Source organism: Ruegeria sp. CDSB086 (assembly GCF_059611065.1).
In genome coordinates this window covers 1-445,717 of record NZ_JBXWOV010000003.1, presented here as the reverse complement: position 1 = coordinate 445,717, position 445,717 = coordinate 1, and the positions used below count along the sequence as shown (strand labels likewise).

Sequence of the window (445,717 nt, the reverse complement as noted above, 5' to 3'; positions counted from 1 at the left end):
TAACGTGGCCCATTCATCGGCCCGAAAAATTTTGTAAATCAGCATGCGGTCGTGATGCACCGGGCCACGGGTAGAATCAAGCCGGATTTCCCCCTTTGACTCTCGGCGTTGCGCGTCGCAACATCTCCGCAATTAACAATAGGGAGTTAAACTATGCTCACCCGTCTTTTGACATCTGCTGCGGTGCTCAGCCTGACCGCAGGCATGGCATTTGCCGAGTACAAACTGACGATTCTGCACACCAACGATTTCCACTCGCGTTTTGAGCCGATCAACAAATACGACAGCGGTTGCGGTGATGAAGACAATGCCGAAGGCAAGTGCTTTGGCGGTTCCGCGCGCTTGGTCACTGCAGTCGAGGAGGCACGTGGCCGTGCCGAAAACTCGATTCTGGTTGATGGCGGAGACCAGTTTCAGGGATCGCTGTTCTATACTTATTACAAGGGCAAGGTCGCGGCCGAGTTCATGAACAAGCTGGGCTACAACGCGATGACGGTGGGTAACCACGAATTCGACGACGGCCCCGAGGTTCTGCGCGGCTTTATCGACTCGGTCGATTTCCCGGTTCTAATGTCCAATGCGGATGTTGCGGACGAAGAGTTGCTGACCGACAAGATCAAGAAATCGACCGTAATCGAAGTTGGCGGCGAAAAGATCGGCCTGATCGGCCTGACACCTATCGACACTGATGAGCTTGCCTCGCCCGGTCCGAATATCTCGTTCTCGGACCCGGTGCCTGCGGTTCAGGCTGAGGTGGATAAGCTGACCGGTGAAGGCGTCAACAAGATCATCGTTCTCAGCCACTCGGGCTACGGTGTGGATCAGCGCGTTGCGCAGGAAACCACCGGAGTTGACGTGATCGTAGGAGGCCACTCGAACACATACCTGTCGAACACCTCGGACAAGGCCGCCGGCCCGTACCCGACCGTGGTAAACGGCGTGCAGATCGTTCAGGCCTATGCCTACGGCAAATTTCTGGGTGAGCTGAATGTGACCTTTGACGATGACGGCAACGTGGTCGAGGCTGCTGGCGAGCCGCTGATCATGGACAACACAGTCACCGAGGATCAGGCCGCTTTGGATCGTATTGCCGAGCTGGCCGTGCCATTGGATGAAATCCGCAACAAAGTGGTTGCAAACTCTGCCGATGCCATCGAAGGCGACCGCGCTATTTGCCGTGTTCAGGAATGCCAGATGGGCAACCTTGTGGCCGACGCAATGTTGGCACGCGTCGCGGATCAGGGCGTTAAGATTGCGATTGCCAACTCGGGCGGTCTGCGGGCTTCGATCGATCCGGGCGACGTGACCATGGGCGAAGTGCTGACCGTGCTGCCGTTCCAGAACACGCTGTCGACCTTCGAGATCAGCGGCCAGGGCGTCATCGATGCGCTGGAAAACGGCGTCAGCCAGGTGGAAGAGGTCAAAGGCCGCTTTCCGCAGGTTGCTGGCCTGACCTTCACCTGGGACCCGGCCGTTGCGCCGAACGAAGGGCGTATCGCTGAGGTCATGGTTGCCGACGGAGACGGGTTTGTTCCCATCGATCCGGCCGCGACTTATCTGGTGGTCACCAACAACTACGTCCGCAATGGCGGTGACGGCTACAAGATGTTCTCGGGTGACGACAAAAACGCCTATGACTTTGGCCCCGATCTGGCCGATGTAACGGCAGAATATCTTGCCGAAAACGCGCCCTACACGCCTTATCTGGATGGGCGGATCAAGCAGAAGTAAATCTGTTTCGATAAACAAACCAAAAGGCCGCGTTTGACGCGGCCTTTTCAGTCTTATGGTCAGAAACGGCTTGATGGTGTTCCACTCGGTATCGGCGCGGGCGACATTAACCTACAATTTCTGAAAAAGGGACAAGGCCTATGTGCGGACGGTTTGCCGTAACACTTCCCAACGATGCAATGGCGCAGCTTTTTTCGGCCCGCCCGGCTAACACTTTGCCAGCGGTGCCGAATTTCAACGTCTGCCCGACCAATCAGGTGCATGTGGTGCGCGCGGGCGAAAACGGGCGCACGCTTGATCCGCTGCGCTGGGGGTTTTTGCCCCATTGGTACAAGGGCGAAAACGCAGGACCTCTGTTGATCAACGCGCGGGCGGAAACGCTTGCCGAAAAGCCCGCCTTTCGCGCTGCATGCCGCGAACGCCGCTGCCTGATCGCCGCGACGGGGTTCTATGAATGGACCAAGACGGAACAAGGCGACAGGTTGCCATGGTACATCTTCCGTCAAGACAACGCACCGATTGCCTTTGCCGGTGTTTGGCAGGATTGGGGGCCTGAAGATGCGCGGCAGGGCACCTGCGCCATCGTCACGACGCCGGCCAACCGTCACCTCAGCGCGATCCATCATCGCATGCCTTTGATTCTGGAACCCGATGACTGGCCGCTGTGGCTGGGGGAGGCCGGAAAGGGGGCCGCGCGTCTGATGCAGCCGGGGGACGAAGATGTCCTCAGCTATCACCGCGTCAGCCCGACCGTGAATTCGAACCGCGCCAGCGGGCCGGAATTGATTGAACCGATCGAAACCTAGCCCTGCCTTTTCATTCACGGCTTTGCGGGATAGACCTCTGACATGGTTCTGAAATTCGACAGTTTGCCCGATCTATATGCGCATGAATTTGACACGGTGATCGACGTGCGCAGCCCGGCGGAATTTGACGAAGACCACCTTCCCGGTGCAATCAGCCTTCCCGTTTTGGACAACGAGGAACGCGCCCGCGTCGGCACGATCTATGTTCAGGAAAGCCCGTTTCTGGCCCGTAAACTGGGGGCCGCGCTGGTGTTTCGGAATGCGGCCAATCACATCGAGAACAGCCTGTCCCATAATGAGGGAGGATGGCGACCGTTAGTCTACTGCTGGCGCGGCGGGCAAAGATCGGGCTCGTTCACATGGATGCTACAACAGATCGGCTGGCGGGCCGAAGTGGTCGAGGGTGGCTATCGCACCTATCGCCGGTTGGTGAAACGGTATCTCTATGATGACCCGCTGCCGCATCACCTGATCGCGCTGGACGGATATACCGGCACGGCGAAGACCGAACTATTAGTGCATCTTGCGGCTCGCGGCGTTCAGATTCTGGATCTAGAGGGGCTGGCCAACCACCGTGGGTCCTTGCTGGGTGATATGCCCGGTGGACAACCCAGCCAAAAGGCGTTCGAGTCTGCCCTGTCCGCTGTGCTATGTCGTCTGGACATGTCGCGCCCGGTGGTGGTCGAGGCGGAGTCGTCCAAAATCGGGTCTCTGATCCTGCCGCCGACGCTGTGGGCAGCCTTGCGCCAAGCCCCTCGCATCCAGATAACAGCCTCCGTTCAGACGCGTTCGGACTACTTGGTATCCGCCTATGATGACGTTCTGTCGGACTCTGACCGCCTGCGCGACCGCCTTTCCCCGCTGCGGTTTCACCGCGGGCATGACGTGGTGGACGGTTGGCTGGACATGATTGACGCTGGTGACAAACGCGCACTGACTCAGGCGTTGATCGAGCAGCACTATGATCCTGCATATGCCAAATCTGCCCGAGTGCGCAGTTCAGACGTTATCGCGAAAATCCATGCTTCGGCGCTGGATCATGCTGGCTTGTCTGCAACAGCAGCGCAGATCGAAGCCATCCTGGATCAGGTTTGAACCCGAAGCCCCGGTGCATCGGTCATGTGCCCAATGATTACGGCAGGATATCCCGCTTCGCGCAAAGCTTCGCAGATCATCTGCTCTTGATCTGCTGGTACCGCGGCCAGCAAGCCTCCGGCTGTCTGAGGATCATACAGCAGGTCCGCTTTGCCGCCCGTCGGTAATTCGGGCGTAATCGCGCGATTGTCTTCGAATAAGGTTGACCGGATGCCCTGCGCGGCCAGTTCCAGCGCGCCATCCATTACCGGAACTGCCTCCAAATCCAGGGTGGCACCACAACCCGAGGCCTCGGTCATGCCCAGCAGGTGCCCTGCCAGACCAAATCCCGTTACATCGGTCATCGCATGTGCGCCTGCCAATATTTCCGAAGCCCTGCCTTGTGGCTGCACCATATGTGCAAGGGCCGCCGCAACCCATTCGCCTTTTGCTGCGCCCGCCATCTCTGCTGCCATCAGAACGCCACTGCCCAATGGTTTGGTCAGGATCAAGGCATCACCGGGTGTCGCGCCGGACAGTGTGATCGGGTCGGCGTCGCACAGACCGGTCAGGGTGAACCCGATCGTCATCTCGTCACCCATCGAGCTGTGGCCGCCGACAATCTCGGCCCCGGCGTCACGGATGACGTCGCTGGCCGTGGCCATGATCTCGGCCATGGTGCGACGCTGAAGGGTTGGCGACATGCGGGGCAGGATGATCGTCGCCGTGGCGGCCTGTGGGCGGGCCCCCATGGCCCAGATATCCCCAAGGGCGTGAACCGCTGCAATGCGTGTCATCAAAGCGGGATCGTCCACGAAGCCGCGCAGATGGTCCGAGGTCATGACCTGCCGGGCACCCCCGGTCTGTAACAGGGCAGCATCATCGCCGGGCAGTGGTGTCACATCCGCACGAACTGGGGCTGGCAGATCGGCAAGCGCGGATTGCAACGCGCCGCGCCCGACCTTGGCACCGCAGCCCCCGCACATGGGTTTGTCGCCCAAGGCTTCAGTCAAACCGGCCGCGTGATGGCGCGGCAAGGACGGAGGCTTCATCTGCGGCAGGTTGCGAAACTTGTCCATAAAGCTTTGATCGATGTGGTTTTTCCATTTCCACATCAACGGCCCGCTGAACGAAGTCCCAAGCCGTTCTCCCAATGCAGACTTGCCGCCTAATGAAATCAGCTTGAGGTAATCTTTTTGCGGCTCATACCGCCGCATGGCATCTGACCCTAAGGCGGCCCTTAGGTTTTGGAACAAAACGGGGGCCTCGCGGACTGCATAGACACCTGCTTTGGGGCGGGGATTTTCGCTCAGATGTACGCAGTCACCCGCCGCAAAAATGGCGGGGTCGCTGGACTGCAGGTGCCCGTCGACGCGGATGAAGCCGTCCTGAAAGTCCAGCCCTGTATTCGCGATCCAGTCATACGGTTTTGCACCGGCTGCGCCGGTCACAAAGCTGGCCGGGATTTGGCGGCCATCCTCTAGCGCGACGTGATCCTGAGCGATGTGCGAAACAGATGCCTGTTCGACCACTTCGATACCCAGATCAGCCATCGCTTTGCGAATGGTCTGCGCGGACTTGGGATGGGTCGCCGTCAGGGCACGTGCGTTGTCAATCAGGGTCAGGTGCGCGGTGCGCCCCTTGGTGCGCAAGGCAAAGGCCATAGCCATGATAAGCTCAGCCCCGGCGACCCCACCGCCAATCACCGCGACCGTAGCATCACCTGATCCTTCCAAGTACTCTGCCCATCTGGCAGCAAACGGACCCAGCGGTTTGGCGGGAACGGCATGCTGGTCAAAGCCGGGCAGGGCTGGCATGTCCGATGTAATTCCAACATTGACCGATGCTACATCAAACGCCACCGGAGGACGGTCTGGCACATGAACCTCGCGCCGGTCTGGGTCGATGCCGGAAACCGCGCCCAGAATGATCCGCGCGCCGGCAAAGCGGGCTAGTTTGACCAGATCTATGTTCAGGTCCTGACGTGCGTAGTGCCCGGCGACAAAGCCCGGCAGCATCCCCGAATATGGCGCCGTGGGACCGGGGTTGATCACCGTCACCCGCGCGCCGGGCAGGGGGTTCATGCCCCACTTGCGCAGCAACAAAGCATGGGTGTGGCCCCCGCCAATTAGAACCAGATCGCGGGTTAAGGGCAGCGGTGGGTGGTGCATCAAACTCAGGACTTGCTGTGATCAGGGACGTCTTCGACTTGCTCAACCGCGTGCGTGGCCCAAAGTTCATCCTCGCCCGCATCTGGCAGATCGCTGGGTTTTTCATGGCGGTGAATGTGCCATTTGGCAATGAACAGGGCTGTGATCGGTGCCGTCAGGAACAAGAACAGTGTGATCAGAAGCTCGTGCAGTGACAGGTGCTGTTCGATCAGAACCGAGTGGCAGATCGATGCCAGCAACACGCCACCCACGCCCAGGGTCGTCGCCTTAGTGGGTGCGTGCAGGCGCGACATAGGATCTTTCAGCTTGATCATGCCGTAGGACCCGACAAAGCCGAAGATACCTGAAACAACTAGGAAGAAGGCGATCAGAAGTTCTATGGTGAAACTCATACCACCCTCACTCGATGATATTGCCACGCAGCATGAAGCGCGCGTAGGCAACCGTTGAGACAAAGCCCAGCATGGCGATGATCATGGCGGATTCGAAGAACACTTCGGTTCCCAGAGTCAGACCATAGAGGATCAACAGCGCGATCGTGTTGATGACCATCGTATCCAGAGCCAGAACGCGGGTGCCGACGCCGTCCGCGGTGATGATCCGCCAAAGGCACATCATGATGGCCGCGCCAAAGCAGGCGAATGCAAAGGCGATTGCAATGTCGATCATTCGAAAATCTCCTTCAGGCGACGCTCATAGCGGCTTTTGATCTGGTCGCGCACTGCATCAGGATCGGGGGCATCTAGACAATGCACCAGCAGGTTATGCCCCTGTGCGGACAGATCGCTGCTGACGGTTCCGGGGGTCATGGTGATCGTACCCGCCAGCACTGTGATAGCTTCAGGTGTGCGCAATTCCAGCGGGATCGAGATCCAGGCCGGCTGACGATCTGCGTCGCGTTTAAACAGGATAATCCGGGCAACGGTGATGTTCGCGATCACGATGTCCCAAAGCACAACCAGGATGTATTCAACGACCATGGGCCAGTTGCGCAGCTTTGGGCGATCAGGCCAGTAGGGCTGAGTGATGAAGGGAATGATGATGCCCAGGATCAGGCCAAAAACCAGCGAATTCAGCGTCAAGTTATTGGCCAGCAGGACCCACACGATGGTCAGCAGAAACGTCAGATGCGGGTGCGGAAATATTCGGTGCAGAAGTCTGATCATGTGTCGCCTCCCAATACGGCTGCGATGTAGTTCTCAGGTGTGAACAATTGCTCGGCCGTTTTATTGGTATACTCCAGCGCAGGTCCCGCAAACAGGGTCAGCAGCACTAGGCCGATCGCCATTGCGCATACGGCGGTGAAAGCCAGCCCGGGGTTGGGCTCGGGCGCAGGCGCGGGCGGGGTTTCTTCTTCGTTTTCAGGGTCCATTTCCGTGTTGTGCTGGGCATCATGGCTTTTCCAGAAGATCAACGAGCCCGCTCGGGCAAGGCCAACAATAGTCACGAAGGAACCGATCAGGATTACGGCCCAGATGGCGTTTGCATCCGGTGCGTCCCGTGCGGCGTCCAGCACCAGCAGCTTGCCGACAAAACCCGATAGCGGCGGCATACCCGCCAGTGCAATGGCACCCACAAAGAACAGAGCCGATATCAGACCCGTTTGCGGCATTGGTGCAGTTGGAGCAATCGCGCCGCCCCGGCGCTCCATCACCAGATCGGCAACCAGGAACATAAGCGCAGTGGCCAAGGTGGAATGATACACGTAATACAGTGCCGCCGCTGTGGCCGTTTCCGTGAACAGCGAGATCGCAATCAGCAACGTTCCCATCGAGGTGATGGCACAGAACGCCACCATACGCGCAATATGCTGTGTGCCCAGTATGCCGATGGCACCAACGGCCAGCGTCACCAAAGCGGCGGGTTGTAACCAAGCGCCAACAAGGCCCTGCGTAGCCTCAACCTCTGGGCCGAAGCCCAGCGTGTACATCCGCAGGATCGAGTAGGCGCCGACCTTGGTCATGATCGCAAACAGGGCGGCCACGGGCATGGGTGCACTGGCGTAGCTCGCCGGTAGCCAGAAGTGCAGTGGCAACACAGCGGCTTTGATGCAAAACACCAGCAGCAGCAAAACCGCACCAACCCGCAGCAGGGCGGTGTCATCTGCAGGCAATTCGGCCACCCGCACGGCCAAGTCGGCCATGTTCAACGTTCCGGTCACAGCATAAAGCGTGCCTAAAGCAAACAGGAACAGGGTGGACCCCAGCAGGTTATAGGCCACATATTGCACCCCGGCTTTCAGCCGTACTGCACCGCCCCCATGCGTCATCAGGCCATAGGACGCGATCAACAGAACTTCGAAGAACACGAACAGGTTAAAGGCATCACCGGTCAGGAATGCGCCACAGACACCCATCAGTTGAAAGTGGAACAGGGCGTGAAAATGTTTGCCCCGGTCGTCCCAGCCTGAGGCGATAGCATAAAGCACGATCGGCAAAGCCAACAGTGCAGTCAGAAGCACCATCATGGCCGATAGCCGGTCCAACACCAGAACGATGCCAAAGGGCGCAGGCCAGTTGCCCAGTTCATAGACCTGAATGTCGCCACCCGCGGCCTGTGCGGTGATGGTCAGGGCAATACCAATTAGGGCCACCACACCGGCAACCGAAAAGATGCGCTGCAGGTCCAGGTGAAAGCGCAGGACCATGATGATGAACGGGGCCAGGATCGCGGGCAGGACGATTGGCGCAACGATCCAATGGTTCATGCGTCTTCTCCCGGCGCGTCGACGCTGTCATTGGCGTTCATGTCGATATGGTCATCCTTCGAGGACAGGTAGGCGCTGAGCGCGATCATCACGATCACAGCGGTCATTCCGAACGAGATCACGATGGCCGTCAGCACCAAAGCCTGCGGCAGCGGATCGGTATAGGGCACCTCTTTGTATTTGTTCAAAACGGCAGGCGCGTCCAAAGCCAATCGGCCCGTTGCGAACAGGAACACGTTCACGGCGTAAGTCAGCAGAGACAGACCCAGAATGACAGGGAAGGTCCGGCGGCGCAGGATCAGGAATATCCCGGCAGCAGTCATGACGCCAACGGCAGAGGCTACGAGCGCTTCCATCAGACCTGCTCCTTGTTTTCTTCTTCTTGCGGCGGATTATCCCGCAATGGGTTGATATCCATCGGGAATTCCTGCGCCATACCCGGTTGCCACGCAAATCGGGACAGGCTGTCCAGCGCCAGCATCACCGCCCCCAGAACAGCCAGGAAGACGCCGGTGTCGAACAGGATGGCGGTGGCCCATTCGAACTCTTCCAGCGGTGGCCAGTGAATATAGCCAAAATCGCTGGTCAGGAACGGACGATCGTTAAACCACGCACCCAGACCCGTAGCGGCGGCAATCAGCACGCCCCAGCCAATGGAACCATGGTAGTAGAACCTTTGGCGTTCGATGGCCCAAGTATAGCCGCTTGCCATGTATTGCATCAGGAAGGCGATTGCGACGACAAGGCCCGCGATGAAGCCTCCGCCCGGCTGATTGTGGCCCCGGAAAAAGATGTAAGCCCCGACCATCAGCGCGATGGGCATCATCATTCGGGTCACGACCACCATCATCAACGGATGCGAGTCCCCCGACTGTGGCCAATGCGGTTTCCTGTTCAGCAGATAGCTGCGGACATTGGTGCCCAGAACGGCCTCGGTCAGGGCAAAGATGATAAGCGCGGCAATGCCCAGAACGATGATTTCGCCAAAGGTATCAAAGCCCCTGAAGTCCACGAGGATGACGTTGACCACATTGGTGCCGCCACCACCTTTGTACGAATTCGCCAGATGGAATTCTGAAATCGTCGGAAAGGCAAAATCCCGCAGCAGCAGCGCATAGATCAGCGCGCCCGAACCAATGCCCGCCACGACTGAAATAGCCGCGTCGCGCCAGCGGCGCGCAGCGCTGCTGTCCCACGGCGTATCCGTGGGCAGGAAGTTCAGCGACAGCAGCAGCAGGATCATGGTGACCACTTCGACCGAGATCTGCGTCAGCGCCAGATCCGGGGCGGACAGATAGTTGAAGGCCATCGAAACGATCAGGCCGACAACACCAATCAGCACCAGCGACAACAGGCGATTGCGGTGGAACCACATAATCGCCAGCGTTGCACCGACAAGGCAGATCCATCCGATAAGCGGAATAATCTGAATGGGCAGCGCCTCCCGCGTTTCGGGTCCAATCGTGCCGGTTGTATAGGCATAATAACCCAGCGCGAGGGTGAAACCGATCATAACGATCGCGTAACGGCTGAGGACGCCGTTATGCAAAGTATCGGTGATCAACCGACTGAGTTTTGTCAGCACGCCAATCACAGTGTCAAAGATCACCTTGGCCTCGGGACGCGGCAAAGCATTCCAGATTTTCTCTTCATGCCGATGCAAGCTTAGCAGGAACAAACCGCCCAGTGTCGCGACCACGGACATATAGAGGGCAGGCGTAAAGCCGTGCCACAATTTCAGCGAATAATACGGCAGCTTCTCACCGCCAATGACCGCGCTGGACACAACAGCGACCAATGGGCCCACGATGGCGGCAGAGTTCAGCCCGATCAGTACCACCAGCACGACAAGGAAGGCAGGCGCCAACCATAGACCGACGGGTGGATCATGCGGATGGGCCGGGTAATCATGCCGCTCCGGGCCCAGGAACACGTGGCTGACAAACCGGAAGGAATAGGCCGCTGAAAACAGCGCCGCCAACAATGCCAGACCCGGCACAAGATAATGAGAGTGCAGCCATGTGGTGTGAACGGTCTCTTCCAGCATCATTTCCTTGGACAGGAACCCGTTCAGGGGCGGTATGCCCGCCATCGACAGCGCAGCGATTGTGCCAATCGTAAAGGTGATCGGCATCAGATGACGCAGACCACCCAGACGTTTGATATCCCGCGTACCGGTTTCGTGATCCACGATCCCTGCGGTCATGAACAGCGCAGCCTTGAACGTGGCGTGGTTGATGATGTGAAATATCGCGGCTACGGCGGCGATCTTTGTGCCAAAGCCCAGCAACATGGTGACCAACCCCAGATGCGACACGGTCGAAAACGCCAGAAGGGCCTTGAGGTCATCCTTGAACAGAGCGATCACCGCGCCCATCAGCATGGTGATAAGTCCAGTTGTGGCAACAATGTAGAACCAAGCGTCGGTGCCGGCCAAAACGGGCCACATCCGGGCCATCAGGAACAACCCGGCCTTCACCATGGTGGCCGAGTGCAGGTAGGCAGAAACCGGTGTCGGGGCCGCCATGGCGTGGGGCAGCCAGAAATGGAATGGGAATTGCGCCGACTTGGTAAAGCAACCTAGCAGGATCAGGATCAACGCGGGCAGGTAATAGGGTGACGCCTGGATCAGCTCTTTGTTCTGCAAAATTACGCTTAGGTCATAAGACCCGACGATATTGCCCAGGATCAGCATCCCGGCGATCATCGCCAACCCGCCAGAGCCGGTCACTGCAAGCGCCATCCGCGCACCTTGACGTCCTTCGGGCAGGTGTTTCCAATATCCGATCAACAGGAAGGAGCTAAGCGACGTGAGTTCCCAAAAGATAAGCAAAAGCAGTATGTTGTCCGAAAGAACGATCCCGACCATCGCACCCTGAAACAGCAGAAGATAGGTGTAAAACTGCCCCATCGGGTCCTCGCGCGACAGGTAAAACCGTGCGTAGAGGATGATCAGTAACCCGATCCCAAGGATCAACAAGGCAAACAAAAATCCCAAGCCATCCAGCATGAAATTTGCGTTCAATCCAAGGGCTGGTATCCACTCGAACCGGGCGGTCACAACATCGCCTCGCATCACAGACGGGATGTGGATCAACAGACCCATCAGCGCCAGAAATGTGGTCAACCCAGCAGCAGAAGCAGCTGCATTTCGTCCTGCCCTGATCAGAAGAGCTGGAAAAACAGCGCCGAGAAAAGGAAGGGCCGCGATGAGGAATAGGGACAAGTGCGATACTCCGTTCTGGGCGGTCAAGTAGTACTGATTTTGTAAGGATAATTTTCTTACTGTCCAGCTAATACAACTCATTTGCCGCGCGCCAACACAGCGAGGCTGCGGCTTTTGCCTGCAAAAATGACGTGAACTTGAACTGCCAGGATAAATTCGGCGCGGATTCCAAATCTGCGCTGTGATAGAAACCCGGTGTCAGGTCAGGAGGGTGCGACGTGGCCCGAAACTTAAACCGATCCCGCAGGTGGATCTTGATTGGAGGCTGTGCCGCAGTGGCGGGGGGAATTGCGATACGCGAATACCGGCTTATTCCGCCTGACTATTCAGGACGGCAACTTAGCGTGCAGGATGCACATACGCAGGCCGTGGCCGGAGACGTGTTGTTGCTGGACATTCGCACCCCGAAGGAATGGCAGTCCACCGGGATCGGAGAGGGCGCCCAATCTTTGGACATGCGCCGTGATGATTTCATTCCCGCTCTGACGCAACTCGTCAAAGGTGACAAGGGCGCGGCAATTGCGTTGATCTGTGCGCGGGGCGTGCGTTCGGCGCGGTTGAGCAACCGGCTGACCGAGGCAGGATTTACGAATATTATTGATGTGCCCGAAGGCATGTTGGGGTCGGCCGCTGGGCCGGGATGGGTGCGCACCGGATTGCCGGTTCGCGACTACGACAGGAGTGCAGTATGATCCGGGAATTAACACTGGCAACGGGTTTGGCGCTGGTCGGGCAGTCGGGGCTGGCCGCCTGTGCCGATCTGGAGGGTATGTGCGAAACCGCCTCAGGCGGATACCATATCGAACTACCCGAGGATGAGAACCCGCCACTGGTGGTGTTTCTGCACGGCTATGGTGGCACCGCCACCGGTACTTTGAAAAACCGTGGCATGGTGGAACCGCTGCTAGCGCGCGGCTACGCTGTAATGGCGCCAGAAGGGTCGGAGCGCAACGGGCGACAAAGCTGGAACTTCTTTCCGGGTTGGGAAGGACGCGATGAAACCGCCTTTTTGACCGAGGCGGTTGAGGATGCCGCGGATCGGTTTGGCGTGGATACGGACCGGGTCGTTCTGGGCGGATTCTCGGCAGGGGCGTTCATGGTCTACTACCTTGCCTGCGCCGCGCCCGATACGTTCTCGGCCTATGTGCCCGTTTCAGGTGGGTTCTGGCGCCCTGATCCTGAATCTTGCGATGGCCCGGTTCGGATGTTCCACACCCATGGCTGGACGGATAACGTGGTGCCGCTGGAAGGGCGCTTGCTGGGCGGTGGCCGGTTTCATCAGGGCGATATCTTTGCCGGACTTGAGATTTGGCGCGTTGCAAATGGATGTGTCGATACCAAGCCCAGCGGGTTCTCGACCACCGGCCCTTTCATGCGCCGATACTGGAGCGGGTGTGACGACGGCAGCGCGCTGGAATTTGCGCTGTTTCCCGGCGGTCACATGGTGCCCAAAGGCTGGGCCGATATGATGATCGATTGGTACGAAGGTTTGCCGGGTGGGTGATCACTCGGCAGGAGTCATCACGCCCTTACCCTCGATTACTTTCTTCAGTTCATCCCTGTAGCGACGGGCCGAGCGTGTGATTGCGGGCTCGTTATAGTCCTCTTTCATGCCAACCATACGGCGGGCTGCTCCGGCCGATACGCCGCTGAGCGCGGACAAAGGAATCGCAAAGGCAAGGCTGATCGCAATCGGGGCCAACCAGACTGATACAAGACCGGACAAGATACCCACGCTAAGGGCAACGCCGCTGATCGTTTCGACGGTGTGGCAAAGGATCAGCGTGCGCAGACCATAGCTGCCGCCATCCCGCGCCTGCGGGGACCAGCCCTTTTGGATACCAAAGGTGGTGCGAATGACGGCGATCATCTGTTGCACCATCAGAATAGGGGCGTAGAGGATCGACAGAACAACCTCGGCCAGGAATGAGGTCAGGAATTTGCGCCCGCCACCGAATTCGGCATAGCGCACACCGCTGAGTGGCAGGGCCAGAACACCCAGCACCTTTGGCGCAAGCAGCATCGCGTACATGACCAGAATGATCAGCACATGGCGGGTTTCCGTCATCTCGGGCCATTGCGGGAACAGTGGATTGTCTGGGCTGAAATAATGCAAGACCGAGGCATCCTCACCCTGACCGATAAGGGCCCACATCACCAGCAGCGCAAACCAAAGCGGCGACATCAGATATCCGACTGCGCCGTGGAACATGTGGAACCGAGATACCGACTGGAACCCGGCTGAGCCCAACAGTTTCAGGTGCTGCAAATTGCCCTGACACCAGCGCCGATCGCGCAGGGCGTGATCAATTAGTGTCGGCGGCGTTTCTTCATAGGACCCGCGAATGCGGGGCAGGAACCGCACACCCCAACCGGCCCGACGCAACAGACCGGCCTCGACGAAGTCATGGCTCATGATCAGTTTTTCCTGACCGTTCAATGCCCGCAGTTTCGGCAAACCCGCGCAATTGGCGAATGCTTGGGTGCGGATAATGGCGTTATGACCCCAATAGTTGCCTTCCTGCCCGCACCAGCGTGCAAGCCCTTCGGCAAAAGCAATCCCATAGACGCCATTGGCGAATTGCTGCATCCGCGCAAAGACCGATTGCGCACCGATCAGCTGAGGATAGCTCTGAATCAATCCTGCGCCCGGATCGCGCGCCAGCGCGTCGGTCAATCGGGCGATGGCGCGACCGGTCATCAGACTGTCTGCGTCCAAAACCAGCATCGCATCCCACTCGGCACCCCAGCGGCTGACCCAGTCGGCGATGTTGCCAACCTTGCGGTCGGTGTTTTGTTCGCGACGGCGGTAATACAGTTCCAGCCCGGGGGCGAGGGTGGTGCGCAGCGCCTCGACACTGGCTTGCTCCTGTGCGGCGATCTCGGGGTCGCGCGTGTCCGAGAGGATGAACATGGCATAGTGATGCTGCCCACCGCGCGCCTGCAAATCTTCAAGCATGGTCCGGGCATTGCCCAGCACGTTCCAGGGAACCTCGTTATAGACCGGCATCAAAAGGGCGACACGCAACGGCTGGGCGCGACCCTGACGTACGGGACGCTCCTGCCGGGACAGGGAGACCATGCCCAGCAACACAGTGCAGACCGTGAAGGAGATCCAGAAGAAGTTGAATGAAATCAGTGCCAGAAGGATGGCCTCGATCAGGTTGATGCCTTCGGCGTCGAACCAGTCCGTCATCACCCATAACAGTCCCAGCGTCGCCGCCATTGCGGGCGAAAACGCCAGCGCACGCCAGAACCCGGCCGAGGGACGTTTGGCATCAGGAACCTGTGCATCCCGAAACCCTGCGCTGAAATCCTGCGCGGGCATGGCCAGAGGCGTCTCGGGCGGCATGATATGAAGATCTCTGGTCATGAGGTCCAACGGTATAGCCAGACCTCAGAGGCTGGCTGTTTGTCTTTCAGCAACTGCGCGCGCAATTCGACATGGTCGCGGTCGCCGGGCTCGAACGAAAACGCCAGCCGCAAACCGCCTGTGTCGGGGTTGCGTTGCAGCACACCTTCGGATGTTTCGGCATGCGGCGAGTCTACGAAAATGGTCATCGCCTCTGGGTCGTTGAACAGCTCGCTTTCTTCAAAATCGATGACGGCCAGACGCCCTTCACCAAACGTGTTGTCGCCCATCGCGGTGTTGATCACGCGCGCCATCGGTGTGCGCTGGGGCTCATCCCCCCAGATCAGGCGATAGGACAGGTCGACCTGGCTGCCAGCCGTATAGGGTTCGGCAGGGCGCCAGTAGGCAACGATGTTATCGTAGATTTCCTGATCAGCCGGAATTTCAACCAGCGTGACGGCACCTTTGCCCCAATCCGCACCGGGTTCGACCCACAGGCTGGGGCGCTTGTGGTAATTCGCCTCAAGATCCGCGTAATCCGAGAATTCACGCTTGCGCTGCAACAGGCCAAAGCCGCGCGGGTTGGTGTCGACGAACGACGAAATCTGCAGGCGGGTTGGGTTCGCCAATGGCCGCCACAGAACCTCTCCAGCACCGTTGCGCACCAACAGACCATCGCTGTCGTGTACGGCAGGGCGGAAGTCGTCGAACCGGCTGTGGTTGGTCTGATCGAATAGGAACATCGACGTGCCGGGGGCGATACCCACATGCGTCAGCTCTTCGCGTGGGAACAGCGTGGCTTCGATATCCATCACGCAGTCCGCACCGGCGGTGATATTGAACCGATACGCACCGGTCACGCTGGGGCTGTCCATCAGCGCATGGACGACCATGTCGCGCTGGCCGGGTTTTGGGCGCTCCAGCCAGAAGCGGATGAATTCAGGGAATTCCTCTCCATCCGGGTCGCCGGTTTTGAGTGCCAGACCACGGGCCGAAAGGCCATAAACCTCATGCAGGCCAATAGCGCGGAAATAGCTGGCACCTTGCCAGACGCAGAACTCGTCGGTCTTGCCGGGACGGTGCATTTCGGTGCGCAGACGCAGGCCGGAAAAGCCCAGCGTGTCGTCTATCGGCAGTTCCGGGACATCCTCGGATTTGTCGAACATCTCCAGATCGAATGCGACCGGAGTGGTCATCCCGTTTTCGACGGTTTCGACTTTAACAGTGCGCGGGAAGTACAGGCCAGGCGTAAAGAAATCGACGTTAAAGGGTGTTTCGGTTTCGTACCACAGCGCGCGGTCTAGCCGGAACCGGATCGAGCGGTATTGCTGATATGTCAGATCCTGCCATTCCTGCGGCACCATCTCGCGTTCCGCATAAGGCCGGCTGGCCAGATCGCGGGCCATCTCAATGACGACATTGCGGTCAAATGGGACCTCACCGCCGGTGGCGAAGGTCGCGGGCGCAAATGCAAGCGCCGACGTTGAGACCAGAAATGCGCGACGTGTAAAATTCATTTCTTAGACTTCCAAGGTTGTGACTTAAACCAAGCGGCCATGTATGCCACGCCGATGATCATCGCAAAGCCAATCATGTTGGCGACGAAAACACTGGCAACATCTCGCCCACTCAGGTCCAGACCGACGCCGATAAGTCGTGCTGCAGCCATCGAAAATACGAACACGGCCAATGATTGTTGCCCAACTTTAGTGATGACGGTCAGCAGGAACTGCCAGACTTTGGCCGCGGTACCCTGACCGGTTGCAATCAGGCGATGCCCATGTTCCCCGGCGACAACCCAGCCCAGATAGGCGAGTGACAGGAAATGCAGATAGCGGAACAGGCCAAAATCGGTTTTGTCGCGGAACTCTTTCGTCACGGGCCAGACCTTGCGGATTTCGTCAGCCAGATCGGGGGCCGCTGCGTTGATCCATGTGAATACCTTCCACGAACCAAAGGGCATCGAGAAGATCAGGAACAGTGCTGCCGCCCAGATCAAGGTTTTCGATACCGGGGGGGCAGGTATCCAGCCGCGCATGAAGGCGAAACCAGTAAAGAACAGCAGTTGCCAGCCAAAGGGGTTGAAGAACCACTGCCGCTCAGACCACGGTTCGGCTGGGAGGTCCAGAATGTCGGTCTGTGCGACCAGCCAGATCGCGACGGATGTCCCAGCGACGGCCCAGAAACCGAACCGGTAGAGGCCCATAAACATGGGCATCATTGCCAGAACCACCAGATACATCGGCAGGATGTCGAAATAGTTCGGAACATAGGTCAGCGTGAACAAACCCACGATCTGAGGCGCAGGATCGTTGAAGAAGTGCTGCAGGTTCAAAGACGAAACGTAGGTCTTTTCGAACAGCCCTGATTGATCCAGCGCCGCCATTGACATGGCGACAAAGAAGAACAGGCAGATATGCGCCCAGTAGACCTGCCAGATACGGAACGACACGCGGGCCGTTCCAATCCACCACCCCTTGCGCAGGAACGCTCCGCCAAAGGCAATCGCCGACGCCATGCCCGAGCAGAACACGAAAATCTCGGTCGCGTCCGAGAATCCAAACCGCGCGGGAATCCACTTGGCCCATGGATCGTTCGGGATATGTGCGATCAGGATGATGAACATCGCGATGCCGCGATAGAAATCCAGGCGCGGGTCGCGCGTGCGGGCAGGGGCCGCCGCAGAGGCAGCCACTGGCGCAAAATCAGAAGCGGGCGAAACTGTCGCCATACGTATTCTGTCCTTCTTGGTCTTAGTTTTTGTTATTCAGCCGGGACGCTTTGTGCGTCTCCGTTGTCGCGTGCCGCATCGATCAATGTGCGGCGCGCAAGAGCGTAATTGTCTTCGCCCCCGGCTCTTTTGGCGCGACGGTCATCCAGGATGCGCTCGACAGCATCCAGACGGCCGGCGCGCAGGCCGGAATCAATTGTGATGCGCTCGAATACATCACGTTGGGCGTGGCTTCCACCTGCCAGTTGCATACCTGCTCGGGCGTTCGATAAAAAGTCGAAGGCGTCGCCGTAAAGGCCTTCGCCAAAGGCTTCAAGTCCTTTGGCGGCCGCAATACCCGGATCGGACATGCGGATCGGAGTGTCCCCCTGATTGCGCTGCGCATCTTTCTGAATACGCTGCAACATCTTGCTGGTCGCCTCAGGGCGATTGTCGCCGGTCAGGGCCAGAAGATAGTGAAGATCGGCAAAGATCAGACAACCATCTTCGGTCCGCGCTGCACTGAGATCCGCCAGTTCTTCCCAGCGGTTGCCCACATTGACGCCCTCAAGCTCAAGCCGTGACAGCAGGGACGTGGCGTTCGAGATATCGCGGTAGTCGTCGGTTTTGTCCTGACGGATGTAATTGTCATACAGCTCCATCACCTGATCGACCTGACCCAGATCCAGATGCATCAGCGCCTTGTGCCACCAGACGTGATAGCGGAAGTTGTTGCAGTGGGTCCAAGCCTCTTCGCGTCCTGCCAACCAATCAAGGCCCAGCTGCGCGTTGCCTGTCATCTCATGCACGTGTGCAACGGCGTGCAGACCCCAGGCATCGTCCGACACCATCCACAGCGCCTGCCGACCTGCGATTTCGGCCTTTTCGTAGGCACCGGTTTCTTCCAACGCAAAGGAATGACAGCCCAGCAAATACCCACGACCTGCATGATCGGGTTCGTACGCCGGCAGAATCCGCTCGATCGACCGGCGCATGCCTTCCGCGTCGCCAAGTACAAATCGCGTCGCGTGGCTGAGTTTCATTGCCAGCGAGTCTTGTGGGTGGTCGCGCAGAATCTCTTCGAATTTTTGAATGGCTTGCGTGGGCAGGTCAGCCAGATACAGACCCAGCGCTTCGACATACAGTCGCTCGCGCGCTGAGACCGGCTGGCGTTCCATGGCACTGTTGGCGGCTGCCATCGCTTCGACGGCGACCGGCATCATCTCGCGACGGCCCAGCAGGACCATGAACAAGCCTTTGATTGCGTGACCCAGGGCAAAATCGGGTTCGAGCTCCAGAACTTTGCCAAGATGCTGCGGCGTCACGGCGGCATGGGCCATGAACCCAAGCAGAACACCATCCCAGGCCTCGGCACTTGCCGGGTGGCTGAGGGTGTTCATCTGTCCGAAAACGTCTTGCTTCATGTTCATGTTCCGATCCAATCGAGAATATCTACATCACCTGATGTAGCAGAGACTCTGGGTGGGTCGTATCAGTATCGGCCCTGCTCTCGAATTGGTGAAATGCCGTGTGGGCAAAAATTGAAAAAAACCGCCGATTCAATGGCATGTTTCAGCAACATGCCGCCGAAATGGGCAGAGTGTTTCAATCGTCGAAGGGGTGTTCAGCGCGCAAAACGGCCTGCGTATCGGCCCCAAAGACGGGCGGAGCAGCCCGATATGTTACAGGTGTGCGCGACAGTTTCAGCGGGTTCCCGATCAGTTGAACATCACCCGGTGCGGCCTGCATCGCGATCTGCATCTGGCGGGCTTCGACCTGATCGGTTGAAAAAACCTGATCCAAAGTCTGTACTGGACCAACCGGAACCTTGCGGGCTTCGAGCTGCTCAATCATGGTCTCTGAAGCATGGGTCTTCACCACCGGACGCAGCACGGCGTTTAACGCGTCACGATTTTCCAGCCTAGCTGGGTTGGTGGCGAAACGCGGATCATCCGCCAGATCGGGGTGATCGATGAATTCGCAGAACCGGCGGAACTGACTGTCATTTCCGACGGCCAGAATGACGTGGCCATCGGCGGTGTCATAAACGTCATAGGGTACGATGTTCGGATGCCCGTTACCGCGCCGTTGCGGTACGGTGCCTGAGGTCAGATAGTTCGCACCTTCGTTGATCAGCCACGCGATCTGCGCATCTACCAGCGCCAGATCAATCTGCTGGCCTTCGCCGGTCTGATCGCGGTGGCGCAGGGCCGCCAGAATGCCGACACTTGCGTACATTCCGCACATCACATCGGCGATGCCCACGCCCACCTTCATCGGCGCGCCATCGGGTTCGCCTGTCAGCGACATGATCCCGCCGTACCCCTGTGCCATCAGGTCATAACCCGGCTTGGACGCATTTGGCCCGGTCTGGCCGTAACCCGATATCGAGCAATAGACGAGGCTGGGAAAGTCTTGCGACAACGTGGCGTAGTCCAGACCGTATTTCGCCAATCCGCCGGGTTTGAAGTTCTCGATCAGAATGTCCGCATGCGAGGCCAACCGTTTGATTTCAGATTGCCCCTCGGTCGTGGTGATGTCGATAGCCACGGATTTCTTGTTGCGGTTGGCCGACATGAAATAAGCGCTTAGATCGGACCGGTTGCCTTGCGCATCTTCGACGTAAGGAGGGCCCCATTGGCGGGTGTCATCCCCGCCGGTCGCGGGGTTTTCGATCTTGATCACGCTGGCCCCCAGATCGCCCAGCAACTGCGTGCAGGTCGGTCCGGCCAAAATGCGACTGAGGTCCAGGATTTTGACGCCCTTCAGCGGTCCTTCAGATCCGGCCATCATAGCCCCCACGGTCAATTTCTGCGGCAATCACGGTGAATGAGTTGGCTTTCATCGCCTCATTCAGGGCATTGCGCAGTTCCTCGCGGTTGCGAACGGTGTGACCTTTACCGCCAAACGCCCGGCCCATGGCTGCAAAGTCGTGATGGTCGAAATCCACGCCCCTGTTGCCCATCTGGCGCTGGCGCTGTTTCAGCTCGATCAGCGCAAGGCTGGCATCGACAAAGACAAGAAAGATCGGGTTTCCGCCCATTTCGGCGGCAGTCGACAGCTCTCCGGCGACCATCAGGAACCCGGCGTCGCCCGAAAAACTGATAACCGGGCGGTTTGGTTCGGCCAGTTTCAGGCCAATCGCCATTGGCACGGCGCAGCCCATGGTACACAGCGCCGAGGACTGGATCAGTCCGCGTTCCTCGGAACAATCCCACATCTGACTCAGCAAGATACGATGCGCGCCACTGTCGGCTGTAGCCAGTGTTTCGGCAGGCAGGGTTGCACGGGTTTCGGCGATGACAGCGGCGGGGCCCCATTCCTCATCGGTCGGGAACGCCTCAGCCAGCGCGGTTTTGACCCGTGTGGGTTCGCCGTCCGGCCACGTTTCGCGGGCAGGGTTGCCCTTTGCCATGGCCTCCAACGTGGCACCCGTATCGGCGACCATATTCAGGCTGGCCTGATGCATATAGTGGTCATTGACCACAGCCGAGATGTCGATGACTCGCTTTTCTTCAGGGTCCCAGACCTCGCGCCAGCCGGGGCGCATCTCGATCGGGTCGTAGCCAAGGCACAAGACCAGATCGGCCTGTTCAACCAGCGGCAAAAGGTGTTTGTCGGCCAGCGGTGACAATCCGGCCCCGCCAAGGCAAAGGGGGTGATCTTCGGGCACAACTCCCTTGGCTTTGTAGGTGGTTACAAAGGGGATGCCGAAATGTTCCAGAAACGCCTGCACAACATTGCGCGATCCGTCATACAGCACGTCCAGCCCCACAATCGCAATGGGACGTTCCGCGTCAGCCACCCAACGGCGCGCTTTCTCAAGGCAATTGCCCTCGGGCGCGACGGCGGCAGCCTTGACCAGTCGCCGCTTCTTGACACTGGATACGCGCATATCCGCAACCGAGATCGGAATATCGATATGCACGGGTCCGGGGCGCGGCTGGTTGGCCAGCGATACGGCCTTGTCTGCCACGATATCCGCGCCCTGTGCCGTCAGTTTAAAGGTTCCTTTGGTGATCGAGCGATAGACCTGTGCGTGATCCATAACCTGATGGGTATAGGTCAGCGCTTCATCCGCATCGACGCAACCGGTCAGCACGATCATCGGCACCCGGTCCTGCAAAGCGTTCGCGACCACGTTGATCCCGTTCATCGCACCGGGGCCAAGCGTCGCCACCAGAATGGCAGGTGCACCGTCGCGGTGATGCACGGCTTCGGCCATGAACCCGGCGGCGTTTTCGTGCTTGGTCAGGTGAAAGGTGATCCCCGCCTGTTCCAGCGCATCCACCAACGTCAGAACCTCGCCACCGGGCATACCAAAGGCATGGCGGCATCCGGCCTCGTAAAGTCTTTGGGCCAAAAGGTCCGCGGCGCGGGGCGAAAGGTCCTGCATTAGTTATGCTCCGAAATAATACGTCATTGCAGATTGCGGAGGACGCGTCCGGACGCAAGCAGGTTCACGGCAGTGTGACTAATTGACTGCGGATTCCGCCACTGCCTGAAACTTTTCATCCAGTTCCGTCGCAATTTCTTGAAGTGGCTCACCGCCTTGCTGGGCATAGGGGGCAAAGACGTGGCTTGGGGTTTTGTAGGACAAAGTCGCCGTGCCGTCCGCATTTTCGGTCACGTAGAACCGGATGGGCGCTTCGATCATTGCGTCGACCGAGGTTTCCAGAACCCGCACCGCGTAGTCGTTGTTAAAGGCACCGATCACTAAGTTTCCAGGAATGATGATGCCACGGGCCGCTGCCGCCTTGGTGGGCCCGGCCTGCGTTACAACAATCAGACCGTTTTCTTTGACAGCGGTCTTCGTATCCGCGACCAACGCATCATAGCTTTTGTCGGTGGAGTGAACCGCCCAGCCCGGCAGCGGTTCTTGCGCCAGCGCGGGAAGGGCCAGCAAACACAGTACGGTCGAAATAGCCTTCATCCTGCTGTCCTCATGGGTATGGGTACGAAGTTGATGCCAGAAACTCGTATTTCGCGCAGTCACAATCCCGTGGGTAGCAGCCGCAGAAATTGCCTTCGGATCAGTCCACGCGCCTTTTCAGCAGATAAATGTCCATGATCCAGCCATGATCCGCCCGCGCTATTGCCCGCGTTTCGACAATCTGCGACGCTATATCAGCCAAAGGACCGTGGATCAGGATTTCTTCCTTCATTCCCACATAAGCGCCCCACCAGATTTCGTAGTCCGCCATCTCAAGGCTTTGAAACGAACACTCGCCGTCCAGCATAACAGCTACTTTTGAAGCGTTTAGCGGCCAGCCTTCATCCCGAATGCGCCGACCGGTGGTCACGACATACGGAGCGCCCAGATCGTTAATCGGTATCGCATGCGCTGCGGTCAGTGCCTGAAGCGCGGTGATACCAGGGATTACACGCGTCTCCGGTTGGGGTTGCAGCCGCGAGGCGATGCGCAGCGAACTATCGTAAAGCGAGGGATCGCCCCAGATCAAAAGGGCAACCCGCTTTGCATCACGATGCGCCGCGATCGCCTCCTGCCATCGCAGAGCGATGGCATCGTGCCATTCATCAACGCCGCGCAGATAGCCATCATCTGCGCGCCGTTTGGGGATATCAAAATATGCGATCTGCGGCGGGGTGTCGGTCACCTGCGCGATAATCTCCTCCCGCAAACCGGCCAGATCGGCCTTGTTCTCGCCCTTGCGCGGGATCAGGATCAGGTCTGCGTCCCGAATGGCACTAGCGCCTTGAAACGTCAGGTGGTCCGGATTGCCGGTGCCAATACCGATCAGGGTCAGGTCAAACATCGTCAGTCTCTGCAAGCGGGCCGTAAAGGATCAGGGCAGGGGCCGTGCCGATCTCAGCGCCCAGCTTGTCCGCCAACTCACCAACCGTGGATCGGTGTAGTACCTGATCCGGGGTTGAAACGGATTCGGCCATCAGCGCCGGTGTTTCCAGCGGCAAGCCATGTTCATTCAGCGCCTTGACCAGCAAAGGAAATGTGCGCTTGCCCATGAACACAACCGTGGTGGCATCTGGGTCGGCAAGCGCGGTCAAATTCAGATCGTCCGGCAGCTTGCCACTGACATCGTGGCCGGTGACGAATTGCACGCGACGCGCCGTGAGTCGCCGCGTCAGGGGAATGCCAGCCGCCGCTGCTGCGGCAACCGCTGATGGGATGCCAGGGATAATCTCATATTCGATCCTGGCCTCGCGCAGCGCCACCAGTTCTTCTTCCAGACGTCCAAACAGACCGCCATCGCCGGATTTCAGTCGCACAACGCGGGCACCGGTTTTGGCATAGTCTACCAACAGGCGGCTGACGTGGTCTTGTTTCGGTGACGGGCGACCGGCGCGTTTGCCGACGCCAACAAGGTCTGCGTCCTGATGCGCATGGCTCAGGATTGGGCCACTGCTGAGGTCATCGAACAGCACTGCGTCTGCCTTTTGCATCCGGTCCACGGCCTTAAGCGTCAGCAGTTCCGGATCCCCGGGACCGGAGCCAATGAACGAAACGAAACCGCTCATGCCTGCGCCTCTGCGATCAGATGAAAAAATGTTCCGGTCACGTTGCCCCGAAATGATCCGGTTTGTGGACCCTCAACCCCTTCAGCATCGAACACCCGGGCCAAAGGCGCATCGGGTTGTTCCACGATCGAAGAATAATGAAACTCATGGCCACGCAATGTCGCTTCAGCGGCATACCCTGCCATTGGGGCCAACAATTGCGCCTTGCGATACCCAAGATTGAACTTTCGCTTCTCATAGGAGGTCACGAGCCCAAGCAGACCTGCCATCTGATGCCGGCCCCCTTCCTTGTCGACCAGAGCTTCGCCCAAGGCCATATACCCACCGCATTCCCCATGAACGGGCTTTGTCTCCGCGTGTTTGCGCAGACCGCTCAGGAATGCGTCGGCAGCTGCCAAAGTGCCCGCGTGCAGTTCAGGGTAGCCACCGGGCAACCAGACCAGATCGGCATCCGCAGCCGGGGCTTCATTTGCCAGCGGTGAAAACGGCAGGATTTCCGCCCCCGCCGCGCGCCAGCCTTCCAGCAAATGCGGGTAGGTGAACGAAAACGCCGCATCTCGTGCAAGCGCGATCCGCTGTGCCGGAGGCCGCGGCAGCGCGGCTGACGATGGCCCCTTGGGGCCTGAGGAAGCCGCCGCCTTGATCGCCTCAAGATCCACATGCTCGCGCAGGAATGTGGCGTAACCGGCAATCGCGCTTTCCAGATCCGGGTGCTCGACCGCCTGAATCAAACCAAGATGCCGCTCGGGCAGGGTCAGATCTCCACGCCGGGGCAACACGCCCAGAACCGGCAATCCTGCTCGCTCCATACCCAACCGGGTCAGGCGTTCGTGGCGTGGGCTGGCGCAGCGGTTCAGGATCACACCGGCAAAGGGCAGGTCGGGATTGTACATCCGAAATCCCAGCGCAGTGGCCGCCGCAGATTGGGCCTGACCGCCCACATCCAGCACCAGAACTACAGGCCACCCCATACGCTGCGCGGTTTCCGCGCTTGATCCGTGCCCAAGCTCTCCGGGCTTGGCAACGCCGTCGAACAGGCCCATCGAACCTTCGGCCACGACGATATCCGCGCCTTCGGCCTGGGCAGAAATCGCGTTCAGCATCGGATCGGCCATCGCCCAGCTGTCTAGGTTGAACGAGGCGCGTCCGGCTGCGGCACGGTGAAAGGCTGGATCGATATAGTCCGGTCCGCTCTTGAACGGTTGCACCGTCAGGCCATCCTCGGCAAGCGCACGCAGAAGACCCAGCATGACGGTGGTTTTGCCTGTCCCGGAAGACGGCGCAGAAATCAGTAACCCCGGAGGGTTGGTCATCCCGTCATTCATTCTCGGGGCTCCAGCTTGACCATGGACTGTCCGCGCTTTGCGGGCGGTACCGGCGGTCGTAATCTTTTGAATAGAGACAGCTTTCGGCAAAGCCTTCGCCTGCAAGTGCCGGGCCAACCATGATCAGAGCGGTGCGAGAGATACTCTCGTCCAGTGCGTCTTTCAGGGTCGCCAACGTGGCGCGAATGATCCGTTCGTCCGGCCAGCTGGCGCGATATACCACTGCCACTGGGCAGTCTGCTCCATAGGCCGGGGTAAGGTCCGCGATCACGTTGTCCAGATTTCCGATCGACAGGTGAATGGCCAGAGTTGCGCCGGTACGGGCAAAGTTCTCAAGAGTTTCGCCTTCGGGCATTGAAGATGCGCGGCCGGGCGTCCGGGTCAGGACCACAGATTGCGCCAATCCGGGCAAGGTCAGTTCCGTTCCCAGCGATGCAGCCGCTGCGGCGAACGATGGTACACCGGGGGTCACGCTGACCGGAATGCCCATCTCCTTCAATCGCCGGATCTGTTCACCCATTGCCGACCAAACCGACAGGTCGCCGGAATGCAGACGTGCAATGTCATTGCCAGCCTTATGCGCTGCCTCAATCTCGGCCATGATCTGATCCAGATCCATTGGCGCGGTGTTGATGATCTTTGCGCCCTCGGGGCAGTGGGCCAGAATCTCTTCGGGCACCAGCGATCCTGCATACAGGCACACCGGGCACGACGCGATGATATCACGCCCCCGCAGGGTCAGAAGGTCGGCAGCGCCGGGTCCGGCGCCGATGAAATGAACGGTCATGTTTGTCCTCCGATGGCGACGGCGCAGGTTGCAAGCCGGTCGTCCGAAATCTGTCTGGGTGAGGTCAGCCGCGCGCCTGTTCCGGCAGCGGCAAGGGCGGATGCTTCGGCTACGCTGCCGGTGCCATAGGTGGCACGGCTGCGGTTCGAGCAGGTGAGAGTGCGCTGTCCCGCCAGATCGGCAGCAGCAATGAAATGCAGGGGCAGGGCGGTCTCTGCGGCAAACTCGGACAGCGCGGCGTGACCTTCCTTGTCGGCAACAGTGGCCAGCGCGTCGACGTTTTGCCCAACGCTGGCCCGCTCAAATACAGCGCGCAGGCTGTCCACAGTCGCAGTTGATGAAAACCCCAAACCTGCGATGATCATAGGATTACGCTCCACTGCACCACCGGATATGCGGATTTCCAACCACGCCGAGGCCCCAGTGCCGAAGCCTGCGCCAGTTCGATACGCAAAAGTTCTCCGCCTAGTTTTTCGTGCCATTGCGCCAGTAAGGCTTCGCTTTCCAGCGTCACAGCATTGGCGACCAACCTGGTGCCGACGGGCAGGGCGGCGTGCAGCCAATTCAGCAATTCGGTACTCAGGCCGCCGCCGATGAATACCACATCCGGAAACCCAAGGCCGTCCAGCGCGGTCGGCGCTGTGCCATGCACGACTTGCAGCCGGTCTTGCCCTAACGTGTCGGCATTTCGGCGAATGCGGTCCGCGCGATCCTCGCGGGGTTCGATCGTGGTTGCGGTCAGGGTCGGGTCGCACATCAGCCACTCGATGCTGATCGAGCCGGTGCCGCCGCCGATATCCCACAGATGCTCGCCGCGCTTGGGGGCCAGCGCCGACAGGGTCAGCGCCCGCACGGGGCGTTTGGTGATCTGGCCATCATTCTCGAAGATATCATCCGGCTTACCCGAGGCCTTGGGCAGCGCCTTTCCTTCACCCGCAACTTCAAGCCCAACGCAGACTGGATGGTCGAACCCGCCCAGCAGGGCTTCGGTCAGCGACACGCTGCGCGACCGTTCGCGGGGGCCGCCAAGGGCTTCCATGACATGCAATTGCGTATCGGCAAAGCCAGTTTCGTTCAGATATGTCGCAAGCTCGGCCACTGCAGCGCCGTTGCGCAGCAGCAGGATGGCGCGCAATCCAGGCGAAAGATGCGGGCGCAGACGGGTCAGCGGGGCGGCGTGCAGACCAAATGTCTGCGTGCTTTCCAACGGCCAGCCCAGACGTGCCGCAGCCAGCGAGAACGTGGACTGACCCGGATGGGCTGTCCATTCTCCGGCGTCGAAATTGCGCGCGATTACCGAGCCCGCGCCGAACCAAAAGGGATCGCCTGAAGCCAGAACAACTGTTGGGCGTCCGCGAAACCCGGTCAGGATCGGCAGGCCGTCGGAAAAAGGCACGGGCCAATCTACGCGCTGTGCGCCTGTGTCGGGGATCAGTGACAAATGGCGCGGCGGGCCCATGATGATTTCGGCACGCTCCAGTACTTGACGACTTGCGGGTGACAGGCCATCCAGTCCATCTTCGCCCAAGCCCAAAACGCTTAGCCACGGAGCTTCATGCATGACCAACCTCCTGATCCTTGGTGGCACGACCGAGGCCAATGCACTGGCCAAAACCTTGGCCGATCAGGGCATCCCGGCAACCTATTCCTATGCCGGTCGGGTAGACAATCCAAGGCCGCAGCCCCTGCCAGTGCGTGTTGGAGGGTTCGGCGGCGTCGAAGGCCTGACCCGTTACCTGACGGACCACGCGATCACTCATGTAGCCGATGCCACCCATCCCTTTGCCGCGCAAATGAGCACAAACGCCATTTCTGCGTGTCGCGAGGCCGGGGTGCCCCTGGTCGCTTTGACGCGCCCGGCATGGCGCGCGCAGGACGAAGATCGTTGGCAGCACGTTTCTGATATAGGCGCGGCGGTTACCGCCTTGAGCGGTCCAAAACGGCGCGTTTTTCTGGCCGTTGGCCGCCTGCATCTTGAAGATTTCGCGGCTCAGCCCCAACATCACTTCTTGCTGAGGCTGGTGGATGAACCGGATGCACTGCCGCTGCCCGATTGCGAGGCGATCGTGTCGCGCGGACCTTTCACTGAAGCAGGGGACCGGGCGCTGATGCTGCAGCATGGAATTGAACTGGTTGTGTCCAAGAACTCTGGCGGCAACGGTGCACGCGCAAAGCTGGATGCCGCGCGCGCTCTGGGCGTACCGGTGCTGATGATCGACAGGCCGACCCTTCCGCAAAGGACCGAATTGTCGAACGTGACGCAGGTTCTGGACTGGTTGGCTCATTCCGGGGTGAACCTCGGGGTATAGACGATCGGCGCGCTGTCACGGTTGATGACGCGCGTCAGGGATGACCCGACAATGACGACGGTTTGCATGTCAGCCATGTCAGGCGTCGCCTCGGCCAGTGTTGAAATCCGGATCGCCTCATCCGCGCGGGATACGGCACGCGCGAACAGGATCAGGCGCTCGGGCTCGCATTCTTCGCGTAGGATTTCCAGTGTTTTTACAAAGCCTTCCGGGCGGGATTTCGAGCGCGGGTTATAAAACGCCATCGCGAAATCCGCCTGTGCTGCTAGGCGAAGACGTTTTTCAACCAGCGACCAGGGTTTCAGATTGTCGCTGAGGTTGATGGCACAGAAATCATGGCCCAGCGGTGCCCCGGCCCGCGCGGATGCCGCCAGCATCGCTGTTATGCCGGGTAGGACATCTATGGGAATGTTACGCCACTCGGAGGGACCGTTCTCTAGGGCTTCGAACACGGCCGCCGCCATGGCGAACACACCGGGGTCGCCAGAAGATACGACGACCACCCGTTTCCCCTCAGCCGCCATCTGCAATGCGTGTTGGGATCGGTCGATCTCGACCCGGTTGTCGCTGGCATGCAGCGTCAAACCAGGGCGCTCGGCCACGCGCGCGACATAGGGGATGTACCCGACCACGTCCGTGGCATCCGTCAACGCAGCTGAAACCTCGGGGGTTACGAGATCTTCGTTACCTGGCCCCAGGCCCGCAATCTTAACCCAACCGCTCATGGCCGCCGTCCCTGACCATGCACGATGATGATCGAGAAATAGGGCGTCACCTTTTCGCATGCCTCGGACAGTTTCGTCACCACCTGGTTCGGCATCTGTGCAAACTCGACGATCCATGCGCGGTCATACAGACCGGCTGTTTTTAGCGCGCGCTTCACCTTGTCGATATTGCGTCCGATTTTCATGACAACCAACGCGTCGGTCTGCGCCATGCGAATTGCCAGATCTTCTTCGGGCAGGGTGCCGACCAGTACTGTCAGCACATCATCGCCCCAGGTGATCGGGTTACCCGTTGCTGTCCATGCGCCGGACATGCCGGTAATGGCTGGCACGACCTCTACATCAGCCTGATCGCGCAAGCGGCTGTAAAGATGCATGAAAGACCCATAGAAAAACGGATCACCCTCACACAGAACCACCACATCCTCACCCTGATCCGATAGGGCTTTGAGATGCGCGGCGCAGTCTTTGTAAAAGGCCGAGAGCAGTTCGTTATAGCGCGGATCAGCCAGCGGAATTTCCGTAGTGACAGGGTATTCCATGGGAAACTCAACTGCGCTGTCCGGGATCATCCCATTGACGATCTTGCGTGCCTGACCGCTGCGACCAGGCTTGCGAAAGAACGCGACGTGACGTGCATTGCGGAGCAGGCGGTCGGCCCGCACGCTCATCAGGTCCGGATCACCGGGACCAAGGCCTACGCCGTATATCTTGCCGGCGCTCATTCGGTGCGGCTCGCAATGGCGTTGATTGCGGCGACGGTGATGGCGCTGCCGCCCAGACGGCCTTTGACGATGCAAGATGGTACAGGCTGGGCCTCCCACAATGCGTCCTTGGATTCGACGGCACCGACAAAGCCCACCGGGCAGCCGATGATGGCGGCCGGGCGCGGGCAGTCGGGGTCTTCCAGCATATTCAGCAGGTGAAATAGCGCGGTCGGCGCATTGCCGATCGCGACCACAGCGCCTTCCAGATGTGGACGCCACAGCTCCAGCGCGGCGGCAGAGCGGGTATTGCTCATCTCAGCTGCCAACGGGCGTACGCGCTCGTCATGCAGGGTGCAGATCACCGGATTGTCGGCGGGAAGGCGGAACCGGGTCACGCCTTCGCTGACCATCCGTGCATCGCACAGGATTGGTGCGCCATTCTCCAACGCGGTCCGTGCGGCTGGCACGAAGCACGGCGAAAAATGTACGAATTTTTCCAGACCGACCATTCCGGCGGCGTGGATCATGCGAACCGCAACCTGCTCTTCATCAGCGTCAAAACGCGCCAGATCGGCCTCGGACCGGATTGTGGCAAAGCTTTGCTTATAGATCGCTGCGCCGTCGGTTTCGTATTCATAGGGCATCAGGTGAGGTCCATAGTCATAAGTGTTTCGGGTGTCAGCCCGCGTTGGGACGGCTCATCCCCCGCGCGACCGTTTTTGACAAGATCAAATCGTCCGTCGTTGCCGACCAGTGTGACATTTGCCGGACCCATACGGGCACAGCCTTTGGCACAACCGGATACATGCAAACTTCCTGGGATTTGGGCGGCCAAGACGCGGGCAACTTCGCGGGTTTCCACCTGAGCTTGCGGGCAGAACGGTGCGCCGGGGCAGGCATCGGTTGTCATCAGCGGGTCGGTGCCATCTATGACAAAGTCCGGTGCTTGTATCGCCGCCCCGCCTTCCAGCAGAATCAGCCGCCATGGGGTGACCCGCAAGGCAGACGCCCCGCTGTCTGCAATGAGGTCAGAGAGCTGTCGCGCCGGCAATTGTCCGAACACCGCGCCATACAACACACCCAGATCGCAGACGCCGGGCTGCGGCGGTGTGCCGATGTCACCGGGCGCGCTGCCTTGCCACTCCGCTGGCAAATCCTGCGTCGCGGCCACCCGCGCCATGCGGCGGGTTTCTGGCGTGAAACGTTCGGAAAACCATCCGGCCAAGGCGATAAGCCGGTCAATTGCGTTGGTTTCTGTGACCCGGCAGCCAGTCTTGGCCCCGTCGGCGCGCAGGATGAGGCCATCAGTGCCTGCCTCGACCCGGATATCGGCCGAATCCGCCGCCAACAGGCGCTTGGGGCCAGTGTCGATGGCAAAGCCGAATTTGGCGGGCAGAGTCGGCAATTCCTCCAACCGGTCGATCAGCTCCTGTGTCAGATGTGCGGTTCGATCACTTGATCGGTATAGGGGCGACACCAGGATATTGCGGCGCATTTCAATACCGGGCTCAGCATCCAAAAGGTTCAGCGCGGCCAGCTCGGCCAGCAATGCTTGATGATCGTCTTCTTTTACCCCGCGCAGCTGTAAATTGGCGCGGTTGGTCAGGTCGATCGTGCCATTGCCAAATTGCTCGGCCAACTCACAAAGACCACGTGTTTGTTCCGCGCTCAAACGGGCCAGACGCGGGCGCACCCGAACCACCAGACCATCGCCCGACATCATCGGCCGATGCGCACCGGGGCACCAACCCTGAACGACCGGGGCGCTCATCCCAGCCCCTCCAGATCGGCCCGGATTGAGTTGCGGCGGGTGTTCCAAAGGCCCGCGTCCAACAACGCGCGGAACCTGTCCTGCATCGCCTGATACGCGCGCGGGTTGGCCTCTTGCAAAAATGCGTCGACCTCGGCGTCGCCCAAAGTCGCGTCGTGATAGAGGTCGAACAGATGCGGCGCGACCGTGCCAGACAGATGGGCGAAAGAGGCCATATGATCCAGCGTCGCCGCTATTTCCGCAGCGCCCCGGAAGCCATGCCTTTGCATGCCTGCGATCCAGTTCGGGTTGGCGGCACGGGCGTGAACGACACGGCTGATTTCTTCAGGCAGCGTTCGGGCGCGCGGGTTATCCGGGTTGGTGTTGTCCAGATGGTATAGCTGCGCCGTACCACCGGTGATTTTCTTGGCGGCGGCGAATCCGGCCTCATGGGTGGCATAGTCGTTGGCCAACAGCAGATCGGTTTCGGTCAGATCCTGCAGGTGCACGAAACTGTCGGCATTCGTGACCCGTTGGGTAATGCCGTCCATATCCTGTGTGATGTATTCGCCTTCCAAAGCGAAAGAGCTGGCCTCAAGCCATGCCTCACCCGCCTGCGCGCGGGCCTCATCCGTATAGATTTCGGACAGCTGGGTCATGTTCACGCCATAGCTGCCCGGGGCCGGGCCAAAGACGCGCGCCGCCGGGGCCTGTCCGGCATAAGGGTTCCAGTCCGGGGCTTCATCGCGATCCGACAACGCGCGAACAGCTTGACCATAAAGCGCTGAAAGGGTCGGGAACACATCGCGGAACAAGCCTGAGACGCGCAAGGTCACGTCCAGACGTGGGCGGCTGAGGTCAGTGATGGGCAGCACTTCGATGCCCGACACCCGCTCGGACCCTTTGTCCCAAACGGGTTTGACGCCCAGCAAGTGCAGCGCCATGGCAAACTCTTCGCCCGCCGTGCGCATCGTGGCTGAACCCCAGAGATCAACGATCAACCCCTTGGGATAATCGCCCTCTTCCTGCAGGTGTCGCCGCACCAATTCTTCGGCCAGCTTCACGCCTTGGGTATAGGCTGCACGGGTGGGGACTGAGCGCGGATCGGTGGTATACAGATTGCGCCCGGTGGGCAGCACGTCTGACCGTCCGCGGTAGGGGGACCCGGACGGGCCTGCCTCAATCCGTTTTCCTGCTAGCGCGTCGATCAATGCCGTGCGTTCGGCATGGGCAGAAGGAGCCGTGTCAAAATTGGCGGTGGCTTCGGGCACACGTCCAAAGATATGCAGCCCGTCTCCGAACTGGCTTTCCTTGATGTCACAGACGAAACGATCGATCCGGGTGATCGCCTCGGCGATGCAGGTGGCCTGATCGAGACCGAGGTCGTTCTCCAGCCCGATGGCTTGCGCTTCGTCCCGAATATCTTCTTGCAGGCGGTCGCGGCGCTTGGGGTCCAGACCATCTGCGTTCGAGAACTCATCCAGCAGCGATTCCAGCCGAACCATCCGATTCGGGGTACCGCTTTCCTTCATTGGCGGTGGGATATGGCCGAGCGTGACCGCCCCGATCCGGCGCTTGGCCTGCGCGGCCTCGCCAGGGTCGTTGACGATGAAGGGGTAGATGACAGGTAGATCGCCAATCAGTACCTCGGGCCAGCATTCGTTGGACAGCGCCACAGATTTGCCTGGCAGCCATTCCAGCGTACCGTGCGCGCCGATATGGATCAGTGCATCCGTACCAAGACCTTTGCGCAGCCAAAGGTAGAAGGCCACGTAGCTGTGGCGCGGGGTACGCGACAGGTCATGATAATCGTCATCACGCAACTCGGGCGTGCCGCGTTCAGGTTGCAACGCGACCAGCGCCTTGCCGCGGCGCAGGGCGGTGAAGTGGAACGCGCCATCTGCAAAGGCCGGATCATCCTCGGGCTTGCCCCAGACGGTTTCGAGGTCTGCGCGCAGTTGTTCCGGCAAGTCTGCCAGCGCAGTAAGATATTCGCCAAGCGACCACGTAATCCGCGCGTCCAACAACGTATCAGAAATCGGCTGGGCAGGAGCGGTGTCATACCCTTCGCCCTGCAGGTCGGCCAGCATCGCCTCGGCCGAGGCCAAAGCATCGAGGCCCACCGCATGGGCCATCTGCCAGTCTTTGCCGGGATAGGTGGACAGCACCAAGGCGGGGACCTGATCCCCTTTGGGCTTGTCGTTCAGGTTCAACCAGCCGGTGACCCTGTCGATGATAGCCTCGATCCGTTCCGGTTCAGCCCGGTGGGCAAAACGGGAATACTCCAGATGCGGGTCACGCTTGCCCGGTTCCTTGAAAGAGGCGATGCCTGCCGAGATCCGACCGTCCACTTCGGGCAGGACGACATGCATCGCTAGATCAGCGGGCGAAAGACCGCGTTCCGCCTCGGCCCAAGCCTGGCGGCGTGAGGTGGCCAGAGCAACCTGAAACACCGGCACATTGGCGGCGTCCAGTGGAGAGGTGCCGGATGCGCCCTTGCCCGAGAAAGAGGTGGCATTAATGATCGCCGCCGGGTTCAGCGCCACGACATTTTCGCGCAGCCAATCGGCGGCAAGCGGGGCTTTCAGCGAGGGAGCGAACAGACCGACGGCCTCAAACCCGCGTGCGCGCAGGCTGCGGATCAAAGTTGCGACCGGGGCGGTGTCCGCCGAGGTAAGGTAAGCCCGGTAGAACGTTACCAAGATACGCTTTGCGTCGGTGGTGAACGCTTTATCCGCCGGGATGACGCCGCGATCCGGGCACCATGCACCGCATTCGGGCAGGGTCTTGGCCCCCATCACGGGTCCGGCATAGAGACCCGCCGCAAGCGCCATCTGGGCAAGAGCCGCTTGCGCCGCGACTTCACCGCCGGTGTCACAGAGATGCGCAAGCCGCCGCAGGGTCGAGACGGGCAGGGTGGAGTAGTCATCCAGCCGAGTATCCTCGCGCCCGTCGGCGGGTAGGACGGCCAGCGCGATGCCTTTAGCCTGTGCCAGCGCCAGAACTTGCTGCAAGCCATAGGACCAGTAAGGGACGCCGCCGATCAAACGGATCAGAATGCCCTTGGCGCCCTCGAGCGTTTGCTCGACATAAGTGTCGACAGACAGCGGGTGTTTCAACGCGGTCAGATTGGCCAATCGCATCGTCGGCATGCGACCTTCGGACCCGCCACCGCGATGCCATCCTGCCGCGAAAGCGCCAAGGTCGCTGTCCGAAAAGGACAGCACCACCAGATCCGCCGGGCTCTGACCCAGATCGGTCGGGGTTTCGGTCTCTTCTAACCCGTGGCTTTCGCGGAAGACGACGTGCATGGCTTACTCGGCGGCCTCGGTCACACCCACGAGGATATCGCGGATTGCGGCCTCATTGATGTCGTCATGCTCGGCAATGACCACCAGGCGCGAGCGGCGCTCTTCGCCGGGCTCCCACGGCCGGTCATACTGGTGACGTACGCGGGCACCAACGGCCTGCACCAGCAGACGCATAGGTTTGCCCTGAACGGCGGCATAGCCTTTGACGCGCAGAATGTTCAGATCATTGGCCAGACGTTCGATATTGGCGACCAGTTCCGCCGGGTCGGTCTGTTCGGGCAACTCGACGATGATGCTTTCGAAATCGTCGTGTTCGTGGTCGTGGTGGCCGTCGTGATGCGACGGGCGCGCGTCCATGTCATCCTCGGCGGCGGCTTCGAGGCCCAATACGACGCGGACGTCCACGGCGCCTTCGGCGACTTCCACTACGGGCAGGGGGCGGGGAGCTTCGTCGGCGATGATCCCTTTGGCCTTCACCACGCCTTCGGGGCCAGCCAGATCGGGCTTGGTCAGCAGGATGATATCCGCGCAGGAGATCTGATCCTCGAACACCTCAGACAGGGGCGTTTCGTGGTCGATCGAGTCGTCAGCCAGGCGCTGGGCGTCCACGGCTTCGACATTTGGTGCGAAACGCCCAGCGGCGACGGCCTCGGCGTCCGCCAGAGCGATCACACCATCAACGGTGATTTTCGAGCGGATATCGGGCCAATCAAACGCCTTGAGCAGCGGTTTGGGCAGGGCGAGACCGGACGTTTCGATCAGGATGTGATCGGGGCGCGGCTCCAGCGCCATCAGCGCCTCAATGGTCGGGATGAAATCATCGGCTACGGTGCAGCAGATGCAGCCATTCGCCAGTTCCATGATGTTTTCCGCCGGGCAATCCGGAATGGCGCAGGATTTCAGAATATCGCCATCCACACCCACATCACCAAATTCGTTGACGATAACGGCCAGGCGCTTGCCCTGCGGATTCTGCATCAGGTGCTTTACCAGGGTGGTTTTGCCCGAGCCCAGAAAGCCGGTGATCACAGTGACGGGGAGTTTTTCGAGATTGCTCATTTCAGGGCTCCAATCGGGGGAATGCGGGCCGCACAGTTTTTGCGGAAATGTTCGGGGCGTTCGCGCCATTTCACCAGACCGTCTTCGGCGGCCAGATATTTGGTTACGCCTTCGACGATGGTCTCGACATGGTCGGTCTCGTCGAGGTTTTCATAAACGAAGGTCCATCGGGATGGGCCACCGCGCAAAACGATCGAGCATCCTTGATCACAGTTCGACAGGCATTCCACCGGTTTCAGGTCTACGCCGTCAGGCAAGCCCGCCTGTTCAAGTGCTTTATGCAGCAAAGTACCGGGTCGCTGGGTGTCATCTTCGATGGGTAACCCACGGCGGCATGTCGTGCAGACCAGCAATTCGACTGGTGTGGTCTCGGTCACGTCTCTCATCCCCCTCATCCTTTATACGGGGGACGGGGTTTCATGCGGGCCACGCGTCTGCACATGGACCCGACACCGGAACACCCCGCCCGGTTTCAACTTCGGGTGCTGGCAGGTCTCCCGGCTTGCGGATGTCAGAGGCGGGCCTCTGTCGGATGTCCCGCCTTCCCGGCCTATTAGGCCAGTGGCTTTGGGCACCCTCTCCGGTCACGGTCGCGGGGGCGGCTGTGCTTGGCGGAATAACCGCTGGCACATTCCCTTTTCATCCATCCGGGGATGGACACCAACGCATGCGACATGCGGCACGGGCAGGGGGCTTGTCAAGCACGACTGGGGTTTGAAAACCCGCTACGTCAGAAAAGCGACTTGCCGAAGTCAGTCAGCGGCATCCGATGCGATCCGATCACGCAGCGAGGCGCAATTCAGCCCGGCCGTCGCAGATGATTCAGCACTTCTCGGTTTGGCAATCAAGTAGTGCGGTTGTGTAAATGGAATCGCTGGACCCGCAATCGCAACATGCATCTGATACTGAACTTTAGGCGTCCGAAATTGCGAAAGCAGCGCAGAAAGCTAAGTGCTTGGAAATAAATGGAGGCGAGTACCGGAATCGAACCGGTGTACACGGATTTGCAATCCGCTGCGTCACCACTCCGCCAACTCGCCTTTTCAAGTAAAATCAAATACTTGCCGTGGTGTGATCGGCGTTTTAACAGCTTTCGACAGGAGCGTCCAGAGGGGGGAGCGCAAATTTCAGGGCCGGGTGCCAACTTAGTCTTTGGTTGCGACGTTGTATCTTGTGAAGATTGCAAAGTTTCCGTGTCTGGGCCGTTGCCGGTTTTTCAAGGATGTGGCAGAACTCAATCACCCAAGGGAGCAAGATGAGCGATCCAATGACAGATTTCGCAGCCCGCCGCCGGACGATGGTCGATACGCAGATACGTCCTTCTGATGTCACGAAGTTTCCCATCATAGACGCGATGCTGACCGTCAAGCGCGAGAATTTCGTGCCGGACGCGCAGCGCGAAGCGGCATATGTCGAGGGATTGATCGAACTGGGTGATGGGCGCTGCATGTTGGAGGCGCGGACCCTGGCTAAGATTCTGGACATATTGAACATTTCGAACGACGAGTCGGTTTTGGATATTGCTCCGGCCTTGGGGTATTCGACGGCAGTCGCCGCGCGCATGGCACAGCTGGTTGTTGCCGTAGAGGAAGATGAAAATCTGGCGGCCGAATCTCAGTCTATCCTGATGGAGGCGGAGGCTGACAATGCGATTGTCCATGTCGGCCCGCTTGAGCAAGGTGCCCCCGAACATGGGCCCTATGACGTGATTATGGTCCAGGGTGGTGTGGAACAGGTTCCGGATGCGTTGATCGCGCAACTTAAGGACCATGGGCGAATTGCGTGCCTTTTTGTCCAAGGTGCACTGGGGATCGTCCGTATCGGCCATAAATCTGGGGATCGGGTGACCTGGCGGGACGCGTTTAATGCCAATGCACCGATTTTGCAGGCATTTTCCACGAACCGTGTATTTTCGCTATAGTTTTATGGCGGATTGTTCTGCCGCCTTGATTAGTTGAACACAAACGCGCAAACTGTCGGCAGAGCAGCGTAATTTTGATTTGAGAGGATTTCGTTATGAGTTCTATGGCGGGAGGAAAGCTGGTCAAGGCGCTGGCGCTGACTGCGGGGGTCGCACTTAGCTTTGTACCGGGACGGGCCGTTTGGGCCGACAATATTACTGACGCATTCATTGGCGCGTACAATACCAGCGGGTTGCTGGAACAGAACCGCGCATTGTTGCGTGCGGCGGACGAAGACGTGGCAATTGCATTGTCAGCGCTTCGACCGATCATCAACTGGACGGTCGCGATTAGCAGCAACTATAACCGTCGCAACGTCAGCGATGTGGTGACAAGAACCGACCCGAACAACTTCTTTACGGGGCTGACCCTCAGCCAACTGCTCTACGATGGTGGGGCCGCTGTTCTGGGCAAGCAATCGGCGCAAGAAACGGTGCTGTCGACCAGGCAGACCCTTGTTGATATCGAACAGCAGGTTTTGTTCCGCGGTGCCAATGCGTATCTCGAAGTGCTGCTGCAGGAAGAAACCGTACAGATCCGCCTGAACAACGTCGATGTATCGGCAGAGGAACTGCGCGCATCGCAGGACCGGTTTGATGTTGGCGAAGTCACGCGTACGGACGTTGCGCTGTCACAAGCCCAGCTTGCAAGCTCGCAAGCTGATCTGGCCGTTGCACGCGGTAACCTCGACACGGCGCGGGCGGAATACGTGAATGCCGTTGGCAAATCGCCCGGACGCACAGCTGGTCAACCGAGCCTGCCAAATCTGCCAAGCTCGGAACCGCAGGCCGTCAGCCTGGCGCAGCGAAACCACCCCGCCATTCTTTCGGCACAGCATCAGGTGCGTGCCTTCGACCTGATCGTTGCGCAACAGCGCGCCAACCTGGGTCCGAATGTCAGCCTGAACGCCGACGCCGGTATCACTGAGACCTATGACAACGATGACAATATCGAAGACGGCAGTGTTTCGCTGAACTTCAGTCAGCCGATTTACGCTGGTGGCCGTTTGGCCGCAAGCGTGCGCCGCGCCATGGCTACACGGGATGCATCGCGCGCCAACCTGTTGAATGTGCAGAAAGATATCACTCAGGGTGTGACAGATGCCTACGCCCGTTTCCAAGCCGCGTCAGCAAGTTTGCGGGCGTCGACCGAACGGGTGCGGGCATCGCAGGTGGCATTTGATGGTATCCGCGAAGAAGCTACTTTGGGTGCCCGGACCACGCTGGATGTACTGAACGCACAGCAGGATTTGCTGGACGCGCAACTGGCCGAGGTTGCATCGCGGATCGAGCGATCGCGGGCCGCATACCAGTTAGTGCAGGCACAGGGCCTGTTGACCGCCGAACGTTTGGGACTGGCCGTGCAGATCTATGATCCGACGCTGTACTATAACCTGGTCAAGAAAGCGCCGGCTCAGGTCAGCAGACAAAGCAAGGACCTGGATCGCGTTCTCAAAGCGTTGCGTCGCGACTAAGGGCCAATACTATCTGTTGTGACGACCGGTTTGTTTGGCTACACTCAATCCTGAGGATAGAGCGGTAGAGAACAATGACGGAAAAAGTCGTGAACGGCAGAGTAGAGGACGTGCTGTCCTCGATCAAACGGCTAGTCGGTGAAAGAGGTGAGCAAACCTCGGAGTCGGCGCCTTCAATCGCCCGCAAGCCCGGGCGATTGGTACTTACCGATGCATTGCGAGTCGGCGGAACGTCCAGCATTCAGGACGGCCCGGAGAATGAAACAGAGGTCAAAGCAGGCTACACGGCTGACGCGTCGGTCAAGCCGATGCTTCTGCGCGCGTGCGACATCGTTAATCGTGAAGACCCCGCCAACAAAGAACAGGCCGCGCCAGAGCCGCCCAAAAACCCGACTAACAGTCTGAGCGCAAAGATCGAAGCCCTAGAAGCGGCGATTGCACGCACTGAGGACCAGTGGGAGCCGGATGGCGACAGCGAAGACGAGTACTCCGGTACTCCGGCGAAGGCCCTTGAATTCAGCGCGCGCAAAGAATTTACGGATACCGAGGGAAAGAAAGCCGAACCCACTCAGGCAAAGGCCAAAGAAGCTGTCGCGACGACCAAGGCAACTTTCGTTCGCGACCCCGAGGTGATCACCGCACCACCTGTTCACCCAGTCGAAGCAGCAGCGGAAGATTCAGCGATAGCTGGTATTAGCGAAGACGCATTGCGCAAAATGATCGCTGAGGTTGTCCGTGAAGAATTGCAGGGTGTTTTGGGCGAACGTATCACCCGCAACGTCCGTAAGATGGTCCGGCGCGAAATCTACAAGGCCCTGGCCGAGCAGGACCTCGAGTAACACTCAGACGCTTTTGGGCGTTTCTGCAAGCGCCAGCAGGCGGTCGAGATCCATATTCTGTTCAAGGTGGTCGGCCAGCGCGTTCAACGTATCATCGACCCCGTCTTCATAGGCCAGGTCCGAGGTCACGCCCAATCGCGACAGGTAAGTCGCGCGGAATGCGTCCGAGCTGAAGATACCGTGCAGGTAACTGCCGCGGATACGACCAGAGGCGTTTGCAGCACCTTCTGGCCGCCCCTCGACCTCGAGCCAAGCGCGAGCGCAATCAGGGCCTTCGGTACGGCCCATGTGGATTTCGTAGCCCGACACCGGTTCTCCTCCGCCAAGGGCGCGGGCCGATGTGAGCGTTACCTGTTTCTTCCCTGCCATCACGGTCTCAACATCCAGCAGGCCCAACGCTTCAACAGTCCCCGGTTGTCCGTCGACGCCATCCGGATCAGCGATTGTCTTGCCCAGCATTTGATAGCCGCCGCACAGGCCCAGAACATGGCCGCCCCGGCGGACATGGGCATATAGGTCGATATCCCAGCCCTGAGCCCGGAAATAAGCCAGATCGCCAATGGTGGATTTGCTGCCTGGCAGCAGTACCAAATCGGCATCACCGGGCAGGGGGCGTCCTGCTGGCACGATCTCGACCGAGACACCGGGTTCGGCAGACAAAGGGTCGAGGTCGTCAAAATTTGCCATGCGTTCTAACTGCGGAACAACCACCTTGCAGGCCCCGCCAGAGTGGGACCGGATATCCATCATATCCTCGGCTGGCAGTTTCCACGCATCATGGAACCAGGGAACGACGCCCAGACAGGGCCATCCGGTACGTGCAGCGATTTCATCGCGACCTTCATCGAAAAGGGATACGTCGCCTTTGAACCGATTGACGGCAAAACCCCGGATCATCTCCAGATCGCCTGCATCCAATACCGCCTGGGTGCCTACGATCTGGGCAATGACACCCCCGCGGTGAATGTCACCTACCAGAATAACGGGTACGGCTGCAGCGCGCGCAAATCCCATATTGGCGATGTCACCCTTGCGCAGGTTGGTTTCGGCCGGGCTACCCGCGCCTTCGATCAGGACAAGATCCGCGTCGCTGCACAAGCGGTCAAAGCTTTCAAGCGCTGCGCCCAGCAGTTTGGATTTATCCTTGCGGTAATCGCCCGCTTTCATCGTGCCGGCGCGTTGGCCCTGAACGATGATCTGAGCGCCAGTGTCGGTTTCCGGTTTCAGCAGAATCGGGTTCATGTCCGTATGCGTCGCACGCCGCGCCGCCAGCGCTTGCAGGGCCTGTGCACGGCCGATCTCTCCGCCATTTTCGGTGACGGCGGCATTGTTCGACATGTTCTGCGGTTTGAACGGTGCAACGCGCAGCCCGCGCCGGGTGAAAGCCCGCGCCAGACCGGCCACTAGAACCGATTTCCCGACATTGCTGCCGGTGCCCTGAATCATGATGGACCGAACCATGGACTGTCTCCTATGTTGACGCGCAGATGACCTGATTTGCGGGCAAAGGAAAAGCCAAAGTTGAACACGCCAGCGCATCTTTTGATCGGAGTTGCAGCCTTTGCCCGCCCAGCCCACGGACGTATCCTGTGGGCCGCTCTGTTGGGTTCGCTATTGCCGGACCTGTCGCTTTACGTGATGGCGGGCACGTCCCTTTACGTGCTTGGGATTCCCCTAAGCGTGGTCTTCAACCAGCTTTATTTTTCCGACGGCTGGCAGACCGTGTTTGCGATCGACAATTCCTTTGTCCTTTGGGGGGGGGCCTTGCTTGTCGGGGTATGGATGCGCTGGAAGGTCTGGACCGTTGGGGCGTCCGCCGGGTTGCTGCATCTTTCGATGGATTTTCTGCTGCATGCCGGGGATGGGCGGCCGCAGTTCTGGCCATTCAGCAATTGGGTGTTTCACAGCCCCATCAGCTATTGGGACAGCACGCATCACGCTTTGTGGGTGGCACCAATTTCGGCCGTGCTTTGTGTCGCGTGTTACGCCATTTTGTGGCGTCGCGGCATGCCCATCTGGGCGAAAGCGTTCTTTGCCGTGCTGCTGATGGCCGAACTGTGGGTCGCGCGGCAGTGGCTGTTGTTCTTTTGAATGATGGCATAAGAAAAGCGCGCTCCCAGCTAGGGAGCGCGCTTTTTCATGCGAAAGTCACCTTGGATCAGGCGGCTTCTGCTTGTTGGGCCGCGTTGCGACGTTCGCTTTCTTCACGCGACAGCGCAACCGAGGTGCGCACACCACGTCCAACGAACTCCATCAGTCCGCCAACAACGCGCTCATTCGGGTCGATACCCGCGCAGGACAGGACCTCGCGACCATCACGAGAGCGCGCCCACCGGGCAATTTGTTCCGGACCATTGCCATATTTTTTGTCATCGGCAATAGCGTCATCCAGCGCAGCCAGTACGACAGCCGCGAAAAGTTTGCGTGCACGATTGCCTTGCTCGTTGTTAAAGGCAGTGCCGTCAACGAAATCTCTCATCTCGTCTTCCTTGTTGTTCTTGCTCTTGCATTTTCGGCGTGACGGTTCTTATGACCGATTAAGTGCGATTCGGATACACTTAAAATGCATAGTTGCGTTGCGTCATTTGCATAGCTTGCTGCAGGTGCAGCACTAAGTCTCGTCATCTTGTCAGGTGTGTTCCCGCCAGATATAGGAGCGGGAACTGACGCATCAACCGTTTGTGAAGGATTTAAGTCATGCCCAAGATAAATGGGAACGAAATTCGCCCCGGAAATGTGCTTGAGCATAACGGCGGGCTATGGGCCGCTGTCAAAGTTGACCACGTAAAGCCCGGTAAAGGCGGTGCTTTTGCACAGGTCGAACTGCGCAATCTGCGTAATGGCTCGAAGTTGAACGAGCGGTTCCGCTCGGCTGACAAAGTGGAACGCGTGCGTCTTGAGCAGAAAGACCAGCAGTTTCTGTACGAATCTGACGGCATGCTGGTTTTCATGGATTCCGAGACATATGAGCAGATCGAATTGCCTGCGGAACTGCTGGGCGAACGCCGCCCGTTTCTGCAGGACGGCATGACAATTGTTGTCGAATTTTATGAAAGCGAGGCTCTGAACGCCACGGTGCCTCAGAAAGTGACCTGCAAGATCGTTGAGACCGAGCCTGTGGTCAAAGGTCAGACCGCCGCGAATTCGTTCAAACCGGCCATTCTGGACAACGGTGTCAAAGTCATGGTGCCGCCATTTGTCGGTCAGGATGAGATGATCGTGGTGAACACCGAAACCATGGATTATTCCGAACGCGCCTAACCACGCGTTTGCCAGAGTAAAGAAAAACCGCGTGGACCCGTGCCGCGCGGTTTATTTGTCAGCTGCCCCGTCTGATTTGGCGATACCGTTCGGGATTGGGGCCAAACAGTTCAAGCATCAGTTCATACTTGATGCGATTGGCGCTGACCTGCCGGTAAAAGGCGATCAGGAATGCCGTGGGGCCCTGAATGCGGCTGAGGCCGCTTGTGGCGGCGACCACAGTGCCGACATCCGTTTTCCCGTTCAGAACCAAATAGCCGCCCAACATCAGGACACCGACTGTTCCGGCTCCGTTTATGACGCTCAGTAGAAACTTGGCCGAAAGTTTCCAGATGAACATCTTGCGCCGTGTTTCGTAGATCTCGTCGAACTGCGCCTCAACCTCGCGCGCGATTTCGTTGATCCGCTCGACATTCAGCTTATCGTTGGCTCCGCGTAAAATCCGGACACGTTCGGCGACAAACACGTTCACCTTGCGTTGGGATACCAGCACGATGATGATCTGCGGCACGATCATCGAAAAGGCGATCATGCCCAGCCCAGGTTGCGTTGACGAGATATAGCCGATCACACTGATCAACGTGCCGATCTGAACGACCGGGTCCGAGAAAGCGCCGCCCGCGAATTTCCCCAGCTCTTCTGCCTCGGCTGAAATCGCCGTGGTCATCGTGCCCTTGCGCATCGTTTCGCCCGAGACATTGATATCTGAGGCACGCAGCAGCAGCCTTTGGCGGATCATGCGGATCAGATCTTCGCCCAACGTTCCTGCGCGATAGCTCAAAAGCCACTTTAGGGCGAGGCTGAGTAAGATGACCGACATCATTCCGACACCCAGGTAGATCAGCCTGTCCGTGCTTACATCGGCCGAGGTCAGGTGGTTGATGATGTCGCGCTGAAACTCCAGCGGAACTGCAGCCAGACCCGCAATCGCAATGGACAGAACGATGAGGATGATCTGCCGTCCGGCGCTGGCGCGCCAGATTGCCCTGTATAGCTGGAACATACGTGCATCCGGATTGCTGATTTCAAACCAGTGTGACAGCGCGGTTGGCTATGTTCAAACCACACCAATTCAGTCGGTCGCTCAGCCGTGCCGGTTCGGCAACACGTTAAGTGTCCAACTGTATGGTGGCGTCACCGGCCTGCATGTCGTTACCCACGCGGTCCAATCGCAAATAGGCGATCCCGCGACCATTGGATTGGGTGAACAATGTACCGGCCGGTTTTCCGCCAGAAGTAATTGCAGTTCCAACCGCTGCAGACCCAGTGACGCTAACGCTGCGCAGACCCTTGCGCAGTTCAGTCTTGTGTTTCATCCGCGCGGTGACTTCTTGCCCGACATAACAGCCTTTCTTGAAGTCCACGCCGTTTAGCGCCTCGAACCCGGCCTCAAGGATATAGCTTTCGGGTGTCAGTTCGATTCCAGTTTCCGGAATGCAGTGTCGCACGCGGATTGAATCCCAATCTGTACCGTCGTCGCTTTCCGAACCCGATGTATAGGTCCGCCAGCCCATATCCGGGTGCCTTGGGTCGGGCAGGGCACCTTCGGGCGCAGGGCCAGTACCGCGCTGCAGGCTCAGGTCGCTGTCTTCGATGCTGACATCTGCGCGTAGCTTGTACATGCCCAACCGTTTGGCAAATCCATCGGCAAGGCCTTCGGCAACATCCAGCAAAACCGCGTCACCCTCGCGCTTCAGAAAGAAGTCCGCCAGGTATTTGCCTTGTGGGGTCAGCAGGGCGGCGTAGACCAGCCCATTGTCCAACCCTGCGATGTCGTTGGTGATCAACCCTTGAAGAAAGCTGTCGGTGTCCGAGCCGCTCAGGCGCAATATACGGCGGTTGGGCATCTGGGTTGTCCTCGTCTTTTCCTCGGACCTCGTGATATAAGGGTTTCCGCTGCCATGACCAGAGGGTTTCCGCCGTGCCTGCGCCGATTAGCATCGTTATCCCGACCCTGAATTCGGACGGCAACCTTCCCGCGACCCTTGCGGCCTTGATGGAGGGCCTGCATGCGGGGCTGATCCGCGAATTGATCGTCTCGGACGGAGGGTCGGCCGATCAGACTTTAAAGATTGCAGATGAGGCCGGGGCTGAGATCGTGACCGGGCCACCTTCGCGCGGGGGGCAATTGGCCAGAGGATGCACCGCAGCCAAAGGGGACTGGCTGCTTGTTTTGCATGCCGACACGGTTTTGCAAGCGGGGTGGAGCAAGGTTGTAGGCGACCACCTTGGCACTGGAACCCCGGCGGCGTTTCGTCTGGCATTTCGGGCATCAGGCTTTGCGCCGGCATGGGTGGCGGGTTGGGCCAATCTGCGCAGTCGTCTTTTTGGCCTGCCATATGGCGATCAGGGCCTGTTGGTCCCGAGTGAGATGTATCGAAAGGCGGGGGGCTTTCCTGATCAACCCTTGATGGAGGACGTCGCTTTGGTCCGCAGTTTGCGCGGCATCACTTTGCTGCCCAGCCGGGCAGTTACGAGCGCGGATCGCTATGAGCATGCGGGCTGGTTGCGTCGGGGAGGGCGGAACCTGTGGACACTGACGCGGTATTTTCTGGGGGCAGATCCTGCGAAGCTGACGCAGGACTATCGGCGCTGAGCGACGCGCGCAGCTCGACCACAGATTTGCCCAGACGGAACGGCGCCGCGAAACTGACCAGACATAACGCGATGATCTGCAGTACAAGTATATGCGCATTGTCTTGCAGGTATTCCCATTCGTCCTTCAACTTGCCGACCTGTTCCACCAGATCATCATAGCTTTGCGCCAGGATCAGATAATCTCCGGCAATCGCGGGGACTTTGCGGCGCATGTTGTCGATCGCGGCCTGTGTTATGTCGTCCAACGTGGTAAAGACTAGGAACTGATCGATGTTGAACGCATCAGCCTTGTCGGCCATTGCGCGCATTTCGTCCTGTTCGTCTTTTGCCTGACTGCCAAACAAAAAATGCAGCCCCTGCAGTGGCGCGACCTCATTTGTGACTGCGATGAACAATGGCAGGTCGGCATTGCTGGCGGTTGAGGCCGACAGGAATTCGACCTTTTCGCACAGCACTGCAGTATCCGGATCAAAAGCCGGGTCGCAGAACCGCAGGCGGAACCGCGCGGCATCACGGTCAAAGGCCAGCCCGGCGGCGTAAGCCACGTCTATTTGGCGATCCAGTCGCGAGCTATCCGAAGTGTAAAGCCCGGCCAAAACCGCGACCAGCGCGCCAACGCCACCCAGCACGACCCAGACTAGGTCCGCGAGTTTCCAGGCGCGATGCCCGGCGGGTTTACGGAAAAGAAAGGCGGTGCCAATCGATCCAATCAGAAAGAACAGGATCAAAAGCGGCAGTTGGTTTTGGGTCACGAAACTCATGCCCTCAAAGTGACGGCCTGCCATGCGGCTGGCAACACTCCTCACGCTCAGTTGTTCCGTTTGGGTGGTAAAAAGCCGTTATGAGCCCGAGCTTTGACCGAATTTCCGGAACAGTTTGGTGCGGTCAAAAGCTTGCTCCAACTCATCCGTGCGCTCTTTAACCGAATCCCACAGCCGTTCTTGTACTTCGGCGATGACGCATTCCATCAAAACCAGAATGGCCGCCATGGAGTCCCACGCGGACGGCACGGCAATGCGTGCAGCAAAGGTGTGTTTGGCCAGCCGATGAATGGGTGAGCGCCACTGATCGGTGAACAGAACAATTTCAGCCTCGCGTTCATGGCACAGCTGGCCGATCAGCAGTGACGCGTTTTCATATCGGCGAACATCCAGCGTCACCAGCACATCATCTTTGCGTATGTCCAGCAAGTCATGCGTCCACGATGCTGCAACGGGCAGCAGTCGGACATCCGGGCGGATCATTTGCAGGTGCAGGTACAGGTATTGTGCCAGCGTACCAGTGATGCGGCCGCCGGTAATGAAAATGCGCCTGTTGGGGTCACATAACAGATTGCAAAAGCTGTCGAATTCACCGGGGTCGACCTCATCAATCGTGCGTTTCTGATTGGCGAGAGTCTGTTGGGAATACCGGTTCAGGATGTGTTCTTCGGGCAGGTCGTTCTGCCATAGGTCACGCTTGGCGACCGGCCCCGAGATCATCTCTTTCACCTCACCCCGAAGGGCGGCCTGAAACTGCGGATAGCCGTCAAAGCCGGTTTTCTGCAGCATTCGTGCGACGGTCGTGGTCGAAACTGAGGCGGTGCTGGCCAGCTCGGTGATGCTGCCAAGGCCGGCCATGGGGTAGTCGTCCAGCAATACACTGACCAGTTGACGCTCGGATGGGGTCATCTTGTCTTTGTGGGCCAGCAGCCTGTCCGTCACCCGCACGCGGCGTTCCTCCTGCATCTTTTCGATCTTAGTGTGAATAATTTTTCAGCAAGATCAAGAGTGGTGAAATTTATACAGGAAAAATATTGACAGGTTAAGGTCTCTTGTGGAAATTTTTCCACACGCATCTTAATTGGAATCGCAAGGCGGTATTTTGGACTTCGGAACAGTCGTTCACACGGACACAGTAGATGGTCCCCTTTCGGTAATGCTGGTCTGCGAACACGCGTCCAGCCGCATTCCCGCGTTTTTGGGGGATATGGGATTGCCCGTGGACGCGCTGCAAAGCCACATCGCGTGGGATCCGGGGGCATTGGCCGTGGCCAAGCTGATTGCGGCACGCCTGTCGGCACCGCTGGTGTATGGCGGGGTGTCCCGGCTGGTCTATGACTGCAATCGCCCTCCTGAAGCCGCAGGGGCCATGCCGGCGCGCAGCGAGGACTATCAAATCCCAGCGAATGTCGATCTGTCCGAGGAAGAGCGCGAAAGCAGGATTGAGAGCATCTACCGGCCCTTCAGCAGGGCGCTGTCTGAACTAATCTCTCAAAACGGGGATACGCTTGAACTTATGGTCACGGTCCACAGCTTTACACCAGTCTATCATGGTCAGACGCGTGAGGTGGAACTGGGCATATTACACGGGACGGACGACCGGTTCGCCCAGGCAATGATGATGACAGCACCCGCCGACCAACCCTATGAGACTCGCTTGAATGAGCCGTATTCGGCGGCGGACGGAGTTGCCCATACCCTTGACGCGCAGGCGCTGCCGAACGGGCTGTTGAACGTCATGATCGAGATCCGTAATGACCTGATACAAACGCCCGAGCAGCAAGAGGCGATGGCCGACTGTCTGGCGTCATGGATCGCGCGGACCCTTGCAGAGTTTCAGAAAGGGGGCGCGGCGTGATCAAAGCGATGGCGTCATATGTGCGGATCGTTGATGCGGTCAACTACCGGATCGGGCGGGTCATGATGTGGGGCCTGTTCGTGATGATGGGCATCCTGCTGTGGTCCTCGATCTCAAAAACGTTTTTCGTGCCATCGCATTGGACGCTGGAAATGGCGCAGTTTGCGATGGTGACCTATTACATTATGGGCGGACCGTATTCGATCCAGCTGGGATCGAACGTCCGAATGGACCTGTTTTATCACAACTGGAGCCCGCACCGGAAAGCCTGGTTCGATGCCTTCACCGTTCTGCTGCTGATCTTCTACCTGGGGGTATTGTTTTATGGCGGGCTTGGGTCGACGGCCTACAGCCTTGGCTATTGGGGCGATGAACCGGTCTCCTACTTTTTTGGACTGTTGACAGGCAGTGAGGAAGTTGGCCGGCTTGAACGCTCATCAACAGCGTGGCGGCCGTATATCTGGCCAGTAAAAACCATCATGGTGTTCGGCTTCTTCCTGATGCTGCTGCAGGCGATATCGGAATTCTTCAAAGACATAGCCCGGATCAACGGGCAGGAAATCGGGGTCGTGCGGGCATGAGCCAGGAATATATCGCCATCTTCATGTTCGCATTGATGATGCTGATGCTGTTCACAGGTCAGCGGGTCTTTGGCGCGATTGGCGCGGTGGCTACCATTGCCGCGCTGGCGCTTTGGGGAACAGGCGGGCAGGACATCACGTTCTCGGCCGCGATGAAGCTGATGAAATGGTATCCGCTGCTGACGCTGCCGATGTTTATTTTCATGGGGTATGTGCTCAGCGAAAGCCGGCTGGCGGATGACTTGTATAAGATGTTCCACGTCTGGATGGGGCCTATCAATGGTGGTCTGGCCATCGGCACCATCGGTCTTATGGTGCTGGTCTCGGCCATGAACGGCCTGAGCGTTGCAGGTATGGCCATTGGCGCGACCATTGCGCTGCCGGAACTGCTTCGGCGCGGCTACGACAAGACGATGGTGACCGGGGTCATTCAGGCGGGTTCTAGTCTTGGTATTCTGGTTCCACCCTCGGTGGTTCTGGTCCTCTATGCGATGATCGCGCGCCAGCCTGTTGGGCAACTGTGGCTGGCGGGGATTATACCGGGTCTGCTGATGGCTGCGATGTTCATTCTCTACATCTGGATCCGCTGCCGCATTCAGCCCGAGCTGGGACCCGCAATGGAAGACGCGCATGAGGTGCCGCGGGCCGAGAAGATCCGGCTTCTGGGGGCAGGGGCGCTGCCGCTGATCATCTTTGCGGCCATGATGGTGCCGTTTGTGAATGGCTGGACGTCACTGGTCGAAAGCTCGGCGATCGGAGCGCTGACCGCTCTGGCTGTGTCCGTCATCAAGCGCCGCATGACCTGGAAGATTTTCGAAGACTGCACCAAGCAGACGTTGGCCATTTCCTGCATGTTCATGTGGATCATTCTGGCCGCGCTGGGCTTTGGGGCCGTATTTGACGGTCTCGGCGCGGTGAAAGCCATCGACAATCTGTTCACCGATCAACTTGGCTTGTCGCCCTGGATGATCCTGATCCTGATGCAGCTGAGCTTTATCGTCATGGGCACGTTCCTGGATGATACGGCAATGCTGGTCATCGTGGCACCGCTTTATGTCCCGCTGGTCGGCGAGTTGGGCTTTGATCTGATCTGGTACGGGGTGCTTTATACGATCACGACGCAGATCGCCTATATGACGCCGCCCTTCGGGTACAACCTGTTCCTGATGCGCGCGATGGCCCCGCCCGAGATCACCCTGCGGGACATCTATGGTTCGATCTTTCCTTTTGTCGCGGTGATGGTACTGGCGCTGACAATCATCATGATTTTCCCGGAAATCGCACTGTGGTTGCCCGGGTATGTCTATGGAAATTAACAAGAATGCTCGGTGAACGGGCACAGAAACTTTAACGGAGAGGAATTGACATGACGACAAGACGTAAGTTTCTGAAAACCGCTGGGGTTGGCGTTGCTGCCGCACCGCTGGCGACGCCTGCCTTGGCGCAGAACACGATCACATGGCGGATGCAGACCTATGCAGGTCCTGCGCTGGCCGAGCACGTGATTGATCCTGCGATCAAGATGTTCAACCAAATCGCCGGTGACCGGATGCAGATCGAGCTGTTCTATGCTGATCAGCTGGTTCCCACAGGAGAGTTGTTCCGCGCGATGCAGAAAGGCACAATCGACGCGGTACAGTCGGACGACGACTCGATGGCATCGCCTACCGAAGTAACTGTGTTCGGTGGCTATTTCCCGTTCGCTTCGCGCTATTCTCTGGACGTGCCTGTGCTGTTCAACCAGTGGGGCCTGAACGAGATCTGGGACGAGGAATACTCCAAGGTCGGCGTCAAGCACATCAGCGCCGGAGCATGGGACCCTTGCCACTTTGCGACCAAGGACCCGATCAACTCGCTGGCGGATATGAAGGGCAAACGCATCTTCACCTTCCCGACGGCGGGGCGCTTCCTGTCTCAGTTCGGCGTCGTGCCGGTAACCCTGCCGTGGGAAGACATCGAGGTTGCGGTTCAGACGGGCGAACTGGACGGTATCGCTTGGTCGGGCATCACCGAAGACTACACCGTCGGCTGGGCCGATGTGACCAACTATTTCCTGACCAACAACGTGTCGGGTGCCTGGGCGGGTCACTTCTTTGCCAATATGGACCGCTGGAACGAACTACCCGAAGATCTGCAGACCCTGTTCAAGGTTTGCTGTGATCAGTCACATTACTACCGTCAGTGGTGGTATTGGGGTGGTGAGGCCAACCTGCGCGTCAACGGCACCAAGATGCAATTGACTTCTATCCCGGACGAAGAATGGGTAACCGTTGAGGAAGCCGCCGTGAAGTTCTGGGACGAAGTGGCAGCCGAGTCCGAGACCAAAGCGAAAGTTGTCGACATCTTCAAGCGTTACAACGCCGAGATGCTAAAGGCTGGTCGGCCCTATCGTTACACCTAAGAAACCCTTCTTCCCGACGCGTGGGGCACCCCGTGCGTCGGGATTGGACATCAATAAGCGACATCATTTATGCTCTCGTCTGTTCCAAGAATAGAAAAACAAAACCGGAAGCACATTTGTGCGCACCGGTCAGACGAGGTGTGAACATATGGCTATCGCGAGCTTTTTGATTGAGATTTTTGCCGCAACCATGTTGCTGCTATTCGCCGTACGCTTGGTTCGTACCGGTATCGAACGGCGCTTTGGTGCGCTGTTCCAGTCGATCCTGACACGCCACTCCAACAGCTTTGTTGCAGGGGGGGCTGGCATGGTTCTGGCCACGATCCTGCAAAGCTCGGCCGCCGTTACGGTTTTGCTGACCGGTTTCGCTGCGGCGGGGATGGTGACGTTTGGAATGGCGCTGGCGGGTGTTCTGGGCGCGGATTTGGGCGCCGCTTTAGTCATTCAGGTTCTGTCCTATGATCTGGGCTGGCTTCAACCTGCATTGTTGGCGTTGGGCGGTTGGCTGTACCTGAAATCCGAACGGTCGAATGTCCGGCTTATGGGGCGGATCGTTCTGGGCGTCGCCTTCATCCTGATTTCGCTTCAGTTTCTGCGCGAAGCAGTTGAGCCGATCCGCGAAAGCGCGTTTTTACCCGCAATCGCGGGGTATCTTGAGACCGATTATTTCAGCGCCTTTATCGTTGGTGCGGTGCTGGCCTTTGTCATGCACAGCTCGGTCGCGACGATCCTGATGTGCGTGGCCTTGGTTCAGATCGGTGCAATTCCCTTTGCCGCCGGGTTGTCGCTGGTGCTGGGAGCAAATCTGGGTTCGGCCTTTATTCCAATGTGGCTGACGCGCGATATGACCGTCTCAGCCCGGCGTATTCCTCTGGCCAACCTCTTATTGCGGGGAAGCGCGGCGCTGGTAATGCTGATCGTCGTGAATGTTGGCGGGTTGCACGAGGCGCTATTGGTGACGAGCCCGGCGCAGTCTCTGATTTTTGCACATATCGGATTCAATTTGGCTGTATTCCTGCTGGCCACAGGCTTCGTGAACCAGTTGGAACAGCCGATGTCCGTTCTGATGGCGGAGCCCAAAGCCGAGGCCAATGCGCTGGATCAGTTCTCGGATGCGCTGACACCGCTGGGTGACCCCAGCGGCGAAAGGGCCAGCGTTGCGATGTCCTCGGTGCGTCACGAGCTGTTGCAGATGATCACGCAAGTCGAGCGTATGTTCCGGCCCGTTTTGGATATCTACGAACAGGATGACAGTGACGCGATTTCAGCGCTTTGGCAGCAGGACGAGCGGGTGAATACGCAACTGACCGAGATCCGCCGTTTCGTCGCGCGCATGCCGCGGCAGAATATGAGCAAAGGGCAGATCAAAGCCGCACGAGGGTTGGTCGAATATGCCATCCGTCTTGAAGCTGCGGGCGATGTCGTCTCCAACCGGATGACCCGGACGGCGCAGATCAAACACACCGAACGTTCGGAGTTCTCAGCGCAGGGCTGGAAAGAGCTGAAAGATTTGCACGCGGCCATTCTGGAAAGCTTCTCGCTGGCGCGTCACGTGCTGTTGGTGGACGACATGGATTGTGCCCGACGGCTGGTGTTGGACAAGGCCGAGGTCAAGCGGATGTCCCGCAATAGCCGCAAGGCGCACCTCAAACGGTTGGAGCGCGGTCAGACTGAGAGTTTCCAGTCCTCCGATCTGCACCTGGAAACGCTGCGGTCCATGCGTGATCTGCATGGGCACATCGCCGCCATCGCCTATCCGATCCTCTACAAAAGCGGTCAGGTTCTGGAAACGCGCCTGGTGATGGAAATGGAAAAAGAAGCCAACGATGACTGACGGCAGGTAATCGAAACCGAGGTCTCTGTAAGTGACAAAGGATACCAATGATGGGCAATGATGCGATTTTGGCTGATCTGAAAGCCAAATTCGAGGCGGGCGAGGTCGACACGGTGCTGGTCTGCATGGTGGACATGCAGGGCCGCCTGATGGGTAAGCGGTTTCACGCAGGCCATTTCGTGGCGGGCGCATGGGAAGAGACACATTGCTGCAACTACCTGCTGGCCACAGATCTGGAGATGGCGACACCCGACGGCTATGCCTCGACCAGTTGGGAGCGGGGTTATGGCGATTATGTCATGAAGCCGGACCTGAGCACGCTGCGCCCAGTGCCGTGGCTGGAAGGCACGGCGATGGTGATGTGCGATGTGCTGGATCACCACACCGATGAAGAGGTTCCACACGCGCCTCGGTCTATTTTGAAGAAGCAGGTCAACCGGCTGAAGGCCATGGGCTATGACGCGATGTGCGCCACCGAGCTGGAGTTTTTCCTCTTTGAGAAGAGCTTTGACCAGATCCGCAAGGAAGGGTTCCGCGATCTGGAGCCGATCTCGGGCTATAACGAAGATTATCACATCCTTCAGACCACCAAGGAAGAGCATGTGATGCGCCCGATCCGCAACCATCTGTGGAATGCGGGGATTCCGGTTGAGAACTCGAAAGGCGAGGCCGAGACCGGGCAGGAAGAGCTGAACATCAAATATGCACCGGCGATGGACACGGCCGAATACCACTCGATCGCCAAGAACGCGGTGAAAGAGATCGCCTGGCAACACGGTCACGCGGCGACATTCCTGCCGAAGTGGCACCATGACAAGGTGGGCAGCTCGTCCCACGTGCATCAGTCGCTTTGGGCGGATGGCAAGCCAGCGTTTTATGATGCGGATGACGCGTTGGGTATGTCGGCGCTGATGAAAAGCTATATGGCTGGTTTGTTGAAATACGCCGGTGACTATACCTATTTCATGGCCCCCTACATCAACAGCTACAAGCGGTTCATGAAGGGTACCTTTGCGCCGACACGGATTATCTGGTCGGTAGACAACCGTACGGCTGGCTTCCGTCTGTGCGGCGATGGGACGAAAGCCGTGCGGGTTGAGTGTCGTATTCCGGGATCAGATATGAACCCGTATCTGGCGATGGCTGGCATGTTGGCCGCCGGGATCGCCGGTATTGAAGAAGGCTTGGAACTGCAATCGCCCACCACCGGTGATGTCTATCAGGGTGACACCGGCATGATCCCCGGCAATCTGCGCGCAGCACGGGATGCGTTGCACGGGTCGTCGATGCTGAGGGCTGCCATGGGCGAAGAGGTGGTCGATCACTATACCCGCGCGGCGGAAGTCGAGATCGAGGAATTCGAGCGGGTTGTGACGGATTGGGAAATTGCCCGGGGGTTTGAGCGGGCTTGAGATTGGGTCCGGCTGGGGGCTTTGCCCGCCGCCATTGGCGCTCGAACCAATGGCGCACCAATGGCAGCACCCAAAGGATGTTTGTGGCCAGATGAAGCAGGGATCCTGTTTCTTTCGGAATTGGAGTGGATATGGGGCAGATGTTGAAATGTGTCTCGCCGATTGATGGATCGGTTTTTGCTGAACGTGAAGTGCTATCACGGGATGCAGCGTTTGAAGCGGCAGCGCGATCGCGGGCGGCACAGGCAGAATGGGCGGCGCGGCCGTTGCAGGAACGTATTGATCTTGTCATGGCAGGCGCGGCTGCGGTTGGGGCGATGAACGATGAGATTGTGCCCGAGTTGGCGCATATGATGGGGCGTCCGGTACGTTATGGCGGTGAGTTTGGCGGCTTTAACGAGCGTGCGAGCCATATGGCTCAGATTGCCGAGGCGTCTCTGGCTGATATCGCAGTGGGCGAGGATGAAACCTTCAAACGCTATGTCAAGCGCATTCCGCATGGCGTGGTCTTTGTAGTGGCGCCCTGGAACTATCCCTACATGACCGCAATCAACACTGTGGCCCCGGCGCTGATCGCGGGGAACACTGTGATCCTGAAACATGCCACGCAGACGCTGCTGGTGGGCGAGCGCATGGCGCAAGCGTTTCATTCTGTGGGTATACCCGAAGATGTATTTCAGAATGTCTTCCTGAGCCATGACATGACCAATGACCTGATCGCAGGCAATGCGTTCGACTTTGTGAACTTCACCGGGTCAGTAGGTGGTGGCCAAGCGATGGAGCGCGCGGCTGCTGGGACATTCACCGGTGTTGGCACCGAGCTGGGTGGTAAGGATCCGGGCTATGTCATGGATGACGCTGATCTGGATGCAGCGGTCGAAACGCTGATCGACGGTGCCATGTTCAACTCGGGCCAGTGCTGTTGTGGGATTGAGCGGATTTACGTTCACGAAAGCCTTTATGACGACTTCGTCGCCAAGGCAGTCGATGTAGTGAAAGGCTATAAGCTGGGCAATCCTCTGGACAGCGATACAACGATTGGTCCGATGGCCAATGTACGCTTTGCCAAAGAGGTGCGCGCGCAGATTGCTGAGGCCGTTGGGGCCGGGGCGGTGGCTCATATCGACACGTTCCCCGAGGACGATGGTGGAGCCTATCTGACACCGCAGATCCTGACCAGCGTCACCCATGACATGCGGGTGATGCAGGACGAGAGTTTCGGCCCTGTGGTCGGCATTATGAAAGTGTCCTCGGACGACGAAGCCATCGCCTTGATGAATGACAGTGAATTTGGTCTGACCGCCAGCCTGTGGACCCGCGATGTAGACCGGGCCGAACGCGTGGGCGATGCGATCGAAACCGGAACCGTGTTCATGAACCGCGCCGATTATCTGGATCCGGGTCTTTGTTGGACTGGCTGCAAGAATACTGGACGCGGCGGCGGTTTGTCCGTCATTGGCTATCACAACCTGACACGTCCTAAATCCTACCACCTGAAAAAGGTCACGGGCTAAGGGCACCGGCCTGCCCGGTACTGACCCCCTCGGCCGGGCAGGTCTCAAATCACAAAGGAAACCTGACATGTCACTTGTTGGAAACTGGTCGTATCCGACCGCTATCAAATTCGGCGCAGGCCGCATCAAGGAACTGCCCGAGGCATGTGCTGCCGCTGGTATGAAAAGGCCGTTGTTGGTCACCGACAAAGGGTTGGCCGATCTGCTGATCACCGCGGCAACGCTGGATATCATGGAGGCCGCAGGGCTGGGGCGCGGGCTATTCAGCGACGTGGATCCGAACCCGAACGAAAAAAATCTTGAGGCAGGGGTCGCGGCCTACAATGCGGGCGGCCATGATGGTGTGATCGCTTTTGGCGGCGGTTCCGGGTTGGATCTGGGCAAGATGGTTGCCTTTATGGCAGGGCAGACGCGCCCGGTTTGGGATTTCGAGGATATCGGCGATTGGTGGACTCGCGCCGATGCTGATGTCATCGCGCCGATTATCGCTGTGCCGACCACAGCCGGGACCGGGTCCGAGGTCGGGCGCGCCAGTGTCATCACGAATTCCGAAACCCACGCGAAAAAGATCATATTCCATCCCAAGGTTCTGCCGACAGTGGTGATCTGCGACCCCGAGCTGACAGTTGGCATGCCCAAGTTCATCACGGCGGGCACAGGTCTGGATGCATTTGCGCATTGTGTCGAGGCGTATTCCAGCCCGCATTATCATCCGATGAGCCACGGCATTGCGTTGGAAGGTATGCGGCTGGTCAAGGAGTATCTGCCACGCGCCTATGCAGATGGCACGGATATTGAGGCCCGCGCACAGATGATGAGCGCGGCAGCCATGGGGGCGACCGCCTTTCAGAAAGGTCTGGGCGCGATCCACGCCATGAGCCACCCGATTGGCGCGGTTTTCAACACTCACCACGGCACCACCAACGCGGTTTGCATGCCGACAGTGCTGGAGTTCAATGCGCCAGCTATTGCTGATCGGTTTCAGTCGGCGGCAGCCTATCTGGGAATTGATGGCGGCTTTGATGGCGTCCGCGGTTTTGTCCAGTCGTTCAACAACTCGCTGGGTATCCCAACTAGGCTGTCCGAACTGGGTGTTACCGAAGCTGCAATCCCGGAACTGGTGCAAGGCGCGATCATCGATCCGTCTTGTGGTGGTAACCCAATCGAATTGACAGAGGACAATCTGACCGCTCTGTTCAAGGCTGCATTGTGATCGGTCTTGCTCTGTGCAAGTAACGAAACCGGCCCGTATCTTGGGCCGGTTCTCTCTGCGCGAAAGGTTCGGACGTGACTCTGTTTGTCATCGCCATCATTTTGACGGCTGCGTTGCTGCATGCGGTGTGGAACGCCATCGTCAAAACAGCCGCCGACCGAACGACCACTTTGGGCCTTGTCGCATTTGGGCATGTCATCCCTGCGACAGCGATGATCCTGCTGCTGCCTCTGCCCAGCGTTGAGAGCTTTCCCTATATCCTGATCTCGACCGTCGTGCATTTTGGGTACTACTACATGCTAGGCAAAGCCTATCAGCATGGGGATCTGAGCGTCGTCTACCCGATCGCCCGTGGTATCGTGCCTGCGCTGGTCTCGCTCTGGGCGATGATCTTGGTGGGCGAGGTGCTGCCATTGCAGGCATGGGGCGGGATTGCACTGATCGCGCTTGGTATTCAGCTCAGCAGTTGGAGTGCCTTGCGGTCCGGCGTCGGGCGCTGGGCGCTGTGGTTTGCACTGGGTACGGGGTTTTGCATCTCGATCTATTCAGTTGTGGACGGCATTGGCGTGCGGTTGTCGGGCAATACGCTCAGCTATTGGGCCTGGGGCGCGTTTCTGCACCTGTTCATCGCCGGGTTCGTTGGCATCAAAAAGCGGGACACACTGGCCAGCCTTCCCGCCAAGGTCTGGATGATCGGCATCCTGGGCGGGCTGGTGTCGATGACGGCCTATGGTCTGGTGCTTTACGCCAAGAATTTCGCACCACTGGGTGCGGTTTCAGCACTGCGCGAGACTTCGGTGATCTTCGCTGCGTTGATCGGGTTTATCTTCCTGCATGAAGGCAACTGGATGCGTCGCCTTGGTGCAGCCCTACTGATGGCCGTTGGCGTAGCCCTGATTGGTATGTCTGTCTGACGCCGGCGGTCTTGCCGCGCGCGCCTGTCGTCTCGCATAGTGGGGGCAAGTGACGAGAGGGCGTTTTGATGACCAAAGAGATTGTTCTGATCCACGGGGCCTTTGCCGGACCTTGGTGTATGGCGGACTACGCGGGTTTCTTCCGCGCGCGCGGTTGGACGGTGCACACCCCTGCGCTGCGCTTTCATGGTGGGGACCCCAAGGCCGAACCTGACCCCGGACTTACGGATACCAGTGTCGCGGATTATACCAATGATATTGCCGAGTTCGTACAGGGCTTGGACAGCAAGCCTGTCATCCTCGGCCATGCCATCGCGGGCGTTGTGGCGCAGCAAGTGGCCGCGCGCGGGTTGGCCAGTGCCATTGTCCTGATCAACCCGAACGCGCCGTGGGGCACCTTGCCCGAAACCGACGATGAACGCGCCATCCCGCGCGCGCTGATGGAGGGTGGGGCGTTCTGGAAACAGCCCATGCGGGTCGAGTTCGACCTGATGGCCCCTTTTGCGTTGAACAAGATACCCGAGGCGCAGCAGCATGAGGTGTTCGACCAGCTGGGGGCCGAAAGCGGGCGGGTGATGTTCGAGATGTTCTTTTGGATGTTCGACGATCACCACGCGATGAAGGTCGATATCGACAAGGTTGATTGCCCGGTGCTGATCGTGTCGGGAACCGAGGATCGCGCCGTCAACCCAAACACCTGCCGTGCTCTGGTCAATCTGTACGGGGATCGCGCGATGTTTATGCCCGTGAAAAACCACGCGCATTTCCTGTTCATGGAGCCCGGCTGGGAGCATCCCGCCGGCCAGATAGCGGGCTGGCTGGAGGGGAAGGTGGGCTAGAAGGCCCGACCTTTCAGTTCAGCGATTGACCTGAATACCGCTCTCTGGTTTCCACTTCATGGCACCGTCGCCGCCTTTGATACAACGCAGAAGGTGTTCTTCGCGCGTACTGGACGTTTCGGTCACGGTGTTGTTGCCAGAGATCACAACATAGGCGTCCACCGAATAAGCGAGGCCATTGTAATAGCAGAACCGTAACTCTGCCCCGACCGGAATAGGCGATGCGCCGATCAGCGACTGCTGCGCGCTTGCCTGACTGGCCAGCAAGGCAAAGGCCAGCCCGAGGGTTAGTGTCTTCATATTGTCCTCCCGTTCGAAAATTTGTTCGTTCAAATTGGGTCTTGGACGCTCGGATCCTCAAAAATTTGTTCTTTGATGACAATTGCGCGCAAGTGTGAACGGGATCAACGGGTTAGGCAAGGGGGAGTTTGAGGGGGCGACATTGGGGATGTTCAAGACTTAATCTGTGTTCAGCAAAAAACGCCCCATGTAAGCGGGGCAAATCCGGGGCAAGAAACCTAAAGCTGTTAGTCAGTGATAAGACCAAATGTACTTACTTCTTTATCGTGTACTCAAATCGAATTGAGTTTCTGAGCCTATCAATGTCGGAAGCATTCGATTGCTTGTGGATCATTCGATGACACGTCGGGCAAAGAACCAAGAAATCATCTGGTATTCTATATCTACGGCTTTCACCTTCAGCCAAGCCGCTAATCGGTTTCGTGTGATGAACGTCTATAGGGGTGTTCTTTAACGGACCATCGAATCCAAAGTGCAATCTAGGGTCCATACCGCACGCTTCGCAAACCACACCCCTCGCTTGAAGGACCGTCTTTCTGATATTCGGCGTTCGTTCTATGCGACGCGAAAGAAAGTACTTGCGGGTCTCTGTTATATCGGATGTTCCAGCTTCTTCCATCATAGTGTCTGTGGGAGTGATACCACCGCGATCTACAAGTGCATTGTAGGCCGAGAGCATTCTTTCTAGATCATGATAGAACTGATCGGAGTCAATCTGAGCCGCTGAATATGTGCGGCCAAACGAGTGGCCGGATTCGTAACCAAGTGGTAGGGACTCTGAAGAACCCAAAACGATTGGTTCTACAGCGAACAGCTTGGTAAACTCTGGCACCCTTTCCGCCAAGTCATTTGCTCTTCGGCGAAGTACTTGACGACCTTTGCGCTCGCCAAACTCTTTGTATACTTCCGTTGTACCTTGATTCATCGACAGCACAATTTCTTCTGTTTGTGCATTGATCAGGAAAACTACGTAAAAACCTTTCGTGGCGCTTTCAGTTACAAAGGGTCAAAAAATGCCAACCAAGGTACAGCCGCCCAGTTGCCTGCGCCAACGCTAGATTTCACCTTTAACTCGTAAGGTAGAAAAATTAAGTGTTTCTTAGCTTCTAGTGATACGTCGTGTCGAACAAATTTCCCAAAATCGCTACCGGCAAATGGTTTAGCTCGTTCAAAAACGAACTCTCTCGCCATTCTGGCGAGCATTTGGTGAAGCATTTCTTCTCCTAAACATCCAACTCTTCCACAAACCGCGCGTTCTCCTGAATGTATTGGAACCGCAGTTCGGGTTTTTTGCCCATCAGGCGCTCGACCAGATCGCCGGTCTCGCCGGGTTCATCCTCGTCGATGGTGACCCGGATCAATTTCCGGGACGCGGGGTCCATCGTGGTCTCTTTCAAGTCCTTGGCGTCCATCTCGCCCAGACCCTTGAAGCGGGAAACGTCGATCTTGCCTTTGCCGCCCAGACCTTTCTCAAGCCACTCATCCCGCTCGGCCTCGTCCAGGCAATAAACCCGCTTGGCGCCTTGGGTCAGGCGATACAGGGGCGGGCAGGCCAGGTACAGGTGGCCCGTGTCGATCATCGGGCGCATCTGGGTAAAGAAGAACGTCATCAGCAGCGCCGCGATATGCGCCCCGTCTACGTCCGCGTCAGTCATGATGATGATCTTGTCATAGCGCAGATCGTCGACGTTGAACTTGGTGCCAAGACCGACACCCAGCGCCTGCGTCAGGTCGTTGATCTCGGCATTGGTGCCCAGCTTGGAACTGGCCGCGCCCAGCACGTTCAGGATCTTGCCGCGCAGGGGCAGCAGGGCTTGCGTTTTGCGGTTTCGGCCCATTTTTGCAGAACCGCCGGCAGAATCTCCTTCGACGATGAATAATTCCGTTCCGTCGCGTGTTGAACTAGAACAGTCCACCAACTTGCCGGGAAGACGAAGTTTTTTAGTGGCGGACTTACGTTGTGTTTCTTTCTCGGCGCGTCGGCGCAGACGTTCTTCGGACCTCAGAATGAGGAAATCGAGAATAGCACCGGCGGATTTCGTGTCCGCGGCCAGCCAGTTATCGAAATGGTCGCGGACCGAATTCTCTACTAACCGCTGTGCTTCGACCGTGGCGAGGCGGTCTTTGGTCTGGCCGACGAACTCCGGTTCACTGATAAAGCAGGACACCAACGCGCAGCCACCTGTGATCAGGTCGTCGCGGGTGATTTGAGCGGCCTTCTTGTTGTTGATCAGTTCGCCATAAGCCTTGATCCCTTTCAGGACTGCAGCCCAGAACCCGGCGACATGAGTGCCGCCTTCGGGGGTGGGGACGGTGTTACAGTAGGACTGGATGAACCCGTCACGCGAGGGCGTCCAGTTGATCGCCCATTCGACCTTGCCTGCTGCACCGAATTTTTCCCGAAAGTCCACAGTGCCGGCAAAAGGCTGCTCGGCATAGGTGGACGAGCCGTTCATCGTTTCCTTCAGGTAGTCCGATAGACCGCCGGGAAAGTGGAAGCTGGCCTCGGTCGGCGTTTCGCCATCGTCGATATGGGATTTCCAGCGAATTTCGACGCCCGAGAACAGGTAGGCTTTGGAGCGGATGGATTTGAACAACCGTGCGGGTTTGAACTTGTGATGGCCGAAGATTTCTTCGTCCGCGTGGAATGTCACGGTGGTGCCACGTCGATTGGGGGCCGCGCCAACCTTTTCGACGGGGCCCAGAGGGACCCCGCGTGAAAAGCGCTGTTCGAACAGCGTCTTGTCACGCGCCACCTGCACGACCATCGAATCCGACAAGGCGTTGACCACGGATGCACCCACACCGTGCAGACCGCCCGAGGTCTGATAGGCCTTCCCCGAGAATTTGCCGCCCGCATGTAGAGTGCAAAGAATGACTTCAAGCGCCGATTTGTCCGGGAATTTGGGATGCGGATCAATCGGGATACCGCGCCCGTTGTCTCGCACTGTCAGGGCGTAATCTGCGTGCAGCTCGACCTCAATCCGGTTGGCGTGGCCTGCGACCGCTTCGTCCATCGAGTTGTCCAGGATTTCGGCCACCATATGGTGCAGCGCACGCTCATCCGTGCCGCCGATATACATACCGGGGCGCTTGCGGACCGGTTCCAGACCTTCAAGCACCTCGATCGAGGAGGCGTCATAAGTATTGGTCGCTTCTGGCGTCAACAGATCGTCGGGCATGGGTGCTGCTCTTGTTTTTGGGTTTGGTCCCATTATGGCAGGGGATGTGGTCCGGGGGAAGGGGCGCGCGAAGTGTTGTGTGCGGTTTGTCGGCTGTGGTGCGCCGTGATTGGGAGCTGAGGTTGAAACGCTACATGTTTGACAAGGCTGGAACCACGGTCACAACGCCAGCCAGAGAGTCCCATTCCGATAGCCACCCTGCACAAGCTCTTTGGCCTGCAGTACATCCGGATAATCGTCAACCCAGTCGCGAAAACGGTCGTTTGTGACAATGGTAGCACTTAGGTCGCGAGCGACCTGTAGAACAAGCGGGTCGGCTGGCGTTCCCTTGGGTGCGACCATAACGCGGTCAACGGGCAACCCAAGCAGTGAGGCAAGGGCTTTGTCATTCATGTAGCGATCCGAGATTTTGTAGCCAACATTTGCATCGAACACGACGCCGGGCGTCAGGCCGGAGGCGGTCAAAGCATCGACAACTTCTCGCACGGTGGCAATGTCCGGAATGCCCTCTCGCCAGTGCAAAATGTTTGATCCATCAACCACGGCCCAGTTCTCCGGCGCTTTCGATCTGCGCAACCATTTTCCAAGCAGCAATATCGCGCTTGCAACGGTGCAAAGCCCTGCGACCATTGCCCAATCAGAAAAAGCAGGGCGGGACAGTGCCGCGAACAGGCCGCAGATTGACAGGACAAACAAGAACAGAGGAAGGCGCATCGCTGGAAAAACAATATAGTGAAACGGGGTGTCGGCAGTTCTTTATCAGGTGGCGGTGGAGGATGCCCAGAGCGTTCTCATTGCGGTCACGTGAAATGTTCCATGTAAACGTGACCTCCAAGGCCTCGCATTGTTTCTGCATTCTGTTTAGGTTTGGCTGCAAAAGCAAATGGATACGGGAGGCAAAGAGATGAGCTGGATCAGAACCATCCCTTTTGATGAAGCAACAGGAAAACTCAGGAAACTTTACGACCGTGTTACTGGCCCCGGCAACAATGTCGACAACATCATGATGGTGCATTCTTTGCGGCCACATTCGATGGAAGGTCACATGGCCATGTACAAGAACGTGCTTCACCATTCCGCCAACACGATCCCGAAGTGGTTTCTTGAGGTGTTGGGCGTGTGGGTCAGCGCGCTGAACAAATGCAGCTATTGTGTTGAGCACCACTACAGCGGTCTGCAGCGTTTGTTGGGCGATCCGGAGCGTAGCCAGGCAATTCGCGCGGCGATTGAGGCTGGCACACCAGAGGAGGCCCCGTTGGTTGCGGCTCAGATTGAGGCCATGCGTTACGCGCGCAAACTGACCGAGGCCCCGGCGGAGTTGAAACAGCAAGACGTGGAAGCCCTGCGTAAGGCCGGCTGGGACGACGGTGAGATCCTCGAAATCAATCAGGTCTGCGCGTATTTCTCTTATGCGAACCGGACCGTTTTGGGGCTGGGGTGTTCCACAGATGGTGATATATTGGGCCTGTCGCCCAACAACTCGGATGACCCGGCGGATTGGGGGCACCGGTAAACGGATTTAGCGCGCCATCCAACCAAGGATTGCCTGCGCCACCGCTTTGGGTTGTTGGTGATGCAGCCAGTGATCAGCGTTCGGAATGTCGATGCGCGCCAGATCGGGTGCGTAGTCTTCCAACCCCTCAGTCGATTCTGGTAGCAACGCCTTGTCTTCACGCCCCCACAGCAACAGGTGGGGGCAGCGAACCATCAACCGGTCCTTCGGCAGCTCTGGCAGATCCGTGCGCGGTGCGCCGGGTTTCGCAACCACCAGCGGTGACGCGCGGTACCAGTTCAGCATAGTCTCCAGCCGCCCGGGCCGGGCCCATTCTGTACGATAGACCTGCATTTGCTGGTCCGTCAGCCAGTCTGTTCCCATCCCGAAACGAAAAAACTGTTCAAGCTTGGCAAAATTGTCCGCCGACAAACGCTCTTCCGCGTCTGGTGCGCGCAGTGCATTGATGTATTGCGAAGCCTCGGATTGCGCCCCTCCTGCGGCCATGGCCCGTTGGAAGGGCACTGGGTGCACGCCGTTGGCGATGATCAATCGGTCCACCAGATCCGGGCGGAACATGGCCAAACCATAGGCCACAGACGCTCCCCAATCGTGGCCAAGAACACAAACCGGACGGGCGAGCCCCTCGATCAGCGTCACCATGTCCGAGACCAGTCGCGACAGGGCATAATGGCCGACGCCCTCTGGCGCCCAGCTTTTCCCGTAACCGCGTTGATCGGGGGCGATGCAATAGAAGTGGGAAGACAGATGCGGGGCCAGGTCCTGCCACGCGCCGCTATATTCGGGAAACCCGTGAAGCATCAACAAGGGCGGAAGGTCGGGGTCCCCCCAGCTGCGCAGAAGGAACCTCTGGCCGTTAAGATCAATGAACTTGTTTTCCATAGCCGAAGCCCTGTGTTGTACCTGAAGCACACGCCCAGAAAGATGTAAAAGTTTGACACCAATCAAAGCGTGTTTTTCATCCGACTGCTAGGCGTTTTCCCGGACAGTGAGACAAGGAGAACCTGAATGGAAGTAGTGACGCAGATCGAGAATGTGCAAGACCCTGCCAACCTGTCGGCGATAGCCAAAACCTCACCGACCGAGCCTAGCCCCGAGAAAATTCGTCAAGCCTTTGAAAGCGGCAAATATCCTTACGATCGCAAGATGGCGCGTAAAGCTTATGAGGCGGAGAAGGCGCAACTGCAGGCAGAATTGCTAAAAGTACAACATTGGGCACAGGAAACCGGCCAGCGGTTTGTCCTGCTGTTCGAGGGCAGGGATGCCGCAGGCAAAGGTGGAACGATCAAGCGCTTTATGGAGCACCTGAACCCACGCCAAGCGCGTGTCGTTGCGCTGAATAAACCCACCTGGGAAGAGAAGGGACAGTGGTACTATCAGCGCTATGTTCAGGAACTGCCCACGGTCGGCGAAATGGTTTTCTACGACCGGTCCTGGTACAACCGCGCCGGGGTTGAACGGGTGATGGGATTTTGCTCACCCAACGAATATCTAGAGTTCATGCGTCAAACGCCCGAGCTGGAGCGGATGCTGGTGCGCTCGGGCATCCAGCTCTACAAATACTGGTTTTCGGTCACGCAACCTGAACAGCAACGCCGGTTCAAAAGCCGCGAAACCGATCCTCTGAAACAGTGGAAACTGTCACCAATCGACAAGGCCAGCCTTGATAAATGGGACGATTATACCGAGGCCAAGGAGGCGATGTTCTTTTATACCGATACCGCCGACGCCCCGTGGACCATCGTGAAATCGAACGACAAAAAGCGCGCGCGCCTGAATTGCATGCGCCACTTCCTCTCTACGCTGGACTATCCGGACAAGAACCATGAAATCGTCGACAGCCCCGATCCTTTGATCGTCGGCCAGGCGCATCACGTGATCCAGCACTCGGAACATATTCTGGGCAATTCACTGCATCCTGAAACCGTGTGACAGGAGTCCTCTCAGGTAACATTTGAACCTGCGGGTGTAGTCTCAAGGTGAAATTTCGTCGTTCGCCTCTTGTCCCGGCCTCGGGCCGGGCATAAGGCTGTTCGGATGAGTAAGGTGATGACATATGGCGGCCACTTCCGGGCCATTTCTGTGCTGGGCCTGCCGCTGATCGGCGGGCACTTGGCCCAATTTGCTATTGGGCTGACGGATACGGTCATGCTGGGTTGGTACGGTGTCGAGGCACTGGCCGCCGTGACCCTGGCCAGCAGCTATTTCTTTGTGTTGTTCCTGTTTGGGGCCGGATTCGGTTTGGCCGTCATGCCGATGGTGGCGACGGCTGCGGCTGAAGAAGACGAAACAAGTATTCGCCGTACAACGCGCATGGGGTTGTGGTTGTCGTTGATCTATGCGGCCGTCATGATGCCAATGCTGTGGTGGTCTTACCCTATTTTCCTTGCGTTGAAACAGGACCCGCAAGTCGCTGAAACCGCGTCCCAGTACCTTAGGGTTGCTGGGTGGGGCCTAATTCCGGCGCTTTTGGTGATGGTGCTGAAATCTTATCTGGCCGCGTTGGAGCGCACCCAGATCGTTTTGTGGATCACCGTGGCCGCGGCAGTGGTCAATGCGATTACCAACTATGCCCTGATCTTCGGCAATTGGGGAGCCCCTGAGCTGGGTGTGATGGGTGCCGCCATCGCGTCGGTTGTCACTCAGATCGTATCGTTGGTCTGCGTGGTGATCTACGCCATGCGCGTTTTGCCCGAACATAGCCTGTTCCAAAGGTTCTGGCGCCCGGATTGGGAGATGTTTCTAAGCGTTCTCCGCCTTGGCGTGCCGATTGGCCTGACGACCCTGTCCGAGGTCAGCCTGTTCGCAATGTCAGCGATCATGATGGGTTGGCTGGGTCAGGTTCCGCTGGCGGCACATGGCATTGCACTGAATTTGGCATCCGCGACGTTCATGGTGCATCTGGGGTTGTCAAACGCTGCGACGATCCGGGCAGGGAACGCGTTGGGCCGGAAAGATAGGCCACATCTGGAACGCGGCGCGATTGCGGTGACGGGGATGTCTTTGGTGATCTCGGTCCTGACTGTCATCCTGTTCCTTGCCTATGCCGAGCCTTTGATTTCCCTGTTCATGGAACCGGATGACCCGCAGCGTCCGGAAATCCTGATGATCGGTACAGGCCTGCTGGCCATGGCGGCGTTGTTCCAATTGGTGGACGGGGCACAGGTCATTGCGTTGGGTCTGCTGCGTGGCTTGCAGGACGCAAAGGTCCCGATGGTCATGGCCGCGCTCAGCTACTGGGGCGTGGGGATCACGTCGTCGTATTACTTTGGCTTCGTATTGGGCATGGACGGAATCGGGGTCTGGCTGGGCCTTGTTCTGGGTCTGGCCTGCGCAGCGGTTATGCTGATGGCGCGGTTCTGGATGCGCTCGGTCCGCGAGGTTGGTGTGCCCGCCGAGTAAGCTGCGACGGGTCATTCCGAGTCATTCTTTGCTGAAGCGGTCTGCCTTTTTTCGCACCAGGACAGAGCGTAGATCATGCATGGCCAACAGCAACCGGTCGGTTACGTCTTCCAGCTGCTCTGGTGTCGCCTTGGATTGCGCCCATTGCGTAGTGAGGTTCAGGTAATCAACCGCGCGGTGAATGTCGTCGATGTCGCGCTGGGCCAACAACGCTTTGCGCGCCTCCATCCAACGGGCAATCTCGGCCTTGTCGGTGTCGGACAACGGGCGTTGGCCTTGCGGTTTCACCTCGCCATTGCGGATGTTGATGACTGCGATCTGATCCATCTCGATCCGGCGCTGGCGGTTTTCAGTGTCGATCCTGAAAACCGCCGCACCATTTTCGCGAACGCGGAAATAATATTCGGGCAGTTCCGAAGTCATTCGCGCTTACTCAAGTCAATGATGCGCAAAAGCGCTGGATGCGGGTGCAGGCTTCGGTCAGCGCCTCGTCCGAGGTCGCATAGCTGACCCGAAAGTTCGGCGACAGGCCAAAGGCTGCACCGAACACGACGGCCACGTCCACCTCTTCCAGCAAGGCGGTGGCAAACGCCTCATCCGAGTCGATCACAGTGCCTGCGGGGGTGGTTTTGCCAATTAGCCCGGCAATGGATGGATAGACGTAAAACGCGCCCTCAGGGGTTGGGCAGCTGATGCCGTCGATTTCGTTCAGCATGCTAACGACCAGATCGCGGCGGCGTTTGAACGTTTCGTTGTTGGGGGCCAAAAAGGACTGCGTCCCGTTCAGTGCCTCAACGGCCGCCCATTGGCTGACTGAGCAGGGGTTCGAGGTCGATTGCGATTGGATCTTGCGCATGGCGGCGATGACCTCGACCGGTCCTGCCGCGTAACCAATGCGCCAGCCAGTCATGGCGTAGGCCTTGGAGACACCGTTACAGGTCAGCGTCCGGTCATACAAGCGGGGTTCAACTTCCGCCGGTGTGCAGAATTCGAACCCGTCATACGCCAGATGTTCATACATGTCGTCGGACATGACCCAAACATGCGGATGGCGCATCAGGACGTCGGTTAGTTCTTTCAGCTCTTCACGGCTGTAGCCTGCACCGGTGGGGTTCGACGGTGAGTTGAAGATAAGCCACTTGGTCTTCGGCGTGATCGCAGCCTCAAGCTGATCTGCAGTCAGTTTGAAGTTGGTCTGGATCGAAGTTTCCGCGATTACCGGAGTGCCTCCGGCCAAAAGCACCATGTCGGGATAGCTAACCCAATAGGGTGCAGGGATCACAACCTCATCGCCCTCGTTCATCGTGGCCATCAGGGCATTGTACAAGGTTTGCTTGCCGCCGGTGCCGACCGAAATCTGCGCGGGCGTGTAATCCAAGCCGTGGTCACGCTTCATCTTGGCGCACGCCGCTTGTTTCAATTCTGGGATGCCGTCAGGCGCAGTATATTTGGTCTTCCCGGCTGCGATGGCCGCTACTGCTGCGTCCTTGATGTTCTGCGGAGTGTCGAAATCGGGCTCGCCCGCGCTTAGGCCGATGACATCGCGCCCTGCAGCTTTCAATTCGGCCGCTTTAGCGGTTATCGCAATGGTGGGCGATGGCTTCACGCGTGACAGTGTCGCAGAAAGGAAACTCATGGTCGGCCTCGATTTGTATGTTCAGCTTGACTGTCATAGGGTGCGCTCGAATGACGATCAAGCGATATGAATAATGGAATTGGAGAGCCCGATGAACGACGAGAATGACTGGTACGGACCGGACTCTGCGACATTCGGGGACAGGCTGGCAGGGGCACGCGAAGCGGCTGGTATGACCCAAGCCCAGATGGCCCGCAGGCTTGGCGTGAAAAAGACAACAATTGCAGCCTGGGAAAATGATCTGTCCGAGCCGCGCGCGAACCGTCTTTCCATGATGGCAGGCATGGTCAACGTGTCGATCATGTGGTTGCTGACCGGTGAAGGCGAAGGCATGGATGCCCCTGTCGAAGCGGAAGAGGGCGCACCCGAGCTTGCGGATGTCGTGGCTGAGCTGCGTTCCATTCGCGGTGAAATGCGCGCCAGCGCCGAGCGGGCCGCGAAGCTGGAGAAAAGGGTGCGTCTGATGCTGGAGCAGGGTCGGTGAACGAACCACGGGACGTTCGAATAAAGCGGCTGAAGATGCGATCCATGCGGCGTGGGATCAAGGAAATGGATCTGATCCTGTCGGCCTATGCTGACCGAAATCTGACGGCCATGGAGCCGTCGGATATGGATAACTATGATGCGTTGCTGCACGAAAACGACCAGGATCTTTATCAGTGGGTCACAGGGCAAGTGCAGCCGCCCGAAACCTATTCTGCATTGATATCGGACATCGCGCAGACCTTTCAAAAATAAAAGAAAACCCGGCTTAACCGATTTTTCGGGATTTCCATTCATCCTGCCTGAAACAGCGCGACTGAATCGGAGGATCGGATGAGTATGGAAATGCAGGTCTCCGCGCCGGGAACCAAAGGGTTCATGACCAGCTATCTTGAGGCACTTGCCTTGGTGGAACGGCTGCACCGGTTGCTATTGGACGTCATCAAGGATGAGTTTGAGCGTGTCGGCGTATTGGAGATCAACGCCGTGCAGGCATTGCTTTTGTTCAATATCGGCGACCATGAAGTCACCGCGGGTGAACTGAAAAGTCGTGGGTATTATCAGGGCAGCAACGTCAGCTACAACCTGAAGAAACTGGTCGAAATGGGGTACATGCACCATCAAAGATGCGAGATCGACCGCCGTTCCGTAAGGGTTCGATTGACCCCACGCGGTCGTGAAATACGCGATGTCGTATCCGAGTTGTTTTTGCGCCACGCTGAGGGGCTGCAAAATCGCGGCGTGTTGGGGCTGGAAGGCATCGACGACATCACCACATCCCTGCGTCGGGTCGAGCGGTATTGGACGGACCAAATCCGGTACATCTATTGATCAGGGGCGCAGGGAATCTGTGGCGTCGGACAGGGTTAGCCCCTCCAGCTCGCGTATCAGTTTTCGGGTCATCGCGTCCTCATAGGCCTCAAAGCCCAAAGCGACTTCGACGAAGGCTCCGGGCCCCAGAATAACCCATGTGTTGTAATAGGCGGAAAGCTCACCGACCTGGACATAGCGTTTGTCGCCATGACTGGGATCGTCTGCTCCGATCACGAGCCCGTTGATCGTGATGCCGGTGTTTTCCAGTTCGGCTTTCACGCTGCGTGGATGAGGGCCCAGATTGTGCTTACCGTCCCCTGACAGATCCAATGTGCGTTTCCAGCAATTCGGTTGCTGCGACAGTAGATTGGCTCCGAACCGCATTGCCGACCCAACAGCCGTGCCCTGTGGTGCGTTACCCCGCGCGACGGTCTTCAATTGGTCGCTGATCCGTGCAAGATCTTGTGCCGTGCGGATCTCAGTCCAGTTTACCAACATGCGTTGATGGCGGGGCTCGCTCCATTCGTAGATCGCCAATCGCACAGGCGCGCCGATGTCGGACAGGATCAGTTGAACAACTTCAGGGCGTTGCAAGGCCGCAGCCAGACCGCCGGTTTGCATCCTATACTCGGCGCTGTCGACCGAACCGGACACGTCCAGCCCCAACGCCAGTGCTTGCCTGCATTCCGACGCGGCGGCGCTGGCGAACATGACAAGTATCGTGGCCAGGAGGCGGATCATTGATGTGCACCCTCCTGCAAAGCACCGATCTGCAACCCTTTCAATTCTCGTTCCAGCTTGCGACGCATCGCGCGCTCAAAATCTTCGAACCCTTGCGCGATTTCCAGAAACGCACCGGGGCCGTGCAGAACGTTGTTCTCGAAGAACGGGATGAGGAACAGCTCTCCTTCAAAGTCTGCAGCGTTGATTACCAACCCGTTGACCACGACGTTTTGAAAGGGAAAGTGCCGGTATGCAGAGTCCGGTCCATAGCCGTCATTGTTTGAACCATCCCCTGACAGATCGATAGTTTGGAACAGGCAGGGCGGCGCTTGCTGCATCAAAGTCGCGCCAAATGCCAAGGCATAGCCCATTGCTGTGGCTGAGCCACTATCCGAACGAACAGATTGTTGCACTGTTGAGGCTGCGACCAGCAGATCGGCCTCAGTGTTGATCATGGTCCAGTTTAGAACTACGCGTTGTGTGGTGCGTCCGCTCCACTCATACACGGCCAGCGCTACCGGTGCGGGCGAGGAAAAAAACGCCTCGACCACTTCTGGTGCGATCAATGCAGCCGCAAGACCCTGCCGTTGCAAAACGTCTTCGTTCTCGTCCACGGAAGTCGAGATATCCATAGCGAGTGCCAGTGCAAGCCGGCAGCTCTCGGCCCGAAGGGGGCTGGCCAGAACGGCCAGACCCAGTGCTATCAGCCAGCGGATCACCAGGTGCCGGTGCTTTCCATGCTGGCCCAGGGTTCAGCTGGTGCCAGCGCTTCGCCGTTTTGCAGCAGTTCGACCGAGATATTGTCCGGAGACCGCACAAACGCCATACGACCATCGCGCGGCGGGCGATTGATCACGACGCCGTTGTCCTTCAGGTGCTGGCAAACCTCATAGATGTTGTCGACCCCATAAGCGAGATGCCCGAAATGACGGCTGTCGCTGGGCAGGGTGTCATCCCCATCCCAGTTATGCGTCAGCTCGATCGGCCGATCCTCTTGTCCCGGGGGGGCCATGAAGATCAGCGAAAATCGGCCCGCTTCGCTGTCATAACGGCGGGTTTCCTTCAGGCCCAGCAGTTCATAGAACGCCATCGACTTCTCCAGATCCTTCACGCGGACCATGGTGTGAAGATATGTCAGCCCCATTGTGGCTTCCTTTCTAATCAGGTGATGGGCTGCAGCTTAGCGCGCGGGCCAAGCGTGTCGAGGGGCAGGGTGGACACAATTTGGAAATTGCGACGCTTGGTGCACATGTCGCGGTTCCTGTCTGTGAATTGCCGATATATAGTGGTGAGCGACTCATTGCTGGAAAGGAACATTCATGCCGCTGTCCTCTGACCAACTGGCCGAGATCGAAGCGCAACGGGCGCAATCGCATCCAACACGCCGCGTTGTGGCTGAGGGGATGGAAGACCACCTCTATACCGCGCATCAAGTACTGGACCACGGATTTGTGCGCGTCATTGACTACATGGGGGATGACGCAGCAATTTGTCAGGCGGCACGTGTATCTTACGGCAAGGGCACCAAATCGGTGCAGAACGATGAGGGTCTGATCCGCTATCTGATGCGGCACTGGCACTCGACCCCGTTCGAGATGTGCGAAATCAAGCTGCACGTCAAACTGCCGGTCTTTGTGGCCCGTCAGTGGATTCGTCACCGCACCGCCAACGTGAACGAATACTCAGCCCGCTATTCGATTCTGGACCGCGAGTTCTATATCCCCGCACCGGACCACGTGGCCGCGCAGTCCGAAGTGAACAATCAGGGCCGCGGCGACGCCCTGCAAGGCGAAGAGGCAGCCCGCGTTCTGGAAATGCTCAAGGCCGACAGCGCGCGGTGCTATGACAATTACGAAGCCATGATCAACCAGGATGGTCAGCAGGGGCTGGCGCGAGAATTGGCGCGCATGAACCTGCCTGCGAATATCTACACGCAGTGGTACTGGAAGGTGGATCTGCACAACCTGTTCCATTTCCTGCGCCTGCGGGCCGATCCACATGCTCAGTACGAGATCCGCGTTTACGCCGACATGATGTGCAAGATCGTCGCCGACTGGGTGCCCTTCGCGTATAGAGCGTTCGAAGATTACCGTTTGGGTGCGGTCAACCTTTCGGCGCAGATGGTTGATAGCCTGCGACGCATGTTGGCCGGTGAAACTGTGACGCAGGAAAACTCGGGCATGACGGCACGGGAATGGCGCGAGTTCGAGGCTGTCATTCGCGAGGGTTAAAGCCGACAGAACTCTTTCTTCTGATGTCATGACGCCTTTTCGAGTGGTTCATGACATCAGTCATCAGTGTGATGTGAGAACGCTCGGAAATCGTGGTGTTCGGCTAAAACGAAAGCACTCATGCCGATACCAAACCGACGCGAGGGTAAGGTTTCAAACCCTTGAGAATGGACAACGGCCGGAAATTGGCCGTTGGCCTGCTTTTAGTACCCGCAGATGACGGGGTGTTTTATAACGGCTTCAAATCAGAGGCCATTTGTCGGCCGTCGCGTCCGTCTTCCAACTCATACGAGACTTTCTGATTGTCAGCGAGTCCGGTCAGACCGGACCGTTCTACGGCCGAGATATGAACAAAAACGTCCTTGCCACCTTCGTCAGGGGCAATAAACCCATAGCCTTTCGTGGTATTAAACCATTTCACGGTGCCAGTTGGCATTTCCCGTGTCTCCTTCTACTTACACGTTGTCCCACAAATTGGTGGGGGCAGTGGTTGACGCAACCACAACGCATCACCGCTTCGCCCACACGACGCAGCCCGAATTGTGTGTTTCGTCTTTTTCAACATTGCACGGTGAAGTAAAAAATCAAGAATAACTGGATGTAGCAGGCAAAAATGCCAAAAATTCATACAAGTACAGGAATGGTCCCAAAATGCGTCTATATGGCCTGAGAAACTGCGATACTTGCCGTAAGGCACTGAAAGAAATTGAAAATATTGAATTTGTAGACGTTCGCGCGCAAGGAGTTCCCGATTCTGTCCTGACAGAGGCGTTTGATACGTTCGGCGAAGCTTTGCTCAATACCCGGTCGACAACTTGGCGTGGATTGGACGCGGAACAACGCACGCGACCACCGCTGGAGTTGCTGAAGGAACACCCGACTTTGATGAAGCGCCCCTTGATCGAAGATGACGGTACGTTGTTGTTGGGCTGGACCGCGAAAACCAAGGCAAGCCTTGGCGTTGCCTGAACGGGCGCTTATGTGACTGACGTAAATATGAGGGTTTAAATGCGCAACGCATCAATGATTTTGGGCGTCATTGCCGGTTTGATCGGAATGATTGTTGGCTTTTTTGGCTATGGCTATATCGAATTCATAAACCACTACGGCGAGATCGAAGGCCTTGCTGAGCAAGTGGACAACGTACAGTTCATCCAGACCGCTTCCATTATTGCGCCTTTGCTGGCCATCGCGGGGGGCGCAATGGCCCATGCGCGGGCTCTGATCGGTGGAATATTGCTGCTGATCTCAGCCGTCGGGATGTATTTCGCGTTTGGATTCAACGTCTTCACGATGTTTCCGGTGGCCTTTGCCGCCGTGGCAGGCATCCTTGGGCTGGCCGCAGGAAAACCGGACGAGCCCAAGGCACATTTCTAGGTCATTTCACGTGCAGGGCCCGGTCGACAGACAAGGGGCCTGCGCCGTTGATCACGATAACGAGCAGCACGAAAGTCCAGAGCGTCCGCTGGTCCAGCACGTTTGGTGCGGCGGTGAAAAAGCTTCCAAGCGCTGCGCCATGCCCGGTGACGTCGACAATTGTCTGAACCCAGACAAATCCGATCATACCCAAGGCCGCCAGCCGGGACAGAAGGCCCACCAGAATCAAGGCCGGCAGCAGAAACTCAGCCCAGGTGCCGGCAACTGCGATCACCCAATAAGAAAAGCCGAGTTGTGAACTGTCATAGCTGACGGCTTCCATTGCTTTGGGAAAAATCTGGACGTATGCACCGTCAGACGGGAACAGGAAACCCAAAATGCCACTGCCAAGTTTAGTGGTTGCTGAGTTCCAATAGTAGACAAGCAGAGTCGCGGCAAAAACCACCCGGGCCAGTGTTGGCGTGAGCCAGCCAGAGGTCATTTCTAGCCGTCCCAGGGTATTATTGTGAAAAGAGATCAGGGCAGTCATGTTGCCAGCCTTTCGATAGACACAGAAGTAATCGCGCCGCCCTGCAAAAGCAGCGCCAGAGTGGCCCCAAGGTCAAATTCGGGGAATTCGGCAGAGGTTTGTTCAAATGCCTCGCCAATGGTAAGCCCGGCCTGAACGTGGGCGATCCAGTCCGCTCCGCCCTTAGGCAGCAAATGCGGGGCCGGGTCGAATTCGGGTCGGGTGATCAGGATATCTTCGGACCCGGGTGCAGGTTTGGGTGCACCCTCTTCGGAATTGAAGCGCCAGATCGAAAACAGTGGCCAATCTGACCGAAGAACCTTCATGGATGGCGCAAATTCTAGCTTTGCCAAAACGATCTCTTCCGGTGGGATGGCCAGCGCATCGGGCAGTGCGGCCTGGCTGTCGGCAGAGTGGTAGGACCGGCGCAGTGCCAGTTCCAGACGCGCTACGTCGGCAAGGTAGCCAAGGTGCGACAGTTGCTCCATTCCGGCAAGAAATTCGGGGAATTCCTCACCGTAGAACATCATCAGCGGTGAAGACGGGGGGTGTTTGCGCAGGAAAAGCCCGGCAAGCCCATCCATGTTCTGAGGCCCCAGCAGCCGTGCGATCACGGGAAATGCCTGATGCATCGCTTCGGTCAGTGAGACAGCCACGTTGTTGCGGTAAACGCTGAACCGCCGCCCGGCGGGGCGTTCTGCGGCATCCCACAAACCGTTCGGGACAGCCGCCGACGGGTCAAGCAGGGCTGCGCGGAACGTGGTTTGCGAAACGCTCATGCTGGGATGCGGTCCAGTGCCGCCTGAGCCCGATCTGCTTCGGCCCGAAGAACGGACCAGTCGGGTACGTCCGTATCCCATTCGATCAGAACGGGTTTGGGGCCGGAACGGTCCAACACGTAATCCAGCAACGTCCACACGGGATCAACGACTTCGCGACCGTGGCTGTCGATCAGCAAAGGACGACCATGGTCGTCTTCGTCTTCGTCATGACCGCCAAGGTGTATCTCGTGGACGTTGTCCAGCGGGTAGGCGTCGATGTAGCTCTGCGGAGAGAAGTCCAGATTGGTGGCCGACACGAAGACATTGTTCACATCCAGCAAAAGACCACATCCTGTCCGATGTGCGATTTCACGCAGGAAGTCAGGCTCGGACCATGTACTTTCTTCAAAAGCCAAATAGCTGGATGGGTTTTCCAAAAGCATTTGCCGCCCCACGGTTTCCTGAACCTGGTCTATATGGGCACAGATACGCTCCAGCGTTTCGTCCGTGTAGGGCAGGGGCAGAAGATCGTTCAGGAAATGACTGTCATGGGTCGACCAGGCCAGATGCTCGGAAAAGCTGGCCGGATTCAGCCACCCCACCAAGTGTTTCAGGCGCGCCAGGTGAGCGGGGTCCAAGGGGCCTTCTCCACCGATCGAGAGGCCAACGCCGTGGACGGAAATGGGGAACTTTTCAGAGAGGTGGCGCAATTGAGCCAGCGGCCTGCCGCCATCACCCATGTAGTTTTCGGCATGGATCTCAAGCCAGCCGACCGGATGCGCATGGTCCAGAATCTGGTCGTAATGCTGGGGTTTATACCCGACCCCCGGTGCCGCGGGCAGCCTGTTTGATCGAAGTGAACTATCCAGCATGTGCAAATCCTCCGGTCACGAAAAGAGGCGGGCGATAGGGCCCGCCCCTCCGACTCTCAGATGCTTGGGCTTATGCCGGCAGGTCGCGCTCCAGCGGTTCCAGCGAACCTTCGCGCGCTGCACCATCTGCCGACTTGGGCAGTTCGATATCGGCGCAGGTTCCAGCGTCGACCAGAGTCCAGGCATTGCCCTGATAGTCAACGGTCGAGGTGCCCGCGCAGGTGGTGCCGGGGCCAGCGGCACAGTCGTTCTGACCGGCCAGCGAAACGCCATAGCATTTCTCTTTGGCTTGTGCGGAGGCGGTTGTGGCTACGCCAGATACGGCTGCTGCAACTGCGCTTGCGATAACCAGGGTTTTTGCGGTGTTCGACATCTCGGTAATCCCTTTTGATGACTGCGTATGTCTTCTTGTGACAATGACAAAGGTAGTAGCTAAATCGGGGCAGGTGAATTCACGAGCCCGTGTCTCACAACCCCGTCAAAGAGCGTAATGCCCTCTTGAAGGTTAACAAACTGTTTTTGAAATGAAAAATGGAAAATGTTTCAATCCGACCCCGAAATTGGGGTCGGATTTCGGGCAATTTGTCGCCGAATGTTACAGAAGATCAGGCGGCGTCGCGGCCAATGACAGCTCTTTTGTTACAGCCTCAAGAGATTGAACTTGTGTCTGTTTTTCGCCAAGGCGGCGCACACTTACGGTACGCTCTTCAACTTCGCGGTGACCGACTGCCAGAATGATCGGCACCTTGCCGACCGAGTGCTCACGAACCTTGTAGTTGATCTTTTCGTTGCGAATATCCGCCTCGGCCCGCACGCCAGCAGCCTTGAGCGTTTCGACAACCTCCAAAACATAGTCATCCGCCTCGGACGTGATCGAGGCGACCACAACCTGACGCGGGGCCAACCAGAACGGCAGTTTGCCAGCATGTTCCTCGATCAGGATACCGATGAAGCGTTCGAACGAGCCCAGGGTTGCACGGTGCAGCATGAACGGACGGTGCTTGGCACCGTCGGCACCGATAAAGTTCGCATCCAGACGCTCCGGCAAGTTTGGATCAACCTGCAGGGTGCCGCACTGCCATGTCCGGCCGATCGCGTCGGTCAGAGTGAATTCCAGCTTGGGGCCATAGAACGCGCCTTCGCCTTCCAGAACCTCATAGTCATAGCCCGCTGCCTTACAGGCATCACCCAGCGCCTTTTCGACCAGATCCCAGCTTTCGTCCGATCCGATCCGTTTTTCCGGTCGGGTCGACAGCTTGATTGTCCAATCATGGAACCCGAGGTCAGCATAGACCTTGGACAGGAACGCAATGAACTTGGCGGTCTCAGATTCGATCTGTTCCTCGGCGCAGAAGATATGGCCATCGTCCTGCGTGAAACCACGGACCCGCATGATTCCATGCAAAGCGCCCGAGGGTTCGTACCGGGCGCACGATCCAAACTCCGCCATACGCAGGGGCAGGTCGCGATAGGACTTCAAGCCCTGATTGAACACCTGCACGTGGCACGGGCAGTTCATTGGCTTCAGCGCGTTGATCGCCTTTTCGCGGGCGTGTTCTTCGTCGACTTCGACGATGAACATGTTCTCTTGATATTTGTCCCAGTGGCCAGACGCTTCCCACAGCTTGCGGTCCACGACCTGCGGCGTGTTCACTTCGACATAGCCGTCTCGTTCCTGCATCCGGCGCATATAGTCCTGCAGGGTGGTGTAGATCTTCCAGCCGTTCGGATGCCAGAAGATCTGGCCCGGCGCTTCTTCCTGCATGTGGAACAGGTTCATCTCGCGGCCCAGCTTGCGGTGATCACGCTTGGCAGCCTCTTCCAGCATATGCAGATGCGCTTTAAGCTTTTCCTTGCCGGTGAAGGCCACGCCATAAATGCGCTGCAGCATTGCGCGGTCGCTGTCGCCACGCCAATAGGCTCCAGCAATGCTCATCAGCTTAAAGGCGTCGCCCGGCAACTGGCCGGTATGCTGCAAGTGCGGGCCACGGCAGAGATCCTGCCAGTGGCCGTGCCAGTACATGCGAAGCGGTTCGTCACCCGGAATGGCTTCGATCAGCTCGACTTTATAAGGCTCGTTATTGGCCTTGTAGAATTCGATTGCGCGCTGACGGTCCCAAATTTCGGTGGTCACGGGATCGCGCTTGTTGATGATCTCTTTCATCTTTTTCTCGATAAGGCCGAGATCTTCGGGGGTAAACGGTTCTTCCCGGTCGAAATCATAGTACCAACCGTTGTCAATCACGGGGCCGATGGTGACCTTGGTTGCAGGCCAGATTTCCTGTACCGCGCGCGCCATCACGTGCGCCAGATCGTGACGGATCAGCTCGTTGGCCTGTTCCTCATCTTTCATGGTGTGGATGGCGATCTGCGCGTCAGATTCGATGGGCCACTGCAGGTCCCAGTGCTGGCCGTTCACGGTGGCCGAGATGGCCTTTTTGGCCAGTGAGGTCGAGATATCAGCAGCGACCTGAGCTGGCGTGACGCCTGCGTCATAGGATCGTGCATTGCCATCGGGAAAAGTAAGGGAGACTGACTGTGAGTCCAGGGCCATATCGGCTCTCCTCGTCGGTTTGGCGCCCACTGAACGCCCGGTTGCGGGTTATGTGTGTTCGATCCATTTGGCAGTTGCAGCATGACCTGTCAAGCACCCAGCCGCGTTGGGGCTGACGCGGCGGGAGGTTCGAATTCGGGAATTGCAGCCACCGGGCAGCCGTGCATGATGAACCCCAAAAGGAAAGAGGGCGACATGGCAGCGACGGATTTTCTGGAAACGGCACAAGGGCGGCGGCTGGCTTATCACAAAAGCGATGGGGCAGGACCGACGGTTGTATTTTTGGGCGGGCTGAAGTCTGACATGGAGGGCACCAAGGCGGTGCATCTTGAGGCTTGGGCCAGGGCCCGCGGTCAGGCATTCCTGCGGTTCGATTACTCGGGCCATGGCGAGAGCTCGGGCAAATTTGAGGACGGATGCATCGGCGACTGGCACGAGGATGCTTTGGCCGCGGTAACTGCCCTGACCGATGGGCCGTTGATCGTGGTCGGGTCGTCTATGGGCGGCTGGCAAGCGCTTTTGCTGGCGAAGGCAATGCCGGATCGGATTGCAGGTATGGTTACCATCGCCGCCGCGCCTGATTTCACTGAAGACGGTTATTGGGCGTCGTTTTCTGACACGCAAAAACAGGTGTTGGAAACCGAAGGGTATGTCGAATTACCCTCTGACTATATGGAGCCTTATATCATCACGAAACGCATGATTGAGGACGGAAGACAGCAGTTGGTTCTGCGGGATGCAATTAATCTTCAGTTTCCGGTGCGTCTTCTGCAAGGGACTGCAGATACTGCTGTTTCCACTGAAACCGCTGTGCGTCTGGTGGAACATGCCACCGGTTCAGATATGCGCCTGCTCTTGGTCAAGGATGCAGACCACAGATTCTCGGACGGGCCATGCCTGGAAATCATCGAAAACGCCGTGCTTGAAGTGATGGGCGCGCAATGATCCGGGGGGTGGGCAAGGCCATCGGGCGTGTTCTTCTGGTGCTGGTCGCGGCTGGTGCCCTGATCTATTGGTTCGGTCCGCGCGAAGAAGTGAACCTGAACCCGACATTTGAACCGCGCAAGTTTGGCGAAGGGGTGCAGGTCTATTTCGAAAGCGTCGAGTCCGCTTTCGATGACATCACTGCTGGTGTCGAGAAACGGGTTGTCTGGCAAGACGGGTTCAAGGAACAGCGCACCCCGGTTTCCATATTGTATTTGCATGGGTTTTCCGCCTCGTCCGAGGAAGTTCGCCCTGTCCCGGACATGGTCGCCGATGCGTTGGGGGCCAATCTGGTCTACACCCGCTTGCAGGGTCATGGGCGCGGCGGGGAGGCGATGGCCGAAGGCACCGCCTCGGGCTGGATGCAGGATATGGCCGAAGGGTTGGCCGCCGCCCGTGCAGTGGGCGATCAGGTCGTCGTGATTTCAACCTCGACCGGCGGAACACTGGCTGCGGCGGCGACATTGGACGATGCACTGATAGAAAACGTAGCCGGTTTGGTCTTTGTTTCTCCGAATTTTGGTGTGAACACGCCCGGTGCCTGGATACCGGGCCTTCCATGGGCGCGAAGCTGGTTGCCATTGATCATGGGGGAAGAACGGGACGTCTCGGGGCCGGATCCCGAGAAGAACAAGTACTGGTCGTCGGTTTATCCGTGGGAGGCAGTTGTGCCTATGACCGCCTTGGTTGAAACTGTTTATGCCATGGACTTCTCGCAGGCGCGTGTCCCGGCGTTGTTCTGGTTCTCGGACGATGATCAGGTTGTGCGCCCGGACTTGACCCACAAGGTGGCCGAAGCTTGGGGCGGACCTGCTAGTGTTCATACGGTTACGATGGGGCCGGGCGATGACCCATCGTCCCATGTCATTGCCGGACGTTTGATGTCTCCGGGACAGACTGATGCTGCGGTCGCTGGTATTTTGGCATGGTTGAAAGAGCAGGGGATCGAATGATGGAACAGCGCGTCAGCCTAATCACTGTCGGGGTGGAAGACCCTGAAACCGCCGCTGCATTCTATGAAAAGATCGGCTGGAAACGTGTCGACAGCCCGGACGGTGTGATTGCCTTTGATCTGATCGGGCAGACGCTGGGGCTGTATCCTCTGCCGGCACTTGCCGATGAGATTGGTGTTGACGTGGGCACCTTGGGCCGTGGGGCGCTGACGCTTAGCTATAACTGCCGGTCAAAAGAAGATGTCGCGCTGGTTTTAAGCAAGGTTCAAGCCGCTGGTGCCGAGGTTCTTAAACCGGCCTCGGATGTGTTCTGGGGCGGGCATCACGGTTACTTCCGCGCGCCCGAGGGGACGATATGGGAGGTCGCTTTCAACCCGTTCTCACCTCTGGCCCCTGATGGGGCGTTTCGTTGGAACGGGTACGGGTGATGCGTAAGCCGGGTAGCATGTGGAGCCTTGAAAACCTTGGCCGCGTGCGCCTGTCCCGGCATTTTTTCATGCGTGATTTCTTGTATTCCGAGATTGGAAATTTCCATGAAAAACAAAATCTTCCCGACAATCCTGATCTTGCCATCGAAACCGGCCGAGCCTTTTGCCAGACGTTGCTGGACCCTTTAGAAGAGACGTTCGGACGCGTGGCAGTCCGGTCCGGTTACCGATCGCCGTCGTTGAATCAATATGGCAATGAAAACCGGCTGAACTGCGCCCGAAACGATAATCCACTGGAGTGCCATATCTGGGATTGGGGCACCGGCGATGATCGGATTGCCGGGGCGTCGATTGTCATTCCGTGGTTCGCGGATCGTTACGCGGAAGGCCGGGATTGGCGCGATCTGGCGTGGTGGATGCACGATCATCTGGAATATTCCGAGATTTGGTTTTTCCCAAAACTCTGTGCTTTCAATCTGGTGTGGCGGCCAATTCCCCTAAGGCGTATCGACAGCTACATCGCCCCGCGCGGGAGCCTGTTGCGTGCGGGCGAAAATCCCCGCGAAGACCTGAAGACTCGTCAAAAGCGCTATGCGGATTTTCCCACGTTTTGCGGTATTGCCTATCCGTGAAGTTTAACTTGCTCAGGCCGAAAAAACCTCTCATCCTGTTAAAAAACAAAGCCACTCAAGAAGCTGAGACGAAGGAGGCCGCGATTGATCGAGCCGCTGGTTCTATTGCCCGGATTGATGTGCGATTCTAGGGTATTCGCCCCTCAGATCGCGCACTTTTCCCGTCAGCGTGCGGTCACGGTTGCGCCGGTTTCGCTGGGCGAGCGGATTGAAGAAATCGCCTCGCGCCTTTTGGATCAACTGCCACACCGCTTTGCGCTTTCGGGGTTTAGTATGGGTGGTGTGGTGGCTCTTGAACTTATTCGTCGCGCGCCCGACCGGATTTCGCGCCTGTGCCTCATGGCCACCGATGCGCAGTCCGACACGCCGCAGATCGCGGCGACACGAGAAGAGCATATGGTTGGTGCCAAGGCCGGGCGGCTTGAAGAGGTTATGCGAAAGATCCTTGGGTCAGATACGTTGGCCCCTGGGCCAAGGCGCGTTCCCATTCTGAGTGACGTGACTGCCATGGCATTGGATCAGGGGGCAGATGTGTTCGAACGCCAGATGCGCGCTTTGCAGCGGCGTCCGGATCAGCAAGGTGCGCTGCGAATGATCAAGGTTCCCACACTGGTCTTGTGTGGGGCGCATGACCTGTTGACACCAGTAAGAAAGCACGCCTTTATGGCAGATCTGATCCCAAATGCGGAACTAAATGTGGTTGAGGACGCGGGGCATTTGCCAACGCTCGAAGCGCCTCAGGTTGTCAATGAAGCACTTGAGAACTGGTTAAACATGCCTGCGCGAACCACTTATGGGTAAAGGGCTGCACGGTCGGATTTGCTGAGGATCACAGGCTCGGCAATCGGGTCGAAGGTACCTGGGTCGAAGAAGGGTGTGTTCTTCCAACTGCCTGACATCCGCGATTTCGCGACGCGGGTCGCCAGCCCGTATATGGCCGACCCAATCTTTTCATGGGTCTGTTTGCCGCGGCTTGTGGGGATAAACCCGCGCGTGGTGATCGGCCCCAACCCACTTGGGTCGGGGATACGTTTAACGATAAAACCTGCGAATGGGAACTTCGGCGTTGTTGGTGTGGTCGCCAGTGGCGCATTGCAGCAACTGGCATACCAGCGCATCATCCCTTTGGGGCTCAGTTGCATCAGCGCGAGATGCTCGGCACCGCCGTCGAAAAGGATCTCTTCCGGAAGCATCTGCAGGATTTCAACAGGACCGGGGGCAGGATCGGGTTGCCCAAAGTACAACTGAGCCGCGCGGCAATCGTGACAGTAGCACACGACATGTGTGCCGTGTTTCACGCCTGCGGCGCTGATCCGTCCATGTAGGGAACCGCAAGAGCAGGAAAATGGGGTGTCTTTCGCCACTTTCCTGCTCATGATTTTTAAGCCACTTTGTTTTTGTTTGCGGCGCGACGTTTTGGTTTGCGCGTATTTGCATTCATGAAGTCAATCACAAGCGGCCGGATGTTATCCCGCCAACTGCGGCCTGCAAAAATGCCATAGTGACCCGCGCCGGGTTCGACATGGCTAGCCTTTTTTGCATCCGGCAAACCGGTGCAGAGTTCAAGCGCGGCAATACACTGGCCGGGCGCCGAGATATCGTCATTTGCGCCTTCAACCGTTTTGACCGCAACATCGGTGATTTTGCCGATATCGACCTTGTGACCTGCGACAACGAACTCATTGCGGGCGATCTCGCGGTCTTTGAACACGCGCTCGACCGTGGAAAGGTAAAACTCGGCGGGCATGTCCATGACCGCCAGGTATTCATCGTAAAAGCGGTTATGCGCATCGTGATCGGACGCTTCGCCTCGCATCACGCGCTGGATCTGATCGGTGAACGCTTTGGAGTGGCGATCCCCGTTCATCGACATGAAAGACGCCAATTGCAGCAAGCCTGGATATACCATGCGGCCGACGCCTTTGTATTTGAAGCCGACGCGCTGGATCATGGTTTCTTCCAGCTGTCCCATGGTCACACGACGGCCGAAATCGGTTACGTCGGTCGGGGTTGCATCAGGGTCAACCGGACCACCGATCAGGGTCAATGTGTTGGGCTGGGCCTTGGGCTCGACCTCGGCCAGATAAGCGGTTGCGGCAAGCGTCAGAGGGGCGGGCTGGCAAACTGCAACAACATGAGTGTCCGGGCCCAGCTCTTTCATAAAATCGACAAGATACAGCGTGTAATCCTCGACATCGAACTTGCCTTCGGAAACAGGGATATCACGCGCATTATGCCAGTCGGTTACGTAAATCTCACAATTGACCAGCAGGCTTTTGACCGTGGAACGCAACAAAGTCGCGTAGTGGCCGGACATTGGCGCCACCAGCAGCACCTTGCGGGGTTGTTCTTCGCGTCCATTGACGCGAATATGGATCAGGTCGCCAAATGGGCGCTCCATTACGGGAACAATATCAACAAGGTGGTCTTTGCCATCCTCACACGTGAACGTTCGAATACCCCAGTCCGGCTTTGCGATCATGCGCTGAAACGTGCGCTCGGTCACCTCGCCCCATGCAGCCATCATGCTGAACGCAGGATTGGGTATCATGGAAAACAGTGGGTAAGACGCCATAGCACTGGCAGTTGCCCCCATCCATTGGTTCGTGTTGCGCATGGTTTCCATAAGGTCGTAGGTCATCATGTAGCGCATTTAGGGGGCCTCCTGGCTGCCGGTGTGAGTGTCGGACCATTCGTCGCTTTGCTCCCCAAGCCCACGACGATTATTCTGCATAGCAGCGAGGTTAAGGGGGAATTGTTAAAATGACAACAAGTGAACACCGGACGCCGGAGCTATCCCCGGAACACCTTGAGAGGCTTAAAGAAAATATGGACAAGGTGGAGGAGCTTTCGAAGCGACTTGTTGATGCGATGTCGGGAAAGAAGGGACACAACCCTGCTTTGGACGGTCCGAATCAAGAGCTTTATGCAAAGGCAGCATCGGCGTATTGGGCTGAAGCGATGCAAAATCCCGCGCGGCTTATGGAGCAGCAGATCGAGTTCTGGGGTCAGTCTGTTATGAACTTTGCCGAGGCGCAGCAGGCGCTGGTGGGCAGCGAGGCAGAAGAGGCCGCATCCGGACCCCGGGACAAGCGGTTTTCCAACCCCTTGTGGGATACCAATCCGTATTTCAAATTCATCCGTCAGCAGTATCAGACAAATGCCGATGCCATCGCGCAAGCGGTGGCTTCGGTCGAGGATCTGGATGTGCAGGATAAGCAGCGGCTGGCGTTCTTCTCGCAGCAGATCATCGACATGATGTCTCCGACGAACTTTCTGGCGACCAACCCGGATGCGCTGGAAAAGGCGGTTGAGACGGAAGGTCAGTCACTGATCCAGGGTCTGGAAAACCTGGTGGCCGATCTCGAGGCCAATGATGGCGAGATGGTGGTGAAGCTGGCCGATGACAGCGCCTTTGAGGTCGGCGGCAATATCGCGACGACGCCCGGCGATGTGGTCTATCGCAACCGGTTGATGGAGCTGATCCAGTACAAGCCTGCGACCGAGACGGTGCACGAAACGCCGCTGGTGTTGTTCCCGCCGTGGATCAACAAGTTCTACATTCTGGATCTTAAGGCGCAGAACAGCCTGATCAAATGGGTGACCGAGCAGGGTTATACCCTGTTTGTGGTCAGCTGGGTGAACGCCGATGAATCCCATGCCGATATCGGCATGGAGGATTATATCCAGGACGGATTCCTGACCGCGATCGAAGAGGTCAAATCGATCTGCAAGGTCAAACAGGTCAACGCTGTCGGTTACTGCATCGCGGGCACCACGCTGAGCCTGACATTGTCGCTGCTCAAGCAGCGCGGCGACAAGTCGATCAAATCGGCCACGTTCTTCACGGCCCTAACCGATTTTGGCGATCAGGGTGAGTTCACGCCTTTCCTGCAGAACGACTTTGTGGACGGGATTGAGGATCAGATCTCGGAGGACGGTGTTCTAAAAGCGTGGATCATCGGTCGCACGATGTCGTTTCTGCGATCAAAGGATCTGATCTATGGGCCTGCGATCCGCAGCTATATGATGGGCGAGACACCGCCCGCGTTCGATTTGCTGTTCTGGAACGGGGATGGGGCCAATCTGCCCGGCCGCATGGCGGTCCAGTACCTGCGCGGCTTGTGCCAGCGCAATGACTTTGTCACCGACGGGTTCGAACTGCTGGGGCATAAGCTGCATGTGCGCGACGTGGACGTGCCCCTGATGGCGATCACCTGCGAGACGGATCACATCGCGGCGTGGAAGGCGTGTTATCGCGGGGTGCAGCAGATGGGGTCGCGGTCGAAGACCTTCATCGTCTCGGAGTCGGGGCATATTGCGGGCATCGTGAACCCGCCCAGCAAAAAGAAATACGGTCACTATACCAACACCGACCTGAAGGCAGATCCAGAGACCTGGTTGAAAGAGGCCACGTATCACGAAGGCTCCTGGTGGCCCCGGTGGGAGGCCTGGCTGAAGAAGCGGTCGGGTAAACAGGTGCCTGCGCGTGCGACTGGCGATTCGGCCCATCCTGCCCTGACCTCGGCGCCTGGGACCTATGTACAGGTTAAGGCAAGTATTTGATTTCAATGTGACTTGCAGAATTATGCCGCAGTGCAGCAAGAAAAATCTTGCAATGCTGCATTGCGGCATCCATATTGTCCTTAAGCTGATGAAAACCGGGGTGGGCTCGGTTCGGCAAAAGGATTTAGGACAATGGCAAAGACGCAAGACTTCACCGCGACCCTGAAAGACGTTATGGGCGCGTTCCCCGTTGACACCACCGCTCTGGAAGGTGCTTTCAAATCGACCGCGACGCTGAACGAAAAGCTGTCGGGTGTTGCACTGGAAGCGGCTGAAAAGTCGGCTGAGATCTCGAGCAAATGGACCAAGGACACCCTGGCCAAGCTGACCGAGATGTCGAAAGCCAAGGCAGAGCCTGCAGACTACGCCAAAGCGGCCACCGACTTCGCCAGCGCATCGGCTGAAGTTGCAGCTGAAAACATGGCGGCCTTCGCAGAGATCGCGAAAAAAGTTCAGTCCGAAACCGTTGAGCTGCTGATGGCGGCTGGCAAAGACGTAGCCGAAGACACAACCGCGGCTGTCAAAAAAGCCACCAACGACGTGACAGCAGCTGCCAAGAAAGCAACTGCCGCCAAGTAAGCAAACGCCGCGAGGCGCACCCACTCCTCCCAATCGGTGCTATCGCGCAGGGCAGGTCGAAAGACCTGCCCTTTCTTTTTGTGCTGCGCTCGCATAATCTCTGCTGCAATGCATCATCCTTGGGGAGGGTAAACGGTGTCGGAACAAGAAAAACCACTGTTGATCAAACGTTATGCCAGCCGTCGGCTGTATAACACCGAGACCAGCGACTACGTCACACTTGAAGATATCGCGTCATTTATTCGGGACGGGCGCGAAGTGCAGATCATTGACCTTAAATCTGGTGATGATCTGACGCGGCAATATCTGCTGCAAATTATTGCTGAACACGAAAGCCGCGGCGAAAATGTGCTGCCGGTCAATGTGCTGAACGATCTGGTGCGCAGCTACATGTTGCCGGGTGGCGGTGTGATGCCGCAATTCCTGCAAAGCTCATTCGAGATGCTGCGGGAAAACCAGAGCAAGATGATGGAAAACATGAGTGCGATGAATCCGATGTCTCAGATGCCGGGGTTTGATGCAATGCAGGCCCAGCAGCAAGCATTCCTGAAAGCTATGACTGGTGGTCTGTCCGGCGGATGGTCCGGCCCGGACAAAGACGATGACGCCAAATCCGAGCCCAAGGAAGATTTGGACGACATCAAAAAACAGTTGGCGGAACTGCAGCAAAAGCTGTCCAAGCTTAACTGACGCGGCCTAAGATGCGCTGGTTGATCCTGAGTATCACGATACTTTGGATGCAACCCGCGTTGTCGCAGGGCATTTTCTCAGACCAGTGGTCCCAAATTTGTACATTGGGGACACGGGCCGCAGCCGGATGTGATGCGATTCGTGCACGCGAAATTCTTGCGGCCGATCAGCCACCGTGGCGCGCGATTGGACGTGTTAATTTTGCCAGTCGGGATCAGAAGTCCCATTGCACCGGGGTTCTTGTTTCGGACAATCTTGTCCTGACTGCGGCGCATTGCCTGTACAACACACCGCGTCAGCGGTGGATTCCACCCTCAAGCATCCGTTTTGCCGCCGGTTATCAGCGCGGAGAAGCCGCTGTGGTTTCAGGAGTGAAAGCGTATCGGGTTCATCCTGAACAGGGCGTTGAAGGCCGGTTTGATGACAGAGCAAACTTGGATTGGGCGGTTCTGGAACTCAGTGCACCGATTGGGCAGCAAGTCGGCTATCTGCCGCTGGGGGATGATAGCGCCACTAGCACGTTTGTTGCGGGGTATCCCGGTATCCGGCCCCATGTGCTGAGCAAAACAAAGACCTGCCAGCCGCGCCGCCATTCAAGCGGGGTTTTGCTGGCGACATGTCCTGTCATGATGGGCGATTCTGGTGCACCTCTCTTGGTCGAGACGGAAACCAGTTTGCAGGTTGTCGGAATTCTATCCAGCGTGGCTGCAACCCCCAAGGGGATCACAGCACTGTTTCTGCCGGTCGATCTTTTTGACCTTGGACCCTAGTTTTCGTCAGGTTCCGTACACCGGAACCGGGCCTGTAACCTCGCCCACAGACGCCAGCAGGATATCCGAAATCACATCCAGCTCTTCGCGCGTCAGGCGCACAGGCAACCGGACATCGCAGGCCTTCATAAGCATTGCGCGGGTTTGCGTTAGCTCGAACTTTTCCGGCAGGAATTGCCAATTCCAGAATGCGCGGGCGTTGTCCTGACTCAGACCAAAGACCTGAACTTTGACGCCACGCGCCTCAGTCGCCGCAGCGAAGGCGCGGATATCGTTGTCGTCCATGTCTACCAGGTTGAACTGTATGGAATCCGGTGCCCGGTGTTCGGGCTCCAGAGGGGCAGGGACGTCGATATGGGGTGATGTATTCAGCCGGTCTGCAACATAGTCGTGGTTGGACAGGCCATCACGCACACGACGCGCAAGTTCCGGGATTTGTGGCCGGATTACTGCAGCACTGAGATTGCTCATCCGCAAGTTATAGAGCGGCAATTGGTTCTGCCAGCGGGCAAATGCCTGCTCCAACTCGGGCGAGTTGTCGCCTTGCGGTCCCTTGTGCTTCTTCCAGTTATGTTCATAGGCGCCCGACATGATCACGGCTTGCGCCACCAGATCGGCGTCGTCGGTGATCAGAATACCGCCTTCGCCCGCGTTAATCATCTTGTAGGACTGGAACGAGAAACAGCCGATCTTGCCGATCGTGCCAATATTGCGCCCGTGCCAAGTTGTGCCTAGCGAGTGCGCCGCGTCCTCGATCACAGGGATGTCGCGTGCGTCACACAGCGCCATGATGGCATCCATGTCCGAGGTGTGGCCGCGCATATGGCTGATGATCACGGCCTGAACGCCGTCTAGCTTGGCCTCGAAATCGGCCATGTCGATGCGATAATTTTCACCGACTTCGCACAGGACCGGAATGCAGTCTGCGTGCACGACCGAAGACGGAACGGCGGCGAAGGTGAAGCCGGGGATCAATACCCGCGCATCCCGCGGCAGGCCGAACGCTTTGAGGGACAGGAACAGAGCGGCCGAGCAGGAGGATACCGCCAGGGCATATTTACTGCCCAGCAATTTGGCAAATTCGGCCTCAAGCAAGGCAACCGGCGCGTCCTGCGGCGCGGTATAGCGAAACAGATCGCCTGACTGCATCAGGGCGTCGATGGCTTCTTTTGCTGCTGGGGGGATGGGTTCGGCGGCATGAACGTTTGGCGGAAGCGTCATATTTGATTTTCCCAAATTCTATCTTTGGGAAAGATAAAGCTATTTTTTCAGCAATCCAACCCTTCAATCGCCCATGGGGCGAAATTTCACCGATCTGTCAAATTCGGATGCTCTGAGGGATTACGGAGCTTCGACCGGCCAGCTTTTGGTCTTGCAGCCGACGCGAAAGTAAGGTGCGATTGGTTCAACTCTGCTTTTGTTATTCACGGGTTGGACCACAGAATTGATATTCAGACCTTTGACATGGCTGTTGGCGATATCCTCGTTCGCAACAGTCGCACACGCCCAATATGTTCTCTCGGATGGAACCGAAGTCGCGCCGCTCGAGATGTTTCAGGAATGCGATGTTTGCCCTGAGATGATCGTGCTGCCTTTGGGCGAGTTTCTGATGGGTGGGCCTCCGGGAGAGTCAAAGCAGAACGTCAAGTTTGATGAGGCAGGCAACTGGATACCTGTTACGCCCGACAACCCGTATATCGCCTTTCATGAGGGGCCGGTTCACCAGGTCACGATAGACATGCCCGTCGCCATGGGCCGGAATGAGATCACCTATGATCAGTGGATGGCCTGTGTGCAGGATGGCGGCTGCGGCGGGTACGAGCCGCAGGACTTTATTCGACTGCCTAAGTCCAAGCGCGCAAAGGTCAGGGGCAACCATCCCGTTATCACGGTCTCTTATCTGGATGCGGTTTCTTACACCGATTGGCTGAACAGTAAGGTCGGGATGGACGTCTACCGCCTGCCGACTGAGGCAGAGTGGGAATACGCCGCTCGCGCCGGAACGCAGACACCCTTTGCGCAGGGCGAAGAAGTCACCACGGATCAGGTGAATTTTCTGGGCAGCGCGACCGAAATCATGCTGGGCGAAGAGCGGCCTGACCTTGTTTCGCGCGGCACGCCTGTACCTGTAGACCAACTGGACGCCGCTAATGCGTGGGGACTGCGCCACATGTCGGGCAATGTGATCGAACGCACGATGTCCTGCTGGACCGACACCTATGCGGGGTGGGAAACATCCAGCCGCTATCTGGAAATGGCTCTCGAAACGCCGTGCGCGAAAACAGTGAGCCGGGGTGGAGCGTATGCGGCAGCAATGAACACTTCTCGTGTTGCCAATCGTGGGAGAGCCTTGCGGGATACCCGATCGACTTTGGCGGGGTTCCGCGTTTTGAGAGAGTTCAAGCAAGCGCCTTAGCGTCACACCCCCAACCGGTCCCGCAACGCAAACCATGTCATCGCAAGCACCAGCAGCGGGCTACGCAGCGCGGGCCCTCCGGGAAAGGGCAGGGCGGGGACGCGGGCCATTGTGTTAAACCCTTCGGCTTGCCCCTGGATGGCCAGCGCCATCAGTTGACCCGCGTGCGTGGCCGTGCCGACCCCGTGCCCGGAATAACCCGACGCGGACAGGATATTGGGCGCGATCCGCGCCAGGTACGGCATTCGGCGCATTGTGATGGCCAGAGTGCCGCCCCAAGCGTAGTCGATCTTTACATCTTGTAAGTGCGGAAAGATCTCGGTCATGGGTTTGCGAACGGTCGCGGCGATGTCGGTAGGGAAACGATAACCGTAGCTCTCCCCACCACCAAACAGTAGACGACCATCGGCGCTGAGGCGGAAGTAATTCACCACGAACTTGGTGTCGGCCACGGCGACGTCTTTTGTCAGGACGCGGGCGGCATCCACGCCCAAAGGCTCGGTCGCGGCGATGAAGTTGTTGATGGGCATGACCTTGGTGGCCACCTTGCGGTTCAGTTCGCCGAGATATCCGTTGCAGGCCAGTATAACGTGGTCTGCCGTCACCTTGCCGTGTGCGGATTTCACAACGGCTGGTGTGGCTTCTTCGACGCCCAGAACCTCGGTGCTTTCACAGATGCGTACGCCGGCTTTGTCCGCTGCCTGAGCCAGCCCCAACGCAAAATTCAGCGGGTGCAGATGCGCCGCGCCCATATCCAGATAGCCGCCCCGATAAGAGGGCGAAGGACACAATGCCTGACCTGCGCCTTCGTCCAGAACCTTGATCTGGTCGTAACCATAGCGGTCGGACAGATGTGCCGCGTGATCATGAAGCTCTTGCTGCTCACTTTGGCTGAGGCCCAGAACGGCCACGCCGGGTTTCAGATCACAGTCGATCTGGTGTTTCGTGATCAGGGATTTGACCAGATCTTTTGCATCTTCGGCCAGATCCCACAGCTTGGCGGCGTCATCTTCGCCGACCAGTCGCTCGAGGTCTTCCTGATCCATACGCTGCGCACTGCCCAGCTGACCGCCATTGCGGCCTGATGCCCCAAAGCCAACGCGGTGCGCCTCGAGCAGGACAACGTCGAACCCTGCTTCGGCCAGATGCAACGCGGCGGACAGGCCGGTATACCCGCCGCCCACGATGCAAACATCAGCCTTCACATCGCCGGACAGCGCGGGGAAGCGATCCACCGGATTGGCCGTCGCAGCGTACCAGCTGGCCGGGTACTCGGCCTTGCGGTCATTGGAATAAAGCAGGTTCATCGGGTGCCTCAGACATTCATCAGCAGATGCTCGCGCTCCCACGGAGAGATGACCTGCAGGAATTCCTCGTATTCGGCCCGTTTGACGATGCCATAGACGCGAGCGAACTCAGGGCCCAGAACTTCGTGCAAGGCAGTGGCCTCATCAAACAGGTCCAATGCGTTGCCCATCACTTGCGGGATGTCACCTTCGCCCTCATAGGCATCACCATAGAATTGGCGGCGCGGGCGTTCTTGCCGGGTCAGTCCCAAATAGCCACAAGCTAGGGAAAGCGCGATGCCCAGATACGGGTTGCAATCCATCCCGGCAATCCGGTTTTCCACGCGGCGTGCCTCGGGGCCGGACAGGGGCACGCGAATGCCGGTGGTGCGATTATCACGCGCCCATTCCAGATTGATCGGTGCGGCGTGGTCTTTCACATAACGGCGGTAGGAGTTCACGTATGGGGCCATCACGGCCAGGCCAGCTGGCAGATGGTTCTGCAGCCCGGCGATGAAATTGTAGAACGCGTCCGTTTCACCGCCCTGTGGACCGGAAAAGATGTTCTGGCCTGTTTCCATGTCTATAATCGAGTGGTGGATGTGCATCGCGGAGCCCGGCTCATCCTCGATCGGTTTTGCCATGAACGTGGCAAAGCAGTTGTGGCGCAGCGCGGCCTCGCGGATCAGACGTTTAAAGTAGAACACTTCGTCGGCCAGTTTGACCGGATCGCCATGGCGCAGGTTAATCTCTAGCTGACCCGCGCCCCCTTCCTGCGTGATGCCGTCAATTTCGAACCCTTGATGCTCGGCGAAATCATAGATGTCGTCGATTACAGGTCCGAACTCGTCCACCGCGGTCATCGAATAGGCCTGCCGCGCGGCCGCCGGGCGGCCCGAACGGCCCATCATGGGTTTGATCCCATGCGCCGGGTCGACATTGGGGGCGACCAGAAAGAACTCCATTTCGGGCGCGACGATCGGGTCCCAGCCTTTGTCGTGATACAGCTGCACAACACGCTTCAATACGTTACGCGGGCTGAAGGGGATCGGCTCACCATCCCGGTCGTAGGCGTCGTGAATAACCTGCAATGTCCAGTCACCCGTCCACGGCGCGGCAGATACGGTAGAGAAATCAGGTTTCAGGATCATATCCCGTTCGATAAACCCGTCCTCACCCGCTGCTTCGCCCCAATCGCCGGTGATGGTTTGGTAAAAGATGCTGTCGGGCAGGTGGAAATAAGTCTGCCGCGCGAATTTGCTGGCAGGTACGGCCTTGCCGCGTGCGATGCCCGGCAGGTCCGAGATGATGCATTCGACCTCATCCAGCCGGTGGCCGGAGATATAGGTTTTTGCTGCTTCTGGCAGCTGGTCTGTCCAGTTGGCCATCAGGCCCTCTCTTTCTTCAGAAATTCTGCCATGTGCCGTCCGATGGTCGCGTTGTCGTCGGGGCCGGGCAGCCGGTTAGCGGCAGCTTCCATCAACGGGTCGGGAACCACACCCTTGCCGCGCGTTTCCATCAAGCCCTGGATAAAGGCATCGCCGTATTCCGGGTGGGCCTGCACGGTCCAGATGTTGTCGCCATAACTTACCATCGCATTACGGCAAAAGTCGTTGGCGCCGATCACACGCGCGCCTTCGGGCAATTCAACAACCTGATCCTGATGCCAGGCATTCAGGGTGACGGATTGGCCATCCAAGTCATATTCGGTGCGCCCCACGGCCCAGCCACCGGTAAACTTTTCTACTTTGCCGCCAAGCGCCTGCGCGATGATCTGGTGGCCAAAGCACACACCGATCAGCGGGCGACCGCTGTGTTGAATGGCGCGGATTAGATCTTCGAGCGGTGGTATCCACGCATGATCCTCATACGCACCATGGCGCGAGCCGGTGATGATCCAACCATCAGCCTGAAACGCGTCCTTGGGGAATTGGCCGTCTACAACGGCGAAGGTTTCGTAGGTAAAGCCGTTGCCTTCCAGCAGCGCGGCAAACATCGCGTCATATTCGCTGAATTTGTCCTGCAGTTCATCAGGTGGATGGCCGGTCAGTAGGATGCCGATTTTCATGGGTCACCAAATTTGATCAAATTTATTCTAGCCCAGCGGATGCGGGCGGGCAAGAGGGCTCATACGGCTTCGACATAACTCAGCCAATGGTTTTCGGATGGGCGTTCGGCGAACCGCCTGATTTCCTGTCGCTTGGTCATGGCGAAATAGCGGATCAGGTCGGCCGGAAAGATGCGCGCGACATTGGGGTCTGTTTCGAATGCTGCAATGGCTTGGGTCCAGTCGGCAGCCAATTGCGGCAGCCCGTCGACTTCATAGGCATTGCCCGTAATAGGGGCAGGCGGTTCCGACTGATCTTCGATGCCGTTCATGGCGCCCCCCAGAACAGCGGCCAACATCAGATAGGGGTTGATGTCCCCACCGGCGACGCGGTGTTCGATCCGTCGCGCGACCGGCGCGCCACCGGGAATACGCACAGCCGCAGTGCGGTTCTCATAGGCCCAACACGCACCGGTTGGGGCGTGCGCGCCCGGGACCAGACGCGTGTATGAACTCCCGTGCGGTGCAAAGACAAGCGTACATCCGGGCATCGCCGTCAGGCATCCCGCCACCGCCCACCGAAGAAAATCGGTGCCTTCGGGTCCACCGTTGTCAAACACGTTGCGGCCCTGTTGATCCACGACCGAGAAATGGACATGCATCCCGTTGCCAGCGTCATCGGCGTAGGGTTTCGCCATGAAGGTTGCGGTGAACCCGTGTTTACGGGCAAGGCCACGCGCCAAGGCCTTGAAAAGCCATGTATCATCGGCACAGCGCATGGCGTTTTGGTGATTCAGGTTGATTTCGAACTGGCCAATACCGCTTTCCGAGATGGCGGTTTGCGCGGGAACTCCCATCGCAGCGCACCCGTCATAAAGGTCGGTGAAGAACGCATCGAAGGCATCCATTTCTGCCATCGACAGGACTGCCTCATCCTCCAGTCGTCGCTGGGTCACGGGATTGACCGGCGGCTGCGGATGCGCACCCGAGGCGTCTAGCAAGGTGAACTCCAGCTCTGTCGCCGCAATGACCGACCAGCCACGCTGTGCATAGCGATCAAGAACAGAGGCAAGTGCATGCCTGGGGTCGCCAGCAAACGGGGTGCCTTCGTCGTCATACAGGCACATGGGGACCAGTGCGGTTTCCGTTTCCAGCCAAGGCACTGGCACTGGGCCGCGCTCGGTCGGAAGCAAGACACCATCTGCGTCACCGGATTCGAATACCAGCGGGCTGCCGTCGATATCCGCGCCCCACAGGTCGACATTCAACGCTGAAAACGGCATGCGCAGCGTGCCTTTGTCCAGCTTGTCGGCGTAAGAGGGCGGCACACGCTTGCCTCGCATCTGACCATTCAGGTCACATGCGGCAACGCGAAAACTGTGCAGGGCGCTCAGATCCATCACTGACTCCATTACTCTGGCTACCCGAGGTGTAATAGAGGAGCGACCTGTTGTCACGAAATTTGATCAAATTTTCTTTGGCTGAGAAAAACCCCGCGCTCGTCCATTGGGACAGGCGCGGGGTTGGTCGTCAGACGAAGCTGACGCCGTTTTCCACCATCGGCAGAGTGGTGACTTTCACGCCGGAAAGCGCCCGGATCGCATTAGCCAGCGCGGGGGCCGAAGGCGGTGTGCCGGGTTCTCCAACACCAGTGGGGGCTTCGGCGGAAGGCACGATATGAACGTCAATCTCGGCAATATCGCCGATGCGCAGCGGTTCATAATCAGGGAAGTTGTACTGATCCACCGCGCCTTGGGTCAGCGTGATCTGATCACGCATGACGTGGCCGATACCATATCCGATACCGCCCTCCATCTGCGCGCGCACCACGTCCGGGTTCACGGCAATCCCGCAATCCACTGCGCATGTGACCTTCTCGATCTTGATGCCGTTTTCCGGATCACCGGACACCTCAACAACCTGTGCGGCATAAGACCCAAAGGACTTATGCACCGCGATACCTTGTGCGCGACCCGCAGGAGCATTGCCCCAACCGGCCTTCTCAACAGCCAGCTTCAGAACTTCTGCCTTGCGTTGCTGATCCGCATTATTGGTGTCCGCCAGATGGAATAGACGGAATTCTACCGGGTCACGACCCGCGGCCTCGGCCACGGTATCCATCATTGTCTCCATGACATACCCGGTGTGCGTGTGCCCCACCGAGCGCCACCAAAGAACCGTTGTTGCCTTGGGGGTGTCGGTTAAACCCAAGGCCATTCCGGGGATGTCATACGGGCTGTCGGGAATGCCCTCGACAGAGCTGTGGTCGACGCCGTCATGTACCGCGACGGCCTCAAACGGTGTGCCCTTGATGACCGACTGACCGGCGACCTGATGCTGCCAGCCGACGATTTTGCCATCGGCGTCCAGGCCAACGCGAACCCTGTGGCCGAAGGCGGGGCGGTAGTAACCGCTGCGGATATCATCTTCGCGTGTCCACACCAGTTTGACCGGGCGCGAGCGGTCGGTGACCACAAAGGCCAGCGCAGCCTCAACCTGATAATCTGCATCTGGCGTCGCCCGCCGTCCAAAGGATCCGCCGGCCAGCATTGTTTTGATGTGAATCTTTTCTGGCGGCAGTTGGAAGATCTGCTGATAGGCCATATGCGGGCCGGTCGGCATCTGGGCACCATCGTGCAGGACAATGTCACCTTCGGCAGTTTGCTCGATGGTGCAGTTCAGCGGTTCCATCGGGGCATGTGCCAAAAGCGGGAAATAGAAGGTCTTTTCAACGACCGTGTCCGCGCCATCAATGGTCGCCGACACCGCTGCGACATCCGCCTTGTTCACGTTATACGTGGCTTCGGCGTCCAGAGCGGCCATGATTTCGGCCTTGATCTGGTCCGAGTCGCGGGTCTCAGATCCGGACATGTCCCAGTCTACCTCAAGCGCGTCGCGCGCCTGAATGGCGGCCCAGGTGTTTTCGGCATAAACCGCGACGCCTGCCTGATTTGGAAGAACTGCAGCGCTGATATAGCCTTTCACCTCTTTTGACGCGCTGTCGTCAAAACTGTTGGCGATACCGCCCTTCGATTCAGGGCGCTTGATCATGGCGACCATATGGTTCGGCAGATGGACGTCCATCGCGTACATTGCCTGACCGTTGCCTTTGATTGCCGAATCCTTGCGGCGCACCGTCTCGTTGCCGATCAGACGGAACTCTGACGAGTCTTTCAGGCGCGGCTCAGCCGGAGCCTCCAGTTGAGAGGCCGCGGCCACGAATTCAGCGATTGGGGCCGATTTGTCGCCTGCCTTGACGATACCTTCCTCAATGGTGATGCCGGATGCGTCCACGCCCCAGCTTTGCGCGGCGGCATTGATCAGCATCTCACGCGCTGCCGCACCTGCCTGACGGTATTGCATCCATGAGTTCGCCATTGCAGTCGAGCCGCCGGTGCCTTGGAAGGGGCCGAACAACAGGTTGTTATAGACCTGCGGGTTGGACGGGGCGAATTCGTATTCGATCTGGTCCATGGTCAGGCCGATTTCCTCTGCGATCAGCGTCGGCAGGCCGGTAGCTGGACCTTGGCCCTTTTCAAAGTGTTTTACGATGGCTGTTACGGTTCCATCTGCATCGATCTTCACGAACGGGTTGAATCGAGCGGTCTCTGACGAAGCAGCCGCCAGCGCCCCATCAGGGCGTGCGCCAACCAGCAGGACGGCACCGGCAGCAGCGGCACCTTTCAGAAATCCACGGCGGGAGGTGTTGATGGTCATGGATCAGGCCTCCAAAATTTCAGATGCGCGCTGGATGCCGGCGCGAATGCGTTGATAGGTGGCGCAACGGCAGGCGTTGCCATGCATGTAATCGTCAATCTCTTCGACGCTGGGTTTGGGGTTTTCGGACAATAGTCCAACCGCCGACATCACCTGACCCGACTGGCAATAGCCGCACTGGACCACGTCGAGTTCGATCCAAGCTTGTTGAATGGCCGCACCGATTTTGTCGTCTCCAACCGCCTCGATTGTGGTGATCTCAGCATCTTCGACATCTTCGATGTAAGTCTGGCACGAGCGCACAGGCTCGCCGTTCAGATGCACGGTGCACGCGCCACAGGATGCGACGCCGCAGCCGAATTTTGTTCCAGTCAGCTTAAGTTCATCCCGGATCACCCAGAGCAGGGGCGTGCCGGGTTCGGCGTCGACCGTGTGGGTCTCGCCGTTCAGTTTCAAAGTCAATGCCATGAGGGGGCTCTCCGTGTTGGGCTGGTTACCTGAGTTGGTAAACTGGCGGGTTTACACTAGGCCAGAAACCCGCGCGTGTAAACTGGTGAGTTTACGTAGTGTTTGACCTTGATCTGTCAATGGGTCTATAGCTTTAAAATATGAACGAATGCACAGCGCCGAATGCGTCCAAACATGCCCAGATCATCGAAGCGGCTGTAGCGGAATTCCAAGAAAAGGGGTTCGCCGCCGCCAGCATGGACCGTATTTCAGCGCAGGCCGAGGTGTCCAAGCGCACGCTTTACAAGTACTTTGAAAGCAAGGAAAACTTGTTTAGATCCATCGTGTTGGAGCTGTCTAACCGGTTCGCGGCCGTTCGGGATATCCGCTATGAAAAAGGGCGCGACATTCGTAAGCAGCTAACCGATCTGGCCTGGGCCGAGGGGCGCATTCTGATGCTGCCCGAAGTGATGGCGATGGCACGGATGGTGATCAGCGAAACTCTGCGCAACCCTGATCTGGCTGCCGCTGCGCAAGGCAAACTGGACAAAACAGCGATCTTTATCGAGATGCTGAGGGATGCAGCCGAAGACGGGCAGTTACGGATCGAAAACCCCGAACAGGCGGGACAGGAATTCATCGGCCTGATCAAGTCGAGAGCTTTCTGGCCGATGGTTTTCTCTGGCAATGTTCTGACCGAAGTCGAAATGACCGCGACTATAGACAGCAGTGTCGAGATGATACTGAGCCGTTACGGCGTCTAGTTTCGGTGCGTGATTAGGGCAGGCGGAAATACTGCTCGCCCTGAGTGTGCCCTTTACGCGGTTAAGGCCTGTCGCATGGCCTGCGGCAGGATGAACGGAACCTGAGCTTTAGGCAGGGTGCTGATAGGCAGGTCGATACCATAGACCTGCAGCATCGTCTGGTCGTTCAGGATCGCAGTTGGCGTGCCTGAGCCCCAAACAGATCCTTCGGACATGACATACACATAATCGGCAAACAGCGCCGTCAGGTTCAGGTCGTGCATAACCACAACAACGCCGCCGCCTTGTGTGGCGAAGTTTCTTGCGACGCCCAGCACAGTGAACTGATGTGCGATGTCCAGGCTTGCAACGGGTTCGTCCAGCAACAGCCATCTGGGCTGATCGTGGTATGTCGCGTCCCAGACTTGGGTCAGAACGCGGGCAAGCTGAACTCGTTGCTGCTCACCACCCGAAAGGTTCTGGTAAGACCGGTGCTCAAACCCAGCGAGGTCGACATGAGCCAGCGCGCGGGAAGGCAGGCTGTCATCCGCTGCAGCTAGCCCGTTTGCAAGGCCCAGTCGGACGATCTCGAGCACAGTGAAGGGAAAGGCAACGGTTGACGATTGCGGTAGAACCCCGCGCATTGCAGCTAGTTGCCAAGGCTTCAGCTCGGAAATGCTGTGCCCGTTCAGGGAAATCTCTCCACAAGATTCAAGTTCGCCTGATAAGGCTTTGAGTAACGTAGATTTCCCCGAGCCATTCGGGCCGATGATGGCTGTGACTTTTCCGGGTTCTGCGTCAAAGTCCACGCCGTGCAGAATCTCTTTACGGCCGAGTTTGACGTGTATGTTTTCGCCCTTCATCACTTACATTCCCATTGTTCCGTGACGCCGCAGCAGAATCCACAGGAAGACCGGTGCGCCTAAGATTGCAGTTACGATGCCAATCGGCAGTTCGGCCGGTGCCACGATCAGGCGACTGATCATGTCGGCACACAGCAGTAAGCTAGCCCCTAACAGGGCCGAGTTCATCAACAGGCGGTGGTGGTCCGGTCCGGTCGCCAACCGCAGCAGATGCGGCACAACGATACCGATGAAACCAATGCCTCCGGAGACTGCGACGGCGGCTCCGGTCGCGCCGGCCACGGCCAGAATGGCGATGTTTTTGCTGCGCTGAACCGGGATTCCCATGTGGTGCGCCACGGCTTCGCCCATCGCCATGCCGTTCAGCGCACGGGCAAGGAACTGGGCCGTGAACACGGAAATCAAGATGATCGGAGCGGCCGTGGCTGCTTTGGTCCATGTTGCGCCGGCCAGCGAGCCCATGCCCCAGAACGTCAGGTCGCGCAGCTGTTGGTCATCGGCCATGTAGACCAGAACCCCGGACACAGCGCCCGACAGCGCACCCAACGCGATCCCTGCCAACAGCATGGTTGCAACCGATGTCTGCCCGCCTCGTGTTGAAACGCGATAGAGCAGCAAGACGGACGTCCACCCGCCCAGGAATGCCGCCACGGCGACCAAGCTATTACCGACCCAGGCCAGAATGGAGGCGGGCAGGTACGCACCGAGGATGATCGCGGAAATCGCGCCCAGACCGGCACCTGCGCTGACGCCCACAATTCCGGGGTCAGCCAAAGGGTTGCGAAACAGGCCCTGCATCACCACGCCGGAAACCGCCAAAGCGGCGCCGACAAGAATTCCCATCGCCAGCCGGGGCAGGCGGATATCCCACAGGACGATCCGGTCGAGGTCCGACATGTCCCGCCCGGCAATCAGGTCTGCGAATGCTGCGCGAACGGATGCGTCCGACGCGCCGACCGAGATGCTGCAGATGCTGGTGAAGACCAACAGCGCCAAAAGGGCCAGAGTGACCCGGCGTGCCGTCACTCGGCGGTCGTGCGCAGCCACGTTGAGGCCATCGTGATCCATTGCAACGGTCATGAGCCGATTATTCTCTGCAATTCCGCCGACAGATCAGCAATCGCCTCGGCCGTTCGGGGGCCAAACCCCAGCAGATAAGCACCCTGCATGCGGATCAGACGTTTTTTCTGTCCAGCGGGCGTCAGCTTGATGGCTGGCATGGCAAACAGATCTTCATTGGCAGTGATGTGGTTGCCTTGTCGATCCATCATCAGAATCACGTCCGGCGCGGTTGTGGCGATCGCTTCGGGTGTCATGGGTTTAAAACCCGATACGTTGCCAGCCGCGTTCACGCCGCCAGCCAGACGAATGATACTGTCTGCCTGTGTGTCCGCGCCGCCAACCATGATGCGATTATCCTGAGCCGACAAGACAAACAGAACCCGGGGTGTGCCGCCCACCGAAGCATCAACTGCATTCGAATGGGCCCCGTCAATCTTGGCACCGGTCTGATTGGCAAGTTCTTCGGCGGCATCTTCGACACCCAGGGCGGCCCCGACAGCCCGGATTTTTTCCACCACGCCGTCGCGTGAATAGTCTTCACTGATCGAGACGAAGGGCACACCGGCCTCTCTGAGAACCTCGACAGCCTCCGGTGGTCCGGACCCTTCCAGTGCCACGATCAGATCGGGTTTCACCGACAAGACCCCTTCGGGTGACAGCGCACGAATATAGCCGACATCGGGCAGGTCCAGCACATCAACCGGGTAGGTCGAGGTCCGGTCCCGCCCAACAAGGCGGTCCTGCTGACCCAGGGCATAGACGATCTCTGTCACGGAACTGCCGATGGCGATGATGCGGTTGGGTTCTGGCTCATCTGCTGCGATAGCCGCTGTTCCGATCAGCGCGCCGGCTACCGCGACGACCGATGAAAACCTGCAAAGCGGGCTCATCACGCCACCTCGGTTTCTTTTTTGGATTGCAGGCCTGCTACCAGTTGGTCCCAGGCCGGGCGGTGATCGTTTTCGCCTGAACGGCGGCCAAATATCTGCAGAATAAGACCACCTTCGGCATCGAACGCCTCAACTGAAACGGCGGGACCGCGTTGGGTTGGTTTGGTCACGGCCCAAACCTCGGCAATATGATCCGAGCGCAGGTGCAAATTGAAGCGCGGATCAAGCACGTTGAACCACGGACCCATCTGTTTAAGCGTCTCAACCGACCCACCGTGAATTTCGATGCACCCCCGGTTGCCGACGAAGACCATGATCTCAAGCCCTTGGTCCCGGACCTGTTCGAACATCTGGGAAACCGTTGCCGGTTCAAGCGCGCGAACCAGCGGTTCACCAGCGACGCGGTAGGCGCCCAATCGGTTCATCTTCAGCTTTGAGGTTAGGCGCAGGAACTGGTGTGTATCCGTCATCTTGGCCCATTCCGTTCGCAGAAGTTCGACCTTGTCGGTGTTCACCTTGGCGGCCTCGGTTGGCTTTCGCGGCTCGACACTCAGCGTCTGGGATTGGTCATCTGCCTGCAATTTCCTGACAAGTTCGTCCCAGTGGTTCAGGTCAGAGCCATCACGCAGAAAGATCTTGTGCACCGCATCCCCAGCGGCATCAAAAACTTGAAGGGATCGCTTTGTCCCTTTGTCCGTTTCACGTTCGATGGCAAAGGCGTGGACCCAATGGCCGGGGAACATGCGCAGGTCAATCTCTTCGGTCAGAACCATCGAAGCATGCGCACCGGAGTGGTAGTTGTCGTATTGCCCGACCTTTTCAATGACGCAAGAGAGGTTGCGCGTCAGCACCATGACCTCACCCAGCCCGTTGAGCATCGGGAAGATGTCATCAAGGCTTGCCGAAAGCCGCGTTACGTCGATACCCGCAAACGCCGCAACGAGTTGACCTTCGGTTATTCCAAGTGATTCCGCTAAGTCGCGGTCACGTTTTCCGGTGTTTTCAACATAGGCCGCACGAATTTGATCCGGGGCCAGAAGCACCTGTTCCGTCATGGGTTTTTCCATCTTCGATTGTCATGGGTGTCGGGCTGGCACGGCCACCGTTGAACGCGGTGTACTGCTGGCGGCGGTCGTAAGAACGACCAGGAATTTATGTTGACTGTTTTAGTCAACTTTATTAACGAGCACAAGTCGCCAAAAAAGGCGATTCCAAAAATCATAAAAGACTGACCAAGCCAGCGCGGAGCAAGCATTTCCGGTCCTCTTAAAATTTCGAAGGGACAGAAATGCGTTCGCGTATTCAAAAGATGGGGTTGCTTGGTACGGTGTCGTGCCTGAGCATGGTGGCGGCTGGTGCTTCGGCGCAAGAGCAGGATGAAGGCTTTCTGGGCACGCTGGAACTGGGTGAAAGCAAACGGGAAATCCAAACGGATACTGCCGTGCCGGTCACCAATATCGATCAGGAAGAGATCAACGACCGTCAGGCCAACACCGTCGCAGAACTGATTGACACGGTGCCCGGTGTGACGCTGGTCAATGGCTCGACACCGCAAGGGTCGGGGATCAATATCCGTGGGTTCGGTGCCAACGGCACCTTTGGGACCGACCAGAAAGTGCTGATCCTTGTCGATGGGGCTACAACCGGCGCGGAGGAGTTGTATCGGATCGGCAATCAGTTGTTCACTGATCCGCAGCTATATAAAAGCGTCTCAGTCATTCGCGGCACTGTGGGGTCGTTCGAATACGGTTCGGGTGTCGTAGGCGGCGTGGTTCAGTTGGAAACCAAAGACGCGTCAGATTTCACCGGTGGTGAGCCCGGCTTCCGGTTCCGTCAAACGCTGGAAGGGTATTCCAACGGGAACGGCTTTGCCTCGTCGTCCATCCTAGCCTGGCAGCCAAACCGCCAGACCGAATTCCTGTTTAACTACACCTACCGTGATCAGGACGATCAGAAGGACGGCAATGGCGATACGATCGGTAACAGTGCCTTCACGCTGCCGTCGCTTCTGGCAAAGGGTAAATACAGCTTTGGTGACGACCTCGAACACTCGATCACCGCGTCCTATAATCAGTCGACGTCGGAAGAACGCGATGTTCCGTATGACTCGTTCGGCACGACATCGGATTCATTTGGCAACGTAGACCGCGATATCGAAACGAAAATCGGCATTCTACGGTATCAATACCGTCCGGCGGGCAACGACCTGATCGATCTGGACGTAAACCTCAGCTACTCGGAGCAGGAGATTGACAGCTCTTACGTGCCCGGGTCCTCAAGCCTGGAAGGAATGCCATTCTTCCCAAGCATTCGTGGGCTGGCTGACGCGACGCACAACTATGAAACCACGAAGCTGACGATCAAGAATACGTCGTACTTCCAAACCGGTGTCGCCTCGCACGACCTGCGCGCCGGGATCGAATTCATCAATCGCGAGCGTCTGGACGCGCCCTCGGCCCCTGGTGGTACCGATCGTCGTGTCGCACTGTTTGCCGTGGACGATATTCAGATCGGCGATCAGCTGACCATCACTCCGGCGATCCGGTACGAGACGCAGGACATCAAAGGCGACGGTGATGCACCGGCTCCGCGCAATGAAAGCTATGACAACAACGCGCTGATGGGCGGTTTGTCTGCAAGGTACGAATTCGCCAGCGGCTTTGCCGTGTTCGGCAGTGGGGCATACACGGAAAACCTGCCAATCATCGACGATCTGGGCACACCAGCATACATGACCCAACCTGAAAAGTCGCGCACATGGGAAGCGGGCTTCTCGTATAATCGTGGCGATGTTTTTGCTGCGGGTGATGTGGTTCGTGCCAAGGTCAATTTCTATAAGACAGATCTTTGGGACATCACGTCTTATGTATCGGGCAGTCCTTCCCGCCCGCTGCAGGAAGTTGAAACCAAAGGCGTTGAAATCGAGGCATCTTATGCCAGCGCGGCTGGGTACTATGTCGACTTCAACGCAAACATCGTCAAAGGGACTGAAACCAGCTCGCTTGGCGTGGACTCACCATGGCGGAACGAGCCGACAGACTCGGCGCGGGTAACAGTCGGCAAACGCTTTGGCGAAACTCTGGACGTCAGCTGGGAGCTGTTCGGCGCCAAATCCGGCACCGACTCAAGCGGAGATCCGGTTGCTGGCTACGGCGTGAACACCCTGCGCGCGACCTATCTGCCGCAGGAAGGCGCGTTTCAGGGTTTCGAAGTTCGCGCAGGCGTCGAGAACATCTTTGACAAGAACTATCTGCCGAACCTTTCGACCCGCAACTCACCGGGCCGGAACTTCAAGCTGACCCTGGCCAAAACCTTCTGATCCACACGAAAGGACCAGTCATGCAGACAACAATCAAAAGAAATGCTCGGGTGGTCCTGCTGACCCTGCTCCCAATTTTGGGGGCAGGGATTGCCAGCGCAGAGGAAACGCAAAAACCCAGCGGCGTATCAATCGAACTCAGCAGTGCCGAGGCAAAGGGCGAAAGCTGTTTGCTGAGCTTTGTCGCTGAAAATACCTATGGCATCGATATCGATGGCGCGGTTTATGAGACCGTTCTCTTCGGCGCAGAAGGTCAGGTGGCCCTTCTGACACTACTTGATTTTGCCGAATTGCCTGCGGGCAAGCCCCGTGTGCGGCAGTTCCAGTTCAACGACATGGCTTGCGATCAGATCAGCCGAATACTGATCAACGGTGTACAGGAATGTGTGACACAATCTGACATGGCCGATGCCTGCATGTCCGGGCTTACGCTCACAAGTCGCCTTGAAACGGAAGTGATCGGGTGAGGTTATGGACGCAGTAATAAGAAAAATAATGGAAATTCTGGAATTGGGCGGGCCGGTTGTTGCCATCCTGATCGTGACCTCAATCGCAACACTTTCGTTGGTTCTGTACAAGCTGTGGCAGTTTCGCGTCGCAGGTGTCGGTCGTCATATTGAGCTTTCGCGCGCCATTCAGGCCTGGGATCGCAGGGACCTTGCCGAGACAACGGCACATCTGCGCAATAGCCGCAGCTACTTGGCGCCGGTGATCGCGATGGCTTTGTCTGGAGAGGATCGCACCTTGTCAGAGCGTACCGACGCCGAGGCCGAAGCGCGGTTTGCCCAACTTGAGCAAGGGTTCAACGTCTTGGATATGGTCGCCCAACTTGCGCCGCTTCTGGGGCTTTTCGGGACCGTATTAGGCATGATCGAGGCGTTCCAAACTCTACAGGGCGCGGGCAATTCTGTTGATCCGTCGCTGCTGGCCGGTGGTATTTGGGTGGCCCTGTTGACGACCGCTGCCGGCCTTGCAGTCGCTATGCCGACATCAATGGTCCTGACGTGGTTCGAGGCGCGCATGAACCGTGAGCGTACCTTTGCCAACCGCGCTTTGCGAACTGTGTTTGCACCGGGCTATGCTGAGGACGCGCCGATGGCTGACCAAACCCCGCAACAGGTTTTCGCCCATGGCACTTAACGTCCGCAGAAGACGGCGCAGGCGCTTGTCGATGACGTCCTTGATTGACGTCATCTTTCTGCTGTTGCTGTTCTTCATGCTGACGTCGACGTTCTCCAAATATGGCGAAATCGAATTTGCCACTGCCGCTGCCGGAGGGGCGGAAACTGACCGGGTAATCCGCTTTGTCAAACTTGAGGCCGACCGTATTTTGGTTGATGGCACGCTTGCCGCGTTCGAAGACATGGCCATGGTGATGGCGACGGATAAGCCTCAGACCGCGTTGATCAGTCTTGGACAGAACGCGACTTCGCAACAGCTGATTGATTTGCTTTCGGTGCTGAAAGGCATCGACCATTTGCGCGCACAGGTGATCGGATGATTCAACTCAAACGCAAGGCAAAACAGGGTCGAGAGCCAACGATCGCACTGATCAATGTCGTCTTTCTGATGCTCATCTTTTTCATGATTGCAGGCACGCTTGCACCGCCGCTGAGTAAATCGGTGAAGCTGGTGGAAACCAGTGATCTGGACGGTCGCGAGCCACCCGATGCTTTGGTCATTCGTAGCGATGGTTCACTGGAATACCGGGGCGCCGAACTGACTGGAGTTGAGGCGTATGTGGAACGCGCGTCGATCAACCTGCCGCTGGATGATGTTCGCGTCGTGCCGGACCGGGCTTTGCCTGCTGTTCGGCTGAAAGAGGTCAGTGATGCCTTGCGCGCGCTGGGTGCAAAAAGGGTGTACGTGGTCACAGAAAGGGGTTTGCAATGATACCCAGATCGCGTGGCATAGCTGTTGCCGCTTTGGCGCTAGCCGCAGCCACTCATGTTCTTGCCCTGCATGACTTTTCCGCAGGTGAACCGGTGCTTGTCGAAGGTGGCGGGTCGGGCGAGGTTGCTGCGCTGGGGGATGCCTTCAAGGACTATGTGACGGGGGCCACCGCCTCGACACCCGCTACTGCACATCAACCGACCGTCGCACCGACACAGCGACAAACTGCGGTCAGCCCAACCTCTCAGGCCCGGGCGCCAGTTCCCGGGGCGATAAAGCATACTGTCGCCGACACCAAAGCCGCCGTCGCGGTGACCCATCGACAAGCATCCGCCGAAGCGCAAGAAGCAGCGCCGTCAGAGACGGAAGCCGTCGCGAAAACCCCAGCCGTGAAACCGGCGGACCCGACCAAACAAAAGGTCGATCAGGTTGCGTCGCAGGCAGGAAATTCTGAAAAGAGCGCCAGAAAAGGCAATGCATCGGGAAAAACCAGCAAAGGCGCTGCGACGGCCAAAAAGACAAGTTCCATAGCGGCCGGGCAGGGTAACGCTGAGGTCAGCAATTACAGAGGGCACGTAATGCGCAAGATCACCCGTGCCCGTCGTAAGAACGTCAATATTCGTGGTGCGGTGTTGGTGAGTTTTCGGATTGGCGACAATGGGGCGCTTGTAAGTGTCACCGTCAAGCGCAGCTCGGGGTCGAAACGACTGGATCAGGTGGCACTTGCGCAAGTACGCGCGGCAGCGCCGTTTCAGCCACCACCTGCCGCAGCCCGTCGTGATTACATGATTGAGATCGTTGGAAAGTAAGAACGACTTGCGCTGCCCGATCAGAGTTTTGAATCAGACAGAAGGCGGCGCTTTTCGGCCATTGCCTCACGGCGGCGTCTTTCAATGCCAAGCTTGAAGGACTCTTCAACAAAGTCGATGTGGTCATACGCAGCCTTTTCCGCGCGTGTTTCGTCGCCTGCGATGACCGCCATTCCAAGTTCGCGATGCTGCTCCATCAGCAGCTTGCCCGTGCCGTCGATGGTCTTTAGAAAATCACGATTGTAGAACACGCCTTGCCGTGTGAGCTCGTAGATAGACGCCATCATGTGGATGAGTGTCGCGTTTTGGCTGGCGTCCACAATTGCCGCGTGCAGCGCAAAATCCGCCTCACGCGATGCAAGCGCGTCTTTCTCGCGCCATGCGCGTTCATCCTCGGCCAAGATATTCGTGATCCGTTCCTTATCCGCTTTGGTCGCCCGCCGCGCGGCGAGCTTAGCGGCAAAGCCTTCCTGTTCGCGCCTGTATTCGAGATAGTCAAAAAAAGCGGGCTCATGGCGTTCGTAAAGCGCCAACAAGGCAGGGAGCATGGCGCTGCCTGTCAACGCAGCTACGAAAGTGCCTTCACCATGCTGTGTCGTCACCAGGCCTCGTTCTTCAAGAACCGCCAGCGCCTCACGCAGTTTGGGGCGGGAGACGCGAAGGGTTTCCGCCAGATCGCGTTCCGATGGCAGTTTGCGACCCTGCTTGAGAATGCCCGAAGCAATCAGGTCTTCAATCTGAGCCACCACTGCATCCGAGAGTGATTCGTGCCCAATCGGTTCGAAAATCGCTGTCGTGTTCATCGTGGTTTACCCTTCTGAAGAAGTTTCAGAACCCCTTTGGTAAATAAAAGTAACCTTTGAGTGTGTGTTTTTCAATGCCTGATTTAGTGGGGAAACCTCTCGGATTATTTGGAGTGCAACTGGTTATCGTTAAACAAAAAAAGATCGAAACACTCGCCCAATCATCGTCGGCGGCGGCCCTCTTAAGTTTAGGCGTTCTGGATCTTCTCTAGGCAAATAGCAATCGAGCCATTGGTAAATAAAGTTGTTGACTGAAATGTTTGGTCAACTTTATTTACCAGTGTGGCGCAGGAAGATCTCGCGTCACAAATTCATCGGACGCCAAGTCCGACCGACCCTGGAGGAGATTTCATGAAAAAGACCCTGACGAGCCTTGCCGTGGCTGCCAGCCTGATGGCGGCACCTGCGATTGCTGCTGACAAACTGCTGCTGAAAACCCCGATTGCTTTCTCGACCGAGCTTCCAGGGTTGGGTTCCCCGATCCCTCGTGTTGCCGAGCAGCTTGACCTGATGTCTGGCGGTACGCTGAAGATGAAGGTTTACGAGCCGGGCAAATTGGTCCCGCCGTTCGAAATTCTGGATGCCGTGTCGACTGGCAAGATTAACTCGGGCTACACCACCGCTGGTTACTGGGCGGGTAAAATCCCGGCTGCGCCGCTGTTCTCGGCGGTTCCGTTTGGCCCTGAGGCGGGCGAATACATGGCGTGGCTGTATTACGGCAACGGAATGTCACTGTATCAAGAGATGTATGATCAGGCAGGATACAACGTTCATGTAATCCCCTGCGCGGTCATTGCCCCTGAAACGTCGGGCTGGTTCGCGACCGAGATCAACACCCCTGAAGATCTGAGTGGCCTCAAGATGCGCTTCTTCGGTCTGGGTGGAAAAGTCATGCAGAAACTGGGCGTGGCAACCTCGTTGCTGCCGGGCGGTGAGATTTTCCCCGCGCTTGAAAAAGGCGCCATCGACGCAACCGAGTTTTCGATGCCTGCCATCGACGCGCGTCTGGGCTTTCACAAACTGGTTAAGTTCAACTATTTCCCCGGTTGGCACCAGCAGGCGACCGTGTTCGAGCTGATGATCAACAAGGACGTCTGGAACGAAACCAGCGAGCAGCACAAGGCGATCATCGAAAACGCCTGTAAGGCTTCGATGGCTGACAGTTTTGCCGAAGGTGAGGCCATCCAGCATGCGGCCCTGATCGACAACGTTGAAAACAACGGCGTCACCATCAAGCAATGGTCGCCCGAGATGCTGGACACCTTCCGTGCCACCTGGGATGAGGTTGCTGCCGAAGAGGCCGCCAACGATGCCTTCTTTGCCAAGGTTCTGTCCGACATGAACGAGTTCCGCGACGGCTATGTCCTGTGGAAAACCAATGCGTTCCTCCCCCGTCAGTAACCCGACTTGCTGACGCGTCCGGGGCAGGGGCAACTCTGCCTCGGACATTATCAGGATTTCAAACCTGCATTCCCTTGACCGCGCTAGCGCCGGTCAACTGAGCGAGGATTACCCATGGCCACGCAAAAGAACCTCAATGATCCGGTCGAAGCCTATGAAGGCATCCTGGAGCACCCCGAAACTGACCGCCAAAAAATGGCCGTTGCTATTGATACTGGTGTAAAAACCGTCGGGCATGTGGTGATGTGGGCCAATGTCCTGTTGATGGCCGCGATCTTCAGCCAGGTTTCGCTGCGCTATCTGTTCAGCCAGAACTATCCCAAACTGGACGAGATCCAGTGGCACTTTTACGGCATCGTCACGATGATCGGCATATCCTATGCCTTGATCACAGACAGCCACGTGCGCGTTGACGTTCTGCACATGCAACTGTCCCGTCGCGCGCAGCGTGTGATCGAAGTGATCGGCATTCTGACTCTGCTGACCCCGTTCATCTATCTGATGATCGATCAAGGATATGATTACTTCTACGAGAGCTTCCGCGTCAGCGAGCGCTCGGACAGCCCCACAGGTCTGCCTGCGCGCTGGGCCTTCAAGGCGGTCATTCCGATCAGTTTTGTTCTGCTGGGCTTGGCCGCGCTGGCGCGATTGATCCATGACGGGCATGCGCTGATGTACGGGCCCGCCTCGGAGCGCGAGGGCGCACCCCTGCGCCGAATCCTTCTGGTGCTGGCCGTATTTGCCGCGGTCTGTATTGGCCTGACCTTCCTGGTTGAAACGACTGAGGAAAAACTGGTCATCGCAATGTTCCTGACATTCATTGCGCTGCTTTTTACAGGATACCCGGTGGCTTGGGTTCTGGCCGGTGTCGGCGTTGCCTATTGTGGGCTGGCCTATCTGTTCGACAACGATCTGATGCTGTGGACAGGGTTGGAAAGCACCTTTACGGGACTCGACTATCTGACCTTGGGCGCTGTGGTGAACCGGGTCTACGCGACCATGTCCAACGCGGTTCTGGTTGCGCTGCCGATGTTCATCTTTATGGGGCTGATGCTGGACGAAAGCGGGGTAGCCGAACGTCTGATGTCGTCGATGCAGCGCCTGTTTGGCACCGTGCGTGGCGGTCTGGCGATCACGGTCACGCTGATCGGGATCATTCTGGCGGCTTCGACCGGCATCATCGGTGCGTCCGTGGTTCTGCTGGGTGTGCTGTCGCTGCCGTCAATGATGCAACAGAAGTACCAACCAACGTTGGCCGCAGGTGTGGTTTCAGCCTCAGGCACGCTGGGCATCCTGATCCCTCCGTCGATCATGCTGGTGATCATGGCTGACCAGATGGCATTGTCGGTAGGCGATCTGTTCATGGCCGCGGTCTTTCCAGGTGTCATCATTGGTGGCCTCTACCTGACTTACATCTTTATCCTCGCTTTGGTGAAACGCGATGCGGCACCAGTGCCCGAGGGTGCAAAAGCCCCCGATTGGGCCGCCGTCAAGGACGTGCTGTTTGCCGTCATCCCAACCCTGTTGTTGATCCTTGCAGTACTGGGTTCGATCTTTGCCGGGCTGACGACGCCAACCGAGGCTTCGGGCATTGGTGCGTTGGGTGCAACACTGCTTGCGCTGGGCTATCGCAAGCTGACATTCGCCAAACTGTGGAATGTGCTGGTGTCGACCTTCAACACGACCGCCTACATCTTCGCGATCTTCCTGGGCGCGACCGTGTTTTCGTATGTCCTACGAGAACTGGGCGGAGATGAGTTGATCGAACACGTGGTGCAGTCCACTGGCTTTGGGGCCAATGGAACGATCCTCTTCATCCTGTTCATCGTATTCCTGCTGGGTTTTGTTCTGGACTGGATCGAAATCACGCTGATTGTGCTGCCGCTGATGCGCCCCATCGTGAACGGTCTGGGCATCGATATTCCCGGATTTGGAGTACTGGATGAACCGGCGCTTGTGTGGTTCGTGATCCTGGTGGCAGTTACGCTGCAGACCAGCTTCCTAACCCCACCCGTTGGTTTTGCCTTGTTCTATCTCAAGGGCGTCTGCCCGCCCGAGATCAAACTGACGCATATCTACAAGGGCATCATCCCCTTTGTCCTGCTGCAATTGACCGGACTGGCTCTTGTCTTCCTGTGGCCCACACTTGCCACCTGGTTGCCATCCGTCGCCTATTAAGGAGGAAGAGTCATGCGTCTGAAGGACTGTCATAACTTTCAGGATTTCCGCAGATTGGCCAAGCGCCGCCTGCCGGGGCCGATCTTCAACTATATTGACGGCGGCGCGGATGATGAGGTGACTTACCGCGAAAACACACGGACGTTTGATCGGTGTGATCTGCTGCCATCGGTCCTGCGTGGGGTGACGGACGTGGACATGTCGGTCACCGTGATGGGGCAAAAGCTGGATATGCCGATTTATTGCTCGCCGACGGCTTTGCAGCGCCTTTTCCACCATCAAGGGGAACGTGCTGTGGCAGCGGCCGCCGAGAAATATGGCACCATGTTCGGTGTGTCGTCGCTGGGCACCGTGTCCATGGAAGAATTGCGCCAGAAGCATAAGAACCCGCAGGTCTATCAGTTCTACTTTCACAAGGATCGCGGCCTGAACTCTGCCATGATGCAGCGCGCCAAAGAGGCTGGCGTCGAGGTCATGATGCTGACCGTCGACAGCATCACCGGCGGCAATCGCGAACGGGACCTGCGCACAGGCTTTTCAATCCCGTTTCGCCTGACTTTGGGCGGCATGATCCAGTTTGCGATCAAGCCGATGTGGGGCATCAACTATGTCACGCATGAAAGATTCCGCCTGCCGCAATTGGACGAACATGTGGATATGGGCGGCGGCGCCAGTTCGATCGGTGGCTACTTCACTGACATGTTGGACCCGTCGATGGACTGGGATGATGTGGCCGAGATGGTGCGTGAGTGGGATGGCCAGTTCTGCCTCAAAGGTATCATGACAGTCGAGGACGCACGCCGCGCGGCTGAGATCGGGTGTACCGGCATCATCCTGTCGAACCACGGCGGTCGCCAGTTGGACGGCTCGCGTACGCCGTTTGATCAGTTGGCCGAGATTGTGGATGCCGTCGGCGACAAGCTGGACGTGATGATGGACAGCGGAATTCAGCGCGGAACCCATGTGCTCAAGGCGCTATCGCTTGGGGCCAAGGCGGTTGGGGTAGGGCGGCACTATCTGTATCCATTGGCTGCCGCTGGTCAGCCGGGCGTCGAACGGGCGCTGGGATTGATGCGGGCCGAGATCGAGCGCGACATGAAGCTGATGGGCGTAACGCGGCTCGACCAACTGTCGCGCACCAACCTGCGCTTCCGGGACACAGCGACCAGCCCTGGCGATGTACATCGGAACGCGGCGTGATCAACGAAGCCCTCATAACCAATTTTCGCGCCATCGTCGGCGCCCGTAATATGCTAAAAGGCGAACGCGCGACCGAGCGGTTCCGCCGGGGATTCAGATCGGGTGAGGGCAAGGCACTCTGCGTCGTACGACCCGGCGCTTTGCTGGAACTGTGGCACGTCCTGCAGGCCTGTGTCGCCGCCGACAAGATCGTCATCATGCAGGCGTCCAATACTGGCCTGACCGAAGGGTCTACACCCAAAGGCGGTTACGACCGTGACGTTGTGCTGATTAATGTCAGTCGGATGAAAGCCCTGCACCTTTTGCAGGACGGTCAGCAGGTTCTTAGCCTGCCGGGCGCGTCTCTTTTTGAGTTGGAGAAGCAGCTAAGGCCACTGGGGCGAACACCGCATTCGGTAATCGGGTCCTCCAGCATTGGGGCTTCGATCGTGGGTGGAGTTTGCAACAATTCCGGCGGTTCCTTGTGCGAGCGTGGACCTAGTTATACAGAGCTTGCCCTTTTCGCCCAGATCGCCGCGGATGGGACGCTGAAACTGGTGAACCATCTGGGACTGGATTTGGGCGACACTCCAGAGGAAATCCTGACCCGTGTTGAAGCCGGGGATTTCGACAAGGATTCCCCGACACCTCAGGGTCGCAATGCGTCGGACCCGGATTACACTGCGATCCTGCGCGATGTCGATGCGGACACGCCCTCGCGTTACAACAATGACGAACGGCTGTTGTACGAAGTGTCCGGCTGTGCGGGCAAACTGGCGGTATTCGCAGTGCGGCTTGATACCTTCCCGACCTATGAGCGTGAGCAGGTCTTTTACATCGGTACAAACGACCCTGCTGACCTTACCGACCTACGTCGCCACATCCTGACGCATTTCAAAACACTGCCAGTTTCAGCCGAATACGTTCATCGCGAGTGTTTCGACATCGCAGCGAAATACGGTAAGGACACTCTGGTTATGATCGACAAGCTGGGGACCGACCGGCTGCCGATGTTCTTTGCTATGAAGGGCGCGGTGGACTCGCGTCTGAACAAGTTTTCGTTGACCCGGGGTTTCACCGACAAGTTCATGCAGGTTGTTGCAAAGCTTTGGCCCGAGCATCTGCCGGAGTTCCTGTATGAGTATCGTGACAGGTATGAACACCACCTCATCTTGAAAGTGCATGACAGCGGTATCGAAGAGGCGGCGGTGTTTCTTCCCGAATTCTTTGGTTCCCGCAGCGCCGAATTTGTCACCTGCACCCCGCGTGACGCCAAGATCGCCGGGTTGCATCGATTTGCTGCTGCGGGTGCCGCTGTGCGGTATGGCCATGTCCATTCCGACGAAGTCGAAGAGATACTGGCGCTGGATATCGCGCTGCGTCGCAATGATCGTGATTGGTTCGAAACGCTGCCGCCTGAGATCACCGATCAGTTGGTTGGCAAAGTCTATTACGGCCACTTGATGTGCCACGTGATGCACCAGGATTACATCATCAAAAAGGGATGCGATCCAAGGGCGATCAAGACTGCGATGCTTCGAATACTTGATGAGCGCGGGGCCGAATATCCGGCCGAGCACAATGTCGGCCACCTCTACAAGGCCAAGCCGGATCTCGCGGCGCATTACAGGCGCTGCGATCCAACTAATTCCTTTAACCCCGGGATCGGTAAAATGTCGAAGTTCCGGGATTACGTTGGTGACAAGCCCCGGTGACCGTGGTCGCAATCGCGTGCCGTCCTTTGCGTGTTGACCGTGAGCGGTTGCATAAACACTCCGATAACTCTCTGTAAGAAAATAATTTTAAGATTAAAATTTCAAGTAGTTTAATATTAAACCTTTCCTAAAACGCATAGCCGCTATTCCGCTCAGGCCTATCCGGTGGTAAAAAATTACGCTACGTAACACTGCAAGTTAGGTCAAAGTCACTGACTAATTGGAGGGATTAGAGATGACACGAACTGCACTTGTAACCGGTGGTAGCCGGGGTATCGGCGAAGCGATTTCCAGAAAGTTGAAAGCTGAAGGATATACTGTTGCCGCGACCTATGCCGGCAATGACGAAAAGGCGGCTGCTTTTACCGCCGAGACCGGCATCAAAACCTATAAATGGAATGTCGCAGATTACGAAGCCTCGGCCGCTGGGATCGCGCAGGTCGAGGCCGAGATTGGATCGATCGATATTGTGGTCGCCAACGCCGGGATTACCCGCGACGCGCCGTTCCACAAGATGACGCCCCAGCAGTGGAAAGATGTCATAGACACCAACCTGACCGGCGTTTTCAACACCATCCACCCAATCTGGCCCGGTATGCGCGAGCGTAAGTTCGGCCGTGTCATTGTCATCAGTTCTATCAACGGCCAGAAAGGCCAGTTTGCGCAAGCCAACTATGCCGCCACCAAGGCAGGTGATCTGGGAATCGTCAAATCTCTGGCACAGGAAGGCGCGCGCGCAGGCATTACCGCAAACGCTATCTGCCCCGGTTATATCGCCACTGAGATGGTCATGGCCGTGCCTGAAAAGGTCCGCGAGGCCATTATCGGCCAAATCCCGGCGGGACGGCTGGGCGAACCCGAGGAAATCGCCCGCTGTGTGGCCTTCTTGGCCTCGGATGACGCCGGGTTTGTCAACGGCTCAACGATTTCTGTCAACGGCGCACAATTCTTCGTCTGACACTCCTCGGGACACAGTTTGAGAAAGGAACCTGCCCAATGAAAGACCTCGAACCCGATATCGACCCGGTAGAAAGTCAGGAATGGCAGGACGCCATTGAAGACGTGATTGAACGAGACGGTGCGAACCGTGCGCATTTCCTGTTGGACAAGGCCGTGCAGAAGGCCCGCGCCGCCGGGGCGACGCTGCCGTTTTCGGCTACAACGCCCTATCAGAATACCATCCCGGTCGATGATCAGTACGCCTTTCCCGGCGATCCTGAGATGGAGTGGCGGATCCGTACGATCAACCGCTGGAACGCCATGGCTACCGTGGTTCGGCGCAACAAAGTCAGCAGCGAATATGGCGGCCACATTGCCTCCTTTGCCTCATCAGCTGTTATGTATGACGTGGGCCTGAACCACTTCTGGCGATCGAAATCGGCGATCCACGGTGGCGACCTGGTGTTTTTTCAAGGCCATGTGATCCCCGGCATCTATGCCCGGTCCTTCATGGAAGGGCGCATCACTGAAGAGCAGCTGGAAAACTTCCGCTCCGAGGTCGATGGCGGCGGGCTGTCCAGCTATCCGCACCCGTGGTTGATGCCGGATTACTGGCAGTTCCCGACGGTCTCGATGGGCTTGGGTCCACTGATGGCGATCTATCAGGCGCGGTTCATGAAATACATGCACAACCGGGGTCATATCGACATGGCCGACCGTAAAGTGTGGTGCTTCCTCGGCGATGGCGAGATGGACGAACCCGAAAGCCGGGGTGCAATTGACCTGGCCGTGCGAGAAGGCCTGGATAACCTGATCTTCGTGATCAACTGCAACCTGCAACGGCTCGATGGTCCGGTTCGCGGCAACGGCAAGATCGTGCAAGAACTTGAGGGCGACTTCCGCGGTGCGGGCTGGAACGTGATCAAGCTGCTTTGGGGTAAGGGCTGGGATCAACTGCTGGAAAAAGATACGAGCGGGCGGTTGCGTCAGTTGATGGATGAAACCGTCGATGGCGACTACCAAACGTTCAAGTCGAAAGACGGTGCTTATATCCGCGAACATTTCTTTGGGAAATACCCGGAAACCGCTGCTTTGGTCGAAGACTGGACCGACGATCAGATCTGGGCATTGCGCCGGGGCGGACATGACCCAGAAAAAGTCTATACCGCATTCAAGCGCGCGACCGAGAACGAGGGCACGCCGACCTGCCTGCTGGTGAAAACCGTCAAGGGCTACGGCATGGGCTCGGCCGGTGAGGGGCAGAACACCACCCACCAGCAAAAGAAACTGGCCGAAGATCAGTTGCGTGCGTTCCGTGATCGGTTCCAGATCCCGGTCAGCGACGAAGACCTGCCCAACGCGCCGTTTGTGTCGTTGAACAACGCGCAAAAAGCTTATCTTGCCGACCGGCGCAAGGCTTTGGGCGGTGAGTTCCCCAAACGCGACAGTAGTGCACCAGCGCTGGAAATCCCCGCGCTTTCCAAGTTCGAAGCTCAACTGAAGGGCACCGGTGATCGTGAGATTTCGACCACAATGGCCTTTGTCCGCATCCTGACTACGCTGCTGCGTGACAAGGGAATGGGCAAGAACGTGGTTCCGATCGTGCCGGACGAAAGCCGGACCTTTGGGATGGAGGGGCTGTTCCGCTCGGTCGGGATCTACAACCCGTCGGGTCAAAACTATACCCCTGAAGATGCTGATCAGATGATGTTCTATAAGGAAACGACCAACGGTCAGGTCCTGCAGGAAGGCATCAACGAGGCTGGCGCCATGGCCGATTGGATTGCGGCAGCGACTGCCTATTCCAATCACGGCGTACCGATGATCCCTTTCTTCATCTACTACTCGATGTTTGGCTTCCAGCGCATCGGTGATCTGGCCTGGGCGGCTGGTGATAGTCGTGCGCGGGGCTTCATGCTAGGCGGTACAGCTGGTCGGACGACGCTGAACGGTGAAGGTCTTCAACACGAGGATGGCCACAGCCACATTCTTGCGGGCACTATCCCGAACTGCATCACCTACGATCCGACCTTCAGCTATGAGGTCGCGGTGATCATCCAGAACGGTCTGCAGCGCATGTATGGCGATCAGGAAGATATCTATTTCTACCTGACCCTGATGAACGAAAACTATACGCACCCCGATATGCCGATGGGTGCGGAAGACGGGATCATCAAGGGGCTGTACCGGTTCCAGGAAACCAAGAAGCCGGGCAAGAAGCACGTCAACCTGATGGGCTCGGGCACCATTCTGGTGCAGGCGATGAAAGCGGCGGAATTGCTGAAGAAGGATTTCGGCGTGACGTCTGATATCTGGTCGGCCACCTCCTTCAACGAATTGGCCCGTGACGGACAGGATGCGGCACGCGCCAACCGTCTGGACCCGCTGGCAGAGGAACGCGTGCCTTACGTGACCGAACAGCTTTCAAAGGCCAAAGGTCCGATCATTGCAGCCACTGACTACATGAAGAACTACGCCGAGCAGATCCGCGCCTTTGTGCCGGGCCGCTATTCGGTGCTGGGCACGGACGGTTATGGCCGTTCGGACAGCCGGGTGAACTTGCGCCGGTTCTTCGAGGTCGATGCCAATCATATCGCGGCGGCGGCAATGGTCGATCTGTATCGCGAAGGTGCGGTGACCAAGGCCGAGCTCGAGAAGGCGCTCAAGACATATGAAATCGACGGCGACAAGCCGAACCCCCGGTTGGTTTAAGGCCACGGGGCACGAGGAGACGTAGAAATGGCAATCGAAGTAACAGTCCCGGATATCGGGGATTTTGCGGATGTCCCGGTGATCGGCATCCTGGTCTCGGTCGGTGATACCGTCGCAGCCGAGGACCCCCTGATCGAATTGGAAAGCGACAAGGCCACGATGGAGGTTCCGTCCCCTGCCGCGGGTGTCGTCAAGGAAATCAAAGTGTCCGAGGGCGACAACGTTTCCGAAGGCGCGCTGATCCTGCTGCTGGAAGGCGAGGGGGCACCTACCGCCGCGGCCGAGGCCGCGCCCACGGTCGCACCGGCACCTGCGGCTGCCCCCGCACCAGCCACCCCGGCGGCGCCGGTGATGGACCAAGGGTTCGGCAAGGCCCATGCCTCGCCATCGGTGCGCGCCTTTGCCCGTCAGCTGGACATTGACCTGTCCAAGGTCAACGGCTCGGGCCGCAAGGGTCGTATCCTGCGCGAGGACGTCACCAAGTTCCTCAAATCCACGACTGCGACTGCTCCGGCTGCTGCAGGTGCATCGGGTGGCATGGGTATCCCGCCGATCCCGGCTGTCGATTTCTCAAAGTTCGGCCCGGTCGAAGACGTGGAAATGCCTCGGATCAAAAAGCTGTCTGGCCCCGCATTGCATCGGTCATGGCTCAACATTCCACATGTCACCCATAATGATGAGGCCGACATCACCGAGCTGGACAAATACCGCAAGGAAATGGACACGATGGCCAAGGAAGAAGGCTATCGCGTCACATTGCTGAGCTTTGTGGTCAAGGCCTCGGTCAATGCGCTGAAACAGCATTGGGAGTTCAACTCGTCGATCCACCCCGACGGCGACAAGCTGATCCGCAAATCTTACTACAATATAGGCTTTGCTGCAGACACGCCGAACGGCCTGGTTGTTCCGGTCATCAAAGATGCGGATCGTAAGGGCATTGTCGAGATCTCCAAGGATCTGATGGAGTTGTCAGGCAAGGCGCGTGCAGGTGAGCTGAAATCGAACGACATGCAGGGCGCGACGTTCACGATCTCGTCGCTGGGCGGTATCGGTGGCACCCATTTCACTCCGATCGTCAACGCGCCCGAGGTGGCCATTCTGGGCCTGACCCGGTCGAAGATGGCTCCGGTCTGGAATGGTGAAGAATTCGTGCCGCGCCTGATGCAGCCCTTGTCGCTCAGCTATGACCACCGTGCCGTTGATGGCGCCTTGGCTGCACGCTTTTGCGTCACGCTCAAGACGCTGTTGGGTGACATGCGCAAGTTGATGTGGTGAGGAGAGATCAGATGGACGTCAAAGTACCCGATATCGGTGATTTCTCCGATGTGCCCGTGCTCAGCATTCTTGTCTCGGTTGGTGATACCGTCGTCGCCGAAGACCCGCTGATCGAACTGGAATCCGACAAGGCCACGATGGAGGTTCCGTCCCCCGCCGATGGCAAGGTCGTCTCGATTGCCGTTGCCGAAGGAGATAATGTCTCGGAAGGCGCGCTGATCCTGACACTGGAAGCCGCCGACAGCGCAACACCCGAGGCCGCGCCAGCAGAAGCACCCGCCGTACTGCAGGCTGTGGCCGCCACCGGCACTGCAGCCGGGCAGGGCGACGTACATGCCGAAGTGGTTGTGCTGGGCTCGGGCCCCGGTGGTTACACCGCAGCCTTCCGGGCCGCAGATCTGGGCAAAAAGGTTGTAATGATCGAGCGCAATCCGACGCTGGGCGGTGTCTGCCTGAACGTGGGCTGTATCCCTTCGAAGGCGTTGTTGCACGTGGCAAAGGTCATCACCGAGGCCGAAGAGATGGGCGCACATGGTGTCAGCTTTGGCAAGCCCAAGATTGACCTGGACGAATTGCGCGCCTTCAAAGACAGCGTTGTCGGCAAACTGACCGGCGGTTTGGACGGTTTGTCCAAGGGTCGCAAGGTTCAGATCGTGCGCGGCTACGGTCGCTTCTCGGGTCCGAACATGATCGAGGTCATGGGCGATGACGGAATGACAACGGTTTCCTTTGACCAATGCATCATTGCGGCGGGATCTGAACCGGTTGAGCTGCCCTTTCTCCCCCATGATGACGACCGCGTGATCGACTCGACCGGTGCGCTGGAACTGGCGGATGTTCCAAAGCGGATGCTGGTTTTGGGCGGCGGTATCATCGGTCTGGAGATGGCTTGCGTTTATGACGCGCTGGGCTCGGACATCACCGTGGTCGAGCTGATGGATCAGATTATCCCTGGTGCGGACAAGGATATCGTTAAACCTCTGATGACCCGCATCAAGGGCCGGTACGAAAACATCTTCCTCAAGACCAAGGTCACAGCGATTGAACCGCTAAAGAAGGGCCTCAAGGTCACGTTCGAGGATGACAAGGGCGACAGCTTCACCGACACGTTCGACAAGGTTCTGGTGGCCGTGGGACGCAAACCCAACGGCAAACTGATCGACGCCAAAAAAGCCGGAGTCGCGGTGGATGAGCGTGGGTTTATCGCCGTGGACAACCAAATGCGCACCGGCGTGCCGCATATCTTCGCCATCGGTGACTTGGTCGGCCAGCCGATGCTGGCGCACAAGGCCGTGCACGAAGGCAAGGTTGCAGCCGAGGTTGCCGCCGGTCACAAGCGGTTCTTCGACGCGAAACTGATCCCTTCGGTCGCCTATACCGACCCGGAAGTGGCTTGGTGCGGCCTGACTGAAACCGACGCCAAGGCCAAGGGGATCAAGGTCGAAAAAGGCGTGTTTCCGTGGGCCGCGTCGGGCAAATCTCTGTCCAATGGCCGATCCGAAGGCATCACCAAGCTGCTGTTCGATCCACAGGATCAGCGCATCGTTGGTGCCTGCATCGTCGGCACCAACGCCGGTGATCTGATCTCCGAGACTGCTCTGGCCATCGAAATGGGGGCGGACGCGGTCGATCTTGGTCACACGATCCACCCCCACCCGACGCTGAGCGAGACAGTGAACTTCGCGGCCGAGATGTTCGAGGGCACGATCACCGATCTCATCCCACCCAAGAAACGCAGCTAGGATCATGGCGACGAAGATAGGCACACCGAGAGTGACTTATGACGGTGAGAACTGTGTTGGGATGACGCCTGAGTCTGCGTCGCGGCTTCAGAAGTTGGGCTATGAATGTCTGATTGAGAAGGGTGCTGGTGCTGCGGCTGGATTTTCTGATGCGTCGTATGAGGCTGCAGGGGTTGAGGTCGTCAAGACGGCTGCGGCTCTGTGGAAGGCGGTCGACATTGTTGCCAAGATGCGTCAGCTAAACGAGGCCAGGGCACCGGGTGCTCGGGCATCAAAAACTCGCTGATCTTCAAAGAAAACACCCGCATGTTCTACGGCGACGCAAGGGCAAGCCTCGACAAACTCCTGCCATTGGTCGACTAAGCGGAGCGGTTTGGTCCAAGATGTCTTGTCACTTGAAAAAACTCCGTGCGCCTTTTGGAGTAGCGGATTGAGTTTTGGGGTCAATCTGTTCGGAATTTTGCCGAGGCGCAGCCGCCCCCGGTGGGAGGCCTAGCTGAAGAAGCGGTCGGGCAAGCAGGTGCCTGCGCGTGCGCCCGGCGATTCGGACCACTCCACCTTGGCGCCGGTGCCGGGGACCTATGTACAGGTTAAGGCAAGTATTTGATTTCAATGTGACTTGCAGAATTATGCCGCAGTGCAGCAAGAAAAATCTTGCAATGCTGCATTGCGGCATCCATATTGTCCTTAAGCTGATGAAAACCGGGGTGGGCTCGGTTCGGCAAAAGGATTTAGGACAATGGCAAAGACGCAAGACTTCACCGCGACCCTGAAAGACGTTATGGGCGCGTTCCCCGTTGACACCACCGCTCTGGAAGGTGCTTTCAAATCGACCGCGACGCTGAACGAAAAGCTGTCGGGTGTTGCACTGGAAGCGGCTGAAAAGTCGGCTGAGATCTCGAGCAAATGGACCAAGGACACCCTGGCCAAGCTGACCGAGATGTCGAAAGCCAAGGCAGAGCCTGCAGACTACGCCAAAGCGGCCACCGACTTCGCCAGCGCATCGGCTGAAGTTGCAGCTGAAAACATGGCGGCCTTCGCAGAGATCGCGAAAAAAGTTCAGTCCGAAACCGTTGAGCTGCTGATGGCGGCTGGCAAAGACGTAGCCGAAGACACAACCGCGGCTGTCAAAAAAGCCACCAACGACGTGACAGCAGCTGCCAAGAAAGCAACTGCCGCCAAGTAAGCAAACGCCGCGAGGCGCACCCACTCCTCCCAATCGGTGCTATCGCGCAGGGCAGGTCGAAAGACCTGCCCTTTCTTTGTTGGTGGAGCGTCTTATCGGGACGCGTCTTGACCACAGTGTGCCCTTGGTTGCGAAACGCCGTCCGGTGCAGTAAGCCACCTATTCAGTGTACACCGAGACCCATCCATGACCGCATCGTCAAACCCTGTTTTTAAGTGCCGGTCGGCTTCAACAGGCCTTGTCACCAAGGCCGCGAGGCTGTCGGTTGCACCCATGATGGATTGGACAGACCGGCATTGCCGATTTGTGCACCGACTGCTCAGCCAGCAGACACTTCTATACACGGAAATGGTAACCGCCCCGGCGTTGGTGCGAGGTGGCGCATTGCATTTGTTGGACTTCAGTTCGCAGGAACACCCCGTCGCGCTGCAATTGGGCGGTTCTGACTCAGAGGAGCTGTCGCAGGCGGCCCAGCTGGGCGCGCAAGCGGGATATGATGAGATCAACCTGAACTGCGGCTGTCCTTCGGATCGGGTGCAATCGGGTACATTCGGGGCCGTCCTGATGAAAGATCCTGCCCGTGTTGCTGATTGCGTTGCCGCGATGCGCGATGCTGTTGATGTCGAGGTGACGGTCAAATGCCGTATTGGGGTCGATGATCAGGATCCGGAACGGGTCTTGCCTGAATTCCTGCAGGCCATTCATGCGGCCGGATGCCGTCGCGTAACAATCCACGCGCGCAAAGCATGGCTGCAAGGGCTTAGCCCAAAGGAAAACAGGGATATACCGCCTTTGGACTACGACCTTGTGCATCGGATGAAAAATGCGTTCCCGGACCTGCACGTCTCGATCAATGGCGGAATCACGTCTCTGGAACAAGCAAAGACGCAACTGGACGCCGGGCTGGACGGTGTCATGATTGGCCGCGCGGCCTATCACCAACCCACGGATATTCTGGCCCAGGCGGATGCCATGATCTTCGGCAGCGGGCAGGTAGCTGATCCGATTGATGTCGTTCACAAAATGGTGCCCTATGTCGAAAACCACCTTGCCGAGGGCGGCCGCCTGCACCAGATCACGCGTCATATGCTGGGCCTGTTTGCCGGACGTCCCGGTGCGCGTGCGTGGAGGCGGGCTTTGTCCGAGGGTGCGGTTCACGATGGGGCAGGCCCCGAGGTGATGCTGCAGGCGCTGGACAGCATCGCGCCTTTGGCAGAGGTTTGACAGCTACAGGATACGGCCAGTTGGCCGGTTTGGGGGGATGATGCCCGAGACGATGTTACTGGCCCAGATGCTGGGCCTTTTGCTTGTAATCGGGGCGCTGGCCGGTGTCTTGGCTGGATTGCTGGGTGTCGGCGGCGGCATCGTTCTGGTGCCCGCGTTTTTCTATGCGTTCCAAACGCTTGGGTACGGCGGCCCGCAATTGATGCAGTTGTGTCTTGCGACCTCGCTGGCAACCATCATCATCACTTCAATGCGATCCGTCTTGGCGCATAACAAGAAGGGCGCGGTGGACTGGGATATCCTGCGCGGCTGGGGGCCAGGAATTGCAGTTGGGGCCATTGTCGGCGTGCTGGTCGCCTCGGCGCTACGAACCGAAGCGTTGCAGGCGTTGTTCGGAGTGTTGGGTATGGTCATCGGCGCTTATCTGGGCTTGGGCAAATCGGAATGGCGGCTTGGTGATGTGATGCCAAAAGGCGTGAAGCGGGCCGTTTTGTCGCCTTCGGTCGGGTTCCTTTCAGTTCTTATGGGCATTGGCGGCGGCAGCTTTGGCGTGCCGCTGATGAGCCTGTTCAACACACCCATCCACAGGGCGGTTGCAACGGCGGCCGGGTTTGGCGTGATCATCGCCGTGCCTTCAGTTCTAGGCTTTCTATTCTTGGACATAGCGCCTGAACACCGCCCGCCGTTCACAATTGGCGCTGTCAATTTGATAGCATTTGCAATTGTCGTGACCATGACCATGATCACCGCGCCGTGGGGTGTGAAACTGGCGCATGCGATGGATCCCAAACCATTGAAGCGCGTGTTCGCGGTGTTTCTGACGCTGGTCGCCTTGAACATGCTTCGCAAGGCGTTGGGGCTATGACCGATTTTTGGGACAAGGGCTGGATCAGGTTTCCACACGATCCGACACTTGCCCAATGGGTTGAACACGCTTTGCCGCAAGCCCGCGCCTCGGTCACAGATCCAACCTTTGCGGAATGGCTGGATTGCGAAGGCACGTGGTTCATCGGCGTGGATGCGCTGGATAACGATCCAGAGGGCAGGGTGGGGCAATCAGACCTTTTGTCAGGTCAGGCGATGGACTTTATCGCCGAACATTACGGGCGGTTGCCACTGCACAAGGGGCAGGTCTCGGTCGTTTATCCCGGTTATCCCCGCCCACGTCGTGGCGAAAACGATGCCGCCAGCAGATACCGGCGGAACCGTGACGCGGCGCATGTAGACGGTTTGCGTCCCATGGGGCCGGATCGCCGACGACGGGTGGATGAGCCACACGCATGGATCCTTGGCATTCCGTTAACGGATGCAAGCGCGGATGCCGCACCGATGGTTCTGTGGGAAGGCAGCCACAAGATTCTGGGGGCAACCTTTCAGCGTGCCATGGAAGGCCAACCCACGGACAGTCTGCACCAGATTGACGTCACCGACATATATCAGACCGCCCGTCGTGAGGTGTTTGAAACCTGCCCCCGTATCGAACTGCCTGCAAAACCGGGTGAAGCCTACCTGCTGCATCGCCACTGCCTGCACGGCGTCGCGCCTTGGGCCGAGGGGGCGACCGCCGGGCCGGATGGACGGATGATCGCCTATTTTCGTCCGGAATGCGCGGGGGGAGTAGCCGAGTGGATCGAATCCCCGTAACCTGTTGCCATTATTCAGGTTTGGAGGTTTTCGATGATTACGGTTCATACGCATTCTGAAGGGGCCCAGATTGAGGTCGAGCTGTCCGGCGAAGTGACAAGCAAAGATTACAGCGAGACATTGGTCCCCGCGATCGAAGCGGCGTTAGAGGCTCATGATGCGGTGCGTTTGTTGGCGATCGTGCAGCCAGAGTTCAAAGGCTATGATCTTGGGGCCGCGTGGTCCGATACCAAGCTGGGTCTCAGCCACTGGCGCGGGTTTGACCGTATCGCAGTTGCGGCTGATCAGGGCTGGGTGCAGACCAGCATCCGTCTGGCCGCACCGATTCTGCCATGCCCCGTTCAGGTGTTTGAACTTTCGGAACTTGAGGTCGCGCGCCGTTGGATGCGCGAGTCGCTGGGTGCCATTCATGTGACCGATCTGGGCGGGCCCTGCGTGCAGATCAGCCTGATGGGCAAATTGGATCCCGAGGAGTACCAGCAGGCAGAGCGTGATCTGGATACCTTGCTAAGCTCAAAGAACGGGTTCCGTCTGTTGATCGACCTGCGCGAGTTTGACGGCTGGCAGGGGCTGACCGCACTGGCCGCGCATTTCCGCCTGGCCCGAGGGCATGTGGGAATGCTGGATCGCGCCGCTATAGTGGGGGACAAAGCGTGGCAACATATGGCGCAGCGTGTTGCCAGTCACGTTCTGGGTGCCCGTACGCAGTTCTTTCCTTCTGAGGATTTCGAAAACGCAAAATCCTGGCTTGCAGCCGGGTAAGGCGGCGGCCGGCAGAGCGAAAGATTTCGCCTGGCTTTACCATTACGCAAGGTTAAATTTTCGGCTGTTTATTTTTTCTTGATCAGTCGGTCAAAAAAAGATTAAACGTGTTTTAGTCTTCCGTATGACCACTTCGGAAGAACTTAAATGCTGAAGAGCGCCGCTGTGGGTTGCCACTCACTTACGCATGTCGTCGAACTTGATCCCCCCTCGGAGTTCAGACCGACCCGCAGCGGCGCGAATTCAGCCAAAAAGCCAGAAGTGGATATCAGGATTTGTTCATTCGCGCAGCCCGCCCACCGCGCCGTTTGGCGAGGCGGGGTTTGCGTGCAGGCAGATCTTCCATGATTTCGGCACGCTCAACGCTGTCCATTTTCGACCAGCGCGTGATCTCATCAATTGTGCGATAACAACCGGTACAGATGCGCTCGGTCGGGTGCACGACGCATATCTGGATGCAAGGGCTCTCGACCTCGTTCCTTTTCCAGACCATGTTTGTCATCGGTATACCCCGTTGCCCTTAAAGAAAGCGCAGCCTATCCAGCGCTCCTTGTAGAATATAGCCTGCCGCGACGTGATCGATAACCTGTCCGCGACGTTTTCGTGACGTATCCGCCTCAAGAAGTGCCTTTTCCGCCGCGACTGTGCTTAGCCGTTCGTCCCAGAAGCTGATTGAAACCTCGGTCAGACGTGACAGATTTCGGGCAAAAGCGCGGGTCGATTGGCACCGGGGGCCTTCGGTGCCGTCCATGTTTTTGGGCAGGCCGAGTACGACACCACCAATCTCGCGGTCCGCGATGATGTCCAGCAATCGGGCCGAATCCAGGGTGAATTTCTTGCGCCGCACGGTCTCAAGCGGGCTGGCCACGCCGCGCATCCGGTCGGACACGGCCACGCCGATGGTCTTTTCGCCCAGATCCAACCCCATCAGGGCAGTCATAGGGGACAATGCGGCGGCGAAGTCTTCGAACTCGTCGTATATCATTGAGCAATACCTGCCTGAAGTGCGGCAGCGTCGATGATCTCCAGCGCATCGGCGTCTCCGGCAAAGACCGCCATGGCTTCGTTCCTTATGTCGATCGCGCGCTGTCCTTCGCCCAGAACGCCCAGTGCAGCGATCAGACGGGCCCAATCCTCGGGCGCGCCTCCTTCGGTGGCCAACCGGTCGGAGAGCTGATTAACCATGCCTCGGATCATCTCTTGTCGTTCTTCCGGGGTCAGCGAAGCGGCAGCCTCGACGTCATCCTGGCTTGGGCCGGGTCCTGCGGGGGCCGAAACCTCGGGCGCGTTGAACACCCCTGCGCGAAAGGCCAGCTCATCCAGTTGGGCCAAAATTGCGTCGACCCATGGCGCGCCGACCGGTGCGTTGCGCAAGGCGTCGGTCCAGATGCGATACCCGATGTCGGGGCGCCCGACCTGCACCATCATCTGGCCAAGGTAATACAGCGCCGGGCCATGTCGCGGATCGCGTTTTAAAGCTTCGCGCAATGCAGCTTCGGCTTCGGGGGATACATATCCACCCGCCGACAAGATCATCATTTCGGCCAGATGCGAATAAGCGTCTGCAGGGACAGCGTCGCCAGACAATTCGATCACGCGCTGCTGGGCCTTGTAAGCGGCCGAAAAGTTGCCTGCGTTCGCCTCGTGTTGCGCCAAAAGAACATGGCCTTGCAGGTCATCGGGACGCGCTTCGACGGTTTCACGTAACTGCTCCAAAAGCGCCGCATAGCTTTCTTCCAGCTGCGGCAGGGGGGCTGGTGTTGTGGTGGCTTCGAATTCAGCTTGGCTGGGGCGTTCCGCGCGCAAGGTTTCCGCTCGATCAATGCGCAGCGACAGAGGTTGATCCGGCAGCCCCGCCGCACCCATCCGGTCGTACATCCAGGTCGCACCGCCGACCAGGATAAGACCCACGGCTGCGATAGCGGTGACCGAAGCCCAAAGTGGCGGTCCCGGTCGAGTCGACTGTGCCTGTATCTGTGCGTCTGCGGCCAGAATACGGCGTGAAATCTCGGTGCGTACACGCTCGGCATCTGCTTCCCCGATGACACCTCGGGCGAGATCCTTGTCCACGCCCGCCAATTGTTCGCGATAAACACGCAGGTCATAGGCCGCTGCGGGTTCGCGTGTGTCGCGCGCGCGCAGGATAGAATAGCCCAGGAACACTGCAGTCACGGCAGCTGTTAGGATGATCAGGACCCAGAACGACATGGCTTCTCCGAAGTGGCTGCCCTGACTTAGACCTCTCGGCGGGCCGACAAAAGGGACAAATGGCCGCTGGCAGACTTCGTGTCGCAATAATGGGGCCTATGTCGCAATAGTGCGATATTACGGCGTTGAACGGCAGGGGCGCGCTGGCGTTACGCGGCATATCTTCGCGCAATCACCGAACCGGATGGATTCGCCTATGAAACACTATTCAGCCTTTGCTGTAGCGCGCGAAGCGCTGCGCTATCACACCGGATGGGAACGCGCCTGGCGTTCGCCCGAACCCAAGAAGAAATACGACGTGATCATCGTTGGTGCGGGCGGTCATGGTCTGGCCACAGCATATTATCTGGGTAAGAACTACGGCATCCAGAATGTCGCCGTGATCGAAAAAGGCTGGCTGGGCGGTGGTAACACCGGTCGGAACACGACTATCATCCGCTCAAACTATCTGCAGGACCCTTCGGCAGCGATCTACGAAAAAGCGCGTAGCCTGTACGAGGATCTGAGCCAAGAACTGAACTATAACATCATGTTCAGCCCCCGTGGCGTCATGATGCTGGCCCAGACTCAGCACGAAATTCGCGGCTATCAGCGCACGGCACATGCCAACGCTTTGCAAGGTGTGCAGACCGAGTGGATCACCCCTGAGCGCGTTAAGGAGCTGGTACCGATTATCAACATCGACGGCCCGCGCTATCCGGTTCTGGGCGCATTGTGGCAGGAACGCGGGGGCACCGCTCGTCACGACGCCGTGGCTTGGGGATATGCGCGCGCCTGTTCCGCAATGGGCATGGACATCATCCAGCAATGCGAGGTCAAAGGCGTCAGGTCTGAGAATGGCCGCGTTGTCGGTGTCGATACGACCAAGGGTTCGATTGACTGTGACAAGCTAGGTATGGTGGTTGCGGGCCATTCCGGTCAGCTGGCCGAGATGGCGGGCTTCCGTTTGCCGCTTGAGGCGATTGCCCTGCAGGCGCTGGTGTCCGAGCCGATCAAACCCTGCATGGACGTGGTGGTGATGGCCAACACCGTGCATGGTTACATGTCACAGTCCGACAAGGGTGAGATGGTGATTGGCGGCGGCACTGATGCCTTCAACAACTACACCCAGCGCGGCAGCTTCCATCATATCGAGGAAACCGTTCGGGCACTGGTCGAAACTTTCCCGATGATCTCGCGCCTGAAGATGCTGCGCCAGTGGGGCGGGATTGTGGACATGACCGGCGACCGGTCTCCGATCCTGTCAAAAACGCCTTTGGGCGGTTGCTTTATCAACTGTGGCTGGGGCACAGGTGGCTTCAAGTCGATCCCCGGATCTGGATGGGGCATGGCGCAGCTGATGGCCACAGGTCACTCACCGCTGACCGAAGCCTTTACGCTGGACCGCTTCAAAGAGGGCCGCTTCATCGACGAAAGCGTCGCCGCCGGGGTGGCGCACTAACACCCTGGCCCGAAGGTGCCACCTAATAGAATTCTGGTTGGCCACATTGCCAGCCGACCGCCAAAAGGATGACCATATGCTGATCCTGAACTGCCCGTATTGCGGCGTCGACGCCGAAGAATCTGAACTGTCCGCCGGAGGTGAGGCGCACCTGAAACGCTTCGGTCCCGGCTCGTCGGATGGCGAATTCCACGACTACCTGTTCATGCGTGAAAATCCCAAAGGCGTTCATTTCGAACGCTGGCGCCACAGCAACGGCTGCGGCAAGTGGTTCCACGCCGCTCGCTGCACACAAACGCTCGAAGTGTTCGGAACCTATTCCGCCCAGACCACCGAGCCGCCGAAAGAACTCAAGGACGCGATCACTGCAAAGCGCCCTGGCTGGACGTGGAGAGACTACGAATGATCCACGCTGCCATCCCTAATTCCGCCTGCGAAAGGTCAGCAACATGAGCACCCGTCTCGCAAAACAAGGCCGGCTGATTGACCGGTCGAAACAGGTCACCTTCGCCTTCAACGGCACCTCGATGCAGGGGTACGAGGGCGACACGCTCGCCTCGGCCCTGTTGGCCAACGATCAGATGATGATGGGCCGGTCGTTCAAATACCACCGGCCGCGCGGTGTTGTCGCCAGCGGTGCAGAAGAGCCGAACGCCTTGGTTGGCCTGGGTCAGGGCAACCGGTTCGAGCCGAACCAGCGCGCCACAACGACCGAGCTGTTCAATGGTCTGACCTCAATTTCACAGAACCACTGGCCGAACCTGGAATTCGACATCGGTGCCGTGAACACAGCGCTGGCGCGGTTCCTGCCGGCGGGCTTCTACTACAAGACGTTCATCCACCCCAAGCCATTCTGGAAACACGTCTACGAGCCGATCATCCGGCGGTCGGCCGGTCTGGGTAAAGCACCCGACAAGGACAACCGCGACGCAGATACTTATGAGCACTTCTACGCCTTCACCGACGTTCTGGTGATCGGTGGCGGTGTCGCCGGGTTGCAGGCGGCCATGGCTACGGCCGAGACCGGTGCCAAGGTTCTGCTGATCGAGCAAACCGCGCATTGGGGTGGGCGTGCTCCGGTCGATGGCGGGACCATCAATGATGAGCCTGTGGATAAGTTCGTGGAACAAATGGTTTCCAAACTGGAAACAATGGACAACGTTATCATGCGCAACCGCTGCATGGGCGCGGGCGTCTATGACCATGGTTATGTGCTGGGGTATGAGCGTCTGAACGACCATAAACCGGGCACACAAGGTCCACGCCATCGCCTGTGGCGTATCCGGGCCAAGCAGGTCGTCACTGCGACAGGCGCAATCGAACGTCCGCTGTCATTTGCGGGCAATGATGTGCCGGGCGTCATGCTGGCCGCGGCCATGCGCGACTATGTGGTGAATTGGGGCGTAACCCCGGGCGAACGTGTAATCGTTGCGACCAACAATGACGACGCATATCGCACAGCGATCATCCTCAAACAGGCAGGTGTCGATGTTCTGCGTGTTATTGATGCGCGCGCTGCAGCCGGACCGCTGGCCGAAGAGGCGCGACAGCTTGGCATCCGGGTCGACCCCGGCAAAGCCATTGCCAAAGTCAAAGGCGGCAAGCGCGTTAAAAAGGTCGAAATCTGCAATCAGGAAGGCATCGGTGGCGCTCGCGAAGAAGTTGAGTGCGATGCGGTTGCCATGTCTGGCGGCTGGTCCCCGGTTGTTCATATGTGGTCGCATTGCGGCGGCAAGCTGATTTGGGACGAGGCGCACGCGCATTTCCGCCCTGATCCGGCGCGGCCACCACTTGGGGCGAACGGCGAGGGATTTGTTGTGGCTGCCGGTGCGTCTAATGGCCCTCTGGCATTGGGCGATGTCCTGACGGACGCGCACGCTGCGGGCAAAGCGGCCGCCAAAGCAGCTGGCTTCAAGCCAAAGAACACCAAAGCTCCGGCTGGTGAGGCCACGCAAGAGGCCGCTATGCAAGCGGTCTGGCTGATGCCCGCCAACGCCGAAGTGCAGTTACGCATGAAATCCTGGCTGGACTTCCAGAACGACGTCAAAGTCTCTGACGTGCAACTGGCCGCGCGCGAGGGCTATGAAAGCGTCGAGCATACTAAGCGATACACTACACTGGGTATGGCGACAGATCAGGGTAAATTGAGCAACATCAACGGTCTGGCGATCCTTGCTGATGCATTGGAGTCGGAAATTCCGAAGGTTGGCACCACCACCTTCCGCCCGCCGTATACCCCTATCTCGATGGGTGCGATTGGCGGCGAAGCGCGGGGTGAGGTGTTCCAGCCGATCCGTCAGACACCGATGCATGACTGGCACGACAAGAACGGCGCCGATTGGGAACCGGTCGGTCACTGGCGCCGGACCTATGCCTATGTGCGACCCGGCGAATCCGTGCATGACGCCGTGAATCGCGAGGTGAAGAACACACGTGATAATCTCGGTCTGCTGGATGCCTCGACACTTGGCAAACTGATCGTCAAAGGTCCCGATGCCGGTAAATTCCTGGACATGATTTACACCAACATGATGTCCACGCTGAAGATCGGCAAATGTCGCTATGGCCTGATGTGCTCGGAAAACGGGTTCCTGATCGATGATGGCGTTGTCGCCCGCATCGACGAGGATACCTGGTTGTGCCACACAACCACCGGCGGAGCTGAACGCATCCATGCCCATATGGAAGAATGGCTGCAGACCGAGTGGTGGGACTGGAAAGTCTACGTCGCCAACGTGACCGAGCAGTACGCTCAGGTGGCAGTGGTCGGCCCCAATGCCCGCAAGCTGCTTGAAAAGCTGGGCGGCATGGATGTCAGCGCTGAGGCGCTGCCATTCATGGAGTGGCGGGATGGGCAGATCGGTGGTTTCGATTGCCGTGTCTACCGGATTTCATTCTCAGGTGAACTGAGCTGCGAAATCTCGGTCCCGGCCAGCCAGGGGCAAGCCTTCTGGACCGCTCTGATGGAGGCAGGCAAAGAGTTCGGAGTGATGCCGTACGGCACCGAGTGTCTGCACATCCTGCGGGCTGAAAAGGGCTTTATCATGATCGGGGACGAGACCGACGGCACCGTGATCCCGCAAGATCTGGGGCTGCACTGGGCGCTCTCGAAGAAGAAAGAGGACTACCTCGGTAAACGCGCCCATTCGCGCAGCCACATGGCCGATCCAGACCGCTGGAAACTGGTCGGTCTTGAGACTGTGGATGGTTCTGTCATCCCTGACGGAGCTTACGCAGTCGGTGAGGGCGTCAACGCCAACGGTCAGCGTAACATGATCGGTCGCGTTACCTCGACATATTACTCGGCCAACCTCGGAAAAGGCATCGCCATGGGTCTGATCAAGCACGGTCCAGACCGCATGGGCGAGATCGTCGAATTCCCGGGCACCGATGGCAAAACCTACAAAGCTAAGATCGTGGACCCGATCTTCTTCGATAAGGACGGGGAGAAGCAGAATGTCTGAACCCATCAGCGCACTGAACCACGCAAGCTATGATGGCATTGCCAAGGTCCAGGAATGTGGCCTGCAGGGCATGATTACCCTGCGCGGCGACCTGTCCAACAAGGTGTTGGCCAAGGCCGTCAAGAACGCAACGGGTCAAAAAATGCCCGGTCAGCGCGAAGCTCTGGTCGACGGTGAGTCCGGCGTTTGCTGGATGTCCACCGATGAATTACTGGTGCTTGTTCCCTACGCCGAGGTTGAGGCCAAACTGGCGACCATGACCAACGCGCTGAGCGGTACACACGCGTTGGCCGTCAACGTCTCGGACGCCCGCGCGGTGTTCCGTATCTCGGGCAGCAATGCGCGTGAGGTGCTGGGCAAACTTGCCCCGGTGGAGCTGTCGGCTGAGGCATTTCAGCCAGGTCAGATCCGCCGTTCGCGTCTGGCGCAGGTGGCAGGGGCGTTCTGGATGGATGACGCCGATACCTTCCGTGTTGTCTGTTTCCGGTCGGCCGCAGACTACGTGTTCAAGCTGCTTAAAGTTGCGGCGCAGCCCGGCAGCGAAGTCGGGGTTTACTGAACCGAAGTGAAGTGAAAAGCCCCGGCCACACCGGGGCTTTCTTTACCCGGTGGTTACGCTGCATACTCCGGAACCATAAGGCTTGTTAGAAGCGCTTATGTGCGCAAAACTGGCGCGGACTTTGACCGTGTTTTTCGCTGAATTAAGATTTGCCTGATATTTCATACGCAGGCTTTGCCCTTCGCTTGACCGGAGGTCGACGTTCCAAAACATGCGGTATTCGCCACTGTTTTTCACTTTGAGTTTGGCGCTGGTCCAATCGTGATGGCCGCTGACAACTATGGCTTCACGAGTGTTGGTGTCTACCTGAAAGTGATACTCGGGCGCGATCCAGCCATGGCCGTCCGTCTTCGTAATTTCACGTTTGTATTCGACGGTACCAGCTAAAGCTGATTGCGCGGAAACGATCATCACAGCAATCGCCGTAAGCGAAGCTTTCATTTTTGTTATTCTTCAAACTATTCCGCGGGTGCACTTCAACCAGCTCACGCTTGGGTTGCAAGTGGGGAAACACCTACTTCGGCGGGGCTAATGGCCGCATTCTAGCCAGTAAACAAAACCGTACGGTACCGTGTCATTTCCGTTGGGCTGAGGGCTTTCTGAACATCCAGCGGGCATCCGGTTTCGTCAGTAATTTCAGAGTAAAAGGAGAGACTGTTCAGCAGGTCCGATGTCTGCCGGTGTCTGTCCTCTTCAGCCAAAAGAGGCGAGTGGAGCGAGAGGTAGAGAGTGGGTCGCGTCCGTTTCAACCAGGGCAGGATCGTTGGCAGTACAAAAAACTCAGCCCCCTCAATATCCATCTTGACCAGAGAGACACTCGACAGGTCATTCGCGGCCTCGAACTGGTCCCATGCGATCGTCAAGGCGTCATTACCATGTGTTCCGTCATGCAAAAGTGAGCTGGTGGAATCGCCCGGCTCACCGCGCACCGATGCCATGCGGGCCACTCCGAACTGATCCGACAACGCCACGCCAAAGGCCGAAACGTTGTGGATGTCGTTCAGGTCGAGGTTCCAGGCCAAATGCCGAAAAGCCGTCGGGTCCGGTTCGAAACACCAGACGTGCCGCGCCTTGCGTGCACCGTACAGGACCGTGGGGCCAATCCACGCGCCGATGTCCAGATAATCCCTATCTGCCGACAGGTATTTGTCGAGTACCGCGAAGGTTTCAGGCTCCCATTTGCCATCAGACGCCTTGCGCCAAAATTTCGAATGATAAGGGTCCAGCCGAAACGGCTCGCCACTCAACTGGCCCGCATAGTATCCGCGGGCGCGGTAAAACATCTTGCGCGCCTGTGTAAGCATCGCCTGCCTCCGGGTTTTCTTGTCTCGGCTCTTGACCTGCGGCGGCTGCCAAAGCATTTAACCTTGGGAACCGCAACTTACATTTTTAACAGGGGGCCGATATGGCTTTTGAACTTCCTGATCTTCCTTATGCACATGACGCGCTGGCAGCCAAGGGTATGTCCGCGGAAACACTGGAATATCACCACGACCTGCACCACAAGGCCTATGTCGACAACGGCAACAAGCTGATCGCTGGCACCGAGTGGGACGGCAAGTCGCTGGAAGAGATCATCGTTGGCACCTACGACGCAAACGCCGTCGCGCAGAACGGCATCTTCAACAACATCAGCCAACTGTGGAACCACAACCAGTTTTGGGAAATGATGGGCCCCGGCGGCAACGCGATGCCCGGTGACCTGGAGAAAGCCCTGACCGAGAGCTTTGGCTCGGTTGACGAGTTCAAGTCGCAGTTCAGCGCGGCTGGTGCCGGTCAGTTCGGCTCGGGCTGGGCGTGGCTGGTCAAGAACGCAGACGGCTCGCTGGCCGTGACCAAGACCGAAAACGGCGTGAACCCGCTGTGCTTCGGTCAAACCGCTCTGCTGGGTTGCGACGTGTGGGAGCACAGCTACTACATCGATTTCCGCAACAAGCGTCCGGCTTACCTGTCGAACTTCCTCGACAATCTGGTAAACTGGGAAAACGTTGCATCGCGGATGTGATTGTTAACCCGATAAGGGTTTATCAAGGGCCTGCTGGCGGTGAAGTCGGCAGGTCTTTTTTATTTAGATGGGTGTTTCTGAAGGTGATGCGGCGTTTTGCAATCGGCGTCGAATGGCGGCAGTGAGCCCAATGTTTCGAATGCTGTGACTGGTATTGGCGTTTGCTGTGTGCGGTAAAGCGGACTTCAAAAAAGTTGATCGAACAAACCAAAGTAGAGCTATACCTAAACCAACATGTTTCCGTTCCAGTTGCCGCGTTGCCGCCCCTCGTTTAACGAAAAACATCGGTAACTAGTGAATGCGTAGGCCCCCCAGTTATTTACCAAGCGTTACTCTTCTAAAAGTTCCCGAATATTGGCATCTAACTGCGCCGTGAAACCTTTGTCATTGCCTGGGTTGGCAGCGCAATGGCCCCAAGGGGAATTGTAAGGGCGGAAGACGGCGCGAGGTATGTGGTGGGCCTCAATTTCGTTGTCCTCGGGAGGGAAATATAGATCCTGAGTACAAGGCATCAGAATGGCACGAGCCTTGATGGCACCTAGCGCCAGTTCAAAATCTTCATTGTAAAGCGGCCCGGCTGAGATGTCGCCTGCCTGCCAAGTGGCAAGCTTTGCCAGTAAGTTGTTGGCATCCCAGCCCTGCACATGGTCCTGCTCCCAATCCTGCATCAGTTCTTCAATGGATTGAAATCCCAGCTGCCGATATAGCCCCTCGCGATAGAAGGTCTGAGAGAAGGCCCAGCCTGCGTAAACCCGGCCAAAGGCGCTAAGCCCAGCCTCGGGTGGGCTGTCATAATTACCGCCGTTCCAATTCTGATCCGCACAAAGGGCGGCCTTGACCCCTTCGAGGAAGACAAAATTATGCGGTGAGGTCTTGGCCGAGGCGCAGAAAGGCAGGATCGCTTGGACCATGTCCGGGTATTGCGCCGCCCACTGGTAGGATTGGCAGCCCGCCATTGACCAGCCAGCGACTAGGGCGATTTTCTCGATCCCCAGGTGATCATGGATCAACCGATGCTGGGCAGCGATGTTGTCCCACATCTGCACCAGCGGAAATCGCGGGCCGTCCTGCGGCGCAGGCGTATTCGATGGCGACGATGAGCGACCATTGCCGAACAGGTTCGGGCTGACGATAAAATGGCGGCTTGGATCAATCGCGCGACCTGGGCCAAAGAACCCCTCGTTACGGGAATTAGTGCCGGTATAAAAGGTGGGCAGAACGATGACGTTGTCACGGGCGGCCGACATTGTACCGTAGGTCTGATAGGCAAGCTTGGCATCCTTCAATACCTTGCCCGACAAAAGCGGAAAGTCGCCCAGCTCGTAGATCTCAAAATCCGGCACCGCCTGATCCTTTCCTGGCTTAGTAGAGCCGCAGATATTCCTGCACTTCCCAATCGGTGACCGATTGGTGATACCGCTCCCACTCATCGTTTTTGTATTCGAGATAAGAACTACGCATCACCGGGCCCATCACATGTTCCGCCATAGCATCGCCACGCAAAGCCTCAATCGCGTTATAGAGCGTTCGCGGCAATCGGCGGATTCCGAGCTCGGCAAGTTCAGCTTCGGTCTTTGAATAAAGATCAAAATCAGTTGGTTTGCCCGGGTCGGTCTTTTCTTTGATGCCCTTAACACTACAGCTCAGATGCATCGCCATTGCCAGATAGACATTCATGGTCATGTCGCAGGCACGGTTTTCGATGCAGTGACGGCTTTGCGGCAGGCGGAACTGGGCCGAGCGATTGTTGAAGCCATATGTGATATTGGTCGGAGCCCAGGTGACTGTGCCGCCTTCAAAACCGCCAACGCGCGGCACCAACCCGTTATAGGAATTCACTGTCGGACAGGTGATTGCGGTGATGGCTTCGGCGTGCTGCATCAATCCGCCTACTGCCCAGCGGCTCTCGTCGCTCCAGTTGCCATCGGGTGTCTCAAAAATGTTTTCGCCAGGGCGACTTTCATGCTGCATCGACAGGTTGATATGCGCCCCGGACCGCCAGTCCCCCACAGTTGGCTTTGGCATGAAGGTCACAAACAGCCCATGCTGCTTGGCCACCTCTTTCAACGTGATGCGCAGAAAAGCCAACCGGTCGGACATCTCCAGCAGGTTGGTGTAGTGGAAATCAAGCTCAAACTGGGAGTACGCACCCTCGGCCACCACGTCATGCAGGTTCCAGCCTAATCCTTCGATGATGTCGATCAGGGTTTTTAGGAATGGCATCGAGTCGATGGAATACTCAACATCATAGCCAAATGCCTGACGACGCGGACGAAGCCCATCTGCAGGGTCATCGTCAAATGCCTTAACGGGCTGCCCGGCGTCGTCATATTTCATCACGATAAACTCGGGTTCTACCCCGGCGTAACCAGTGTACCCTTCCAGCGCGGCCTCGTGCATGGCGCGTTTCAGGGCCTGACGCGGACAAACGTTGTAAGGAGCGTCTTCCCAGTAGAGATCCGAGAAGATGATCGCCATCGATGTGTCCCACGGACAGACGTAGACGGCATCGAGATCCGGCACCACCACCTGATCGCTGTCGGCGGGGCTTAGCTCGGGCACGTACGAAATCGAATGCACCGCGAATTGCGGGCCTTTTCCAAGGCATAGCGGTTCAAAATCACTCATCGGTACGGGTTTTGTTTTTGGAATACCGTGCAGGTCAATCCAGGCGGCCATCACGTATTTGACACCAGCCTCCTCCAGACGTTGCCGTACCTCTGCGATACGCGGGCGGTTACGCTCGACAGCGTCATGGAATGTCTCGTAGTAGATGCGGGTGCTGGCATTATCCTTGGGCATTCGGCGTCCTCCCATCGAATGGCAATCAGATTTGGTTCACCGAGGGTGATCCCTCAGTGTTGGTGCTGGTTTCGTTTGTTCTGTCGCTCAGCGGTTAAGATGTTCAGCCGGGGACAAAATCGTCAGGATCGATGCCCGGAACCTGCGTGATCCCGGCAAGCTGTTTCCAGTTGTGAGGGTAGGCGGCATAGAAGATCACGCATTTGCCGTCCGACTCGTAGGAAATGTGGTTGTCCTTCGGGACAAACAGCACATCACCACGATTGCAAACATAGCTTTTGCCATCGCAAACCAGTCGGAATGTACCCTCAAGGCAATAAATGATCTCGTCGCAGGTCAGATCCCACGGCACCTTGATGTTGTTCAGAACGTTGATACCGCCGCACATGGACTTGCTGAATTCGCTGGTCACCATCGGTTTGATGTAAGTGTCGCTGTCCCCCATCGAGTCGTAGCGGTTTTGAACCAGATCGAATTTGAAAAGTTGAGGTGTGTCACCCATTTGGTCAGCCTTCCTGTGCCAGGTGTTTCAGTATGGATTCGTTCAATTCGACCTTGTAACCGTCAGGGTCCTCGCAAAAGGCGATGACCCTTGTGCCGTTTTTCATTGGCCCCGGTGGGCGGGTGATGTTTACCCCCGCCGCAGCCAGCTGTTCGCACGCGGCATAAACATCTGGCGTTTCGATGCAGATGTGGCCCCAACCGTCGCCTTTGTCATAAGGCGTGCCCTGATCCCAATTGGCGGTCAGCTCCAGCGTTGGAAACTCGGCCTCGGGCCCATAGCCGATAAAGGTATTGGTGAATTTGCCTTCGGGGTAGTCCGTGCGCCGCTGCACTTCCATACCCAGAATTCCGCAATAGAAATCCAGTGACTTCTCCATATCTGTGACCCGCATCATCGTATGGGCCAGACGAAACCCTTTGGATATGGACTTGTTCATCGTTATTGTTCCTTCTTGCTTAGGCACCAGCTACGTCGCGCTCGATCAGATCCTGAAAGGCGCGCACGCTGTCTTCCCAAGCGGGCGACAACAGGCCTCCATCCTCGGCGACCGGGGATTTGCGGCCCTCAAACATGCGTTCAACCATCTCGTGATCTTCCTTGTGGACATCCCACCAAAGGTTTCTGAGGGCTTGTATTTCATCGGCGCTCAGTTCCTGGCCTTCTGTCGTGTAAAGTGCTCGGTACTGGCGCATTTTTCCGGGGCCGATGGGTACGTTCAGATAGACGCCTAGTTGATCAGGGAAATAGCGACCCAGAATGAAGTTGGGGTACAGTGTCAGATATCGAGAGCTGACGCCCAGACTGCCGGATGTGCCTAGTTCTTCGTTCAGGTCCACCGCGCTGCCGATGCAGTTTCCGTCGATGAGGGTATAGTGGTTTTCCAACGGCTGATCGGTGGTTGAGGCATGTACAAACTGGACGTGGTAGGGCTCGATAAAGTTCTCCATGATCAGCTTCCAGTTGGTGCCAATCTCACCAAAATCGAGCAGGCCAATTGGTTCCACTCTGGTGAAATCCATCCCCTCCAGCCGGCTGATCAAAGGCGCGGCATAGTCTTCGAAATCAGGCGCGTTCCCATCCAGATTGACGAAAATCCAATCATGCCAGACATGGGTCCGTACGGGTTTCAGCCGGTGCTCTTTGATGTCAAAACCGTCGAACTCCTGCCTTCCGGTTCCGGCAAAATGCGGTGCAGCCCGCAGGCGTCCATCCAGATCATAGGCCCATGCATGATAGGGGCAGCGGATCAGCTTGCCGACATTCTTGGGTTTGTCGACCAATGTCATGCAGCGGTGCAGGCAAACATTGTGAAACACCTGGATGTCGCCATCACGACCGCGCACTGCCAGCAGTGGCAAGTCGGCGCAAGTGACAGGATGCGCATCGCCTGGGTTGGATATCTGATGGGCAAACCCGATGAACACCCAGTTCTTGGCCAGAACCGTCCGGCATTCCTGCTGCCAGAACTCTTCGCTGCGATACGCCCCGGCGGTCAGCCCGTGCTGAGGCCCTCCAATGGCCTGGGCTCTATCCTCGGCAATTGTCATTTGTCCTCCCTTCGACACTGCCACCTGTACCCGTCGGTCCAACGACAGGCGCATGGTTTTTCCGTTTCTCGCGGTCTTCCTACTTGCCGGCTTTGTCCCGCCGCGCCGGGACCTGAGGTTTCGACTGCGAATATCGCATTTTTCGTCTATCGATATTTCGTTTTTCGCGACTAATTGGGATTTTGGGGCAAGAATCGGAAATGATCTGGTCAAAAAACGGCATGATGGTACGAATTTCGAATAACGAGTTCGTGTGGATTGCGAGAGTCGCAATTCCAACGGGATTTTACAGAAAATTTGGCAATAGGCCCGCGTCACCGTCCTTGGAATCTGCGGTGTCGAGGGCAAAGGATGTCGTTTTCTGCACTTCCTGCCACAGATTTCTTAGCGGAGAATTGCGGATTTCGATGTCCTCACCTAGTCTCAGCTACGAATGCAGCAATCGAGCATCAGGTATATGGCAGTCAAAAAGCAATCAAACGTGCGCGCCACCGCACAGAGCATTAGGTCCCCAAAGGATGACTTGAACCAACAGATCATCCGGCTGTTGCAGCAAGATGGCCGGATGGCCTTTTCGGAGATTGCGCAGCAGTTGAACGTGTCCGAAGGAACCATCCGCAACAGGGTGAGCGGTCTGCGAGACAATAACATGTTGCGGATCGTCGCGATGTCGGATCCCGTGGCCACAGAGTACACAACCGACGCGATGATTGGGTTGAATGTGGCTGTTGGCGTGACCCCACGCCAGGTGGCGGAGCGGCTTGAAAAGAACCCTCGGGTTGTTTTCATTCTGTGGGTCGCGGGTCGATATGACCTGATCATTGAATTGGTCAGCGACGATGATGACGCATTGAAGGAATTTCTGGAGCATGAAATCCACGCGAATGACGATATCGCCAATGCCGACGTTATGCCGGGGCTGAAGAACTTCAAGAATCAGTTCCTGCTAAAGCAGGATGTGAGGGAATGATTGGCGAGAAGCCCATCGCTGAAGCCAATAGGGCGAAAGGATTTTGACAGAGTTTTTGCGGAGATATTATGCGCCGGTCTTAATGTCGCCTCCGACAGCTATCAGTCTTCCCAACTGTGCGAAAGATGTTGTCTGACAAGTCGTCGTGAATGCCGGGTTGCTTCAGCAAAATACCGCTTTGCGTTGGCGGACAACCTTTGTGCTCAGATAAGCGAACAGCGGGTTTGTCCGCAAAACTGACTTTAGTCGAAAAGACATTCGACGGTGTCGACGTGAGCCTGCAACTCTGCCGCAGGAGAAAACCTGCCTATACGTCAACTTTCGAATTGAGACCTATTGTACGCCGTCCCGAAATACCTAGCTAAAGTATGCGGAGGGAGAGAGCCGCAAACCACTAAGAAAACGGTCAGGCAACGCGCCGAATGACTTCGGTGCGTCTCGGGTAAGCTTTGCCTGACGCATGAGGGATGGCCAAAAAACGCCATTACAGGAGAATACAATGGTCGAACTTGCACAGGGAACATGGGTTGTCATTGCCGACGGGGAAAAGGCGCTGTTCATGGAGAATATCACCGACGCTGAAGATCCCAATCTGGTTGTCGTATCCGTAGAAGAAAGCGATGGACCAAGGACCAAGCCTTCGGACCGAGCCGGTCGTCGTTTTGACACGGCGCCACACCAGAAATCGGCCGTGGAAGAGAGCAAATGGAAAACCCACGCGAAGTCCCTATTCGTGCAGGATGTCGCCAACTTGTTGAACCGCAAGGGATTAAAAGGGGCCTATAAACGTTTGGTCCTGGTGGCCAGCCCGCATGTTCTCGGGCTGCTGCGTCGGCGGTTGCACAGCGAAGTGCTGGGAAAAGTGGTTGCCGAGGTTGATAAAACCCTGACCAATCACCCGCTGCACAAGGTTGAGCAAGTGTTGCGACAGCGCCTTGCCCCTGCGACTTGAATTCGGTGAAATTAAACGGGCGGTTCTGACCTCCCGTTTTGCCAGCCGCGTTAGTTCAGAACTTTCCTGAGAACTGACATTGCGGCGTTGGGGCCGTCGACCCATGTGATGAAGTCTGACAGAGACGCATCGGCAAAGCCTTGGCCGATGACCTGTTGCAACAACTCGTGCAGCGTATCCCAATACCCATCCACATTCATGACTAGAATGGGCTTGTCGTGCAGGCCCAACTGACGCCAAGTGAGCGCCTCGAACAACTCGTCCAGCGACCCGGGACCGCCTGGCAGGACAATGACCGCATCGGCGTTCATGATCATGACCTTTTTGCGTTCGTGCATAGTCTCGGTGACCACGAAACGGGTCAAATCCGTTTTACCGACTTCACGTTGCAAAAGATGCACGGGGATGACGCCGAACGTGTCACCACCGGCGGCTTGCGCGGCACGTGCAACCTCGCCCATCAGTCCGACATCTCCGGCACCGTAGACCAGTCGCCAACCTTCTTCGGCCAAAAGGGTTCCAAAGTGCTGCGCTGCGTCGGAATAGGCCGGATTCGCGCCATTTCGTGACCCGCAATACACACAGACAGATTTCTGAGACATGGGATGGCTTCTCCGGGCTTGTATATGGTGTTTTGACCCGTGATAGCGGGATTGATAGATTGGCTCAACCGTCAGGCAGAATGTGTTATACTCAAAGCACTTGCGCTGCGGAGTGAAGGGAAAAGAATGAATTCCAATTCGGGAAGCGAAAGTTCCGGAACTTTCACCTGGGGGGTGATTGCCGGCGTCGTTGCACTGGTCGGAGCCGGTGGGTTGTACCTGTCCGGTATCTTTGGTGCTGGTCCTCAGGACGCTGTGCCGCAACAAGACACCGCAGTCCAGACCACGGAAGCGGCCAGTACGAATTCCACCGCCTCTGAGGATCAGAGCACGGCAATTCAGGAACAGGAAGCCATTGATCAGTCTGATGACACTTCTGCACCAGCGACTGACACAGCCGAGGTCGAGCCGGTTGCCGCACCACCGACTCTGGACCAGATTTTCGTAGAACCTGACGGAAATACTGTTCTTTCGGGCAACGCAGAACCGGGTGCGGACGTTCGTGTTTTTCTGGATGGTGAGCAGGTACACAGCTTTACCGTCGACGACTCCGGTCAGTTTGCCGAGTTTCTGTCGATCCCATTCTCAGATGATGCACGCGGGTTAACGCTGGAAACTGCGGGTGAGGATCAACCTGTCCGTTCGGACGATTATTTGATTGCAGCTTTACCTGAACCGGAACCGGCAATTGAGCAGATAGCTGCCTTGGAAACAGGTGACGCCGCCAGTGATCAAACTGCAGGGGCGCAAGACACATCGACGCCTGCGTCGACCGATGAAACATCGACAACCGGTGATGTCGAAACGGCGGAGGCAGTTGCAGATCAACCAGAGGATCAACCCCAGGAAACTGCACAACAAGCCGCTGAAGAAAGCAATGAAAGTCAACAAGTTGCTATTTTGCGTTCAGGTGAAGACGGGGTTGAACTGGTTCAATCTCCAACAGCCGAACCCGATACTTCGGATGAGGTCGCGTTGGACACGATTGGGTATTCTGACGTTGGCGACGTTGAACTGACTGGCCGGGTGCCGGACGGGTCTGCGGTGCGGCTGTATCTGGACAACCAGCTTGTAGCCGACCTGCCGCTGGTCGATGATGGTAAATGGCGCAGCGAGTTGGAAGGGATTGACCCCGGGATCTACACCCTGCGTGTGGATGAAATCGCCACGGATGGCACCGTGGTCAGTCGCCTTGAAACGCCGTTCAAGCGCGAACCACTGGAAGCTCTGCGCGCGGCAGAGGGTGGTGACCAGCCCGAGGGCGAAACAGATACCCCCCCGATCCGCGCGGTCACTGTGCAGGAAGGCGACACGCTTTGGGCCATATCGCGTGATCGGTTCGGCGATGGTATCCTTTACGTGAAATTGTTCGAGGCTAACCGCGACGCGATCCGCGATCCTGATTTGATATATCCCGGTCAGATATTCACCATCCCGGAATGAACTATTGCTGCTGGCCCTTGGTGGGCCAGCGGTCTATCTCTGACCGCAGATCAGGTACGTGATGAGACGAGCAGCGCCAATGACCTCAGCCGATACGCCCACGCCCGACGACCGCCGCTCTGGTTGGCGCACGATCCGGAAGGTTGCGCCTTATATGTGGCCCGAGGACGAGCCTTGGGTAAAACGTCGCGTCGTTCTAGCCATGGGTATGCTGGTGCTGGCCAAGCTGATCGCCGTCTATACCCCTATCCTTTATAAGGGCGCTGTCGATGGGCTGGCAGGTGAGGGTGTTCCGCCACTGGCCTTGGGCGCTGTTGGCCTGACCGTGGCGTATGGCGTCGCACGTATGATGACCGTTGGTTTCCAGCAGTTACGCGATGCGGCCTTTGCCCCGGTAGGGCAGCGGGCCTTGCGCGCACTGGCATTGGAGACCTTCCAGCACATCCACCAGCTGTCCATGCGTTATCACGTGACGCGCCGCACCGGAGGGCTGAGCCGGATCATCGAGCGTGGTGTGAAAGGCGTGGAATTCCTGCTGCGCTTTTTGCTGTTTTCCATCGGTCCATTGATCCTGGAACTGCTGTTGGTCGCGATCATTCTGATGTGGCTGTTCGACGTCTGGTATCTGGTTGTCGTTGCTGTCACCATCGCGCTGTACATCTGGTTCACCTTTGCGGTGACCGAATGGCGCGTGAAGCTGCGCCGCGAGATGAACGATCAGGATACTGAGGCCAACCAACGCGCCATCGACAGCCTGCTGAATTTCGAAACCGTCAAGTATTTCAATGCTGAGTCACGCGAGGCGGCTCGGTACGACGTGTCGATGAAGGCCTATGCCGGGGCTGCGCTTAAGACGGCGTATTCGCTGGCCTTCCTGAATTTTGGTCAGTCCCTTCTGATCACTTGCGGGCTGATCGGCGTGATGGTTCTGGCGGCCATGGGGGTGCAGCAGGGTACGCTGACCGTCGGCGATTTCGTCATGGTCAACGCCTATATGATCCAGATCACAGTGCCGCTGAACTTTCTGGGCACCGTCTACCGGGAAATCCGCCAATCGCTGGTGGATATGGGGCAGATGTTCGACCTGTTGGAACAACCGACCGAGGTGCAGGACAAGCCCGGCGCGCCAGATCTGGTGGTCAGTGGTGGTGAGGTGACATTGGACAATGTGCGCTTTGGCTATGATGTGGACCGCGAGATACTCAAAGGTGTGTCGCTGACGGTACCTGCTGGCCAGACTGTTGCAATTGTCGGTGCCACAGGTTCGGGTAAGTCAACGATAGGCCGCTTGCTGTTCCGGTTCTACGATGTCACCGGGGGCGCGTTGAAGATCGACGGGCAGGACGTGCGCCACGTGACCCTGAACAGCCTGCACTCAGCCATCGGTGTCGTGCCGCAGGACACGGTGCTGTTTAATGATACGATCCGGTACAACATCGCTTATGGCCGGGACGGGGCCACGCAGGAAGAAGTCGAAGCAGCTGCCAAAGCTGCGCAGATCCATGATTTTATCGTGACCTTGCCAGAAGGCTATGACACCAAGGTTGGAGAGCGGGGCCTGAAGCTGTCGGGTGGTGAGAAACAACGGGTGGGCATTGCGCGTACCCTTCTGAAGAACCCGCCGATCCTGCTGTTGGATGAGGCGACCTCGGCGCTGGACACAGATACCGAGCAGGACATCAAGGATGCCTTGGCGCGGGCAGGCGAAGGACGAACCGTGCTGACGATCGCGCACCGCCTTAGCACGATTGCCGAGGCGGACCGCATTGTCGTTCTGGAACGCGGAGAAATCCTTGAACAAGGCACCCATGACCAGCTTTTGCAGCGCGCGGGCCGTTACGCGCAGCTCTGGAGTCGCCAGCAAGCGGACGCGGCCTGATCCGGTCATGAGGGTAATTCCTGAGGCCGGGCAGAACAGCCCTGCAAAAATGCGTTCATTCCCGCAGGTTTAATTTGACGTTCATTTTCCTTGGTGACAAATCACCTAAAGTCACGGTGCCAGGTTCTTTGGCCGGACCTTAATCAAAGGAATATCTAATGAAAATGCGTGCAGCAGCAGCCTTGGCCGCAACTGTTCTTGTGGCGACTTCGGCATTTGCCGAGGATCTTGAATTTCTGGTTGTGAATGACTCCAGCGCGGATCTGGTCGAGTTCAATGTCTCACCTGCGTCTTCCGACAGCTGGGAGGGGAACCTGCTGCGCGGTGGCTATGTCGCGCCCGATTACGAAATCGATGTTGTCATCGCGGATGGTCTGACCACATGTGTCTACGATATTCGGGGGGCGTTCGACGATGGTTCGTCGGCTGAAGACTTCGGTCTGAACCTGTGTGATTTGGGTGAATATGTATTCACCGACTAGGTCATAGAAAAGAAAAATGGCGAACCGTGGGGTTCGCCATTTATGTTACTCAGCCGCCTTGAGGGGCGATGTTGGTGGGTGATCGGGACGCTCATCCTTGTCTGCATCTGGTGCGGGCGCAGTCGGCGTCTCATCACCCCAGACAACCTCGGTGGCCTGTACCTGACGGGCAGCGTGACCAACCGCCATATCCTGAGCGATTTGGCTGGAACGACCTGCAGTGGCGCGTGCCAGCGCCTTGGCCAGCCATACCGCATAGGTGGTGACCCACACCCGTAGCGCCAGGAACGATGGCGTCACGATCAGCGTCAGAACCGTTGCAATACCCAGCCCAAACACAACTGCCGTAGCCAGCTGTTTCCACCACAGCGCAGTTGGGCTGTCGATAGAATAGCCGCCATTGATGAAGTCCAGCGACAATCCGAACATCATCGGTGTCAGACCGGCCATCGTGGTCAGGGTGGTCAGCAGAACCGGGCGGATACGCGCCTCAGCCGTGCGGATGATAGCCTCGATCCGGGGCATATATCGGCTATATTCCTGATACGTATCGATCAGAACAATGTTGTTGTTCACCACAATCCCTGCCAAGGCCACAATCCCTGTACCGGTCATGATGATCGAGAACGGTTGCTGCATGACCATCATCCCGATCAGAACGCCGGTGGTCGAAAGCACAACGGCCAGCAGAACCAGCACCGAGTTGTAGAACGAGTTGAACTGCGCCAGCAGGATCACAAACATCAGGCCTAAAGCAGCCAAGAAAGCGCTGGATAGGAAAGCCTGGCTTTCTGCCTGATCTTCCTGATCGCCGGTCCATTCCCAACTGACGGTGCTGCCGAAGGGATTGGTTTCAAGCCACTCGGTCAGCACTGCAATGCGTTCGTTGGCATTGATCAGGCTAATCCGGGCGTTTCCAGATTCCAGATCGGCGCGCACTGCATCTACATCTCCCGCACCCGTCAACATGACAAGCTCGAAATTGTTGCCGGTCGGTCCAGTGATGATCGCGCCTTTGGGTTCTGTACCTTCCACGACGCCGCGCACAACTGCCAGCCGCTGTTCCGTGCCGTCCGCATTACCTATCACAACTTTGCTCAGACCCGGCTCAACGTCGGCCTTCACATCGTAATAGCGCTGCTGGTTGATCCGGTTGATCTCGGCCAGTTTGGCCACTGGCTTGCGGGTGACAAAGTTCGACAAAGGCACCAGCCCATCAGGCGTTCGCACTTTGAGCGTATCCAGTGTCGACAAAACCCGATCTTCGTCGGGCAGGCGAACGCGGATTTCGATTTCCTCGTCCACGCTGTCGGGGCGCATTTCGCCCAGCAGCAGCCCGCGCGTGACCAGTTGCACCATCGCGCCAACGGTTGCGACGTCCGCGCCGAAACGACCCGCTTTGGCAACATCCACGTCGATTTGCCAGTCGATACCGGGCAAGGGCAGGGTGTCTTCGATCTTGATCAGGCCGGGTGTTTCATCGAACATCTTACGGGCCGCAGCAGTGGCTGAGTTCAGTTCTTCCCAGCCGTCCGCCTTGATGCGCAGATGAACGGGCTTGGCCGAGGCCGGGCCTTGTTCCAGCGGTAGGATTTCCACGATGAAGCCTGGAATCTTCGCAAGTTCGGCGTTCAACTGATCCAGCACGAAGTCACCGTCATATTCCGGGGCAACCGTTTCCCGGTCGATCAACCCGCCGAAGATCGGTTCGGACACGTTAGGCCGGTCTTCCCACGGGATGATTTCGAACTGGACGCGACCGACAGTGTCGGCCGGTGCTTGCGCACCTCCATTGTTCTGGTTCAGCCCGCCTTCTCCGGCAAAGGAAAACACGTTCACGACTGCGGGATGTGCGCTGATAATTTCTTCGGCCGCCAGTACCATCTGGTCCTTTTCGACCAGTGATATGTTGCCACGTGCACGAACATAGGCCGTGGCTTGCTCGGGTTCGCTTTCGACGAAGAACTCTACGCCCCGATTATTGTTCCCAAATGCGGTCATGACTGACATCACAGCGAAGCCAATGACGACAATCGAAACAATCGGCATGATCGGGTTGCCGACGAGGAACTTGATGACATAGCCAAAGGGTGTGTGTTCGCGTGCTGTATGCACATGCTGATCGGGTGCGCGTTCTATTTTGGCGGCACTCAACGTAACAGAACCGGCAAATGCCCCAAAAATGAACAGGAAGGCACCAAGCAGAACTGCTCCGAATGCGCCTTCGGGCAACAGATAGGTCGGATTCAGCAGTTGCATCGCACCAAGGAAGATCAGGTACAGCGATGGCGGCACCATAACCGCACGAACCCACCAAGCAGTGCGCGCGCGCAGCCAGTCAGAGGTGCGGTCAAAAACCCGGCTCAGGCGGCCCGAAACACCGCCCATGACAGGCAGATAGATCAGTGCAACGATCAACGAAGCGGACAGAACGAAGATCAGCGTGACAGGCAGCATGCCCATGAATTCACCCGGGACACCCGGCCAAAACAGCATGGGCAGGAAGGCACATAGGGTTGTGGCCGTGGATGACACGATAGGCCAGAACATACGCTGCGCAGCCTCGACATAGGCGTGCATCGGGCCAACGCCCTCTTTAATGCGCCGGTCAGCGTATTCCACGACAACAATGGCCCCGTCGACGAGCATACCCACCGCAAGGATCAGACCGAACATCACGATGTTCGAGATGCTGATGCCCATGACTGCGAGGAACGCAAAACACAGCAGGAATGAGGTCGGGATCGCAAAACCAACCAGCAATGCGGCGCGTGTGCCCAAAGAGGCCAGAACAACGATCATCACCAGTGCGATGGCCGTCAGAACCGAGCCTTCCAACTGGCTGACCATCGAACCGACGATGCGGCTTTGGTCGTTCGAGGTGCCCAGCTGGATTGCGGCCTGCATCTCGGGCGGCCATTTGGCCTGCGCAGCGGCAATGGTTTGTTTCACACCCTCGACTGTGTCGATCAGGTTGTAGCCCTTGCGCTTAACCACCTGCAACGCGACGGTTTGTTCGCCGTTGAAACGGGCGGTGCCTTCGCGGTCCTCAAAGGTATAGTTGATCTGCGCCAATTCCCCCAGGGTGACGACCCGGTCGCCGTTCACTTTGACCGGCAGGCCATAAACATCCTGCGCAGTTTTGAAGGAAGAGGGGATCTTGACCGAGAATGTTCCCTGAGCGGTTTCAACCTCACCGGCAGCGATCAGCTGATTGTTGTTGCGCACAACATCGATAAGCTCGGCGGCGGTGACGTTGTATGCCTCAAGCCGAAGAGGGTCGATTATGACCTCAAGCAATTCGTCACGGTTGCCCGCGATACCGGCTTCGAGCACCGAATCCATCGCCTCAAGGTCGTCCTGTAAAGCCTTGGCGACCCGCGCCATAGTGCGCTCGGGGACTGCACCCGTCAGGTTGACGATAACGATGGGGAATTCTGAGAAATTGATCTCGGTCAGCGAGTATTGCTCGGCTCCGTCGGGGAATTCGGCTTGCGCGCTGTTCATCGCGTCGCGCACATCAGCCATGATCGCGGTTTTGTCCCAGCCGAAATCGAACTCCAGCGCCACGCCGGCATACCCTTCGGCGGCGGTCGAGGTCATCTCTTTCAGCCCATCAAGGTCCGCAAGTTCGGTCTCCATTGGTTTGACCAACAGGTTTTCCGAATCCTCGGCTGAGATGCCCGGAAACTGAACCGAGACAAACAGGGCAGGGATTTCAATGTCTGGCTCGCCTTCTTTCGGCAGGCTGACATAGGCAAAGCCGCCAATCACCAATGAGATGGCGATAAAGGCCAGAACCATTCTGGCCCGGCCGGCGGCCCAACTGACGATTCCGGTCATTTGGAAGCTTCCCGATATGTGGGTTCAACTGTGACGCCGCGGGTCACGAACTCTTGCCCGATGACGATGATGTCCACAGTTTCCGGCAGGCCACCGACCCAAACGCCTTCGGCAGTATCACGAAGAAGAACGACGGGCTGGAAATCGACCACGTTGCTCTGGCCAATGGTGCGGACACCGAGTTGACCGTTATTGCTCAGGGTCAGTGCCGATTGCGGCAGGAAATGCGCCTTGGCCCCGGCGGCCGAAATGCGGATGTCGGCGGTTTGGCCGTCCCGAATGGCCAGTTCCGGGTTCGGAACAGTGATTTCGACCTCAAACGTGCGGGTTGTTTCATCGGCCGAGCGGCTCAGGAATGTCACACGACCAGAAACCTGCAGGCCAGTGACCAACTGCGCCGTGGCTTCGGTTCCGACAATGATGCGGTTCACCTCGGTTTCCGGCACAAAACCCACCAGCTTGATTGGATCTAGTTGGATAACGGTCGCGCATAGCGCACCGGGCTGCATCAGGCTGCCCAATTCTGCGGTATCGCTTTCCAACAATCCCTTGAAGGGTGCTGTGATCGTCTGGCGATCGATTTCGCGTTCCGCGGCTTTGACCTCGGCGGTTGCGGCTTCGATTCCAGCGCGGGTGGCCTCAAGACCGGCTTCGGCGGTTTTGATACCGGCCTCGGCGGTTCTCATCGCCGCCTCGCTTGAGATTCTGCGTGTTTCAGATCCAAACCCCGAGTCAGACAGTTTATTCGCAGCCGTCAGGTTGATCTCGGCTTCGGCGACACGCGCATGTGCTTCTTCCAGGCGGGCTTCGGCTTCTGGAATGCGGCTTTGGGCTTCTAGCTTGGCAGCCTTCGCTTCGGCCAAACTGGCGGGGCGGGTGCCTGGATCAAGCTCGCACAGAAGATCGCCGGCTTCGACGAACGTGCCTTTGCGCTTAGGCTCTGAGATGACGGTCGATGTGGTTTCAGCCAGAACTTCGACCTGACGATTGGCCTTGGTCTGGCCCCGCAACAACACGGCGCTGTCAATTTCACGTGCGGTTGACCTAAGGGCAACAACGCCAATCGTCGCCTGATCCACGTCCACGACTTCGCCAGATTCGCTGGCAACCTCAGGGCTGGCCTCGGCTTCCGCGCGCCCGGCGAAAGAGAACAGGCTATCCCGTTCGAAAACCAAAAAAAACAAAACAACAATAACCAAAGCGGCGTTTACTAATGAAATCAATCGCATGCAGGACAACTCCCAGAATTCTGCGCCACATTTTTTTTGCGGTCATGCTAGAAAGTGGGGACGATTATGTATCGTTTCCACACTAAACTGAATAGTTCGGTTTATTTTTTTCTACAAGAGGGCAGGCCACCGGCGGGATTGTAAAAAATCGGGCTCTTGGCTTGGCGATTGCGCCGGGGTATGACATGGCGCCATACACCAAGGATGCAGCCCCGGAGGGCAGGGATGAGCGACGTCGACAGTTTTATTGATGAGGTGACCGAAGAGGTACGCCGGGACCGCCTGTTCTTGCTATTGCGTAGATGGGGCTGGATCGGTGTGCTTGTGGTTGTCCTGATCGTGGGCGGTGCTGCGTTCAATGAAGTCCGCAAGTCGCGCGCAACCAGTCAGGCGCAGGATTTGGGTGATTCAATCCTGGCGGCGCTGGCACAGAATCAGTCGGATGACCGTGCCGCCAGTCTTGCCGCCGTCGAAACACAATCGCCGGGTGGGGATGCGGTTCTTAACATGCTGTTGTCGGCCTCTCAGTTTGAGGCCGGATCGGAACAGGATGCGGTCGCCAGCCTGAACGCCATTGCGTCCCAAGGGGATCTGCCGGAAATCTACCGCGCGATCGCGGCTTTCAAGGCGCTGCTTTTGCAAAGCGACACTCTGCCCGCAGCCGATCGCCGTCTTCAGTTCGAAGCGCTGGCTGCGCCGGGTGCTCCGCTGCGGTTGCTGGCCAAAGAACAGTTGGCCCTGATTGATGTGTCCGAGGGCAATGTTGACGCGGCCATCACGCGGCTTCAGGCCTTGCGCCAGGACGCAGAAGTTGGCGTGGATCTGCAACAGCGTGCGGCTCAGTTGATTGTAGCGCTGGGTGGCGAACCAGAGCCGCTGATCGCCCAACAGGGCTGATCCGGTGGCGGCAGGAAAACTTACAGGCGAGTTCGGAACATCATGGTAGCAAGTCTATTCTCCCGTATTGGATTGCCGATGGCAGCCCTTTCACTGACCCTGGTCGCCGCCTGCCGGGAACCCGAGGTTATCTTGCCGGGGCCGCGAGAAGATATCCGGCCCACTGCCGATACCGAAACGGTGGAAACTCGCGGCTCAAAACCGATCAGCCTTCCGGCGCAAAGAGCCAACGCGAGTTGGCCGCAAAGCCCGGGTACGGCCGCGTTCCGGACGACCAATGCACAGTTGCGCGCAACGCCGCAGCGCATCTGGTCCGCATCAATCGGTCAAGGTGACTCGCGCAAGCAAAGGATCACGGCTGATCCCGTGGTTGCGGGCGGGTTGATTTATACGCTTGATGCCGGCGCAACGGTGTCTGCAGTGTCGCCGCAAGGGCAGGTTGTTTGGAACACCGATCTTATTCCGCCAAGTGATGGCGACTCGGATGCCACGGGTGGTGGCATGGCCTATGATAACGGTGTGCTTTATGTGTCTTCCGGCTATGGCCGCCTAACAGCGCTGGATGCCAAAACCGGTGCAGTTCGTTGGCAAAAAAGGTTGAATGCGACCGGTAGCGGCGCGCCTTTGGTCAGTAGCGGGCTGCTGTATCTGGTGGCAGGTGACGAAACTGGCTGGGCGGTCAACACCAAGGACGGCCGCATCGCCTGGCAAATTCAGGGCACCCCAAGCGTTGGAAACGTTCTGGGTGCGCCGGCGCCAGTGATTGCATCAGATTTTTCCGTGTTCGCCTTTGGCTCGGGTGATGTCGCAGCGACGTTCCGTCGGGGGGGGATTCGCCGCTGGAACGCGTCAGTAGCCGGGGGACGTCGCGGACGTGCGGCGGCGCAGATCGTCGATGTAACCGGTGGACCAATGGTTGCGGGCGATAAGATCTATATCGGCAACCATTCTGGGCGCACAGTCGCGTTTGACGCCAATTCCGGCGAACGGATATGGACCGCAGACGAGGGGGCCGTCGATACAGTCTGGGCCGCTGGCAACAGTATTTTCCTGATCAGTGACCGCAGCCAACTGGTGCGGCTGGACGCTGCGACCGGAGCGATTGTTTGGGCGCAGGACCTGCCGGGTTTTGTCAAGGATAAGCCGGGACGCCGGGGGGCGGTCTACGCGCATTATGGTCCGATCATCGCGGGTGGGCGCATCGTCATCGCCTCGAACGATGGCTATGTTCGGTTCTTCAGCCCTGTTGACGGAGCACTGGTGAACCGTGTCGAAGTGCCGGGTGGCGCGACCACGGCACCGGTTGTGGCGGGTCAAACACTGTACGTCGTGTCGACCAAAGGTGATTTGCACGCTTTCCGTTGACCACAAGATGCGCTAAAGGGCGCGTCTGAGTCTTGAAAGTTGAGTATCATGTCGCTGACCCTCGCCATCGTGGGGCGCCCGAATGTGGGCAAATCCACCCTGTTCAATCGCCTTGTGGGCAAACGTCTGGCTTTGGTCGACGACCAGCCCGGCGTGACGCGCGACCTGCGCGAAGGCCCGGGGCGTCTGGGGGATCTGCGCTTTACCGTGATCGACACTGCGGGGCTTGAGGACGCAACCGACGACAGCCTTGAGGGCCGCATGCGCCGCCTGACCGAGCGTGCGGTAGACATGGCAGATGTCTGTCTGTTCATGATTGACGCGCGCGTCGGGGTCACGCCGACCGACGAATTGTTTGCCGAAATTCTGCGCAAACGTTCCAAACACGTGATCCTTGCGGCCAACAAGGCCGAAGGAAACGCAGCGGATGCCGGTGTGCTTGAAGCCTATAACCTTGGTCTGGGTGAGCCGGTGCGCCTGTCGGGCGAACATGGCGAAGGAATGACTGATCTTTATTCCCAGCTTATGCCCTTGGCCGATGCCGCCGAAGAACAGGCGGTCGAGGATGCACCGGAAACCGATATTGAACTGGATGAGGACGGCGAGGGCGAGACGCCCCTGATCACCGCTGAAAAGCCGTTGCAGGTGGCAGTTGTTGGCCGCCCGAATGCCGGTAAATCCACATTGATCAACAAGATCATTGGCGAAGACCGCCTGCTGACCGGGCCAGAGGCTGGTATTACGCGCGATGCCATCAGTCTGCGGATCGATTGGGCCGACCCGGACGGAGACAGCACACCGATGCGTATCTTTGATACCGCCGGTATGCGCAAAAAAGCCAAGGTGCAGGAAAAACTTGAAAAGCTTTCAGTCTCGGATGGCCTGCGCGCCGTGAAATTTGCTGAAGTGGTGGTGGTTCTGCTGGACGCTGCCATCCCCTTCGAACAGCAGGACCTGCGTATTGCCGATCTGGCCGAGCGCGAGGGTCGCGCCGTTGTTGTCGCCATCAACAAATGGGACATCGAAGAAGACAAACAGGAAAAGCTGCGGGATCTGAAAGAGTCCTTCGAACGTTTGCTGCCGCAATTGCGTGGCGCACCGCTGGTGACGGTTTCGGCAAAGACGGGCCGGGGGCTAGAGCGCCTGCGCGCCGCGATTCTGCGGGCCCATGACATTTGGAACCGCCGTGTGCCGACGGCCGCGCTGAACCGCTGGCTGACGGCCATGTTGGAACAGCACCCGCCGCCAGCCCCGCAAGGTCGCCGGATCAAGCTGCGTTACATGACTCAGGCCAAAACCCGCCCGCCGGGCTTTGTTGTCATGTGTTCGCACCCTGATAAAATGCCAGCCAGTTACACCCGGTATCTGGTCAATGGTCTGCGCGAATCTTTTGACATGCCCGGTACTCCGATCCGCCTGACTTTGCGCGGACAGGGGGACAAGAACCCGTACAAGGGACGCCGTAAGAAAAACGCGGGTGCCTTGGCCAAACATCTCAAGGGTCGCGCGTAACTGCGCCAATTTTCAGCATTTTCGGCTGAGGGGCGTGACAGCCCCATTTCCCCACGCTAGCATTCACTGGCGTGCATCTGTTTTTGTGTGCGTAATTTCACGCGGAGCTTCCGCACCAGTTTTTGACAACCATTGGACCTGACCAACGTGAGGAGCGGCTGGATGGATCTGAGGGAATACACTCGGCAATACGCGGTTCAGGACAACAGATTGGCCGCGCTGAGCTATTTTGGAACCTTCGCGATGTATTTCACATCGCTGGCGCTGGCGATTGCCTATGTGGATCGCTGGTATGTCATGATCCCGGCCGGGGTCGTCTTTGCCTTTTCGGCGGTGCGCCTTTACGTGCTACAGCACGATTGCGGGCATCACTCGCTGTTTGAGACACGTCGCCAAAACGAGTGGGCGGGGCACGGGCTTTCGCCGTTCACCTTTGCGCCCTTCGAGGTGATGAAACAGAATCACAACCTGCACCACGCCGGTATCGGCAATCTCGAGCACCGTGAGACGGGCGAAATCCATACGATGACCGTGCGGGAATGGAACAAGGCGGATTGGAAAGCGCGCCTGTTTTACAGGCTCTACCGAAATCCTTTCATCCTGGTTCCGGCCGGGGCTCTGTTCACGTATTTCGTCCGCTATCGGTGGCCCAAAAACACGATTCGGTTTGGCGTGAAGGGGGTATTGCTCCACAACTTGTCGATCATCGTCTTTCTTGGCCTTCTTTACCTGATAGCTGGCGCCACGGGTATTCTGGTCTGGTTGGTGTTTTCGCTTTTGGGCGGGATGCTGGGTGTGTTTTTGGTCTATCTGCAGCACAATTTCGAAGACACATACTGGGACCGTCGTCCGGATCTGGACCCGCAACTAGCGGCGCTTCAGGGATCATCGGCGCTGGATTTCGGGTGGTGGTTCGACAATGCGGTTGCGTGCATCACGCTGCACGACATCCATCATTTCAATGCGCGCATTCCGTCTTATCGGCTGCGTGCATGCCACTATAACCTACCGCCCGAATTCACGCCCCGCCGGATCAAATTCCCCGAGGCTGTTGCCGCTTTAAACCTGAAACTGTGGGACGAAGACGCCAAGCGGCTTGTTCCGTTTCCCGGAAAGGATCAATCCGGTAACCTCGCACACAGTAGCTGACACAAATGACCTGCATCCCTGGGCACTGGCTTGTGAGAACGTGTATCTGGTATACATAAGATAATGCAGGGAAAATCGGAAAGGACAAAGAATGACCGCAGTGACCGCAATAAAAGGCGTTGGAGAGGGGCTAGGAAAGTCACTCACCGCCAACGGTTTCAAAACCGCTGAAGCTGTTGCCAAGGCAACCCCCGCTGCACTGGTCAAAGCTCCTCGTATCGGCAAAGCCCGCGCAGCCGTCCTGATTGCCGCCGCGAAAGAGGCGATTGCGGCGAAACCAGCAGCCGCAAAACCCGCCGCGACTAAGCCAGCCGCCAAACGCCCTGCTGCGAAAACAAGTACGCGCCGCGCGCCTGCCAAAAAGCCCGCAGCGCGCCGAACAGCGCCCCGCAAGACCATCGCCGCCGCCGCTGCCGACAAGCGGGCGGAAGAGGCTGCGCGCAAAGCGGCTGAGGAAAAGGCCGCAGCCGAACTGGCAGAAGCCAAGGCAAAAAAGAAGGCTAAGGCCAAAGCCAAGGCTGAAAAGGCCGCTAAAAAGCTTGAGGAAATGGAAGCCGTCTTTTCAAAAGCCAAGGACAAGGTGAAGGCCAAGGCGAAGAAAGATAAGAAGAAAGATAAAAAGAAAAAGGCCGACAAGACGGACAAGAAGAAAGATAAGAAAAAAGATAAAAAGAAGGATAAGAAAAAGGCGAAGAAGTAAGCCTTCTCCGCCCTTAAGCCTCTTGAACCGGCGCCCTGTTGGCCGCCGGTTTTCTTATGCCAGCGTGCCGTCCAGTTGCAGCGTCAGCTTACCACCCAGATAGGGGGCCAGAACCTCGGGCAGGGTGACGGTGCCGTCTGCGTTCTGGCCGTTTTCCAGCACGGCGATCAGGCAGCGCCCAACAGCCAGACCGGATCCGTTCAGGGTGTGAACGTATTCCGGTTTGCCTCCTGCCACGGGACGGAAGCGCGCGTTCATCCGGCGCGCCTGAAAATCACCACAAGTCGAGACTGAACTGATCTCACGGTACGTATCCTGACCCGGCAGCCATGCTTCGATGTCAAAGGTACGGCGCGCGCCAAAGCCCATGTCGCCTGTGCACAGGATCACGGTGCGATAGGGGATGCCCAGCTTTTCCAGAATACCTTCGGCACAGCGCAGCATGCGTTTTTGCTCTTCATCCGACTTGTCGGGATGGGTGACCGAGACCATTTCGACCTTTTCGAACTGGTGCTGGCGCAACATGCCGCGCGTGTCCCGGCCAGCCGATCCGGCCTCAGACCGGAAGCACAGGGAATGCGCGGTGTAGCGGCGGGGCAGGTAGCTTTCTTCAATCATCGTGTCGTTGACGATATTGGTCAGCGACACCTCGGACGTCGGGATCAGCCACCAGCCTTCGCGGGTCTGATAGCTGTCTTCGCCAAACTTCGGCAATTGACCTGTGCCCTGCATCATCTCGGACAGAACCAGAACCGGAGCATTCACTTCAGTCAGTTCATTTTCGTTGATATGCGTGTCCAGCATGAACTGCGCCAGTGCGCGGTGAACGCGGGCGACGCCGCCGGACAACAGGACGAAACGCGAGCCGGACAGCTTTGCCGCCGTTTCAAAATCCATGCCGTTCTGAACGGCCTCGATTTCAAAATGCTCTTTCGGTGCAAAATCCAACTCACGCGGAGTGCCCCAGCGGTTGACCTCGACATTGTCGTTCTCGTCCGCACCTTCTGGCGCGTCCTCGGCTGGCAGATTCGGGATGCGGATCAGCTGATCAGTCAGCAGCGCATCCAGATCCTTGGCCTCGGTCTGCATCCGGGCAATTTCGGCCTTTTTCTCGGCGACCAGCGCGCGCAGGCGTTGAAATTCAGCCTCGTCGCCGCGTGCCTTGGCGGCACCGACTTCTTTGCTGGCCTTGTTCTGTTCGGCTTGTGCCGTTTCTGCGGACTGAATCTTGGCCCGGCGGCTTTCGTCCAGTCTCAGCAAATCTGACGACACCGGCGCGTCCCCACGGCGCGCAAGTGCGGCGTCGAAGGCGGCGGGGTTTTCGCGAATGGCGCGGATGTCGTGCATGGTTCAGATCCTTAAATGCGTGAATCACTGAAACCGCTTATGCACCATCTGAAAGGCGGGGTGTAGCGCCGGTTACGACTTATCGGCATCCTCGTGTGTTTCATGCGCCAGATGGCCATCCCAATGTTCGGTTGGGATCTTGGGATCAGGCGGATCAGCCATGTAAGAGGGCGTCATGATCTGCACACTGTTTTCATTGAACACGGCCACGATGTTGCGATGCAGGTCCGATTTAATCTTTGGAATAATACTGCCGCGTGTCGAATACCCGTTGATTTGATAATTGATCGCGTAATCGGCTAATGCTGTCCACAAAACAAACGGTTCCGGCTTGGACTTGATCCCCTTGGTGCGGTTGGCGGCCTCGATCAGCATCGCCTCGACCTTCTCGGGCGGCTCTTCATAGCCGATGCCAACCGTGGTATGCAGAAGCAGTCCGCTGCCGTCTGTTTTCTTCGAGAAGTTCACCACATCCGAATTCATCAGTTGCGCATTAGGGATCGAGATCAGTTCGTTCTTAATGGATTTCAGATGCGTCTCCATCAGTTTGATCTGAACTACATCGCCGATGTGGTCGCCGATCTGAATTCGGTCCCCGATCGAGGTCGAGCGACGATAGATCACAAACAGTCCTGCCAGCATGTTTGAGACGACAGAATTTGCACCAAGCGACAGCATGGCACCAACCAGGATCGTCAACCCCTGGAACGCCGCCGAATCCGATCCGGGGATGTAGGGAACGGCAAAGACCAAGGCGATCATGATCACCACAACACGGGCAATGTTGAAGGTTGGGCTGACCCAGTGCTTTTCGAAATCGCCCATGTCGAAGGAACCCGCCTCGACCGCGTCGAAGAACACCCGCATCCCCTTGATGATGTACAGCGCCACCCAAGAAATCAGGCCCAGCATGATCAAATTGGGGATGTAACTGATAATGCCTTTGAAGATCAGCAGTACCGGCTCGGTCAGATAGGTCAGCAACAGCTGCGCAAAATAGCGGGTTTCGGCGAAAGCCAGCAGAACAAACGAAAGGTAGTAATAAAAGCCGAGAAAGAAGATGATGAGCAGAACGAAGTTCAACCCATATCGTACCAGCGCAGCGATCGCTTCGGCCTGAACGCTTTTGGCTGTGGCAGTTTCCACGTCCTTGAGGTGAAGTGAGACAAATTTTAATGTCTTCCGTCGAATCCGACGGTGCACCCACAGGATTGCCACCACAAACGCCACAAAACCAATGGTCCATGCCACTGCCTCAATTGCACCGGACACGCGCGCCCGATCGGTGCGGTTGGCGCGGTAGTCTTCGATGGATTTTTTGATCGCGTTCCCGTGCAAAACGCTTAGAACGCTAAGCTCCATCTGATCCAACTCGGCATCGGCTTCGGTGACGATCGAGACTCTCTCGCCATCGGCCAGGGTCCAAATGCCGAACTCGGTCTCTTCGTATGTCACCTCAACCGTCAGTGCATCCGAGGCTTCGGCGATTTCGATGATCTTGTCCTGAACGTCTTCCGCCCTCTCTGGCGCGGGCAGGGCACTGGATCCCCTGACCTGGAACAATACGTCCCCGTCCACGATGACCGGAGCCACGAAACTGTCCGAGTCCGCCCCGTCAGAAGCAGGGGGCTCTGTCGGTGTTTCCTGTGCCAGTACGACGTCCGAAAACCACAGGCTGGACGCCAGGGCCGTCAGAAAATAAACCAGCAAAAGGAAGGGCTTGAATTGCCTTGCCATATGTCCCCCTTAACCCGAACTATACCCGGTTTCAGCGAGGTGCCTAGGACATATCTGCAACGCCTGGCTTGTTCTTTGTGCACTGTGGCCGGGTCAGGGCGGTGTACAGCGTTGCCTTCGCTTGCAAAGGCGCAATTCAGAGCATAGGTTCCCGCCAAATTTGCGGAGCATTTCCGCAGCACCAAAACAAAGGAATATCCCATGGAAGGTGGCGCAATCGCCCAGTTTCTCCCGCTGATCCTGATCTTCGCGATCATGTATTTTCTGCTGATCCGTCCGCAGCAAAAAAAGATGAAGCAACATCAGGCCATGGTCGAAGCCGTGCGTCGCGGCGATCAGGTCGTCACCCAGGGTGGAATGATCGGCAAAGTGTCCAAGGTCAAGGAAGGCGACAACGAGATCGAAGTTGAAATCGCCGAGGGTGTGAAGGTTCGTGTGGTCAAGTCGACCATTGCGCAGGTTCTGAACAAGACTGAGCCCGCGAAGTAACTTCGCGCCACAATTCCTTGAAAAGGCAGGGTAATGCTGCAAATTGATACCTGGAAGCGGGTTCTGATCTGGCTGGTCTGCGTGATCGGTCTGATCCTTGCCCTGCCGAATGCGTTTTATACGCGCGTCGAGCAATCCAACGATGCCAAGGCCGCAATTGAGCTTGGCATCGACACTCCCGAAATGCAGGCCGAGGCGGCGCAATGGCCGAACTGGCTGCCGTCGTCGCTGGTCAATCTGGGCCTCGATCTGCGCGGTGGTGCGCATCTGTTGGCCGAAGTTCAGGTCGGCGATGTGTACGAATCCCGGATGGAGGCCATGTGGCCCGAAATTCGCGATGCGCTGCGGGATGAGCGCGCCACTGTAGGCACCATCCGCAAGCAAGAGTCGGCCCCGGACGAGATTCGGGTGCGCATCAGCCAGCCCGAGGGTATGTCCCGAGCGCTTGAAGTTGTGCGCGGCCTGGCCCGTCAGGTGCAAACCCTGACCGGTGTAGGGGCAACCGATATCGAGGCGCGGGCTGAAGGCGACACAATCGTTGTTCAACTGTCCGAGGCGGAAAAACTTGCCACAGACGACCGCACTGTGCGCCAGTCGCTTGAGATTGTGCGCCGTCGTATTGACGAGGTCGGAACGCGTGAACCCACGATCCAACGGCAGGGTGCGGATCGTATCCTTATTCAGGTGCCGGGTATCGGCAGTGCTGGTGAACTGAAAGAGATCATCGGCACCACCGCTCAGCTGACATTCAATCCCGTTGTGGGGCGGGGCACCAACCCGGACGCAGTGCCGGGGATTGGCGAACAGGTCCTCCCCTCCATCGACGAAACCGGTTTGTTTTACACAGTCGAGGCGGCCCCAGTCGTCACCGGTGAAGAGCTGGTGGACGCGCAGCCAGCCTTCGACCAGAACGGTCGCCCAGCGGTCAGCTTCCGGTTCAACACTTCGGGAGCGCGCAAGTTCGGCGACTATACGCTGGAAAATATCGGCCAGCCGTTCGCAATCATTCTTGATGATGAGGTCATCTCAGCCCCTGTCATTCAAAGCCACATTCCCGGCGGTTCGGGCATCATCACCGGCAACTTCACCGTCGAAGAAAGCACCAATCTGGCTGTTCTGTTGCGCGCAGGCGCGTTGCCAGCCGGGCTGGAATTCCTCGAAGAGCGTACCATCGGCCCCGAACTGGGGCAGGACAGCATCGACGCGGGTAAGGTCGCAACCATCGTAGCCTTCGTCGCGGTGCTTGCCTTTATGGCGCTCAGCTATGGTTTGTTTGGTCTCTTTGCCAACGTCGCCCTGATCATCAACGTCGGCCTGCTGTTTGGTCTGTTGTCCCTGATCGGAGCCACCCTGACGCTGCCCGGTATCGCCGGTATCGTGCTGACGGTTGGTATGGCGGTGGATGCCAACGTGCTGATTTTTGAGCGTATCCGCGAAGAACTGAAATCCGCCAGAGGCCCGGCGCGCGCGATCGAACTGGGTTATGAAAAGGCGTTGTCGGCCATTCTGGACGCAAACGTGACCACATTCATCACCGCTGTTATCCTGTTTGCCATGGGCAGCGGTCCGGTACGCGGTTTTGCCATCACGCTGGGTCTGGGCATTCTGACCTCGGTCTTCACCGCGATCTTCGTGACGCGCCTGATGATCGTGATCTGGTTTGAACGCCGCCGCCCGAAAACGATCGAGGTTTGACATGAGACTGAAACTCGTACCCCAGAATACCTCGTTCGATTTCTTCAGCCGATGGAAAATCTGGCTGGGTATCTCGGCCTTGATGATGATCGTGGCGTTCACGTCCTTCATGCTTCAGGGGCTGAACTTCGGCATCGACTTCCGCGGTGGCACAACGATCCGGACGCAAAGCACCCAAGAGATTGATGTCGGAGTCTATCGTGACGCCCTTGCCCCGTTGGAATTGGGGGATGTGACAATCACAGAGATTTTCGATCCAAACTTTGGACCGAATGAGAATGTTGCGATGATCCGTATCCAGGCTCAAGAAGACGCCGAGGCGGTTACATCGGACGTGATCACTCAGGTCGGCGAGGTGCTTGCTGCTGCTGATCCGGGCCTCAAATTGCCGTTTGAAAGCGTTGAATCCGTCGGTCCTAAAGTCTCGGGTGAGCTGATCCAAACTGCGGTTATCGCGGTGGTGTTGGCGATCGGAGCGGTGCTGGTATATATCTGGCTGCGTTTCGAATGGCAGTTCGCCTTGGGCGCGGTGGCCGCATTGGTTCACGACGTAATCCTCACGATCGGCATATTTTCGGAACTGCAAATCCGGTTCGATCTGGCCATCATCGCCGCATTGCTGACCATCGTGGGGTATTCGCTGAACGACACCGTGGTCGTCTTTGACCGCGTCCGCGAGAACCTGCGGAAGTACAAGAAGAAGGACCTGAAAGAGGTCCTGAACATCTCGATCAACGAAACGCTTAGCCGGACGGTGATGACCTCGGTCACCACGCTGCTGGCGCTGATCTCGCTTTACGTACTGGGCGGGGACGTGATCCGCGGCTTTGTTTTCGCGATGATCTGGGGCGTGATCGTAGGGACGTATTCCTCGGTCTTTGTGGCCTCGACCATCCTGCTGTGGCTGGGCGTCAAGCGCGACTGGTCGAAGCCGTCCAACAACGCGGGCAACCAGTTCGCAAATGTGGATGCCTGATATTCTCGGCCAGTCCCCCACGGGGCTGGCCGTTATCTTTTTTGCAGCGACGCTAGGCGGCATCGTACGCGGGTTTTCCGGCTTTGGCACCGCGCTGATTTTTCTGCCTCTGGCCACTCCGTTCCTCGGCCCGTTTGGGGCGCTGATCGGACTGACGATCATGGATATCTTCGGGCCACTCCCCAACCTGCGGCGGGCGTGGCGCGCCGTAGACCGCGGAGACCTGGCACGGTTGCTGCTTGGCTGCGCTTTGATCCTGCCTGTTGGCTTGTGGGTCCTCACGCAGGTCGAGCCCGAGGTGTTCCGATACGCGGTCAGCTTCCTGGCCTTGTTCATGCTCGCTATCCTGATCCTTGGATTACGCTACCAAGGCCGCGTGCGACGCGCGATGGTGACAGCCATCGGTGGCGCTGCGGGTTTTCTCGGCGGCGTCGCTGGGTTGCCTGGACCGGCGGTGATCCTGTTTTACATGTCCCGTCCGCTGCCGGTAGAAGTCATTCGGGCCACGATCCTGCTGTTCCTTTTCGGCTTCGACTTTCTTATTTTCGGCTCTCTGTCTGTCATGGGGCGTGTGACCTTCGACAGTGTTGTTCTGGGGCTGGCTCTGTCGGTCCCGAACCTTTTGGGCAATTGGCTGGGCGGCTGGCTATTCAACCCCGAAAAGGAAAAGCTCTACCGCACCGCCGCCTACGTGGTCATCGCGCTGGCCGCCTTGTCGGGCCTGCCGCTTTGGGGCATAGAAGATATCCATGCGGTTGAATGAGATAACATATAACAACGCAACACCGGTCGATGGCTACGGGCCCGGCTTTTTCCGTATTGGTGGCCAGGTCCACGAAGGGGCGGTTCTGACCGGTCCATCGGGCACCACCGGTTGGGGCGGATACGACGATCAATCCTCTTTGCTTACACTGGCTGGGCATGTGGATGTCCTGTTGATCGGAACGGGCGCTGATCTGGCCCATATCCCCTCAGACCTTCGAGCGGCGCTTGAGCAGGCCAGCATAGGCGTTGAGATCATGAACTCTCCTGCAGCCTGCCGTACCTACAATGTTCTGCTCTCCGAAGGCCGCCGCATCGCGCTGGCTTTGCTTCCCACCTGACGGGATCCGTTTCATCTGACCAAAAATATCCCGGGGAGCGGGAGGGGGTAGCCCCTCATTTTCATGTTTATCCGAAAGCGGCTCGGGCATTGCCCTGCGGCAAATCCCGCCTTTTGCCCCTATGCGCAATAAGATAAGCGGGAAGGTATGACACTGACCGTAACCGATCTTGCCATCACCCGCGGGGGTATCCCCGTGCTCGAGGGGCTCAACTTCTCGCTTCAATCCGGGCAAGCACTGATCCTGCGTGGGCCAAACGGGATCGGCAAAACAACTTTGCTGCGTACACTTGCGGGGTTGCAGCCGGCGTTGAGCGGAACCATTGACGGGGCCGAGGATCAAATTGCCTACGCCTCGCATTCTGACGGGTTGAAGCCAACGTTGACGGTTGTGGAAAACCTGACCTTCTGGGCCTCGGTCTTTGGGACAGATGACATCCAACCGGCATTGGATGCCTTTGCCTTGAACGAGCTGTCGGACCGCCATGCGGGAAACCTGTCCGCCGGGCAGAAACGTCGCCTTGGACTGGCCCGGATGCTGATCACCGGGCGGCCGATCTGGATGCTGGACGAACCGACGGTGTCACTGGACAAAAGCGCCGTCCAGATGTTCGCCGATACCGTTCGTGCCCATCTGGGGCAGGGCGGTTCCGCCCTGATCGCAACCCATATCGACCTTGGTCTGGACGGCGCGGTTCTGGATGTGGGTCCCAACAAAGCCAAACCAAAACCCATCGACGACTTTGACGGAGGCTTCCTGTGATCGCCCTGCTGCTGCGCGACCTGAAACTGGCCTTCCGCGCGGGCGGGGGGTTTGGCCTTGGTCTGGCGTTCTTTTTGATTGTGACCGTTCTGGTGCCGTTCTCAGTCGGCCCGCAATCTTCGCTGCTGTCGACCATTGCCCCGGGTGTGCTTTGGCTGGGCGCGCTTTTGGCCTGCCTGTTATCGCTTGATCGTCTGCTTGCGTTGGATTGGGAAGACGGGTCGCTTGACCTGTTGGCCACCGCGCCCTTGCCGCTTGAGGCGGTTGTGTCGATCAAGGCGCTGGCCCACTGGATAACAACGGGTTTGCCACTGGTTCTAGCCGCGCCGTTTCTGGGTGTGCTACTGAACTTGCCGGTGCCAGGCTTTTTCTGGCTGGTGATCTCACTTTTGGTCGGCACCCCGGCCATGAGTGTGATCGGGACCTTTGGCGCAGCTCTGACTGTCGGCCTGAAACGGGGGGGGCTATTGTTGTCATTGCTTGTCCTGCCGTTGTATGTTCCCACGCTGATCTTCGGGGCCGAAGTCGCACGCCGCGGCGCCACGGGGATGGAAACGCAGACACCGCTGTTGATGCTGGCAGGGATCACGGCGGCCACGATTGCTCTGTTGCCTTTTGCCAGTGCGGCCGTGCTGCGGATCAACCTTCGGTGACACGGTCGCAGTTTGACTGATGTCAATTGAGAACAAACACGAGTCGGACTAAGTAGAGCCCATGTCTATCGCAGCCAAAGCCAATACCCTCTGGGAATACGCCAACCCGCGCAAATTCCTCGCGACCAGCGAGCGGGTCCTGCCGTTCTTCTGGATGACTTCTTTTGTGTGTCTGGTCGTCGGGCTGATCTGGGGCTTTTTCTTCACGCCGGATGACTACAAGCAGGGCTCGACCGTCAAGATCATTTACCTGCATGTGCCTGCGGCGCTGATGGCGATCAATTGCTGGCTGATGATGCTGGCCACATCTTTGGTCTGGCTGGTGCGCCGCCACCATGTCAGTGCACTCGCTGCGCGAGCGGCAGCTCCCATCGGTATCGTGATGACCCTGATCGCGTTGGCAACCGGCGCGATCTGGGGGCAACCGATGTGGGGTACGTGGTGGGCCTGGGATCCACGCCTGACGGCTTTCCTGATCCTGTTTCTGTTTTACCTTGGCTACGTAGCCCTGTGGGAAGCGATCGAGGATTCCGATACAGCCGCTGATCTGACCTCGGTCCTGTGTCTGGTGGGGTCGGTTTTTGCCTTGCTCAGCCGCTATGCGGTGAACTTCTGGAACCAAGGCCTGCATCAGGGGGCATCCGTGATGCGCGCCGCAGCCGTCACCGGCGCGGATACCGAAGAAAAAGTCAGCAACATTTATTTCTATCCGCTGCTGGTATGTATCATCGGATTTGTGCTGCTGTTCATTGCGTTGGTTCTGTATCGCACAGGAACGGAAATCCGGGCGCGACGGATTAAGGCGCTGCTGGCGCGAGAAAGGCTAAACGGATGATCCCTGATCTTGGAAAATATGCCGACGCGGTCCTGTGGTCCTATGCGGCCTCGCTGGGGTTGCTGATTGCACTGGTGGCTCTCAGCGTAATGCGTGGGCGCAAAGTCCGGGCGGAAATGGAAAAGCTCGAACACAGGATGTCACGCAATGGCTAAAATCTCACCCCTGATGGTTGCGCCGCCGTTGATCTTCGGCGCTTTTGCCGTTTTGGCCGGCATTGGCATGTTCCGGGATGACCCCGATGCCTTGCCATCTGCACGCGAAGGGCAGCCCGCGCCACCTGTCGCTCTGACCGAGTTTCCGGGCAAAACGTTGTTCGACGATGACACCCTGCGTGATGGTGAGGTCAAGCTGGTCAACTATTGGGCCAGCTGGTGTGCGCCCTGCCGGGCTGAGCACCCCAACCTTGAGGCGCTGTCCGAAGAGGGCATCCCGGTCTATGGCATCAACTACAAGGATCAGTTGGCCAATGCCGAAGGTTTTCTGACCGAACTGGGCGACCCATATGAGGCCATCGGACGGGATGAACAAGGGCGCATGGCGCTGGACTGGGGTCTTTACGGTGTTCCGGAAACTTATGTAATCGACGGAGAGGGCACAATCATCCTGCGCTTTGCCGGTCCGATTACGCAGCGCGTCATCGAAAGCAGGATCCGCCCGGCACTGGAAAAAGCCGGCCAGTGATCTGATCCGTTGCCATCCGGAGCGTGCCTGCTGCACGCGCTCTATTTCTTATTTCTGCTAGTTGCGCTGGCACCCAAGAAAAAGCCCCGGCGCATTGGCCGGGGCTTTGTTGCTTTAATCTTCCTTGGCAAGGTTCCGCAGCACATATTGCAGCACGCCGCCGTTTTCGATGTATTCGATCTCGGGCGCGGTATCGATCCGGCATTTCAGCGTGATTGTTTTCTCGGTTCCGTCGCCGAAAATGATGGTGCAGGGCACCTCTTGCAGCGGCTCGACCGAATCCAAGCCGTGGATTGATACGGTTTCATCGCCTGTCAGGCCCAATGTCTTGCGGGTGTCGCCGCCGGTGAACTCGAACGGGATCACGCCCATGCCAACCAAGTTGGACCTGTGGATACGCTCAAAGCTTTCGGCGATCACGGCTTTGACGCCCAGCAAGGCCGTGCCCTTGGCAGCCCAGTCCCGGGATGAGCCGGCGCCGTATTGCTCGCCACCAAAGACGACCAGCGGAAGGCCTAGTTCCTGGTAGGCCATTGATGCGTCGTAGATCGAAGCCTGTTCGCCGTCAGGACCTTTGGTATAGCCGCCTTCGACGCCGTCCAGCATCTCATTCTTGATGCGGATGTTGGCGAATGTGCCACGCATCATGACCTCGTGGTTGCCGCGGCGGGAACCGTAGGAGTTGAACTCGCGTGGCTGCACCTGACGTTCGATCAGGTACTGACCGGCAGGTGAAGTGCTTGCAAAAGACCCTGCGGGTGAGATGTGGTCGGTCGTGACCATGTCCCCAAGAACCGCCAACACCTTGGCCCCTTCGATATTTGAGATCGTGCCCGGCTCGGTACCCATTCCCTGAAAATAGGGAGGGTTCTGGATATAGGTCGAAGTCGGCGGCCAGTCATAGGTTTCCTGTTGCGGAACCTCGACGCTTTGCCATTTCTCATCGCCTTTGAAGACATCCGCATATTTCGACTGGAACGCTTCGCGGGTGACAGTTTCCTGCACCAGCTCGGCAATTTCGCTTTGGGTTGGCCAGATGTCCTTCATGAAGACGTCATTGCCGTCCTTGTCCTGCCCAATCGGCTCGGATGTCAGGTCGATATCCATGGTGCCAGCCAACGCATAGACTACAACCAGCGGTGGCGAGGCGAGGTAGTTGGCCCGCACGTCCGGCGAAATCCGGCCTTCAAAGTTGCGGTTGCCGGACAGGACGGACGTGGCGACCAGATCACCCTCGGCAATTGCTTCACTGATCTCCCTCTGAATCGGGCCAGAGTTGCCGATACATGTGGTGCAGCCATAACCAACCAGGTTGAACCCGATGGCATCCAGATGTTGCTGCAGGCCAGCCGCCTCAAGGTATTCAGATACAACCTGCGAGCCGGGGGCCAGCGAAGTTTTGACCCAGGGCTGTCGGTTCAGGCCCAGCTCATGCGCCTTTTTTGCAACCAGACCGGCCCCGATCATCACGTAAGGGTTCGAAGTGTTGGTGCAGGATGTGATCGAGGCGATCACGACCTTGCCCGATTCCATGCCGTAGTTTTCGCCCTTGACCACGACCTGCTTGCCCATCGGGCGCTTAAAGGTTTCGGCCATTTCCTTGGTAAATGCCGCCTTGGCGTCGGTCAGCGCAACATAGTCCTGCGGTCGTTTCGGGCCGGAGATAGCGGGAACGATCGTGCCCATGTCCAGCGTCAGAGTGTCGGTGTAGATGGGCGCGTAGTTCTCATCACGCCAAAGGCCGTTTTCCTTGGCATAAGCTTCGACCAGTGCCAGGCGATCCTCATCCCGACCGGTGTTACGCATATAGCGCAGGGCCTCACCATCAATCGGGAAGAAGCCGCAGGTCGCGCCATACTCGGGGGCCATATTGGCAATCGTTGCGCGGTCAGCCAACGGCAAACGGTCCAGACCGCTCCCGTAGAACTCGACAAATTTGCCCACCACGCCTTTCGCGCGCAGCATCTCGACGACTTTTAGAACAAGGTCAGTGCCAGTGGTGCCTTCCACCATCGCGCCGGTCAGCTCAAAGCCTACTACCTCAGGGATGAGCATCGAGATCGGCTGGCCCAGCATCGCGGCCTCGGCCTCGATCCCGCCGACGCCCCAGCCCAGAACGGCCATGCCGTTGACCATGGTTGTGTGGCTGTCGGTGCCAACCAGCGTGTCAGGGTAGGCGACTTCGTCGCCGTTCTGATCGGTGTCGGTCCAGACTGTTTGCGCCAGGTATTCCAGGTTCACCTGATGGCAGATGCCGGTTCCGGGGGGAACAACGCGGAAGTTGTTGAAGGCTGACTGCCCCCATTTCAGGAACTGGTAACGCTCCATGTTGCGTTCATATTCGCGATCCACGTTCATCTGGAACGCGCGCGGGTTGCCGAATTCATCAATCATGACCGAGTGGTCGATGACCAGATCAACCGGGTTCAGCGGGTTGATCTTCTGCGCATCGCCGCCCAGCCCTTTGATGCCATCGCGCATCGCGGCCAGATCAACAACAGCCGGAACGCCGGTAAAGTCCTGCATCAACACGCGGGCAGGGCGATACGCAATCTCGCGCGGGTTCTTGCCGCCATTGCGTGCCCATTCGCCAAAGGCTTTGATATCGTCGACCGCGACGGAAAAACCATCGTCCTCGAACCGCAGCATGTTCTCGAGCACCACTTTGAGCGCGGCGGGAAGCTTGGAAAAATCACCCAGACCGGCCTCTTGCGCGGCGGGGATAGAATAATATGAAATGGATTTGCCATTCACGCTAAGGTTGCGGCGTGTTTTGGCGGTATCTTGTCCGACTTTGATGGGCATCTGTGGCCTCCCTCTGAAATGACTTAGATCCCGGGATTCGCTAATCTTTATCTGCATCACCAACGCCTTTGGTTCAAGGACCAAGGTGGTGAGCTCATTGAGTTATGTATACCATTGCACACAAAATTTAAGGGTAACGATGGTCGCATGTCTCAAGAAACGTTGATTGGAGGTTGAACGGGCTTGCGTTTAAACCGGGCAGTACACCCAGCCAAAGGCCCGAGACCCGTAATGTTCAGATCCATTCGCGCGACAGCGCTAGTTTCCTTGTTTCTCTCTACAGCAGCCCTGGCCGGGGGCGACCCGGTTGTGGTTGAGTTGTTCACATCTCAGGGCTGTTCGTCCTGTCCGCCTGCCGACCGGATCATGCATGATTTGGCCAAACGCGACGATGTGATCGGCCTGGCACTGCATGTGGATTACTGGGACTACATCGGCTGGAAGGACGAATATGCCGACCCGGATCACACTCTGCGCCAGCGCACTTATGCGCGAGAAGGTGGGCGGTCGATGATCTATACGCCTCAGATGGTGGTGAATGGGCAGCAGGATGTGGTCGGGGCGCAATCGCGGGAACTGGATCGCCTGATCAATGCACATCTCAAGGCCACCCCGCAAGCATCCGTGACGGCCGTGCGCTCGGGTGATGATGTATCGGTGGATGTGACGCCGGTCGAACTGCCGGCCGGAGAAACCTATGACATTAGGGTCATTCAGTATTCACCGATGCGCCATGCCTCGATCCGACGCGGAGAGCTGGCTGGCCACGATCTGGACTATGCCAATGTTGTCGAGGCCTGGCATATGGCAGGTCAATGGGACGGCGTCGCGCCTCAGGCGTATTCGGTAACCGTCGACACAGATTATCCGGTAGTTGTGCTGGTGCAAAGGGCAGGGCACGGCCCGATCGTGGCAGCCGCGCGGGTCAAATAATCAGGGCATGTCCTCGGGCTGCACGCCCAAACCGTTCCAGGCTTTCCAGCGCCGGTGGATCCAAAACCACTGACCCATATGCTGTCTTACCATGGCCTCAAGATCGTCATTGGTGAACTGGGTCATGGTCTTCGGATCTGTATGCGGCACCGGATCGTGTAGCACGATTTCAAAGTCCACGCCGTTTGGTTGCCGCACCGCATAGCATGGGATCAGGACGGCGTTGTATTTCATTGCCAGTTCTGCATTCAGGACTGAGGTCACGGCGGGTTTGCCAAAGAATGTCAGCTCTTCACCGCCATGGGCGTGCAGATCGGATACGATCGCGATGATCCCATTTTTTTTGAGCGAACGAACCATCTCCACCATTCCGCGACGGCCCTGTTCAAACATCGGCGAGCCGGTCTTATGGAACGCCTCGACATACATGTCGTTGAAATAAGGGTTCGCCATGCGGCGATAGAGGCACCCAATCGGTTGACCGCTGCGTTCCTGCAGGGCGATGCGTGCCGCAAGATAGTGACCAAAATGCGCGGTGATCATCATGATCGGTCGCCCTTCGGCGACGGCAGTGTCAAATGCGGCAACACCCGAGCCGCTTACCTTTGCCGTGCGCTGACGTTCGGTGAACCCTTCCGGCGAAAAATGCTCCATAATCGCGCGACCGGCATTGTCCGGAACGGCGCTGCAAATTCTGTTGACCTCGGCTTCTGACAGGTCAGGGCGGGTCAATTTCAAGTTGCTGCGCACGCGTTTGGTAAAGCCGATCAACGGTGAAAGCCCACGTGCGATTGCGCCCATGGTGGCCAGACGTGTTTCATAGGGCAACAACCTCAAGGTCCCGATGACGCCCTTCATGAACAATCCAGTGATGTAGTATTTTCTAAGCTCTGTGCGGCTTAGTTCCGACTTTTCGACGGGCATGAATAGGTCTCACCGGCTGTTGCGATTTGCCGGGCAAGACATACAAGGCGGAAACCGCAACCACAAGCGTTGCAAAACAAAGCCATGTTTTGACTTGCCGGATCGGACTTGCCCGTCACTCTTCGCTATCCTCTTCGATCAACGCTATTGCGCCTTCGTCGACCAGTGTTCGAATTGAGCCGATGACAAGTGTCATCGCTTCTTCGGCTTCTGCCAGCTTCACCTTGCCGCGTTCGGTGATTTCCTCGCGCAGGTTATCCGCCATACGTGTCGACATGTTGGATAGCAGGAACTCGACCGCGGCTTTGTCATTCTCGGCCGTGGCGCCAGCCAAGGCGGTGACGAGATCAGCCTGATCCAATCCACGCAGAATCGCAGGCACGTCCCTGGGCAGGATGCGGGCCGGGATATGGGCGAAGGTGAATATTGATTGGCGCACCAAAGCTGCAAAGTCGGTGTCTTCTTCATCCAGGGCCGTCAAAAGCCCGTCGCGCGTCGCTGCGGCTGATTGGTTCAGAATCGCACCGACCCGCGCTCCGGGGCCATCCGAAAAGGCCGTGGCCGGGCGTCGATCAAGTTGCGCCGCCAGCGACCAGCCAATCCGTTCAACCGCCTCGGGTGTGATGTTGGCCGTTTTGGACACGGCATAGGTGATGCGCCGCGCGACCGGGCCGGGCAGGTGACCCAGAAGTTGCGCGGCATTTGCAGTTTCCAGCTTGGACAACATGACCGCTGCAATTTCAGTGCTTTCGGCCAGAGCGATGGTGGCCAAATCTTCTGTCGGGATTTCGCGCAGCCGTTGCCACGGATCGCCGATCTGGCGCACCCCGGCTTCCTTCCGCAACCTAGCCGCTGTTGCCGGCGTAATCTTGTCGCTGACTGCGTCCAGAGCACCGGCCAACCCATGTGGAAAAGACAGGCCGACACTGTCCAGCGCTTCGGCAAATTCATGTGCGACGGATGCCAGCGTGATGCGATCCACTAGGCCCATCTGACCCAGCTGGTGCGTCAGCTTTTCCTGCAAATCGTCGGGAAGTTCTTCCAGGGGGATATCTGCGCCCTCATTCAACAAAAGACGCACCACGACGGCGGCTTTTTGTCGGTTGCTCAACGCCTTGGGCACGACGCGGGGCGCGTCGTTCTGGGCGTCGGCTGCGGGTGTTGATGTCCCCGGTGCCAGTTGAACCAAAGAGTTTGTGTCCTGCATCTGCCCGTGGTGCCAAGTTTCTGTTCCACAGGCAGATTACGGAGAGTCGGGTAAAGAAAGGCTGAAGTTTAGTAGTTGTAAGTCAGCCCGGTGCGGATCGCCTCGCGCAGGGATGCCTCGGCCCAGGTGCCTTCACCGCCGCGCGCCTTGATCTCGCGCCACTGTGCGATGGCAAGATCGGTTTTGCCTTCGGTGACAAAGCCCTGACCCATATAGCTGCGCGCCAGTATGTTGTCGGGATTCGCCTCAATGGCGTTCGAATAGAAGGCATTCGCCAGATCAAGCTCACCCATTTTGCGGTAGGTGAAACCCCAGTAAGTCAACACGCGATCATCATCCTGATCCATGATGCGCAGGATGTCCTGTGCATTTTCGATCTGTCCATCATAGGCCAGTTCGCGCACGGCGTCATACAGCTCTTCTTCAGTAAAGTTGGTCTTGTCCGGCTTCACGCACCGTCCGGCGTCTTTGTCATAGACGCGACCGAAGAAACACTTCTTGGTCGTGTTGGTCGGTTTTGGCGGGCTGCTGTCACCGCCAGCGGCGATCGCGACCGGCGCGAATGCAAAGGCCTGAAGGGCGATGGCTGAAGCGAGTACTAGGCGCATTTTCCTACTCCGTTGTCTGGGCTACTTACAGAAAGCATAGTGCGTTTCTCTCAAAAGCTAACAACCGAAGGCTCGCGTTTATTCACAAATGGGAAAAAATTTTCTCAGCTGTTCGTAATTTTGGCGCAGGTTTGAGTTTCAGCATCCCAAACCGAACCTGGTGCGCAGGACTGGGTTTGCTTGGAATGACCACTACAGGCCAATGCAACGGAGGCTGAGCAACCAATGGCCAAAGCACAAATCAGAATACGGATCATCGTGTTTCTCCTGTCCGGATTTACGCCCACATCATAGCTTGTTTTGACCCGTCTGGCAAAACACCAAGGCCCAGAACGCGTCCTGCGATCCGGGCCCTGCGAACCAACTGATCAGATTGGGTTATTCGCCAAACACACGGGCGAAGATCGTGTCGACGTGTTTGGTGTGATAGCCCAGATCGAATTTCTCTTCGATTTCTTCCGGGCTCAGCGCGGCGGTGACGTCGGAATCCGCCAGCAGTTCCTCTTTGAAATCGGTGCGGTGTTCCCAGACTTTCAGCGCGTTGCGCTGCACCATGGCATAGGCATCTTCGCGACTGACACCTGCTTGGGTCAACGCCAGCAGAACCCGCTGGCTCATCACAAGACCTGGGAACTTGTTCATGTTTTCGATCATGTTCTCGGGGAAGATTAACATCTTGTCGATCACGCCTGTCAGTCGCGCCAGTGCAAAATCCAGTGTGATCGTGGCATCCGGCCCGATCATGCGTTCGACCGAGGAATGCGAGATATCGCGCTCGTGCCAGAGTGCCACGTTTTCCATCGCCGGGATCACTGCCGCGCGCACCATGCGGGCCAACCCGGTCAGGTTCTCGGTCAGCACCGGGTTTTTCTTGTGTGGCATGGCCGAGGAGCCTTTCTGACCCATCGAGAAAAACTCGGCCCCCTCCAGCACCTCGGTGCGCTGCATGTGGCGGATTTCGATGGCGACGTTCTCGATGCTGCTGGCAATAACCCCCAGCGTGGCAAAGAACGCTGCATGACGGTCGCGCGGGATGACCTGAGTGCTAATCGGCTCGGGCACCAGACCCAGCTGGTCGCAGACATGCTCTTCCACACGCGGGTCAACATTGGCGAAGGTGCCAACCGCGCCGCTGATCGCGCCAGTGGCGATTTCAGCGCGGGCGTCGCGCATGCGGGAAAGGTTGCGGTCCATCTCGGCGTAGAAACGCGCGAAGGTCAGGCCCATGGTGGTTGGCTCTGCGTGGATACCGTGGCTGCGGCCGATGCGGACCGTGTCCTTGTGTTCGATTGCGCGGCGTTTCAGGGCAGCCAGCAGACCTTCGAGATCTGCGATCAGCAGGTCGGCGGCGCGGGTCAGTTGCACGTTGAAACAAGTGTCGAGTACGTCCGAGCTGGTCATGCCCTGATGGACAAAACGCGCCTCTTCGCTGCCGACATGTTCGGACAAATGGGTCAGGAAGGCGATGACGTCGTGCTTGGTAACCGCTTCGATTTCGTCGATGCGCGCCACGTCAAATTCCACATCCTTGGCCTTCCAGACGGCCTCAGCATTCTCGCGTGGGATCACACCCAGATCCGCCATGGCGTCGCAGGCATGGGCCTCGATCTCGTACCAGATGCGGAACTTGGATTCGGGCGACCAGATGGCGACCATATCGGGGCGGGAATAGCGTGGAATCATTGGCAGCGGCACCTTATTGTGATTTGGCAGGAGGCGTTGCGGCGGGGTTTAAACCCGCGCAGACAAAGGAACAAGGCGCGAGTGCGAATATGAGACGGTTTGCCCTGATTTTGGCCCTATGGCCCGGTTTTCTGGCGGCTGAGGAGTTCAGAACGCTGACGGGGGATGAAATTCTGTCTGCATTGACTGGACAGAAGCTCGATTACGGGGAAGGTATCTGGCAGACCTTCGACGATACGATGCTGACACAGTATTTTTCGGGCGGACCAAGCGCAGGGCGGTGGGCAGTGCGCGAGGACCGTTATTGCTCGGTCTGGCCGCCTTCGGATTTTTGGGCCTGCTATGATGTCCAGCAAAGTGGCAAAGTGATCCGGTTCGTTGATGATAACGGTGCCACGACCGACGGGACACTCGCCGAATGAGCCTGCCGCGCAGACTGTTGGATTTCGAAGGCCATTGGAGCCTGACCCGGACCATTCTGGACGCGCAGGCGGGGCAGGTGGTGCAGGCCGATGGTCACACGGTCCTGAGCCCAACCGAGGACGGCTTGATATACGACGAAGAAGTCACGCTGCGTTTGCCGGGGCAAGCCGAGATGAAAGGCACGCGCAGGTACCTGTGGCACGCGGCGCGTGAGGCGATTGCCATACATTTTGACGACGGCCGCTATTTTCACCGGCTGGCCTTGGGCCAGGCACATGCGTCCGACCACCACGATTGCCCGCCCGACAGCTACGATGCTGTCTACGATTTTTCAGCCTGGCCAGTCTGGTCAGTGCGCTGGATCGTCTCGGGACCCAGAAAATCTTATGAAATGAGCACCGAATATCGGTTAAGATAGCGTAATCATGTTGCAGTCAAAGCTCTAAGCGGGCATTTCTGCAGTTGAAAATAGGTGGAGACATAAGAATGAATGCGAATGTACTGGCCAATGCGATTGGCCCGCGCGAAGGCACCGCGCTGCGCGTCAAGCAAGTTGTGCTGGTGGCACTAGGTATTCTTGCGCTGGCAATAGCTGCCAAGATCAAGGTTCCAATGTGGCCTGTCCCGATCACTATGGGCACCTTTGCCGTGCTGACAATCGGCACCGCCTATGGCACGCGTCTGGGTCTGGTCACCATGCTGGGTTACCTGCTGATCGGCGCGCTGGGCTTCGACGTGTTCGCGGGCTCTTCGGCCGAAAAATTCGGTCTGACCTACATGATGGGCGGCACCGGCGGCTATCTGGTTGGCTACCTTCTGGCAACCGTTCTGCTGGGCGCACTGGCCGCGCGCGGCTGGGACCGTTCGTTCGGCAAGATGGCGTTGGCTCTGGTTCTGGCAAATGTCGTGATCTATGTGCCCGGCCTGCTGTGGCTGGGTCAGCTTTTTGGGTGGGATCAGCCGATCCTGCAGTGGGGTCTGACACCCTTCTTGGTGGGCGACGCGATCAAGCTGGTGCTGGCTGCACTGCTGATCCCTGGCCTGTGGAAACTGGTGGGCGACGCTCGTTCGTAATTTCCAACCAATCCAAATCTGACGAAGCCGCGCTCGGAGATATCCCGGCGCGGTTTTTTTGTACCCGCAGATCGGAATGCTGGACAAAAGGGGCCACTGCAGGTCAATCTGCATTCAATGAAATCATCAGGTTATTGAGATATGCGTATTCAATTTTCTTCGGCGCTCGCCGTTTGCGCCTCGCTATGGTTGTGCGGTGCGCCTGCGTCAGCCGACACTCCGGTCACTTATACGGACAACGGGCGGGCGCTGTTCGGCTTTTCTGTACCCGACTTCTGGGCGCTGCGCACCGGTGGCCCGCGCGAAATTGAAGATACCGAGCTGGGCGATGCACGTGCCGTGGCACGGGTCATGGGGATGCGGCCAGTCACGGACGACAATGTCTGGATGGGCTTTGTGTCGCCTGCGGGTGTGGCCTCGATCGAGGGCGGTCTTCGGTATCTTGAGGATATCGACAGGTTTCTAGTCAAGGATCCAACAGTGTCCGAGACCACCACGACGCGCATTGGCGGGTTGCCCGCGCGTGTCATTCGCGGGACCGGCAGTCGCGAAGGGCGCGGTGTGAGCTTCACAGTTTCCGTGATCGACTTGCCGAGGGGGCGTGTAGCCATTGCCGTGGCGATCCTACGGGACGGCGCCGATCCAGCTTATGTGGACGATCTGAACGCCGTGTTCGCGTCGTTCCGGTCCCTGCAGTGAGGAGGCGCACATGACCCGCAAATTGATCAAACGCGCAGCCCTTGCCCTTGGATTGGGGGCAGCAAGTCTGACGCTTTCGGCCTGTGACGGCGTAACCGTTGGCGTAGGATACGGGTATGACCCATTCTACGACTCGATGCTGTGGAATGACTATTATCATGACGTAGACGTGGATATTGACATCGACCGGCCGGATCGCCCCCGGCCGCCTGATGGTCGCCCACCTGCGCGCCCCGTTCCACCTATCGCCAAGCCACCGAATAGACCACCGGTGTCGCGACCGCCGAACAGGCCACGGCCTCCGGTTGCACGACCCCCGGCGGCACGGCCGCCTATTCACCGCCCCGCAGGCCGGCGCTGAACCGACAGGTCAGTCCAGTAATTCAGTTGTGATCTGGGCTGACCCTTCCAAGGTTCTGTGGACCGGGCATTTGTCCGCGATTTCCAGCAATCGCGCGCGTTGCTCGGCCGTCAGCGGACCTTCAAGGCGGATCTTGCGGCGGAACTGATCGACTTTTCCTTCGTTAGCCAGCCCCGCGTCCTGCGCATGCACCTTGTTGTGGCACACATCGACTGAAACGGTTTTCAGCGGCCACCGCTTGCGCCGCGCGTACATGCGGATAGTCATTGATGTGCAAGCCCCCAGACCAGATGACACAAACCCGTAGGGCGACATGCCACGGTCGGTGCCACCGTATGAGGCGGGCTCGTCCGCGACGGCATGGTGCCGGGGACCGGATTGAATGTCTTGAAGGAACCCTTCCGGATCAGCTTCGGTCACGCGAACAACACCTTCGGGTGCGCCAGGTGGTGGGGCCGGCGGGCAGAGCTTGACGTAGCGCGTAACCCATGCGGTGATCACGTCCGCCGCGTATTCTGCGTCAGATGCGCGGGTAATCAGGTGATCGGCGTCGTCGAGGGTCACAAAGCTCTTGGGATGTTTGGCGGCTAGGAAGATTGTGCTGGCATTGTCGATACTTACGGTCTCGTCCCGAGGCGCATGCAAGATCAGCAAAGCGGCCTTCAGGTCTGCGATTGCCGGTATCAGGGCCGCTTCGGAAATATCATCCACAAAGGCCTTGCCAATGCGGAAAGGACGTCCGCCCAACATCACGTCCGCTGATCCAGCCTGCGTGATCTCAGGCAGCGCATCTTCGAAGTGATGCGCCACATGGCCGGGATCTGCGGGTGCACCCAGAGTGACCACAGCTTTGACACTAGGAATCCCGGCACGGGCGCGCAACACAGCCGCACCACCCAGCGAATGGCCGATGAGCAATGCCGGAGCCATGTTGCGGCCAGCCAGATAATGCGAGGCCGCGATCAGGTCTTCGACATTGGAGGTGAAGGTTGTGTTGGCAAACTCCCCGCCGGAATGACCCAGCCCGGTGAAGTCAAATCGCAGAACGGCGATGCCCATCGCCGCCAGTCGGGCCGCAATCCTGCGCGCAGCAGGGATGTCTTTGGAACAGGTGAAACAATGCGCAAATAGCGCCGTGGCCAGGACCGGCCCGTCCGGCAAATCCAGGCGCGCGGCCAATTGGTTGCCGTCGTGACCGGCAAAGGTAATGCGTTCGGTGGGCATGACAGTTCCTTGTTCGTCGGGATGACCAATAGTGTGTGCTTCCTACTGGCCGCTCAACCCCATTGTAGGAAGCGTCACGGGAAGGTGAGTGAAGCGAACAGATTGAGCGCAATCCTTTGTCCGCCCTGTGAACCTAAAGCATCAAATTTCGTGAAGTATATTCTAAAATATATTCGTTTTACTAATTTACGTCACCACCCCATCTTACGACCATCGCAAACGTGCAGCCCAGGAGGTTCAAATGGCACATACTGCAATGGATCCACGGGGCGTGGTTCTACGCCCGGATATACTGGCCGTGATTGCTCTGACTGGGGTGATCGGATTTGCGCTTGGTCAAACCCTGCCGCCGGTGGCATCTACTGAGGCGCAGGTTGCTGATCCCGTGTCCGAAGACTGGCACGGAAATGTCAGGCGGTCACATTGGTCGAACTGAAACGTTAGCTCAGGCCCATGAGCTGTGAATCAAAGGGATAGGTGGTCAGGTTCTCATATCCGTCTTCGGTGATCAGAACCTGATCCTCCAGCTTGATCGAGAAATCTCCGCCAACCTCTCCAACGGCAGCCTCGACACACAGGACCATGCCGGGTTCGAGCGCGTAGTCGTAAGAGCCCGCCACTGCCTTGTCCGGATAAGCAACCAGAGGCCACTCATCGCACAAGCCGACGCCGTGCATCAGGCAGCCGTATTTCTGCGCCAGAAACTTGTCGTCCAACTTGTGAGCATTGGCCGTCAGTTCCGGAATCATCACGCCGGGCTTCAGCATCTCCATATTGGTCATGATATGCTCATGCGCGTGCTGCATGGCGTACACCATGTCGGGCCGCGGTTTTTCGTCGCCGATCCACCATGTGCGCGAGATGTCGATGCAGATGCCGTAGGATCCGATCAGGTCGGTATCAAAGGCGATGATCTCATTCTGTTGGGTGATCCGGGGACCGCATTCCTGAAACCAAGGATTGGTGCGCTGACCCGAAGCCAGCAGACGGGTTTCGATCCATTCGCCGCCGCGCCTGATGTTTTCGGCGTGCAGAACCGCCCAAATGTCGTCTTCCGAGGTTTTGCCGTCTCCCACATTGGCGCGCGCGAATTTTTCCATTTCCGCCACAGCGGTTTCGCAGGCGTGATTGGCGCAGCGCATGGCTAGGATTTCGTCCGGGCCTTTTATGGCGCGGGTCTTTTCCGTAGCCTCTTCGCCTTCCATGATTTCGAACCCTTGCGCCTCAAGCGCGCGCAGGCCGTGCAGCATGATCTTGTCCACACCGAGGCGCTTGTTGCCGCCACCATGTTCGTCGATCAGGACGCGCACCTCGTTTGAAAACACGTCCGCTGCCACATCTACCTTGTCGCCCCGGTCAAAGTAGAACAGGTCGGCGCCGGATCGTTGCTCGCGCACCAGTGGGTTGAACGTGGAAAGGAACGGAGAATTCTTATAGTCCCAAATCACCATGTAGCCGTCGGCGCACAGCAACACCGCGCGAAACGGATTGTGCGTGTTCCACAACTGCATGTTGGTGCTGTCGGTGGCATAACGAATGTTCAGCGGGTCGAACATCAGCAGCCCGCCATAGCCACGGTCGACAATGGCTTGCGTCAGTCGTTTCCAACGGTGTTCGCGCATCCGGGCCAGATCGGGCATGGCAAGGCCGGCCTTTTCCCATTCTGAAAACGCAAGCTGCGTAGGGCCAATTTCGATCCGGTCGTTTTCATTCGGGGTACCATCACCAAGAGTCGCACCTTTGGTCGGGTCGATCTTGCGGCTGTCGCGGTAGTGTCGGTTCATGGTGGGTCTCCCTGCCTGTTCTTTGAGCGTGAAGAATCAATCTCCCGACGTCTTGAAGGTTTGCGACGGTGCGTTCGTCGCTTTTTGACCGACAAGTGGAAATTCTGATGATACGTCAAATTCATGACGACCATTCTTCAGACTTCAATTCCGTATGACCCGCTGAACAAGCGCTCTTTGCCAGGCATTCAGCCAGCAAGCATGGACAACTGGTTGCACCGCGATGATGCGTTCGCCGCCCAGATGCAAAGACGCGAGGACCTGTTGGTCGGTCATCGTTCGGATGTTCTGGCGATGGATGCAGGTGCTAAACCCGCTGCGCAGGAGTTGTTGGATCTTGTCCTGAACCAAGTCTATCCCGAGTGCACAGATCACGTCGCTCGCCCGGACGGGACAGATGTTACGATCGATCCGGATCAGCCATTGGACACACTGTGCCGATTGGTGCAGGAAGATTTCTGCATCCTGCAAAAGCAGGGGGATGAACATGTTCTGACCGGTGCCATCCTGTGTTTTCCTGCCAGTTGGCGCTTGTCCGAGAAATTCATGCGGCCTCTGATCGACATCCATCTGCCTGTTGACAGCTACAACGCCGACATCGCCCGGCGGGTTCAGCGGTTGTTTGACGGGATACAACCGGGACGCCCTCTGTGGCGATTCAATGCGCTGTGGTATGAGGACGCCGAGCTGCATCAACCCCGCAGTGCATACGACCGGCGGGCCGCACAGGAGCCAGGGCACGCCCGGTTCCTGCGGAGTGAGCGGCAGACGCTGTTGCGACTGCCTGAGACGCAGGCCGTGGTTTTCTCGATCCATACATATGTTCTGGCGGCAGAGCAGGTGCCAAAAATGGAAAACCCCGCCTGATGGCGGGGCCTCCAAGGAGGGTCATTTCATACCAGGCTACATGCCCAGCGCGCTGGCAGCGCCCGCAAGTGCCCCGCTTGTGCTGAGAGCGGAGATCGCGATCGAATACACCAGCACCTGAGTGTTCAGGCGGAAGTCTTCGCCCCTTATCAGGTTCACAGCGGCCAAAGAGGCCGCAATCGGGACGGACACGCTTGCCACGGCACCCGTCAATCCCCAACTGGTCAGTCGGAGGATATCGCTGGGTTGCTCGTGGACGAGGGGGGGCGTGTCGTCCCGATCGGTAGGCTGCTCGATAGGTTCTGTCCGAAAAGCGATGCTGAGCAACTGCTCATCTGACAGCTGGATTGGCCGGGCTACTGGGGTCAGCGCCTTTTTTTCTGGCTCATCCAGGTCTTCTGCGTCAGTAACATTCAGTCCGGCAAACGGGCCTGTCACTGCCTCGAAAATCTGTTTTCTGTCACGCGGCCTGCTTGGGGCCAGCGTGTCAAATGCGCTCATGAATTGTTCGATGGTCAGAACGGTGTTGGGCGACAGCCATTCGACCCGCTGGGTCGCGCAGACGTCAACCATTCTGTAAAGGATCACGACCAGCATCAACTCGGAAACTTCGCTGTCATCCAATAGGGGGGAAACCGGGGTCACAGTGATCGTCAGCCGGTTATTCGGCAGGGTTACGATGGGCCTCTGGATTGTCTTCAGACCGGCGGCGCGGTTGAGGCGCTCGAACCGGTCTTCGGTTTCGGCGACCTTAGTATCCAGCGTCAGGCGCACCAGATACTGACTAGACACAATGCTGGCTTCGGTGCTGTTCTGCAGAGACTTGCGCTCGACCAGGTGACCATAGTCCGCAAGGGTCTTGGCAACGATGTCGCTGAACCGCTCGATCGCGTCTTCGGTCTTACCGTCGAATTGCAGACCACCGTGATAGCTGTGCTTCGGAGTCACTGCGCTGTCCTTTGTCGCATCCTGTGTTTGGAAACAATCTAGCAAGTGATCTGGGGCAGATTTGGGCAAAAATGGAAAAAAATGAGAAATCGGGCAGATTGATTACGCTATGGAAACCTAGGCATTTTAGGGGCCTTTTGACGTCTGTGGCGACAATGTGGCCGAAATCGGGTGTAACTGCCGGAATCCCAAGCCAGCTTCAACTGTCGATTCGGGCAGCCATTATTGCAATGGATTGTTGGTAAACCGAGGCGGCATTCCACTGTTGAATGACTGCAAAGTTTGGCTGACCCTGTTGATAGCCCCGACCGGGTTTCCAGCCCTTCTTACGCAGAAAATTGGCAGTTGAGGCCAATGCATCGGTCATATTGTAAAAGTCGACCTGACCGTCGCCGGTAGCATCAACCCCGTATTGCATGGCATTGCCCGGTAGGAACTGGGTGTGCCCAAGTTCGCCATGTTTTGCCCCTTTTGTCGCTGTCGTAATGCTGCCTTGATCGACCAGCTTCAGCGCCCCGATCGCGTGAGGAATGAAAAAATCGGACCTGCGGCAGTCATAGGCCAGTGTTGTGATTGCGGAAACAACCTGACTGTCCCCCATGAAGTTTCCGAACCCGGTTTCCATGCCGTGAATGGCGATCAGCACCCCGGCCGGTACGCCGTATTGACGTTCGAGTGCCGCATAGAATTGTGGGTTGCGCGCTTTGCGTTTGCGCCCTTGCGCCACGATGGTGTCTGCCCCTCGGACGCGCATGAACTTGTCTAACGAGTATTTAAAGCTCTTTTGATTGCGGTCCGCCGCAATGGTTCGCGTGGCGTATTGGGATTGGGCCAGTGCCTGCAATCCTTTCTTTTTGACGCCCGCACGTTTCGCCTGTTTGGCAAAGTCCTTCTTCCATGTCTCAAAGCCGCTGCTGGTGTTGCCGCAAGGTGCCGCGGAAGCAAGGGCGGGAAGGGATAGGGCGAACAAGAGAGCGAAGCGAAGCATCAGGGAAACCCGGAAAATTGCATTGTCAGGAAAAGAGTACGCTGCATTTCTCTGTCCGAAAAGACGTTAGTACAGGTCCAGCTCTCCGGTACCTTTCAGACTTTCAAACCACTCATCTGGTGTTTTGTCGATTTTGGCGTGTTTGACCATCATCGCGTTCATATTGGGTAGGTCCGAGGAATCCGGCCATTCCTCCGGTCGCCACAGGTTCGCGCGGATCACACATTTGGGGCAGTGTGCGAACACTGTTTCGACGTGAATGACCAAGGCCAGTTTCGGCGAGCGGTTGTTTATTGCCATGCTATCCAGCAAGTCGCGGTCTTTGCATAAACGGGCAGTGCCACGAAGGCGCAGAGTTTCCATCTTGCCCGGCACGAAGAATATCAGGCTGACACGTGGGTCCAGCAAAATATTGTGGAACGTATCCACGCGCTTGTTGCCGGGTCGATCAGGGATTGCGATCAGTGTGTCGGATAACACATTTACGAACCCTTCTGGATCACCTCGGGGCGAGATGTCCAGATGACCACCTGGATTGGCTGATGCGATCAGGCAGAATGTGGATTTAGCAATAAAGTCGCGGCACATCTGGTCCAGCCCGGACAGCTCTTTGGCGATGATCTGGGGCAGGGGCGCTCCGGTTATGCGCTCCAGTTCATCGCTCGAAGTCACGAAGTCTGTGAATTGAGAAAAGGGGGCGTCTGATGACATGCGATCTCTCCTAACCGGGTGGGTCGAGTGTGAGAGATCGTACCAAACGAAACAAGGGCGCCCGAGTGGACGCCCTTGAATTTTAAACAGCAAATCGGATCAGCAGCTGTAGTACATGCCGTATTCAACCGGGTGCGGGGTGTGCTCGTAGGTTTCGACTTCTTCCATCTTCAGTGCGATGTAGCCGTCGATCTGGTCCTTGGTGAACACGTCGCCCTGCAGCAGGAAGTCGTGATCCGATGCCAGAGCTTCCAGAGCTTCGCGCAAGCTGCCGCAGACGGTCGGGATATCGGCCAGTTCTTCGGCAGGCAGATCGTACAGGTTCTTGTCCATGGCTTCGCCCGGATCGATCTTGTTCTTGATGCCGTCCAGACCGGCCATCAGCAGAGCGGCAAATGCCAGGTAGGGGTTCGCCGCTGGATCGGGGAAACGAGCCTCGACGCGCTTGGCTTTCGGGCTTTCAGTCCACGGAATACGGACGCAACCCGAACGGTTACGGGCCGAATAGGCGCGCAGAACGGGGGCCTCAAAGCCCGGGATCAGACGCTTGTAGCTGTTGGTCGCCGGGTTGGTGAAGGCGTTCAGCGTTTTGGCGTGCTTCAGGATGCCGCCGATGAAGTACAGTGCCTCATCCGACAGATCGGCGTATTTGTCGCCTGCGAACAGTGGCTTGCCGTCTTTCCAGATCGACATGTTCACGTGCATGCCGGTGCCGTTGTCACCTGCGATCGGTTTCGGCATGAACGTGGCCGATTTACCGTAGGCGTGCGCAACATTGTGGATGATGTACTTGTACTTCTGCAACTCGTCGGCCTGTTTGGTCAGGCTGTCAAAGATCAGACCCAACTCGTGCTGGCACGACGCCACTTCGTGGTGGTGCTTGTCGACCTTCATGCCCAGACGCTTCATGGTCGACAGCATTTCCGAACGCAGGTCCTGCGCTTCGTCGATCGGGTTCACCGGGAAGTAGCCGCCCTTGACGCCCGGACGATGGCCCATGTTGCCCATCTCGTATTCGGTGTCAGTGTTCCACGACGCGTCGGTCGCATCAACTTCGTAAGATACCTTGTTGATGCTGTTGGAGAAACGGACGTCGTCGAACAAGAAGAATTCCGCTTCAGGGCCCATATAGGCCACATCACCGATACCTGATGCTTTCAGATAGGCTTCGGCTTTCTGAGCGGTGCCGCGCGGATCACGCTCATAAGCTTCGCCGGTGTCGGGCTCAACAACCGAACAGTGTACGCAGATGGTTTTTTCCGCGTAGAACGGATCGACATATGCGCTGTTGGTGTCGACCATCAATTTCATGTCGGATGCTTCGATCGACTTCCAGCCCGCGATGGACGAACCGTCGAACATGAAGCCTTCTTCCAGGAAGTCCTCGTCAACTTGGTCGGCCATCAGCGTGACGTGCTGAAGCTTGCCGCGGGGATCAGTGAAGCGAACGTCGACGTACTCGGCGTCCTCGTCTTTGATCAGCTGAAGAACTGCGTCCTTGCTCATAACTTAATATTCCTCTGCTTTGAGTTTGTTCTGTTACAGCGCTTCCGGGCCGGTTTCCCCGGTCCGGATGCGAATGGCTTGTTCAACGGGCGAGACAAAGATCTTGCCGTCGCCGATCTTGTCGGTCTTTGCTGCCGCGACGATAGCGTCGATGGCTGCGTCAACCTGATCATCGTCCAGCACGACTTCGACCTTCACCTTGGGCAGGAAATCGACGACGTATTCCGCGCCGCGATACAATTCAGTGTGGCCCTTCTGACGGCCAAAGCCCTTAACCTCGATCACGCTGAGACCCTGGACGCCGACATCCTGCAGCGCCTCTTTAACCTCATCGAGTTTGAACGGCTTGATGATCGCTTCGATCTTCTTCATTCCGGGCTCCTGTTAACTCTTGTCAGTTTGGCACTGACCACGTCTAAATTCGGGCGGCAATGTGATTGCGATACCGGCCCGAGCCGGGCGCTGAGAAAATGGGCGTCGGGTCAATTTTTGATCAACTTGCACAAAAAGTAAGCGAAACTGAATCGCCAGAGGATTTGAGATGACGGAATTGCTGACAGCGGCGCAGATGCGAGCAATTGAAACAGCGGCGATTGAGTCCGGTCAGGTGACCGGTCTGGAACTGATGGAGCGCGCCGGTCGCGGGGTTGTCGAGGCGATTTTTGAGGAATGGCCGGAGTTGGCGAAAACTTCGGGGTGTGCTGTGGTTTTGTGTGGCCCCGGCAACAATGGCGGTGATGGGTTCGTCGTTGCGCGCCTGTTGAAAGAGTGGGGCTGGGAAGTCGAGGTTTTTCTGTATGGGGACGCCGACAAGCTGCCAGCAGATGCGCAAATGAACTATGATCGGTGGCAGGAGTTGGGGGAGGTTGTTCCGCTGACTGAAAAGGACATGCGCAAGGGTGGTTTTGCCGATCTTTACGTTGACGCTCTGTTTGGGACGGGACTGAAACGCGGCTTGGACGGTGAACTGTTCAAGGTCGTTCGGCATCTTTCTGGTATGGATGGGGACGATTACACCGACCGCCTAGTCAGCATAGATGCCCCATCCGGCTTGTGTTTGGACAGCGGGCGGGTGTTGCATCAAGAGCCATTGAACCTATGGCCTCGCGAATTTCTGGACGGTGTGCCCGCAGAGATGCGAAACAAGGTTGCTACTGCGGGCGGCGCGCGCGCTTTGCATGACCGTTTTGCTTGGTTGACAGTGTGTTTCGACAGCCCAAAGCCTGGGCATTTTCTGGCGCAAGGGCCGGATTTGTGTGGCAAGCTTGCTGTGAAAGACATCGGTATTTCCAAGCAGCGTTGCCGCTTTAACGGTGAACCATATGACGATGCGTTCACGTTAGGACCAAAGCCTTTTCGCGGCGGGAACCGACCTGCTTTTCTAACCCTTGCCGAGGCACCTGGCCGCGCGAAGGACGAGCGAACATGGGGTGGTTTGCCGCTCTATCGCTTGCCCAAATTCAAACAGCAACACAAGTATTCCCATGGCCACGCCTTCATCTTGTCAGGTAGTTCGGGCAGGACCGGCGCGACGCGATTGGCAGCGCGCGGTGCTTTGCGGATTGGGGCCGGGTTGGTGACATTGGGGGTTCCGCCGGCGGCGCAGACAGAGGTTGCGGCACAGGTTACGGCCATCATGTTGCAACGGGTTGAGGGTGGCGACGGCTTGTCCGATGCTCTCAGCGATGAGCGGTTGAATGCGCTTTGCCTTGGACCTGGTCTGGGATTGGAGCGTGCGCGGGATCTGGTGCCGGTTGCTTTGGCGGCAAATCGGGCGACGGTTTTGGATGCCGACGCTTTGACCGCGTTTGCAGACGACCCTGCGGCTCTGTTTGACCAATTGCACGATAATTGCGTTCTCACACCGCATGGTGGAGAGTTCGCAAGGCTGTTCCCTGACATATCTGAAAAGCTCAAGGCGGTTCCAACCAAAGGCCCGGCTTATTCCAAGGTCGACGCAACGCGTGAGGCGGCCAAGCGGGCAGGGTGCGTCGTTCTGTTCAAGGGGTCGGACACGGTGATTGCCGCGCCGGATGGGCGCTGCGCGATCAATTCGGCCCATTATGAGCGTTCGGCACCGTGGTTGGCGACGGCTGGCTCTGGCGATGTGCTTGCCGGGTTTATCACCGGGTTGCTGGCGCGTGGGTTCGCTCCGATGCAGGCTGCGGAAACGGCGGCCTGGCTGCATGTGGAATGTGCGCGCCATTTCGGCCCCGGGTTGATTGCCGAGGACTTACCCGAGCAACTACCAGCGGTTTTTCAGAGTTTGGCTAAATGACGCATGGGCGGAAATTAGCCGCTTTTTTCAGCGTTCGGCAAGAAATAGCCGCACGTATACGCATCAGTGCATGTCATTCCTTTTGAAAGACATCAGGCAGAGTGGCAGACTTGTACCCAGATTTTCCTGCCTACGAAGCCTTGGTAGCCAAATCTTTGATATGATTAAAATTTACTTTCTGCCGATTTGAGCCGTAAGGCAGAAATCCTAAACGCGACTAACTCGGTTCCTTGCGGAGTGGTCCGTCACATCGGTTTTTCTTTTGGCGGTTCCCACAAACGAAACGTTCAAGGTGAATAAAATGACAGTGAATTTGAAACTTCCCTCGGTTGCCGCTGTTCTGGCGATGACCACGGCGATCCCTGCCGCTGCTGAACTAAAGTACGAAAATAACAGCGGCGGTTATGTGGTGCTGTACGGTCAGCTCGATCCAGTGATCGTATCGGTCGATGACGGTCAGGAGACCGAGACCCGGTTGCTGGACAATGACCTGTCCAACAGCCGCGTGGGTTTGCGCGTCATGCAACCTTATGGCAGCAATGAGTTCATGTTCCGGTTCGAAACCGGTCTGGGTCTGCCAAGTACCGGGACAGCCAACCAAGATGGTACCAACACCAACGGTTGGAGCCGTGAAGATATCCGTCACGTCGATTTCTCGCTCAAAGGTGGATACGGCAAGTTCTCTGCCGGTCAGGGTAGTATGGCCTCGGACGGGGCCGCCGAGACTGATTTGTCCTACGTCGGGACGGCTTTGTATTCTTTTACGAACGATGAAAACGGCGCGTTTTTCTACCGGGGAGCAGACGGTGTCTTGAGTGGCATCACCGTTGGCGACTCGGCCAGCAACTTTGATGGCGCGCGTCGGGGCAGGGTCCGGTATGACACGCCCGATTTCAACGGCTTCTCAGCGGCGATTGCTTATGGTCAGAACATCCTTTCCAGCAGCGACGACGACGATTATTACGATCTCGCGGTCAAGTACCGGAACACCTTCACGAACGGTGTCGAGTTCGCAGCGAGCATTGCCTATGCAGTAAGGGATTTCGACGGCCAACCCGGCGAACGCAAGGATACCATTGGGTCCGCGTCGGTCCTGTTGCCCAGCGGGTTCAGCTTTACTGCAGCCCTCGGCACGCGGGACGATACCTCTACCGGCGCCAGCGATCCGGATTACTGGTACACTAAACTTGCTTATGAAGGGGATTGGGTGTCCTGGGGTAAAACCGGCGTTGGTATCGACTATTTCGACGGTTCCGATTTCGAAAATCAGGGGTCCAGCACCAAGTCCTGGGGTATTGCCGTTGTTCAGCGGATCGACGCGATTAACACAGACGCCTACCTGAAATACCGCAACCACGATTTCGACGACACGGTCGACTTTGACAAGAACGAAGCCTGGGTGCTGGGTGCGCTCTGGAAGTTCTGACGGCGTTTCCCGTAAACTAACGGCGCCCCGGTCTGACTGGGGCGTTTTTTTTGTTCAAATCGGCGGCAAAACAAGGCTGATCTGGCCATTGCCTCTTGCACGTAAGCGGCTGGGCAAATAGAAGGCGTCAAATTTGCCCGGCGCGCCGTTTTGCGCGCCCCGAATCCTATGGGGACTACCATAATGCAGGTTACCGAGACGCTGAACGAAGGTCTGAAACGCGGCTACAATATCATCGTATCCGCAGCCGAGCTGGACGACAAAGTTAACGAGAAACTGGTCGAAGCGCAGCCGGAAGTCGAAATGAAAGGTTTCCGCAAAGGCAAAGTGCCGATGGCATTGCTGAAAAAGCAGTTCGGTCAGCGCCTGTTGGGCGAAGCGATGCAGGAAAGCATCGATGGTGCGATGAACCAGCATTTTGAAGACAGCGGCGAGCGCCCTGCGCTTCAGCCCGAGGTCAAAATGACCAACGAAGACTGGAAAGAAGGCGACGACGTCGAGGTCGCAATGTCCTATGAGGCACTGCCTGCGATCCCCGAAGTTGACCTGAAATCGGTCGAGCTGGAAAAGCTGGTTGTCAAAGCGGACGATGCAGCCATCGAAGAAGCGCTGAACAGCCTGGCCGAAACCGCGCAGGACTTCAAAGCGCGCCGCAAGGGTTCGAAAGCCAAGGACGGCGATCAGGTTGTGATCGACTTTGTTGGCAAAGTTGACGGCGAAGAGTTCGAAGGCGGTTCGGCTGAAGACTATCCGCTGGTTCTGGGTTCCAACAGCTTCATCCCCGGCTTCGAAGAGCAGCTGGTTGGAGTGAAGGCCGAAGAAGTCAAAGACGTCAACGTTTCCTTCCCCGAGGAATACGGCGCAGAGCATCTGGCCGGCAAAGACGCCGTATTCACTTGCACCATCAAAGAGGTGAAGGAACCCGTTGCTGCGGAAGTAAACGATGAGCTGGCAACCAAGTTTGGCGCAGAAGATCTGGCCGCGCTGAAAGGTCAAATCGCCGAGCGTTTGGAAGCGGAATACTCCGGTGCATCGCGCGCGGTCATGAAGCGTGGCCTGCTGGACGCGCTGGACGAGAAGGTATCCTTCGACCTGCCGCCGTCGCTGGTTGAAGCCGAAGCCAAGCAGATCGCACATCAGTTGTGGCACGAGGAAAACCCGGAAGTGGAAGGTCACGACCACGCTGAGATCGAGCCCACAGACGAGCACAACAAGCTGGCCGAACGCCGCGTGCGTCTGGGCCTGCTGTTGGCTGAACTGGGCCAGAAGGCCGAGGTTGAGGTCACCGACTCTGAGATGACCCAGGCGATCATGAACCAGGCACGTCAGTACCCGGGTCAGGAACGTCAGTTCTTTGAGTTCGTGCAGCAGAACGCTCAGATGCAGCAACAGCTGCGCGCGCCGATCTTCGAAGACAAAGTCATCGACTACGTCTTTGAACTGGCTCAGGTCGCGGACAAAGAAGTCAGCAAAGACGATCTTCAGAAAGCCGTTGAGGCACTGGACGAGGAGTAATCCTCGTTCGCCCATCCCCATGGGCGTAAAAAAATACGGAGCCGTCTGAAAAAAGACGGCTCCGCTTGGGTGGCTTTAACCTATGAGGTGAGGGGGTCAGGCCTCATGAGCAAAAGCACGGGGGGTTCTTAACAGAGCGGTCTTCTGCTCTGGCGTAAAGCGGTCTGAAAGCGCCTCGATCAGCCTCAGGACAGACTCGACTTCGGTTTTCGATGTTGCCGAACTCATCTGTTCGACAAAGTACTTTTCCAACTGAGTCAGCGGCTGGTGGTCGTAGTTTGCGGCACTTGGCTTGGCCTTTGCGCCCTCAAACAACTCCAGCGCCTGTTCTTCGGTCAGGAAGACATCGTGTTCAATGTCGGCGTAATCCCGAATTCCAGCGATCCGTTCATCCGAACAGTCCATAAGGGCGGCCATGGCCACAACCTTGCCCATTGGCTTGGCGGTCCCAAGATAGTCATAAGGCGCATTGCCGGACCGTTGCAGGACGCGGTTCATCACCGGATCGATCACGGCGATAGAGTCCAGAACACCGGCCATCTTGGCATATTCGAACGAGCCAATCATGATCTCGCTGGTGACATAGGATACCGAGTTTTCCCCACGTCCTCGCCCAAGCTTTTTGGTGTCGACGCAAAACCGGGTTGCTTCCCAGACCTGCGCGCTGCGGATCGGCGGTTCGCCGTCTAGGATTGAATGAAAAACATCGGACAGCATGTGTGGCCCGGTCGTTTGCAGTAGTCTCATGCACCCAACAACGTCCCCCTCGTCGTCGATGCTAACTACATGTGCTGGATGAAGGTCGTCAAAATGGTCGCGTTCGCGCCCATCAACGATATTTACATCCCAACCAAGGCGGTCGCCAAAAACGCGCGCGCGCAGTTTGTACATCTCGTCCAAGACATGCTTAAACTTATTCTGGTTGATACCATCAATTACGATGATCATTTCCATCCCCCTACAGTCTGGTTACCGTAAGGATGACGTTAACTAAGATTTGAGCTAAGACTATTGGGGGTTTCCCGTATTTTTTGATCTTTTTTGATTATCCTGGGGCAATTAGGCCCAATCCAATAGCTCTTCCAATGGCTTGCGGTGTTGTCAACGCGCCCATTTTTTCACGCCCGGATCGCATATGAACTTCGACGGTTCGGTGGGAAATCGACAGGATATCACCGATGTCTTGCTGTGATTTTCCGTCCGCAACCCACTGCAGGATCTCTTTCTCTCGCGTCGAAAGGGCTGGTAAATACAGTGCTTTGGCCAGCAGGCCAGACTGCATCACGGTATCATGCGCTGTAACTGCGGCCATCTGCAGGTCCCCCATCACATGTTTCTTCAGCTTTGCCCACTCGGAATCCGAGCAATTTCGGGTCACATTCAGCAAGCCACATTCCCCGTATGGGCCACGTACCGGAACGGTTAAGCCACGGGAAGTAATGCCAAAATCATGCGCGTCCCGAAAAACCGAATGGAACTTTTCGTCGTGATTAAATCTGCCCCAGTCTACCGGAGCGATGCTGAGCGCAGATTGATACAAGGTCGGATCGAAATGGTGGAAGCCTTGGCTGCCATAGTGAATCTTCCATTCGTCCGGGTAGTTGGCATACCCCTGAACGTCACCCTTTACAGGGTTAAAAGTGGCATAAGACGCGTAATCGAAACCCAATTCATCGCAGACAGCATTAATTATGTCGGCTGCCGACTTTTCCTCGTGGTCGATCGCGGCCAAGTCTATAAGTTTCACCTGTCCAACCCTTGCGGCGGCAAATCTTTCCCCAAAGACATGCCAAATCTGTCCATTTCATCGAATACGTTGCGTCAACTGTGGTGCCTGACGCAAGCTAATTATGCATATCGCTTAGGCATAATGCGTGGTTATGGCAACAGAATACCTTAGCGATTACATAAGTCATTATTGCAACCTTTACGCTAATGACAAGCTATATCCTTACCCGACGTCACTCTGACCTTAGGCCAGTTTCAACCAGCATCCCGGCGGCCTTCGCCTCGGGATAGTAACCTTTGGCATAAAGGAAGATAGCCCGCTTCTGGTCGCCGTCTGACAAGAGCCACGCCCCACGCAGGTATTTTCCGGCAAACTCCAGATTGGTGTCTGCATCCAACAAACCCTGAGCGTTGCCTTTGTACCCCATGGATCGCGCTGTCGCGGGCAGGATCTGCAGCAACCCGTAATATGGCCTGTTGACGGCCCATGGGCGGTGCGTGCTTTCCCTTATGGCGAGCTTGTGCAACAGCTCGCGCGGCAGTTCATAATGGTCAGCCCACTTGTTGATTGATGCACGCAATTCAGGGGTTTCATTGGGGTATAGCGGAGGATCAAAAGGGGCATTGCGAGAGCTCTGCTTGCCATCCAGGCCGCCGCAGGCAGCCAGGGCAGGTGCGCCGAGTAATGCAACAAGTAAAGCGCGGCGCGTGTAGTGGGGCATGTGTAGTCTCCGGATGGGGTTTGGCCGCATGATAGTCCCGTCGAATGCAACCGCAAGCAGACACACAGTCCGCGCGCTGATTTATGCCGGGTCTCGTTGCGTCATAACTTGGTACCAGAGTGTTCCGTAATTATCAGGTCGGAAAGGCGCGTCGTTAAATTTCGACCTGGAACCACATAATGATATCGGCAAACCAGATCTTGTTCTCTGTCGCGCGAAACTGAACGGTGTTGTTGATCCCCGGGTTCAGGACGGTTCCGGGAAAGGCCTCCCATAATCCCCGAATGTCGCCGCCCGATATGGACGGGCTATAAACGAAGGTGTCGTTAATTTCGATCTGAAAAGCCCCTCCGGACGGCGTTGCCCAGGCTTTGAAGGCAAGGATAGGCTTCGCGCGGTTGGTTCCGATGATCAGGTTGGAAGGGATCGGGTCGCTGAAGGTCTGGCTTTCACCGGGGTTTAAAGAAAAAGAGCCATCATTCACGACGATGTAGTTGCACAAGGATGCCATAGTGGTTTCTTCTGTCGGATCGCGATCCGCCCAGATGTGCGATCACGCAAATTGCTAATAAAATGAACTTCAAAAAAAATGCGGCTGGGGCGGCAGGGGCCGCGTGACCGTAGGATAGCATAATTTCAATCCAAATTCCTGGTCGTGCCTGACGTCACTCTTTGTCACGGTCTGGGGTTCGAACACAAAAAAAGGCCGCGCCCTTCGGCGCGGCCAATCAATCTTTCAAAGGCAGCCGGATCAGGCTTTGGCTTCGTCTTCCTCAGCCGGGGCCTCTTCGGCAACCAAATCGTCATCGTCGGAAGCTGCGGAACCGATATCGTCGAACAGTTCGGCGATTTCGAATTCTGCGGCGGCCTCTTCTTCGGCAGCCAGTTCCTGGATCGACTTGCCCGAAGCCTGCAGTTCGGCTTCTTCTTGCGAACGGGCAACGTTCATTTGGATCTTGACTTCGACCTCGGGGTGCAGCTTGACCGCCAGCGAGTGCAGGCCAAGCTCTTTGATCGGAGCGATCAGAGCAATCTGCTTTTTGTCGACGGTGAAACCAGCTTCGGTTGCGGCATCTGCGGCGTCACGCGGGGTGACCGAACCGTACAGAGCACCAGCATCCGATGCCGAGCGGATCACGATGAACTGCTGACCGTCCAGCTTTTCAGCCAGAGATTCAGCTTCTTTCTTGGTTTCCAGGTTGCGCGCCTCAAGCTGCGCTTTTTGGGATTCGAACGACGCAATGTTGGCGTTCGAAGCGCTCAGCGCTTTGCCTTGGGGCAGCAGAAAGTTGCGGGCGTAGCCAGGCTTGACGTCAACGACGTCGCCCATCTGACCCAGTTTCGCAACGCGTTCCAGCAGGATAACTTGCATATCAGTCTCTCCTTACTTCACAGCGTAGGGCAGCAGGGCGAGGAAGCGGGCGCGCTTGATAGCACGGGCCAGTTCACGCTGCTTTTTTGCCGAAACGGCGGTGATGCGCGAGGGAACGATCTTGCCACGCTCAGAGATGTAGCGCTGCAGCAGACGTGTGTCTTTGTAATCGATCTTCGGCGCGTTGTCGCCCGAGAACGGGCAGACCTTGCGGCGGCGGAAAAATGGTTTTGCGGCCATGGTATATGTCCTTTCGTCAGGCGTTGATCAGCGGCGCTCGCGGCGGCCTTCGCGCTCGTCGCGCTTCTGCATCTGGACCGAAGGGCCCTCGTTGTGCTCGTCGACCTTGATGGTCAGAACGCGCATAACGTCGTCATGCAGGCGCATCAGGCGCTCCATTTCCTGAACGGCGCCAGCTGGGGCGTCGGTCTTCAGGAAGGAATAGTGACCCTTGCGGTTCTTGTTGATCTTGTAGGCCATCGTCTTGACGCCCCAGTACTCGCTTTCGACGACGTTGCCGCCGTTGTCAGCCAGAACGGTGCCGAAATGTTCGACGAGGCTTTCTGCCTGCGCGTTGGACAGGTCCTGACGCGCGATCATTACATGCTCATACAGTGGCATGTGCACTCCTGTTTCTATCAAGGCGCATTTCAAAGGCGGGGCCGGTTCGTCCTTCGCGACCCTGCCACGAGAGGCTGCGCGATTCATAACTCTTGCGAAGGATGGCCCCATATACACCATTCGCGTCGGGGGGCAAGGGCCGTCACACATGCCTTGGTGAAGTCGCGCTATTTCCTTTGCGCTGCCCAATTCCTGACGCTTTTCGGCTCAAAGTTGTTTTGCATACCGGGAACTAACCGGACAGACCGAACCAAAGACGGCAACGTGAACTAGGGTACAGAGAAATGACCGCGATGAACACGAATACCTTCGAGAAGTCTGCGACCAGCACGACTTATGATCAATCGGTTCCAGTTCTTATCGCATTTGCGCCGAACTGGAGGGCACGCACCGTTCTGGCACGCATCGCGGGGGCGTTGTTGATCGTTGTCGCGTTTTCCATGTGGCTGATGTCTGGCGCGGTGATGGCAACCGAAGTTTGGCCGATCAAACTGGCTGCGTCGCTGACATTCTTACTGATCGGCGTCAGCCTGCTGACCATTCAGGTGCTTGATGCGCGCCCCGATGCCTATTTTGATCCGATCCGCCGCGAAGTACGCGTGCTGCAAAAGAATGAAAACGGGCGTCCTCAGACAGTACTGCGCCGCAGCTATGACACCTTGGGTGGTGCACGGTTCGATGATGATCAGGTCGAACTCTATGATGTGGACGGCAGCCTGCTGATGAAGTTGCCGCTACAATCGGCGGATGTTGGCCGAGCGCTGAAGGGCCAATTGAGCGGAAGTGTAACGATCTTCGCCTGATTTTCATTTCTGTTCATTTAGGAACAGAAATTGTTAGAGAATAAGTCTTGTGTGCCGCCCAAGGGCGGCACATTTTTGTTGTTGAGCATTCCAACTGGTTTGCACTCACAACATTTTTGGAGATAGTCATGAAATCCACCCTTCTTGCTGCTGCACTGGCCGTATCGGCGACCTCGGCGTTTGCAAGCGCCGAGAAATACGTTTTGGACCCCAGCCACAGCCAGGTTGTCTTCAACTATAACCACCTTGGTTTTTCCACCACGACTGGCATGTTCTCGGGCTTTGAAGGCGAGATCATGTTCGATCAGGAAAACCCGGCCGATTCCAGCGTGAGCGTGTCGATGCCAGTGGTCGAAATGATCACCGGCTGGAAGCCGCGCGAAGATCACTTCATGACCGAAGACTTCTTTGGCGTCGCCGAGGGTGACCTGATTTCGTTCACCTCGACCGGTATCGAAGTCACCGGTGAAAACACCGCGAACATCACCGGCGATCTGACCATGAACGGCGTGACCAAGTCGGTTGTTCTGGACGCGAAGCTGAACCAGGTTGGCGAGCATCCGATGGCGGGCAAGCCCTGGGCCGGATTTGATGCCACCACCACACTGGTCCGCAGCGAGTTCGATCTGGGCCAGTTCGCACCGTTTGTTAGCGACGAGGTTGAGATTCGTATTTCAGTAGAGGCGCAAAAGGCCGAGTAAACCCGCCTTATATGCAAAAAGAAACCGCCGGGACCCTTCAGGTCTCGGCGGTTTTTTCTTTATTCGGCTTGGGTGGCTGTCAGTTCAAGGGCGACTTTGACGGCAAAGGCCAGCGAGTCCTCGGTTGGTTGTGTCGTACCGACGTCGTAGTCCATTCGGTTCAGATCCAACTCTCCCTGCATCTTGGCGGTGCCGTCCTGCAAGTCCAGTTCGAACGGCAGGACGACGTCCATGGTTTTATCGCGAATGGTCAAAGTGCCGCGTGCCTCATAGGCCAGATTGGTTTTGAACAGATCTGCAGTGAAATTCGCGGTCGGGAATTGAGCGCTGTCAAAAAAGTCCGCACCAAGGGCCTGTTGTGTCACGGTGCCGATGGTCAATGAGCCTATGGCAATTGTCACATCAACAGCCCCGGCCGGTCCCGGTTCTGTTGGTTCGTCGAATGTGATTGCGGCGGTCCAGTCGGAAAACGCGCCGCTGACGGGGCTGCCCAACTGGGTGATCGTGATTGCCAAAGTGCCTTCCTGCACCTGCCAGTCGGATTGGACGGCCTCCAGTTCGGCAGATGCATTATCACCGGTCGGATGTGCCGAGTAGGCTCCGTCGAACCACCCGATGCTAAGAGCAACAGCCCAGATCACGACTGCTGCTACGACGGGGGCAGGTGAGTGCCATTGCGTTGGTGGTTCCGGCAATTCCACCTGTCCGGGCAGCATGCGGCGCAACGTGCTGTCTTTGTCGATTACATGGTGCTTGAGCGCGCCAACGATATGCAAAACCAGCGCACCCACCAGCACAAGCATCAGGACGAAGTGTAACCCGCCGCTTGCTTCGGCCAATGCGGGGGATTTGGGCACAAACGGCAGGTTCTGCCCGAACGGCCAGAGGATCGGTGCAAACCCTTCGGTGGCCGCATGGTGAATCCAGCCTGTCAGAGGAACCAGAACCAGCGAGCCATACAACAGCCAGTGGACGGTTTCCGCAGCAAATGCCTCGGGCTTGTTTTCAGCATTGAGCAACCCAGGCTTGGGTTGGCTGATCGCCCACAAGATACGGGCAAGCGCCACGAAAAAGACCGTGACACCGATAGTTTTGTGCAGCGAGAACAGCCGGGCCGCCTGTTGCAGGTCTTCCGGTGTCGTTGGAATGGCCGGGTCTTCAATTGCGTGGGCCAGTTCGTTCGCAAACCATCCAATCGGAAGCGCCGTCAGAATGAGCAAGGCCGTCAGCCAGTGGAAGGTTTTTGAAACGCCCCCGTAGCTTTGGGTGGTGTTGGCAATGGGCATTGGTTCACGACTCCGATCTGTTTGCTGCGACCACCCTAAATGCAGCGGAGGCCGACACAATAGCCTCTGACGCACAGAATGCGTGTCAGGATGCAGAGCTTGTGCCGCTCGTTCACTCGGTTTACACCCCATCGCAACCTAACGTCATCCAAGAGGTTGCAATGACACGCGCGTTCGTTTTTCCGGGGCAGGGCGCCCAAACCATCGGTATGGGCAAAGCACTGGCCGAGGCCTATCCGGCTGCAAAGGCAGTTTTCGACGAGGTCGATGAAGCGCTTGGTGAAAAGCTGAGCAACCTGATCTGGGAAGGTGATATTGCCGACCTGACGCTGACGCAGAACGCACAGCCGGCGCTGATGGCAACCTCGATGGCCGCGATGCGCGCGTTGGAGGCCGAAGGTGTTGCGGTCACGGACGCTGCATTTGTAGCTGGGCATTCGCTGGGGGAATACTCAGCGCTTGCGGCAGCTGGTGCGCTGTCGATTGCGGATACGGCGCGTTTGTTGCGGACACGTGGTCAGGCGATGCAAAGCGCCGTTCCGGTTGGTGAAGGCGCAATGGCCGCAATTCTGGGACTGGACCTTGAGGCCGTGCGTGCAGTCGCAGAAGAGGCCGCACAAGGCGCGGTCTGTCAGGCCGCGAACGACAACGACCCTACACAGGTTGTTGTTTCGGGAGCGAAGGCGGCCGTGGAACGTGCTGCCGAGATTGCCAAGGAAAAAGGTGCCAAGCGTGCTGTGATGTTGCCTGTGAGCGCCCCGTTCCATTGTGCGTTGATGCAACCCGCTGCAGATGTGATGGCAGAGGCGCTGGCTGCAGTTGAAATCAAGGCCCCGGCAGTTCCGCTAATTGCGAACGTGCGCGCCGAGGCTGTCAGCGACCCGGACCTGATCCGTCAGTTGCTGGTCGAGCAGATAACCGGTTCTGTGCGCTGGCGTGAAAGCGTGCTGTATATGGCGGCACAAGGCGTGACCGAGACGTGGGAGATCGGTGCAGGCAAAGCGCTTTCGGGGATGATCCGCAAGATCGACCGCGCGATTGCTGGCAAGGCTGTAGGCACGCCGGATGACGTGCAGAATATGGTTAAGAGCGAATCATAAGAACAACGTGCGACGCAAGTTGCGCTGCAAAGGGAAGATCGAATGTTTGATTTGACAGGTAAGAATGCGTTGATCACCGGTGCGTCCGGCGGGATTGGTGGCGAGATTGCGCGCGTGCTGCACGGTGCGGGGGCCACGGTTGCGCTGTCCGGCACACGTGTCGAACCGCTGGAGGCATTGGCCGCCGAACTGGGCGAGCGGGCGCATGTTCTGCCATGCAACCTGAGCGACGGCGAGGCTGTTTCCGCACTGCCAAAGCAAGCGGCTGAGGCGATGGGGTCGGTTGATATCTTGGTCAACAACGCTGGGATTACCCGGGACAACCTGTTCATGCGTATGTCGGATGACGAATGGCAGAGCGTGATCGACGTGAACATGACCTCGACCGCCAAGCTGTGCAAAGGCGTGCTGCGGGGTATGATGAAAGCGCGCTGGGGTCGGATCATCAACATTTCATCCGTCGTCGGTGCCACTGGGAACCCCGGTCAGGCAAACTATGCAGCGTCCAAGGCAGGTATGGTCGGTATGACGAAGTCGTTGGCCTATGAAGTTGCCAGTCGTGGGATCACGGCTAACGCGGTTGCGCCCGGCTTCATCACCACAGCCATGACCGACAAGCTGACCGACGATCAGAAATCGGGCATTTTGGGGCAGGTTCCCGCCGGTCGTATGGGCGATGCGTCGGAAATTGCGGCGGCTGTTCTGTATCTTGCCAGCCCCGAAGCTGGATATGTTACCGGAACCACCTTGCATGTTAACGGCGGTATGGCCATGTTGTGAGCGCGGACAGGGGCAGGTGCGAAAGCGTTTGCCTCGCGCGTTGTCTATGCTATAGGCGGCGCATAAATGCTGGGGTCGACCAAATGGTCGGCCTTCTACTTTCCCGGTCATCCGGGACCCAACCGCCCGCACCGGGCAATTCAAAGCCAGCCTGAGCGGGCAAGGGCAGAACCGGGCACTAGGCCCTGAAAACGGAATGAGGAATAGACATGAGCGACGTCGCAGATCGCGTTAAAAAGATCGTTGTTGAGCACCTGGGTGTTGAAGAAGACAAAGTGACCGAAAACGCGTCCTTCATCGACGATCTGGGCGCAGACAGCCTGGACACTGTTGAGTTGGTTATGGCCTTCGAAGAAGAGTTCGGCATCGAAATCCCCGATGACGCAGCCGAGACCATCCAGACATTTGGCGACGCCGTCAAATTCATCTCGGAAGCTTCCTAAAGCTTCGAAATAACTGAAAAGCGGCGCTTCCGGGCAACGGAGGCGCCGTTTTTTTGTGCCTTGTTCAATTCTGCCTTGCAAGGTGCCGTATTCGTTCGCAACCTTTTGCCCGAGGCACATAATTCAAAGCGGGCAGGGCATGATACGATCCACCCCTATGATCAATACGGCCCGTTTGACGCTGTGCGCCATGCGGCCAGAAGATTTCAACCGGTTCGCCGAGATTTGGCGCAACCCGTGCATCGTGCGACATATCGGCGGCAAGCCGCGGTCGCGCGGAGAGGCGTGGGATTCATTCCTTCGAAATGCCGGGCACTGGCAAATGGCCGGTTTTGGGCAATGGGCCGTGGTCCAGCAGTCGAATCGCCAGATGGTCGGTCAGGCGGGGTTCTTTTACGGTAACCGTTCGATTGGCGAGGATTTCGACAGTTTTCCCGAGGCCGGATGGATTCTGGTCCCCGAGGCGCAGGGACAGGGATTGGGGCTGGAGGCGGCACAAGCCGCACATGATTGGTTTGACCGGATCATGCCCGGTCCGTTGGTCGCGATGGTGAATTCGGCGAACTTGGCCTCGCGCAATCTGGCGGGCAAGCTGGGCTATACCCCGATGCGCGAATGCGCGTTCAACGGCAGCGACGTCACGCTTATGCGCCGCAACGGACCGCCGCCGCGCCACTGACAATTTGAGACTTCGCGAATGCCGCAAACCGGCCGTAGTTTGCCGATCCTGGTAATAACGGACCGATCTTCCGCGTGTATGGTACTCTGGAATTGCAGAGCGATTGAGCGGAGGAGAATGCTCATGAGGATTTACCCCACGATGGAATTGCAGAACGGCCGGTGTGTCACACTGGACAAAGGCCGTCTGGATGACGCGATGATCTGGCATGTGAATCCGGCGGACACGGCACGCAGCTGGTCTGCAGCCGGTGCCATGTGGATGCACCTGACGGATTTCGATGCGATCGAAGGCCGCGATACCAACGCCGAATTGGTCGAGGAAATTATCCGCACGTCCGAGATGTCTGTGCAACTGGCCGGCGGTATGCGGACGCGGGAACAGGTCGAATACTGGATCGACAAAGGCGCGGGACGGGTGGTGATTGGTACGCTTGCCGCCTGGGATCCGAATCTGGTCAAGGAACTGGCCAAGCTTTATCCGGACCAGATCGTTCTGGCTGTGGATGTCTGGCAAGGTCAGGTCATGACTGAAGGCTGGCGCAGTCAGAGTGCGTTTACGCCCGAAGCGTTTATTCAAGCGTTCGAGGGCACGCCCTTTGCGGCGATTCTGGTGACCGATATCGACAGCGACATCGAAGACGTCGATGCGCAGCTGGGTCTGATCTCGGGTCTTGCACAGCTGTCACGCACGCCGGTTATTGCCAGCGGTGTCGTTCGGACATCAGATGACATCTCGCGTCTGGCCTATGTGCACAACATCTCGGGCGCATTGGTTGGGCGGGCTTTGTTCCGCAAAACGATTGACTTGGCAGACGCGCTTAACGTGGCCGAGCAAGCCCACGAGCCGGTCGCTGAATTCCAGTAATCCTGTCTTGCACGTCATTGCCCCGGCCTTTCAATTCCGTGAAAGGGCCGGGGCAATTTGTTTTGGTACAAGCCGCACAGACGGACCGTCCGGCGAAATGGTGCCGGGTGGGAATGTGCCGTTGCTCTTGCCCCCGGACCCCGGGCCGGGGTATGAGCGGTTCTCAAATAGGAAGCAGGCAAGAGGCATTTCATGCGCAGAGTCGTTGTAACCGGTCTGGGATTGGTCACTCCTTTGGCCAGCGGGGTCGAGAAATCTTGGTCACGGCTGCTGGATGGGGAATCCGGCGCGGGCCCGATCACGAAATTTGATGCCGAAGCAAGCGGTGTCACCACGACCTATGCCTGCGAAGTTCCGCGCGGCGATGGAACTGATGGGACATTCAATCCCAACGATTGGTTGCCGCCAAAAGAGCAACGCAAGATCGAAGACTTTATCCTGTATTCGATCGCTGCCGCTGACATGGCTTGTCAGGATGCAAACTGGCTGCCCGAGGATGAAGAGGACCGCCTGCGTACAGGTGTCCTGATCGGGTCGGGTATCGGCGGACTGGGCTCTATTGCTGAAACAGCGAACCTGATCCGAGATAAAGGCCCGCGCCGTGTATCGCCCTTCTTTATTCCCGGTGCGCTGATCAACTTGGCATCCGGCCAGGTATCTATCCGCCACGGGTTCAAGGGGCCCAACCACTCGGTCGTGACGGCTTGCTCGACAGGTGCGCATGCAATCGGTGATGCCAGCCGCATCATTCGTGCAGGTGACGCGGATGTCATGGTTGCTGGTGGCGGTGAAGGCTGTATCTGCGAGATCGGTATCGCTGGTTTTAACGCTTGCAAGGCGCTGTCGACCAAATATGCCGACGATCCGAAGAAAGCCAGCCGCCCATATGACGTAGACCGTGACGGCTTTGTCATGGGCGAGGGTGCAGGCATCGTGGTTCTGGAAGAGTACGAGCACGCCAAGGCGCGCGGTGCAAAGATCTATGCCGAAGTGCTGGGCTATGGCATGTCCGGCGACGCTTATCACATCACCGCACCGTCCGAGGATGGTGATGGCGCTGAGCGTTCCATGAAAGCCGCATTGCGCAGCGCGGGCCTTGAGCCTTCGGATCTGGATTATATCAACGCGCATGGCACATCGACCATGGCTGATACGATCGAACTGGGCGCGGTAGAGCGCCTCTTGGGCGATCACGCCGGCAAGGCCACCATGACCTCAACCAAATCGGCCACCGGTCACCTTTTGGGTGCGGCAGGCGCGATTGAGGCAATTTTCTCGATTCTTGCGATCCGGGATCAGGTGGCCCCGCCAACGATCAACCTGGACAACCCTGCCGTTGAAACTCCGATTGATCTGGCACCCAACGCCAAGCGTGAGCGTGAGATCAACGTGGCGCTGTCGAATTCGTTCGGCTTTGGCGGCACCAATGCCAGCGTGATCTTCGGAAAGGTCAGCTAAATGTTGCGGGCTCTTGCTTCGAACGCGCTGACTCTGCTGATCGTAGGCTTGTTCCTGATGGGCGGGCTGGTTGTGTGGGGGCAGTCGCAATACAAGGCCGAGGGTCCGCTGGAATCCGCCATGTGCCTGCAGGTCAGGAGCGGGTCGAATATGACCCGTGTCAGCCAAGAGCTTGAAGATGACGGAGCCATCAGCAGCGCCATGATCTTTCGTATGGCTGCGGACTACACAGATAAATCGCAGCAACTGAAGGCCGGTAGCTTTCTGGTGCGCGAAGGCGCGTCGATGGAGCAGATCATCGACGAAATCACCAGCAGCGGTGCCAGCACCTGTGGGTCCGAGATTGAATACCGTATCGGTGTCACGCGCATCCAAACCAGGGTACGCGAGTTGGACCCGGCAACGCTGGAATTTGTCGAGATCGCATCGTTTGATGTGACCGACGAAGAAATCCCTGCCGAATACGGTCAAAAGCGTGACGAGGCTGACACCCGGTACCGTGTGTCTGTTGCCGAAGGCGTGACCTCATGGCAGGTGGCGCAAGGCTTGCAGGCGATTGAACCGCTGACAGGTGAGATTGCCGAGATCCCGGCCGAAGGGATGTTGGCGCCTGACAGCTATGACTTGGCACCGGGCGATGACCGGACGACTGTTCTGCAGGCGATGCAAGACAAGCAACAATTGCGCATCAACGCAGTGTGGGAGAACCGCCAAGGCGACCTTCCCATCAGCAGCCCAGAGGAAATGCTGATCCTTGCGTCGATTATTGAAAAGGAAACCGGTGTTCCCAATGAACGCGGGCAAGTTGCAAGCGTCTTTGTGAACCGGCTTGAGCAGGGCATGAAGCTGCAGACAGACCCGACGGTCATCTATGGCGTCACCAAGGGTCAAGGCACGCTGGGGCGCGGGCTGCGTCGCAGTGAGCTGCGCCGTGCAACACCTTGGAATACTTATGTGATAGACGGTTTGCCGCCGACACCCATTGCCAATCCAGGTCTGGCCAGCCTTGAGGCTGCCGTTGCCCCGGAACAGACCAACTTTGTCTTCTTTGTAGCGGATGGCACCGGGGGGCACGCATTCGCGGAAACCTTGCAGGAACACAATCGGAACGTCGCCAAGTGGCGTGAGATTGAGGCTGAGAGAAACAGCTCAAGCAACTAAGAAAAAGGCCGCGTCGAAAAACGCGGCCTTTTTCTTTTTGTTATGCGGCGGGACGTCCGCGTGGACGACGACGTTTCGAGGACGCGGGCTTCGATGTCGAATTTGCCCCCTGCGGTTTACGTCCCCGGAACCCTCCGCGATTACGGGTTTTCTTGGGCTCAGAAAATTCTGGCATGGTGCCGCTGGCGACCGGAATTTCGATCTTCATCAGCTTCTGAATCTGGCGCAGCTGATCCACTTCGTCCGGTGAGCAGAAGGCGATAGCTTCACCTTCGCGACCAGCACGGGCTGTGCGCCCGATGCGGTGGACATAGTTGTCGGGCACCTCGGGCAGGTCATAGTTGATCACATAGGCAACACCGGGAATGTCGATGCCACGCGCGGCCACGTCGGTCGCGACCAATACGTTGATCTCTCCGGCCCGGAACGCCTTGATCGCGCGGTCGCGTTGTCCCTGGCTTTTGTTGCCGTGGATCGAGGCCGCGTTGAAACCATCGGCCACAAGGCCTTTCATCAGTTTCTCGGCTCCGTGTTTGGTACGGGAAAATACCAAGGTCAGAGCTTCCATGTCAGCGGACAGAATTTCGCGCAGTTTCCGCGGTTTGCCGGCCCTGTCGACGAAATGCACAGACTGCGTGATCTTGTCAGCCGCTTTACCTGGAGGCGAGACCTGCACCCGCTGCGGGTTGGTCAGATAGGATTGGCTGAGTTCCTCCATCTGCTTCGGCATAGTGGCCGAAAACAGCATGGTTTGACGCGGCGTGCCCAGCTTGGGTGCGATTTTGCGCAGGGCGTGGATAAAGCCCATGTCCAACATCTGGTCGGCCTCGTCCAGTACAAGATGTCGCACCGAGCCGAGGTCAACGGCACCGCGTTCCATCAGGTCGATCAAACGCCCGGGCGTGGCGACCAGAATGTCGGTGCCGCGCGACAGGAACGAGATCTGTCTGCCGATCGACTGGCCACCGACCACGGTGGCTACGCGCAGCTTGGTCTTGTCGGTCAGGTTGCGCAGGCTATCCGCGATCTGGTTGACCAGCTCGCGGGTGGGGGCAAGGATCAGCGCCTTGGCGGTTTTGGGCGCGGGTTTGCCGGACTGCGCCAGCAAATGGTCGATCAGCGGCAGACCGAATGCCAGCGTCTTACCGGTGCCGGTCTGCGCCAGGCCCAGGATGTCGTGACCGTTCAGCGCCAGCGGGATGGCCTGGTTCTGAATAGGGGTCGGTTGTGAGAAATTGGCACGTTTCAGTGCATCGTTGAGGGCTGGTGCAAGACCCAGCATGTCGAAGTCGAACAAATAACTATCCTTTGTAATCCGCAAGGCGATAGCCGTACGGACAAGACGTGTCTGGCCACGCAGCGCGTGACCGGCAGGGTTTCCGCTAAACCTCGGGACGTGCAGGCGAACCCTGCGCCATCTGGCGTCGCGTCAAGAACCCTGCGTGAATGGGAACTAGGAGATGTAGTGATGCGCTGTGGGGTCTGCTACGACCGTCAATGCTCACGCGTCAGCGCTGTCTTAAGGTGGCACATGCTAGTTTTTCTAACAATTGTCAAGGCATGAACTGTGAAGTGGGAACATGTACCTGCCGCGGCCGTCAGGGATCGGATTGTTCAAATAGAAGAACCTTGTCCGGCTGGGCTTTGAAAATCCCGAAGTGCTTCTTGGCTTTCATAACATCGGTAAATACCCGATCCTTAGGGGAGATGACTTTTTGTGTATGACCAAAAAAGGATTCCAGAAATGTGCGCTAAAATACTTGTAGCTACCACTCTGACCGTGGTTCTAGCCGCGTCTTCAGCAATCGCATGCTCTCGGATCGTCTATGAAACGGCAGACGGATCCTTCCTCACGGGGAGGACGCTTGACTGGTTCGAAGATACTTCAACAGATATTTGGGCCTTCCCGCGGGGCATGTACCGAGACGGTGGTGCCGGAGAGAATTCGGTCGAATGGACGTCCAAATACGGCTCTGTCGTGGCAACGATCTATGACGGAGCAACTGTTGACGGCATGAATGATGGCGGGCTGGTCGGCAATGCTCTCTATCTTGCCGAAGCGGATTACGGGACGGAAAATGCCGGAGACAAACCTCTCATTTCTGTCGGAGGGTGGTTGCAGTATTTTCTAGACAACTTTGCAACAGTTGAAGAAGCCGTTGCAGCTATGGAGCAAGAGCCATTCGTGATTGTAGCGCCGATGTTGCCTAGCGGACATGAGGCAGGGGGGCATATTGCGCTATCCGATGCGTCTGGTGACAGTGCAATATTCGAGTATCTCGATGGCGAGTTGGTTATCCACCATGGCCGCGAATTTACTGTCATGACAAACTCTCCTACTTTTGACGAACAACTCGCTATCACTACTTATTGGGGTGAAGTTAATGGTCTTTCATTTTTGCCCGGCACCCATCGGTCCTCCGACCGGTTTGCGCGGTTGAGCTGGAATCTGAATGCCGTTCCCTCGTTCGAAGACAAAAACGATGCGACGGCAGCGGTGTTCTCTCTTGTGCGATCAATTTCCGTACCATTTGGTGTGACGGACCCGGAGCGCCCAAACATCGCATCGACAACCTGGCGTACGGTCGCTGATCATGAGCTGGGTCGGTACTATTATGAGAGCGTGTTCAGCCCTACATTGTTTTGGGTGGATATCGAAAACCTTGATCTCTCCGATGGGGCTTCTACCCTGAAACTGGAACTTGGCGAAAAGCCCATCCTTGCGGGCGAGGTTTCGGCCAGCTTTGAACCTTCCGAGCCATTTCTTTTTCTCGGCGATACGTAACGTTGTAGTCACGGAGCTCAACCACTGACGACCGTCTGCCACATGGTCCTATCAGTAAAGGCCTCTTAACTATCAGCGCACGTTACCCGTTGCGCCGTTGTTGCGCAAAGCATTGACTTTGCGGGCTTTATCGCGTATAAGTTGTGTCATGCTAGAAGAGGTGGGCGACGGCCCCGGGGCGACCCGGTGGCCGTTTTTCGTTTCTCTCGTGCGGAGATCACTCACGCATGAGGTCACAGGCACACATGACTTTGATTACCCCGGAAGAGCGGATGTCCCAGACGGCTGATTTGTTGCAGTCGCTTGAGAGATCCATTCGCGATCTGCGCCAAGCAGCGGAAGAACTGCGCAGGCAGATCGGTGCCGGGGAGGATGCAGATCTTGCTGGTTCAGCCAAGCAACTCGGGCAGTTAGAGGGGCTGATCCGAAGTTGTCAGAAAGTGGAGACAAGCTTTGTCGAACAACATCACAGACAAGCCGGAATTGCCCAAGGGGGGTATGCGCTCGACCTTGAGCGCGCTCGATTTGAGATTGGGTGCAGGCTGGCTCGCCTCCGCGCCTGCTGCGGTTCGGGACAGATTTCTGAGTGAGATCGGGGAGGGGGGGCTGTGCGCCCTCCCTTTCCTGTTCGAGTTCTGGGCACTGCCGCATCAGTTGCCGCCCGAAGGCGACTGGCGGTCCTGGGTTATCATGGGCGGGCGCGGTGCTGGTAAGACGCGGGCCGGGTCAGAATGGGTGCGACAGGTGGTCGAGGGGGCTTTGCCGCTGGATCGCGGCGAGGCGCGTCGTGTGGCCTTGGTCGGTGAGACTTTCGATCAGGTGCGCGATGTGATGATCTTTGGCGATAGCGGGATTTTGCAGTGTTCGCCGCCGGATCGGCGACCTGTCTGGAAGGCGTCCGAACGGAAACTGATCTGGCCAAACGGAGCTGAGGCGCAGGCGTTTTCGGCGCATGATCCTGAGGGGTTGCGCGGGCCGCAGTTCGATGCGGCCTGGGTGGATGAGTTGGCCAAGTGGAAGAAGGCTGGCGAGACCTGGGATATGCTGCAATTTGCCTTGCGGTTGGGGGAGCGACCTCGGGTCTGTGTGACGACCACACCGCGCAATGTGAAGGTTTTGAAGGAATTGCTGGCGTCTCCGTCCACCGTGCAGACCCATGCGCCGACCGAGGCGAACCGGGCCAATCTGGCGGATTCGTTTCTGGACGAAGTGCGCGCGCGTTATGCGGATACGCGGCTGGGGCGGCAGGAGTTGGACGGCGTGCTGCTGTCGGATGCCGAGGGGGCGTTGTGGACCGGGGCGATGCTGGACGCGGCGCGAGTTGAGAATGTACCAGAGTTGGACCGTATTGTGGTCGCGCTGGACCCAGCGGTGACGGCGGGCTCGGATGCGGATGCCTGCGGGATCGTGGTGGTCGGCGCGCAAGTGCAAGGGCCGCCCGAGGAGTGGCGCGCCTATGTACTGGCCGACCGGACGGTGCAGGGCGTTGGCCCGGCGGGCTGGGCGCAGGCGGCGATTGACGCGATGGATGAATTCAGGGCCGAAAGACTGGTGGCCGAGGTCAATCAGGGCGGGCAACTGGTGGAAGAGGTCGTGCGGCAGGTGGACCCTCTGGTGCCTTATCGCGCGGTGCGGGCCTCACGCGGGAAGGTCGCGCGTGCCGAGCCTGTTGCGGCATTGTACGAACAGGGGCGGGTGGCGCATGTCGCGGGGCTGGACGCGCTGGAGGAGCAGATGTGCCAGATGACCGCGCGCGGGTTCGAGGGGCAGGGCTCCCCCGACCGGGTCGACGCGCTGGTCTGGGCGCTGCATGAGTTGGTGGTGGGGCCTGCGGGGGCGTATCGGCGGCCTCGCGTGCGGACTTTGTAGATGCAATCAATGAATATGTTTTTCCTTTGTATTGCGATACATCACAGCTTGACGTTCTCATATGGATAGCCCAGCTTTTGCGTGACTATTATCTAAGGTTGCGCACTCGATAGGCGATGTAACTCACCTAGATCACTCTAGTTCGGTGTTTCGAATAATGCCGCCAACGACTAATGTATTGGGCCGAACTTTCCTTTTTCGATCTTCACAGTTAGGAACCGCTGTTTCAGTCCAGTATAAAGGCAATCATTATTTTATCACGGCCAACCATTTAGTTGATGACAGGCTAGAAAAACCGATTGCAATAAAGAGTCGATCTGGCTGGGAGTACCTCAGTTCTGCTGTTTTGCTAACTAAGTCAGTCGATCTTGATATCGCTGTATTCAGTAACCCTCTATACCCTGTCGATTTTCTTGATAAGCTGTCGCTTCCGCTAGATATGGATGGCCTTGTTTGCGGGCAGCACGTACACTTCCTAGGTTTCCCTCTGTCGCTTGAGGAATACGTTGACTTCTCGGGTTTGGAGGGGCGCCCTTTCCCATTTCAGAGAGGGGGCTATTGTATCAGCTATTACCGGAAACCGTATGATATTGGACGGGTTCAATACGATAGGTTTCTCTGGTGGACCGGTTGTTCATTATAGAGATGGCTTACATAGAGTTTGCGGTGTCGTTACTGGCTACAAGGAAGAAATCAGACCAGTCGAAATGCCAGATTCCGATTGGCAGTCAGAACTAGATGCCGTTTACAAGCAAAACACTGGAATCACCTACGCAACATGCGCCAGCTCGATTAGAAATCTAATAGACGAAATCGGTTAAGAGCCTGTAAGTGTTTCTCTTTCCATGAATGGTAAGCGCGATTTGCCGTTGCTCAACCTCCGCACGCTCCATTCCCGAGGCTTAAACCTCTTTCCGTCATAACTCCTTTCAACAAGCCGGGCAGAGCGGCGGCAGAAAGGAGCACAGATGGTATTCGATTTCTTGCGTCGTGGATCGGCTGGGGAAGCGCCTGAGGCAAAGGCGAGCGCGGCGGGGCCTGTAGTGGCCTGGCAGACGGGCGGACGCGTGGCGTGGAGCCCCAGGGACGCGGTTTCGCTGACGCGGACGGGGTTTTCGGGGAACCCGGTGGGGTTCCGCTCGGTCAAGCTGATTGCCGAGGCAGCGGCGGCGTTGCCTTTGGTGCTGCAGGATCAGGCGCAGCGTTATGACGTGCATCCAATCATATCCCTAATGCGCCGTCCGAATGCGGCGCAGGGGCGGGCGGAGTTGATGGAGGCTCTGTTCGGACAGTTGCTGTTGTCGGGCAATGCCTATGTCGAGGCGGTGCAGGCCGAAGAAGGGCTGCCGGTTGAGCTGCATGTGGTGCGCTCGGACCGGATGAGCGTGGTGCCCGGGGCGGATGGGTGGCCCAAGGCTTATGACTATGCCGTCGGGGGCAAGAAACATCGGTTTGCAGCGGAAAATATCTGTCATATCAAGTCATTCCATCCGCAAGATGATCACTACGGGTTCTCGCCAATGCAGGCGGCGGCGATGGCGATTGATGTGCATAACAGCGCGTCTCGGTGGTCGAAATCGCTGCTCGACAATGCGGCACGGCCTTCGGGGGCGCTGGTGTGGAAGGGTGGCGATGGCCATGGGGTGATGGCTGAGGATCAATTCCGCCGCTTGTCCGATGAGATTGAGCAGAACTATCGCGGGGCGCGCAATGCAGGCCGTCCGATGGTTCTGGAAGGGGGGCTCGATTGGAAGCCGATGGGTTTCTCACCCTCTGACATGGAGTTTCAAAAGACCAAGGAAGCCGCCGCCCGCGAGATCGCGCTGGCCTTTGGGGTCCCGCCGATGTTGCTGGGAATTCAGGGCGACGCGACCTATTCGAACTATCAGGAGGCCAACCGGGCGTTTTACCGCCTGACCGTTCTGCCCCTGGTGACGCGGGTGGCGGCGGCGGTGTCGGAATGGCTGGCGGGCTTTACTGGCGAAGAACTGGTGTTGAAACCCGACCTAGATCAGGTGCCGGCGCTGTCGGCGGAGCGGGATGCGCAGTGGGCGCGAGTCAACGGTGCCGAGTTCCTGACAGACGCTGAAAAACGCTTGATGCTGGGGCTGCCGGAGCGTGCAGATGGCTGAGGGGTATCCGCCGTTTGACTGTGCGCCGGGCCTGCGTCTGGCTGCGCATGAACGGGTGGCCGAGATTCAGCACGCGCATCTATGCAGGCGGCTGGATCAGATCGAAGAGATGATGGAACGGCTGGAGAAACGGCTGTGGTTGACGGTCGATGGAGTCGTTGCGGTGATCCTGGCGCAAGCGTTTCAGTCAATTCTGGTGGTGTCGCCATGAATTCAGAGACTTATGAGGAGGTATTCATGGACTTAGAGCACAAGTTCGCGCGGTTTAGCGATGGATTGTCGGTGACCGAGGACGCGGTGATCGAGGGCTATGCCAGCCTGTTTGGGCAGGTCGATCAAGGGAGCGATGTGGTGCAGAAAGGCGCATATCGCAGGTCGTTGGCCGGACTGAAGGCGGCAGGTCAGCTGGTCAAGATGCTGTGGCAGCACGACCCGGCGCAGCCCATCGGTGTTTGGGACGACGTGCGCGAGGATGAGCGCGGGCTTTGGGTCAAGGGACGTATGTTGGAAAGCACGCAGAAAGGTCGTGAAGCCGCGGAATTGATCCGGGCCGGGGCCATTGACGGGCTGTCGATCGGCTATCGCACCAGACGAGCCAAAAAAAATGAAGAGGGCCATCGGGTCCTGACCGAACTGGAGCTGTGGGAGGTGTCGCTTGTGACTTTTCCGATGCTGCCCAGTGCGCGGGTGGCGGCAAAGGGGGCGACCCCGGACGCCGAGGACACCCTGCGCAGTATTGCCGAGGTGTTTGATCACGCCCGGCAGGAGCTGGCGCGAACCTAGCGCGCCTCAATCCCACCCAAATAAGGAAGTTCTGATGAGCAAGACCGAGACCCCGGCCTTGACCGGAGAGGGTGTGCCCCTGGTTCAAGAGGTGAAGCAGGCGATGACTGGCTTCGTGAACGAATTCAAGGGCCTGAAGGCTGAAGTTAAAACCAAACTGCAACAGACAGAAGAGCGACTGACCATGCTGGATCGTAAATCAATCACCGCGGCGCGCCCGCATCTTGCGGCTTCAATCGAGGACGGTGCGCCGCATCAGAAGGCTTTCGACGCCTATGTGCGATGCGGTGACGATGGCGGCCTGCGCGGTCTTGATATGGAAGCCAAATCGCTGTCCAGTGCGGTCAACAGCGATGGCGGTTATCTGGTCGACCCGCAGACTGCCGAGATGATCAAGTCGGTGCTGAAATCCACGGCCTCGATCCGTTCGATCGCTTCGGTGGTGAATGTCGAGGCTAACTCGTTCGACGTGTTGATCGACCACACCGACGTGGGCGCGGGCTGGGCGGATGAAAGTTCAGCAGCCACCGAGACAGCGACCCCGTCGATTGATCGCATCTCGATTTCCTTGCACGAGCTGAGCGCGCTGCCCAAGGCGTCGCAACGTTTGCTGGATGACAGCGCGTTTGATGTCGAGGGCTGGCTGGCCGGTCGAATTGCCGACAAGTTTGCCCGTGCCGAAGCGGCAGCGTTCATCTCGGGCGATGGCGCGGACAAACCCAATGGCATTCTGAACCATGCCAAGGTCGACAATGATGTCTGGACCTGGGGCAATCTGGGCTATGTCCCGACCGGCATTGACGGTGGTGTCGATGCGGATGCGATTGTCGATGTGGTTTATGCGCTGGGCGCGCAGTACCGCGTCAACGGCACCTTTGTGATGAATTCAAAAACAGCCGGGGTGATCCGCAAGCTGAAGGACAGTGATGGTCGCTTCCTGTGGTCGGACGGGCTGGCTGCGGGTGAGCCCGCGCGTCTCATGGGTTACCCGGTGCTGATTGCCGAGGACATGCCGGATGCGGGCACCGACAGTTTCTCGATTGCCTTTGGTGATTTCCAAGCCGGGTACACTATTGCGGAGCGCCCTGATCTGCGCGTCTTGCGAGATCCGTTTAGTGCCAAGCCGCATGTTCTGTTCTATGCGACCAAGCGCGTCGGCGGCGACGTGAGTGACTTTGCCGCGATCAAGCTGGTGAAATTCGGCACCGCCTAAGCGGTGACGGATCCGGGGGGCATTGGCCCCTCGGGCGCGGGCGCGGGTCGGGGTGAGATCCCCTGCGTTGTCTAGCTGCTCCCCTCCGTCCGAGCAACGTGGGGCGGCGCGTGCCCGTCATTTTCTTGAGTGAGGCCCCCGGAGGGGTCCGAGATTGCGGAGTGAATGGATGATGTTGATCGAAGAAACCGCCATCGCGGATGCGGCGCTGCCGGTGGATCAGTTTAAGGCGCATCTGCGGCTGGGCACGGGCTTTGCCGAAGACAGCTTACAGGATGATGTGCTGAAAGGATTTCTGCGCGCAGCCGTTGCGGCCATCGAAGCGCGCACTGGCAAGGTTCTGATCGAGCGCGATTTTTCCTGGAGCCTGACCGTATGGCGAGACCAGTTTGGCGAAGTGTTGCCGGTGGCCCCGGTCACCGAGGTCAAGAGTGTAACGCTGGCAGATGCAGAAGGTGCAGAAACCGTCGTCACCCCGGATAGTTACCGGCTGGAAAAAGATACTCAGCGTCCCCGACTTAGGCCAATGGGGTCATTGATGCCGAAGATGCCAAAGGGTGGTTCTGTCAGGACCGTCTTTGCCGCTGGAATGGCAACGGATTGGGGCGGGTTGCCCGCCGATCTGGGGCAGGCGGTGCTGCTGCTGGCCGCGCATTACTACGAATACCGCGATGAGACAGCGCTGGGTGCCGGGTGCATGCCATTTGGCGTTACCAGTCTGATCCAACGCTATCGCACAGTTCGGTTTGGCGCTGGGGTGATGCAATGAATGCGCCGCGGTTGAACAGAACACTAGTGCTGGAGGCGCCGGTGCGCGTGGCCGATGGGTCAGGCGGATACACCGAAACCTGGGTGCCGCTGGGCACGGTATGGGCCGAGGTGACCGCGCGCAGCGGGTCCGAGCGGCAGGTGGCTGGTGTCCCTATTTCACGGGTCGGCTATCGCATCGTGGTCCGGGGTGCGCCCACAGGTTCGACCATGCGGCCATCGCCGGATCAGCGCTTTGCTGAGGGCGCACGTCGCTTTGTCATCCGCGCTGTAGCTGAGCGTGATCCGCGCGGCCAATACCTGATCTGTTTCGCGGATGAGGAGGTGGCAGCATGAGCTATGGCGTTTCAGCCGCCCTGCAGGCGGCGGTGTTCAAGCAGATTTCAGAGGATGCGCAGGTTAACGATTTGTCGGGTGGCGCGATCTATGACGCGGTGCCAGCCGGAGCAGTACCACAGACTTATGTGACGCTGGGACCGGAAGAGGTTCGTGATGTCTCTGACCGATCGGGTGGGGGTGCGGTGCACCGGATCACGGTTTCGGTCGTGTCCGAAGCCGCAGGGTTCGGGGCCGCCAAGATCCTGGCCGGTGCCGTGTGTGACGCGCTGGAGGGTGCCATGCCCAGCCTTGATCGCGGGCGTCTGGTGGGCCTGTGGTTCGAGCGCGCATCAGCCCGGCGCACCGGGACCGGTGGAGCGATCCGCCAGATCGACCTGAAATTCCGCGCCCGCGTGGAAGACGACTAACCAATCAACGGAGAGAGCATATGGGTGCCCAGAACGGCAAGGACCTGTTGGTCAAAGTGGATATGAACGGCAGCGGTCTGTTCGAAACTATCGCGGGGTTGCGCGCCACGCGCGTCAGTTTCAACGCGGAAAGCGTGGATGTCACCAGCCTGGAAAGCCAGGGAGGCTGGCGCGAACTTCTATCGGGTGCCGGGGTCAAATCGGCGTCGATATCCGGTTCAGGCGTGTTCAAGGATGCTGGGACCGATGAACGCGCGCGGCAATTGTTCTTTGATGGTGAAACACCGGATTTTCAGGTTATCATCCCCGATTTCGGTATTGTCGCCGGGCCGTTTCAGGTCACGGGTGTCGAATATGCGGGCTCGCACAACGGTGAGGCGACCTATGAGATGAGTTTGGCCAGCGCGGGCGCGCTGAGCTTTACGGCGCTGTAAGCCGATGGCCAATCCGTGGACGGGCGAGGTGGCATTGACCATCGATGGAGAGCGGCGGGTGCTCAAGCTGACGCTGGGCGCTTTGGCAGAATTGGAACAAGAGCTAGGCGCCGGTTCGCTGGTGGAACTCGTGCAACGGTTCGAAGGCGGAGCCTATTCCAGTGGTGACGTATTGGCGCTGATTGTGGCCGGATTGCGCGGCGGTGGCGGCGACGTCAACCGCGCCGATCTGTTGAGCGCCGAAATCGAGGGTGGCCCGATGGCAGCTGCGCGTGCGGCAGCCGAGTTGTTGGCGCGGGCCTTCATGGTGCCGGATCAGGCATGAGCGGGTTCAACTGGCCCGCCTTGATGCGGGCCGCGCTTGTCGGTCTGCGTCTGACGCCAGATCAGTTCTGGCGACTGACGCCAGCCGAATTGCAACTGATGTTGGGGCAGGGCCTAGGCCTTTCGGCGATGAACCGGGCTGGCCTGGATGCGATGCTGAAGGCCTATCCGGACAAATTACAAGGAGAGCGTGATGACGGATCGTGACGGGTTTGACGACTTGCAGGAACGCGGCGATGCGCTGGGTGACTCGCTGGGCGACGCGGCATCTATGGCGGCTGCTTTTGACGGCCAGATGAAACGGATCAGCGCGGCGTTTGAGGAAACCGGCAAGGATGTCGCGACGCTGGAGCGCGGCATGTCCAGCGGGTTGCGCAAAGCTTTCGATGGCGTGGTGCTGGATGGGATGAACCTGTCCGAAGCGCTCGACGTTTTGAAGAATTCAATGATCCGTACCGCGTATTCGGCGGCGATCAAGCCCGTGACGGATCACTTTGGCGGGATGCTGGCCGGAACCGTTGGCGGTCTGGTGCAGGGGCTTTTGCCATTTGCCGACGGCGGCAGTTTTTCTCAAGGGCGCGTCATGCCATTCGCCAATGGCGGTGTTGTCAGCGGCCCAACCACATTTCCCATGCGTGGCGGAACCGGGTTGATGGGGGAAGCCGGACCCGAAGCGATCATGCCTTTGGCGCGCGGGTCGGACGGTAAGCTTGGGGTGCGCACTTCGGGCGGTGGGCGTGCCGTAAATGTCGTGATGAACATCACCACCCCGGACGTGCAGGGGTTCCGTCGCAGTCAAAGCCAGATTGCGGCGCAGATGAGCCGCGCACTTGGGCGCGGCAATCGCAACAGGTAACTTGAGGGAGCAGGCCATGAATTTCCATGAGGTTAGATTTCCCGCCAGCCTGAGCTTTGGTTCGGTTGGCGGCCCCGAGCGGCGCACAGATATCGTGACGCTGGCCAACGGGTTTGAAGAACGCAACACGCCCTGGGCCCATTCAAGACGACGCTATGATGCCGGGCTTGGGATGCGCTCGCTTGACGATATCGAAGCGCTGATTTCGTTTTTCGAGGCGCGGCAGGGACAGATGTTCGGATTTCGGTGGAAAGATTGGTCTGACTTCAAGTCGGGCGGAGCAACGGCTGAGGTAGACAATGCCGATCAGGTCATTGCACGTGGCGACGGCAAGACGACCGAGTTCCAGTTGGTGAAAACCTACAGCTCTGGCGGGTTCAAATACGCCCGTCCGATCCTCAAACCGGTTCTCGGGACCGTCAAACTTGGTCTTGAGCAGGACGAAATGCGCGAAGCCGTGGATTTCGAGGTGGATCTGGCGCGGGGTCGGGTCACGTTTACGAACGCGCCGCCGCAAGATGTGGAAATAACGGCAGGGTTCGAGTTTGACGTGCCCGTTCGTTTTGACACCGACAAGATCCAGACCAGCGTGGCCAGCTTTCAGGCAGGCGACGTGCCCAACGTTCCGGTGGTCGAGGTGCGGGTCTGATGGGCGGTAACGCACAAGGATTGCAGGCGCATCTGCAAAGCGGGGTGACCACCACCTGTCGATGCTGGGCCATCATGCGCACGGATGGGCAGGTCTATGGGTTTACCGATCATGATATGGAGTTGCGCTTTGACGGGCTGACATTCAAAGCAAGCTCTGGCCTAACCGCGGCAGCGATCGAACAGGCAACCGGGCTTTCGATCGATAACTCTGAAGCGATGGGTGCGCTGTCTGATGCCGCGATTAGGGAAGAGGATATTGAGGCCGGACGGTTTGACGGTGCTCAGGTTCAGGCTTGGCTCGTGAACTGGGCAGACCCCGAACAACGAACTCTACAGTTTCGTGGTTCAATCGGGGAAATGCGTCGCGGCGGCGGGGCCTTTCATGCTGAGCTGCGAGGGCTGACGGATCTGCTGAACCGGCCCTTGGGGCGGATTTACCAAAAACCCTGCACCGCCGTGCTGGGCGATGACGCTTGCCGATTCAACGCGGCAGCGCCCGGTTTTCAGGCAGTGGCTGAGATCGTCAGCCTGTCGGCGGACAGTGTGCTTCAACTGAAAGGTGCGGACGCGCCGGATATGGGATGGTTCGAACGTGGCCGTCTGGATGTGATTTCCGGCACGGCCTCGGGTCTTTGGGCGTCGGTGAAACAGGATGAGCGTATCACGGGCGGGCGCAATGTCACCTTATGGACGGGGATCAGTGGCGGACTGACTGTCGGTGATCGTGTCCGGCTGACCGCCGGGTGCGACAAACGCATGGAAACCTGTCGAAGAAAATTCAACAACCTCATAAATTTTCAAGGTTTTCCGGACTTGCCGGGCGAGGACTGGGTGATGGCTGTTCCCAAGAACGACAAACCGAACAAAGGGGGCAGCAGACGATGACAATAGACCGGCAGGATATAGTTGCAGAAGCGCGCCGATGGCTAGGCACGCCGTATGTGCATCAGGCGTCCGTCAGGGGCGCGGGGGCGGATTGTTTGGGATTGCTACGCGGAATCTGGCGCGCGCTGTACGGAGCTGAGCCGGAAACCGTGCCGAGCTACAGCATGGACTGGTCAGAGCCGCAGGGTGATGAACGCATGTGGGATGCCGCCCGCCGAAATTTGACATCAAAGCGACCCTCGGAACTGGCAGCAGGCGACGTATTGCTGTTCCGCATGCGCGATGGCGGCGTCGCCAAACATGTAGGTGTTGTCAGCGAAACCGGCGCGGTCCCTCGATTCATTCACGCATATTCCGGGCACGGCGTTGTGGAAAACGCCCTGAGCGACCCTTGGCGTCGCCGGGTTGTCGCCTGTTTCGCATTCCCGCTGGAGGTCAAGTAAATGGCTACGATTGTACTTTCCGCAGCCGGGGCTGCTCTTGGCGGCTCGATCGGTGGCACTGTCGCGGGTCTTTCCACGGCAATTATTGGCCGGGCTATCGGCGCCACATTGGGGCGAGTCATTGACCAGCGGTTGATGAGCCAATCCGTGATGGGTGGCGGTAGCGAAGTTGTCGAAACCGGGCGCCTGGATCGTTTCCGCCTGACCGAAACCGGAGAGGGGGCTTCGGTCACTACCGTGTTCGGACGTATGCGTGTCGGTGGGCAGATCATCTGGGCATCGGACTTTCTGGAAACCCGCAGCACCAGCACGACAACGCAATCCACGCGGGGTGGAAAAGGCTCGCGGCGGCCAAGTTCGGCCACAACAACCACAACCACGCATACCTACAGCTATTCGATCTCGCTGGCGATCGCCGTGGGCGCTGGGCAGATCTCTGACATCTCGCGTATCTGGGCCGATGGTGAAGAGCTTGAGCGCGCCGGGCTGAATGTGCGCCTGTACAAGGGCACCGACAATCAATTGCCTGACCCGTTAATCGAGGCGGTCGAGGGCACCGGACAGGTCCCTGCGTACCGGGGCACCGCATATGTGGTGATCGAGGACCTACAGCTTGCAGCATTCGGCAACCGGGTCCCGCAGTTTTCCTTTGAGGTTGTCCGACAGGAACAGCCGGGGCTGCCCGACACACTCGGTGCTGTATCCCAGATCGTGCGCGGCGTGGCGATGATCCCGGGTACGGGCGAATATTCTCTGGCCAGCAGGCAGGTGAATTATTCCAAAGGGCAGGGGCAAAGCTGGGCTGCGAACGTGCATTCGGCTTCGGGCGTTTCCGATCTGGTCACCTCGACCCACGCGCTGAATGCTGAATTGCCCGCCTGCGATGCGGTGTCGCTCGTCGTGTCCTGGTTTGGCGACGATCTGCGGTGCGGTCATTGCAAGGTGCAGCCAAAGGTCCTGCACAAAGAGTTTGATGGCAAGATCATGCCGTGGAGCGTATCAGGCGTATCCCGGGTGGCTGCCCAGATTGTTCAGATCGAAAACGATAGACCTGTCTATGGGGCGACACCGGCGGATGCGTCCGTAATCGAAGCGATCCGGCATCTGAACTCATCCGGTAAGCGGGTGATGTTCTATCCCTTCATCCTGATGGATCAGTTGCGCGGCAACGGTCTGCCCGATCCCTGGTCCGATGCCACCGATCAACCGCACCTGCCGTGGCGAGGGCGGATCACGCTGAGCGAGGCACCAGGCCGCAACGGGTCCCCGGATATGACTGCCGGCGCCGATGCGCAGGTTGCGCAGTTCTTTGGCCAGGCCCGCGCAAGTAACTTTGTCGTCGGCGATGGCACCGTCACCTATACCGGCCCGCAGGAATGGGGTTTGTTCCGTTTTATTTTGCACTATGCGGCGCTCTGCAAGGCAGCTGGTGGAGTGGCGTCGTTCTGCATCGCATCCGAGATGCGCGGCCTGACGCAAATCAGGGGCGCGACCGGGTTTCCTGCGGTGGCGCAGATGCAAATCCTCGCGGCTGAAGTGCGCAAAATCCTCGGGCCGAACACCAAAATCGGCTATGCGGCCGACTGGAGCGAGTATTTCGGTTACAAACCCGTCGATGCTGGCAGCGACCGGTACTTTCATCTGGATCCGCTTTGGGCCGATGACAATATCGACTTCGTTGGTATCGACAACTACATGCCCCTGTCTGACTGGCGGGACGGAGAAGATCACGCCGACGCCAAAGCGGGCGTAGATGCGATCTATGATCTGGACTACCTGCGCGGCAATGTTGAAGGTGGGGAAGGGTACGACTGGTACTACGCCTCGACCGAGGAATCCAAAGCGCAGATCCGGTCTGCGATCGAAGATCAGGCGCATGATGAGGCCTGGATCTGGCGATATAAGGATATACGCAACTGGTGGTCGCAACCGCATCACGAACGGATCGGAGGCGTGCGTCAAGCCAATCGGACCGCATGGGTGCCTCGGTCCAAGCCGATCTGGTTCACGGAACTGGGTTGTGCGGCTATCGACAAAGGCACCAATCAGCCGAACAAGTTTCTGGACCCGAAATCCTCGGAATCCAAGCTGCCGCGCTATTCCAACAGTTTGCGGGATGATTTCATTCAGGTGCAATATCTCAAGGCGATTTTGGGCTATTGGTCCGAGGCAAAAAATAACCCGGTTTCCAATACTTACGGCGGCCGCATGATTGATTTGTCCAACGCTTATGTCTGGGCCTGGGATGCGCGGCCGTATCCAACCTTCCCGAACATGCAAAGCCAGTGGAGTGATGGCGAGAATTACGCGCGAGGGCATTGGTTGAACGGGCGGTCGGGGTCGCGCACGCTGGCATCGGTAGTGACCGAGATTTGTCATGGGGCTGGGGTGACCGACATCGACACGTCGCGCCTTTATGGTGTGGTGCGCGGCTATGCCATCGAACAGGTCTCGGACGCGCGATCAGCGTTGCAGCCGCTGATGCTGCGCTATGGTTTCGATGCAATCGAGCGGGATGGCGTATTGCGGTTTCAGATGCGCAATGGGCAACGCGCCATCGCGCTGGAACAGGAGCATCTGGCGCTCAGCTCGGATATTGAGGCCGGTATCGAACATCGCCGCGAAGCCGAGGCTGAAATGACTGGCCGGGTGCGCTTGCGCTTTGTTCAATCGGATGGGGATCATGACATCGTCGCGGAAGAGGCCGTTCTGCCCGACACGCGGACGCATTCGGTGTCTGTCAACGAGATGCCCCTGTCCATGACCCGTGCCGAAGGTCGCCAGACGGCGGAACGGTGGCTAAGCGAGGCGCGGGTGTCCCGCGAAACCGTGCGCTTTGCGCTGCCGCCTTCGTTGGGGCACATCGGCGCGGGGGATGTCGTCAGCCTGGATGAAGGCGGACAGGGTGCGCGTTTCAGGATCGATCGACTGGAACAAGCTGAGATGCAATTGGCGGATGCCGTTCGGATCGAACCGGGAATATACGCGCCGTCTGATCTGCCTGATGACCTAGTCTCGACCAAGCCCTTTGTCGCCCCGGTTCCGGTTCTGCCAGTGTTCATGGATCTGCCGCTGATTACCGGCTCAGAGGTGCCGCATGCGCCTTACCTGGCTGTGTCTGCCGACCCCTGGCCCGGCAGCGCTGCAATGTATTCGGCTGTGAATGATGAGGATTATACCTTGCAAGAGGTTATCTCGGCACAGGCCGTCATCGGGTTTACTCAATCGCCTTTGCAGCGCGCCAGCGTAGGGGTTTGGGACGACGGTGAGCCGCTGCGCGTCAGGCTGGTCGACGGCTTGCTGGAATCGCGCCCGCGCGACGCTTTGTTGAATGGTGCCAATCTGGCCGCAATAGGGGACGGGACGCCCGGAAACTGGGAACTGTTCCAGTTCGCCAGCGCCGAACTTGTGGGTCAGGGGACCTATGCCCTATTGGGGCGCCTGCGCGGGCAATTGGGGACGGACAGTGTTATGCCTGAAACCTGGCCTGAAGGTTCAACTTTTGTCTTGCTCGATGAAAGAGTGTTCCAAACCGGGCTGTTGCGGTCTGAAAGGCGTGTGGCGAAACACTATCGCATCGGACCCGGAACGCGTGCCTATGACGATCCTTCTTTCCTCCACCAGGTTCACGCCTTCGACGGCAACGGACTTCGGCCATATGCTCCGGTGCATGTCAAATTAGCAAAAATCGGAGCGGGTGATGAAATTTCGTGGATCCGTCGAACCCGGCTGGACGGCGATGGCTGGGATGGATTTGACGTGCTGCTAGGGGAAGAGACTGAATCCTATCTGGTGAAAATCAGGATCAACGGGTCAGTAATACGCGAACAGGTTACGTCAGAGCCGCGCTGGACATACCCATCAACGATGAAAGCCGCCGATGGCGTAACCGGCACTTACGAGGTTGATGTGGCACAGATCTCAGCCAGCTACGGGCCGGGTCCCGCCGCACGTCTTCTGGTTGGGTAAGGCAGTTATGCGTCCTGTTTTGCACGGCGATGTAAGTGCCGCGGCGCGGGTGTTGCTAAACGCGCCGCCTTCCGACCGGGAACGCCTGTGCACTAGAATGATCAACGAAGCTGAACTGGCCGACATCTATGTCGGCCATACAGGCCGGCTACACCCGCTGTTTGGTAATGGCTCATTGATGACAGTGGCCCGAACCCGGCCATTGGCCAACGAGCCAAGCTTTGACGATTTGCAATATTGCCAGTGTTTTGAGATGGTTCTGCGATGCCTGGTTCAATTCCGCGTTACCCGGATGCGCAGCTGACGCACTTGCTGGCCGCTGGATCAAGGTTCAGACGACCAACCGGAATCTCTTCGCCGCAATCCTCGCAATACCCGAATTCTCCATCTTTGATCCGGGTCAGGGCCACTGACAACCGGCGTGTTTCGATATCACGATTCGCTTGCTGAGCCTTGGCCATGGCCTGATTTTGCAGGGCGTCCATCCGGCTGAGCCGCCCGACTGCCTGTTGGTCCAGTTCAACAACTGCCTGTGCCTCGGTTCCAAGCGCAGAATGCGCGGCCAATTCGTCCAATCGCGCGCGGATACGGGCTTCGAAATCCTCCAACTGGGTTTCATTCATTTTCGTTGCCCTGCAGATCACGGGTTTGCGTTTGGTGATTTTACAACTAAATGGCATTCTAGGCGCAGCAAAGGATGAAAAGCCATGTTCGAAACGCGCAGCCACGTGACCCCTGTCGACCCTGTTTGGGATCGCATCACCGCCGAAGCTCAGTCGGCAGTTGAGATTGAGCCTTTGATGGGTGGGCTGGTTCACGCCTGTATCTTGCACCACCGTAGCCTGGAACGGGCGCTGTCCTACCGGATTGCGGCCAAGCTGTGCTCGAACGAAATGTCGATGATGGTGCTGCGCGAGATCGTGGACGAAGCCTACGCCGACGACCCCGCACTGCTCGAAGCTGCGCGCGCGGATTTGATGGCCGTCTACGAACGCGACCCGGCCTGCCACCGCCTGTTGCAACCAATCCTTTACTTCAAAGGGTATCAGGCGATGCAAGCCTATCGCGTGGGGCACTGGTTGTGGCGCAAGGGGCGTTATGATCTGGCGTACTTCTTTCAGATGCGCTCGTCCGAGATTTTCGGGATTGATATCCACCCCGCGGCAAAGATCGGGAAAGGTATCATGATCGACCACGCGCATTCGATCGTGATTGGTGAAACGGCGATCGTTGGCGACAACGTCTCTATGTTGCATTCGGTGACCCTTGGCGGGACCGGTAAGGAAGAAGAACAGCGCCATCCCACGATTGGCGATGGCGTGCTGATTGGGGCGGGTGCTAAGGTTCTGGGCAATATCGTAGTTGGCCATTGCAGCCGTATCGCTGCAGGCTCGGTCGTGCTGCAGGAAGTGCCTGCTTGCAAAACCGTGGCCGGAATACCGGCCAAGATCGTCGGAGAGGCCGGGTGCGATCAACCCTCAATCTCGATGGATCACATGCTGGGCAAAGACCAGTAATTCAAGTCAGTTCAAGCGGTCGTTCTTTTTGATCGACCGCTTGCGTCGCTGTTCTTCACGCCGCTTTTTTCGTTCTTCTTTCCTTTTCGCGCGTTCAGCTTCTCGTTTGGCCGTTTCGGCTGGATCAGAACTAAAGGCGGAATGTTCACCCGGATAGGTATTGGGCTTCGCCGCCGCAACCGTCGGCATACCAAACACAAGGGCTGCAACCAGCAAGAAGTTTACCGAATAGGTGGAAGTCATAGGGCACCTGTGTCCGTGATTTTCATTCAGACAAGGTGGTTGACGGTAGGTGTCGGTGCAACACGCGCGGTGATCACAAGCGCTCACATGACGGTTGTGATCTGGTTGGGTCGCGCCGGTCTGGTATCGGCGCGACCCTAATTTTTCCTTAGGCCAGCATGACCATCGGGTTTTCCAGGTTGTCCACAATAGCTTGCAGCAACTGGGCACCAAGCGCACCGTCAATGACCCGGTGATCGACAGACATTGTCACCGACATAACAGTAGCTACTGTCAGTTCACCGTCATCGCCGACAACCGGTTTTTTCAGCCCTGTTCCCACTGCCAAGATGCCCGCATGCGGCGGGTTCACGATGGCATCGAAATTGTCGATGCCGAACATGCCGAGGTTCGAGACCGCGAAGGTGCCCCCCTGATATTCATGCGGGGCCAGCTTGCGCTCACGCGCGCGACCGGCAAGGTCCTTCATCTCAGCCGAGAGCGCGGACAGCGACTTAGTGTCGGCGTCCTGCAGGACCGGTGTGAACAGACCGCCTTCGATCGCAACCGCGACCGCTACGTCCGAGGGTTTCAATTGCAGAACCCGGTCACCGGCCCAGACAGCGTTGCAGGCGGGAACCTGTTGCAGCGCGTTGGCGACGGCCTTAATGATGAAGTCGTTGACGCTCAACTTTACGCCACGGCCTTCCAGCTGCTTGTTCAGCTGGCTGCGGAACTTGAGCAACGCGTCCAGCTTGATATCGCGGCGCAGGTAGAAATGCGGGATCGTCTGCTTGGCTTCGGACAGGCGGGCAGCAATGGTCTTGCGCATCCCATCCAGCTTGATCTCTTCGTACGCGCGGCCCTCGTACATCCGGGCAACGGCATCCGCAGATGGACCAGCAGGCGCGGCAGCAGCCGGGGCAGGTGCTGGCGCAGCAGCCAGAGCTGGAGCAGCGGCAGTTGCCGTGGCGCCTTCGACATCGGCCTTCACAATCCGCCCATGCGGGCCAGAGCCGGTGATTTGCGCAAGGTCCAAACCTTTTTGGGCTGCAATGCGACGGGCCAGCGGTGACGCAAAGATGCGACCGCCATCCGCCTTGGCCGGAGCAGCCGGGGCAGGGGCGGGCGCCTCGGACGCCGCTGGCGCGGCAGCCTCGTTGCCCGCGGCGGCTGCGGGTGCAGCCGCGGGTGTTGCAGCTGGCGTGGCCGCGATGTCATCGGCGCTCTCGCCCTCTTCCAGCAGGACTGCGATCGCGGTGTTTACTTTGACCCCTTCGGTGCCTTCGGGGATCAGAATCTTGCCGATTGTGCCTTCGTCGACGGCCTCGAATTCCATCGTGGCTTTGTCGGTTTCAATCTCGGCCAGCAGGTCGCCGGACGAGACGGTGTCGCCTTCCTTGACCAGCCATTTGGCAAGGGTGCCTTCCTCCATGGTCGGTGACAGGGCGGGCATCAGAATTTCCGTGGGCATCTGTCTGTCGCTCCTTACCGGTAGGTCACTTGTTTGACGGCGGCGATCACTTCTTCGGTTGTGATCAGGGCCAGTTTTTCCAGATTTGCGGCATAAGGCATCGGAACATCCTTGCCGGTGCAGTTGATGACCGGCGCGTCAAGGTAATCGAACGCTTCCTGCATCACCACGGATGAGATATAGCCGCCAACCGAGCCTTGCGGCCAGCCTTCTTCGACGGTCACCAGACGGTTGGTCTTCATCACAGAGTTGATAATCGCGCCTGTGTCCATTGGCCGGATAGTGCGCAGGTCGATCACCTCGGCACTGATACCGTCCTCGGCCAGCTTGTCGGCGGCCTCAAGCGCATATTGCATGCCGATGCCAAAGCTGACGATGGTTACATCCGTGCCTTCGCGCCAGATACGCGCCTTGCCCAGCGGGACGGTCAGATCGTCCACCTGCGGCATGTCGAAAGAACGACCGTAAAGGATTTCGTTTTCTAAGAACACAACCGGGTTCGGATCGCGGATCGCCGACTTCAACAGACCTTTTGCATCGGCTGCGGAATAGGGCATCACCACTTTCAGGCCCGGTATTTGCATATACCACGCTGCGTAATCCTGGCTGTGCTGCGCACCGACGCGAGCAGCGGCACCGTTGGGGCCACGGAACACGATAGGACAACCCATCTGACCACCGGACATGTAGAGCGTCTTGGCCGCCGAGTTGATGATCTGGTCAATCGCCTGCATGGCGAAGTTGAAGGTCATGAACTCGACAATCGGTTTCAGTCCGGCCATGGCGGATCCGACGGCGATGCCGGCAAACCCGTGTTCGGTAATCGGGGTGTCGATCACGCGCTTGCTGCCGAACTCGTCCAGCATGCCCTGGCTGATTTTGTAGGCGCCCTGATACTCGGCGACTTCTTCGCCCATCAGGTAGACGTCCTCGTCACCACGCATTTCTTCGGCCATCGCATCGCGCAAAGCTTCACGCACGGTCTGCTGTTTCATCGGCGCATCTGCTGGCCAGTCCGGGGAAAGATCCACCTTAGGCGCGGCAGGTGCAGTTGCAGCAGGGGCAGCGGTCTCTGCTGCCGCAGGGGCCGCCTCGGCCACCGCCGCAGGTGCAGCTGCGGGAATGGCGGAGGCGTCTTCGCCTTCTTCAACCAGCACCGCGATAGGAGTGTTCACTTTTACCCCTTCGGTGCCTTCGGCGATCAGGATCTTGCCGACGATGCCTTCATCGACGGCTTCGAACTCCATTGTCGCCTTGTCGGTTTCGATCTCGGCCATGATGTCGCCGCTGGATACGGTGTCGCCTTCCTTGATCAGCCACTTGGCCAATGTGCCCTCTTCCATTGTGGGCGAAAGGGCGGGCATGAGAATTTCGGTTGCCATGTCTTAGTCGTCCTCTCAGGCGTAAATGTCGGTCCAGAGCTCTTCGACGGAAGGCTCGGGGCTTTCTTTCGAGAATTCGGCGGCTTGATTGACGATCTCTTTGATCTCTTTGTCGATCGCCTTCAAATCATCCTCGGTCGCGTGTTTACCGGTCAGCAGCAGCTCGCGCACATGTTCGATCGGGTCGCTTTGCTCACGAACCTTCTGAACCTCTTCGCGGGTGCGGTACTTGGCCGGGTCGGACATCGAGTGGCCGCGGTAGCGGTAGGTCTTGATCTCGAGGATATAGGGGCCTTTACCCGCACGGCAGTGCGCGACAGCTTTTTCCCCTGCGGCTTTGACCGCAAGTACATCCATGCCGTTGACGATCTCACCGGGGATGCCGAACGCTTCGCCGCGGTGGTAGATATCCTTGGTCGAGGTCGAGCGCGCCTGCGCCGTACCCATGGCGTATTGGTTGTTCTCGATCACGAACACTACCGGCAGGTCCCAAAGGGCGGCCATGTTGAATGTCTCATAAACCTGGCCCTGGTTCGCTGCACCGTCACCGAAATAGGTAAAGGTCACGCGACCGTTGCCTTTGTATTTGTCGGCAAATGCCAGACCCGCACCCAGCGGAACCTGCGCGCCAACAATGCCGTGGCCGCCATAGAAATGCTTCTCTTTCGAGAACATGTGCATCGAGCCGCCCTTGCCTTTGGACAGACCGCCAATGCGACCGGTCAGCTCGGCCATCACACCACCCGGATCCATGCCGCAAGCCAGCATGTGACCGTGGTCGCGGTAAGAGGTAATCCGCTTGTCACCTTCTTCAGTCGCAGCCTCAAGGCCGACGACAACGGCCTCTTGGCCAATATAGAGGTGGCAGAAACCGCCAATCAGACCCATGCCATAGAGCTGACCGGCCTTTTCTTCGAATCGGCGGATCAGCAGCATTTCACGGTAATAGTCGGTAAGTTCTTCCGCAGAAACGTTTGGTTTCTTTGTGGTTTTTCGCGCAGCCATGTTGGCGATCTCCCCCTCTCGGCAAGATAGTTTAGCGTTAAACTATTTCATAAAGCATTTCCTGCTTTCTGGCGAGCAGAAATGTGACGCAGCGTAGGGCGAGCCGTCCGGCTTCAAAACTCAGGCCATTTTTGCGTCAGTTCCATTTCCCGGATGTTATCTCCGATTGACTGGCGCTACGCTTTTTTGACAAGTTACGTTGGGCTATAGATACTCGCGCCCGAACTGTGGAGTTCTTTCCGAATGATGATCCTGCGACAAGATAAGCTTATGTTTATCAAAACAAAAAAGACTGCTGGGACTTCTATTGAAATTGCACTTAGTAAGCACCTTGCACAGGGCGATTTTGCGACGCCCTTCACCAAGGAGGAGGAAGAACAGCGAGCGGGCAAGCAGTTCATTGTACGCGGCTCGTTGCGTTTGCTTAGGGAAAGGTCGGAAGGCCACGTAAGGGCGCGCAATCCCCACAACGGAATCGCAGTGGCGCGAACTTATCTCGGGGACCTTTGCGACGGATGTTTCAGCTTCTGCGTCGAACGCAACCCGTGGGATAAGGCGGTTTCTGCTTTTTATTTCTGGATGCACCAGCGCGGGTACAAGATTGTTGATGTTGGGGAATCGTTTCATCGGTTCTGCAATTTGCAGCTGCGATTCTTTTCAGACTTTCATCTGTATTCTGAGAATGGGCAATTGGCGGTCGACCGCGTTCTGCGCTACTAGAGTTTGCAATCAGATTTCAACACCCTGATGGCTGAGAGGGGGATCACAGATGTCTCGCTGGGTGATCGGCGTTGGAACTCTGGTATCCGAAAAGAATATGACATCGGTGTTTTCTACGGCGAGAATTTCGATAATGCGAACGTCGATATCGTGGCGAATGTCTTTGCCGCCGAGATATCCGAATTCGGGTATGAATTTCCGACTAAAGAAAGCGTCAGGCCAAGTTCCGCGTGAGCCATTTCATCCCGGGCCGTCAGGTGCTTTGGTCAAGTAACCATCGCTCAATCGGTTCAGCGGATGACGATCTCATCTGAGCGGATCATGCCCAGCACGGACCGCGCCTGCTGATCCAAAAGATCCAGATCCAGATAATTGTCCGACAGGCGGCGCGTCAGGTTTTCCATTTCCGTGATCTCGGCATCAAGTTTGGCAAGGTCGCGCGACAGGGCGTCCCGTTCCGCTGCAATCTCGACCCGTCGGAACAGGCCATAGTCGCCTTGCACGGCGGCAAAGGTGAAATAAACACCTAACGTGAAAGCCACCATGAAAAATGCAACTGCGCCCAAACCGGGCCGATGGGAACGGGACACTCTGTTTACCGCCGTATGAAGTCTGCCTCAAAAACGTGCCCTTTTCGGACATCTGTCTGCACTATGTCACAGGTGATTCGGCTTGTGAATCCCTCGATTCGCAATTTTTCATGATCAGCAGAAAAAACATGTTCGCCCGATGAATTTGGCTGGGTTGAAAAGTGGTTATCGCCAGGCTTCAAGCGCTTGATTGCGCTGCAGGGTTTGTTCTTCCATGCAGGCCCAATAGAACATGGGGGCCGCGCTACCGTCGCTTTCCAGCTCGGGGTCACAGGTCGCGTCACGACGTTTAAGCCAGGCGCGTTGCTCGGTCAGCAGGGCTTGGCCATCACCACGCGTGTCCGATAAGGGTTTGATCTCTGACCAAAGGCTGTTCAGATCCTGATCTGCCACTTCCCATTTCTCTTTGGCGCAAAAATTGAGATCGAGCTGTGTGTGCCCGTTGCAGTGGGATTGCGCATATGTCGTGACGGGCAGCAGGGTGGTGGCAAGGACGGCAACAGCTTTCATGGTGCATCTCCCGGTTTGACGAAGAGAGTACCATGAATGCCGATTGCCAGACAGATAGGGGTTACTGATCCAGTGCCGCAACACCGGGCAGCGTTTTGCCTTCCATCCATTCCAGGAAGGCACCCCCTGCAGTCGAGATGTATGAAAAGTCCTTGGCAGCACCGGACGCATTCAGCGCAGCGACCGTGTCACCACCGCCTGCGACCGACACAAGCTGTCCGGACCGTGTCAGCTCAGCCGCTTTCAGGGCCGCTGCGTTGGTGGCGGCATCGAATGGTTCAATCTCGAATGCACCCAGCGGGCCGTTCCAGATAAGCGTTTGGCTCTTGTCGAAAATCGCAGTGATTTCCGCAACGGTTTCCGGACCAGCGTCAAGGATCATGCTGTCTTCGGGGCATTGATCCGCTGGTAGAACCTGATTGGAGGCGTGGGCTTCGAACTTTTCAGCGACCACGACATCGCGGGGCAGGACAATCTGACAGCCGGTTGTCTCGGCCTTGGTCAGAATCTCAGCGGCGGTGTCTTTCATCGCCGTTTCTGCCAGCGACTTGCCGACGTTTACGCCTTGCGCGACGAGGAACGTGTTCGCCATGCCACCGCCAATAATCAAGTAATCCACCTTTTCGATCAGGTTGCCCAACAGGTCCAGCTTGGTTGAAACCTTGGCGCCGCCGACCACCGCAGTGACCGGGCGTTTAGGCGCGCCTAACGCGGCTTCCAACGCGCTCAGCTCTTGCTGCATCAGGCGGCCCGCGCAGGCGGGCAGAAGACGGGCAAGCGCCTCGGTCGAGCTATGCGCGCGGTGAGCCGCCGAAAAGGCATCGTTGCAGTACACGTCGCCCATTTTTGCCATGCCGGCAGCCAGTTCCGGACTGTTCTTTGTTTCCGCAGCGTGAAAGCGCGTGTTTTCCAGTAAAAGCACCTCGCCAGCGCCCAGGTTTGCTGCAGCGGTTTCCGCCTCGATCCCCACGCAGTCATCGCCAAACCGAACCTTGGTGCCAAAGGCCGTCTCCAGCGTCGGAACAAGCTGCTTCAGCGACAGGTTCTGCCGGCGCTCTCCGCCCGGGCGTCCGAAATGCGCCAGCAGGATGGGCTTGCCGCCAGCGGCCAAGATGTCCTTAACGGTCGGCACGATGCGCTCAATACGGGTGGCGTCGGTCACGACCCCGTCGACCACTGGCACGTTGATATCCACGCGCGCCAGCACGCGTTTGCCGTTCAGGTCCATGTCGTCCAGTGTTTTCCAGCCCATCGCGCAATCCTCGACAAATGTGAAAGTGACTTAGGCGGTTCTTTTCCTGCATTTTGCCCTCAGGTCAATGCGTCACTTGGCATTCGCGCGCCCTGCGCATAGGTATTTGCGCAAGATAAAACGACAGGAGGGCCTCATGGCCGAGATCAAGGATCCCGAAAACACAATCATCGTCGAACTCAAAGGCGGCAATGTCGTCATTGAGCTGCTGCCTGACGTGGCACCGCAGCACAGCGCCCGCATGAAGGAACTGGCGCGCAATGGCGAATATGACAACGTGGCCTTTCACCGTGTGATCGACGGGTTCATGGCGCAAACCGGCGACGTGCAACATGGCGACATGGAAGACGGGTTCAACCTGCGCATGGCGGGCACCGGCGGATCGTCTCTGCCCAACGTTCCGGCCGAGTTCTCGAAGCTGCCCCATGATCGTGGCACTTTGGGTGCGGCCCGCTCACAGAACCCGGATTCGGCGAACTCGCAGTTCTTCATCAACTTCGGCGACAACCATTTCCTGAACGGCCAGTACACTGTTTATGGCCGTGTCATCGACGGAATGGAGCATGTGGACGCCATCGTACGAGGCGAGCCACCAGCGAGCCCTGATCGCATGATTAGCGTCAAGGTGGCGGCTGATGTATAAGCTGGCCGCCGCTTTTGCCTTGTTGGCCAGCCCTGCGCTGGCCACGGGTCTTGAGGTCGAGATCGAAGGTGAGGGGGCCAATGGCACTGTCACCATCGACCTGTTCGATGATATTGCTCCGAAACATGTTGAGCAGATCGCTGCTCTGGCCAATGAAGGCAAGTACGATGGCGTGGTGTTTCACCGCGTGATTGACGGCTTCATGGCGCAGACCGGCGACGTGGAACATGGCCGTTTGGGTGGCGACATGCGCCGCGCCGGCACAGGCGGTTCCGACCGTGCAGACCTTCCGGCTGAGTTTTCAGATTTTGAATTCGACCGGGGCGTGGTTGGCATGGCGCGGGCGCAAGACCCCAACAGCGCCAACTCACAGTTCTTTATCATGTTCGAACCGGGCCCGTTCCTGAACGGCCAGTATACGGTTGTTGGTCAGGTGACTGACGGCATGGACGTGGTTGACGCGATCAAACGCGGTGAAGGCCAGAACGGTGCCATTATCGGCCAGCCGGACGTGATGAAAAAAGTCACCGTCACCGAATAATCCTTGAACCCGGCGCTGGCATCAGCGCCGGGTTTTTCGTCATTGGTCGATGAAGCCTCTGATCGCTTGCGTGTATGCATCCGGGTCTTGAAACGACGCAAAGTGACTAACGTCTTTCAAAATCAGAAGATCAGCATCAGGGATAGCCTCGGCAATCGCTTGCGAGTGTTCGGTAAGGATGGCCTCGTCATGTTCGCTCTGCACGACCAGAGTGGGCACGGTCACCGATTTCAGCCCCTCAAGCCCGCCGGGCTTTTCTGTGGCCCACATGGCCGCGACACCGCCCAGGAACGCTTCGAACCCGTCCGGGGTGGGGGACATGGCGGCATAGTCCCCGGCCATCATTCCGACGTAAGAACCGAAGACTTCGTTGGTTTCTACTGAAGGATCGATCCCATCCAGCGTGACATTGCCCGCATGGGCGAAATGGCTGGCAAGACGGTCAGGCGCAGTGGTCGAAATCGTGTAGCCAATGTTGGCACCATCCGACCATCCAACCAGATGCACTTGTTCGACATTCAGATGATCCAGCAGCGCCAGATAGTCCTGCGCCAGCAATTCATAGCTGTAGGTGCTGCCGTCATTGGTTGACCGGCCATGCCCTCGGGTATCTGCCACAATCACGCTGTGGTCGCTGGCCAGATCAGCCACTTGTGCTGCCCAGATATCGCCATGCGCAAGACCGCCATGGATCAACAGGACGGGTGTGCCCTCTGCCGATCCATAGGTGGCGTAATACATGTCGATGCCATTCACGCTGGCGGTACTACTGGACGCGGCCTCGGGCATGGCCGGTGTTTCGGGGATTGTCAGCCAGGCATCCTGTGCCAGTCCCGCTGTCGCGGTCAACGTTATCGCAGTGACCATCAGTGTTCGAAGCATGTCTACCTCCCTGGTTTCGCGTCGTCTCGTCAGGGATGATAGCTTAGGAAGAGGAAAGCGGGGGAAATAATCCCCCGCTTGGCCTTTAGTCGTCTGTTGTCATCGCCTTCCAGATCAATGCGCCGATTGCGCCACCGATCAGGGGTGCGACCCAGAATAGCCAGAGCTGCCCAAGGGCAGGCGCGTCCGCGAACAAAGCAACCCCTGTGGACCGGGCCGGGTTGACGGATGTGTTGGTCACCGGGATCGAGATCAGGTGGATCAATGTCAATCCAAGTCCGATGGCGATGGGGCCGAACCCGGCAGGAGCGCCGCTGGAAGTGGCCCCCAGGATGATGATGATGAAGAACGCGGTCATGACGATCTCGATCACCAGAGCGGACATCAGTGAATAGCCCTCGGGTGATGCCTCACCATAACCGTTCGAGGCAAACCCACCCACGCCTTCAAAGCCGGGCGCGCCGCTGACGATCAGATACAAGACCGCAGCTGCAGCAATCGCGCCGATAACCTGAGCGATCCAATAGGGGATAAGGTCCTTCGCCGGAAACCGCCCCCCGATCATCAGCCCAAGACTGACTGCGGGGTTGAAATGACCGCCCGAGATATGCCCAACGGCATAGGCCATCGTCAGAACGGTGAGGCCAAAGGCAAAGGCAACGCCAAGCCACCCGATACCTACATCGGCGACCCCAGCGGCCAGAACGGCGCTACCACAGCCGCCAAGCACGAGCCAGAAGGTACCAAAGAATTCAGCCATAAGTTTTGATGACATTAAAAGTCCTCCAGAAAACAATGGGTTTAAGGTTAATTCAAAAAGTTCATTTTGTGAAATTGTAAGAAAGCAGCCTGTACCTGGATTCCTGTTTGGGTTGTATTGGGAAGGGAAAGGACAAATACTCACTCACAATATTAGCATGTGTAGGTTTATAAAGATGCCCAATCGATTGCGTCTGAGAAATTGCGCTCTGCGCTCCGCATTTCTGTATCTTGGTTTCATCAATTCGGCAGGCGCCGAACAAGTGGAACTTCCAAATGGCGCTGATTTCTATCTCGGTGCAGCGTTTCGCAGCATTATGACCTTTTCTCCTGCCGAGATCACAACCGACGACGTTCGGCAGCAGGTTGCTGGGAATTATTTCGCTCTGATGTCGAACGCGGATGGCGTGCTGTCTCAGGCGGACGCAGTGGACTATTTGCGGGTCGTTTCGAACAAGTATTCGTTTTCCATTACCAAAGAGCCAGCGCGATACGATCTGGACCGGGACGGTGTGGTCACGCAGGCAGAACTTGAAGTTTTCTTCTCAAAAGATGCCTGGGGACCGGCCTATCATCTGTATGGTCAAGGGGCGACTTTTGAAGAGGCCACCGTGCGGTTTTGGCAAAAACTTGGTGAGCAAACGGCCCGTATCCGGGGTGTGATGGGAGCGGCTGAAAACGGTAATATTCCCGTCGTCGATCCGAAAGGCGGCTGGACGGGGGCTGAAGAAACGGCCAGGCCGAAGCCCGTCCCTTACTTCGATGACTTTGACATTGACGGTGACGCAGCCGTTACGTTTGAAGAGTTTACTGAACCGCTTTGGGCAGCAGTCGCGGCGTCGGACCTGGACGCGGACGGTCTTTTTTCAGATGATGAAATCAACCGGGTTCGGGAACGCTTTATTCTTGCTAACGAGGCGTTGGAAGGAAATGGGTTCCGTTCAGTGTCAAGCTGGGCGGAGCGTTAAAGACACGCGCTGATCCCTAAGAACGGTCGCAGTGCGCCTCACACAGGATCAATAGATCAATGCTTGTTCCAACTTCCACGAGTTAAGCCCAGCTTACCGGGTCCAGTCGGAACAGTTTGGAAAGCTGGTCATATACCTCGGGTACAGCCGCCTTCAACGCGCGGGGCTGTTCGAAAAAGACCTCGACAGAGACGGCAAAAAACTCCTCGTGCCCGGTCGCGCCATAGGGATCTATGACCGTGTGCCGTCCACTTTCGACAGCGCGTACATGGGAGTCATATGCGGTCAGGAACACGCGTTCCCATTCGGCAAAGCTTTGTCCGTCGCTTAGGATCGGAACACCGTTGGTTCCCCCAGACAGGTCGTCGATTTGGTGGGCGAACTCATGAAGTACGACGTTCTGCCCGTCATGATCATTCAGCGCGCCAAGTTTGCTGTGGGTCCAGGAGAGAATAACCGGTCCCCGGTCCCAGCTTTCACCGGTGCGCACGATTTCTTTCTCGCTGACGACGTATCCTTCCTGTCGGCGCTGCCGAGACTTAAAAGCGTTCGGGTAGATCAGGATTGTTGTCAGGTTTTGATACCAAAGATCGCTGTTCACAATGAGCAAGCAGGCCTGCGCGGCGATGGCCAGTTCCATCTCCTCGGTTACGTCCAGCCCGTCGCAACCAAAGAAACGAACCTGATCAAGAAATAGATTCACCTTGCCGTCCAGTTTGACACGCAGGTCAAGGGGCAGGCGGCGGATCAGAGGCACTTGCTGTTCGATGAGGATGCGTTGGTGGTCTGTCAGGGGCGTGGACAAAAGCAGTTGGCGCGCCCGGGACTTGGACCAGTAGCGATACAGTACGAAACCGGCGATAAGCGCCAAGGCAGTGAAAAAGAACAACATAAAGGTCACTATAAGGAGGCGCCGGGCGGTTGGAACCGGAAAACTCAATCGTCCCCGTCAAATGAAAAACGCCGCAGGTTTCCCCGCGGCGTTCGAAACTTTGGACAGTGGTCCGCGTTACTGCTTGACCTCGGCTGCCGGGTTCGCGCCCGCTTTGCCGCTGCGGCCCGGGTTCAGGGGGTCGTCCTGACGCTGAACCGATCCTTCGAAATGCGCGCCGCTTTCGATCGCGATGGTCTTGTGGATGATGTCGCCTTCGACACGTGCGGACGAGGTCAGGCGAACTTTCAAGCCACGGACACGGCCCACGATGCGGCCGTTAATCACGACGTCATCGGCAGTGACTTCGCCTTTGATGGTGGCGGTCTCACCGATTGTCAGCAGATGCGCACGGATGTCGCCTTCGACAGTGCCTTCGACCTGGATATCGCCCGAGGTCTTCAGGTTGCCCGTGATGTGCAGGTCCGAAGACAGAACCGATGCCGGTGGCTTGGGCTTGGGCGCGGTGCTGGCCTTGTTTTCTGCCGGTGCAGGGGCCGCCGGTGTCGCCGGTGCAGCGGGTTTTGCCGCCTCGGGTGCAGTGGACGAGGGCTCGTTGATTTTGCTCTTAGAAAACATTTCTCGCAGCCTTGATGTAAGTCATTGGGTTAACAGGTTTTCCGTTCACGCGAACTTCATAGTGCAGGTGCGTGCCGGTCGACCGTCCGGTGCTACCCATATCAGCAATATGATCCCCGCGCGAGACCCTTTGACCAACCTTCACGCGTATCTTCGTGTTATGGGCATAAAGTGTCTCAATTCCGAACGCGTGCTTGATTTTTACCAGCCGTCCAAACCCGGACTGCCAGCCGGCATGGGTGACCACACCGTCGGCGGTGGCAAAAATGTCGGTGCCATGGGCACCGGCGAAATCGGCGCCGTTATGCATGCGGCGACCACCTGTCTTGGGGTCGCGGCGCGTCCCGTAACCGCTCGTGAATCGCACGACGGAATTGACGGGGCTTGCAAACGGCGCTTTCTCTGCTGCAATTCGATACAGGTTCAACTGATCCATCTGTTGCAACAGAGTATTTGCGCGGATCTCGTCGGGGGTCAGTTCCTCACCGCGCGTGCTAAAAGAGATAGGGGTTAGGGGGCCGCCCATGCCGCTATAGCCGCGGCGAACTTCTTCGATGATGCGGTCGGTGGGCATGCCGGCCTGACGGAACATCTTGTCCAGTGGTTCGACCGAGATCACCATCGCCTCTTCCAACTGGCGGAAGATCTCGTCGCTGCGTTCCTGCATCAGCCGGATTTCCAACTCAAGATCGTCACGCTGTTCCAGCGCGTCCTTCGCATTGGCGGCAATCTGATCGCGTTCCTCGGCGGTGCGGGACAGCGCCTCGGTCATAAAGTTCATCTGCTCGGGGTTGGCAACGGCGGCCATGTACATGTCGCCTTCGCCCGCTTCCTGCTCAAGCTTGACCAGCTCTGTCCGAGCTTCTTCGCGCTGTTTCATGGTGGCGCGCAGCGTGGTCTGGATAACCTCAATCCCGGTCTCAAGCTCGCGGCGGCGGTTTTCCGACGCCAGCAGTTCCGACTGCATGGCCGAAATCTGCTCAAGCGCTGCGTTGAACCGGTCCTGAGCTGCCAGAGCCTCTTGCGCGCGCACGTCCCGTTCTGCGGACATGATATTCAGACGTTCCTGATAGGTCGCCTGATCGCGTTTTGCCTGTTCCCGGAAGTTGCCCGACCCGATGCTGTCCATCAGAAGGATCGCGGTCGCAACGGCTGTCCAACCCACGAACAGTGCAACGCCAGCGACGGCGACAACTTGCGTTTCCGAGCTTAGCCGAATGAATCGCGTATCATTGTCTGATTTCAGAAAGACACGGCGTTCGGGAAAATGCCGCTCAAACAATGAATGTAATTTAATTGCCAGACGAGTTCTCACGCGTCTCACCTCTCCATCCCCAAGATCGGGATCGGTCGTGAGTGATAGCCGTCCCTTGGGCGAAGTGCATAAAGCGGCAATTTGTTTTGGGCAAGTTTGTTAACTTACCGACCCTGCGTTACTGGTTTTTGCCGCCGATTCTAGGCGAGAAATTGCCGATACCTTCAACTTGAGCCCGTTATTGGGTCTGTCCCGGCAATGGCAAGTCTTCCGTCAGAGGCCAGTAGAAATCCGGCGGCAGCCCGGCCTCGGCCCGTTTTTCTTCGTTAAACGGGGGCTTCAGGACGCCATGGAAATACTGGCGCACCAATTGGTGAAACACATCCTTGGGATCCGTGTTTTCACGCCCACACAGGAAATGGAACCATTTTGATCCATAAGCCACGTGCCCCACTTCTTCGGCATAGATGACCTCGAGCGCGGCGATTGCCTGTTCGGCCTTTGCCTTGCGGAATATGTTGATCATGCCGGGTGTCACGTCCAACCCGCGCGCCTCAAGCACCATGGGGACAACCGCCAGCCGTCCCATCAGGTCTTCGGCAGTGTCTTCGGCCGCGCGCCACATTCCAGCATGCGCGGGTAGGGCGCCATAGTGGCTGCCCATGCTTTCCAGACAGTCACAGACCATCTCAAAATGCCGCGATTCTTCCTCGGCACATTTGACCCAGTCATCGTAAAACCCGATCGGCATCGGCACGTGGCCAAATCGCGCGATGATATCCCAATGCAGGTCAACGGCGTTCAGCTCGATATGCGCAACTGCGTGAAGCAGGGCAATACGCCCAGCCTCGGTCCCGGGCTTGCGCTTTGGAACCTCACGCGGCGACAGCAGCTCGGGCTTTTCCGGGCGGGCGGGGCTCAGCGGCGGAGTTGCGGTTCCCACCTCAATCTCAGGCGCGTCGCCCTTGCGCGAAGCGAACCAGGCTGCGGCATGGCGCTTGGACAGAGTGGTCTTTTCACGACCATCCGCTGTTGTCAGGACTTCGGTCGCCATCTGAGTCAGTGTTTTGGACACCGCGTTGTCTCCGCTGATTGAGGTGGACGGCTCTTAAACCGGATGACGACCGTGGTCGAGAGGATTACAGGCTGCGCACCGCCGCAAGCACTTCGTCCACATGGCCGGGGACTTTGACCTTGCGCCAGACCCTGGCGATCTTGCCTTCGCCGTCGATCAGGAAGGTCGCGCGCTGAATTCCCATGGATTTCTTGCCGTACATGTTCTTTTCAACCCAGACGCCATAGTCCTCGCAGACCGAAGACCCTTCGTCCGACAACAGCGGGGTCGTCAGGCTGTGCTTGGCGACAAATTTGTCGTGCTTGGCGACGCTGTCCCGCGAGATGCCAAAAACTTGAGCACCCGCATCGGCAAAGGCCTGAAGTTGTTCCGAGAAACCGATGGATTCCTTGGTGCAGCCCGGCGTATCATCGCGGGGATAGAAAAACAGAACGACGGCACCGCCGCGCAGGTCCGAAAGGGTCACTTCGCCGCCGCCGTCGCGGGGTAATGTGAAATCAGGGGCGATGTCTGTCACGTCGGGCATTGGAAACTCCGCTAAAGGATTTTAAGTGCTGCCCGGCATAATAGGGCGACGCGAGCGGGTTGAAAGACTTGGATAAAAAATTGGCTCAGCACGAAGACGCAAGTGGCGACCGGCCCGAGACGCCTGTCCGCCGCCGGTCTCGCCGTCGTATCGCCGCGCGCTGGAGCATTGGAACCCTGCTTTTAATGTGCCTGATGGTCGGAGCGGGCTGGTTCTTTCTGATCGGAAAACAGCTGCACGCGCCGGAATGGGTCACGCAGAAAGTAGAAGCGCGCCTTGAACGCAGCCTTGGCGGTTTGAAATTCACCTTTGGGGACGCCAGCTTTATCGTAAACGATAAGTGGCGCCCGCGAATCCGATTGACGGATGTGACCATCAGCGATGCAGCGGGTCATCAGATCGCTCAGATATCGGATTTGCGGACACGCCTGTCGATGCGCGAATTGCTGCGCGGTAAGATCAGACCGCGGCGGATCACTATGCTGGGCGCGCAGATTGCTTTGACCCGTGGTGAGGACGGTGCGCTGTCGCTGACAGTTGGGGCAGGCAGTGCCCCGGTGCAAAAGGCCCCGACGCTGGCGCAGCTTATCGAGGAATCGGATGATGTGTTCCTGTCCCCGTTTCTGTCAGGATTGCGGGCGGTCGATCTGGAATCGCTGACGTTGGACTATCAGGATCTGCGGCTGGGGCGGGCCTGGGTGTTTGACGGCGGGCATATCTCGATTATCCGGGACGGTGATGAAATGCGGCTGGCGACCGGGTTTTCGGTGCTGACCGGGCGCGACTACGCCAGCACGATCGAGGCGAACTATACCAGTGTGCTTGGTACCCCTCAGGCGAGTTTTGGGGTTTCGATCACCGATCTTCCCTCGGAAGACATTGCCACCCAAAGCGTTGCACTGGCGTGGTTGCAGGTGCTCAATGCTCCGATTTCCGGCGCGTTACGGGGCAGTGTAGATGGGCAGGCCGCGCTGGGTCCGCTTTTTGCGACGTTGAACCTGGGCGAGGGTGTCCTGCAGCCCAGACCCGAGACGCGCCCGATCGGGTTCGAATCCGCGCGCGCTTATTTCACCTATGACCCTGCGCGTCATGTTCTGGAATTCAACGAGGCCTCGGTCGTGTCCGATGTGGGGGCCGTGCAGGCCGAAGGCAAAGCCTATTTGAACGGGGTCGAAAACGGTGTTCTTGAAAGCCTGACGTCACAGCTGACCCTGAACAGTATCGATATCTACCCCGGTGGTCTGTTCCCGGAATCGCTGGAAACGGCGCGGGCGGACGTGGATTTTCAACTCAAACTGGCTCCGTTCGAGCTGCAGCTGGGGCAGTTAACCATCACCGATGCGCTGCACGAATTGCACGCAACGGGCAGGTTGATCGGCCAGCCCGACGGCTGGGATGCCGCGTTTGATGCGCAACTGGACAAGATGGGGTCCGAGAACCTGTTGCGATACTGGCCTGAAAGATTGGCGCCGAACCCGCGGAAATGGGTGTCGGAAAACCTGTTCGAAGGTCAGTTTTCGGATGTGGAGTTTTCACTACGCTTGCATCCGGGCAGTAAGCCGGACCTCTATCTGGGCCTTGGGTTCGATGAGGCCAAGATCAGGTTTGCCAAAACCTTGCCGCTGATCCAGGACGGGCGGGGCCGGCTTAGCCTGCTGAAAGATCGCTTTACCGTCACGGCTGAAAAAGGGGTTGTCATCGCCGATCAGGGTGGCGCGGTGGATGCCTCGGGAACCTCGTTCATCATCCCGGATACAACTGCCAAGGGCGGAACACCGGCGATTGCTCGGATCGAGGCGCGCGGCAGCGTCGAGGCCGCCTTGTCGCTGCTGGACCGACCACCACTAAGCCTAATGTCTAAAGCCAACTTGCCGGTCGATCTGGCGGCTGGTGACGTAAGCTTGTCAGGCACTTTGTCATTGCCGCTGAAAAAGGGGCTGAAGTTTCACGACACCGAATTCCACTACACCGGTGAAATCGACAATGTGCAAAGCGACAAACTTGTGCCTGACTATTCCGTCAGCGCTGATCTTTTGAACCTGTCCGGCAATCAGACCGAGGTGAAGATCGGCGGCTACGGCTTATTCGGCCAAGTGCCGATGCAGGTCGCGTGGCGCCAGCCCATTGGCGGAGACGGGCCTCAACGCAGCGAATTAAAGGGCCAGATCGAACTGTCGCCGTTGCTGATGAACGAGCTGAAGGTGCCGCTGCCGCCGGGCATGCTGACTGGAAAAGGCACAGCGGATATCACCGTTGGAATCGGCGCGGATGAACCCGTCACACTCTCTGCGACCTCGGACCTCGCCGGGGTCGGAATGGCAATTCCTGAACTTGGCTGGCGCAAAGGGACGGGGGCGACCGGAAAGATGACACTGGACGCCACGCTGGGTGAAAAGCCCAAAGTGGATGATCTGACGCTTGATGTCGCGGGGCTGCGCACTAAAGCCTCGATCTTCTTCCGGGACGGGGGTGCCTTTGACCGGATACGGTTCAGTTCGTTTGATCTGGGCAACTGGCTGGCGGTGCCAGCCGAATTGATCAACACCGGCGGACCTGTCCCCAATATCGTCGTTCAGGGCGGTGTCATGAATCTGGGTCGCGCAACCTTTGGCGCGGGCGGTGGCGGAGGAGGAGGGTCAGGCCCCGGTCCAAGGATCGATGTTCTGTTGGACCGCCTGCAGGTGACCGAAGACATTGCACTGACCGGGTTCCGGGGCGCGTTTCAAACCACAGGCGGGGTGAACGGCACCTTTACGGCCAATGTTAACGGCGGCACGGCGGTCAGCGGTCAGATGAGCCCGCGCGACAGCGGTAGCGCCGTGAACATAAAGTCGAAGGACGCAGGGGCCGTCCTGCGGTCAGCTGGTGTTATCACCCAGGCGCGTGGCGGCAGTTTGGACTTGCAATTGGAACCGGTCAGCGCGCCGGGGAATTATGATGTGATCCTCAAGATATTAAACACACGCATTACCGACGCACCCGCAATGGCCGCGCTGTTAGACGCGATCAGTCTTGTTGGACTTTTGGACGAGATGACCGGGCAGGGGATCTTTTTCTCGACTATCGATAGCCGCATGCGGATCACCCCGACCGAAATCAAAGTCCTCAGTGGAAGCGCCGTTGGCCCGTCCATCGGCTTGTCCTTTGACGGCACGATCGACACGGTTGCGGGCATGCTAAACCTGCGTGGCGCGATCTCTCCGATCTATCTGGTGAACGCGATCGGAAGTGTTTTCACAAAAAAAGGCGAGGGGGTCATCGGGTTCAACTACAGTCTGACCGGGCCGCTTACGAAGCCAAAGGTTTCCGTAAATCCGCTGTCTGGCCTTGCGCCACTGTTCCTACGCAATTTGCTGCGCGCACCGGCCCCGACTGTATCAGATGGTCCCAACGCGCTGCCGAGAAAGCCGGATGAGCCCAAAAAGACCTTTGGTTCTCCGCCCCGGGACAATTGACCCGGATGGGCTGTTGCTGATTCCGATGCGGAATTGTATGGCGCGGCTATGAAACTCAGCGATTTTGACTTCCATCTGCCCGAAGACCGGATTGCCACACGTCCCGCCAACCCGCGCTCATCCGCGCGCCTGTTGGTGGCCGAAGGTGACGCGATCTCGGATGCGCATGTTTTTGATCTAACCGACTGGTTGCAGCCGGGTGACCGTTTGGTGCTGAACGACACGCGCGTCATCCCTGCGCGCCTGAACGGGCGGCGCCATCGCGACAGTGCGCAAGGACGGGTGTCTGCTGCAATCGAGGCGACTTTGCTGGACCCGCAGGCTGATGGCACATGGGCGGCCCTGATCAAACCGCTGAAGAAAGTGAAGCTGGGTGAAGACATTCAATTCTCGGATCAACTGAGCGCCACGCTGGAGCGGGTTGAGGACGGGCAAGCCTATCTGCGGTTCAATCTGTCGGGCGATGATTTTGATGCTGCGCTGGAACAGGCCGGGGCAATGCCTCTGCCGCCCTACATCGCCGCCAAGCGGCCTGCGGATGAGCAGGACAAGACGGACTATCAGACAATCTGGGCCCGCAATTCCGGTGCAGTTGCCGCCCCGACGGCGTCGCTGCACTTTGATGAGGCGTTGATGCAGGCGCTGGGCGCGCGAGGTGTCGCAGTCACTCATGTCACGCTGCATGTGGGCGCGGGCACCTTTCTGCCGGTCAAGGTTGAGGACGTGACGACCCACAAGATGCACGCTGAATGGGGCAATGTCAGCGCCGCCGCCGCGCAAGAGATACGCGAGACCAAGGCCGCAGGGTGCAGGGTCATCCCGGTGGGCACAACGGCGTTACGGCTGATCGAAAGCGCCAGCCGGTCAGGCCAGATCGAACCATGGGAAGGTGAGACCGATATCTTCATTTACCCCGGCTTTCAGTTCCACGTGACCGACGCGTTGATGACCAATTTCCACCTGCCGAAATCCACCTTGTTGATGCTGGTGTCGGCCCTGATGGGGCAGGAGCGAATGCGGAAGGTGTACGCGCATGCGATTGAACAGAAATACCGGTTCTTCTCTTACGGGGACGCGTCGCTTTTGATCCCGTAAAGGACGTGTTGTCGGGATCGAATCTTTTCAATGTCGTAGACAAGCATGACCAAAGCCGTTTTTGATTGCAAAACGGTGTCACAGTCTTGAACGGAATTTTTCGGAGGCCCCAATGATTCAGGTCCTTTCCAGCGCATGGGCGCTATTGCTTGGTATGGGCCTGTTGATGGTCGGAAACGGCCTACAGGGTACGATCCTAGGTGTTCGGGGCGAGATCGAGGGGTTTTCGACCCTTCAGATGTCATTCGTCATGTCAGCCTATTTCGTTGGTTTCCTGGGTGGATCACGACTTGCACCCGAAATGATCCGACGGGTTGGTCATGTGCGGGTCTTCGCCGCGCTGGCATCGTTCATTTCTGCCGTGATGATCATGTATCCGTTGATGACCGACCCGGTTATCTGGATTCTGGGCCGTGTCGTGATCGGGTTCTGTTTTTCCGGAGTGTACGTCACTGCGGAAAGCTGGCTCAACAATGCTGCCAGCAACGAAAATCGCGGCCAGGCACTGTCTCTTTACATGATCTTCCAGATGACAGGCATCATCAGCGCTCAAGGTTTGGTTCTTTTGGGCGACCCGGCCGGGTTCGATACCTTTGTAATCGCCTCCATACTGGTTTCGGTCTCTTTTGCGCCCATTCTCTTGTCGATCTCACCGACACCTGCGTTTGACACTACCAAACCGATGACTTTGCGCGAATTGTTCGGATATTCGCCCTTGGGCTGTGTTGGCATGTTTCTTCTGGGCGGCGTTTTCTCTGCACAGTTCGGGATGGCGTCGGTATACGGTGCCCGCGCGGGTCTGACGCTGGTCGAGATTTCGACTTTTATTGCCGCATTCTATATCGGTGCTCTGGTCTTGCAGTATCCATTGGGATGGATGTCCGACCGCATGGATCGCCGTTTCCTGATTATGCTTGTTGCAGGGGTCGGCAGCTGCGCAGCAGTTGTGGGCTTGGTGTTCGGTGTGACGTTTCCAATCCTGCTGGGCGCGGCCTTTGTGATCGGCGGTATGTCAAACCCTCTGTATTCACTGCTGATTGCGCACGCTAATGACTTTCTGGAACACGAAGACATGGCCGCAGCGTCAGGGGGTCTTTTGTTCATCAACGGCATGGGGGCCATTGCGGGCCCGTTGATCACCGGTTGGCTCATGGGGGATGCGGTCTTTGGACCTCCGGGCTTTTTCCTTTTCATCGCAATACTGCTGGTCGTTATGGCTGGCTATGCGCTTTACCGTATGACCCAGCGCGCGGCGATCCCGGTCGACGAAACAGGCACCATGTCGCCGCTCTATCCAACGGCGTCTCCGGTTGTGATGGAATTGGCGCAGGAGGTGGCCATTGAGGCCGCAGAAGCCGAGCAGGAAACGCAAGATGTTGCCTAGAACACGAATTTATGTCGCAAGTGTTGCAATAATTTACTGTTACAATTCTGTAAAACACACTTAAATGAATTTAAGTCCCTTGGGGGGGAAACACGACGGAGTTAAGGGCATGGCAAGTCCTGAAGATGTATTGAGTTTTTGGTTAGATGAGGTTGGTCCCAAGGGTTGGTATCTGCAGGATGACGCATTGGATGCAGAAATCCGCGAAAGGTTCCTGACCACATGGGAGGCTGCGAGTGAAGGCAAGTTCTCTCTCTGGCTGACCTATCCCAGCGGTGCATTGGCGTACATCATCCTGATGGATCAGTTTCCACGCAACATGTTCCGAGGAAGCGCTGAGGCCTTCGCCTCAGACCGCGCGGCGTTGTCAGCAGCGAAATGTGCGGTGGACAAAGGGTGGGATATGAAGATCGACGAACCGGCCCGCCAGTTCTTTTATCTTCCATTGATGCATTCGGAAAACCTGTGTGACCAGGAACGCTGTGTGCGCCTGATGTGTCAAAACATGACCGATGGCGACGACGGCAACCTGTTGCACGCAAGGGCGCATCGCGAAGTGATCCGCAAGTTCGGTCGGTTCCCTTATCGCAACGACGCTCTCTCGCGCCCAATGACCGAGCACGAGGCCGCCTATGTCGACATGGGCGGATACGGCGCGACCGTGCGCGAGCTGCAGACAGCCGGCTAGGACGCCGGCTCGCAGCCTCGGATTGCAATGATCCGGTCGGCAAAAATGTCGGCCGAATTTTCAATTGCAGTGTTGATTAACTGGTCCGGGGCTTCGGTCAACTCGGCTATTCTCGCCTGCGCAGCTTGCAGGTTATTCTCTAAATCATTCAGCTTTTCCAAAGCTTCAGACAGTTTTTGGGCGGTGGCACTTTCGGCTGCTGTTCCGCTAAGCTGAAGGGATGACAGGTCGCTGCGCAATGCCGTCAGTTCACCGCGTATCCCTTGAACGTCTTCCTTCAGGGGCGCTACGATCTGGACCTTCTCGGCAAACTTGACGGTAATGTCGTCGACTGTAGAAGCCAGCTTCCACCCCAGAAACAGGCATAGTGCAATCAGGATAAGCGTTGCATTCAGCACGGCAAGCAACAGATCTTTAAGCGTTTTGGCCATGGTAAGCCTTTCGAATGACTTGGGTTTCACAAAGTCCGGACAGGCCCGGTGCGTATCTTCTAGCCATAGGATCACGCGCGGTATAGGCTGAAAACAGCGCATACCGCGCCAGTTTACCCTGCGTCTGTTTTGTCGCGGGAGCAATATGTTGATGCATTCAGGAGATTAGTTTAATGGTAAACTAATTTCTGAATCGACCTGCGCCGAGAGGGAAACATGGCAGCACAATCTTTTGATCTGATCGTAATTGGCGCCGGTCCCGGTGGCTACGTGGCCGCTATCCGTGCGGCTCAGCTGGGCCTGAAGACCGCCGTGGTCGAACGCGAGCATTTGGGCGGTATCTGTCTGAACTGGGGCTGTATCCCGACCAAGGCGCTGCTGCGAACGTCCGAAGTGTTCCATCTGATGGAGCGCGCGAAGGATTTTGGCCTGAGCGCTGACAAGATTGGCTTTGATCTGGATGCGGTCGTCAAGCGTTCTCGCGGCGTTGCGGCGCAGTTGTCGGGCGGCATCGGTCATTTGTTGAAAAAGAACAAAGTTACCGTGGTCATGGGCGCGGCAACGATCCCTGCAAAAGGCAAGGTCACCGTCAAAACGGACAAAGGTACCGAGGAACTGACCGCCAAGAACATCGTTCTGGCCACCGGTGCACGGGCGCGGGAACTGCCCGGATTGGAAGCGGATGGCGATCTGGTATGGACCTACAAGCACGCACTCCAGCCGCCGCGGATGCCAAAAAAGCTGTTGGTGATCGGGTCTGGCGCAATCGGAATCGAATTCGCCAGCTTCTATAATACGTTGGGCGCAGACACGACCGTGGTCGAGGTTATGGACCGGGTCCTGCCGGTCGAGGACGCAGAAATCAGCGCGCTGGCCAAGAAGGCCTTTACCAAACAAGGCATGACCATCATGGAAAAGGCGATGGTCAAGCAACTGGACCGCGCCAAGGGTAAGGTCACGGCGCATATTGAGGTTAAGGGCAAGGTCGAAAAGCACGATTTTGACACCGTGATCTCTGCAGTAGGGATTGTCGGCAATGTCGAAAACCTTGGGCTAGAGGCCTTGGGCGTTAAGATTGACCGTACCCATGTCGTCACGGATGAATTCTGCCGCACAGGTGTCGACGGACTTTACGCAATTGGTGATATCGCAGGCGCGCCCTGGCTGGCGCACAAAGCCAGCCATGAAGGTGTCATGGTCGCGGAACTAATTGCCGGTAAACACGCTCATCCAGTGAAACCCGAAAGCATCGCCGGCTGCACCTACTGTCAGCCTCAGGTCGCATCGGTGGGGTACACCGAAGCCAAGGCGAAAGAGCTTGGCTATGACATCAAGGTTGGAAAGTTCCCGTTTATCGGCAACGGCAAAGCCATAGCGTTGGGTGAATCCGAGGGCCTGATCAAAACGATTTTCGACGCCAAGACAGGTGAATTGCTAGGGGCACATATGATCGGCGCGGAAGTTACTGAGTTGATTCAAGGCTACGTAGTGGGACGGCAATTGGAGACCACTGAGGAAGACCTGATGAACACTGTCTTCCCACACCCGACTCTGTCGGAAATGATGCACGAAAGCGTGTTGGACGCCTACGGGCGCGTGATCCACATGTAAGGATGGGGGCTCTGCCCTCGCCGCCCGTGCCGGGCGTCTCCCCCGGGATATTTAAAGGTCAGATGAATGAAGGATCCTTCCTTCATCTGGCTAAAAACATCACGGAGCACGAGGCAGAGTCACGCAAATATCTTATTTATTCAATGCGTCCAGTATGCGCGCCCACGAACGAATGCCCTTGTGGAAACTTTTCACGTCATACTTTTCGTTCGGTGAGTGGATGGCGTCGTCGTCATTGGCGTAGCCGACGAGCATCGAGTCCAGTCCGAGAACCGAATCAAAATAGCCAACCACCGGGATCGAACCGCCCATGCCGGTAAAGACAGCTTCGCGGTTCCACTCATCTGATAACGCGCCGCGCGCGGCCTCGAATTCGGGGCGATCTAGGTTCATCACCGATGCCGGAGCCCCTTCGAGATCGTTGTCCCAGACAACTTTCGCGTCGGGCGACAGGCGATCTTCGACATGTTTGCGGACTTTGTCGCGCAGGGCATCGGGGTCCATGTCGCCGACCAGCCGGCAGGTGATCTTGCAGTGCGCTTCGGACGGGATCACGGTTTTCGATCCTGCACCGTTATAGCCGCCCCACAAGCCGTTCACTTCCAGCGTTGGGCGTGCCCATTGCTGTTCCAGTGTGGAATAGCCCTTTTCTCCATGCGGTTGCGAATAACCGACAGAACTCAGGTATTCCGCCTCATCAAAACCGCAATTTTCCCATTGGCGGAGCTGCTCTACGGGCACTTCGTGTACACCTTCGTAAAACCCGTCAACGGCCACGCGACCGGTTTCGTCGTCGTAGAACGAGGCGACGATCTTCGACAACTCACGCAGCGGGTTCAGGCCCGGGCCGCCGTAGTGACCGGAATGCAGATCGATGCGGGGACCAATGATGGTGAATTCATCCTTGAGCATACCGCGCAATTGCGAGGCGATGGAGGGCACGCCACGCGAGACCATCGAGGTGTCGCAGACCAGTGCTAGATCGGCTTTCAACTCTTCCTTGTTGGCTTCCAGGAACGGAACCAGCGAGGGCGAGCCGGATTCTTCTTCGCCTTCGAAGAAAAACGTGATGCGGCAGGGCAGAGTGCCGTGGATGGCTTTCCATGCGCGGCAAGCCTCGACGAAGGTCATCAACTGACCCTTATCATCTGAAGAACCTCGGCCACGGATGACCTGACCATTTTCGGTGTCTTCCAGAGCGGGATCAAAGGGGTCTCGGTTCCAAAGTTCCAGCGGGTCAACGGGTTGGACGTCGTAGTGGCCATAAAAAAGAACATGAGGACCGTCGCCGTCTTCGCCCACATGGCCAACGACCATCGGGTGACCCGGGGTCTCGCGCTTTTCGGCTGCAATGCCAATGCTTTGCAGGTCGGCGACCAGCCAGTCAGCGGCCTGGTCGACCTGCTCTTTGTATGCGGGGTCGGTCGAGATCGACGGGATGCGCAGAAACTCCATCAAACGGTCGATGGCAGTGGTCAGATCGGAATCGATCTTGCTCAGAACAGCGTCTAGCGACATGAGCTTCTCCTGAATGGCGTGAACTGCTGCGGAACCTATCAGCACCGGCGGCGCCGTCCAGTGCGTATCGGCAGGATTTGCAGTATACTGTCGGAAACAGAATGTGTGGCAGGGTTATCGCCTGCGTCGTTTCCTCGCGTCTTATGGCCGTAACTTTACTTGTCGGGGGGCGTGAACAGGGATAATTGATACAGATCAATGCTGCGACTCTGACAATGCCGCTAGGCAAGACAGTCAAGGGGAAGCAAACCGCGGGGACGGCTTGATCCGCCATCCGGGGAAATAACGGGTTCGACAAACAGCACGTCTATGTCGGGCACAGAAGGAGAAACTGGTGGACTATACTGCTCAGCTCGATTCAGCGATTGCCAGGCTGCATGACGAAGGCCGTTATCGGACCTTTATTGATATCGAACGCCAGAAGGGTCATTTCCCGCATGCTGTACGGACGCGTCCGGACGGCTCGCAGCAGAATATCACCGTGTGGTGTGGAAACGACTATTTGGGTATGGGCCAGAACCCGGTTGTTCTGAATGCAATGCATGATGCGGTTGATGCTGCTGGTGCGGGTTCGGGCGGAACGCGTAACATCTCGGGCACCACGGTCTATCACAAGCAGCTTGAGGCTGAGCTGGCCGATCTGCACGGCAAAGAGGCAGCGTTGCTGTTCACCAGCGCGTATATCGCGAATGACGCGACGCTCAGCACTTTGCCGAAACTATTCCCCGGTCTGATCATTTATTCCGATGCACTGAACCATGCTTCAATGATCGAAGGCGTGCGCCGCAATGGGGGCGACAAGCGTATCTTCCGCCACAACGATGTCGCGCATCTGCGCGAACTGCTTGAGGCCGACGATCCGACCGCGCCCAAGCTGATCGCGTTCGAATCTGTCTATTCGATGGACGGTGATTTCGGCCCGATCGAAGAGATTTGCGACCTGGCAGATGAATTTGGCGCGCTGACCTACATCGACGAGGTGCACGCTGTTGGCATGTACGGCCCGCGCGGTGGTGGCGTGACCGAACGCGATCGTTTGGCGCATCGCATCGACATCATCAACGGAACACTTGCCAAGGCCTATGGCGTGATGGGGGGCTATATCGCCGCCAGTGAAAAAATGTGTGACGCTGTGCGCTCTTACGCGCCAGGCTTCATCTTCACGACGTCGCTGCCTCCGGCCGTTGCCGCCGGTGCTGCCGCTTCGGTGGCCTATCTGAAAGGTGCGTCAGAGTTGCGTGAGCAGCATCAGACACAGGCCAAGGTGCTTAAGCTGCGTCTGAAAGGGATGGGCCTACCGTTGATCGATCACGGCAGCCACATCGTACCTGTGATCGTCGGCAACCCGGTACACACCAAAATCCTGAGTGACCGGCTGCTGGATGACCATGGAATTTACGTCCAGCCGATCAACTTCCCGACCGTGCCGCGCGGCACGGAACGCCTGCGTTTTACCCCGTCACCGATCCACGGACCGGGTGAAATGAACCGATTGATCCATGCGATGGACGAACTTTGGTCACATTGTGCGCTAAATCGCGCCGAACTTGCAGGTTAACCTCACGCCAAAGTGTGCAATGCGTTTGTCGCGTGTTAAGCTTACGCTAACAAAAGAGACGCACGAATCGTTACGTAGGCGATTCGCCGTTGGCGTGTAACACGCGCAAGGCAGAATGGGGCAGCAGGGATGATTGGGCGCAGATCACAGCGCGATTCCGAAGAAAACACGGACGTCAGGCCGAAGGGCTTTGACGACTATGAGGTACGGCTTGGCGACAGGATGCGCGGCGAACGCGCGACCATGGGTAAGTCTCTTCTGGATGTTCAGCGCGAACTGCGGATCAAAGCCAACTACATAGCTGCAATCGAAGACGCTGATCCCGATGCGTTTGACACACCCGGCTTCATCGCCGGGTATGTGCGTTCTTATGCGCGTTATCTGGGTATGAACCCGGATGATACCTTTGCCACGTTCTGCGCCGAAAGCGGTTTCGAAGTGGCCCATGGTATGTCAGCCGAGGCTTCGGTTGTTCGTAAACCATCCGGCGGGTTGCCCGCGCGGGGTCCGATGGGGCGCGATCCGTTCATCTCGCCGAATACACCTTACATCCCAGGCAGGGAATCTCTGGTCAGCCAGATTGAGCCCCGTGCTATTGGATCGTCTCTGGTCCTGCTGGCGGTGATTGGTGGCATTGGCTATGGCGGTTGGGCGGTTCTGAACAAAATCCAACAGGTTCAGGTGAGCCCGGTTGAGCAGGCCCCGGTGGTTCTGTCCGATCTCGACCCGTTGGATGCAGCCCGCGCTCCGTTAGAACTTGCCGAAGCAGCAGAATCCACAGCACCGACCCCCGAAGCGCTGGATCGTCTTTATCGCCCACAGGCGCTGGATGTTCCGGTTCTTGTGGCACGTGACGCGCCGATTGCCACATTGGACCCTCGCACAGTCGGAACGTTCCGCCCGCCAGAGGCGCCCCGGATCGAAGTGGCCGAAGTGCACACAGTTGAACGCCTCGCATTGCCGCAGGTTGTTGAACAGGTTGATACCGCACTGAAAATCGTGGCCGTTGCGCCATCGTGGATGCGTATTCGCGCCGCCGATGGAAGCGTTCTGTTTGAAGGCACATTGGGTACGGTCGAGCAGGGCAATACATTCGAAATTCCGCTGACCGAAGAACCACCGCAACTGCGCGCAGGGGCTTCGGGTTCCGTTTATTTCTCGATGAATGGTGAACATTTCGGACCTGTTGGCGCGCCGGGCACGGTGACCAAAGGTGTTCTGCTGTCTAAGGACGCGGTTGCCGAGCGCTATGAGATCGCCGATCTGGAATCCGAACAGAACAGCGCCCTCAAACAATTGGTGGCCGAACTTCAGGCGGAAGTACCTGAAACGCCGGCTGAGTGATCTGGCCATTGCGGTGGCCGGGTAGGCGGACTATTTAAAGACGCAACTCAGGCAGCTTTGGACCCGTCCTCATGTCCCTTAATCACGTCCGCCCGTGGCGCAATATCTACCGCCGCAAATCCCGCCAGATCATGGTTGGAAATGTTCCGGTCGGGGGCGATGCACCCATTGCTGTCCAGACGATGACGAACACCCTGACAACGGATGTTGCAGGGACCGTTGGGCAGGTTCAGGCCGCGGCAGAGGCAGGTGCCGATATCGTGCGCATTTCCGTCCCTGATGAGGCGTCATCGAAAGCATTGAAAGAGATCGTGCGCGAAAGCCCGGTTCCCATCGTGGCCGACATCCACTTTCACTATCGCCGCGGTATCGAAGCTGCCGAGGCGGGTGCCGCATGCCTGCGCATCAACCCGGGCAATATCGGCGATGAAAAGCGTGTGAAAGAGGTTATCAAGGCCGCGCAGGACCATAATTGCTCGATCCGCATCGGTGTGAACGCCGGTAGTCTGGAAAAGCACCTGCTTGAAAAATATGGCGAACCATGTCCCGAGGCGATGGTCGAAAGCGGGTTGGAGCATATTCGCATCCTGCAGGACAACGACTTTCACGAGTTCAAGATTAGCGTGAAGGCCAGCGACGTCTTCCTGTCGGCGGCAGCCTATCAGGGCATTGCTGAGGCCACGGACGCGCCGATCCACCTTGGCATCACCGAGGCTGGCGGGCTGGTTTCTGGCACCATCAAATCGGCCATCGGGCTGGGTAATCTGCTGTGGATGGGTATTGGCGACACGATCCGTGTCAGCTTGTCCGCTGACCCGGTCGAAGAGGTAAAAGTGGGCTTTGAGATCCTGAAATCTCTGGGCCTGCGCCATCGCGGCGTGAACATCATCTCGTGCCCCTCCTGCGCGCGGCAGGGGTTCGACGTGATCAAAACGGTCGAGGCGCTGGAACAGCGGCTGGAACACATAAAAACTCCGATGAGCCTGTCGATCATCGGCTGTGTGGTGAACGGCCCGGGTGAGGCGCTGATGACCGATGTCGGTTTCACCGGCGGCGGGGCTGGATCGGGCATGGTTTATCTGGCGGGCAAGGCCAGCCACAAGATGTCCAACGACCAGATGATTGATCACATCGTCGAAGAGGTAGAAAAGAAGGCGGCGGAACTGGACGCCGTGGCTGAGGCGGCTGAATAGTTGATATCACTGACCCTCGGGTCAATTCAGACGGCGGGCATTTGTTGCGTTGCGCAGTGAATACCGCCACCAAGTTCGCCTAGAATATCGACGTTTAGTGCCACAACTTCGCGCCCCGGGTAATGTCGGGACAGGGCGTCGCGTGCGATGGTGTCGGTTTCTTTGTCACCAAATTGGGCCATGATGACCGCGCCATTGCAAACATAGTAGTTTGCATAGGATGCCACGAACTCTGGATCGTTGACCCGCCTTCTGACTGGTTCCGGAATGACGTCTACATGTAAACCTTCCGCGACCAATCGGTCATGCGTGTCCAATGCCGCAAGGTGGAAGGGGTCCTGAAAATCAGGTTCGTCCGGAAGGTTGACCAGAACACGACCGGGGCCAGTAAAGCGTGCCAGGCTGTCGATATGGTAGTCGGTGATGTCTTCGCCCCAAACACCTTCGGACCAAATCATGCGGTTCGCTCCGTAGGCGGCCAAAAGTTTGGCTTCGATCTCGTTGCGGGACTGGTCAGGGTTGCGGTTGTCGTTCACCCATGAGCTTTCATGCGCAATGAGCAGGCCGTGCCCGTCTTGCTCAACACCTCCACCTTCACCGTTCAGGCCGGAGGGAAGGAGCGGCAGGCCCAGTCGTTCGGCAACGCGACCAGCGACACGAGCATCCTGTTTGTGTGCTTGCTTCTCACCCCAGCCATTGAACTGGATTTTGCGGATAGCCATGTCACCGACGTCTGAGATCAAAAAGATCGGTCCGGAATCCCGGCACCAAAGGTCTTCGGTTGGGACGTCCCACAATTCAACTTCCGTTGAAAGTTTTTTACGCGCTGCCGAATGGTGTTCGGCAGCAGCCAGCATCCTCACCGGTTCAAATAGCGATATCGCATTGGCAATATCGGCGATTGTTTGCTGCACCAGATCACGCAAGTGGGCATCTGGATACACATTGCGGCTTACCGGCCACTGCATAAAAGTGCGTTGGTGTCGCGTTTCTTCCGCGGGAACAAAATAGCCCAAACCAGCTTGGGCAAAAGGTTGCTGTGTGACACTCATTAACCCAATCGCCCCGCCAGACAGCAGAACTTCCCTACGCTTCATTGTGAAAACCCTATTAGACTGTTGGGTGAAGAGCACCTCGGCGAGAGGTGCTCCTTGTTCATCAACCCTGATCTGCGCGCACACCGTCCGCAATCTGCTTCATCTGATCCGCTGGCAGAAAGCCGCGCAGCATTTCGGTGCCCAGAACAAATGAAGGTGTTCCTGAAATCTGCATACGCTGCGCCAGCGCACGGGTCTGACCGATTTCATCCGTAACCTGTTCGCTGTCCATGGCCGCAATGATCGCATCGCTGTCCAGGCCGAGGCCATCCGAGATCCGGCGCAGGGAGACTTCGGAAGGCTCTCCACCGAATTCCATCAGCGCGTCATGGACCTGTTTGTAGGCGTCATCGCCGGCCACATGTTTGGTTGCGACCGCAAAGCGCGAAGACAGGACTGAGGCGTCGCCCAAGATTGGGAATTCCTTGATTACAAGGCGGATGTTGCCATCTTCGGCCAACAGGCTCGCGACTTCGGGCACGGCGCGGCGACAGTAGCCGCAGCGGTAGTCCATGAATTCGACCAGCGTGATATCGCCATCCGGGTTGCCGCCAACCCAGCTATAGCCGTCGTTGAACAGCTCGTCCGCATTCGCGGCGACCAGTTCCTTGTCAGCAGAAGCTTCGGCCACAGCGTTGCGCTGTTCAAGAATGTTGATCGCTTCGATGATCACTTCGGGGTTTTCCAGAAGGTACTCGCGCACCTGCACACCGAACTGCTCGCGTTCGGCATCGCTCATGGTGCTCAGGTCCAGGGCCTGCGCGGGGCCGGTGATCAGGGAAAGCCCCAGAAGGGCGGGTGCAGCATGTCTGAGGATCATTTCCGGTTCCTTTTCTTTTTCTTCGCTCGTTCCGAGGCAATCAACACATCCTGTGCCCGTTGCCAACCAGGTGAACCTTCGGGCAATTGCCCGACGGCGCGTTTTGCGTGAATGCCTGCGTCGACCAGGCGGCCTTGCAGGGCATAGCGTTCTGCGGTCACGGCCGAGGCCATGCCGTTATTTCCGACCTTGGCGTAAGCCATTCCAAGGTCCTGCATCAGTCGTGCATTGCGATAGTCCCGCGCGCGTGCCTTTTCAAGCACCTTCAGGGCGTCGGTCGTCTGCCCATCTGCCAGCAAGGCGCGCCCGTACCCCGCCAGAAGCAATGGATCATTCGGCGACATCTCAACTGCCTGTCCATAAGCTTTAATTGCGTCGGGCAACTTTCTGTTTTCCAGCAGAATTTGCCCTTTTAGCTCATAAAAGAACGGATCATCGGGCCGGATTTCCAGCGCGCCGTCGATCGCTGCCCTTGCGCGGGCCAGATCGCGGTTTTGATGATGGGCGGCGGCTTCGCGCATCAGGCGTATGTCTTGCGCGCTTTCCTCTTTCAACCGGCTCAAGGTCCAGCCCGGCGAGCGTAGGAAGGCCGATAGCTTGCCCTTGACCCGCGCGAACCAGTAGTCGGCGTTGGGATTTGGCGACGCATGATCGCTGAACTCGCCCACAAACGCCTCAGCGGCGCGCAGCCGTTCGCGGCTGGTGGGGTGGGATCGCATATAGGGGTCTTGGTTGGCGGTATTCAGCAACTCTTGACCCGCAAACTTTTGGTGCAGAGCGACCATCCCGTTGGGTGAGATCCCCGCCGCGCGCAGGTAGCTGGCCGAACTGCGGTCGGCTGATGCCTCTTCGGCCCGTGTATGCCCCAGGAAACTGCGCAGGGCAGACGCGGATGTGCCGGCGGCGATTCCCGCTGCGGCTTCGCCACCACCTGCGGCTGCGGCGATCAGGGCCAGCGCAGTGCCCAGTTGGGCTTTGCGCTGCGCGGCGCGCATGTTTTCAACCCGCCTGGCCAGATGGCCATTGGCGATATGAGCTGCCTCATGCGCGATCACGGCTTGCAGCATCTCAGGGCTTTCGACGGTCAGGATTAGCCCGTAATTTACGTATATTGCGTTGTAATCAATGACAAATGCGTTGAACGTGCTGTCATTGACGACCAGAATTTTCACCCGATTGGTGTTTAGCCCGGCGGCCCGCAGAATGGGAAAGGCCAATTCGCGCAACCCGTGCTCGATATCGGGGTCGCGGATCAGGCTTTGAGCGCTGGACTGAAACGCACTGCTCAACCATGTCACTGCAATCAGCAACAGGGCCGGGATTGACGCCAGCTTGGATAAGCGTTCAAAAGCCATGGCTGCAACATGGGAGATGGGCATGAGAAACTCAACCCGATCCGGGGTCGATCCCTTCATCGTGATGGATGTGATGGAGGCCGCGCGCCGCGCTGAAGAGGCCGGGCGGCACATCATTCATATGGAGGTCGGCCAGCCGGGAACGGGCGCGCCCAAAGGGGCCGTTCAGGCCTTGGCCAGAGAAATGGATCAAGGCCCGCTGGGCTATACCGTGGCTTTGGGTCTGCCCGCGCTGCGGCAACGGATCGCAAGCCTGTACGGTGAGTGGTATAACGTCGATCTCAACCCCGACCGCGTCGTGATTACACCAGGGTCGTCCGGCGGGTTTCTGCTGGCTTTCACTGCCTTGTTTGATAGCGGCGACCGCGTAGGTATCGGCGCGCCGGGCTATCCCTCTTACCGGCAAATTCTGAAAGCGTTAGGTCTGGTCCCTGTCGATCTGCCCACCGCACCCGAAAACCGGCTGCAACCCGTGCCATCCGATTTCGCAGGGCTCGACCTGCAGGGCCTGATGGTTGCGTCGCCTGCGAACCCCACGGGCACGATGCTGGATCACAGAGCCATGGGCGCGCTTATTGACGCCGCACAAGGGCAGGGCGCTTCGTTCATCAGTGATGAGATTTACCATGGGCTGGAATATGAGGCCAAAGCCGTCACCGCGCTGGAGCTGACGGATGACTGCTATGTGATCAACTCGTTTTCCAAGTATTTCTCGATGACCGGCTGGCGCGTTGGCTGGATGGTGGTTCCCGAAGATCAGGTGAGGGTGGTTGAGCGGATCGCTCAGAACATGTTCATCTGTGCGCCGCACGCCAGCCAAGTGGCTGCGCTGGCGGCAATGGACTGCAACGATGAATTGCAGGCCAATCTGGATGTTTATCGCCGCAACCGCCAATTGATGCTGGACGGGCTGCCCAAGGCCGGTTTCACCAATATCGCGCCGCCAGATGGGGCGTTTTATGTCTACGCCGACGTCTCGGACCTGACCGACGACAGCCGGGCCTTTGCGGCCGAGGTGTTAGAAAAGGCGGGGGTAGCCGTCACGCCGGGGCTGGATTTCGACCCGCTGCGCGGTCATACAACGCTGCGGTTTTCATACGCGCGATCGACGGCGGACATCGAAGAGGGTCTGCAGCGCCTGCACCGCTTTATGGCGGATCGCGGTGCGATCAGGGAACAGGCCTGAGCCGTTCACAACGGGCCCCGGATGCGATAGAGTGCCAGACAAACGATCTCGGGAAAACTTGAGGCCATGAGCAGGATCATTTACGCCATTGCGCTGTTTTGGGTGCTGTCGACTGCCGCCGTCGCGCATGACTTCAGCGCGCTTGCGCGCGTGTTGCCGGATGACAGTCGCATTGTGGACGAAGGTCGCGCAGGGGTGAGGGTCGATCTGGGCCTCAGCCAGGGCGTCCCTTACCGCGTGTTCACATTGCAAGATCCCTACCGCATGGTACTTGATTTTCAAGAGGTTGACTGGACCGGGCTTGACCGCGAAGCGCTTCTGCAAACCGATCGTATCAGCGGTGTTCAATTCGGAGCATACGTTCCCGGTTGGTCTCGGATGGTTCTGGAACTTGGCGCGCCCTTGGCCGTCGACCGCGCCGAAATGAAAATTGATCAAACGGCTGGAGGCGCGCAACTGTCGCTGCTTCTGCAAGGAACCGATTTCGATTCATTCGCTGCGGGCGCGGGCGCACCCCGTCAACAAGGTTGGGATTTGCCCGAACCCGCGGTGACAGCGACCCGGCCGCGCCAGGGCGGGGCAGGCGCGTTGCGGGTCATGCTTGACCCCGGCCATGGCGGTATTGACCCGGGGGCCGAGGCCGACGGATTGGACGAAAAAACCCTGATGCTGACTTTCGCGCGCGAACTTCGCGAGCATTTATTGCGGACCGGAGGGTTCGAAGTGGTGATGACGCGGGTTGATGACCAATTCGTCTCGCTCGAACGGCGCATCGCGCTGGCGCATAGGGCCGGTGCCGATGTGTTTATCTCATTGCATGCAGATATCCTGTCTGAAGGGCGGGCGCATGGTGCCGCAGTATATACTTTGTCGGACGAAGCATCTGATGTGGCCAGTGACAAGCTGGCCGAACGTCATGACCGCGGTGACCTGATCTCGGGGATCGATCTGAGCGGTGCGGATGACCAGGTGGCCGATATTCTGCTGGATATCGCGCGGCAGGAAACCAAGCCCCGAACTGATGCGCTGGCCCGTGCGTTGGCAGATGGCATGACACAACAGGGCGGCCCGATGAACAGCAGGCCGATCCGCACAGCGTCCTTCTCGGTTCTCAAGGCAGCGGATATTCCTTCGGTTTTGGTCGAGCTTGGGTTTCTATCCAGTCCCCGGGACCTGCAGAATATCAGGAACCCGGAATGGCGCGTTGGAATGGCGCAGGGCATTGTCGATGGTCTTAAGAAATGGCGGCAGGACGACCTGATCAAAAGATCCTTGATTGGTCAGTGACCCTGCGACGTAAACCGGCTATTATTGGCCATCGTGTTTTGACCCTGCGCCGGGCCATCACTATATAGGCGTCACCGCGAGTAAAAGGCAGTAACGTGATCCGTTTCATTCTTTCGATTTTCGGGGCGATCTTCAGCCTCGTGACATTGGGTATCTTCATGGCCGCGCTGGTCGTCGGCGCGATCTTCTGGATGTATGGGCGCGACCTGCCCAGCCATGAATCGTTGGCGCAGTACAAACCGCCCACGATCAGCCGAATCTATTCGGGCGAAGGCCAGTTGATCGACGAGTTCGCGCAGGAACGTCGCCTGTTCACACCGTCCGAAGAGATTCCCGATCTGGTGAAGCAGGCGTTTATCTCGGCTGAGGACAAGAATTTCTACACCCACCAGGGGTACGATCCGCGCGGTATCATTGCTGCTGGTGTTGAGGCGGTGAAGTCCAAGGGTGAAACCGTTCGCGGTGCATCGACCATTACACAGCAGGTGATGAAGAATTTCCTGCTGTCCGGCGACCGCCGCGCCGAGCGGAAAATCAAGGAAATCATCCTCGCCACTCGGCTTGAGGATACGCTGGACAAGGAACAGATCCTCGAACTTTACATGAACGAGATCTTTCTGGGTCAGAACTCCTATGGTGTGACCGCCGCCGCACAGACTTATTTCAACAAGACACTGCAAGAGCTGGAGCCGCACGAGGCCGCGACATTGGCAGCGATGCCGAAGGCGCCGTCGGATTATCATCCGGTTCGGCAAAAAGAGCGTCTGCTTGCACGTCGGGACTATGTTTTGCGCGAGATGAACCAGAATGGGTATATCGATCAGGCGACCTATGAGGTCGAAGTCGAAATGCCCCTCCGCTCGGTCCAGAACGGAGATTTCGAAAGCTTCCGTACGGCGTTGCCGCCGCGTGACTATTTCACCGACGAGATACGCCGCCAGCTGAGCGACGATTTCGGCGAGGGTGAGTTCTTTACCGGCGGCTTTGCTGTCCGCGCCTCGGTCGACGAAGAAATGCAACTTGAGGCCGCCAAAGCCCTGCGCACCGCGCTGCAAAAATACGACCGCTCGCGCGGGAAATGGCGCGGGACTGGTGAAGTTATTGCGGAAGAAAAACTGACCGACGAAACTCAGTGGCGCGAAGCGTTGGCCATCATAGAAATCCCACGTGACGTTGTGCTTCCGACGCAGTGGTATCCGGCAGTTGTGATGAACGTCGGTGAACAGCAATTGACCGTAGGGATCGAGGACGGCCCGGCCGACGGCATCATCCCACGTTCCGATATCAAATGGATGCAAGGTGATTTCGCAGCGAACTTCAAACGTGGCGACGTCATTCTGGTTATGGCCGGGGAAGAAGGCCAGTGGTCTGCACGTCAGGTGCCTGAAGTGCAGGGTGGCTTTGTCGCGATGGACGTAAACTCGGGCCGTGTTCTGGCGATGCAGGGTGGGTTCTCGTATCAGGATTCGGTGTTCAACCGCGCCACGCAGGCGCAGCGCCAACCCGGTTCCAGCTTCAAACCTTTCGTCTACGCGGCTGCGCTGGACAGTGGTTATAGCCCCGCAACCATCGTTGTGGATGCCCCGATTGAGGTGAACACGCCTCAAGGACTGTGGAGACCCAAGAACTCGTCGAACAAATTCTACGGCCCAACGCCGCTGCGCACGGGGATCGAACAGTCACGGAACCTGATGACCATTCGTCTGGCGCAAGAGGTGACCATGCCTGTTGTTGCTGGCTACGCGGAACGGTTTGGTGTCTATGACCGTATGGGCGCGTTCCTGGCGAATTCGCTGGGGTCGGAAGAAACCACGCTGTACAAGATGGTCGCCGCGTACGCGATGTTCGCAAATGGCGGGGAGCGGGTGGAACCCACTCTGGTTGACCGTATTCAGGATCGGTTCGGTAAGACGATCTACCGCCATGATGACCGTCAGTGCTTGGATTGTAACTCGGCCTGGCTTGAGCCGGACGAGTCGCCCACCATCGAGACCAATCGCTCTCAGGTCATGGATGCGATCACCGCGTATCAGCTGACGTCGATGATGAAAGGTGTGGTGGATCGTGGGACCGCGTCCAGTGTTGTCAATCTGCCGGTGCCGACTGCGGGTAAAACGGGTACGACGAACGAATCCAAGGATGCGTGGTTCATTGGCTTCACCTCAAACATCGTTGCTGGTTGCTATATCGGTTATGACCGCCCGCGTCCGATGGGGCGAGGGGCCTATGGGGGTACGTTGTGCGGACCAGTGTTCCAAAGTTTCATGGAGAAAGCGGTCGAGAAATACGGTGGCGGGCCGTTTGATGTGCCCGAAGGTGGTCACTTCATCAAGATCGACCGCTTCAGTGGCGCGCGCCTGCCTGCCGATGCTTCCGGTGACTATGTTGTGGCTGAATATTTCCGCGATGGCGTCGACGGCTTTATCGACCGTGTCTATGACGGTGGCTTTGCGATGGGCTCCGACCTGCCTCTGTTCGAAGAGGCCAACTCGGGCCGTCAGGTTACCACGTCGACTGGCAACACAATCACTGTTGGCCCCAACGCCAGCCAGGGTGATCTGCAGGGCGGCGGTCTTTACTGATCCGCTACCTGCAGGAGTAGGTTCAACAGGTCTTCTTCCGGGTCATTTGTGACGGTGCCATCTGCGCGCCAGAAGATCGACAGAGGACATTTTGCGGCTGCCCATTGGGCAAGTCGTATTTCGTTAACCCGCATGGCGGTCGCGTATAGCGCTAGGCCAGTTTCAATCTGTTCAGGGCGCCGAACCAACTCTGGCATGCCTTTTGGGTGGCGTAGGGCATTGGCCAGCTCAAAAGCGGGATCGCCGATGTACCCCTTGGCGTCAAAGACCCGATGCCCGGCGGGTGTTGCGATCACGTTGTCATGATGCAGATCCCCGTGCAGCGGAACAACCATATCCTGCGTGTCCAGAAGGTGACTGCCAATGTTGATCGCTTGCATCATGTCGTGCCGTAGCCGGGTCGGGCAATCATCTGAGAATTGGCAATCTAAAATTGGCGCGAAGACTTCCTGAAGCGGTTTCAGCCCGGTCGTGTTGATGGTCAGACTTTGGTGCAGTCGATCCGCTGCCGTCGCCAGACCGCGTACCGCATCATCCGGGCGGCCAGACCGCGCGATGTCCCCAAGCGATGGCCCTTCAAGCCATTCCGTCAAAACGGCGTTGGGGGCCTCGGCCAGTATGTGCACAGCGCCCCGGTTACGCCACAGATGCATAAGGTGCGGACCAGCTGTTTCATTGCCACGGTTTGGGCGGCGATAGATCTTGAGGGCGGCAAGCGTGTTGTCCAAAGTTCGGACCTTCCACACATGTGCATGCCCGGTATCCGCAACGAGCTGAGGGTCTTCCAATTCCCATCTGGTCAGAAACTCGTTCAGCGCATTTTGCATTCCGTCTCGCCCGTCTTGTGGTGGCCCGCGCCTCTTGCTATCACGCAGGCCTGATTGAGCAAGTTGGGACAAAACCATGCGCGCCGAAACCCAGAACACCGTGGCGGAAATCGAAAAGTCGCTGGAGCTGCTGGCGCAGCGCATGGACTATGAGACCGCTCCTCATCGTCTTGAGGAATTCAACGCGCGGGTCGAAGATCCCAACCTGTGGGACAACCCCGAGAACGCGCAGAAACTGATGCGCGAGCGTCAGATGTTGGTGGATGCCATTGAGACCTACGAATCCATCAAGACCGATCTAAGCGACAATATCGAGCTGATCGAACTTGGTGAGATGGAAGAGGACGAAGAGGTCGTCACCGACGCCGAAGACGCCATTCAGAAATTGGGGGCGAAGGCCGCCAAGAAAGAGCTTGAGGCGCTGCTGGACGGCGAGGCCGACGGCAATGACACGTTCCTTGAAATCAACTCGGGTGCCGGTGGCACCGAAAGCTGTGACTGGGCCTCGATGCTGGCGCGGATGTATGTCCGCTGGGCTGAGAAGAAGGGGTACACTGTCGAGCTGCAGTCCGAGACTGCGGGCGAAGAGGCTGGCATCAAATCCGCCGCCTACAAGATTTCGGGTCACAACGCCTATGGATGGCTGAAATCCGAAAGCGGCGTGCATCGTCTGGTGCGCATTTCGCCATTTGACTCGGCAGCCAAGCGGCACACTTCGTTCAGCTCGGTCTGGGTCTATCCGGTGGTCGACGACAATATCGAGATTGAGGTGAACCCGTCCGAAATTCGCATCGACACATATCGGTCTTCGGGCGCGGGTGGTCAGCACGTGAACACCACGGACTCGGCGGTTCGAATTACGCACATTCCGACAGGGATCGTCGTGACCAGTTCTGAGAAGTCGCAACACCAGAACCGCGATATTGCCATGAAGGCCCTGAAATCGCGCCTGTATCAGCAGGAATTGGACCGTCGCAACGCGGACATCAACGCGGCACATGAGGCCAAAGGTGATGCGGGCTGGGGCAACCAGATCCGGTCTTATGTTTTGCAGCCCTATCAGATGGTCAAAGATCTGCGCACCAACCATGAGACATCCGACACCAAAGGTGTACTGGATGGCGACCTGGATGGGTTCATGGCTGCCACCCTTGCGATGGATGTGGCGGGCAAGAGCCGCTCCGAGGCACAAGGCGACGGCTGAGACGCCGCAAGGGGGCGCTGCCCCCGTCTCCGCAGGCGGAGACTCTCCCGGGATGTTTTTGGCCAGATGTAGCTGATCCGTGCACTGCGGTGTGCGTGGTAAAAGATATATGTAAAACACGGGTTTAAATGGGGTTGCGGCCTCGCTAGGCTGATCGCGACTTGGTAACACTGAATGCGATGGGTCCCGGATGGATTTAAGTCAGACAACCGCAACTGCCTTGTTGGCGGCGCTTTCGGCCCGGCGTCTCTTAGCCGCTGATCTGATGCGTGAAACCTTGGATCGCATTGCGGCGGTCAACCCGCCTCTGAATGCGATTGTTGCGCTGCGCGATGAAGAGGCAGTGATGGCCGAGGCGCGTGCGCTGGATGCGGGGCCAGTAACAGGCCCGTTGCATGGGCTGCCGATCGCGGTCAAAGATCTGGTGAATGTCGCCGGAGTGGTGTCGTCGCAGGGATCACCGCTGTTTCGCGATCATGTACCCGAACAGGACGATCTGATAGCGGCACGGATGCGGGCAGCCGGCGCAATCCTGATCTGTAAAACAAATACGCCGGAGTTTGGCTTGGGCTCGCACACGTTCAATCCCGTTTATGGTGCCACGCGTAACCCGTATGACCACTCTAAGACATGCGGTGGATCATCGGGCGGGGCAGCCGTTGCGCTGGCCACCGGGATGGTTGCGCTGGCGGATGGCTCTGACATGATGGGCAGCCTGCGCAATCCGGCGGCCTGGAACAATGTCTATGGGTTTCGCCCAAGTTGGGGACGTGTGCCGCCTGAACCGGTGGGCGACGTATTCCTTCACCAACTGTCCACGCTTGGCCCAATGGCACGAGCCCCGGAAGATCTGGGTGTGTTGTTGGACGTAATTTCAGGGCCTGACCCGCGGCATCCTGCAACCCCGCAAAATGCTGCAGTGTCCCCGGTTCAGGCGGCCGATCTGGCCGGTATGCGGCTTGGCTGGCTGGGCGACTGGGGTGGGGCGTTCCCGTTTGAGGATGGTATTTTGGACCTGTGCCAGGATGCGCTGTCCGTTTTCGTACAGCAGGGGGCGCAGGTTGAAGCTGTTGCGCCGCCCTTTGATGCGGAACGCATATTCGAAAGCTGGTCGACCTTACGATCCTGGAGCGTGGCGGCAAGTCTGGCCCCGCAGTCTGAACAGCGGGCGCAGTTGAAGGACACGGCGCAATGGGAGCTTGACCAGGGGCAGGCCCTGACGGCGATGCAGGTGCATCAGGCGAGCGTTGTACGGTCGGATTGGTTCCGGCGCGCGGCTGCACTGTTCGAAGGGTTTGATGCGTTGATCCTGCCGTCTACTCAGGTCTGGCCGTTTGAACTTGAGCTTCCGTATCCCACCGAGATTGCTGGTAAAAGCATGGATACCTATCACCGCTGGATGCAGGTCATGATTCCAGTCAGTCTTATTGGGCTGCCGTGTCTGTCGGTGCCGGTGGGGTTTGGGGCAGGCGGGTTGCCGATGGGCATGCAGGTCTTTGGCCCACGCGGCGCGGATACGAATGTATTGTCAATCGGGGCCGCGTATCACGACGCGACCGGGTGGCCACAAAACCGACCGGCTTGAGGAGAGCGCCGGAAACAGGAGGAAAAACAGAGCATGGAAAAACCCTTTGGGGTTCCGGAAATGGGACCTGTGGATACCGGAATGCTGCGCGAGGCGTTGCGCCGTGCCTGGGCTGATTTTCGTCGAGCACCTGTTTTTGGCCTGATGTTCGGTGGGTTCTATGTGCTGGCTGGCTTGGCCATGGCGTGGGTCACGGTGCAGACGCAGACGTCATTCTGGCTGGTGTTGGCCACCATAGGGTTCCCTTTGCTCGGCCCTTTTGCGGCAGTAGGGTTGTATGAGGTGTCACACCGACTGGAACAGGGTGAACCTTTGGATTTCAACGAGGTTTTCGGCGTTGTCCTGCAGCAGAGCCGTCGTCAATTGCCATCCATCTGCGCGATCATCGTGGTGATTTTCCTGTTCTGGTTTTTCCTGGGTCATATGATCTTTGCGTTGTTCATGGGGCTGTCGACCATGACCAACGTCTCCAGTTCGCTAGAGGTCTTTATGACGCCCAATGGCCTGACTATGCTGGCCGTCGGCAGCATCGTGGGGGCCATTTTCGCGCTTATTCTATACATGATCACCGTCCTTTCGATCCCGATGTTGCTGGATAGGGAACTGGACTTCGTGACTGCGATGATCGCCAGTTTCAGCTATGTCCGGTCGAACCCGAAGATTATGCTGGGGTGGGGTGTGTTCGTGGCCGTCGTGACGTTTGTGGCCATGATCCCGTGGTTTTTGGGGTTGTTGATCGTCTTGCCTTTGCTGGGGCATGCCAGTTGGCACCTGTATCGTCTGATCACTCTGGCAGGGGCCGGGAAAGAAGCCTGAAGAGCCTATGCAGCGCTTTGCTTGAGCCGCTTGGCAGCGCGCGCCGCAGGCAGGGCGGCCTTTGCCTGAGTGCCCAAATAGTTCAGCGAAATCCGGCGCATTGTGGTCGCCTGAGCGTTGGTTTTGGACAGGCAAATTGCAATGCCACGCCATCGCTCGGAGTTTTCTTCAGCGCCGCGCGTTACAAGGTAGATACGGCTGTTTTGGGCCGCGCGGCTGGACATAAGGATAAAAATCTGCCGCCCGGCGCAGGCCGCGATGCCTTGTACTTCACGTCTGGTGGTGTCGGCCGGTATCCCCTCATTTTCGGGCTCATAGCTGCGCACCAGCGTGCATTGCGGCAAACGGCGCGTGTGGATCAGCCGGTGTCTGGTCATGGGAGATCCGTCCAGTCCCGTTTCCGTCGCATAATAAAAGCCCGCCGGCAGCAGGTTTTCGGTCAGCGTTGAGGGGCCGGACCCCAGGAACTCAGACAGGGCCGAAGCAGCCGGATGTTCCGGAGGTGTTTCAATTTCCTCCAGAGGCCGCAACAGGATTCGGGCGTCGACCTCGAAAAACCGGCACATGCGATCCAGAACATCGGGGCGGGGAAAGCTCTCGCCCGCCAGATATCTGTTGAATTGGGTCCTGTTGATGCCCAGCTGGCGGCACAGCTCGGACACGGACGAATATTGCCGCGACAATTGTCGCAGATTGTCGCCGAACATCCGGCGCAATTCATCAGGACTGCGGATACTCATGGTCATTTCTGTCCCAGGTTCCAGAGTGTCATTTCAAAAAGCGCGACGCACCCGACCTTTTTGGCCGTGCATGCATTCACAATCGTACTGGTGACCCCAGCTGGTGCATCCCAACACCACGCTACGCCCCCGAAGTTAACGTCGGGGCAGGCAAACGCAATAGGCTTTACATCAATTTGTATGATCTTTTTGGGTGGCCATGTTCATAGGCAACATACCGTTGCATTGATTGAATATGTCCTGAGACTGCGCCTCGCCCCGGTGTCAAAAGGGGGGGCGAGGCGAAAAAGTCAGTCGCCGCGCAGCAGGGCGGCCACGCCGGTGCGTGCAATCTCGATAAGGCCCAGCGGGCGCATCAGGTCGGCAAAGGCGTCGATTTTGTCCGGGGCACCGGTGAGTTCGAATATGAACGAATTCAACGTGCTGTCGACGACGCTGGCGCGAAAGATATCGGCCAGGCGCAGCGCCTCGACCCGCTTGTCGCCCGCGCCGACAACCTTGATGATCGCCAGTTCCCGCTCGACCGAGGGGCCTTCGACAGTCAGGTCGTGAACCTCGTGCACCGGAACGATACGGCCCAATTGGGCTTTGATCTGTTCGATCACCTGAGGGGTGCCGGTGGTGACGATGGTAATCCGGCTCAGGTGGCCAGTGTGATCCACCTCGGCGACGGTCAGGCTTTCGATGTTGTAACCCCGGCCCGAGAACAACCCGATCACCCGGGCCAGAACACCCGGTTCGTTTTCGACCAAGACAGCAATCGTATGGCGTTCCTGCACGTCCGAAAACGTGGGGCGTAGGTTATAGGCGGAATGGCGCGTTGCACCTTTTTTGATATGTAGGGCAGACATTTATGTCCCTTTCATAATCCTGTGATGGTCGGGTGCGGTGCACCCGACAAAATCTGTCAAATTGTGTCAGACCAGAACCGAGCCTTTGGAGTCGATCACGCCCTGTGTCTCGGCCTCGCCCAACAGCATTTCGTTGTGCGCCTTGCCCGACGGGATCATGGGGAAGCAGTTCTCGTGCTTTTCGACCAGACAGTCAAAGATCACCGGACCGTCATAGTTGATCATCTCCATGATGGCGTCATCCAGATCGGCCGGATCGGAACACAGGATGCCCTTGGCCCCGAAGGCCTCGGCGAGTTTGACGAAATCGGGCAGGGCCTCGGACCAGGAATGCGAGTACCGCTCGCCATGCAGCAGTTCCTGCCACTGACGAACCATGCCAAGGCGTTCGTTGTTCAGAATGAATTGTTTCACCGGCAGGCGATACTGTGCGGCGGTGCCCATTTCCTGCATGTTCATCAGCCACGAGGCCTCGCCCGCGACGTTGATGACCAGCGCGTCAGGGTGCGCCATCTGCACACCGATGGAGGCCGGGAAGCCATAGCCCATCGTGCCCAATCCGCCTGACGTCATCCAGCGGTTCGGATCTTCGAACCCCAGATACTGCGCGGCCCACATCTGGTGCTGACCGACCTCGGTGGTGATGTAACGGTCGTGCTTTTTGGTCAGCTCTTCCAGCCGTTCAAGCGCGTATTGCGGTTTGATCGTCTTTTCGCTGTTGGTGTAGGCCAGACAGTTCACTTTGCGCCATTCGGTGATCTGATCCTGCCACTTGGCAACCGACGCCTCATCTGTCTTGCGGCCACGCGCTTTCCAAACCTTCAGGATATCCTCCAGCACATGTGCAACATCGCCAACAATCGGGATGTCCACGCGGATCACCTTGTTGATCGAGGACGGGTCGATGTCGATATGCGCCTTTTTCGAGTTGGGCGAGAACGCGTCGATCCGCCCGGTGATCCGGTCGTCGAACCGCGCACCGATGTTGATCATCAGGTCGCAGTCATGCATTGCCAGATTGGCCTCATAGAGTCCGTGCATGCCCAGCATGCCCAACCAATTTTTGCCCGAAGCCGGGTAGGCGCCCAGACCCATCAGGGTCGAGGTGATCGGGAAGCCGGTCGCATCGACCAGTTCGCGCAGCAACTGGCTGGCCGCCGTGCCGGAATTAATAACGCCGCCGCCGGTGTAAAAGACGGGTTTCTTGGCGGTCTCAATTGCGGCCACCAGTTCGGTGATCTCTTCCAGATCGCCTTTCAGAACCGGCTGATAATGCGAGGTCGAAGGCTTAGGCGCGCTATACTCGCCCGAGGCGAACTGAACGTCCTTGGGAATGTCGACAAGCACCGGGCCGGGGCGACCCGAGGTGGCGACATGGAATGCCTCGTGCATCGTGTCGGCCAGCGAGTCCGTATCCTTGACCAGCCAGTTATGCTTGGTGCAGGGGCGGGTGATGCCAACGGTATCGGCTTCCTGGAACGCGTCCGAGCCAATCATAAACGTCGGAACCTGTCCGGTCAGAACCACAATCGGGATCGAATCCAGCAGCGCATCCGTCAGGCCGGTCACGGCATTTGTCGCGCCGGGGCCAGAGGTCACAAGGGCAACGCCGGGCTTGCCGGTCGAGCGGGCATAACCTTCGGCGGCGTGAACCGCACCTTGTTCATGCCGCACCAGAATGTGACGAATATCGTTTTGCAGAAAAATCTCATCATAGATCGGTAGCACAGCACCGCCGGGGTATCCGAATACCGTGTCCACGCCCTGATCCTTGAGGGCCTGAACTACCATCTTTGCGCCGGTCATCTCACGTGTCATCTGCTTTGCTCCGTTCGCGACATGTGTCTTGCGTTTGACAAAAAAAAGCCCCCGAGATTTTCGGAGGCGCATGGGTTCGATTATGGTTTACCGTTACCGGCCCATGCGCGTGGTTCCTACGATTACGACTAGCGTTCTCATCGCCAGAGGCTCCTTCTTTGCGTGCAGGGACATTATGAGCCGGGGCAAGGGGCGTCAACAGGCTTTTGCACCAATTTTGTAACTCTGGGGGTGAATTTTGCGACATTTTATTGCGCAGATTGACGCATGCAGGGAATATTCAGGAAAAATGCCCCCTTTGACCTCCGGAATTCTGCCTTGAGGGTAGTCAAAAAGCGGCATCGCGATGTCCGAAACAAGCATGATGAGCAGTTTTGACTGCGGCACCCTGAGATTGACCGAACAAGGAAGGGAGGCGGAGGATGATCCATGATCTGGTTGATCTGGGGCGGTATCCGATCGATTGCCCGGACTCGCGCGCATATGAACGACTGATCGGTGATCTGCGCCGCGAGTTGGATCAGGACGGTTGTGCCGTTTTGCCCGGTTTTATCCACCCCGAAGGTTTGGCGCAGCTATTGAAAGAGGCGGATGCCGTGGCCGAAATGGCGCATCGGTCTTTCAACCGCACCAACGCCTATTTCTCGCAGGACGATCCTCGGTTGGATCTGAACCACCCAATACGCAGATTCTATGACCGGTCGAACGCCTTCGTTCCGGCGGATAACTTTCCCAAATCGGGTCCGCTGCGCCGAATCTATGAATTCGAGGGCTTTTTGCCGTTCATACGCGATGGGCTGGATGAGCCGGAGGGTCGGTTCTTTCGCTATGACGACCCGCTGGCGGATGTGATTGTCAACGTGGTCGAGGAAGGGCAGGGCTTTCCCTGGCATTTTGATACCAACAACTACACCGTGACACTGGCCATCCAGAATGGCGAGGCGGGTGGGGCCTTTGAATACGTGCCGAACCTGCGCGGCATCGAGGACGAAAATTTCTCATCCGTGGCTTCGGTGCTGGACGGAAACCGGGCACTGGTCAGGACGTTGGAGCTGCAGCCCGGGGATCTGCAGATATTCAAGGGCAGATACGCATTGCACCGGGTCGCCCCGGTACAAGGAACGCGCAGCCGATATGTCGGCATCTTTTCCTTTGTCGAAGCCGAAGGCATGTGTGGCGGGGTTGAGCGTACCCAACAGCTGTATGGGCGGGTTCTGCCGCATCATCACCAGCGTGCTGGATTGCGCAAGGATCAGTTGTTGGATTGACCGGTCGCGGGTTACAATCGAGAGCAGGGGCTACCGTCGGAGGGGCACATGCCGGAATTGCTACAGCTCACGCCATTTGTTCTGTGTTCGTCACTGCAAAAGCAGATTGATTTTTATTGCGATCGGTTGGGATTTTCCTGCGGTTTCAGGCAGGACAATTACGCCTTCCTGTCGCGTGGCAAGGTTGCCATCCGATTGCTTGAATGCCCACCACGCGATGATGGGCGTGCCTTGGGGGATGATCAGTCCTTTTACATCGATGTGGCCGGGATTGATGATCTGTATGAAACCCTCAAGGCAGGGTTGGCTGATTTACCAGAGGGGCGCGTGCGTCCGCCGTTTGATCAGCCGTATCAACAACGCGAGTTTCACGTCCTGGATGAGGACGGAACACTGGTGTTTTTTGGCGAAGGTTTGCGAGCAAAGTCTTGAGTTAAAAAGCTCCCGCCCGTCGTCGATGCGCCTTCGGTGCACGTCCTCCGGTTGGGCCAGGCAGCGCATTCCGCGCTGCGGGGTCAGAAGCCAGGGCTTGTGCCTTGTAGTACGCCATGTTCAAGCGCATAGCGGGTCAGGCCAGCGGTGGATGAAATCCCAAGTTTGCGCCGGATGTTCTTGCGGTGCGTTTCAACGGTTCGAACCGAGATATCCAATGCTGCGGCGACTTCCTTGTTGGATTTGCCCTGCGCCAATTCCAGCAGAATTGTCTGTTCGCGCCCGGTCAATGCCTCGCGGGCGCTATCGCCTTTGGGCTGAAGCGATCCGCTGGCTCCGGTGCACAAGTACTGCTCACCACGCATCACGGCGTCGATGGCCTGTTTGATCTCATCCGTCGGCACGTCCTTGAGAACGTATCCGCTGGCGCCATGGCTGAGCGCGGTCGAAATGTATTCAGGGCTGTCATGCATGGACAGGATCAGAATGCGTGTCCGGGGTAGACGTTCCAGAATGATCTCGGTCGCGCTGAGGCCGCCTAAGCCGGGCATGTTCAGATCCATCAGGATCACGTCGGGCGCAAGATCGGTCGCCTGATCCACAGCCTCTTGTCCGCTGCCCAGTGTTCCGACCACCTCGATCTCATCATAGCTTTCAAGGATCGACTGAATCCCTTCAGCGACCATGGGGTGGTCGTCAACGATAAGAACCCGGATTGTCTGATCGCTCATGTACCAGCCTTTCGGTTAGGCGTTGCGTCCTCTTGCGGCGGCAGCATGTGGCTCAGTGGCAGGCTGACCTCAATCACTGTGCCGCTGCGTGGGGCGCGTGATGACAGAATGCGCAGCGATCCGTCAAGCTGTTCGATGCGTTCCTGCATGTTGCGCAGGCCGATACCGGGGTTGGCGGGATCAGGTGTGGTGCGTAACCCACGGCCATTGTCGGTGATCCGCATTGTCGCGCCTTTCTTGTGGCCGCGCAGGTCGATTGTAACACGTGTCGCCCCGGAATGACGCTCGATATTGGTCAGCGCTTCTTGGGCGATGCGATACAGAGCGATCTTGCTGTCCTGGTCCAGCCGGTTGCGGAACACCACGGTCGAGAATTCGGTTTCGATCCCGGTGCGTTCGCAGAAATCGTCGGTCAGCGCCTTGAGGGCAGGGCCAAGGCCCAGATCGTCCAGCACGCCGGGCCGCAGGTCGCGGCTGATGCGGCGGACTTCTGTAATAGCCGCGCCCAGTGTGTCGATGCCCTTTTCCAGAGGTGCCTGTGCCCCGGCATCGTCACCGCGAGACAGGCGACGGCGGGCGTTGTCCAGCGCATAGCGGACACCGACGAGGATCTGGCTGATACCGTCATGCAATTCGCGCGCCACGCGCCCACGCTCTTCCTCTTGCGCATCAAAAACCCGCTGCGTCAGTTCTTTAAGTTTGGCATCTGCCAGGCGGCGCTCGCGGACGTTCAGCAACATGCCCGAGGTGAAGACAACCAACACCGCGGCAAGAACAATTGCGCCAATGTAAGAGAAAGTCCGTTGCACACGGGCCTCGACCTCGGCCCGCGCGTTGGCGACTGTCGCGACGATGTCGTCGATGAAAACTCCTGTGCCGACAGCCCACCGCCAATCCTGCAGGCCGACCACATAGGCGATCATTTGCGCCTCTTCGCCTGTCGAAGGTTTTTGCCACATGAAACTGTGCCAGCCCGCACCTTGACGGGCCAGGCTGATGAATTCGTCCACAACAGGAGTGCCGTCGCTATCGGTCAGCCCCTCCCAGTTCCGGTTGATGAATTCGGTCTGGCGCGGGCTGACGAGATTGTTGCCGTCATAGTCATAGACAAAAAAGAACCCGTCCTTGCCGTAGATCATCGCTGACAGGATTTGCGTCACAAGGTTCTGCGCGACCTTATCCTCTGTAGATGCCCGTCCGTAGATATAGGCAAACCCGTTTCGAGCCTGCGTGACATAGTTCTTAAGTTCTTCTTTCTTGGCTTCAATCAGTCGCCGCTCAAGCGCTTCAATTTCACGTTCGGCGGTTGCCCGGGATTCATGAACCACGAAGAACGCAATCGCGGCCACTGCGACGACCAGAGGGATCGCCGCCACAAGCGACAATTTCTGGCCGTAGGTCAGTGAAATCAGATTTCGGAATCCCCTCATAGGCGAATCGATACGCAAGCAGGCGGCAAATTGCAAAATTTTTGGTGAATTGGCGCATATGAGTGGGCCGGCGCGCAGAATTATTTTGCATTTGTCACGGTTTGCACCCGGGAAAACGCCAAAAACGCGATCCCCTACGTAGTACTAGGTATTCACATTCAGATCTTGGTCATTAGGCTGACGCGCACTTAAAACGACTACGCCCGGCAATTGCCCGGGTTTTGAATATGTAGGGGAGGAACACTCATATGGATCGTCGTTCATTTCTAAAAACATCTGCTCTGGGCGGCTCGGCAGCTGCAGCCACCACGCTGGCGGCACCGGCATATGCGCAGGGCAAGCGCACGCTGACCATGGTAACCTCGTGGGGTCGCGGCCTGGCTGGTGTTTTTGACAGCGCACAGCGTTGCGCCGACAGCATCACCACAATGTCGGACGGTAACCTGACCGTTGACATCAAAGCTGCCGGTGAACTGGTTGGCGCATTCGAAGTCTTTGACGCGGTATCGTCGGGGCAGGCCGACATGTATCACGCGGCGGATTATTACTTTGTTGGCCAGCACCCGGGCTATGCGTTCTTCACCGCTGTTCCGTTCGGCATGACCGCTCAGGAAATGGTGAACTGGTACTATCAGGACGGCGGCATGGAGCTGCATGACGAGCTGGGCCAGATCTTTGGTCTGAAATCGTTCCTGGCAGGTAACACCGGCGCGCAAGCGGGTGGCTGGTACTCGAAAGAGATCAACGGTCCAGAAGACTTCCAGGGTCTGAAATTCCGTATGCCTGGTTTGGGCGGTCAAGCTCTGGGTAAACTGGGCGCGTCCGTGCAGAACATTCCGGGTTCGGAAGTGTATCAGGCGCTGTCGTCCGGCGCGATCGACGGTACCGAGTGGATCGGTCCGTGGGCGGACGAAAAGGCCGGTTTCCAGGAAATCACCAAGGTCTACTACACCGCCGGTTTCCACGAGCCGAATGCAGGCCTGTCGCTGGCAACCAACCGCGACGTCTTCGAAAGCCTGACACCTGCGCAGCAGAAGATCATTGAGATCGCGGCGGCTGAATGCCACCAGTGGAACCTGGCGCAGTTTCTGGCCAATAACGGTGCCGCTCTGCAGCGCCTGCAATCAGGTGGCGTCAAGGTCATGGAATTCCCCGACAGCGTCTGGGATGCGTTCGGTCAGGCCAGCCAAGAAGTGCTGGACGAAAACATGGGCGACGAGCTGTTCAAGAAAATCCACGACAGCCACATGGCGTCGTCGGCATCGTCGGCCGGCTGGCAGGACCTGTCGTCGGGTGTTTACACAACACAGCGTAACCGCGTCCGCGGCTAAACGTTTTCCAAACGATCAATTGGTTTCCCCGCCTTCGCGGGGAAACCTTTCTCTGTTGCGTATGCGCGGACCCATCAAACCGCTATAATCAGCAGTGCAACTGATACGACCTGGGGACAACATGCAGGACGAAAACGGTATCTCGTTCTTCGGCGCCCTGTGGAACGGACTTGTGTGGTTCGTTCAAAACATTGCCGAAGCCTTCTATAATTTCGGATACGCCATCACGCATCCGCAACTCTGGCTGAACTGGTCGGACAAAGAAGCGATCATGCGCTTTGTCTACTACGGTGGATCGGTCGAGTTCTTCTTTGTGGTTTTCACACTCTTTCTGGTTCTGACGGCCATCGGGCTGTACTACCGGAATTTCATGTGGGGCATGGTGCGAGGCCTGGAAGGGTTCGCCAACACCACCGGGCGTTTCTTTGCCTGGGCCGGTTTGTTGATGGTCATTCAGCAGATCGTCATTGTGTTCATGCAACGCGTGTTTACCCGCCCGGATATGTCGTTTGGATTGGGTATTCCGTTTCAGATGGATATCAGCTGGTTCGCGGAAGAGCTGAAACTCTATAACGCGATGGTCGTCTGCCTGTGTTGCACATACACATTCGTGCAAGGCGGTCACGTGCGTGTTGACCTTATCTATGCAGGTATCAGTCACCGCGCCAAACGCGTGGTCGACATGTTGGGTGCGGTTTTCTTCATGATGCCAATGGCGGTGCTGACCTGGATGTATGGCTGGTACTTCATGTGGCGGCACCTGATCGTGCCGAAACCGTCGGCCAGTGACACGCTGGATCGTTTGGTGATGAAATCCCGCGCGCTGCGCTGGAACATTGAAACCATCGGGTTCAGCCCAAATGGGTTCAACGGATACTTCCTGTTCAAGATACTGCTCGTGGCCTTTGCCGCGATGGTATTCCTGCACGCGATCGCATTCCTGTACCGCTCGTATCTGGAATACGTGGAAGGGCCGGACAGCGTTGGAAAATATCTCGACAAGGACAGCCTTGGCGAGGGTGAAGAAGCCTACGAAGGCGCACATTAGGGACGGAGACCCAGACTATGTTATTCGGACTTGATGGCGTCGAGATAGGCCTCATTATCGTATTCTTCTGCCTCTTTGGGGGCATCCTCTCCGGGTTCCCGGTGGCTTTTGCCATCGGTGGGGCCGGTATCATCTCATTCGGGATCATCGCCGCGCTGGACAGTGCCGGTCTGTTAATACACCAGGCAATTGATACCAGTTCCCAAGCATACCGAGACCTTGTGAATTCGGGCGTCAAACCGGACACGGTGTCGGTGTTCCGCTTCCCGGATTTACCAAGGATCGCCGAGCCGGTCTTTGTGCAAGGCTGGGAAACCGCGCTGGACCGCAATGTCTCGTTCATCGTGAACCGCATGAACGAACGCGTTCTGGCGGGGCAGTCTATTGAGACCCTGCTGGCCGTTCTGATGTTCGTTCTGATGGGCATCACGCTGGAACGCTCAAAGATCGCGAACGATCTGCTGACAACAATGGCGCGCGTCTTCGGACCGCTGCCGGGTGGTCTGGCCGTGTCGATCGTGGTCGTGGGTGCATTCCTGGCGGCCTCGACCGGTATTGTTGGTGCGACCGTGGTAACCATGGGCCTGCTGGCGCTGCCGACCATGTTGCGCAACAACTACTCGCCTGAACTGGCGACGGGTGTGATTGCGGCATCGGGCACGTTGGGGCAGATCATTCCGCCGTCCATCGTGATCGTTCTGTTGGGCACCTTGGCGGGTGATCTCTATTCAACCGCGCAGGAAACGCGCGCTCAGGACGCAGGCTGTACCGATGCGCTGACCTATCTGGGGGAACCGGCTGTGGTTTCGGTCGGAACGCTGTTCCAGGCCGCCTTGTTGCCGGGGATCATGTTAGCGTTGCTCTATGCGCTATATGCCTTTGGCTATGCACTGTTGAACCCTGAGAAAGCACCGGCAGTTCCAATGTCCGGCGGAAGTGGTGAGCCGATCACGCGCAGTGAAGGCCTGACTTGGTTGCTTGGAGCACCTGTCGCCCTGATTGTTGGCGCAGTCCTGCTGGGCAGCTCGGGGGTCATTGGCAGCCAGAACATCAACGTCTCGGCGTTTTCAGACATCGGTGCGGGCGCGTCGCTGCGCACCAATGTTTCCGAGCAGTGCAAGGTGTCGATGATCGAGCTGCACGGACAATCCGCCTGGGATCAGGCCGTATCCGAGCAGGAAACGATTGACGCCGCAGGTGGTGTCGCCAACGCCGAACGACTGAGCGAAGAGGCCCTGGTCGAGGCGCGCGAGGCCAAGATCGCCGCTGCGGCGCCGATTGGTACTGGTGTTGCGGTGATTGTGGTTCTGCTGGGTCTGACACTGGTCATGGGCCGCGGCATTGCGCCGTCCAAACCGACGCAGCCGTTGATTTTGGGCGCTATCGGTCTGCTGTTGATGTTACTGGTTGATGTTCTGTTGATTGCACCAACAACGTCTTCGGGATTGACCTTCGTCCTTCTGGCTTTGCCCTTTGCCTTGGCAATGTACGGCTGCAAGGAGGCGGCAGCCCGGTGTGCCACGAATGATTTGATCCGGGTGGTCTTTCCGCCATTGGTTCTGATTATCGCGGTGCTAGGATCAATTCTGGGCGGTGTGACCAACCCGACACCAGCGGCCGCGTTGGGAGCGGGCGGAGCGATCATGCTGGCAGCCTATCGAAAGCTGCAGGACCAAGAGCGCTCGGGCAAGGTGATCATCTGGGCCACTTTTGCCGTGATCATTGCGCTGCTGATGGGCGTGAACTTTGATCTGCGCATCAATCAGAGCAATGTGAACTTTGAGACCTGGGTCGCCTTCATAATTGCTTACGGTGCCTATCTGTATGCCCTTTTCGGTCTGCTGTTTGGGTGCTGGGTTCTGTTCACCAGTGGGGTTCTGACGCCGGTGGTGCGCGAAACGGCCAAGGTGACCTCGATGGTGTTCACCATCCTGATCGGATCGCAACTGCTGAACCTGGTGGTGATCTCGTTCGGGGGTGAGCACTATATTCAGCAGTTCCTGCGCAGCTTTGACAACGAGTTCACGGTCTTCCTGATCGTGATGCTGGTGCTGTTCATTCTGGGCTTCGTGCTGGATTTCCTTGAGATCATCTACATCGTGATCCCCATCGTGGGACCGGTGATTTATGGTGGCTCGTTCGATCCGAAATGGGTGACGATCATGGTGGCGGTGAACCTTCAGACGTCGTTCCTGACGCCGCCGTTTGGGTTTGCGCTATTCTACTTACGAGGGGTCGCGCCCAAAGAAGTCACGACAGGCCACATCTATCGTGGGATCATTCCGTTCGTGATCATTCAGGTGGTCGGGATTGCGATCCTGTGGTTCTTCCCGTCGATCGTGACCATTGTTCCGGATCTGATCCCGAATTGATGCGACGTTCATAACCAAATTGAAAAGGGGGCCTTTGGGCCCCCTTTGCTTTGGTGTTTGGGGGAAGGGGCGCTGCCCCTTCTTGGTATGCGACCAATTCAACCCCGGGATATTTTTTGCCAGATGAAGTGCAGATCAGGTGAACTGGATCAGATCCCAGCGATTGCCGAACGGGTCGCGCCAGACGGCGACGATGCCATAGGGCTCATTGCGTGGGTCTTCCTCGAAATGGACGCCTGCAGTGATCATTGCGTTGTGGTCACGTTGGAAATCATCGGTTTGAAGGAAAAAGCCGACGCGCCCGCCGGTTTGGTTTCCAACGGCAGCGGTCTGGCTTGGGCTATCTGCCTTGGCCAGCAGCAGGGATGCGTCGCCCGAACCCGGCGGGGCAACCCGGACCCAGCGTTTGCCACCGCCGAGATCAATATCCTGCTGCAGGGTGAAACTGAGTGTTTGGGTATAGAAGGCGATCGCGTCATCGTAGTCCGGCACCACGAGGGTGACGGCGAAAAGACTTTGGGGCATGGGATATCAGCCTTTGGTAGGGTGGCGGTCGGGCAGTTGGATGCTGGCAACCTGTTCCGCGATTGGCGCGGTGGACAAAGGGTGGCGGCTGGAATCCGTCAGTTCAGATGGGTTGTTTACGCTGATCCATTCGCCCTGGTAATAGGCCTCAAGCCCTGAGAAGCGCGCTTTGTAACCCATCTTGGGGCTGCCCGGCACCCAGTATCCAAGGTAGACATATGGCAACCCGGCTTCGCGCGCGATGTCGATGTGATCGAGGATCATATACGTGCCCAGCGAGTTTTGCGGTTGCTGGGGGGTGTAGAACGAGTAGACCATGCTGAGGCCGTCATCCAGGACATCCGTCAGGCTAACGCCGATCAGATCTCCGGTACTTGGGTCGGCATATTCCACGACCCGGCTGCGGATCGGGGTTTCTTCGATCATCGCGGCGAACTCGAAAACGTCCATATCGGCCATTCCACCATCCGCGTGGCGGGTATCCAGGTAGCGGCGGAAGAGTTCGTATTGCTCATCCGTGGCCCAGGGAGAATTTGCCCTGCGTTGCAGGTACGCGTTGCGTTTGGCCGCGCGTTTCTGACTTTTGCTTGGGCGGAAGGCCGTCACGTCGATCCGGGCCGACAAACAGGCTGCACAATCGGAGCAGGACGGGCGGTACAACACATTTTGCGATCGGCGAAACCCTTGTTGGGACAATGAGTTATTCAGCTGATCCGCACCTTCCCCCTGAAGGGCAGTGAACAATTTACGCTCCATCCTGCCCTCAAGGTAAGGGCAAGGCTGTGGGGCCGTCACATAGAATTGTGGCGCGATTGGCAGCGTGTGTCGCATGAACGTTCCGTGTTTCCTTGGACCGGATGATAACAACCGATCCTAAAACCGCCAAGTGATTCACGTCGTTGAATTTTTTACGCGCGCTGGTTGATCATGACAGTTCCAAGGAACGCATCGGTAAGTCCCTGGCCGCGTGCGCTGGTCAGCATCATGATGACCGAGATGATCTGAATGACCGGAAACGCCATACTGACAAAATAACCGGCTGTGTGGGCCACCGCTTTGCCCAAATCCATCCGGGACCCGAATGAATCGCGCAGTTCGATCCCCATAAAGCGCATGCCCAGTGTGGCCGAGCCATTGGCGATGGTAATCACTCGGTAGACGAAACTGACGACGGCGTAGATCAAGGCCAGGACGAAAAAGCCCAGACCAAAGGTCAGCAGGATGGCCACCGTACACAACAGCGAGATAAAGGCGATGTCGAAAAGCCAGGCGATAAAACGCTTGGTCGCGACAGACTGGTAAAACTCCGGCTGTCGGTCTGGGTCGGGCAGGTGGGTCATATTTTGATTTCCGGCTGAGAATTTAGGACACCCTGTCCCGAATGGCGGGACAGGGCAAGGTCGGCTTAGGCGCGTTCGCCGTTTTCAGCCTCATCGTTGTTTTCACGGGCGCGTTCGTCCATGAACTGGTCAAACTCGGCCTTGTCTTTGGCGTCGCGCAGGCGGCGCAGGAAGGATTCGAATTCCTGTTGTTCGCGCTCGAGCCGGGCCAGGGTGTCGGACTTGTAGGCGTCAAACGCGCTATTGCCGGATGGCTTCATCGCACTCATGTGGCTGTGCCAGGATTTGCGACTGCTGCAGGATTTGCTAAACATGCGTTTGCTCCAGATCATATAGGCAAGAAGCGCCAGGCCAACGGGCCAGAAAAAGATGAAACCAAGGACCATGGCGGCGATCCAGGCCCCTTTGCCCTTGTCATCCATCCAGGCTTCGGCACGAGAGAGCCACCCCGGATTTTGTGGGACGGCGTGGTCGGACAATGCGGTCATTTGGGTTCTCCGGGTTTGATGTAAATTGCGTTCACATTGTCTAGATGGGGACTGAAGCGGGGGTTGCAAGGGGTCGATGTAAAAATGATTTACATTTTGGATTTTGCGACGGTTGACCTTGCTGCGGAACGGGCGCACTTTCCGCCTATGCAACATGTTGAAAATACGACACCTCCGACGCTGGATGAAATTCTAAACCTGGAAAAGCAGGTTTGGACCGCCCTGATGGAAGGCAATGCGGCTGCAGACCGGGCCTTGCTGAGCCCAGATTTTCTTGGGGTTTATCCGACGGGGTTTGCGAACCGGGATGATCACGTGGGACAGTTTGCCGACGCTCCGACGATGGCGCGCTATGAGCTAAGCGACACCCGGTTGCGGGTTTTGACCTCGGATATCGTTCTGCTGTCGTACCGGGCCGACTATCAGCGACCCAAGGCCGAGGGTTGGAGGGCGATGCTAATCTCGTCGCTTTGGGAGCGGCGGCATGACGTCTGGGTCAACACTTTCAGTCAGGATACGCCCCTGGAGGGGAAATGACCGGGCCTCTTTCCATTCAGCGCCTGCCACGTGCATTCGACCAGTCGCTTGGCGATGATGCGCGCGCGGCGGTCAGCGGCATTACATCCGAACAGGGCGAGTTGATCGCTGGGGCAGCAGGGTCCAGCCCCTATCTGAAAAACTTGATCGATCACGAAAACGATTGGTTGGCCTCAGCGCTGCAACACCCCGATGACGCGCTGGCCGACGTTTTGCAGGCTGCGCGAATGCTACCGCCGGATCAGTTGAAACCGGGGCTGCGGCTGGCCAAGCGACGGATGGCGTTGCTGACCGCTCTGGCTGATCTGGCGGGCGCGTGGCCGTTGGAAAAGGTGACCGCGGCGCTAACCGATTTTGGCGCGTTGGCGGCGGATGTGGCGGCCAAGGCCGAGATCGCCAACCTGATCCGGCGCGGCAAACTTCCGGGCATGGGGCCGGACGATGTCGAAACCGCCGCCGGGATGATTATCCTGGCGATGGGCAAGATGGGCGCTTACGAGTTGAATTACAGCTCGGACATTGACCTGATCGTCCTGTTCGATGAGACGCGGTTTGATCCCGATGACTTCTACGAAGCGCGGCAAGGCATGGTGCGGGCGACACGCAATTTCTGCGCCACGCTCAGCGATAAGACGGCGGATGGGTATGTATTCCGCACTGATCTGCGCCTGCGCCCGGATCCGGCTGTGACGCCGGTCTGTATGGCGGCTGAGGCAGCCGAGCGGTACTATGAAAGCCTGGGCCGCACGTGGGAGCGCGCGGCCTATATAAAAGCACGCCCATGCGCTGGCGATATTGTGGCAGGACAACGGTTTCTGGATACGCTGCGCCCCTTTGTCTGGCGGCGTCACCTGGATTTTGCTGCCATTCAGGACGCCCATGACATGCGGCTGCGCATACGTGAAAATAAGGGAACCGGCGGTGCTCTGACCATTCCGGGTCATGACATGAAACTGGGGCAGGGCGGCATTCGCGAAATCGAGTTCTTTACCCAGACCCGCCAGTTGATCGCTGGGGGTCGAGACCCTGACTTGCGCGTGCGCGGCACGGTGCCCGGATTGGCGGCGCTTGCCGAAAAAGGCTGGGTCCCGCAGGATGTGGCAGATAAGCTGACTGATCATTATCGCGCCCATCGTGAGGTCGAACACCGTATCCAAATGGTCCATGACGCTCAGACCCACAAGGTGCCGCAATCGCCGGACGGGATAGAACGCGTCGCTTGCCTGATGGGAGTAGACGTCGACGAACTGACCCGTGACCTGACCCACAGGCTGACCGAAGTGCACGACCTGACCGAAGGCTTTTTTGCGCCCGGTTCCTCGACGCGAGCGCCAGTTGGCGAGGTGGATTTTGACCAGAACGTTCTGGCCCGCTGGACGACATATCCTGCACTGCGATCGCAACGCGGCGCGCGGATTTTCGAACGTCTCAAGCCCGAGTTGCTATCGCGTTTGGCAAAAACGGCGCAACCGGACGAGGCGCTGCGGGCGCTGGATGGTTTTCTGTCAGGCTTGCCCGCCGGCGTTCAGCTGTTCTCACTGTTTGAGGCCAACCCCCACCTGATCGACCTGCTGATTGATATCGTCGGGACATCCCACGCGCTTGCGGCGCATCTGTCGCGCAATGCATCGGTGTTTGATGCGGTGATCGGCGGTAGTTTCTTTAGCGACTGGCCGGGGCAAGCCACGTTGCAGGCGGATCTGGATCAGGCCCTTTCGGAGGAAGCAGATTACGAAAGTCAGCTGGATCTGGCCCGCCGCTGGTGCAAGGAATGGCACTTCCGCGTTGGCGTTCATCACCTGCGCGGGCTGATCGATGGTGAACAGGCGGGGCAGCAATACGCTCAGCTTGCCAGCGCTGTGATCGCTGCGATCCTACCGCGGGTGTCCGAACAGTTTGCCCGTAAACACGGTCCGGCCCCGGGGCGCGGTGCAACCGTGCTGGGCATGGGGTCACTTGGGGCTGGGCGGATCAACTCGCAATCCGATCTGGATATGATCGTGATCTATGACCCTCTGGATCAAGAGATGTCCGAGGGACCGCGCCCATTGGCGACCCGCACCTATTATGCCCGGTTCACGCAGGCGCTGATCACGGCCCTGTCCGCGCCGATGTCGCAAGGGCGGCTGTATGAGGTCGATATGCGCCTGCGTCCCTCAGGCAATCAGGGGCCGGTGGCGACAAGTTGGGCCAGCTTTACCAACTATCAGCAGAACGAGGCCTGGGTCTGGGAGCATCTCGCCCTGACGCGGGCCCGCGTGATCGCCGGAGACGAAGGTCTGGCCGAAGACATCGAGGCGTTCCGCATAGGCTTGCTGTCGCAACCGCGTGACCAGCAGAAGGCCCTGCGCGAAGTGGCCGAGATGCGCGCCCGCCTGGCCGCTGCCAAATCACCAGCAGGGATCTGGGACGCCAAAAACGGCCCCGGCCGGATGATGGATATCGAGCTGATGGCTGAAACCGGGGCATTGATGTCGGGCGTGGCGCAGCGTGATGTGCATTCCGGTTTGGACGGCGCCGTCGCTGCTGGTTTGTTGGACGTCGCTAAGGCGCAAACGCTGAAGGACTGCTACGACCTATGCTGGTCCGTACAATGCGCGGCGCGATTGTTGTCCGGCAAGGTCATCGAAGCTGACAAGGTCGGCGAAGGCGGATCTGCCTTCCTGTGCCGCGCGACTGGATTTGAACAGGTTGAACCGCTGCAAAGCGCGCTGCAAGACAACTACAGCACGGCCGCCGGGATCATTGGCGGCGTGATCAGGGACGAAGATGATGGCGCAGAGTAAAGATCCAAATGATCACAAGGGGTTGATCCGCGAGGCGTATCGGATCGAAGGCATCACATTGCCTGAATGCCGCAGCATTTTTCTGGACTGGGCGCTGAGCCTGCCCGCTGAACGGGACCAATCCCAAGCGTTAATCGACCTGCATGCCGCCTATTCCCAGCAGGACGCCGATCACCCGATGACGCAGGTATTGGCCGAGGGGTTAAAATCTGCCAAAACCCCCAAGCGGCGGGGCGGTTGGCGATCGCGCCACCGCTAGGGCTTTTCCCTCGGGGTATTCGCGACTATGAGGGCGTCATGACCCAAACTGCCGATCACCCCCGTATCCGCCTGAAACCCAAAGCCAACGCACGTGGCCTGCGCCACGGTTTTCCGTGGGTGTATGCCAATGACATCGTGACGGACCGTCGGACACGAAAGATCCCAGCAGGGGCTTTGGCGGTGCTTGAGGATGACAAACGCGCGCCCATAGCGCTGGTTGCGGTGAATCCTGACTCCAAAATCATGTGCCGCGTTCTGGACCGCGATCTGGACGGGCAACTGGACGCAGCGTGGTTCGAAACCCGCCTGCGCCGTGCGCTCGAGATGCGTGAACGCCTGTTCGACGCACCCTATTATCGCCTGATCCACGCCGAAGCGGACGGCTTTCCCGGCGTCATCATCGACCGGTTTGGAGATGCCTGTGTGATCCAGCCCAATGCCGCGTGGGCCGAGGCGCATCTGGAAACTCTGACCGAGGCTTTGGTCACTGTCACCGGCGTGACAACCGTGCTCAAAAACGCCTCGGGCCGGACCCGAGGGCTGGAAGGCCTGGATGATGTAAACCTCACCTTGCGTGGCACCGCCCCCGATGCGCCGCTGCCGGTGCCGATGAACGGCGCCACGTATATGGCCGACCTGACAGGCGGCCAAAAAACCGGGCTGTTCTACGACCAACGGCCCAACCATGCCTTCGCCAAGCGACTGGTGCAGCCCGGCGCGCGGGTATTGGACGTCTTCAGCCACGTGGGTGGCTTCGGACTGGCCATGCTGGCCGGTGGCGCGGGGCAGGCGCTGTCCGTAGATGGATCTGCAGCCGCGCTGGATCTCGCGACCAAAGGGGCCGAGGCCTCTGGTTTTGCTGACACGTTCCAAACCCGCCAAGGCGACGCCTTCGATGTCCTGACCCAATTGGGTGAAGAGGGCGCGCAGTTCGACGTCGTCATCTGTGATCCGCCAGCCTTTGCACCTTCCAGACAAGCGCTGGACGCGGGCCTGCGTGCCTATGAACGAGTGGCCCGTCTGGCGGCGGCTCTGGCCAAACCCGGCGGCTATCTGGGTCTGTGCTCGTGTTCACACGCGGCTGATCTGGGCCGGTTCCGCGACGCCTCGTCTCGCGGGATTGGCCGTGCAGGAAGACAGGCGCAACTGATTCATACAGGCTTTGCCGGGCCCGACCATCCACAACTGCCGCAACTGGCTGAAAGCGGCTATCTCAAAGCTGTGTTCTACCGGCTGTGAAAGCAGTTCTGGATACCTGCGTCATCTACCCTACGGTGATGCGAGAGATGCTGCTCGGCGCTGCCAAACTAGGCCATTTCACCCCCGTTTGGTCGGCGCGCATCCTTGAGGAATGGGCCCGCGCGGCCCGTAAGCTGGGCCCAACAGGCGAGGCTCAGGCCCGCGCCGAAATCGTAATGGCGCAAGCCAATTGGCCCAAGGCCCAGTTTCCCACCGCAGCCAATGTCGAACAACGACTCTGGCTGCCGGACAGCGCGGATATCCACGTTCTGGCAACGGCTGTTGCATCCTCGGCGGACGTGATCGTCACCGTCAACGCCAAGGACTTTCCCCGAAACATCCTGTCCGAGGAAGGGCTGGACCGCCGCGATCCAGACGGTCTGCTGCACAGCTTCTGGCAATCCGATCCCGACGGTATGAGCGACACAGCCAACCGTGTCCTGGCCGAGGCAAACCGCCTGTCGGGCGACCAATGGACCCTGCGCCCGCTTATGAAAAAAGCCCGCCTCCCACGTCTGGGCAAAGCGCTCGCCACATAACCGGGATCCAGCTTCATCTGGCTAAAAATATGCCAGAGTGCGCGATAGACTGGCCTCTCGCTGCCCTTAGATCAGCCACGGTTCCAACGCTGCTCTAATGCCTCCAGGGCAGCGATCCGTTCGTCTGTTTTTGGATGGCTCATCAACCAGGCGGGCACAACGCCAGCACGCTGCTGCGTCAGGTCTTCCAGCTTGTGAAACAACGACTTCTGCGGCCCGATTCCGATCCCGGCTTTGGTCAGCAAAGCGGCGGCATACTCATCAGCTTCATACTCATCACTGCGCGACAGGCGCGACGCCAACAGGTGTGTCAGCATATTTGCAATCCACGCGCCGATAAACGGGATAAAGCGGTTCAGCAGCATCATCAAAGCGGCCCGCAGCGCATTCTGCCCGGAAAAGTCGATCATCCGGCGGCGCGCATGCCCCAGCGCCACGTGACCCAATTCATGCGCGATGACGCTGGCCATTTCCTCGGCGGAAACCTCGCCACTGCGAAATTTGCGGTAGAATCCACGCGTGATGAAAATCCGTCCGTCCGGTGCCGCCAGACCGTTCACGGGGTCAATCTCGTAGATGTAGACCGGCACCCGGTCGATCTCTAACGCTGCAGCCAGCCGGTCGGTCATGCGCTTTAAGGCCGGGTCGGCCAGCTCAGTCGACTTTGCATCCAAATCCTTATGGGTGCGCCAGACGGAAATCCGGTACATCACAATGGCATAGGCGATCGCCAGCAGGATCGGGGTAAGACGTAGCATGGTACAAATATGGTTTCGGGCAGGGGATTAGGCAACTGGCCCAGTGTCATAAACTCCGCGTTAAATAACAAGATTTTTGTCCATTGCTTCCAACGGCCCACTGCGCAAAAGAAAATCGCCGCCGGTAACCCGCTTGAGGGCAATCAAACTGAGGTGAACAGGTGAAATACCGCGGCTGCCTGACTTGTCGCAGAGCAGGTTGCGCCATAACTTTGAAATTATGTGGTCATTTGCCGATATCCGCCCGGCCTATAGCAGGGCTGAACGTGTCAGTGATGGCGTTGTTCATGTCCTTGGCGTCACTGCGGCTATCGTTGCCGTTCCGTCGCTGATCGCGTTGACCGCCTTATACCGGACCGAGCCTGCTGCTGTTCTTGGGGTCTCGGTCTACGGCTTCACGCTCATACTGATGCTGTCGTTTTCGGCTTTGTACAACATGGTGCAATCTGATCGATGGAGTGAGCTGCTACGCCGCCTCGATCACTCGGGAATTTATGTAAAAATTGCAGGTACTTACACGCCATTCATCTTGCTTTCCGGTGCCCCAATGACCGGACTCATGATCGGTCTTTGGTCATCTGCAACCCTTGGATCAATCCTGAAAATGATCGACCCGCACCGGTTCCGTTGGTTTGGTTTGGCGCTGTATGTGTTGATGGGATGGGCGTCCGTTTGGGCGGGTCAATCGCTGCTGGCCGACTTGTCGAAGCCTGTTGTGGCGCTGATGATCACCGGAGGCATCGTCTATACCGCAGGCATCGCCTTTTATCTTCTGGATTGGTTGCCGTTCCACAACACAATCTGGCATGTCTTCGTTCTGACAGGCAGCGTGTTGTTTTTCCTTGCGGTTTCGTTCCGTATTGCCTGGGCGCCGGTCCTGCAGATATGACGGTCAGCGGGTCAGTTCCCGCATCCCCTGTTCCAAACCGGCCAGCGTCATCGGCACCATGCGGTCCTCGAAAACCTCGCGGATCATGCCGATGGAATGGGTGTATTCCCAGTACTTTTCCGGCACCGGATTGATCCACAGATTTGATGTCCACTGCTCGCGCGCGCGCTGCAGCCAGACCTGACCGGCTTCTTTGTTCCAATGTTCGTTCGCGCCTCCGGGATAGGCAATCTCATAAGGGCTCATCGAGGCGTCGCCGACGAAGATGCACTTGTAGTCTGAACCATAGGTGCGCAGTACTTCGTGGGTCGGAGTCTGCTGATCCCATCGGCGGTGATTGTCACGCCAGACGCCTTCATACAGGCAGTTGTGAAAGTAGTAATATTCCAGATGCTTGAACTCGGTTCTTGCAGCGGAAAACAGCTCTTCGACAACTTTGATATGTGGATCCATCGAGCCGCCCACATCCAGAAACAACAGCACTTTGACTGCGTTGTGACGCTCGGGGCGGGTTTTGACGTCGAGATAGCCATGTTCGGCGGTGGCGCGGATGGTGCCGTCCAGATCCAGTTCCTCGGCCGCACCTTCGCGGGCCCAGCGACGCAGGCGCTTCAGCGCGACCTTAATATTGCGCGTACCTAGTTCAACCGTGTCGTCCAGGTTCTTGAATTCGCGCTTGTCCCACACTTTGACGGCGCGCTGATGGCGGCTTTCCTTCTGGCCGATCCGCACACCTTCGGGGTTATAGCCATAAGCCCCGAACGGCGACGTCCCGGCGGTGCCGATCCACTTGTTGCCACCTTGGTGGCGACCTTCCTGATCCTTGAGACGCTCACGCAACGTCTCCATCAGTTTTTCAAAGCCGCCCATGGCCTCGATCTCGGCTTTTTCTTCGTCTGACAGGTGTTTCTCGGCCATCTTGGCCAGCCATTCGGCAGGGATATCGACAGCTTCGAGCACCTGATCAAAGCTGATCTCTTCCAGACCTTTGAAGCTGGCGGCAAAAGCTTGATCGAACTTGTCGATATTGCGCTCGTCCTTCACCATCGACACGCGGGCGAGGTAATAGAACGCCTCGACATCATAGGTCGCCAGACCCTTTTTCATGCCTTCCAGAAAAGTCAGATACTCGCGCAGTGATACGGGAATGCCAGCTTTGCGGAGGTTTTCGAAAAAGGGCAGAAACATGCGTTAACCCACCAAACGAACCAGGATCAGGGAAAGCACCAGACCTACAATGGCAAATGCGATGCCGTAACCGGCCGCATATTGGGCAATATCCGCGCCGCTGCCATTGCGTTTGCGAGCCTTCATCGCGCCAAGGATCGCCCCCAATAACGCCATTCCCAAAACTACGACCATGCGTTACCCGCCTCTGTTGTTGGTGGACGGACCTTCGGCAACTTCCTGCATCAGCGACCGGACCACGACTTCCGAGCCAAAGCCGTATCGCGCCCATGCCAGACTGTCCAGCCTGACGGTACGTGCCTGTTTCGGGCGTCCGGCCTGATTGAGCGCTTCGGATTTCAACAGTAACAGAGTGGCCAATTGAGATGCGTTTTCGGCCCGCGACATGACAGCAATTGCCTTGTCCAGTTCGGGCAGGATCTCTGGTCCTTTTCCCTGCGACAGCGCGAAGGCCGCGGTTTGCGTGGTCACATAAGCCTGATGAATTTCAGTTCCCGGAGCAGAGCGCAGAAATTGCATGGCAGTTTCGTAGTGTCGGATCGCTTCTTGCGGATTGTCGAATTGCGCCATGCGGCCAAGAATATAATGCGGATATGCCCGCCGATGGTCGGTCCAGCCCTTTTCCTGCCCGATCTGAACCGCTCTTTCCGCGGCTTTCACCCGGTTGCGTGTGCTTGGCCTTGATCCAAGCGACTTTTGGACGGCGTTGATCCACTCGCGCGGTGTGTCCGAAACAGGTTGCGCCGGCAAAGTGTCGCCGCGTGGGTTCAGCCGGCTAAGGATGCCGGGCAGGACGGCCTGGACTTGCTCACGCGTCATTCCGCTGCGCAGTTGGGGCGAGTAAGCCGTGCGCAGGATCAGCATGTCAAAGCCGGTCAGAATGGTGTGGATGTTGTCGTCGTTGAACACCGAATCCGGCAGGTGATACAGATCATTCAGCGGCCCCAGTGCCTGTGCCAGTTCCTCGTGCAGGCAGTCGCGCTTTTCCTGCGGGCTCACGTCATAAGGAATGAAAATGCCCAGCCGTTCGCGGCTGCGCAGCGCGGTCCAACTGCTCTTCCGTTTGCGCCGGTCCTGTCGATATTCCTCAAAGCTGGATGCGTTGGGAACCACGAAACAGGCGGCTTGCGGCAGGATGCGCTGTATCTGCTCCTGGCTAACGGCCTCGATTGTTATGTTGGCCTGGCCATCCGTTATCTGGCGAATGTCGATCCCGGCCTCGCGTTGCAGACGCGTCAACAACCGGGTCAGATCGCGCTGCATTGACGGTGTGGGTGATCCCGTAAGCCGAACGGTGACGGGGCCCTCGAACCGGGTGAAGACGGGCAGGGTGGCGCCGCCTTCGAGCGCGAAGTGCAAAGAAAGGAAATCGGCTGCAATATTAGCGTTCGACCGGGCGGGTGGTCTGGGTCGGGTTGACGTGAACGCTTTGGCGGGCGGCAGGTTTGCCTCGATCGCCTTAACGCGTGTTGGCGGTTCAGGGGTGGTGACCGCGGTGCATCCGGCGACGGCAAAGCCAAACAGGACCGCAGCGACCCTGATCATGGGCGTTGATACCGGATAAAGGGCGTTTGCTTGCCGATCCGATCATAGAGCTTGCGCGCCGTGTGATTGAACTCTTGCGTCAGCCAATAGACAGAAGGCGCGCTTTTCCGGTCGGCCTCGTCATAAACTGCCTGTATCAAGGCGCGGCCAACGCCGGTTCCGCGCGCCTCGGGCCGGGCGAACAGGTCTTGCAGGTAGCAAACGCTTTCTTCTTTCCACGCATGGCGGTGAAACAGGTAATGGGTCAGACCGACAAGCTGACCATTCGCTTCGGCCACAAAGCAGGAAAAATCGTTGGGATCATTGCCCAGCAACCGTGCGAAGGTGCTGTCATATGTTTGATCCGGCACGGTCGCTTCATAAAACGCCAGATAGTCGCGCCACATCTCGGCCCATTCGGCGCGATCTTCGGGCAGCAGCGCCCGGATATTGAGGGTGTCAGACAAGCAATGGCTCCTATGTCGTCAGGCCGAACTGCCCGACGACGCCGGACGGCCTTTTGGCCAATGCTGACACCGGCCCCCCCGCAAGGCAAGCGGGGATCACCAAGTGTTCAAATTTCTCAGCGTTTGCTGCGTGCCATGAAGGCGAGACGTTCAAACAAGTGAACGTCCTGTTCGTTTTTTAGCAGCGCGCCGTGCAACTTGGGCAACGCATTGGCCCCGTCGCGTTTGAGATCTTCGGCCGTCATGTCTTCGGCCAGCAACAGCTTGAGCCAGTCCAACACTTCCGAGGTCGATGGTTTCTTTTTCAGCCCCTGCGTTTCACGGATTTCGTAAAACTGGGTCAGCGCTGTGGTCAGCAATGCATCCTTGATGCCCGGGTGGTGCACGTCGACGATACGGCGCATGGTCGCCTCATCCGGGAAGCGGATATAGTGGAAGAAACAGCGCCGCAGGAACGCGTCGGGCAATTCCTTTTCGTTGTTCGAGGTGATGATCACTATGGGGCGGTTTTTGGCTTTGATGGTGTCCCCGGTTTCATAGACGTGGAACTCCATCTTATCGAGCTCTTGCAACAGATCATTGGGAAATTCGATATCGGCCTTGTCGATCTCATCGATCAGCAGCACGACCTTTTCATCGGTCTCAAAGGCCTGCCACAGTTTGCCCTTGCGAATATAGTTCGACACGTCATGTACGCGCTCGTCACCCAATTGGCTGTCGCGCAGGCGGCTGACCGCGTCATATTCGTACAGGCCTTGCTGTGCGCGGGTGGTGGATTTCACGTTCCACTCAATCATCTTCAGCCCCAGCGCGCCTGCTACCTGTCTGGCCAGTTCGGTCTTGCCGGTTCCGGGTTCACCCTTGACCAGCAGGGGACGTTCCAGCGTAACGGCGGCATTCACTGCAATTGTCAGGTCATCGGTGGCAACATATTCGGCTGTACCTTGGAAACGTGCGGTCATGGGCCCCTCATTCAATATCGCGCGGCATGTGTCTTTGGGGTTATAGCGGGGTGAAAAATTTGACAAGACAGGTCGCAACGTCGCGCAGCGCGAAATTGACGTGCGACTCCAATGCCTTTGGTTGATTCGGGTGCTAACATCGGGCACGACAATTTTGGGAACGCCCAAAAAATGCCTGTCAATTTTCACAGAAAAACAAGGATTTGTTGTTTTAAGTCTCATATTTAGACGACCTGAAACAGCACGCAGCCGGGCTAAGTTTCCATAGTGACATTCCCCCCGCTGTCGGATAAACGCTCCGCAGAAGGGGATTGCCGCATGTCAGGTGAAGCAAAGGTGACCGGCGTTGCAGGCCACACCGAGGGAGCAAAAATGAAGCAGGAAGTATTTCTGCCAGAGGATTATCGTCCAGCCGAAGACGAACCATTCATGAACGACAAGCAGTTAGAGTATTTTCGTCGTAAGCTGCTGGATTGGAAAACTGAACTTTTGGCAGGCAGCCGCGATACGATCGAAGGGCTGCAGGACAACACTCGCAACATTCCGGACGTCGCAGACCGCGCAAGCGAGGAAACTGATCGTGCGCTGGAACTGCGGACACGTGATCGCCAGCGCAAGCTGGTGGCCAAGATTGACTCGGCCCTGCGCCGGATCGACGAAGGCGAATACGGATATTGCGAGAAAACGGGCGACCCGATTTCGCTGAAGCGTCTGGATGCGCGCCCGATTGCGACCATGACGCTTGAGGCGCAGGAACGCCACGAGCGCCGCGAAAAGGTCCACCGCGACGATTGATCGCTGGAAAAATCAGAATTCTCAAACGCCGGGGTCTTTTGCTCCGGCGTTTTTGCTTTAAGCCAGTGATATGAATATCAACGGTCTGAAATTTGGCATCATCGGCGGTGGTATCGGTGGGATCGCCGCCGCTCTGGCGTTGCGGCAACGCGGCGCTCAGGTTGTGGTTTTTGAGCAGGCAACTGAATTGACCGAGGTTGGCGCCGGCTTGCAGATCAGCGCCAACGGAATGGTTGTGCTGCGTGCCCTGAACGTTGTGGGTGAAACACCCGAGGCGGGCCAGCGGTCCTACGGAACGGTGTTGCGCGACTACCGGGCAGGGCGGTCTGTTAGCGAGATACCGGCACCGGTCGCTGGACCTACCTATTACTACCATCGTGCTGACCTGGTGGAATTGTTGCACAAAGCAGCGCTTCGGGACGGTGTCGAGTTTCGACTGGGCGCACGAGTTGCGCAGGTGCGCAAACATCCCTCCGAAGTCGAGATTGTTCTGGAAGATGGTACAAACCTGCTCGTTGATTGTGCGATTGCCGCCGACGGTGGGCGAAGCACGATCCGGGTAGACATGAACGGGCCCGAAGCACCGAAATTCACCCATCAGGTGGCCTGGCGGGCGACGATTCCTTGGGCGCGTCGCGATCACAAACCCTGCGCCGTTCTGACGATGGGACCGGGCCGGCATGTTGTTACGTATCCTCTGCGCGACCACACACTGATGAACGTCGTCGCGATCGAGGAACGATCCGACTGGCGGGAAGAAGGCTGGCGCCGACGCGGCGACCCCGAGGAACTGCGCGCTCGATTTTCCGACTTTGGCGGCGTGGTCGGGGAAATTCTGGGGCAGGTACAGGAACCCCACATCTGGGCGTTGTTTCTGCGACCCGTCGCAGAACGCTGGCAGAACGGGCGCATTGCATTGTTAGGGGATGCGGCTCACCCGACACTCCCATTTATGGCGCAGGGTGCCTGTCTTGCGCTTGAAGATGCGTGGGTCCTGACCCGATCTTTTGATGACCAATCCGGGATAGAGCAGGCGCTGTCCACTTATGAATCCCGCCGTCACCGAAGGGCGCAGCGTGTGGTTTCCGCGGCCGGTGCCAATGCCCGAAATTTCCACCTGCGCGGCCCGATGCGCTTGGCGGCACAGGCCGCTCTGATGGCGGTCGGGCCACGGTTGTCCCGGAAATACGACTGGATTTACAGCTACGACGCGACGGCCTGAGGTATCACAGGTCCAAGTCGACCCAGACCGGGACATGGTCCGAGGGCTTTTCATGCCCGCGTATCTCGGCATCAATCCTGCAATCGCGCAACAGATCGGCGGCCTGCGGCGTAAGCAGGAAATGGTCGATACGGATCCCGTCATTGCGGTTCCAGGCACCGGCTTGGTAGTCCCAGAACGAGTAATGCTCAGGACCTTGGGTGACGGCGCGAAACGCTTCCGTGAACCCCAGATTCAGGATCTTGCGAAACGCGGCGCGGCTTTCCGGCCGGAACAGAGCATCCTCGCGCCACGCATCTGGACGTTTGGCGTCTTCGGCCTGCGGGATGATGTTGTAATCCCCTGCCATCAGCGCGGGCTCTTCGCTCGCCAGCAAATCGCGCGCGCGGTCATATAGCCGCTCCATCCAGGACATCTTGTATTCGTATTTCGGACCCGGCACCGGGTTACCGTTCGGCAGGTACAGACCGCAGATCCGAAGGGCTTTTGTGCCAATGACGGTCGCCTCAATCCAACGGGCCTGTTCGTCCTCGTCGTCACCAGGAAGGCCCCGAGTCACATCTTCAAGTGGCAGCTTGGACAGGATCGCCACGCCGTTGAAGCTCTTTTGCCCGTGGGTTTCGACGTTGTAACCGCGCTCTTCAAACAGTTCGCGGGGAAAATTCTCGTCGATCGACTTGATCTCTTGCAGCAAAACGACGTCCGGCTGCGCGTCATCCAGCCAACGGGGCAGGGCTTCGGCTCGCGCTTTGATGCCGTTGATGTTGAACGTGGCGATTTTCATGCGCGATCCTCCGGCTGGCTGCCGGTTGATCTATCCCTCAACCGCGCGGGCAGGGCAAGGTCACATTGAAAATGAAGTGCCGCAGCCGCAGGAAGAGGTAGCGTTGGGGTTCTCGATCACAAACCGCGCGCCGATCAGTTCCTGCGTAAAATCGATCACCGCGTTTTCCAGAAACGGCAACGAAATCGCGTCGACGATCACTTTCTGGCCTTTGCCTTCCAGCACAAGGTCGTCTTCTTTCGGTTCGTCCAACGCGATTTCGTATTGAAATCCGGAACATCCGCCGCCTTCCACTGCGACGCGCAGGGCTTGTCCCTGATCGGCTGCACCGATCTCGGCGAGACGTTCAAAGGCGCGTTCTGTAACTGTGGGGGGCAGATTCATGCCAAACTCCAAAGGTTTATTTCCTTTACGCCTTACAATATAGAAAGTGCAAGGACAGGCGACAAGGACAAGGCCTTTGAACATAGCGGGTTTTGCCTCGAACCCAGGCCGCGCCAGGGGGCGGCTTGTGCCAGAGGAGGAAAGCAGTTTCCGGTCATGCTTTCAACGCGACAGGGACCGGATCATTCACGCCAGCGCGTTTCGGCGGCTTAAGCACAAGACACAAGTGTTTGTAGAGCACGAGGGCGACAGCTATCGCACGCGCCTGACCCATTCTATCGAAGTTGCACAGGTCGCGCGAACAATCGCCGGAGCTTTGGGCTTGAACGGCGAACTGACCGAGGCCGTGGCGTTGGCGCATGATCTGGGACACACACCGTTCGGACATACGGGCGAAGATGCCCTACATGCGCTCATGGAGCCTTACGGCGGATTTGACCACAACGCACAGGCCATTCGCATCGTCACGAAGCTGGAACGCCACTATGCCGAGTTTGACGGATGCAACCTGACATGGGAGTGCCTAGAGGGGATCGCCAAGCATAACGGGCCGGTCACCGGTGATTTGCCGTGGGCACTGGCCGAGTGCAACGCGAGTTTCGATCTGGAGCTGTACACTCATGCCAGTGCCGAAGCACAAGTTGCCGCCCTCTCGGATGACATAGCCTATAACAACCATGACCTGTTGGACGGGTTGAGGGCGGGTCTGTTCACGGATGATGAAATCGGGCAATTGCCTATCGTCGGTGACTGCTATGCCGAGGTGGATCGGAGATATCCGGGTTTGGATTCTTATCGTCGCCGGCATGAGGCGCTGCGCCGTGTTTTCGGCGTCATGGTTTCCGATGTGATTGTCACGTCGCGTGGGCTGATCACGAGTTCGGGCGCGGAGACCGTCGAGGAAATTCGCAATCTTGGTTATCCGGTGATCCAGTTCTCGGGTGGCTTGTGGGCGCAACTCAGGGAAATCCGCGCCTTTTTGTTCAAGCAGATGTACCGCGCGCCCAGCGTCATGGACGTGCGCGCCGAGGTTAGCAAAGTCGTGGAAGATCTGTTCCCAATCTACATGAACGATCCGAAACAGATGCCCGCGCGCTGGCATGAGGATATAGAGGCGGCCAGCGATGAAACAGCGCTGGCGCGGATTGTCTCTGACTACATTGCAGGAATGACCGACCGATTTGCCCTGCAGGATCACGCAAGGCTGGCTGGTACCTGATCACTCTATCCCGATATAGGCCAGCGCCCAGACCTGCTGGCCCGACTGTTCGGCGGCCAGGTCGGGGTCATCGGTCGGGGGGAAGACGATCATAGTCGGGCCATAGCCGCCAACGCCCATCGGTGAGCCGTCGGCATGGGTCGCGACGATGGGTTGATGGGCGGTGATGCTGTCCCAAGGAATTTCAGACTGATAGCCATCCATGGCCATTGGCTTGGCGGTTTTTCCTTCGGCCCCGGCCATGATCAACAGGTCCGACAGGCGTGGCCCGGAAAAGGCGATGTCGCTCTTATTGTCTTCCGGGCCGTAAGGAATAGTGATTTCAACCTGCTCCAGTCCGTCCAACATGGCCGCATCAAAGCCCGCGGCTCCGTCGTGCTGAACCTCCAAATATCCCAGCAGACCGCCATCGTTTTCACCGCGGGCTGGCAGGTTGGTTTCCGTGACCGCTCCGCCAAGGGTCAAAAGTACATGGCCTTGCGGTTCAGGCATGTCGGCCCAAAGCGGCAGGGCAGAGGTCAGAACAAAGGCGATGGGCAGGGCAAAGCGCATAGGGGTGTCTCCGGCTTGAATTTCCACCGACGTTAGCTGAGTCTACCGCTAATCCAAGCCCAAACTGATCGCTTCCATTGACCTTGCCGCTTTGCGTGGTAAACCGCCGGGCAAGCAAAAGGACATCCGAAATGAACCTGTTTTCCGAGATCCGCGGCCTCGTGCTGGACGCGCTGGCACAGATGCAGTCCGAAGGCGCATTGCCCGAGGGGCTGAGTTTTGACAACGTGGCGGTCGAACCGCCGCGCGATGCGGCGCATGGCGACATGGCAACCAACGCCGCGATGGTGCTGGCGAAACCGGCCAAGATGAAGCCGCGCGACATTGCCGATTTGTTGGCTGGGAAGCTGGCGGCGGATGACCGGATCACCAGTGCCGAAGTGGCCGGACCGGGCTTTTTGAACCTGCGGCTTGCGGCATCGGTGTGGCAGGGTGTGTTGGCAGCGGTGTTGGAACAGGGCACTGACTATGGCCGCTCGTCCATGGGGCATGGCCAGAAAGTGAACGTCGAGTATGTCTCGGCCAACCCCACTGGGCCACTTCATGTGGGCCATACACGTGGTGCCGTGTTCGGTGACGCCCTGGCAAGCTTGCTGGCGTATTCGGGCCATGACGTGACCCGTGAATACTACATCAACGACGGGGGCGCGCAGGTGGATGTACTGGCGCGGTCCGCGTATGAGCGCTATCGCGAGGCCAACGGGCTGAGCCCCGAGATCGCCGAGGGGCTGTACCCTGGTGACTATCTGATCCCGATCGGCGAGGCGCTGAAAGAGAAATACGGCGACAGCCTGATCGACAAGCCGGAAAGCGAGTGGCTGGAAGAGCTGCGCGAGTTTTCGACCGATGCAATGATGGATCTGATCCGCGCCGACCTGAAGGCGTTGGGTGTTGAGATGGATGTGTTCTATTCCGAAAAATCGCTTTATGGCACCGGAAAGATCGAGGCTGCGCTTAAGTCCCTGACCGATAAGGGCTTGATCTACGAAGGCGTGCTGGAACCACCCAAAGGTAAAAAGCCCGAGGATTGGGAGCCGCGCGAGCAAACCCTGTTCAAATCGACCGAGCATGGTGATGACGTCGATCGGCCGGTCAAGAAATCGGACGGCAGCTGGACCTATTTCGCCCCGGATATCGCCTATCACTATGACAAGGTGACCCGTGGTTTTGATGCGTTGATCGACGTGTTTGGTGCGGACCATGGCGGCTATGTCAAACGGATGAAAGCAGCTGTTTCGGCCCTGTCCGATGGCAAGGTTCCGTTGGATATCAAGCTGACGCAGCTGGTAAAGCTGTGGAAGAACGGCGAGCCGTTCAAGATGTCCAAGCGGGCAGGGAACTTTGTCACTCTGCGCGATGTGGTCGATCAGGTTGGCCCGGACGTGACCCGGTTCGTGATGCTGACCCGCAAGAACGACGCGCCGCTGGACTTCGATTTCGACAAGGTGCTGGAACAAAGCCGCGAGAACCCTGTGTTCTACGTGCAATACGCCCACGCCCGTGTCATGAGCGTGCTGCGCCGTGCCGCCGAGGCGGAAATCGCTACGGATGACGCGACTCTCAAGGGTGCTGATCTTGGCAAGATCGACCATGCCTCAGAGCTGACGGTGGCAAAAAAGCTGGCTGAATGGCCGCGTCTGATCGAAATTGCCGCACGCACCAATGAACCGCATCGGGTTGCCTTTTACCTGTATGAGCTGGCGGGTGACTTCCATGCGCTATGGAATAAGGGCAACGATGAAACGCAACTGCGATTCATTCAGGATGGCGATGTTGCCACAAGCCAATCAAAAATCGCATTGGCCCGGGCCGTTTCTGTTGTGATTTCAGCGGGCTTGGGTATTCTTGGCGTCACTCCGGCGCAGGAGATGCGGTAACTAACACCGCCCGACGCGCCGGTACGAGGTAGGCAAGAAATGACCCGCGCGCCACTTTTTAAGGCGCAATCGGGCGGTGAGGCGGACATGGCAAGTTACGATTACTCGGGGCAGATGCGCCCCGAGGAGATGCATTACACGAATCAGCCGCATCCTGAGGATGGGTATGAGTATCCCGACGACTCCTATGGCTATGAACAGGCTCCGCGAGGGGCAGGGCTGGGCCGTATCGTCAACGTCATGGGTGCAGTAGCGTCGCTGGCATTGGTCGCCGGGATCGGCGTCTGGGGCTTCAAACTGGTGATGCGCGACGTTAGTGGCGTGCCTGTTGTTCGCGCCATCGAGGGGCCAATGCGCATTCAGCCGGAAAACCCTGGCGGCACCCCGGCCGATCACCAGGGTCTGGCCGTCAATGCCGTGGCAGCCGTTGGAACGGCAGCGCCGCCAGCAGATCGCTTGATCCTTGCGCCGCGCCCGGTTTCGCTGACAGACGAAGATACGCCTGTTGAACCGCTGAAGCCGACGCAGGCCGTGCATGTCGTCGAAGAAGAAATCTCGGATCAAGAGGCCGCGCAGCTGCGCCAGAATACAGTCGATGCCCTGGTTGCAGAATTGGCCGGTGGGGCGGCGAAAGCGGATGAACCGGCAGAGCAGGGCGTGCAACTCGCCTCGTTGGCACTGCCCGAGGAAGAGCCCGCCATTGACCCTGCTGATCTGGCCGCACAATTGCCGGACCCGGAACTGGCGGCACTGCCCGGTGTCCGCCGGTCCCTGCGTCCGTCCACGCGCCCAGCCCGAGCGACGCCAAGCGGGATTTCATCCAACAGCAATACCGAAGCTGCGATCAACGCCGCTGTCAAAGCTGCGGTTGGGCTGGATGTGGATCCGAATACCCTGTCCAAAGGGACACGCATGGCTCAGCTGGGTGCGTATGAAAGCTCGGACGTGGCCCGTGCGGAATGGGATCGTATGAATGGCCGCTTTGGTGAGTACATGGCTGGAAAACAACGTGTTATCCAGAAGACCTCAAGCGGTGGCCGGACATTCTATCGTCTGCGTGTTCTTGGGTTTGATGACCTGAGCGACTCGCGTCAGTTCTGTGCCGCTCTGGTCGCACAAGGTGCAGACTGTATCCCGGTTGCCGTTCGGTGACGTTCGGAGCTGCGATCACCGATGCCGAAGGGCTGCGCCTGACGTCAGAGGAAAAGAGACTATTCCAGCAGATGAACCCATTCGGGTTCATTTTGTTTGCGCGCAACATAGATACAGCTGAACAAGTTCGTGCCCTATGCGATGACTATCGTGATGCCGTTGGGCGCAATTGCCCTATCACCATCGACCAGGAAGGTGGCCGTGTGCAGCGTCTGCGTGCGCCATTGGCACGCGAATGGATGCCGCCCCTGGATCATGCGGGCCGCGCAGGGGATCAGGCGGAACGCGCTATGTACCTGCGGTATCGACTGATCGCAAAAGAGCTGTTCGAGCTTGGCATTGACAGCAACTGCGCCCCGATGGTCGATTTGGCGCGCGACGATACCCATGCGTTTTTGAAGAACCGCTGTTATGGCTCTGATCCCAATCGGGTTTCAACTCTTGGGCGCGCTGTTGCAAAAGGCCATCTGGATGGGGGTGTTTTGCCGGTGCTCAAGCACATGCCGGGGCATGGATTGGCAACGCTGGACAGCCACCATGATCTGCCGCATGTGGACCTGACACAGGACCAGCTTGTGCAAGCGGATTTCGAACCGTTTCGGGCGCTGAACGATCTGCCGATGGGGATGACGGCGCATCTGGTCTATGACCGGATTGATCCGCAACCGGCCACGATTTCGTCTGCGATGATCGGCCTGATCCGCGATAAAATCGGTTTTGACGGTCTGATCATGACTGACGATATCTCGATGAAAGCGCTAAGTGGCGCGCCCGAAGACATTGCGCGTCAGTCACTGGCCGCAGGGTGCGACGTGGTTCTGCACTGTAACGGAACGTTTGACGCGCGTGCCAAGGTGCTGGAAGCAGCCGGAGAAATGACCGCGCAAGCGCAAAAGCGCGCGGAAAGGGCGTTGTCGATGCGACAGAAGCCTGTGGAACTTGACATCCAAGCGGCCGAAGCGGAACTATCTGCCCTAATGGGCGGGCAGGTATATGAACGATAATCTCTTTAGCGAAGACCCGGCCTCGGTCGCGGATCGTCTTGCGGCAGAGGCGTTGATTGTTGATGTCGACGGGTTCGAAGGTCCGTTGGATGTATTGTTGACCCTGTCGCGAACCCAAAAGGTCGACCTTCGGAAAATCTCGGTTCTCGCGCTTGCGCAGCAGTACCTGTCCTTTGTGGAAAAGGCGCGCGCGCTGCGGATTGAACTGGCGGCGGATTATCTGGTCATGGCCGCCTGGCTGGCCTTCCTTAAATCCCGGCTTTTGTTGCCACCGGATCCGGATGACGAAGGCCCCTCGGGCGAGGAACTGGCCGCTCACCTGGCGTTCCAGTTGGAACGCCTGCAGGCCATGCGCGACTCTGCCGCGCGTCTCATGGCCCGTGATCAACTGGGGCGCGATTTCTTCAAACGCGGGCAGGGTGAGGATATCACCCGTATCCGCACCGTGACTTACTCTGCCACGCTGTTGGATCTGATGCAGGGATACGCCCGTATCCGAACTCGTGACGAGTTCCGCCCCTTTGTTATGGACCGCGATTCAGTTTTCACAATGGAACAGGCGCTAGAGCGGATGCGCCCACTGATCGGGTTTGCCGGGGCTTGGACGGATATGGAATCCTATCTGCCCGAGGGCTGGGACGCTGACCCGGTGCGTCGCCGCTCGGCCACTGCAGCGACCTTTGCTGCCTCGCTTGAGCTGGTGAAAGAAGGACATATGGAGATGAAGCAAACCGAGACGTTTGCTCCGATCCATTTGCGCAAAAGGACTGACACACGTGACTGACGAACCGCAAGACGAAGGCACCGGCACTCTGTTCGAAGCGCCACCCCTGGCGGAGCAGGAGCGCATGGTCGAGGCTGTGCTGTTCGCCAGTTCCGAGCCAGTGACGATCGCCGATCTTGAGGCGCGGATGCCCCATGGCAGCGACGCGGCGCAAGCGGTTAAAATTTTGCAGAAACGGTATGAAGGCCGGGGTGTCCGCGTTGTCCGCGTGGGTGAGGCTTGGGCTATTCGCACCGCCCCCGATCTGGGTTTTCTGATGCAAAAGGAAACGGTTGAAACTCGCAAGTTGAGCCGCGCAGCCATCGAAACGCTGGCCATCGTCGCCTATCATCAGCCCTGCACCCGTGCCGAGATCGAAGAGATCCGGGGCGTCTCGGTTTCGCGCGGTACAATCGATCAACTGTTGGAAATGGAGTGGATCCGTCTGGGCCGTCGCCGGATGACACCCGGCCGTCCGGTCACCTTTGTTGTGACGCCACAGTTTCTGGATCATTTCGGGTTGGAAAACGCCCGCGATCTTCCGGGGCTCAAGGAATTGCGGGCTGCTGGGTTGCTGGAAAACCGGCCCCCCCCGGGCACGATGCCATTGGGCGAGGGGCATGATGACGGCGAAGATGAGGACCAGACCGAGCTGTTCGAGGAAGAGTGATAACTTGGCCCTTTTGTTGCCGTTGGAATCACCTATGTTGTGGCCAATCTGAGGAGTTGAGCAATGAATATGAATCGCATCATCGACATGATCATCCGCCAGATCATGCGGCGGGTCGTCAACAAAGGAATCGACAAGGGTTTTGATGTGGCGGGCCGGATGGGAAAGCCGAAACAAAGATCGGCTGTGCCTCATGACTCGGGCGCAAATGACGACAGCAACCGTCAAGCCTAGCAGATAAGCCCGGCGCAGGGCGTAATCTGAACGTGCGCCGGTTCAAGAAGTGTTAACCAACAGCCTTGAAGTGTTTGGACAGTTTCAGCCCCTGTCCCTGATAATTCGACGCGATGCCCGCACCATAAAGCTGCGTGGGCATTTCGGCCATCTTCTCATAGACCAGCCTCCCGACGACCTGCCCATGTTCCAGAACAAAGGGAGCCTCGTGGCAGCGTACTTCCAGCACGCCGCGTGATCCCGCACCGCCCGCCGCGGCGTGACCAAAGCCGGGATCGAAGAATCCGGCATAGTGCACCCGGAACTCGCCGACCATTGCAAGGTAGGGGGCCATTTCAGCCGCATACATCGGGGGAATATGGACCGCCTCGCGGCTGACCAGGATATAGAATGCGCCGGGGTCCAGGATGATACGGCCATCGGTGGTGCGCACCTCTTCCCAGTATTCTTGCGGGTCATATTCCCCAATCCGGTCCAGATCGATCACACCGGTATGCGGTTTGGCCCGATAGCCAACCAGATCAGTGTCGGGCAATTGCAGGTCGACCGAGAATCCCAGCCCATCCTGAATGACCGCCGGTCCGTCGACCAGTGGCGAGTCGTTGTGCAATGCGGTCAGTTCCGCGTCGCTGAGCACTGCCTGACCCTGACGAAAGCGAATCTGGTTCAGCCGCATGCCCGGTCTCACCAGAACCGAGAATGAGCGTGGACAGATCTCGGCAAAAAGCGGCCCGTTATAGCCTGCCGGTACCCGGTCAAACTCGGTGCCACCATCGGTGATCGTGCGGGTCAGAAGATCCAGCCGCCCGGTCGAGCTTTTGGCATTTGCCACCGCGCTGGTATCGGTGGGCAGGGCCAGCGATTCCATCAGCGGCACCAGATAGACGCAGCCTTTTTCCAGAACGGCTCCGTCGGTGATGTCGATGCGGTGCATCTCGAACTCGGCGAGACGATCCGCGACCGAACGTCCTTCGCCGGATAGAAATGAAGCGCGGACCCGGTAAGCAACTGTACCTAAACGTAAATCAAGGCTGGCGGGTTGAATTTGCGCCGGGATAACCTCGGGGCTGGCGGTGATCTCACCGCGGCCGATCATCGCCTCGATCTGTTGGTTTGGGCATACACCTGTCATTCCGATCCCCTCTGTTGCCAGAGCGGGATCTGGCCAGTCTGCCATAAACGTCGGTGTGATTTGGTCGGGCTAGCAGGACTCGAACCTGCGACCTTCCGTCCCCCAGACGGACGCGCTACCAGGCTGCGCCATAGCCCGACGTTGAGGTGTTCATAAAGACTTTCCCGGCGGGGGCAAGAGGAAATCATCGCCTTTTTTCTTATCCTGCCGACCGGTTCTCAATTCGGTTGATGACAGCGCGCAAGTCCTTGGCGATTGGTGCAATCCGACGCAAAAGATCGTCGTCAAACTCGGTCCGTTCCCACGCTTGTGTGGCGATGCCGCCCATCAGGGGGGCTTCATCCAGATACTCGGGCGCAGGCTGTGATGGCTCTGCTTGTGGTTGCTGCGGGGCAGGCGGGGGCGTTTCGGCCTGAGGGGCTTGTTCAGCCGGAGCGGTTGCCTCGGCTACCGGGGCCGGTTCGCCCAGATCGAGATCAATCTGATCGCTGGGCGTGGCAGGCTTGGCGGAAAAGGGCACGACAACGGTATCATCTGCCGGGGCGCTTTCAGGCGCGGCGGGCTCATCCAGGCTGGGCGACAGCGAGGAAACATAGGCCACGCCTTGTTCACGCAGGATGCGTTGGACGCCTTTTATGGTGATCCCGTCCTCGTGCAGCAGCTTTTTGATACCACCCAAAAGGCGCATATCATTTGGCCGGTAATACCTGCGGCCACCCGCGCGTTTGACGGGTTTGACTTGGCTAAAACGGCTTTCCCAGAAGCGCAGGACATGAGCCTGAACGCCTAACCAGTCCGCAACTTCACTTATTGTGCGAAAGGCGTCGGGGGACTTGCTCATGACCGTTCCGTCCCGAATTTACTTGCGATTCCCTGCGGCGACGCGATCCTTCATCAGGTGCGACGGGCGGAATGTCAGGACACGTCGAGGCTGAATTGGCACCTCTTCGCCGGTTTTGGGATTACGGCCGATGCGGGCGGTTTTGTCCCGAACACTGAACGTACCAAACGATGAAATCTTGACCTGTTCACCTTGGACCAGTGCGTCCGACATGTGGTTCAAGACGCTTTCGACAAGCTGCGCACTTTCATTACGTGAAAGGCCAACCTCGCGGAAAACAGCCTCGCTCAGATCCATTCGCGTCAGTGTTTTTTCGCCCATACCATTTCCCCTGTTGATATCAGAGAATATGGTGATGGCAAATTCGCTGTCAATATCAATGAATTGCACGAGGCTGTGTAAGCCGTTTTGCGCCGGTTACCAGCGCAGAACCACTGCGCCCCATGCCAGGCCGCCGCCGATAGCCTCGGTCACGATCAGATCCCCGGTCTTGATCTGGCCCCGTTGTTTGCCCACTGACAGGGCCAGAGGAATCGATGCGGCGGACGTGTTGCCGTGATCCTGAACTGTCACGACAACGTTATCCATCGGCAGGCCCATTTTCTTGGCAGTGCCCTGAATGATGCGAATGTTGGCCTGATGTGGCACGATCCAATCGACGTCCGCGTTGGTCAGACCGGCACGCCCCAGGGCCGTTTCTGCGGTTTTGGCCAGCTTTTCGACCGCGTGGCGGAACACCTGATTGCCCTGCATCCGCAGATGCCCGGTCGATTGGGTCGACACACCGCCGTCGACATAGAGCAAATCCTTGTAGCGCCCATCAGAATTCAGGTCAGTCGACAGAATGCCGCGATCCTGCGCGGTTCCTTCGCTGTCCTGCAGCTCAAGAATCAACGCGCCGGCACCGTCGCCAAACAGCACGCAAGTGGACCGATCAGTCCAATCCATGATGCGCGAAAACGTCTCGGCGCCGATGACCAGCACACGTTTGGCCTGACCGGACACGATCAAAGCGTTGGCGTTGCTGAGGGCAAAAACAAAGCCCGCACAGACGGCTTGCACGTCAAACGCAAATCCGTGGGTCATGCCCAGGCGCGCCTGGACCATCGTCGCGGCAGAGGGGAAAGTCAGGTCAGCAGTCGATGTCGCCAGGATGATGGCGTCGATATCCTCGGCCTTCAGGCCAGCATCGGCCAGGGCGGCCAAAGCAGCGTTGGTCGCCAGATCGGACGTGGTTTCACCATCAGCGGCAAAGTGGCGGCGTTCGATTCCCGAGCGAGCTTTGATCCACTCGTCCGACGTATCTAGCGTCTTTTCAAATTCGGAATTCGGAACGATGCGCTCTGGCAAATAGTGTCCGACACCTACAACAACTGAACGGCCTGCCATTTGGGGGTACTGCCTTTATTGTTATTCGCCCGCCTTTGGCGGTACGTGCGCGGCATCTTGTGCAAGCTGGGCTGTCGATGCAACCCGTGCCGCCAATTTTTCGGCGAAACCGGATTCGGCCAGGGTAAAGGCCAGTTTGATCGCTGCCGAAACTCCGGTGGCATCTGCGCCACCATGTGATTTGACCACGGTTCCGTTGAGGCCAAGAAAGACACCGCCATTCACTTGGCGTGGGTCGATGCGTTTCTTCAACCGTTGCAGCGAGGTGATGGCCAGAACCGATGCGAGCCGGGACAGGGGGGAATATTTAAAGGCCTCGCGCAGCAGGTCACCGATCAGGCTGGCCGTGCCTTCGCCGGTTTTGATTGCGACGTTTCCGGTAAAGCCATCGGTAACAATGACATCCGCCTTGTCACCGGGAATGTCGCTGCCCTCCACGAAGCCTGCGAAGTCAAAATTCGCCTGCTCTGCGAATTCCGAGATCATCGCGTGGGCTTCTTTCAGTTCGGCCCGGCCTTTGTGTTCTTCGGTGCCAACATTCAGCAAACCGATCCGGGGCCGATCCAGTGCCATGCCGTTGCGGGCATAAGACGCCCCCATCAGCGCATATTGCAGCAGATCCTTGGCGTCGGCCCGCACATCGGCGCCGACATCCAGCATCACGTTAAAGCCCTGAGGGTTGCGCGAGGGCCACAGAATCGCGATGGCCGGGCGGTTCACGCCCGGCAATTTGCGCAAACGCATCATCGACAGCGCCATTAGCGCGCCGGTATTGCCACAGGAAACAGCGCCGTGGGCTTCGCCTTTGCGCACTGTTTCCAGCGTCGACCACATCGATGTCTGCTTGCCGCTGCGGACGACCTGACTAGGCTTGTCCTCCATCGTGACCACGTCGGGGCAATCACGAAAAACGACGCGTCCCTGCAGGACACGCCGTTTGGCGACAAGTTTGCGCAACTTTTGCTCGGGCCCGTGCAGAACGAAGGCGATATCGGGGTTCTTGTTTGCCGATTTGGCAATGCCCGCAACAACAGTCGCGGGCCCCGAATCTCCGCCCATAGCGTCAACCGAGATGGTAATCCGTCCGGCTTGCGTGGGCTGTTCCGTCATGCCTTGGCCTACGAGTTATGAGGCTTAGGCCGCGTCTTCGTCCAGGTCGATTTCGTCGGCCTGAGCGACGACTTCACGGTCATCATAATGGCCGCAGGACGCGCAGACGTGGTGCGGGCGCTTCAGTTCGCCACAGTTTGCGCATTCGTTCGGGTTTGCAGCAACCAGAGCGTCATGTGCGCGGCGATTGTTGCGGCGCGACTTGGAAACTTTGTTCTGTTGGACAGCCATGGTCTCAACCTTTGTCTATTAAGGGTCAGCAGATTCGCTGCTGGCCGGGTTTCATTCTTCGTTTTTCTAGTGGTTTGACGCGCGTTTAGGGGACGGGCCCCGCAATGTCCAACCCAAATTCCGTTGAGCGCGCGAAAATACTGCGATTCTCGGCATGTTCAAGCGATTTTTCTGGAGGCCTGCTATGACAGGAAAACAGACCTATGTCACTCGTCTTTTTTCAAAGCATCGCGCAAATTCGCCAGTCCGGCAAACGGCTTTGCGTCTTCGTCCGTCATCGCCTGTTTGCCCGGCTCAGTATAGCCGGCCTGTTCCAATTCTGCGCCGTCCTTCCGTGGGTATTGGGGCAGGGCAAGTGACAGCGCCTCAACCATCACCGACGCAGTGTCGATTTCCGCGCCCAGTGCTTCGGTCTCATCGCCTTCGGGGATTTCGAATTCAGGCTCGTCGGGGTTTTGCCAGTCTTTCAGATAGACCCGTGACACAGGGATATCGATGCGCGTGGTTACGGGTTCAAGCGTCACGACACAGGGTTGAATCACCGTCGCCCCCAGTTTTCCGGCAAGAATCCAATCGCGTTTGCCTTGTGCCCTTACGTCACCCACAAAGCTAAGCTTGCGCAGGCCCAACAATCCCAGTTCGGTTTTGATCGCGTCCAGGCCCTTGCTATCGGGGCGCAAATCAAACGGCGTGGGCGCGTTTTGGGGCAGGTCGGCCACCCGCAGAGATGTATTAGTCGTCATTCGTGACCCTTTCGTGTGTTGAACCGGGGCTGCGGTTTATGTAATCGGATAGGGTCCGCAAGGTCCCAAGGCAAGAGGATGTAAATGTTGAAGGTTGTGAACAGGTTGAAACCGGCGTCCAAAAGGCTTGTCTTTGCGGCCTGTTTGGTTGCGGCTGGCGCTTGCACGCCAATCTTCAAGAATCACGGATACGTCCCGCCGGCTGACCAACTGGCTGAGATCAAAGTGGGCGTCGATACCCGCGACAGCGTTGTTGAAACCATCGGAGCGCCCAGCTCTGCCGGGCTGGTGAAGGATTCGGGTTTTTACTATGTCCGCTCTCGCGTGCGCCATTACGGTCCTAAGCGCCCCGAAGTGGTGTCGCGCGAACTGGTTGCGATCAGCTTTGACCAGCGTGGCGTTGTGCGGAATATCGAACGTTTTGGTCTTGAGGATGGATATGTGGTGGTACTGGACCGCCGCGTGACCGAATCCAGCGTTCAGAACCGTGGCTTCCTGCGCCAGCTGTTGGGCAATATCGGCAACTTCAACCCTGCGAACATTCCGGGCGCGAATTAAGTCTGCGCCGCCTCTTGCGACGGTCACAGGACAGTCACATGTTCTGTGGTAGAACCGCTGCAACATGAAGCAGGTCAGCAACCGCGGAGGATGCGACCATGGCATTATTGCTGGGCAAGGGCAGATACCGGGCTCGTTTGGCGCAGTCCCCACAGGATGTGGAGGCGGCGCAGGAACTGCGAACCCTGGCATTTGGGACGGATCAGATTGACCGGGACGAATTTGATCCGGTCTGCGCGCATATCCTTGTTGAAGATTCGCGCTCCGATGGAAGGCTGGTGTGTTGTTTCAGGTTGCTGACAATAGAGCACGGGGCCGAGGTTGACCGCAGTTATTCTGCCCAGTTCTATGACCTGTCTGCCCTCAAAGGGTTCGACGGCCGCATGGTCGAAATGGGCCGTTTCTGCATTCACCCGGAATGGACAGACCCGGATATCCTGCGGGTCGCCTGGGGTGCGATGACCAATTACGTGGACCAGAACAACGTCAAGATGTTGTTCGGCTGCTCATCCTTTGCAGGAACCGAAACGGTCGAGTATCTGGACGCCTTTGCCATGTTGAAGCAACGGCATCTGGCGCCAAAGCGTTGGTTGCCGCGGGTCAAGGCCCCCGATGTATTCAAGTTTGCCTCTCGCCTGCGGCGTAGGCCCGATGTGAAAAAGGCTATGTTGCGGATGCCTCCATTGTTGCGCACCTATCTGATGATGGGCGGCTGGGTCAGTGATCATGCGGTTGTGGATCGGCATATGAATACGCTGCATGTATTCACCGGGCTTGAGATCGGGGCGATCCCCCCGGCCCGAAAACGGTTGCTGCGCGCAGTGGTCCGGTAGTTTGAGTATTTTCGAAAAGGTGAAACAGGGGCGTTGACGCTTTGTGTCCACCGGTTTAGCTGGCGGCATGGCGAGAATTCCTTTGTTGCAGATGTCCGGCATTTCCCTGACTTTCGGGGGCGATCCGGTGTTTTCGGGGCTGGACCTAGTGGTTCAGCCGGGCGACCGAGTTGCGTTGGTTGGGCGAAACGGGTCGGGAAAGTCGACCCTGATGAAAGTCATGGCCGGTCTAGTCGAGCCTGATCAGGGTGACATCGTGGTGCCGCCCGGAAAATCTGTTGGCTACATGGAGCAGGACCCCGGCATGGAAGGGTTCGCGACACTGGGCGATTACGCGTCCAGCGAGTTGGAGCCGGGTGAGCTGTACAAGGTCGAACGCGCGGGCGAGGGGCTGAAGTTCGATCCCTCCCGCCCGATTGAAACCGCTTCGGGTGGCGAGCGTCGCAGGGCCGCATTGGCCAAGCTGATGGCCGAAGCGCCGGACCTGATGCTGCTGGACGAGCCGACAAACCATCTGGATATCGAAGCGATTGCCTGGCTGGAACGCGAACTGGGATCGACCCGCGCAGCCTTCGTTCTGATTTCACATGACCGTGCGTTTTTGCGCGCTTTGACCCGCGCGACGTTGTGGATCGACCGCGGCATGGTACGGCGGCAGGAGCAAGGGTTTGAGGCTTTTGAAACCTGGCGCGACAAGATTTGGGAAGAAGAAGATCAACAGCGTCACAAGCTGAATCGTCTGATCAAATCTGAAGCCAAATGGGCGGTCGAAGGTATCAGTGCACGGCGCAAGCGAAATCAAGGCCGGGTGCGGGCTTTGCAGGCCTTACGCGCTGAAAAGGCCGCGCAGATCAAACGTCAAGGATCAGCGGCAATGTCGCTGGAAGGCGGACCAAAGTCTGGGCGAAAAGTGATTGAAGCCAAGGGGTTGTCCAAGTCTTTTGGCGCGCAGCAGATCGTTCGGAACTTTGATCTGTTGGCACAACGTGGGGATCGCGTTGCCTTTGTCGGACCGAATGGTGTGGGAAAGACAACCCTGCTCAAAATGTTGCTGGGTCAGGAACAGCCCGACGAAGGAACAGTGACGCTGGGCACCAATCTTGAAATCGCGGTTTTCGACCAGGCTCGCGCGCAGCTGGATCCCGAAATGACCCTGTGGGATAGCCTGACAGGCGATCCCGAAATGCGGGTTTCCGGCAAAGCGGATCAGGTGATGGTCGGTGGCCAGCCAAAGCACGTGGTCGGATACCTCAAGGAATTCCTGTTTGATGATGCGCAGGCAAGAGCGGCCGTTAAGTCATTGTCAGGTGGCGAAAAAGCGCGTTTGCTGTTGGCGAAACTGATGGCCAAGTCCTCGAACCTTTTAGTGCTGGACGAACCGACCAACGATCTGGACGTTGAAACGCTGGACCTATTGCAGGAACTGCTCGACGACTATGACGGCACCGTCCTGCTGGTCAGCCACGATCGGGATTTTCTGGACCGGGTTGCCACCACAACGATTGCGATGGAGGGCAATGGCCGCGCGACCGTCTATGCGGGCGGATGGTCGGACTACATCGCGCAACGGGGTGACGTTGCCGAAAAGAAAGCTGAAAAAGCAAAGACTTCGAAGTCAAAGCAAAAGCAAGAAGCGCAGCCGAAATCCGGGCTATCTTTCTCGGAAAAGCATCGGCTTGAGAAGTTGCCTGCCGAGATTGCCCGCCTGGAAGCTGAAATAGGCAAGCTGGAAGAGCTTATGTCAGATCCTGAACTGTTCACCCGTGAACCGGTCAAGTTCCAGAAGGCGACCGAGGCGCTGGTCGAACGACAAGAGAAACTGGCCGCCGCCGAAGAAGAGTGGCTGGTGCTTGAGGAAAAGGCCGAAGGCGCCTAGCGGCGCGTCAATGGTTGGGCAGGGTTGCCGACAACCGTTTCTCCGGCCGCGACGTCTTTGGTTACAATGCTGCCTGCACCAATAATGGCGTTGTCGCCGATGGTGACGCCGGGCATCACGATGGCACCTCCGCCAACCCAGACGTTTCGGCCAATGGTCACCGGTATCCCGATTTCCAAACCTTGTGCGCGTTCTGCCGGGTCTTTGGCGTGCTGAGCACAGTAGATCTGGGCATGCGGGCCGAACATCGTGTCATCGCCGATCCGAACCTGTGCGGTGTCCAGAACGACGCAGCCGGCATTGAAATAGACCCGCGCGCCGAGGTGGATGTTTAGCCCGTAGGCGCAATGAAACGGAGCCTCGAGTAAGCAATCCGGTCCGACTCGAGCGAACAACGCCAGCAACTCGGGTGCCGTGGCACCACGGGCGTCAGGCGGGCAGGTGTTGTGTGCGTGGACTGCGTGCCGGGCGCGGGTGCGCAGCGCCTCAAGTTCCGGGTCCAGGCAGTTATACCACTGCCCGGACTGCATCTTTTCCCGCTCTGTCATGGGACAGGCTTAACGCATACGAAGGGCTCCGTCGATGCGGATGACTTCTCCGTTCAAGTAGCCCATCTCGACAATGAAACCGGCCAACCGCCCGTATTCTTTCGGATCACCCAGACGTGCAGGGTTTGGGACATCTGCCGCCAGTTGTTGTTGAACCTCTTCGGGCAGACCGGCCAGCATCGGTGTCATGAAAATCCCCGGAGCGATGGTCATCACGCGAATGCCGGTTGAGGCCAGATCGCGCGCCATTGGCAGCGTCATCCCCACGACACCGCCTTTCGAGGCTGCATAGGCCGCTTGTCCCTTTTGTCCGTCGAAGGCTGCGATTGAGGCCGTGTTGATGATTACTCCACGCGCGCCGTCCGGTTCGGGTTCGTTCTTAGCCATTTCAGCTGCGGCCAGGCGCGAGACATTGAACGTACCCACCAGATTGATGTCGATTGTGCGCTGAAACGCGTCCAAAGGGTGGGGACCATCCTTGCCGACTGTCTTGATCCCATAGGCGATCCCGGCGCAGTTCACAGAGGCCGTGATGCGACCCATCTTGCCCTTCGCGTGCTCGATTGCCGCCGCTACTGAGTTTTCATCTGTCACATCGGTCTGAGCGAAATGCCCGCCGATGTCTTCGGCAACCTTAGGGCCACGCGCGGCGTCGCGGTCCAGGAGCGTCACCTGCGCGCCCTGTTCTGCGAAATAGCGGGCGGTGGCCTCACCCAAACCTGACGCGCCGCCAGTTATGATTGCCGCGGATGTCGATAGTTGCATCACGGATACCTCTCCAAAATTTTGACACTTTTCTGCCACTTTTGATGTGGCGGTCGTAATAGATATTGTATATTTGGCCTATCGGACCGTCACAACTGGTGTCGTGCCCGAGTTTAATGAGTGGTGGTGAGCCAAAGTTAACGCATCTTCAGCGGATATTTATCCGCACTTCATTTGCGGCTCCCACTTGGTAATCGAAGACCCTGACGCACTTGGGTGTTAAGGCGCAAGGAGCTAAATGATGCGAATTAAACTGAAATCTAGCGTTTCGGCTTTGGTGGCCTCTCCGTTTGTTGGGGCGCTTTTGGTGACCACAGCGCAAGCTGCATCTGGGGTTTGCGACGCACGCACAGCACGGATCGCAGCAAATGCAGGAGACTACCAAACACTGTGTGATTGCACTCAGGTGACCCCGAGTTTCCTGAACCGGCTGCAGAAGCACTCCGATTTCGATTCGATACTGGCTGCAACTGGTCAACAGTGCCCCGGTTTGGCCGCATTGTTGACGGATTTTTCAACTGGGACGATCGCGGCGGTGACCTCGAATGGCGAAGATCGTGATTCCAGCCAATCATCTGGGAGCGGTTCCAACTCCAGCGGTGAGAATGGTTCGGGCGGCGAATCTTCTGGAGGAGGTAACTCTTCTGGCGGCGGGTCTGGTGGCGGAGCGCCAGGCGGTCCCGGCGGAGCACCAGGTGGCCCAGGTGGCGGAGACGGCGGCGGCGGCGGTAATGGCGGTGGAGACGGCGGCGGTGGAGACGGCGGCGGCGGCGGCGGAGACGGCGGCGGTAATGGCGGTGGAGACGGCGGCGGTGGAGACGGCGGCGGTGGAGACGGCGGCGGCAGCGGCGGTGGAGACGGCGGCGGCAGCGGCGGTGGAGACGGCGGCGGCAGCGGCGGTGGAGACGGCGGCGGCAACGGCGGCGGCAACGGCGGCGGAAATGGCGGCGGCAACGGCGGCGGAAATGGCGGCGGCAACGGCGGCGGAAATGGCGGCGGAAATGGCGGCGGCAACGGCGGCGGCAACGGCGGCGGAAATGGCGGCGGCAACGGCGGCGGTAATGGCGGCGGCAACGGCGGCGGAAATGGCGGCGGCAACGGCGGCGGAAATGGCCCCGGCAATGGCAACGGCAATGCCGGCAACCCGGGTAACGGCGGTGGCAACAACGGCGGATCTGGACCCGGAACTGGAAACGGTGGTGGCAATAATGGTCAGGGTGGCGGCTCTGGCAACGGCGGCGGCTCCGGAAACGGTGGTAGCAACGGCGGTGGCCACGGTGGCGGCAACGGAAATGGCGGCAGCAACGGTGGGCCCGGGAACGGGAACGGCAACGCTGGTAACTCCGGTAACGGCGGCGGAAACAACGGCGGATCTGGCCCCGGAACCGGCAACGGCGGCAGCAATAACGGTCAAGGTCACGGCGGCGGTGGTTCTGGCAACGGCGGCAGCAATGGCGGCGGTAAGGAAGAGCGCTAACAATAGGCGTTTTGACGCCAGCCAAAGGAAAAAGGCCACCCAACTGGGTGGCCTTTGTTTTTCTGAACTATTGAGTGGCCTAGCCTAGCTGAACCAGTGCGTGGCGCTTTTTACCAGCGCTCAACTTGATCGGCGACGACAATGCGCCCGCGTCGATCATCAGCCCGGCATCAGTTAGCGGTGCGTCATCCAGTTTCGCACCGTTTTCTGCGATCAGGCGTTTGGCCTCTTTACCGGACTTTGCCAGACCCGATTTCACGATGACCTGCACGATGGACATCCCGTCACCCAGCTCATCCGCGCTGAGGGTAAGGGTCGGGAGATCATCCCCAACGCCGCCCTTTTCGAACACTTCCCGCGCCGTGGCTTCGGCATTGGCCGCAGCCTCAGTTCCGTGCAGCAGGGCGGTGACCTCGTTGGCAAGACGGATTTTGGCTTCGTTGATCTCGGACCCTTGCAGCGCGCCCAGTCGGTCACACTCATCCACCGGCATTTCGGTGTAAAGCTTCAGGAAACGGCCAACATCCGCGTCGGTCGTGTTCCGCCAGAACTGCCAGAATTCGTAAGGCGAGCGCATCTCGGCGTTCAGCCAGACCGCACCGTCCTGCGACTTGCCCATCTTCTTGCCGTCGCTGGTGGTCAGAAGCGGCGAAGTCAGGCCGTAGATCTCATGATCCAGCACCCGACGCGTCAGGTCGATACCGTTGACGATGTTGCCCCACTGATCCGAGCCGCCCATCTGCAGGACGCAGCCGTAACGGCGGTTCAGCTCAAGGAAATCATAGGCCTGCAGGATCATGTAGTTGAACTCAAGGAAGCTCAACGATTGCTCGCGATCCAACCGTGATTTCACCGATTCAAACGCCAGCATCCGGTTGACCGAGAAATGGCGTCCAATATCGCGTAGGAAATCGAGGTAGTTCAGGCCATCAAGCCATTCGGCATTGTTCAGCATCAGCGCCTTGTTTTCGGAATCGCTGTCATAATCGATATAGGCCGAGAACACCTTTTTGATGCCCGCAATGTTTTCGTCGATCTGTTCGGGACCCAGCAGGGGGCGTTCATCCGCGCGGAACGACGGGTCGCCCACCTTGGTGGTGCCGCCGCCCATAAGGGTGATTGGCTGGTGGCCAGTTTTCTGGAACCAGCGCAGCATCATGATCTGAATCAGGCTGCCCACATGCAACGACTTGGCCGTCGCATCAAAGCCGATATAGGCCGGTTTGCACCCACTGATCAGCGCCTCGTCAAGGCCCTGATAATCGGTGCAGTCGGCGAGAAAGCCGCGCTCGATCATCGTGGCGATGAAATCCGATTTGGGGTGGTAGGTCATATCGTGCCCTTTGGGTTTATGTTGCGGGGCACTGTATAGGCGGCGCTTTGGGTAAGGAAAAGGCACCATTTCCAAGAAAACGCGGGCTGTGTCAGCTTTTGACCGGGGGCAGGCGGAAGGCATAGAACATTGCGATTGTGTTCAACACCACAAGGACAACAATCGGCGTGATCGGATCATGCAGATGTGCGACTGCGCCAAGGATCGCAGCAAAAACAATTCCAACGAGGCCAGCGCTGACATCCCCTAGTGCAACCAGGTAGGGGCGCTCTTTTTCAACGCTCATCTGAATGAGATACAGGTAGCGCCCATAGATCACCCCATTCCCGCCCAACGATAGCAGCAGGATCACCAGCGCGTAGACCCAGACGTTCTGAGCGTAGCCGAAGAACGTAAAGCCAAGCGCCATCAGAGCCGAGATTGCGGCGATCATGCACCCCAGCCACATCACAGGTTTGACCGAGACACGATCGCTGAGCCATCCCCACAAAAGCGAACCGATCACCATTCCAAGGCTGGCCCCTATGACAAAATAGCTGAGCGAATGCTTGGTCCCCATATGCAGCGTCGCAGCATGGATCGTGTAGAAGGGCATCGCCAGCTCGACCGATACAAAGATCAGTCGGGCCGAAAGAAACTTGCGATACCACGGATAAGCCATACCGGTTTTGAATCCGGTCGCCAACTCGGCCAGGGGCTTGGGATTTTTATTCGGCTCCGGCAATGGGGCGCGCTGTTCATCCTCAAGCAGTCGCACTCCTGCAAAGGCAACACCTGCGGCAAACATGGCAATCACGCCGCACCACAGAACGACGATGTGGCGCTGCATCGGTTGGTCCCCGGACAGCAGGTCGCGCGTGATCAGAACGACGATGATGGCCAAAACGCCCGAGATGGTGGCTTGCGCAAACACCATCCGGTTTCGTTTCGCTTCGGGAACAGAGATGCCGTAGATCTGGCTGGTTCCAAGGCTGGTAATCCCCTGGCACAATCCCAGGACCATCGCAGTGGTCAGGAACAGCAGTACGATCATCACACTGGGCAGTTTTGTTGAAAACAGGGCCACCGCCGCCAGTACCGCGGCTGTCAACAAGTTCGGTGCGTAAACGGCCAGCTTGGCGCGGGTCGCCCGATTGATGAAAGGTGCGACAAAGATCTCGGCAATCAGGCGCGATCCGGTGACAAAGGGCAGAAGCATTCCTGCAAAAAACGTTGGCGCGCCCAGAGCCAGATACAGGAACGGCAGCACCAGATTTGGGTTGATCAACTGCCCTCCGATCGTGGCCAGAGCGCCGGACCAGAAGATCAGAAAATAGTTCCGGCCTTCGGATGGTTGTTTCTGCGAGTATGTGTCTGCCATATGTACCTAAAACTGATTTGTGTTCCTTATACCAAATTGTCGGGAAAAAGCGCGACCCTCGTATGATCTGGCTTGCCTTGGGTTTAGCTGAACGGGCAGGTTAAACAGACTGTACCGATCAACCATGACGGTACCACGGAGTTCGGCAGGAGAGATACGCGTGGGGCGGGCCATCAAACGAACAGGTGCGATCAGGGTTTTGGGCGCGATGTCCGGCACTTCGATGGATGGGGTGGATGCCGCGGTCGTAGAAACGGACGGGCACCGGATTTTGGGATTTGGTCCAAGTGGGTATCGTGCCTACTCCGATGAAGAGCGTGCGGTTCTGCGCGCCGCTTTAGGGCAGTGGCACGGGCCTGACGTGGATGCCGCGGCAGAGCTTGTCACCCTGGCTCATGCCGAGGCGCTGTCTGAATTCGATGAGGTCGACCTGATCGGTGTGCACGGCCAAACTCTTGCGCATGAACCGAGCGGGCGTGGGACGTTGCAGGTGGGCGACGGGAAAGGGCTGGCTCAGGCATTGGGCGTGCCGGTCGTCTGGGATTTCCGCAGCGATGATGTGGCGATGGGCGGCGAAGGCGCTCCGCTGGCGCCCTTCTTTCACTTCGCTTGCGCCAAGTGGATCGAAGCAACCCAACCGCTTTGCTTTTTGAACCTCGGCGGTGTCGGGAACCTGACCTATGTGGACCCCAGTTACGATGGCCCCGAAGCCCCGGGCGCGTTGCTGGCGTTTGACACTGGTCCCGCGAATGCACCGGTCGATGATCTGATGCAGGCGCGTCTGGGCCTGCCGATGGATCGCGACGGAGCTGTCGCGCGCGGCGGAACCGTCGAGATGGGCGCACTCGAGCTGTTTTTGTCTGAGCCTTTTTTCACCCGTATGCCGCCAAAATCACTGGACCGGAACGACTTTTCCGAGATGATCAAACTGGTGCAAGAGCTCAGCGATGCGGACGCAGTTGCCACGCTTACCGGCATGTGTGCAGCAGGCGTGGTGCAGGGGATGGAACACTGCCCCAAACCACCGTCGCGTTTGTTGGTCACCGGGGGCGGTAGACACAACCCGGTATTGATGGAGATGCTGCGCGTCGCGCTGGATTGTCCGGTCGAACCGGTTGAGGCCGTGGGTCTGGACGGCGACATGCTCGAGGCGCAGGCCTTCGCCTATCTGGCGGCACGCGTCGCCCGCAGGCTGCCGACGTCGTGTCCGGGGACGACAGGTGTGAAAGCGCTGGTCGGTGGTGGGGTTGTGAGTTCGGTTGCGTAATGGGGCGGTGGGTTAAAAGTTGATTGCCCGGATTCCGCATTGCGGGCAAAGTGTGAATTCGCTGCGCCAGCCTCAAGGTCTGCATCTAACGTATAACGTCTTGGAGTAACGCGTTTTCTCGGACTCAGAAATGTCCACGTAGTAACTTAAATTACTCGAAGTTTAACGGGTGGATCGCAGTTGCTCCACGTCCGCTTCTGACGATTCAGCAACTCCTACAATTTCAAGTCGCGATAGCAGACTCACGGCAATGTAAATCGCGGCACACATCAAAAGGAAACCCAAGGCATTTGGTTCATAAGCTTCCCTTGCCTCACGATAAACGTTCAGGCCTTTGATGTTTCGAAGAACAGAAAACCCCAAAATCGCAACTCCAAAAAATGTGGGCAACACCAGTAGAAAAAACCGACGAACACGCCACCTACCAGTCAAATAGAGGAGTTTTCCGCAGCCTCCGCACATGTGGAAGTCGGTTTTATTGAGCCCGTGATGGGGATTAGTTGAAGCCATCATACGTGGTGGCTGAGGACGACCACATTTTGGGCACTTAATTCCGATAATCTTTGACCACCAAGTCGGAAGCTCACCAAATCGCGGAGTGCTTACTTTGGGTGGATTGCCAATGTTTCTTGCCAATTGCCTACAACGTGCCTTTTCGCATGATCATCTCAACCTTCGATTAAGAACCGCTTCAACGGCAGTTTTTATCTGCTCAGTGGCTCCTTGTACTTCAACAAAGCGGACCTTCAACCAACTAGCTGAATGATTGGTGCTTCACGCTTCTTACATAATTACTTGTAAACTGTGAGTATCCGTCCGAAGTCGACTTCAAATATTCCCGCGTCCAACCGTGCAATGCAGGCAGCTGATGGAAGGGCACATTCGGAAAGGCGTGGTGTTCGGCGTGATAGGGCATGTTCCAGGCCACAAAACGCACCATCCGGTTGGTGAACGTGGTGCGCGAGTTCTCGAGCATGTTGGCGACTGGCGGGCACAGGCCGTGTTCCGCCAGTAGATAGAGGCGTAGGAATGGCTGCCCCAGCAGAACGGGTAAAATCCAAAGCCAGAGGAGCAGCGGCGACAGGAACAGGCTTAGGGCTGCGACCGCGTAGAGTATCAGCAGCAGACGTGCCTCAGCCCGCATGGCGGTGTGTTGGCGCGCAGGTAGGTACGGGGCGTCGATGCGACCAAAGGCGTTTTGGAACAGGACAAGTGCCATGCCTTTCCAATAGGGCCAGCCGGACAGATAGATCAGCAGGCTCAACCGGTCCTGCGGTCGTGGCTTGCCGCCAAGCTCGGGGTCTTTCTCCGGGTGGTTCGTCCATTTGTGGTGCGCAAGGTGAAAATACCGAAACCACGTAAAGGGCAGGGCGATTGGAACTGAAGCAAGATGTCCGACAGCGTCGTTCAGCCAGCCGGTCTTGAACGGGGTCTTATGGGTGCATTCATGGCTAAGCGTGAACAGAAACACCAACAAGACACCCTGTGGCAGGATCAGGACCGGCCAGAGAGGGACCCGCCACGCGATACCCGCGCTGGTGGCGGACAGTAACACCAGGTAGCCCAGAAAATGACGCAGACCTGCTGTGTCCGAGCGACGTTGTAGCTGATCTTTGGCCTCAGGTGGCAGCGACGCTATGAGGGCGCGGTGGTCCATGCATCATCCGCGCGCGATGTCGAACCCTGGCTCGGCCAGTTCGAACCCGTCAAACTGGAACCCGGGTGAAACAGTGCAACTGACCAACGTATAGTCTCCGGTGGTGCGCGCCGCCTGCCAGTGGTTTTCGGGCACGATTAATTGCGGTGCGCCTTTTGAAAGGTCTGGGCCTAGGATGTGATCGGTGGCTGGACCGTCATCCGTAGCGCTCAGCGACAGGATCAGCGGAGCACCAGAGTGGTAGAGCCAGATTTCGGTGGCGTCCACGCGGTGCCAGTGGCTGCTTTCACCAGCGGCCAACAGGAAATAGATGCAGGTGCCGGTGGCGCGGCCCGCGTTATCCGCGCGCCAGGTTTCGCGAAACCAGCCACCCTCGGGGTGTTGTTCCAGTTTCAGGTGGTCGATGATCTCTTGAGCGGTCATGGGGCCTCTTGTCTTTTGCGATGATTATGCACGGGAAGGTGCGATCCGCTATGGTATTCGTGTGCGCAAGGAATATGTTTGCCGCATGACCCTGACGATCCCGTTTGACAACAGCTACGCCCGCCTTCCCAACAGCTTTTATGCGCGGCAGGCACCTATACCTGTGCGTGCCCCACGCCTGATCGCATTCAACTCGGAATTGGCGAAGGTATTGAAGGTCACACCGGGGGAGGTAGAGGAGATGGCTGAAGCCTTCGCTGGCAACACGCTGCCCGAAGGCGCAGAGCCGATTGCGCAGCTTTATTCGGGACATCAGTTCGGCAACTATAACCCGCAGCTTGGGGACGGCCGCGCTGTACTGCTGGGCGAAACGATCGGGACAGATGGCCTCCGCCGGGATATCCAGCTCAAAGGGTCCGGTCCAACCCCGTTCAGCCGTCAGGGGGATGGTCGCGCATGGCTGGGACCGGTGTTGCGGGAATACGTGGTGTCCGAGGCAATGCATGCGCTGGGCATCTCGTCGACCCGCGCACTGGCGGCGGTTGAGACCGGCGAGATCGTTCTGCGCGAGGGGCCTATGCCCGGCGCGGTGCTGACCCGCGTGGCGCAAAGTCATCTGAGGGTCGGTACATTTCAGGTTTTTGCAGCGCGCGGACAGCTGGACAGCCTGCGCCGCCTGACGGAATACGCAATAGACCGCCACTATCCTGACGCGAATGGTCCGATGGGCCTGCTGCGCGCGGTGGTCGAGGCGCAATCGCAATTGATCGCAGCATGGATGAGTGTGGGGTTCATCCACGGTGTGATGAACACCGACAATTGCTCAATCGCGGGTGAGACCATCGATTATGGGCCCTGCGCTTTCATGGACAGCTATCATCCGAACACGGTCTACAGTTCGATCGACCGGATGGGGCGCTATGCCTATTCCAACCAGCCCGACATCGCCGTTTGGAACGTAGCGCAACTGGCGACGGCACTGATCCAGCAGATGGAAGACAAGGACGCAGCCGTCGAAGAAGCGACCGAGATTGTACACGCCATGCCTGCGCAGCTGCAGGAGAGCTGGTTGAAGCGGTTCCGCGCCAAGATCGGGTTGATGACCGAAGAAGAGGGCGATCTGGAACTGATCTCGGACCTGCTGACGCGCATGGCGCAGAACCAGGCGGATTTCACCAATACATTCCGTGCGCTGGGCGGTGATGCCGCGCGTGATCAGTTTACCGATTCTGCGGCGTACGACACCTGGTCCAAAGGGTGGAACGCGCGTCTGGGGCGTGAGCAGGACCCATCCATCGTAATGGCCGCCGCAAACCCAGCCTTCATCCCGCGCAATCACCGTGTTGAACAAATGATACAGTCGGCCGTTCAGGGCGATTACGAGCCGTTCCAAAGGCTGAACACTGTTCTGGCGCGACCTTATGAGGATCAGCCCGATGCGGATGATCTGAAGCGTCCGCCATCAGAGACCGAAGTGGTGCATGCCACGTTCTGTGGAACCTGAATTTTGACCCCTCAGGCCTCATCACGATAGGGATTGACCTCATCCGGCCAACGGCGGGCGTATTGGGAGATCATCAAATAAACATCCGCCCCGTCGATTGCCCTGCGGGCATCGCGAACCATGCGCAGGTTAAGGGTGTCGACCTCTTCAGCGGTGATCGCGCGCAGCGGGTTGTAGTAGACGGTAATCAAAATGGTCCGACCTTGTTTGGTTACGGACATATCCCGCAATGCGCCACCGTCCTCTGCGATTGCCGGGCGCAAAGCACGACGCGCAGCAGCAAGAAGGTCGGGGCTTGCGGTGGCGTTTGCCAGCTCACCCAACCCACCACGGAAGTCGCGTAGGTATGATCCGATGGCCAGAACGCACAGGAACAGTACGATGATCGAGTCGCCGACGGGTGCGATCGCCGATAGGGCCCCATCCCGGAACAGGTAGATTGCCCCAAGGCCAATTGCTGCGGCAGCCGTGAATAGACCATCGAACAGTGCTGCTTTGGATTCCAACCGCAGGATTGCACTGGCCTTCCCGGTCTTCCGCCAAGTGAAATAGTGAAACGCCCACAGCAAAACGCAGGTCAGGCCAATGGCAGCGAAGTAGATGAACATCGGTCCGAATATCAGCGGTTCGGGCATCATGCCGTTGTAGTAGCTGTAGATGTTTTTAGTCGCGTTCGAGATGGCGAACAGCACCAGTCCTAACAGAGACAAAGAGCGGAAGGTGGAAAAGATCGCCTCATCCGCTGCATAGCCAAACGGGCGTCGCTTGTCGGGGCCTGCATCAATCTTCAAACTGATACGGCGGCCAAGGAATGCCGATCCAAAGCCGACCAGCGAATATAGCCCGTCCATCATGATCGCATTGGAGTTCGACAAAATCCCGGCCAGTATACCAGCCGCGCCCATGAACAGGTTGCCGCCCATGGCAATGATGAGCGCGCGCCCCTCAAGCTGCTTTCTGCGTTCTGCATTTGGCATCGACATCTGGTAACGTCCTGATAGGGCATCAAACTCCGCAACAGATACCCGTTCGAAGGGGATAGGCCAACACCTGCTATGGCGGGTTGTCCTAGTCCCGCACGATTTCAAGCACAGCAGCGCTGACGATCAGGATGGCGCCCAACAGCTCGCGCAACCCGAACGGCTCGCCCGAGAACGCGGCGGCCGAGGCCAAGCCGACGACAACCTCGCTCATCAGCAGGATACCGACGCGGGCAGGGGACAGTTTGGTTGCGGGCCAGATTGTCATGAACACCATGGGTAAGGTGTAGAAGGCCGACAGCAGCACAAACTGAAGGGTCCAAAGAAGATCCGCCTGCACAATTGTCGGCAACACAGGTTCGGGCAGGACCGCGAGGCTGACCAGGGAAAGGATCAGCGCGCCTGCGACAAAGGCAAAGACCTGACCCGAGGCTGAGATCGTACTGGTTCGGTACAGCCCCAACGTACCCAGCGCCCAGCACATGCCCGAGGCCAACGCCATCCAGTCGCCGCTGTTTTGGGGCAGCGGGATACCACCCGAGTCGCCCAGCACGACGAATAGACCACCGACACCGCAGGCAAGGCCCGCAAGCCGCCCCAAATTCAGGCGTTCACCCAGAAACACCCGGCCCAGAACCGTGCCCCAGATCGGGGTGAGGTAGAATAACAGGATCGACCGCACCACATCCGTATAGACAAGGCTGATGGAATAAAGACTGAAGGCCGCGCCGGTGAACATACCGCTGAACACCAGATCGCGCCATTGCAGGGCCAGCGTCCCTCTCTCTTTCCAGATAAAGGGAACCAGCCCCAGCAGCGCAACGCTATACATCGCAATACCCGGCCAGGGCCCGGTCAGGCCCAGATCATAGAAAAACCGAACGGGGATCCAATAGAGACCCCACATCATGCCACCGATCACTAGGACAATGCTTGCCCAGGTGCGGTTGTTCGAGAGTGTGTTGCTGGAAACCACTTCAGGCCTCAATTGGACGCGTTCCACGGGGATAGTGTATCGGCACCCTGTTGATCAAGCGCAGCATTCCTGATCGCGCCGCCTGCTAGAATATTGGGCACTTTGGCAGCGCGAAAAGCTCTTATTTGCCACTCCTGCAGAAGACTGGGGTTGCGCCCGGCCACCAGCGTGGCACTTTGGGGTTCGTCCATTTGATCGGAACCTTATGTCGCCTCAATCAACCCTGCGGATTGCAAGCTATAACATCCAGAAATGCGTGGGCTTGGATTTTCGCCGCCAGCCTCAGCGCATAATGCAGGTCATTGAAGGCATGCAGGCTGATATTGTGGTGCTGCAAGAGGCCGACAAAAGGCTGCCGCCGCGACCCGCCGCCTTACCGCATTTCATGTTGGATGAAGCCGGTTGGCAGATTGTTGATCTGGGGGGCGCAGGCAGCTTGGGCTGGCACGGCAACGCGGTCATCTGGCGCGGTGACAAAATTGACGTGCGCACGACCGGTCACCATGATTTGCCCGGGCTGGAACCTCGCGGTGCAGTTCGGGTCGAGTTCGACACCCAGATCGGGCCGCTTCGGGTGATGGGGATGCATCTGGGTCTTTTGCCCGCATCTCGGCGGCAGCAGATTCATCAACTCCGGCGCTGCGATGAGGATCTGGATCAAATGCCTACCGTTTGGGCCGGAGATTTCAACGAGTGGTCGCGCCAGCCGGTGCTCGATCATCTTGCACCCGACATGCGATTTTTGCCCCCGGTTCCCAGTTTCCCCGCTGCACAGCCTCTGGGCGCACTGGATCGGATCGCGCTGGGCGCTGGGCTTGAGGCCGTTGTACATGGCGTCCACAAAGCGCGGCCTGCGCATATCGCATCAGATCACCTGCCGATCTGGGCTGATCTTCGCAAGGTCGCTTAGGCGCAAATCCCCTGTGGCGCCAGCGGCGCAGACGTATTAAGACAGAAACCCGAACTACTCTGAGGGTCACTATGTCCGACACGATCATCGCCCGTTGCGAAGCCAAAGGTCTCCGCATGACGGGTCAGCGCCGCACAATTGCTCAGGTGTTGCAGCAAAGTGATGACCATCCGGATGTAGAAGAGCTGTATGCGCGCGCCTCTAAGGTGGATTCGGGTATCTCGATCGCCACGGTCTATCGCACCGTGAAGCTGTTCGAAGAGGCTGGGATTCTGGAGCGGTTGGAATTCGGTGATGGGCGCGCCCGCTATGAGGATGCCGAGAGGGACCACCACGACCATCTGATCGACATGCAGTCGGGGGAAGTGATCGAATTTGTCGATCCCGAGATCGAGGCCCTGCAGGAAAAGATCGCAGCCAAGCTTGGGTACAAGCTGAAAGGGCATCGGTTGGAACTGTACGGCGTGCCGCTGAAACAGGGCTGATCCATCACGAAACGCGATTGGTTGCCGCACGGCAATTCATGAAACATGTCGCAATATCGCTTGCGGCGTCGCGGATGATACGGTTTTGCTGACTTAAGGTCGCGGAATTTCCCGCGCCATCTCAACGGACACGCGTATGAACAACGTACACGGCATCTTGCTGATCATCGGATCGATGGCGGCCTTCGCACTTGAGGACATGTTCATCAAGCATCTGTCGATCACTGTACCTACGGGTCAGATCATGATCGCTTTGGGTCTGGTCTGCGGGCTGGTGTTCGTACTGATGTCATTGGCCACGCGTAAACGCATCTTTGATCCGGAGGCGTGGAAAGGTCTGCCGCTGGCGCGGGCAGGGACCGAGGCGGTAGGAGCCCTGACCTTTGTTACCGCGCTGTCTCTGGTCGAGCTGTCCACCGTTGCTGCCGTCTTTCAGGCGATGCCGCTGGCCGTGACTATGGGGGCGGCGCTGTTTTTGGGCGAGCAGGTCGGTTGGCGACGTTGGAGCGCCATCGGAATAGGCTTTATTGGTGTCTTGATGATTATTCGCCCGGGTTTGGAAGGGTTTCAGCCCGAGTCGCTGTTCGTTGTCGCGACCGTAATTGCGATCGCCGCGCGTGATTTGATCACACGTAAGCTGGACGTCCGTGTGGCCTCGTCCGTTGTTGCCATGCAGGCCTACATGGCCGTTGCCCTTGCCGGGGTGGTTCTGATGGTGTTTCTGGCTCAGCCAGTTGTTCCACTGCAATCCACGCAAGTAGGTCCGTATCTGGGGGCAATCGGCTTTGGCGTCCTGGGATATTACGGCATCGTGACGGCCATGCGGATCGGTGAGGCCTCGGCCCTGACACCTTTCCGGTACAGCCGGCTCGTGTTTTCCATCGCGGCAGGGATGCTGATGTTTGGCGAACGGCCTGATTTGATGACGGTGGCCGGTGCCGCGTTGATCCTCGGATCGGGCATGTACACCTTTGTTCGCGAACGCCGGCTGGCGCGTGCAATGGCGGTTGCGGCCTGACGGATCGTCGCACGTTGGCGCAAACACGTGGCTATTAGCCCTAAATCCCCATGAACATAACCGTTAGCGGTAACATCGCTGGTTTACTTTTGGCTCGGTGATGTTATGAGGCATGCAACCAAATGCAGCCACAGGGACGGGCCTCATGAGTACCATCATCGACATCCACGCACGCGAAATCCTGGACAGCCGGGGCAACCCAACCGTCGAAGTGGACGTGATTCTGGAAGACGGCACCATGGGCCGCGCCGCTGTGCCTTCGGGTGCGTCAACCGGTGCGTATGAAGCAGTGGAAAAGCGTGACGGTGACAAATCGCGCTATATGGGCAAAGGCGTGCTTGAAGCTGTCGCCGCTGTGAACGGTGAGATCGCCGAAGAACTGGTCGGCTATGACGCGACCGAGCAGGTCGCCATCGACGGCGCAATGATCGAACTGGACGGGACCGAGAACAAGAGCCGTCTGGGCGCAAACGCCATTCTGGGCGTCTCGCTGGCCACAGCCAAGGCTGCGGCAGATTTCACCACGCAACCTCTATATCGCTACGTCGGCGGTACGTCGGCCCGCGTTTTGCCAGTACCGATGATGAACATCATCAACGGCGGCGAACATGCCGACAACCCGATCGACATTCAGGAATTCATGATCATGCCGACCTCGGCCGCGAATATCCGTGAAGCCGTGCGCATGGGCTCGGAAGTGTTCCACACGCTGAAGAAAGAACTGTCCGCCGCTGGTCTGAACACTGGTATCGGTGACGAAGGTGGGTTTGCCCCGAACATTGCGTCCACCCGTGAGGCGCTGGATTTCATCCTGAAGTCCATCGAAAAAGCGGGCTACAAACCGGGCGAGGAAATCCACCTTGCGCTGGATTGTGCCGCAACCGAATACTTCAAAGACGGCAAATACGTGCTGGCGGGCGAGGGGATCTCTCTGAGCTCGGACGAGAATGCGGCTTACCTGGCGGCTTTGGTCAATGACTATCCGATCATTTCCATCGAAGATGGCATGTCCGAAGATGACTGGGACGGCTGGAAAGCTCTGACCGACATGATTGGCGACAAGGTGCAGCTGGTGGGCGACGACCTGTTCGTGACCAACCCCGTGCGTCTGGCCGAAGGGATCAAGCGCGGCTGTGCCAACTCGATGCTGGTCAAGGTGAACCAGATCGGATCGCTGACTGAAACACTTCGTGCTGTCGATATGGCGCACCGTGCACGGTATACCAACGTCATGTCGCACCGCTCGGGCGAAACCGAGGATGCGACCATCGCCGATCTGGCGGTTGCGACCAATTGCGGTCAGATCAAAACCGGCTCGCTGGCGCGGTCGGACCGGTTGGCCAAGTACAACCAGCTGATCCGCATCGAGGAATCGCTGGGTGAAGTTGCGGAATACGCAGGCGCGTCGATCCTTCGCAACTGAGGTCAATAATGCTAGACTGATCCTCGTGTTTTTCGAGGATCGTGTTTTGCTTAAAGTTATCGAAGCTGAAACGCCGGACCACTTTGATGAGGTTCGGCGTTTGTGTTGGGAGTATCGCGACTTCCTGCTGACGTTGGACGCCAAGTCCGTGCGCGTCGTAAAGACCTTTTATCCCCGCGACGTTTATGCCCGGCTGATGGACGAGATCGAAGTCGAACACGCCCCACCGGGCGGTGGTGTGCGGCTGGTACTAAAGGATGGACATGCCGTCGGGTGCGGAATGTTCCGGACAATCGGGCCGGGCATTGCCGAAATAAAACGGGTGTTTGTAAATGACGCCGCCCGAGGGACGGGGGCAGGGTATGCGGTTATGATGTCCTTGATTGAACAGTGCCGTGAACAGGGGTTTGACTGCATTCGCATGGACACGGGCAAACCATTGGTATCGGCAACGCGTCTGTACCTGTCGATGGGCTTCCAACTGCGCGACGCATATTCCGAGATTCCGGAGATCGCGAAAGACACGTTGTTGTTTTTTGAGATGCCTTTGCCCGGTGCTCAGGCAGAAAACTCGCAAATTGAGTGATTTTTTTTCAAAGTCTTACGCGTTGTTATCGCTTGTAAAAATCAAACTTGTTAGAAATACACCTACATAAATTCAATTTTGTGTGAACTTTTACCTATTTGTCCGATCCCGGTGTCTCGTAATGTGCCTGCATTACAGAAAGGGAAACGACATGACTGGTTCGAAAATCCTTCTCGTAGCTTCAGTGGTCAGCACTGTATTTTTGGCGGCCTGTGCAGGGCCTGGCACTTATCCGATCACCGGGGAGGCGGTGTCCGCAAGTGACCCGGTTCTGGGTATGGAAACGCCGTCATACATGTATCGCGGTGAAGCCCGCTAGGGCCTTCACAGGGGGACTGGCGGCGACGCCCGTAAGTATCTGACCGATTTAGAGCTTTCGGCTCATCAAGACATAGCGATCGCGCGGTTGGAAGCCAGTGCGCAAGTACAGCTTATGCGCAGCCTCGTTCGTGCGATCAACTTCCAGGTGAAGGGCGGTCAGGCCAGCCTCGGCCAGGGCTTTGGGCAGGTCAAGCAGCACTTCGGTGGCGATGCCACGGCCGCGCACGGCCGGGCGGATATAGATTTCGTCTATGAATCCGTCCATGCCGCCGAACTCGACCGACCAGCCGAACGTCAAGATGGCATAGCCCAGCGGCGCACGTCCTGGACCGATCAGGTAGACGCAACCGTGGGGAATACCCTCTAGCAAGGGGGTCAGCGCATTGCGGGTCTGGTCCATGTCCTGCGCGATCCCGGCTTCGGTGTGGAACGCGGTCACCAGGCCCATCAGGCGGTCCAGATCTTCGGGGCGCGCGAGGCGAAGTGCGGCGCTCATAGCCGGGCCAGCCGTTCGGTCAGCAAGGCAAAGAAACCGTCAGCGTCGATTTCCCCAATGAACATTGCATTGGGCGGATGGTCTGTCACGCGCCACCAATCAGCGACGGTCATACCCATCGTCAGTTCGGACTGCGTTTCGATCTGGACGTTGATGTGTCGGCCTGAGAACAGCTCCGGCCGGATCAGATAGGCGGTCACGCACGGGTCGTGCAGCGGCGCGCCTTCCGAGCCGTATTTCTCTATATCGAAACGTTCGAAGAAATCCGTCATCTCGGCCACGGCATGACCGACTTTACTGTCGAGGGCGCGAAAGGCGTCATTGCGGTGTTTCGTGACCAGCGCGTCGTGGGTAACGTCCAGTGGCATAACGACGACGTGTACGCCGGATTTGAACACGATATCAGCAGCTTCGGGATCGACATAGATGTTGAATTCTGCCGCTGGGGTGATGTTGCCGACCTCAAAATAGGCCCCGCCCATCAGAACGATTTCCTGGACCCGGTCGACAATGTCAGGCGCTTTTTGAAAGGCGGATGCGATGTTCGTCAACGGGCCAAGCGGGCAAAGTGTGACGGTTCCAGGCTCATGTGCACGCAGGGTGTCGATGATGAAGTCGACCGCGTGCCCGTCAGCCAGCGGCATTTCCGGATCAGGCAGGACGGGACCGTCGAGGCCGGTCTTGCCGTGCACATGTTCCGCTGTGACCAGAGGGCGGTTTAGCGGGCGGTCACACCCGGCATAAACAGGGATATGCGTGTGGCCGGCCAGTTCACAGACGATCCGCGCATTCTTGGCCGTCAGTTCCAGCGGCACATTCCCCGCAACGGCGGTAATGCCCAGAACATCAATCTCTTCCGGGCTTGCCAATGCCAGCAAGATGGCGACTGCGTCGTCCTGCCCGGGATCGGTGTCGATGATGATCTTGCGCGCTGCCATGCTTTGCCTCCGGGGTATTGAAGCGCGGACACTCGCAAGTGTCACCACGCTTGTCCAGCGGTTTCAGACCTCGGTCGTCGCACCTACCGGCGGGAGTTTGCCATTGGCGCGGTGCTCTTCAATTTTGACCTCGTCCCACAGCGCATCCATTTCTTCGAGATCGCTTTGGGATGGTGTTTTCCCGCGCGCAGCCAGCCGCGCTTCTACTTGCTCGAACCGGCGGGTAAACTTGGCATTGGTGCGGCGCAGGGCGGCCTCAGGCTCGATGCCTAGATGACGGCCCAGATTGACCATCACGAACAGAAGATCGCCGAATTCATCCTCCAGCGCGTCTGCGTCCTTAGCCTTGCGCGCTTCCTCCAGCTCTGCAGCCTCTTCCGTGATCTTGGCCAACACATGACTGGCATCGGGCCAGTCAAACCCTACGCGGGCCGCGCGTTTTTGCAGTTTGTGCGCGCGCAACAGGGCAGGCAGGTTGGCCGCGACACCGTCCAGCGCCCCTTTCTGTTCCTTGCCGGCGCGCTCAGCCGCCTTGATGGTTTCCCAATCCACGGTCTGCTGGTCCGCTGATTTATCGCGGGATTCATCGCCAAATACATGCGGGTGACGGTCGACCATCTTGTCCGACATGGTCTGCACCACGTCCTGAAAGGTGAAATGCCCGGCTTCTTCGGCCATTTGTGCGTGAAAAACCGACTGGAACAGCAGGTCGCCCAGCTCGCCTTTCAGCTCATCATAGGCTTCGCGCTCGATGGCGTCGGCGACCTCATAGGCCTCCTCAATCGTGTAGGGGGCGATGGTGGCAAAATCCTGTTCGATATCCCACGGGCAGCCCGTTTGCGGGTCACGCAGACGGCGCATGATTTCCAACAGGCGCTCGATACCTGCATCGCTGTCGTGGATCAGAGGATTTTCGGCCATTGCGAACCCTTTCGTTCCGGTGTCAGATGCATCCATTCCGCAGTCCCGATCAGGAGTCCACCCCAGATGCCCGTCGTCAACCGAATTGCCGATTACTCAGCCGATATGGCCGCATGGCGCAAACACTTGCATTCGATCCCCGAGTTGGAGTTCGAATGCCATGAAACTGCAGCGTTCGTAGCGGACCGTCTGCGCGAATTCGGAGTGGACGAGCTGCACGAAGGTATTGCCAAGACCGGGATCGTCGCGATCATCAACGGGCGGGGTGAGGGGCCTACGATTGGTCTGCGGGCCGATATGGACGCGCTGCCGATCCCTGAGGAAACGGGCGTCGACTACGCCTCGACCAATCCGGGCAAGATGCACGCCTGCGGTCATGATGGGCACACCACGATGCTGTTGGGCGCGGCGCGCTACCTGGCCGAAACGCGGAATTTTCGCGGCCGTGTGGCGCTGATCTTTCAGCCAGCCGAAGAGGAAGGCGGCGGCGCGGGCGTGATGGTCGAAGAAGGCATCATGGACCGGTTCGACATCTCTCAGGTCTACGCGCTGCATAATGCACCGAACCTGCCCGTAGGCGCATTTCACACCACTCCGGGGCCGATCATGGCGGCGGTGGATACGTTCGAGGTTCATATTCAAGGCGTTGGTGGTCACGGTGCCATGCCGCATGAAGCCCGCGACCCGGTGATGGCGGCCTGCGGCATTGCGCAGGCCATTCAGACTATCGTCAGCCGCAACAACTATGCTCTGGACGACCTGGTCGTCTCGGTAACGCAAATCCACACCGGGACGGTGAATAACGTGATCCCCGATACGGCTTTCATCAACGGCACTGTTCGAACCTTCGATCCAAACGTTCAGCAGATGGTAATCGAGCGTATGGAGCAAATCGTACAGGGGCAGGCGACCTCTTACGGCGTCGAGGCGCGGCTGGATTACGAAAAGAACTACCCGGCCACGATCAACGACGGCGAAAAGGCCGGATTTGCCGCCGAGGTGGCCCGGGACGTGTCCGGGGCCGAGCGTGTGGTGGGAAACATGGGCCGCGAGATGGGGGCAGAGGATTTCTCGTACATGCTGCAATCGCGCCCCGGCGCCTATCTGTTTTTGGGGCAGGGTGAGAGCGCCGGGCTGCACCATCCGAAATACAACTTCAACGATGAGATCGCGCCGGTCGGCGCTTCGTTCTTTGCACGGATCGTCGAAAAGGCGCAGCCGCTGGGCTGACGGGGGAAAGACATGGCACTGGAAGACGCAAAGAACCAGGTGGACGAGGCATTCACCAATCCTGATCTCAAGGGACTGTCCTACGAGAACACCTTTGGCGGCGCGACCTCGTTCCTGCGTCGCCTTTACACTAAGGACCTGAAAGGCGTGGATATCGCAGTCACAGGTGTGCCCTTTGATCAAGCGGTGACGAACCGTCCGGGTACCCGTCTTGGACCGCGTGCCATACGTGAGGCCAGCGCGCTGCAATCGCCGGATGCGCCCTACGGCTGGCCGTTCGATGCGCTCAGCGAGCTGGCGATCGTGGATTATGGCGACATGGCCTATGATTATGCCAATATCCCGGCCTTTCCCGATACGTTGACCGACCACATCCGCACTATTTTGGCCGCTGATGTGTCTTCGGTCACGTTAGGCGGGGACCACTATATCAGCTTCCCGATCCTCAAGGCCTATGCCGAGAAACACGGGCCGATGTCTCTGCTGCAATTCGATGCGCATACCGACACTTGGGCCGATGACGACATGTCCCGCGTGGATCACGGGACGATGTTCTACAAGGCGGTGAAATCCGGCATCGTGGACCCGAAACGCTCGGTTCAGGTCGGTATCCGTACCACGAACGAGGACACATTGGGCGTCAACATCATCGACGCGCGAGAAGTCTACGAATCCGGCCCCGCCGCCGTGGCGAAAAAGATCAAAGGTATTTTGGGCGACAGCCCGGTCTATCTGAGCTTTGACATCGACGGCCTGGACCCGGCCTTTGCCCCCGGCACCGGCACGCCCGTTTGGGGTGGTCTGAGTTCCATTCAGGCGCAGATCATCCTGCGCGATATCGCCGGGATAAATATCAAAGGCGGGGATGTGGTCGAGGTCTCACCGCCATATGACACGTCAGGTGCCACGGCCATTGCCGGTGCTCACGTGGCAACTCAGATCATTTGCCTGCTGGGGTGGAACAAGTTAGTGCAGGATTAACCTTTGGTTAGCCATCTTTCCGGTATCTGATTAACCAAAAGCCGGACGGGAGAAATACGGGCATGACAGACTTTAACCAACCGATCAGCGGCAATGATCTGGCGCGGTTTTCCGGGCCGAACACGTTCATGCGGTTGCCGCAGGCTGACTCGCTGGCCGGTCTGGATGTGGCCGTGCTGGGCATCCCGATGGATATTGGCACCTCGTGGCGGTCCGGCACGCGGTTTGGGCCAAAACAGATCCGCAGCGAAAGCGCGATGATCCGGCCCTATAATATGGCCAATTCGGCCGCTCCGTTCGACAGCCTGCAGATCGCGGATATCGGGGATCTGGCGATCAATACGTTCTCGCTGGCCGACAGCCTGAAGATCATCAAGGAAAGCTACGATTCAATACTCGATCAGGCGGTGATTCCCGTTGCGATGGGCGGCGATCATTCGATCACGCTGCCGATTTTGCGCGCTATTGCGGCCAAGCATGGTCCGGTCGCGCTGGTGCATGTGGATGCTCATGCCGACGTGAATGAAGAGATGTTCGGCGAGCGTGAAACGCACGGTACTGTCTTTCGCCGCGCCTATGAAGAAAAGCTGATCGTCCCGGACAAGACCTTTCAGATCGGCATTCGCGGTTCGGGTTACGCGGCCAGCGACTTTACTGAGGCGCAGGACTGGGGCTTTCGCCAATTCCCGGCGTGGGAGCTGTGGCAGCAGAACCTGACTGAGATCGGCTCACAAATCCGCAAAACGATCGGCGACCACCCGGTCTACATCACCTATGACATCGACAGTCTGGACCCGGCTTACGCCCCCGGCACCGGAACACCTGAAATCGGAGGGCTGACCACGCCGCAAGCGTTGCAGCTGATTCATGCGCTTTCGGGTGTGAAAGTGGTCGGATGCGATCTGGTCGAGGTGTCGCCGCCATACGATCCGTCAGGCAACACGGCGCTGACTGCAGCGAACTTGTTGTTCGAACTGCTGTGCATATTGCCAGGCGTGACGTCACGGTAAAAGAGTTCGCACCTTGTCTGCCAAAGCGATCCGAATATGGTCGGCGAAAGGGCTGGTCCGGGGATGAAAAAAATGGCGCTGTGGCTGATTGTTGTTCTGGTAATTTTGCTTGGAGCATACATTCGTTTTGCACCATCAGACCCGGCAAAATGGCATGTGGCACCGATAGGTGATCAGGACCGTGATCTTGATGGAGGTGTCGTCCGTGTGGTCGAAACGGGACCGGATGGCCTGCTGCGGCTGGATGCGTTCGCGCGCGTTTCAGACCGAACGTCAGTTCTGGCCGGGTCTGTTGATGAAGGGATAATTACCTACATCACGCGTACGAAAGTGATCGGCTTTCCGGACTACACGACAGTGCAGCAGGACGGAGACACGCTTCGCATCTATGCTCGTCTCAGGTTTGGGCGGTCAGATTTTGGGGTAAACCGCGCTCGTGTTGATGAGTGGCTTGCTCTGTTGCAGCCCTGAGGACAAGCACCCCTCCTGAACCTCGCGCCACATCGGTACGTTCAGAGACATCTGGCATTGCGCCATGAACATGCGGCCATCGACCTGGAGGCAGATCATCTCGCCCAGTTCGACGCGGGTTCCCGATTTATCGGTGCAATAGCAGTCCTGAACCTTGCCGCCGGGGCCGACCACGTCAGCCAGGGCGGGCGTTACGAGCAGTGTACAAACAAGTATCAACCGTTTCATGTGCATTAGCCTAGCATAGTGAGGGGCCTTGACCAAAGGGCCGGATTGATAGACACCGCCCGGATGATCCCCGAAGAACGACTTGAACAGATAACCCAGCGATTCCAGTACCTCGAAGCGGCCATGGCAGATGGTGCCTCGGGTGGGGATATTGCGGCCTTGGCCAAAGAATATTCCGACCTCAAACCGGTTGTGGATCAGATCATGGCGTGGCGTCAGCTGGTCGCCGATCTGGCCGAGGCCGAGGCGATGCTGGCCGACCCGGACATGAAAGAACTGGCGGAAGAAGAAATTCCGGCATTGAAGACCCGCATCCCCGAATCCGAACACGCCTTGCAGCTTGCGTTGTTGCCCCGTGATGCGGCGGATGCGCGTCCGGCGATGCTGGAAATCCGCCCCGGAACTGGCGGAGATGAGGCCGCGCTGTTCGCCGGGGACCTTCTGCGCATGTACCAGCGCTATTCCGAAGCGCGGGGATGGAAGTTTGAGGTCATCGAAGAACAGGCCTCGGATCTGGGTGGGATCAAAGAGGTCGTCGCCCACATCAAGGGCGAGAACGTGTTTGCCCGGATGAAATACGAATCCGGCGTGCACCGGGTGCAACGTGTGCCCGAAACCGAAAGTGGCGGACGCATTCACACCTCGGCTGCGACGGTCGCGGTTTTGCCCGAGGCCGAGGATGTGGATATCCAGATCGACGCCAATGATATTCGCATCGACACCATGCGCAGTTCAGGCGCGGGGGGGCAGCACGTGAACACAACCGACTCGGCGGTTCGGATTACCCACCTGCCGACGGGGATCGTTGTGACAAGCTCGGAGAAATCGCAACACCGCAACCGCGAGATTGCGATGCAGGTGCTGAAAACCCGGCTCTATGATCAGGAGCGTCAGCGGATCGACAGTGAACGGTCGGCCGATCGTGCGAGCCAGGTGGGGTCGGGGGATCGGTCCGAGCGGATCAGAACCTACAATTTCCCGCAAGGCCGCATGACAGACCACCGCATCAACCTGACGCTTTATAAGCTGGATCAGGTGATGCAGGGCGATCTGGACGAGGTGATAGATGCACTGACCGCTGATGATCAGGCGCGACTATTGGCGGATATGGCGCAATGATTGCGGCGCTGACAGCAGCACAGGCGATGGTTTCGGCCACGGCGCGACTGCGGGCGGCGGGTGTGGCCGACCCGGCGCGAGACGCCCGGGTTCTTTTGGCCCACGCGGCACGGATCGAAGCCAGCCGGGTCACTCTGATCGCGCCCGAAGAGCTGTCACCAGAGATTGCAGAGCGCTATGATCAGTTGATCTCGCTGCGTGCGGTGCGTGTTCCGGTGTCGCACCTGTTGGGCGAGCGCGAGTTTTATGGCCGACGCTTCCGCGTCAGCCGCGATGTGCTGGACCCACGGCCGGAAACCGAAGCGCTGATCGAAGCCGCGCTCAGCGACCCGTTCGATCATGTACTGGATCTGGGTGTCGGCTCAGGCTGTATCTTGATCACGTTGCTGGCTGAACGGGCCAGTGCCTCGGGCGTGGGTGCGGACCTGAGCGAGGCCGCCTGTCTGCAGGCCAGCGCAAATGCAGTGCAGCACCAGGTACAGGGTCGGGTGGAAATCCTCCAATCTGACTGGTTTCAGAATATTGACGGCCAGTTTGATCTGATCGTTTCGAATCCCCCCTATATTTCTTTGACGGAAATGGACGACCTTTCACCAGAAGTGCGCGAGCACGAGCCGCGACTGGCGTTGACGGACGAAGGGGACGGGCTGGGCGCTTACCGTCGCATCGCGGCAGGCGCACCGGATTTCCTACTGCCGGGCGGCCGTCTGCTGGTGGAAATCGGGCCGACACAGGGGCGCAGTGTCGCAGCATTGTTCGAGTCGGCAGGCCTGACAGCCACACGGATCGTTCCCGATCTAGACGGCCGCGATCGCGTCGTTTTTGCCAAAATGCCGCTTTAATGCGGCAACCTGAGGCCGAAATACGCCGATTAATGTAAAAAAGCTGCGAATTTTTGGACAACCCCCTTGTCTGTACGCACAGGACGTGTTTACTCAACACCAGTCGGAGGGCTGACGCTGGTTCAGCGGGCCCCGGACGCCAAGCCCAAAATAGTCGACATCGCGTCACAGCTAAGCTTTTGAGCAGTGCAGGATGCGAGATGATCGACAGCGAATGACAAGGCTGACGTAAAGTAAATGAGATCTTCCAAATCCCGCTCTCGGGTCAAGAATAACCGCAACCGTCCTTCTGGGGGCAATGTCGTAAACCGGGTTTTTGACAGCTCGGGTCCCGAAGGCAAGGTGCGCGGTACGCCCCAGCAGATTATCGACAAATATAATCAGTTGGCGCGCGACGCCCAACTGTCCAATGACCGTGTGGCAGCTGAGAACTTTCAGCAGCACGCAGAACACTATTTGCGCCTGCTGAGTGAGGCACAGCGCGAAATGGAAGCGCGCCGCGAAGAGCAAGACCGCCAGAACCGCGAGCGTCAGGCTGAGCGGGATCGCGAACGCGCCGAGCGCCAGGAGCGCGAAGCTGCCGCCCGTCAGTCGGACCCGGCCGAAGCGCCGCAACCGGACGTGATGGATTTCACACCCGAGGCAGCTACCCCGGAATCCGGTTTGGTTGAGACCCCGGAGAGCAAGGATGCTGCTGCGGCGGCGGCCACCGAAGCACCGGCAAAAAAAGAAAAAGCACCGCGTCGTCCGCGTACGCGCAAGCCAAAGCCCGCGCCAGAGGGGGCAGAGGACGCGCCGACAAGCAACGGCGATGCACCGGAAGCGGCTGAGTAAAACTTGGTCCATGATTTAATCGAAAAGAGCCCTACATGTGAAAATATGTAGGGCTCTTTCTTTTGTTTGTTTTGATACCAAATTCTGTTGGTGTCTAACTTTGATAGTCGCTCAGGCAGCGGTCGGATTATTCAATAATTTGACAAGGCCCATTGCCTTCTGCCGGCCTACCCAAACTTGTTTTCAATTGGGCTGACTTTGCGTCTAGATCAATGAAAACTGAGTATGTGATCGTGCGGTAAGTCTCGTATTTTCTATACACGCTGTTGTCGAGGCTTCGCGTTACTTTAGTAGGCAGCTTCAACTTCCATTTGAGCCTATATCGACCGTCCCTCCTTTCAGCATACTTCGTGCCAAGAGGCGCGCCGTGGACATGGTGTATCAATCCATCATATGCCGATGCTGATCTAGATGAGGTGTCTATTTCGTAGAACGCTTCATTGGGAATCCAACCCTGACGGTCTGGTTCATATGTACAACGTAGTTTTATTTGAGCCGCGTGGCCTGACAACGGCACTTGGACGAATAGAATCGTCAAAAGTGTCACTAAAACCTTCAACTGATTTTCCTGCGATTTGAGATTAACTCTTTTGTAAATATCCCCGCCTGTGAACATGATAAAGCTGAAGATTCATTGAGACCAGAAATCTTATGAATTTCTGATGTTTCTAGCCAATGCACAGAAAGCTTCCAGCGGGACTTGTTCGGCGCGCTCTGTTGGTTGAATCCCAGCCGCGAGCAGGCGGTCCTCGATATCCGGCGCCACGCCTTTTAGCGATGCGCGCAGCATCTTGCGGCGCTGGTTGAAAGCTGCGGCCACGACACGCGACAGAACCCGGGCATCCGCCGGATAGCGCGGTTCGGGCAGCGCCGTCAGGTGCACAACCGCGCTTGAGACCTTTGGTGGCGGCGTAAAAGCCCCGGGGGGCAGGGACATGGCGATGCGCGCCTCGGCCCGCCATTGGGCAAGGATCGCAAGGCGGCCATAGGCTTTGCCCCCGGGTTGGGCAACGATGCGTTCGGCGACTTCGCGTTGGAACATCAGCGTTAGGCTTTGCCAGAACGGCGGCCATTCGGGCGGGGTCAGCCAGCGCACCAGTAATTCGGTGCCTACGTTATACGGCAGGTTCGCCGCGATGCGGATAGGTGGGGTCAGATGCGCCAGAGGATCGATTTCCAGTGCGTCGCCGTTGATGACCTCAAGACGACCCGGATAAGCAGCAGCGATGTCATTCAAGGCAGCGATACAGCGGGTGTCTTTTTCGACCGCAACGACCTTGCGCGCACCTTCGGACAACAGACCTCGGGTCAGACCACCGGGGCCGGGGCCGATTTCCAGCACGTCGCATTCCGTAAGATCCCCTGCCTGCCGCGCGATCTTGGCCGTCAGGTTGAGATCCAGCAGAAAGTTTTGCCCCAGCGATTTACGCGCCGAGAGCTGATGTGTCGCGATAACCTCGCGTAGAGGGGGAAGGGTGTCGATTGAACTCATGATCCGATTACCGTGGCGCGTGTCCGGGGGGGAACGCCAGTTATTTTTTGCCTCCGGCGGGGATATTTTCAGCCAAGTGAAGGATCAAGCGCTTTGTGCCATCCGTTGGGCTAGTTTCAGCGCCTCGATCAGGCTGGTGGGGTTGGCTATCCCCCGTCCGGCGATATCCAGTGCGGTGCCGTGATCGGGCGAGGTGCGAATGAAAGGCAGGCCGAGAGTCACGTTCACGCCACGGTCGAAGTCGAGTGTCTTGATCGGGATCAGCGCCTGATCGTGATACATGGCAATTGCGGCGTCATATCGGGCGCGGGCGGCAGCGTGGAACATCGTGTCCGCCGGGTGTGGGCCGGTAACCGTGCAGGTATCGCCCGGCAAATCAGATATCAGAGGGGCGATCCAGTCCAGTTCTTCATGCCCCATTTTACCGCCTTCGCCCGCATGCGGGTTGAGGCCTGCAATGGCGATGCGGGGATGGGGGACACCAAACTGTCTGCGCAGGCCTTCAGCAGTAATGGCGATGGTTTCGCGCAGCAGATCGGGGGTGAGCTCGGACGGGACGCGCGACAGCGGAATGTGAATCGTTGCAGGCACCACGCGAAGCTGCTCGCTGGCCAACATCATCACGACGCGCTTGCGCCCGGCCAGAGCGGCTAGAAATTCGGTATGACCGGGATAGGCGAACTCGGCCCCGTCGATCAGGGCCTTTTTGTGGATCGGTGCAGTGCACAGCGCCGATGCGGCACCGGATTGAACCAGGGAAACACCGGTTTCGATTGCGTCGATCACACTGGGCGCATTGGACGGGTCCGGTTGGCCTGCTGCGTTTGTGGCGGGAAAGCTCAATTGCAGAACAGGCACGGCATTCGCGCAGATATCATTGGCCTGTGCCGGATCGCTGATCCGCTGCGTAGGCGTGCCTACCGGCAGATGCGCCGCGTCGCCGATATAGAAAAACGGGCAGCTCGCGCGCAGTTTTGACCAGGCTTTGGCGGCGATTTCAGGGCCTATTCCAGCGGGATCGCCACAGCTAAGCGCGATGGGCGCGGTCATTGCTCGATGATCGTCGCGTCGGCGCGGAGCTGTTCAACCAGGCTTTCGGCAAAGGCCTGCAGGCGCTGTTGCGTCAGGGCGTTGGCCACATCCACGCGCGTCGTGTCTTCGCCCCGGTCCAATGTGCGTGTACACAGCATCAGGAACTTCAGAGTCTGGCCATTGTTTCCCGTCAGCGTCGTGGAAACTTCGTTCAGGTCCAGCTTGGACAGCTCAAGCGCCACGTCGCGGGGGATCTCGGACGGGCTGGCTTCAACACGTTGCAGTACCCCGGCAGGTTGATCCTTGGCGATGCCATAGAGGTCGTCGCAGTTATCAATCTGTTCGCGCAGCTTGGCGGCCTTGGCCAGGGTTTCGGCACTGCGACCGCCGGCCATGTTGTAAATCGCGTAGTCGATCTTGGAGTAACGCGGCGCGCTGGTGCTTACTTCGCGCAATCCGCGCAGTTGGAACAAGGCGATCGCGTTGGGCAACGACAAGGGCTGTGTGATGTCGCCCGTTTTGAGACCTAGAATCACGGGTTGCAGGGCAGGCGGCAAGTCGGTCAGGTTAAGCCATTCCAAACGCCCGCCGTCATCGCGTGTGCCAGCTGCAGAATACTGTGTGGCGGCAGAGGAAAACGCATCGAAACCTTCAAGCAGTGCGATCTCTTCGGCTAGCAATTCGGCTTGGGCCAAGGTCTGCGGCGTGACCGGAATAATGATTTCCGACATCAGGACTTGAAGCCCGCCACTCCCGGCCTGTCCCAAAGCCCGGTTGATCTCGTCTTCGCTCGGCCTGGCCTGCGACAGAAAGCGAGAACTGACGTAGTCGCGCCACGACAGCTGATCAGCGACGAAATCCCGCACGGTTTCGGGGGAAACGCCAGATTCGCCCAGCAATTGCAGGAACTCATCGGTCGAAAGACGGCCACGGGCTGCAAACTCATCAATGCCCACCTGAATGTCTTCAGGTGCGACCTCGATTCCTGCGTCGCGCATGGCCTGTTTGCGCAGTCGTTCGTCGATCAGCGAGTCGCGGACTTCGTCCTCGGTGGCGCCAGGGGCACCCAGAACAGTCAGGAATTGCTGGCGCTGCTGAAGTTCGTACCAAGTGACAATGTCCTGGTTGACCTTGATCGCAGGTGAAAACAGGCTCTGAGCCTGGCTGTGACCAGTGGACAGGGCCAGCAAAGCGGCAGCCAGTGCCGGTGCAACCGGCTTTAACCAACCGGAACGGACTATTCGCGAGAAACGTGAAATCAACTGCATCTTCTCTTGTACTGTTGGCCGCCACCCTCGACGGAGTAACCTGTCAGGGCAACGGTAAACCCGAATTCTGTCGAAGGCTCAATACTTGATGATGAGGTAAATCGCCTGCTGACGGTCATGTTAACTTTTACACACTCATTCTGGTAGGTAACGCCCAGCCCATATCGGATCGGTTCGGATTCGCTGAGGTCATAGCGCGCATAGGCCTGTGTCAGCCAGTTCTGGTCAACAAGGTAGCGGCCATTCATCCAGATCTCGGATATCTCGTCATTCGCATTTTCTGCCGGATCTTTTTCTTGCCACACATAGCTGCCGGTTAGGCCGACATTTGGCTTGTTCCAGCCTGCGCGCACCTCAGCCTTGGCAAAGCTGAAATCACCATTCAACAGGCCGCGACCCGCCAAAGACCAGCCATTGGCGGTTTGCAACTGACCGGCTAGCAACACGTCAGAGGCGGTGCCCTGAAGGCCTGACGTCAGGTTGAAGTTGGGGTCAGCAGTCGAGCGGAAGACCTGTCCGACAGTGGCAAGCGCGCGCCAGCCATTTGCGGCATAGCGCGCCCAATTGACCCCGAACACCGCCGTCGCGCCATCTTCGCGGCGATCCGGGGCCGGAAAGCGTGACAGGGACAACAAGTTCCCCTGGTCGAATTCCTGAAAGGTGCTTTCGTCATTGGGAACGTCCTGATCTGTCACGTTCGTCCAACCGACTTGCGCGATGGGTTCAAGCACCTGCGTGGCGCCTGACTTTTCCCGACGGGTCATAGGATAACGCAGCGTGAGCGCGGCGCGGGGGGCCGCACGGGTCACCTGGTCAGGGAATTGGCTGTCATCTCGGATGTTAAAGATATCCACCGATGTCCCGAACCGGGCATCAGCCCTGAGGCCCGATGCGAAAATCCAGCTGCGCATCCAGTCCGCATCGAACGTGGCACGCGCGACATCGCGGCCAACGATATCCTGATCGCTGGTGCGTGTGTGATTGTGGGCCACAAAGCCCAAGCGAACTTCACCGCCGACAGAGGTTGGGAAGTAGCGTTTCTGGAAATACAGGTCGAAGATCCGCGATGGGATCACTTCCTCATTTTCGCTGTCTCGCAGGGATTTGTAATGGATGAAACTGGTGCGGAAGGCGGTATCGCGTTTGATCCGCTCAAGCGCGATTTCGCTGCGCAACCGGTCAAAATCGGGCAGGCCATAATCCGCGAGATAAGCGTTATCCGAAGTTGTCTTCACATCAAACAAAAGGCGGAAGTCGTTGTTCAGGAAGAAATAACCGTTGGCAAAGAGATAGCCCCGATCCTCATTTTCTTGTAGGTCGTCGCGGGTGAAAGCGCCGTTCAGCTCAATCCGGCCGCGTTTGAATGTCTGGCGATAGCGATAGCCCAGTGTTCTTGTTTTTCCCGAGATATAGGGGGTCAGCGTCAGGTCCTTGTGGTCGCCAAGCTTAAAGAAATACGGCACCTGCACGCCGGTTCCCAGCTGCGATGTGGTGCGAATCGACGGGACAAGGAATCCTGTTGCGCGGTCCAGTGTCGGGTCGGGCAGGCGCAGATAGGGGAAGTAGAAAACCGGGAAATCCAGTATCCGGAACTGTGCCCCTTCGAAATACAATTGGCGTTCCAACTGGTCATGCGTGACCTTGCGGGCGCGGATTTGCCACAGCGGCGGTTTGCCATTGGCGCAGACATGGCAGGACGTGGCGGAGACCTTGCTGAACTGTGTGTAACGCCCCCCAGCGCGCGCAGCCTGGACCGAGGCGATCTGAACCTGCTGATCGAACACCATGCGGGCTCCGATCAGCAGACCGTTCATGATCCCGTCATCCAGTTCGGCGGAATCAGCCAGCAACGTGGTTTCGCCGCCCTGATCGATGCGGACCGGGCCTTCCAGCGACAGATTGCCGGTTTCGCGGTCATAAGTGATGCGCGTGGCCGTGACCTTGGTGTCGCCCTGAAAGGCTTCGACATTCCCTTCGGCCACCAGATTACGCTCGGGTGTGATAAAGATCCGGTCGGCCACCAGGAGGGCAGGCTGATCCTCTTGCGTGGCACCCTGCGCGGCACCGGCAGCGGGTTGAGATTGCGCGAATGCGCCCACGGGCATGGTCAGTGCGACTGCACCGGACAGAAACAAACTGGCAATAAGCCGCATCAGCCGTCCTCCGCATGCAGCAAAAGGCCGAGGGACAGAAGAATGGCTGCGAAGGGCGGGGCCCAGGCCGCGACTAAGATAGGCAATTGACCGTTTTCCCCCAGAATTTGGGCAAAGTTGCGAATGAAGTAGATACCAAATCCCAGCAGGACGGCGGTTAAAACCGCGATCCCGGTGCCGCCAAATCGCACGTGGCGCATGGTGAAGGCCGCGCCGATCAGGACCATCGACATCAGAAACAAGGGGCGGGCCAGTTGGACCTGCAACCAGACCTCATATTGCTTGGTCGAAAACCCGGCTTCGCGCAGGTCGCGGATCAGTTCCGGCAGGTCATAGACCGATACGGAATCCTGATCGCCAAGCGTGTCCAGAATCCGTTGGCGTGTCAGCGATGTGGGAACCTCAAGCCGCGCGTGTTCAGTGGCGTGGGTTTCTGGATTCACACCGCCTTCCAGCGCCCAAATCTTGGCATTGGTCAGGACCCACGTACCGTTCTCCAGATCCGCTTGGTCGGCTACGATCTGCTGGGTTGGTGTGCCATCCGGGGCAAAAGTAATGATCGTCACCTGATTAAGGGTGAACCTGTCGCCGTTAGATGTGTCCTGGGCGTGGATCACGGATTGGCCATTGGCCGAACCCTGCCGCAACCAAAGACCATCTGCACTGATCGACAGCGTTGATCCGCCGTTGTTTTTGTAGGATTCGGCAAGCTGTTTGTACTCTTCCGACGTGGCGGCTGCGATGGGGTTCAACATGCCAACCGCCAGTGCGCCGATGATCAGGGCGATCACCACTGGGGCCAACAGGGCGCGAATGCCTGATCGGCCGGTGGCGCGGGTCACGACCAATTCCGAGCTGCGTGCCAGACCGATAAATAACGCGATCGTGGACAGGATGACCAGCAGCGGCAGCATTTCGCTGATCGCGGCAGGCGTATTCAGCAACGTCAATTGCAACAGCTGACCGAAGGACAGGTTTGCATCGTCAAAGCGGCGCACCTGTTCGATCAGGTCGATCAGAATCATCAGCGTCAGGAAAATGCTGCCGATGACCAGGAAACTTTGAATGAATCGGCGGGCGAAGTAGCGGTCGAGGATCACGAAGGAACTCCTGCCGAAAAGACGCACAAACAGCCTTTGGTCGGGTGCAGACCAGAATCACCGCTACACGCAATTGTGCGCGACGGCCTATGCCTGCTCTGTCTTGCCAAAACCTTCTCCCCCGAGCCTGTCGGATTTTTTCCGGGACTGTAGTCCAAATGCGGGCCGGGGAAAACTGCTATCTGGTCAAGCCGCGCGGCGCGGGCTAGGTCTTGGGGAACTGATTTTGAGGAGTTCGCAATGAGCAGTCTTGTACCGATCCGTTTCCAGGACCCCGACATGGATGCGATGGCGCAGGCCGAAGGGCGCGTGGCCATTATCATCCCGTCCGACGGCAAAATGAACCCTGCCGCCCGTCGCGCCAACCGCCTGACCCGCGGGGCTGTGACACGGCTGGTCGAAAGCGAGCGGTTCGAAAAGGTGAAAACCGGTGACGTGATCTCGATGGCGTGGCCATCCGGCATGGCAGCCGAGGCGCTGGACGTTCTGGTCCTGCCGCGCCGCCCCGAACCCGTCGAGGCCCGCAAGGCCGGTGCCGCGCTGGCCAAGCTGGCGGGCAGCAAGGACCTGCTGGTGATGTCGGGCAATCAGGTCAAAGCCGAGGATCTGGCCATGGGCATCGCGCTGCGCAGCTATGATTTTGATGCGCACAAGACTAAGGAGTCTGATGAGGCCGGTTCGGTCATCATAACCCACCAGAAGGCAGATGAGATCGAGGCTGCGTTTGCACCGCTCTACGCGGTCGCCGACGGTGTCCGTATGACCCGCGATTTGACCAACGAGCCTGCGAATATCCTGACCACCACCGAATTCGCCGACCGGCTGGACGAGATGAAGGCACTGGGGCTTGAGGTCGAAGTGCTGGAAGAAGACAAACTGGCCGAGCTGGGCATGCGTACGCTGCTAAGCGTCGGGCAGGGGTCGGTCAGCCCTTCGAAGGTTGTGGTGATGCAATGGAATGGCGGCGACAAAGATGACGCGCCGCTGGCTTTGGTCGGTAAGGGTGTGGTGTTCGACACCGGTGGTATTTCGCTGAAACCTGCGGGTGGTATGGAAGACATGACCATGGACATGGGCGGCGCTGGCGTAGTGGCAGGTACCATGCGCGCGCTGGCCAAGCGCAAGGCCAAGGCCAACGTTGTCAGCTTGGTCGGATTGGTAGAAAACATGCCTTCGGGCAACGCCACCCGTCCGGGTGATGTGGTCAAATCCATGAAGGGCGACACGGTCGAGATCATCAACACCGACGCCGAGGGCCGTTTGGTTCTGTGTGACGTGATGTGGTACGCGCAAGAACGGTTCAAGCCTGTGGGCATGGTCGATCTGGCCACCCTGACCGGAGCGATTATTATCGGCCTCGGGCATGAGAACGCGGGCGTATTTTCGAACAATGACACGTTCTGCAATGCCTTCCTGAAGGCGGCAGGGGCCGAGGACGAAGGCGCATGGCGCATGCCGTTGGGCGAAGCCTATGACAAGCAGCTGAAGTCGCGGATTGCCGACATGAAGAACGTGGGCGGGCGCCCGGCGGGTTCGATCACGGCGGCGCAGTTCCTGCAGCGGTTCGTAAAGGAAGATATGCCGTGGATTCACCTGGATATTGCCGGTGTGGCTTCGGTCTCGTCCGAGACATCCTACGCCCCGAAGGGCGCAACCGGCTGGGGCGTACGCGCGCTGAGCCGTTTCGTTCAGGACAACTTCGAGTAAGCCGATGGGGGCCGTCTATTTCTATCACCTGACCCGCCAACCGTTGGAGCATACCTTGCCGGTGCTGCTGGACAAGGCACGGCAGGCCGGGTGGAAGATTGCCGTGCGGGGGAGCGATCCCGCGCGGATGGACTGGCTGGATGAAAAGCTGTGGCAGGGGCCCGAAGAAGGGTTCCTGCCACATGGCCGCGCAGGCGGTCCGTACGATGCCGCGCAGCCGATCCTGCTGACGACCGAGGCGCAGGCTGCCAATGATGCGTCTTGTGTCATGGCGGTAGATGGCGCGGTGGTCGACCCCGACGAGATCAAGAAACTGGACCGCGTATGTATCCTGTTTGACGGTAATGACGCAGAGGCCGTTCAACGCGCGCGCGGGCAGTGGAAGGCTTTGACCGGTGCGGGATGTTCCGCCCAATACTGGTCCGAAGAATCCGGGCGCTGGGAAAAGAAAGCTGAGGCTTAGGGCCCGAGCCGCTTTCCGGAAGGCGTGGCGGTTTTTGCGCAAAGATGTGCGATCAGAAATGCCTAAATGGCTGGATTGAAGCCCAAATTGACGGATGCGGTGCAAGGCAAAAATGACTGCTTTCGATTGTTAAGGCAAAAGTTTGAGGAACCAAATGTCCCATAGAACCCAGTCCCTCTTGCACCAGCCGCTAATTCTGCCCTGCGGCGTAACTCTTAAAAACCGAATTGCTAAATCGGCGATGTCTGACTCGCTTGGTGACGGCAAAGGCAATCCAAGTGATGATCAAATCAAGCTCTATGAGCGTTGGGCAACTGGCGGCCTCGCCCTCTCGATCATCGGCGAAGTGCAGGGCACACCTCATTTTGCTGAGAAGCCCGGCAATTTGGTTTTGAACGATCAATCCGATTTCGCAACCCTAAGAAAACTTGCACAGGCAGGGGCAACCAACGACGCTCATTTGTGGCCGCAACTTGGACATGCAGGTGCGATGGCGGACGCTCCGGTCAGCTCGCCGAAAGGCCCGAGTAGACTTGATTTGCCCGGTCTGAAATGCGACGCGCTGTCCTTGGATGAGATCCATGCACTGCCGGCCGAATTTGCACGCACAGCGAACCTTGCCAAGCGGCTTGGGTTCGGTGGCGTTGAGTTGCATGCGGCCCATGGATTCTTACTTAATCAGTTTCTGTCTCCGCTATTCAACAAACGCGAAGATGCCTATGGCGGTTCATTGCAAAACCGGATGAGACTGCTGCTGGAAGTGATCAGCGCCGTGCGCGATGCCGTTGGCCCGGATTTCCCTGTGGGCATCAAATTGAACGCTACAGATCAACTTGAAGGCGGCTTTGCTGAAGATGAATCTCTTGAGGTCATTGCGGCATTAGACAAAACAACAATTGATCTGATTGATGTCAGCGGTGGCACATATTTTCCGGGTGCTGCGTCATCATCAGATCGTGCGGGTTCCGGCGCCTATTTTCTTGATTTTGCTGAACGTGCGCGTGCGAAAACGAACATTCCCCTTATGGTGACGGGCGGTTTCAAGACGCTTGCACAGGCCAAAAGCGCCATTGCAGAGGGAAAAGCCGATCTCGTTGGATTGGCCCGCGCATTGGTCGTTGATCCAGAATTGCCATCCTTTTGGCTTTCCGATCAACGCGACGAGCCGCAATTCCCACGTTTCAAGAACCCTCCGGAAGGCGGAGTGACTGCATGGTACACGATGCAAGTCACGCGGATCGCCAGGGGAGAAAACGCGCTTGAACCTGACGAGCTAGACGAAGCAATAGCGGCATACGAGGCCAGAGATGAGGTTCGACGAGAGGTTTGGAATTCTCATTTCAGGTGAACTTCACGAGCAACCTAAAGCCGACATTGGCGCAGCCGCAGTGACCGGAAGCATTGGTCCGCATGGCGGACCAAAACTTTGAAAGGAAAGCGCATTCGCTGGAATCGGCATGGATACCCGTATCACAGGGGGCAGAAACGCCGTGTGCTGCGTTTGGCTTTATTCCGCTTTCTGCAGAGAGGTTTGAATAAGCCCAACCCCTTGTTGCACCGGAATTGATCGCCTGCACCCTTGCTCTGACGGTTCTCTGCTTTAGGGTGCGCGGCGTTGCGAGCAGAAGGATTTTGAGATGAAAAAGAACCCATTGGGGCGCACTGGTATTGAAGTGACGGATCTGTGCCTTGGCACCATGACGTTTGGGACGCAGACCTCTGAAGCGGATGCACACACCCAGATCGACATGGCGCTGGAGGCTGGGATCAATTTCGTTGACGCGGCTGAGATGTACCCGGTGAACCCGATCTCGAAAGAGACCGTGGGGCGGACCGAAGAAATCCTGGGCAACTGGAACGCGGTGAACCCCGCGCGGCGGGCGGAGTATATTCTGGCGACCAAACACTCCGGTGCAGGTTTCGCGCATGCCCGCGACGGGGCACCAATTTCTGCGCAAACGATTCCCGAAGCGATCGAGGGATCTCTGCGTCGTTTGCAGACAGATTGCATCGATCTGTATCAGTTTCACTGGCCCAATCGCGGCAGTTACATGTTTCGACAGAACTGGGACTATGCGCCGTCTGGTCACAACACCGATGAGGTACTGGCGAATATGCAGGAGTGTCTTGAAGCCCTGCAACAGCAAGTCGACAAGGGCAACATCCGCGCATTCGGCCTGTCGAATGAAAGCGCATGGGGCACCGCGCAATGGCTGCGGCTGGCCGAACAGTTGGGCGCGCCACGGGTCGCTTCGGTCCAGAATGAGTATTCTCTGCTGTGCCGCCACTTCGACACCGATATGGCCGAGCTAAGCGTGCGCGAAGATGTCGGCCTGATGGCGTTTTCTCCGTTGGCGGCAGGGTTTCTGACGGGCAAGTATCAGGGCGGAGCGGTGCCTAAGGGCTCGCGCATGGATCTTGTTCCGACCATGGGTGGGCGAAAGTACGAGCGTGTGTTTGGGGCCGTCGATGCCTATCTGGAGATAGCGCAGCGGCATGGCCTGGATCCGGTGCATATGGCGCTGGCATGGTGCCGGACACGCCCGTTCATGATGTCTGCTATTTTTGGCGCGACCACAATTTCGCAGCTGGCCCATATTCTGGGGGGCACGGAGGTGGTGTTGGCGGATGATGTCCTGGCGGATATCAGTGCCGCGCATCGCGCGCATCCGATGCCGTTCTAAGGGGGCTCTGCATCCGCCGCGCTTTGCGCGACTCCCCCGGGAAATTTTTAGCCAGATGAAGCGGATCCGGTCAGTGATGTGTGGGCTGGATCCGGTCCTGACGGAGGTCTCTGGCCGACAGGCCGTGCGCGGTGCGGAAAGCACGGGCAAAGCTGGATTGTGAGGCAAAGCCTGTGGCGAGTGCCACGTCCATCAGTGGCATATCCGTATCGGTGACCAGACGCCGCGCTTCGGCCAGGCGCAGTTGCAGATAGTGATCCTGCGGCGTTGTGTTCAGGCGCAGACGGAACTGTTGTTGCAGAGTACGAGGGCTGGTGCCCAAGGTATCGGCGATGTCGGCCAATGGCAGCGGATCCTCAAGAGACCTTTCCATGAGAGAGTTCGCCTTTGCTGTCAGAGCCGTATGACGATGCGGCACGCCTGTACGGCTTTGTGGCTTGGACGGTTCCGGTGCGCCCTCGTAGAGGAACAGGCCGGACACGCGGGCAGCAAAACCTGCGCCGTGGCGCGCGGCGATGATGTGTAGCATCATCTCGACCGCGGGGATCGCGCCGCCTGAGGTCAGACGGTTGCCGGACACAGTGAATCGGTCGGGGCGAACATCGACTTCGGGGAAGCGGGTCGCGAAATTGTCCAGATCCTCCCAGTGCGTTGTGGCGGAGTGGCCGTTCAGCAGGCCGGCTTCAGCCAGTAGCCAGGGGCCGCCGTCGATGCCAGCCATGGTGGCTCCGGTACCGGCAATGCGGCGCAGTCCGGCGAGCAAGCTGGGTGTGGCGTGACGGGCCAGTTGGAAACCTGCAATGACGATCATCAGGTCGCAACCCTGCAATCGAGCCAGCGGTGTGCCTGGAACATTCAGGGCGCTGGTCAGCATCGCCGGTTCCGCTGTGGCCGTCACATAATCCCAGTCAAAGGCTGGGCGGTCCGCCAGACGGTTGGCGGCGCGCATGGGATCAACGGCCGAGGCAAAGCTGAGCGTGTTGCATTCATCCAGAACCAGCACGGCCGTTTTTAGGGCGCGATGTTCGGGCTGCAATATGTTTTTTGCGGATTTCATCAAGTTCGATTCGCATTCTGGCAAGTTGTTTCCATAAAGCTGCGCCAGAGTCGGGGATGAACGCAAATCGGAATCCGGGGAGAAGCCTGAGGATAACTTAGGTCAAAACCGGGTATAAGTTGGGGAAAACACCATGCCACTGGAAATGAACCGCGAAGTCTTCATCACCTGCGCTGTCACCGGCTCGGGCGGAACACAGGATCGCAGCCCGCATGTGCCGCGTTCGCCCAAGCAGATTGCCGAAAGTGCGATCGCCGCGGCCAAGGCAGGCGCGGCCATCGTGCATTGCCACGTGCGTGATCCGGAAACCGGTGCACCCAGCCGTCGTCTGGACCTGTACCGCGAGGTGACTGATCGCATTCGTGAAGCCGAGGTCGACGTTGTGCTGAACCTCACCGCCGGGATGGGCGGCGACATGATTTTTGGCCCGACGGAATCTCCACTGCCGTTGAACGCGGACGGCACCGACATGATCGGCGCGGCTGCTCGGGTGGAGCATGTGGCTGAATGTCTGCCCGAAATCTGTACTCTTGATTGCGGCACCATGAATTTTGCCGAAGCTGACTATGTCATGACCAACACGCCAGGCATGCTGCAGGCGATGGGCCGGATGATGACGCATCTGGGCGTGAAGCCTGAGATCGAGGCCTTTGATACCGGTCATCTGTGGTACGCCAAGCAGTTGGTGAAGGACGGCGTTCTGGACAGCCCGGCGCTGGTTCAGCTGTGCATGGGCGTGCCGTGGGGGGCTCCGGATGATCTGAACACCTTTATGGCCATGGTGAATAACGTGCCTGATGACTGGACCTTCAGCGCATTCGCGCTTGGGCGGAACCAGATGGCATATGCGTCGGCTTCGGTGCTGGCGGGCGGCAATGTGCGCGTTGGCCTTGAGGACAATCTGTTCCTCGATAAAGGCGTTCTTGCGGAAAACTGGCAGCTGGTTGAGCGGGCGAACACCATCGTTTCGAACATGGGCGCGCGGGTGATCGGCGCGCAGGAAGTGCGTGAGAAGCTGGGGCTGGTGAAACGAGCACCTAAGGGCTGAATTTTCTCCTTGTAGGAAGTTCGCCTTGCCAGGACACCGGGGCATCAACTGAGGGAATGAGACTCATGAAAGTGATGTTGCGGTGTCTGGCTGTCGTTGGAGCGGGGCTTATGGCGGCTTGCCTTCCGGCGGATGAAAAGGCGGAGGCGGCTTCTGTGAACAATGGGAGGCAGGCCTGCGAAGCCAAAGGCGGTGTCTACGAGGTTGCAGGCAAAGCCCAGCAATATGTGTGCGTTCTGCCGCTGGCAGATGCGGGCAAGACCTGTGAAAAAGGTTCGGACTGTCAAGGCTTTTGCCTGTCCGAGACCAAACAATGCAGCGCGGTCACGCCGCAGTTCGGGTGCATTCCTCATCTGGATGAGACGGGACGCGAGCTGGTGATCTGTATCGACTAGGAAAAGAAATGACAAAAACAGCAGCTATCATCGGTGGTGGTGTAATCGGCGGCGGGTGGGCCGCGCGGTTCTTGCTTAACGGTTGGGATGTCCGCGTGTTCGATCCGGACCCGGAGGCCGAGCGCAAGATTGGCGAGGTGCTCGATAACGCGCGCCGGTCTCTGCCGGGGTTGAGTGATGTGCTTTTGCCGTCTGAGGGGGCGCTTACCTTCCATGACGATCTGACTGACGCCGTGCAAGGCGCCATCTGGATTCAGGAAAGTGTACCTGAACGGCTGGATCTGAAGCTGAAGGTTTACAAAAGCTTGCAAGAGGCCTGCAATCCGGAGGCGATCATCGGGTCGTCAACCAGCGGGTTCAAACCGTCCGAGTTGCAGGAAGGCGCGTTGCGCCCTGAACAAATCGTGGTGACGCATCCGTTTAACCCGGTTTACCTGCTGCCGCTGATCGAATTGGTGCCGACCAACAAGAACACGCCCGAGATGGTCGACCGCGCGAAGGACCTGTTGAAATCGGTGGGTTTCTTCCCTCTGCATGTCAAAAAAGAGATCGATGCGCATATTGCTGACCGGTTCCTCGAAGCTGTCTGGCGCGAAGCGCTGTGGTTGGTCAAGGACGGTATCGCCACGACTGAAGAGATCGACGAAGCAATTCGTATGGGTTTTGGCATTCGCTGGGCACAGATGGGTCTGTTCGAAACCTATCGCGTGGCCGGTGGCGAGGCAGGGATGCGGCATTTCATGGCGCAGTTCGGCCCGGCGTTGCAATGGCCCTGGACCAAGTTGATGGATGTGCCCGAGTTCACTGATGAGCTGGTCGACATGATCGCGGATCAGTCTGACGCACAATCGGGCATGCACTCGATCCGCGAATTGGAGCGTATTCGCGACAATAACCTCGTTGGCATGATGCGGGCGCTCAAGGCGCAGAACTGTGGGGCCGGTGCTGTTCTGAACCAGCATGACGTGGCGCTGAAACCGGGCGCACTTCCGACGATGGATCAGGCCGATCTGAGCCAGCCAATTCTGACACTGGCGCGTGCAGTGCCGTTGGATTGGACGGATTATAATGGCCACATGAACGAGGCCCGGTACCTTGAAGCCTTCGCCGCAGCGACCGACCGCTTCATGGAAATCATGGGCTGCGATGCGGATTACATCTCCTCGGGTGGCAGTTACTTTACGGCCGAAAACCACCTCCGCTATATCGACGAAGTCCACGCGGGTGCAAAGATCGAAGTGCGCACGCAGATGTTGTTGGGGCAGGGCAAGAAACTGCACGTGTTCCATTCCATGTACGAAGGCGACAACCTTTTGGCCACGGGCGAAAGCTTCCTGCTGCATGTAAGTCTGGAAACCCGTCGTCCGAGCGCACCTTCGGCCGAGATCGAAGCGGCTATGGCCCGGATCGCCGAAGCTCAGGCTGGATTGCCTTATCCTGAAGGTGCGGGTGCTGCGATCCGCAAACCGGCATGAGTGCGCGCGTTCTGATCACGGCTGGCGCGTCGGGCGTTGGCCGCGCTATGGCCGAAGCCTTTGACGCAGCTGGTGCGCAGGTCTGGGTGGCTGACGTCAACCCGAAGGCGCTGTCAGATTGTCCGGCCCATTGGCGGCGGTCCGAGGCGAACGTCGCGGACGAGAATGCCGTGGCCACCTTGTTCCAAGACATTGAGGCGGAATGGGGTGGTTTGGACACCCTGTGCGCAAACGCAGGAATCGCGGGACCAACCGCTTCGGTTGAAGACGTTGCATTGGACGATTGGCGCATGTGCCTTGCAGTAAATCTGGAGGGTGCCTTTCTGTGCGCCAAACACGCGGCGCCGATCCTGAAACGTCAGGGCAGTGGCGCGGTGGTCATTACGTCTTCGACGGCTGGCCAATATGGGTACCCTAATCGCGCGCCTTATGCTGCTGCGAAGTGGGGGATGATCGGTCTGGCCAAGACCCTGGCGATGGAGCTTGGCGCGCATGGCGTGCGATGCAATGTCATCTGCCCTGGCTCAGTAGAAGGCCCACGGATGGAAGGCGTGCTGCAGCGAGAAGCCGACGCCAAGGGCATGACGCGTGACCAAGTCTATGACGGTTACGCCTCGGGCACTTCAATGGGTCGCTTTGTCGAAGGTCACGACATCGCCAATATGGCCGTGTTCCTTGCATCGGATGCGGCGCGGCTGGTGTCGGGGCAGGTGATTGCCGTTGATGGGCACACCGTCAACCCCGACCCGAAAATCTAACCCTGATTGGGTCCGCGAATCTGGCGGATGCTCTGGCGAACCGCCTGCCAGTCGCGGGCTTGCTGCATGTTCCCGGCGTCTTTGCATTCGCGCATCTTCTGCGCGGCTTCCGCCTCGGCCTGATCTCCGTGGGCGGAATAAAGCGCCCGTGCGTATTGAGCAGTTTTTAATGCGTCCATTCCTATGGTCCTCCGTCTGTGATCGGATCGCTCGAAAGTTCGCGCCAAGTGACGATATCACACCTTGGTCGCTTACGCATCTATGAGGCCGTTATCAGGCGGAAATCGTTGATCGCAGCTGCCTGAGATGATCGGGGAAGTCCCGCGCCGTCACATCCGCTTCTCGCACCAACGTATCGAAATGACGGGAAAAAACTTCGATTCTGTCGCGGTCCCGAAAGGCCATATAGTGACTGCCCGCGTAGAACACACACAACAGCGGGCCAAAAATCGTGACCGGCGCAGAATAGAGGCGTTTGGCATCAAACAGATAGATGCGCATGCGGGGATAAAGCTGGTCGCTCAGCTCTAACAAGTGGTCGATCTGATCCATCCTGATTTTCGGGCACAGGCCTTCGTAGTATCCGGTCGCGCGGGCAAAGCTGTCGATCTCATACAGCGGCATGGCGATCTCATAATCTGATTGCGCGCTGCGCATCCACGTCAGCCGGTCTTCTGACGCGCCGATGGCCTGATCCGCCGTTCGCCCCAGATGCGGGGCGTATTCCCACTCTAGCACGGCGCGGGTTTTCAGCATGTCGGGCAGGGTGGCGGGTACATAGCGAACCTTGTAGCCAGCCGCCTCTTTGTGCCATTCGAAAATGCGTTCATCGACCAGCGCGCGTGGCGCTTTGGTCATACTCAGAGAAAGCGCCAGGAGCTCTGCAGCGCTTTCTGGCCGATCCGATAAGCTCAGCAGCCAGTCAGCCGAAACACCTAGCGCTGTGGCGCAGCTGCCAACGACATGCGCGTTCGGCAGGCGCGCACCTTCGCCGGTTAAAAGTTGGGATACGGTCGATCGGTCGACACCGATATCCCGGGCCAGCGCGCTTTGGCTGATGTCACGTTCTTCCATCGCGCGGGCAAGGCGTTGGCGAAACTGCGCAGCGCGGTCTCGTTTGTCTAATTTATCCGTCATATGTTGATTTATATCATGGATGATGAATTTTGTTAATCATATTCAGAATTTTCAACTCGGCCACGATCCGTAATTCTTAAAACATAACAATAATATGGGTGACGGAATGGAAACGCGACGAAGATCGGTCGTGAAGGCTGTGGTGTGGAATGCGATGGGCCTGGTCATGATGACTCTGGTGGGTCTTATCGCGACAGGCTCTGCCGCAGTTGGTGGGACGTTGGCGATTGTGAACACGGGCATCGGCCTGACGATGTACGTGATCTATGAGCGTGTCTGGGCGGGCATCACATGGGGCCGAAATGTCTGAGCGGCCGGGTCCCGAGTGGGGCACCTTTGCCCTGATCATTGCGTGTTATGCAGCGTGGCTGGCGGTGATATTCACACTTCCCATTTGGCTGGCAATCCCAGCCATGGGCTTGGTCGCGGCGCTGCACTCGTCGCTGACGCACGAGGCGCTGCACGGGCACCCGTTCCGCACGCGTTGGCTGAACGAGGCGCTGATGGCCCTGCCTCTGACCTTGTTCATTCCGTACAACCGGTTCCGCGATCTGCATCTGGCGCATCACAGGGATTCGACGCTGACCGACCCCTATGACGACCCCGAGTCGAACTATCTGGACCCGAAGGTTTGGAATACGCTCAAAAGCTGGCAAAAGCGGCTCCTGAGGGCGAACAACACACTGCTCGGGCGCATGGTGTTGGGCCCCACGATTGGTCAGTATATCTTCTTTCGGGATGAGTTGCGCGGCGCCAAACGCGGAGACAGAGCCGTACTGTTGGCATGGGGACTGCACCTGATTGGAGTGGCCGCGGTTTTGTGGGTGGTTGCTCGGTCTCCAATGCCGCTTTGGGCATTTGTTCTGTCTGCCTACATTGGTTTGGGCTTGGTCAAGATCCGGACGTTTCTTGAACACCGGGCGCACGAAAACTCCAGTGCCCGAACGGTCATTGTCGAAGATCGTGGATTGTTGGCTTTTTTGTTTCTGAACAACAATCTGCACGTCGTTCATCACATGAATCCCGGTGCTCCGTGGTACCGATTGCCTGCGCTTTATCGTGCCGGAAAAGACGGCTATCTGGCCAGCAACCACGCTTATGTCTATCGGTCTTACGGGCAGATTTTCCGGTCCTATTTCTGGCGTACCAAGGACCCGGTCGAGCATCCGCTCTGGCCAAAGGGATGATTTGACGACACAAGGGAATCCATGAGTTTGTGGATCCCCATCACCATCGCCGCCGCGGCATTTCAAACCGTGCGGTTCATGCTGCAAAAGTCGCTGAGCACTGTGAAACTTTCGGCAGCCGGCGCGACTTTTGCGCGGTTCGCCTATTCCATGCCGTTGGCAGTCCTTGCGCTGATCGTGGCAATGCAATTGACCGGATTCAGCCTACCGGCCCTGACCGGGCGTTTCTGGTTGTTTGCAGTGATCGGCGGGACAACGCAGATTTTGGCGACCATCTGCGTGGTGGCCCTGTTCAAACAACGCAATTTTGCCGTCGGTATTACATTCAAGAAGACCGAAGTTATCCAAACCGCCATCGTCGGATTTTTGGTCCTGGGCGATCAGGTATCCTCGGGTGCGTTGTTTGCGATTGTTCTGGGACTGGTGGCTGTCTTGCTGTTGTCGAAAAGTCCTGGTGGAGAAGGGGCTTGGTGGGCACACCTCACCAACCGTGCATCGCGCCTTGGGCTGGGTTCGGGCGTGCTGTTTGCTTTCTCATCCGTCAGCTATCGCGGTGCCTCGTTGGAACTGGGGGATTTAGACGCCTGGTTTCGGGCACTGGTCACCTTGGCCGTGGTGGTTTCGTTCCAATTCCTCAGCATGGGGCTGTGGCTGCTGTGGCGCGACCGTGCCGAGCTGCGCGCGGTTTGGGACACACGCCGAACGAGCGTTTTTGTCGGGCTCACCAGTCTATGTGGATCGTTCTGCTGGTTTTTTGCCTTCACGCTGCAAAACGCGGCCTATGTCAAAGCTCTCGGGCAGGTCGAACTGATCTTCAGCCTGTTCGCCTCGCTATTGTTTTTCCGCGAAAGAATCACCCGGCGCGAGATCGCCGGGATGACGTTGCTTGGTGCCTCGATACTGGCACTGGTGCTTACGATTTAGCCTGCACGGCGTTCGTCAAAGCTGAGGGCGATGAAGCTGGGCAAGTGATCGCCCATGCCGACAACTGCAGGGCCCCTGTCGTCTCTGCGACCGCGGCCTTTGGACTCTTTGTCCTTACGGGGCTCTCTATCCTTGCGCGGTTCTCTATCCTTACGAGGCTCTCTTTCCGCACGGGGCTCGCTTTTGCGCCGATCGGACTTTTTGGTGTCCGCCGCTTTGGGCTGATTCTCGGTTTTTGGGGTATCGGCTTTGGAGTCATCCGCCTCAATCGGGTTGTTCAGACGGGGAATTTCTTTCTGAATCAACTTCTCCACCGCCGCCAGCGCCTTTTCATCGCGGGAAGAGCAGATCGTGATCGCCTTGCCCTCACGCCCGGCGCGACCGGTGCGGCCAATGCGGTGGACGTAATCCTCGGGGTGGCCGGGGACGTCGAAATTGATCACATGGCTGACGGATGGCACATCCAATCCGCGCGCGGCCACGTCCGAGGCCACGAGTAGGCGCAAAGACCCATCCCGGAAGCCGTCGAGTGTTTTCGTGCGCTGGGATTGATCCAGATCGCCGTGGATCGCGGCGGCGTCATAGCCGTATTTCTTGAGAGATTTGGCGCAGATATCCACATCGGTCTTGCGGTTGCAGAAGATGATGGCGTTGGTGCACTTCTCGCCTTCAGCGTCGATCAGCGCCCGCAGGACATTGCGTTTCTGGCTGGCCTCACGATCCCGACGACCGCCTTTGAACATGACAACGCCCTGTTCAATAGTTTCCGAAGCAGTGGCCTGACGCGCAACCTCGACCCGCGTGGGTGCGGACAGAAAGGTGTCGGTGATCCGCTCAATCTCGGGCGCCATAGTGGCCGAGAAGAACAAGGTCTGGCGCGTGAACGGCGTCAGCGAGAAGATGCGTTCGATATCGGGGATGAACCCCATGTCCAGCATCCGGTCAGCTTCGTCGACAACCATGATCTGAACACCGGTCAAAAGAAGCTTGCCGCGTTCGAAATGGTCCAGCAGGCGACCCGGCGTGGCGATCAGGACGTCAACGCCCCGGTCGATCAACGCGTCCTGCTCTTTGAAGCTGACGCCGCCGATCAGCAGCGCTTTGGTCAGTTTCAGGTGTTTGGCGTAGGTGTCGAAATTCTCGGCCACTTGCGCGGCCAGTTCCCGGGTCGGGCACAGCACCAGCGAGCGCGGCATCCGTGCACGGGCGCGCCCACGGGCCAGCAAGGTGATCATCGGCAGCGTAAAGCTGGCCGTCTTGCCGGTACCGGTCTGAGCAATGCCCAGAACATCCCGACCTTCAAGGGCAGCGGGTATCGCGCCTTCCTGAATTGGCGTGGGCGTTTCGTATCCGGCTTCCTCAATGGCTTTGAGGACCTTCGGGTTCAGGTTCAGTTCGTTGAATTTTGTCATGTATGTCCGGTTCATGCGGACACTAGACCTAGCCCGCGCGTCAAAGGAATGCCGGGCCCGGATGGCCATACGCTGTCACGCGCATTTCGGCTTTGCGCGGACATAACAAAATCATGGGGCAGGGTCAAATGAAGAGCCCTTAACCTGACGTCGCTAACGCCCACTGCTGGTTTTCCGCAACAATTCAGCAGCTTCCGGGAAAGTGTTTCGCAACCTTAGCGTCCAGATCCAGCGGTCTGTGCCGGATCAACCCATATTCTTCGAGACGTACGCGTACGCCGGGATCGGCACCGCTAATTTCGTCATAGAACGCGCGCAAACCGTCCTGGCCCTGTTCTGTCTCGATCCAGTTGAACAACTCATTCTTGTTCAGACCGCCCAGTTCGCGCGGAACGTTCGGGGACATGCCGGGTTGATAGGACCCACGCGCCATCCGGAACTGGTAATGCGCGGCCCAGTGGTCCCAGTCAGGGGCGTGGCGATGACACAGCTCCAACCCCGGAAGTTCGAATTTGCAGGGCAGAAGTTTTTTGTTTTGAAACAGGTTGTGGATGCGAAAGTTCAGCTTTTCCATGCCTGTGCGGACGAACAGCTTACCCTGAACGTGGCTGAGGAACCCGCCGAGTACAAAGCTGCCATAGTTGGGATAGATGGACTGTACCATAGCTGAGCGGTCCGGGCCGCTGGGGATATGCGCCTTGAACAGATCCTCGCCGCCTGCCATTGCCTCCATTGGCCGGACGCGGACGGCAGGGATTTCCGCGGGGACGGATTGCAACTGCTCCCGGATGGGTTTTGAAGACCAAAGGAACTCATCCACGTCGATATGGGCCAGCCAGTCCAGATCGGTGTTGCGATAGGTGAATGTGGCATGAAGTGTCTGACGAACCTGATGGCGGTCCGGGCGGTTGCGTTTGCGTTTCTCCCAAAAGACATCATCGCAGATTCGCGCTCTGATTTTCGGGTGTTTCCTGAGGGCCCGGTGCGCCTCACGATTAGGTTCGTCCAGGTAGATGTACAGATAATCCGCACCCAGATCGAGGTGATGGGCCGCGAACCTGAGGATGTCGCGGGTCGATCCGCGAACCATGGACACGATTCCCCAGGTCGTCATTGGCGCGCTTCCCTACGCGCCGTACGAGTCCTGCGCATTTTGGCCAGGCGCCGGAACACTGTCCTGGGATCGCGATTCAAAGCCTTGAACAGATGATCCGAATGCTCGGCCCACAACCGGCAAAACAAGGCGGGGGCGTGGTTCGGCCAGGATCGTTTCCGCAAGTTCGAAATAAGCTGCGCGTTCAGAAACGCCAGTTCAGATTTTCCGACGAATTCCTGCGCGATGTGTCGGCGTTTGCGCGTCCAGGATGTATCCGCCTGGCCGGGTTGCGGCCGTGTCGCGCTTTCAGGAACAATCTGACGCGTCAAATGGGTCAGATCGACATCTTCTGCCGGCAGTACCTCGTCCGAGAAGTCGAAAGGCGCTCGTCGCCTTTCGAACCTGTCTTGCAGGGCGGGCAAGCCACCCGAATACGTTAGATCATCATCCATTCGTGCTTTCGGCCCGTGCCATCACGCCATCATCTCTTTCGTGGCCGTCAGGTTCAGTTCGGGGTAGTCGCGGACGACCCGGTCGATGTCCCACTGCAGGCGCGTCAGATAAACGATATCGCCGTCATGATCATGGGCGATGTGCTGCTTGTTGGCTTCGACGAACTTCTCGACTTCGGCCTTGCCGCCGCTGACCCAGCGGGCCGAGGTGAATTGCGACGCCTCAAAGCGCACGGGCAGGCCGTATTCCATCTCAATCCGGCTGGCGAGTACTTCGAATTGCAACGCGCCGACGACGCCGACGATAAAGCCCGATCCGATCGAAGGTTTGAACACCTTCGCGGCACCTTCCTCGGCAAATTGCATCAGAGCCTTTTCCAGATGCTTGGCCTTCATTGGATCGCCGGGGCGCACGGTTTGCAGCAGTTCCGGCGCGAAGGACGGGATGCCGGTCACCCGGATCGCTTCGCCTTCGGTCAGCGTGTCGCCGATGCGCAATTGCCCGTGGTTGGGGATGCCGATGATATCACCGGCCCAGGCCTCTTCGGCCAGTTCGCGGTCGGACGCCAGAAACAGCACAGGGTTCGAAATCGCCATCGGCTTTTTCGATCGCACGTGGGTCAGCTTCATACCACGCTTGAAATGGCCCGATGCCATGCGAACAAAGGCGACGCGGTCGCGGTGCTTTGGGTCCATATTTGCCTGAACCTTGAAGACAAAACCGGCGACCTTCTTTTCATCCGGTGCGATTTGACGCGGTTCGGCAGATTGGATTTGCGGCTGCGGGCCATAAGCGCCGATGCCCTCCATCAGTTCCTTGACACCGAACGAGTTGATCGCCGAACCGAACCAGATCGGGGTCATATGCCCCTCAAGCACCGCCTGCGGGTCCATGGCGGGCAGCAGCTCCCGCGCCATCTCGACCTCTTCTAGGAACTTCTCCAGCAGGTGCTCGGGTACGTGTTCCGCGAGCTTGGGGTCATCAAGACCGTTGATCTCGATGCTTTCGGCCACTTTGTTACGGTCGGCGCGGTCCATCAGCTCCAACCGGTCGCGCAGCATGTCGTAGCAGCCGATGAAATCGCGGCCGACGCCGATGGGCCACGCGGCAGGCGTGACGTCAATGGCCAGCATTTCCTGAATTTCGTCGATGATCTCGAACGTATCGCGGCTTTCGCGGTCCATCTTGTTACAGAAGGTCAGGATCGGCAGATCACGCAGGCGACAGACCTCGAACAGTTTCTGCGTCTGGCTTTCCACACCTTTCGCGCCGTCGATGACCATCACGGCGGCGTCCACAGCGGTCAGCGTGCGATAGGTGTCTTCAGAGAAATCACTGTGGCCGGGCGTATCCACCAGATTGAACCTGAAGGTGTCATAGTCAAAAGACATCGCCGATGCGGAAACCGAGATGCCGCGATCCTTCTCCATCTGCATGAAGTCCGAACGGGTGCGCCGGGCTTCGCCCTTGGCGCGCACCTGACCGGCCATCTGAATAGCGCCCCCGTACAACAGGAACTTTTCAGTCAGCGTCGTTTTGCCCGCATCCGGGTGCGAGATGATGGCGAATGTCCGGCGCCGGGCGATCTCGGGCGGCAAAACGGGTTGGTTCGAGGCGGTATCAAGCATGAACGCGCGTATATGCGGGGAATTCTGCCGAGGCAAGACAAAGGGGGTGTTCAGAATCGCCTGACGATGGCAAAAAGAACATATAGTGAACAAATGATGGAGAGGTGTGATGAATTTAAAAGAAATCGCAAACGAACTGGTCGCTGGTTGCCGCGAGGGCCGGGCAAAAGCAAATTTAGATAAGCTCTATGCAGAAAACGCCGTTTCTGTCGAAGCTGTGGATTACTCGGGTATGGGGCGCGAAGTCGCCGGGCGCGACGCGATCCGCGGCAAACACGAATGGTGGGAAGGCGCACATGATGTAACCGAAGCTTCGGTAAGTGACCCATTTGTGCATGGTGAGGACCGCTTTGCTGTAATTTTCGAAGTGAAGGGTTCTGTGCTGGAAAGCGGTGACAGCTTTGATATGCGTGAAGTCGCCATTTACCACGTGGCGGACGGCAAGATCGTGCGCGAAGAGTTCTTTTACTAACGTGTTTTGGTTTCTGGTCTTCCCTGAAAGGCTGGTGCTAGATGTGCGGCAAAGACAGGGAGGATCAGATGGATCTTGGGATCAAAGGTAAACGTGCGTTGGTTTGTGCCAGTAGCAAAGGTTTGGGTCTGGGTTGTGCCGAGGCATTGGCCGCGGCGGGTGTTGATCTGGTGATGAACGCGCGTGGGACCGAGGCTTTGGAGGCATCGGCTGACCGCATTCGCGCAGAGCATGGCGTACAGGTTCAGACTATCGCCTGCGATGTGACTTCGGCGGAGGGGCAGGCGCAGGTAATCGAAGCCGCGCAGGGTGTTGATATTCTTGTGACAAATGCCGGAGGCCCGCCCCCGGGTTTGTGGTCGGACTGGGATCGCGATGATTTCGTCAAAGCGCTGGATTCCAACATGCTGACGCCAATTGCGTTCATGAAGGCTTTGTTGCCTGGGATGATGGACAAAGGCTGGGGCCGGGTGGTGAATATCACCTCGCAATCTGTGCGCGCACCGATCCCTGCGCTGGGTCTGTCGAATGCAGCCCGCACCGGACTGACAGGTTATGTTGCCGGAACTGCGCGTCAGGTTGCACCAAAAGGTGTGACGATCAACAACTTGCTGCCGGGCATTCACGCCACTGACCGGGCGGACTCATTGGATGGTGGTGTCGCGGCGCAAAAAGGAATTTCGATGGACGAGGCGCGCGCTGAACGCGCGGCAACCATCCCGGCGCGCCGGTATGGAACGCGTGAAGAGTTTGGCGCAGCCTGTGCGTTCCTGTGTTCGCAGAATGCCGGTTTCATTGTCGGGCAGAACATACTGCTGGACGGTGGCGCCACCAATCTGACGATGTGATCATGGCTCAAAACTTCTCACTTAAAGATCAACTGTTTAATGTCGAAAAGACCCGCTATTTGGCGGGGCTTTTCGCGGGCGCGGACCCGTCCTTTGATGCCGAGGCGTTTGAGGCGCAGGTCATGTCGCGTCTGCTGGATCTGGAGCTGAAAGAGAGGATGGCCTGGATCGCCGAATGTCTGCAACAGGCGGTGCCGGGCGACTTGCCTCAGATCGCACCTACGCTGCTGCGCGCCTTGCCGCCGCCTTTGGATCCCGGCAAAACCGATGATGATTTTGGTGATTTCATCTTTGCTCCGCTGGGTGACTGGGTTGTTGCCGTGGGGCTGGATCATCCGAGGCAGTCATTGGATGTGCTTGAGGAACTGACCCAAAGATTTTCAATGGAATGGGCCATACGGCCATTCCTCAATACCCATCAGGAACAGGTGCTGGTGCGGATGAAGGAATGGTGCGCGCATGACAGCTATCACGTTCGTCGGCTGGTCAGCGAAGGCACAAGACCGCGTTTGCCTTGGGGGCAGGCGGTGGGGCTGGACCTGACCGATCCGCTGCCTTTACTGGATCGGCTGCATGCCGATGGGACGCGATATGTCACGCGGTCGGTGGCCAACCACCTGAACGACATCACCAAAAAAGACCCCGATCTGGTTTTGGACCGGTTGCAGGATTGGGGTAGGAACGGGCGGCAGGATCAGGCTGAGATGGACTGGATGACCTCGCACACCTTGCGCGGGCTTGTGAAAGCAGGCCATCCGCGCGCCATGAAAATGTTGGGCTTTGACCCGGATGCGAAGGTTTCGGCCGATGTCACCATCAAGGGTGATGCCAGGATTGGCGGCGCGCTGGAATTCGATGTAATGCTGAGTGGAAATGGCGACCAACCTGTTTTGGTGGATTACATTGTTCATTTTCAAAGGCCTGGTGGTAAAACCTCAGCTAAAGTGCACAAGCTGAAACAGTCCACTTTGGCAGATGGTGCTCTTACCCTGACCAAAAAGCACAAGCTTAAAGGTGATGCGACCACGTTCAAACTGATCCCCGGTGCGCATCGGCTTGAGATACAGGTGAACGGCAAACTGCGCGCGGGTGTTGATTTCGAACTGTTGGCATAACCCCTACACGCCCTCACGCTTTCGTCAGATTCTAAAGGCCCGGATTGCGCCAAGCCCCGCGCTGCATTAGCTGCTATGCAGCCATCAGACAGAAGGATAGCCGCGATGAAGCATGAGGCAGTGCAGAATTACTATGGCGAGGTCCTGCAGGGCAGCTCGGACTTACAGACAAACGCGTGTTGTACGCCCGATGACATGCCGGATCATGTCAAAAAGATCCTGTCGAAAATTCATGACGAAGTTCTGACGCGCTACTATGGCTGCGGTCTGATCGCTCCGCACGACCTTGAGGGGATGAGCATTCTGGATCTCGGCTGTGGTGCGGGACGTGATGTTTATGCCCTGTCTGCCATGGTAGGTGAAAAGGGACGCGTTGTCGGCGTGGACATGACGCAGGAGCAACTGGATATCGCGCGCGCGCATCAGGATTATCACGCGCAGACCTTTGGGCATTCTGCCAGCAATGTGGAATTCCACCATGGCTATATCGAAAAGCTGGATGAGCTTGACCTAGAACCCGGATCTTTTGACATCATCGTCTCGAACTGCGTGATCAATCTGGCCACCGATAAAGAGGCTGTTTTGCGTGGTGCGCATCGGTTGCTGAAAGACGGGGGCGAGATGTATTTCTCGGACGTCTACGCCGACCGCCGAGTGCCTAAAGAGATGGCCGAGGATGACGTTTTGTACGGTGAATGCCTGTCCGGCGCGTTGTATTGGAACGATTTCCTGTCGATGTCGCGTAAGGCAGGCTTTGGTGATCCGCGCCGGGTCACGCATCGTCCGCTGACTATTGAAAACGCGGTTCTGGAAGAACGCGTCGCGCCTCTTAAATTCCTGTCTGCCACCTACCGTCTCTTCAAGTTGCCCGAGTTGGAGCGAGACTGTGAGGATTATGGCCAGGCCGTGATCTACAAAGGCACCATCCCGAACGCCCCGCATCTGTTCGAACTGGATGATCACCACGCGATCGAGGTAGGCAAGGTCTTTCCTGTCTGCGGCAACACGTGGATGATGTTGAAAGATACGCGTTTCGCGCGGCATTTTGAGTTCATCGGTGATTTCTCGACCCACTACGGGATATTCGAAGGCTGCGGTGGTGAAAGCCCGTTTGAAGCCACGGGCGAGGCCCCATCCGGCGGCTGTTGCTGATCTCTTGCACCTGAGGGGCGGGGTTGTTATCCCCGCCTAAGCCCGATGGAATTGATCGGGAAAGGCAACGGGGCCCATCGGTGACAGAAAACGCTACTCCTCCTCGACTGGAAATCCGAAATCTGATCGCCCGGTATGAAGGGCGGGTTGTTGTGGATGACGTCTCGCTGACGGTGCGGGCGGGGCAGGTGACCTGTCTGTTGGGGCCTTCGGGCTGCGGCAAGTCGACAACCCTGCGCATGATCGCCGGGGTCGAGATGCAGGAATCCGGTGAAATCTATGTCGATGGCAAGTTGATCTGTGACACGGTGTTTCGTGTGCCGCCCGAACGGCGTGAAATAGGGCTGATGTTTCAGGATTTTGCCCTGTTTCCGCATCTCAGCGTTGCCGACAATGTGGCCTTTGGCCTGAAGGGGCATAGGGACGAAAAGCGCGCCCGCGTCGAAGCGCTGCTGCGCAAAGTCGACCTGATGCGTTTCGTCGATGACTACCCGCATCATCTGTCAGGTGGCGAGCAGCAACGTGTGGCACTGGCCCGCGCATTGGCCCCGCGTCCGCGGATCATGCTGATGGATGAACCTTTCTCGGGCCTCGACAACCGGTTGCGGGACGGCATTCGCGATGAAACGCTTGCGATCCTCAAGGAAGAGGACGCCGCAGTTGTTCTAGTCACGCATGAGCCGGAAGAAGCGATGCGCATGGCGGATGAAATCGCCCTGATGCGGCGGGGTAAAGTCGTGCAACAAGGCGCGCCCTACAACGTCTTTACCCGCCCGGCGGACAAGGCGGCGGTGGCGTTTTTTAGTGATATCAATGTTTTGCAATCCAAAGTGAATGGAGCCTTGGCCGAAACGCCATTCGGGCAATTTCTGGCACCCGGCGTTCCGGACAATACAGATGTCGAAATCGTATTCCGCCCTCAGCACGTGCGGCTGGACTTTGACCGTAACGGCAAGGGGCCGCTGCCGACACCGACCGACGGCGTTGCCGCGCGGGGCGTAGTCGAGCGGGCACGGTTTTTGGGCAACGAAAGCCTTGTTGAATTTCGGATGGACCATGACGGCTCGATCCTGAGGGCGACGGTGCCCAATGTCTTTGTTCCCAGTCCGGGACGGGTCATGTGGCTGACCATCCGACGTGACAGGTGTTTCGTTTTCCCGGTTTAGGCTGGAAAGCCACAGTTTAGCGCCAAGTGGTGCGCGAAAGCATCAGATTGGACGCGCGCTTTGCTTGCCGCGACGCGGGGGCGGGTCTATCAAGGGCAAAACGCCGGGTGGATGGGGCTTATGCGTATACTTCTGACCAATGATGACGGGATCAATGCCCCAGGGCTGATCGCACTTGAGGCGATTGCCGCCGATCTGGCAGGCCCGGATGGCGAGGTTTGGGTCGTGGCACCCGCATTCGAACAATCGGGTGTCGGCCACTGCATCAGCTATACCCACCCGATGATGGTCGCCAAGCTGGGCGAACGCCGCTATGCCGCCGAAGGCTCACCCGCTGACTGTGTGTTGGCCGGGCTGCACGACGTCATGAAAGACACGCCGCCCGATCTGGTGTTGTCCGGTGTGAACCGCGGCAACAACTCGGCCGAGAACACGCTGTATTCCGGCACGGTGGGTGGGGCGATGGAAGCCGCACTGCAGGGTATTCCTGCAATTGCCTTGTCGCAGTATTTCGGGCCGCGCAACCTGGGTCTGGATGATCCTTTTGAGGCTGCAACGCGTTACGGGGCCGACCTTGTGCGGCGAATACTGAAAGCAACGCCTGAAGAGCAGGGCGATTACCGCCTGTTTTACAACGTGAATTTCCCACCCGTGCCGGCGGATGAGGTTCTGGGGACGCGCATCGCGCCGCAGGGTTTTCGCCGGGATACCAATTTCTCGGTTGAACCGCACAGCTCGCCCTCGGGTCGGCGGTTCCTGTGGATCAAGGGCGGCTATCAGCACAATCTGACAGCACCCGGAACCGATGCGGCGGTAAATCTTGGGGGCTACATCTCGGTCACACCGATGCGTGCGGACCTGACGGCCCATGACGTTCTGGAACAACTGAAGTCGATCGAATGAGCGGACTTGATCCAGAAACAACCATGCAGTTCCTCTTTGCCCTGCGGTCGCGCGGAGTAACGGATGCGCGCGTTCTCGCTGCGATGGAACAGGTCGATCGGGGCCGTTTCGTCAAGGGTCTGTTCGCCGAGCGCGCTTATGAGGATACGCCGTTGCCGATTGCCTGCGGTCAGACGATCAGCCAGCCTTCGGTAGTGGGGTTGATGACGCAGGCGCTGGATGTGCGCCCTCGTGACACGGTGCTGGAGGTTGGTACAGGCTCGGGCTATCAGGCCGCGGTTCTGTCCAAGCTGGCGCGCCGGGTCTATACGGTCGAACGTCATAAACGTCTGGTGCGCGAAACCGGCGAGCTGTTTCGAGAATTGGGAATGACCAATGTGACGGCGATGCTGTCGGATGGGTCGTTCGGTTTGTCGGAACAAGCCCCGTTTGATCGTATCATTGTGACGGCCGCTGCCGAGGACCCGCCCGGGCCGCTCTTGGCGCAGCTCAAAATCGGCGGTATCATGGTTTTGCCGGTGGGACAGTCGGATGCGGTTCAGACCCTGATCCGGGTCAGACGCACCGAGACCGGCCTGGACTATGATGAATTGTTGCCCGTTCGGTTCGTGCCCCTGCTAGAAGGGCTTGGCAAAGACGGAGCGTAAGGAAATATTTCGCGATAAGCGCTGGAACCCCGGACAACAGGGGCAGGCGGTGAGGACAGTAAAATGAGAGCAGTTTCCAAATCAGCAGTCGCAGCAGGTGTTGCGTCTTTGGCGTTCCTCGCGGGATGCGAGGGCCCCATAGATTATGATCTGCGCGGCAATGTCGGTGGTTTTTCCACGGCCGATGCGGCGCAGGCGGCCACCGCGAACCGGCCTGCTCCGGATGCGCGTGGCGTGATCACCTATCCCAATTATCAAGTGGCCGTTGCGCGCCGGGGCGACACGGTTGGCGATATCGCTGCCCGGGTCGGATTACCGGCAGCGGAAGTCGCGCGTTTTAACGGATTGCAAGCTGCGGATCAGCTGCGTGATGGCGAAGTGGTCGCCTTGCCGCGTACCGTCAGCGCGGCCAGTTCTGTCGATATCGCGACAATTGCAGGCACCGCGATTGACGCAGCTCCGGCGGATGGGTCAGTGCGCACATCGACGCTTGAACCGGCGCAACCAGCCGCCGCGCCTGCACCAGCCCCTGCGCCGGCGGGACCCGAACCCATTCGCCACAAGGTCAAGCGCGGCGAAACCGCGTATACGATCGCGCGCCTGTATAACGTGCCGGTTGATGCCTTGGCCGAGTGGAACGGGCTGGGGTCTGACTTTACCGTGCGCGAAGGACAGTTTCTGCTGATTCCCATCAAGAACCAGGCAGCACCCCGTCAGGAAGCTGCCGTTGCAACCGTTCCTGCGACCACGATCACCCAACCGGGGCAGGGCTCGCCCACGCCGACCCCGCCCAGTGCGACGCAACCGCTGCCGGATGAAGATATCAAGCCGGCAGAACCCGCGCCAGACGTGACCGCCGAAGCACCCACAACGCAAAGCAATTCTGCGCTTGGCCTGCCGGTCACAGGAACGATCATCCGCACCTATAAAAAGGGCTCGAACGAAGGCATCGACATTGCGGCCTCGCCGGGTAGCCCGGTTAACGCTGCCGCTGCGGGTACTGTTGCCGCAATCACGGCGGACGCGGATCAAGTGCCGATCATTGTGGTAAAGCACAACAGCGATCTGTTGACCGTCTACGCGAATGTCGAGAACATCACTGTGAAAAAGGGTGCTCGTGTCAAGCGCGGCCAAAAGATCGCCTCCTTACGCGGCGGCGACAATGCCTACGTCCATTTCGAGGTGCGTAAAGGGTTCGAATCTGTCGATCCGGAACCCTATCTGCGGTGAGGGTTATGGCCCCGGGCGGGCTGTGCCTTCTGCCTGAGTATTCGAGTAAAGACGAGACCCGTCACGCGTGCGGATCATAATCGCTTAGGCGCTTGCCGGGCTCGTCTGCGAAGACCTCGGGCAGGGGCAAGATTGCTTCGATCAGGTCTATGCGAAAAACACGGAACCCCTGACGTAACTCGCACCACGCCGTCAGCGTCCAGACGCGCCCCCAGTATTCCATGTGCAGCGGGCGTATGACCCGATCAGTCAGAACGCCGTCGATCCGACGGTAAGACAGACGGAGTTTCTGGCGGGATTTGATGGCGGCACGGATAGGGGCCATGTGCGCCAGCCCACGGGCCGCATCGGCAAAGGGATAGACTGCAAATTTCCAACTGTCAGCCTCGGCCACGACCTGCGTGGGCAACACGGCGTCGATCTTGTCGGCCAGCGATGTGGCTGCGGCCTTGAGGTCGGGGTCTGCGGCTTCCGCCACGATGGCCATACCGAGGTTCAACGCCTCAAGCTCGGCAGGGGTCAGGTTCAGCGGGGGTAGGGTGATCTGCTCGCGCACCATGTAGCCTACGCCACGCTCGCCCTCGACCGGGACGCCCGAGGCAACCAGCGTATCCATGTCGCGATAGATGGTGCGAACCGACACCTCAAGCCGGTCCGCGATGTCCTGCGCACGGTGAAGTTTACCGTCGCGCAGGATCTGGATGATATCGAACAGCCGGTCAGAGCGGCGCATGGGATGTTCTGCTTGTCATGACGCTCCGATGGTCCAGTGGATTGCGTCGTGGCGCATGGTGACCGTGTCCGGCGCGATTGCAGCCATCACCGCGGGGGCGAAGTTCTGTTTGGTGAAGGCTGCGGCGGCGGATTGAGCGCAATCCATGTCTGCCCAGATGACGGTGTCGGTCCAAAGCCCGTCATCCCCTGCGCTGAGGCGCCGAAAGACAAAGCCATCTGCGTTCCGAACAAAGGATTCGGTGCCTTTCATGATGTTCACGAAATCCTCCTTTGTTACATCGGCCGCGAGTTTGAAGGTTACGGTTTCTGCGATTTGTGTCACGTCATGCTCCTGATTTGATGAGACAGGGCCGTTGTACGTGTTTACAACTGACATAAACCTGTCAGTTGAGAAATGCGAGTCCTCAAAAATCGCGTGATCCGTTCATTTTTGGGCACAGAACCGGGTCGACACGCTTTTGCGAGGGACCGCCCGCGCGTAAACACGGTGCCAGATCACATTCCCGGCGCGCTTGCGCCGACTTCAAAGGAGAAGAGACATGCTTAACAATATCGGACTTCCCGGTCTTCTGCTGATTGCCGTTGTGGTGCTGGTGCTGTTTGGCCGCGGCAAAATCAGCTCGCTTATGGGCGAAGTGGGCAAAGGCATCACCTCGTTCAAGAAGGGCGTCAAAGAAGGTGCGGACGAGCTGGAGCAGGACGCGTCCGAGGTGGCCAAAGACGTCACGCCCGAGACAGACAAAGACAAGGTCTAAGCGCAGATGTTTGATCTGGGCTGGACCGAGCTTCTGGTCATCGGCGTTGTTGCCCTGATCGTTGTGGGGCCAAAGGACCTGCCAGTGTTGTTCCGCAATGTCGGCCGCTGGGTTGGCAAGGCCCGTGGCATGGCGCGCGAGTTCAGCAGCGCCATGAACGAGGCAGCGGATCAGGCGGGCGTGAACGAGATCAAGAAGGGTCTGAATGCGGCTACCAATCCTGTGAACACCGCCATGGACGGTGTCAAAGAGGCCGCACAGGAAATGGCCAAGAGCATGGACCCGACCAAGTTCGACCCCGACAGCGAAACCGGCAAGCTGGCTGCTGAACGTGCCGAGCAGGCCAAGAAGATTCAGGCCTCGACCGCACGTGCCGCTGCCGAGCGTAAGGCCAAAGAAGCTGCGGATGCGCTAGCCAAGGCTGAAGAGGCCGAAGCCGCGCTGAATACTGAAAGCAAGACATGAGCAATACCGACGAGATCGAAGACAGCTCGGCCCCATTGATCGAGCATCTGGCAGAACTGCGCACGCGGTTGATTCACTGCGTCGTGGCGTTCCTGATCGGGATGATAATCTGTTTCACGGTCGCTACGCCGCTGTTTAACTTCCTGACGAATCCCTTGTGTCAGGTACTTGCTGATCGCGGACAGGATTGTGGGCTGATCTTCATCTCACCGCAGGAAGGTTTCTTCGTCGCCATCAAGGTTTCGCTGCTGGGCGGCTTCATACTGGCATTCCCCTATATCGGGATGCAGATGTGGCGGTTCGTGGCACCAGGCCTTTACCGGACAGAAAAGAATGCGTTCCTGCCGTTCATGCTGGCGTCGCCGTTCATGTTCCTGCTGGGGGCAAGCTTTGCGTTTTACGTGGTCACGCCGCTGGCTTACGACTTTTTCCTGGGCTTCCAGCAGTTCGGAGCGGAAGGCGAGGCGGTGGTTGACGGCACCGCCACAGCCCCGCTGAGCGTGGTCTTCCAGGGCTCGGCACAGGAATACCTGAACCTGACGATCAAGTTCATCGTGGCCTTTGGCCTGTGTTTCCAGCTACCGGTTCTATTGACCCTGATGGGCAAAGCCGGGTTGGTAACTGCCGAAGGTCTGGGGGGCGTGCGTAAATACGCTGTGGTTGCCATTCTGGTTCTGGCAGCGCTGGTGACACCGCCTGACGTGATCACGCAGGTCATCCTGTTCGTGGTCGTCTATGGGCTGTACGAGGTTTCGATCTTCCTGGTCGCACGTGTTGAGAAGAAGCGCGAGGAACAACTGCGCGCCGATGGATACTATGACGACGAAGAAGAAGCGGATGAAGAGATCATTCAGGAAGAAGAAGGCAAGTAATCCTGATGATCGGTAACAATCAGGCGCGCCCGTTGGGGCGCGCCTTTTTTGTGCGCGGCTCTTGTTGCGCCCGGCGGAACATGGTTTGAACCCCACAAGAACGACCGGAGGCGCCTATGAACGACCAAGCCCTGAACCGTATCGCTGACGCCTTGGAACGCATGGCACCGGCCCCATTGGCCGCGCCCGACTTCGAAGCTGCCCCGGCTTTTGTCTGGCAAGTCGAGCCGGACCGGCTGGAGCCGGTCAAACAGGTCAACCGTGTCGATCTGGATCTGCTGGTGGGTATCAACCGCTCACGCGATACGTTGCTGGACAACACGCGCCGCTTTGCGGCCGGGTACAAGGCCAACAACGCACTGTTGTGGGGCGCACGGGGCATGGGGAAATCCAGCCTCGTCAAAGCTGTCCACGGTACGTTGCAGGCGGAATTTCCGGACCTCAAACTGGTCGAACTCCAGCGTGAAGACATGGGCTCGGTCGCGCGTCTTCTCAACCATCTGCGCGCCGCTCCGCACCGGTTCATCCTGTTCTGTGATGACCTGTCGTTCAGCCACGATGACCAGCATTACAAGTCGCTCAAGGCGGTGCTGGACGGAGGCATCGAGGGCCGCCCCGAAAACGTTGTTTTCTACGCGACGTCGAACCGCCGTCACCTGATGCCGCGGGACATGATTGAAAACGAACGCTCCAGCGCAATCAACCCGTCAGAGGCGGTAGAAGAAAAAGTCTCGCTCTCTGACAGGTTCGGCCTGTGGCTGGGTTTCCACCCCTGCGATCAGGATGAATACCTTGCGATGATCGACCGATATTGTGCGGCTCATGGTGTATCCGTCGACGCCGATATCCTGCGCGCCGAGGCCATCGAATGGCAAGCCACTCGGGGCGGACGCTCGGGTCGCGTGGCATGGCAGTTTTTTGTCGATCTGGCTGGGCGCAACGGCGTGCATATCGCCTGACCCGCCCGCTTCATCTGGCCAGAAATATCCCCGCCAGAGGCATGGCCAAAGGGCCATCCCTATAACAACGTAAGAATTCGCGCCGCCTCATCCGTCGGACTGGTCAAAAGATCGCGGTCTTCGCCGGGATGGAACCGAGCGCGCACTGCCGTGGGCATCGGTGCGGGTTCCACGATTGATACACGCGGACCTGTGCGTTCGGTCTCAACCGCCCAGCTGCGCGCCAGTGCCAGTTGTGCGGCTTTGGTTGCGCCATAGATGCCATAGAACTTCTCACCCGCTTTGGGATCGTCAAAAAACACCGCATGGCCGCTGTCGCCCAACAGGGGCGCGATATACGGGATCAGAACCGACGTGGCTGTTGCGTTGATGTTGACCGCCTTCGTCCATTCCTTGGGGTCCACGAAATGCACAGGCGTCAGGGCCGAGGTGTGGACTGCAGTGTGCATCCACAGATCAACTTTGCCCCATCGGTCATGAATGCCCCGGCACAGCGTCGCCATGGCGTTCGGATCCGCGATGTCCATCGGCGCAAGCGTGGCCGCACCACCTTTGGCTTTGATACGGTCATCCAGCTCTTCCAACCCACCAGTGGTGCGGGCGACGGCGACGATGTGATACTCGGGTGCCAAAGCTTCGGCCAGGGCAGCACCCAAACCGCGCGAGGCCCCGGTGATGAGGGCAATTTTGGTCTGATCGGTCATAAAGGCGGTTTGAACCCATGCGCGCAGGGCGTCAAGACAGATTAACTTCCGGGGATGACGATCCGCTTGGTCTGGCCGCTTTGTCGCAGCATGACGCCTTCGTCATCAATGGCTATCACAGTGCCCGAGGACACCCGACTGCCGGGTTTGACCTCTTTGACCCGACCTGACGACAAGCGTACCAACGCACGCATGTCCGCTTTTGGGCCAAAGATGCCCAGGACAGCGACTGCGTTCTTCTTCAACGCGCCCCTCTGTGTGGCCGCGCTTTTGACGTTGGCGTTTGACATGATTTCCGGCCCGGCCGCGTTGGCCTGACCCCTTGTTTTATGAGTGGTTCGGCAGATGCGCTATCAAACGAAGGACCGGAACTAAAGGGGCGGGGATTGCGCGATTGCGCGGCTGAATAGCTGCGCCGCCGAAGCCCCTGCAATTGCGGTTTCTTCATCGAAAAGTTGTGCGCGAAAACCAACCGATCAGGCGTGGCCCATACGTGAAAAGGCCCGCATCGCATTTGCGAAACGGGCCATCACCGATATCTGATTCGCGGGTGTGTTCTTAGCCGGACGCCAATTTGGCCGCATTCCAGGACCCGCCGGGTACCTGCATGTCCTGCTTCTTCTTGCTGACCCGGCTGCTGTTTTCGAGGCTGTCCAGATAGTCTTCGCTGACGCTGCCGGTAATGTAATTTCCGTCAAAGCACGAGCAATCGAAGGATTCGATATCCGGGTTGCCTTCCTTGGCGGACCAAATCAGGTCATCGAGGTCCTGATAGAACAGGGCGTCTGCGCCCAGCTCCTGCCGGATATCCTCAATGTTCTTACCGTTTGCGATCAACTCATGCTTGGTGGGCATGTCGATGCCATAAACGTTGGGGAATTTCACTGGTGGCGAGGCGCTGGCGATGAACACCTTCTTGGCCCCGGCTTCGCGGCACATCTGAACGATTTTTTTGATCGTGTTGCCGCGCACGATGGAATCGTCGATCAGCAAAACGTTGTGGCCTTTGAACTCCAACGGAACAGCGTTCAGCTTGCGGCGCACGGATTTCTGCCGCTCTTCCTGACCGGGCATGATGAATGTGCGGCCTACATAGCGGTTCTTGACCAGACCCTCACGGTAAGGAATGCCCGTTGCTTTCGCGACCTCAAGCGCCACAGGGCGCGCGCTGTCCGGCACAGGAATGATGCGGTCGATCTCAAGGCCCGCAGCCTCAATCTGGCGCGCCAACGTCTGGCCCATACGCATCTGGGTTTTGTAGACCGAAACACCATCCAACAGCGAATCCGGACGGGCCAGGTAGACGTATTCAAAGATACAGGGGGTAAGTCGGCCTTCAACCGCCTGGAACGTGTGCATGTTGCCGTCGAGGTCAATCAGGATGGCCTCACCCGGTTTCACATCGCGCAGCTTTTCAAAACCATTAATGCCGAATGCCACGTCTTCGGACGCAAAGGCATAGTCGTCGCCGTCCCCATCCACATCGCGCTTGGCAACCGACAGAGGGCGAATGCCGTAGGGATCGCGGAACGCCAGCATACCAACGCCGGCCACCAGACAGATCACCGAATAGGCACCCTGAACGCGTTCCATCGTCATCTTCACACCGGCAAAGATGTTGCGGATCGGTTCGGCGTTGCCATTGACCTTGATCGCGTCGGCCACTTTGTCCGCCAGAACATTCAGCATAATCTCGGAATCCGACGTGGTGCGCAGGTGGCGGCTGTATTTGGCGGTAACTTTCTCGCGCTGCTCGGCGGTGTTGGTGATGTTGCCGTTATGGACCAGATAGATGCCATAGGGCGCGTTGACGAAGAACGGCTGCGCCTCAGCCGCGCTAAGCGATCCGGCCGTAGGATAGCGCACATGCCCCATACCGACCTGTCCCAGCAGGGTCTCGGCGTCACTGGCGTTAAAGACGTCTTTGACCAACCCGTTGGCTTTCTTCTCACGGAAGAATTCGCCGGTATAGGTCACAATCCCCGAGGCATCCTGACCCCGGTGCTGCAACATCAGCAGCCCGTCATAGATTTCCGCAAAGACATCATGTGTCCTGCTTGCGATCCCTAAAATGCCACACATGTACGGGCTCCAATTTCCATGACGTGTTTATGTTGATTAGGTGTGCGGGTCGGACCGTCTGGACAGCGGTATCTGTACGCATTGTCGCCCGGCCGATTGGCGGCGCAAACACGCCAGCGTCGCAAGGGCAAGCGCGTAAGAAAACAGATACAGCAAGATCGGCAGCTCCGATTCCATGTCAGTTCGCCACTCACATAATGCCTAAGCGCGCCTGTGTCATCAAAGGATCACATTCGCGATTTGACGCATGCGGATTTTGTCAAAAACAACATGAAAAGGTGACAGGGACCGCAGGCATGTGGTGTCATGGTCGACATAGTGAGTTTTCGGCAATGATAAAGGTTCGATCGGATACCCGCCATGTGGCAGCACAAACAAGGAAACAAAAAAGAAGAACCGGTAAAGCGCCGGTGTCACCGATGCAGGGGTATGGGGCGGGCACCCTGTCAGATCTGTAACGGATCTGGAGAGGTTATCAAAAGTCGCGACATTCACGGAAAGCCGATATTCAATCGCTGCGACGGCTGTTTCGGTTTGAAGACGATCAGATGCACGGTTTGTGCAGGCGAAGGGTTCGTCTGAACTCGAAGATTTACTAAGCAAAAATAAACGGGTGTAGCTGCGAACCAGTGCCCTTTTTTTGTCGAAAAGATATCTCGAAAACTCTTCAGCTAATTGTTTTTGTACCGGGCTCTGACAAGCGGGTATCTGGTGGGTCTGGTCGGGCGCCCGGAATGGGACCGGATTAGACGTGATTTCCTTCCACAGTGCGCCATCAGCGTCAGTTTTTGGGGTTTTGGTGTCATTATGATACAATCCTAGCGTTGAGACTCTCTGGTAGCTCAACGGGAAAAGTAGTCATTACAATCTCGGATTTGTCGAAAAGGATGTGTTTCATGTCTTACGGGCTTTGTAATTTTCAACTCAAAAGTGTGCGTTCATTTCTGAGCGTGGCAGTCATTGCTGCAGGCTTTGGAGCCATGACGACGACAACAGCGTTTGCGCAGGTTTTCATGACTCAGGAAGAGCTTCTTGCCACAATACCTGGCGGCCAGTTGTCTGGCGTCTCTAACAATGACGGAAAGACGCCGTGGATTCAGGCATACAGCAAGGCAACAAGCAAGAAGAACGGCAAACTCAACGGGCTTTGGGACGGTAAGGACAAATACACGGGGGACTGGTTCGTCAAAGACGATCAGTGGTGTGAGAAAGGGAATTGGGGGCAAAAGTGCTGGAGCGTCGAACGCATCGGCGCAAACGAGTTTCGGATCTACGAAAACGGACAACCGAAAAAGAACACTTGGAAACTCAAGTAGAAGTGCGCTTTTAGGAGGGTTTTGATCGGAATGTGTGGGTTTTTTGAAGACCCGGCAAGACACCCAAGAAGTTCTTAATGACAACCGTTCAGTGAAAGATCTTCCAGACAATTACAAAAGCTCGGGCACAAACGAAGACGAGCCGCCGGCAATGCGGCGGCTCGTTTCAACAATTGCAGCATGGGTGGGACCCGTGCCAGGCATTTATTCCGTAGTCGTGGGGGCCGTCAGATCCTCGGCCGGTGCGGAACCTTCCGTGCAGCTGGCGACCAGTTCTTCATATTGGCGGGTGACCCAGCCAAGAGCCGCTTCGGGGTTCTGTTCTTCGATCTTGTCGCTGAACTGCTCGAACACCTTGGCCGAACGGCTTTCGTCAACGATCGTATAGGATTGACCCGTCATGACCGTGTCATAGACAAAGAACGCGATGGCAACCAACAGGATGCCGCGGGCGATGCCGAAGAAAAAGCCAAGTGCCTGATCCAGTCCGCCCAAAGCAGATCGCTGGACGATCGACGAAAACAAGGGCGTAAAGATGCTGACAATAATAAGTGCAACTGCAAACACTGCAGCAAAGCCCGTAATGACGGACAATTCGCAGCTGTCGCGCAGGAAATCCCCAACAACCGGAATCTCTTTGACCAGTGGCACCGCTTGGGGTGCGAAAATAAAGGCCAGCACTGCGGCTGCGACCCAGCCTGCGATGGCCAGAACCTCACGTAAGAAGCCGCGCGAATAGGCAAGAATGCCTGAAACGACGACGATCAGGGCAACGACCCCGTCAATTATTGTAAAACCTTCCATGGCCCTCGCCTGTTTTTTTTCTGCCCCTCAGGGGGCGACTTTAACCTGCTCCGAAGGTTTCGCCAACAAACCCAACCAAATCAGAGGGTCGGGTGAGTGTCAGACCTGCCACAGTACCGGTTTTGCCGCCCGCCGGAGCGATTGCCGATGTGAAACCAAGTTTTTGGGCTTCTTTCAACCTGTTTTCGGTCTGTGGGGCCGGTCTAAGTGCCCCAGATAACGAGATTTCTCCGAAAACAACGGTATCTGCGGGCAGGGCTGTGTCTTCTCGGGCACTCAGAAGGGCTGCGGCAACGGCCAAATCTGCGGCGGGTTCACCGATTTTCAATCCGCCTGCGACATTGAGGTACACATCGAGACCTGCAAAAGGGATGCCGCAGCGTGCTTCAAGCACGGCGAGGATCATTGCCAACCTTCCACTGTCCCAACCGACAACGGTCCGGCGTGGTTGTGAATGTGGAGACGGGGCCACAAGCGCTTGTAATTCAACCAAAACGGGGCGTGTGCCTTCGATCCCGGCAAATACGGCTGACCCAGGGCTGGGTGTGCCGCGCTCGGACAGAAACAAGGCCGATGGGTTGGTCACCTGTGCCAGGCCTTTGCCTGTCATTTCGAACACGCCAATCTCATCCGCAGGGCCAAAGCGGTTCTTGACCGCACGTAGGATGCGGAACTGATGGCCGCGCTCGCCTTCGAAGTAAAGAACGGTGTCGACCATATGTTCGACGACGCGAGGACCTGCAATTTGGCCTTCCTTGGTGACGTGGCCGACCATGATGATTGAAACACCGTGTCGTTTCGCAAACGTGGTCAATTCATGTGCTGCGGCCCGGACTTGTGACACCGAGCCCGGTGCGCTGTCCACATTGTCGGCCCACATGGTCTGAATCGAGTCGATGATGGCCAGACCGGGTTTCTCAGCCTCAAGCGTCGTCAGAATGTTCCGCAGGTTGGTTTCGGCGGCTAGTTGAACCGGTGCGTCTTCTAGACCCAGACGGCGCGCGCGCATGCGCACCTGAGCGCTGGCTTCTTCGCCAGACACGTAAATCGTCTTGACGCCAGCACGTGCAAACCGCGCTGCGGCCTGTAACAGCAACGTCGACTTGCCGATACCTGGATCGCCCCCAACCAGCAGGGCCGAGGCCGGGACCAGACCGCCACCCAAAACGCGGTCCAGTTCTTCTACGCCGCACAAGGTGCGCGGCGGCGGTGTTTCCTCGGTCGACAGGTCCGTGAGTGTAATGGACTGGCCACGTTTGCCGCCGAGGGATTTCTTTGCAGGGCCAGCCGAAAGAGGCACGTCTTGCGTGATTGTGTTCCATTCACCGCAGCCGTCGCACCGACCGGACCACCGGGAATGCGTTGCGCCGCAGGCCGAGCAGGAGAAAGTTGTCTTTGCCATTCGGCCTTGGTGCCCGAGCGCGGGCGGTTCTTCAAGCCCTAGCAGGGCTTTCATCTCTGCCGATGGCGCACCGCGTCCTCAGGCCCGATGGGCCATCGTTCCCGGCGGGCGCTGTCGCGCCTATTCGGCGGCGCGGGGCGGCGACATTGCTATGACGCTCGATTTCTTGGGATCGCGCTCGTCGACGGGCGATTGAAGCTGTGCCGACAATTCGGGCAGCAGTTCAAACAGTTCGTCCCGCAAACGCGCCAGCTGCGATTTGGCAATGGATTCTTCCATCTCGATATCGTGGGTCCATTGGCGCAGCTCATGCTGGATGACCTGCGCTTCTTCGATCCGCTTCTGAAACGTTTCGATCTCTTCCTGACGTTGCTGCAGGAACGTGCGGGCGCGGCTGACACGTGCATCGCCATAGGTTTCTGCCAGCTCTTGGCTGATATGGCTCATCTGTGCGGCCAGCTCCAGGATTTCGGGTTCGAGCGATTGCAGGTCTGGGTGGTGGCGTAGGAAGGCCATTCTTTCCTTGACCGCGTCAAACTCAGACGACAGCAGGAACGTTTCGCCGCGATCTGCAGTATGGGCCAGGTGGTAGGCCTGAGCAACGTCGTGCATGTTTAGCGAGAACTTACGATGAGACCTCTCAAGGGCCATCATCCGGGCATTTGCAGGCAGATAGAACGCCAGCATGAGAATCAGCACCGTCAGACCAATCTGGACATACATACCTGCGTCCACAGCCGGAGCTGTGCCAAAACCGGCCTGCATGGATAGCCAGGGGAAAACCCCCAAAGCGGACAAAAGACACGCACCGACCGAGAAAAAGGCTGCGATGCAAATGAGGAAAAAAGTCAATCTTAAAAAGGCATTCTGAAATTGCAATGTGATGTTGTGGAGGGCGGTCATCTTAGACGAACTCCTTTTGAAACCGGAACACACCAGCCCAAAGCGGGAAACATCTAACACACACAGAATGATCCGCTCAGGACCGAAACTACAAAAATTTTCTGCTCGAAATATAAAGATGATACTCAGATAAGCGTTTTCAATCAATTACGTCTGAGGATTTCGTGATCTGCGTGTCATTTCGGTAATGTGGCCCAATGCGAGCGAGGCCAGAATGCACGCCGTAAACAGGTAAAGACCCCACGCGGTTTCGATGGTGGCGTAAGAGATTCCCTTGGCCAGCGTGATGTAAAGCGCGATGAGGAAAATGTCCGCCATGGCCAGTTTCCCGAGGATGTTGAGTGCGGGTTGGACGCGCGGGTCCAGCATGTTCCATTGGATCAGGGCGGTACCGATTGTTTTGATATAGGGCGCAAACAGAGCGAAGATGGTGACGATCAGTGCCAGAAATACGTTCGATTTCCATAAGGATTGCAGGCCGGTGATGACGCTGATCTCGCTGAGGCCGAAGATCGGCAGGAACCCTGCGCGCATCAGCGGGGCGAACCACGCGATGGGGTAGAGGATCAGGAGGGAGAGGGTGGCGAGGCGGAGAGTCATGTGTGCTGCCCTTCGGGAGGACGGAAATTAACGTGCAAAACGTGCGCCTTGATCACATGGAGCAAGACTTGTTGACGCATACTGCTGGTCATTTGTGTCCTCTTCTCAGCAATCGGCTGAGTTTCAATGCAGCCTACACAAGATCTTTTCCAGGCCGTAAGTAATAATTTGTACCCGAACCTCTCGAGCCGTTAACGTGTCGTTAGGGTACCGAGTAGCAAATCTCTCGAGAGTATTGGGTTCGCTGAAGTAGTTGTAGTTCAACGCTGCTAGTTGGATTGAGAAGTGCAAATAGGTCTTCTCAGACAAACCCAAATCGCTGTAGTGATTTTGAGCACTTTGAGGGATGTCTAAGCTAATTCCAGCCCAAACGAATACATCCCGCTCAAACTCCTCTCGATCAAAAGCCTTGTCGCAAGCAACGTACAGAGCGTGAAGGTCGTGTCCCAATCGTTTGAGCTTTTCTTTTCGAAAACCAAGTTCTTTGGACAAGGTTGCTTTGAGAGCCAGTTCAGTGGCAAGGCCTAGCGTGTTGTAGACCGGGCCAACCGCAAAAGCATCCGGTTGATCAGATGGGTTGCTCACCGAGGTCAAGATATGGACTGCACGCAAGTATTGATGCGCAAAAAGTGATAGGGAGCGCCAGTAGTCCACTTTTACCGCACGGCCTCAATCGGCCCTTCTGCGCTCCCACTGATGAACTGCGCGACATAGGGATCGCCCGAAGCATCCATCTGGCTGACCGGGCCGGTCCATTGGATGACGCCTCCGTGCAGCATGGCCACGTTGTCGGCGATCGCGCGGACCGAGCTCATGTCGTGCGTGATGGTCATCGCGGTGGCGCCCATCTCGGTCACGATCTCGCGGATCAGGTCGTTGATGACGCCGGACATGATCGGGTCAAGGCCGGTGGTGGGCTCGTCAAAGAAAATGATCTCGGGCTCGGCGGCGATGGCGCGCGCGAGGCCCACGCGCTTCTGCATGCCACCCGACAGTTCGGACGGAAAGCGGTCTGCCACGTCGGATTTCAGGCCCACGCGGCGCAGTTTCTCAATGGCGATCTCACGCGCGTACTCGGCTGGGCGTTTCAACGGACCGCGCAGCAGGCGGAATGAAACGTTCTGCCAGACGGGCAGGGAATCGAACAGAGCCGCCCCCTGAAACAGCATTCCGAAGCGGGCCAGAAATTTATCACGATCGCCCTTGGCCGCGTCTTTGCCGTTCACGTAGATCATACCGCTGTCGGGCTTGATCAGGCCCAGAATGCACTTCAGAGCCACGGACTTGCCGGTGCCTGAACCACCGATGATGACCATCGAGGTGCCCTTGGGGATCTCAAGGCTCATGCTCTGCAGAACCTGATTGTCGCCAAAGGCTTTTGCTACGTTCTCCATCCTGATCATACCGAGAAGAACACCCCTGTGAGAATGAAGTTGGCAGCGAGGATCATGATCGCGGCGGATTCGACCGATGACTTGGTCGCTCGGCCAACGCCTTGCGCACCCCGGCCCGAGTTCATGCCGTAATAACAGCCCATGATGGCTGCGATCAGGCCGAAGGCTGCGCCTTTAACCAGCGATGACACGATGTCTTTGGTTTCAAGGAAATTGACCGTGTTTTGCAGGTACGTGGCCGCGTTGAAACCCAGATTTTGGGTCGCAACCACATAGCCACCTGCGATGCCGATGACATCACCGATCCCGACCAGTAAGGGCACGGTGATGAGTGCGGCCAGAACCCGCGGCGCCGTCAGGTATTTCATCGGGTGGGTCGACAGGGTGACCAGCGCGTCAATCTGCTCGGTCACTTTCATCGTAGCGATTTCTGCTGCAATGGATGAGGTCACGCGCGCGGCGATCATCAGACCAACCAGCACCGGCCCAAGTTCGCGCACCATGCCGATGGCAACGATCTGGGGTACCACGGCCTCGGCGTTGAAACGCGCGCCGCCCGCATAGATTTGCAAGGCCAGCGCACCACCAGTGAAGATTGCGGTCAGGCCAACAACCGGCAGCGACAGCCAGCCCACATTCATCAGGGCAACGGCAAACTCGCGCGGATAATAGGGCGGCCGAAAGATGTGCGAGATCGCGTCCAGCGCGAAAATTCCCACCTTGCCAAAGTTGGCAAGCATGGACAGGACAGCACGGCCCAGCCCACCCAGCACGGCCAAAGGGTTCATTCGACGTATCCCCGGGAAAAACGCGTGCCCAGCGACGTCAGGATTTCATATCCGATGGTGCCGGCGGCTTCGGCCAGGTCGTCGACTGTTTGATGTCCGTTCAGAATGCGCAGGCGTTCGGGATCTTCGGGCAGATCGGTGACGTCTACCGTGATCAGATCCATCGAGATGCGTCCGACAACAGGGCAAGGCTGGCTGCCGGAAAACGCGTCGATCCCACCGCCGATGGCGCGGTGCAAACCGTCTGCGTAACCAGCGGCAACGGTCGCAATGCGAGAGGGGCGGCGCGCGATCCAGCTGTTGCCGTATCCGACCGATTCACCGACCTCGACCGGGCGAACTTGGATCACCGGCAGGTCAACCGTCACCACCGGTTTAGCTTCGGCAAAAGGCATGCCGCCGTACAGGCCGACGCCGGGGCGGCAGAAATCAAAGTGGAATTCGGGTCCAAGAAACGTACCGCCTGTGGCCGCCAGCGACCTTGGTGATGCGGTGCCATCAGTCATCTCGCGGAAGGTCTTTAGTTGCTGGCGATTCATTGGATGATCGGGTTCGTCCGAACAGGCCAGGTGCGACATCATTACGACGGGGTTCAGTGCCTCGGCCTTTGGGCGCAGTTCAGCCCAGTCAGCAGATTCCAGACCCAGGCGGTTCATGCCGCTGTCCAGCTGAATACCAAAGGGATGATCTGGAAGCGCCTGTTGATGGCGCATGAATTGCTCGGGCGCATTGATCAGCGGCGTCAGATCGTGATCGCGCAGTAGATCGGTGTCACCTTCCATATGACCCGAGAATACAGCGATCATCGGTCCGGGGCCGATGGCCTTACGCACGGCAACCCCTTCTTCGGCAACTGCAACAAAGAATTTGCGAACGCCTTCCTCTGCCAGGGTCGCGGACACAGGCTCGGCACCCAGGCCGTAGGCGTCAGCTTTGACCACGGCGCCGGTCTCGACATCCGTTTTTGCATCGAGCGCGCGCCAGTTGCTGGCCAGCGCCTGAAGATTAATCGTCAAACGTGCGGTACTCATGGAACCGTTCATGACATTGGATCACGGCAGGTCAAGGGGGTAGACGGCTATAAATGCAAACTTGTCCGCGTTCATGGGCAACTATTGGCCAACGGTGCAAGGCATTGGCGTAAAAACATGTTCGGCTCGCCTCTGCATCGCCATTGTATCCGTCCTATGTTCAACCGGGTGCATCGGCGTGTAATCGTTGAACCAGATACAGACCCACGGACGATTGGAGAGAGTTCACCATGAAATTCACGACAGGGAAAGATGAATGGGAGGCCGCGCTGCCCGGCTTGTTCAGGAGGGTGTTCACGGCTTCGGAAAGCGATGAAGAAGGGACCGCGATCGGCGCGTTGGTTTCGGATCTGTTGGCCACAACGCCTGACGGCGATTTGAGTGCAGCCATTGCCCATGATGGCCCCCAAGTGCTGGGTTGCATCCTGTTTTCGCGGCTGCGCTTTGACCAAGATCCGCGACAGGTGTTCCTGATGTCGCCGGTTGCCGTGCGTACGGATCGCCAGAAAGCGGGGATAGGGCAGCGACTGATCGCGTTTGGGTTGGACGAGCTGCGCCGTGACAAAGTGGATTTTGTGGTGACTTACGGCGATCCGAACTACTACGGCAAAACCGGGTTTTTGCCGATTTCAGAAAAAGTCGCCCAAGCTCCTTTGCCGTTAAGCCATCCGCACGGGTGGTTGGGGCAATCGTTGACAGGGGCTGAGATGGCGCCGTTCAAGGGGCCATCTCAATGTGTCAGTGCATTCAACAAACCCGAGCTGTGGTGAGGATTAATACCCCTCAATCTGTCCGTCCTGTTGCCACGGTTTGACCAGGTTTCCAAAACGGGTGAACTGCGCCTCGAACGAGAGGTCGACCGTGCCGATGGGACCGTGGCGCTGCTTGCCGACAATGACTTCGGCCTTGCCGTGCAGACGTTCCATGGCCTGCTTCCACTCTTCCATCTTTTCGAGTTCGTGATCGCCGGGCTTTTCGCGTTCCTTGTAGTACTCCTCGCGGTACACGAACATCACCACGTCGGCGTCCTGTTCGATCGAGCCTGATTCCCGCAGGTCGGACAATTGCGGGCGCTTGTCGTCGCGATTTTCTACCTGACGCGAAAGCTGGGACAGGGCGATCACTGGAATTTGCAATTCCTTGGCGATGGCCTTCATGCCCATCGAAATCTCGGCAATTTCGTTGACGCGGTTTTCGGCCATTCCCCGGCATAGCTGCAGGTAGTCGATAACGAGCAGGTCCAAACCATGTGTCCGCTTCAAACGGCGTGCCCGAGCCGCCAACTGCGAAATCGGCAGGGCGGGCGTGTCGTCAATGAAAAGCGGGCAGGCTTCCAGTTCCTTGGCCGCGTCGACAAAGCGGCGGAACTCGGACTCGGTCATGTCACCCTGGCGGATCTTATGGGATGAGATTTCGGAGGCTTCGGCCAGAACTCGGCCTGCCAGCTGTTCGGCACTCATTTCCAATGAGAAAAAGCCAACGACACCGCCGTCAACCGCGCCCTCTGAGCCGTCTGGTTTCAGCCCACGTTTGTACGCCTTGGCGACATTGAATGCCACGTTGGTCGCCAGAGAGGTTTTTCCCATCGACGGACGACCGGCAAGAATGATCAGGTCAGACGGGTGCAAGCCACCCAGTTGTTTGTCCAAGTCGGCCAGACCGGTGGAAATCCCTGCCATGCCACCACCGCGCTGGTACGCTTCGTTGGTGACGTTGACGGCTTCTGTGACCGCCTTGAGGAAGGATTGAAATCCCTGTTCGGTCTGGCCCTGCTCGGATAACTGATAAAGCTGTTGCTCGGCTTCGACGATTTGTTCTTTTGGTTCGCTGCTGATGTCGACCCGCGCTGCCTTGTCCGAGATATCGCGGCCCAGGCGGATCAGCTCGCGCCGGATTGCCAGATCATAAATCATCTGAGCATAGTCATGCACCGCAAAGGCGCTGATCGATGCGCCTGCCAGTTTGACCAGATAGGCCGGGCCACCCAGTTCCTGCAGGCCCTCATCCTCGGCCATGAAGGATTTTAGTGTCACCGGCGAGGCCAGTGCATTCTTAGCAATCCGGGTCGAGGCGACCTCATAAATCCGGGAGTGAACCGGGTCATAGAAATGCTCGGCCCCGATGATTGAAGCGACCCGATCATAAAGATCGTTATTGGTCAGGATCGCACCCAGAAGCTGCTGTTCGGCCTCAATGGAATGCGGCATGGTTTCGGCGTTCTGAATCCGAGCTGCTGCCTGCTCGATGCTGCTTATCTCGTTCATTTTGTCCCCGCTGCCCTGCGGCGCTTTCTACACGCTATTTTGGCGTGTCGGCTATCTGGAAATACCTGTGGCTAACTATGGATAAAGCCTTGGGATAACTTTCCTGACAGTTTGGATACCTGTGTATGCGTAGCTTATTATGTAGGAATTGGGGGGAAAGTCACCAGATATCGTGGCCGGTCGACCGATTCTTCTGGGCTTATCCCCAATCTGTCCACAAGAGGTTCACGTGGATTTATTTGCTTCCTGCCAGCCACGCGGGTCTTTCAGGAAGGCTTCGACACCGTCAAGTGTTTCCTGATCAAAGGCTTTCTGCGCTTTGGCCTCGGCCAGAACATCCCACCATGTGCACAGGTGATGCAGTTGGATGCCGTGGTCGCCCAAGGTTTTTTCGGTCTCGGGGAAGATGCCATAGTAGAAAATGACCGCCGTGTGCCCACAAGTGGCACCTGTTTCGCGGATCGCATCCACGAAGGATAGCTTGGACCCGCCATCGGTGGTCAGATCCTCGACCAGCAGAACGCGCTCACCTTCGCTCATCGCGCCTTCGATACGGGCATTGCGGCCATAACCCTTGGGCTTTTTGCGCACATAGGTCATCGGCAGCGCCATACGTTCGGCGACCATAGCGGCGAATGGGATGCCCGCGGTCTCACCGCCAGCGATATTGTCGAATGCCTCAAACCCGGCATCTCGCATCACGGTGACCGTCAGGAAATCCATCAGGGTCGACCGTATGCGCGGATACGAGATCAGCTTGCGGCAGTCGATATAGGTCGGGCTGGGCAAGCCGCTGGCCAGTGTGAACGGCTTACGCGAATTGAAATGGACGGCCTTGATCTCCAGGAGCATCCGCGCGGTCAGGCGGGCGATTTCGGTGCTATCGGGGAAAGAGCTGGGGATCATGGTGCAACCTCGGGACAAAATGACGTTGCGGGCTGATAGCCTGTCCCCCGTCCCAGAGTCGAGAGGGGTGTGCGCAAAAGAAAAGCGGACCTCACGAAGAGGCCCGCTTTGGCCCTTGCGGGCAAGAGGCAGCCAAGGTGGGCTTAGCTGCTCATGTCATAGGCACGCTCGCCGTGTACCGAAAGATCGAGCCCGTTTGTCTCGGTTTCTGCATCTACGCGAAGCGGGGTGATCAGCGCAACCACCTTGATCAACACAAATGTGACAACTGCCGTAAAGACACCTACGATGACCAGCCCGCCCAACTGCGCGGTCCAGGCACCCAGGCCGAACACAGCGATCATGATGGTGCCAAAGATGCCGCCTACGCCGTGCACCGCGAACACGTCCAGAGTGTCGTCGATGTTCAGCTTGTTACGGATGATGTTCACGGCTTCCTGACACAACACGCCTGCTACGGCACCGATGATCAGCGCTTGAACCGGATCAACATATCCCGAGGCTGGGGTGATAGAGGCCAGACCCGCAATCGTACCTGTAACCAGGCCCACCATCGAGGCTTTGCCGTATTTGATGCGTTCATACAGCGCCCATGTCAGCGATGCGGTTGCGGCTGAGATATGAGTGACTGTTATCGCCATAGCGGCACCGCCATCTGCCGCCAATTGTGAACCGCCGTTGAAGCCAAACCAGCCAACCCAAAGCATCGCGGCGCCGATCATGACGTAGCCAGGGTTGTGTGGCGGGGTTGTGCGGTTGCGGCGCGGGCCAAGGACCACGGCGATGATCAGCGCGGCCAGACCTGCCGTTTCATGCACCACAATGCCACCGGCAAAGTCACGCACGCCGATCTCGCCCAGAATGCCGCCATCGGTCAGAATGCCGCCGCCCCAGATCCAGTGGACGACAGGTGCGTAACACAGCAGCATCCACAGGCCCGAGAATATCATGACAAACCCGTAACCCACACGTTCGACATACGCGCCAATGATCAGAGCCGGAGTGATGATTGCAAAGGTCATCTGAAAGGCAAAGAACAGAACCTCGGGCAGGGTGCCCGACAGACTGTCGACATCAACTCCGTTCAGGAAGGCTTTGCCAAGACCGCCCCACAGGCCCGATCCGCCGTCACCAAATGCGATCGAGTATCCGGCGATCAGCCACAGGATGCTCATCAAACAGGCGATTGAGAAGCAGTGCATGAAAACGCTCAGCACGTTGCGGGCGCGCACGAGGCCGCCATAGAACAGGGCGAGGCCCGGCAATGTCATGAATAGGACCAGTGCAGTTGCAACTATGATCCAGGCGGTATCGGCTCCGTTCATCAGCCGGTCTCCTCTGTGGCGTCTTCAGCTTGCGTAGCTGGCGTTGAAGCGGAGAGAAGGCGGGGAAAAAAGAGGCAGAGGTGGTTTTTGACGCCTGTTTTAAGGGCCTTTTGTGAACCGGTGATTAAATGAGCGCCAAAATGAGTGGAGTGCTAGATTATTAAGCAATTGACGAAAGGCCGTGCGACAACAGGTCCAAGGCATGATCGCGGGCGGTCAGCCGCACCTTGTCACGCCCCAACGCTCCGAATTCCACGGTTTCGGTTATCGTCTTCTGCCCGTCCACTGCCAATCCAAAGCACACGCGGCCTTCGGGTTTGAATTCGGATCCACCTGGACCCGCGATGCCGGTGATGGACACAGTCAATTGCGCGTCTGAATTCCTCAACGCGCCATCGGCCATCTCTTGCGCCACTTCCTCGGACACCGCGCCATGAGTTTCCAGCGTTTCGGGCTGCACACCCAGCATCTGCTGCTTGGCTTCATTGGTGTAGGTGACAAACCCGCGATCCACCACGGCCGAGCTGCCTGGAATATCCGTCAGTGCGGCAGCGACCATGCCGCCGGTGCAGCTTTCGGCTGTCGCGATCATCACGCCTTGCGACTTGGCGCGGTCAAGCAAAGCGGCGACATTCATAGGCCCAGAACACCGTGTGAGATGCCGGCGAGAACCAGAACGCCGATCCCGGCAAAGACGCCGGCGATCACATCGTCCAGCATCACACCCATCGCGTCACCTTTGCGGTCAGCCCAACCCACCGGGCCGAGTTTCGTGATGTCGAACAGGCGAAACAGAAGGAAACCTGCGATCCAGCCGGGCCAAAGGGCTGTGATATCAATTCCATGCGCCCAAGATGGGTAGGAAATGGCCCAAAGCGCGATGAACTGCCCGGCTACTTCGTCGATGACGATTTCGGACGGGTCGTGATCTTCCTGCCCAGTAGTCATCACTTTGGTGGCCCACAGGCCACCGACAAAAACGGCCACAGTGGCGATGACCAACAAGGGAAATCCGCCCAGCGTATGCAGAACCCAGGCCAGGGGCAGGGCGGCCAGAGATCCCCATGTTCCTGGTGCCGGGCGCAGATATCCGACGCCGCAAACCGTCCCGATCAATTGCGCGGCGTTCATGACTTCACCAGACAAGCTGTCGCCAATGAGGCGATGCCTTCGCTTCGCCCGGTAAAACCAAGGCGTTCGGACGTGGTCGCCTTGACCGAGATCTGATCGACGCGCAGCCCCATAATGCGCGCCATTTCTTCACGCATCGCGGGCGCGTGCGGACCGATCTTTGGGTATTCGCAGACCAGCGTGCAATCAACATTCGAGATGTTGTAACCCATCTGGACCGACAGCTCGACCGCGTGGCGCAGGAAGATCTCGCTTGCCGCGCCCTTCCATTGCGGGTCCGTGGGCGGAAAGTGCTGGCCAATATCGCCCTGCGCCAGCGCGCCATAGATTGCATCAGTAACCGCATGCATGCCGACATCCGCATCCGAGTGGCCCTGTAGCCCCCGGTCATGCGGAATTTTGACGCCGCACAGGATCACGTGATCCCCGTCGCCAAAGCGATGCACGTCATAGCCGTTGCCCAGTCTTACATCCATGTCCGTCCCCAATATGCGTTCCGCCCGGGCAAAATCCTCGGGTCTTGTGATTTTGATGTTATCGGCGTCGCCTGGCACGATCACCACGTTCATGCCAGCGGCACGGGCGACCTCGACATCGTCCGCCGCGCCGCCAGAATGGGCCGCGTGCGCCGCGACAATCGCGTCATATCGAAAACCCTGAGGGGTCTGGGCTGCAAAAAGACCCGTCCGGTCCTGCGTTCCGGTCACTACGGCTTCGTCACCGGTCCAAAGCGCATCTGTGACGGCCAGACCGGGTGCTGCAGCCTCATTCGTGGCTAGGGCGGTCAGGACGTCCGTAATAGTCTGGTTGTTCACGCAGGGGCGGGCGACGTCGTGAATCAGGACATGTTCGATCCCCATCCCATCCAATACATCCAGCCCGTTCCGTACCGAACCGGCGCGATCGCTGCCACCTTTTGCCAGCAGCAGATCAGAGCCTAAAAACTCATCCCAAGCGTTCTGAACATCCTCGGACAGCACCAGAACAATATGATCGACCTGATGGCGAAACCGGTCGATGGTCCAATCCGCAACTCTGCGTCCGGCTAATGGTCGCCATTGCTTGGGAATGCCGCCTCCGGCGCGCAATCCGCGTCCTGCGGCGACGATGATGGCGGCGGTGGTCATTGGGCGAATTCTCCGATGATTTGAGCGCAGTGTTTAAGCTGCGGTGAATGTAGAGGCAATCACCCGCGTCAAGTTGCTTAAAAAATAGGCAAGTGGTGATTTTGCAAGCTTGTTTCCTGCCGTTTTGTTGTTCATATGCGCCGAATTCGATATCTAAGACGCAACTGCCCAAGGATTAAGCACGTTGACCCTGCACCTCGCCGACAAAACCTTAAATCCGCCGGTCATGCTGGCCCCGATGGCCGGGATCACCGATCGACCGTTCCGCGATCTGGTGATGCGCTTTGGCGCGGGCATGGTCGTCAGCGAAATGGTCGCTAGTCAGGAAATGGTGCAGGCCAAACCGGGCGTGCGGGAACGGGCCGAGCTGTCTGCTGACGTTGAAAACACCGCTGTTCAACTTGCCGGGCGCGAGGCGCATTGGATGGCCGAGGCTGCGCGTCAGGTGGCCGATCGCGGCGCCCGGGTGATTGATATCAACATGGGGTGCCCGGCAAAGAAGGTCACGAACGGCTATTCCGGTTCGGCGCTGCTTAAGACGCCGGATCACGCACTGACGCTGATTGAGGCCGTGGTCGACGCTGTCGACATTCCGGTTACTCTGAAAACTCGTTTGGGCTGGGACGACAACCTGCTAAACGCGCCGGACGTGGCGCGCCGGGCGCAAGGTGCAGGCATCCAACTGATCACGATCCACGGGCGTACGCGATGCCAGTTCTACAAGGGACGCGCGGACTGGCAAGCGATCCGTGCGGTGAAAGAGTCGGTCTCGATCCCCGTCATCGCGAACGGGGATATCGTAGATACTGATGCAGCGCGCACGGCTTTGGACCACTCAGGCGCCGATGGCGTCATGGTTGGACGCGGGGCACAGGGTAAGCCATGGCTTCTGGCCCAGATGTGCCACGATTTATATGGCGCACAAGCGCCGGTCATCCCCGCCAATGGCGACTTGATCGACATGGTGCGCGGTCATTATGAGGCGATGCTGGACTTTTACGGCACCGATCTGGGTCTGCGCGTGGCACGTAAACATCTTGGCTGGTACATGGATGAGGCCGCGACCCCGGCAACCCTTCGCCGTGCGGTATTGACCTCGCGGGATACCGCCGAGGTGCTGCGCCTGTTGGGCGATGCCCTGAACGGCGACGCAGAGGCAGCAGCATGACCTCGGACCAAAACATCTGGGCATCGCTGCCGGTTCCGGCTTTCATCATTGATGCCGATGACCGGATCACTGATGTGAATTCCGCCGGAGAGGGGTTCCTGAATGCGTCCCGCAATGCAGTCATCGGTCACCCGGTCTGGGACCAGATCGCCGTGGATGCCCCACTGGAAGAAGCGTTTTTGCGTGCGCGCCAACAGGGCACACCGCTTTTCGTGAATGATGTCGATGTGGGGTCAGGTAATCGGGCGCCGCTGCAATGCGCTTTGCAAATTGCGCCGCTGCTTGGGCATCCGGGGTCAATGATCATGACCATGTCCCCACGCGAACTGGCAGGGCGGATGACGCGGGGCAACACGGTAAAATCTGCTGCGCAATCGGCGATTGGCATGGCCGAAATGCTGGCGCATGAAATCAAGAACCCGTTGGCGGGGATCACCGGGGCCGCCCAGCTTCTGAGCATGAATATCAGCCAACAAGACCTTGAACTTACAGATCTTATCGTTGCTGAAAGCCGGCGAATAGTGAAGCTGTTAGAGCAGGTCGAGCAATTTGGGAACCTGACCCAGCCAGATTTCAAACCAGTCAACATCCATGACGTTCTGGACCGTGCGCGGCGCTCAGCGCTGTTGGGTTTTGGCGCGCATATGACGATTATCGAAGACTACGACCCCTCGTTGCCGCTGGCCTATGGTGACCCGGATCAACTTTTGCAGGTGGTGTTGAACCTGCTCAAAAATGCATCCGAGGCGTCCCCCAAAGGCGGGACAATCCGCCTGCGGACGTATTTCGAACATTCCTTCCGCCTGCGCCGCAGCGACGGTTCGGGGCATTCTTTGCCCCTGCAGATCGAAATCATCGACGACGGCCCGGGGCTGCCGGACAAGATCCGCAGCGACATTTTCGATCCGTTCGTGTCGGGCAGGGAAAACGGCACCGGTCTTGGGCTGGCGCTGGTCAGCAAAATCATCTCGGACCACGACGGCTGGATTTTGGCCGAGTCGGTTCCGGGACACACCGTATTCCGCCTGTCCCTCAGACGCGCGCCGCGTGACGCGACCTGAGATGGACAACCGGGCAGAGATAGTAAGGAGAGCACCTGATGGATGGCACAGTACTGGTCGCAGATGACGATCGCACAATCCGAACCGTACTGACTCAGGCCCTGACGCGGGCCGGGTGCAAGGTGCATGCGACATCCTCGCTGACCACTCTGATGCGCTGGGTCGGCGAGGGCAAAGGGGATGTTGTAATCTCTGACGTGGTCATGCCGGATGGCAACGGGCTCGAGATGTTGCCCAAGATCGCGCAGGACCGTCCGGGTTTGCCGGTCATCGTGATTTCGGCGCAGAACACGATCATGACCGCCATTCAGGCGGCTGAAGCGGACGCATATGACTATCTGCCCAAGCCTTTTGACCTGCCGGACCTGATGAAGCGGACCGCACGGGCCTTGGAGCAAAAGCAACGCGTGCAGGCGGATGCGATCGTACCTGCCGAAGACCGTCCTGAGGAGCTGCCGCTGGTTGGGCGCACTCCGGGGATGCAGGCACTGTATCGCCTTGTGGCACGCGTGATGAATACCGATCTTTCGGTCATGATTTCCGGTGAAAGTGGCACCGGCAAGTCCTTGATAGCACGCGCTATTCATGATTTCTCGGACCGACGCACGCTGCCCTTCGTCACTGCGACTGCCGGTGATCTGCGTGACCTCGAAGGGCCTGCGCGCATAATGGCCAGGGTGCGGGGCGGTACTCTGTTGATTGATGAAATCGCTGATATCGAAGATGAGGTCCAGGCACGTATTGTCCGGATGATGGACACGCCCGGCGATCATCTTCCGCGTTTTATGGCGACCAGCCAATCGGATCTGACCGAAGCGATGGAAAGCGGGCGGGTGCGTCAGGATCTGTATTATCGACTGTGCGGCGCGACGATCCATGTGCCTGCGCTGCGCGAGCGGGTGGACGATATCACCCTGCTGGTTGATCACTTCCTTGCCCGCGAGGAACGGGAACATGGCACAAAGCGCTGGCTCAGCCCCGAGGCCGTAGAACTGGTACGGCGATATTCTTGGCCCGGCAATGTGCGACAGCTAGAAAACGCGATCCGACGTCTGAGTCTGACCAGCCGGGCAGAAGAAATATCGAAAGCCGAGGTTGAGATGGTTTTGGGCAGTCAGCCCGAAGCGGAACCGATTCTTGGTGACGGCGAAAGGGAGAAACTCTCGGCCTCTGTGGCCCGTCATTTGCGTCGCTATTTTGATCTGCACGGCAATTTGTTGCCACCTCCGGGCCTGTATCAGCGCATCCTACGCGAGGTTGAGGGCCCCTTGATCGAGCAGGCACTGGACGCAACCGGCGGAAATCAGGCGAAATGTGCGGATTTGCTGGGGATCAACAGGAATACGCTGCGCAAAAAAATCACCGATCTCGATATTCAGGTGACACGCCGACGCAAACTGATGTAATATCGCCACACAAAGCGTGGCATCCGGGTACAAGCCCGGCAACGACCACGAGATATGGCGGTACGCCGCGTAAGCGGCACATCAGGATGAGGGCAGACGGTGGCAACCCGAGCACAGAGCGGGCTGATCCTATCGATTGATCGGTGGCGGAAATCCCGAAAGCTGCGCAATTTTAGCACCTTGGGGCTGGTCCTTTTGGGGCCGCTTCTGGCGTTGGCCACATATCTGGTCATCGGTCCGTTTGATTTGGGTTCGGCAGCGCCCACGCTGCGGCTGATTCTGCTGGCGGATCTGGTCTATGTGCTGGTCGTTGCAGCACTTGTTCTGGGGCAGGTGTTCAGCCTGATCGCTGCACGCCGGGCAAAATCTGCCGGGTCTCGTCTGCACCTGCGGCTGATCGGTGCGTTCACCTTGCTGGCCCTAGTGCCGACAGTGACCGTCGCGATCTTTGCCGGCCTTACGGTGAATATCGGGCTTGAGGGATGGTTTTCGGATCGGGTCCGTCAGGTTGTCGGATCATCCCTGTCGGCGGCCGAAGCCTATGAGCTTGAACACCGCAGCGGCCTGACACAGGACGCCATCGTTCTTTCCCGATTCCTCGACAATGCGCGAACGCTGGACTTCTACATCTCGGATGCAGAACTGCGCGAGGTTCTGGCACAGGGACAATCGCAGATTCAGCGGGGCTTGCGCGAGGCCTATGTCATTGATGGCAGTGGAGAAATCAAATCCCGTGGCGACCGGTCTTACCTGTTCAACTATGAACCGCCGACACCGGAGCAGATGGTTGAAGCAACCGACAGCGGCCTTCTGATCATTGCAGATTGGCAAAACAACGAGTTCCGCGCGCTGGCGCCGTTGCAGGCCTATCTGGACCGATATCTGTATGTTAGCCGCGAGGTGGATGGCGAACTGCTGAAATTGCTGGATGACACCAAGGAAACGGTTCAGTTCTACCAACAGCTTGAAAGTGAAAGGGGCCGGGTTCTTTTCGAGTTCGGGCTCCTGTACCTGGGCTTTGCGGTCATCCTGATCCTTGCCGCGATGTCGTTGGGGATGTGGTTCGCTGAACGCCTGTCGCGCCCGGTTGGCCGTCTGACTACAGCCGCACAAAGGGTCGGCGCCGGGGATCTGAGCGTTCAGGTCATCGAAGAGGCCAGCGATGACGAAATCGCCATGTTAGGTCGTTATTTCAATCAGATGACGCGGCAACTTAAAGGGCAGCGCGACACGTTATTGGAAAATACGCGTCAGATCGAACGCCGCCGCCGCCTGTTCGATTCGGTGCTTAGTTCGGTGACGTCTGGTGTGGTCGGCGTCGATTCGGATGGATGTGTCACATTCGTGAACCGTTCAGCCGAGCGTCTTCTGGATTGGTCGCGCGGTGAAGAACAATTGGCCATCGGCATCGCGGTCCCCGAATTCCTTCCCTTATTCGAAAATCTGAAAGGCAGCGGTCAAGAGGCCGTGCAGGGTGAGGTTAAGGTCACGCGTAAGGGGCGGTTGGAAAACTTACTGGTGCGAATGGCGATCCGGCGCGGCGAGGATGGAGGGCTGGAGGGCTACGTGGTGGCCTTCGATGATGTGACCGATCTGGTCAGTGCACAGCGTATGGCGGCCTGGGGCGATGTGGCCCGCCGTATTGCCCATGAGATCAAGAACCCGCTGACGCCCATCCAGCTCAGCGCGGAACGGATCAAGCGCAAATTCTCGCGCAAACTGGACGAAGAGGATTGTGACAGCCTTGTATCCATGACCGATGTGATCGTGCGGCAAACCAACGATCTGCGGCGGATCGTGGACGAATTCTCAAAATTCGCGCGGATGCCTGAACCCGATCGGCGTGAGGAAGACGTCGTCGGCTTGGTGCGCGAAGCTGTTCTGTTGCAGCAAGCCGGACAGCCGGATGTGCAGATCGACGCGACCCTACCGGACAAGCCCATCCTAGCGGATGTAGACGCGACGATGTTGAACCAAGCGCTGACGAATTTGATAAAGAACGCGGGCGAGGCTATTGAAACACTTAAGAAAAAAGACCCGCCAGAAAATTTGAAACCACAGATCAAAGTGGACATTTCCAACGATGATGCGGGGACGGTCATTACAATAGCGGACAATGGCATAGGGCTGCCCGAAGATCGGGCGCGGTTGTTTGAACCCTATGTCACTACACGCGACGAGGGCACGGGTCTGGGCCTGCCCATCGTCAAGAAAATCATAGAAGAACATGGCGGAGCGCTGACCCTGGAAGACGCGCCCGTTTTCGACGGACAGGACCATTTCGGTGCGATGGCCGTGATCCGTTTGCCGGGGGGCAAAATTTCCCAGACTACAGCGCCACAAAAGCAGGCAATTCATACTAACAAACTGAAAGCAGGCCAAAGATGAGCGACATTCTGATCGTAGATGACGAACGCGATATTCGCGAACTGGTGTCCGACATTCTGGAGGACGAAGGCTATTCAACCCGGCTGGCGGCAAACTCGGACGAGTGTATGTCGTCGATCAATTCCGAGCCACCGGGTCTGTTGATCCTTGATATCTGGCTGAAAGACAGCCGTATGGACGGGATCGATATCCTGAAGTCGGTTAAACGCGACAACCCTGACGTGCCGGTGGTGATTATTTCCGGTCACGGAAACATCGAAATTGCTGTGGCCGCCATCAAGCAGGGCGCTTATGATTTTATCGAAAAGCCGTTCAACATCGATCAGTTGATGGTCGTGATCCGCCGCGCCATGGAGACCTCGCGCTTGCGCCGCGAGAATGCCTCGCTCAAACGCCGCGAGGTCACCAACTCGGACATGATCGGCAAATCGGCCTCGTTCCGGGCAATGCAGAGCCAGCTGGACAAGGTCACCAAGTCGAACGGCCGCGTGATGTTGAGCGGGCCAGCTGGGTCGGGCAAAGAGATTGCCGCCCGCTATATTCACGCCCATTCCAACCGCGCCAACGCTCCTTTCGTCACCGTTAACTGCGCAGGGATTGAGCCTGAACGCGTCGAAGAGGTGCTATTCGGGCGCGAGTCAACGGAACGCGGGATCGAATCCGGCTTGCTGGAAGAGGCCCACGGAGGCGTGATCTACTTTGACGAAGTGGCGGACATGCCTTTGGGTACGCAATCCAAGATTCTGCGGGTTCTGGTCGACCAGCAATTCCAGCGGGTAGGCGGGTCTGACAAGGTGCGTGTGGATCTCAGGGTCATCTCGTCGACAAATCGCGATCTGGATGCCGAAATCGAAGCCGACCGGTTCCGTGAAGAGCTGTATCACCGCCTGAACGTTGTGCCGATCGCCGTGCCTTCGATGGAGGACCGGCGCGAGGATATTCCGGTTCTGGCGCAGCATTTCATCGAAATGTGCAACGAATCCCAAGGCTTGCCAATTCGCGAGATCTCGGAAGAGGCGGTGGCATTGTTGCAGACCATGACTTGGCCGGGCAATGTGCGTCAGCTGAAGAACCTGATCGAGCGTGTCCTGATCCTGGGCGATGGAACGGGCCCGATTGAAGCCCGCGAATTGCCGACCGAAGAAGAGAAAACCGACGACTCGGGCCGCGTGGTATTGTCCGGTGCGCTGGCAACCCTGCCGCTTCGCGAAGCGCGCGAGGCGTTCGAGCGTGAGTACCTGCTGACCCAGATCAACCGCTTTGGCGGCAATATCAGCCGAACCGCCAGCTTTGTTGGCATGGAGCGCAGCGCGCTGCACCGTAAGCTGAAATCGCTTGGTGTTGTGACCTCGAACAAATCCGGGGCGCGGGTGGCGCAGATCGACGAACCGGAACCGGCGGAGTAATCCGCCGGGACATTACCCTGCCTGACCCGGGTTGATTATCTGAAATGAGCCGTCGTCGAACTTCACATAGCAGGATTGGGTTCCCAGCGGCGGCAGCTTCGTTGTGCGCGCAGGTGGAACCTGAGACTTTACGCTCTGTTTGCAGGGTGGCAAGCTGATCGGACGAAAGCCTTTTTTAGCCATGCATTGGGCCTCGACCTGATTGCGCAGACCGGCATTCACGTCGACCGTATACACGCGCCCGGGTTCCCACCAACCAGGCGAGCGATAGCAGTGCCCACGGTTGTCGCAATAAGTGCGTCCCGGCCAGTATGTGGGCGGGTTTTGCCGCACCTGATTAGCCACGGGAACGTCATTTACCGCCTTAACCTGACATTGCGTGGTCTCGGACTGCGCGCGCGACACGCTTTCACCTTCGCGGTAATACAGTGAAAGTGGGCCGCTGCAAGCGGACAGGATAGTCAGCGGAATTAGTAAGTGAAGCACTGATTTCATAGGGTTATCTTGCCCCAGCTTTGTCTGAATGACAATTCAATTGACCGCTATAGGGGCATCTGTCATTCAAGGATTTCAGGCAGAAGGGCCAGAAACATGAAGGTCATCATATGCGGTGCCGGTCAGGTCGGCTGGCAGATCGCACGTCACTTGTCGGGCGAACTGAATGACGTAACGGTGGTGGACAACAATCCCGATCTGGTGCGTCGGGCAACGGAAACGCTGGATGTTCAGGGGATTGCTGGGTTTGCAAGCTATCCTGACGTGCTTGAGCGTGCAGGCGCGCGTGATGCCGATATGATCATCGCAGCGACCCATTCGGACGAGGTGAATATGGTCACCTGTCAGATGGCGCATTCGATCTTTTCCATCCAGCGCAAGATCGCGCGGTTGCGGGCGAAATCGTATTTGCAGGCGATCCATTCGGATCTGTTCCGTCGTGACCACTTGCCCATCGACGTCGTGATTAGCCCTGAACGCGAAGTCGCAGCCGCTGCCATGCGCCGCCTTTCGGCCCCGTCCGCCTTTGATACTGAGATGTTCATGGATGGACAGGCGCAGCTTCTGGGCATTCGTATCGACGAAGATTGCCCCATCGTGAACACACCCTTGCGGCAGCTCACGGACCTGTTTTCGACGCTCAGCTCAATTGTCGTTGGTGTTCGGCGCGATGGCACGCTGTTTGCGCCTGAATCCGAAGATCAGCTGTTTGTCGGCGACGAATGCTACGTCTTTACCAATGTCAAAGACGTGGATCGCACGATGGAGGTTTTCGGAAAGACCCACAAAAAGCAGGACCGCGTGGTAATTGTGGGCGGCGGAAATGTTGGGTTGGAAGTAGCCCGGACGTTGGAAGAGCGTGAAAGCCGCGTGCGCGCCAAGGTGATCGAGCGTGATCGCCAAAGCGCTGAAATAGCCGCCGAAACATTGGAACGGACGATTGTCCTGAATGGCGACGGGCTGGATGCCGCCTTGTTGCGCGAGGCCGGGATCGAACGCGCCGACGCGATGCTGGCGGTCACCGATGACGACCGCGCCAACATGCTGGCTGCGGTACGGGCCAAGGCCGAAGGTTGTGCCTTGGCGATTGCCTTGATCAATGATCCCAGCATGGTTGCCCTGATGGGCCCACTGGGGATCGACGCCTATATCAACCCGCGTGCAACCACTGTCAGCTCGATCCTGCGCCATATTCGCCACGGGCGGGTGCGGCAGGTGTATTCTATCGGGGATGCCGAGGCGGAAGTGATCGAGGCCGAGGTGCTGTCGACCTCGCCCATGGCAGGACAGAAGCTGCGGGATATCGATTTTCCCGAAGGCGTTCTGGTGGGTGCTGTACGAAAAGGCGATGAGCTTTTGCGCCCGACAGGCAGCCTGCGGATCGACGAAAAGGACGTGGTGGCAATCTTTGCGATGGCCAAGGACGTGCCCGAGGTCGAGCGCCTGATGCAGGTTTCAATTGATTTCTTCTGATGGCGCGCGCTCTGAGACAACAGATCACTTTGATACAGCGATTGCCGCTGTTTCTGTTGATCTCGGGAATCGCTGCGTTGTCGATGTGGATTCCAGCGATTTACGCGCTGGCCTTGGATGATCACGACACGTCGCGATCCTTTTTCTACTCCGGCCTTCTGGGACTGTTCGTGGTATCAACGATTGCTGTGGCAGCATCAAACCGGGTGCCGCGACGTGGGACGCTGGGGCAACTGGCCGTGTTGCTGGGGTGTTTTACCGTCCTGCCGCTGTTTCTGGCGATTCCGCTGCATGATGCCTTGGGCACCACCACCTTTTTGAATGCGTATTTTGATATGGTCAGTGCTGTGACCACCACCGGTGCAGATCTGTTTCCGGACCCGGATCGTCTGACCGCCCCGCTGCACCTGTGGCGTGCTTTGGTCGGCTGGATGGGTGGCTTGCTAATGTGGATTGCTGCGGCTGCAATTCTGGCGCCCTTGTCGCTGGGTGGGTTCGAGATTACAGCGCGCGGCCAGCCCGGTCGCCCGGTGTCGGGCGTCGCACAAAGCGAAGAGGTCGACCCCCGCGGCCGTCTGATCCGTGTGACCCGGACCTTGACACCAGTCTATACCGGTCTGACCGCAACCATATGGATCCTGCTGCTGATCGCCGGAGAAAACGGCCTGACTGCCGTGTGTCACGCCATGTCAACCATGGCCACGTCGGGGATATCTCCGGTCGGCGGGCTGGAGGGGGCGCAGGCCGGAATAACGGGCGAAGCGATCCTGTTTCTGTTCCTGTTCTTCGCCTTGTCGCGGCTGACCTTTTCGACCGATACGGCAACCACAGGCTATTCCCGGCTGGACCAAGACCCCGAATTCCGGATTGGCCTGATGATTGTGGGTGTCGTCGCGGCACTGTTGTTCGCGCGCGTCTGGGCCGGCGTTCTGGAAATCGGCAATCAGTTGGAACCGCTTCAGGCACTTAGCGTGATCTGGGGCATGATCTTTACGGCGTTGTCTTTCCTGACCACAGCCGGATTCGAAAGCGCAAACTGGAATGATGCGCAGCAATTGTCCGGCCTTGGCACCCCCGGGCTGATCCTGATGGGTCTCGCCCTGATCGGAGGAGGGGTGGCCACAACGGCGGGCGGGGTCAAACTGTTGCGGGTCTTTGCCCTGTACCTCAATGGCGCGCGCGAGATTGATCGGTTGATCTATCCCTCATCCGTTAGTGGCATTGGCGGCGGTAACCGTCGCATTCAAAGCGACGGGGCCTTTATCGCCTGGATCTTCCTGATGATGTTTGCCTTGACCGCAGCACTGTTCAATCTGCTGCTGGCCGCGATGGGGTCGGGGTTTGAACAGGCGATGGTCCTCAGCGTCGCGGCGCTCAGCACCACCGGGCCGTTGATTGAACTGGCCACCGATGTTCCCATCCGTCTGGTCGATTTGCCCTGGGGCGCAAAGCTGACCATGTGTGCAGCGATGGTGATCGGACGGTTGGAAACTTTGGCGATCATTGCGCTGATTACGCCAACCCTCTGGCGAGACTAAGAATCCTCACCTTTGCCGACACCTTATTTTTCATCTGGAATATCGGTTAACGACACTCCATACTCTGCCAGAGGGAGCGCGTTGGTCCGCAGCGCGTAGCAAGAACAATGGCGAGATTATAATAATATGGCTTCGGACAGACAGAATCTGCAGGACGCGTTCCTGAATAATGTACGGAAAGCAAAGGTCCCGGTCACAATTTTCCTGATCAACGGTGTGAAATTGCAGGGTGTCATCACCTGGTTCGACAATTTCTGCGTATTGTTGCGCCGCGACGGACAGTCGCAGCTGGTCTACAAACACGCAATTTCAACGATCATGCCGTCGCAGCCGATCAACCTGTATGAGGGCGAAGACGCCTCTTGATGGAACACGACAGGACGCGCACCCGGGCTTGGGTGCTGCATCCGGAAATCAAATCAGATGAACAGCGCCGTGTCCCTGGACCGGCGTTGGAAGAGGCGGTGGCACTGGCTGCCGCTTTGCCCGATCTGGATGTGATCGGGTCCGATATTGTGCGTCTGCCACGTGCCCAGCCAGGCCTGTTGTTCGGGACCGGCAAGATCGAGGAGCTGGGCGAACGGTTTCATGACGCCGAGGTCGAGCTGGTTCTGATCGATGGTCCCGTGACTCCAGTTCAGCAGCGCAATCTGGAAAAGGCTTGGAAGGTTAAAATCCTCGATCGGACCGGGTTGATTTTGGAGATTTTCAGCGACCGCGCTCGTACCCGTGAAGGTGTGCTACAAGTCGAGATGGCCGCGCTCAGCTATCAGCGTACGCGTCTGGTTCGCGCCTGGACCCACCTTGAACGTCAGCGGGGTGGATTGGGGTTTGTCGGTGGTCCCGGTGAAACCCAGATCGAGGCTGACCGAAGGGCGATCGACGATCAGCTTGTGCGCCTGCGCCGTCAATTGCAGAAGGTAATCAAGACCCGGACCTTGCACCGTGCTGCTCGGGCAAAGGTGCCGTATCCGATTGTTGCGCTGGTGGGCTATACGAACGCCGGTAAATCAACTTTGTTCAATCGCCTCACCGGGGCCGAGGTAATGGCAAAGGACATGCTGTTTGCCACGCTGGATCCGACCATGCGGCGGGTTGAACTGCCCGATGGTCCCGAGGTGATTCTGTCGGACACGGTGGGGTTCATTTCTAACTTGCCGACCGAACTGGTCGCGGCCTTCCGCGCCACACTTGAAGAGGTTTTGGGCGCAGATATCGTCGTGCATGTGCGCGACATCAGCCATGAAGACACCGAGGCGCAAGCCCGGGATGTCGAAACCATTTTGACCTCGTTGGGCGTTGATGATGAACGGCCCCGGCTTGAGGTCTGGAACAAAATCGACCTGTTGAACGAAGATGAGCGCGATGCCACGTTTGCCCGGGCCGACCGCGACCCGTCGATCTTTGCCATTTCCGCCGTGACGGGCGAAGGCATCGAACCATTGTTGGCCGAGATCGCGGTTAATTTGCAAGGGGTTCGGCACGAGACAGTTCTGACGCTGGCGTTTGCCGAAGGCAACAAGCGTGCGTGGCTGTTCCGTCAGGATGTCGTTCAATCCGAAGAGCAGACGGATGACGGATTTCAGATCACCGTATTGTGGACCGACAAGCAAGCGGCGCAGTTCGCCGCGCTTTGATCGACAAGCGAGGTCACGATGGCAAAAGTTAAGGTGGTTCTGCGTGGTCATATTTCGGTGCCTGCCGACCGTGTCACACAGGTGCGGGAGGCGTTGCCGGACCACATCGCCCTGACTCGGGCCGAACCGGGTTGCATCACATTCGACGTTAAAGAAAACGCGGATATTCCCGGTCGGTTCAACGTACACGAAATTTTTGAAAACCAAGCGGCCTTTGACGCCCATCAGGCGCGAACCAAAGCCTCGACCTGGTTCAAGGTGACAGAAGGCATTCCGCGCGACTACCAGATCACGCGCGTTTAGGCGGGGCGTCCGCTACTGCCCGTCTATCTGGCGCTGATAGTCGTCAGCATCGAACCAACCCAGCGACGTTTGCACCTTGTTGTCAGCGGTCAATTCCCATTCTTCCCAACCACGCGTGACGACGTGGTTGCCGGTCTCTGAGTGATGGCCTTCCAGCGTCCAGACAAAAATCGCGTGTGATCCGGCCCAACGCAGCATGTCGCAGCGCACTTCCAGATCCGGGAAGTCGGCGTAGAATCCGCGCGCCATGTCTGCGACGGCGGAACGGCCGACAATTGGTTCACCCCGGTTGATCGTGATCTGCCCGTCGGGTGCAAAAAAGCCGGCAACGGCCTCTGGGTCGCCCGAGCTCCACGCGATTGCGTAATCGCGCGCGAGATTGTTCATCATATCCCGAATACTGGCCATCTGTACCCCCAAGGTCCCGAATTGTCGGCTTGCAGATCGTAGGCGAAAACACCTGCGCGCGTCCACGGCAGCTTGCAAAAGGGGCAAGGTCCTGCCGAAGCAGTGAAATCAGCGCGGGGTTAGGTTGGTTACGCCGACCGCTGCCGCGCGGGCCAGATCCATGTCCAGAGACATCGGGATATACTCACCCCGCCGCCAAAGCTGGGCCTGATCGTCGTAGTAGCGCGACAGGAAATGCCCCGACTGACCTGTGGCCGTGATAAAGACCGAACTGTTGGGATCGGCAAAATCATAGACACCGCGATATCCCGCACCGTGGACGTTTTGGAAAGGGTTGGGCCCTTCGCCCGATGTCCGCCCGCGCAGCAGGGTGTTGTCGCCGCCGCTGGTGGATTGGCGGATGTTGACGAAGAACCGCAGAACGGGAACCGTGCCCAGAACCGGGTGGTCATGCGTGGCCTGATGGGCGTCTCCCCAGCGCAGGGATTCCAGCGAACCACCGTATTTCTCGCTGATCCAGATCAGCGCATCGTCCAGCGCCAGTCGTGCCATGTCGGTACAGGTTTCCACGGGTGCGCTCTGACGCACGTCGCACCAGACCGACGCGCCGTCGATATCGCGGTACACCCGTTCGATGAACAGCGGCTCAACATGTTTGTATTCGGCCGCCAGCGGCCCCAGCTCGTCCGAGATCAGCCGGATTTGCAGCGCGCGCAACCATGCGGCATAGATCAGCGGTTCAGGCAGGTGCTCGTTCATCTCACCGTTCCACTCGGCCAGCAGGGCCAGCGCGACCTGACGCTGGCGTTCCGGTGTGCCCTCGGGCGCAGAGGCTCCGGTAAACCAAAGATCGGCGCCGATTAGCGGCAAAAGTGAACGGGCGGTAAAGCTGACGGTATCAAGTTGCGCTTCGATAAAGCTGTCGCGGGTGTGAACCTCGCGCGATTGCATCAGGCGTTCCCAACGGTGCACCCTTTGGGTGTCGCCCCATTCGTATGAGACGTGGTTGGGAAAGGGGCGGTCGATGATCTTGTTGTTTGTATTGCCCAGAATCCCGCCTGCTGGCGTCACGAATTCGGGGTTGTTTGCATAAGGCAAGCGGCCTTGCCACAGGTTCTCGGCCAACCAACCGGGCGTTGGGATACGGCCGCGGCTTTGGTTGCGAATGTCTCGGCCAGGCATTGCGCCGATCAGCTTCATGCCGATCGTGTCCTTGTCGACCAGCGACAGGTTTTGCGACGGCGCAATGAACAGCTCGGCCACATCGATGGCTTCCCGCACACTGTCCGAATTCATTAAAGCCATCGAAGCCGTCATCGACGTGTCGCGCGGGCTAAGTGCGGTCCAGGCCAATGAGGCAACGTGCCCGGGCGGGGTGATCGTTTCCAGATCGTAGTGGCTACCGGGCAAGACGGGTCCATTGTCGGTCCAGCGCAGGGTCAGGGTGATGGGGGCTTCGTCCTTGATCTCGATGATCGAGGGGCGAGAGCGCAACCGTTTGAAACCATCAGGCGACAGGTACTCTTCTGGGTTTTCAGGGTTCAACTGTTCGATGTGAACATCCTGATCGTCCAGGTAAGACGAGGTCAGACCCCAGCCCAACCTATCACTGCGGCCCGTCATGATCGCCGGAACGCCCGGAATGGTCGCGCCGATAACACCGCCTTTGGCAAGCTCAAGCCGCGCCAAGTACCAAATGCCGGGTGCGGTCAGGCCCAGATGGGGGTCATTGGCCAGCAGGGTGCCTCCGATCGCGGAACGCGAGGGCGCGGCCGACCACGCGTTCGACGCCCCGGCCAAGCCGCGTTTAGGGAATGGTGACAGCGGCGTGTCGGGCATTGGCGTGCCTTCGGCATAGCGCGGCAGTTCTGGGAACAAAGACGCATATTCCGGCAGCGCCGCAATACCCGCGCCCGGTACGTCTGGCAGGATATCGGCCAGCCGCTGCGGATCGTTCAGCATCAGGGATGTGCGGGCGCGCAGGACCTCATCTTTCAAATGGCCAGACAGTTGCAGGCTCATCAGTTTGATGATCGCAATGCTGTCGCCGGGCTGCCACGGCGATACAGATGCGTTGAAAAGGAACATCTCGGGCGCGCCACGTCCCAATGCGTTCTCATTGATCTCATCCAGCCGGGCATTGACGCCCGCAGAATAAGCGCGCAGCGCAGCTTTGGTGTAATCGTCCTGCTCCTCGACCGAGCGGTGGGCAAGACTGTAAAGGTCAAAACGGCGCAAGAGCTTGTCGATAGGGACAGTGCGCTTGCCGAACACTTCGGATAAACGGCCCTGCGCAGTGCGTCGCATCACGGTCATCTGCCACAGGCGATCCTGCGCATGGGCATAGCCCAGGCCAAAGAATACGTCAGGGTCGCTTTCGGCCAGAATATGCGGAACATTGGCGGTGTCACGCACGATCTCGACCGGCGCACGCAGCCCGCTGACTTCGACGGTCTGGTCATAATCCGGCAGGGACTGGCTGGCCAGGAAGTAGACAAGACCCACAGCCGCAACGGCCAACAGGATCAGGCCCGTAGCAATCCGAACCAGCCAGCGAAAGACAAGACCCATGAACGCCCCATATCCCCATAAGAAATTATTGGCTGAACCCTACTGGAAGGACCGGGCAACCGAAAGAGGAACGCCGCGCGAACGTTGAGTTAACATGTTGAGATGAAAAAACCCGCCACATGGTTTTGAACATGTGGCGGGGTCCGTGGCAAAGGGGGGGTGGTATTCGGTATCAGGGGATAATGCGCGTGTACTTGGTGCCTTCGACGGTCGCGCCGAATTTCAAACCGGCCTGTCCGAAAACGGCGGCAAGTACCGGTTTGCGCAATTGGGTTGTGTCGGTTGAGAGCGAGTCGCCGGTGGCATCGACGACGTAGCCGATATCCGCACCTGCGGTCCAACCGCTGGAGCGGCGGAAGTCATCTAGGGCGTCCTGCGTCATAAAGAACAGGACATGCGCATATTGTTGCGCGCCGATCTGCAGACCAGCACTGCCGGATAGGGCCGAGTAATAGTCTACCGTTGCTCCGTTGATGCGCAGCGCGCCCTGGCCATAGGCACCGCCAAAGATGAAACCGGCCTCGGTGATCAACGGCATCACCAGCATGCCGTCGGCTTTTTCGGCGATCTCGACGGTGTTGGGGTACTTGCTGAACATTTCGTTCAGCGTCACGTTCACACGGGCGTCGATCTGGGCCGCATTGGAATTGCCTACACCGTTTCCGCATGCAGCGGTCAGTGTGAGCCCGGCCATGCCAAACGCAAAGCCACGACGGTTTAGTCGGGGAGAGTTGGAACTGCTCATGTTTTTTTCTCTGTATAAACTGCCTGAAGTGTCGGGTGTTCCCGATCTTGTGTGCAAGAATACGCCGATTGCGCCTGTGTGTCACGGGAAAGCTGGCCCAACAGCGTTCACAATCGGCGAAAAATCGCGACCGCCCGGGGTTTTAGCCTTGAAGAACGCGAGCAACCTGCGGTGCAAAGTAGGTCAGGATTCCGTCGCAACCCGCACGTTTGAAGGCCAGCAGGCTTTCCAGCATGACCTTCTCACCATCAATCCAGCCGTTCTGCGCAGCTGCCTGTATCATCGCGTATTCACCGGACACCTGATAGGCATAGGTTGGCGCGCCAAACGTGTCTTTCACGCGGCGACAGATATCCAGATAGGGCATGCCTGGTTTGATCATCACCATGTCTGCGCCTTCTGTCAGGTCACGTTCGATCAGGCGCAGGGCCTCGTTCGAATTGGCCGGGTCCATCTGGTAGGTCTTCTTGTCTCCGGTCAGCGCACCGGACGCGCCCACTGCATCGCGGAAGGGGCCGTAGAATGCGCTGGCATATTTAGCGGCATAGCTGAGGATCATCACGTTGTGGTGCCCGGCACCCTCAAGCGCGCGGCGCATTGCCCCGATGCGGCCATCCATCATGTCTGAGGGTCCAATGATGTCGGCCCCGGCCTCAGCCTGCGCCAGTGTCATTTTGACCAGCGCCTCGACGGTCTGATCGTTCACGATCTCGCCATCCACGACATAGCCGTCATGGCCATTGATGTTATATGGATCCAGCGCCACGTCGGTCATCACGGCGATATCGGGGGCCGCAGATTTGATCGCCCGAATGGCCCGGTTCGACAGATTGTCTGGGTTCCACGCCTCGGCGCAATCTTCGGTTTTCAGGCTGGGATCAGTATAAGGAAAGATACAGATCGCCGGGATGTCCATAGCCTGTGCCTCGACTGCGGCTTTGGCAATCAGATCGACCGAGCGCCGCACAACGCCGGGCATTGAAGGAACGGGTTCTTCAATGCCTTCGCCGTCGCGCACAAAAACCGGCCAGATCAGATCGTCTGTCGTCAGCGTGTTTTCCCTTACCAACCCACGAATGGCATCGGATTGGCGCGCCCGGCGAAATCGCGTAAGGGGGTAGGGGGCGATGGTCGGTTTCATGTCGCGCTCTCCTTGAATAATCGTGCATTGGGTGGCATGAATTCCCGATGGTCTCAAGGGTAACATTGGACGCGCCTGCGCGAAGAACGCCCCAAGGACAATGAACAAAGGGCTGATGCGTGGATTTGCACTCTTCGATTTTCGAACTCATCGACATGCGCAGCTTTTCGAATCTGTGGTACTGGATTGTGTTGGCGGTGCTCTGGTCGTCGGCCAGCCACTGGGCGATGGGGGTTCCCTACGATCTGCTTGTGCGTGCCCGTCGTGTTGGCGGTCAGTCCGAGCAGGACCTGCTGGATATCGTTCGGATCAACGGCAACAGGCTGCTTTACATCGTCGATATGTCAGGTCTCGTTGTACTGGCCTTGAGTTGTTTCTTTTTTACCGGGCTTGCGATGCTGGGTTTCTATTATGGCGTTGAATTTGCACAGGCCGTGTTTTTGTTGCTGTTCCCGGTGAGTTTGGTGATGCTGATCAACATTCGCGCCGCGCGCAAGTTGCAAGGCATCGAGCCGGTGCTCGGAAGCGTGTCGAAAATCCTTGTGCGCTGCAGGATTTACACGCAGATCATCGGCATGATCTCAATTGTCATCACGTCACTTTGGGGTATGTACCAGAACGTCTCGATCGGCGTTCTCGGGGGATGAGAATCAGAAAGGCAAGGCGATGACAGCTCCGAACCATGTGACGGTTGGCGGCGCTCCCGAAGGGTTTGACGCACAGCTTGTTCTGAATGAGATCACGCGCGTTGGCGGGCCGGTCTGCCACGTTGCGCGTGACGATAAACGGATGGAGGCGATGCGGGCCGCACTGGCTTTCTTCGCCCCCGATATGCCGGTCTTTGTGTTTCCGGGGTGGGATTGTCTGCCATATGACCGGGTGTCGCCCAACGCCGACATAGCAGCGGCGCGTGTGGCGACTTTGGCGGCACTGGTGCATCAGATGCCGGATCGGTTTGTCCTGCTGACCACCCTGAACGCCGCGACCCAGCGCGTGCCTGCGCGGGATGTACTGCGCGAGGCTGCTTTTACCGCCCGCGTGAACCATCGCGTCGACGAAACGGCGTTGCGGAACTTCCTTGTACGCATGGGGTTCACGCAAAGTCCGACAGTGATGGAGCCGGGCGACTATGCCGTTCGCGGCGGTATCATCGACATTTTTCCCCCGGGCGAATCCGGTCCCGTACGTCTGGATCTGTTCGGAGACGTGTTGGACGGCGCGCGCCGGTTCGATCCGGTTTCGCAACGCACGACCGAAAAGCTGGATGTTGTCGAATTGGCCCCGGTTTCCGAGGTCATTCTGGATGACGCCGCCATCACGCGGTTCCGCCAAAACTATCGCATCGAATTTGGCGCGGCGGGCACCGATGATCCGCTGTATGAGGCGATCAGCGCGGGCCGCAAGCATCAGGGCATCGAACACTGGCTACCGTTCTTCCACGAAAAGCTGGAAACCCTGTTTGATTATCTGCCGGATGCGACGATCACTGTGGATGATCAGGTGACACCCACGCGGCTTGCCCGCTGGGATACAATAGCCGATCAGTATGAAACGCGGCGTCTGGCGCTGGAAAACCGTTCGCGCATGGATACGGTGTATAAGCCTACACCTCCCGGATTGCTCTATCTGGACGATGCCGCGTGGGAGCAGGCGGTCGGGGACCGGCGGGTGATGCAGTTCAGCCCGCTGCCTCAGGCCAGCGGTCCCGGTGTGATCGATGCAGGCGGGCGGATCGGCCGCAATTTCGCACCAGAGCGGCAGCAGGAAAACATCAGCCTGTTTGGTGCTTTGGCAAGCCATATCACCGACAAGATGGCCAAGGGGCCCGTCTTGATTGCGTCTTATTCTGAAGGGGCACGAGAGCGCCTGACGGGGTTGATCGAAGATGAAGGCCTGGCCGAAGCCGTCCCTGTCACCAATGGCACCCGGATTGGCAAACGCGGATTGCATCTGGCTGTCTGGGCGCTTGAGCACGGGTTTGAAACGCCCGGTCTGACCGTGATCGCCGAACAGGACGTGCTGGGTGACCGCCTCATCCGCCAGCCCAAGAAGCGGCGCAAGGCCGAGAATTTCCTGACCGAAACCCAATCGCTTAGCCCGGGCGATCTGGTGGTGCATGTCGACCACGGGATCGGGCGATACATAGGGATGGAAGTGGTCACGGCGGCCGGTGCTGCGCATGAATGCCTGCTGCTGGAATATGCCGAACAGTCCAAGCTGTATCTGCCGGTTGAGAACATCGAGCTGCTGTCGAAATACGGTCATGACGAAGGTCTGCTGGACCGCTTGGGTGGCGGCGCTTGGCAGGCTAAGAAAGCCAAGCTGAAAGAACGCATCCGCGAGATGGCGGACAAGCTGATCCGTATCGCCGCGGAACGCGCTTTGCGCAAAGCTCCGGTCATGGATCCGCCGCCCCACGCGTGGGAGGAGTTCAGCGCGCGCTTTCCATATCAGGAAACCGATGATCAGTTGCGCGCGATTTCCGAGGTGATGGAGGACATGCATTCCGGCGCGCCGATGGATCGGTTGATCTGTGGTGACGTGGGCTTTGGCAAAACCGAGGTTGCCATGCGCGCGGCCTTTGTCGCCGCGATGTCCGGTGTTCAGGTGGCCGTGATCGCACCGACCACCTTGCTGGCCCGACAGCATGCAGCCAGCTTCAAGGAACGGTTCCGTGGCTTTCCGTTGGAGGTGCGGCAGCTGTCGCGGTTTGTGTCCGCGAAAGATGCACAGCAGACCCGTGATGGTATGGCGCGCGGGACCGTCGACATCGTGATCGGCACCCATGCGTTGCTGGCCAAGGGTATCCGGTTCAACAATCTGGGCCTGTTGATCATCGACGAAGAACAGCATTTTGGCGTCGGTCACAAGGAGCGCCTGAAACAGCTGCGCAGCGACATTCATGTTCTGACCCTAACCGCCACGCCGATCCCACGGACACTGCAACTGTCACTGACCGGCGTGCGCGATCTGTCGATTATCGGCACGCCGCCGATCGACCGTCTGGCTATTCGCACGTATGTCAGCGAATTCGACGCGGTTACCATTCGCGAGGCGCTGCTGCGCGAACACTATCGTGGCGGTCAGAGCTTTTACGTTGTTCCCCGTATCTCCGACCTGCCAGAGATCGAGGAGTTCCTGAAAGAACAACTGCCCGAGCTGACTTTTATGGTGGCACATGGGCAAATGGCGGCGGGTGAACTCGATGATCGTATGAACGCCTTTTATGACGGAAAATACGACGTGCTGTTGGCTACGACGATTGTCGAGAGCGGGCTGGATATTCCGACCGCCAACACGATGGTCGTGCACCGGGCGGATATGTTCGGGCTGGCGCAGCTTTATCAGATCCGTGGTCGGGTAGGGCGGTCTAAAACCCGTGCCTATGCGTACCTGACCACCAAGCCGCGTCAGAAACTGACGGCGACAGCCGAGAAACGCCTGCGGGTTCTGGGCTCGCTGGATACTCTGGGGGCCGGGTTCACGCTGGCATCGCAGGATCTGGACATTCGTGGTGCGGGCAACTTGCTGGGCGAGGAACAATCTGGCCAGATGCGCGATGTCGGCTATGAGCTGTATCAATCGATGCTGGAAGAGGCGATTGCCAAAATCAAAGCCGGTGAGATGGAAGGGCTGTCGGAAGCTGACGACCAATGGGCGCCACAGATTAATCTGGGCGTGCCGGTTCTGATCCCCGAAGATTACGTGCCCGATCTGGATGTGCGTCTGGGGCTTTATCGTCGCCTGTCATCGCTTTCGACCAAGGTCGAGCTGGAAGGTTTTGCCGCAGAACTGATTGACCGGTTCGGAACGCTACCGAAAGAGGTGAACACCCTGATGTTGGTCGTGCGTATCAAGGCGATGTGCAAGCGGGCAGGGATCGCCAAGCTGGATGGCGGGCCGAAAGGCGCGACAATCCAGTTCCACAACGACAAGTTCGCCTCGCCAGAGGGTTTGGTCGAGTTCATTCAGAACCAGCGCGGTTTGGCCAAGGTCAAGGACAACAAGATCGTCGTCAGACGCGATTGGAAGAAGGACAGCGACAAGATCAAAGGCGCATTCGCCATCGCCCGCGATCTGGCGGAAAAGGTCATGGCAGCGAAGAAGAAAAAGGCGAAAGCCTAGTCTCCGCTGACGAAAGTGCACAATTGCCATTCGCCCGCGTCGGATTTTACGAATGCGGCGCGGTGGCCTGTCATGGGCCAGAGAAAGTCGCCGTGCATGAATCCCCGCGTGCCGTCGGTCAGCATCACCGGTTGATAGTCGGCACCGTCGCGATAGTTCGGGACGATGACGATCTCGTAGCTGATGAGGCTCAGCGCTGGGGAGCCCGGCTCGGCAGCTTGCCGAAGGGTCACGTCCTCACCGGTCACAAAGTAGGCCACGTAAGGGTCCAATGAGGCAGGCAAGGTGATCTGCCATTGATGTGGCATCCAAAACTCGCCCTCGTCGTCGAAATAACCCGGTTGGGACAGGGTGGTTTCCAGATCTCTCCAATAGGCTTGGCGGATCTGATCTTCTTGAGAGCCGCTGGTTTCCGGGGCGAGGTATTCAAGGAATTCCCCGGGCCCGCCATTTCCGCCATGGCTGAGGTAGATGTCCGGGCAAGCGGCTGCGATCACGGCCTCGGCATCCCGCGCGGCCACGCTCGCCAACAAACTCTGCCGAAAGGCCACGAGGGTAGGATCGCGGTCTGCTTCATCGACCGGCGTAAAAGACTGGCGGTCAGCTAGGGCTGGGCCGCAAATCAACAAAGACAATAGCAGTGCACGGGTCATTCTGCGGCCTTCATTGCTGCCTGCGCGCAAAAACACGAGGCCCCGACGGCCCGGTCAGCGCGGGCAAGCGCCAGATCAAGACGTTGTTTGATCAATTTGATCTCAACTGTCTCACCGCGTGCTTTCAGACAATCATGCAGGCCCTTCAAACTCCAGACATTGTCGGGGTGGATTGAGGCGCGGCTCAGAGTGCCGCCAAGCCCTAGATCTTCGCGATACACTGCTTCGGCCTCGGGCACGTGGCCCTGTTCGTACAACAACGCACCAAGCGCGTGGCGCGCGGGTTGCATCCAACCCCAAGGCTCGTCGTAGGGCAACGTGTCGTCCAATTCGACCGAGCGCCTAAGATGGGCGAATGCGGCGTCATAGTTGCTTTTGCGATACTCAATCTCTCCGCGCAGCATTTCGCGGGCGATGTCCAGCAAGTCGATCACGCGGTTGTTGTGCAGCAGCCGGGTTTCCGGAACCCGATCCTTAGCGGCAAGGAACAGTTGCTCTTCGGCCTCTGCTTCGGCCACCTGACCGGTGGCCGCATAGGCGATTGCACGTGCGTAATGGGTGGTTGCGGTGACAGTACGGTAGAGGTCCTGATCCTTGGGCAAGGGCAGGGCCTTTGCTTCTTCCCACCGGCCAAACCGGATCAGGATATGCGGCCCCATCGACATGTAGCTTTCGAAGAAATCCGCCATGGGCGGGCTTTCCGTTCGGAGCATCTCTTCGGGGGTGGTGTCCCAGATGCCCTGATTAGCGCGCAGCGCGGGTTCCATCTGGCCAAGGAACAGCGCGCCATAGATGGCAAAATGATAGTCGTGCTGGCGATAGCCTGTGTAGATGTTGAACGCGCCTTCGCGCTCATAATACTTCAAGTCAGCCTCGGTCGCCTTTTCATTCCAGTGAACGACGCTCTGATAGTGCCCGCACAGCACATCGATATGGGTTGGCATATGCACCAAATGCCCCGCATCCGGGACCAATGTGCGCAACACATCGCCAGCCTTCAGAGCCTTTTCTGGTGTCGGCGACATCTCCATCAGATGAACATAGAGGTGCAGCAAGCCCGGGTGCGACATGGCTGCCGGGTCGTCGGCCATTGCGTCTTCCAGGGCTTTTTGCGCCTCCAACGTGGCTGCGCCTTCAGCAGGCTCACCGGTTCTCAAGTTCCACATCTGCCAAGGGGTCAGGTTGAGCAACGCCTCGACATAGATGGTCCGCAGATCAAGGTGATCCGACTGCTCAGCAAAGGCCGCCCGCATCGCATCGGCGAAATCGTGGTCCCAGCTATGCATGTTGTCGTCGGGATCGCGCTGTGGATACCGTGCGGGTAGGGTTCGGATCAGCGCCTGTTCCGTCGGGCTGCACCCTTGGGCCAAAGCCACGGCTTTCTGCGTGGCATCATAGGCCAGCGCCAGCGCCTTTCGCCGTCCACGGTCATCCAGCAGGTTCCAAGGCAGGTTGTAATTCGGGCCCGCGGCATAAGCCACGCCCCAGTGGGCCATCGCGCAGTCAGGGTCAAATTCAAGCGCGCGCTGAAAACACACAACAGCTTCGTCGTGGTTGTAGCCGTAGGTCCAATTCAGCCCCCGGTCGAACCAAAGCTGTGCGTCTGTTGAGGCCGTCGTTATCGGACAGGAATATGCGCCAAGATCGTAATAGTCGCTCACTGAAAAACTCCACTCATATTGAGCAGATGTTAGCCTGATTCACCGTTCCTGCACAGATCAGGCTGGAAGCCTGTTTTCGATCCGCCCCATATGCAGCATCAGGCCGAAGCCCGCGGCGCTCATGGCCAGGATGCCGACGGCCAGCGGGGTAATAGACCCGTCGAACATCTGCCCGATAGGCGCCGCAATCGCGGCAGCAAACACGGTCGAGATCGCTCCGATCACCGAGGCTGCCATGCCCGCGATATGTCCCATAGGCTCCATCGCGATGGCGTTCAGGTTGCCCATAGTCATGCCTGCCATAAAGAAAACCGCCGTTTGCCAGCTTACAAAAACGGCGAAGGACAGCGTGGGCGAAAGGTCTGCCGCATTCAGGGCGATGACGGCTGTGGTAAAGAGGACCTGCGCGCCTAACGCCCATGTCACGATCCGGCGCATGCCCAATTTAATAACGAGTGCCGCGTTTAGCAGGCTGGCTGAGCCCGCCACTAACGCCACGAACCCGAACCAGAACGGAAAACTGTCGGCACTGTCGTGGATGACATCGTAGACCGGTTGAACCATCGTCAGCATGGTGAACAACATGCCCAGACACAGTGTCTGAACCAAGATCGACAGTCGGACAGTTGGATGTGTGAACATCTGGCGCGCAGCGTCGAGTATAAGGGGCAGGCGCAGCGGGCGACGGTTTTCGGCCGACAAGGGTTCCGGAAGGCGCAGGCCCATCCAGACGATGGTGATCAGTGAGAACAGGATGAATGAGGCAAAGATACCCCGCCATCCGGTCAGTGCGATCACGCCGGCACCAAGCATTGGCGCAATCGCCGGTACCAGGGTGAAGATCATCATTGCAATCGATACAATCCGCGCCATCTCGCGGCCCGAATACAGGTCGCGAATAATTGCCATGGCCACCACGCGCGGGGCCGCACATCCGATCCCCTGGAAGACACGGGCGACCAATAGCATTTCGAGTGATGAACTGGCCCAGGCAGCTGCCGCAGCGATGATATACAGTGCCGATCCGACGTAAATCACTGGTTTGCGGCCAAAGGCGTCCGACAGCGGACCGGTGAAAAACGTGCCAATCCCCATGCCCAACACAAACGAAGTCAGGATCAGCTGGGCTTTGTTGACGTCGTTGGGGCTGAGTTGCGCGCCGATATTTGGCAGTGCAGGCAACATGGAATCGATCGAAAACGCGATTGTCGCAAACATCATTGCGACAAGTGCTACGAACTCACCCCGTGACATGCGATTGGCCATAACGCCCTCCTGATCTGTTCGCGCTATCACGGCAAATCAGTTGACGCTAGGTGTCAAATTGCACAGAGGTCTGTGCTAATTTGCAGGGGAAGCCTCAAGTTGAGACATGATTTCAGCAATCACTTTTTCCCACATTTCAGGGGGTTGCGCCCCGGGGACGGCATGTTGATTGGCAACGATGAACGTCGGGACAGAGCTGACGCCCATTTGCCTGGAATGGCTGTCACGGTTGCTGATATCCTCGCGATCGGCATCGGATTTCAGCAGTTTTAGAACGACTGCGGCGTCCATGCCCGCATTGTCGGCAATATCCGCCAGAACCTCATGATCGCCGATATCGCGGGCCTGTACGAAATAGGCATCGAACAGTGCATCGACCACGGCGTTCTGTTTGCCTTCAATCCCTGCCCAATGGATCAGGCGGTGCGCGTCCAGAGTGTTGGGCGTGCGCTTCATACCTTCGAAGTCGATCTTAAGGCCTGCGTTCTCGGCATGATCAACAACCGGTGCATAGGCCCGCACAGCACCGTCCTTGCCCCCGAACTTGCGTTCGAGATATTCGCGGCGATCCATGCCTGCGTCCGGCATGTCAGGGTTCAACTGGAACGGATGCCATTCGATCACAAACGGATGGTCCGGGATCGCCGCCAGCGCCTTGTCCAGATGGGTTTTGCCGATATAGCACCACGGGCAGATCGGGTCGGACATGATATCAAGCTTGACGGTCTCGGTCATGGGTTGGTCGCCTTGAAATAGGCCGGCAGCGCCCGGCGCAGAAGTTTCCCGTTCCCGCCGGTGGGCAGTTCAGGCAGATGGATAAAGGCGCGCGGTTGCTTATAGCGCGCCAGATTTGCCTCGACATAGGTGCGCAGGGCGTTGTCGTCCAGCTTTTCCGGTCCTGTGTAGAAGGCTGCTATCACAAATGTGTCCTGTTTGACTTCGACTGCCGCAGCCCCGACCTGCGCGATGCCGGGATATCGGGACAGCGCCGCCTCGACCTCAACCGGTGACACCCTATAGCCGCCTGCATTCATCATATCGTCATCGCGGCCCAGATAGGTGATCTGGCCATCCACGGCCATGGCCCCTTGATCGCCGGTCAGGAACCAGTCGTCCTGCATCCGGGATTCGGCCTCGTCCGGGGCGTTAAGATAGGTCAGCATCAGGCCGGGGTCGGACCTGTGTACGGCAATGGTGCCTTCCTGACCCTGAGGTACAGGACCATCAGGTCCCAGAATGGCCACACGGCGGCCAGGCTGCGGCTGGCCCAATGCATCGGACCGCGCTGGATGCGCCGGGCTGGACGAAATGAAAGTCGAACACTCGGACATGCCATAAGCTTCGTAGAGTTCAGTGCCGGTCGCCTGCGCCCACTGTTCATGCAGATGCCGTGACAGTTTTTCTCCGGCGCATAACCCATGCCGCAATTCCGGCAGGTCGAGGTCGTCTGTTGAGCTCACCACCTTACGGAATACGCCCGGTGCTGCAGCAAAGATGGTGACTTGATGATGGCGTAGCAGGGTAGGTAGAGCGTCCAGATCGGTGCCCGGCGCAGGGATAAGAGCCGTTGCGCCAATGGTCCACGGATCCATCAGACCGGTGCCCAAGGTATAGGTCCAGTTGAACGCGCCTGCGTGACACAGGCGATCGGTTTCACGCAGCCCGTACCAGCCATCCACCATCATCTGACGCGCCCAGATGGCACGATGGGCGTGGGCCACAGCCCTCGGTTTTCCCGATGTGCCCGAAGTATAGACGACATAGGCCATCCTTTCCGGGTCACTCATTTGAAACTCAGCAGCAGGCAGATCACGCATTCCGGCCAAATTGGACAGGTCAATCTGAACCGGGTGCGCGGCGCACGCAACCTGTGGGTCACGCAGAATGGCGGCAGGTCTGAGATCCTTGATCATGCGCTCTGTTTCCGGCTCGGTCAGCTGCGATGACGTTGGGACCGGGACGATGCCGACAGCAATCGCTCCGAGATAGGCAATCGGGAAATCGACCGTGTTTCCAAGCCGCATAAACGCGATATCGCCGGGCTTCAAACCGGCATTCAACAACCCTGTGCCAGTTCCCAGAATGGCCTGCTGCAACTCGCTATACGTCCAATGCTCGGTATCCGAGGACCCTAGAACAGACAGGGCGGTCTTGTCCGAAAGCCTGTCCGCACAGCGCAGTACATGCGCTGCCAGATTGAACGGAGACGGGCAGGCCGGCGGCGGCCCCTGATCAAAAATAGAAAGCATGGCAACTGGCTAGCGCGACCACTGCTGCGTTGCAAGCACGACAGGCTGCGCCTATAGAATGACGCATGAGCACCCAAGACCAGACATCTTTGATCCGCATTGCCCGGGACTCGGGCGAACATACGGAAGTTGAACCATTGGACCTCGGAGCGCGTGTGCGCGAGCTGCGGAAAGCGCGGAAATGGACGCTTGAACAGGCGGCCACGCAGGCCGGTCTGGCGCGTTCAACGCTCAGCAAGATCGAAAACGGTCAGATGTCGCCCACCTATGACGCGCTGAAAAAGCTTGCGACCGGTCTTGAGATTTCGGTGCCGCAGCTGTTTACGGCGCCACAGCGGGACCAGGTGATCGGTCGGATGGCCGTGACGCGCATGGGCGAAGGGTCTGCCCATCCCACAACCACCTATGAACATGAACTGCTGGCCGAAACGCTGACAAAAAAGCAGATGTTGCCCTATCGGGCCCGTGTCCGCGCGCGGTCAATGGATGAGTTCGACGGCTGGGTCCGCCACGACGGAGAAGAGTTCTTGTATGTCCTGACGGGTGTTGTGCGCCTTTATACCGAGTTTTATGAACCAGTCGAAATGCGCCGCGGCGACAGCGCCTATTACGACGGGAGCATGGGTCACAATGTAATCTCGGTCAGCGACGAAGATGCAATGATCCTGTGGGTGACATCACTTACTTAACGACCGGCTGAATTCCCGGTTCAAACCTTCCGTGAACAAAAAGTCCTCAAGCTCTTCGTGGGCTTCGTTCATGGTCAGTTGATGGCGTTCAGCCAGATAAGCTTCGAAACATTTGCGGTCTTGGCTTAACCGCACCATGTCCTGATCCCGCAGGTTTGGAAAGCGCCGTTTGGCGCGGGTATACATTGCACTCCAGTCTTGCGTCAGATCGGTCCATTTCAACATTAGACAGCTTTCCGTATTCATGGTTTCAAACCGCTCGTCCCAAGAACTAGCGTACGTATGTGATGGGGGCGTTCGGGCATGACAAAATGTCGCACCCGGGGTCGGGTGGCGGATTGATTTTTGGCGGGGTCGAAAGTGCCCGTTGCAGCCTATCCGCAACGGGCAGACGGACCTGATTTTTGAGTGAGTGGAGGCCGGTCCGTAGATTCGATGTGCTGCGCACCGGACGAAGAGTTACGTTTTGAATTTCAAAGCAATAATCAATTCGTGCAGCGCACTGCAGTATATGTACAAGCTATATCGCCAAAGCCCGTTCAGTAAAGCTTTTTGTGTGAGTTTTTTTAGGGAACACTTAACGTAGGGACAGTTGCAACATGTCGGCGCGGCGGAAATTCGACCCGCAATATGCGGTGCCATATGGCTGTGTGCCGTTTTCCGCCTACGTCCTTTTGGAGCCGCGCGTGACCGGTTACTCTTCGTACCACCAAACCTGCGGCATGTACTCGGGCCCATCGCCATAGATCGGCAAGTTTTCCGGCTGCTTGAGTTCCTTGGCGTGGGCGATCCGGCCTACATCAAAGTTCCAAATCGGAATGACATAGCGCCCGGCGGTCAACACACGATCAAGCGCGCGCGTTGCAGCGACGAAATCCTCATGACTTTCCGATGCCAACATGGCGTCAATCATTCCGTCCACAGCGGGTGAAGCCACCCCCATCAAGTTGCGCGTGCCTGGAGTGTCCGCGTTTTCGCTGCCCCAATACAGGCGCTGCTCGTTGCCGGGTGACAGGGACAACGCACGACGGAAATAGGTCATGTCGAAATCCAGCTCGGATGTACGGCTGGTGAACTGGGCGCTGTCGACTTGTTCCGTGCTCACTGCGATGCCAAGACGTTCCAGTGCGCGCGTGTAGATCTCGATTGCCGTTTCGCTTTCGGTGTCGCCCTGTTGCAGCAACACGGTCAGGGTAAAGGCATCGCCGTTTTCGTTCCGCAGCACGCCATCCTGGATGGTCCAGCCCGCCTCAGCCAACAGTTTAGTTGCGGCGCGGATGTTTGAGCGGTTGCGGGCCGATCCGTCACTTTCCGGCAAGGTATAGCCTTCAAGCGTTCCGGGCGGCAGGTCGTCCTTGAACGCCAATAACAGCTCTTCCACACGATCACTTGCCAGGCCGGGTTGCATCGCAAGGTCCGAGCCCGAAAAATAGGATGAGATACGCGGCTGCGCGTTGCCGGTAATCGTGTCGTTGATGAATTCGAAATTGAATGCCAGCGTCAGCGCCTCGCGGACACGCCAGTCGTCAAACGGCGCTTTGCGGGTGTTCATGACAAAACCGGTCATACCCGAGGGCTTGCCGTGCGGGATCTCGGTCTTGACCACATCGCCGCGCTGGACGGCCGGGAAATTGTATTGATTGGCCCATTTGTCGGCATTGAATTCACGAACCGCAGTCAGTTCTCCGGCTTTAAATGCCTCGAATAGAACAGTACCGTCGCCGTAGAACTCGATCCGCATTTCGTCCAAATTCATGGTGCCTTTACGGAATGGGATATCAGTGCCCCAATAATCCGGGTTCCGCTTGAGGTTCACGTATCTACCGGCCTCATAGCTGTCGACGACGTAGGGCCCGGTTCCGACCGGAATGTCATGCAATCCGGCATTGGCAAAATCCTTACCGTCCCACTGGGCTTTCTGCAGGATCGGGCGCAGGCCTGCGATCAGGGCAAGCTCGCGGTCGGGCTCGTTGAAGGTGATGCGCACCGAGCGGGGACCGGTTTGTTCGATGCTGTCGATCTTGCTCCACAGCCCGCGATAACGCAGATGACCTTCGGTGCCCAAAGTCTCATACGACCAGATGACATCATCCACTGTGACTGGCGTACCATCCGAGAATTCGGCGTTCTCACGCAGGGTGAATTCGACCCAGGACCGGTCCGGCGCTGTCTCAACTGATTCGGCTAACAGCCCGTAAAGAGTGAAAGGTTCGTCCCAGGATCGACCCATCAGGCCCTCATGGGTCCAAAATCGCAATTGCCAAGGCGAGCTGCCTTTTTGCACGAACGGGTTCAAACTGTTATAGCCGCCCGTATTTCCGAACACGACTTTCCCGCCTTTTGGCGCGTCCGGATTTGCGTAGGGCAGGGACACAAAATCCGGTGGTAAGGCCGGGTCACCATACATAGCTATGCCATGGGTCGATTCTGCATGGGCAATTGACGTGCTCAAAAGTGCAGTGATTCCCGCGATCAATGGACGAACGGGGCGTAGAAAATCGGGGCTCATTTTGGAAACAATCCTGCTCTGGCCTTATTTTGTTGGGATTCATCGTAGCGATGATTTTTCTTATTTTCAAACTTTTAGCTTGGACGAAGGCACGGAATTGCTTATAAAGGATGCACTGCTCGATAGGTTTCTTGCCTGTATGAAACCTGCCTCAATAACTTAACGCCCGCTTCGTGCGGGCGTTTTTTTTGTGCGGGTCTTTCAAAGGATGCGCCGCCTGGATGTTTCCCCGTTTTCTTTGCAGCTGCAGCATGGCACTGTGTTGCCAAAGTTGATTTTGTGGGAGTTCGGCTATGAGCCTTTCGGGAAAAACAGCCATTATCACCGGTTCGAATTCAGGGATCGGATTGGGCGTCGCGCGCGAGCTGGCGAAGGCCGGCGCCGACGTGGTGCTGAATTCCTTTACCGACCGCGACGAAGATCATGCGCTGGCCGCCGAGATTTCGAAAGAGACCGGGACCAGTGCACGCTATATCAAGGCGGACATGTCCAAAGGTGAAGAATGCCGCGCGCTGATCGAAAAGGCGGGGGCTTGTGATATTCTGGTGAACAACGCGGGCATTCAGTATGTCGCGCCGGTTGATCAGTTTCCGGTCGAAAAGTGGGATGCGATCATCGCGATCAACATGAACTCGACTTTTCATACGATGGCCGCCGCGCTGCCAATGATGCGGAAGGCCGGGTGGGGACGTATTGTGAATATCGCCTCGGCACACGGGTTGACGGCATCCCCGTTCAAGGCGGCCTATGTCGCGGCAAAACACGGCGTGGTTGGTATGACCAAAACCGTGGCGCTGGAAACCGCGCAGGAGCCAATCACATGCAACGCGATCTGCCCGGGATACGTCCTGACACCATTGGTCGAGGCACAGATCCCAGGCACCATGAAGGAATACGGCATGAGCCGTGAGGACGTGATCAAGAACGTGATGCTTGAACGGCAACCTTCGAAAGAATTCGCCACTGTCGAGCAATTGGGTGGCACCGCGATCTTCCTGTGCTCGGATGCGGCAGCGCAGATCACCGGGACCACGATCTCGGTCGATGGCGGTTGGACAGCGTTGTGAGGTTTCACGGGGGCGCTGCCCCCGTACCCCTGGAGTATTTTGGAAAAGATGAAGGGGCAGGACGGTGAAACGGATCAATCTGGCTTTGCAGGGTGGCGGCGCGCACGGTGCCTTCACCTGGGGCGTTCTGGACCGAATTCTGGACGAAGAAGATATCGAGGTTGCGGCGATCACAGGGACCTCGGCCGGGGCGCTGAATGGCGCTGCGTTCAAATCCGGAATGGTCCACAACGGGCGCGACGGCGCACGGGCTTGTCTGGACGGGCTATGGGCTCGAATGGGTGCGGTGGGGGATATGCGCCTTGCCAACTGGATGCAGGCGCTGGAGCCCGCACAGATTGCCCAGTCGATGGAGTATTCACTGCCATTCTCGATTGGTGATGCCTGGTCGCGAATGGTGTCGCCTTATGCCTATGGTCCGTTTTACCGCAATCCTCTGGAACCGGTTGTGGATCGGTTCAACTTTGATGAGATTTGCACGGATCAGGGACCCCAGTTGTTTGTCTGCGCGACCTGTGTGCGCAGCGGCAAGATCCGGGTGTTCACCGGGGAAGAGATTTCAACGGATGCCATTTTGGCCTCGGCCTGTCTGCCGAGCCTGTTTCAGGCCGTCGAGATATTTGACCCCAGCTCGGGCCGGACCGAGGCATATTGGGATGGTGGTTACACTGGAAACCCGGCGCTTTATCCCTTGTTTAACAGTGATTTGCCTGAAGACGTCGTGGTCGTGAACATCAACCCGCTTGAGCGAGATGAGGTGCCAAAAACTCCGCAGCAGATCCAGAACCGGATCAACGAGATCAGCTTTAACTCATCCCTGTTTCGCGAGCTGCGGGCGATCAATTTTGTTCAGCGTCTGTTGGCGGACGGCAAGCTGGCGGCCGGAGAGATGAGCCGCGTATTTGTCCACATGATTGCGGATGACGAATTGATGAATGATTTGTCTGTGGCGACCAAGACGGTTCCCAACCCTGTGATCCTGCACAAGCTGAAGGAAGCCGGGCGCGCCGCGGCGCATCGGTTCATCGGCGATCACAAAGCCGATCTTGGCGCACGCAGCACCGTCGACCTGCCCGAGATGTTTGGCTGATCACTCGGGCGGCTGCGTCGGGTCTTTTTCGTTGGGGTAAACAAGGCCTGCAGAAATCACCAGCTTTGCGGCGTCCTCGATGGTCATATCCAGCAGGATCACGTCCTCGGCCGGGAAGAACAATAGGAAGCCCGAGGTGGGGTTGGGCGTGGTCGGAACAAAAACGCCCAGAAGTTCACCCCCGGTTTCCGCCCGCTCGCTGACTTCGCCTTTTGCCGCGGTCGAGACGAAACCGATCGCCCAGATGCCGCGGCGCGGGTATTGGATCAAGCAGGCTTTTTCGAACGACCGTTCAGTCTGGGCAAACACCGTTTCCGAGATCTGCTTGATCCCCGAATAGACAGACCGGACAACGGGCATCCGGCTGACAAGACTTTCGGCAATTTGGATCAGGGACCGGCCTAGAATACCTTTGGCGATCCATCCGACCAGAACAGTGAAGATCAGGAAGATGACAACGCCGACACCGCGCAGGTTGATGCCCACGTATTCCTGCGGCTGGAACCGTTGTGGAATTATGGGCAGTACCGCACTGTCGATCCAGCCGACCACGGACCAGATCAGCCAAATGGTCAGCCACACAGGCGCAATCACGACGATGCCCGTCAGGAAAGACGCGCGCAGTCGCGAAAACAGGCCCGGGCGGCGTTGTGGTTCTTCGTCAAATGGCGTGTTCATTGCGGTCCTGAGCGGTTTTCTGCCAAATTAGTTAAGCAGTTGGGTGCCTTGGTACAATAGGCTTATGTCAATCGGTTCGGTCGGACAGCGCCCGAGCAATTCCGGCCGCCAGTCGCGCGTTATTACGAACCAGGGCAATATTGGCCGTCAGCGAACGCCCCTCGGTCTGTTCGTAAATCCGTTGCAGCAGGTAAGGCGTGACGCCCTTGCCGCTGATCCGATGCGTATCTGCGTCGGCCTGTGCCGATGCAATGATGGGTGCCAGTTCTTCGGCCGGGATCTGATCGGCAGTCGGGATCGGGTTGGCGACCAGCTGGCCACCAGGCAAGCCAAGCGCACGGCGTGTGGCGTGGGCTGTGGCGATGTCCTCGGCGCTGTCCATGCGCAGAGGCGCGGCATAAGGGGATTTGGCCGACCAGAAGGCCGGGAATTCGTCCTGCCCGTAGGCGATGACAGGAACGCCCAGCGTTTCCAGAACCTCGAGCGTTTTTGCCAGATCGAGGATGGCTTTTGCGCCCGCGGCCACAACCGTAACCGGGGATTGCGCCAGCTCATGCAGATCGGCTGAGATGTCAAAGGTTGTCTCAGCGCCCTGATGCACGCCGCCGATGCCACCGGTGGCAAACACCTCGATCCCAGCATAATGCGCGGCGATCATCGTGGCTGCGACCGTGGTCGCTCCGGTGCCGCCGGTTGCCATGCAGGCGGCCATGTCCGCGCGGGACAGCTTGGCGACGCCCTGCGCCTGACCCAACGCATTCAGCTCATCAGCCTCAAGGCCCACATGCAGTTTGCCTTTGATCACGGCCATGGTTGCCGGAATTGCACCCGCGTCGCGGATGTCCTGTTCGACCTGCGCCGCAACCTCGATGTTCTGAGGGTAAGGCATCCCGTGGGTGATGATGGTGCTTTCTAGCGCCACGATGGGTTGGCCTGCGTCCTTGGCGGCGCGGACCTCGGCGGAATATTGAATGTCGATCACAGTGGGGTTTCTCCGGATACGTAAGTTGCGGCGGCGTTCAGGGCGCGGGTCAGGGCCTCGGCGCTGGATGCTCCACCAGATTCTGAGGCGATGTGGGCCGCCATGAATGTGTCGCCTGCGCCGGTTACGCGGGTAACCAGAACGGACGGGGGTGTTTGGGTCAGGATTTCATCCGCATTACCAACCGTGGCCGAGCTTCCGCCGTCGGTGACCAACACCCGTAGCGCGCCGCGATCCAGCAGGCCTTTGGTGGCGCTTTCGGAATCCTTGAATTCGCGCTGGCACAGGATGCCGGCTTCTTCGAGATTCACATACAGCGTGGCACGCGCATGTTTCAGGAACGGCAGCAAGCGTTCGGCTTTACCGGGCGAGGCCGGTGCCACACGCAGATCGGCGCGGGCAAAGGCGGGGCTTTGGGCGATTTCCTCAAGCAAGTTCAGTGTCAGATTGCCGTCCAGCGCGATTGGGCCTTCGAACGGCTCGTTTTCGTACCCTAAAGGCCCGTGCATCAATGGACGCAGGATTTTGGCACCCGCGGCCTCAAGCGAATGCGCATCAGCGATGGCTGCTATCAAGCCGTTGGCCCCTTCGACCGCCATGTAACGGTCGGTCGGCAAATCCTGAGAACGGTAAATGTGGTCCGTCACCATGCCCAGTCGGGAACACGCATTTGCCAACTCATCACCCTCAGGATCGCGCCCGATGGCGGTCAGCAGGGTGGGGGTCATGCCAAAACGCACCAGTGTCATGGCAATATTCATGGCCACGCCACCCGGTAGTCGGGTGATCCGCCCCGGCACGTCCGACCCTTGCCGCATGGCGCTGGCGGACCGGCCAATCACGTCCCAAAGAACCGAGCCGATACAAAGGATGTCGCTGTTCTGAGTCATGTCGTCGTCATGCCGCAGCCCCGGCGTAGGTGCAAGCGTTAACGCTCGCACCGATCAGCGCATTGCGTCGGTCAGACCCTTCAGCGCGGCCAGAGGGTCATCCTGTGACCAGATCTCGTCCCCGATACCAAAAAAATCGGTGCAGGGGGTCAGATCGCGAACCAGGTCGGGGGTCAGGCCACCCTCGGCAACGACCGGAACTTCGATCGTCTCAGACCACCACTGGAACAGATCCATTTCGGCGATTGTGCCATCACCCAGCGTTGACGCGCCCACTGGTCCAAAGGCGACATAGTCCGCACCGGCCTCGCCAGCCGACATGCCGTCATGGCTGGACGCACCGCAAAAGCTGCCAACGATGGCTTCCGCGCCCAATTCCTTTCGTGCAAACCGGACCGAGCGCGCGGCGTCATCCAGATGCACCCCGTCCAGCCCCAACCGCTGCGCCAGCAGAACATGGTTCGAGATCACCAGCGCCACATCGCGCGCATGGGCAACCTCACGGCAGGCATCCGCCGCGCGGGCGATCGTGTCTTCATCTCCACCAGCCAGCGCCAATCGGATACAGGCGATCTCTGCCCCGTCCAGCACGCTGGCCAAGCGGTCGGGAAAGCTGCTCAGTTCGATGGTCGGTGGCGTAATCAGGTAAATCTGCGGCTGCTCGGGGGTGTCCATTGGCGCGTCCTTCGCTTTCAGTCTTTTGCGCGGTTTAGCGGATTGCGGCGGGGAAGCAAACTTTTATGCTGGTTTCCGGCCCAAATGAAGGCGCGGATGGCTTGCCCTGCCTGTGCGCGCAGATTAGAGCAGGCGGAACCTTCGGAGACAGCCATGCCCAGCGATAAATCTCAGCCCTCATTCGTGCTTGTGCGCCCGCAGATGGGTGAAAACATCGGTGCCGCCGCGCGGGCGATGTGGAATTTCGGGCTGGATCGGATGCGGATCGTAGCACCTCGGGACGGATGGCCGAACCCCAAGGCTGTGGCGATGTCCAGCGGCGCCGGGCGTCTGTTGGATGAGGCGCAGCTGTATGACGATCTGGCCGGTGCGCTATCCGACAGCACTTTTGTTTTTGCGACGACGGCGCGGCAGCGTGGATTGACAAAGCCGGTCTACAGCCCGGAACGCGCAATGCAATTGGCTGCCGAAAAGGTTGCTGCTGGTGAAAAGGTCTGTGTTCTGTTTGGCCCGGAACGCGCAGGGCTCGAAAACGAAGACATCGCTAAGGCAAACGCGATCATCTCGGTTCCGGTGAACCCGGAATACGCTTCGCTGAATCTTGGCCAATGCGTGCTTCTGACCGCCTATGAATGGATGCGCCAAACCGGCGATGTGGTGCATGAGGCCACCGATCTGGGCAAGGGCGACTGGGCCACGGGCATCGAGGTCGAGAAACTGGTCGAACATTATGAGGACCGGCTGGAAGAAGCGGGGTTCTTTTATCCGCCCGAAAAGGCCGAGGGTATGAAGACCAACCTGCGCAACCTGTGGTCGCGGATGCGCATGACGCGGGCGGATGTGCAGATGCTGCATGGGGTCATGCGGCAGATGGTCCGCTGGAAAGACAAGGGCTGAGGCTGGACCTATGTTCCGCTTCACCCTAGCTTGCGACAAAATCCAAGGCACAAGAGGACAGCATGAGCGGTAAGCGCAGCATCTTCGAAGACGTCTCAGACACTGAAAAACAACAAGCCGTTCAACCGGGTATGATCGATCGTGGCCGCGGGGGTGCGCGCAAGGCCATTCGCGCCTGGCTGATGATCCTGTTTGCGCTGGTGGTCGTCATGATCGCTGTGGGCGGGCTGACCCGCCTGACCGACAGCGGGTTGTCGATCACCGAGTGGCGGCCGATTACCGGGGCCATCCCGCCGATGAATGAGGCGGACTGGCAAGCCGAGTTCGACAAATACAAGCAGATCGACCAGTGGCGCATTCAGAACCAATGGATGGAGCTGGGTGACTTCAAATCCATCTACTGGTGGGAATGGGGCCATCGTCAACTAGGGCGCGTGATTGGACTGGTCTGGGCTCTTGGCTTCTTTGGCTTCCTTATCGCGCGGAAAATACCAACCGGCTGGACCGGTAAGTTGTTGATTCCGGGCCTTTTGGGCGGTGTTCAGGGTGCAGTCGGCTGGTGGATGGTTGCCTCGGGCGTGACACAGGGCGAGGGGATGATCGCCGTGGCCAGCTATCGCCTGGCGATTCATCTGGGGCTGGCTTTTGTAATTCTCGGCTTCCTTGCATGGTACATCTTTGAGCTGGGCCGCGACGAACGTGACCTGATGCAGGCCCGACGCGCCAAAGAGGCGAAATTGTTCTCGCTATCCACCGGGTTGATGCATTTCGCCTTTTTGCAAATACTCATTGGTGCGCTTGTCGCCGGGATCGACGCCGGGCGGTCTTATACCGATTGGCCGCTGATCGGTGGTCAGCTTCTGCCGCCTGACATGACGATGCTCGAACCGATGTGGCGCAATTTCTTTGAAAGCCCGGGTTTGGTCCAGTTCATCCACCGTTGCGCGGGCTATCTGCTGTTCATCTTCGGCATCGTCGTCTGGCGGCGCGGCAGCACTAGTGCACATCCGCAAACTCGCTTTGCCTTCAACGCGGCCTTCGCAGCGCTTTCGCTGCAGGTGGTGATTGGGATCGCGACCGTGATCTACGCAGCCCCGTGGCAGATCGCCATCTTCCACCAGTTCATGGCCGTCGTCGTCTGGACCCTTATCCTGCGGGCGCGGTTCCTGACCGCTTACCCAATAGCAACCTCTTTGCGCGGAGCCTGAATTCCATGAGTGCATTTGACGATTTGACGGCATTTCAGCGCGAAACCTCAGCTCTTGGCGAAATTGCCGGGCGTTTGGGCTGGGATCAGGAAACGGTGATGCCCCGGGGGGCCGCGTCGCAGCGGGCCGAGGAAATGGCAGCGATTGAAGCGGTTTTGCACGCGCGCCGATCCGATTCCCGTGTGGCTGAATGGCTGGAACAAGCCGACCCTCAGGACCAGGTCGGTCAGGCGCAATTGCGCGAAATCCGCCGGTCCTATGAACGGACGGTCAAGGTGCCTGCCGATTTGGCAACGGCCATTGCGCGCGTGACGTCAGCAGCACAGGGAACCTGGGCGCAGGCCCGCGCAGACGAAGATGTCGCCGCTTTCTTGCCCGTTTTGGGCGAGGTCGTGGCGCTAAAGCGTGAAGAAGGCGCTGCACTGGCGCAGGGTGGCAATATCTACGACGCGATGGTCGAGGATTATGAGCCTTACACAACCGGATCGCAAATCGCCGAAATCTTTGACCAGATGCGCCCGCGTCTGGTAGCACTGCGCGCCGCTGTTCTGGAAAAATCTGCGCCTCAGGCTTTGACGGGGAGTTTCGATGAGCTGAAACAGATGCAATTGTCGGAAAAACTGGCAACCACTTTCGGGTATGACCTGAATACAGGCCGCATCGACAAGGCTGTTCACCCGTTCAGCTCGGGCAGTGGCTCGGATGTTCGGATCACCACCCGGACCAGTGAAACCGATCCGTTCAATTGTTTCTATTCGACGATTCACGAGGTCGGCCATGCCGCCTATGAACAAGGGATTGATCCAGCCTACGCCCTGACGCCTTTGGGGCGGGGTGTGTCGATGGGTGTGCATGAAAGCCAAAGCCGGATTTACGAGAACCAACTGGGCCGATCCCGAGCCTTTACCGGTTGGTTGTTTGGCCAAATGAAAGACGCGTTTGGCGATTTTGGCATCACCGACGCGGATACGTTCTATGCAACGGTCAACAGTGTTCACAACGGTTATATCCGCACCGAGGCGGATGAGGTGCAATACAACCTCCACATCATGCTGCGCTTTGATCTGGAACGCGCGCTGATGGCCGGTGACCTCCAAGTGGATGATCTTGAGGCCGCGTGGAACGACCGTTTCAAGGCGGATTTCGGATATGCGGTCGACAAACCTTCGAACGGATGTCTGCAGGATGTGCACTGGTCAGTGGGTCTGTTTGGTTATTTCCCAACCTATTCGCTGGGCAATGTCTATGCAGGATGCCTTTACCAAGCGTTGCGGAACGCTGTGCCAGAACTGGATGCGCAACTGGCAGCAGGTGACACGTCAGGCGCAACCGATTGGCTGCACGAGAATGTGCAGCAACATGGTGGGCTTTACGCTCCACGCGAGACCATTCAGCGTGCAAGCGGTATGGAACCCGGACCTGACCCGTTACTCGGGTATCTGGAACAGAAATTTGGCGAATTATACGGGCTCTGAGGTCAGAAAACGTTTCGTCAAGTTGCCGTGTAGGTGCATTGGTTTTGACCTGAATGAGGGTAGGGTGGTTCGAACGGTTTTACCAAAGGAACCACCTTGTTCTTTGCAACACATGTCAAACCACACTTAGCGTCAATTCTGACCAGCAACACGCGCCTGGTGGCGCGTAGGCGCGTGCTGGAGGCAAAGCATCACGTGCTGAACCGCCCGCGCGTTGTCCATTATTTCCATGATGTTTCCGACCCATACTGTCACCTCACCGCACAGGTCTTGCAGCAGTTTCGAGACACCTATGATGTCGAGCTGCGCCCGCATCTGATTTCGGGCCCTCCGGCCGAGGCTTTGCCGGACCCGGCAGCATATCGGCAAAATGCCATCAAAGATGCGGCAAGCCTGGCCCGAAAGCTTGGTCTCAGCCCCCCTGAAGGCGCAGTTCCTGACGAGGCTTTCATTGCAGTTGCGGAAAAACAGATGGCAGCCGAACTGACGAACGATAGCTTTGTTAACAATGTCCGAGATATCAGCGAAGATCTTTGGTCGGGAAAGGGTTTTTCGTCTTCGGATCACCCCTTACCGGCTGCGCTGATCGAGGATGGCGACCAACAACTTTCCGATTTGGGTCACTATCTCGGCGGAACGTTTCACTACGATGGTGAATGGTATTGGGGCGTTGATCGTCTTCATTATCTCGAAGACCGGTTGCTGCACGCGGGTCTGGGAAGCGGGTCGTCACCGATAGTGTCTTTGCCTTCAGTGCAATTGGAACAAGAGAAGTCTCAGGATCAGGAGATTGAGTTCTTCTTTTCTTTCCGCAGCCCTTATTCGTATCTGGCATTTGACCGAGCTGTCGATTTGGCACGCCATTACAACGCACGACTGGTTCTGAGGCCGGTTTTGCCTATGTTGATGCGAGGCTTACCCGTCCCTCCACCCAAGTCCTCCTACATCCTTTATGATTGCGTGCGCGAAGCGCGGCGGTTGGGGATCCCATTTGGGCGTATCTGTGATCCTTTAGGCAAAGGGATCGAGCGTGGTTATGCCTTACTGGATTACGCCGAAGCGCAGGAAAAACTGCCTGAGTTCTGTTCCGCCTTCCTGCGCGGCGTCTGGTCAGAGGGTCTGAATGCTGCAACCGATCGGGGGCTTCGGATTATCGTCAAAAACGCGGGGTTGGATTGGCAGAGTGCGAAACCGAACGTTAGCTCAGATCGTTGGAGAGATCGGGTAGCGGTCAATCAGGACCGTCTGCAAGAGATCGGGTTGTGGGGTGTCCCAAGTTTCCGCGTCGCCGGGGAAAGTGTCTGGGGACAGGATCGCCTTTGGGCTGTTGAAGACCTTTTGATTTAAAAAAGGCGCCACACCCGAAAGTGTAGCGCCTGAATAGTGTTATGGATCAGTCGGTTACTCTTCCGCTTCGTCCTCGTCGCCCTGATCGGCAATCCAGGCGACGCTGACGACCACTTCGCCTTTGCCGGTGTTGAAGACCTTCACGCCACCGGCCGAGCGGGAACGGAACGAAATCCCATCAACCGGCACCCGTATCGATTGGCCTTTGGACGTCGCCAGCATGATCTGATCTTCCATATCGACCGGGAACGAGGCGACGAGTTCGCCACCACGCATCGCCTTGTCCATGGCGGCCACACCCATCCCGCCGCGTCCGCGTACAGGATAGTCGTGGCTGGAGCTCAGCTTGCCTGCGCCGCCCGCCGTGATCGTCAGGATCAGGTTTTCGGCCGCCGACATCTCGGCATACTTTTCCTGGTTGAAATCGCTGCTTGCTGCGGCTTCCTCGTCGTCACCAGCATCATCTTCGGTAAGCCCAGCAACCGCACGGCGCATTTTGAGGTAAGCCACACGATCTTCGGGGGTCGCTTCGAAGTGGCGGATCACCGACATCGAAACCACGCGGTCGCCATTGGACAGCCTGATACCGCGCACACCGGTGGATTCGCGCGAGTTGAACACCCGTACATCGGTGGTGCGGAAGCGGATTGCACGACCCGAATTGGTGACCAGCATCACATCTTCATCTTCTGAGCAGATGCGGGCGTTCACCAGCTCAACATCTTCGGGCAGCTTCATTGCGATCTTGCCGTTGCGCCGGACATTGGTGAAGTCTGACAAGCGGTTACGACGCACGTCGCCCGCGCTGGTGGCAAAGATGATCTGCAGATTTTCCCATTCTTCATCGGGTACATCCACCGGCATGATCGCGGCGATGGAAACACCGGTCGGGATCGGCAGGATGTTGACGATTGCCTTGCCCTTACCTGTGCGCCCTGACTGCGGTAGACGCCAGGTCTTGAGCTTGTAGACCATGCCATCCGTCGTGAAGAACAGCAGTTGCGTGTGGGTATTGGCCACGAAGAGGTTGGTGACAACATCCTCTTCCTTGGTCTGCATCCCCGACAGCCCCTTGCCGCCGCGCTTTTGTGCTCGGAAATCGGCCAGCGGCGTACGCTTGATGTAGCCGCCCGACGTGACGGTCACGACCATATCCTCACGTTCGATCAGATCCTCGTCTTCCATGTCGCCGGACCAATCGACGATCTCGGTGCGACGGGGCACGGCAAACTGTTCACGAACGCTGCGCAGCTCATCTCCGATGATCGACATGATGCGCTCTCGCGAGGACAGAATATCGAGGTATTCCTGAATCTTACCTGCCAGTTCTTCCAGCTCGTCTGTAACCTCTTTGACACCGATCTGAGTCAGTCGCTGCAGACGCAGGTCGAGGATGGCGCGGGCCTGAACTTCGGTCAGGTTATAGGTGCCGTCGTCGTTCATCTTGGACAGAGGATCGTCGATCAGGCGCAGATAACTTTCAATCTCAGCCGCAGGCCAGCGGCGGGTCATCAGCTTTTCACGCGCTTGCGCCGCGTCAGCGGATGACCGGATCGTGGCGACCACCTCATCCACGTTCGACACGGCCACGGCCAGACCACACAGGATGTGGCTGCGTTCGCGGGCTTTGCGCAGGTCGTACGCAGTGCGACGGGCGACGACATCTTCACGGAAGTCAATAAAGGAGGTCAGGAACCGGCGCAGGGTCAACTGCTCGGGCCGGCCACCATTCAGCGCCAACATGTTGCAGCCAAACGAGGTCTGCATCGGCGAGAAACGGAAAAGCTGGTTCAAAACAACTTCGGGCGTCGCATCACGTTTGAGTTCGACCACGACACGCACCCCATTGCGGTCGGATTCGTCCTGAACGTGGCTGACGCCTTCGATGCGTTTTTCGCGAACGGCTTCGGCGATCTTTTCGATCATCGAGGCCTTGTTCACCTGATAGGGGATCTCGTCCACGACGATGGCATAGCGGTCCTTGCGGATTTCCTCAACGCGGGTCTTGGAGCGGATTATGACGCTACCGCGCCCTTCCAGATAGGCTTTGCGCGCGCCGGAACGGCCCAACATCACACCACCGGTTGGGAAATCAGGGCCGGGGATATATTCGATCAGCTGTTCGGATGTCAGATCCGGTTCATCTATCAGCGCCAGCGTTGCGTCGATGACTTCGCCAAGGTTGTGCGGTGGGATGTTGGTTGCCATGCCGACGGCGATACCACCGGCACCGTTGACCAGCATGTTCGGGAAACGGGCGGGAAGAACCGTTGGTTCGCGGTCCTTGCCGTCATAGTTGTCCTGAAAATCGACCGTTTCTTTTTCAATATCGGCCAACAGAGATGCGGCGGGCTTGTCCATCCGCACTTCGGTATAGCGCATGGCCGCCGGGTTATCGCCGTCCATCGAGCCAAAGTTGCCCTGACCATCCAGCAGCGGCAGCGACATCGAGAAATCCTGCGCCATCCGCACCAGCGCGTCATAGATCGCGCTGTCACCATGTGGGTGGTATTTACCCATGACATCGCCAACCGGACGGGCCGATTTGCGGTATGACTTGTCGTGGGTGTTGCCCGTCTCGTGCATGGCATAGAGGATGCGCCGGTGCACCGGTTTCAAGCCATCCCGCAGATCGGGGATCGCGCGGGACACGATGACCGACATCGCATAGTCCAGGTAGGACGTGCGCATCTCGGATTCGATGGATACCGTCGGGCCGTCATATACGGGACGCTGGGGCGGTGTTTCATCCATGTTTTCTGGGGTTTCTGGCGTATCGCTCACGTAACCTGCCCGTTTATTGTGCTGGGTCTATATCTTGTGGATGTACCTTATCAGACCCGGCACATAAGGTGCAAGCAAGCAGCGCAATCTGGGCAAAAAACACCCGTAACACTGGGGTAACATATTGTTAACCAAGGGTTAGGTGGTTTCTGTGTTATGCTGAAGAGACCTTGCAACAATTTTGGAGGTCTGCATGGAGCAAAGCGAAACAGAACTGATGCTCAAGGGGTATGGGCTGACGACGGCCGAATTTTTTTATCACATGCCCGACTATATTCACGTGCTCAATACATTTATCTGGCAGGAATACGACCTTGCGCCGGATCATCCCAAACTATTCGATTTTATTGAATTCTGGCAGCGAGAGATTGAAGGACCGCTGCATTCCGTGCGGTTTACACATCGCAAGATGATCGCGCCTGGGGAATGGCGCAACGTGGTAGGCGAATTCCGAGTGAATTGACGCCGGGGCGCATCAGGCCCAAACCCATATACATTTCCGGTGCATCCGGTATCGTGGCGGCGAAGTCATTGGCCACAAGCGGAAACACGGAATGCCCAGAGTTTTATTGATTGCAGTTGCCATCTGCCTAGCCGGGCCGGTGTCGGCCGAAGGTGTCCTTGATAAAATCAAGAAGGGCGCTGAAAATACGGCTAATGCTGTCGGACGCGGGGCAGAAACCGTCGGGCAGACACTCGAAAAAGGGGCGAACGCGGTTGACGAAACCATCACGTCCACCTCTGATTTGCTGTCCAACGAGGCGACGCCCGAAGAGACACGCGCCAAGCTGGATGTTATGGCCGTCGATGTGTTGGCGCAGTTGCTTGCCGAAAATCCCGAAGCACAAGCGCTATATGATGTCAGTGCGGGATATGCTGCGTTCGATTCCCGCAAAGTGACAGTTTTCCCGGTGTCCGCAGGGTACGGGCGCGGTGTTGCCGTGAACAAAGAGACTGGTCAGCACACCTATATGAATATGGGAACCGGCGGCGTGGGCGCGGCGATCGGTATCGGCGGGTTCGAAACCAAATTCGTGATCCTGTTTGAAACCCAAGCAGATTTGGACAGTTTTATCACGCAAGGTTACGACGCGACTGCGGAATCCGGAGCGATGTATGGAGATGAGCGCACCGATGAGACGCTCAGGTTCACAGACGGGCGGTCGTTTTTTGTGCTCAGCAAAAAGGGCTGGCGTGTTTCGGCTGGGGCGTCAGGCACAAAATACTGGAAATCGCCCGAGTTGAACTGATCAGCCCGAGCAGCTGGCGCCGCCCAGAACGCAGAACTTTGCGCAATGTGGGTGGTTGAGGTGCACGTCGGCCTCGGCCTCGGCCAGTGTGGTGCCCATTTCAAACTCAGGCTCGTACGGCAGTAGGGTACAGGCCAGAACGGCAGGCCGTTCTGCGCCTTTGCGTTTGACCACCATGCGGGCATTCGAACACATTACAGCCTCGGGTGGTTTATCCAGAATGCCCCAGCAAGCGGTTGTGATTTCGGGGACTTCGACAGTTTCGTCCATCTCGGGGAACAAAACGGTCTGGCCAGGATTCTGTGCGTCGATGTCAAAGCTGTGCTGCTTGAAGAACGCCTCATACCCGGCGCGGCTGTCGGCGTCGCTGTCACCCCAGACCGTGCGGCCTGCGATAGCGATATTGAACCCGTTGTCGCGCAACCACTCCATTCCAGTGATCGTCTTGTCAAAGCTGCCTTTTCCGCGTTCCTCGTCATGCAGTTCGGGGCGATAGTGGTCCACGGAAACTCGAAGTGTCAGCTTGTTTCCATAGTTGCGTTTCAGATCCAGCAACCCCTCGCGCATCTTGCGGCGCATCATCGGCAGCATTGCATTCGTCAGGATCAAAACATCATAGCCGCGTTCCAACGCGACACGAGTCATGTCGATCATTTCCGGGTTCATAAAGGGCTCGCCCCCAGTGAACCCAATCTCACGCACCGGCCAGTTGCGTTCTTCGATCTGGTCCAAGTAGTCGCGCACCTCTTCGGTGGTGATATAGACCAGCGCGTCGTTGGTTGGACTGCTGGCGATGTAGCAGTTGACGCATTCGATGTTGCAAAGAGTGCCGGTATTGAACCACAACGTCTCGGGGTTTTTCAACGCTACGGAAGCGCGGGTCTGCCCATCTGCTGTCACCAATTTGTTCTGAAATTTGCCGATATTGGCGGTCTGAGGCGCGTTGTCTTTCATTCCGGTATCCGGTTCTTTGAAGTTACTTCTGATGTAGCTGCTCGACACGGATTAGTTAAGTCAGGCAAGTGCGACCTGACAGAGTTTTGATGATGGGGGATTTACGCTGACCGATTGCGCTAACATTGGACATGCCCGGCGGGGCAAGATAAGGAAAAACCATGGTTTCTCGCGTCGTACCTGTTGATCCGTTCGATCTCGTCATTTTTGGCGGGACCGGCGACTTGGCGCAACGTAAGATTCTACCGGCCCTGTTTCGGCGCTTTTGTTCAGGGCAGTGGGCCGAAGGCGTCCAAATCATTGGCGCTGCGCGCACGGTCCACAATCGCGTGGGGTTTCAGGCAATGGTCGCCGAATCGCTGCGAACCCATGCTGCTGCGCAATGCCAGGACGAGGGCGCATTGCGCGCGTTTCTGGACCGCGTCGACTATGTGACACTCGACGGGTATTCGAATGAGGGCTGGGAACAGCTTGCCGACAAACTGAACCATGACCGGGTGCGGGCGTTCTATTTCTCGGTCGGTCCGCGCCTGTTCGGGCCTTTGGCCGAAAGGATCAAAGCGCATGATCTTGCAACGCCAAGCACGCGGATCGTCGTTGAAAAACCCTTTGGCCACGATCTGGAGAGTGCGCGGGCGTTAAACGCGACCTTGGCTGAGCATTTTCGGGAAAGCCAGATCTACCGGATCGATCACTATCTGGGAAAGGAAACCGTCCAGAACCTGATGGCCGTCCGCTTTGGCAATATGCTGTTCGAACCGCTGTGGAACAGCCAGTATGTCGATCACATCCAGATCACGGTGGCCGAATCCGTAGGTATCGACGGGCGGGAAGAGTATTATGAGCGCGCAGGTGCCATGCGCGACATGATGCAGAATCACCTGATGCAGTTACTGTGCCTAATCGCGATGGAGCCGCCGGCGAAGTTTGATCCGGATGCCGTGCGGGACGAAAAGCTCAAGGTTATTCGTGCCCTTGATCAAGTTGAACCGCACCACATCGTGCGTGGACAGTTCGATGGCCGCGGCGGCCGAAAAGGATACCGCGAAATTGTGGGCAACCCACGTTCGACCACCGAAAGCTATGTGGCGCTGCGGGCGCATATCAGCAATTGGCGTTGGGCGGGCACGCCGTTCTATCTACGCACGGGCAAACGTCTGGTTGCGCGGTCATCGGTGATCAATGTGATGTTTAAAGACGCGCCGCATTCAATTTTCGGCGAAGAGGCTGGACGCCACGCGAATGTCCTGTCGATCCGGCTGCAGCCGAACGAAGGAATAACGCTGAAGGTGACGATCAAGGAACCGGGCCCAGGTGGTATGCGCCTGGTCGATGTGCCCTTGGACATGAGTTTTGCCGAGGCGCTAGGGTCAGGAAATCAAGACCCCCCGGATGCATATGAACGGCTGGTCATGGACGTGATCCGGGGCAACCAGACACTGTTCATGCGCGGGGATGAGGTCGAGGCCGCATGGGCCTGGACCGACCCGATCATTGCCGGCTGGCACGCGCGCGGTGACGTACCAAAACCATACGAAAGCGGCAGCACAGGTCCGGGCGACGCCGAGCTGTTGATGAAACGAGATGGTCGCCGTTGGCAAGGAATAAACCCATGAAGATTCAGGAATATGCCGATCGCGACATGCTGGCGATTGACGTGGCAAACGCCTTGGCCGGAGAGTTGGAGGCTGCCTTGCTGCATCACGACATGGTTTCGTTGGCCGTGCCGGGCGGCACGACCCCCGGGCCGGTATTCGATGGCCTGTGCGCGGCTGATCTGGAATGGGACCGTGTGCGGGTTTTACCCACGGACGAACGCTGTGTTCCGGGTGATAGCGACCGTTCGAACGAACGGCTGATCCGGCAGCGCTTGCTGACAAACCGTGCTTCGGCTGCTCAATACGTGCCGCTGTATGTTGAAGGTAAAGAACCGGACGATGTCCTGCCGGAAATCGAATCCTTGATTACACCAGTCTTGCCGCTTTCGGTTCTGGTTCTTGGAATGGGCGAGGATATGCACACAGCTTCTCTGTTTCCGGGGATGGAGGGGCTTGAAGACGCGCTGGATAGTCACGCGCCACCGCTTGCAGTCGCCCGTCCCGAAACCCAGCCAGAGGCGCGGATCACGCTGACTGGCCCCGTGTTGGATGGAGCGCTATCCAAACACCTGATTATCTTTGGCGCCACCAAGCGCGATGCGTTGGATAAGGCCATGTCTCTGCCTCCGGAAGAGGCCCCGATCGCTGCCGCGCTGACCGGCATGACGGTTCATTGGGCGGAGTGACACAGATGCAGTTGGACCCGCTCAAAAATCTAGCATCCGAAGTGCAGGACGAGGCCATCCTCGGGCTGTTTGAAAGCGATCCGAACCGGGCTCAGACTTTTTCCGCGTCCACCGGAGATCTGCTGTTTGATTATTCCAAAACCCAGATCACAGATGACGTCCGAAAGGCCTTGATCGCGTTGTGTGATGAGGCTGGCCTGGCTTCGCGCCGCGCGGCGATGTTCGATGGTGAAAAGATCAACGAAACCGAAGGCCGTGCCGTTCTACACACAGCGCTGCGTAATCTGGATGGTGGCCCGGTTGAGGTCGATGGTCTGGACGTCATGCCTGATGTTCTGGACACTCTGCAACGGATGCGTGTCTTCGCAGAAGAGGTGCGCGGCGGGGCGGTCACCGGGGCAGGGGGCGCCTTTACCGATGTGGTCAATATCGGGATCGGTGGTTCGGATTTGGGCCCAGTGATGGCGACGCATGCGCTGTCCCCGTATCATGATGGACCAAGACTGCACTATGTCTCGAATGTGGACGGCGCACATATCGCCGATACGCTGCGCCAGCTTGATCCAACGCGGACACTGGTGATTGTTGCCTCCAAAACTTTCACGACCATCGAGACGATGACCAATGCCCGAACCGCGCGAGCTTGGATGGAAGATGGCGGCGGCGATCCGGGCAAGCAGTTTGCCGCCGTGTCTAGTGCGTTGGACAAAACCCAAGCCTTTGGTATTCCCCAAGAGCGCGTTTTCGGTTTTGCCGATTGGGTTGGCGGGCGCTATTCGGTCTGGGGCCCAGTGGGCCTGCCGGTAATGATCGCCGTAGGGTCGAATGCTTTTGACGCATTCTTGCGCGGCGGGCAGGCGATGGATGTACATTTCCGCGCCGCCGACTGGGTCGAAAATATGCCCGTTATGCTGGCTTTGGTCGGCATTTGGCATCGTCAGGTTCTGGGCCACGCTAGCCGGGCCGTGCTGCCTTATGATCAGCGCCTGCTGCGATTGCCAGCGTATTTTCAACAGCTCGAGATGGAATCGAACGGCAAATCTGTTGCCATGGACGGCAACACTCTGACCATTCCCTCGGGCCCCGTCGTTTGGGGTGAGCCGGGCACCAATGGGCAGCATGCATTCTATCAGTTGATCCACCAAGGCACCGACGTGATCCCCTGTGAGTTCATGGTTGCGGCCGAAGGGCACGAACCGGAATTGACCCACCATCACCGCCTGTTGCTGGCCAATTGCCTGGCGCAGTCCGAGGCGCTTATGCGCGGACGGTCGCTGGGTGAAGCACGGCAACGGATGGCGGAGAAGGGGCTGGAAGGGGACGAGCTGGAACGGCAAGCCCGTCACCGTGTTTTTCCGGGCAACCGTCCTTCGACAACGTTGATGTATCCAATGCTCACGCCGTTTGTTCTGGGCCAGATCATCGCGCTTTACGAACATCGTGTGTTTGTCGAGGGCGTCCTATTGGACATCAACTCGTTCGACCAGTGGGGCGTTGAGCTGGGCAAGGAACTTGCGACATCTCTCGGCCCGATCGTCGACGGAGAAGAAAGCGCGACTGGCAAGGACGGCTCGACCGCTGCCCTGGTTGCCTATGCAATGCGCCACCGCGATTATTAACGCGGTTTTTTGCAGTCTGCCGTGAAGGCAGGCTGCATTCTTTTATTGTCAGACAATTAAATGATTGGCAGGGTCTGTTCTTAGGGAACGCCCTGAACACTTTGCTTTGCGCACGCTGGCGAGTGGCATCAGGCAAGCAGACAGCACTGCCCAATAGAGGCGACGCTGATAATGGGAGGATGTCCATGCTGGGACAGATGATGACGCAGCCTTTGCTGATTTCGTCGCTGATTGATCACGCCGAACGCTATCATGGCCAGACCGAGATCTACTCGGTCGAAACCGATGGATCGGTCACCGAAACCACATGGGAGCAAGTGGCGCAAAACGCGCGAAAACTGGGATCAGCGCTGACCAAGCTGGGGTTGGAGCCGCAGGATCGAATTGGCACGTTGGCCTGGAACAACCGGCGACATCTGGAGATCTACTATGCCACCTCCGGCGCGGGCTTTGTGTGCCACACGGTGAACCCCCGGCTTTTCCCGGAACAGCTGACTTACATTATCAACCACGCCAAAGACCGGGTTCTGTTCTTTGATGCGACATTCATCCCTCTGGTCGCGGCCCTGCACGAACACCTGACCGAAGTGCGCCATTTCGTTTTGATGGGCCCACGGAATGAAGACGCCGTTGCTCAAATCCCTGGCGTCGCGTTCTATGATGACCTGATCGAAACTGGCGATGGCGATTTTCAGTGGCCGAGTTTCGATGAAAACACAGCGTCCAGCCTGTGTTACACCTCGGGCACGACGGGCAATCCCAAAGGCGTTCTGTATTCCCATCGTTCCACAGTCCTGCACAGTTTTGGATCGAACACACGCGATGTCATCGGCTTTTCAGCTATGGATGTCGTGATGCCGGTGGTTCCGATGTTCCACGTCAACGCCTGGGGGTCGCCCTATGCCTGCGCCATGTCGGGTTCACGCATGGTGCTCCCTGGGCCGGGTCTGCATGGCGAAGCCTTGGTGAATCTGGTCGATACATATGGCGTGACGCTGGCAATGGGGGTTCCGACGATCTGGCAAGGCTTGCTGGCACATGCCGAGAAGTCAGGTAGCAAACTCACCAGCTTGAACCGCACTGTGATTGGCGGTGCTGCGTGCCCGCCCTCGATGATCGAAACCTTCCGCGAGACCTATGGTGTCGATACGGTTCATGCCTGGGGCATGAGCGAGATGAGTCCGCTGGGAAGCGCGAACAACCCACTGGCCAAACATCTGGACCTTCCGCCTGAAGAACAACACAAGCTGCGCGAAAGCCAGGGTCGTCCGCCCTATGGGGTCGAGTTGAAAATCGTCGATGATGACGGCAATGATCTGCCCCATGACGGCGTCACGCAGGGCGATCTGCTGGTGCGCGGGCATTGGGTGTTGGACAGCTATTTCCAAATGCAGGATGAAGACCTACTGCAGGACGGATGGTTCGCGACCGGAGACGTGGCAACGCTGGACCCCGACGGGTACATGACTATCCGCGACCGGTCCAAGGACATCATCAAATCCGGGGGCGAGTGGATCAGCTCGGTCGAGTTGGAAAACATCGCCGTAGCCCACCCGCAACTTGCCACTGCAGCCGTTGTTGGTGTGCCGCATCCCAAATGGGACGAACGCCCCTTGTTGGTGGCTGTCAAAGCCGAAGGCGCGGACCCGAGTGAAGCGGAGTTGCTAGCTTTCTTCGACGGTAAAATCGCCAAGTGGCAGGTGCCCGATAAGGTAGTATTTGTGGATGCATTGCCACTGAACGCGACCGGCAAGGTCCTAAAGCGCAACCTGCGCGCAGACTTCGAGAGTGCCTTGATCGGCTAAGCGCCTGATATTGTTGGAAATGGCTCCGGCGGTAGGGATCGAACCTACGACCAATTGATTAACAGTCAACTGCTCTACCGCTGAGCTACGCCGGAAC

444 protein-coding genes, 3 tRNA genes, 2 pseudogenes and 1 riboswitch (1 of these 450 cut by a window edge) are annotated in these 445,717 nt (G+C 58.0%); of the genes and pseudogenes, 234 read left to right on the top strand and 215 right to left on the bottom strand.

Annotation, left to right across the window (positions count from 1 at the left end):
- A protein-coding gene (locus AC2FIO_RS09050; RefSeq protein ID WP_496697053.1) for a DUF952 domain-containing protein crosses the window boundary here: on the bottom strand, positions 1 to 45 show its beginning. It extends 294 nt beyond the left edge of the window; the window shows 45 of its 339 coding nt (coding positions 1-45); its start codon is at positions 43 to 45; the stop codon falls past the left edge of the window.
- A 108-nt stretch (positions 46 to 153) separates the two neighbouring features.
- On the opposite strand from AC2FIO_RS09050, the gene AC2FIO_RS09045 reads away from it, so the two are divergent.
- From AC2FIO_RS09045 to mnmH, 3 genes are all read left to right on the top strand, one after another.
- Positions 154 to 1,731: a bifunctional metallophosphatase/5'-nucleotidase gene (locus AC2FIO_RS09045; RefSeq protein WP_496697051.1), complete on the top strand. Its 1,578-nt coding sequence runs from the start codon at positions 154 to 156 to the stop codon at positions 1,729 to 1,731.
- A 140-nt stretch (positions 1,732 to 1,871) separates the two neighbouring features.
- The gene (locus AC2FIO_RS09040) at positions 1,872 to 2,537 is read left to right on the top strand and encodes an SOS response-associated peptidase (protein ID WP_496697049.1); all 666 of its coding nucleotides are present in this window, start codon (positions 1,872 to 1,874) and stop codon (positions 2,535 to 2,537) included.
- A gap of 42 nt (positions 2,538 to 2,579) precedes the next feature.
- Positions 2,580 to 3,632: a tRNA 2-selenouridine(34) synthase MnmH gene (gene mnmH, locus AC2FIO_RS09035; RefSeq protein ID WP_496697047.1), complete on the top strand. Its 1,053-nt coding sequence runs from the start codon at positions 2,580 to 2,582 to the stop codon at positions 3,630 to 3,632.
- On the opposite strand, the gene selD is transcribed toward mnmH, so the two are convergent.
- Genes selD through AC2FIO_RS09000 form a run of 7 tightly spaced genes read right to left on the bottom strand, consistent with a single transcriptional unit; the run spans position 3,623 to position 11,715 of the window.
- Positions 3,623 to 5,782: a selenide, water dikinase SelD gene (selD, locus tag AC2FIO_RS09030; protein WP_496697045.1), complete on the bottom strand. Its 2,160-nt coding sequence runs from the start codon at positions 5,780 to 5,782 to the stop codon at positions 3,623 to 3,625. The genes mnmH and selD overlap by 10 nt on opposite strands.
- A gap of 5 nt (positions 5,783 to 5,787) precedes the next feature.
- A complete protein-coding gene (locus AC2FIO_RS09025) occupies positions 5,788 to 6,174 on the bottom strand; it encodes a Na+/H+ antiporter subunit G (protein ID WP_496697043.1) in 387 nt (128 codons plus the stop codon).
- A gap of 7 nt (positions 6,175 to 6,181) precedes the next feature.
- Positions 6,182 to 6,451, bottom strand: a complete 270-nt coding sequence (locus AC2FIO_RS09020) for a K+/H+ antiporter subunit F (RefSeq protein WP_058274196.1) — start codon at positions 6,449 to 6,451, stop codon at positions 6,182 to 6,184.
- Positions 6,448 to 6,948, bottom strand: coding sequence for a Na+/H+ antiporter subunit E (locus tag AC2FIO_RS09015; protein ID WP_370247519.1), 501 nt, complete (start codon positions 6,946 to 6,948; stop codon positions 6,448 to 6,450). The genes AC2FIO_RS09020 and AC2FIO_RS09015 overlap by 4 nt, the downstream gene beginning before the upstream one ends.
- A complete protein-coding gene (locus AC2FIO_RS09010; protein WP_496697040.1) occupies positions 6,945 to 8,489 on the bottom strand; it encodes a monovalent cation/H+ antiporter subunit D in 1,545 nt (514 codons plus the stop codon). Before AC2FIO_RS09010 ends, AC2FIO_RS09015 begins: the two co-directional genes overlap by 4 nt.
- Entirely contained in the window at positions 8,486 to 8,845 is a 360-nt protein-coding gene (locus AC2FIO_RS09005) for a Na+/H+ antiporter subunit C (RefSeq protein WP_058274194.1), read from the bottom strand. The genes AC2FIO_RS09010 and AC2FIO_RS09005 overlap by 4 nt, the downstream gene beginning before the upstream one ends.
- Positions 8,845 to 11,715: a monovalent cation/H+ antiporter subunit A gene (locus AC2FIO_RS09000; RefSeq protein WP_496697038.1), complete on the bottom strand. Its 2,871-nt coding sequence runs from the start codon at positions 11,713 to 11,715 to the stop codon at positions 8,845 to 8,847. The genes AC2FIO_RS09005 and AC2FIO_RS09000 overlap by 1 nt, the downstream gene beginning before the upstream one ends.
- Before the next feature lie 344 nt (positions 11,716 to 12,059).
- Between AC2FIO_RS09000 and AC2FIO_RS08995 the strand changes: the two genes are divergently transcribed.
- Positions 12,060 to 12,407 carry a rhodanese-like domain-containing protein gene (locus tag AC2FIO_RS08995; protein ID WP_496697036.1) on the top strand — a complete coding sequence of 116 codons (348 nt, stop codon included), beginning with the start codon at positions 12,060 to 12,062 and terminating at the stop codon, positions 12,405 to 12,407.
- Positions 12,404 to 13,219, top strand: a complete 816-nt coding sequence (locus AC2FIO_RS08990) for a CE1 family esterase (protein ID WP_496697034.1) — start codon at positions 12,404 to 12,406, stop codon at positions 13,217 to 13,219. Before AC2FIO_RS08995 ends, AC2FIO_RS08990 begins: the two co-directional genes overlap by 4 nt.
- Here AC2FIO_RS08990 and mdoH read toward each other — a convergent pair whose 3' ends face one another.
- From mdoH to cbiE, 13 genes are all read right to left on the bottom strand, one after another.
- Positions 13,220 to 15,088: a glucans biosynthesis glucosyltransferase MdoH gene (gene mdoH, locus AC2FIO_RS08985; protein WP_496697032.1), complete on the bottom strand. Its 1,869-nt coding sequence runs from the start codon at positions 15,086 to 15,088 to the stop codon at positions 13,220 to 13,222. It abuts the gene before it with no gap.
- On the bottom strand, positions 15,085 to 16,584 hold the full coding sequence (locus AC2FIO_RS08980; RefSeq protein WP_496697030.1) for an OpgD/OpgG family glucan biosynthesis protein: 1,500 nt from the start codon (positions 16,582 to 16,584) through the stop codon (positions 15,085 to 15,087). The genes mdoH and AC2FIO_RS08980 overlap by 4 nt, the downstream gene beginning before the upstream one ends.
- Positions 16,581 to 17,798: an OpgC family protein gene (locus tag AC2FIO_RS08975; RefSeq protein ID WP_496697028.1), complete on the bottom strand. Its 1,218-nt coding sequence runs from the start codon at positions 17,796 to 17,798 to the stop codon at positions 16,581 to 16,583. Before AC2FIO_RS08975 ends, AC2FIO_RS08980 begins: the two co-directional genes overlap by 4 nt.
- A 32-nt stretch (positions 17,799 to 17,830) precedes the next feature.
- Complete coding sequence (locus AC2FIO_RS08970; RefSeq protein WP_109313951.1) at positions 17,831 to 19,201, bottom strand: tetratricopeptide repeat protein; 1,371 nt, start codon at positions 19,199 to 19,201, stop codon at positions 17,831 to 17,833.
- Positions 19,202 to 19,382: 181 nt separating this feature from the next.
- Positions 19,383 to 20,567 carry a CaiB/BaiF CoA transferase family protein gene (locus tag AC2FIO_RS08965; RefSeq protein ID WP_282169207.1) on the bottom strand — a complete coding sequence of 395 codons (1,185 nt, stop codon included), beginning with the start codon at positions 20,565 to 20,567 and terminating at the stop codon, positions 19,383 to 19,385.
- Positions 20,554 to 22,173, bottom strand: coding sequence for a thiamine pyrophosphate-binding protein (locus AC2FIO_RS08960; RefSeq protein WP_496697026.1), 1,620 nt, complete (start codon positions 22,171 to 22,173; stop codon positions 20,554 to 20,556). The genes AC2FIO_RS08965 and AC2FIO_RS08960 overlap by 14 nt, the downstream gene beginning before the upstream one ends.
- A 78-nt stretch (positions 22,174 to 22,251) precedes the next feature.
- Positions 22,252 to 22,710 carry a DUF302 domain-containing protein gene (locus AC2FIO_RS08955; protein ID WP_496697024.1) on the bottom strand — a complete coding sequence of 153 codons (459 nt, stop codon included), beginning with the start codon at positions 22,708 to 22,710 and terminating at the stop codon, positions 22,252 to 22,254.
- 100 nt (positions 22,711 to 22,810) lie between these two features.
- Positions 22,811 to 23,554, bottom strand: coding sequence for a precorrin-6A synthase (deacetylating) (gene cobF / locus AC2FIO_RS08950; RefSeq protein ID WP_496697022.1), 744 nt, complete (start codon positions 23,552 to 23,554; stop codon positions 22,811 to 22,813).
- Positions 23,547 to 24,275: a uroporphyrinogen-III C-methyltransferase gene (cobA, locus tag AC2FIO_RS08945; RefSeq protein WP_496697020.1), complete on the bottom strand. Its 729-nt coding sequence runs from the start codon at positions 24,273 to 24,275 to the stop codon at positions 23,547 to 23,549. Before cobA ends, cobF begins: the two co-directional genes overlap by 8 nt.
- The gene (locus AC2FIO_RS08940) at positions 24,272 to 25,600 is read right to left on the bottom strand and encodes a cobyrinic acid a,c-diamide synthase CobB (protein ID WP_496697018.1); all 1,329 of its coding nucleotides are present in this window, start codon (positions 25,598 to 25,600) and stop codon (positions 24,272 to 24,274) included. Before AC2FIO_RS08940 ends, cobA begins: the two co-directional genes overlap by 4 nt.
- Positions 25,593 to 26,387, bottom strand: a complete 795-nt coding sequence (gene cobM, locus AC2FIO_RS08935; RefSeq protein WP_058274182.1) for a precorrin-4 C(11)-methyltransferase — start codon at positions 26,385 to 26,387, stop codon at positions 25,593 to 25,595. The genes AC2FIO_RS08940 and cobM overlap by 8 nt, the downstream gene beginning before the upstream one ends.
- A complete protein-coding gene (locus tag AC2FIO_RS08930; RefSeq protein WP_109313944.1) occupies positions 26,384 to 26,752 on the bottom strand; it encodes a cobalamin biosynthesis protein in 369 nt (122 codons plus the stop codon). The genes cobM and AC2FIO_RS08930 overlap by 4 nt, the downstream gene beginning before the upstream one ends.
- Positions 26,749 to 27,948, bottom strand: coding sequence for a precorrin-6y C5,15-methyltransferase (decarboxylating) subunit CbiE (gene cbiE, locus AC2FIO_RS08925; protein ID WP_496697016.1), 1,200 nt, complete (start codon positions 27,946 to 27,948; stop codon positions 26,749 to 26,751). Before cbiE ends, AC2FIO_RS08930 begins: the two co-directional genes overlap by 4 nt.
- Between cbiE and AC2FIO_RS08920 the strand changes: the two genes are divergently transcribed.
- Positions 27,947 to 28,696: a cobalt-precorrin-6A reductase gene (locus tag AC2FIO_RS08920; protein WP_496697014.1), complete on the top strand. Its 750-nt coding sequence runs from the start codon at positions 27,947 to 27,949 to the stop codon at positions 28,694 to 28,696. The genes cbiE and AC2FIO_RS08920 overlap by 2 nt on opposite strands.
- Here AC2FIO_RS08920 and cobJ read toward each other — a convergent pair.
- The 8 genes from cobJ to AC2FIO_RS08880 form a co-directional block, all read right to left on the bottom strand.
- Positions 28,669 to 29,421 carry a precorrin-3B C(17)-methyltransferase gene (cobJ, locus tag AC2FIO_RS08915; RefSeq protein WP_496697012.1) on the bottom strand — a complete coding sequence of 251 codons (753 nt, stop codon included), beginning with the start codon at positions 29,419 to 29,421 and terminating at the stop codon, positions 28,669 to 28,671. The two genes, AC2FIO_RS08920 and cobJ, sit on opposite strands and share 28 nt — an antisense overlap.
- Positions 29,418 to 30,146, bottom strand: coding sequence for a precorrin-2 C(20)-methyltransferase (locus tag AC2FIO_RS08910; RefSeq protein WP_109313940.1), 729 nt, complete (start codon positions 30,144 to 30,146; stop codon positions 29,418 to 29,420). The genes cobJ and AC2FIO_RS08910 overlap by 4 nt, the downstream gene beginning before the upstream one ends.
- On the bottom strand, positions 30,143 to 30,772 hold the full coding sequence (locus tag AC2FIO_RS08905; RefSeq protein ID WP_496697010.1) for a precorrin-8X methylmutase: 630 nt from the start codon (positions 30,770 to 30,772) through the stop codon (positions 30,143 to 30,145). Before AC2FIO_RS08905 ends, AC2FIO_RS08910 begins: the two co-directional genes overlap by 4 nt.
- Positions 30,772 to 31,899 (bottom strand): precorrin-3B synthase, encoded by a 1,128-nt coding sequence (cobG, locus tag AC2FIO_RS08900; protein ID WP_496697008.1) that lies wholly within the window; start codon positions 31,897 to 31,899, stop codon positions 30,772 to 30,774. The genes AC2FIO_RS08905 and cobG overlap by 1 nt, the downstream gene beginning before the upstream one ends.
- Complete coding sequence (gene cobN, locus AC2FIO_RS08895; RefSeq protein WP_496697006.1) at positions 31,896 to 35,189, bottom strand: cobaltochelatase subunit CobN; 3,294 nt, start codon at positions 35,187 to 35,189, stop codon at positions 31,896 to 31,898. Before cobN ends, cobG begins: the two co-directional genes overlap by 4 nt.
- Positions 35,190 to 35,192: 3 nt before the next feature.
- Positions 35,193 to 36,248, bottom strand: coding sequence for a cobalamin biosynthesis protein CobW (gene cobW, locus AC2FIO_RS08890; protein WP_109313936.1), 1,056 nt, complete (start codon positions 36,246 to 36,248; stop codon positions 35,193 to 35,195).
- A complete protein-coding gene (locus tag AC2FIO_RS08885; RefSeq protein WP_496697004.1) occupies positions 36,245 to 36,634 on the bottom strand; it encodes a DUF1636 family protein in 390 nt (129 codons plus the stop codon). The genes cobW and AC2FIO_RS08885 overlap by 4 nt, the downstream gene beginning before the upstream one ends.
- Positions 36,635 to 36,718: 84 nt before the next feature.
- Positions 36,719 to 36,928: riboswitch (cobalamin riboswitch) on the bottom strand.
- A 286-nt stretch (positions 36,929 to 37,214) separates the two neighbouring features.
- Positions 37,215 to 37,288: transfer RNA gene (locus AC2FIO_RS08880), tRNA-Cys, on the bottom strand.
- 227 nt (positions 37,289 to 37,515) lie between these two features.
- Between AC2FIO_RS08880 and AC2FIO_RS08875 the strand changes: the two genes are divergently transcribed.
- The 3 genes from AC2FIO_RS08875 (at position 37,516) to AC2FIO_RS08865 (ending at position 40,522) form a co-directional block, all read left to right on the top strand.
- Positions 37,516 to 38,169, top strand: a complete 654-nt coding sequence (locus AC2FIO_RS08875) for a protein-L-isoaspartate O-methyltransferase family protein (RefSeq protein ID WP_496697107.1) — start codon at positions 37,516 to 37,518, stop codon at positions 38,167 to 38,169.
- Positions 38,170 to 38,264: 95 nt separating this feature from the next.
- Positions 38,265 to 39,683, top strand: a complete 1,419-nt coding sequence (locus AC2FIO_RS08870; protein ID WP_282119905.1) for a TolC family outer membrane protein — start codon at positions 38,265 to 38,267, stop codon at positions 39,681 to 39,683.
- A gap of 74 nt (positions 39,684 to 39,757) precedes the next feature.
- On the top strand, positions 39,758 to 40,522 hold the full coding sequence (locus AC2FIO_RS08865) for a hypothetical protein (protein ID WP_496697002.1): 765 nt from the start codon (positions 39,758 to 39,760) through the stop codon (positions 40,520 to 40,522).
- Between the two features lie 3 nt (positions 40,523 to 40,525).
- Here the strand turns inward: AC2FIO_RS08865 and AC2FIO_RS08860 are convergent, their stop codons facing one another.
- Positions 40,526 to 41,983 carry a cobyric acid synthase gene (locus AC2FIO_RS08860; protein ID WP_496697001.1) on the bottom strand — a complete coding sequence of 486 codons (1,458 nt, stop codon included), beginning with the start codon at positions 41,981 to 41,983 and terminating at the stop codon, positions 40,526 to 40,528.
- Positions 41,984 to 42,043: 60 nt separating this feature from the next.
- Between AC2FIO_RS08860 and AC2FIO_RS08855 the strand changes: the two genes are divergently transcribed.
- Positions 42,044 to 42,613, top strand: a complete 570-nt coding sequence (locus AC2FIO_RS08855; protein WP_496696999.1) for a cobalamin biosynthesis protein CobQ — start codon at positions 42,044 to 42,046, stop codon at positions 42,611 to 42,613.
- A gap of 67 nt (positions 42,614 to 42,680) precedes the next feature.
- On the opposite strand, the gene AC2FIO_RS08850 is transcribed toward AC2FIO_RS08855, so the two are convergent.
- Positions 42,681 to 43,001: a DUF6280 family protein gene (locus AC2FIO_RS08850; RefSeq protein ID WP_008757056.1), complete on the bottom strand. Its 321-nt coding sequence runs from the start codon at positions 42,999 to 43,001 to the stop codon at positions 42,681 to 42,683.
- Between the two features lie 218 nt (positions 43,002 to 43,219).
- Between AC2FIO_RS08850 and efp the strand changes: the two genes are divergently transcribed.
- Positions 43,220 to 43,783, top strand: coding sequence for an elongation factor P (gene efp / locus AC2FIO_RS08845; RefSeq protein ID WP_058274164.1), 564 nt, complete (start codon positions 43,220 to 43,222; stop codon positions 43,781 to 43,783).
- 58 nt (positions 43,784 to 43,841) lie between these two features.
- On the opposite strand, the gene AC2FIO_RS08840 is transcribed toward efp, so the two are convergent.
- On the bottom strand, positions 43,842 to 44,786 hold the full coding sequence (locus AC2FIO_RS08840) for an ABC transporter transmembrane domain-containing protein (protein ID WP_282153716.1): 945 nt from the start codon (positions 44,784 to 44,786) through the stop codon (positions 43,842 to 43,844).
- 106 nt (positions 44,787 to 44,892) lie between these two features.
- Positions 44,893 to 45,630, bottom strand: coding sequence for a CAF17-like 4Fe-4S cluster assembly/insertion protein YgfZ (gene ygfZ / locus AC2FIO_RS08835; protein WP_496696998.1), 738 nt, complete (start codon positions 45,628 to 45,630; stop codon positions 44,893 to 44,895).
- Between the two features lie 74 nt (positions 45,631 to 45,704).
- Here ygfZ and AC2FIO_RS08830 point away from each other — a divergent pair, with 74 nt between their 5' ends.
- Positions 45,705 to 46,379, top strand: a complete 675-nt coding sequence (locus AC2FIO_RS08830) for a TIGR04283 family arsenosugar biosynthesis glycosyltransferase (protein ID WP_496696996.1) — start codon at positions 45,705 to 45,707, stop codon at positions 46,377 to 46,379.
- 7 nt (positions 46,380 to 46,386) lie between these two features.
- Here AC2FIO_RS08830 and AC2FIO_RS08825 read toward each other — a convergent pair.
- Both AC2FIO_RS08825 and AC2FIO_RS08820 read right to left on the bottom strand, forming a co-directional pair.
- Positions 46,387 to 47,142: pseudogene (locus AC2FIO_RS08825) on the bottom strand (hypothetical protein); the annotation flags it as partial.
- Positions 47,143 to 47,220: 78 nt separating this feature from the next.
- A complete protein-coding gene (locus AC2FIO_RS08820) occupies positions 47,221 to 48,108 on the bottom strand; it encodes a MurR/RpiR family transcriptional regulator (RefSeq protein WP_108860251.1) in 888 nt (295 codons plus the stop codon).
- A gap of 136 nt (positions 48,109 to 48,244) precedes the next feature.
- Between AC2FIO_RS08820 and AC2FIO_RS08815 the strand changes: the two genes are divergently transcribed.
- From AC2FIO_RS08815 to AC2FIO_RS08770, 10 genes are all read left to right on the top strand, one after another.
- On the top strand, positions 48,245 to 49,000 hold the full coding sequence (locus AC2FIO_RS08815; protein WP_496696994.1) for an N-formylglutamate amidohydrolase: 756 nt from the start codon (positions 48,245 to 48,247) through the stop codon (positions 48,998 to 49,000).
- Positions 48,997 to 49,581, top strand: a complete 585-nt coding sequence (locus tag AC2FIO_RS08810; protein ID WP_496696992.1) for a TRAP transporter small permease subunit — start codon at positions 48,997 to 48,999, stop codon at positions 49,579 to 49,581. Before AC2FIO_RS08815 ends, AC2FIO_RS08810 begins: the two co-directional genes overlap by 4 nt.
- Positions 49,578 to 50,897 (top strand): TRAP transporter large permease, encoded by a 1,320-nt coding sequence (locus AC2FIO_RS08805; RefSeq protein ID WP_282169226.1) that lies wholly within the window; start codon positions 49,578 to 49,580, stop codon positions 50,895 to 50,897. Before AC2FIO_RS08810 ends, AC2FIO_RS08805 begins: the two co-directional genes overlap by 4 nt.
- A 50-nt stretch (positions 50,898 to 50,947) precedes the next feature.
- Positions 50,948 to 51,982 carry a TRAP transporter substrate-binding protein gene (locus AC2FIO_RS08800; RefSeq protein WP_058274157.1) on the top strand — a complete coding sequence of 345 codons (1,035 nt, stop codon included), beginning with the start codon at positions 50,948 to 50,950 and terminating at the stop codon, positions 51,980 to 51,982.
- A gap of 148 nt (positions 51,983 to 52,130) precedes the next feature.
- Positions 52,131 to 53,816, top strand: coding sequence for a Na/Pi cotransporter family protein (locus AC2FIO_RS08795; protein WP_496696989.1), 1,686 nt, complete (start codon positions 52,131 to 52,133; stop codon positions 53,814 to 53,816).
- A gap of 50 nt (positions 53,817 to 53,866) precedes the next feature.
- Positions 53,867 to 55,228 carry a glutamine synthetase family protein gene (locus AC2FIO_RS08790; protein ID WP_496696988.1) on the top strand — a complete coding sequence of 454 codons (1,362 nt, stop codon included), beginning with the start codon at positions 53,867 to 53,869 and terminating at the stop codon, positions 55,226 to 55,228.
- Positions 55,229 to 55,359: 131 nt separating this feature from the next.
- Positions 55,360 to 56,742, top strand: coding sequence for an aldehyde dehydrogenase family protein (locus AC2FIO_RS08785; protein ID WP_496696986.1), 1,383 nt, complete (start codon positions 55,360 to 55,362; stop codon positions 56,740 to 56,742).
- Between the two features lie 67 nt (positions 56,743 to 56,809).
- A complete protein-coding gene (locus AC2FIO_RS08780) occupies positions 56,810 to 57,955 on the top strand; it encodes an iron-containing alcohol dehydrogenase (RefSeq protein WP_496696984.1) in 1,146 nt (381 codons plus the stop codon).
- A 74-nt stretch (positions 57,956 to 58,029) separates the two neighbouring features.
- Entirely contained in the window at positions 58,030 to 58,869 is an 840-nt protein-coding gene (locus tag AC2FIO_RS08775; protein ID WP_472724100.1) for an EamA family transporter, read from the top strand.
- A gap of 68 nt (positions 58,870 to 58,937) precedes the next feature.
- On the top strand, positions 58,938 to 59,708 hold the full coding sequence (locus tag AC2FIO_RS08770) for an alpha/beta hydrolase (RefSeq protein WP_496696983.1): 771 nt from the start codon (positions 58,938 to 58,940) through the stop codon (positions 59,706 to 59,708).
- Positions 59,709 to 59,726: 18 nt separating this feature from the next.
- On the opposite strand, the gene AC2FIO_RS08765 is transcribed toward AC2FIO_RS08770, so the two are convergent.
- The 5 genes from AC2FIO_RS08765 to AC2FIO_RS08745 form a co-directional block, all read right to left on the bottom strand.
- The gene (locus tag AC2FIO_RS08765) at positions 59,727 to 60,008 is read right to left on the bottom strand and encodes a hypothetical protein (RefSeq protein ID WP_145974800.1); all 282 of its coding nucleotides are present in this window, start codon (positions 60,006 to 60,008) and stop codon (positions 59,727 to 59,729) included.
- 253 nt (positions 60,009 to 60,261) lie between these two features.
- Positions 60,262 to 60,966, bottom strand: coding sequence for an MrcB family domain-containing protein (locus AC2FIO_RS08760; protein WP_496697105.1), 705 nt, complete (start codon positions 60,964 to 60,966; stop codon positions 60,262 to 60,264).
- A gap of 38 nt (positions 60,967 to 61,004) precedes the next feature.
- Positions 61,005 to 61,223 (bottom strand): MrcB family domain-containing protein, encoded by a 219-nt coding sequence (locus tag AC2FIO_RS08755; protein ID WP_496696981.1) that lies wholly within the window; start codon positions 61,221 to 61,223, stop codon positions 61,005 to 61,007.
- Positions 61,224 to 61,231: 8 nt separating this feature from the next.
- The gene (gene parE / locus AC2FIO_RS08750) at positions 61,232 to 63,190 is read right to left on the bottom strand and encodes a DNA topoisomerase IV subunit B (protein WP_496696979.1); all 1,959 of its coding nucleotides are present in this window, start codon (positions 63,188 to 63,190) and stop codon (positions 61,232 to 61,234) included.
- Between the two features lie 159 nt (positions 63,191 to 63,349).
- A complete protein-coding gene (locus AC2FIO_RS08745; protein ID WP_496696977.1) occupies positions 63,350 to 63,904 on the bottom strand; it encodes an NYN domain-containing protein in 555 nt (184 codons plus the stop codon).
- A 190-nt stretch (positions 63,905 to 64,094) separates the two neighbouring features.
- On the opposite strand from AC2FIO_RS08745, the gene AC2FIO_RS08740 reads away from it, so the two are divergent.
- A complete protein-coding gene (locus AC2FIO_RS08740) occupies positions 64,095 to 64,703 on the top strand; it encodes a carboxymuconolactone decarboxylase family protein (RefSeq protein WP_496696975.1) in 609 nt (202 codons plus the stop codon).
- Between the two features lie 6 nt (positions 64,704 to 64,709).
- On the opposite strand, the gene AC2FIO_RS08735 is transcribed toward AC2FIO_RS08740, so the two are convergent.
- Positions 64,710 to 65,585 carry an alpha/beta fold hydrolase gene (locus AC2FIO_RS08735; protein ID WP_496696973.1) on the bottom strand — a complete coding sequence of 292 codons (876 nt, stop codon included), beginning with the start codon at positions 65,583 to 65,585 and terminating at the stop codon, positions 64,710 to 64,712.
- Positions 65,586 to 65,711: 126 nt separating this feature from the next.
- Here AC2FIO_RS08735 and ppk2 point away from each other — a divergent pair, with 126 nt between their 5' ends.
- Both ppk2 and AC2FIO_RS08725 read left to right on the top strand, forming a co-directional pair.
- Positions 65,712 to 66,635 (top strand): polyphosphate kinase 2, encoded by a 924-nt coding sequence (gene ppk2 / locus AC2FIO_RS08730; protein WP_496696971.1) that lies wholly within the window; start codon positions 65,712 to 65,714, stop codon positions 66,633 to 66,635.
- Between the two features lie 105 nt (positions 66,636 to 66,740).
- Entirely contained in the window at positions 66,741 to 68,105 is a 1,365-nt protein-coding gene (locus AC2FIO_RS08725; RefSeq protein ID WP_058274145.1) for an MATE family efflux transporter, read from the top strand.
- 21 nt (positions 68,106 to 68,126) lie between these two features.
- Here AC2FIO_RS08725 and AC2FIO_RS08720 read toward each other — a convergent pair whose 3' ends face one another.
- Together AC2FIO_RS08720 and AC2FIO_RS08715 are read right to left on the bottom strand one after the other, a co-directional pair.
- Entirely contained in the window at positions 68,127 to 68,528 is a 402-nt protein-coding gene (locus AC2FIO_RS08720; protein ID WP_496696969.1) for a hypothetical protein, read from the bottom strand.
- 10 nt (positions 68,529 to 68,538) lie between these two features.
- Positions 68,539 to 69,741 carry a pyridoxal phosphate-dependent aminotransferase gene (locus tag AC2FIO_RS08715; RefSeq protein WP_496696967.1) on the bottom strand — a complete coding sequence of 401 codons (1,203 nt, stop codon included), beginning with the start codon at positions 69,739 to 69,741 and terminating at the stop codon, positions 68,539 to 68,541.
- 91 nt (positions 69,742 to 69,832) lie between these two features.
- On the opposite strand from AC2FIO_RS08715, the gene AC2FIO_RS08710 reads away from it, so the two are divergent.
- From AC2FIO_RS08710 to AC2FIO_RS08700, 3 genes are all read left to right on the top strand, one after another.
- Entirely contained in the window at positions 69,833 to 70,225 is a 393-nt protein-coding gene (locus AC2FIO_RS08710) for a helix-turn-helix domain-containing protein (RefSeq protein ID WP_058274142.1), read from the top strand.
- Entirely contained in the window at positions 70,222 to 70,479 is a 258-nt protein-coding gene (locus AC2FIO_RS08705) for a succinate dehydrogenase assembly factor 2 (protein WP_496696965.1), read from the top strand. Before AC2FIO_RS08710 ends, AC2FIO_RS08705 begins: the two co-directional genes overlap by 4 nt.
- Positions 70,480 to 70,557: 78 nt before the next feature.
- On the top strand, positions 70,558 to 71,055 hold the full coding sequence (locus AC2FIO_RS08700) for a MarR family winged helix-turn-helix transcriptional regulator (protein WP_186437453.1): 498 nt from the start codon (positions 70,558 to 70,560) through the stop codon (positions 71,053 to 71,055).
- On the opposite strand, the gene AC2FIO_RS08695 is transcribed toward AC2FIO_RS08700, so the two are convergent.
- From AC2FIO_RS08695 to AC2FIO_RS08685, 3 genes are read right to left on the bottom strand one after another with little or no spacing between them, the layout of a single operon-like run.
- Positions 71,056 to 71,778, bottom strand: coding sequence for a DUF1194 domain-containing protein (locus AC2FIO_RS08695; protein WP_496696962.1), 723 nt, complete (start codon positions 71,776 to 71,778; stop codon positions 71,056 to 71,058).
- A complete protein-coding gene (locus AC2FIO_RS08690; RefSeq protein ID WP_496696960.1) occupies positions 71,775 to 72,479 on the bottom strand; it encodes a DUF1194 domain-containing protein in 705 nt (234 codons plus the stop codon). The genes AC2FIO_RS08695 and AC2FIO_RS08690 overlap by 4 nt, the downstream gene beginning before the upstream one ends.
- On the bottom strand, positions 72,476 to 72,904 hold the full coding sequence (locus tag AC2FIO_RS08685) for a VOC family protein (RefSeq protein WP_496696959.1): 429 nt from the start codon (positions 72,902 to 72,904) through the stop codon (positions 72,476 to 72,478). The genes AC2FIO_RS08690 and AC2FIO_RS08685 overlap by 4 nt, the downstream gene beginning before the upstream one ends.
- Positions 72,905 to 73,079: 175 nt before the next feature.
- Between AC2FIO_RS08685 and thyX the strand changes: the two genes are divergently transcribed.
- On the top strand, positions 73,080 to 73,991 hold the full coding sequence (gene thyX, locus AC2FIO_RS08680) for an FAD-dependent thymidylate synthase (protein ID WP_058274136.1): 912 nt from the start codon (positions 73,080 to 73,082) through the stop codon (positions 73,989 to 73,991).
- A 229-nt stretch (positions 73,992 to 74,220) separates the two neighbouring features.
- Here thyX and AC2FIO_RS08675 read toward each other — a convergent pair whose 3' ends face one another.
- A complete protein-coding gene (locus AC2FIO_RS08675; RefSeq protein ID WP_010439113.1) occupies positions 74,221 to 74,427 on the bottom strand; it encodes a cold-shock protein in 207 nt (68 codons plus the stop codon).
- Between the two features lie 215 nt (positions 74,428 to 74,642).
- Between AC2FIO_RS08675 and AC2FIO_RS08670 the strand changes: the two genes are divergently transcribed.
- Entirely contained in the window at positions 74,643 to 74,960 is a 318-nt protein-coding gene (locus tag AC2FIO_RS08670; protein WP_496696958.1) for an ArsC/Spx/MgsR family protein, read from the top strand.
- Positions 74,961 to 74,999: 39 nt separating this feature from the next.
- Positions 75,000 to 75,368 (top strand): hypothetical protein, encoded by a 369-nt coding sequence (locus AC2FIO_RS08665; RefSeq protein ID WP_058275883.1) that lies wholly within the window; start codon positions 75,000 to 75,002, stop codon positions 75,366 to 75,368.
- A 1-nt stretch (position 75,369) separates the two neighbouring features.
- On the opposite strand, the gene AC2FIO_RS08660 is transcribed toward AC2FIO_RS08665, so the two are convergent.
- From AC2FIO_RS08660 to thrS, 5 genes are all read right to left on the bottom strand, one after another.
- Positions 75,370 to 75,897: a DoxX family protein gene (locus tag AC2FIO_RS08660; RefSeq protein ID WP_058274133.1), complete on the bottom strand. Its 528-nt coding sequence runs from the start codon at positions 75,895 to 75,897 to the stop codon at positions 75,370 to 75,372.
- Positions 75,894 to 76,655, bottom strand: a complete 762-nt coding sequence (locus AC2FIO_RS08655; protein ID WP_496696957.1) for an HvfC/BufC family peptide modification chaperone — start codon at positions 76,653 to 76,655, stop codon at positions 75,894 to 75,896. The genes AC2FIO_RS08660 and AC2FIO_RS08655 overlap by 4 nt, the downstream gene beginning before the upstream one ends.
- A complete protein-coding gene (bufB, locus tag AC2FIO_RS08650; RefSeq protein WP_496696955.1) occupies positions 76,652 to 77,509 on the bottom strand; it encodes an MNIO family bufferin maturase in 858 nt (285 codons plus the stop codon). Before bufB ends, AC2FIO_RS08655 begins: the two co-directional genes overlap by 4 nt.
- A 70-nt stretch (positions 77,510 to 77,579) precedes the next feature.
- On the bottom strand, positions 77,580 to 77,882 hold the full coding sequence (locus tag AC2FIO_RS08645) for a BufA1 family periplasmic bufferin-type metallophore (protein WP_058275886.1): 303 nt from the start codon (positions 77,880 to 77,882) through the stop codon (positions 77,580 to 77,582).
- Positions 77,883 to 78,104: 222 nt separating this feature from the next.
- Positions 78,105 to 80,063, bottom strand: a complete 1,959-nt coding sequence (gene thrS / locus AC2FIO_RS08640; protein ID WP_282169251.1) for a threonine--tRNA ligase — start codon at positions 80,061 to 80,063, stop codon at positions 78,105 to 78,107.
- Positions 80,064 to 80,258: 195 nt separating this feature from the next.
- Between thrS and AC2FIO_RS08635 the strand changes: the two genes are divergently transcribed.
- The 5 genes from AC2FIO_RS08635 to AC2FIO_RS08615 all read left to right on the top strand — a co-directional run bounded on the left by AC2FIO_RS08635 (position 80,259) and on the right by AC2FIO_RS08615 (position 83,861).
- Positions 80,259 to 81,008, top strand: a complete 750-nt coding sequence (locus tag AC2FIO_RS08635) for an alpha/beta fold hydrolase (RefSeq protein WP_496697102.1) — start codon at positions 80,259 to 80,261, stop codon at positions 81,006 to 81,008.
- The gene (locus AC2FIO_RS08630) at positions 81,005 to 82,000 is read left to right on the top strand and encodes an alpha/beta hydrolase (protein WP_348774517.1); all 996 of its coding nucleotides are present in this window, start codon (positions 81,005 to 81,007) and stop codon (positions 81,998 to 82,000) included. Before AC2FIO_RS08635 ends, AC2FIO_RS08630 begins: the two co-directional genes overlap by 4 nt.
- Positions 82,000 to 82,428, top strand: a complete 429-nt coding sequence (locus AC2FIO_RS08625) for a VOC family protein (RefSeq protein WP_282120052.1) — start codon at positions 82,000 to 82,002, stop codon at positions 82,426 to 82,428. The genes AC2FIO_RS08630 and AC2FIO_RS08625 overlap by 1 nt, the downstream gene beginning before the upstream one ends.
- 17 nt (positions 82,429 to 82,445) lie before the next feature.
- Positions 82,446 to 83,060 carry a hypothetical protein gene (locus AC2FIO_RS08620; RefSeq protein ID WP_496697099.1) on the top strand — a complete coding sequence of 205 codons (615 nt, stop codon included), beginning with the start codon at positions 82,446 to 82,448 and terminating at the stop codon, positions 83,058 to 83,060.
- 84 nt (positions 83,061 to 83,144) lie between these two features.
- Positions 83,145 to 83,861, top strand: a complete 717-nt coding sequence (locus AC2FIO_RS08615) for an alpha/beta fold hydrolase (RefSeq protein WP_496696952.1) — start codon at positions 83,145 to 83,147, stop codon at positions 83,859 to 83,861.
- On the opposite strand, the gene AC2FIO_RS08610 is transcribed toward AC2FIO_RS08615, so the two are convergent.
- Together AC2FIO_RS08610 and phaZ are read right to left on the bottom strand one after the other, a co-directional pair.
- Positions 83,852 to 84,436, bottom strand: a complete 585-nt coding sequence (locus AC2FIO_RS08610; protein WP_496696950.1) for a DUF6151 family protein — start codon at positions 84,434 to 84,436, stop codon at positions 83,852 to 83,854. The genes AC2FIO_RS08615 and AC2FIO_RS08610 overlap by 10 nt on opposite strands.
- Before the next feature lie 5 nt (positions 84,437 to 84,441).
- On the bottom strand, positions 84,442 to 85,713 hold the full coding sequence (gene phaZ, locus AC2FIO_RS08605) for a polyhydroxyalkanoate depolymerase (RefSeq protein WP_496696948.1): 1,272 nt from the start codon (positions 85,711 to 85,713) through the stop codon (positions 84,442 to 84,444).
- Between the two features lie 110 nt (positions 85,714 to 85,823).
- Between phaZ and AC2FIO_RS08600 the strand changes: the two genes are divergently transcribed.
- The 4 genes from AC2FIO_RS08600 (at position 85,824) to AC2FIO_RS08585 (ending at position 89,665) form a co-directional block, all read left to right on the top strand.
- Positions 85,824 to 87,626, top strand: coding sequence for a PHA/PHB synthase family protein (locus AC2FIO_RS08600; RefSeq protein WP_496696946.1), 1,803 nt, complete (start codon positions 85,824 to 85,826; stop codon positions 87,624 to 87,626).
- Positions 87,627 to 87,758: 132 nt separating this feature from the next.
- On the top strand, positions 87,759 to 88,205 hold the full coding sequence (locus AC2FIO_RS08595) for a phasin family protein (RefSeq protein WP_058275892.1): 447 nt from the start codon (positions 87,759 to 87,761) through the stop codon (positions 88,203 to 88,205).
- Positions 88,206 to 88,340: 135 nt separating this feature from the next.
- Positions 88,341 to 88,895, top strand: coding sequence for a polyhydroxyalkanoate synthesis repressor PhaR (phaR, locus tag AC2FIO_RS08590; protein ID WP_058274099.1), 555 nt, complete (start codon positions 88,341 to 88,343; stop codon positions 88,893 to 88,895).
- A gap of 11 nt (positions 88,896 to 88,906) precedes the next feature.
- Complete coding sequence (locus tag AC2FIO_RS08585) at positions 88,907 to 89,665, top strand: trypsin-like serine peptidase (protein ID WP_496696944.1); 759 nt, start codon at positions 88,907 to 88,909, stop codon at positions 89,663 to 89,665.
- A gap of 6 nt (positions 89,666 to 89,671) precedes the next feature.
- On the opposite strand, the gene AC2FIO_RS08580 is transcribed toward AC2FIO_RS08585, so the two are convergent.
- A complete protein-coding gene (locus tag AC2FIO_RS08580) occupies positions 89,672 to 90,886 on the bottom strand; it encodes a DegT/DnrJ/EryC1/StrS family aminotransferase (RefSeq protein ID WP_496696942.1) in 1,215 nt (404 codons plus the stop codon).
- Positions 90,887 to 91,136: 250 nt separating this feature from the next.
- Between AC2FIO_RS08580 and AC2FIO_RS08575 the strand changes: the two genes are divergently transcribed.
- On the top strand, positions 91,137 to 92,081 hold the full coding sequence (locus AC2FIO_RS08575) for a formylglycine-generating enzyme family protein (RefSeq protein ID WP_496696940.1): 945 nt from the start codon (positions 91,137 to 91,139) through the stop codon (positions 92,079 to 92,081).
- A 2-nt stretch (positions 92,082 to 92,083) separates the two neighbouring features.
- Here AC2FIO_RS08575 and AC2FIO_RS08570 read toward each other — a convergent pair whose 3' ends face one another.
- From AC2FIO_RS08570 to AC2FIO_RS08545, 6 genes are all read right to left on the bottom strand, one after another.
- Entirely contained in the window at positions 92,084 to 93,388 is a 1,305-nt protein-coding gene (locus tag AC2FIO_RS08570; protein WP_496696938.1) for an NAD(P)/FAD-dependent oxidoreductase, read from the bottom strand.
- 8 nt (positions 93,389 to 93,396) lie between these two features.
- Positions 93,397 to 94,755 carry a glutamine synthetase family protein gene (locus AC2FIO_RS08565; RefSeq protein WP_108862197.1) on the bottom strand — a complete coding sequence of 453 codons (1,359 nt, stop codon included), beginning with the start codon at positions 94,753 to 94,755 and terminating at the stop codon, positions 93,397 to 93,399.
- Positions 94,755 to 95,435 (bottom strand): type 1 glutamine amidotransferase, encoded by a 681-nt coding sequence (locus tag AC2FIO_RS08560; RefSeq protein ID WP_282121503.1) that lies wholly within the window; start codon positions 95,433 to 95,435, stop codon positions 94,755 to 94,757. The genes AC2FIO_RS08565 and AC2FIO_RS08560 overlap by 1 nt, the downstream gene beginning before the upstream one ends.
- Before the next feature lie 59 nt (positions 95,436 to 95,494).
- Positions 95,495 to 96,814: a glutamine synthetase family protein gene (locus AC2FIO_RS08555; protein WP_496696935.1), complete on the bottom strand. Its 1,320-nt coding sequence runs from the start codon at positions 96,812 to 96,814 to the stop codon at positions 95,495 to 95,497.
- Positions 96,815 to 96,944: 130 nt separating this feature from the next.
- Positions 96,945 to 99,131 (bottom strand): xanthine dehydrogenase family protein molybdopterin-binding subunit, encoded by a 2,187-nt coding sequence (locus AC2FIO_RS08550; RefSeq protein WP_496696933.1) that lies wholly within the window; start codon positions 99,129 to 99,131, stop codon positions 96,945 to 96,947.
- 3 nt (positions 99,132 to 99,134) lie between these two features.
- Positions 99,135 to 99,599, bottom strand: coding sequence for a (2Fe-2S)-binding protein (locus AC2FIO_RS08545; protein WP_282154201.1), 465 nt, complete (start codon positions 99,597 to 99,599; stop codon positions 99,135 to 99,137).
- A gap of 140 nt (positions 99,600 to 99,739) precedes the next feature.
- Here AC2FIO_RS08545 and AC2FIO_RS08540 point away from each other — a divergent pair, with 140 nt between their 5' ends.
- On the top strand, positions 99,740 to 100,342 hold the full coding sequence (locus AC2FIO_RS08540) for a TetR/AcrR family transcriptional regulator (protein WP_058274090.1): 603 nt from the start codon (positions 99,740 to 99,742) through the stop codon (positions 100,340 to 100,342).
- Positions 100,343 to 100,395: 53 nt separating this feature from the next.
- Here AC2FIO_RS08540 and AC2FIO_RS08535 read toward each other — a convergent pair whose 3' ends face one another.
- Genes AC2FIO_RS08535 through AC2FIO_RS08520 form a run of 4 tightly spaced genes read right to left on the bottom strand, consistent with a single transcriptional unit; the run spans position 100,396 to position 104,191 of the window.
- Positions 100,396 to 101,184, bottom strand: coding sequence for a heme ABC transporter ATP-binding protein (locus AC2FIO_RS08535; RefSeq protein WP_282169278.1), 789 nt, complete (start codon positions 101,182 to 101,184; stop codon positions 100,396 to 100,398).
- 3 nt (positions 101,185 to 101,187) lie between these two features.
- Positions 101,188 to 102,264 carry a FecCD family ABC transporter permease gene (locus AC2FIO_RS08530; protein ID WP_496696931.1) on the bottom strand — a complete coding sequence of 359 codons (1,077 nt, stop codon included), beginning with the start codon at positions 102,262 to 102,264 and terminating at the stop codon, positions 101,188 to 101,190.
- Positions 102,261 to 103,136: a heme/hemin ABC transporter substrate-binding protein gene (locus tag AC2FIO_RS08525; RefSeq protein ID WP_496696929.1), complete on the bottom strand. Its 876-nt coding sequence runs from the start codon at positions 103,134 to 103,136 to the stop codon at positions 102,261 to 102,263. Before AC2FIO_RS08525 ends, AC2FIO_RS08530 begins: the two co-directional genes overlap by 4 nt.
- Positions 103,136 to 104,191 (bottom strand): hemin-degrading factor, encoded by a 1,056-nt coding sequence (locus tag AC2FIO_RS08520; RefSeq protein WP_496697097.1) that lies wholly within the window; start codon positions 104,189 to 104,191, stop codon positions 103,136 to 103,138. Before AC2FIO_RS08520 ends, AC2FIO_RS08525 begins: the two co-directional genes overlap by 1 nt.
- Positions 104,192 to 104,424: 233 nt before the next feature.
- Between AC2FIO_RS08520 and AC2FIO_RS08515 the strand changes: the two genes are divergently transcribed.
- From AC2FIO_RS08515 to AC2FIO_RS08490, 6 genes are read left to right on the top strand one after another with little or no spacing between them, the layout of a single operon-like run.
- Complete coding sequence (locus AC2FIO_RS08515; RefSeq protein ID WP_496696927.1) at positions 104,425 to 106,455, top strand: TonB-dependent receptor domain-containing protein; 2,031 nt, start codon at positions 104,425 to 104,427, stop codon at positions 106,453 to 106,455.
- Positions 106,456 to 106,475: 20 nt separating this feature from the next.
- A complete protein-coding gene (locus tag AC2FIO_RS08510) occupies positions 106,476 to 106,922 on the top strand; it encodes a hypothetical protein (RefSeq protein WP_282154207.1) in 447 nt (148 codons plus the stop codon).
- Positions 106,923 to 106,950: 28 nt separating this feature from the next.
- Positions 106,951 to 107,595, top strand: a complete 645-nt coding sequence (locus tag AC2FIO_RS08505; RefSeq protein WP_496696925.1) for a MotA/TolQ/ExbB proton channel family protein — start codon at positions 106,951 to 106,953, stop codon at positions 107,593 to 107,595.
- Positions 107,534 to 107,956 (top strand): biopolymer transporter ExbD, encoded by a 423-nt coding sequence (locus AC2FIO_RS08500; protein ID WP_496696923.1) that lies wholly within the window; start codon positions 107,534 to 107,536, stop codon positions 107,954 to 107,956. The genes AC2FIO_RS08505 and AC2FIO_RS08500 overlap by 62 nt, the downstream gene beginning before the upstream one ends.
- Complete coding sequence (locus AC2FIO_RS08495) at positions 107,953 to 108,348, top strand: ExbD/TolR family protein (RefSeq protein ID WP_496696921.1); 396 nt, start codon at positions 107,953 to 107,955, stop codon at positions 108,346 to 108,348. Before AC2FIO_RS08500 ends, AC2FIO_RS08495 begins: the two co-directional genes overlap by 4 nt.
- Positions 108,345 to 109,157: a cell envelope integrity TolA family protein gene (locus AC2FIO_RS08490; RefSeq protein ID WP_496696919.1), complete on the top strand. Its 813-nt coding sequence runs from the start codon at positions 108,345 to 108,347 to the stop codon at positions 109,155 to 109,157. The genes AC2FIO_RS08495 and AC2FIO_RS08490 overlap by 4 nt, the downstream gene beginning before the upstream one ends.
- A 20-nt stretch (positions 109,158 to 109,177) precedes the next feature.
- Here the strand turns inward: AC2FIO_RS08490 and AC2FIO_RS08485 are convergent, their stop codons facing one another.
- Positions 109,178 to 109,960, bottom strand: a complete 783-nt coding sequence (locus tag AC2FIO_RS08485) for a FadR/GntR family transcriptional regulator (protein ID WP_496696917.1) — start codon at positions 109,958 to 109,960, stop codon at positions 109,178 to 109,180.
- Positions 109,961 to 110,311: 351 nt separating this feature from the next.
- Between AC2FIO_RS08485 and AC2FIO_RS08480 the strand changes: the two genes are divergently transcribed.
- From AC2FIO_RS08480 to AC2FIO_RS08415, 14 genes and pseudogenes are all read left to right on the top strand, one after another.
- Entirely contained in the window at positions 110,312 to 111,361 is a 1,050-nt protein-coding gene (locus tag AC2FIO_RS08480; RefSeq protein ID WP_496696915.1) for a TRAP transporter substrate-binding protein, read from the top strand.
- 114 nt (positions 111,362 to 111,475) lie between these two features.
- Positions 111,476 to 113,539 (top strand): TRAP transporter large permease subunit, encoded by a 2,064-nt coding sequence (locus AC2FIO_RS08475; protein WP_496696913.1) that lies wholly within the window; start codon positions 111,476 to 111,478, stop codon positions 113,537 to 113,539.
- Positions 113,540 to 113,551: 12 nt separating this feature from the next.
- Positions 113,552 to 114,739 (top strand): alpha-hydroxy acid oxidase, encoded by a 1,188-nt coding sequence (locus tag AC2FIO_RS08470; RefSeq protein ID WP_282154214.1) that lies wholly within the window; start codon positions 113,552 to 113,554, stop codon positions 114,737 to 114,739.
- Positions 114,736 to 116,433 carry a D-lactate dehydrogenase gene (dld, locus tag AC2FIO_RS08465; protein WP_496696911.1) on the top strand — a complete coding sequence of 566 codons (1,698 nt, stop codon included), beginning with the start codon at positions 114,736 to 114,738 and terminating at the stop codon, positions 116,431 to 116,433. Before AC2FIO_RS08470 ends, dld begins: the two co-directional genes overlap by 4 nt.
- A gap of 235 nt (positions 116,434 to 116,668) precedes the next feature.
- On the top strand, positions 116,669 to 117,391 hold the full coding sequence (phbB, locus tag AC2FIO_RS08460; protein ID WP_472724058.1) for an acetoacetyl-CoA reductase: 723 nt from the start codon (positions 116,669 to 116,671) through the stop codon (positions 117,389 to 117,391).
- A 38-nt stretch (positions 117,392 to 117,429) separates the two neighbouring features.
- Positions 117,430 to 120,084 (top strand): pyruvate dehydrogenase (acetyl-transferring), homodimeric type, encoded by a 2,655-nt coding sequence (gene aceE, locus AC2FIO_RS08455; protein WP_496696909.1) that lies wholly within the window; start codon positions 117,430 to 117,432, stop codon positions 120,082 to 120,084.
- Between the two features lie 27 nt (positions 120,085 to 120,111).
- Positions 120,112 to 121,359, top strand: coding sequence for a dihydrolipoyllysine-residue acetyltransferase (gene aceF / locus AC2FIO_RS08450; RefSeq protein WP_282169292.1), 1,248 nt, complete (start codon positions 120,112 to 120,114; stop codon positions 121,357 to 121,359).
- A gap of 11 nt (positions 121,360 to 121,370) precedes the next feature.
- Positions 121,371 to 123,101, top strand: a complete 1,731-nt coding sequence (lpdA, locus tag AC2FIO_RS08445; protein WP_496696906.1) for a dihydrolipoyl dehydrogenase — start codon at positions 121,371 to 121,373, stop codon at positions 123,099 to 123,101.
- Positions 123,102 to 123,105: 4 nt separating this feature from the next.
- Positions 123,106 to 123,381 (top strand): annotated as a pseudogene (locus tag AC2FIO_RS08440) (Re/Si-specific NAD(P)(+) transhydrogenase subunit alpha); the annotation flags it as partial.
- Between the two features lie 459 nt (positions 123,382 to 123,840).
- Positions 123,841 to 124,287 (top strand): phasin family protein, encoded by a 447-nt coding sequence (locus AC2FIO_RS08435; RefSeq protein ID WP_058275892.1) that lies wholly within the window; start codon positions 123,841 to 123,843, stop codon positions 124,285 to 124,287.
- 186 nt (positions 124,288 to 124,473) lie between these two features.
- Complete coding sequence (gene dusA / locus AC2FIO_RS08430; protein WP_496696904.1) at positions 124,474 to 125,511, top strand: tRNA dihydrouridine(20/20a) synthase DusA; 1,038 nt, start codon at positions 124,474 to 124,476, stop codon at positions 125,509 to 125,511.
- A 40-nt stretch (positions 125,512 to 125,551) separates the two neighbouring features.
- Positions 125,552 to 126,376 (top strand): sulfite exporter TauE/SafE family protein, encoded by an 825-nt coding sequence (locus tag AC2FIO_RS08425; protein WP_282151560.1) that lies wholly within the window; start codon positions 125,552 to 125,554, stop codon positions 126,374 to 126,376.
- On the top strand, positions 126,373 to 127,155 hold the full coding sequence (locus AC2FIO_RS08420) for a hypothetical protein (RefSeq protein ID WP_496696902.1): 783 nt from the start codon (positions 126,373 to 126,375) through the stop codon (positions 127,153 to 127,155). Before AC2FIO_RS08425 ends, AC2FIO_RS08420 begins: the two co-directional genes overlap by 4 nt.
- Before the next feature lie 33 nt (positions 127,156 to 127,188).
- Positions 127,189 to 127,917 (top strand): SpoIIAA family protein, encoded by a 729-nt coding sequence (locus AC2FIO_RS08415; protein ID WP_496696900.1) that lies wholly within the window; start codon positions 127,189 to 127,191, stop codon positions 127,915 to 127,917.
- A 268-nt stretch (positions 127,918 to 128,185) separates the two neighbouring features.
- Here the strand turns inward: AC2FIO_RS08415 and AC2FIO_RS08410 are convergent, their stop codons facing one another.
- Genes AC2FIO_RS08410 through ccmI form a run of 3 tightly spaced genes read right to left on the bottom strand, consistent with a single transcriptional unit; the run spans position 128,186 to position 130,125 of the window.
- The gene (locus tag AC2FIO_RS08410) at positions 128,186 to 128,419 is read right to left on the bottom strand and encodes a DUF1289 domain-containing protein (protein ID WP_058274068.1); all 234 of its coding nucleotides are present in this window, start codon (positions 128,417 to 128,419) and stop codon (positions 128,186 to 128,188) included.
- Positions 128,420 to 128,437: 18 nt separating this feature from the next.
- Positions 128,438 to 128,902: a Holliday junction resolvase RuvX gene (gene ruvX / locus AC2FIO_RS08405; RefSeq protein ID WP_058278324.1), complete on the bottom strand. Its 465-nt coding sequence runs from the start codon at positions 128,900 to 128,902 to the stop codon at positions 128,438 to 128,440.
- Positions 128,899 to 130,125, bottom strand: coding sequence for a c-type cytochrome biogenesis protein CcmI (ccmI, locus tag AC2FIO_RS08400; RefSeq protein ID WP_496696897.1), 1,227 nt, complete (start codon positions 130,123 to 130,125; stop codon positions 128,899 to 128,901). The genes ruvX and ccmI overlap by 4 nt, the downstream gene beginning before the upstream one ends.
- 196 nt (positions 130,126 to 130,321) lie before the next feature.
- On the opposite strand from ccmI, the gene AC2FIO_RS08395 reads away from it, so the two are divergent.
- The 4 genes from AC2FIO_RS08395 to AC2FIO_RS08380 all read left to right on the top strand — a co-directional run bounded on the left by AC2FIO_RS08395 (position 130,322) and on the right by AC2FIO_RS08380 (position 135,589).
- Positions 130,322 to 131,566, top strand: a complete 1,245-nt coding sequence (locus tag AC2FIO_RS08395) for a sarcosine oxidase subunit beta family protein (protein WP_108860433.1) — start codon at positions 130,322 to 130,324, stop codon at positions 131,564 to 131,566.
- A gap of 76 nt (positions 131,567 to 131,642) precedes the next feature.
- Entirely contained in the window at positions 131,643 to 131,972 is a 330-nt protein-coding gene (locus AC2FIO_RS08390) for a sarcosine oxidase subunit delta (RefSeq protein ID WP_282151554.1), read from the top strand.
- Between the two features lie 43 nt (positions 131,973 to 132,015).
- Positions 132,016 to 135,030 carry a sarcosine oxidase subunit alpha family protein gene (locus tag AC2FIO_RS08385; protein WP_496696895.1) on the top strand — a complete coding sequence of 1,005 codons (3,015 nt, stop codon included), beginning with the start codon at positions 132,016 to 132,018 and terminating at the stop codon, positions 135,028 to 135,030.
- On the top strand, positions 135,023 to 135,589 hold the full coding sequence (locus tag AC2FIO_RS08380) for a sarcosine oxidase subunit gamma (protein ID WP_496696893.1): 567 nt from the start codon (positions 135,023 to 135,025) through the stop codon (positions 135,587 to 135,589). Before AC2FIO_RS08385 ends, AC2FIO_RS08380 begins: the two co-directional genes overlap by 8 nt.
- Positions 135,590 to 135,631: 42 nt before the next feature.
- Here AC2FIO_RS08380 and AC2FIO_RS08375 read toward each other — a convergent pair whose 3' ends face one another.
- Complete coding sequence (locus tag AC2FIO_RS08375; RefSeq protein WP_496696891.1) at positions 135,632 to 136,030, bottom strand: hypothetical protein; 399 nt, start codon at positions 136,028 to 136,030, stop codon at positions 135,632 to 135,634.
- A 101-nt stretch (positions 136,031 to 136,131) separates the two neighbouring features.
- Positions 136,132 to 136,893, bottom strand: a complete 762-nt coding sequence (locus AC2FIO_RS08370; RefSeq protein ID WP_496696889.1) for an FkbM family methyltransferase — start codon at positions 136,891 to 136,893, stop codon at positions 136,132 to 136,134.
- 101 nt (positions 136,894 to 136,994) lie between these two features.
- On the opposite strand from AC2FIO_RS08370, the gene AC2FIO_RS08365 reads away from it, so the two are divergent.
- Entirely contained in the window at positions 136,995 to 137,594 is a 600-nt protein-coding gene (locus AC2FIO_RS08365; RefSeq protein WP_109311451.1) for a superoxide dismutase, read from the top strand.
- 329 nt (positions 137,595 to 137,923) lie between these two features.
- Here AC2FIO_RS08365 and AC2FIO_RS08360 read toward each other — a convergent pair whose 3' ends face one another.
- From AC2FIO_RS08360 to AC2FIO_RS08340, 5 genes are all read right to left on the bottom strand, one after another.
- Positions 137,924 to 138,937: an alpha/beta fold hydrolase gene (locus AC2FIO_RS08360; protein WP_496696888.1), complete on the bottom strand. Its 1,014-nt coding sequence runs from the start codon at positions 138,935 to 138,937 to the stop codon at positions 137,924 to 137,926.
- A gap of 19 nt (positions 138,938 to 138,956) precedes the next feature.
- Positions 138,957 to 140,396 (bottom strand): glutamine synthetase family protein, encoded by a 1,440-nt coding sequence (locus AC2FIO_RS08355; RefSeq protein ID WP_496696886.1) that lies wholly within the window; start codon positions 140,394 to 140,396, stop codon positions 138,957 to 138,959.
- Positions 140,397 to 140,499: 103 nt separating this feature from the next.
- Complete coding sequence (locus tag AC2FIO_RS08350; RefSeq protein ID WP_108859955.1) at positions 140,500 to 140,898, bottom strand: cupin domain-containing protein; 399 nt, start codon at positions 140,896 to 140,898, stop codon at positions 140,500 to 140,502.
- Between the two features lie 4 nt (positions 140,899 to 140,902).
- Entirely contained in the window at positions 140,903 to 141,337 is a 435-nt protein-coding gene (gloA, locus tag AC2FIO_RS08345; protein ID WP_085823161.1) for a lactoylglutathione lyase, read from the bottom strand.
- Between the two features lie 19 nt (positions 141,338 to 141,356).
- Complete coding sequence (locus tag AC2FIO_RS08340) at positions 141,357 to 142,448, bottom strand: aromatic ring-hydroxylating oxygenase subunit alpha (protein WP_496696884.1); 1,092 nt, start codon at positions 142,446 to 142,448, stop codon at positions 141,357 to 141,359.
- Between the two features lie 523 nt (positions 142,449 to 142,971).
- Between AC2FIO_RS08340 and AC2FIO_RS08335 the strand changes: the two genes are divergently transcribed.
- Both AC2FIO_RS08335 and AC2FIO_RS08330 read left to right on the top strand, forming a co-directional pair.
- On the top strand, positions 142,972 to 143,418 hold the full coding sequence (locus tag AC2FIO_RS08335; RefSeq protein ID WP_200833196.1) for an Lrp/AsnC family transcriptional regulator: 447 nt from the start codon (positions 142,972 to 142,974) through the stop codon (positions 143,416 to 143,418).
- 499 nt (positions 143,419 to 143,917) lie between these two features.
- Positions 143,918 to 144,370: a baeRF12 domain-containing protein gene (locus AC2FIO_RS08330; RefSeq protein WP_108860298.1), complete on the top strand. Its 453-nt coding sequence runs from the start codon at positions 143,918 to 143,920 to the stop codon at positions 144,368 to 144,370.
- A 50-nt stretch (positions 144,371 to 144,420) separates the two neighbouring features.
- On the opposite strand, the gene AC2FIO_RS08325 is transcribed toward AC2FIO_RS08330, so the two are convergent.
- Positions 144,421 to 144,972 carry an LOG family protein gene (locus AC2FIO_RS08325; protein ID WP_496696881.1) on the bottom strand — a complete coding sequence of 184 codons (552 nt, stop codon included), beginning with the start codon at positions 144,970 to 144,972 and terminating at the stop codon, positions 144,421 to 144,423.
- A gap of 126 nt (positions 144,973 to 145,098) precedes the next feature.
- Between AC2FIO_RS08325 and AC2FIO_RS08320 the strand changes: the two genes are divergently transcribed.
- The 3 genes from AC2FIO_RS08320 (at position 145,099) to AC2FIO_RS08310 (ending at position 148,776) form a co-directional block, all read left to right on the top strand.
- Positions 145,099 to 146,415 carry a LysM peptidoglycan-binding domain-containing protein gene (locus AC2FIO_RS08320; protein ID WP_496696879.1) on the top strand — a complete coding sequence of 439 codons (1,317 nt, stop codon included), beginning with the start codon at positions 145,099 to 145,101 and terminating at the stop codon, positions 146,413 to 146,415.
- 79 nt (positions 146,416 to 146,494) lie between these two features.
- A complete protein-coding gene (locus tag AC2FIO_RS08315; protein WP_496696876.1) occupies positions 146,495 to 148,294 on the top strand; it encodes an ABCB family ABC transporter ATP-binding protein/permease in 1,800 nt (599 codons plus the stop codon).
- Between the two features lie 158 nt (positions 148,295 to 148,452).
- On the top strand, positions 148,453 to 148,776 hold the full coding sequence (locus AC2FIO_RS08310; protein ID WP_496696873.1) for a hypothetical protein: 324 nt from the start codon (positions 148,453 to 148,455) through the stop codon (positions 148,774 to 148,776).
- Positions 148,777 to 148,821: 45 nt separating this feature from the next.
- On the opposite strand, the gene AC2FIO_RS08305 is transcribed toward AC2FIO_RS08310, so the two are convergent.
- Entirely contained in the window at positions 148,822 to 152,619 is a 3,798-nt protein-coding gene (locus AC2FIO_RS08305) for an efflux RND transporter permease subunit (RefSeq protein ID WP_496696871.1), read from the bottom strand.
- Positions 152,616 to 153,848 (bottom strand): efflux RND transporter periplasmic adaptor subunit, encoded by a 1,233-nt coding sequence (locus AC2FIO_RS08300; protein ID WP_472724036.1) that lies wholly within the window; start codon positions 153,846 to 153,848, stop codon positions 152,616 to 152,618. Before AC2FIO_RS08300 ends, AC2FIO_RS08305 begins: the two co-directional genes overlap by 4 nt.
- A gap of 225 nt (positions 153,849 to 154,073) precedes the next feature.
- Between AC2FIO_RS08300 and AC2FIO_RS08295 the strand changes: the two genes are divergently transcribed.
- From AC2FIO_RS08295 to AC2FIO_RS08275, 5 genes are all read left to right on the top strand, one after another.
- Complete coding sequence (locus AC2FIO_RS08295) at positions 154,074 to 154,745, top strand: hypothetical protein (protein WP_496696869.1); 672 nt, start codon at positions 154,074 to 154,076, stop codon at positions 154,743 to 154,745.
- 42 nt (positions 154,746 to 154,787) lie between these two features.
- Positions 154,788 to 156,110, top strand: a complete 1,323-nt coding sequence (locus AC2FIO_RS08290; protein WP_496696867.1) for an outer membrane protein assembly factor BamB family protein — start codon at positions 154,788 to 154,790, stop codon at positions 156,108 to 156,110.
- A gap of 48 nt (positions 156,111 to 156,158) precedes the next feature.
- Positions 156,159 to 157,622: a ribosome biogenesis GTPase Der gene (gene der, locus AC2FIO_RS08285; protein WP_496696865.1), complete on the top strand. Its 1,464-nt coding sequence runs from the start codon at positions 156,159 to 156,161 to the stop codon at positions 157,620 to 157,622.
- Between the two features lie 162 nt (positions 157,623 to 157,784).
- Positions 157,785 to 158,771, top strand: a complete 987-nt coding sequence (locus AC2FIO_RS08280) for a fatty acid desaturase (protein ID WP_282120416.1) — start codon at positions 157,785 to 157,787, stop codon at positions 158,769 to 158,771.
- A 91-nt stretch (positions 158,772 to 158,862) separates the two neighbouring features.
- Positions 158,863 to 159,471: a helix-hairpin-helix domain-containing protein gene (locus AC2FIO_RS08275; protein WP_496696863.1), complete on the top strand. Its 609-nt coding sequence runs from the start codon at positions 158,863 to 158,865 to the stop codon at positions 159,469 to 159,471.
- 54 nt (positions 159,472 to 159,525) lie between these two features.
- Here the strand turns inward: AC2FIO_RS08275 and serS are convergent, their stop codons facing one another.
- Together serS and AC2FIO_RS08265 are read right to left on the bottom strand one after the other, a co-directional pair.
- Entirely contained in the window at positions 159,526 to 160,818 is a 1,293-nt protein-coding gene (gene serS / locus AC2FIO_RS08270; protein ID WP_496696861.1) for a serine--tRNA ligase, read from the bottom strand.
- A 72-nt stretch (positions 160,819 to 160,890) separates the two neighbouring features.
- On the bottom strand, positions 160,891 to 162,555 hold the full coding sequence (locus tag AC2FIO_RS08265; RefSeq protein ID WP_282169314.1) for a mechanosensitive ion channel family protein: 1,665 nt from the start codon (positions 162,553 to 162,555) through the stop codon (positions 160,891 to 160,893).
- Positions 162,556 to 162,756: 201 nt separating this feature from the next.
- On the opposite strand from AC2FIO_RS08265, the gene yajC reads away from it, so the two are divergent.
- The 10 genes from yajC (at position 162,757) to AC2FIO_RS08215 (ending at position 169,752) form a co-directional block, all read left to right on the top strand.
- Positions 162,757 to 163,044 (top strand): preprotein translocase subunit YajC, encoded by a 288-nt coding sequence (gene yajC / locus AC2FIO_RS08260; protein ID WP_058274044.1) that lies wholly within the window; start codon positions 162,757 to 162,759, stop codon positions 163,042 to 163,044.
- A gap of 33 nt (positions 163,045 to 163,077) precedes the next feature.
- Entirely contained in the window at positions 163,078 to 164,739 is a 1,662-nt protein-coding gene (gene secD, locus AC2FIO_RS08255; RefSeq protein ID WP_496696858.1) for a protein translocase subunit SecD, read from the top strand.
- A gap of 1 nt (position 164,740) precedes the next feature.
- Positions 164,741 to 165,715 (top strand): protein translocase subunit SecF, encoded by a 975-nt coding sequence (secF, locus tag AC2FIO_RS08250; RefSeq protein ID WP_496696856.1) that lies wholly within the window; start codon positions 164,741 to 164,743, stop codon positions 165,713 to 165,715.
- Positions 165,708 to 166,478, top strand: a complete 771-nt coding sequence (locus tag AC2FIO_RS08245) for a sulfite exporter TauE/SafE family protein (RefSeq protein ID WP_496696854.1) — start codon at positions 165,708 to 165,710, stop codon at positions 166,476 to 166,478. Before secF ends, AC2FIO_RS08245 begins: the two co-directional genes overlap by 8 nt.
- Positions 166,465 to 166,818 (top strand): Mth938-like domain-containing protein, encoded by a 354-nt coding sequence (locus AC2FIO_RS08240; RefSeq protein ID WP_058278135.1) that lies wholly within the window; start codon positions 166,465 to 166,467, stop codon positions 166,816 to 166,818. Before AC2FIO_RS08245 ends, AC2FIO_RS08240 begins: the two co-directional genes overlap by 14 nt.
- Positions 166,819 to 166,965: 147 nt before the next feature.
- Positions 166,966 to 167,580 (top strand): heme ABC exporter ATP-binding protein CcmA, encoded by a 615-nt coding sequence (ccmA, locus tag AC2FIO_RS08235; protein WP_496696852.1) that lies wholly within the window; start codon positions 166,966 to 166,968, stop codon positions 167,578 to 167,580.
- Positions 167,577 to 168,233 (top strand): heme exporter protein CcmB, encoded by a 657-nt coding sequence (ccmB, locus tag AC2FIO_RS08230; protein WP_058274038.1) that lies wholly within the window; start codon positions 167,577 to 167,579, stop codon positions 168,231 to 168,233. Before ccmA ends, ccmB begins: the two co-directional genes overlap by 4 nt.
- A gap of 61 nt (positions 168,234 to 168,294) precedes the next feature.
- Positions 168,295 to 169,068 (top strand): heme ABC transporter permease, encoded by a 774-nt coding sequence (locus AC2FIO_RS08225; RefSeq protein WP_058274037.1) that lies wholly within the window; start codon positions 168,295 to 168,297, stop codon positions 169,066 to 169,068.
- Entirely contained in the window at positions 169,065 to 169,223 is a 159-nt protein-coding gene (ccmD, locus tag AC2FIO_RS08220; RefSeq protein WP_199520000.1) for a heme exporter protein CcmD, read from the top strand. The genes AC2FIO_RS08225 and ccmD overlap by 4 nt, the downstream gene beginning before the upstream one ends.
- Positions 169,216 to 169,752 carry a DsbE family thiol:disulfide interchange protein gene (locus tag AC2FIO_RS08215; RefSeq protein WP_282120427.1) on the top strand — a complete coding sequence of 179 codons (537 nt, stop codon included), beginning with the start codon at positions 169,216 to 169,218 and terminating at the stop codon, positions 169,750 to 169,752. Before ccmD ends, AC2FIO_RS08215 begins: the two co-directional genes overlap by 8 nt.
- A gap of 114 nt (positions 169,753 to 169,866) precedes the next feature.
- On the opposite strand, the gene acnA is transcribed toward AC2FIO_RS08215, so the two are convergent.
- Positions 169,867 to 172,557, bottom strand: coding sequence for an aconitate hydratase AcnA (gene acnA / locus AC2FIO_RS08210; RefSeq protein ID WP_496696848.1), 2,691 nt, complete (start codon positions 172,555 to 172,557; stop codon positions 169,867 to 169,869).
- Between the two features lie 231 nt (positions 172,558 to 172,788).
- Between acnA and AC2FIO_RS08205 the strand changes: the two genes are divergently transcribed.
- Entirely contained in the window at positions 172,789 to 173,490 is a 702-nt protein-coding gene (locus AC2FIO_RS08205) for a DUF1223 domain-containing protein (protein ID WP_496696846.1), read from the top strand.
- Here the strand turns inward: AC2FIO_RS08205 and AC2FIO_RS08200 are convergent, their stop codons facing one another.
- The 5 genes from AC2FIO_RS08200 to purB form a co-directional block, all read right to left on the bottom strand.
- On the bottom strand, positions 173,491 to 174,414 hold the full coding sequence (locus tag AC2FIO_RS08200) for a lysophospholipid acyltransferase family protein (RefSeq protein ID WP_282120430.1): 924 nt from the start codon (positions 174,412 to 174,414) through the stop codon (positions 173,491 to 173,493). It lies immediately after the preceding gene.
- Between the two features lie 115 nt (positions 174,415 to 174,529).
- Positions 174,530 to 175,621, bottom strand: coding sequence for a flagellar motor switch protein FliG (locus AC2FIO_RS08195; protein WP_496696843.1), 1,092 nt, complete (start codon positions 175,619 to 175,621; stop codon positions 174,530 to 174,532).
- Positions 175,622 to 175,689: 68 nt separating this feature from the next.
- On the bottom strand, positions 175,690 to 176,229 hold the full coding sequence (locus tag AC2FIO_RS08190) for a tetratricopeptide repeat protein (protein ID WP_058277484.1): 540 nt from the start codon (positions 176,227 to 176,229) through the stop codon (positions 175,690 to 175,692).
- 104 nt (positions 176,230 to 176,333) lie between these two features.
- Positions 176,334 to 176,486 carry a chitin-binding domain-containing protein gene (locus AC2FIO_RS08185; RefSeq protein WP_160116474.1) on the bottom strand — a complete coding sequence of 51 codons (153 nt, stop codon included), beginning with the start codon at positions 176,484 to 176,486 and terminating at the stop codon, positions 176,334 to 176,336.
- Positions 176,487 to 176,607: 121 nt separating this feature from the next.
- Positions 176,608 to 177,912, bottom strand: coding sequence for an adenylosuccinate lyase (purB, locus tag AC2FIO_RS08180; protein WP_496696840.1), 1,305 nt, complete (start codon positions 177,910 to 177,912; stop codon positions 176,608 to 176,610).
- Between the two features lie 89 nt (positions 177,913 to 178,001).
- Between purB and AC2FIO_RS08175 the strand changes: the two genes are divergently transcribed.
- The 5 genes from AC2FIO_RS08175 (at position 178,002) to AC2FIO_RS08155 (ending at position 180,469) form a co-directional block, all read left to right on the top strand.
- Positions 178,002 to 178,334 (top strand): hypothetical protein, encoded by a 333-nt coding sequence (locus AC2FIO_RS08175; RefSeq protein ID WP_160116473.1) that lies wholly within the window; start codon positions 178,002 to 178,004, stop codon positions 178,332 to 178,334.
- Complete coding sequence (locus AC2FIO_RS08170) at positions 178,331 to 178,753, top strand: DUF6314 family protein (RefSeq protein ID WP_282120433.1); 423 nt, start codon at positions 178,331 to 178,333, stop codon at positions 178,751 to 178,753. The genes AC2FIO_RS08175 and AC2FIO_RS08170 overlap by 4 nt, the downstream gene beginning before the upstream one ends.
- A gap of 68 nt (positions 178,754 to 178,821) precedes the next feature.
- Positions 178,822 to 179,409: a biotin transporter BioY gene (locus AC2FIO_RS08165; protein ID WP_282120434.1), complete on the top strand. Its 588-nt coding sequence runs from the start codon at positions 178,822 to 178,824 to the stop codon at positions 179,407 to 179,409.
- 141 nt (positions 179,410 to 179,550) lie between these two features.
- Entirely contained in the window at positions 179,551 to 180,108 is a 558-nt protein-coding gene (locus tag AC2FIO_RS08160) for a hypothetical protein (protein WP_496696837.1), read from the top strand.
- 10 nt (positions 180,109 to 180,118) lie between these two features.
- Positions 180,119 to 180,469: a hypothetical protein gene (locus AC2FIO_RS08155; RefSeq protein WP_108860327.1), complete on the top strand. Its 351-nt coding sequence runs from the start codon at positions 180,119 to 180,121 to the stop codon at positions 180,467 to 180,469.
- Positions 180,470 to 180,478: 9 nt separating this feature from the next.
- Here the strand turns inward: AC2FIO_RS08155 and AC2FIO_RS08150 are convergent, their stop codons facing one another.
- Complete coding sequence (locus tag AC2FIO_RS08150) at positions 180,479 to 181,693, bottom strand: bifunctional alpha/beta hydrolase/OsmC family protein (RefSeq protein ID WP_108860328.1); 1,215 nt, start codon at positions 181,691 to 181,693, stop codon at positions 180,479 to 180,481.
- A 241-nt stretch (positions 181,694 to 181,934) separates the two neighbouring features.
- Here AC2FIO_RS08150 and AC2FIO_RS08145 point away from each other — a divergent pair, with 241 nt between their 5' ends.
- Complete coding sequence (locus AC2FIO_RS08145; RefSeq protein ID WP_109311422.1) at positions 181,935 to 182,129, top strand: hypothetical protein; 195 nt, start codon at positions 181,935 to 181,937, stop codon at positions 182,127 to 182,129.
- 4 nt (positions 182,130 to 182,133) lie between these two features.
- Here the strand turns inward: AC2FIO_RS08145 and dddP are convergent, their stop codons facing one another.
- Positions 182,134 to 183,477: a dimethylsulfonioproprionate lyase DddP gene (dddP, locus tag AC2FIO_RS08140; RefSeq protein WP_496696834.1), complete on the bottom strand. Its 1,344-nt coding sequence runs from the start codon at positions 183,475 to 183,477 to the stop codon at positions 182,134 to 182,136.
- A gap of 123 nt (positions 183,478 to 183,600) precedes the next feature.
- On the opposite strand from dddP, the gene AC2FIO_RS08135 reads away from it, so the two are divergent.
- Positions 183,601 to 184,344: a heme-dependent oxidative N-demethylase family protein gene (locus AC2FIO_RS08135; RefSeq protein WP_496696833.1), complete on the top strand. Its 744-nt coding sequence runs from the start codon at positions 183,601 to 183,603 to the stop codon at positions 184,342 to 184,344.
- A 36-nt stretch (positions 184,345 to 184,380) separates the two neighbouring features.
- Here AC2FIO_RS08135 and AC2FIO_RS08130 read toward each other — a convergent pair whose 3' ends face one another.
- The 5 genes from AC2FIO_RS08130 to AC2FIO_RS08110 form a co-directional block, all read right to left on the bottom strand.
- Positions 184,381 to 185,292 carry a hypothetical protein gene (locus AC2FIO_RS08130; protein ID WP_282169331.1) on the bottom strand — a complete coding sequence of 304 codons (912 nt, stop codon included), beginning with the start codon at positions 185,290 to 185,292 and terminating at the stop codon, positions 184,381 to 184,383.
- Between the two features lie 199 nt (positions 185,293 to 185,491).
- A complete protein-coding gene (locus AC2FIO_RS08125; protein ID WP_496696832.1) occupies positions 185,492 to 186,280 on the bottom strand; it encodes a lytic murein transglycosylase in 789 nt (262 codons plus the stop codon).
- Positions 186,281 to 186,346: 66 nt separating this feature from the next.
- Positions 186,347 to 186,991 carry an MSMEG_1061 family FMN-dependent PPOX-type flavoprotein gene (locus tag AC2FIO_RS08120; RefSeq protein WP_496696830.1) on the bottom strand — a complete coding sequence of 215 codons (645 nt, stop codon included), beginning with the start codon at positions 186,989 to 186,991 and terminating at the stop codon, positions 186,347 to 186,349.
- 99 nt (positions 186,992 to 187,090) lie between these two features.
- Complete coding sequence (gene glnA, locus AC2FIO_RS08115; RefSeq protein WP_058277498.1) at positions 187,091 to 188,497, bottom strand: type I glutamate--ammonia ligase; 1,407 nt, start codon at positions 188,495 to 188,497, stop codon at positions 187,091 to 187,093.
- 33 nt (positions 188,498 to 188,530) lie between these two features.
- A complete protein-coding gene (locus AC2FIO_RS08110; RefSeq protein ID WP_058274017.1) occupies positions 188,531 to 188,869 on the bottom strand; it encodes a P-II family nitrogen regulator in 339 nt (112 codons plus the stop codon).
- 169 nt (positions 188,870 to 189,038) lie between these two features.
- Between AC2FIO_RS08110 and AC2FIO_RS08105 the strand changes: the two genes are divergently transcribed.
- The 3 genes from AC2FIO_RS08105 (at position 189,039) to tig (ending at position 193,716) form a co-directional block, all read left to right on the top strand.
- Positions 189,039 to 190,775, top strand: a complete 1,737-nt coding sequence (locus AC2FIO_RS08105) for an NAD(P)H-hydrate dehydratase (protein WP_496696827.1) — start codon at positions 189,039 to 189,041, stop codon at positions 190,773 to 190,775.
- A gap of 301 nt (positions 190,776 to 191,076) precedes the next feature.
- Positions 191,077 to 192,201: a porin gene (locus AC2FIO_RS08100; RefSeq protein ID WP_496696825.1), complete on the top strand. Its 1,125-nt coding sequence runs from the start codon at positions 191,077 to 191,079 to the stop codon at positions 192,199 to 192,201.
- 183 nt (positions 192,202 to 192,384) lie between these two features.
- Positions 192,385 to 193,716: a trigger factor gene (tig, locus tag AC2FIO_RS08095; protein ID WP_282151585.1), complete on the top strand. Its 1,332-nt coding sequence runs from the start codon at positions 192,385 to 192,387 to the stop codon at positions 193,714 to 193,716.
- 96 nt (positions 193,717 to 193,812) lie between these two features.
- On the opposite strand, the gene AC2FIO_RS08090 is transcribed toward tig, so the two are convergent.
- The 7 genes from AC2FIO_RS08090 to rpsF form a co-directional block, all read right to left on the bottom strand.
- Positions 193,813 to 194,664, bottom strand: a complete 852-nt coding sequence (locus AC2FIO_RS08090; protein WP_496696823.1) for an acyl-homoserine-lactone synthase — start codon at positions 194,662 to 194,664, stop codon at positions 193,813 to 193,815.
- 97 nt (positions 194,665 to 194,761) lie between these two features.
- On the bottom strand, positions 194,762 to 195,463 hold the full coding sequence (locus AC2FIO_RS08085) for a LuxR family transcriptional regulator (protein WP_058274014.1): 702 nt from the start codon (positions 195,461 to 195,463) through the stop codon (positions 194,762 to 194,764).
- Between the two features lie 214 nt (positions 195,464 to 195,677).
- Positions 195,678 to 196,166, bottom strand: coding sequence for a lytic transglycosylase domain-containing protein (locus AC2FIO_RS08080; RefSeq protein WP_282120445.1), 489 nt, complete (start codon positions 196,164 to 196,166; stop codon positions 195,678 to 195,680).
- Between the two features lie 154 nt (positions 196,167 to 196,320).
- Positions 196,321 to 196,677 (bottom strand): hypothetical protein, encoded by a 357-nt coding sequence (locus tag AC2FIO_RS08075; RefSeq protein ID WP_282169338.1) that lies wholly within the window; start codon positions 196,675 to 196,677, stop codon positions 196,321 to 196,323.
- 240 nt (positions 196,678 to 196,917) lie between these two features.
- Complete coding sequence (rplI, locus tag AC2FIO_RS08070) at positions 196,918 to 197,538, bottom strand: 50S ribosomal protein L9 (protein ID WP_058277502.1); 621 nt, start codon at positions 197,536 to 197,538, stop codon at positions 196,918 to 196,920.
- Positions 197,539 to 197,550: 12 nt separating this feature from the next.
- Positions 197,551 to 197,778, bottom strand: coding sequence for a 30S ribosomal protein S18 (gene rpsR, locus AC2FIO_RS08065; protein ID WP_005982441.1), 228 nt, complete (start codon positions 197,776 to 197,778; stop codon positions 197,551 to 197,553).
- Positions 197,779 to 197,805: 27 nt separating this feature from the next.
- A complete protein-coding gene (rpsF, locus tag AC2FIO_RS08060) occupies positions 197,806 to 198,159 on the bottom strand; it encodes a 30S ribosomal protein S6 (RefSeq protein ID WP_082637099.1) in 354 nt (117 codons plus the stop codon).
- 284 nt (positions 198,160 to 198,443) lie between these two features.
- Here rpsF and AC2FIO_RS08055 point away from each other — a divergent pair, with 284 nt between their 5' ends.
- On the top strand, positions 198,444 to 198,962 hold the full coding sequence (locus tag AC2FIO_RS08055; protein WP_108860342.1) for a hypothetical protein: 519 nt from the start codon (positions 198,444 to 198,446) through the stop codon (positions 198,960 to 198,962).
- A 128-nt stretch (positions 198,963 to 199,090) separates the two neighbouring features.
- Complete coding sequence (locus AC2FIO_RS08050) at positions 199,091 to 199,663, top strand: YceI family protein (protein ID WP_108860343.1); 573 nt, start codon at positions 199,091 to 199,093, stop codon at positions 199,661 to 199,663.
- A gap of 59 nt (positions 199,664 to 199,722) precedes the next feature.
- On the opposite strand, the gene AC2FIO_RS08045 is transcribed toward AC2FIO_RS08050, so the two are convergent.
- Positions 199,723 to 200,949, bottom strand: a complete 1,227-nt coding sequence (locus AC2FIO_RS08045) for a cytochrome b/b6 domain-containing protein (RefSeq protein ID WP_496696817.1) — start codon at positions 200,947 to 200,949, stop codon at positions 199,723 to 199,725.
- 161 nt (positions 200,950 to 201,110) lie between these two features.
- Between AC2FIO_RS08045 and fabD the strand changes: the two genes are divergently transcribed.
- The 7 genes from fabD to mltG all read left to right on the top strand — a co-directional run bounded on the left by fabD (position 201,111) and on the right by mltG (position 207,437).
- Positions 201,111 to 202,049 carry an ACP S-malonyltransferase gene (gene fabD, locus AC2FIO_RS08040; RefSeq protein WP_496696815.1) on the top strand — a complete coding sequence of 313 codons (939 nt, stop codon included), beginning with the start codon at positions 201,111 to 201,113 and terminating at the stop codon, positions 202,047 to 202,049.
- 42 nt (positions 202,050 to 202,091) lie between these two features.
- A complete protein-coding gene (gene fabG / locus AC2FIO_RS08035) occupies positions 202,092 to 202,829 on the top strand; it encodes a 3-oxoacyl-[acyl-carrier-protein] reductase (RefSeq protein WP_058274008.1) in 738 nt (245 codons plus the stop codon).
- Between the two features lie 209 nt (positions 202,830 to 203,038).
- On the top strand, positions 203,039 to 203,272 hold the full coding sequence (locus AC2FIO_RS08030) for an acyl carrier protein (RefSeq protein WP_005982462.1): 234 nt from the start codon (positions 203,039 to 203,041) through the stop codon (positions 203,270 to 203,272).
- A gap of 139 nt (positions 203,273 to 203,411) precedes the next feature.
- The gene (locus AC2FIO_RS08025; RefSeq protein ID WP_282120449.1) at positions 203,412 to 203,951 is read left to right on the top strand and encodes a GNAT family N-acetyltransferase; all 540 of its coding nucleotides are present in this window, start codon (positions 203,412 to 203,414) and stop codon (positions 203,949 to 203,951) included.
- Positions 203,952 to 204,074: 123 nt separating this feature from the next.
- Positions 204,075 to 204,818 (top strand): 1-(5-phosphoribosyl)-5-[(5-phosphoribosylamino)methylideneamino]imidazole-4-carboxamide isomerase, encoded by a 744-nt coding sequence (locus AC2FIO_RS08020; protein WP_058274006.1) that lies wholly within the window; start codon positions 204,075 to 204,077, stop codon positions 204,816 to 204,818.
- A gap of 192 nt (positions 204,819 to 205,010) precedes the next feature.
- Positions 205,011 to 206,276, top strand: a complete 1,266-nt coding sequence (gene fabF / locus AC2FIO_RS08015; protein ID WP_496696812.1) for a beta-ketoacyl-ACP synthase II — start codon at positions 205,011 to 205,013, stop codon at positions 206,274 to 206,276.
- Positions 206,277 to 207,437, top strand: coding sequence for an endolytic transglycosylase MltG (gene mltG / locus AC2FIO_RS08010; RefSeq protein WP_496696810.1), 1,161 nt, complete (start codon positions 206,277 to 206,279; stop codon positions 207,435 to 207,437).
- Positions 207,438 to 207,477: 40 nt separating this feature from the next.
- On the opposite strand, the gene AC2FIO_RS08005 is transcribed toward mltG, so the two are convergent.
- Positions 207,478 to 208,734 (bottom strand): DEAD/DEAH box helicase, encoded by a 1,257-nt coding sequence (locus tag AC2FIO_RS08005; protein WP_113789508.1) that lies wholly within the window; start codon positions 208,732 to 208,734, stop codon positions 207,478 to 207,480.
- Positions 208,735 to 209,154: 420 nt separating this feature from the next.
- Between AC2FIO_RS08005 and AC2FIO_RS08000 the strand changes: the two genes are divergently transcribed.
- The 18 genes from AC2FIO_RS08000 (at position 209,155) to AC2FIO_RS07915 (ending at position 225,599) form a co-directional block, all read left to right on the top strand.
- Positions 209,155 to 210,222: a linear amide C-N hydrolase gene (locus AC2FIO_RS08000; RefSeq protein ID WP_496696807.1), complete on the top strand. Its 1,068-nt coding sequence runs from the start codon at positions 209,155 to 209,157 to the stop codon at positions 210,220 to 210,222.
- Between the two features lie 498 nt (positions 210,223 to 210,720).
- Complete coding sequence (locus AC2FIO_RS07995) at positions 210,721 to 212,091, top strand: DNA-packaging protein (protein WP_496697095.1); 1,371 nt, start codon at positions 210,721 to 210,723, stop codon at positions 212,089 to 212,091.
- Between the two features lie 968 nt (positions 212,092 to 213,059).
- Positions 213,060 to 214,223 carry a phage portal protein gene (locus AC2FIO_RS07990; RefSeq protein ID WP_496696805.1) on the top strand — a complete coding sequence of 388 codons (1,164 nt, stop codon included), beginning with the start codon at positions 213,060 to 213,062 and terminating at the stop codon, positions 214,221 to 214,223.
- Positions 214,216 to 214,434 (top strand): GTA head formation protein, RCAP_rcc01685 family, encoded by a 219-nt coding sequence (locus AC2FIO_RS07985; RefSeq protein ID WP_496696803.1) that lies wholly within the window; start codon positions 214,216 to 214,218, stop codon positions 214,432 to 214,434. The genes AC2FIO_RS07990 and AC2FIO_RS07985 overlap by 8 nt, the downstream gene beginning before the upstream one ends.
- A 26-nt stretch (positions 214,435 to 214,460) precedes the next feature.
- On the top strand, positions 214,461 to 215,006 hold the full coding sequence (locus AC2FIO_RS07980; RefSeq protein ID WP_496696801.1) for an HK97 family phage prohead protease: 546 nt from the start codon (positions 214,461 to 214,463) through the stop codon (positions 215,004 to 215,006).
- A gap of 34 nt (positions 215,007 to 215,040) precedes the next feature.
- Positions 215,041 to 216,219, top strand: coding sequence for a phage major capsid protein (locus AC2FIO_RS07975; protein WP_496696799.1), 1,179 nt, complete (start codon positions 215,041 to 215,043; stop codon positions 216,217 to 216,219).
- 169 nt (positions 216,220 to 216,388) lie between these two features.
- Positions 216,389 to 216,988, top strand: a complete 600-nt coding sequence (locus AC2FIO_RS07970; protein ID WP_496696797.1) for a head-tail connector protein — start codon at positions 216,389 to 216,391, stop codon at positions 216,986 to 216,988.
- Positions 216,985 to 217,323: a phage head closure protein gene (locus tag AC2FIO_RS07965; protein WP_282120459.1), complete on the top strand. Its 339-nt coding sequence runs from the start codon at positions 216,985 to 216,987 to the stop codon at positions 217,321 to 217,323. The genes AC2FIO_RS07970 and AC2FIO_RS07965 overlap by 4 nt, the downstream gene beginning before the upstream one ends.
- Complete coding sequence (locus tag AC2FIO_RS07960) at positions 217,320 to 217,733, top strand: DUF3168 domain-containing protein (protein WP_496696794.1); 414 nt, start codon at positions 217,320 to 217,322, stop codon at positions 217,731 to 217,733. Before AC2FIO_RS07965 ends, AC2FIO_RS07960 begins: the two co-directional genes overlap by 4 nt.
- A gap of 20 nt (positions 217,734 to 217,753) precedes the next feature.
- Entirely contained in the window at positions 217,754 to 218,167 is a 414-nt protein-coding gene (locus AC2FIO_RS07955) for a phage major tail protein, TP901-1 family (protein ID WP_496696792.1), read from the top strand.
- A 4-nt stretch (positions 218,168 to 218,171) separates the two neighbouring features.
- Positions 218,172 to 218,492, top strand: a complete 321-nt coding sequence (locus tag AC2FIO_RS07950) for a gene transfer agent family protein (protein WP_496696790.1) — start codon at positions 218,172 to 218,174, stop codon at positions 218,490 to 218,492.
- On the top strand, positions 218,489 to 218,698 hold the full coding sequence (locus tag AC2FIO_RS07945) for a rcc01693 family protein (protein ID WP_496696788.1): 210 nt from the start codon (positions 218,489 to 218,491) through the stop codon (positions 218,696 to 218,698). The genes AC2FIO_RS07950 and AC2FIO_RS07945 overlap by 4 nt, the downstream gene beginning before the upstream one ends.
- Positions 218,685 to 219,347: an RcGTA-type gene transfer agent tail tape measure protein gene (locus tag AC2FIO_RS07940; protein ID WP_496696786.1), complete on the top strand. Its 663-nt coding sequence runs from the start codon at positions 218,685 to 218,687 to the stop codon at positions 219,345 to 219,347. The genes AC2FIO_RS07945 and AC2FIO_RS07940 overlap by 14 nt, the downstream gene beginning before the upstream one ends.
- A gap of 16 nt (positions 219,348 to 219,363) precedes the next feature.
- A complete protein-coding gene (locus AC2FIO_RS07935; RefSeq protein ID WP_496696784.1) occupies positions 219,364 to 219,996 on the top strand; it encodes a phage distal tail protein, Rcc01695 family in 633 nt (210 codons plus the stop codon).
- Entirely contained in the window at positions 219,996 to 220,883 is an 888-nt protein-coding gene (locus AC2FIO_RS07930; protein ID WP_496696782.1) for a phage/gene transfer agent baseplate hub protein, read from the top strand. Before AC2FIO_RS07935 ends, AC2FIO_RS07930 begins: the two co-directional genes overlap by 1 nt.
- Positions 220,880 to 221,326, top strand: a complete 447-nt coding sequence (locus AC2FIO_RS07925; RefSeq protein WP_496696781.1) for an NlpC/P60 family protein — start codon at positions 220,880 to 220,882, stop codon at positions 221,324 to 221,326. Before AC2FIO_RS07930 ends, AC2FIO_RS07925 begins: the two co-directional genes overlap by 4 nt.
- Positions 221,327 to 225,295, top strand: coding sequence for a baseplate multidomain protein megatron (locus tag AC2FIO_RS07920; protein WP_496696779.1), 3,969 nt, complete (start codon positions 221,327 to 221,329; stop codon positions 225,293 to 225,295).
- Between the two features lie 7 nt (positions 225,296 to 225,302).
- Entirely contained in the window at positions 225,303 to 225,599 is a 297-nt protein-coding gene (locus AC2FIO_RS07915; RefSeq protein ID WP_108860361.1) for a DUF7742 family protein, read from the top strand.
- Here the strand turns inward: AC2FIO_RS07915 and AC2FIO_RS07910 are convergent.
- Entirely contained in the window at positions 225,580 to 225,918 is a 339-nt protein-coding gene (locus AC2FIO_RS07910) for a TraR/DksA family transcriptional regulator (RefSeq protein ID WP_108860362.1), read from the bottom strand. The two genes, AC2FIO_RS07915 and AC2FIO_RS07910, sit on opposite strands and share 20 nt — an antisense overlap.
- 84 nt (positions 225,919 to 226,002) lie before the next feature.
- Between AC2FIO_RS07910 and cysE the strand changes: the two genes are divergently transcribed.
- The gene (gene cysE / locus AC2FIO_RS07905) at positions 226,003 to 226,812 is read left to right on the top strand and encodes a serine O-acetyltransferase (RefSeq protein ID WP_058277511.1); all 810 of its coding nucleotides are present in this window, start codon (positions 226,003 to 226,005) and stop codon (positions 226,810 to 226,812) included.
- 6 nt (positions 226,813 to 226,818) lie between these two features.
- Here cysE and AC2FIO_RS07900 read toward each other — a convergent pair whose 3' ends face one another.
- From AC2FIO_RS07900 to pdhA, 4 genes are all read right to left on the bottom strand, one after another.
- On the bottom strand, positions 226,819 to 227,055 hold the full coding sequence (locus tag AC2FIO_RS07900; RefSeq protein ID WP_496696776.1) for a hypothetical protein: 237 nt from the start codon (positions 227,053 to 227,055) through the stop codon (positions 226,819 to 226,821).
- A gap of 148 nt (positions 227,056 to 227,203) precedes the next feature.
- On the bottom strand, positions 227,204 to 228,508 hold the full coding sequence (locus AC2FIO_RS07895; RefSeq protein ID WP_496696774.1) for a pyruvate dehydrogenase complex dihydrolipoamide acetyltransferase: 1,305 nt from the start codon (positions 228,506 to 228,508) through the stop codon (positions 227,204 to 227,206).
- A 14-nt stretch (positions 228,509 to 228,522) separates the two neighbouring features.
- The gene (locus tag AC2FIO_RS07890; protein ID WP_282169358.1) at positions 228,523 to 229,890 is read right to left on the bottom strand and encodes a pyruvate dehydrogenase complex E1 component subunit beta; all 1,368 of its coding nucleotides are present in this window, start codon (positions 229,888 to 229,890) and stop codon (positions 228,523 to 228,525) included.
- A 15-nt stretch (positions 229,891 to 229,905) separates the two neighbouring features.
- Positions 229,906 to 230,895: a pyruvate dehydrogenase (acetyl-transferring) E1 component subunit alpha gene (gene pdhA, locus AC2FIO_RS07885; RefSeq protein ID WP_496696772.1), complete on the bottom strand. Its 990-nt coding sequence runs from the start codon at positions 230,893 to 230,895 to the stop codon at positions 229,906 to 229,908.
- Positions 230,896 to 231,165: 270 nt separating this feature from the next.
- On the opposite strand from pdhA, the gene AC2FIO_RS07880 reads away from it, so the two are divergent.
- Positions 231,166 to 231,615: a hypothetical protein gene (locus tag AC2FIO_RS07880; RefSeq protein WP_496696770.1), complete on the top strand. Its 450-nt coding sequence runs from the start codon at positions 231,166 to 231,168 to the stop codon at positions 231,613 to 231,615.
- Positions 231,616 to 231,642: 27 nt separating this feature from the next.
- Positions 231,643 to 231,849 (top strand): hypothetical protein, encoded by a 207-nt coding sequence (locus AC2FIO_RS07875; protein WP_496696768.1) that lies wholly within the window; start codon positions 231,643 to 231,645, stop codon positions 231,847 to 231,849.
- Positions 231,850 to 231,905: 56 nt separating this feature from the next.
- Here AC2FIO_RS07875 and AC2FIO_RS07870 read toward each other — a convergent pair whose 3' ends face one another.
- From AC2FIO_RS07870 to AC2FIO_RS07860, 3 genes are all read right to left on the bottom strand, one after another.
- A complete protein-coding gene (locus tag AC2FIO_RS07870) occupies positions 231,906 to 232,205 on the bottom strand; it encodes an FtsB family cell division protein (protein ID WP_058273997.1) in 300 nt (99 codons plus the stop codon).
- 165 nt (positions 232,206 to 232,370) lie between these two features.
- Positions 232,371 to 232,715: a lysozyme inhibitor LprI family protein gene (locus tag AC2FIO_RS07865; RefSeq protein WP_058277516.1), complete on the bottom strand. Its 345-nt coding sequence runs from the start codon at positions 232,713 to 232,715 to the stop codon at positions 232,371 to 232,373.
- A gap of 61 nt (positions 232,716 to 232,776) precedes the next feature.
- Positions 232,777 to 233,967 (bottom strand): phosphoglycerate kinase, encoded by a 1,191-nt coding sequence (locus AC2FIO_RS07860; RefSeq protein ID WP_496696766.1) that lies wholly within the window; start codon positions 233,965 to 233,967, stop codon positions 232,777 to 232,779.
- Positions 233,968 to 234,103: 136 nt separating this feature from the next.
- Here AC2FIO_RS07860 and AC2FIO_RS07855 point away from each other — a divergent pair, with 136 nt between their 5' ends.
- Both AC2FIO_RS07855 and AC2FIO_RS07850 read left to right on the top strand, forming a co-directional pair.
- Positions 234,104 to 234,610 (top strand): peptidylprolyl isomerase, encoded by a 507-nt coding sequence (locus AC2FIO_RS07855; RefSeq protein WP_108860369.1) that lies wholly within the window; start codon positions 234,104 to 234,106, stop codon positions 234,608 to 234,610.
- The gene (locus AC2FIO_RS07850) at positions 234,603 to 235,151 is read left to right on the top strand and encodes a peptidylprolyl isomerase (protein ID WP_109311395.1); all 549 of its coding nucleotides are present in this window, start codon (positions 234,603 to 234,605) and stop codon (positions 235,149 to 235,151) included. Before AC2FIO_RS07855 ends, AC2FIO_RS07850 begins: the two co-directional genes overlap by 8 nt.
- A 39-nt stretch (positions 235,152 to 235,190) precedes the next feature.
- Here AC2FIO_RS07850 and AC2FIO_RS07845 read toward each other — a convergent pair whose 3' ends face one another.
- Positions 235,191 to 236,033 carry an alpha/beta fold hydrolase gene (locus AC2FIO_RS07845; protein ID WP_496696763.1) on the bottom strand — a complete coding sequence of 281 codons (843 nt, stop codon included), beginning with the start codon at positions 236,031 to 236,033 and terminating at the stop codon, positions 235,191 to 235,193.
- A gap of 85 nt (positions 236,034 to 236,118) precedes the next feature.
- The gene (gene aqpZ, locus AC2FIO_RS07840) at positions 236,119 to 236,808 is read right to left on the bottom strand and encodes an aquaporin Z (protein WP_108860372.1); all 690 of its coding nucleotides are present in this window, start codon (positions 236,806 to 236,808) and stop codon (positions 236,119 to 236,121) included.
- Between the two features lie 97 nt (positions 236,809 to 236,905).
- Between aqpZ and AC2FIO_RS07835 the strand changes: the two genes are divergently transcribed.
- Positions 236,906 to 237,760 (top strand): hypothetical protein, encoded by an 855-nt coding sequence (locus AC2FIO_RS07835; protein WP_496696761.1) that lies wholly within the window; start codon positions 236,906 to 236,908, stop codon positions 237,758 to 237,760.
- An 82-nt stretch (positions 237,761 to 237,842) separates the two neighbouring features.
- Here the strand turns inward: AC2FIO_RS07835 and AC2FIO_RS07830 are convergent, their stop codons facing one another.
- From AC2FIO_RS07830 to AC2FIO_RS07810, 5 genes are all read right to left on the bottom strand, one after another.
- Positions 237,843 to 238,652: a M90 family metallopeptidase gene (locus AC2FIO_RS07830; RefSeq protein ID WP_496697093.1), complete on the bottom strand. Its 810-nt coding sequence runs from the start codon at positions 238,650 to 238,652 to the stop codon at positions 237,843 to 237,845.
- A gap of 117 nt (positions 238,653 to 238,769) precedes the next feature.
- Positions 238,770 to 239,270 carry a bactofilin family protein gene (locus AC2FIO_RS07825; protein WP_058273990.1) on the bottom strand — a complete coding sequence of 167 codons (501 nt, stop codon included), beginning with the start codon at positions 239,268 to 239,270 and terminating at the stop codon, positions 238,770 to 238,772.
- Positions 239,260 to 240,585, bottom strand: a complete 1,326-nt coding sequence (locus AC2FIO_RS07820; protein WP_496696758.1) for a DUF5930 domain-containing protein — start codon at positions 240,583 to 240,585, stop codon at positions 239,260 to 239,262. Before AC2FIO_RS07820 ends, AC2FIO_RS07825 begins: the two co-directional genes overlap by 11 nt.
- Positions 240,586 to 240,763: 178 nt before the next feature.
- Positions 240,764 to 241,579, bottom strand: a complete 816-nt coding sequence (locus tag AC2FIO_RS07815; protein WP_496697091.1) for a ferritin-like domain-containing protein — start codon at positions 241,577 to 241,579, stop codon at positions 240,764 to 240,766.
- Between the two features lie 85 nt (positions 241,580 to 241,664).
- Positions 241,665 to 242,126, bottom strand: coding sequence for a peroxiredoxin (locus AC2FIO_RS07810; protein ID WP_282120478.1), 462 nt, complete (start codon positions 242,124 to 242,126; stop codon positions 241,665 to 241,667).
- A gap of 68 nt (positions 242,127 to 242,194) precedes the next feature.
- Here AC2FIO_RS07810 and AC2FIO_RS07805 point away from each other — a divergent pair, with 68 nt between their 5' ends.
- From AC2FIO_RS07805 to AC2FIO_RS07790, 4 genes are all read left to right on the top strand, one after another.
- Positions 242,195 to 245,581 (top strand): YhdP family protein, encoded by a 3,387-nt coding sequence (locus AC2FIO_RS07805; protein WP_496696757.1) that lies wholly within the window; start codon positions 242,195 to 242,197, stop codon positions 245,579 to 245,581.
- A gap of 48 nt (positions 245,582 to 245,629) precedes the next feature.
- Positions 245,630 to 246,676, top strand: coding sequence for a tRNA preQ1(34) S-adenosylmethionine ribosyltransferase-isomerase QueA (queA, locus tag AC2FIO_RS07800; protein ID WP_496696755.1), 1,047 nt, complete (start codon positions 245,630 to 245,632; stop codon positions 246,674 to 246,676).
- A gap of 112 nt (positions 246,677 to 246,788) precedes the next feature.
- Complete coding sequence (locus AC2FIO_RS07795; RefSeq protein ID WP_058273985.1) at positions 246,789 to 248,060, top strand: MFS transporter; 1,272 nt, start codon at positions 246,789 to 246,791, stop codon at positions 248,058 to 248,060.
- A gap of 109 nt (positions 248,061 to 248,169) precedes the next feature.
- Positions 248,170 to 248,748, top strand: coding sequence for a DUF924 family protein (locus tag AC2FIO_RS07790; protein ID WP_108860380.1), 579 nt, complete (start codon positions 248,170 to 248,172; stop codon positions 248,746 to 248,748).
- Here the strand turns inward: AC2FIO_RS07790 and AC2FIO_RS07785 are convergent.
- The gene (locus AC2FIO_RS07785) at positions 248,745 to 249,179 is read right to left on the bottom strand and encodes a hypothetical protein (RefSeq protein ID WP_496696752.1); all 435 of its coding nucleotides are present in this window, start codon (positions 249,177 to 249,179) and stop codon (positions 248,745 to 248,747) included. The genes AC2FIO_RS07790 and AC2FIO_RS07785 overlap by 4 nt on opposite strands.
- A gap of 216 nt (positions 249,180 to 249,395) precedes the next feature.
- Between AC2FIO_RS07785 and lpdA (AC2FIO_RS07780) the strand changes: the two genes are divergently transcribed.
- A complete protein-coding gene (gene lpdA, locus AC2FIO_RS07780) occupies positions 249,396 to 250,790 on the top strand; it encodes a dihydrolipoyl dehydrogenase (RefSeq protein WP_496696751.1) in 1,395 nt (464 codons plus the stop codon).
- Positions 250,791 to 250,922: 132 nt separating this feature from the next.
- On the opposite strand, the gene AC2FIO_RS07775 is transcribed toward lpdA (AC2FIO_RS07780), so the two are convergent.
- Complete coding sequence (locus AC2FIO_RS07775; RefSeq protein WP_496696749.1) at positions 250,923 to 252,308, bottom strand: dipeptidase; 1,386 nt, start codon at positions 252,306 to 252,308, stop codon at positions 250,923 to 250,925.
- 334 nt (positions 252,309 to 252,642) lie between these two features.
- On the opposite strand from AC2FIO_RS07775, the gene hemA reads away from it, so the two are divergent.
- The 3 genes from hemA (at position 252,643) to ispG (ending at position 256,403) form a co-directional block, all read left to right on the top strand.
- The gene (gene hemA, locus AC2FIO_RS07770; protein ID WP_496696747.1) at positions 252,643 to 253,866 is read left to right on the top strand and encodes a 5-aminolevulinate synthase; all 1,224 of its coding nucleotides are present in this window, start codon (positions 252,643 to 252,645) and stop codon (positions 253,864 to 253,866) included.
- 129 nt (positions 253,867 to 253,995) lie between these two features.
- Positions 253,996 to 255,210 carry a helix-turn-helix domain-containing protein gene (locus AC2FIO_RS07765; RefSeq protein ID WP_496696745.1) on the top strand — a complete coding sequence of 405 codons (1,215 nt, stop codon included), beginning with the start codon at positions 253,996 to 253,998 and terminating at the stop codon, positions 255,208 to 255,210.
- Positions 255,211 to 255,281: 71 nt separating this feature from the next.
- Complete coding sequence (ispG, locus tag AC2FIO_RS07760; protein ID WP_496696743.1) at positions 255,282 to 256,403, top strand: flavodoxin-dependent (E)-4-hydroxy-3-methylbut-2-enyl-diphosphate synthase; 1,122 nt, start codon at positions 255,282 to 255,284, stop codon at positions 256,401 to 256,403.
- Positions 256,404 to 256,429: 26 nt separating this feature from the next.
- On the opposite strand, the gene AC2FIO_RS07755 is transcribed toward ispG, so the two are convergent.
- From AC2FIO_RS07755 to AC2FIO_RS07745, 3 genes are all read right to left on the bottom strand, one after another.
- The gene (locus AC2FIO_RS07755) at positions 256,430 to 257,500 is read right to left on the bottom strand and encodes an agmatine deiminase family protein (RefSeq protein WP_496696742.1); all 1,071 of its coding nucleotides are present in this window, start codon (positions 257,498 to 257,500) and stop codon (positions 256,430 to 256,432) included.
- Positions 257,501 to 257,561: 61 nt separating this feature from the next.
- The gene (locus AC2FIO_RS07750) at positions 257,562 to 258,320 is read right to left on the bottom strand and encodes a DsbA family protein (protein ID WP_496696740.1); all 759 of its coding nucleotides are present in this window, start codon (positions 258,318 to 258,320) and stop codon (positions 257,562 to 257,564) included.
- Positions 258,317 to 259,699: a M48 family metalloprotease gene (locus AC2FIO_RS07745; RefSeq protein WP_496696739.1), complete on the bottom strand. Its 1,383-nt coding sequence runs from the start codon at positions 259,697 to 259,699 to the stop codon at positions 258,317 to 258,319. The genes AC2FIO_RS07750 and AC2FIO_RS07745 overlap by 4 nt, the downstream gene beginning before the upstream one ends.
- Between AC2FIO_RS07745 and AC2FIO_RS07740 the strand changes: the two genes are divergently transcribed.
- From AC2FIO_RS07740 to AC2FIO_RS07730, 3 genes are all read left to right on the top strand, one after another.
- On the top strand, positions 259,698 to 260,861 hold the full coding sequence (locus AC2FIO_RS07740) for a pyridoxal phosphate-dependent aminotransferase (RefSeq protein WP_496696737.1): 1,164 nt from the start codon (positions 259,698 to 259,700) through the stop codon (positions 260,859 to 260,861). The genes AC2FIO_RS07745 and AC2FIO_RS07740 overlap by 2 nt on opposite strands.
- 66 nt (positions 260,862 to 260,927) lie before the next feature.
- Positions 260,928 to 262,148 carry an N-acetylmuramoyl-L-alanine amidase gene (locus AC2FIO_RS07735; protein ID WP_496696735.1) on the top strand — a complete coding sequence of 407 codons (1,221 nt, stop codon included), beginning with the start codon at positions 260,928 to 260,930 and terminating at the stop codon, positions 262,146 to 262,148.
- A 95-nt stretch (positions 262,149 to 262,243) separates the two neighbouring features.
- Positions 262,244 to 264,730, top strand: coding sequence for a penicillin-binding protein 1A (locus AC2FIO_RS07730; protein WP_282120490.1), 2,487 nt, complete (start codon positions 262,244 to 262,246; stop codon positions 264,728 to 264,730).
- Here AC2FIO_RS07730 and AC2FIO_RS07725 read toward each other — a convergent pair.
- Positions 264,724 to 265,557 (bottom strand): aminoglycoside phosphotransferase family protein, encoded by an 834-nt coding sequence (locus AC2FIO_RS07725; RefSeq protein ID WP_496696733.1) that lies wholly within the window; start codon positions 265,555 to 265,557, stop codon positions 264,724 to 264,726. The two genes, AC2FIO_RS07730 and AC2FIO_RS07725, sit on opposite strands and share 7 nt — an antisense overlap.
- 76 nt (positions 265,558 to 265,633) lie before the next feature.
- On the opposite strand from AC2FIO_RS07725, the gene prfB reads away from it, so the two are divergent.
- From prfB to AC2FIO_RS07710, 3 genes are all read left to right on the top strand, one after another.
- Positions 265,634 to 266,761, top strand: coding sequence for a peptide chain release factor 2 (prfB, locus tag AC2FIO_RS07720; RefSeq protein WP_058277539.1), 1,128 nt, complete (start codon positions 265,634 to 265,636; stop codon positions 266,759 to 266,761).
- 190 nt (positions 266,762 to 266,951) lie between these two features.
- Entirely contained in the window at positions 266,952 to 268,346 is a 1,395-nt protein-coding gene (locus AC2FIO_RS07715; protein WP_496696730.1) for an amidase, read from the top strand.
- A gap of 33 nt (positions 268,347 to 268,379) precedes the next feature.
- Entirely contained in the window at positions 268,380 to 269,162 is a 783-nt protein-coding gene (locus AC2FIO_RS07710) for a DUF2189 domain-containing protein (RefSeq protein ID WP_496696728.1), read from the top strand.
- Positions 269,163 to 269,167: 5 nt separating this feature from the next.
- Here the strand turns inward: AC2FIO_RS07710 and AC2FIO_RS07705 are convergent, their stop codons facing one another.
- The 3 genes from AC2FIO_RS07705 to AC2FIO_RS07695 form a co-directional block, all read right to left on the bottom strand.
- Complete coding sequence (locus tag AC2FIO_RS07705) at positions 269,168 to 269,902, bottom strand: helix-turn-helix domain-containing protein (protein WP_496696727.1); 735 nt, start codon at positions 269,900 to 269,902, stop codon at positions 269,168 to 269,170.
- Positions 269,903 to 270,192: 290 nt separating this feature from the next.
- The gene (gene ilvN / locus AC2FIO_RS07700) at positions 270,193 to 270,753 is read right to left on the bottom strand and encodes an acetolactate synthase small subunit (RefSeq protein WP_282151455.1); all 561 of its coding nucleotides are present in this window, start codon (positions 270,751 to 270,753) and stop codon (positions 270,193 to 270,195) included.
- Between the two features lie 66 nt (positions 270,754 to 270,819).
- On the bottom strand, positions 270,820 to 272,571 hold the full coding sequence (locus AC2FIO_RS07695) for an acetolactate synthase 3 large subunit (protein ID WP_496696725.1): 1,752 nt from the start codon (positions 272,569 to 272,571) through the stop codon (positions 270,820 to 270,822).
- Positions 272,572 to 272,993: 422 nt separating this feature from the next.
- On the opposite strand from AC2FIO_RS07695, the gene AC2FIO_RS07690 reads away from it, so the two are divergent.
- Positions 272,994 to 273,839, top strand: a complete 846-nt coding sequence (locus AC2FIO_RS07690) for a HalD/BesD family halogenase (protein ID WP_496696723.1) — start codon at positions 272,994 to 272,996, stop codon at positions 273,837 to 273,839.
- A gap of 48 nt (positions 273,840 to 273,887) precedes the next feature.
- Positions 273,888 to 274,271, top strand: a complete 384-nt coding sequence (locus AC2FIO_RS07685; RefSeq protein WP_282151453.1) for a bleomycin resistance protein — start codon at positions 273,888 to 273,890, stop codon at positions 274,269 to 274,271.
- An 83-nt stretch (positions 274,272 to 274,354) separates the two neighbouring features.
- On the opposite strand, the gene AC2FIO_RS07680 is transcribed toward AC2FIO_RS07685, so the two are convergent.
- Positions 274,355 to 275,002: a response regulator transcription factor gene (locus AC2FIO_RS07680; protein ID WP_058277545.1), complete on the bottom strand. Its 648-nt coding sequence runs from the start codon at positions 275,000 to 275,002 to the stop codon at positions 274,355 to 274,357.
- A complete protein-coding gene (locus AC2FIO_RS07675) occupies positions 274,999 to 276,432 on the bottom strand; it encodes a cache domain-containing protein (RefSeq protein WP_282169385.1) in 1,434 nt (477 codons plus the stop codon). The genes AC2FIO_RS07680 and AC2FIO_RS07675 overlap by 4 nt, the downstream gene beginning before the upstream one ends.
- Before the next feature lie 248 nt (positions 276,433 to 276,680).
- Between AC2FIO_RS07675 and AC2FIO_RS07670 the strand changes: the two genes are divergently transcribed.
- From AC2FIO_RS07670 to AC2FIO_RS07660, 3 genes are all read left to right on the top strand, one after another.
- On the top strand, positions 276,681 to 277,763 hold the full coding sequence (locus AC2FIO_RS07670; RefSeq protein ID WP_058277547.1) for a TRAP transporter substrate-binding protein: 1,083 nt from the start codon (positions 276,681 to 276,683) through the stop codon (positions 277,761 to 277,763).
- A 121-nt stretch (positions 277,764 to 277,884) separates the two neighbouring features.
- Complete coding sequence (locus tag AC2FIO_RS07665; protein ID WP_282151451.1) at positions 277,885 to 278,811, top strand: TRAP transporter small permease subunit; 927 nt, start codon at positions 277,885 to 277,887, stop codon at positions 278,809 to 278,811.
- 17 nt (positions 278,812 to 278,828) lie between these two features.
- Positions 278,829 to 281,183 carry a TRAP transporter large permease subunit gene (locus AC2FIO_RS07660; RefSeq protein ID WP_109311367.1) on the top strand — a complete coding sequence of 785 codons (2,355 nt, stop codon included), beginning with the start codon at positions 278,829 to 278,831 and terminating at the stop codon, positions 281,181 to 281,183.
- 135 nt (positions 281,184 to 281,318) lie between these two features.
- Here the strand turns inward: AC2FIO_RS07660 and AC2FIO_RS07655 are convergent, their stop codons facing one another.
- The 4 genes from AC2FIO_RS07655 to AC2FIO_RS07640 form a co-directional block, all read right to left on the bottom strand.
- Positions 281,319 to 281,708 carry a VOC family protein gene (locus AC2FIO_RS07655; RefSeq protein WP_109311357.1) on the bottom strand — a complete coding sequence of 130 codons (390 nt, stop codon included), beginning with the start codon at positions 281,706 to 281,708 and terminating at the stop codon, positions 281,319 to 281,321.
- A gap of 6 nt (positions 281,709 to 281,714) precedes the next feature.
- On the bottom strand, positions 281,715 to 282,539 hold the full coding sequence (locus AC2FIO_RS07650; RefSeq protein ID WP_282151434.1) for an arginyltransferase: 825 nt from the start codon (positions 282,537 to 282,539) through the stop codon (positions 281,715 to 281,717).
- 77 nt (positions 282,540 to 282,616) lie between these two features.
- Positions 282,617 to 283,048 carry an RDD family protein gene (locus AC2FIO_RS07645; RefSeq protein ID WP_058274521.1) on the bottom strand — a complete coding sequence of 144 codons (432 nt, stop codon included), beginning with the start codon at positions 283,046 to 283,048 and terminating at the stop codon, positions 282,617 to 282,619.
- Between the two features lie 65 nt (positions 283,049 to 283,113).
- Entirely contained in the window at positions 283,114 to 283,536 is a 423-nt protein-coding gene (locus AC2FIO_RS07640; protein WP_282151432.1) for a DUF2852 domain-containing protein, read from the bottom strand.
- Positions 283,537 to 283,683: 147 nt separating this feature from the next.
- On the opposite strand from AC2FIO_RS07640, the gene AC2FIO_RS07635 reads away from it, so the two are divergent.
- Genes AC2FIO_RS07635 through AC2FIO_RS07615 form a run of 5 tightly spaced genes read left to right on the top strand, consistent with a single transcriptional unit; the run spans position 283,684 to position 288,898 of the window.
- On the top strand, positions 283,684 to 284,073 hold the full coding sequence (locus AC2FIO_RS07635; RefSeq protein ID WP_496696717.1) for a DUF4440 domain-containing protein: 390 nt from the start codon (positions 283,684 to 283,686) through the stop codon (positions 284,071 to 284,073).
- Positions 284,070 to 286,859 (top strand): [protein-PII] uridylyltransferase family protein, encoded by a 2,790-nt coding sequence (locus AC2FIO_RS07630; RefSeq protein ID WP_496696715.1) that lies wholly within the window; start codon positions 284,070 to 284,072, stop codon positions 286,857 to 286,859. Before AC2FIO_RS07635 ends, AC2FIO_RS07630 begins: the two co-directional genes overlap by 4 nt.
- Entirely contained in the window at positions 286,846 to 287,118 is a 273-nt protein-coding gene (locus AC2FIO_RS07625) for a hypothetical protein (RefSeq protein WP_496696713.1), read from the top strand. The genes AC2FIO_RS07630 and AC2FIO_RS07625 overlap by 14 nt, the downstream gene beginning before the upstream one ends.
- Positions 287,119 to 287,156: 38 nt before the next feature.
- Complete coding sequence (locus tag AC2FIO_RS07620) at positions 287,157 to 288,359, top strand: RSP_2647 family RNA methyltransferase (protein WP_496696711.1); 1,203 nt, start codon at positions 287,157 to 287,159, stop codon at positions 288,357 to 288,359.
- On the top strand, positions 288,356 to 288,898 hold the full coding sequence (locus AC2FIO_RS07615) for an RSP_2648 family PIN domain-containing protein (RefSeq protein WP_496696710.1): 543 nt from the start codon (positions 288,356 to 288,358) through the stop codon (positions 288,896 to 288,898). Before AC2FIO_RS07620 ends, AC2FIO_RS07615 begins: the two co-directional genes overlap by 4 nt.
- A gap of 71 nt (positions 288,899 to 288,969) precedes the next feature.
- Here AC2FIO_RS07615 and AC2FIO_RS07610 read toward each other — a convergent pair whose 3' ends face one another.
- A complete protein-coding gene (locus tag AC2FIO_RS07610; protein WP_282120510.1) occupies positions 288,970 to 289,656 on the bottom strand; it encodes a M48 family metallopeptidase in 687 nt (228 codons plus the stop codon).
- Positions 289,657 to 289,876: 220 nt separating this feature from the next.
- Between AC2FIO_RS07610 and trhA the strand changes: the two genes are divergently transcribed.
- A complete protein-coding gene (gene trhA, locus AC2FIO_RS07605) occupies positions 289,877 to 290,545 on the top strand; it encodes a PAQR family membrane homeostasis protein TrhA (protein WP_496696707.1) in 669 nt (222 codons plus the stop codon).
- 3 nt (positions 290,546 to 290,548) lie between these two features.
- Here the strand turns inward: trhA and AC2FIO_RS07600 are convergent, their stop codons facing one another.
- The 5 genes from AC2FIO_RS07600 to AC2FIO_RS07580 all read right to left on the bottom strand — a co-directional run bounded on the left by AC2FIO_RS07600 (position 290,549) and on the right by AC2FIO_RS07580 (position 294,686).
- Positions 290,549 to 291,733: a vWA domain-containing protein gene (locus tag AC2FIO_RS07600; RefSeq protein ID WP_058274514.1), complete on the bottom strand. Its 1,185-nt coding sequence runs from the start codon at positions 291,731 to 291,733 to the stop codon at positions 290,549 to 290,551.
- A 3-nt stretch (positions 291,734 to 291,736) separates the two neighbouring features.
- The gene (locus AC2FIO_RS07595; protein WP_186437468.1) at positions 291,737 to 291,907 is read right to left on the bottom strand and encodes a hypothetical protein; all 171 of its coding nucleotides are present in this window, start codon (positions 291,905 to 291,907) and stop codon (positions 291,737 to 291,739) included.
- A gap of 3 nt (positions 291,908 to 291,910) precedes the next feature.
- On the bottom strand, positions 291,911 to 293,278 hold the full coding sequence (locus tag AC2FIO_RS07590) for a DUF2927 domain-containing protein (RefSeq protein ID WP_496696704.1): 1,368 nt from the start codon (positions 293,276 to 293,278) through the stop codon (positions 291,911 to 291,913).
- Positions 293,275 to 293,724, bottom strand: a complete 450-nt coding sequence (locus tag AC2FIO_RS07585) for a GNAT family N-acetyltransferase (RefSeq protein ID WP_496696702.1) — start codon at positions 293,722 to 293,724, stop codon at positions 293,275 to 293,277. The genes AC2FIO_RS07590 and AC2FIO_RS07585 overlap by 4 nt, the downstream gene beginning before the upstream one ends.
- Positions 293,725 to 293,840: 116 nt before the next feature.
- Entirely contained in the window at positions 293,841 to 294,686 is an 846-nt protein-coding gene (locus tag AC2FIO_RS07580; protein WP_496696700.1) for an AAA family ATPase, read from the bottom strand.
- A gap of 372 nt (positions 294,687 to 295,058) precedes the next feature.
- Between AC2FIO_RS07580 and dksA the strand changes: the two genes are divergently transcribed.
- Positions 295,059 to 295,481 carry an RNA polymerase-binding protein DksA gene (gene dksA / locus AC2FIO_RS07575; RefSeq protein WP_058274529.1) on the top strand — a complete coding sequence of 141 codons (423 nt, stop codon included), beginning with the start codon at positions 295,059 to 295,061 and terminating at the stop codon, positions 295,479 to 295,481.
- Between the two features lie 70 nt (positions 295,482 to 295,551).
- A complete protein-coding gene (locus AC2FIO_RS07570; RefSeq protein ID WP_282169395.1) occupies positions 295,552 to 296,703 on the top strand; it encodes an FAD-dependent monooxygenase in 1,152 nt (383 codons plus the stop codon).
- Positions 296,704 to 296,707: 4 nt separating this feature from the next.
- Here AC2FIO_RS07570 and xth read toward each other — a convergent pair whose 3' ends face one another.
- Together xth and AC2FIO_RS07560 are read right to left on the bottom strand one after the other, a co-directional pair.
- Positions 296,708 to 297,487: an exodeoxyribonuclease III gene (xth, locus tag AC2FIO_RS07565; protein ID WP_282169396.1), complete on the bottom strand. Its 780-nt coding sequence runs from the start codon at positions 297,485 to 297,487 to the stop codon at positions 296,708 to 296,710.
- A 60-nt stretch (positions 297,488 to 297,547) separates the two neighbouring features.
- Positions 297,548 to 297,871: a HesB/IscA family protein gene (locus AC2FIO_RS07560; protein ID WP_058277565.1), complete on the bottom strand. Its 324-nt coding sequence runs from the start codon at positions 297,869 to 297,871 to the stop codon at positions 297,548 to 297,550.
- A 76-nt stretch (positions 297,872 to 297,947) separates the two neighbouring features.
- On the opposite strand from AC2FIO_RS07560, the gene AC2FIO_RS07555 reads away from it, so the two are divergent.
- Positions 297,948 to 299,090, top strand: coding sequence for a deoxyguanosinetriphosphate triphosphohydrolase (locus tag AC2FIO_RS07555; protein WP_282169397.1), 1,143 nt, complete (start codon positions 297,948 to 297,950; stop codon positions 299,088 to 299,090).
- Here AC2FIO_RS07555 and AC2FIO_RS07550 read toward each other — a convergent pair whose 3' ends face one another.
- The gene (locus tag AC2FIO_RS07550; RefSeq protein ID WP_496696696.1) at positions 299,091 to 299,642 is read right to left on the bottom strand and encodes a putative pterin-binding protein; all 552 of its coding nucleotides are present in this window, start codon (positions 299,640 to 299,642) and stop codon (positions 299,091 to 299,093) included.
- A gap of 131 nt (positions 299,643 to 299,773) precedes the next feature.
- Between AC2FIO_RS07550 and argS the strand changes: the two genes are divergently transcribed.
- The 6 genes from argS to AC2FIO_RS07520 all read left to right on the top strand — a co-directional run bounded on the left by argS (position 299,774) and on the right by AC2FIO_RS07520 (position 305,342).
- A complete protein-coding gene (argS, locus tag AC2FIO_RS07545; protein WP_496696694.1) occupies positions 299,774 to 301,519 on the top strand; it encodes an arginine--tRNA ligase in 1,746 nt (581 codons plus the stop codon).
- Positions 301,520 to 301,558: 39 nt separating this feature from the next.
- Positions 301,559 to 302,671, top strand: coding sequence for an SPOR domain-containing protein (locus AC2FIO_RS07540; protein WP_496696692.1), 1,113 nt, complete (start codon positions 301,559 to 301,561; stop codon positions 302,669 to 302,671).
- Positions 302,668 to 303,675, top strand: coding sequence for a beta-N-acetylhexosaminidase (gene nagZ, locus AC2FIO_RS07535; RefSeq protein WP_496696690.1), 1,008 nt, complete (start codon positions 302,668 to 302,670; stop codon positions 303,673 to 303,675). The genes AC2FIO_RS07540 and nagZ overlap by 4 nt, the downstream gene beginning before the upstream one ends.
- Positions 303,665 to 304,459, top strand: a complete 795-nt coding sequence (locus tag AC2FIO_RS07530) for a segregation and condensation protein A (RefSeq protein WP_058274503.1) — start codon at positions 303,665 to 303,667, stop codon at positions 304,457 to 304,459. Before nagZ ends, AC2FIO_RS07530 begins: the two co-directional genes overlap by 11 nt.
- The gene (gene scpB, locus AC2FIO_RS07525) at positions 304,452 to 305,108 is read left to right on the top strand and encodes an SMC-Scp complex subunit ScpB (RefSeq protein WP_496696688.1); all 657 of its coding nucleotides are present in this window, start codon (positions 304,452 to 304,454) and stop codon (positions 305,106 to 305,108) included. The genes AC2FIO_RS07530 and scpB overlap by 8 nt, the downstream gene beginning before the upstream one ends.
- A 63-nt stretch (positions 305,109 to 305,171) precedes the next feature.
- Complete coding sequence (locus AC2FIO_RS07520; RefSeq protein ID WP_159089934.1) at positions 305,172 to 305,342, top strand: hypothetical protein; 171 nt, start codon at positions 305,172 to 305,174, stop codon at positions 305,340 to 305,342.
- A 52-nt stretch (positions 305,343 to 305,394) separates the two neighbouring features.
- Here the strand turns inward: AC2FIO_RS07520 and AC2FIO_RS07515 are convergent, their stop codons facing one another.
- From AC2FIO_RS07515 to AC2FIO_RS07480, 8 genes are all read right to left on the bottom strand, one after another.
- The gene (locus AC2FIO_RS07515) at positions 305,395 to 306,474 is read right to left on the bottom strand and encodes a 2'-deoxycytidine 5'-triphosphate deaminase (protein WP_496696685.1); all 1,080 of its coding nucleotides are present in this window, start codon (positions 306,472 to 306,474) and stop codon (positions 305,395 to 305,397) included.
- Positions 306,475 to 306,535: 61 nt separating this feature from the next.
- Positions 306,536 to 306,612: transfer RNA gene (locus tag AC2FIO_RS07510), tRNA-Pro, on the bottom strand.
- A 61-nt stretch (positions 306,613 to 306,673) separates the two neighbouring features.
- Entirely contained in the window at positions 306,674 to 307,315 is a 642-nt protein-coding gene (locus tag AC2FIO_RS07505) for a MerR family transcriptional regulator (protein WP_109311338.1), read from the bottom strand.
- Between the two features lie 18 nt (positions 307,316 to 307,333).
- Complete coding sequence (gene ihfA / locus AC2FIO_RS07500) at positions 307,334 to 307,636, bottom strand: integration host factor subunit alpha (protein WP_058274526.1); 303 nt, start codon at positions 307,634 to 307,636, stop codon at positions 307,334 to 307,336.
- Between the two features lie 96 nt (positions 307,637 to 307,732).
- Positions 307,733 to 308,704, bottom strand: coding sequence for a beta-ketoacyl-ACP synthase III (locus tag AC2FIO_RS07495; protein ID WP_109311337.1), 972 nt, complete (start codon positions 308,702 to 308,704; stop codon positions 307,733 to 307,735).
- A gap of 21 nt (positions 308,705 to 308,725) precedes the next feature.
- Positions 308,726 to 309,814 carry a phosphate acyltransferase PlsX gene (gene plsX, locus AC2FIO_RS07490; protein ID WP_058277573.1) on the bottom strand — a complete coding sequence of 363 codons (1,089 nt, stop codon included), beginning with the start codon at positions 309,812 to 309,814 and terminating at the stop codon, positions 308,726 to 308,728.
- 24 nt (positions 309,815 to 309,838) lie between these two features.
- The gene (gene rpmF / locus AC2FIO_RS07485) at positions 309,839 to 310,045 is read right to left on the bottom strand and encodes a 50S ribosomal protein L32 (RefSeq protein ID WP_037316137.1); all 207 of its coding nucleotides are present in this window, start codon (positions 310,043 to 310,045) and stop codon (positions 309,839 to 309,841) included.
- Positions 310,046 to 310,251: 206 nt separating this feature from the next.
- Complete coding sequence (locus AC2FIO_RS07480; RefSeq protein ID WP_496696680.1) at positions 310,252 to 310,788, bottom strand: YceD family protein; 537 nt, start codon at positions 310,786 to 310,788, stop codon at positions 310,252 to 310,254.
- Positions 310,789 to 310,872: 84 nt separating this feature from the next.
- On the opposite strand from AC2FIO_RS07480, the gene AC2FIO_RS07475 reads away from it, so the two are divergent.
- The 3 genes from AC2FIO_RS07475 (at position 310,873) to AC2FIO_RS07465 (ending at position 314,055) form a co-directional block, all read left to right on the top strand.
- A complete protein-coding gene (locus tag AC2FIO_RS07475) occupies positions 310,873 to 311,346 on the top strand; it encodes an outer membrane protein assembly factor BamE (protein ID WP_058274497.1) in 474 nt (157 codons plus the stop codon).
- Positions 311,347 to 311,444: 98 nt separating this feature from the next.
- Positions 311,445 to 312,179, top strand: coding sequence for a GNAT family N-acetyltransferase (locus tag AC2FIO_RS07470; protein ID WP_496696678.1), 735 nt, complete (start codon positions 311,445 to 311,447; stop codon positions 312,177 to 312,179).
- A gap of 67 nt (positions 312,180 to 312,246) precedes the next feature.
- Entirely contained in the window at positions 312,247 to 314,055 is a 1,809-nt protein-coding gene (locus AC2FIO_RS07465; protein WP_109311334.1) for an ABC-F family ATP-binding cassette domain-containing protein, read from the top strand.
- On the opposite strand, the gene AC2FIO_RS07460 is transcribed toward AC2FIO_RS07465, so the two are convergent.
- The gene (locus AC2FIO_RS07460) at positions 314,052 to 314,603 is read right to left on the bottom strand and encodes a sugar O-acetyltransferase (RefSeq protein ID WP_472723931.1); all 552 of its coding nucleotides are present in this window, start codon (positions 314,601 to 314,603) and stop codon (positions 314,052 to 314,054) included. The genes AC2FIO_RS07465 and AC2FIO_RS07460 overlap by 4 nt on opposite strands.
- A gap of 9 nt (positions 314,604 to 314,612) precedes the next feature.
- Entirely contained in the window at positions 314,613 to 315,368 is a 756-nt protein-coding gene (locus tag AC2FIO_RS07455; RefSeq protein WP_496696675.1) for a 3-hydroxyacyl-CoA dehydrogenase, read from the bottom strand.
- A gap of 241 nt (positions 315,369 to 315,609) precedes the next feature.
- Between AC2FIO_RS07455 and AC2FIO_RS07450 the strand changes: the two genes are divergently transcribed.
- Positions 315,610 to 316,845: a hypothetical protein gene (locus AC2FIO_RS07450; protein WP_496696674.1), complete on the top strand. Its 1,236-nt coding sequence runs from the start codon at positions 315,610 to 315,612 to the stop codon at positions 316,843 to 316,845.
- Positions 316,846 to 316,924: 79 nt separating this feature from the next.
- Here AC2FIO_RS07450 and tyrS read toward each other — a convergent pair whose 3' ends face one another.
- Entirely contained in the window at positions 316,925 to 318,178 is a 1,254-nt protein-coding gene (gene tyrS / locus AC2FIO_RS07445; RefSeq protein WP_496696672.1) for a tyrosine--tRNA ligase, read from the bottom strand.
- Between the two features lie 91 nt (positions 318,179 to 318,269).
- Positions 318,270 to 319,538: an MFS transporter gene (locus tag AC2FIO_RS07440; RefSeq protein WP_496696671.1), complete on the bottom strand. Its 1,269-nt coding sequence runs from the start codon at positions 319,536 to 319,538 to the stop codon at positions 318,270 to 318,272.
- A gap of 208 nt (positions 319,539 to 319,746) precedes the next feature.
- Between AC2FIO_RS07440 and AC2FIO_RS07435 the strand changes: the two genes are divergently transcribed.
- Positions 319,747 to 320,805, top strand: coding sequence for an anhydro-N-acetylmuramic acid kinase (locus AC2FIO_RS07435; RefSeq protein WP_432653435.1), 1,059 nt, complete (start codon positions 319,747 to 319,749; stop codon positions 320,803 to 320,805).
- A 754-nt stretch (positions 320,806 to 321,559) separates the two neighbouring features.
- Here AC2FIO_RS07435 and AC2FIO_RS07430 read toward each other — a convergent pair.
- A complete protein-coding gene (locus AC2FIO_RS07430) occupies positions 321,560 to 322,462 on the bottom strand; it encodes a fatty acid desaturase (RefSeq protein ID WP_496696669.1) in 903 nt (300 codons plus the stop codon).
- A gap of 3 nt (positions 322,463 to 322,465) precedes the next feature.
- The gene (locus AC2FIO_RS07425) at positions 322,466 to 322,885 is read right to left on the bottom strand and encodes a cupin domain-containing protein (RefSeq protein WP_058271870.1); all 420 of its coding nucleotides are present in this window, start codon (positions 322,883 to 322,885) and stop codon (positions 322,466 to 322,468) included.
- 85 nt (positions 322,886 to 322,970) lie between these two features.
- Here AC2FIO_RS07425 and AC2FIO_RS07420 point away from each other — a divergent pair, with 85 nt between their 5' ends.
- Positions 322,971 to 324,389: a protein adenylyltransferase SelO gene (locus AC2FIO_RS07420; RefSeq protein WP_496697088.1), complete on the top strand. Its 1,419-nt coding sequence runs from the start codon at positions 322,971 to 322,973 to the stop codon at positions 324,387 to 324,389.
- Between the two features lie 11 nt (positions 324,390 to 324,400).
- Here AC2FIO_RS07420 and AC2FIO_RS07415 read toward each other — a convergent pair whose 3' ends face one another.
- The 3 genes from AC2FIO_RS07415 to AC2FIO_RS07405 all read right to left on the bottom strand — a co-directional run bounded on the left by AC2FIO_RS07415 (position 324,401) and on the right by AC2FIO_RS07405 (position 326,536).
- Positions 324,401 to 325,372 (bottom strand): cation efflux transmembrane domain-containing protein, encoded by a 972-nt coding sequence (locus AC2FIO_RS07415; RefSeq protein ID WP_496696666.1) that lies wholly within the window; start codon positions 325,370 to 325,372, stop codon positions 324,401 to 324,403.
- An 85-nt stretch (positions 325,373 to 325,457) separates the two neighbouring features.
- Complete coding sequence (locus tag AC2FIO_RS07410) at positions 325,458 to 326,345, bottom strand: DMT family transporter (protein WP_496696664.1); 888 nt, start codon at positions 326,343 to 326,345, stop codon at positions 325,458 to 325,460.
- Between the two features lie 8 nt (positions 326,346 to 326,353).
- Positions 326,354 to 326,536, bottom strand: a complete 183-nt coding sequence (locus tag AC2FIO_RS07405; protein ID WP_496696662.1) for a hypothetical protein — start codon at positions 326,534 to 326,536, stop codon at positions 326,354 to 326,356.
- Between the two features lie 14 nt (positions 326,537 to 326,550).
- On the opposite strand from AC2FIO_RS07405, the gene AC2FIO_RS07400 reads away from it, so the two are divergent.
- From AC2FIO_RS07400 to AC2FIO_RS07375, 6 genes are all read left to right on the top strand, one after another.
- Positions 326,551 to 327,255 carry an endonuclease/exonuclease/phosphatase family protein gene (locus AC2FIO_RS07400; RefSeq protein ID WP_496696660.1) on the top strand — a complete coding sequence of 235 codons (705 nt, stop codon included), beginning with the start codon at positions 326,551 to 326,553 and terminating at the stop codon, positions 327,253 to 327,255.
- A gap of 71 nt (positions 327,256 to 327,326) precedes the next feature.
- On the top strand, positions 327,327 to 327,740 hold the full coding sequence (locus tag AC2FIO_RS07395) for a Fur family transcriptional regulator (RefSeq protein WP_058277587.1): 414 nt from the start codon (positions 327,327 to 327,329) through the stop codon (positions 327,738 to 327,740).
- 136 nt (positions 327,741 to 327,876) lie between these two features.
- Positions 327,877 to 328,758 carry a DMT family transporter gene (locus tag AC2FIO_RS07390; RefSeq protein ID WP_108858409.1) on the top strand — a complete coding sequence of 294 codons (882 nt, stop codon included), beginning with the start codon at positions 327,877 to 327,879 and terminating at the stop codon, positions 328,756 to 328,758.
- A 145-nt stretch (positions 328,759 to 328,903) separates the two neighbouring features.
- Positions 328,904 to 330,181, top strand: a complete 1,278-nt coding sequence (gene eno / locus AC2FIO_RS07385) for a phosphopyruvate hydratase (protein ID WP_058271864.1) — start codon at positions 328,904 to 328,906, stop codon at positions 330,179 to 330,181.
- 46 nt (positions 330,182 to 330,227) lie between these two features.
- Positions 330,228 to 330,767 (top strand): GNAT family N-acetyltransferase, encoded by a 540-nt coding sequence (locus AC2FIO_RS07380; protein WP_282118250.1) that lies wholly within the window; start codon positions 330,228 to 330,230, stop codon positions 330,765 to 330,767.
- Between the two features lie 151 nt (positions 330,768 to 330,918).
- Entirely contained in the window at positions 330,919 to 331,086 is a 168-nt protein-coding gene (locus tag AC2FIO_RS07375; RefSeq protein WP_496696655.1) for a hypothetical protein, read from the top strand.
- A 48-nt stretch (positions 331,087 to 331,134) separates the two neighbouring features.
- Here the strand turns inward: AC2FIO_RS07375 and AC2FIO_RS07370 are convergent, their stop codons facing one another.
- The 3 genes from AC2FIO_RS07370 to mazG all read right to left on the bottom strand — a co-directional run bounded on the left by AC2FIO_RS07370 (position 331,135) and on the right by mazG (position 333,443).
- On the bottom strand, positions 331,135 to 331,584 hold the full coding sequence (locus AC2FIO_RS07370) for a GNAT family N-acetyltransferase (RefSeq protein ID WP_282151394.1): 450 nt from the start codon (positions 331,582 to 331,584) through the stop codon (positions 331,135 to 331,137).
- Positions 331,581 to 332,522 carry a nucleoside hydrolase gene (locus AC2FIO_RS07365; RefSeq protein ID WP_496696652.1) on the bottom strand — a complete coding sequence of 314 codons (942 nt, stop codon included), beginning with the start codon at positions 332,520 to 332,522 and terminating at the stop codon, positions 331,581 to 331,583. The genes AC2FIO_RS07370 and AC2FIO_RS07365 overlap by 4 nt, the downstream gene beginning before the upstream one ends.
- A gap of 63 nt (positions 332,523 to 332,585) precedes the next feature.
- Positions 332,586 to 333,443, bottom strand: coding sequence for a nucleoside triphosphate pyrophosphohydrolase (mazG, locus tag AC2FIO_RS07360; protein ID WP_496697086.1), 858 nt, complete (start codon positions 333,441 to 333,443; stop codon positions 332,586 to 332,588).
- A 66-nt stretch (positions 333,444 to 333,509) separates the two neighbouring features.
- On the opposite strand from mazG, the gene AC2FIO_RS07355 reads away from it, so the two are divergent.
- The 4 genes from AC2FIO_RS07355 to AC2FIO_RS07340 all read left to right on the top strand — a co-directional run bounded on the left by AC2FIO_RS07355 (position 333,510) and on the right by AC2FIO_RS07340 (position 337,135).
- Entirely contained in the window at positions 333,510 to 334,673 is a 1,164-nt protein-coding gene (locus tag AC2FIO_RS07355; RefSeq protein ID WP_496696650.1) for a M20 aminoacylase family protein, read from the top strand.
- A gap of 12 nt (positions 334,674 to 334,685) precedes the next feature.
- Positions 334,686 to 335,654: an agmatinase gene (gene speB / locus AC2FIO_RS07350; protein ID WP_282118253.1), complete on the top strand. Its 969-nt coding sequence runs from the start codon at positions 334,686 to 334,688 to the stop codon at positions 335,652 to 335,654.
- 62 nt (positions 335,655 to 335,716) lie between these two features.
- Entirely contained in the window at positions 335,717 to 336,664 is a 948-nt protein-coding gene (speB, locus tag AC2FIO_RS07345; protein WP_109311698.1) for an agmatinase, read from the top strand.
- Positions 336,665 to 336,727: 63 nt separating this feature from the next.
- Complete coding sequence (locus AC2FIO_RS07340) at positions 336,728 to 337,135, top strand: DUF1499 domain-containing protein (RefSeq protein WP_496696647.1); 408 nt, start codon at positions 336,728 to 336,730, stop codon at positions 337,133 to 337,135.
- Here AC2FIO_RS07340 and AC2FIO_RS07335 read toward each other — a convergent pair.
- The gene (locus AC2FIO_RS07335) at positions 337,076 to 337,363 is read right to left on the bottom strand and encodes a hypothetical protein (RefSeq protein ID WP_109311700.1); all 288 of its coding nucleotides are present in this window, start codon (positions 337,361 to 337,363) and stop codon (positions 337,076 to 337,078) included. The two genes, AC2FIO_RS07340 and AC2FIO_RS07335, sit on opposite strands and share 60 nt — an antisense overlap.
- 63 nt (positions 337,364 to 337,426) lie before the next feature.
- On the opposite strand from AC2FIO_RS07335, the gene prfA reads away from it, so the two are divergent.
- The 3 genes from prfA to AC2FIO_RS07320 all read left to right on the top strand — a co-directional run bounded on the left by prfA (position 337,427) and on the right by AC2FIO_RS07320 (position 340,158).
- Positions 337,427 to 338,482 (top strand): peptide chain release factor 1, encoded by a 1,056-nt coding sequence (prfA, locus tag AC2FIO_RS07330; RefSeq protein ID WP_496696645.1) that lies wholly within the window; start codon positions 337,427 to 337,429, stop codon positions 338,480 to 338,482.
- Positions 338,479 to 339,324: a peptide chain release factor N(5)-glutamine methyltransferase gene (prmC, locus tag AC2FIO_RS07325; protein WP_282168162.1), complete on the top strand. Its 846-nt coding sequence runs from the start codon at positions 338,479 to 338,481 to the stop codon at positions 339,322 to 339,324. Before prfA ends, prmC begins: the two co-directional genes overlap by 4 nt.
- A gap of 237 nt (positions 339,325 to 339,561) precedes the next feature.
- Positions 339,562 to 340,158: a DUF4167 domain-containing protein gene (locus AC2FIO_RS07320; protein WP_108858419.1), complete on the top strand. Its 597-nt coding sequence runs from the start codon at positions 339,562 to 339,564 to the stop codon at positions 340,156 to 340,158.
- 649 nt (positions 340,159 to 340,807) lie between these two features.
- On the opposite strand, the gene rsmA is transcribed toward AC2FIO_RS07320, so the two are convergent.
- The 5 genes from rsmA to lptG form a co-directional block, all read right to left on the bottom strand.
- Complete coding sequence (gene rsmA / locus AC2FIO_RS07315) at positions 340,808 to 341,650, bottom strand: 16S rRNA (adenine(1518)-N(6)/adenine(1519)-N(6))-dimethyltransferase RsmA (protein WP_496696643.1); 843 nt, start codon at positions 341,648 to 341,650, stop codon at positions 340,808 to 340,810.
- 84 nt (positions 341,651 to 341,734) lie between these two features.
- The gene (gene pdxA / locus AC2FIO_RS07310) at positions 341,735 to 342,700 is read right to left on the bottom strand and encodes a 4-hydroxythreonine-4-phosphate dehydrogenase PdxA (protein ID WP_496696641.1); all 966 of its coding nucleotides are present in this window, start codon (positions 342,698 to 342,700) and stop codon (positions 341,735 to 341,737) included.
- On the bottom strand, positions 342,697 to 343,950 hold the full coding sequence (locus tag AC2FIO_RS07305; RefSeq protein ID WP_058271850.1) for a peptidylprolyl isomerase: 1,254 nt from the start codon (positions 343,948 to 343,950) through the stop codon (positions 342,697 to 342,699). Before AC2FIO_RS07305 ends, pdxA begins: the two co-directional genes overlap by 4 nt.
- Positions 343,941 to 346,103: an LPS-assembly protein LptD gene (locus AC2FIO_RS07300; protein WP_496696639.1), complete on the bottom strand. Its 2,163-nt coding sequence runs from the start codon at positions 346,101 to 346,103 to the stop codon at positions 343,941 to 343,943. Before AC2FIO_RS07300 ends, AC2FIO_RS07305 begins: the two co-directional genes overlap by 10 nt.
- Positions 346,103 to 347,203, bottom strand: coding sequence for an LPS export ABC transporter permease LptG (gene lptG, locus AC2FIO_RS07295; protein ID WP_058277603.1), 1,101 nt, complete (start codon positions 347,201 to 347,203; stop codon positions 346,103 to 346,105). Before lptG ends, AC2FIO_RS07300 begins: the two co-directional genes overlap by 1 nt.
- A 240-nt stretch (positions 347,204 to 347,443) precedes the next feature.
- Here lptG and AC2FIO_RS07290 point away from each other — a divergent pair, with 240 nt between their 5' ends.
- The 4 genes from AC2FIO_RS07290 (at position 347,444) to AC2FIO_RS07275 (ending at position 352,057) form a co-directional block, all read left to right on the top strand.
- Complete coding sequence (locus AC2FIO_RS07290; protein ID WP_496696636.1) at positions 347,444 to 348,910, top strand: leucyl aminopeptidase; 1,467 nt, start codon at positions 347,444 to 347,446, stop codon at positions 348,908 to 348,910.
- Between the two features lie 4 nt (positions 348,911 to 348,914).
- Positions 348,915 to 349,373, top strand: coding sequence for a DNA polymerase III subunit chi (locus AC2FIO_RS07285; RefSeq protein ID WP_496696634.1), 459 nt, complete (start codon positions 348,915 to 348,917; stop codon positions 349,371 to 349,373).
- A gap of 154 nt (positions 349,374 to 349,527) precedes the next feature.
- Positions 349,528 to 350,721 carry an NADH:flavin oxidoreductase/NADH oxidase family protein gene (locus tag AC2FIO_RS07280; protein WP_496696632.1) on the top strand — a complete coding sequence of 398 codons (1,194 nt, stop codon included), beginning with the start codon at positions 349,528 to 349,530 and terminating at the stop codon, positions 350,719 to 350,721.
- Between the two features lie 289 nt (positions 350,722 to 351,010).
- The gene (locus tag AC2FIO_RS07275; RefSeq protein ID WP_496696630.1) at positions 351,011 to 352,057 is read left to right on the top strand and encodes an aldo/keto reductase; all 1,047 of its coding nucleotides are present in this window, start codon (positions 351,011 to 351,013) and stop codon (positions 352,055 to 352,057) included.
- A gap of 70 nt (positions 352,058 to 352,127) precedes the next feature.
- Here AC2FIO_RS07275 and AC2FIO_RS07270 read toward each other — a convergent pair whose 3' ends face one another.
- Positions 352,128 to 353,114 (bottom strand): GlxA family transcriptional regulator, encoded by a 987-nt coding sequence (locus AC2FIO_RS07270; protein ID WP_496696628.1) that lies wholly within the window; start codon positions 353,112 to 353,114, stop codon positions 352,128 to 352,130.
- A gap of 133 nt (positions 353,115 to 353,247) precedes the next feature.
- Here AC2FIO_RS07270 and bcoG point away from each other — a divergent pair, with 133 nt between their 5' ends.
- From bcoG to AC2FIO_RS07250, 4 genes are read left to right on the top strand one after another with little or no spacing between them, the layout of a single operon-like run.
- Entirely contained in the window at positions 353,248 to 354,162 is a 915-nt protein-coding gene (bcoG, locus tag AC2FIO_RS07265; RefSeq protein WP_058271842.1) for a 3-dehydrocarnitine:acetyl-CoA trimethylamine transferase BcoG, read from the top strand.
- A 56-nt stretch (positions 354,163 to 354,218) separates the two neighbouring features.
- Complete coding sequence (locus AC2FIO_RS07260) at positions 354,219 to 354,557, top strand: hypothetical protein (RefSeq protein WP_496696626.1); 339 nt, start codon at positions 354,219 to 354,221, stop codon at positions 354,555 to 354,557.
- Positions 354,558 to 354,565: 8 nt separating this feature from the next.
- The gene (locus tag AC2FIO_RS07255) at positions 354,566 to 356,032 is read left to right on the top strand and encodes a carnitine 3-dehydrogenase (protein ID WP_496696624.1); all 1,467 of its coding nucleotides are present in this window, start codon (positions 354,566 to 354,568) and stop codon (positions 356,030 to 356,032) included.
- Positions 356,029 to 356,790: an SDR family oxidoreductase gene (locus tag AC2FIO_RS07250; protein WP_282151373.1), complete on the top strand. Its 762-nt coding sequence runs from the start codon at positions 356,029 to 356,031 to the stop codon at positions 356,788 to 356,790. Before AC2FIO_RS07255 ends, AC2FIO_RS07250 begins: the two co-directional genes overlap by 4 nt.
- Here AC2FIO_RS07250 and AC2FIO_RS07245 read toward each other — a convergent pair.
- Both AC2FIO_RS07245 and AC2FIO_RS07240 read right to left on the bottom strand, forming a co-directional pair.
- Positions 356,787 to 356,969, bottom strand: a complete 183-nt coding sequence (locus AC2FIO_RS07245; protein ID WP_058271838.1) for a hypothetical protein — start codon at positions 356,967 to 356,969, stop codon at positions 356,787 to 356,789. The genes AC2FIO_RS07250 and AC2FIO_RS07245 overlap by 4 nt on opposite strands.
- A gap of 94 nt (positions 356,970 to 357,063) precedes the next feature.
- Positions 357,064 to 357,927: a helix-turn-helix domain-containing protein gene (locus AC2FIO_RS07240; RefSeq protein WP_058271837.1), complete on the bottom strand. Its 864-nt coding sequence runs from the start codon at positions 357,925 to 357,927 to the stop codon at positions 357,064 to 357,066.
- 106 nt (positions 357,928 to 358,033) lie between these two features.
- On the opposite strand from AC2FIO_RS07240, the gene AC2FIO_RS07235 reads away from it, so the two are divergent.
- From AC2FIO_RS07235 to AC2FIO_RS07225, 3 genes are read left to right on the top strand one after another with little or no spacing between them, the layout of a single operon-like run.
- On the top strand, positions 358,034 to 358,237 hold the full coding sequence (locus AC2FIO_RS07235) for a DUF2061 domain-containing protein (RefSeq protein WP_058278218.1): 204 nt from the start codon (positions 358,034 to 358,036) through the stop codon (positions 358,235 to 358,237).
- Entirely contained in the window at positions 358,230 to 359,114 is an 885-nt protein-coding gene (locus tag AC2FIO_RS07230) for a fatty acid desaturase (RefSeq protein WP_496696622.1), read from the top strand. Before AC2FIO_RS07235 ends, AC2FIO_RS07230 begins: the two co-directional genes overlap by 8 nt.
- A 21-nt stretch (positions 359,115 to 359,135) precedes the next feature.
- A complete protein-coding gene (locus AC2FIO_RS07225) occupies positions 359,136 to 360,038 on the top strand; it encodes an EamA family transporter (protein WP_109311742.1) in 903 nt (300 codons plus the stop codon).
- On the opposite strand, the gene AC2FIO_RS07220 is transcribed toward AC2FIO_RS07225, so the two are convergent.
- The 4 genes from AC2FIO_RS07220 to AC2FIO_RS07205 all read right to left on the bottom strand — a co-directional run bounded on the left by AC2FIO_RS07220 (position 360,035) and on the right by AC2FIO_RS07205 (position 364,627).
- On the bottom strand, positions 360,035 to 361,450 hold the full coding sequence (locus AC2FIO_RS07220) for a DEAD/DEAH box helicase (RefSeq protein WP_496697084.1): 1,416 nt from the start codon (positions 361,448 to 361,450) through the stop codon (positions 360,035 to 360,037). The two genes, AC2FIO_RS07225 and AC2FIO_RS07220, sit on opposite strands and share 4 nt — an antisense overlap.
- Before the next feature lie 184 nt (positions 361,451 to 361,634).
- Positions 361,635 to 362,564, bottom strand: a complete 930-nt coding sequence (locus AC2FIO_RS07215; protein WP_496696620.1) for a glycosyltransferase family 2 protein — start codon at positions 362,562 to 362,564, stop codon at positions 361,635 to 361,637.
- The gene (locus AC2FIO_RS07210) at positions 362,561 to 362,998 is read right to left on the bottom strand and encodes a hypothetical protein (RefSeq protein WP_496696618.1); all 438 of its coding nucleotides are present in this window, start codon (positions 362,996 to 362,998) and stop codon (positions 362,561 to 362,563) included. The genes AC2FIO_RS07215 and AC2FIO_RS07210 overlap by 4 nt, the downstream gene beginning before the upstream one ends.
- Positions 362,999 to 363,019: 21 nt before the next feature.
- On the bottom strand, positions 363,020 to 364,627 hold the full coding sequence (locus tag AC2FIO_RS07205; RefSeq protein WP_058271831.1) for a peptide chain release factor 3: 1,608 nt from the start codon (positions 364,625 to 364,627) through the stop codon (positions 363,020 to 363,022).
- A 109-nt stretch (positions 364,628 to 364,736) separates the two neighbouring features.
- Between AC2FIO_RS07205 and AC2FIO_RS07200 the strand changes: the two genes are divergently transcribed.
- The 8 genes from AC2FIO_RS07200 to AC2FIO_RS07165 all read left to right on the top strand — a co-directional run bounded on the left by AC2FIO_RS07200 (position 364,737) and on the right by AC2FIO_RS07165 (position 372,160).
- Positions 364,737 to 365,099, top strand: coding sequence for a SnoaL-like domain-containing protein (locus AC2FIO_RS07200; RefSeq protein WP_496696615.1), 363 nt, complete (start codon positions 364,737 to 364,739; stop codon positions 365,097 to 365,099).
- Between the two features lie 68 nt (positions 365,100 to 365,167).
- A complete protein-coding gene (locus AC2FIO_RS07195) occupies positions 365,168 to 365,947 on the top strand; it encodes an SDR family oxidoreductase (RefSeq protein ID WP_496696613.1) in 780 nt (259 codons plus the stop codon).
- A 2-nt stretch (positions 365,948 to 365,949) separates the two neighbouring features.
- Positions 365,950 to 367,062, top strand: a complete 1,113-nt coding sequence (locus AC2FIO_RS07190; RefSeq protein ID WP_496696611.1) for a YhaZ family DNA alkylation repair protein — start codon at positions 365,950 to 365,952, stop codon at positions 367,060 to 367,062.
- Between the two features lie 105 nt (positions 367,063 to 367,167).
- Positions 367,168 to 368,214 (top strand): methyltransferase domain-containing protein, encoded by a 1,047-nt coding sequence (locus tag AC2FIO_RS07185; RefSeq protein ID WP_496696609.1) that lies wholly within the window; start codon positions 367,168 to 367,170, stop codon positions 368,212 to 368,214.
- A gap of 80 nt (positions 368,215 to 368,294) precedes the next feature.
- On the top strand, positions 368,295 to 369,380 hold the full coding sequence (locus tag AC2FIO_RS07180; protein WP_234998988.1) for an ABC transporter ATP-binding protein: 1,086 nt from the start codon (positions 368,295 to 368,297) through the stop codon (positions 369,378 to 369,380).
- Positions 369,381 to 369,500: 120 nt separating this feature from the next.
- Entirely contained in the window at positions 369,501 to 370,283 is a 783-nt protein-coding gene (gene surE, locus AC2FIO_RS07175; protein WP_496696607.1) for a 5'/3'-nucleotidase SurE, read from the top strand.
- Entirely contained in the window at positions 370,280 to 370,930 is a 651-nt protein-coding gene (locus tag AC2FIO_RS07170; protein WP_058271826.1) for a protein-L-isoaspartate(D-aspartate) O-methyltransferase, read from the top strand. The genes surE and AC2FIO_RS07170 overlap by 4 nt, the downstream gene beginning before the upstream one ends.
- 63 nt (positions 370,931 to 370,993) lie before the next feature.
- Entirely contained in the window at positions 370,994 to 372,160 is a 1,167-nt protein-coding gene (locus AC2FIO_RS07165) for a peptidoglycan DD-metalloendopeptidase family protein (protein ID WP_496696605.1), read from the top strand.
- Between the two features lie 61 nt (positions 372,161 to 372,221).
- On the opposite strand, the gene AC2FIO_RS07160 is transcribed toward AC2FIO_RS07165, so the two are convergent.
- Positions 372,222 to 372,893: a helix-turn-helix transcriptional regulator gene (locus AC2FIO_RS07160; RefSeq protein WP_496696604.1), complete on the bottom strand. Its 672-nt coding sequence runs from the start codon at positions 372,891 to 372,893 to the stop codon at positions 372,222 to 372,224.
- Positions 372,894 to 372,908: 15 nt separating this feature from the next.
- Positions 372,909 to 373,217: a hypothetical protein gene (locus AC2FIO_RS07155; protein ID WP_496696603.1), complete on the bottom strand. Its 309-nt coding sequence runs from the start codon at positions 373,215 to 373,217 to the stop codon at positions 372,909 to 372,911.
- 217 nt (positions 373,218 to 373,434) lie between these two features.
- Here AC2FIO_RS07155 and AC2FIO_RS07150 point away from each other — a divergent pair, with 217 nt between their 5' ends.
- From AC2FIO_RS07150 to AC2FIO_RS07135, 4 genes are all read left to right on the top strand, one after another.
- Positions 373,435 to 373,650 carry a twin-arginine translocase TatA/TatE family subunit gene (locus AC2FIO_RS07150; RefSeq protein ID WP_058271822.1) on the top strand — a complete coding sequence of 72 codons (216 nt, stop codon included), beginning with the start codon at positions 373,435 to 373,437 and terminating at the stop codon, positions 373,648 to 373,650.
- A 6-nt stretch (positions 373,651 to 373,656) separates the two neighbouring features.
- The gene (gene tatB / locus AC2FIO_RS07145) at positions 373,657 to 374,115 is read left to right on the top strand and encodes a Sec-independent protein translocase protein TatB (RefSeq protein ID WP_058271821.1); all 459 of its coding nucleotides are present in this window, start codon (positions 373,657 to 373,659) and stop codon (positions 374,113 to 374,115) included.
- Entirely contained in the window at positions 374,112 to 374,987 is an 876-nt protein-coding gene (tatC, locus tag AC2FIO_RS07140) for a twin-arginine translocase subunit TatC (protein WP_282118280.1), read from the top strand. The genes tatB and tatC overlap by 4 nt, the downstream gene beginning before the upstream one ends.
- 116 nt (positions 374,988 to 375,103) lie before the next feature.
- Positions 375,104 to 375,946, top strand: coding sequence for an ATP-binding protein (locus AC2FIO_RS07135; RefSeq protein ID WP_058278109.1), 843 nt, complete (start codon positions 375,104 to 375,106; stop codon positions 375,944 to 375,946).
- Positions 375,947 to 376,005: 59 nt separating this feature from the next.
- On the opposite strand, the gene AC2FIO_RS07130 is transcribed toward AC2FIO_RS07135, so the two are convergent.
- From AC2FIO_RS07130 to AC2FIO_RS07110, 5 genes are all read right to left on the bottom strand, one after another.
- A complete protein-coding gene (locus AC2FIO_RS07130) occupies positions 376,006 to 376,650 on the bottom strand; it encodes an SDR family NAD(P)-dependent oxidoreductase (protein WP_496696602.1) in 645 nt (214 codons plus the stop codon).
- 41 nt (positions 376,651 to 376,691) lie between these two features.
- Entirely contained in the window at positions 376,692 to 376,940 is a 249-nt protein-coding gene (locus AC2FIO_RS07125; RefSeq protein ID WP_496696600.1) for a hypothetical protein, read from the bottom strand.
- 268 nt (positions 376,941 to 377,208) lie between these two features.
- Entirely contained in the window at positions 377,209 to 378,732 is a 1,524-nt protein-coding gene (purF, locus tag AC2FIO_RS07120) for an amidophosphoribosyltransferase (protein WP_496696598.1), read from the bottom strand.
- 36 nt (positions 378,733 to 378,768) lie between these two features.
- Positions 378,769 to 378,909, bottom strand: coding sequence for a hypothetical protein (locus tag AC2FIO_RS07115; protein ID WP_186437362.1), 141 nt, complete (start codon positions 378,907 to 378,909; stop codon positions 378,769 to 378,771).
- A 42-nt stretch (positions 378,910 to 378,951) separates the two neighbouring features.
- Positions 378,952 to 379,548, bottom strand: a complete 597-nt coding sequence (locus AC2FIO_RS07110) for a hypothetical protein (protein WP_496696596.1) — start codon at positions 379,546 to 379,548, stop codon at positions 378,952 to 378,954.
- 164 nt (positions 379,549 to 379,712) lie between these two features.
- Here AC2FIO_RS07110 and AC2FIO_RS07105 point away from each other — a divergent pair, with 164 nt between their 5' ends.
- On the top strand, positions 379,713 to 380,048 hold the full coding sequence (locus tag AC2FIO_RS07105; RefSeq protein WP_233493437.1) for a hypothetical protein: 336 nt from the start codon (positions 379,713 to 379,715) through the stop codon (positions 380,046 to 380,048).
- Between the two features lie 204 nt (positions 380,049 to 380,252).
- Here the strand turns inward: AC2FIO_RS07105 and AC2FIO_RS07100 are convergent, their stop codons facing one another.
- The 8 genes from AC2FIO_RS07100 to alr all read right to left on the bottom strand — a co-directional run bounded on the left by AC2FIO_RS07100 (position 380,253) and on the right by alr (position 386,970).
- On the bottom strand, positions 380,253 to 380,852 hold the full coding sequence (locus AC2FIO_RS07100) for a CvpA family protein (protein ID WP_496696593.1): 600 nt from the start codon (positions 380,850 to 380,852) through the stop codon (positions 380,253 to 380,255).
- Positions 380,853 to 380,892: 40 nt separating this feature from the next.
- Positions 380,893 to 382,254 (bottom strand): DNA repair protein RadA, encoded by a 1,362-nt coding sequence (gene radA, locus AC2FIO_RS07095; RefSeq protein WP_058278214.1) that lies wholly within the window; start codon positions 382,252 to 382,254, stop codon positions 380,893 to 380,895.
- Between the two features lie 120 nt (positions 382,255 to 382,374).
- Entirely contained in the window at positions 382,375 to 383,106 is a 732-nt protein-coding gene (locus tag AC2FIO_RS07090; RefSeq protein WP_496696591.1) for a DNA repair protein, read from the bottom strand.
- Positions 383,107 to 383,304: 198 nt separating this feature from the next.
- Positions 383,305 to 383,757, bottom strand: a complete 453-nt coding sequence (locus AC2FIO_RS07085) for a paraquat-inducible protein A (protein ID WP_496696589.1) — start codon at positions 383,755 to 383,757, stop codon at positions 383,305 to 383,307.
- A 123-nt stretch (positions 383,758 to 383,880) separates the two neighbouring features.
- Positions 383,881 to 384,411 (bottom strand): hypothetical protein, encoded by a 531-nt coding sequence (locus tag AC2FIO_RS07080; protein ID WP_496696587.1) that lies wholly within the window; start codon positions 384,409 to 384,411, stop codon positions 383,881 to 383,883.
- A 2-nt stretch (positions 384,412 to 384,413) separates the two neighbouring features.
- Entirely contained in the window at positions 384,414 to 385,160 is a 747-nt protein-coding gene (locus tag AC2FIO_RS07075) for an ABC transporter ATP-binding protein (protein WP_496696586.1), read from the bottom strand.
- Entirely contained in the window at positions 385,157 to 385,939 is a 783-nt protein-coding gene (locus tag AC2FIO_RS07070) for an MlaE family ABC transporter permease (RefSeq protein ID WP_058271809.1), read from the bottom strand. Before AC2FIO_RS07070 ends, AC2FIO_RS07075 begins: the two co-directional genes overlap by 4 nt.
- A complete protein-coding gene (alr, locus tag AC2FIO_RS07065; RefSeq protein ID WP_496696584.1) occupies positions 385,936 to 386,970 on the bottom strand; it encodes an alanine racemase in 1,035 nt (344 codons plus the stop codon). Before alr ends, AC2FIO_RS07070 begins: the two co-directional genes overlap by 4 nt.
- Positions 386,971 to 387,200: 230 nt before the next feature.
- Here alr and AC2FIO_RS07060 point away from each other — a divergent pair, with 230 nt between their 5' ends.
- Positions 387,201 to 387,740: a GNAT family N-acetyltransferase gene (locus AC2FIO_RS07060; protein ID WP_496696582.1), complete on the top strand. Its 540-nt coding sequence runs from the start codon at positions 387,201 to 387,203 to the stop codon at positions 387,738 to 387,740.
- A gap of 3 nt (positions 387,741 to 387,743) precedes the next feature.
- On the opposite strand, the gene AC2FIO_RS07055 is transcribed toward AC2FIO_RS07060, so the two are convergent.
- From AC2FIO_RS07055 to AC2FIO_RS07030, 6 genes are all read right to left on the bottom strand, one after another.
- Positions 387,744 to 389,234: a replicative DNA helicase gene (locus AC2FIO_RS07055; RefSeq protein WP_058278098.1), complete on the bottom strand. Its 1,491-nt coding sequence runs from the start codon at positions 389,232 to 389,234 to the stop codon at positions 387,744 to 387,746.
- 225 nt (positions 389,235 to 389,459) lie between these two features.
- Complete coding sequence (locus AC2FIO_RS07050) at positions 389,460 to 390,140, bottom strand: orotate phosphoribosyltransferase (RefSeq protein WP_058271805.1); 681 nt, start codon at positions 390,138 to 390,140, stop codon at positions 389,460 to 389,462.
- A gap of 143 nt (positions 390,141 to 390,283) precedes the next feature.
- Positions 390,284 to 391,465: an ammonium transporter gene (locus tag AC2FIO_RS07045; protein ID WP_282118292.1), complete on the bottom strand. Its 1,182-nt coding sequence runs from the start codon at positions 391,463 to 391,465 to the stop codon at positions 390,284 to 390,286.
- A gap of 160 nt (positions 391,466 to 391,625) precedes the next feature.
- A complete protein-coding gene (locus AC2FIO_RS07040) occupies positions 391,626 to 392,102 on the bottom strand; it encodes a CinA family protein (protein WP_108858459.1) in 477 nt (158 codons plus the stop codon).
- A complete protein-coding gene (locus tag AC2FIO_RS07035; protein WP_282118294.1) occupies positions 392,099 to 392,596 on the bottom strand; it encodes a phosphatidylglycerophosphatase A family protein in 498 nt (165 codons plus the stop codon). Before AC2FIO_RS07035 ends, AC2FIO_RS07040 begins: the two co-directional genes overlap by 4 nt.
- A complete protein-coding gene (locus AC2FIO_RS07030; RefSeq protein WP_496696579.1) occupies positions 392,593 to 393,723 on the bottom strand; it encodes a bifunctional 2-C-methyl-D-erythritol 4-phosphate cytidylyltransferase/2-C-methyl-D-erythritol 2,4-cyclodiphosphate synthase in 1,131 nt (376 codons plus the stop codon). Before AC2FIO_RS07030 ends, AC2FIO_RS07035 begins: the two co-directional genes overlap by 4 nt.
- A gap of 184 nt (positions 393,724 to 393,907) precedes the next feature.
- Between AC2FIO_RS07030 and dusB the strand changes: the two genes are divergently transcribed.
- The 5 genes from dusB to ntrX all read left to right on the top strand — a co-directional run bounded on the left by dusB (position 393,908) and on the right by ntrX (position 401,152).
- On the top strand, positions 393,908 to 394,891 hold the full coding sequence (gene dusB / locus AC2FIO_RS07025; protein WP_496696577.1) for a tRNA dihydrouridine synthase DusB: 984 nt from the start codon (positions 393,908 to 393,910) through the stop codon (positions 394,889 to 394,891).
- Positions 394,888 to 395,952, top strand: a complete 1,065-nt coding sequence (locus AC2FIO_RS07020; protein WP_496696576.1) for a two-component system sensor histidine kinase NtrB — start codon at positions 394,888 to 394,890, stop codon at positions 395,950 to 395,952. Before dusB ends, AC2FIO_RS07020 begins: the two co-directional genes overlap by 4 nt.
- A 38-nt stretch (positions 395,953 to 395,990) precedes the next feature.
- Positions 395,991 to 397,358 (top strand): response regulator, encoded by a 1,368-nt coding sequence (locus tag AC2FIO_RS07015; protein ID WP_496696574.1) that lies wholly within the window; start codon positions 395,991 to 395,993, stop codon positions 397,356 to 397,358.
- Positions 397,359 to 397,457: 99 nt separating this feature from the next.
- Positions 397,458 to 399,746, top strand: a complete 2,289-nt coding sequence (locus AC2FIO_RS07010) for a sensor histidine kinase NtrY-like (protein ID WP_108858465.1) — start codon at positions 397,458 to 397,460, stop codon at positions 399,744 to 399,746.
- Positions 399,743 to 401,152: a nitrogen assimilation response regulator NtrX gene (ntrX, locus tag AC2FIO_RS07005; RefSeq protein WP_108858466.1), complete on the top strand. Its 1,410-nt coding sequence runs from the start codon at positions 399,743 to 399,745 to the stop codon at positions 401,150 to 401,152. Before AC2FIO_RS07010 ends, ntrX begins: the two co-directional genes overlap by 4 nt.
- Positions 401,153 to 401,164: 12 nt before the next feature.
- Here the strand turns inward: ntrX and AC2FIO_RS07000 are convergent, their stop codons facing one another.
- Entirely contained in the window at positions 401,165 to 401,647 is a 483-nt protein-coding gene (locus tag AC2FIO_RS07000) for a hypothetical protein (protein ID WP_496696571.1), read from the bottom strand.
- A 96-nt stretch (positions 401,648 to 401,743) separates the two neighbouring features.
- Between AC2FIO_RS07000 and trkA the strand changes: the two genes are divergently transcribed.
- From trkA to AC2FIO_RS06975, 5 genes are all read left to right on the top strand, one after another.
- A complete protein-coding gene (trkA, locus tag AC2FIO_RS06995; RefSeq protein ID WP_109311769.1) occupies positions 401,744 to 403,120 on the top strand; it encodes a Trk system potassium transporter TrkA in 1,377 nt (458 codons plus the stop codon).
- A complete protein-coding gene (locus AC2FIO_RS06990; RefSeq protein WP_496696568.1) occupies positions 403,120 to 404,658 on the top strand; it encodes a TrkH family potassium uptake protein in 1,539 nt (512 codons plus the stop codon). The genes trkA and AC2FIO_RS06990 overlap by 1 nt, the downstream gene beginning before the upstream one ends.
- A gap of 126 nt (positions 404,659 to 404,784) precedes the next feature.
- A complete protein-coding gene (gene hfq / locus AC2FIO_RS06985) occupies positions 404,785 to 405,024 on the top strand; it encodes an RNA chaperone Hfq (protein WP_005982826.1) in 240 nt (79 codons plus the stop codon).
- Positions 405,024 to 406,295 carry a GTPase HflX gene (gene hflX, locus AC2FIO_RS06980; protein ID WP_282168197.1) on the top strand — a complete coding sequence of 424 codons (1,272 nt, stop codon included), beginning with the start codon at positions 405,024 to 405,026 and terminating at the stop codon, positions 406,293 to 406,295. The genes hfq and hflX overlap by 1 nt, the downstream gene beginning before the upstream one ends.
- Before the next feature lie 18 nt (positions 406,296 to 406,313).
- On the top strand, positions 406,314 to 406,598 hold the full coding sequence (locus AC2FIO_RS06975; RefSeq protein WP_282168198.1) for a putative quinol monooxygenase: 285 nt from the start codon (positions 406,314 to 406,316) through the stop codon (positions 406,596 to 406,598).
- Between the two features lie 12 nt (positions 406,599 to 406,610).
- Here AC2FIO_RS06975 and AC2FIO_RS06970 read toward each other — a convergent pair whose 3' ends face one another.
- From AC2FIO_RS06970 to hemB, 4 genes are all read right to left on the bottom strand, one after another.
- A complete protein-coding gene (locus AC2FIO_RS06970) occupies positions 406,611 to 407,006 on the bottom strand; it encodes an SgcJ/EcaC family oxidoreductase (protein ID WP_496696566.1) in 396 nt (131 codons plus the stop codon).
- A 108-nt stretch (positions 407,007 to 407,114) separates the two neighbouring features.
- Entirely contained in the window at positions 407,115 to 409,577 is a 2,463-nt protein-coding gene (locus AC2FIO_RS06965; protein ID WP_496696564.1) for a penicillin acylase family protein, read from the bottom strand.
- Positions 409,578 to 409,749: 172 nt separating this feature from the next.
- Positions 409,750 to 410,322 (bottom strand): lipid-binding SYLF domain-containing protein, encoded by a 573-nt coding sequence (locus AC2FIO_RS06960; RefSeq protein ID WP_496696562.1) that lies wholly within the window; start codon positions 410,320 to 410,322, stop codon positions 409,750 to 409,752.
- A 142-nt stretch (positions 410,323 to 410,464) separates the two neighbouring features.
- On the bottom strand, positions 410,465 to 411,463 hold the full coding sequence (gene hemB / locus AC2FIO_RS06955; protein ID WP_496696560.1) for a porphobilinogen synthase: 999 nt from the start codon (positions 411,461 to 411,463) through the stop codon (positions 410,465 to 410,467).
- A 119-nt stretch (positions 411,464 to 411,582) separates the two neighbouring features.
- Between hemB and AC2FIO_RS06950 the strand changes: the two genes are divergently transcribed.
- Together AC2FIO_RS06950 and mfd are read left to right on the top strand one after the other, a co-directional pair.
- A complete protein-coding gene (locus AC2FIO_RS06950; RefSeq protein WP_058278078.1) occupies positions 411,583 to 412,110 on the top strand; it encodes a hypothetical protein in 528 nt (175 codons plus the stop codon).
- 19 nt (positions 412,111 to 412,129) lie between these two features.
- Entirely contained in the window at positions 412,130 to 415,588 is a 3,459-nt protein-coding gene (gene mfd / locus AC2FIO_RS06945; RefSeq protein WP_496696559.1) for a transcription-repair coupling factor, read from the top strand.
- Here mfd and AC2FIO_RS06940 read toward each other — a convergent pair.
- From AC2FIO_RS06940 to AC2FIO_RS06920, 5 genes are all read right to left on the bottom strand, one after another.
- Positions 415,585 to 416,241 (bottom strand): SH3 domain-containing protein, encoded by a 657-nt coding sequence (locus AC2FIO_RS06940; RefSeq protein ID WP_496696557.1) that lies wholly within the window; start codon positions 416,239 to 416,241, stop codon positions 415,585 to 415,587. The genes mfd and AC2FIO_RS06940 overlap by 4 nt on opposite strands.
- The gene (locus AC2FIO_RS06935) at positions 416,238 to 417,902 is read right to left on the bottom strand and encodes a tetratricopeptide repeat protein (RefSeq protein WP_496696556.1); all 1,665 of its coding nucleotides are present in this window, start codon (positions 417,900 to 417,902) and stop codon (positions 416,238 to 416,240) included. The genes AC2FIO_RS06940 and AC2FIO_RS06935 overlap by 4 nt, the downstream gene beginning before the upstream one ends.
- A gap of 57 nt (positions 417,903 to 417,959) precedes the next feature.
- Positions 417,960 to 419,168, bottom strand: coding sequence for a multidrug effflux MFS transporter (locus AC2FIO_RS06930; RefSeq protein ID WP_496696554.1), 1,209 nt, complete (start codon positions 419,166 to 419,168; stop codon positions 417,960 to 417,962).
- 75 nt (positions 419,169 to 419,243) lie between these two features.
- Complete coding sequence (locus AC2FIO_RS06925; RefSeq protein WP_058271782.1) at positions 419,244 to 419,903, bottom strand: DsbA family oxidoreductase; 660 nt, start codon at positions 419,901 to 419,903, stop codon at positions 419,244 to 419,246.
- A complete protein-coding gene (locus tag AC2FIO_RS06920; protein ID WP_496696552.1) occupies positions 419,900 to 421,417 on the bottom strand; it encodes a class I adenylate-forming enzyme family protein in 1,518 nt (505 codons plus the stop codon). The genes AC2FIO_RS06925 and AC2FIO_RS06920 overlap by 4 nt, the downstream gene beginning before the upstream one ends.
- Before the next feature lie 65 nt (positions 421,418 to 421,482).
- On the opposite strand from AC2FIO_RS06920, the gene AC2FIO_RS06915 reads away from it, so the two are divergent.
- Positions 421,483 to 422,106, top strand: coding sequence for a helix-turn-helix domain-containing protein (locus tag AC2FIO_RS06915; RefSeq protein ID WP_058271780.1), 624 nt, complete (start codon positions 421,483 to 421,485; stop codon positions 422,104 to 422,106).
- On the opposite strand, the gene AC2FIO_RS06910 is transcribed toward AC2FIO_RS06915, so the two are convergent.
- Both AC2FIO_RS06910 and AC2FIO_RS06905 read right to left on the bottom strand, forming a co-directional pair.
- Positions 422,095 to 422,331, bottom strand: a complete 237-nt coding sequence (locus AC2FIO_RS06910) for a hypothetical protein (protein WP_058271932.1) — start codon at positions 422,329 to 422,331, stop codon at positions 422,095 to 422,097. The two genes, AC2FIO_RS06915 and AC2FIO_RS06910, sit on opposite strands and share 12 nt — an antisense overlap.
- Before the next feature lie 469 nt (positions 422,332 to 422,800).
- The gene (locus AC2FIO_RS06905) at positions 422,801 to 424,615 is read right to left on the bottom strand and encodes an extracellular solute-binding protein (RefSeq protein ID WP_496696549.1); all 1,815 of its coding nucleotides are present in this window, start codon (positions 424,613 to 424,615) and stop codon (positions 422,801 to 422,803) included.
- 293 nt (positions 424,616 to 424,908) lie between these two features.
- Here AC2FIO_RS06905 and AC2FIO_RS06900 point away from each other — a divergent pair, with 293 nt between their 5' ends.
- Together AC2FIO_RS06900 and AC2FIO_RS06895 are read left to right on the top strand one after the other, a co-directional pair.
- A complete protein-coding gene (locus AC2FIO_RS06900) occupies positions 424,909 to 425,682 on the top strand; it encodes a 3-hydroxybutyrate dehydrogenase (RefSeq protein WP_496696548.1) in 774 nt (257 codons plus the stop codon).
- 64 nt (positions 425,683 to 425,746) lie between these two features.
- Positions 425,747 to 426,772 (top strand): patatin-like phospholipase family protein, encoded by a 1,026-nt coding sequence (locus AC2FIO_RS06895; RefSeq protein WP_496696547.1) that lies wholly within the window; start codon positions 425,747 to 425,749, stop codon positions 426,770 to 426,772.
- Here the strand turns inward: AC2FIO_RS06895 and AC2FIO_RS06890 are convergent, their stop codons facing one another.
- The 4 genes from AC2FIO_RS06890 to AC2FIO_RS06875 form a co-directional block, all read right to left on the bottom strand.
- Complete coding sequence (locus AC2FIO_RS06890) at positions 426,773 to 427,450, bottom strand: DUF502 domain-containing protein (protein WP_113790156.1); 678 nt, start codon at positions 427,448 to 427,450, stop codon at positions 426,773 to 426,775.
- Positions 427,451 to 427,517: 67 nt separating this feature from the next.
- Positions 427,518 to 428,432, bottom strand: coding sequence for a pseudouridine-5'-phosphate glycosidase (locus AC2FIO_RS06885; protein ID WP_496696546.1), 915 nt, complete (start codon positions 428,430 to 428,432; stop codon positions 427,518 to 427,520).
- Positions 428,429 to 429,322 carry a PfkB family carbohydrate kinase gene (locus tag AC2FIO_RS06880; RefSeq protein WP_058271774.1) on the bottom strand — a complete coding sequence of 298 codons (894 nt, stop codon included), beginning with the start codon at positions 429,320 to 429,322 and terminating at the stop codon, positions 428,429 to 428,431. The genes AC2FIO_RS06885 and AC2FIO_RS06880 overlap by 4 nt, the downstream gene beginning before the upstream one ends.
- 54 nt (positions 429,323 to 429,376) lie before the next feature.
- On the bottom strand, positions 429,377 to 429,997 hold the full coding sequence (locus AC2FIO_RS06875; protein ID WP_496696545.1) for a thiamine phosphate synthase: 621 nt from the start codon (positions 429,995 to 429,997) through the stop codon (positions 429,377 to 429,379).
- A gap of 153 nt (positions 429,998 to 430,150) precedes the next feature.
- On the opposite strand from AC2FIO_RS06875, the gene AC2FIO_RS06870 reads away from it, so the two are divergent.
- The 4 genes from AC2FIO_RS06870 to AC2FIO_RS06855 all read left to right on the top strand — a co-directional run bounded on the left by AC2FIO_RS06870 (position 430,151) and on the right by AC2FIO_RS06855 (position 434,924).
- Positions 430,151 to 430,894 (top strand): RNA methyltransferase, encoded by a 744-nt coding sequence (locus tag AC2FIO_RS06870; protein WP_113790160.1) that lies wholly within the window; start codon positions 430,151 to 430,153, stop codon positions 430,892 to 430,894.
- Between the two features lie 62 nt (positions 430,895 to 430,956).
- Positions 430,957 to 432,102, top strand: a complete 1,146-nt coding sequence (ctaA, locus tag AC2FIO_RS06865; protein WP_058271772.1) for a heme A synthase — start codon at positions 430,957 to 430,959, stop codon at positions 432,100 to 432,102.
- A 5-nt stretch (positions 432,103 to 432,107) separates the two neighbouring features.
- On the top strand, positions 432,108 to 433,577 hold the full coding sequence (locus AC2FIO_RS06860; protein ID WP_496696543.1) for a carboxypeptidase M32: 1,470 nt from the start codon (positions 432,108 to 432,110) through the stop codon (positions 433,575 to 433,577).
- A 174-nt stretch (positions 433,578 to 433,751) separates the two neighbouring features.
- Positions 433,752 to 434,924: a DsbA family protein gene (locus AC2FIO_RS06855; protein ID WP_496696541.1), complete on the top strand. Its 1,173-nt coding sequence runs from the start codon at positions 433,752 to 433,754 to the stop codon at positions 434,922 to 434,924.
- 54 nt (positions 434,925 to 434,978) lie between these two features.
- On the opposite strand, the gene gyrA is transcribed toward AC2FIO_RS06855, so the two are convergent.
- Positions 434,979 to 437,708, bottom strand: a complete 2,730-nt coding sequence (gene gyrA, locus AC2FIO_RS06850; RefSeq protein WP_282118322.1) for a DNA gyrase subunit A — start codon at positions 437,706 to 437,708, stop codon at positions 434,979 to 434,981.
- A 193-nt stretch (positions 437,709 to 437,901) separates the two neighbouring features.
- On the opposite strand from gyrA, the gene AC2FIO_RS06845 reads away from it, so the two are divergent.
- Complete coding sequence (locus AC2FIO_RS06845) at positions 437,902 to 438,171, top strand: usg protein (RefSeq protein WP_058271768.1); 270 nt, start codon at positions 437,902 to 437,904, stop codon at positions 438,169 to 438,171.
- Positions 438,172 to 438,262: 91 nt separating this feature from the next.
- Positions 438,263 to 438,958 (top strand): lipid-binding SYLF domain-containing protein, encoded by a 696-nt coding sequence (locus AC2FIO_RS06840; RefSeq protein WP_472723862.1) that lies wholly within the window; start codon positions 438,263 to 438,265, stop codon positions 438,956 to 438,958.
- Here the strand turns inward: AC2FIO_RS06840 and AC2FIO_RS06835 are convergent, their stop codons facing one another.
- Entirely contained in the window at positions 438,959 to 439,912 is a 954-nt protein-coding gene (locus AC2FIO_RS06835) for a radical SAM protein (RefSeq protein WP_496696538.1), read from the bottom strand.
- A 161-nt stretch (positions 439,913 to 440,073) separates the two neighbouring features.
- Between AC2FIO_RS06835 and zwf the strand changes: the two genes are divergently transcribed.
- The 4 genes from zwf to AC2FIO_RS06815 all read left to right on the top strand — a co-directional run bounded on the left by zwf (position 440,074) and on the right by AC2FIO_RS06815 (position 445,620).
- Entirely contained in the window at positions 440,074 to 441,528 is a 1,455-nt protein-coding gene (gene zwf / locus AC2FIO_RS06830) for a glucose-6-phosphate dehydrogenase (RefSeq protein WP_496696536.1), read from the top strand.
- On the top strand, positions 441,525 to 442,196 hold the full coding sequence (gene pgl, locus AC2FIO_RS06825; RefSeq protein WP_496696534.1) for a 6-phosphogluconolactonase: 672 nt from the start codon (positions 441,525 to 441,527) through the stop codon (positions 442,194 to 442,196). Before zwf ends, pgl begins: the two co-directional genes overlap by 4 nt.
- Positions 442,197 to 442,201: 5 nt before the next feature.
- Positions 442,202 to 443,815 (top strand): glucose-6-phosphate isomerase, encoded by a 1,614-nt coding sequence (pgi, locus tag AC2FIO_RS06820; RefSeq protein ID WP_472723858.1) that lies wholly within the window; start codon positions 442,202 to 442,204, stop codon positions 443,813 to 443,815.
- A gap of 185 nt (positions 443,816 to 444,000) precedes the next feature.
- Positions 444,001 to 445,620: a long-chain-fatty-acid--CoA ligase gene (locus tag AC2FIO_RS06815; protein WP_496696532.1), complete on the top strand. Its 1,620-nt coding sequence runs from the start codon at positions 444,001 to 444,003 to the stop codon at positions 445,618 to 445,620.
- 20 nt (positions 445,621 to 445,640) lie between these two features.
- Here AC2FIO_RS06815 and AC2FIO_RS06810 read toward each other — a convergent pair.
- Positions 445,641 to 445,715 (bottom strand) — tRNA-Asn (locus tag AC2FIO_RS06810).
- Positions 445,716 to 445,717 lie beyond the last annotated feature (2 nt).

What these genes read in the sequence shown, in the direction of transcription:
- AC2FIO_RS09045 (WP_496697051.1), top strand. Translation starts at nt 154, where the DNA reads ATGCTCACCCGTCTTTTGACATCTGCTGCGGTGCTCAGCCTGACCGCA.
- AC2FIO_RS09040 (WP_496697049.1), top strand. Translation starts at nt 1,872, where the DNA reads ATGTGCGGACGGTTTGCCGTAACACTTCCCAACGATGCAATGGCGCAG.
- mnmH (WP_496697047.1), top strand. Translation starts at nt 2,580, where the DNA reads ATGGTTCTGAAATTCGACAGTTTGCCCGATCTATATGCGCATGAATTT.
- selD (WP_496697045.1), bottom strand. Translation starts at nt 5,782, where the DNA reads ATGCACCACCCACCGCTGCCCTTAACCCGCGATCTGGTTCTAATTGGC.
- AC2FIO_RS09025 (WP_496697043.1), bottom strand. Translation starts at nt 6,174, where the DNA reads ATGAGTTTCACCATAGAACTTCTGATCGCCTTCTTCCTAGTTGTTTCA.
- AC2FIO_RS09020 (WP_058274196.1), bottom strand. Translation starts at nt 6,451, where the DNA reads ATGATCGACATTGCAATCGCCTTTGCATTCGCCTGCTTTGGCGCGGCC.
- AC2FIO_RS09015 (WP_370247519.1), bottom strand. Translation starts at nt 6,948, where the DNA reads ATGATCAGACTTCTGCACCGAATATTTCCGCACCCGCATCTGACGTTT.
- AC2FIO_RS09010 (WP_496697040.1), bottom strand. Translation starts at nt 8,489, where the DNA reads ATGAACCATTGGATCGTTGCGCCAATCGTCCTGCCCGCGATCCTGGCC.
- AC2FIO_RS09005 (WP_058274194.1), bottom strand. Translation starts at nt 8,845, where the DNA reads ATGGAAGCGCTCGTAGCCTCTGCCGTTGGCGTCATGACTGCTGCCGGG.
- AC2FIO_RS08990 (WP_496697034.1), top strand. Translation starts at nt 12,404, where the DNA reads ATGATCCGGGAATTAACACTGGCAACGGGTTTGGCGCTGGTCGGGCAG.
- mdoH (WP_496697032.1), bottom strand. Translation starts at nt 15,088, where the DNA reads ATGACCAGAGATCTTCATATCATGCCGCCCGAGACGCCTCTGGCCATG.
- AC2FIO_RS08980 (WP_496697030.1), bottom strand. Translation starts at nt 16,584, where the DNA reads ATGAATTTTACACGTCGCGCATTTCTGGTCTCAACGTCGGCGCTTGCA.
- AC2FIO_RS08975 (WP_496697028.1), bottom strand. Translation starts at nt 17,798, where the DNA reads ATGGCGACAGTTTCGCCCGCTTCTGATTTTGCGCCAGTGGCTGCCTCT.
- AC2FIO_RS08970 (WP_109313951.1), bottom strand. Translation starts at nt 19,201, where the DNA reads ATGAAGCAAGACGTTTTCGGACAGATGAACACCCTCAGCCACCCGGCA.
- AC2FIO_RS08965 (WP_282169207.1), bottom strand. Translation starts at nt 20,567, where the DNA reads ATGGCCGGATCTGAAGGACCGCTGAAGGGCGTCAAAATCCTGGACCTC.
- AC2FIO_RS08960 (WP_496697026.1), bottom strand. Translation starts at nt 22,173, where the DNA reads ATGCAGGACCTTTCGCCCCGCGCCGCGGACCTTTTGGCCCAAAGACTT.
- AC2FIO_RS08955 (WP_496697024.1), bottom strand. Translation starts at nt 22,710, where the DNA reads ATGAAGGCTATTTCGACCGTACTGTGTTTGCTGGCCCTTCCCGCGCTG.
- cobF (WP_496697022.1), bottom strand. Translation starts at nt 23,554, where the DNA reads ATGTTTGACCTGACCCTGATCGGTATTGGCACCGGCAATCCGGACCAC.
- cobA (WP_496697020.1), bottom strand. Translation starts at nt 24,275, where the DNA reads ATGAGCGGTTTCGTTTCGTTCATTGGCTCCGGTCCCGGGGATCCGGAA.
- AC2FIO_RS08940 (WP_496697018.1), bottom strand. Translation starts at nt 25,600, where the DNA reads ATGAATGACGGGATGACCAACCCTCCGGGGTTACTGATTTCTGCGCCG.
- cobM (WP_058274182.1), bottom strand. Translation starts at nt 26,387, where the DNA reads ATGACCGTTCATTTCATCGGCGCCGGACCCGGCGCTGCCGACCTTCTG.
- AC2FIO_RS08930 (WP_109313944.1), bottom strand. Translation starts at nt 26,752, where the DNA reads ATGATCATCGCAGGTTTGGGGTTTTCATCAACTGCGACTGTGGACAGC.
- AC2FIO_RS08920 (WP_496697014.1), top strand. Translation starts at nt 27,947, where the DNA reads ATGACCAACCTCCTGATCCTTGGTGGCACGACCGAGGCCAATGCACTG.
- cbiE (WP_496697016.1), bottom strand. Translation starts at nt 27,948, where the DNA reads ATGCATGAAGCTCCGTGGCTAAGCGTTTTGGGCTTGGGCGAAGATGGA.
- cobJ (WP_496697012.1), bottom strand. Translation starts at nt 29,421, where the DNA reads ATGAGCGGTTGGGTTAAGATTGCGGGCCTGGGGCCAGGTAACGAAGAT.
- AC2FIO_RS08910 (WP_109313940.1), bottom strand. Translation starts at nt 30,146, where the DNA reads ATGAGCGCCGGCAAGATATACGGCGTAGGCCTTGGTCCCGGTGATCCG.
- AC2FIO_RS08905 (WP_496697010.1), bottom strand. Translation starts at nt 30,772, where the DNA reads ATGCCCTATGAATACGAAACCGACGGCGCAGCGATCTATAAGCAAAGC.
- cobG (WP_496697008.1), bottom strand. Translation starts at nt 31,899, where the DNA reads ATGAGCGCCCCGGTCGTTCAGGGTTGGTGCCCCGGTGCGCATCGGCCG.
- cobN (WP_496697006.1), bottom strand. Translation starts at nt 35,189, where the DNA reads ATGCACGTCGTCTTCCGCGAAAGCCACGGGTTAGAAGAGACCGAAACC.
- cobW (WP_109313936.1), bottom strand. Translation starts at nt 36,248, where the DNA reads ATGAGCAATCTCGAAAAACTCCCCGTCACTGTGATCACCGGCTTTCTG.
- AC2FIO_RS08885 (WP_496697004.1), bottom strand. Translation starts at nt 36,634, where the DNA reads ATGAGAGACGTGACCGAGACCACACCAGTCGAATTGCTGGTCTGCACG.
- AC2FIO_RS08875 (WP_496697107.1), top strand. Translation starts at nt 37,516, where the DNA reads ATGACAGATTTCGCAGCCCGCCGCCGGACGATGGTCGATACGCAGATA.
- AC2FIO_RS08870 (WP_282119905.1), top strand. Translation starts at nt 38,265, where the DNA reads ATGAGTTCTATGGCGGGAGGAAAGCTGGTCAAGGCGCTGGCGCTGACT.
- AC2FIO_RS08865 (WP_496697002.1), top strand. Translation starts at nt 39,758, where the DNA reads ATGACGGAAAAAGTCGTGAACGGCAGAGTAGAGGACGTGCTGTCCTCG.
- AC2FIO_RS08860 (WP_496697001.1), bottom strand. Translation starts at nt 41,983, where the DNA reads ATGGTTCGGTCCATCATGATTCAGGGCACCGGCAGCAATGTCGGGAAA.
- AC2FIO_RS08850 (WP_008757056.1), bottom strand. Translation starts at nt 43,001, where the DNA reads ATGAGAGATTTCGTTGACGGCACTGCCTTTAACAACGAGCAAGGCAAT.
- efp (WP_058274164.1), top strand. Translation starts at nt 43,220, where the DNA reads ATGCCCAAGATAAATGGGAACGAAATTCGCCCCGGAAATGTGCTTGAG.
- AC2FIO_RS08840 (WP_282153716.1), bottom strand. Translation starts at nt 44,786, where the DNA reads ATGTTCCAGCTATACAGGGCAATCTGGCGCGCCAGCGCCGGACGGCAG.
- ygfZ (WP_496696998.1), bottom strand. Translation starts at nt 45,630, where the DNA reads ATGCCCAACCGCCGTATATTGCGCCTGAGCGGCTCGGACACCGACAGC.
- AC2FIO_RS08820 (WP_108860251.1), bottom strand. Translation starts at nt 48,108, where the DNA reads ATGCAGGAGGAACGCCGCGTGCGGGTGACGGACAGGCTGCTGGCCCAC.
- AC2FIO_RS08805 (WP_282169226.1), top strand. Translation starts at nt 49,578, where the DNA reads ATGAGCCAGGAATATATCGCCATCTTCATGTTCGCATTGATGATGCTG.
- AC2FIO_RS08800 (WP_058274157.1), top strand. Translation starts at nt 50,948, where the DNA reads ATGACGACAAGACGTAAGTTTCTGAAAACCGCTGGGGTTGGCGTTGCT.
- AC2FIO_RS08795 (WP_496696989.1), top strand. Translation starts at nt 52,131, where the DNA reads ATGGCTATCGCGAGCTTTTTGATTGAGATTTTTGCCGCAACCATGTTG.
- AC2FIO_RS08790 (WP_496696988.1), top strand. Translation starts at nt 53,867, where the DNA reads ATGGGCAATGATGCGATTTTGGCTGATCTGAAAGCCAAATTCGAGGCG.
- AC2FIO_RS08785 (WP_496696986.1), top strand. Translation starts at nt 55,360, where the DNA reads ATGGGGCAGATGTTGAAATGTGTCTCGCCGATTGATGGATCGGTTTTT.
- AC2FIO_RS08780 (WP_496696984.1), top strand. Translation starts at nt 56,810, where the DNA reads ATGTCACTTGTTGGAAACTGGTCGTATCCGACCGCTATCAAATTCGGC.
- AC2FIO_RS08770 (WP_496696983.1), top strand. Translation starts at nt 58,938, where the DNA reads ATGACCAAAGAGATTGTTCTGATCCACGGGGCCTTTGCCGGACCTTGG.
- AC2FIO_RS08765 (WP_145974800.1), bottom strand. Translation starts at nt 60,008, where the DNA reads ATGAAGACACTAACCCTCGGGCTGGCCTTTGCCTTGCTGGCCAGTCAG.
- AC2FIO_RS08755 (WP_496696981.1), bottom strand. Translation starts at nt 61,223, where the DNA reads ATGCTTCACCAAATGCTCGCCAGAATGGCGAGAGAGTTCGTTTTTGAA.
- parE (WP_496696979.1), bottom strand. Translation starts at nt 63,190, where the DNA reads ATGCCCGACGATCTGTTGACGCCAGAAGCGACCAATACTTATGACGCC.
- AC2FIO_RS08745 (WP_496696977.1), bottom strand. Translation starts at nt 63,904, where the DNA reads ATGCGCCTTCCTCTGTTCTTGTTTGTCCTGTCAATCTGCGGCCTGTTC.
- AC2FIO_RS08740 (WP_496696975.1), top strand. Translation starts at nt 64,095, where the DNA reads ATGAGCTGGATCAGAACCATCCCTTTTGATGAAGCAACAGGAAAACTC.
- AC2FIO_RS08735 (WP_496696973.1), bottom strand. Translation starts at nt 65,585, where the DNA reads ATGGAAAACAAGTTCATTGATCTTAACGGCCAGAGGTTCCTTCTGCGC.
- ppk2 (WP_496696971.1), top strand. Translation starts at nt 65,712, where the DNA reads ATGGAAGTAGTGACGCAGATCGAGAATGTGCAAGACCCTGCCAACCTG.
- AC2FIO_RS08725 (WP_058274145.1), top strand. Translation starts at nt 66,741, where the DNA reads ATGAGTAAGGTGATGACATATGGCGGCCACTTCCGGGCCATTTCTGTG.
- AC2FIO_RS08720 (WP_496696969.1), bottom strand. Translation starts at nt 68,528, where the DNA reads ATGACTTCGGAACTGCCCGAATATTATTTCCGCGTTCGCGAAAATGGT.
- AC2FIO_RS08715 (WP_496696967.1), bottom strand. Translation starts at nt 69,741, where the DNA reads ATGAGTTTCCTTTCTGCGACACTGTCACGCGTGAAGCCATCGCCCACC.
- AC2FIO_RS08710 (WP_058274142.1), top strand. Translation starts at nt 69,833, where the DNA reads ATGAACGACGAGAATGACTGGTACGGACCGGACTCTGCGACATTCGGG.
- AC2FIO_RS08700 (WP_186437453.1), top strand. Translation starts at nt 70,558, where the DNA reads ATGAGTATGGAAATGCAGGTCTCCGCGCCGGGAACCAAAGGGTTCATG.
- AC2FIO_RS08695 (WP_496696962.1), bottom strand. Translation starts at nt 71,778, where the DNA reads ATGATCCGCCTCCTGGCCACGATACTTGTCATGTTCGCCAGCGCCGCC.
- AC2FIO_RS08685 (WP_496696959.1), bottom strand. Translation starts at nt 72,904, where the DNA reads ATGGGGCTGACATATCTTCACACCATGGTCCGCGTGAAGGATCTGGAG.
- thyX (WP_058274136.1), top strand. Translation starts at nt 73,080, where the DNA reads ATGCCGCTGTCCTCTGACCAACTGGCCGAGATCGAAGCGCAACGGGCG.
- AC2FIO_RS08675 (WP_010439113.1), bottom strand. Translation starts at nt 74,427, where the DNA reads ATGCCAACTGGCACCGTGAAATGGTTTAATACCACGAAAGGCTATGGG.
- AC2FIO_RS08670 (WP_496696958.1), top strand. Translation starts at nt 74,643, where the DNA reads ATGCGTCTATATGGCCTGAGAAACTGCGATACTTGCCGTAAGGCACTG.
- AC2FIO_RS08665 (WP_058275883.1), top strand. Translation starts at nt 75,000, where the DNA reads ATGCGCAACGCATCAATGATTTTGGGCGTCATTGCCGGTTTGATCGGA.
- AC2FIO_RS08660 (WP_058274133.1), bottom strand. Translation starts at nt 75,897, where the DNA reads ATGACTGCCCTGATCTCTTTTCACAATAATACCCTGGGACGGCTAGAA.
- AC2FIO_RS08655 (WP_496696957.1), bottom strand. Translation starts at nt 76,655, where the DNA reads ATGAGCGTTTCGCAAACCACGTTCCGCGCAGCCCTGCTTGACCCGTCG.
- bufB (WP_496696955.1), bottom strand. Translation starts at nt 77,509, where the DNA reads ATGCTGGATAGTTCACTTCGATCAAACAGGCTGCCCGCGGCACCGGGG.
- AC2FIO_RS08645 (WP_058275886.1), bottom strand. Translation starts at nt 77,882, where the DNA reads ATGTCGAACACCGCAAAAACCCTGGTTATCGCAAGCGCAGTTGCAGCA.
- thrS (WP_282169251.1), bottom strand. Translation starts at nt 80,063, where the DNA reads ATGGCCCTGGACTCACAGTCAGTCTCCCTTACTTTTCCCGATGGCAAT.
- AC2FIO_RS08635 (WP_496697102.1), top strand. Translation starts at nt 80,259, where the DNA reads ATGGCAGCGACGGATTTTCTGGAAACGGCACAAGGGCGGCGGCTGGCT.
- AC2FIO_RS08630 (WP_348774517.1), top strand. Translation starts at nt 81,005, where the DNA reads ATGATCCGGGGGGTGGGCAAGGCCATCGGGCGTGTTCTTCTGGTGCTG.
- AC2FIO_RS08625 (WP_282120052.1), top strand. Translation starts at nt 82,000, where the DNA reads ATGGAACAGCGCGTCAGCCTAATCACTGTCGGGGTGGAAGACCCTGAA.
- AC2FIO_RS08620 (WP_496697099.1), top strand. Translation starts at nt 82,446, where the DNA reads ATGTGGAGCCTTGAAAACCTTGGCCGCGTGCGCCTGTCCCGGCATTTT.
- AC2FIO_RS08610 (WP_496696950.1), bottom strand. Translation starts at nt 84,436, where the DNA reads ATGAGCAGGAAAGTGGCGAAAGACACCCCATTTTCCTGCTCTTGCGGT.
- phaZ (WP_496696948.1), bottom strand. Translation starts at nt 85,713, where the DNA reads ATGCGCTACATGATGACCTACGACCTTATGGAAACCATGCGCAACACG.
- AC2FIO_RS08600 (WP_496696946.1), top strand. Translation starts at nt 85,824, where the DNA reads ATGACAACAAGTGAACACCGGACGCCGGAGCTATCCCCGGAACACCTT.
- AC2FIO_RS08595 (WP_058275892.1), top strand. Translation starts at nt 87,759, where the DNA reads ATGGCAAAGACGCAAGACTTCACCGCGACCCTGAAAGACGTTATGGGC.
- AC2FIO_RS08585 (WP_496696944.1), top strand. Translation starts at nt 88,907, where the DNA reads ATGCGCTGGTTGATCCTGAGTATCACGATACTTTGGATGCAACCCGCG.
- AC2FIO_RS08580 (WP_496696942.1), bottom strand. Translation starts at nt 90,886, where the DNA reads ATGACGCTTCCGCCAAACGTTCATGCCGCCGAACCCATCCCCCCAGCA.
- AC2FIO_RS08570 (WP_496696938.1), bottom strand. Translation starts at nt 93,388, where the DNA reads ATGAACCTGCTTTATTCCAATGACCGCAAGGCCGAGTACCCGGCCAGC.
- AC2FIO_RS08565 (WP_108862197.1), bottom strand. Translation starts at nt 94,755, where the DNA reads ATGGCCAACTGGACAGACCAGCTGCCAGAAGCAGCAAAAACCTATATC.
- AC2FIO_RS08560 (WP_282121503.1), bottom strand. Translation starts at nt 95,435, where the DNA reads ATGAAAATCGGCATCCTACTGACCGGCCATCCACCTGATGAACTGCAG.
- AC2FIO_RS08555 (WP_496696935.1), bottom strand. Translation starts at nt 96,814, where the DNA reads ATGGATCTGAGCGCCCTGCACAGTTTTCGCGTTGCCGCATGTGACCTG.
- AC2FIO_RS08550 (WP_496696933.1), bottom strand. Translation starts at nt 99,131, where the DNA reads ATGACCATCAACACCTCCCGCCGTGGATTTCTGAAAGGTGCCGCTGCT.
- AC2FIO_RS08545 (WP_282154201.1), bottom strand. Translation starts at nt 99,599, where the DNA reads ATGGCATTGACTTTGAAACTGAACGGCGAGACCCACACGGTCGACGCC.
- AC2FIO_RS08540 (WP_058274090.1), top strand. Translation starts at nt 99,740, where the DNA reads ATGAACGAATGCACAGCGCCGAATGCGTCCAAACATGCCCAGATCATC.
- AC2FIO_RS08535 (WP_282169278.1), bottom strand. Translation starts at nt 101,184, where the DNA reads ATGAAGGGCGAAAACATACACGTCAAACTCGGCCGTAAAGAGATTCTG.
- AC2FIO_RS08530 (WP_496696931.1), bottom strand. Translation starts at nt 102,264, where the DNA reads ATGACCGTTGCAATGGATCACGATGGCCTCAACGTGGCTGCGCACGAC.
- AC2FIO_RS08525 (WP_496696929.1), bottom strand. Translation starts at nt 103,136, where the DNA reads ATGAGCCCGCTTTGCAGGTTTTCATCGGTCGTCGCGGTAGCCGGCGCG.
- AC2FIO_RS08520 (WP_496697097.1), bottom strand. Translation starts at nt 104,191, where the DNA reads ATGACGGAACAGGTGCTTCTGGCCCCGGATCAAATTCGTGCGGCCTAT.
- AC2FIO_RS08515 (WP_496696927.1), top strand. Translation starts at nt 104,425, where the DNA reads ATGCGTTCGCGTATTCAAAAGATGGGGTTGCTTGGTACGGTGTCGTGC.
- AC2FIO_RS08510 (WP_282154207.1), top strand. Translation starts at nt 106,476, where the DNA reads ATGCAGACAACAATCAAAAGAAATGCTCGGGTGGTCCTGCTGACCCTG.
- AC2FIO_RS08505 (WP_496696925.1), top strand. Translation starts at nt 106,951, where the DNA reads ATGGAAATTCTGGAATTGGGCGGGCCGGTTGTTGCCATCCTGATCGTG.
- AC2FIO_RS08500 (WP_496696923.1), top strand. Translation starts at nt 107,534, where the DNA reads ATGCTGAGGACGCGCCGATGGCTGACCAAACCCCGCAACAGGTTTTCG.
- AC2FIO_RS08495 (WP_496696921.1), top strand. Translation starts at nt 107,953, where the DNA reads ATGATTCAACTCAAACGCAAGGCAAAACAGGGTCGAGAGCCAACGATC.
- AC2FIO_RS08490 (WP_496696919.1), top strand. Translation starts at nt 108,345, where the DNA reads ATGATACCCAGATCGCGTGGCATAGCTGTTGCCGCTTTGGCGCTAGCC.
- AC2FIO_RS08485 (WP_496696917.1), bottom strand. Translation starts at nt 109,960, where the DNA reads ATGAACACGACAGCGATTTTCGAACCGATTGGGCACGAATCACTCTCG.
- AC2FIO_RS08480 (WP_496696915.1), top strand. Translation starts at nt 110,312, where the DNA reads ATGAAAAAGACCCTGACGAGCCTTGCCGTGGCTGCCAGCCTGATGGCG.
- AC2FIO_RS08475 (WP_496696913.1), top strand. Translation starts at nt 111,476, where the DNA reads ATGGCCACGCAAAAGAACCTCAATGATCCGGTCGAAGCCTATGAAGGC.
- AC2FIO_RS08470 (WP_282154214.1), top strand. Translation starts at nt 113,552, where the DNA reads ATGCGTCTGAAGGACTGTCATAACTTTCAGGATTTCCGCAGATTGGCC.
- phbB (WP_472724058.1), top strand. Translation starts at nt 116,669, where the DNA reads ATGACACGAACTGCACTTGTAACCGGTGGTAGCCGGGGTATCGGCGAA.
- aceE (WP_496696909.1), top strand. Translation starts at nt 117,430, where the DNA reads ATGAAAGACCTCGAACCCGATATCGACCCGGTAGAAAGTCAGGAATGG.
- aceF (WP_282169292.1), top strand. Translation starts at nt 120,112, where the DNA reads ATGGCAATCGAAGTAACAGTCCCGGATATCGGGGATTTTGCGGATGTC.
- lpdA (WP_496696906.1), top strand. Translation starts at nt 121,371, where the DNA reads ATGGACGTCAAAGTACCCGATATCGGTGATTTCTCCGATGTGCCCGTG.
- AC2FIO_RS08435 (WP_058275892.1), top strand. Translation starts at nt 123,841, where the DNA reads ATGGCAAAGACGCAAGACTTCACCGCGACCCTGAAAGACGTTATGGGC.
- dusA (WP_496696904.1), top strand. Translation starts at nt 124,474, where the DNA reads ATGACCGCATCGTCAAACCCTGTTTTTAAGTGCCGGTCGGCTTCAACA.
- AC2FIO_RS08425 (WP_282151560.1), top strand. Translation starts at nt 125,552, where the DNA reads ATGCCCGAGACGATGTTACTGGCCCAGATGCTGGGCCTTTTGCTTGTA.
- AC2FIO_RS08420 (WP_496696902.1), top strand. Translation starts at nt 126,373, where the DNA reads ATGACCGATTTTTGGGACAAGGGCTGGATCAGGTTTCCACACGATCCG.
- AC2FIO_RS08415 (WP_496696900.1), top strand. Translation starts at nt 127,189, where the DNA reads ATGATTACGGTTCATACGCATTCTGAAGGGGCCCAGATTGAGGTCGAG.
- AC2FIO_RS08410 (WP_058274068.1), bottom strand. Translation starts at nt 128,419, where the DNA reads ATGACAAACATGGTCTGGAAAAGGAACGAGGTCGAGAGCCCTTGCATC.
- ruvX (WP_058278324.1), bottom strand. Translation starts at nt 128,902, where the DNA reads ATGATATACGACGAGTTCGAAGACTTCGCCGCCGCATTGTCCCCTATG.
- ccmI (WP_496696897.1), bottom strand. Translation starts at nt 130,125, where the DNA reads ATGTCGTTCTGGGTCCTGATCATCCTAACAGCTGCCGTGACTGCAGTG.
- AC2FIO_RS08395 (WP_108860433.1), top strand. Translation starts at nt 130,322, where the DNA reads ATGAAACACTATTCAGCCTTTGCTGTAGCGCGCGAAGCGCTGCGCTAT.
- AC2FIO_RS08390 (WP_282151554.1), top strand. Translation starts at nt 131,643, where the DNA reads ATGCTGATCCTGAACTGCCCGTATTGCGGCGTCGACGCCGAAGAATCT.
- AC2FIO_RS08385 (WP_496696895.1), top strand. Translation starts at nt 132,016, where the DNA reads ATGAGCACCCGTCTCGCAAAACAAGGCCGGCTGATTGACCGGTCGAAA.
- AC2FIO_RS08380 (WP_496696893.1), top strand. Translation starts at nt 135,023, where the DNA reads ATGTCTGAACCCATCAGCGCACTGAACCACGCAAGCTATGATGGCATT.
- AC2FIO_RS08375 (WP_496696891.1), bottom strand. Translation starts at nt 136,030, where the DNA reads ATGAAAGCTTCGCTTACGGCGATTGCTGTGATGATCGTTTCCGCGCAA.
- AC2FIO_RS08370 (WP_496696889.1), bottom strand. Translation starts at nt 136,893, where the DNA reads ATGCTTACACAGGCGCGCAAGATGTTTTACCGCGCCCGCGGATACTAT.
- AC2FIO_RS08365 (WP_109311451.1), top strand. Translation starts at nt 136,995, where the DNA reads ATGGCTTTTGAACTTCCTGATCTTCCTTATGCACATGACGCGCTGGCA.
- AC2FIO_RS08355 (WP_496696886.1), bottom strand. Translation starts at nt 140,396, where the DNA reads ATGCCCAAGGATAATGCCAGCACCCGCATCTACTACGAGACATTCCAT.
- AC2FIO_RS08350 (WP_108859955.1), bottom strand. Translation starts at nt 140,898, where the DNA reads ATGGGTGACACACCTCAACTTTTCAAATTCGATCTGGTTCAAAACCGC.
- gloA (WP_085823161.1), bottom strand. Translation starts at nt 141,337, where the DNA reads ATGAACAAGTCCATATCCAAAGGGTTTCGTCTGGCCCATACGATGATG.
- AC2FIO_RS08340 (WP_496696884.1), bottom strand. Translation starts at nt 142,448, where the DNA reads ATGACAATTGCCGAGGATAGAGCCCAGGCCATTGGAGGGCCTCAGCAC.
- AC2FIO_RS08330 (WP_108860298.1), top strand. Translation starts at nt 143,918, where the DNA reads ATGGTCGAACTTGCACAGGGAACATGGGTTGTCATTGCCGACGGGGAA.
- AC2FIO_RS08325 (WP_496696881.1), bottom strand. Translation starts at nt 144,972, where the DNA reads ATGTCTCAGAAATCTGTCTGTGTGTATTGCGGGTCACGAAATGGCGCG.
- AC2FIO_RS08320 (WP_496696879.1), top strand. Translation starts at nt 145,099, where the DNA reads ATGAATTCCAATTCGGGAAGCGAAAGTTCCGGAACTTTCACCTGGGGG.
- AC2FIO_RS08315 (WP_496696876.1), top strand. Translation starts at nt 146,495, where the DNA reads ATGACCTCAGCCGATACGCCCACGCCCGACGACCGCCGCTCTGGTTGG.
- AC2FIO_RS08310 (WP_496696873.1), top strand. Translation starts at nt 148,453, where the DNA reads ATGAAAATGCGTGCAGCAGCAGCCTTGGCCGCAACTGTTCTTGTGGCG.
- AC2FIO_RS08305 (WP_496696871.1), bottom strand. Translation starts at nt 152,619, where the DNA reads ATGACCGGAATCGTCAGTTGGGCCGCCGGCCGGGCCAGAATGGTTCTG.
- AC2FIO_RS08300 (WP_472724036.1), bottom strand. Translation starts at nt 153,848, where the DNA reads ATGCGATTGATTTCATTAGTAAACGCCGCTTTGGTTATTGTTGTTTTG.
- AC2FIO_RS08295 (WP_496696869.1), top strand. Translation starts at nt 154,074, where the DNA reads ATGAGCGACGTCGACAGTTTTATTGATGAGGTGACCGAAGAGGTACGC.
- AC2FIO_RS08290 (WP_496696867.1), top strand. Translation starts at nt 154,788, where the DNA reads ATGGTAGCAAGTCTATTCTCCCGTATTGGATTGCCGATGGCAGCCCTT.
- der (WP_496696865.1), top strand. Translation starts at nt 156,159, where the DNA reads ATGTCGCTGACCCTCGCCATCGTGGGGCGCCCGAATGTGGGCAAATCC.
- AC2FIO_RS08280 (WP_282120416.1), top strand. Translation starts at nt 157,785, where the DNA reads ATGGATCTGAGGGAATACACTCGGCAATACGCGGTTCAGGACAACAGA.
- AC2FIO_RS08275 (WP_496696863.1), top strand. Translation starts at nt 158,863, where the DNA reads ATGACCGCAGTGACCGCAATAAAAGGCGTTGGAGAGGGGCTAGGAAAG.
- serS (WP_496696861.1), bottom strand. Translation starts at nt 160,818, where the DNA reads ATGCACGACATCCGCGCCATTCGCGAAAACCCCGCCGCCTTCGACGCC.
- AC2FIO_RS08265 (WP_282169314.1), bottom strand. Translation starts at nt 162,555, where the DNA reads ATGGCAAGGCAATTCAAGCCCTTCCTTTTGCTGGTTTATTTTCTGACG.
- yajC (WP_058274044.1), top strand. Translation starts at nt 162,757, where the DNA reads ATGGAAGGTGGCGCAATCGCCCAGTTTCTCCCGCTGATCCTGATCTTC.
- secD (WP_496696858.1), top strand. Translation starts at nt 163,078, where the DNA reads ATGCTGCAAATTGATACCTGGAAGCGGGTTCTGATCTGGCTGGTCTGC.
- secF (WP_496696856.1), top strand. Translation starts at nt 164,741, where the DNA reads ATGAGACTGAAACTCGTACCCCAGAATACCTCGTTCGATTTCTTCAGC.
- AC2FIO_RS08245 (WP_496696854.1), top strand. Translation starts at nt 165,708, where the DNA reads ATGCCTGATATTCTCGGCCAGTCCCCCACGGGGCTGGCCGTTATCTTT.
- AC2FIO_RS08240 (WP_058278135.1), top strand. Translation starts at nt 166,465, where the DNA reads ATGCGGTTGAATGAGATAACATATAACAACGCAACACCGGTCGATGGC.
- ccmA (WP_496696852.1), top strand. Translation starts at nt 166,966, where the DNA reads ATGACACTGACCGTAACCGATCTTGCCATCACCCGCGGGGGTATCCCC.
- AC2FIO_RS08225 (WP_058274037.1), top strand. Translation starts at nt 168,295, where the DNA reads ATGTCTATCGCAGCCAAAGCCAATACCCTCTGGGAATACGCCAACCCG.
- ccmD (WP_199520000.1), top strand. Translation starts at nt 169,065, where the DNA reads ATGATCCCTGATCTTGGAAAATATGCCGACGCGGTCCTGTGGTCCTAT.
- AC2FIO_RS08215 (WP_282120427.1), top strand. Translation starts at nt 169,216, where the DNA reads ATGGCTAAAATCTCACCCCTGATGGTTGCGCCGCCGTTGATCTTCGGC.
- acnA (WP_496696848.1), bottom strand. Translation starts at nt 172,557, where the DNA reads ATGCCCATCAAAGTCGGACAAGATACCGCCAAAACACGCCGCAACCTT.
- AC2FIO_RS08205 (WP_496696846.1), top strand. Translation starts at nt 172,789, where the DNA reads ATGTTCAGATCCATTCGCGCGACAGCGCTAGTTTCCTTGTTTCTCTCT.
- AC2FIO_RS08200 (WP_282120430.1), bottom strand. Translation starts at nt 174,414, where the DNA reads ATGCCCGTCGAAAAGTCGGAACTAAGCCGCACAGAGCTTAGAAAATAC.
- AC2FIO_RS08195 (WP_496696843.1), bottom strand. Translation starts at nt 175,621, where the DNA reads ATGCAGGACACAAACTCTTTGGTTCAACTGGCACCGGGGACATCAACA.
- AC2FIO_RS08190 (WP_058277484.1), bottom strand. Translation starts at nt 176,229, where the DNA reads ATGCGCCTAGTACTCGCTTCAGCCATCGCCCTTCAGGCCTTTGCATTC.
- AC2FIO_RS08185 (WP_160116474.1), bottom strand. Translation starts at nt 176,486, where the DNA reads ATGATCCGTATTCTGATTTGTGCTTTGGCCATTGGTTGCTCAGCCTCC.
- purB (WP_496696840.1), bottom strand. Translation starts at nt 177,912, where the DNA reads ATGATTCCACGCTATTCCCGCCCCGATATGGTCGCCATCTGGTCGCCC.
- AC2FIO_RS08175 (WP_160116473.1), top strand. Translation starts at nt 178,002, where the DNA reads ATGAGACGGTTTGCCCTGATTTTGGCCCTATGGCCCGGTTTTCTGGCG.
- AC2FIO_RS08170 (WP_282120433.1), top strand. Translation starts at nt 178,331, where the DNA reads ATGAGCCTGCCGCGCAGACTGTTGGATTTCGAAGGCCATTGGAGCCTG.
- AC2FIO_RS08165 (WP_282120434.1), top strand. Translation starts at nt 178,822, where the DNA reads ATGAATGCGAATGTACTGGCCAATGCGATTGGCCCGCGCGAAGGCACC.
- AC2FIO_RS08160 (WP_496696837.1), top strand. Translation starts at nt 179,551, where the DNA reads ATGCGTATTCAATTTTCTTCGGCGCTCGCCGTTTGCGCCTCGCTATGG.
- AC2FIO_RS08155 (WP_108860327.1), top strand. Translation starts at nt 180,119, where the DNA reads ATGACCCGCAAATTGATCAAACGCGCAGCCCTTGCCCTTGGATTGGGG.
- AC2FIO_RS08150 (WP_108860328.1), bottom strand. Translation starts at nt 181,693, where the DNA reads ATGCCCACCGAACGCATTACCTTTGCCGGTCACGACGGCAACCAATTG.
- AC2FIO_RS08145 (WP_109311422.1), top strand. Translation starts at nt 181,935, where the DNA reads ATGGCACATACTGCAATGGATCCACGGGGCGTGGTTCTACGCCCGGAT.
- dddP (WP_496696834.1), bottom strand. Translation starts at nt 183,477, where the DNA reads ATGAACCGACACTACCGCGACAGCCGCAAGATCGACCCGACCAAAGGT.
- AC2FIO_RS08135 (WP_496696833.1), top strand. Translation starts at nt 183,601, where the DNA reads ATGACGACCATTCTTCAGACTTCAATTCCGTATGACCCGCTGAACAAG.
- AC2FIO_RS08125 (WP_496696832.1), bottom strand. Translation starts at nt 186,280, where the DNA reads ATGCTTCGCTTCGCTCTCTTGTTCGCCCTATCCCTTCCCGCCCTTGCT.
- AC2FIO_RS08120 (WP_496696830.1), bottom strand. Translation starts at nt 186,991, where the DNA reads ATGTCATCAGACGCCCCCTTTTCTCAATTCACAGACTTCGTGACTTCG.
- glnA (WP_058277498.1), bottom strand. Translation starts at nt 188,497, where the DNA reads ATGAGCAAGGACGCAGTTCTTCAGCTGATCAAAGACGAGGACGCCGAG.
- AC2FIO_RS08110 (WP_058274017.1), bottom strand. Translation starts at nt 188,869, where the DNA reads ATGAAGAAGATCGAAGCGATCATCAAGCCGTTCAAACTCGATGAGGTT.
- AC2FIO_RS08105 (WP_496696827.1), top strand. Translation starts at nt 189,039, where the DNA reads ATGACGGAATTGCTGACAGCGGCGCAGATGCGAGCAATTGAAACAGCG.
- AC2FIO_RS08100 (WP_496696825.1), top strand. Translation starts at nt 191,077, where the DNA reads ATGACAGTGAATTTGAAACTTCCCTCGGTTGCCGCTGTTCTGGCGATG.
- tig (WP_282151585.1), top strand. Translation starts at nt 192,385, where the DNA reads ATGCAGGTTACCGAGACGCTGAACGAAGGTCTGAAACGCGGCTACAAT.
- AC2FIO_RS08090 (WP_496696823.1), bottom strand. Translation starts at nt 194,664, where the DNA reads ATGATCATCGTAATTGATGGTATCAACCAGAATAAGTTTAAGCATGTC.
- AC2FIO_RS08080 (WP_282120445.1), bottom strand. Translation starts at nt 196,166, where the DNA reads ATGCCCCACTACACGCGCCGCGCTTTACTTGTTGCATTACTCGGCGCA.
- AC2FIO_RS08075 (WP_282169338.1), bottom strand. Translation starts at nt 196,677, where the DNA reads ATGGCATCCTTGTGCAACTACATCGTCGTGAATGATGGCTCTTTTTCT.
- rplI (WP_058277502.1), bottom strand. Translation starts at nt 197,538, where the DNA reads ATGCAAGTTATCCTGCTGGAACGCGTTGCGAAACTGGGTCAGATGGGC.
- rpsR (WP_005982441.1), bottom strand. Translation starts at nt 197,778, where the DNA reads ATGGCCGCAAAACCATTTTTCCGCCGCCGCAAGGTCTGCCCGTTCTCG.
- rpsF (WP_082637099.1), bottom strand. Translation starts at nt 198,159, where the DNA reads ATGCCACTGTATGAGCATGTAATGATCGCGCGTCAGGACCTGTCCAAC.
- AC2FIO_RS08055 (WP_108860342.1), top strand. Translation starts at nt 198,444, where the DNA reads ATGACCGCGATGAACACGAATACCTTCGAGAAGTCTGCGACCAGCACG.
- AC2FIO_RS08050 (WP_108860343.1), top strand. Translation starts at nt 199,091, where the DNA reads ATGAAATCCACCCTTCTTGCTGCTGCACTGGCCGTATCGGCGACCTCG.
- AC2FIO_RS08045 (WP_496696817.1), bottom strand. Translation starts at nt 200,949, where the DNA reads ATGCCCATTGCCAACACCACCCAAAGCTACGGGGGCGTTTCAAAAACC.
- fabD (WP_496696815.1), top strand. Translation starts at nt 201,111, where the DNA reads ATGACACGCGCGTTCGTTTTTCCGGGGCAGGGCGCCCAAACCATCGGT.
- fabG (WP_058274008.1), top strand. Translation starts at nt 202,092, where the DNA reads ATGTTTGATTTGACAGGTAAGAATGCGTTGATCACCGGTGCGTCCGGC.
- AC2FIO_RS08030 (WP_005982462.1), top strand. Translation starts at nt 203,039, where the DNA reads ATGAGCGACGTCGCAGATCGCGTTAAAAAGATCGTTGTTGAGCACCTG.
- AC2FIO_RS08025 (WP_282120449.1), top strand. Translation starts at nt 203,412, where the DNA reads ATGATACGATCCACCCCTATGATCAATACGGCCCGTTTGACGCTGTGC.
- AC2FIO_RS08020 (WP_058274006.1), top strand. Translation starts at nt 204,075, where the DNA reads ATGAGGATTTACCCCACGATGGAATTGCAGAACGGCCGGTGTGTCACA.
- fabF (WP_496696812.1), top strand. Translation starts at nt 205,011, where the DNA reads ATGCGCAGAGTCGTTGTAACCGGTCTGGGATTGGTCACTCCTTTGGCC.
- mltG (WP_496696810.1), top strand. Translation starts at nt 206,277, where the DNA reads ATGTTGCGGGCTCTTGCTTCGAACGCGCTGACTCTGCTGATCGTAGGC.
- AC2FIO_RS07995 (WP_496697095.1), top strand. Translation starts at nt 210,721, where the DNA reads ATGCGCTCGACCTTGAGCGCGCTCGATTTGAGATTGGGTGCAGGCTGG.
- AC2FIO_RS07990 (WP_496696805.1), top strand. Translation starts at nt 213,060, where the DNA reads ATGGTATTCGATTTCTTGCGTCGTGGATCGGCTGGGGAAGCGCCTGAG.
- AC2FIO_RS07985 (WP_496696803.1), top strand. Translation starts at nt 214,216, where the DNA reads ATGGCTGAGGGGTATCCGCCGTTTGACTGTGCGCCGGGCCTGCGTCTG.
- AC2FIO_RS07980 (WP_496696801.1), top strand. Translation starts at nt 214,461, where the DNA reads ATGGACTTAGAGCACAAGTTCGCGCGGTTTAGCGATGGATTGTCGGTG.
- AC2FIO_RS07975 (WP_496696799.1), top strand. Translation starts at nt 215,041, where the DNA reads ATGAGCAAGACCGAGACCCCGGCCTTGACCGGAGAGGGTGTGCCCCTG.
- AC2FIO_RS07970 (WP_496696797.1), top strand. Translation starts at nt 216,389, where the DNA reads ATGATGTTGATCGAAGAAACCGCCATCGCGGATGCGGCGCTGCCGGTG.
- AC2FIO_RS07965 (WP_282120459.1), top strand. Translation starts at nt 216,985, where the DNA reads ATGAATGCGCCGCGGTTGAACAGAACACTAGTGCTGGAGGCGCCGGTG.
- AC2FIO_RS07960 (WP_496696794.1), top strand. Translation starts at nt 217,320, where the DNA reads ATGAGCTATGGCGTTTCAGCCGCCCTGCAGGCGGCGGTGTTCAAGCAG.
- AC2FIO_RS07955 (WP_496696792.1), top strand. Translation starts at nt 217,754, where the DNA reads ATGGGTGCCCAGAACGGCAAGGACCTGTTGGTCAAAGTGGATATGAAC.
- AC2FIO_RS07950 (WP_496696790.1), top strand. Translation starts at nt 218,172, where the DNA reads ATGGCCAATCCGTGGACGGGCGAGGTGGCATTGACCATCGATGGAGAG.
- AC2FIO_RS07945 (WP_496696788.1), top strand. Translation starts at nt 218,489, where the DNA reads ATGAGCGGGTTCAACTGGCCCGCCTTGATGCGGGCCGCGCTTGTCGGT.
- AC2FIO_RS07940 (WP_496696786.1), top strand. Translation starts at nt 218,685, where the DNA reads ATGACGGATCGTGACGGGTTTGACGACTTGCAGGAACGCGGCGATGCG.
- AC2FIO_RS07935 (WP_496696784.1), top strand. Translation starts at nt 219,364, where the DNA reads ATGAATTTCCATGAGGTTAGATTTCCCGCCAGCCTGAGCTTTGGTTCG.
- AC2FIO_RS07930 (WP_496696782.1), top strand. Translation starts at nt 219,996, where the DNA reads ATGGGCGGTAACGCACAAGGATTGCAGGCGCATCTGCAAAGCGGGGTG.
- AC2FIO_RS07925 (WP_496696781.1), top strand. Translation starts at nt 220,880, where the DNA reads ATGACAATAGACCGGCAGGATATAGTTGCAGAAGCGCGCCGATGGCTA.
- AC2FIO_RS07920 (WP_496696779.1), top strand. Translation starts at nt 221,327, where the DNA reads ATGGCTACGATTGTACTTTCCGCAGCCGGGGCTGCTCTTGGCGGCTCG.
- AC2FIO_RS07915 (WP_108860361.1), top strand. Translation starts at nt 225,303, where the DNA reads ATGCGTCCTGTTTTGCACGGCGATGTAAGTGCCGCGGCGCGGGTGTTG.
- AC2FIO_RS07910 (WP_108860362.1), bottom strand. Translation starts at nt 225,918, where the DNA reads ATGAATGAAACCCAGTTGGAGGATTTCGAAGCCCGTATCCGCGCGCGA.
- cysE (WP_058277511.1), top strand. Translation starts at nt 226,003, where the DNA reads ATGTTCGAAACGCGCAGCCACGTGACCCCTGTCGACCCTGTTTGGGAT.
- AC2FIO_RS07900 (WP_496696776.1), bottom strand. Translation starts at nt 227,055, where the DNA reads ATGACTTCCACCTATTCGGTAAACTTCTTGCTGGTTGCAGCCCTTGTG.
- AC2FIO_RS07895 (WP_496696774.1), bottom strand. Translation starts at nt 228,508, where the DNA reads ATGCCCACGGAAATTCTGATGCCCGCCCTGTCACCGACCATGGAGGAA.
- AC2FIO_RS07890 (WP_282169358.1), bottom strand. Translation starts at nt 229,890, where the DNA reads ATGGCAACCGAAATTCTCATGCCCGCCCTTTCGCCCACAATGGAAGAG.
- pdhA (WP_496696772.1), bottom strand. Translation starts at nt 230,895, where the DNA reads ATGGCTGCGCGAAAAACCACAAAGAAACCAAACGTTTCTGCGGAAGAA.
- AC2FIO_RS07880 (WP_496696770.1), top strand. Translation starts at nt 231,166, where the DNA reads ATGTTTATCAAAACAAAAAAGACTGCTGGGACTTCTATTGAAATTGCA.
- AC2FIO_RS07875 (WP_496696768.1), top strand. Translation starts at nt 231,643, where the DNA reads ATGGCTGAGAGGGGGATCACAGATGTCTCGCTGGGTGATCGGCGTTGG.
- AC2FIO_RS07865 (WP_058277516.1), bottom strand. Translation starts at nt 232,715, where the DNA reads ATGAAAGCTGTTGCCGTCCTTGCCACCACCCTGCTGCCCGTCACGACA.
- AC2FIO_RS07860 (WP_496696766.1), bottom strand. Translation starts at nt 233,967, where the DNA reads ATGGGCTGGAAAACACTGGACGACATGGACCTGAACGGCAAACGCGTG.
- AC2FIO_RS07855 (WP_108860369.1), top strand. Translation starts at nt 234,104, where the DNA reads ATGGCCGAGATCAAGGATCCCGAAAACACAATCATCGTCGAACTCAAA.
- AC2FIO_RS07850 (WP_109311395.1), top strand. Translation starts at nt 234,603, where the DNA reads ATGTATAAGCTGGCCGCCGCTTTTGCCTTGTTGGCCAGCCCTGCGCTG.
- AC2FIO_RS07845 (WP_496696763.1), bottom strand. Translation starts at nt 236,033, where the DNA reads ATGCTTCGAACACTGATGGTCACTGCGATAACGTTGACCGCGACAGCG.
- aqpZ (WP_108860372.1), bottom strand. Translation starts at nt 236,808, where the DNA reads ATGTCATCAAAACTTATGGCTGAATTCTTTGGTACCTTCTGGCTCGTG.
- AC2FIO_RS07830 (WP_496697093.1), bottom strand. Translation starts at nt 238,652, where the DNA reads ATGTTGTTCTTTTTCACTGCCTTGGCGCTTATCGCCGGTTTCGTACTG.
- AC2FIO_RS07825 (WP_058273990.1), bottom strand. Translation starts at nt 239,270, where the DNA reads ATGTTTTCTAAGAGCAAAATCAACGAGCCCTCGTCCACTGCACCCGAG.
- AC2FIO_RS07815 (WP_496697091.1), bottom strand. Translation starts at nt 241,579, where the DNA reads ATGGCGACCGAAGTCCTGACAACAGCGGATGGTCGTGAAAAGACCACT.
- AC2FIO_RS07810 (WP_282120478.1), bottom strand. Translation starts at nt 242,126, where the DNA reads ATGCCCGACGTGACAGACATCGCCCCTGATTTCACATTACCCCGCGAC.
- queA (WP_496696755.1), top strand. Translation starts at nt 245,630, where the DNA reads ATGAAACTCAGCGATTTTGACTTCCATCTGCCCGAAGACCGGATTGCC.
- AC2FIO_RS07795 (WP_058273985.1), top strand. Translation starts at nt 246,789, where the DNA reads ATGATTCAGGTCCTTTCCAGCGCATGGGCGCTATTGCTTGGTATGGGC.
- AC2FIO_RS07790 (WP_108860380.1), top strand. Translation starts at nt 248,170, where the DNA reads ATGGCAAGTCCTGAAGATGTATTGAGTTTTTGGTTAGATGAGGTTGGT.
- AC2FIO_RS07785 (WP_496696752.1), bottom strand. Translation starts at nt 249,179, where the DNA reads ATGGCCAAAACGCTTAAAGATCTGTTGCTTGCCGTGCTGAATGCAACG.
- lpdA (WP_496696751.1), top strand. Translation starts at nt 249,396, where the DNA reads ATGGCAGCACAATCTTTTGATCTGATCGTAATTGGCGCCGGTCCCGGT.
- AC2FIO_RS07775 (WP_496696749.1), bottom strand. Translation starts at nt 252,308, where the DNA reads ATGTCGCTAGACGCTGTTCTGAGCAAGATCGATTCCGATCTGACCACT.
- AC2FIO_RS07765 (WP_496696745.1), top strand. Translation starts at nt 253,996, where the DNA reads ATGATTGGGCGCAGATCACAGCGCGATTCCGAAGAAAACACGGACGTC.
- ispG (WP_496696743.1), top strand. Translation starts at nt 255,282, where the DNA reads ATGTCCCTTAATCACGTCCGCCCGTGGCGCAATATCTACCGCCGCAAA.
- AC2FIO_RS07755 (WP_496696742.1), bottom strand. Translation starts at nt 257,500, where the DNA reads ATGAAGCGTAGGGAAGTTCTGCTGTCTGGCGGGGCGATTGGGTTAATG.
- AC2FIO_RS07750 (WP_496696740.1), bottom strand. Translation starts at nt 258,320, where the DNA reads ATGATCCTCAGACATGCTGCACCCGCCCTTCTGGGGCTTTCCCTGATC.
- AC2FIO_RS07740 (WP_496696737.1), top strand. Translation starts at nt 259,698, where the DNA reads ATGAGAAACTCAACCCGATCCGGGGTCGATCCCTTCATCGTGATGGAT.
- AC2FIO_RS07745 (WP_496696739.1), bottom strand. Translation starts at nt 259,699, where the DNA reads ATGCCCATCTCCCATGTTGCAGCCATGGCTTTTGAACGCTTATCCAAG.
- AC2FIO_RS07735 (WP_496696735.1), top strand. Translation starts at nt 260,928, where the DNA reads ATGAGCAGGATCATTTACGCCATTGCGCTGTTTTGGGTGCTGTCGACT.
- AC2FIO_RS07725 (WP_496696733.1), bottom strand. Translation starts at nt 265,557, where the DNA reads ATGCAAAATGCGCTGAACGAGTTTCTGACCAGATGGGAATTGGAAGAC.
- prfB (WP_058277539.1), top strand. Translation starts at nt 265,634, where the DNA reads ATGCGCGCCGAAACCCAGAACACCGTGGCGGAAATCGAAAAGTCGCTG.
- AC2FIO_RS07715 (WP_496696730.1), top strand. Translation starts at nt 266,952, where the DNA reads ATGGATTTAAGTCAGACAACCGCAACTGCCTTGTTGGCGGCGCTTTCG.
- AC2FIO_RS07710 (WP_496696728.1), top strand. Translation starts at nt 268,380, where the DNA reads ATGGAAAAACCCTTTGGGGTTCCGGAAATGGGACCTGTGGATACCGGA.
- AC2FIO_RS07705 (WP_496696727.1), bottom strand. Translation starts at nt 269,902, where the DNA reads ATGAGTATCCGCAGTCCTGATGAATTGCGCCGGATGTTCGGCGACAAT.
- ilvN (WP_282151455.1), bottom strand. Translation starts at nt 270,753, where the DNA reads ATGTCTGCCCTACATATCAAAAAAGGTGCAACGCGCCATTCCGCCTAT.
- AC2FIO_RS07695 (WP_496696725.1), bottom strand. Translation starts at nt 272,571, where the DNA reads ATGACACGTGAGATGACCGGCGCAAAGATGGTAGTTCAGGCCCTCAAG.
- AC2FIO_RS07690 (WP_496696723.1), top strand. Translation starts at nt 272,994, where the DNA reads ATGATCCATGATCTGGTTGATCTGGGGCGGTATCCGATCGATTGCCCG.
- AC2FIO_RS07685 (WP_282151453.1), top strand. Translation starts at nt 273,888, where the DNA reads ATGCCGGAATTGCTACAGCTCACGCCATTTGTTCTGTGTTCGTCACTG.
- AC2FIO_RS07680 (WP_058277545.1), bottom strand. Translation starts at nt 275,002, where the DNA reads ATGAGCGATCAGACAATCCGGGTTCTTATCGTTGACGACCACCCCATG.
- AC2FIO_RS07675 (WP_282169385.1), bottom strand. Translation starts at nt 276,432, where the DNA reads ATGAGGGGATTCCGAAATCTGATTTCACTGACCTACGGCCAGAAATTG.
- AC2FIO_RS07670 (WP_058277547.1), top strand. Translation starts at nt 276,681, where the DNA reads ATGGATCGTCGTTCATTTCTAAAAACATCTGCTCTGGGCGGCTCGGCA.
- AC2FIO_RS07665 (WP_282151451.1), top strand. Translation starts at nt 277,885, where the DNA reads ATGCAGGACGAAAACGGTATCTCGTTCTTCGGCGCCCTGTGGAACGGA.
- AC2FIO_RS07660 (WP_109311367.1), top strand. Translation starts at nt 278,829, where the DNA reads ATGTTATTCGGACTTGATGGCGTCGAGATAGGCCTCATTATCGTATTC.
- AC2FIO_RS07655 (WP_109311357.1), bottom strand. Translation starts at nt 281,708, where the DNA reads ATGCCCCAAAGTCTTTTCGCCGTCACCCTCGTGGTGCCGGACTACGAT.
- AC2FIO_RS07650 (WP_282151434.1), bottom strand. Translation starts at nt 282,539, where the DNA reads ATGCGACACACGCTGCCAATCGCGCCACAATTCTATGTGACGGCCCCA.
- AC2FIO_RS07645 (WP_058274521.1), bottom strand. Translation starts at nt 283,048, where the DNA reads ATGACCCACCTGCCCGACCCAGACCGACAGCCGGAGTTTTACCAGTCT.
- AC2FIO_RS07640 (WP_282151432.1), bottom strand. Translation starts at nt 283,536, where the DNA reads ATGACCGCATTGTCCGACCACGCCGTCCCACAAAATCCGGGGTGGCTC.
- AC2FIO_RS07635 (WP_496696717.1), top strand. Translation starts at nt 283,684, where the DNA reads ATGCAACATGTTGAAAATACGACACCTCCGACGCTGGATGAAATTCTA.
- AC2FIO_RS07630 (WP_496696715.1), top strand. Translation starts at nt 284,070, where the DNA reads ATGACCGGGCCTCTTTCCATTCAGCGCCTGCCACGTGCATTCGACCAG.
- AC2FIO_RS07625 (WP_496696713.1), top strand. Translation starts at nt 286,846, where the DNA reads ATGGCGCAGAGTAAAGATCCAAATGATCACAAGGGGTTGATCCGCGAG.
- AC2FIO_RS07620 (WP_496696711.1), top strand. Translation starts at nt 287,157, where the DNA reads ATGACCCAAACTGCCGATCACCCCCGTATCCGCCTGAAACCCAAAGCC.
- AC2FIO_RS07610 (WP_282120510.1), bottom strand. Translation starts at nt 289,656, where the DNA reads ATGCTACGTCTTACCCCGATCCTGCTGGCGATCGCCTATGCCATTGTG.
- trhA (WP_496696707.1), top strand. Translation starts at nt 289,877, where the DNA reads ATGTGGTCATTTGCCGATATCCGCCCGGCCTATAGCAGGGCTGAACGT.
- AC2FIO_RS07600 (WP_058274514.1), bottom strand. Translation starts at nt 291,733, where the DNA reads ATGTTTCTGCCCTTTTTCGAAAACCTCCGCAAAGCTGGCATTCCCGTA.
- AC2FIO_RS07595 (WP_186437468.1), bottom strand. Translation starts at nt 291,907, where the DNA reads ATGGTCGTAGTTTTGGGAATGGCGTTATTGGGGGCGATCCTTGGCGCG.
- AC2FIO_RS07590 (WP_496696704.1), bottom strand. Translation starts at nt 293,278, where the DNA reads ATGATCAGGGTCGCTGCGGTCCTGTTTGGCTTTGCCGTCGCCGGATGC.
- AC2FIO_RS07580 (WP_496696700.1), bottom strand. Translation starts at nt 294,686, where the DNA reads ATGACCGCACGTTTCCAAGGTACAGCCGAATATGTTGCCACCGATGAC.
- dksA (WP_058274529.1), top strand. Translation starts at nt 295,059, where the DNA reads ATGAAGCAGGAAGTATTTCTGCCAGAGGATTATCGTCCAGCCGAAGAC.
- AC2FIO_RS07570 (WP_282169395.1), top strand. Translation starts at nt 295,552, where the DNA reads ATGAATATCAACGGTCTGAAATTTGGCATCATCGGCGGTGGTATCGGT.
- xth (WP_282169396.1), bottom strand. Translation starts at nt 297,487, where the DNA reads ATGAAAATCGCCACGTTCAACATCAACGGCATCAAAGCGCGAGCCGAA.
- AC2FIO_RS07560 (WP_058277565.1), bottom strand. Translation starts at nt 297,871, where the DNA reads ATGAATCTGCCCCCCACAGTTACAGAACGCGCCTTTGAACGTCTCGCC.
- AC2FIO_RS07550 (WP_496696696.1), bottom strand. Translation starts at nt 299,642, where the DNA reads ATGCGCTTTGCCCTGCCCATCGCCTTTGTTCTGACCTCTGCCCTGCCG.
- argS (WP_496696694.1), top strand. Translation starts at nt 299,774, where the DNA reads ATGAACCTGTTTTCCGAGATCCGCGGCCTCGTGCTGGACGCGCTGGCA.
- AC2FIO_RS07540 (WP_496696692.1), top strand. Translation starts at nt 301,559, where the DNA reads ATGACCCGCGCGCCACTTTTTAAGGCGCAATCGGGCGGTGAGGCGGAC.
- AC2FIO_RS07530 (WP_058274503.1), top strand. Translation starts at nt 303,665, where the DNA reads ATGAACGATAATCTCTTTAGCGAAGACCCGGCCTCGGTCGCGGATCGT.
- AC2FIO_RS07520 (WP_159089934.1), top strand. Translation starts at nt 305,172, where the DNA reads ATGAATATGAATCGCATCATCGACATGATCATCCGCCAGATCATGCGG.
- AC2FIO_RS07515 (WP_496696685.1), bottom strand. Translation starts at nt 306,474, where the DNA reads ATGACAGGTGTATGCCCAAACCAACAGATCGAGGCGATGATCGGCCGC.
- AC2FIO_RS07505 (WP_109311338.1), bottom strand. Translation starts at nt 307,315, where the DNA reads ATGAGCAAGTCCCCCGACGCCTTTCGCACAATAAGTGAAGTTGCGGAC.
- ihfA (WP_058274526.1), bottom strand. Translation starts at nt 307,636, where the DNA reads ATGGGCGAAAAAACACTGACGCGAATGGATCTGAGCGAGGCTGTTTTC.
- AC2FIO_RS07495 (WP_109311337.1), bottom strand. Translation starts at nt 308,704, where the DNA reads ATGGCAGGCCGTTCAGTTGTTGTAGGTGTCGGACACTATTTGCCAGAG.
- plsX (WP_058277573.1), bottom strand. Translation starts at nt 309,814, where the DNA reads ATGACGGAACAGCCCACGCAAGCCGGACGGATTACCATCTCGGTTGAC.
- rpmF (WP_037316137.1), bottom strand. Translation starts at nt 310,045, where the DNA reads ATGGCTGTCCAACAGAACAAAGTTTCCAAGTCGCGCCGCAACAATCGC.
- AC2FIO_RS07480 (WP_496696680.1), bottom strand. Translation starts at nt 310,788, where the DNA reads ATGACGACTAATACATCTCTGCGGGTGGCCGACCTGCCCCAAAACGCG.
- AC2FIO_RS07475 (WP_058274497.1), top strand. Translation starts at nt 310,873, where the DNA reads ATGTTGAAGGTTGTGAACAGGTTGAAACCGGCGTCCAAAAGGCTTGTC.
- AC2FIO_RS07470 (WP_496696678.1), top strand. Translation starts at nt 311,445, where the DNA reads ATGGCATTATTGCTGGGCAAGGGCAGATACCGGGCTCGTTTGGCGCAG.
- AC2FIO_RS07465 (WP_109311334.1), top strand. Translation starts at nt 312,247, where the DNA reads ATGGCGAGAATTCCTTTGTTGCAGATGTCCGGCATTTCCCTGACTTTC.
- AC2FIO_RS07460 (WP_472723931.1), bottom strand. Translation starts at nt 314,603, where the DNA reads ATGACAGAGCGGGAAAAGATGCAGTCCGGGCAGTGGTATAACTGCCTG.
- AC2FIO_RS07455 (WP_496696675.1), bottom strand. Translation starts at nt 315,368, where the DNA reads ATGCAACTATCGACATCCGCGGCAATCATAACTGGCGGCGCGTCAGGT.
- AC2FIO_RS07450 (WP_496696674.1), top strand. Translation starts at nt 315,610, where the DNA reads ATGCGAATTAAACTGAAATCTAGCGTTTCGGCTTTGGTGGCCTCTCCG.
- tyrS (WP_496696672.1), bottom strand. Translation starts at nt 318,178, where the DNA reads ATGACCTACCACCCCAAATCGGATTTCATCGCCACGATGATCGAGCGC.
- AC2FIO_RS07440 (WP_496696671.1), bottom strand. Translation starts at nt 319,538, where the DNA reads ATGGCAGACACATACTCGCAGAAACAACCATCCGAAGGCCGGAACTAT.
- AC2FIO_RS07435 (WP_432653435.1), top strand. Translation starts at nt 319,747, where the DNA reads ATGTCCGGCACTTCGATGGATGGGGTGGATGCCGCGGTCGTAGAAACG.
- AC2FIO_RS07430 (WP_496696669.1), bottom strand. Translation starts at nt 322,462, where the DNA reads ATGGACCACCGCGCCCTCATAGCGTCGCTGCCACCTGAGGCCAAAGAT.
- AC2FIO_RS07425 (WP_058271870.1), bottom strand. Translation starts at nt 322,885, where the DNA reads ATGACCGCTCAAGAGATCATCGACCACCTGAAACTGGAACAACACCCC.
- AC2FIO_RS07420 (WP_496697088.1), top strand. Translation starts at nt 322,971, where the DNA reads ATGACCCTGACGATCCCGTTTGACAACAGCTACGCCCGCCTTCCCAAC.
- AC2FIO_RS07415 (WP_496696666.1), bottom strand. Translation starts at nt 325,372, where the DNA reads ATGTCGATGCCAAATGCAGAACGCAGAAAGCAGCTTGAGGGGCGCGCG.
- AC2FIO_RS07405 (WP_496696662.1), bottom strand. Translation starts at nt 326,536, where the DNA reads ATGGACGAACCCCAAAGTGCCACGCTGGTGGCCGGGCGCAACCCCAGT.
- AC2FIO_RS07400 (WP_496696660.1), top strand. Translation starts at nt 326,551, where the DNA reads ATGTCGCCTCAATCAACCCTGCGGATTGCAAGCTATAACATCCAGAAA.
- AC2FIO_RS07395 (WP_058277587.1), top strand. Translation starts at nt 327,327, where the DNA reads ATGTCCGACACGATCATCGCCCGTTGCGAAGCCAAAGGTCTCCGCATG.
- AC2FIO_RS07390 (WP_108858409.1), top strand. Translation starts at nt 327,877, where the DNA reads ATGAACAACGTACACGGCATCTTGCTGATCATCGGATCGATGGCGGCC.
- eno (WP_058271864.1), top strand. Translation starts at nt 328,904, where the DNA reads ATGAGTACCATCATCGACATCCACGCACGCGAAATCCTGGACAGCCGG.
- AC2FIO_RS07375 (WP_496696655.1), top strand. Translation starts at nt 330,919, where the DNA reads ATGACTGGTTCGAAAATCCTTCTCGTAGCTTCAGTGGTCAGCACTGTA.
- AC2FIO_RS07370 (WP_282151394.1), bottom strand. Translation starts at nt 331,584, where the DNA reads ATGAGCGCCGCACTTCGCCTCGCGCGCCCCGAAGATCTGGACCGCCTG.
- AC2FIO_RS07365 (WP_496696652.1), bottom strand. Translation starts at nt 332,522, where the DNA reads ATGGCAGCGCGCAAGATCATCATCGACACCGATCCCGGGCAGGACGAC.
- mazG (WP_496697086.1), bottom strand. Translation starts at nt 333,443, where the DNA reads ATGGCCGAAAATCCTCTGATCCACGACAGCGATGCAGGTATCGAGCGC.
- AC2FIO_RS07355 (WP_496696650.1), top strand. Translation starts at nt 333,510, where the DNA reads ATGCCCGTCGTCAACCGAATTGCCGATTACTCAGCCGATATGGCCGCA.
- speB (WP_282118253.1), top strand. Translation starts at nt 334,686, where the DNA reads ATGGCACTGGAAGACGCAAAGAACCAGGTGGACGAGGCATTCACCAAT.
- speB (WP_109311698.1), top strand. Translation starts at nt 335,717, where the DNA reads ATGACAGACTTTAACCAACCGATCAGCGGCAATGATCTGGCGCGGTTT.
- AC2FIO_RS07340 (WP_496696647.1), top strand. Translation starts at nt 336,728, where the DNA reads ATGAAAAAAATGGCGCTGTGGCTGATTGTTGTTCTGGTAATTTTGCTT.
- AC2FIO_RS07335 (WP_109311700.1), bottom strand. Translation starts at nt 337,363, where the DNA reads ATGAAACGGTTGATACTTGTTTGTACACTGCTCGTAACGCCCGCCCTG.
- prfA (WP_496696645.1), top strand. Translation starts at nt 337,427, where the DNA reads ATGATCCCCGAAGAACGACTTGAACAGATAACCCAGCGATTCCAGTAC.
- prmC (WP_282168162.1), top strand. Translation starts at nt 338,479, where the DNA reads ATGATTGCGGCGCTGACAGCAGCACAGGCGATGGTTTCGGCCACGGCG.
- AC2FIO_RS07320 (WP_108858419.1), top strand. Translation starts at nt 339,562, where the DNA reads ATGAGATCTTCCAAATCCCGCTCTCGGGTCAAGAATAACCGCAACCGT.
- rsmA (WP_496696643.1), bottom strand. Translation starts at nt 341,650, where the DNA reads ATGAGTTCAATCGACACCCTTCCCCCTCTACGCGAGGTTATCGCGACA.
- pdxA (WP_496696641.1), bottom strand. Translation starts at nt 342,700, where the DNA reads ATGACCGCGCCCATCGCGCTTAGCTGTGGCGATCCCGCTGGAATAGGC.
- AC2FIO_RS07305 (WP_058271850.1), bottom strand. Translation starts at nt 343,950, where the DNA reads ATGCAGTTGATTTCACGTTTCTCGCGAATAGTCCGTTCCGGTTGGTTA.
- AC2FIO_RS07300 (WP_496696639.1), bottom strand. Translation starts at nt 346,103, where the DNA reads ATGCGGCTTATTGCCAGTTTGTTTCTGTCCGGTGCAGTCGCACTGACC.
- AC2FIO_RS07290 (WP_496696636.1), top strand. Translation starts at nt 347,444, where the DNA reads ATGAGCAGTCTTGTACCGATCCGTTTCCAGGACCCCGACATGGATGCG.
- AC2FIO_RS07285 (WP_496696634.1), top strand. Translation starts at nt 348,915, where the DNA reads ATGGGGGCCGTCTATTTCTATCACCTGACCCGCCAACCGTTGGAGCAT.
- AC2FIO_RS07280 (WP_496696632.1), top strand. Translation starts at nt 349,528, where the DNA reads ATGTCCCATAGAACCCAGTCCCTCTTGCACCAGCCGCTAATTCTGCCC.
- AC2FIO_RS07275 (WP_496696630.1), top strand. Translation starts at nt 351,011, where the DNA reads ATGAAAAAGAACCCATTGGGGCGCACTGGTATTGAAGTGACGGATCTG.
- AC2FIO_RS07270 (WP_496696628.1), bottom strand. Translation starts at nt 353,114, where the DNA reads ATGAAATCCGCAAAAAACATATTGCAGCCCGAACATCGCGCCCTAAAA.
- bcoG (WP_058271842.1), top strand. Translation starts at nt 353,248, where the DNA reads ATGCCACTGGAAATGAACCGCGAAGTCTTCATCACCTGCGCTGTCACC.
- AC2FIO_RS07260 (WP_496696626.1), top strand. Translation starts at nt 354,219, where the DNA reads ATGAGACTCATGAAAGTGATGTTGCGGTGTCTGGCTGTCGTTGGAGCG.
- AC2FIO_RS07255 (WP_496696624.1), top strand. Translation starts at nt 354,566, where the DNA reads ATGACAAAAACAGCAGCTATCATCGGTGGTGGTGTAATCGGCGGCGGG.
- AC2FIO_RS07250 (WP_282151373.1), top strand. Translation starts at nt 356,029, where the DNA reads ATGAGTGCGCGCGTTCTGATCACGGCTGGCGCGTCGGGCGTTGGCCGC.
- AC2FIO_RS07245 (WP_058271838.1), bottom strand. Translation starts at nt 356,969, where the DNA reads ATGGACGCATTAAAAACTGCTCAATACGCACGGGCGCTTTATTCCGCC.
- AC2FIO_RS07240 (WP_058271837.1), bottom strand. Translation starts at nt 357,927, where the DNA reads ATGACGGATAAATTAGACAAACGAGACCGCGCTGCGCAGTTTCGCCAA.
- AC2FIO_RS07235 (WP_058278218.1), top strand. Translation starts at nt 358,034, where the DNA reads ATGGAAACGCGACGAAGATCGGTCGTGAAGGCTGTGGTGTGGAATGCG.
- AC2FIO_RS07230 (WP_496696622.1), top strand. Translation starts at nt 358,230, where the DNA reads ATGTCTGAGCGGCCGGGTCCCGAGTGGGGCACCTTTGCCCTGATCATT.
- AC2FIO_RS07225 (WP_109311742.1), top strand. Translation starts at nt 359,136, where the DNA reads ATGAGTTTGTGGATCCCCATCACCATCGCCGCCGCGGCATTTCAAACC.
- AC2FIO_RS07220 (WP_496697084.1), bottom strand. Translation starts at nt 361,450, where the DNA reads ATGACAAAATTCAACGAACTGAACCTGAACCCGAAGGTCCTCAAAGCC.
- AC2FIO_RS07215 (WP_496696620.1), bottom strand. Translation starts at nt 362,564, where the DNA reads ATGACGACCTGGGGAATCGTGTCCATGGTTCGCGGATCGACCCGCGAC.
- AC2FIO_RS07210 (WP_496696618.1), bottom strand. Translation starts at nt 362,998, where the DNA reads ATGGATGATGATCTAACGTATTCGGGTGGCTTGCCCGCCCTGCAAGAC.
- AC2FIO_RS07205 (WP_058271831.1), bottom strand. Translation starts at nt 364,627, where the DNA reads ATGCTTGATACCGCCTCGAACCAACCCGTTTTGCCGCCCGAGATCGCC.
- AC2FIO_RS07200 (WP_496696615.1), top strand. Translation starts at nt 364,737, where the DNA reads ATGAATTTAAAAGAAATCGCAAACGAACTGGTCGCTGGTTGCCGCGAG.
- AC2FIO_RS07195 (WP_496696613.1), top strand. Translation starts at nt 365,168, where the DNA reads ATGGATCTTGGGATCAAAGGTAAACGTGCGTTGGTTTGTGCCAGTAGC.
- AC2FIO_RS07190 (WP_496696611.1), top strand. Translation starts at nt 365,950, where the DNA reads ATGGCTCAAAACTTCTCACTTAAAGATCAACTGTTTAATGTCGAAAAG.
- AC2FIO_RS07185 (WP_496696609.1), top strand. Translation starts at nt 367,168, where the DNA reads ATGAAGCATGAGGCAGTGCAGAATTACTATGGCGAGGTCCTGCAGGGC.
- surE (WP_496696607.1), top strand. Translation starts at nt 369,501, where the DNA reads ATGCGTATACTTCTGACCAATGATGACGGGATCAATGCCCCAGGGCTG.
- AC2FIO_RS07170 (WP_058271826.1), top strand. Translation starts at nt 370,280, where the DNA reads ATGAGCGGACTTGATCCAGAAACAACCATGCAGTTCCTCTTTGCCCTG.
- AC2FIO_RS07165 (WP_496696605.1), top strand. Translation starts at nt 370,994, where the DNA reads ATGAGAGCAGTTTCCAAATCAGCAGTCGCAGCAGGTGTTGCGTCTTTG.
- AC2FIO_RS07160 (WP_496696604.1), bottom strand. Translation starts at nt 372,893, where the DNA reads ATGCGCCGCTCTGACCGGCTGTTCGATATCATCCAGATCCTGCGCGAC.
- AC2FIO_RS07150 (WP_058271822.1), top strand. Translation starts at nt 373,435, where the DNA reads ATGCTTAACAATATCGGACTTCCCGGTCTTCTGCTGATTGCCGTTGTG.
- tatB (WP_058271821.1), top strand. Translation starts at nt 373,657, where the DNA reads ATGTTTGATCTGGGCTGGACCGAGCTTCTGGTCATCGGCGTTGTTGCC.
- tatC (WP_282118280.1), top strand. Translation starts at nt 374,112, where the DNA reads ATGAGCAATACCGACGAGATCGAAGACAGCTCGGCCCCATTGATCGAG.
- AC2FIO_RS07135 (WP_058278109.1), top strand. Translation starts at nt 375,104, where the DNA reads ATGAACGACCAAGCCCTGAACCGTATCGCTGACGCCTTGGAACGCATG.
- AC2FIO_RS07130 (WP_496696602.1), bottom strand. Translation starts at nt 376,650, where the DNA reads ATGACCGATCAGACCAAAATTGCCCTCATCACCGGGGCCTCGCGCGGT.
- AC2FIO_RS07125 (WP_496696600.1), bottom strand. Translation starts at nt 376,940, where the DNA reads ATGTCAAACGCCAACGTCAAAAGCGCGGCCACACAGAGGGGCGCGTTG.
- purF (WP_496696598.1), bottom strand. Translation starts at nt 378,732, where the DNA reads ATGTGTGGCATTTTAGGGATCGCAAGCAGGACACATGATGTCTTTGCG.
- AC2FIO_RS07115 (WP_186437362.1), bottom strand. Translation starts at nt 378,909, where the DNA reads ATGGAATCGGAGCTGCCGATCTTGCTGTATCTGTTTTCTTACGCGCTT.
- AC2FIO_RS07105 (WP_233493437.1), top strand. Translation starts at nt 379,713, where the DNA reads ATGACGACGACAACAGCGTTTGCGCAGGTTTTCATGACTCAGGAAGAG.
- AC2FIO_RS07100 (WP_496696593.1), bottom strand. Translation starts at nt 380,852, where the DNA reads ATGGAAGGTTTTACAATAATTGACGGGGTCGTTGCCCTGATCGTCGTC.
- radA (WP_058278214.1), bottom strand. Translation starts at nt 382,254, where the DNA reads ATGGCAAAGACAACTTTCTCCTGCTCGGCCTGCGGCGCAACGCATTCC.
- AC2FIO_RS07085 (WP_496696589.1), bottom strand. Translation starts at nt 383,757, where the DNA reads ATGACTCTCCGCCTCGCCACCCTCTCCCTCCTGATCCTCTACCCCATC.
- AC2FIO_RS07075 (WP_496696586.1), bottom strand. Translation starts at nt 385,160, where the DNA reads ATGATCAGGATGGAGAACGTAGCAAAAGCCTTTGGCGACAATCAGGTT.
- AC2FIO_RS07070 (WP_058271809.1), bottom strand. Translation starts at nt 385,939, where the DNA reads ATGAACCCTTTGGCCGTGCTGGGTGGGCTGGGCCGTGCTGTCCTGTCC.
- alr (WP_496696584.1), bottom strand. Translation starts at nt 386,970, where the DNA reads ATGAGTACCGCACGTTTGACGATTAATCTTCAGGCGCTGGCCAGCAAC.
- AC2FIO_RS07060 (WP_496696582.1), top strand. Translation starts at nt 387,201, where the DNA reads ATGAAATTCACGACAGGGAAAGATGAATGGGAGGCCGCGCTGCCCGGC.
- AC2FIO_RS07055 (WP_058278098.1), bottom strand. Translation starts at nt 389,234, where the DNA reads ATGAACGAGATAAGCAGCATCGAGCAGGCAGCAGCTCGGATTCAGAAC.
- AC2FIO_RS07050 (WP_058271805.1), bottom strand. Translation starts at nt 390,140, where the DNA reads ATGATCCCCAGCTCTTTCCCCGATAGCACCGAAATCGCCCGCCTGACC.
- AC2FIO_RS07045 (WP_282118292.1), bottom strand. Translation starts at nt 391,465, where the DNA reads ATGAACGGAGCCGATACCGCCTGGATCATAGTTGCAACTGCACTGGTC.
- AC2FIO_RS07040 (WP_108858459.1), bottom strand. Translation starts at nt 392,102, where the DNA reads ATGAATGTCGCCGCTTTGCTTGACCGCGCCAAGTCGCAAGGCGTGATG.
- AC2FIO_RS07035 (WP_282118294.1), bottom strand. Translation starts at nt 392,596, where the DNA reads ATGAACGCCGCGCAATTGATCGGGACGGTTTGCGGCGTCGGATATCTG.
- AC2FIO_RS07030 (WP_496696579.1), bottom strand. Translation starts at nt 393,723, where the DNA reads ATGACCACCGCCGCCATCATCGTCGCCGCAGGACGCGGATTGCGCGCC.
- AC2FIO_RS07020 (WP_496696576.1), top strand. Translation starts at nt 394,888, where the DNA reads ATGACCTCGGACCAAAACATCTGGGCATCGCTGCCGGTTCCGGCTTTC.
- AC2FIO_RS07015 (WP_496696574.1), top strand. Translation starts at nt 395,991, where the DNA reads ATGGATGGCACAGTACTGGTCGCAGATGACGATCGCACAATCCGAACC.
- ntrX (WP_108858466.1), top strand. Translation starts at nt 399,743, where the DNA reads ATGAGCGACATTCTGATCGTAGATGACGAACGCGATATTCGCGAACTG.
- AC2FIO_RS07000 (WP_496696571.1), bottom strand. Translation starts at nt 401,647, where the DNA reads ATGAAATCAGTGCTTCACTTACTAATTCCGCTGACTATCCTGTCCGCT.
- trkA (WP_109311769.1), top strand. Translation starts at nt 401,744, where the DNA reads ATGAAGGTCATCATATGCGGTGCCGGTCAGGTCGGCTGGCAGATCGCA.
- AC2FIO_RS06990 (WP_496696568.1), top strand. Translation starts at nt 403,120, where the DNA reads ATGGCGCGCGCTCTGAGACAACAGATCACTTTGATACAGCGATTGCCG.
- hfq (WP_005982826.1), top strand. Translation starts at nt 404,785, where the DNA reads ATGGCTTCGGACAGACAGAATCTGCAGGACGCGTTCCTGAATAATGTA.
- hflX (WP_282168197.1), top strand. Translation starts at nt 405,024, where the DNA reads ATGGAACACGACAGGACGCGCACCCGGGCTTGGGTGCTGCATCCGGAA.
- AC2FIO_RS06975 (WP_282168198.1), top strand. Translation starts at nt 406,314, where the DNA reads ATGGCAAAAGTTAAGGTGGTTCTGCGTGGTCATATTTCGGTGCCTGCC.
- AC2FIO_RS06970 (WP_496696566.1), bottom strand. Translation starts at nt 407,006, where the DNA reads ATGGCCAGTATTCGGGATATGATGAACAATCTCGCGCGCGATTACGCA.
- AC2FIO_RS06965 (WP_496696564.1), bottom strand. Translation starts at nt 409,577, where the DNA reads ATGGGTCTTGTCTTTCGCTGGCTGGTTCGGATTGCTACGGGCCTGATC.
- AC2FIO_RS06960 (WP_496696562.1), bottom strand. Translation starts at nt 410,322, where the DNA reads ATGAGCAGTTCCAACTCTCCCCGACTAAACCGTCGTGGCTTTGCGTTT.
- hemB (WP_496696560.1), bottom strand. Translation starts at nt 411,463, where the DNA reads ATGAAACCGACCATCGCCCCCTACCCCCTTACGCGATTTCGCCGGGCG.
- mfd (WP_496696559.1), top strand. Translation starts at nt 412,130, where the DNA reads ATGACAGCTCCGAACCATGTGACGGTTGGCGGCGCTCCCGAAGGGTTT.
- AC2FIO_RS06940 (WP_496696557.1), bottom strand. Translation starts at nt 416,241, where the DNA reads ATGACCCGTGCACTGCTATTGTCTTTGTTGATTTGCGGCCCAGCCCTA.
- AC2FIO_RS06930 (WP_496696554.1), bottom strand. Translation starts at nt 419,168, where the DNA reads ATGGCCAATCGCATGTCACGGGGTGAGTTCGTAGCACTTGTCGCAATG.
- AC2FIO_RS06925 (WP_058271782.1), bottom strand. Translation starts at nt 419,903, where the DNA reads ATGACCGAGACCGTCAAGCTTGATATCATGTCCGACCCGATCTGCCCG.
- AC2FIO_RS06920 (WP_496696552.1), bottom strand. Translation starts at nt 421,417, where the DNA reads ATGCTTTCTATTTTTGATCAGGGGCCGCCGCCGGCCTGCCCGTCTCCG.
- AC2FIO_RS06915 (WP_058271780.1), top strand. Translation starts at nt 421,483, where the DNA reads ATGAGCACCCAAGACCAGACATCTTTGATCCGCATTGCCCGGGACTCG.
- AC2FIO_RS06910 (WP_058271932.1), bottom strand. Translation starts at nt 422,331, where the DNA reads ATGTTGAAATGGACCGATCTGACGCAAGACTGGAGTGCAATGTATACC.
- AC2FIO_RS06905 (WP_496696549.1), bottom strand. Translation starts at nt 424,615, where the DNA reads ATGAGCCCCGATTTTCTACGCCCCGTTCGTCCATTGATCGCGGGAATC.
- AC2FIO_RS06900 (WP_496696548.1), top strand. Translation starts at nt 424,909, where the DNA reads ATGAGCCTTTCGGGAAAAACAGCCATTATCACCGGTTCGAATTCAGGG.
- AC2FIO_RS06890 (WP_113790156.1), bottom strand. Translation starts at nt 427,450, where the DNA reads ATGAACACGCCATTTGACGAAGAACCACAACGCCGCCCGGGCCTGTTT.
- AC2FIO_RS06880 (WP_058271774.1), bottom strand. Translation starts at nt 429,322, where the DNA reads ATGACTCAGAACAGCGACATCCTTTGTATCGGCTCGGTTCTTTGGGAC.
- AC2FIO_RS06875 (WP_496696545.1), bottom strand. Translation starts at nt 429,997, where the DNA reads ATGGACACCCCCGAGCAGCCGCAGATTTACCTGATTACGCCACCGACC.
- AC2FIO_RS06870 (WP_113790160.1), top strand. Translation starts at nt 430,151, where the DNA reads ATGCCCAGCGATAAATCTCAGCCCTCATTCGTGCTTGTGCGCCCGCAG.
- ctaA (WP_058271772.1), top strand. Translation starts at nt 430,957, where the DNA reads ATGAGCGGTAAGCGCAGCATCTTCGAAGACGTCTCAGACACTGAAAAA.
- AC2FIO_RS06860 (WP_496696543.1), top strand. Translation starts at nt 432,108, where the DNA reads ATGAGTGCATTTGACGATTTGACGGCATTTCAGCGCGAAACCTCAGCT.
- AC2FIO_RS06845 (WP_058271768.1), top strand. Translation starts at nt 437,902, where the DNA reads ATGGAGCAAAGCGAAACAGAACTGATGCTCAAGGGGTATGGGCTGACG.
- AC2FIO_RS06840 (WP_472723862.1), top strand. Translation starts at nt 438,263, where the DNA reads ATGCCCAGAGTTTTATTGATTGCAGTTGCCATCTGCCTAGCCGGGCCG.
- AC2FIO_RS06835 (WP_496696538.1), bottom strand. Translation starts at nt 439,912, where the DNA reads ATGAAAGACAACGCGCCTCAGACCGCCAATATCGGCAAATTTCAGAAC.
- zwf (WP_496696536.1), top strand. Translation starts at nt 440,074, where the DNA reads ATGGTTTCTCGCGTCGTACCTGTTGATCCGTTCGATCTCGTCATTTTT.
- pgl (WP_496696534.1), top strand. Translation starts at nt 441,525, where the DNA reads ATGAAGATTCAGGAATATGCCGATCGCGACATGCTGGCGATTGACGTG.
- pgi (WP_472723858.1), top strand. Translation starts at nt 442,202, where the DNA reads ATGCAGTTGGACCCGCTCAAAAATCTAGCATCCGAAGTGCAGGACGAG.
- AC2FIO_RS06815 (WP_496696532.1), top strand. Translation starts at nt 444,001, where the DNA reads ATGCTGGGACAGATGATGACGCAGCCTTTGCTGATTTCGTCGCTGATT.